The sequence below is a fragment of the Pseudomonas sp. H1_D04 genome, assembly GCF_054683855.1.
On the sequence record NZ_CP162826.1, the window covers coordinates 343,722 to 801,195 of the forward strand.

Here is a 457,474-nt window from a genome sequence, read left to right on the forward strand (position 1 = left end):
CAGACGGGAAAACAGCGGAAGGTAATGGGAACGCACCACAGCGTTGACCGAATCAATCTGCAATACACCGAGGCGTTCGATCAGTCGATTGAGGTGCGCGGACTTGATCTCTGCAGGGGGCTGGCGCCCGGAAAAACCTTGGGCCGCCAGCGCCATGCGTCGAGCTTGCTTGAGGGAAAAAGACTGGTCGGCGGGCATGGGAATCTCCTTGAAGGCGCGCGACCTACCCTACTGCATCCGGAGTCATTTTCGCAGCGGGTCTTCCCAGAAGTGCAGATGGCTCTCCTGCTCCACATCAGCGCGGCTAAGGCCGATGTCCTTGAGCGCTTCATCGCTCATGCTCGCCAGCATTCGGCGCTCTTCGTGCAATGCTTGCCAACGGGCTACGGTTTGAAACAACCCGGCAAACGGCCACTTCGCCATCAACGCAAAACCATTCTGACCTTTCATCTTCTCGCCCTCCCTTGGGGATGACGTCAGTGTGTGCGTGGCACTATGATCAATCCAACGAATGTTTCTTATGCAATACATCTCTGGGATTGATCAATGTCCAGCTACCCAAGCATCGACACTGAAGTGCTGCGCACCTTCGTCGCCATCGCCGACCAAGGCGGTTTTACCCGCGCTGGCGAACTGGTCAACCGCACTCAATCGGCGGTGAGCATGCAGATGAAGCGCCTCGAAGAAGACGTGTTGCAGCGCAAACTATTCGAGCGCGACGGCAGGCAGGTGCGCCTGACGCCCGAAGGCCAAGTACTGTTGGGTTATGCGCGGCGAATCCTGAAACTGCATAGCGAGGTGTTCAACACCCTGCGCGAGCCGCATATGGTGGGGCTGGTACGGATCGGCACGCCGGACGACTACGTAATGCGCTTCCTTCCGGGAATCCTCAAGCAATTTTCCAAAGCGTACCCGCTGATCCAAATCGAACTGCATTGCGAGTCGTCAACGGTGCTGATGCAGCGACGCGACCTGGCACTGACGGTAATCAGCCGCGAACCTGGCAAAGAAATCGGCGAACTGTTGCGCACTGAACGGATGGTCTGGGCAGCAGCGCCCTGCTTTTGCGTGGAGGACCACGATGCCGTGCCCCTGGCAGTCTCCGGTGCCGACTGCCTGTATACACAGTGGACCCGCGCCGCTCTGGATGCTTCCGGCCGAGACTATCGCCTGGCGTACCACAGCACCAACGTGGCGGCTATCCAGGCGGTGGTGAGTGCCGGCCTGGCCGCGATGATCTGCATGGAAAGCCTGGTGACTGAAGACTTGCGCGTACTCGGCAGCGACGAGGGTTTCCCACCGCTGCCCTCGATGAATCTGCACTTGCTGCGCAATCCGCAAATCACCTCGCCAATCACCGAGTGCCTGGCCGAGTACATCCTGGAAGGCTTCAGACTTTAAAGGTCAGCATCACGGCACACACCACCAGGAAACCGCAGAACAGGCCACGCAACAGGCGCTCGGGTAATGCGTGGGCAACTTTCACGCCCCAACTGATACTCAGCAGGCCACCGACCGCCAGGGGTATGCCGATCATCCAGTCCACTTCGTGGTGCCAGGCGTAGGTGACGAGGGTCACACCCGTGCTGGGCAAAGCCAAGGCCAGGGACAAGCCTTGAGCGACTACTTGGGTGGTGCCGAACACACTGGTCAGCACCGGAGTGGCGACCACCGCGCCGCCGACACCAAACAGGCCGCCCATGGAGCCGGATACGGCGCCCAGCACCCCGAGCCAGGGCCAGGAATAACGCATTTGCGCGGTCGGCGGCGCGTTGCGGGTGAACATGCGGAGCAGGTTGTAGGCCGACAACGCCACCAGAAAGGCAATAAAGCCAATCCGCATCGCGCCGGCATCAAGGCCTACCGCCCAGATCGAGCCCAGCCAGGCAAAGCTGAAACCCATAGTCCCAAGCGGCAGCGCGTGACGCAGTTCAATTCGGTTGCGCTGGTGGTAACGCCACAGGGCGAGCATCACATTTGGCACTACCATCACCAGCGCGGTGCCCTGAGCAATTTGTTGATCCAGGCCAAACAATACGCCGAGCACCGGGATCGCAATCAGCCCACCGCCAATGCCAAACAACCCGCCCACCGTGCCCAAGGCAGCGCCCAGCACCAGGTACATCGCTAAATCCCACACCGCTCATTACTCCACAATCCCAGGCTCTGCATGCTACGCAGTCGGCCCTGGCGCGGAAACGCACAGCAACGCACAATGGCTGTGCCAATTTTGCACAAGCACTCAGCCATGAACCCCAATACCCTCACTGATCAGTTGAGCCTGTTTCTAGATGTCCTCGAAACCGGCAGCTTTTCCGCAGCTGCACGCCGCCACCCACTGACGCCCTCCGCGGTGGCGCGGCGCATCGACAGCCTGGAAAGCTCAGTGGGTAGCCGCTTGTTCCAACGCAGCACTCATGCGGTAGTGCCGACGCCCGCTGGCCTGGCGTTTGCCGAGCGGGCGCGGCGGATTGTCAGCGAATTGCAACTGGCGCGCGCCGAAGCGGTGTCCCTGAGCCATGCGCCGGAAGGCTTGATCCGCGTGGATGCGCCCGCGGCGTTTGGTCGACGGCATCTGGCACCGGTGATTGCGGACTTTCTGAAGGTCTACCCCGGCCTGGACGTGCACCTGCATCTGATCGACAGTTTTGTGGATATGCAGGGTGCGCACTTGGGCAAGGTCGATCTGGTACTGCGGGCCGGGCATATCGTCGACACCCGGTTGATCGCCACGCCCTTGGCCAGCATCGTGCGCATCGCCTGCGCCAGTCCCGCCTACCTCAAAAGCCGCGGCACGCCGACACATCCCCGAGTTGAGTGACCATGACGGCTTGGACTGGGATGGCCTGGCGCCGATGTTCGCGTGGCGCTTCGAGTTGGACGGGCGCCGCGCAACCTATCGCCCGCGGCGCATCCGAATGAGCGCCAACAATGCCGAAGCGCTGCTCTCAGGCGCGTTGGCCGGGTTGGGCATCGCCCACCTGCCCACTTGGCTGGCCAGCGAATACCTGGTGCGCGGCGAGTTGCTGCCGCTGTTTTGCGAAGATGGCCTACCCAGCCCGGAAACCACCGGAATCTATGCGCTGCGACTGGAACAGCAGGCCAACGCGCGCAGCCGCTTGCTGCTGGAGTACCTCAAATCCCGTTTCAGTCCAGTGCCGCCATGGGATCTGGCGCTACAGAGCGGCCTGGTCTGAGCGCCTGGACCGAATTATCTGGCGCATTAAAGATTTGCCCGCTAGATTTCAGCCCATACACGTTTTTAAGGCACCGCCATGAGCAAAAACCCTGATCCGTGCGAATCCCTGATGCTGAATAACCAGCTGTGTTTCGCCTTGCACTCCACTTCATTGCTTATGACCAAGGTCTACAAGCCTCTGCTGCAAGCTCTCGGCCTGACGTACCCGCAGTACTTAGCCATGATGGTGCTGTGGGAAGAGGACGGTTTGACTGTCGGCGAAATCAGCAGCCGCCTGCTGACGGACCCTGGCTCACTGACGCCACTACTCAAGCGCCTGGAGGCCGAAGGCCTTCTCAGCCGCACCCGCAGCCGCGAAGATGAACGGGTGGTGGTGGTGGAATTGACTGCCGCGGGACATGCCTTGCAGGACAAGGCAATGGGTATTCCGCAGTGCATCCTCGGGGCCAGCGGTTTGGAATTGGAGCAGTTGCGCAAGCTGCAAGCTGATCTGATTGCGTTGCGCAGTAACCTGCAAGGCGCCGTTTAGCCACCCTCACGCATTGACTTGCAGCACTCCCCGGAAAACATTTCAAAAATTATCTTGCGCGCTAAACATTAGCGCTATACATTTGCCCCACAAACTAATTAGCGCGCAAATATTTTGCGAAACACTAGACCGAGGACGACACCATGCAAACTCTCTACACCGCAGTAGCCACCGCCACCGGCGGACGTGATGGTCGCGCTGTTTCCAGCGATAACATTCTCGACGTTAAGCTCTCCACGCCTAAAGAGCTGGGCGGCGCCGGTGGCCAAGCCACTAACCCGGAACAACTGTTCGCTGCTGGCTACTCGGCCTGCTTTATCGGCGCGCTGAAATTCGTTGCCAGCCAGACCAAACGCAAAATCCCGGACGACGTCTCGATCACTGCCCACGTAGGCATCGGCCAGATCCCCGGCGGTTTCGGCTTGGACATCGACCTGCACATCAGCCTGCCAGGCCTGGCCCAGGATGACGCGCAAAGCCTGGTCGATGCGGCTCACCAAGTCTGCCCGTACTCCAACGCCACCCGTGGCAACGTCGATGTGCGCCTGCATGTAACCGTATGAAAAACACCCGCCCATAAAAAAACCCGACGTGAAGTCGGGTTTTTTTATGGGCGGAGCCAGAATTACTTCTTGGCGCGGCCTTTGTACGAACCGCCTTCGCGGGTGTCGATCTCGATCAGGTCGTCGATTTCGATGAAATCAGCTACTTGCAGCTCGGTACCGTTAGCCAGCTTGGCAGGCTTCATCACCTTGCCCGAAGTGTCGCCGCGAGCGGAGCCTTCGGTGTAGGCAACTTTACGCACGATAGTGGTTGGCAGTTCAACGGAAACCAAACGCTCTTCGAAGAAGATCGCTTCGCAGATATCTTCCATACCTTCTTCCACGAACGGCAGAACGGCTTCGATGTCTTCAGCGTTCAGCTCGTACATGGTGTAGTCAGTGGTGTCCATGAACGTGTAGGTGTCGCCGCTGATGAAGGACAGGGTCGCTTCTTTGCGGTCGAGGATTACGTCGTCCAGTTTGTCATCGGCGCTGTAGACGATCTCGGTCTTGTAACCGGTCAGCAGGTTCTTCAGCTTGGTCTTCATGATTGCGCTGTTACGACCAGACTTGGTGAACTCAGCTTTCTGAACCAGCCAAGGGTCGTTTTCGAGACGGATCACTGTACCGGGTTTCAGTTCTTTACCAGTTTTCATTGCATATATCCGAAATTTGGATGGGATTTACAAAAATCAAGGTGGCGTATCATATCCAACTTTCATAAAACTGTACCAGCGCCGTCGCAAGATCAGCCTGCAAGCCCTGTTCCAGACACCACGTTTCGGCGTGTTGAGTGACTTCCGGCCAGTGCTCCAACAATTTTTTCCACGGCTGTGCCATGTCACCCTCGGTGTTCCAAGCCTGCCAAAGCGCGACCAACGCCGCCTTCGCGGCCGGTGATAAGGCGGCGGTGTACAACTCCAGGAAGGCATCTAGCTTGTCGAGGTGTATGTCTTCGTCCTGGCGGTAGATGTGCCACAGCAACGGGCGCCCCGCCCATTGGGCGCGGACGAACGAGTCTTCACCGCGCACTGCGTTAAAGTCACAGCACCACAGCAGGTGGTCATATTGCTCCTGACGCACGAACGGCAGCACCTGCACGGTCAGAGACTTACGTTGATGAATATCGCCCGCGACGAGCCCTCCTACACCGAGCCAGCGCTGTACGTCACCGAGGATGCGGCCCTCCGGCACCAATAGATGAGTGGCACGCCCGTCCGTCGATAAGACGTCCAGCCATCCGGCGAGACCAGCGTTTTCGTAGGCAAACAGTGAGAACAGCCGCGCACCATCATCCGGAATCACACCCAAGGTTTGCAGGAATTGTCGCTGCGCAGCGACATCCAGTTGATAAGCATGACGCTTTTCCAGCAACCCCGCCTCACGGAGCAAACCGCCAGTACCAGGTCGGAAGCCGGGGAAAAAGAAGTACTTCTGTACTCCCTTGAACTTCACCGACGGCAGGCGATGGCAGCCCACCACCCAGTCCTCGGCACTGAGGTAATCCAGGTTCATCCACAACGGCGTGCGCTCACGCTCGGCCATGGCTTCCATATACTCAGGCGGTAACTGGCAGGCGAAAGCGGCAATCACCACATCTCCGGCAGGAGTTGGAGACCATTGGGGTGGCCAGTGGTGTACATCAACGCCCTCCTGCCACTGTTGCTCCCGCTGCACATCCACCTCGGGGCACATGCGTTCGAAGGCCCGCAGGTCATCAACCCACAAGCGCACCTCGCAGCCATGCTCCACCACCAATTGCCGGGCCAGCCGCCAAGTCACGCCGATGTCGCCGAAGTTATCGACAACGCTGCAAAAAATATCCCAGCGGGCTTTCATTCCGGGCTCCAACGCTCAAAGGCTCGATTGTCCGCATAAATGCGCCGATGCAGAAGGCTTGATCGCGATTATTCTGCACAGTGGCTGTGCGACAATCGCCGCTACGCCGCAAATGCCTGCCAGGAGGCCATCATGTCGGATCAATCGTTGTCGCTGCTCAAGCTGTGCATCGCTATCGCCTTGGGTGTATGGCTGGGGTTTATCGCCATTGCGCTGACCACCTGGCTGGCGTCGAGCTACCTGTTCCCGCAAAGCCTTGCGCCGGTGGCGCAGGCAGTCCAGCAATTGGGCAAGCCGACCGTTGTCGCGCCTGAGCCACCCAACCGTATGTTCGAGCAGTACCAGCAGAACCTGCACAAGCAGGAACAGCAACAAGCCCTGGACCAGGCACGTAACAACGCACGTAACCTGTCCAACCCCAAATGCCAGTTCTGGCTGCAACAGGACCAGAATGCGCCCAATGAAAAGAGCCGGGCCAATGTCCTGCAATTCTGCGAATGATCAAGCACAACCATGAATAAGCACGCCGTCCTCCAGTTGATCCTGGAAAAACTCACTGTCGATCTCGATATCGCCCAGCGCGCCGCGCAGACCGCCTACGAAACCGCGACTCACGAAGAGAACATCGCGGAAAACAAATACGACACCCTGGGGTTGGAGGCTTCGTATCTCGCGGCCGGGCAGGCCAAACGGGTCGAGGAAATCAAGCAAGCGCTCGCGCTGTGCCAGAACCTGCAGTTGCGTGCCTACGATGATCAACGAGGCATAGAAGTCGGCGCGCTATTGGGCCTGGAGGACGAGAACGGTCGCCAGCAATGGCTATTCCTGGCGCCTGATGCTGCAGGCTTGAGGGTGGATGTGGTCGGGCAACCGGTGACTGTCATCACCCCGCGCTCGCCCATGGGCAAAAGCCTGCTGGGCAAGTTCGAAGGCGATGAGGTAGAGATTCTGGTGGCAGGCGCCCGGCAACTGTTTACGGTTACCGAGGCCCGATAAACCACTCAGTGGACGGGCAATTCAACGCCGTCGAACAGCTCTTCCAGTTCCTGTTTGTTATGGCACTGGATCGCCTTGGCCATCACTTCGCGGGTCAGGTGCGGCGCAAACTTCTCGATGAAGTCGCACATGAACCCACGCAGGAACGTGCCACGCCGGAAGCCGATCTTGGTCACGCTGGATTCGAACAACTCGCTGGCGTCGAGAACCACCAGGTCTTTGTCGAGGTTGGTGTCGACGGCCATCTTGGCGACGATACCCACGCCGAGGCCCAGGCGCACGTAAGTCTTGATCACGTCGGCGTCGGCGGCGGTGAACACCACTTTCGGTGTGAGGCCGCGATGGCTGAAAGCTTCGTCGAGCTTGGAGCGGCCAGTGAAACCGAACACGTAGGTCACGATCGGGTATTCAGCCAGGGCTTCGAGGGTCAGCTTCGGCAGTTTGGCCAACGGGTGCCCCTGCGGTACCACAACGCAACGGTTCCAGCGGTAGCACGGCATCATCACCAGGTCACCGAACAGCTCCAGGGCTTCGGTGGCGATGGCAAAATCGACGGTGCCATCAGCAGCCATCTCGGCGATTTGCATCGGCGAGCCCTGGTGCATGTGCAAGGCCACGTCCGGGTATTGCTTGATGAAATCGCGGATCACCGGAGGCAATGCATAACGCGCCTGGGTGTGGGTGGTGGCGATCGATAGAGTGCCTTTTTTCTCGTTGGAAAATTCCTGAGCGATCTGCTTGATGCTTTCGACTTTACGCAGGATCTCGCCGGCAGTAGTGATGATGCGCTCACCAGCCGGGGTGACACGGGTTAGATGCTTGCCGCTGCGCGCGAACACTTCGACGCCCAGCTCGTCTTCGAGCAGGCGTATCTGCTTGCTGATACCGGGTTGCGAGGTGTACAGGCTTTGAGCGGTAGCGGAAACGTTGAGGTCGTGGTGCGCCACTTCCCAGATGTAGCGCAGTTGTTGAAGCTTCATATGTGTCCCTCAAAGCAGATAGACGCCACGGGTATCAGCGACGGTATATAACTATATTAAAGGTTAGACGGATAAATCTAGAACTTTTTATCGTTTTCTACCGGTCATACGTCATCAATGCGTCGACCTTGTAAGGACGGCACCAAGTAAACCGGCACCGTAGACAGCTGCAGCACCCGTGCCGCGGTACGCCCAAGCGGCGCTGTCGTGCCGGCTGCATGGCTGTGGCTACCGACGATCAACAGGTCGACGGACAGCTTGCGCAGTTGGTCGAGAATCACCTCGCACGGGTCCCCCTGAATCACACGTACCGAGCGGATCAACTTCAAGTCCTGCTCACCCTCCCCCAACTCCTCGCGGAAACTGTCGAGCACCCGCTGCTCGATGGTCGCCATCACCGTGCTAAGCCCTTGAGTCTGCCATTCACTCAATGCAGCTTCATCAAGGTAGCTCTGCAGCACCGATTCGGCGAACAACCCAATAGGCTCGACCGCGTGAATCACATACAGGTCAGCCTTGAACGTTCGCGCCAGCGCCAGTGCATGCTGCATCACATAGGGCGCGTACAGACCGAGGTCCGTGGCGTACAGCATCGAACGAATCATAAAACCTCCTGGACTGCCAGGGTGGAGGAGATTGAATGAGCTTAGCAGCGGCCCTAACTCTCGGCCTGAATCCTCACCTCATTACTGATGCCATGGGGCACGTGCCCCGTGGCCACCACCTCCCTGGCTTTCTCGCAATGACCGGCTTGGTCATCGAAAAATACATCAGCGGCAAACGCTTCCAGAAACGCGGACTTCTCCAGACCGCCAAGAAACAAGGATTCGTCCAAGCGAATATCCCACTCACGCAACGTGCGAATCACCCGCTCGTGAGACGGCGCCGAACGGGCGGTTACCAAAGCTGTGCGGATCGGACAGGCCTCTTCAGGAAACTCACGCTGCAATACGTTCAGCGCGGCCAGAAACCCCTTGAACGGACCGCCGTGCAAGGGCTGGCGCGCCGATTCGCGCTCGCTGGCCTGGAACGCGGCTAACCCGCCGGCCTGGTACACGCGCTCCGACTCATCGGAAAACAACACCGCGTCGCCGTCAAAGGCGATGTGCAGTTCCTCGCTGGAAGCCCGTCTCGGGCCGCCCGACAAAATCGTCGCCGCTGCAAAGCCGGCATCAAGGGCACTGCGCACATCCTCAGCATGGGTCGAAAGAAACAGATGGCAACCAAAGGCGGCCAAATAAGGATAAGGGCTACGCCCTCCTACGAAAGCGGCGCGGGAAATATCCAGGCCGTAGTGCTGAATAGAGTTAAATACACGCAGGCCAGTGTCGGCACTGTTGCGCGATACGAGCACCACTTCAACCCGGGCACGACCCAGGCTGGCGTTGAGACTCAACAGCTTTTTGACCAGAGGGAAGGCGTCGCCGGGCTCAAGGATTTCTTCCTCGTGTTCGATCTGGTATTTGCGGTAGGCCTCCACCCCTTGAGCGAGATAGACCTTGTGGCTGTCGCTCAGGTCGAACAAGGCCCGCGACGAAATCGCCAGCACCAGTTTGTCGCCTAATCCCTTCGCCATGCATTTACCCCCCGAATCAGCGGTTATGCCGATCAATAAAACTCAAGGCCTGATACAGCGCCTGCATACGCGGTAATTCGCAGCCCGCGGCTTTGGCGGCTGCCAGAGGGCGAGCATAGATGGCCTCCAGCTCCAGCGGGCGCTTATGTACGTGGTCGTGGTACATGCTCGGCAAGTAATCGTCCATGGTTTCGGTCATGGCAAACATCTGCTCAGCGTAACTCTTGGGGATTTCCTGGCCACAGGCATGGGCACCCTGCACCACTTCAGCCATCAGCGCCTGGATCAGTTGGCGACTGGATTCGTCGGCCATCAGGGCCGTGGTGCCAGTCCCCAACACTACCGAAAGGCCGTTGTAAGGCACGTTCCACACCAGCTTGTGCCAGCGCGCCTGATGCACATTGGCCATGGCCTGGGACTCGATACCAGCCTTATGAAACAACGCGGCGCCTGCCTCGACAATTGCTTTCTGACGAGCCTCATCGTTAGCAGCAGAACCGCTGTGATAGCCCAGATTGACCCGGCCCAAGGCTTGATGCTCAACCACACCCGGACCAGAACGGTGCACGCCGATATAGCACAGGCCGCCGAGCAGATGCAGCGACAGCGGCAGGTGTTCTCGCAGGCTGTCTTCTACATCCAGGCCGTTTTGAAGCAGCACCACTTTGGCATCCGGCGCCGCGATTTGGGCAATGGTCGGCGCCAACTCAACATTGCCCGTGGACTTGGTGCCCACCAGCAACCAGTCACACGGCGGCATATCGGCGGCGCGCGCGTAGGCCTGAACCGGGTACAGGTGCAACTTGCCGTGCACCGTGCTGTTGATGTGCAAGCCGTGCTCGCTGACCGCGGCATATTCGCTGCGCAGCAGAAAGTGCACATCGAACCCGGCGCGCGCCAGCATCACACCGTAGAATCCCCCGATGGCACCGGTTCCGATAATGCCAACGCGTGGCGACTGTACTGTCATGGCAAATCCTCTGGAGTACGGATCAACGCTTGATTGATCGCGTCGGCAAGATCGGCAGATGTAAGACGTGTCTGTAATTGTCCGAGGAATTGACCCTCGCACACGACGAACAACGCGGGCAAATGAAAGATCTGATAGCGTTCAACCGCGCCACCGTTGTGCCCGGCATCCACCCAGCACACACGGTCCACCGGCAAGTGCCACCCGGGCAGTTGCTGGCGCGCCCAACGGCAGCTGGAGCATCCTACGCTGGTGAACACCACGAGCGAAATCCCTGGCAATCCCAGCAATTGCTGGTCAATATCCAGGTCGGTCAATTCCACTTCCTTCACTATACTGCTGCCACCGCCGTCTACAGGACGGTGCTCGGAGTCCGTGTACATGGGTCGTTTTTTACCTCACCCTGATGATGTCGCTGTCGAGTTAATCCAACGCCCCTCTCCCGCCATACCCCGCCAACGCCTGCTCTCTAACGGCCTGGGTGGCATTGCCTGCAATTGGCCGCGCGCCTGGCGCCAGGGCACGGCCGTTGACTTGCACATTCCATCCCTGGGCGCCACCGCCCGATACCCAGGCTACGTGGCGTGGTGTCGCAAGGTGGAAAACGGCTACCGCGTCGGCATTTCGTTTACCGATGAACATGCGTTGTTCGGTGCGCGCATGGGCGAACAAGCATGCCGGATAGAGCGCTACTGCCGCCAGCACGAAGATGCTGAGCCTAGCCCTGCGAAAGTCGAAGCCCTGGCCCGCGAGTGGGTGGCGCGACACGCCAGTGACTTCTCCCATGAGGCGTTTGTGCGGCCAGCAGGGGATTAAAGGGGGCTTTGCCCATTGTCGCGGGCCCGTGTTACGCGCTAAGGTTCCTCCCCCCTGCATCCAAATCATGCTGTGCTCCGCCGCACGGGGATAGCTGGCGGCCGGCACCCGTGACCCTGACGAGTAACACGATGGCTGATTTACCGATCAATGACCTAAACGTCGAATCCAACGAGACGCTGATCACGCCCGATCAGCTCAAGCGCGAAATCCCCCTGAGCGACGCTGCCCTGCAGACCGTCACCAAGGGTCGCGAAGTCATCCGTGAGATTCTCGACGGCACCGACCACCGCCTCTTTGTGGTAATCGGCCCATGCTCGATCCATGACCTCAAGGCCGCACACGAATATGCTGAGCGCCTCAAGGTACTGGCGGCAGAAGTGTCCGACACCTTGTACTTGGTGATGCGCGTCTATTTCGAAAAGCCGCGTACCACCGTCGGCTGGAAAGGCTTGATCAACGACCCGTACCTGGACGACTCGTTCAAGATCCAGGACGGTTTGCACATTGGTCGTCAGTTGCTGCTGGACCTGGCCGAAATGGGCCTGCCCACTGCCACCGAAGCGCTTGACCCGATCTCCCCGCAATACCTACAGGACCTGATCAGCTGGTCGGCCATCGGCGCGCGTACCACCGAGTCCCAGACCCACCGTGAAATGGCGTCCGGTCTGTCATCGGCCGTGGGCTTCAAGAACGGCACCGACGGCGGCCTGACTGTGGCGATCAACGCGCTGCAATCAGTTTCCAGCCCCCACCGTTTCCTGGGTATCAATCAGGAAGGCGGCGTCTCCATCGTCACCACCAAGGGCAATGCCTACGGTCACGTGGTACTGCGCGGCGGCAACGGCAAGCCCAACTATGATTCAGTCAGCGTTGCGTTGTGCGAGCAAGCGTTGAACAAGGCCAAGATCAAGCCAAACATTATGGTCGATTGCAGCCACGCCAACTCCAACAAGGATCCGGCCCTACAGCCGTTGGTGATGGAAAACGTTGCCAACCAGATCCTCGAAGGCAATCAGTCGATCATCGGCCTGATGGTCGAGAGCCATTTGAACTGGGGATGCCAGGCGATTCCAAAAGACCTGGCCGACTTGCAGTACGGCGTGTCGATCACCGATGCCTGCATCGACTGGGCCGCCACCGAAAACACCCTACGCAGCATGCACGCCAAGCTCAAGGACGTATTGCCAACACGCAAACGCACCTGAGCCGCAACTGCACACACAAAAACGCCGGGCTAAGCCCGGCGTTTTTTTATTGTCTGCTGATCACTCAGAGCTTCGCGGCATGACGCTGGTGGCGCTCCATGTAGCGTTCGACATAGGAGCAGGAAGGGATCACCGTGTAGCCAGCCTCTTCGGCAAACTTTAAGGCCTCTTCGGTCAACGCCGCCGCAATGCCGCGGCCCCGCAGTGCGTTGGGCACGAAGGTCCGATAGATATCCAGGGTCTGCTTCCCGAGGTCCATATAGGTCAGATAGGCACGATGACCGTCCACATTGGTCTCGAACTGATGACCAGCCTGGTCATGGTGGATGGACAACGCCTCGCTCATCACTACTCCTCGCGGGTCTTGAATTCTGACCCCTACCTTACCGATGTTTTTCCGGCGAAGGAACATCTACGCCACCCCGTGCCGGTTTCGACAACGAGAAAACCTTGAGCGCTAACAACCAGCACGTAGGGAATAGTAGGCACCAATCCTGAAATTGCTCAAGGCGCACTCGTCATCCCCTGCTGCTGGTGGATATAGAAGGGGCCTCGACCAAACACTGGTCGAAAGCCTGAACATTGCCGGCAGTTGAACCTTGAGACGAACAGGCGCTCTTAAAGTCACCTCTACATGAGTAAAAGATGCCCGGCCAAGCAACGCCAAACGCAACGTAAGTGTCGGCCCGAATATATAAATTTTCATCTATATACAAAGCTTAACGCATGCAGGCCGGCCCTTTCAGCCTGGATCCAATCTTCACCCGTATGAAAAAAATTGGACGGTTTTTATACAAACCTCCAAAAGATTAGCCAAAATAGATTAGGTGCGAGAATTTTTTTTGCTTCTTGCGCTACGTCAGTTTACTTACTACAAGTAATGGGTAGTATGTACGCCGGCTATTAGCTCACTCTGAGAAAGTAGCCATTTAATAGAAAGTCCTTGAAGGGGAACACGATGAACAACGTTCTGAAATTCTCTGCTCTGGCTCTGGCCGCAGTTCTGGCTACCGGTTGCAGCAGCGTCTCCAAAGAAACCGAAGCTCGTCTGACTGCAACTGAAGACGCAGCAGCTCGCTCCCAGGCCCGTGCAGACGAAGCCTACCGTAAAGCTGATGAAGCTCTGGCTGCTGCTCAAAAAGCACAACAGACTGCTGACGAAGCTAACGAGCGCGCTCTGCGTATGCTTGAAAAAGCTAGCCGCAAGTAATAATCCCTCGGGATTGTTATCAAGCCGATCCATTTATGGATCGGCTTTTTTATTGTCTGCGATTCGCACCTGAACGCAGGCAATAAAAAGCCCGCCGCAGCGCAAGGCTGTGGGCGGGCTTTTGATCGAGCAGAGTTACTGCTGAAGATCGATCAGCGAGCTGGACGCTATAGGCGCCCCACCTGGCACGCCGATTTCAGTCGGCAAACCATCTTCCGCGGCCACCACATCACGCACCTGATCCCAATTGACCCGCAGGTTATTGGCCAAGTCTTCACGCTTGAGCAAAGCGTTGATCACCGCCGTGTGCTTGTCGACCACCGATGGCGTTCCATCATCATTCAAAGGCGTATGCGCTTCCAGATAGACCTTGCCGCCGCTGCTGCCGAACTTGTAGGCATCGTTGATGATGCGCACCGACGTACCTACCGGCACCATGCCCGCCATCTCCAGCACATTATTGTTGAACATGCGGAAACAGCCATGACTGGTACGTGTGCCAATACCGAACTTCATGTTGGAGCCGTGGATCAGGTAACCCGGTGTGCCCAGGGTGAACTTGAACGGGCCCAGCGGATTATCTGGTCCGGCAGGCACCACGTTAGGCAAAGGATCACCGTTGGCGGCGTGTTCGGCCTTGATCGAAGCCGGCGGCGTCCATGTCGGGTTCGGCGTCTTGGCGATAATACTGGTGTGGGCAATGGGCGAGCCCCAGCCCTCACGACCAATCCCCAACGGGAAGGTGTAGACCACGTTCTGGCCCTTGGGGAAATAATAGAGCCGGTATTCCGCCAGGTTGATCACGATGCCCTCACGAGGCCCCGGCGGCAGGATAAAACGCGTCGGCAGCACGATCTCGGTGCCCGCTCCCGGCAACCAGGCATCAACACCTGGGTTGGCCGCGACCATTTCCGAATAGCCCAGGTCGTAAGTGGTGCCCAGGTCGGCAAAGGTGTCTTCGTACTTGGCCTTGATCACCTGGACCTGGCCGACGATGTCTTCACCCGGAGGTGGCAAGGGCAACTGCAAAGCAGATGCAGAACCCGCCGCACAGAGTGCAGCGAGAGACAGGCAGCAGGTGACGACGGAAAGGCGCGACAACATCCGGAAAATCCTTCGCAGAACGACGTGTAGGTAAAAATCGATTGTATACGTGATGTGAGCTTCTAGCTGCAAGCGTGTCGCGGCCGCTAGAGTTCGAAACGCAGCTCAGGCCAGATCGGCGGTGTGCCGCGCTTTTGGGACTCCAAGATGGCCCGGCACAAGGGGCAAAGGCGCTGGTCCTGGAAAATCGAGCGATCAACCCGCGACCAACGTGGCTGCGCTGGCAGTAACGTGCCGCACAGCGTGCGATCAATGGAGCCGCCCAGTTCCAATTGACGCGCCACTAAATGCACCCGCACTTCCTGGCAGGCGAAGAGATCCAACTGCTCGTCCGGCTCGATCAGTTGGTAATTAAACAGTGACCAGGCAGGACGCGACATCGGGGGCTCCAGATCGGGGGGCGCCACCTTAGCCGAAAGCCTGCCAGTAGAAAAGCGTCATAGCAGCGGTTTTAGCGTCGGCCAGACATTTTCCAGCAACTTGCCCTGAGCAGCGACAGCCGGGTGCAGCCCGTCAGCCTGCATCAATTGCGAATTGCCGCCGATTCCTTCAAGGAAAAACGGTACCAACGGCACCTTTTTCTGCTGGGCGACATCGGCAAATACTTTGGCGAAGGCGTCGACATAACGCTTCCCATAGTTAGGTGGAATCTGCATGCCCAGCAACAGCACCTTCGCGCCGCTGTCCTGGGACTTCTGAATCATCGACGCAAGATTTTGTTGCAATTGCGTAGGGGGCATACCGCGCAGGCCGTCATTGCCACCCAGTTCGATAATCACTACCTCAGGCTTATGCTCTGCAAGGGCCGCCGGCAGCCGCGCGAGACCTCCAGCACTGGTATCACCACTGATGGAGGCGTTGACCACTTTATCGTCGAAACCTTCCTTCTTGAGCCGTTGCTCCAACAAGGCAACCCACCCTTTGCGTGTATCCAGGCCGAAACCGGCACTGATACTATCGCCAACGATCAGGACTGTACCCGCCGCTGCGTTCTGGGCCATGCACATCAAGGCCAGGCCAGCACTCAAAAACCACATTCGCATCGGATTCTCCATGGGCGCAAGCATTCTCACCGCGCGGAACCTTAGCAAAGTGGTTCCCAGCGCGGAAGGTGAACTGACTATCCTGCACGAACTGAGCCTCGAACTGAACAAGGGCGATAGCCTGGCTATCGTCGGCAGCTCCGGCTCCGGTAAATCCACCCTCCTCGGCCTGCTGGCCGGACTCGACCTGCCCAGCAGCGGCGAAGTCACCCTCGCCGGACAAGCCCTCAGCCGCCTCGACGAAGACCAGCGCGCACGCATCCGCGCCGAACACGTAGGTTTTGTGTTCCAGTCGTTCCAACTGCTCGACAGCCTCAACGCGCTGGAGAACGTCATGCTGCCGCTGGAGCTGGATGGCCGCAAAGACGCCCGTGAGCGCGCCAAACACCTGCTGGAACGCGTGGGCCTCGGCCAGCGCCTCACCCACTCGCCACGCCAACTTTCCGGTGGCGAGCAGCAGCGTGTAGCCATTGCTCGCGCCTTTGCCGCCGAACCGGACGTGCTGTTTGCCGATGAACCCACCGGCAACCTCGACAGCCACACCGGCGAGCGCATCAGCGACCTGCTGTTCGAGCTCAATAAAGAGAGCGGCACGACCCTGGTGCTGGTCACCCACGACGAGCGCCTGGCCCACCGTTGCCGACGCCTGATCCGCCTTGAAGCCGGCCTGATGGTCGCGCCCCTGGAGCCTTGATGGCACGTTTGCCGCTGTTGCGCCTGTTCAGCCTTGCCATGCGTCAATTGCTGCGCGATGCCCGCGCCGGCGAATTGCGCGTGTTGTTCTTTGCCCTGCTGGTGGCCGTGGCCGCCAGCACTGCTATCGGTTACTTCGGTGCACGTCTCAACGGCGCCATGATGTTGCGCGCCACCGAGTTCCTAGGCGCCGACCTGGTACTTGAAGGAAGCTCACCAGCCCGGTCCGAGCAAATCCGCTCCGGGACCGAACTGGGTCTGGATCACGCGCGAGTCGTGGAGTTCTCCAGTGTTATCGCCACTGATAACGGAATCCAGCTTTCCAGTATCAAGGCGGTCAACGAGCAATATCCGCTGCGAGGCGAACTGAAGAGCGCTGCTGCGCCCTTTGGCGATGAAACCCCTGGCGGCGGCCCCAAACCCGGCGAAGCCTGGGTGGAGGCGCGGCTGCTGACGGCACTGGACCTCAAAATCGGCGACAGCGTCGATGTCGGCATGAAAACCCTGCGTCTGGCCCGCGTACTCACCTACGAACCAGATCGCGCCGGCAACTTCTACAGCCTCACGCCAAGGGTGATGATCAACCTGGCAGACCTGGACGCCACCGGCGTGGTCCAACCCGGCAGCCGCGTCAGCTACCGCGAATTATGGCGCGGGCCGCCGGAAAGCACGGTGCTGCAAACCTATCGCGACCTGCTCAAGCCGGGGCTCGCCGCCAACCAGCGACTGCAGGACTCACGCGACGGCAATCAACAGATTGGCGGCGCCTTGGGCAAAGCCGAGCGCTACCTGAACATGGCCAGCCTGGTAGCCGTGCTGCTGGCCGGCGTGGCCGTGGCTTTGTCGGCCAACCGCTTTGCCACCCGACGCTTCGACGCCAGTGCATTGCTGCGCTGCCTGGGACTGTCACGACGCGAAGCCATGTTGCTGTTCAGCCTGCAACTGACCGTACTGGGTTTGCTCGCAAGCTTGGCCGGCGCCCTGCTCGGTTGGCTGGCACAGTTCGGCTTGTTCTATTTCCTGCACGACCTGCTGCCAGCGGATGTTCCCCCCGGGGGACTGTTGCCGGCCGTTGCCGGGATCGGCACCGGGCTGGTGGCTCTCGCCGGTTTCGCCCTGCCGCCGTTGGCAGCACTCGGTCGGGTACCGCCGTTGCGGGTGTTGCGCCGCGACCTGCTGCCAATTCCGTCCAGCACCTGGATGGTTTACGGCGCTGCGCTGTTCGCACTGGGCCTGATCATGTGGCGCCTGAGCCTGGATCTGGTGCTGACCTTCGCCCTGCTGGGCGGTGGCGTGGTGGCTGCGCTGGTCCTCGGCGGCTTGCTTTTGCTGCTGTTGCAAAGCCTGCGGCGCCTGCTAGCTCGCGCCTCCCTGCCCTGGCGCCTGGGCTTGGGCCAACTGCTGCGCCACCCATTGGCGGCGGCGGGCCAGTCACTGGCGTTTGGCTTGATCTTATTGTCCATGGGTTTGATCGCCCTGCTGCGCGGCGAATTGCTGGACACTTGGCAAAACCAGTTGCCCAAGGACGCGCCTAACTACTTTGCGCTGAACATCCTGCCGGCCGACAAGGACGCCTTTAGCGCCCGCCTGCTGGAAGTGCAGGCGCAATCAGCGCCGCTGTACCCCGTGGTGCCGGGCCGGTTGATTAGCATTAATGGCGACCCGGTACAGGACATAGTCAGCAAGGACTCCAGCGGCGACCGCGCAGTACAACGCGACCTGAGCCTGACCTGGGCCGCCGACCTGCCACCGGGCAATACGCTGACTGCAGGCTCATGGTGGTCGCAACGACCCACCGAGGATATTCCTGGCGTCTCGGTAGAAGCCAAAGTTGCTGAAAGCCTCAAGCTCAAGTTGAACGATCACCTGGTGTTCACCATTGCCGGGGAAAATCGTGAAGCGCGGGTCACCAGCCTGCGAACCATCAACTGGGATAACTTCCAGCCGAACTTCTTCATGATTTTTCAGCCCGGCACGTTGAAGGACCTGCCGGCCACCTACCTGACCAGCTTCTACCTGGCGCCAGGGCATGACCAACAAATCGTCGATCTGTCGCGAGCCTTTCCGGCGGTTACGATCCTCCAGGTTGAGGCCCTGCTGGAGCAATTGCGCAGCATCCTCGCCCAAGTGACCCTGGCGGTGGAATACGTGCTGTTGTTTGTACTGGCTGCCGGGATGGCCGTGTTGTTCTCCGGTTTACAGGCCACGCTGGACGAGCGCATCCGCCAAGGCGCACTGCTACGAGCGCTAGGCGCGGAACGCAAGTTGCTGGTCAAGGCACGGCGTATCGAGTTTGGCTTGCTGGGCGCCGTCAGCGGTTTGTTGGCGGCATTGGGTACCGAACTGGTGACCTGGGTGCTGTACCGTTATGCCTTTGACCTGGTCTGGCACCCGCACCCATGGCTGTTGCTGCTGCCGATCATCGGCGCCGTACTGATCGGTGCCGCAGGAGTATTCGGCACACGCCGCGCGTTGAATGCCAGCCCACTGACGGTATTGCGCGAAGGCTGAAACGCCGATGGCCCGCACTCTTCAAAGACTGCGGGCCATCATTGCCTATTTCACATATTCGATCCCGGTGATCCACCAGCACACTTCGCCACCGGGAGTCTGCACGATGGCCTCATCGTCGACCTCCTTGCGCAACAAGGCACGAGCCATTGGTGAGTCGATAGAAATGTAATCCATCCGGTCATAAATCTCGTCATAGCCGACTATGCGAAAACGCTTGGTCTCTCCCTGCTCGTTTTCAATATCGACCCAAGCACCAAAAAAAACCCTACCTTCCTGCTCGGGCATGTACTCCACCACGCGCATGTCTTCCAGACGCTTGCGCAGGTAACGCACCCGTCGGTCGATTTCTCGCAGCAGCTTCTTGTTGTACTGGTAGTCGGCATTCTCACTGCGATCCCCCAGTGAGGCGGCCCACGTCACCTTGCGCGTGGTATCTGGACGTTTTTCGCGCCACAGATAATCCAGCTCTTTCTTCAGCGCCTCATGACCTTCTTTGGTAATCAGCTTGGTACTCAAACGCATGCATCCCCAGGCAATGTCCATAGATGCCGATAGGCCAGGCAATAACTCCCTGACGTCGGTTCGCTGGGGTTGATGATAAATGAACCCGGGAAAGTAGCCAGGGCAGTCTAACCATCCAGGGTCTGATCCAGCTCAAGCAGCACACCGCGCAAACTCTGGCGTAAATCCGACACTTGCGAAGTCATCACTTTCAGGGCTTCGGTCCGCTGACTGACGGCCAACGATTGGTCATGCAACTGAGTGGTGCGCTGTTCCAATTCGCGGGTCCTTTCATCCAATTGACTCTGCTCTTGCTGCAATCGGGCCTGCCATTGATCAAGGGCTGTTTCGCGTTCCATTGCAGCGAGTTTTTGTTGGGTGAGTTCCTGAGCGACACGAGCAAGGTTGGTCAGCGTACTGTCCACTTCGAACAGGTTGCAGCGGTCTGCTGGCGCCAGTTGCTTTGGCTGCACCGGAGCGTCTGGCTCATTCATTACGGCTGGTGCAGTCCGCAACACGGTCACCGGCTCATTGATTGGCATCTGCCTTGGCTCTTCTGGCGTCTGTTCATTTACTGGCAACTGAGCAGGCTCGGTTGGGTCCGCGTCCCTGGGAGGCGCACTCATTTTCGACGAGAAGCGAATGGAAGGCACAATCAATGAAGCGCTTTCGATGGGTGGCATCACCGGAGCAGACATTCCCAGGGTGATCACCTTCATCACCAGGGCCTTCTTGATGGTCACCGAATGATGCTCTTCAGGCCTCGCAGGGGGCAGTTTGCACCCTTTCAAATCGAGAAAATGATAAGAAACTTGAGTGTCGGTAACACTGCCGGTCTTAATACCCGACGCCGATGTAAGAATCTGCTTAAAAACTTGCATTGCCACCTGTAAGTCTTCCTTGGACTCTACCCCATCCAGAAAATACCGATCGAGTTTTTTGCGCAGGGTTGCGATATAGACTCTTGAACTCGCCGGCTCCACCTCTTCATCCAAGCTATAAACAAGAAAGTTTGAAGCAATCTGACCAACAGCAAATCCACAGAGCAACGCCCCGTTGACCGGCGTATCTTGGCCATCGCGTTCAAGAACAAGAGTACGTAGAAGCATCATGATAATCAGGTCTCATTAGACATTCGGAAAATCTCTACAACTCCCAGACAAACACTAGGCAGTTAGAGATTACAAACACAAAACAATTGTTCCAGCGACCTGCCTAGCGTGCACGTAGGACTTTTCCTATTAATGCTTATCGGAGTTCCCAAAAACCACTATTGCTCGTATTCTTTTTCAACATCTTCGCCCTGCGCGCACCAGACTAAATGATCAAAATAACCAACCTGATAAAACATCTAAACAAGAAAACAATAATCAACAATTTTTCATTTGGCGCCTGCAAACATGAATGCCTGGGACTATTCGGAGAAAATCCTACAGTTAAAACAGCACTTCTCGATTTAATCTCAGGCTCGACACTCCCCTTCAGCGGACATATCAACATCCAAGGTATCGATACAACCACCCAATCGCATAAAGTAAAAAAGATAGTCGGCTACCAAATTAACAAGTGTGTCAGTCACCCGACGATGCTGGTTAAAGAGTTCCTTGACTACATCGCAGCCATCCGCGGACTTCGCGGCACCGAAAAGCGCGCAAAGGTTGAACAGGCTGCTGCACGATTGGAATTGTCATCGGTGCTCAACGCGCCCCTTGATGCGCTGTCGATCGGCCTTAAGCGCAAAGTCGCCATCGCCCAAGCCATCTTGCACACCCCTACGCTGCTGTTACTCGATGAGCCAACTGAAGGGCTCACACCTGATCAAAAACACAAATTCAGGGCGCTCATCCAGTCGTTGACACAAGACATGACAGTGATCGTCGCCTCCCGCCACTGCGATGAATTGTCCGAGTTCTGTACTCGCGCGCTGGTTATCGCAGGCAATCGCCTGGTGGCCGACACCCCAATGCCAGATTTGCAACGCAACTCTCGTCATTTTCAGGCGGTCACCCTCGCCGCAGACGCTCCGTTGGACTTGTTGGCTCTAGCCGTACTGCCAGGTGTGGCAGGGATCGAAGAGCATCGGCATGCACCCGGTACGGTGACCGTCCTGGCCATGCCGGGACACACCATCTACCCCCACATCAATGCACTCATTGCCCATCGCCGATGGAAAATCAACTCACTGAACCTAGAGCCCGGTCGACTGAGCGATGTGGTTCATCATCTGAGCCGTGAGGCCCGTCTTTGAAACTGCTGCCAGTCATTTTCAAGCGTCAACTTCTCCACTACGCCTGCACACCCGGCACTTATCTGAGCGTTGCCATTTTTTCAGTGCTTTACGTGGCACTCGGGTTGCACATGAGTCCGTGGCCTGAACACGACATCAATACCTTGCAGGTTTTTTTCCAGTTGCACCCTTGGCTATATCTATTATTGATTCCTTCACTCGCGACGCAACTTTGGTCGGACGAGTCCAATGCAGGCTTTCTCGACCTGATGAAAACAGTGCCCGTCACGACGCATGAATGGGTTGTTGGAAAATTTCTAGCAGCCTGGGCCGTGGTGGGCATGGCCCTGATGTTGGCGTTCCCCCTCGTCATCATTGCCAACTACATGGGTAATGCAGACAACAATATTATTGCCTCGCAATTTATGTCTAGCTGGCTGCTGGCAGGCAGTTATTTATCTGTCGGATTGTTTATTTTCACACTGCTGCCTCAGCGCACTGTCCTTTTCATACTGACAGTAGGCTTGCTGCTCACCTCCAGCGCTCTTTCTTATTTGCTTGATGCACTAGAGCATCAGGCGCCCATCTGGGCAATAGACAGCCTGGCCTCCCTAAGCCCTTTTTCAAGGTTCAGCGCTATTGACAACGGAAAGTTTACGCTTCGCGACATCCTTTACTTCATTAGTATAATAGTCGCCTTCCTCACAGCCACGACAGTAACCCTCAATTACCGACACCGCTGAGAAGGAAAGCCCTCCATGCAACCTACTCTGCGCACAGGCATTACACTCACTGTCATATTGTTATTATTTCTAGCGTTCAACTTAGTTTGGATAGCGAAAATTCCTGATATTCGATGGGATCTTTCGCGACATAAGGTCCACACCCTCTCCCCACCCGCTAGACAATTACTTTCGTCGCTTGAGTCGCCAATGGACTTGTATTACTTCAATACCAATAACGACCCGAAACGAAGCTTCGCCCTAAAGCGCCACGGCAAGCACATAGAAGACCGGTTGCGGGAATACGAAAAAGCAGCGAAGGGTATGATCAATCTGCACCTTATTGATCCCGGATCTTTTTCAGAAGACGCCTACAAAGCCAGGCTTTTCGGTCTCGACGACCAGTCGGGATTTCTGGGGCTGATCGGCACCCGAGCCGGCCACGGAGCGCAACGTATTGAATCATTCAGCCTGGACCGGGAGCCATTGCTCGAATATGAAATCAGCCATCTGATCTATAAGTTGCAGTACCCAGACCGCCCCGTTATCGGACTATTGTCTGGTTTAGCGATGGGAGACTATGCAGGCCAGTTGGTGACGGAAATGCAGCGTCATTTCAACCTGGTCAATCTGGAGGCGACCACCGAGCGCATACCGGAACACGTCAAAACGCTTATGGTCGTGCGTCCTGAAGCGCTGCCCGAACAATCGTTGTATGGGATTGAACAATTTGTGTTGAGGGGCGGTAAATTGATGATGTTTATCGACCCCATGCCTGAGCAAAGTTCGAACATCACGTCCGCCAATACCCGTCTGACAGAGGTGCTTTCCGCTTGGGGCGTAGAGATGCCAGCAGACAAGTTTCTAATCGACCACCGCTACGCGGAATCGGCGGCACCTGAGCTGGGTAAGCTCCCAGTGCAGTATCCGGGCAGATTGAAGCTGCCTCGGCAGGCAATGAACACGCACGACATCAGCACTTGGAAACTGAATACTGTGACGGTATCGAGCAGTGGTGCGCTTTTTCATCGCAAAAAAAGCGGCACCACCCTCACCCCGCTTCTGCAAAGTTCCGGGCAATCCAGGTTGCTGGAAACCAACCGATTTACCTCAGCACATGAGATCGACTCAACGGCCGATAACGCATCCACTCGGGCGCAACACCATGTGATTGCAGCTCGTATAGAGGGGCCAGCCTACTCAGCATTCCCCGATGGCATTAAGGAGCAGCCCGCAGGTTTGCAAAAAGCGGCACAGATCCATGTGGTGGTGGTGGCCGACACTGATTTGCTCACGGATCACATCAATAGCTCAGCGCCTGACAGCAACGCAGTCTTTATCTTAAATACGCTGGATAACCTGTCCGCAAGCGATTCACTGACCAACATCCGCCCGCGCGCACCGATGGACAGATCGAAGAACATGATGGAGCGGATACGCGACAACGCCGAACAAGCCTACGAGCAGAAGGCGACTGAATTGGAACGGCGTCTGTTACGAACGGAACAGGAATGGCAAATGCTGAACCCACCGGCAGCCCCCCTCGGCTCCCAAGCAGTGGACACCACCCCCCAATTGGTGGCGCTCAACAAGGAGCGCCTGCGCTTACCCATGGAATTACACGCTTTGAGGGCTCAGACGCACGCTGAGGTGCATCGCCTGGAGCTCGCGATAAAGCTGTTCGTGACCTTGGCAATCCCGGGCGTGCTCTGTCTAGTCGCTTGGGTGGTTTTTGTAAGGAATAAACGGCGCCGATTACAGGCGAGTGTCGGACTCTCCTGAGCCCTCAACGCCTGGCAATCAGCCCCTGCCGGGCAATACGTGTGAGTTGACGAATCACTTCAGCCGCGTCGCTGGCACTGGGCGCCTGGATAACTGCCAGGTCGAAGCTATTACTCGCAAAACGGGCCAGGGAACCGCCATCTTCGACAAACTGGATCAGGAAAGCCGAAGGCCGCCCGGTGCGACGTGGCCAGCCGTCCAGGTAACGCAACAGCGTGGGCTGGTGCTTACCGCCCAAGAGGATTTTCGGATTGCGTTGAGTAAGGTCCGCAGTGATCGGAGCCAGGCGTATCAGGGGGCGTAGTGCATTCATAGTGTCGTGTCTCTGCCTCAAAAGTCTGCGGGCAGGTGAGAGGCAACACCGAACCAGCGCTTTAGCGGTATTTCGAAGCTGTTTCCTCAGGGGAGAACAGGCTTCTGTCGGGCTGCATCGAGTCCCAGTGGCGCCCCGCAATTAGCTGTTTAAATCGGCGCATGGGCAGCATCCTAGAGAAGCCGGATGGCCGATGTCAAGAATCCCGAGCAACGAAAAGGCCCGCACATGGCGGGCCTCTTCAGGTGTTGCAGAGGGGTCAGTTGGCTATTGCACGGTCGGCAGACAGTTTACCGGCACCTTCCAGCAGCACTGCCACGGACCCGCCCAACAAGGCTAATGCGAACTCGTAACCATTGTTGGCCATGAACAGACCGTTATGGATATGCACCGAGAAGATCGCCACCACCGACAGAATGGTCAGGCCCAACGCAGCAGGGCGTACCAGCAGACCGATGATCAGGGCCAGGCCGGCGAAAAACTCGGTTCCGCCCGACAGCAGCGCCATCAGGGTACCCGGCGCCAGGCCGATGCTTTCCATCCATTGGGCAGTGCCCGCCAAGCCGTAGCCGCCAAACCAACCGAAGAGTTTTTGCGAACCGTGGGCGGCGAAGATGATGCCAACAACAATGCGCAGGATGGTCAGACCGTAGCCGGCACGAGTGGACAGTAGGCTTTTGATCATTGGGCTCATGGAGTAAATCCTTTTTGAAGTAGGGGTTGGTTGGCCGCTATATTAATCAGTTTAAACAATGATAAAAGCCGAAAAAAATGCCTGATTAATATCGATAAAATCGATTACTTCCGTGAGGCAATTTTCGGTGCTGGCGGCTCCAGGGACTCACGCTCCCGATCGAACGCCAAGAAGTACTTGTTGACGCTATTAACATAGCTGACGCCGCCCATTCCCACCTGTTCCATGGCAATGCGCTCCACCTGGAAGAACCATTGGTTGGGGTTCAATCCCCGGCGCCGGGCCTCGGTGCGCATACCCTGCACGCGCTCCGGGCCCATGTTGTAGGCCGCGAGTACAAAAGCCATGCGCTCACGCTCGTTGAGCTTGGGGCTGGCGAAGAACTTGCGACGGATCAACGCCAGATAACGCGCGCCCGCCTGCACATTACTGTCGAGACTTTCGATATTGTTGACGCCAACCCGCTGGGCCGCTGAGGGTGTGATCTGCATCAAGCCGGTAGGACCACCGCTGTTGCGCGCGCCAGGATCGAAGGCGGATTCCTTGAAAGCCAGCGCTGCAAGGTTAAGCCAGTCCATGCCCTGCTCGCGGGCATGTTTTTGCAGCACTGGCCGCAGCTTTTCCAGGCGCTGGCGGTCGGCGCGGGCCAGTGGGTTCCGCACCTGGTAGAGGCGTCGATAAATGCGTTGAAACGCCACGTCCTGGTCGGAAGGCGTGCGATAGGTCTTGAGAAAGCGATCAATACTTGCACGCAGCATCGAAGCGTCCTGGCGAACAAACCAGTATTCATCGCCGGGTTCGCTAATGACGACTTGTTTGTCGAAGCGCAACTTGGGCAGGATCTTAGACCAGCGTTCGGCAATCGGTTTCTCGACAATGGTGAGATGGAAAATCCCCGCCTGCACCATTTCCAGAACGTCCTCCACTGCCAGGGTCGGGTCCACCCATTCCACCTTCACCGGTGGCTGCTTGTGCAGGGCCAGCTTCTGATTGACCTGGCTGATGGCATCCGCTGCCGCACTGCCAGTGGTCAGCGCCAGCGTTCGTCCTGACAGTTGCTCCAACTTGGTAAAACGCCGCTCTCCCTTCACCCCCACCAGCCACAACGGTACAGCGCTGGCAATCGGGCTACTGGTGCTGATTTTGTGAGCAGCTTTCACATCAAGCAACTCGCCAGGAGCAACCAGATCGCCTTCACCACGGGCCAGCGCGCCGAGCAATTGATCCTTGGCCTTGGGGATTATCTTGAGGTTTATTTCCTGGCCATCACGGGCGTGACCGTTGAGGTATTGCTCGAAGGCGCGTAGGCGGTGGTATTCAACACCGATGGCCTGGCCCTGCACTTCGCCGGAACTGTTGCGACTTTGGTTGACCAATACCCGAAGGGTGCGACTTGAACGAATCTCCGCCAAGTCACGGACCTTGCCAGGCTTGGTCACTTCCAGCGGCCCGTCCAGACGCGCAACCGCCGCCAAAGGCAACAGTAACGCCAGGCACAACATAAGCAACGCCGAGGGTCGGATCATCCGCTCTCCGGAAAGAATACTGGCCAACGCGCTCGCGAAAAACGACGCGGTGGAGGTCAGAAACAGAGCGCTTTATGCGCAGGCTTTGCGTGCAACGGTGGCACAGTGCAGGACGTTCAGCCAAACACGATGTCACTTGCGACGTTCAAAGACAGCTATAACTCATTGTAGTTATTCGTTTTTCTTATAAATCTACAGCTCTGATATGCTTTCCGGCCGCAGGCGGAGATAGCACCATGCAACTCATTGATATCGGCGTCAACCTGACCAACCCCAGTTTCGACGACAAGCACCAGGCCGTTCTCGACCGCGCCTACGCCGCCGGCGTGCAGCAATTGGTACTCACCGGCACCAGCGTCGACGGCAGCGAACAGGCTCTGGAACTGTGCGTCAACCTCGACGAAAGCGGCCAACGCCTGTTCAGCACCGCAGGCATCCACCCCCACTCCGCCAGCGACTGGAACGGCGACAGCGCCCAGCGTTTGCGCGGTTTACTCAGCGAAAGCCGCGTACGTGCCGTGGGCGAATGCGGCCTGGATTTCAACCGGGATTTCTCACCGCGCCCGCAACAGGAAAAAGTCCTGGAAGAACACCTGGCCCTGGCCGTCGAGCTAAAGCTCCCGGTATTTCTCCATGAGCGTGACGCTAACCAACGCCTGCTGGAGATCCTCAAGGACTACCGCGACCACCTCACCGCCGCCGTAGTGCATTGTTTCACCGGCGAACAGGCGGCGCTGTTCAGCTACCTCGACCTCGATTTACACATTGGCATCACCGGCTGGATATGCGACGAGCGCCGTGGGACGCACCTGCACCCACTCGTCAAAGAAATTCCCCGGGGCCGCCTGATGCTGGAAAGCGATGCGCCTTACCTGCTGCCGCGCACCCTGCGCCCCAAGCCGAAAAACGGTCGTAACGAACCGGCTTATCTGACGGAAGTACTGCGCGAAGTCGCCCTGCACCGCAACGAAAGCGCGCAAGACTTGGCCGACCACAGCACTGCCTGTTCACGCGCTTTTTTTGGGTTGCCGACCTTGGATTGATGCGGCGCATTGACCCATGTCAAAACCGGTTTTCTGAGTAGCGGCACAATAATGGCACCTTGCCAATGCTGTTTCCGCTATCAGAGAAAACCTTACATGGGTGCCTGGCTTAGCAATATCTCGCTGAAGTACAAATTCTGGGCCGTCAACGCGGTCGCCTTCATCACCACCCTGCTGCTGGTGCTGTACGCCGTGCAGCTCGAACAACAAGCGCGCAGCACAGCCTCCCAGGTTTCGGCGCAGGCCCAGGGCCGATTGCTGGGGGCCTGGCCAACCAACCAGCCGCTCCCCAAGGACGCGCATTGGCTGACGTTTGCCCGAGGCCAAGTCCCACAGTTGGGCGATTTGGATCTGTCAGCCCTGAGCACCACCACCGGCTGGGTCGAACTCAATCACATGCCGCTGTTTGGCGAAAATCCATTGATAGGCGCTGAAGTCATTGCCCGCCCGGATGGGCAATACATTGGCGTACTTGCCTACGCGCCAAGCTTGAGCCAGGTCTTCAGCGACCGCTTCGCTAATTACGCTGTGGCTGTCGCAATCCTGATGCTTGTGATGCTTGGCGCTTCGCAACTGCTGATCCGCTTCCTGCTCAGTCAGCTCAACACGCTCAAGGATGTCATGCTGCACGTGGAGAAAACCGGCGACCTGTCGGCCCGCGTCCCCCTGGCCTGCAAGGATGAAGTCGGCCAGATGGCCAGCGCGTTCAATGCCATGCAGGCTGGCTACCAGCGCGTGGTCAGCACCGTGGCGCGCACCGCTCGGCAACTGGACGAAGGCGCTGCACGTCTGGCCAGCAGCATGAATGAGGTGCAGCACGGCATGCTCGGCCAGCAAAGCGAAACCGACCAGGCCGCCACGGCCATCAACGAGATGACCGCCACCGTCTACCACATCGCCCAACATGCTGGCGCCACGCGAGATTTGTCCCAATCCGCCGACACCCTCGCCGGTAGCGGCCAGGAAGTGGTGACTCGGGTAAGACACTCGATTGCCGGACTCTCCAGCGGCGTGCAACAAACTGCCGTAATGATCCAGAAGCTTGCTGAAGACAGCCAGAAAATCAACGGTGTGGTCAGCGTGATTCACAGCATCGCCGAACAGACCAACCTGCTCGCCCTCAACGCCGCTATCGAAGCTGCCCGCGCTGGAGAAATGGGCCGTGGCTTCGCAGTAGTCGCCGACGAAGTGCGCAATCTGGCCAAGCGCGTGCAAAGCTCCACCGACGAGATCACCCGTATGGTTTCAGCGCTACAAGCCGGTACCCGCGACGCGGTGGACTTTATGCAGGAAAGCTCGTTCAAGGCCGACGACTGCGTGCAACAAGCCCAGGAAGCCGGTGCCGCACTCGCCGAAATCACCGGTGCCGTGGCGCAGATGCGTGAAAGCAACACTCAAATCGCCGTTGCCGCCGAACAGCAAAGCCATGTGGCCGAAGAGATGAACCGCGCAGTGGTCAGTATCCGCGATGTGACCGAGAACACCGTGCAACAAACCGTGGATTCGGCAACGACCAGCAATGAACTGGCGACGTTGGCAGGGGAGTTGAGCAAGGCGATTGGGCAATTGAAACTGTAGGACTGGCTATGAGCCCCATAGCGAGCCCCAATTCGCCCACGCGCCCGCCCCCACCTAAACTCTCTCCATGTTGTTTCAACGGACAGAGGAATCACCATCATGGGCAAACGTCATCCCAATCTCCCCGCCTGGCAATGGCATAGCTACCCGCAGACGCACCAGCACCCAACGAACCTGGCCTTGAACCTGATCGCCGTGCCGCTGTTTATCGTTGGCTTTCTATTGATCGTTTCTGGGGCCTTTAGTCTGAGCCTGGCCAGTTTCGCCGTTGGCGTAGTCGGCATTCTGGCCGGCATGGCATTGCAGCGTCATGGTCACAGCCTGGAAGCCCAGGCGAGTCAGCCGTTCAGTGACCGCAAACAGGCGGTGAGCGCCTGGTAATTGAGCAGCTCGTGACCTCTGCGCGCGTTGTGTCAAGCAGTGGCGGGCGGCGCGCCTGGCGCCAGCGCCATCTGCACTGATGCTTAAGCGAATACCACAACAGTCTGGCGGCTGATAGCAATCAATCCGCCAGTAGGGCTCCACAGCGCAGCGGCAGCATGGCCGTAGCCGTCGCGGGCGTGTTCGATGTTGACGCAGTACTGACACCAATCGAGGGTGGTCAGATCCTGCAACGGTTGGATGAATTCGATGGTCCAGGTCAGGGTGCTGCCCGGTGCCGGTTTCTTCAGGTGCGGCAGCAATGCCGGCGGCCAGGCGTCGACCAGGGCGAGGATATGCGCCTCGGTCAACGGCTCTTCTTTCACATCCCCACGCAGGCGAACCCAGCCCCCCATTTCGCGGGACTTATTACCGGTGAATGGCAGGCCGCCGACGCTCCAGCGCATTGCCAAGTGACGCATAAATTCAGGCGTCACGCCCTTGATATAGGGCAACTCCTGGCACTCTTCCCAGTGTTTGAACACCGGCGCCGCGTCGCTTGCCACATCTATCTCTGACTCACGGGATGCGCCGAAACTGGCTTGCACCAGGGTCGCCACTTCACCGTTCTGAACGACGCGGCCTAGCAACTGACTGACTGCCTTGCCTTCGCGCAACACTTCGACTTGATAACTGGCGGGCACATCGGGCGCCACCGGCCCCACGAAGGTTATTGCCAACGACCGCAATGGTCGATCCGCAGGCACTTGGGCACGCAGTGCTTCGTATTGCAAAGCGGCGACCAGCCCGCCAAACGTCGCGCGACCTTGGGCCCATTCGGCGGGGATGGTGACATCCAGCGGGTGGCTACGGGCAGCGTCGAGCAAATCACTAAAGCGCATGGCGACCTCAGGTCAAAGGAAACAGATGAGGGATCTTAACCATCGTGCAGGTGAGGTACAGCGCGTATTCCGGCCAAAAACCGGACCGATTCAGAAACAATCCGCGCTGAGCTTGTCCAGCACCCGATCCGCCTGTCCCTCGGCTTTCGCCATGGTTTTGTGCCATACCGCCACACACGGTTGCAGATCCGCTTGATGTTCAGCCTGGGCCAGCCACTGCCAGCAATCATGCCAATCGCCCAGGGCACCTTGGGCTTTCTTCAGGCGCGACATGGCATTAGCGGGCAGTTTGTCCAGTTCCGGATACGCCTCGGCCGCATAACGCACGCGCTTGATCAACAAACGCAGACGGTGGCGATCATGGCCGGGATCCTTGAGGGCTTCACCGAGGGTTTTCCATTGCTTGGCCAGCCGCTTCTCGATGCGCGAGCGCAGGCCTTTGAGCAATTTCTGATGTTGGGAGGCGCGAATAAAGCGTGGGAAAGCATCCAGAATCTGCAGCAAGTGCGCCAACTCCGGACTTTGCGCTACCTGGCGATACGCATCGGGCTGTAGGCGCAGACGCCGATCTGCCGCTTCGTGATGACCATGCTGATGCAGATAAGCAGCCAGCACTTCACGATCACGCAGGGGGGTGGTCAATCGGCCAACGGTGCTGGCAGCCAATTCGAGCTGTTCGACGCCTGGCAACCCACGCAAGGGTCGCAACAGGCTGCGCAGGCGCCGCACGGTGGTGCGCAAGTCATGCAGCGCTTCATCGTCGGTGACGGCGGCGAGGCGAGCCTGGCAGCTCAGCAACCCTACTTCCAGGCCAATGACCTGAGCGACTAACTGATCAACCAACGCTGACATCCTGCCCCCGCCTTTTGATGAAAAATCCTACTTGCTGCCCATGGCTCAACGCCCGGCGCGCGACTCACGAATATAGAACCGTGCCTTCTCAGCCTTATTGGAGCAGCCTTCAAACGCTTCAAACTGTTGCTGTGTCTTCGCACCGGTCAAGAGGGACAACGCCTTGGAATAGCTGACGGTACCGGCGAAACCTTCGGCCTTGGCCAGGTCCAGTTCTTTCCAGGCAGCGTCCAATTGCGCGCCGCAGCTGTCGCGGTAAGCGGTTTTCCCGGCACAACCGGCCAGGGCCAACAGAATCACAGGCACACACATCCAGGCTTTCATCAATGACACCTCAAAATAAAGAAAAACAGTCGTACGGTTGTAGACGTTGCCTACAACAAAAAGTGCCTTGTCCTTAGCCTGAAATCGATAGTACCTATTGCCAGAGCATACCCGAGCCTACTCGCTATTCTGGAAAAATATTACGCAGTTCAGCGAAGATTGAAGCGGCCCCCTCAATGGGTGCATTGTGGGGACCTGCCGATCAAAGGATATGGACCATGAAGAAACGTGTTGCCTTGGTGCTGGGCTCCGGTGGAGCCCGGGGCTACGCCCATATCGGAGTGATCGAAGAAATTGAACGGCGCGGCTATGACATTGCCTGTATCGCTGGCTGTTCCATGGGCGCGGTGGTGGGTGGGATCTACGCCGCGGGCAAGCTGGACGAGTATCGAAACTGGATTGAAAGCCTTGATTACCTCGACGTGCTGCGTCTGGTGGACGTGAGTTTTCGCCTGGGAGCGATTCGTGGCGAGAAGGTCTTCGGACAGATCCGCAAGATCGTCGGCGAGATCAATATCGAGGAGCTGCGCATTCCCTACACGGCCGTGGCCACCGACCTCACCAACCAGCAGGAAATCTGGTTTCAGGAAGGCTGTCTGCATCAGGCCATGCGCGCTTCGGCCGCAATTCCCAGCCTGTTCACCCCAGTGATGCAAGGTAACCGCATGCTGGTGGACGGCGGCCTGCTTAACCCACTGCCTATCGTGCCGGTGGTGTCGAGCCATTGCGACTTGATCATCGCAGTCAACCTCAACGCCACCAACCAGAAACACTACCAATTGCCGGTGATCCAACGTCCGCCGGCGTTCAAGAGCCGCTTCAACAGCTTGGCGAAATCACTCGGCTCGCACCTGCCGTTTCGTCGTAAGCAAGCCGAGCAGTTAATGAAGCTGGAGCAGGAAGCGTTGCAGGCCCAGGCGGCCGAGATCAACCCTTGGCTGGATTCGGCTGAGCCCGAGTCCCAACAACCCGCCGCTGCGCCGGAAAAACCCGGGGCGCCGAAGTCGGCGACCGGTTCGTTCATCATTGATAACGTGGGGCCGGCGTCGTTGCTGGACCTGATCAACCAGAGTTTTGAGGTGATGCAGACGTCATTGGCTCAGTACAAAATTGCGGGCTATCCGCCGGATGTATTGATCAACGTGCCGAAGCGGGTGTGCCGGTTTTTCGAGTTCTACAAGGCGCCGGAGTTGATCGCTTTGGGGCGCGAAATTGCCAGCGATACGTTGGACCGCTATGAAAGTGAACAGCCCTGAGTGCTTCGACAGGCGCCAGACTCTAACCGCCTAACAACCGATACCCGACCCCCGCCTCGGTCACGATAAAGCGTGGCTGAGTCGGATCATCCGCCAGTTTTTGGCGCAGATGGCCCACCACAATCCTCAGGTAGTGACTGTCCTCGGTATGGGTCGGCCCCCAGATATCCTTGAGCAGTTGCTGCTGGGTGATCACCCGTCCTGAGTGCCGCGCCAACTGCGCCAACACGGCATATTCCTTTCGAGTCAGCGCCACTTCGACACCGTCCAGCAGCACACGGCGATAGGCCAGATCGACCGTCAGCGGGCCGAAACTCAACGCCGCTTCCTGCGCCTCACCTGCGGGCGCCTGGCGCAGGAGCGCGCGAACCCTGGCGAGAAACTCCTGGATTCCAAAAGGCTTGGTCACATAGTCATTGGCGCCGCCGTCGAGGGCTTGGACCTTTTGCCCTTCGCTGGCGCGCACCGACAGCACCAATACCGGCACCGTCGACCACTCGCGAAACTCACGCAGCACTTGCTGGCCGTCCATGTCCGGCAAGCCTAGGTCGAGCACCAGCAAGTCCGGCTTGCTCAAGGCCGCCTGGGCCAAGCCTTCGTTTCCGGTGCCCGCCTCGATCACTTTGTAACCCTGGGAGGCCAGGCTGATGCGCAAGAACTTGCGGATCTGCGGTTCGTCATCAATGACCAAAATCGTCGCGGTCTGGCTCATGGTGTCCCATCAAAATCCGTGGAGAAAAGAGGGTAGCTCACGACTCAGGCTCCAGGCCAGGCTGTGCAGGCAATGGAAGGAACAAGGTGATGCAGGTGCCGCGCCCTTCAATGCCATCGGCCACGCTGATATGCCCACCGTGCGCCCCGACCATCCCCTGGCAGATCGCCAAACCCAGGCCGGTGCCCTGCCCGCCCCGATCACCGCGCGCAGCGGTGTAGAACATATCGAAAATCTTCGCGCGCTCATCCTCGGGGATGCCCGGCCCCTCATCGGCTACCGCGAAAAACAGTTGCTTATCCGACACGCCGGCACTCAATTGCAAACGTCCCTGAGGGGGTGAAAAGCGTGCGGCGTTCTCCAGCACATTGACCAGCGCCTGTTCGATCAGCGCCGCATGCACATACAGCAACGGCAGCTCAGGCGGCACCTCGGTGCTCACCTGCAATGGCGCCAGTACCGCACGCAAACGGCCAAGGGCGCTGCCGACGATATCGCCCGGCGACACCCAATCACGCGCCAGCTTGAGGGCGCCATGGCCCAAGCGAGTCATGTCCAACAGGTTCTGGATATAGCGATCGAGGCGCTCGGCTTCATCGCGCGTGCCTTCCAGTAATTCGCGACGGTCCTCCAGGGGAATGGCTTCACCCAACGCCAGCAGGCTGTCGATACTGCCGCGCATGGACGTCAGCGGCGTACGCAAATCGTGAGACACCGACGCAAGCAAGGCACTGCGCAGTTGCTCGGTTTCGCCGTGCAGGCGTGCGGATTCTAGCTCCTGCGCCAACTGCGCACGGGCCAGGGCCTGGGCCAGAGGCTGACTCAGAGCAGTTAGCAAGCGGCGGCGCTGACCGCTCAACGCCTGGCCCGGTTTGGCACTGACACCGAGCAAGCCCAGCGGACCTTCCTCGCCCGACAACGGCCACCACCACCAGCGCCCAAACGGCAACGTGCCGGTGCCCATGCCCGCGGGTTGGTCATGTTGCCAGGCCCAATCGGCGGCGGCGCGTTCGGCTTCGCTGAAGGTCAGCGGGCCGCCGGTTTCGATCTTCCAACCACCCTGTCCATCGCGATTGACCAGGCACAGGTCCAGGTCGTTCCAACCTTCAAGGTGATGGGCCGCCGCGCTGACCACGGCCTGGCGGTCAGTGGCGGCGGTGAGTTTGCGTGACAGGTCAAGCAGCTCGCTGGTTTCCTCCTGGGTATCGCGCAACGCCTGCAATTGTCGACGCTGACGCGCCGCGAGGTTGCCGGTGAGCGCTGCCATCAGCAGGAAGAACAGCAGGGTCAGCACATCTTCTTCACGCTGGATGGAGAAGGAAAAATTCGGCGGAATAAACAGGAAGTCGTAGGTCAGAAATGATAAAGCCGCGCAGACCAAGGACGGCCCCAGGCTACTGCGCACCGCGACCAGCAATACGGCAGCAAGAAACACCAGCGAGATATTCGGCAACGGCAACACACTGGACACCGCCCAGGCCACGCCGGCAGCAATCACCGTCGCCACCACCGCCAAAAAGTAGTCGAACCACACCAGCCCGCGGACCTGCGGCAAGCGCGGCGGCGCGGGAGTATCGTCACTGTCGAGCACGTTGATTTCCAAGCCGCGCGCATTGCGCAGCAGACGCGCCGCCAGGCCTCCACCGAATAAACGACGGCGCCAGCGCATCCGTGACTGTCCCACCAACACCAGGCTGGCGCGGCGTTCGCCGGCGTGCTGGATCAAGGTTTTGGCCACCTCCCCCGCCCGTAGCAACACGACTTCCCCGCCGAGACGTTCGGCCAACTGCTGGGCGTTTTGCAGGCGCAGACGCGACTGCTCATCCCGTGCCCGGCCGTTATCGATATGCACCAGGCTCCACGGCAAATGTCGACGCTGCGCCACACGACTGGCATGCCGCACCAGGCGTTCGGCCTGCGCGTCGCCATCCACACCCACCAACAAGCGGCCGCGCACCGCCGGCGCGGCCTGGCCGAGCTGGCGATAGCCCTGGGCCAAGTCGTCATCGACATGGGCTGCGGCGGTCTGCATCGCCAGCTCGCGCAGGGCCATCAGGTTGGTCTGGGTGAAAAACGCATCGATGGCCGCACGGGCCTGTTCCGGGACATAGACTTTGCCGTCGCGCAGGCGCTCCAGCAGCTCGCGGGATGGCAGGTCGATCAGCAGCAGTTCGTCGGCCTCTTGCAGTACCCAGTCCGGCAGCGTTTCACGCACCTGCACGCCGGTGATCCCGCGCACTTGGTCGTTGAGGCTTTCCAAGTGCTGAACGTTGACCGTGGTAAACACGTTGATGCCCGCAGCGAGCAGTTCCTGAATATCTTGCCAGCGCTTTTCATGGCGGCTGCCGGGCGCGTTGCTGTGGGCCAGTTCGTCCACCAGCACCAGCTTGGGCTTGGCCGCGAGCAGGCCGTCGAGGTCCATTTCTTCGAGCATCACACCGCGATATTCGCTGCGCAGCAACGGTTGCTGTGGCAGGCCGGCTAGCAAGGCTTCGGTCTCGGCGCGGCCGTGGGTTTCCACCACACCGGCGACCAACTTGACGCCTTGGCGCAGTTGGGTGTGGGCCGCCTGCAGCATGGCGTAGGTCTTGCCTACGCCGGGTGCGGCACCGAGGAAGACTTTGAGCCGGCCACGACCATTACGGGGTAGATCGGCTAGCAGGGCATCGGCGCGGCCGGAGTCGCTCATGCGGGCAGTGTCCTTCAGGTGATGATGTAATCGGGCAAGTGAAGATCAACTGTGGGATCAGAGTTTTTCCAGCGCCATGTTCAGCGCCAGTACATTCACTACCGGTGGCCCCACCAATGGGCTTTCGATGTGCTCATCCAACAGCCGTTGCAAGGTCGACACCGGCACATTCCGCGCCGCCGCTACCCGCACCAGTTGATAGGCAATCGCCTGGGGTGGCAAGTGTGGATCAAGACCGCTGCCAGAGGTAGTCAGCGAGGCCAAAGGTACCGGGCCCTGACCTGGCACCAGCTGTTTATTTGCGTCATCGAATACGCGGGTGGCTAACGCTGGGTTACTCGGGCCAAGGTTACTGGCGCTGCTGGACACCGTCGCAAAGGCGCCCGCCGATGGACGCGGGTGAAACCAGCTGTCGCCGGTAAAATCCTGGGCGATCAGGCTGGACCCGCGCACCTTACCATCGGCGTCGCGTACCAGGCTGCCGTTGGCCTGATCGGGGAATGCCACCTGGGCGACGCCGGTCACCACCAATGGGTAGGCGACGCCGGTGATCAGGGTCATGAGCACTAAAAGGCTCAGGGCTGGACGGATGATGTTGGACATTTCAGGTTCCTCAATTCGTTGGATACAGCGACCTTGGTCGCAGTGGGGCTGCTTCGCAGCCCTGCGCGGGGCAAGCCCGCTCACTACAAGGTCTGGCTTATACGAGGTGCAGGGCGGTCAACAGCATGTCGATGGCCTTGATACCCACGAACGGCACCAACAACCCACCCAAGCCATAGATCAACAGGTTGCGCCGCAGCAACGCCGCTGCACTCGCTGCCTGCACGCGCACACCGCGCAATGCCAACGGGATCAACACCACGATGATCAACGCGTTAAACACAATGGCCGACAGGATCGCGCTCTGCGGACTCTGCAAGTGCATGACGTTGAGCACGCCGAGTTGCGGATAGATCGAGGCAAACAGCGCCGGCAGAATCGCAAAGTATTTGGCCACATCGTTGGCGATTGAAAAGGTGGTCAGCGCGCCACGGGTCACCAGCAATTCCTTGCCGATCTGCACCACGTCCAGCAGCTTGGTAGGGTCGCTGTCGAGGTCGACCATGTTGGCGGCCTCACGGGCGGCTTGAGTGCCGTCGTTCATCGCCATGCCCACGTCGGCCTGCGCCAGTGCCGGGGCGTCGTTGGCGCCGTCGCCGCACATTGCCACCAGGCGCCCGTCGTTCTGCTCATGACGGATACGTGCGAGTTTTTTCTCTGGCGTGGCTTCGGCCAGCACGTCATCCACGCCCGCCTCAGCGGCAATCGCAGCAGCCGTCAGCGGGTTGTCGCCAGTGACCATCACGGTGCGGATGCCCAGTTTGCGTAGCTCGGCGAAACGTTCGCGGATGCCGGGCTTGACCACGTCCTTCAAATGAATCGCACCAAGCAGCTTGCCATCGGCGCACACCAGCAAAGGCGTGCCGCCGCTCTGGGCGATCTTATCGATTTCCCGCGACAGCGCAGGTGCAAGGTCCTGACGCTGCTGGCCGATAAATGCCAGCAGCGAATCCACCGCGCCTTTGCGGTACACGCGGCCCTGGAAGTCAACGCCGGACAAGCGGGTTTCAGCGCTGAACGGCACGGCGGTCAACTCGTCCTGGGAAGGCTCGGCCTGAGGGTGCAAGGCGCGCAGGTATTCAACGATGGATTTGCCTTCCGCCGTATCGTCCGCCAGGGACGCGAACAGCGCGCCTTCGGCCACCTCGCGGCCACTGACGCCGGGCGCCGCGACCACCGCCGCACACCGGCGATTACCAAAGGTGATGGTGCCGGTCTTGTCCAACAGCAACACATGTACGTCCCCGGCTGCTTCCACAGCACGGCCGGACTTGGCGATCACATTGAGGCGTACCAGGCGGTCCATGCCGGCAATGCCGATGGCCGACAACAAGCCGCCAATGGTCGTGGGAATCAGCGTCACAAGCAGTGCGACCAGAAACACCAAAGGCAAGCTGCCATTGGCGAAGTGGGCGAACGGCTGCAACGTTACGACCACCAGCAGGAAGATCAGCGTCAGGCCGATCAGCAGGATATCCAGCGCGACTTCATTGGGGGTCTTCTGGCGCTTGGCACCTTCTACCAAGGCAATCATGCGGTCCAGGGTAGACTCACCAGGGTTGGCGGTGATGCGGATCATCAGCCAGTCCGAGACCAGCCGGGTGTTGCCGGTAACGGCCGAGCGGTCGCCGCCAGACTCACGGATCACCGGGGCGGATTCGCCAGTGATCGCCGCTTCGTTAACCGCCGCGATGCCTTCGATCACCTCGCCGTCACCGGGGATCATTTCCCCTGCGGCAACCCGCACCACATCACCCTTACGCAGGCTGGTGGCCGGCACGACCTTGAAGCTGCCATCGGCTTCCTTGCGCCGAGCACTCAGACCTTCACTGCCTGCCTTGAGGCTGTCGGCGCGAGCCTTGCCTCGCCCTTCGGCCAAGGCTTCGGCGAAGTTGGCGAACAGCACGGTGAACCACAACCACACGGCGATCTGCACGGCAACGAAGGTCGGCACGGAAGTGTCGGGTACGAAGCACAGCACCGTGGTGAGGATCGCAGTCAGTTCGACCACCAGCATCACCGGCGAGCGTTTCAGTTCGCGCGGGTCCAGCTTGACGAACGCCTGGACCAGCGCCGGGCGCCACAGAGCAGAGATAGCGGTTTTGGCAGGCTCCTGGGGTTTGACCGGGGCCGCGTTTTTTGCAGGCATATTCATGTTCATATCCCTTCTCAGAAGCCCATGCTCAAGTGTTCAGCGATCGGACCCAGCGCCAGCGTCGGCAGGAAAGTCAGGCCGCCCACCAGCAAGATGGTTACGGTCAACAGAGCCACGAACAGCGGGCCGTGGGTGGGGAAGCTGTTCTGGCCAATCGGTGCGCTCTTTTTCATCGCCAGGCTGCCGGCCAGGGCCAGTACCGGCAGGATGTAGCCAAAGCGACCGATCAGCATGCCCAGGCCGAGCATCAGGTTATGGAACGGCGTGTTGGCACTGAAGCCGCCAAACGCAGAGCCGTTGTTGGCACTGGCGGAGGTGTAGGCATAAAGCAACTGGCTGAAGCCATGGGGACCAGGGTTACTGATAGCGCCGGCCGGGCCTGGCAGGCTGGCGGCAATGGCGCCGAGCACGAGCACGCCGACTGGCATCACCAGCAAGGTCACGACGAGCAACTGTACTTCCTTGGCCTGGAGTTTCTTGCCCAGGTATTCCGGCGTACGGCCGATCATCAGGCCAGCCAGGAACACCGCGATCAACACGTTAAGCAACATCCCGTACATACCGGCGCCGACGCCGCCAAAGATCACTTCGCCGACCATCATGTTGACCAGCGCCACCATCCCGCTGAGGGGGCTGAGGCTGTCCTGCATGCCGTTGACCGAACCGTTGGACGCCGCGGTGGTGGTCACTGACCACAGCACCGTGCCAGTGGTGCCGAAGCGCGCTTCCTTGCCTTCCAGCGGCGCGGTTTGCTCTACGGCCGGGTTGTTCAGGGTCGGATTGGGCTGATACTCGGACCACAGTGAAGTCGCGCCGCCGATCAGGAACAGCGCCAGCATGCAGCCAAGAATGGCGCGGCTTTGGCGCAGGTCTTTGACGTAATGGCCGAAGGTGAATACCAACGCCACCGGGATCAGGATGATGGACGCCACCTCAAACAGGTTGGCCCAGGCAGTCGGGTCTTCAAAGGGATGCGCCGAGTTGACGCCGAAAAAACCACCGCCGTTGGTGCCCAATTGCTTGATCGCAATCTGGCTGGCCGCCGGGCCCAGGGGGATCACCTGATCCACGCCTTGCATCGTCACGGCATCAACGTAATGGGCGAACGTCTGCGGCACGCCCTGCCACACCAGGAACAACGCCAGCACCAGGCACAACGGCAACAGGCCGTAGAGGGTAGCGCGGGTCATATCGACCCAGAAATTACCCAATGTCTGGGCAGATTTGCGACCGATCCCACGGCACAAAGCGACCAGGACTGCCAGCCCAGTGGCCGCACTGACGAAGTTCTGCACCGTCAGGCCAGCCATCTGGCTGAGGTAGCTCAGTGACGCCTCACCGCTGTAGGACTGCCAGTTGGTGTTGGTCATGAAACTGACCGCAGTGTTGAAGGCCAGCGTCCACTCCTGCCCCGGCAATTTCTGCGGATTGAGCGGGAGATAGTCCTGGAACATCAGGATCGCGAACAACAGCAGGAAACCCGCGAGGTTGAATGCGAGCAACGCCAGCATGTACTTCTGCCAGCTCTGCTCCTGCTGCGCGTCGACACCCGACAGGCGATAACAGGCTTTTTCGACAGGCCCCAGCACCGGGCTCAGCCACGTGCGCTGGCCTTCCATCACCTTGTAGTAGAACCGCCCCAGGAACGGTGCCGGCACCAATACCACGGCAAAGAAGGCGATGATCAGCCAATAGTCATAACTGTGCATGGCCAGCTCCTAGTTCCGATCCGCGCGTAACAGCGCAACCAGCAGATAAATAAACAGCGCCACGGCCAATAGCAGTGACACTCCGTCCAGAACACTCATGGAAGTCTCTCCGTTCAGCGGCGAGTGCCGCGTGTGGGGCAATTGTCCGCAGGAGTGGCGTAAAGGAACGAGTGCGAGGGTACGGGCGGGGCGTAAAGAAGGCGTAAAGAGTGGCTTTATGCGGGGTTTACACTGCGGGTTTCCAGCGTCTGGGCAGGCGTTATCGGGAGCAAGCCCCCTCCCACACTTGACCGAGTTGTCATGCCGAGCGCCAGTCAACCTGTGGGAGGGGCTTGCTCCCGATAGCGTCGGCACCGTCACCGCCGCACCTATCTGGTGCGACACCGGCAAATTTCAAACGCCAAACCATCCCCCAGACGACAGTTGCGCGCCTTTACGACAATGATTCTCAAGCTGGCATGGCCGCTGCAACACCTTGAATCATTCCAAACCGTTCAGGGAGCAACACATGAACACACAACTCAAACCCACCCTAGGCACCCTGCATTTATGGGGCATTGCCGTCGGGCTGGTGATCTCCGGTGAATACTTCGGCTGGAGCTATGGCTGGGGCGTGGCCGGAACCTTGGGCTTCCTGGTGACCTCGTTGATGGTCGCCGCAATGTACACCTGCTTTATCTTCAGTTTCACCGAGCTGACCACCGCGATTCCCCATGCTGGCGGACCGTTTGCCTACAGCCGTCGTGCATTTGGGGAGAAAGGCGGTTTAATCGCCGGTCTTGCCACCCTGATCGAATTTGTCTTCGCGCCGCCTGCCATTGCCTTGGCCATCGGCGCTTATCTGAATGTGCAGTTCCCTGCGCTGGACCCGAAGCACGCTGCCGTCGGTGCCTATATCGTGTTCATGGGCCTGAACATCCTTGGCGTGAAACTCGCCGCGACCTTTGAGCTGGTCGTGTGCGTGCTCGCCGTCGCAGAGCTGCTGGTGTTTATGGGCGTGGTCGCCCCGGCATTCAGTTTCAGTAACTTCGCCCTGAATGGATGGGCCGGTTCCGATACCTTTGGCGCCCCAGCGATTGCCGGGATGTTTGCCGCAATTCCGTTTGCGATCTGGTTCTTCCTTGCCATCGAAGGCGCAGCCATGGCGGCTGAAGAAGCGAAGGATCCGAAGCGCACCATTCCGAAGGCCTACATCAGCGGCATCCTGACCTTGGTGATCCTGGCCATGGGCGTGATGTTCTTTGCCGGCGGCGTGGGTGACTGGCGCACCCTGTCGAACATCAACGACCCGCTGCCGCAGGCCATGAAAACCGTGGTGGGCGAGAGCTCCGGCTGGTTGCACATGTTGGTGTGGATTGGCCTGTTTGGCCTGGTAGCGAGCTTCCACGGCATTATCCTGGGCTACTCGCGCCAGTTCTTCGCCCTGGCCCGCGCCGGTTACTTACCGTCTTTCCTCGCCAAACTGTCGCGTTTTCAGACACCGCACCGGGCCATCATCGCCGGTGGTGTGGTCGGCATCGCCGCCATCTACAGCGACGGTCTGATCAACCTGGGCGGCATGACTCTGACTGCAGCGATGATCACCATGGCGGTTTTCGGCGCCATCGTCATGTACATCATGAGCATGCTCAGCCTATTCAAACTGCGTAAAACCGAACCGCTGCTGGAACGCACCTTCCGCGCGCCGGGTTACCCGATCGTGCCAGGCATTGCGTTGGTGCTGGCGGTGGTGTGCCTGGTGGCCATGGCGTGGTTCAACACACTCATCGGCTTGATCTTCCTGGGCTTTATGGCGGTAGGTTTCATCTACTTCCAACTGACCGCACAAGACCGTGCCGATGCGCCAGCGGACGCAATGTTGACTGGGCTCTAAGGTTTACGAGGCAGAACGGGCTTACACTGAACTACTCAGAAAGCCCGTAACTCAAAGCAGTTATTACCGTGGGAAAATTCTCCCACAGCAATCTGCCTCAAGGAGAGCCTTATGCCGTGGTATGCGTGGTTGATTATGGTGGTCGCGATTGGGTCGATCGTCGGTGGGCTGATGATGCTGCGAGACAGCGCCAACAAGGTGGAACTCACCGACGAGCAACGCAAACGCGTGGCCGAACGCAACGCCCAGGCGGACGCCAAGGATTCTCAGGATCGCTAGTTAGGCTTACTCCCAATCCGCCTTGGCAATATGCAACCCGTGCTGCCCTTTGTAGGCAGCACGCTCCGGCTGGCTCCAGCCGCTCAGCAATTGATCCTCCAACTTGTAGATCTCGACGCCCAGCGGACGACATACCGTCAGCGGATCCTGTGCGTCCGGCCCCCACATCGGCAGCGACAGATCTCCACCCGGGCAGGTCGACAGTGCACACAGCAAATCAATCTCGGCAAAGAACTCCAGGTAATCACCCTTCTGCGCCGGACACGCCTTCATGAAGTACATGTCGTCGTGATTCAGGCCGGTGCACTGGAAAATATTCAACACGTCATGCACGTCGAATTCCGTAAGACCGTGGGGCAGCACCGCGCGAGTGAGGTTCGAATGGCAGTGGTGATGGAAATCCTCACCGGTCAGCATCCGGTTCACGTAGGGATCGCAGCGCGTGCCGAGTAAGTCGTGGAGGCGCCCGCCGTGCTCGTCGATACCATAACTGGCCAGGCTGTCATCGGTGATGGTCACCAACGGTCGCAGAAACGGCAGGTTCGACCACAGTCGGTCATGGGTGCTGACATGGGCGCCCTGCAATTGGCGGGTGCGCGATGCCCAAAGACGTTCCCGCGGGTCGTGGGCGTTCCAGACGTTAAAGTCACCCACCTGCGGGCCCACTGGCGTAGTAACACGAAACACATGCCCCGCCGGTACCTTCCAGGCCCTGCCTGTTCGAATAGGCACCTCAAACTGTTCGATCAAGGTGCGTTGATCCGCCCGGTCACGAATGCGCTCGTAAAACGCCGTGTCGACCTGCAGCGCCGAGCCTTTGCTGACCTGATAAGCGGCCGGATAATCTTTGTACATGGTGCAAATCCTCGATCAGGGGTGGGTAAACAACGCCAACGACAGGCGTTCGGAATCTTCCAGGTACAAGCTCATCGCCTCCCCTGCCGCGGGTTTATTCGCCTGGACCAATAACGCGTAAATCTCGCGGTCACGCTCAAGCCAAGGTGACTGAAAACGCTGCTCATCGGGCGCCGCACAAAACACAAGGCGTAGCTGGGCGATGACCCGGGCGAAAAACTCATCGAACAAGGGGCTGCGCATCAACCCGACGATGTGCTGATGGAACAACAAACTGTGGGTGGCCACGGCACGCCAATCTTCGCGCTCACGGGCCAGGGTGGTGGCGTCGATGGCGTTTTGCATGCGTTCAGATTGATCGTCCGTCAACGCTTTGCTTTGTGCGATGGCCTGCAATTCCAGTGTGCGGCGGACAACAAACAGATCGCGAACTTCCTCCCGCTCCAATCGCCGGACCATCACACCCTTGTTGCGCACATAACGGGTCAAGCCCTCCTGCCCCAAACGGTGGAGGGCTTCGCGAATCGTATTGCGCGACGCACTGTAGGCCGTGACCAAATCCGCCTCGACCAGGGCCATACCCGGCAATAACCGCCCGCTGATGATGTCGGCACGCAGCTCCAAAGCAATCTGGTCTGCTAAAGACATATTGGGTGTCATCATCGCCTCATGATTGTTGAACAATCTTCTGTCTGGAGGTAATCACGTTTCATGCCAACCTCCAGAACGGGCGATATGGGTGTAAAAAGTTAAGGTTGGTTAAAATGCCAGCCTGTGGCTTGAGCCGCCTTATACGTTGTTTACATCGTCACAAAACCCAAACTCACCCATGCATCATCAAGGAAGCGCCCGGCCTTCACAGATCAGCTGCGGACCTGGACGCCCATCGCGACAACCTGTTCAGTCAGCAAAGACCGCTGGATGTATTTGTCGACAACTACCTGTCGGAACGGCACATGTCCTCCCCCGGACCACGGCTTCCCGCTGCCAACAATGTTTTCCGAGATAGATCTGAGCGACCAGCCCAGTGCGATAACGAACCCTATCGACGTAAGACTTGAGCAAATTGAAACGGCGCTGGGAGATGGGTGTTGCGGCGCAGAGAGGCTGGGGAAGATGTCGACACTGGTAGGCGCATAAGTCCTTGCCAGGAGAGTCTAAGACCCACAATTGGTGAGGTGGAACATAGACGTGGTGCGGGGGAACGTGAAGCGCGGAACTCACAGAAGAAAGAGGCCGATCAATGACCGGCCCCTTGGAGCTTAGTTGATCACCAGCCTGTCGCGGTTCTTCTCCAACAGCGCCTTGCCGATACCCTTCACTTCCAGCAACTCATCCACCGCCGTGAATGGGCCATTGCTTTCGCGGTAGGCGATGATTGCCTTGGCTTTGGCAGCGCCAATACCGAACAGATCCCGACGCAGGGTCTCGGCGTCTGCGGCGTTAAGGTTGACCTTGGCGGATTGCTCGGCCTTGGCCATCTGAGCGCTGATAGGGGTTGGGGCTTCAGGCTTGATGGAAGGGGCTGCGGTGCTGGCGACGGAGAGGGTTGTAAGAACGGCGAAAATCAGCGAAGAGATGTAGGTGTTCTGCATTGGTGACGCTCCATGACATCGTTGAAAGAAAAGCAGCTTTTCCGAAGCTGCTTTTCAAACGTAGGTGATGTTGGAAATTCGTCAAAAACGGTTGAGTAACAGAGTATTAAATCAAGGCTCGAGACGGCGTTGCTGGTAAATCCAATCGACGATCTCTCCGTCTGGGGAGTAGCCGCTGACGGTGTCGCGCAGGAGTTGACGGACGCGGGCGTAGTCGTCTTGATCCACGGCAGCCAATAAGTCCGAGAGCTTGCCTTTAAGCACTTCCCAAGACAGATGATCTTCGTTGGCGCTCATGATCATGGGGTGTTGAGTGGCGACCACGTTGTCGCCGATGAGTAACTCTTCGTAAAGCTTTTCGCCGGGGCGCAGGCCGGTGAACTCAATCGAGATGTCACCTTGAGGGTTCTCGTCAGAACGCACACTGAGCCCGGATAGATGCACCATCTTTTTTGCGAGCTCGACAATTTTCACCGGCTCGCCCATGTCCAACACGAATACATCCCCACCCTGCCCCATGGACCCAGCTTGAATGACCAGTTGGGCCGCCTCCGGGATCGTCATGAAATACCGCGTGATTTTCGGATGGGTAACCGTCAGGGGACCACCGGATTTGATCTGTTTGTGAAACAACGGAATGACTGAGCCCGAGGAGCCCAGAACGTTGCCGAAACGAACCATAGTGAAGCGGGTTTTGTTGACGCGGGAGATATTCGCCTTATCACCGAACAATACCGGGGCGAGTTCTCGACTCAGGGCTTGCAGCGTCAATTCCGCCAGCCGTTTGGTGCTCCCCATGATGTTAGTTGGACGTACGGCCTTGTCAGTCGAAATCAATACAAAGTTGGCCACACCAGACTGAAGTGCAGCTTGCGCCGTATTGAGCGTGCCAATGACATTGTTCAACACGCCTTCAGCGATATTGTGCTCTACCATCGGCACATGCTTGTAAGCAGCTGCATGATAGACAGTGTCTACATGCCAGGTTTTCATAACATCGAGCAACTTGCCTTGGTTACGTACTGACCCGAGTATCGGCAGAAGTTTTACCGGCAAAGATTCGCGAGTAATACGTTGCTCCAACTCAGACAAAATGGTGTACAGGTTAAATTCGCTATGGTCGAACAATAATAACGTAGTAGGTTTGAGGGATATAATCTGCCGGCAGAGTTCTGAACCAATTGACCCACCTGCCCCCGTAACCAGTACAACCTGACTTTTAATACAGTGTTCAAGCAGTTCGCCTTGGGCTGGGATTGCATCACGTCCTAGCAAGTCTGCAATATCGACCTCCTGGATATCGTCGACCTTGACGCGTCCGCTGGCCAGATCCATGAAGCCGGGAACACTGCGAACGTGCAGAGGGAAACCTTCAAGAAAGGACAGGATTTCACGCCGCCGACCACGATTGGACGAGGGGATGGCCAAGAGAATTTCCTGAACACCTGTCGCGTCGATCATTTGTTGAATATGCCGGGGTTTATAAACATGCAAACCCGAGATAACACGATCAGAAATCCCGGGATCGTCGTCGATAAACGCCACAGGACGCATAACACGCCCCATGCGCAATGCGGCGACCAATTGGTTACCGGCAGACCCAGCACCGTAGATAGCGACTTTGATCAAGCCGTCATCACGATTTGTAAACGGCACATGCTGGGTGGCGGTGAACCAATCCCCAAGGAAATATTGACGCATCCCCAGGCGCAGGCCGCCAATCATGATCAGGCTTAGCCACCAATAATTGAAAACAATCGAACGCGGGACGACGTTCTGATGGTTGCTATACCAGTAAACCACCAGCGCCAGGATCAACGATGACAGGCTGACTGCTTTGATGATCGCGATCAGCGCATCATTACCGAAATAACGCATAACCGCCCGGTACATACCGAATCGCACAAACAAGGGAATGGCAACGATAGGTGCAGCAATGAACAGCCATAAATGCTGTCTGACCGGATTGATCATCTCGTCGATGCCCAGGCGCACGACAAAAGCCATCCACAACGCGGCCCACACCACCACGATGTCAGTCAGCACCTGTAGAACGCGCTTATAACGCCTTGGTAGGCCAAGTAGCAGCGTGCGCAGCCGATCCATCCTTACTCTCCAAAGTTACATCTGCCTGAAAAAAAGGCAGGGGTGGCCTCACTATCAGACTACCTTAATTCGCATCTGCGCCTTAATGACAATCAGGGCGTATTGGCTGGCTCTAAAGAACCCGCATTAAACTTTATTGCCAACCAGACCAACGGTACATAACCAACAACCAAGCCTAGAACCCCATCTAAATCAAGCAACACTACAGCCAGGGCCACCGGAAGGAGCCAGAAAATATTAATACACGCAACAGCCAGCGTGACCGGCCGGTGCCTGCCGATCTGCCGGGAAGCAAACTGATAGGCGTGACTGCGATGCGCTTCGTAAACCTTGTCCCCACGCAACAGCCGACGTATCAACGTAAAGGTAGCATCGACAATAAACACTCCCAGCATTATCAGCCATGCCCAGAACAACTGAGGCGATATAAGACACGCCTGTAAAGAAAACGCCCCCAGTATGATGCCGATAAAACCACTCCCTGCATCGCCCATGAAGATTCGCGCAGGAGGGAAGTTCCAATACAAAAAACCTACTACCGCCATGCTGAACACCAGCGGCGTCCAGACCAGTTGTGCATGCCCAGCCACGCCATAAACGACACACATTCCCAGGCAAGCACACAACGCCTCGATGCTTGCAATACCATCGATACCGTCCATGAAGTTGTAGAGATTTAGTAACCACACCAAATAAAGCACAGCCAGGAAGTTGCCTAGCCAACCCAGGTCAATCAAATGCCCGAAGATCTTTAGCGGCGCCAGGCCTTGAAGGAAAAACAATACCCATACCGCTGCAAGGAAATGGCCAAGCAATCGCCAGCGCGCTGCGATATGCCCGTGGTCATCCATGAACCCCAGAACGGCAACGCCCAGGCCAGCCCCCAACATGCCCCACGCCCATGACCAGGGAATAAGGTCCGCAAAAGCGAGCACAGGCACAGCAGCGAGAAAGCTGATCACAATCGCGACGCCACCGCCTCTGGGCGTGGGTACTGAATGTGAGCTACGGGCGTTCGGAGTATCGATCAAGCTTGCTGACAATGCATAACGGCGCAGCTGCCACGTCAACAGAAGGGAAATGCCCGCCAGGACAGGGAGCAACCAGAGAAAATTCATCGTTTATTCGTATCCAGATAATGTCGAGCTGCGCCATTCAGAGCTTGATCAACGCTGACACGAGGTGCCCACCCCAACAGCGAGCGGGTCTTGCGAATATCGACCTGCAGCGTTCCGCACAGGCGCTGAGAGAGCCCCGACATGCGGAATAGCTTAGCGACGAACGTCAAAAAGCGCGAAGGAATGGGAATCAAGCGGGCGGGTGCGTGTAATGCATGTGCCAACCTGCGCAATAGTTCAGTCGTAGAAAGGTCTTCACCGTCACTGACGAGAAAGACTTGATTGCTGGCAGCAGGGTGATCCAGGCAAGTAACAATCAGATCCGATACGTTTTCAAGCGCGACAAGGCTGCGTTTGTTATGTATGGCGCCCAAAGGCAACGGGATTCCCTTGGACAGAAAACGCATCATGTTCAAAAAGTTTGCTTTTACTCCGGGGCCATAGATAAGCACTGGCCGGATGATGACGATATCCATCTCGACGGCCTCAGCGAGTAGTAGAAGCCCCTTTTCGGCTTCCCATTTAGACAGGCCATACGCGTCAGCCGGGTTCGGCTCATCATCGGCGCAGAACGGTGTGCCAGCCGGCGACACTTCACCGTTGACCTTGATCGAACTGATAAAGACAAAACGGCGAACGCCGGCGGCGGCGGCCTCCCTTGCCAGGTGCAAGGTAGCTTTAACATTGATGTCACGAAAAGCTTGTAGCGGATCAGCAGAATCGTCGGTCGTTATGTGCACACGAGCAGCGCAGTGGACAACAACATCCACACCCGCCAATGCCTGCCCCCATGCGGTCGTCGAATCAATATCGCCCATGACATGGGCCGAAACGTCGCTATCTAACCTTGTCGCGGCGGTACGCACGGAGGCAGACAGGCGATACTTCTTATCTGATTGCAAACGGCGGATCAGATCTTTACCCAAAAAACCGGTAGCTCCGGTAATAAAGATATGGTCCATCAGTTCTTTGTCCCCGAGCGCTTTAGGTATTCCAGCAATTTGAATGGAATTTTACTCAGCACCATAAGCAAGTTGGTGTATATCCCATTACGCTTGCACGCCAGAACAATTTCCCGATTTAGTTTCAGACTACTTTTTATACCGGAGGTACTGACGCCGCCCGAGCGCATGCGAACCAGGACCTTATCAATATGCGAAAATCTGAGTTTTTTAATCAGGAGCAGGCGAACAAACATCTCGTAATCTGCGGAGATGGCGTACAACATGGAATAAGCGCCAACGTCGGCGTAAGCCTCTTTGCGTACAAATGTACCTGGATGGGGAGGCATCCACCCAAACCGCAGCTTCCACGAGCGAAAATGTGAAGCGCTATAGACACGCGTGACCCGCTGCAAGTCCTCAGGATTTACAAAAACAACATCACCAAAGACGAGCGCACTTTCTGGATTCAGACGAAACGCGGCTGCAACGCTCTCTAACGATGTAGGACTTTCATAGAAATCGTCGGAGTTGAGAATGCCGATAACATCACCCGTGGCCAACGCGATACCTTTGTTCATAGCGTCGTATATGCCGCGATCCGGCTCACTCACGATGGTTGCGATAGACGCAGCATATTCACCAACAATACCCATCGTATTGTCCTTTGAACCACCATCTATAACTATATATTCGACATTCAAATACGTCTGAGCCAATACGGACTCAATAGTATCCCTGATCGTTTTTTCGCTGTTGTAGGAGACCGTGATAATCGAAATTTTCAACACATCAACCCTTTACACGGCCGTAAACATCTTCAAACCGGACAATATCATCCTCTCCCAAGTAAGATCCCGACTGAACCTCAATCAGTTCTAGCGGAATGATTCCAGGGTTCTCCAGTGCATGAATCTGTCCAATAGGAATAAATGTAGATTGGTTCTCGGTAACGAGATACGTCTTATCACCATTAGTCACGCGGGCAGTACCACTGACAACCACCCAGTGCTCCGCGCGGTGATGGTGCATCTGCACTGAGAGCTTCTCGCCTGGTTTTACGGTAATTCTTTTGACCTGATAGCGCTCGCCACTATCAATAGAGTCGTAAAAACCCCAAGGGCGATAGACCTCGCGATGGTCGGTATGCTCGTGGCGTTTGCCCGCCTTGAGTTGATCAACGATCTTCTTAACTTCCTGAACTTGATCTTTGTGTGCAACGAGGACTGCGTCCTTGGTCTCCACGATAATCAGGTCGTTTACACCAACAGTGGTGACCAAACGATGTGTGGCATGAACGTAGCTGCCGGAGGTTTTCTCAGACAACACGTCACCTTTGAACAGATTACCGTCTGCATTTTTCTCGCCTGCCTCCCAAAGAGCAGACCAGGACCCGATATCACTCCAGCCGGCATCTAAAGGAACCATGACGGCGTCTGAAGTCTTCTCCATCACTGCGTAGTCAATGGAGACATCAGGGCTGGTCGCGAAAATGGCACTGTCGACCCGAGTAAAATGCATATCTTGTTGCCCACCCGCCAAGGCTTCCCGACATACCGATACAATTTCCGGTTGAAATTTTTCCAACTCCTGAATATAGCGACTGGCTCTAAACATGAACATGCCGCTATTCCAGAAGTAATCGCCCTGAGCGAGGTAGGACTGAGCTGTAACCAAGTCAGGTTTTTCAACGAAACGACTGACCTTGAACCCTCCCGATCCAACAGGCGCACCCAGCTGAAGATAGCCATACCCCGTCTCAGGGGACGTAGGCGTAATGGCGAAGGTGACCAACTTGCCAGACTCCGCCAGCGCAAGCGCCGTAGCGATGCTGCTCTGGAACGCTTCGACATCTTGAATCAAGTGATCAGCCGCCAAGACGAGCATGATTGGATCATCATGCTCAGCGAGTGCCTGCAGGGCTGCCAGTGTAATAGCTGGGGCAGTGTTGCGGCCTACCGGTTCAAGGATGATGTTCGCGTCGTCCAGACCCAACTGCCGAAGTTGTTCGGCAGCCAGAAAGCGATGATGTTCGTTGCAAATCAATCGCGGCGCCCCATGCTCAAGCCCATCAAGGCGCTTGATAGTGGCCTGGAGCATCGTCATATCGGCATCCACCAAGGGGAGAAACTGCTTGGGGTTCAACTGACGGGAGAGTGGCCATAGCCGGGTACCTGAGCCACCCGCCATGATTACTGGAAGAAACATTCAAACATCCTTAAGGCCGAGATCGACGCCGCAACATAAGCGCGCTCACTAATAGCCACTAAAAGTGGACCAGGTCAACGCCTGAAACCTAAACTTTACGGTGCCGGCGCCATTTGAAAAAATGCGCAAGCCGACGAGCCACCCCAAGCAACAAAGGCTAGCGCGAGCGAGCGTGCAAGGCGTTCTCGGAGAACCAGGCGTATGCGTCGCGAAGCCCCTCTTCGAGGCTGATGCTCGCACGCCACCCCAATCGCTCAAGACGCGAAACATCCATCAGTTTCCTTGGCGGCCCGTCTGGCTTTGTGCTGTCAAAGCTTAGGCGCCCCTTGAACCCAGTAACCTTCGCGATGGTTTGAGCCAGTTCGCGAATGGTGCAGTCTTCGCCCGTACCTACGTTGATATGAGAAAGCATCGGTTGGGTATAGGCGCCATACTGGTTCTGATCCAACTCCATGACGTGGACCGACGCACTGGCCATATCATCCACATGCAGGAATTCACGCATCGGCGAACCACTACCCCATATAACAACCTCTTCAACGCCTTCTTCGACGGCATCGTGAAAGCGACGCAAGAGTGCGGGTATTACATGGGAGTTCTGCGGGTGAAAGTTGTCATTAGGACCGTACAAGTTAGTAGGCATAGCACTGCGATAATCGCGTCCATATTGGCGATTATAACTCTCACATAGCTTGATCCCGGCAATCTTCGCAATGGCATAAGGCTCATTGGTAGGCTCAAGCGTTCCCGTCAAGAGCGCCTCTTCAGGCATCGGTTGCTTGACGTTAATGGGATAAATACACGACGAACCGAGGAATAGCATTTTTTGTACGTCGTGCTGATGCGCAGCATGGATGACGTTTGCCTGCATCATAAGGTTTTCGTAGATAAACTCAGCCGGGTAGGTGTTGTTCGCATGAATGCCACCCACCTTGGCAGCGGCCATATAGACTTGCTCTATCTTGGTCTCAGCAAAAAAATTCATTACCGCAAGCTGGTCCAACAGATTCAATTGAGCCCTGTCGCGGGTCACAATATTGGTGTAACCCAACGCTCGCAGGCGTCGAACAATGGCCGAACCTACCATCCCCTTGTGGCCAGCAACAAAAACACATTCGCTCAATTGACGTGACATATTAATTCTCCAACGACACCGGCAAATCGTAACCATGATTCTTCAGCAGCGCGTGACGCTGGGCGACTTTCAAGTCTTCGCGAACCATTTCAGCACACATCTCCTGGGCGGTAATTTCTGGCACCCAACCCAGCTTTGTTTTCGCTTTGGTAGGGTCGCCAAGCAGCGTTTCAACTTCAGCGGGGCGGAAATAGCGCGGGTCGACACTAACCAGTACATCTCCGACTTTCAGCGCAGGTGCCTTGTCGCCAACAATAGATTCCACGATGCCCCGCTCATCTACGCCAGTGCCCTCAAAACGCAAGGTCAGTCCCAGTTCAGCGGCAGACCAGCGAATGAACTCACGCACCGAGTACTGAACGCCGGTTGCGATAACAAAATCTTCGGGAACATCTTGTTGCAGCATCATCCATTGCATACGAACATAGTCTTTCGCGTGACCCCAATCGCGAAGCGCATCCATGTTGCCCATGTAGAGACACTGCTCAAGTCCCTGAGCAATATTTGCCAAGCCACGAGTGATTTTACGGGTCACGAAAGTCTCACCACGTCGTGGCGACTCGTGATTGAAAAGAATCCCGTTACATGCGTGCATGCCATAGGCTTCGCGGTAATTAACCACGATCCAGTAGGCATAAAGTTTGGCAACGGCGTACGGCGACCGTGGATAAAAAGGGGTGGTTTCCTTTTGTGGGGTCTCTTGTACCAAGCCATAGAGTTCAGAGGTGGAGGCTTGGTAGAAACGGGTTTTTTTCTCAAGCCCAAGCAAACGAATGGCCTCAAGAATTCGCAGCGTACCCATCGCATCGACATCAGCAGTGTATTCCGGCGACTCAAAGCTCACAGCCACATGTGACTGTGCTCCCAGATTGTAAACCTCGTCGGGCTGAACTTCCTGAATAATACGGGTCAGGTTCGACGAGTCAGTAAGGTCCCCGTAATGCAAGATAAAACGCTGATTATCAACATGCGGATCCTGATAGATATGATCAACACGCTGCGTATTGAAGGACGATGCGCGTCGTTTGATGCCGTGAACTTCATAGCCTTTTTCCAGCAAAAGTTCAGCCAAGTACGAGCCATCTTGGCCAGTGATCCCAGTAATTAACGCTTTTTTCAGGGTCATATCTACGTCCTAAAATTCTTAGATTTACTATTAAATCGCATTTAACATGCTGGTAATGACATCAGGCATCGTCGACTGGGCTTTCCACCCCAAGACCTGCTCGGCCTTAGCGGGGCAAGCTCGACTGACCAATAGATCAGTAGGCCTGAAAAATTCAGTGGATTGATCGACATAAGCCTTCCAATCGAGGCCCAACTGTGTAAACGCCTCAGCAACAAAGGTTTCAAGCGTATGGGTTTGACCCGTGGCTATCACAAAATCGCTCGGCTCATCACACTGCAGCATCCTCCACATCGCATCGACATACTCTGAGGCGGCCCCCCAATCTCGAGCGATATCCAGGCGTCCAAGAGTTAATCGCTCATCAGAGCCAGCAGCAATTCGTTTCGCTGTCGTTACAATTTTTTGTGTTACAAATCTAGAGGGGCGCAATGGAGATTCGTGATTAAACAAGATCCCTGTACAGGCGAAGAGATTATAAGCTTCACGATAGTTATCGACCAACCAGAACGCCGAAGACTTAGCCACTGCATAAGGGCTACGAGGGTGGAACGCCATCCCCTCAGCGGCGGGCTCACCGTTGGTATCCCCAAAACACTCACTTGATCCTGCTTGATAAAAGCGAATCGGACGCTCTGTCATCCGGCAGGCCTCAAGCATATTGAGCGTACCCAAGGTAATACTCTGGATCGTTTCGGCGGGCTGCTCAAAAGACAAACCAACCGACGACTGCCCCGCCAGATAATAGACTTCATCAGGCTGACTGCGCTTGAGAGCCATGAAAACGCTTCGAAAGTCTTCAGGTACCATCGACAGCAGTTTCACCTGAGGAAAGATATCCAGTCGCTTGAGATTGACGAATGAAGATCCCTGCGCATCCCGAGAAGTACCCCAGACGGTATAGCCCTTGCTAAGCAACAGCCTCGCGAGATAAGCACCATCCTGGCCGCTCACACCGCAAATCAGGGCGGTTTTTTCTGAGTATTCCAAAGTATTACCTTTGTAATGAATTATAGATCGATAGTGTTTCCTGGCCACACCGCTGCCATGAGAAATGGTTTAAGCGCTCAAGACCGAGCCCCACCAACCTCGCAACTTCGCTGTCAGAGTAAACCACTCTCTCTATCGCCACAGCCATTTCGTCATCATTACCGGGGTCAAAAAAAGCCCCCGCATTGCCGATGATCTCAGGCATGGAACTGGTGCTGCTGCTGACAACAGGACAAGAGTGCGCCATTGCCTCTAAAGGTGGAAGACCGAAGCCCTCATAAACAGAAGGATAAACAAAGGCCTTTGCACCCTCATAGAGCTGCCCCAGCAACGCATCATCACCGCCGATCTGCCGCACCTGACCCGCACTAAAACCAAGACTTTGCATCAACGCCTGTTCGTCTTGAGAAAACTCTCCGCCGCCAAAAGCGACAATATCAAAATCGGACTTTAATCGCTTGGAGCGTGCTACGGCACGGAGCAATCCGGCGAAATTTTTGTAAGCGTAGCGTGCGCCAACATACAGCAAATAGGGCCTGGGCAAATCGCAATATTTTTTATCCGAAACTTTTTTAAATTGCTCAAAGCCTAAATGAACGACTGACAACTTACTCTCGGGGACTGCAAACAACCGCATAAGGTCCTGACGTGTGCTTTCCGAAATGCAAATAACGTGATCAGCACGCTCGACAGCCTGCTGCTTGAGCGCGGTCGTTTTATCTTGAGATGAAAAGCTTTCGGGATACAATTCATGGATCATATCGTAAACCGTTAGTACGACCGGGCACTTCTCCGAGACAAAACTTGGGCGGCGACTGTAATAGGTCTCATGCACTATCTGAGGCTGCCAACGACTCATTTCCGACCGCCCTTTAAGGCGGTTGTAAGCGAGTATCAGCCGAGCCGTATGAGGCGGGTATTTTTCCATCCAGCGGCCACGAACAATTCCCTCGGGTAACTCCTTCAGATAGGCATTGCGATGAAGAGGTGAGAAAATACCCACATCATTACTCGCGCCAACCATCTGCTCGGCGATACGAGCAAAATAACGAGAGATACCCCCATAATTTTGCAATGAGAATATTTGGTGATCGAACGCAACTCGCATATATCTGTTCCCGAAAGAAAACAAAGCCCAATCTGTTTAAAATCGAGCTTGCATTGCATTAAATTTCGAACGACTACTTATCAAAGTAAGCCTATCATTTATGTAAAACCTATATCACACCGAATTTCGCCAAGTTATCTTTCGAATATCAAGACTAAAAACAAACAAACGAAGTGCCACTGCAATATAAGTTATCCCTAGCGACAACAACATCACAACGGGATTATCGATAGCGAGTAGATCAAAAACGCATTTAAAAAAATAGAGTAGCGAAACCGAAATAACCAACGGAATAAAAATGGCGTCTATGTACCAGGTCTTCGCAGGTTTAATATTTAACTTCTTAAAGACAATCGGAGGACAGAAGGTAAAAAAACCGATATTCAATAATAGCCAAGGCCAAGCACTGCCCGCCAAGCCATAAGAGGCAGCCAAATAATACGTTAATGGAACCACAAGAACGGCAGCTATAAAGTTTTGCCAGACGCTGAAACGCGTCCATCCGTGAGCTAATTGCAATGCATAAGGCATATTCATGAATGAATGAATCATGGTGCCGAGAACCAGTATCATCAAGGGCCCACTCGCCGCAGCGCCAATATGTTGATCCTGCGTCCATAACGAAAGCACCTGATGACTGTAAAATGCAATCCATACAGAAAACGGTATTACCAACATCGACAGTATTTGACTCGCCCTAATATAATAGCCAAATGCCTCTACGGCACTACCAGAAGCAACAGATGCCACTATCTTCGGGTAATAAGCATTGAAAACTGGAGATATAAGCCTGAAAGCGATCGTACCCAGCGTCCAAGCTAGCATGTAATAACCAAAATCTGTTAATGACAACGTCTTTGACAAAACTATCTTATCCGCTTGCATCAGTAGAAACGCAAGTGCATTCGTCGCCCCTACTCCCACTGCAAAACCTCGAAGGCGGCGAAGCGTATCAAGAGAGAAAGAAATAGAATCCGTCCAGCCTGCCAACTCGCGAATGAGTTGAATACGCAAAATAAAAACAGTCAAAAGATTTATTACGCACTGCCAAATAAAAAACCATTCAACCGTTGGAGAAACCAGCCACAAGACCAACACCGTTCCACCCGAACGGAAAGTCGCAAAGATGGAAGTTGCAATATTTAATTCAACCTGCTTTTGAAGACCTGTAAGAGCACCGTAGTAAAATGCTATAGGAAACTGAAGAACAAGCGCCCCACCCATTACTCTTAACGATTGAGTCACAGAATCCAGCTTATCAGGACTTATATCCAACCAATAATTGGAAATCAGCGGCGCTAACAATATCACCACCGCACCAGCAGTGAGTGCAATACCCCAAAAAACCCACTCAACACTTCTCAACAATAGAATAACTTTTTTCTTTTCCAGCGACGAAGCCGACTCATAAACAGAGGCCTCTTTAGTTGCCACAGCACCAAATCCGCCATCAAGCATCGACATAGCAGAAGATAGAATGACGAAAAAGCCTATTAACCCGTAACCCTCAATACCAATAAACTTAAGATACAAGGGTACGAAACAGATACCCATAAGAGCAGCCCAACCCTGCCCCAAAAAATTTGCCGCTACATTTTTAAGAACGCTATTCATGCGGCATAACCCTTTAACACATAAATCTTACTTCAAAAAAACTCATCCTAGAAACCATTCGATTATATTTACTGATAAATAATGGCTCTAGAAATACAAGTATATAGTCAACGCTGGCTCTGAAAGCCTCTACCCATGAACGCTTACAAGAAGCTACTAGGTCCGACAGCGGGATTCAAGACCGCCACGAACACATCTTCAGCAACACCAATAACTTTAGCATGATCTTGACACACTGAAAAGACTTGAGAAATTACAGATTTGAAATTCAAGGGCTCTCCGGCGCAAGCACAGTAAAGTTTCGTTATTCGACGATCAAACCAGCCCATACTCAGGCGCTGGATAAAGACGCTATAAACATTCAGAAAACCAAAAACATGAACGAATCTTAGAACGTAACCCAACGCAATATCGGCCAGCTAAGTTATTAATTGGCCGAGGAATTCTTTAGCCATGACAGCGTCTTTTTAATACCTTCCTGCTTATCCACAACAGGATAAGAATTTGACTTCTCGGCTGGAGAACAATCGACGACATTATCAGTTGTCATATTCTTCAGACGAAAACTAGTAAACGGAAATCTCAATCCTACTGAGTTACAAACGTCACCAATCAACGCCAAGAAATAGAAAAAAAACATCGGTGCTTTAACTGGACGTCTAACGCCTGCAAGCGATGCGATACTCAAACTCCATTCATCTACATTCAAAGGCTTTGCATCACCTATGTAATAATATTCGACCGTATTATTTGGCTGCTGAGAAATTGAAATCATCTGATTTACGCAATTCTCGACATACCCATACGTCTTTGTACTTGATTTTTTTTCCAATTCTAATATATCGACCAGCAAGCACTATGTCGAAGAAGTTACGGTACGGCTCTCCGAACCAAGGCCCCCAAATAGATGTAGGCCTTACAATAGAACATCTAGGGATGCGATCGATCCATTTCTTGACAATGCACTCCCCTTGGACCTTACTCTTCCCATAAACTGTAGTTGGAGAAACATCTTCTATTGACGATGGTATGTGACCTGCTTTACAAACCAACATACTGGAAGCGAAGACTGCATGCTTAACGTAGTCCACCGAAGACAGTACCGAGCACAAGTTCTCGACACCTACAATGTTTTCGGGATAATCGTCCAAACTTTTGCCCCGGAGATCTGTACGTGCTGCGAGGTGAAAGACATAATCCGGCTTAAACGAATCAAAAGCCTCTCTGACACTATCCACATCGCAAATATCGCAGCAGAGATGAACATCAAGGTTATCTAGATTTCTGGGCTGAGCCACATCCAAACTTATAACCTTATACCCTAATATCTTTAACCGACACACCAAGTTAGTCCCTATAAAACCGGACCCACCTGTAACTAGAACTTTGACATTAGCCACGCATTAGCTCCTCATAAACTTCAAGATAGTTCGATGCCATTGTAAAAGAACTATATTTTTCACAAGCAACACTCAGAACAACCGAGCCTTTTGACTCTTCGGCCAAACTTTGCACAACCGCAGCATTAAGACCGACAATATCGTCTAGTTCAAAAAAAGAAACCGCATCCTCATCAAAAAGCTCGCGAAAGATTGGAATATCAGAGCACACTATTTTCTTTGAGTGGAGAGCCGCTTCAATCAGAGCAAGCCCAAAGCCTTCAGAACGAGAAGGCATCGCAAATATATCAAAAAAAACATTGCACTGATGTGCATAGGGGATTGATGAAATAAAAACACAGCGACTATCGACGCCTAGAGAAACACTAAGATCCTGTAAGATATTTTTCTCTGGACCGTCACCAATAACCACAAGCCCCAGCCTAGTATTAAGAGCCAACAATCTCACTAACTGATCGACACCTTTTGTTGCGGTGAGCACACAGTACGTACCTAATAAAAAATCAACCTTGTTTTTCAGCTTATTTATCTCAGCGGCACACCAATCTTCGATCAATTCATAATTAACAACGATATCCCTGCCATTGTAAACCCTGGAGAGTTTTTTATTATATGAAAACTTGGAGTAATACTGCATAGAATGGTCACTTAACACGACAAGGCGGTCATGCCTCGTCCAGCACACATTCCAAACGAAACTAAACACAACAGAAACAAGTTTATTGTAATGAAAATAAAGTTCCTTCTCTACGTAATTATGCAGCGTACTCACATAACGAACACTCGAAAAGAATGATTTATTTTTAAATACAAATGCATCAGCCCTCAAGAGATGGGAATGAACTATGTCATAACCCGAAAAATCAAATTTTTTATAAAAACTCACTCGCTCGAATCTTGCGCCTTCCAAAAAACCTATATCGACACGCTCGTCAAAATAAAGAACGGTGACATCGTGCCCACGACGAAGCATCTGCTCGCACAATTGCAAGGCTACTAGAATAGGGGCCTTATTGACGATTGCAGGAACCACATAGCAGATTTTCATTTCTTCACAATCCCACCATAAATGGACAGCAGTTTCATTACTCCACGATCACCCAAAACACAGCTCATCAAAAAAATAACCAACCGTTTTATGAAAATTCCGTCAACTAGATACAACGGAGTTAATGCCAACTCTTTTCGAAGCCTAAAATTTTCACGAATGATCGACATCATCAAGCTTGGCTTATTACTGAGCCCTCCCACTCGGTGGGACACGATAGAGAAAGGATAGAACCCTGCATCGCTACCGACGAGAGCGCGTAAAATAAAATGATAGTCACCTATTACCTTATAATTCTCATTAAACCCGCCGATTTTCTCAAACAAGGATACATGATGAAAACAACCAGGATGACGAATGGTCATCCTCTTGGATAAATCATTTTTTGCCTCACTCCAAGCAACTCCAACCTCATCAATCAAGCCGCCAGATTGATCGACGAGTATATTTCTACCGTAAACCAACCTCAAATCCTGCCGATCCGCGGCGTCAAGATATTCAAGCACGGAGGATAACGCGGACGGAGAGCTGAAATAGTCATCACTGCCCATAAACACTATCCATTCAGCATTCACCTGCTTCAATGCTTTATTCCAGGCGCTATATACTCCAGAGTCTTTTTCACTGGAGAATCGGACGAAGTCATATTCACTTAAAATCGCCAGCGTATCGTCAGTGCTACCGCCATCCTGAACATACAAATCTACATCTTCAAAATCTTGCGCTTGAATGCTATCTAAACATTCGCGCAGCGTACGCCCACTATTATAAGTAGCAATAACAATCCCGATTTTAGCCTTAGCCATTACTACTCGCCCCAATTAATGTGTGCCGATTGCGCCGGAAGCCTTAACTCGCAACGCAACAGCTTGACAGTACACCCGATCATAAAAACCAGTTATTATCATAAAAAAGACAAAATGGTATTTATAAAAATACATAACATTACCAAACGAGCCAACTACTACAAATGCTATTAAAAAAGCCCTCGCCACTGGGTCTTTGTTTCTTCGGTAGCTGTAGAGAATCAATGCCAGAAAAAAACAACACCTAAAACCCCCGCCTCTAGTGCAGCACTTAGTAAAAAATTATGTGCTGGATAATTTATCCCGGAGTAAGCGAATATCACTTGGCGCTCTGTACCAATTCCATATCCATATGGATTATCAATAAATGCTTGTAATGCAGTGCTATATAGGGCTTCTCGTGTCGGGTCAAATTCAGCAAAATTTAAACTATAACTCGCTATTAAACCACCAGCTGCCAAGCACACAAAAAACAAATACGCTATTTTTAGTTTTGAAAAACAAAGAAAGACGGATGCTATTAAAATGGCAAGCAGGTCCCCCTTGGACAAAAGCATTATCGAAGGCAACAGCATAATAGCAGAAAGCAATATGTATACTTTATTTCTAGTTACCTGGAACTTTAACAAGTTCAGATAGATCGACAATAGCAAAATCGTACCGACAGTGTTTATGTGCACACTCAAAAATGTGTTTTCACCATTAAAAAAGTCTTTGTAGTACTGTTGATTACCAAACAGCAGATCAAAAGAATAGCCAGATATAAAAATGAGATAGAAGACTATACATAAGGCGAAGACTGGTCCCCAACTGGCAATACCGTTAAGCATCTTCACCCTTTCGCCGTCAGACATAATTGACATAACAACAATGATTAGCACGATTTGAAGCAGGCGAAAGTAAACCTGATAATTAGTAACGAGACCACTATCCAATATAGCCAGCGTGCCATATGCAAAGTATAGAAATATTAAACCACAATACACCAATGGCCTAAACGCTATACGCCGAGTACAAAACAAAATAACAAAAATAAAAACAAGCAAAATCTCATCAAACTTATAGTTCACGCTACCAACGCTTAAAATCTTCAATGGGAAGACAATTAAGACACCGAGCATATAACATAGGTATTTCACACAGGCCTGCCGTGAATCGGTAAGTACGTAAATGTATGGATTTCATACATCATTGAATGAATCAATAGCAGCCCAGTGTAGTATTCAGCTATTATTCTCATAATCCATTTGCAGACAGCATTGACCCACCTACTGATCAAATCTGAATTACCTAGCTCTGATAGGTTTTTCATGATACTTAGCACACCAAGTTTTAGCACTGGGTCTTGAAGATTCGACGTTGAGCGCTAGTCATTACTACGCCTTGCCACTCAACTCTACTCAGTGACGCAACAGCGACATAACAGCCACCCACGAGTGACCTCAAGGTGCAGGGCCTTAATTTCAACATCCTCGGCAGTGATTCGTTCGTTACCTGAGAAATGCCAACCCGATAAAATTGAGAACTGTACAGATAAAATAACTAGCGCCAGGTCCGATATCACTGAGAAGGCCATTTATTATAGTGCAAAACCTTTTATTCAACACAGAGCAACTACATTCGTAAAAGCTCTGAACTTACTGTAAGAATTATCTGAGCGGCTATGGCGAAAATTACGGCAGTGCACCGTACGCAATAGGAACAAGGAAAGGCAAGAGTGCGTAAAATTTCTTGATAACGAACCCATTCAAACCAATTAACAAGCAGCTATTTCCAATGGATTAAGCTCAGGATCAGCGAAGACGTCAGCCACATCCCGAAGGATGCTCCGCCCCCCGCCCTTCATAAGCGCTTGGCCGTACCAAGGTCACGCGGCGCAGCGCTTCGCTTAAACAGGCCTAAGAATGGACCGATTAACATGCCGATAATCAACGCAAATACAACAAACACGGCTACTGGGGCCTCACCGGTAGACCAACCAAAGAATGAGAGCACAACAGCCTGCTGATTTTCCAAAACAAACCCAACGACTGCAAAGGTAATGACCATTAAGACCACACCTAAAAGAATCCGTAATATTCTAGCCATAGCGTTCGCCTCCATAACAATAGATAGCCGAGTCAGACGCCGTCTTCCTCGTCTTCATTCACCCTATCCCTCAACTCCTTGCCCGGCTTGAAGTGAGGCACGAATTTCCCATCAAGGCTGACTGACTGGCCCGTCTTTGGATTACGACCTACACGAGGCGCACGATAGTGCAGCGAAAAGCTCCCGAACCCACGAATCTCAATACGATCCCCAGTGGCCAGGCACTGAGACATTTGCTCAAGCATGGTCTTGATAGCCAACTCAACATCTTTGGACGAGAGCAGCCCTTGGTGGGTGACAATTCGTTCGATCAACTCCGACTTCGTCATATTTTTCCCTTCTTTTTCAAGCAGCTAGGAAAAGCGCTTCGAAGGTTTTAGCATGACTTGATGAATTTGAACAGCCCATGTTTCAACTTATCTCCTGGCTGAATAAACATAAGTATCGAACAAGTAACGCGCCTAATTGCAGATCACAAGCATCGTGCGGGTGACAGCTCCAGCCGGGTTCAAGCCGAAAAAATAGTCGCCCTCTTCGTCCTTGGCGTCGCTTGACCGGGTGATAACCTTGTAGCCCTGCATCTTGCATTCACGAGCGGCGCGCTGTTCGCACTTATCCCAATCATTACCAAGGCCAGAGCAATCCACCTCAATGCCGCTGACACCGCGCCTGACGTGAGTTTTAGCGCTAGTGACAGAGCAGCCGACAAGCATTACCAATGCGAGCATCACGACAAGCTTGTTCATTGAGATCCTTATTCCGGGCGAGCTTTTTTCAAGGCTATAGTGACTCTGACACTGAGCCGCGCGCCTTGGTTCTCGTTTGTTAAATCAACAAATTCCAGGCACAAAAAAGGGCGACCGAAGTCGCCCTTTTTATAGCGTTACAGAACTTAGTTCTGCTTAGCCATTGCTTCGCGCAGCAGGGAGGCCATAGTGGTCTCGCCGGTTGCAGCTTCCGGAGCCGATTTCAGGCTCTGGATTGCTTCTTTCTCTTCCACTTCATCTTTCGACTTGATGGAGAGTTGGATCACGCGGCTCTTGCGATCAACGCTGATGATCTTGGCTTCTACTTCCTGGCCTTCTTTCAGAACGTTGCGCGCGTCTTCAACGCGGTCACGGCTGATTTCGGAGGCTTTCAGAGTCGCTTCGATATCGTCGGCCAGAACGATGATGGCGCCTTTGGCGTCAACTTCTTTCACAGTGCCTTTAACGATTGCGCCTTTGTCGTTCTCTTGAACGTACTCGGAGAACGGATCGCTTTCCAGTTGCTTGATACCCAGGGAGATACGCTCGCGCTCTGGGTCAACCGACAGGATAACGGTGTCCAGCTCGTCGCCCTTCTTGAAACGACGAACAGCTTCTTCGCCAACTTCGTTCCAGGAGATGTCGGACAGGTGAACCAGGCCGTCGATGCCGCCGTCCAGACCAATGAAGATACCGAAATCGGTGATCGACTTGATGGTGCCGGAGATTTTATCGCCCTTGTTGAACTGGCCAGAGAAATCTTCCCATGGGTTAGATTTGCACTGCTTGATGCCCAGGGAGATACGACGACGCTCTTCGTCGATGTCCAGAACCATAACTTCCACTTCGTCGCCGACTTGTACGACTTTCGAAGGATGGATGTTCTTGTTGGTCCAGTCCATTTCGGAAACGTGTACCAGGCCTTCCACGCCTTCTTCCAGCTCAGCGAAGCAGCCGTAGTCGGTCAGGTTGGTAACACGCGCGGTAACGCGAGTGCTTTCTGGGTAGCGAGCTTTGATAGCAACCCATGGATCTTCGCCCAGCTGCTTCAAGCCCAGGGAAACGCGGTTACGCTCACGATCGTATTTCAGAACCTTTACATCGATCTCGTCGCCAACGTTGACGATTTCGGAAGGATGCTTGATACGCTTCCAAGCCATATCGGTAATGTGCAGCAGGCCATCGACGCCACCCAGATCGACGAATGCGCCGTAATCGGTGAGGTTTTTGACGATACCTTTGACTTGTTGGCCTTCCTGCAGGGATTCCAGCAGAGCTTCACGCTCGGCGGAGTTCTCTGCTTCCAGAACGCTGCGACGGGAAACGACAACGTTGTTGCGTTTCTGGTCGAGTTTGATGACCTTGAATTCGAGTTCTTTGCCTTCCAGGTGCGTGGTGTCGCGCACAGGACGAACGTCGACCAAAGAACCTGGCAGGAACGCACGGATGCCGTTAACGTCGACAGTGAAGCCGCCTTTAACCTTACCGTTGATAACGCCCTTGACCACTTCTTCAGCTGCGAAGGCTGCTTCGAGAACAATCCAGCATTCAGCGCGCTTGGCTTTTTCACGGGACAGCTTGGTTTCACCGAAACCGTCTTCAACCGAGTCCAGAGCAACGTGAACTTCGTCACCGACATTGATTGTCAGATCGCCAGCATCGTTGTAGAACTGTTCCAGCGGGATCAGAGCTTCAGACTTCAGACCAGCGTGAACGGTTACCCAGCGAGCTTGGTAATCGATATCAACGATAACACCGGTGATGATGGAGCCTGCCTGAAGGTTCAGGGTTTTTAGGCTTTCTTCAAAGAGTTCCGCAAAGCTTTCGCTCATTTTAATTCCTGTTGATAAGGGCGAAGAATACGCCCATCTCCACACCCCAGACGGCGTGGGTCAGTTTCAGTTAAAAGAAGCCACCGCAGGACTATGACTGGTCCCCTGCGGCCTTCTTGATCACCCGGCGATATCGCGAATGGCGATTTCACTCAAGATGCGTTCCAGCACCTGCTCGATGGACAACTCCGTGGAATCCAACTGTATGGCATCAGCCGCCGGCTTTAGCGGGGCTACTGCACGCTGGGTATCACGCTCATCGCGTGCACGGATCTCATCTAGCAGACTCGACAGACTAACACCATCGACTTTGCCCTTCAACTGCAAGTAGCGGCGGCGAGCTCGTTCCTCGGCGCTGGCCGTCAGGAAAATCTTCAGCGGTGCCTCGGGAAACACCACGGTACCCATATCGCGACCATCGGCCACAAGGCCCGGCGGCTCCTGAAAAGCCCGCTGACGCTGCAGTAACGCGTCACGCACAGCTGGGAGCGCGGCAACCTGGGATGCCCAGGAACCGACTTGCTCGTTGCGCAAATCATCCGTCACATCATCCCCTTCCAGGATGATGCGCTGGGGATGACCTTCCGTCGCCCCGACGAACTGCACATCTAGGTGCGCCGCCAGCAGCTTCAGGGACTCTTCATTGGTCAGGTCTACGCCATGGTTGCGTGCGGCAAACGCCAGCAACCGGTACAGCGCGCCGGAATCCAGCAGACACCAACCCAGGCGCTTGGCCAGGATGCCGGCGATGGTGCCTTTGCCCGAGCCGCTTGGCCCGTCGATGGTAATCACCGGTGCTTTGATATTCACAATTGAGCCTCTTGGGCAACACGGATGCCGACTTGGGCACACAGTGTAAGAAAATTCGGAAAGGACGTAGCAACATTGGCGCAGTCGCGGATACGGATCGGCGCAGTCGCCCGCAGGGACGCTACGCTGAACGCCATGGCAATCCGGTGATCGCCATGGGCATGGACTTCACCACCGCCCATCAGGCCACCGTCAATGATAATCCCATCAGGGGTAGCTTCACACTTCACGCCTAGCGTGAGCAGACCGTCGGCCATCACCTGGATACGGTCGGACTCCTTCACGCGCAAATCCTGAGCCCCACGCAGAACGGTCCGACCTTCAGCGCAGGCCGCCGCAATAAACAACACCGGAAACTCATCGATGGCCAACGGCACGAGCGCTTCCGGGATCTCGATACCCTTCAGAACCGCAGCACGCACACGCAGGTCTGCGACAGGTTCTCCACCGACTTCGCGCTGGTGCTCCAGGCTGATATCTGCCCCCATCAGCCGCAGGATATCAATCACCCCGGTACGGGTAGGGTTGATGCCGACATGTTCCAGCAATAACTCGGAACCCTCGGCAATCGACGCAGCCACCATAAAAAACGCCGCCGAGGAAATATCCCCCGGCACCTCAATACGGGTAGCAGTCAGCGTATGACCCGACTCAACCGCTGCGGTAGCACCCTGCACCCTCACGGGATAGCCAAAACCGCGCAACATGCGCTCGGTATGATCGCGAGTAGGTGCTGGCTCGGTCACTGCGGTCTTGCCTTTGGCGTATAGCCCGGCCAGCAACAAACAGGATTTGACCTGGGCGCTGGCCATCGGCAACACATAGTCCAAACCTTTGAGCGACTGCCCACCACGAATGGTCAGCGGCGGACGTCCTTGCGGCCCGGTTTCGATCACTGCGCCCATCTCCCGCAGCGGCTTGGCCACGCGGCTCATTGGGCGCTTGGACAACGACGCATCGCCAGTCAACACGCTGTCAAAGCTTTGCGCTGCCAGCATGCCGGACAACAGCCGCATGGACGTGCCCGAGTTCCCCAGGTAAATCGGCCCCGGCGCCGGCTTCAAGCCATTCAAGCCCACGCCATGAATGGTCACGCGCCCATGGTGCGGACCTTCAATGACCACTCCCATGTCACGAAACGCCTGCAAGGTCGCCAGAGCATCTTCGCCCTCAAGGAAGCCTTCGACCTCGGTCACGCCGTCGGCCAATGAGCCCAACATGATTGACCGATGAGAAATCGACTTATCGCCCGGCACACGGATGCGTCCGCTCAGGCGGCCACCCGGGTTGGCGACAAAGGTCAACTCGTCGGCGCTCACAGCGGTTTCCACATAGGCCCGGCGCGCCAGGATCTTGCTGAAATGCTCACGCGCCACCCGCGCACGGGTGAACACGCCCAACAATTGATGACCATCACCCGCATCCACTGCATCGCGCAGGGCGTCGAGATCACTGCGGAAAGTGTCCAGAGTACGCAACACCGCTTCGCGATTGGCGAGAAAGATGTCGTGCCACATCACCGGGTCGCTGCCGGCAATTCGCGTGAAATCGCGGAAACCACCGGCTGCGTAGCGGAAAATATCCAAGTTCTCATTGCGCTTGGCCAAAGAGTCCACCAGACCAAATGCCAGCAAATGCGGTAAATGACTGGTTGCCGCTAGCACTTCGTCATGGCGCTCGACTTGCATATGCTCGACGTCCGCCCCCAACTCACGCCACAGACGATCCACCACCGCCAACGCAGCGGGATCGGTTTGCTCCGACGGCGTCAGGATCACTTTATGCCGACGGAACAACTGCGCATTGGACGCCTCCACCCCGCTCTGCTCGGAACCTGCAATCGGGTGGCCCGGTACGAAGCGCGCGGGCATCCCGCCAAATGCAAGTTGCGCCGCGCGCACCACATTGCCTTTGGCACTGCCGACATCCGTGAGAATCGCCTGCCCCAAGTCCATACCCGCCAACAACGCCAGCAACTTCTCCATGGCCAGGATCGGTACCGCTAGCTGGATCACATCCGCGCCATGACACGCGAGCGCCAGGTCCGCTTCACAGCGATCCACCACGCCCAGCTCAACCGCTAGCTTGCGCGATTGAGGGTCCAGGTCGACGCCGACCACTTCACCGCATAGCCCACTTTCACGCAGGCCTTTGGCGAAGGAGCCGCCGATCAACCCCAGGCCGACCACCACCAGGCGACCGATCATAGGCACAGCAGGTTGCAATGCAGTGACATCAACCACGAGCCAGAACCTTGGCCAGCGCTTCCAGGAAGCGGCTGTTTTCAGCCGGCAAGCCGATGGTGATGCGCAGGTGGTTGGGCATGCCGTAGTTAGCCACCGGACGCACGATCACACCTTCGCGCAACAGACCCTGGAAAACAGGCGCGGCCACTTGGCCGAGGTCGACGCAAATAAAGTTGCCCTTGGACGGAATCCAGCCCAGGCCCAACTCACGCAAGCCTTCCTGCAACTGCAGCATGCCGTTTTCGTTGATGCGCCGACCTTCTTCCAGGTACTCGGCATCCTTCACCGCCGCACAAGCCGCCGCCAAGGCGAGGCTGTTGACGTTGAACGGTTGGCGTACTCGGTTCAGCACATCAGCTACCACCGCCGTGGACAGACCATAGCCAACCCGCAGCGAAGCAAGGCCGTAAGCCTTGGAGAAAGTGCGCGACACCAGCAGGTTCGGATACGCCGCCAGGAAATCCAGGCCGTCCGGCAGGTCGCTGCCTTCTGCGTATTCGATGTAGGCCTCGTCCAGCACGACCAGCACGTGCTCGGGCACATCCTGCAGGAATTCGTTGAGCGCCTGCTCATCGAACCAGGTACCCGTCGGGTTATTCGGATTGGCGATGAACACGACGCGGGTCTGGGCGTCGATTGCTGCCAGCATTGCTGGCAAGTCATGCCCCCAATCCTTGGCAGGAATCACGCGCGCGTCAGCACCGACGGCCTGAGTGACAATCGGGTAAACCGCGAACGCATGTTCACTGAACACCGCATTCAGGCCTGGCGCCAAGTAAGCGCGACCGACCAGCTCAAGGATGTCATTGGAGCCGTTACCCAGGGTCACTTGGTTCAGATCGACCCGGCACTTTTCCGCCAACAACGACTTCAGGGCGAAGCCGTTGCCATCCGGGTAACGGGTCAGCTCGGTCAGTTCCTCACGAATCGCCGCCAGCACTTTGGGGCTAGGGCCCAGCGGGTTCTCGTTGCTCGCCAGCTTGACGATCTTCGACGGATCCAGGTTCAACTCACGCGCCAGCTCGTCCACAGGCTTGCCCGGAACGTAAGGCGACAGTTGTTGCACGCCCGGCTGAGCCAGGGCGAGGAAGTTGCCACTCATGTTAACGCCTCACAAAACCGCTTTCGGGTAAGAGCCCAGCACCTTGAGCGCCACGGCCTCTTGACTGATTTTCTCCAGCACACCTTTGACCAGCGGGTCGCGGTGATGGCCGATGAAATCGATAAAGAACACGTACGTCCATTTACCGCTGCGCGAAGGACGAGTCTCGATGCGCGTCAGGTCAATCCCGTTGTCGTGAAACGGCACCAGCAGTTCATGCAGCGCGCCAGGCTTGTTGCTCATCGAGACGATGATCGAGGTCTTGTCGTCGCCGGTCGGCGGCACTTCCTGGCTGCCGATCATCAGGAAGCGCGTGGAGTTGTCCGGACGGTCCTCGATTTTTTCGGCTAGACGCGTCAAGCCATAAAGACCTGCGGCCATATCACCGGCAATCGCCGCCGAGTTCCACTCACCTTTGACACGCTTGGCCGCTTCGGCGTTGCTGGATACCGCCACGCGCTCGACATTAGGGTAATGGGCATCCAGCCACTTTCGGCACTGGGCCAGGGACTGGGCGTGGGAATAGATGCGGCTGATGCTGTCGGTCTTGGTGTTCTCGCCCACCAGCAGGTGATGGTGGATACGCAGCTCGACTTCGCCGCAGATCACCATGTCGTGCTCAAGGAAGCTGTCCAGGGTGTGATTGACCGCGCCTTCAGTGGAGTTTTCCACTGGCACCACGCCAAAATTCACCGCACCGGCCGCCACTTCACGGAACACTTCGTCGATGGCCGCCATCGGCTTGCTGATCACAGCGTGGCCGAAGTGCTTCATGGCCGCCGCCTGGGTAAACGTACCCTCAGGACCGAGATAAGCAACCTTCAGCGGCTGCTCAAGCGCCAGGCACGACGACATGATTTCACGGAACAACCGCGCCATCTCTTCGTTGCCCAGCGGCCCCTTGTTACGCTCCATCACGCGTTTGAGCACCTGAGCTTCACGCTCGGGGCGGTAGAACACCGGCACTTCGCCTTCAGCGAGGGACGCCATCTTCACCCGTGCCACTTCCTGGGCGCACCGCGCACGTTCACTGATCAGCTCCAGGACTTTCTCATCCAGGCTGTCAATGCGTACACGCAGGGCCTTGAGCTCTTGTTCAGACATTAGCCGTGTTCCTTTTCGAACTCTGCCATGTAGGCAACCAGCGCATTGATCGCGTGGATGTCGACAGCGTTATAGATGGAGGCGCGCATGCCACCCACCGAACGGTGGCCCTTGAGGTTCAACAGGCCGCGCGCGTCGGCACCGGCCAGGAATGGTTTGTCCAGACGGTCGTCAGCCAGGCGGAACGGCACGTTCATCCACGAGCGGTCGCTTGGATTGATGGGGTTGCTATACAGGCCGCTGGCGTCAATGAAGTCGTACAGGGTGCGCTTCTTCTCTTCGTTGAGCTTGCCCATGGCGGCGACACCGCCCTGCTCTTTCAGCCACTCGAATACCAGGCCGGACAGGTACCAGGAGAACGCCGGCGGGGTGTTGTACATCGATCCGTTGTCGGCTGCGACCTTGTAGTTGAGCATGGTCGGGCACAGCGAACGGGCGCGGCCCAGCAGGTCTTCACGAACGATGTTAACCAGGATGCCACTTGGACCGATGTTCTTCTGCGCGCCGGCATAGATCATGCCGTACTTGGACACATCGATAGGCCGCGAGAGGATGTCCGAGGACATGTCGCACACCAGCGGAACGTCGCCGACTTCCGGCACCCAGTCGAACTCCAGGCCGCCAATGGTTTCGTTCGCGACGTAGTGCACGTAGGCCGCATCCTTCGACAGCTTCCATTCGTTCTGACCTGGGATGGCGAAGTAGTCGTAGGGCTTGGCGGTGCCGGCAACGTTGACGTGACCGTAGCGCGAGGCCTCTTCAATAGCCTTCTGCCCCCAGATACCGGTGTCGATGTAGTCGGCAGTGCCGTCTTCCGGCAGCAGGTTCAGCGGGATCTGGGCGAACTGCTGGCTCGCGCCACCCTGCAGGAACAGCACTTTGTAATTGGATGGAATGTCCAGCAAGTCGCGCAGATCCTGCTCGGCCTTGGTAGCAATGGATACGAACTCATCGCTGCGATGGCTCATTTCCATCACGGAGAGGCCTTTTCCATGCCAGTCGAGGAGTTCACCCTGCGCACGCTGCAGGACTGCTTCAGGAAGCGCCGCGGGACCGGCACAGAAGTTATAGGCTCTCTTGCTCACATCCAATCTCACTCTGATCTGGTGGGGTGGTGCAATAAATCGGGATTTCAATATTTCACAAGGGACAAACAACAAGGGGGCGAATCTTCATCCGCCCCCTTTGTGTCCGCTTATTCCTGCGGTTCTTCTTCGTCTGCGGCAGCATCGAGGGTTGGCTCGTCGACGATATCATCGCCACTCGCCATGACCTCACCTGCGAACTCGGCATCGGCCTCGTCCAGCTCTTCGCCTTCAACTTCCGATGGTTCCTGGACACGTTCCAGGCCTACCAGTGTCTCGTCGCTGGCCAGCTTGATAAGCGTCACGCCTTGGGTGTTGCGACCCAGGCTCGACACTTCTGCCACACGGGTACGTACCAGGGTGCCCTGGTCGGAAATCAGCATGATCTCCTCGCCGTCGAGCACCTGTACCGCGCCGACCAGACGGCCGTTGCGATCGTTGCTGACCATGGCAATAACGCCCTGGCCACCACGTTTGTACTCCGGGAACTCGCCGATGGCCGTACGCTTGCCATAACCACGCGCAGAAGCGGTGAGGATTTGGCTGCCTTCTTCCGGGATCAGCATCGAAATCAGCTTCTGCCCTTCCGGCAGACGCATGCCGCGCACACCGCGGGCGGTACGGCCCATGGCGCGAACGTCGGATTCCTTGAAGCGCGTAACCTTGCCGCCGTCGGAGAACAGCATGACTTCACGCTCGCCGTCGGTGATGGCCGCGCTGATCAATACGTCGCCTTCGTCCAGTTCCAGGGCGATCAGGCCCACGCTGCGCTGGCGGCTGAAGGATTCGAGCGGGGTCTTCTTCACGGTGCCTTTGGCAGTTGCCATGAAGATGAAGTGACCTTCGGTGTATTCGTCTACCGGCAGCATGGTGGTGATGTATTCATCACTGTCCAGTGGCAGCAGGTTGACCAGCGGACGACCACGGGCGGCGCGGGACGCTTCCGGAATTTCGTAGGTTTTGAGCCAGTACACCTTGCCCTTGCTGGAGAACAGCAGCAGCGTGGTGTGGCTGTTGGCGACCAGCAGGTGAGCGATGTAGTCCTCATCCTTCACGCCAGTAGCCGATTTACCTTTACCGCCGCGACGCTGGGCCTGGTACGCAGCCAATGGCTGGGTCTTGGCATAGCCGCCGTGGGAGATAGTAACCACGCGCTCTTCTTCCGGGATCATGTCACCCAGGGTCAGATCAAGACGGGCATCGAGAATTTCGGTGCGGCGCACGTCGCCGTATTCGGCGCGGATTACTTCCAGTTCTTCGCGGATCACTTCCATCAGGCGCACGGCGCTGTTGAGGATGCGGATCAACTCGCCGATCTGGTTGAGAATTTCCTGGTACTCGGCCAGCAGCTTCTCGTGCTCAAGGCCGGTCAGACGGTGCAGACGCAGTTCCAGGATAGCCTGGGCCTGTTCCGGCGACAGGAAGTACTTGCCGTCACGCAGACCGTATTGCGGGTCCAGTGTCTCCGGGCGGCACGAGTCAGCACCGGCACGTTCAACCATCGCCACGACGGCGCTGGATTCCCACGGCATCTTGATCAGCGCTTCTTTCGCTTCCGATGGTGTCGGCGAGGCTTTGATCAGGGCGATAACCGGGTCGATGTTCGACAGCGCAACCGCCTGGCCTTCCAGAATGTGGCCACGCTCGCGGGCCTTGCGCAGTTCGAATACGGTGCGGCGGGTCACTACTTCGCGACGGTGACGCACGAAGGCTTCCAGCAGATCCTTGAGGTTCAGGATGCGCGGGCGGCCGTCGATCAGGGCAACCACGTTGATACCAAACACGCTTTGCAGCTGGGTCTGGGCATAGAGGTTGTTGAGGATCACCTCAGGCACTTCGCCACGACGCAGCTCGATCACTACGCGCATACCGTCTTTGTCGGATTCGTCGCGCAGCTCGGTGATGCCTTCGAGTTTCTTCTCTTTAACCAGCTCGGCGATCTTTTCGATCAGACGCGCCTTGTTCAACTGGTAAGGGAGCTCGGTGATGACGATTTGCTGACGGCCACCGACCTTGTCGATGTCTTCGATCATCGAGCGGGCGCGCATGTAAATGCGGCCACGGCCAGTGCGGTAGGCTTCGATGATGCCGGCGCGACCGTTGATGATCGCGGCGGTCGGGAAGTCCGGACCCGGGATGTACTGCATCAACTCATCGACGGTCAGCTCAGGGTTGTCGATGAGGGCCAGGCAACCGTCGATGACTTCGCCGAGGTTGTGCGGCGGGATGTTGGTCGCCATGCCCACGGCGATACCGCTGGAACCGTTGACCAGCAGGTTGGGGATCCGGGTAGGCATGACAGCCGGGATCATTTCGGTGCCGTCGTAGTTCGGCACCCAGTCCACAGTTTCTTTGTGCAGGTCAGCCAGCAGCTCATGCGCCAGCTTGGTCATGCGCACTTCGGTGTATCGCATGGCAGCGGCGTTGTCGCCGTCGACGGAACCGAAGTTACCCTGGCCGTCTACCAGCAGGTAGCGCAGGGAAAACGGCTGGGCCATACGTACGATGGTGTCGTACACCGCAGTGTCGCCGTGAGGGTGATACTTACCGATCACGTCACCGACAACACGGGCAGATTTCTTGTACGGCTTGTTCCAGTCGTTACCCAGCTCGCTCATCGCGAACAGCACACGCCGGTGCACGGGCTTCAAGCCATCGCGCGCATCAGGCAGTGCCCGACCGACAATTACGCTCATCGCGTAGTCGAGGTAGGACTGTTTCAGCTCGTCTTCGATATTGACCGGGAGGATTTCTTTGGCCAGTTCGCCCATGAGAAGCCTGATTCCTTTTTCGGGTGAAACCTCGTCACATCCATATGGGACGAACGAAGCTCGCCGCTGCCGACAGAGTGCCTGACAACGACTTACGACAAATCAACGAGTTATGACACGGATCTGCACGTTATAGGCAACCCCTCGGGGCGGCCCTGGAAACCGCCGGATGTTATCACAATCGCCGCCACGCACCTATCCCCCTGATGCGCATGGAGACTAGTAATTTGACGGATGACAGGCTTGAGGGGGACGAGAGGGGCTCAGAGATGGGGTGGTGCTTTTTTTTGAGGGCGGATCCGAGGGTTTTATTGACTTTCAGGGCCAATCGGGGGCAAGCCCCCTCATGCATTTTGACTGTGTTCGCCATTCAAGTGTGGGAGGGGCTTGCCCCCGATAGCCATTTCACAGACACCGCAGCCCTCAATGCAGCCGCTTACGGCACATCAGCTTGGCCAATTTCGCCGTATCCGGCCGCTCAACCACGCCCTTCTCAGTCACAATCACATCAATCAGGTCGGCCGGAGTCACATCAAATACCGGGTTAAACGCATTAACCTCCAGGCGCTTCCCGTTGACCTCCAGCAGCTCACCGGGATCGCGCTCTTCCAACGCAACATCTTCGCCAGTGGCCATCATCAGATCCAAGGTCGAACTCGGTGCCACCACCATAAACCGCACGCCGTGATGCATGGCACACACCGCCAACTGGTACGTGCCGATCGTGCTGACCACATCTCCATTGGCCGCAATACAGTCAGCCCCGACGATCACCCAGGTCACGCCTTTGGTCTTGAGGATATGCGCGCCCGCCGAGTCGGCATTGACCGTGACAGGGATGCCCTCACCCGCCAACTCCCAGGCCGTCAGCCGCGAACCTTGCAGCCAGGGCCGGGTTTCATTGGCATAGACGTGTTCAACCAAGCCCTCCAAGAAGGCCGCACGCACAACCCCGAGGGCCGTGCCGACACCGCCCGTCGCCAACGCGCCGGCATTGCCATGGGTCAGGATCGCCTGAGCGTTACCCTGGTGCTTGCGAATCCGCTCAACGCCCAACTGCGCCATCACAAGGTTGGCTTCGCGGTCACTTTCATGGATCGCGATGGCCTCTGCTTCCAGGACTGCCAGCGGATCGGCGTGCATCTTGATGCGATCCAGGCGATCGCGCATGCGCTTGAGGGCCCAGAACAGGTTCGACGCTGTGGGACGAGTATCGGCCAGCAGTGCGTAATCCTCCTCCCACGCAGCCTGCCAGTCTTCGCCCTCGGCCATACGATCACGGGCGGCCAGTACCAAGCCATAGGCCGCACTGATACCGATGGCCGGCGCACCACGCACCACCATGGCGCGAATGGCGGCAGCCACGTCGTCGACCGTGGAGCAGGCCACCCAGTTTTCCTGGGACGGCAAGGCACGCTGATCGAGCAGGTGCAGCGTGCCATCACGCCAATCGATGGCCTTCACTTTCTCCGCTGCCAACAGTCGGTCGCGCATCCCTTACTCCGCACTCATGAACAAAAGCCGCCGATTATAGCGATCCGCCAGCCAGGACGCTCGGGTATACTTCGCGCTTCTTTTATAGCTGCCCGGGAAGAAGCCTGCGATGACCTCCACTGCCGCCCCGCTCGACTTACTGCTACTGCCAACCTGGCTGGTACCTGTCGAACCTGCTGGCGTGGTGCTCAAGGAACATGGCGTGGGCATCCGCGATGGGCGCATTGCCTTTATCGGGCCGCGGGCCGCTGCCTTGAAGCTGTCAGCCACTGAGGTGCGCGAACTGCCGGGGATGCTGCTCAGCCCAGGCCTGATCAACGCCCACGGGCACGCGGCGATGAGCCTGTTTCGCGGCCTGGCCGATGACCTGCCCTTGATGACCTGGCTGGAAAAACACATCTGGCCCGCCGAAGCCAAGTGGGTCGATGAAGCCTTCGTGCGTGATGGCACCGACCTGGCCATCGCCGAGCAACTCAAGGGCGGCATCACTTGCTTCTCCGACATGTACTTCTACCCCAAGGTCGCCAGCGATTGCGTGCACAACAGCGGCATGCGTGCACAGATCGCGATTCCGATCCTCGACTTCCCGATTCCCGGCGCCAGTACCGCCGATGAGGCGATCCGCCAGGGCATCGAGCTGTTCGGCGACCTCAAGCACCACCCGCGCATCAAGATTACGTTCGGCCCCCACGCGCCCTATACCGTGTGCGATGCCAATCTTGAAAAGATTCGGGTGATCGCCGAAGAGCTGGACGCCGCGATCCATATGCACGTGCACGAAACCGCCTTCGAGGTGCAGCAAGCCGTCGAACAGACCGGCGAACGCCCGCTGGCACGCTTGGGCCGCCTCGGATTACTGGGGCCGCGCTTCCAGGCCGTTCATATGACTCAAATCAGCGAGGACGACCTGGCTTTGCTGGTAGAAAGCAACACCAGCGTTATCCATTGCCCGGAATCCAACCTTAAACTGGCCAGCGGCTTCTGCCCGGTGGAGCGTCTGTGGCAGGCTGGGGTCAATGTGGCCATCGGCACCGATGGCGCCGCCAGCAACAATGACCTGGACCTGTTGGGCGAAACCCGCACCGCTGCGATGCTGGCCAAGGCCGTCGCCGGCTCGGCCACCGCGCTGGACGCGCACCGTGCATTGCGTATGGCTACGCTCAACGGTGCGCGGGCCATGGGCCTGGAAAGCGAGATTGGCTCCCTGGAAGTGGGCAAGGCGGCGGATATGGTCGCCTTCGATCTCACAGGGCTGGCGCAACAACCGATCTACGATCCGGTCTCACAGCTTATATATGCCACCGGGCGCGATTGCGTGAAACACCTTTGGGTCGCCGGCAAGCAGTTGCTCGACGATCGGCAACTCACCCGCATGGATGAACAACAGTTGACCGCCACGGCCATTGCCTGGGGAAAACGCATCAGCGGGCACACCGAATAACGCTGGCTCTGAACCTGAGTGTTCAGGACCGACAAACCGATTTATCAGATTTAGAGGATTCACCATGAGCAACGTCGACCACGCAGAAATCGCCAAGTTTGAAGCCTTGGCCCACCGCTGGTGGGACCGCGAAAGCGAGTTCAAACCCCTCCACGACATCAACCCGCTGCGGGTCAACTGGATTGACGAACGCGTCAACCTGGCCGGCAAGAAGGTGCTGGACGTCGGCTGCGGCGGCGGCATCCTCAGCGAAGCCATGGCCCAGCGCGGCGCCACGGTGATGGGGATCGACATGGGTGAAGCGCCGCTGGCCGTGGCACAACTGCACCAGTTGGAGTCCGGCGTGAACGTGGAATACCGCCAGATCACAGCCGAAGACCTGGCTGAAGAGATGCCCGAGCAGTTCGACGTGGTCACCTGCCTTGAGATGCTTGAGCACGTACCGGATCCCTCCTCGGTGATCCGCGCCTGCTTCCGCATGGTCAAGCCCGGCGGCCAGGTGTTCTTCTCCACCATCAACCGCAACCCCAAGGCCTACCTGTTCGCGATCATTGGCGCCGAATACATCATGAAGCTGCTGCCGCGCGGCACCCATGACTTCAAGAAATTCATCCGCCCGTCCGAACTGGGCGCCTGGAGCCGCCAGGCTGGGCTGACCGTCAAGGACATCATCGGCCTGACCTACAACCCGCTGACCAAGCACTACAAACTGGCCAGCGACGTTGACGTCAACTACATGATCCAGACCCTGCGCGAGGAGTAAGCCTGTGAAGTTGCGAGCGGTTCTCTTCGATATGGACGGTACCTTGCTGGACACCGCGCCGGACTTCATCGCCATCTGCCAGGCCATGCGCGCCGACCGCGACCTGGCGCCGATCAACCCGCAGCATATTCGCGATGAAATTTCCGGCGGTGCGCGGGCGATGGTCGCCGTGACTTTCTCGATGGACCCGGAGTCACCGGGCTTTGAGGAACTGCGCCAGGAATTCCTGGAGCGCTACCTGAAGGACTGCGCGGTGCACAGCAAGCTGTTCGACGGCATGGCCGAGCTTCTGGAAGACATCGAGAAGGCCAAGCTGGTCTGGGGCGTCGTCACCAACAAGCCATTGCGCTTCGCCGAACCGATCATGCAGCAGTTGGGCCTGGCCGAGCGTTCGGCCCTGCTGATCTGCCCGGACCACGTGACAAACAGCAAGCCGGACCCGGAACCGATGATCCTGGCGTGCAAGATGCTCGGCCTGGACCCGGCCAGCGTGTTGTTCGTGGGCGATGACCTGCGCGACATCGAGTCCGGCCGCGATGCCGGCACGCGCACGGCGGCGGTCAGCTACGGCTATATCCACCCGGACGACAACCCACGCCACTGGGGCGCAGATGTAGTGGTGGATCACCCACTGGAACTGCGCAAGGTGCTGGATAACGCACTGTGCAGTTGCTAATGGCTCACCGGCCTTAGTGATTGATAAAGATCCAAATGTGGGAGGGGCGGTTCGACGATTCGACTTGCCCCCGATTGCAGTGTGTCAGTCACTGCATTTGTTGACTGATACACCACTATCGGGGGCAAGCCCCTCCCACAGGGGATCTTCAGTGTTTTCCAGCTCGCTGTTTGTAACCTGCTGAATTCTGTCGAGGCTTTTTATGTTTGATTACTCTGCACGTCCAGAACTGCTCAAAGACCGGGTCATCCTGGTGACCGGCGCCGGTCGCGGGATTGGCGCGGCGGCGGCAAAAACCTATGCCGCCCATGGCGCTACCGTGCTGCTGTTAGGCAAAACCGAAGCCAATCTGGCCCAGGTCTACGACGAAATCGAAGCGGCCGGCAACCCGCAGCCAGTGGTGATCCCATTCAACCTGGAGACCGCCCTGCCCCATCAATACGATGAGCTGGCAGCCATGATCGAAAAAGAATTCGGCCACCTCGACGGCCTGCTGCACAACGCCTCGATCATCGGCCCGCGCACGCCCATCGAGCAGCTCTCCGGTGAGAACTTCATGCGGGTGATGCACATCAACGTCAACGCAATGTTCATGCTCACCAGCACCTTGTTGCCGCTGCTCAAGCTGTCCCAGGATGCGTCGGTGGTGTTCACCTCCAGCAGCGTAGGGCGCAAGGGCCGCGCGTACTGGGGCGCTTATGGGGTGTCGAAGTTTGCCACTGAAGGCTTGATGCAGACCTTGGCGGATGAGCTTGAAGATGTGGCAGCGGTGCGGGCCAACAGCATCAACCCTGGCGGCACTCGTACCAGCATGCGGGCCCAGGCGTATCCGGGGGAGAACCCGATGGAAAGGCCGGCGCCGGAAGAGATCATGCCGGTGTACCTGTACCTGATGGGGCCGGACAGTGCCGGCATCAATGGGCAGGCGTTTGATGCGCAGTAACATCTGACACCCAACTCGCTGTGTGAGTTGGCTTTTGTAGTGAGCGGGCTTGCCCCGCACGGGGCTGCAAAGCGGCCCCAAAACCTGCCAGCGCGATCTCTCTGTCAGATCGCGCTGGCTGTACCGGGGCTGCTTCGCAGCCCCGCGCGGGGCAAGCCCGCTCATCACAGGTCTCGCCCCACATTGGGTTTACTTAGTTCTTCACCACTTCCTCAAGGGTGAAGCGCCCCAGCGGATTTTGCAGGAAATTGCTCACGTTATTGCGTGAGATGTTGATGTAGGGGCTGTAGTACAAGTCGATCCAGTTCACATCCTGTTTCGCCAGTTTTTGCAGCTCCACATACATCTGCTCACGCTTGACCGGGTCCGCCTCAATCCGCGCCGCAGCCACCAGGTCCTTGACCTTGTCGTTCTTGTAGCGGGTCATGTAGTTCTGGTTGGTGTCGTGGCCCAGCACAAAGGTGGTCTTCTGGTCCGGGTCGAGGATGTCGTTGGTCCAGTACATCACGGAAATATCGTACTCACCGTCCACCAGCATCTGCCAACTTTGAGTCGGGTCGACCTTCTGCAGGTTGGCGGTGACGCCGACTTTGGCCAATTGGTCCTTGATGATCACCGCGATCTGCTCGTCAGCCTCATTGCCGGCGTTGACCACGTAGTTCAGCTTCAAGTCCTTGGCACCGGCAGCAGCCAGTAATTTCTTGGCTTCGGCCGGGTCGTACGGGCGTTGCAGGTTGTTGGCGTAGTGGTACAGCGAACCTTTTGGAATGTAGGAATAGGCCACGGTGCCCTGACCGTAGGTGGCGGTCTTGACCAGCGATTGTTTGTCGATGGCCATGTCCAGCGCCTGACGGACTTCCGGCTTGGCCAGCAGGCCATGGGCGTGGTTGATCAACAGGTGATCTTCACGGGTGGAAGGGTCGGCGTGGATCACCACGTTCTTGTCTTTCTTCAGCTCTTCAACCCGGGAGAACGGCACGAAGATCGCCGTGTCCAGCTCGTTGTTCTGCACCATGCGCATGCGCGTGTTGTCGTCGGTCACCGAGACCCACTCCACGCCATCCAGGCTCACATTCTTGGCCTGCCAGAAGTTCGGGTTCTTCTTCAGGATCACCCGATCGCCCTTGCGCCACTCCTCCACGGTAAATGCGCCGGATGTCACCGGGTTTTCCGAGTAAGCGTCTTCGCCCATCTTGGTCATGGCTTTTTCCGACAGGATCGAAACCGTCGGGGAAGCCAGTTGCGAGAGGAACGCCACGGCAGGCGTCTTCAAGGTGACGACCAGGGTTTTCGGGTCGGCGGCGTTGGCCGTGTTGATCAGGTTGAAAGGGTCCGCCCACAGCGAGGCTTTGTTATCGCGGATGCGCAGCAGGCTAAACGCCGCATCTTCAGCGGTGATCGGCGAGCCGTCAGAGAATTTCGCATCGCGCAGTTTGAAGGTGTAAGTCAGGCCGTCCTTGGAAATGTCCCAGCTTTCGGCCAGGCCCGGTTCCATCTTGGTGCCCAGGTTATCCACGCGCACCAGGGTGTCGTAGACGTTGGCGAACACCCAGGTGTCGCGGTTTTGCGCGCTTTTGATCGGGTCGAACGTGGTGCTGTCTTCTCGGCAGCCAATAGTCAGGACGCCAGCGGCCTGGGCCAAACCAGCGGTCAGCGACCAAGCCGTAAGCGTAGCGGCGGCGAGCAACTTCAAGTGACGGGATTGCATGTCATAACTCCTTGTTCATGAATGGCAGGGAAGGGTCAAAGCAAAGGTGATTCAAGCACGCAACTGTATCGATGCTCGTGCAGGAAATGAGTAGGCGGCGACGCCACGGAACACATGGCGCGCGCATACCGGCAACGTGGGTGAAAGGCGCAGCCGGTGGGCAAATTCAGTGGGCTCGGTGGCTCACCGGGCAAAGGTTCTGCAGGCAATGGCCGATGCGGATCGATCTCCGGAATCGCCTGGATCAACGCCGCCGTATAGGGATGGCGCGGCGCGCTGAACACTGCCTCAACGGGCCCTTCCTCGACGATCTTGCCCAAGTACATCACCGCCACGCGGTCGCACAGGCGCCGCACGATGGCCAAGTCATGGGCGATAAACAGGATGGCCAGGTTCATGCGCTGTTGCAGTTCCAACAGCAGATTGATGATCTGCCCCTGGATCGACACATCCAGCGCCGCCACGCACTCATCGGCGATGATCAGGCGCGGCTCCACCGCCAAGGCGCGAGCAATGCCGACGCGCTGGCATTGACCGCCACTGAGGGAGCCGGGTTTTCGACTGGCCAGTTCGGGGCGCAAGCCGACAAGTTCAAGCAGTTCGTTGACGCGCGCCGGGATGCGCTCTGCGGGGACTTTGCGCTGCACCCGCAGCACCTCGGCGATGGTTTCGCCGATGGTCTGGCGCGGGTTCAACGCGGCGTAGGGGTCCTGAAAGATCATCGCCGTTTCATGGCGCAAACGCGCGATGTCGATCGCGCTGCCATGGGCCATGTCGATGCCATCGAACAACACCTGCCCGGCGCTGATCGGGTTGAGGTGCAGGATCGCCCGGCCAAGGGTGCTTTTACCGCTGCCGGACTCGCCCACCAACCCGAGGGTTTCGCCCGCTGCGAGGTTCAGCGACACACCGTTCACCGCCCTCACCCACTGTGTGTTCAGGCCAAACAAACCGCTGCCGGACGCCGCAAAGCGTACCTCCAGGTCCTTGATCTGCAACAGGCTCATGGTCGCGCTCCCAGCGGATAGTGACAGGCTACGCGGGCACCTTCTGGCAGCACCTCGGTACATAAGGCACCGACCTGCGGGCAGCGCGGATTGAAGCGGCAGCCGCCGGGCAAGGCATCCAGCAGCGGCGGCTGGCCGGGAATGGTGCGCAACAAGGCGTGGCCACTGCTGTGGGCCGGCTGGCAGTCAATCAGGCCAGCGGTGTACGGATGTTGCGGATGGGCCAGCAGGTCGTACTTACTGCCGTGTTCGCACAGGCGCCCCGCGTACATCACCGCGATGGAATCGCAGGTTTGCGCCACCACGCCCAAGTCGTGGGTGATCATGATGATCGACAAGCCACGCTGGTCGCGCAGGTCCAGCAACAGACGCAGGATTTGCGCCTGGACGGTCACATCCAGGGCGGTGGTCGGCTCGTCGGCGATCAGTACCCTTGGGTTGCAGCCCAAGGCCACGGCGATCATGGCGCGCTGGCGCATGCCGCCGGAAAACTCGTGAGGATAGTTGTCGACGCGCGCCTGTGGATCGGGAATACCCACTTGGCGCAGTACGTCGATGGCGTGTCGTCGGGCGTCTTTTTTCGACGCGCCCTGGTGCAGGCGAATACCCTCGGCGATCTGCTCGCCGATGCGCATCAGCGGGTCGAGATGGCTGCTGGGGTTCTGGAAAATCATGCCCAATTGCCCGCCGCGTATCGCACGCATGCCGGCGTCATCCAGTGACAGCAGATCCTGACCGGCCAGGCACACGGCACCGCCCTGCACGCGCAGATCAGGCGACGGCAGCAGCCGCATCAGGCCTCGGCAGGCCATGGTCTTACCCGAGCCGCTTTCGCCCACCAAACCAAGGATTTCGCCTTCGGCCAAGTCGAAGGAGACGCGGTCGACCAAGGTGACATCGCGCCCCGCGTTATTGGCGATTACGCTGAGGTCTCGGACCTGAAGCAGACTCATGACCGATCCCCTAACACTTGCGCCACCCCATCAGCCAACAGGCTGAAACCCATGGCCAGGGTCACGATGGCCAACCCCGGAAAGGTGCAGATCCACCAGGCCGTGGTAATAAACGCCTGCCCTTCGGCGACCATCGTCCCCCATTCGGCGGTCGGCGGTTGCACCCCAAGGCCCAGGTAGCTCACGGCGGCACCGTTGAGCAGCACCAGCACCGCATCGGACATGGAAAACACAATCGAGCCAAACATCGCATTCGGCAGCAAATGCCGGAACAGGATGCGCCCATGACCAAAACCCAGGCTCTTGGCGGCCAGGGCAAAGTCGCTTTCCTTGAGCACCAGGATCTGCGAACGGATCAGCCTCGCATACGAGACCCAACCCACCAGCGCCATGGCGATGTAAAAGCTCTTAAGGCCCGGGCCGAGGATGGCCATGATCGCCAGCATCAGCACCAGGAACGGGAACGCCAGGATCACATCGATCACACGCATGCAGAAACTGTCGAAACGACCGCCGATGTAACCTGAGACCGCGCCCATAAAGGTGCCGATCATGAAGGGGAAAATGACCCCGATGATGGCCAGCTGCAGGTCAATACGTGCGCCCCAGATGACCCTGGACAGAATGTCGCGACCGTAGTTATCGGTGCCGAATGGATGGGCCAGGCTGGGACCGATCAAACTGATATCGGTGTTCTGTGCAATCGGATCAAAAGGCGCGATCCATGGCGCAAACAGCGCAAGGGTCAACCACACCAACAGTATCAATAGCCCCCACGCGGCCGTCAGCCGGCCATTGCGAAAACCAAAGCGCAGGCGCAAGCGCCATGGTGCAATCAACGGGCGGCTGCTCATTGCATTTTCACCCGCGGGTCGAGGGCCACCGTCGCCACATCCGCGATGAAGTTGACCACCACCGTCGCGCAGGCCAACACCATGGCCACGCCCTGCACCACCATGTAGTCGCGGGTAAAGATGCCGCGCACCAATAACTGACCGATGCCAGGAATGGCGAACAGGCTTTCGATGACCACCGTGCCGCTGATCAGCCAACCGATATTCACTGCCAGCAGGTTGACCGCTGGCACCAGGGAATTGGGCAACACATGGCGGCGAAACACGGCGGCTTCGGAAAGTCCGCGCGCACGGGCGGCGGTAACATGGTCCGCCTGCAACTCCATCAACATGCTCGCCCGCAGGTTGCGCACCAGTACTGCCGACAGCGCCAGGGCAATAGTCAGGCACGGCAGGACCATATGGTGTGCCTTGTCCAGCCAGGTGCGACCGTAGCCGGACACCGGGAACAAGCCCCATTTCACACTCAGCAGCAGGATCAGCATCAAGCCCAGCCAGAACGCCGGCATGCCCAGGCCCACCGTGGTGAATACGCGGATCAGGTTGTCGGCCCAGCCGCCTTTATTGCGCGCAGCCCAGGTTGCCAGGGGCACCGCGATCAGCAGCGCCAGCACCACGCTGCCGAGTACCAGCACCAGGGTCGGCTCGATACGGGTGACGATCAGCTTCAGCGCGTCGACCTTGTACAGCAGCGATTGACCGAGGTCGCCCTTCAGGAGGTTCTTCAGAAAATAGAAATATTGCAGCCACAACGGCTGATCGAGGCCGTACTGGGCGCGGATTTTCAGCAACGCGTCCGGTGTGCTGCGCGAGCCGAGCAACGCACGCGCCGGGTCGCCGGGGATCGAGCGCACCAGCACAAAGGTAATCAGGCTGATGCCAAACAGCACCGGCAGCAATTGCAGCGGCCGGGACAGCACAAAACGGTAACGCGCCAAGTTCATCCGTCAGCCTCGGTGGCGAGCAAGAAAGTCCAGCAGCACCGGGAAATACGCCTGGGGTTCTTCGTAGAACGGCATATGGCTGCTGTTGGGGAATACGTGCAGTTCGGCGTGTCTGGCCGCCATCTTCATGCGCATGGCACAGGCCGGGGTGAGTTCGTCGTGCTGGCCGGTGGTGATCAAGATCGGCATCTTGAAATCGGCCATCTCGGGGATGCGGTTCCAGTCCTTGAGGTTGCCGACATAGAGGAATTCGTTAGGGCCCTGCATGGTTTCGTAGGGGCCCATGTTCCAGTCGCCGAGGGAGCGTTTGACCGGCTCGGGCCATTCGTCCAGACGGCACACGTGGCGATAGTTGAGCAAGGTGATCGCGGCCTGGTACTGCGGGTGATCGAGGGTGCCCATGGCTTCATGGCGCTGCATCATGGCCACGGTTTCGCTGCCTAAGGCGCCGCGAAGGCGCTCCAGCTCCTGGGACAGGTGCGGAATGTCGCCGACAGTGTTTTCCAGGATCAGGCTTTTCAGCGCGTCGGGATAATGGATGGCGTATTCGATGCCCAGCCAGCCGCCCCATGAATGCCCGAGCAAGTGCACACGGCCCAGCCCCAGTGCCTGGCGCACGGATTCGACTTCTTCGACATAACGGCGTATTTCCCACAGGGAAACATCGGTCGGTCTGGCTGATGCCCCCGTGCCAAGCTGGTCGAATGCAACCACTCGCAGGTTATGCTCTTTGAGCCAGCCATGGGCGTCGCGCAAGTAGTCACACGGCAGGCCTGGCCCGCCGTTGAGGCACAACAGCACCTCATCGCCTTCGCCAAAGCTGTAGACCACGAGGTTATGGCCGTCGACTTGCACGTTGTACTGCTGGTCGGGGGCAATTTCACGCCACATGCATACATTCCTTGTGTTGTATCGGCCTGGCGAGTAGCGGCCGCTTGTCAGGCCAACACTACCGAGGATGCCGCGCGTCCATAACCTAGTAGTTCTTATAGGTTTGGCCTGGCAGTCCTTCGCCGGGGCGTGGCATTCTACTTGCCGCATGTCGAGATTCAAATGAATTCGGGAGCAGAACGGATGCTGACCAAGCTGACTGCCTTCAACAATCGTCTGATGCCGGGCAGGAGCCTGGATGAGCAGATGGACAACGCGTTTATACTCGCTCAACAGTTAGGCTTCGATGCGCTGGTGTACGACTACTCCCCCGTGCCGATCGACCAGGACGGCGCATTGATCACCCCCTCGGTGCTGGAACTGCGCAATACACCACCCGACTGGCACGCATTATGGTGCAGCAAAGGGTTTTACCAGATCGACCCGGTGCAACACCTGGCCCTGAGCACGGTATCGCCGTTCGTATGGTCCTACGAAGCCAAGGCCGACACCCCACTGCAAAAAATCATCGATCCGTGCCACGCGCCGGTTTCATCCTACCTGCATGACCAGCAGCTGACCTGCGGCGTCAGCGTACCGATCCACCTGCCCCGTGGTGGCTTTGCTTCGCTGACCGGCCTGCGTATCGGTAGCGCGCACACGGTGTTGCAGGACGCGCAGCAAACTTTGTCGGATTTCAGTGTAATTTCCCATGCGTTGCAGGAAGCAGCCTACCCGCTGTTCAGCAAGGAACTGCGCACCTACCCCCATATTCACCTGACCAAACGCGAACGCGAGTGCCTGAAATGGGCCGCCGAAGGCCTGACCGCTGCTGAAATCGCCACGCAGTTGAGCCGTTCGCTGGCGGTGGTCACGCTGCACCTGGCTTCGGCGATGCACAAGCTGGGCGCCAAAAACCGAGTCCAGGCGGTGGTTCGGGCTACCCATTACCGCCTGCTGGAAGATTGATCCATCGGCAAAACCTAGCTGTTTTGCTAGTTACCTAAATTTCGCGCGCAGACTATCGTGTCCCTGAGCCTTTTTTCAGAGCAGGGTACGAAATGGAATTCATCGAAAAAATTCGCGAAGGGTATGCGGCCTTTGGCGCCTACCAGACCTGGTATCGCGTCACTGGCGACCTGTCCAGCGGCCGTACACCACTGGTCGTCATCCACGGCGGCCCCGGCTGTACCCATGATTATGTCGACGCCTTCAAGGACGTCGCAGCCAGCGGCCACGCGGTCGTCCACTACGACCAACTGGGCAATGGCCGCTCCACGCATTTACCTGAGAAAGATCCGTCCTTCTGGACCGTCGACTTGTTCCTCAAGGAACTGGATAACCTGCTGGATCACCTGCAGATCAGCGACAACTACGCGATCCTCGGCCAGTCCTGGGGCGGCATGCTCGGCAGTGAACATGCAATCTTGCAACCCAAGGGTCTGCGCGCGTTCATCCCGGCCAACTCCCCGACCTGCATGCGCACTTGGGTCAGCGAGGCCAATCGCCTGCGCCAATTGCTGCCGGAAGGCGTGCACGAAACCCTGCTCAAGCACGAAGCCGCTGGCACCTATCAAGACCCGGAATACCTCGCCGCCTCGCGGGTGTTCTATGACCAGCACGTATGCCGCGTGAACCCCTGGCCGGAGGAAGTGGCGCGCACTTTCGCCCAGGTCGATTCAGACCCTACCGTTTATCACGCCATGAGCGGCCCGACCGAGTTCCACGTGATCGGCAGTCTGAAGGACTGGAAATCCATTGGCCGCCTCTCGGCGATCAAGGTGCCGACCCTGGTGATCTCGGGCCGACATGACGAGGCCACCCCACTGGTGGTCAAGCCGTTTCTGGATGAGATCGCGGATGTACGCTGGGCGCTGTTCGAAGACTCCAGCCACATGCCCCACGTAGAAGAACGCCAGGCCTGCATGGGGACCGTGGTGAAGTTTTTGGATGAGGCCTGTTCAGTGCCGCACCCCGTCCGCAAGGCTGGTTGAGTTCCAAATGTGGGAGGGGGCTTGCTCCCGATAGCGCTGGGTCAGTCACGACTACTGTGGCTGACACCCTGCTATCGGGAGCAAGCCCCCCTCCCACATTTTTAGACCTCTGTGGTTTCAGCGTGGGCAGCTTTCCTTGGCACCTCCGCTACCAGCGGAATCTCCTTGCCCTCGGCATCAAACAACTTGCCGCCCCTGAAGTAATCTCCATCCCGCAACGCCGCGACATCGTGGAAGCACAAACTGCGCTCGGTCCCCGCCACGAACACCGACTGCTGATCCGAATTGCCCGCCGTGAAGTGGTTAAACGCCAGGTTCAACAAGATCGCCATGATCGCCGACGAGCTGATGCCCGAGTGGAAAATGGTCGCAAACCAGCTAGGGAATTGATCGTAGAAACTCGGCGCTGCAATCGGAATCATGCCAAAACCGATGGAGGTGGCGACGATGATCAGGTTCATGTTGTTGCGGTAATCCACTTTCGACAGGGTGCGAATACCACTGGCCGCCACGGTGCCGAACAGCACAATTCCGGCACCGCCCAGCACCGAGGTGGGCACCGCGGCGATCACCCGCCCCATGAATGGCAGCAGGCCAAGGATCACCAGGAACAGGCCACCGGTGGCAACCACGAAGCGACTCTTCACCCCGGTCACCGCCACCAGGCCGACGTTCTGGGCGAACGCACTCTGGGTGAACGAACCGAAGATCGGCGCGAACATACTCGACAGCATGTCGGCGCGCAGGCCATTACCGAGGCGTTTGGAGTCGACTTTTGTGTCGATGATCTCGCCCACGGCCAAGATGTCGGCCGAGGTTTCCACCAGGGTCACCATCACCACGATGCACATGGAAATGATCGCCGCGATGTGGAAGGTCGGCATGCCGAAATGGAAGGGCGTAGGGAAACCAAACATCGGGCCCTGGGTCACGCCGGAAAAGTCCGCCATGCCGAGGAACACCGCAATCACCGTGCCGATGACCATCGCCAGCAGGATCGACAGGCGCGAGATGGTTGCGCTGCCAATCTTGCTCAATAGCAGCACCAATACCAAGGTCAACGCCGCCAGGCCGATATTGGGCATGCTGCCGAAATCCGCGGCGCGGCTGTTACCCCCCATGGCCCAGCGCGCCGCCACGGGCATCAGCGTCAGGCCGATGGTGGTGATCACGATGCCAGTCACCAATGGCGGGAAGAACTTGGTAATCCGCGAGAACACGGGCGTGATCAGTAGCCCGATAAACGACGCGGCCATCACCGCCCCAAGAATCGCCGGCACCCCGCCAGCGCCGTCGCTGCCGACAATCGCCACCATGGTTGCCACACCGGCAAATGACACGCCCTGCACCAGCGGCAACTGACAGCCAAAGAACGGCAGGCCAAGGGTTTGCAACAGGGTGGCCAAGCCACCAGCGAACAGCGACGCGGCGATCAGCAGACCAATATCTGCCGGTGACAACCCGGCCGCCTGACCGACGATCAACGGTACCGCGACGATGCCGCCGTACATGGTGAGCACATGCTGCAGGCCGTAAGCCATGTTGGCGGCGACGCCGAGATTCTCATCTTCTGGCCGCTGCGGTGACGCCTTCGGGATAGTCATGGTGAGGGGTTCTCTGTTTTTGTTGTGCGGCCACTGTATGCAATGTTAGGACTAGATGTCCATAGAGTTGTATACAATCAATCGAACAAGATACCCTCCGCCGGCGTTACAAAAACAATCCGGCCGTGATGAGCCAGAACGCCAAAGGACCAGGACCATGAAAAAGGTATTACAGGGCGCCACCGTTGCACTCACCCTTCTCGGCGGCGGGGAGGCTGTCGCGGTGGAATGGATGAACAACAGCGTAGGCTTTCGCTACGGCCAGCAGTTCACCAACCCGAACAACCCCGATGAATTCAGCAAGCGCATCTACAGCTTCACCCACGCCAGCGGCTACCAGTACGGCAGCAATTTCCTGAACCTGGATGTGTTCCTGTCCGACAGCCGCGACCCGCGCAAGGCACTGATCACGGTGGCAGCGAGGTGTACGCCGTGTATCGGCATCAGCTGTACGCCTCACGCGTATTTGATGTGCCGCTGGGCACCGGGCTGATCAAGGATTACGCGCTGACCTTGGGCTTTGATGCCAACCGCAACAACAACTTCGCCTCGGCCAAAAAACGTGCGCTGGTGCTCGGCCCGACCTTGAAGTTCAACACCGTGGGCGTGCTGGACCTGAGCCTGATGTACTACAAGGAAAAGAATCACACCGGCATCCCCGGCGCGCAGGAGTCGAACCACACCTTCGACGACACCTACATGCTTAACCTGACTTGGATGCGCCCATTCGAAATCGCCAACCACGCGGCAAAATTTCAGGGTTTTATCAATTACGTCGGGGAAAAAGGCGAGGACTACCATGGCCGTGACACTGCGCCGGAAGCCTTGATGCGCACCGCGTTGATGGTGGCGGTACGACCGGGTAAGAGCGTAAAGCCGAACCTGTACCTCGGGGTGGGTTACGAGTACTGGCACAACAAATTCGGTGTGGACGGCGGCCGTGGTAGCCGCACGTCAACACCGACGGTGAATATGGAGATCACGTTTTAGCCACTGACCCAGCCGAGTCAAAATGTGGGAGGGGCTTGCCCCCTCTCACAGTGACCGCACTGTCAGCCTAAACGCGCGACAGCTTCGAAGCCGTGTGCTTCGGCCGCGCCAGCCAGTAGCCCAACACCGCAAGTGGCGCGGTCGCCAGCATCACGATCACGGTGATCAACAGCGGTTGGTCGATCATCGAAGACACCAGCAGGCTGCTGAGAAAACACAGGCCCAGTTGCAAGGTGTTTTGCAACGCGGCCGCCTTGCCGGAATTCTCCGCAAACGGCATCAGTGCATTCGCCACCACGATCGGATAACTCGCACCGTTGACCAACGCCATCAGACAGAACGGAATCAGCAAGGTGGTGAGGGTCGGCACGGTCATGGTCGCAACCAGATACAGCGCCACCATGCTGATGCAGTAGGCCGCCAGTAACCAAGGCAACAGCGTCTTGCCCTGGAAACGCTGCAAGGCGCTACGGCAGCTGTAGCCGCCCACCAGAAACGCCAGTGTCGGCAACACGTAACTCAGGCCGATGTCATTCGGGCTGTAGCCCATGTCGCCAAGGATGAACGGCGAAGCCGTCAGCCAGGCAAAGAAACTGGCGGAGCAGGCAGCGAAGATCATCACGTTGCCGGTGAACACCCGGGAAGTGAGCAACTGCCCATAACCGAGGCGTGTCGGAGTTTCTGCCTGCCGTTTCGGCACGCTGCGTAGGAACAAGGTCGGCAGCAGCAACAGCAGTGATACGCCCAGTAAGACCCCAAAGATCGCCTGCCAACCGAAGTGGTTCAGCACCATCGCGCCCAACAGCGGCGCCAGGGCAGGCGACAGCGACATCAGCGGCATGATGCTGGCGAACACCCGGTGAGCCTTGTCGGCCGGGTAGCGGTCAATGACCAGCGCCTGCCAGCTCACAGCAGCGGAGCACACGCCAATGGCCTGCATAAAGCGCAAGGCCAGCAACTGCGACGCGGTCTCGACCCAGAACATTCCGGCGCAGCCCAGCACAAACAGACTCAAGCCTGCGAGCAAGATCGGCTTGCGCCCCAGGCGATCGGACAACGGGCCCCACAGCAACTGCCCCAGCGCAAAGCCGGCGAGGAAAATACTCAAGCTGGCCCCCACCGCGCCAGCGCCAATCTGCAACTGCTCGCCCATGGCGCCGAACGCCGGCAAGTACATATCCATGGCCAGATAACCGAGCATGCTCAGCCCCGCCAGGTACCAGGTAAAACCAAAAGAATTTTTCATTGAAGCCTTGTAGATCTTGCCATCAAACTATTTGCTGACTGGCGGCCATTATGAGGCTGACAGATTTTGTGTGAAGCGATAATAATTGGACACTCTTATCAATAATTTTGAAGGCAGTCACCATGTGGTCTGAATACTCCCTGGATGTAGTCGATGCGGTGGCACGCCATGGCAGTTTCAGCGCTGCCGCCCAGGAATTGCACCGCGTGCCGTCGGCCATCAGCTACACGGTGCGTCAACTGGAAGAATGGTTGGCAGTGCCACTGTTTGTGCGGCGCCATCGCGACGTAGAGCTGACCCCGGCGGGCCGTCTATTTATAGACGAAGCCCGAGGCGTGATGAAAAAGATGCTCGGCACGCGGCGTCTGTGTCAGCAAGTGGCGAACGGTTGGAGTGGTCAGTTGAAGGTGGCCGTGGACTCCATCGTCAAACCCCAGCGTTGCCGGCAGTTGGTGCTGGATTTCTATCGACAGTTCCCCGAGGTGGAATTGTTGCTGGAATACGAGGTGTACAACGGCGTGTGGGACGCCCTGGCCGATGAGCGCACCGACATTGTGATCGGCGCCACCAGCGCGGTGCCGGTGGCCAGTCACTTCACCTTTCGCGACATGGGATTGTTGAACTGGTTGTGTGTGGTCAGCGCCAAGCATCCACTGGCGGCGGTGCAAGGGCTGCTCAGCGATGACCAACTGCGCCCGTTCGCATCACTGTGCATGACCGACACTTCACGCAACCTCCCCAAGCGCGACACCTGGACGCTGGATAACCAACGTCGGCTGGTGGTGCCGAACTGGGCGTCCGCCATCGATTGCCTGCGTGATGGTCTGTGCGTCGGCATGGCGCCAGCGCATCAGGTGTTGCCGTGGATCGAACGCGGTGAACTGGTGGCGCTGCAATTGACCCGGCCCTTCCCCGCCAGCCCGTCGTGCGTGGCCTGGGCACAGAACAAACTGTCCCCGGCCATGGCGTGGTTGCTGGAGTATCTGGGGGATAAAGAGACAATGAACCAGGAATGGCTCAATGGGCCTGATCCAATAAACGGGTGATGGCTCGCACGATCATTTCGACCTCCTTGGCATCCAGGGTCAACGGCGGCAACAGGCGAATGACCTTACCCCGCGTCACATTGATCAGTAGCCCATGCTCCTGGGCAGCGCGCTGGGCCAGTTCGCGGTAAGGGCTGGTCAGCTCGATGCCGATCATCAAGCCTTGCCCGCGAATCGCCATTACCTGCGGGTGTTCGTCCAATTCCATCCGCAACCGCGCCAGCAAGCGCTCGCCCTGCTGCGCAGCGTTCTGCAACAGGCCTTGCTCTTCGATAATGTCCAACACGGTGCAGCCCACGCGACACGCCAGCGGGTTGCCGCCGAAAGTGCTGCCGTGGCTGCCCGGCGTGAATAACTGGGCCACCCCCGCCCTTGCAAGGCAGGCGCCGATGGGCACACCGTTGCCCAGGCCTTTGGCCAAGGTCATCACGTCCGGCAGGATGCTTTCATGCTGGAAAGCAAACCAGGCGCCGGTACGGCCGATGCCGGTCTGGATTTCATCCAGCATCATCAGCCAACCGTGGCGCGTGCAGTGATCGCGCAGCGCTTGCAGGTAACCCGGCGGCGCCGGCAGCACGCCGCTTTCGCCCTGGATCGGCTCCAGCAAGACCGCCGCGATCCGCGTACCAAACGTTTTGGTGAGCGCTTCGATGGCCACCAGATCACCAAACCGGACCTTGAGAAAATCCCCTGGCAAGCGCTGAAAACCAAGGCGCACCGACGGTCCGTCACTGGCGGCCATGGTGCCAAGCGTGCGGCCGTGGAAAGCATTCTCCATGACCACCACCAATGGCTCTTCGATGCCTTTTTTCCAACCATGCAACCGCGCCAGTTTCAGCGCGGTCTCGTTGGCTTCGGCGCCGGAGTTGTTGAAAAAAACGCGGTCCAGGCCGGACAGTTGCGTCAAGCGCTGGGCCAGCCGTTGCTGCCAATCAATGCTGTAGAGGTTGGAGGTATGCAGCAACAGGCCAGCTTGCTCGCTGATAGCCGTCACCAGTTTCGGGTGGGAGTGGCCGACATTGGTCACCGCCACACCCGCTACCGCGTCCAGGTATTCACGGCCCTGCTGATCCCATAGGCGTGTGCCCAGGCCACGGGTAAAACTCAAGGCCAAGGGTTGGTAGGTGGTCATCAGGCAGGCGGCGGTCATGGTGGCAGGCTCCGGTTGTGGTGATGGAAGTATCGTTAGCCACCTCAGCTGGATAAACTGTGCCTTCCTGCAATGACTTTAAATCAGGGTTTGATAATGGACCTGTTCCAGGCAATGTCGGTGTACGTGAAAGTGGTGGAGACCGGCAGCATGACCGCTGCGGCACAGGCCTGTGGGATGTCGACCACCATGGTCGGTAACCATTTGCGCGCCTTGGAGCAACGCCTGGGCGTCAGCCTGCTCAAGCGCACCACGCGCAAGCAGAGCCTGACGGAATTCGGTGGCCAGTATTACCAGCGCTGCCTGGAAGTGCTGGGACTGGTCGCCGACTCCGAACAATTGGCAGAACAGGCCCACAGTGACGTTCCCAAAGGCACCCTGCGCATCACCGCGCCACCCGCCTTCGGCACCGAACGCCTGGCGCCGGCCTTGAGCGAATTCTCGCAACGCTACCCGCTGATCAAACTGTACGTGGTACTCAGCAATCAGCGCATGGACATGGTCGACAGCGGCTTTGACGTGGCGATCCGCCTGGGCGAACTGGAGCCGTCGAGCCTGATCGCCCGCCCCATGCAGGACTACACCATCACCCTGTGCGCCTCACCGCAATACCTGGAACGGCGTGGCACGCCACAGACGCCTGAAGACCTGCAGCACCACGACTGCCTGGCCTTCGCCTACCCATCCACCGACGACTGGCGCAATGCCGACAAGCTCTGGCGCATGACCGGCGCAGAGGGCGAAGTGGAAATCCCGGTGTCCGGTTCGCTGACCATCAACAGCTCCCAAGCCCTGCGCCAGGCGGCAGTGCAAGGCATGGGCATCGTCATGCTGCCCGACGCCCTGGTACAGCCCGACCTGCAGAGCAGCAAGTTGGTGGCATTACTGACCACTTACCAACTGCCCAGCCGTCCCATGCACTTGCTGTATGGCCAGGACCGCTATCGCCTGCCAAAGCTGCGCGCCTTTGTCGATTTCGCCATGGAGAAATGGGCGCGCTAGAAGCCCACACCCAACTCCCTCAGCCGAGCCGCCGTCTGTTCGGCTGACACATGGTGAATGCCTTGCCAGCCGAGGGCGATGGCCGCGTCGATATTGCCGGCAACATCATCGATAAATACGACTTCTCCTGGCTGGATATCCGGCAAATGGGCACGAACTTGACTAAGGCTGGCGTGGTAGATCGCCGGATCGGGCTTGATCAGCTTCAACTCGCCAGACACCACAATGTCGCGAAAACACTGCAGGAATGGATAGTGGGCACGGGCATAGGGAAAGGTTTCGGCTGACCAGTTGGTAAGCCCAAACAAGGGCATGTTGGCTGCATGCAGCGCCCTGAGAATCGCCACGCCTTCGGGCAACGGGCCACGCAGCATTTCATGCCAGCGGTCGTAGTACGCCGTGATCAGGGTTTTGTGGTGCGGGAATTGATTGATCAGGACGTGCGTGGCTTCGGCCAGCGGCCGACCCGCGTCCTGCTCGGTGTTCCAGGCCTGGGTGCAGATATTCTCGAGAAACCATTGCCGCTCATCATCATCGGCAATCAGCTTGCGGTACAGGTGTTGCGGGTTCCAATCGAACAACACACCGCCGAAATCAAACACTACTGCGCGAATCGTCATGGGGTCCTCCCGTGTGTGAAACGACATAACCATCACAGTCTGGCATGCCTGCGACCTGCAAGAGCATGTAAGAGCGAGTAGGAACGCTCTGAGAATTCGACCAGGCCCGGCGATGGGAAATAGCGGAGCTCCCGTGCGGTACGCGGTTTTAACTGACTTGTGCGAGTTCAACTTCACACAGACAGTCACACTCGTTCTCTGCGATTGAGGGCGCTTTCACCTTAGTGTCGGTCGGACAACTCAAGGAGCTGGCGTTTGGAGGGAATCGTTCAACTTCGCAGTAGACATACGTGGAGAAACTTCAATGACAGGCATGATTTCCTCAGTGATTTCCCCTTGCGCGCACAGCCTTCATACGCTGCAAAGCTACCGCGCCCAGGGCGCGAATGATCCCGCAGCCGATCTGGTCGGCCAAGTAAAAAACCAAACAGGCATCGTGACGAGCCATCTTGCCCCCTTGCAAGGCATCGCGGTAATCACCAACTCCATCATTGGCGTACGCCCGGTCGAAACCGTTGCAACAGGCCTGATAGAAGCCGGGCACCCCACCAAGGACTTCCACATCAAAGGGAAAAGCGCCAACTGGGGCCCCCAGGCAGGTTTTATCTGTACAGATCAGGCGCTCAGCAAGCTTGAGCAATTTGCTGAAAAAACGCCGGCCAAAGTGGCCAAGGCCAATGAGCAAATCCAGGCGTGCATCCAGGAAGGCCATGCAGTTGCAACCCCTCTGAAACTCTCGGGCCAGCGCATTGATGAGCTACTCAAGCTCGGCCAGATAACCCAACTGGCAGCCCATGGACCTGACGGCACGTTGCAGTTGAGCGCCTGCGGGCCCAGTCAACAGTCGTATACATTCGAAGGCCATCGCACTTCGCCTTCAAGTGACAGCTACCTCATCACTCATCAGGGCAAGCCCCTCGAAGTGCTGGCCAAGCAATCAGAAGGCAAACCGTTGACCGCCGATTACGACCTGCACATGATCGCGCCCCACATCAGCGACTTTGGTCCACAGGACAAACTCCCCGTGCCGGACGTGGCCCACCGTGTCTTCAGGGATCGAGTTGAGCGCTACAAGCAGGTTCCGAAAGAGCTACGCGCAGACTTTGAAAGTGCGGCGCACTTCTACCAGAAAGAAGATCCCCACCTCGGCAATGCGACACAGCGGATAGAGCAGATGATAGAACTCATCAATCAAACGTTGATAGGCGAGGGAGAGCGCGTGGTTCATCACAATGCGGACTCGGGCAGCCCGGCGACGGAAGTGGCCGACAATTACCCGGCGACGTTTTTCCTGCCGGCAAAACTGGGCCGATTCAATGAAATCAGCATCATCCGCGACAGTAGGGAAATGGCAGAACTGATAAAGACCGCCAAGGACAGCGGTTATCACGTACCGCTGAATCCACTCTGGGAGAAAGAAGTGACCACTGTCAGGCGGTCCGACTTTACCCTGGCAAAAAACCGTCTTTCTTGAATCAAGAAATAGCTGACAGCGGCCTGATAACCCGGTTATCAAGACCGCTGTCAATCACATCATTTACGCCTGGACCAGACCGTTGATCTTCACGGTCGGGTTCACGTCAGCGTCGTAGTCCACGCCATCGACTTCAAAGCCGAACAAGCGCAGGAACTCCGCCTTGTAGCCGGCAAAATCGCTGATCTCGTTGACGTTTTCGTCAGTAACCTGATCCCACAGTGCCGCAACGGCGTCCTGGACCTTAGGCTCCAACTCAGCCAGATCGGCACGCAGGCGGCCGTCGGCGTCGAGTTTCGGCTCGCTGCCGTACAGGCTGTCCTTGAACAGACCGTAGACCTGCTCGATGCAGCCTTCGTGGGTGCCCTGCTCTTTCATCACGCGGAACAGCAGCGACAAGTACAACGGCATGATCGGGATCGCCGAACTGGCCTGGGTCACCACGGCTTTGAGCACCGACACGCGGGCGTCGCCCTTCAGTGCGGCCAGGTTGTCGCGCAGGGTCAGGACTTTCTTGTCGAGGTCTTTCTTGGCTTCGCCGATGGAGCCGTTCCAGTAGATATCCTGGGTCAGCTTCTCGCCGAGGTAGGTGAACGCGGTGGTCTTGGCGCCTTCGGCCAACACGTCCGCATCACGCAGGGCGTCGATCCACAGCTGCCAGTCGGCGCCACCCATGACATTCACGGTGCCGTCGATTTCTTCCTGGGTTGCAGGCTCAAGGGTGGTGTCGACCACAACGCCTTTGTCGGTATTGATACCGCGCAGGGTCACAGCCTTGCCAATTGGCTTGAGGGTGGAGTTATAGACTTCACCGGTTTTAGGATCGGTACGGCGCGGCGCCGCCAGGCTGTAGACCACGAGGTCGATCTTGCCCAGGTCTTTCTTGATGGTTTCGATGGTCAGGCGCTTGATCTCGTCAGAGAACGCGTCGCCGTTGATGCTCTTGGCGTACAGGCCTTTTTCGACGGCAAACTTCTCGAACGCAGCACTGTTGTACCAGCCAGCGGAGCTGAGCTTGCCTTCTTCGCCTTCTTTCTCAAAAAACACGCCCAGGGTGTCGGCGCCGCAGCCAAACGCAGCACTGATACGCGCGGCCAAGCCGTAGCCGGTGGAAGCGCCGAGGACCAGCACCTTCTTGGGGCCGCCTTCGATGACGCCGTTTTTAGTGACGTAGTCGATCTGCTCTTTGACGTTCGCTTCACAGCCAACAGGGTGAGCGGTCACACAGATAAAGCCACGAACCCGCGGTTTGATGATCATAAAAATTTCTGCCTCTTCCAAGGTGCCGAAGGCCAATGGTGGCCATTCAACTTCAATCGTACCGGTCTATGACGCCTGAAAAACCGAAGCGTCACGATAGACGTAAATCTTCCGTTTACAAAATTCAATCCACACAAGGCTGGCAAGGCTTGAAAACGATGTAAAGCCTGCACAAGGTCGCACGCCTTTGCGGTGATGCCGTCGCTGCTCAACGCCGTGATCGCAGGGTTTTGCGGGATGGCCGTTACCCTGCGTCGGGTTTTCTACAAAAACTGGAAGCTGATTCGGTAAGTTCTGCGGCATGATGGGGGTGGACGGTATTTGCGCTGGGCCCCGCGCCTGAGGTAAATATTCGGCTCGTGCGACCGTTTACGGCGCCCACCATTCTCAAGCTATCGCGCCTCGTCGGGTGCGGTGGCTGTGCTTTCAAGGAATCAGAATGCCCCAACGCCAAGTCATCAATGCCTCCGTCAGCCCCAAGGGCAGCCTCGAAACCCTGTCCCAACGTGAAGTCCAGCAACTGAGCGAAGCCGGTACCGGCAGTATCTACACCCTGTTCCGCCAGTGCGCCCTGGCGATCCTCAACACCGGCGCGCATATCGATAACGCCAAGACCATCCTCGACGCCTACAAAGACTTTGAAGTGCGCATCCACCAGCAGGACCGTGGCGTGCGCCTGGAACTGTTGAACGCGCCTGCCGACGCATTTGTCGACGGTGAAATGATCGCCAGTACCCGTGAGATGTTGTTCAGCGCACTGCGCGACATCGTCTACACCGAGAACGAACTGGACAGCCAGCGCATCGACCTGAGCAACTCCCAAGGCATCACCGACTACGTGTTCCATCTGTTGCGCAACGCCCGCACGCTGCGCCCCGGCGTGGAACCGAAGATCGTGGTGTGCTGGGGTGGGCACTCGATCAATACCGAAGAATACAAATACACCAAGAAAGTCGGCCACGAACTGGGCCTGCGCAGCCTCGACGTATGCACCGGTTGCGGCCCCGGCGTGATGAAAGGCCCGATGAAGGGCGCGACCATTTCCCACGCCAAGCAACGCATCACCGGCGGCCGCTACCTGGGCCTGACCGAGCCGGGCATCATCGCCGCCGAAGCGCCGAACCCAATCGTCAACGAGCTGGTGATCCTGCCGGACATCGAAAAACGCCTGGAGGCCTTTGTGCGTGTCGGCCACGGCATCATCATCTTCCCAGGCGGTGCCGGCACGGCTGAAGAGTTCCTGTACCTGCTTGGCATCCTGACGCACCCGGACAACCGCGACGTGCCCTTCCCGGTCATTCTCACCGGGCCGAAACAGGCTGCGCCGTACTTGCAGCAACTGCATGCCTTCGTCGGTGCCACCCTGGGCGAAGCAGCGCAGGCGCACTACCAGATCATCATCGACGACCCGGCCGAAGTGGCCCGCCAAATGACCGTCGGCCTCAAGGCGGTGAAACAATTCCGCCGCGAACGCAACGACGCGTTCCACTTCAACTGGCTGCTGAAAATCGACGAAGGCTTCCAGCGCCCGTTCGACCCGACCCACGAAAACATGGCCGGCCTGCAACTGAGCCACGCACTTCCACCCCACGAACTGGCGGCCAACCTGCGCCGCGCCTTCTCGGGGATCGTGGCCGGCAACGTGAAGGACAAAGGCATCCGCCTGATCGAGGAGCATGGGCCGTACGAGATCCACGGAGACCCGGCCATCATGAAGCCGCTGGATGAGCTGTTGCAGGCGTTCGTCGCCCAGCACCGCATGAAGTTGCCGGGCGGTGCGGCGTACGTGCCTTGTTATCGCGTAGTGCAGTGAGATAAAGGGGCTGGCCGGTCGGTCATCGTTTTTATCGCCTTGACCCGTCGGCAAGGTTGTGAACACACCGCCACCTTTGACCTCAGTGCGGTCAAGGTGGCGGGCATCAAGCGCCTGACCTGAACCCGCGCGTTGCGGCGAAGGGCAGGCTTTGGTAAAAACCACCTCTGCCCCTGATCGAGAGAAAGCCCCACGTGCGCTCGTTTCTTCTTGCTGCCCTGGCCTTGTCGCCGTCCCTCGCCCTGGCCGATATCGCCTGGCCTGAGCTACCGAAAACCTGCTTCGTCAGCGGCCGTTCGGCCACCAGTACAGATGTCGACACTGGCTGCGCGGCGTTTCTGATCAACGTGAAGGGCAAGGCAGCGGGTACACCGATCAAGCTGGATATTCCCCAGTACGCGATGCACGTCGACGAAGCCACCGGCAAGGAAACACCGGTGATCATCATCCAGGCGGAAGAGAACGGTGAGGTTAAAGCCGTGGGTTACAAGGAGTTGGGCACCGATCAACTCGGCGCCGCGCTGTTAAGGGAAGTCAGGCTCTTGGGTACGAAAAAGCCCTCTTAGGACGAAGCTCAGCGAATCCAGCCACCAACCTGCCAGTGGTATCCATCATTGCGCTGCACCCAATGCGGATGCACATAACGATAGCCCTGGCGCACAGGCTCCCAATGGCCGTGTACCGCAACATAGCGCCCACCTTCCCAGCGCCAGTAACCACGCGACCATATGTAACCTTCGCGTACCGCAGGCTCGACCTCGATCACCTGCACCGGTGGCGGTTGTGGCGCAACCACCTCGACATACTCACGTTGTGGCGGTCGACGCTCATGCACGACACGCTCTTGCACACACCCGGATGCCGCAACGACCATGGCCGCCAATGCTGCGTAACGTAGCAACATACAACCCCCTCGGGCGCTGACGCCCAACACTTGCACCACTAAAAAATGCCCCCGTATTTGAGCCACGCTCCTGCTAAGGCCTGGGTACTTTTTTAACAGGTGATGTCTGTCGGATTGCTGAACTGTTCTCACGGCCATGAAAAAGCCCGCTGACCGTCACCGGTTCAGCGGGCTTTTTTACAGTTGGACCTGAATCAGCGCCCTACCTGTTTTTACAGCGCCAGATCAGACGCCGGCTTGCTCGGCTCAGCCGCAGGCTTCGCAGCCTCGGTCGCCTTAGGAGCAGCCATTGCCGGGATCACCGGCGGTGTAGGCAGTTGCAGGATATTGGCGGTGTAGGCCCATTCCTTGGCAACGGCTTCAGGACTGTCGTTCAGCTTGGTGCCGTAGCTTGGCACGATCTGATGCAGCTTTTCCTGCCAGGCCGGAGTAGCCACCTTGTCCTTGAACACTTTCTGCAGCACGGTCAGCATGATCGGAGCCGCGGTGGACGCGCCTGGCGATGCACCCAGCAGGCCTGCGATGGTGTTGTCGGCGGAGCTGACCACTTCGGTACCGAGTTTCAGGACGCCGCCCTGCTCTTCGTCACGCTTGATGATCTGCACGCGCTGACCGGCTTGCCACAGGCGCCAGTCGGATTGCTTGGCGTTCGGGAAGTACTCTTGCAGCGCCTTGAAGCGGTCGTCATCGGACAGCATCAGTTGGCCAGCAAGGTACTCAACCAGTGGGTATTCACGAATACCGACTTTGGTCATTGGCCAGATATTGTGGGTGGTGGTGCTGGTCAGCAGGTCCAGGTACGAGCCTTCTTTCAGGAACTTGGTCGAGAAGGTGGCAAATGGGCCAAACAGAATCACGCGCTTGCCATCCAGCACGCGGGTGTCCAAGTGCGGAACCGACATCGGTGGCGCGCCAACCGAAGCCTTACCGTAGGCCTTGGCCAGGTGCTGCTCGGCAACGGTTGGGTTATCGGTCACGAGGAACGAACCACCCACCGGGAAGCCAGCGTATTCCTTGGCTTCAGGAATGCCCGACTTTTGCAGCAGGTGCAGTGCACCGCCGCCGGCGCCGATGAACACGAACTTGGCGTCGGTTTCAGTCTTGGTGCCATCTTTCAGGTTTTTGTAGCTGACACGCCACGAACCGTCGGCGTTCTTGGTGATGTCCTGCACTTCGCTCGACAGTTTCAGGTCGAACTTAGGTGTGGTTTGCAGGTGAGCAACGAACTGGCGGGTGATCTCGCCGAAGTTCATGTCGGTACCCAGCGGGCTCCAGGTGGCCGCGATTTTCTGGTTCGGGTCACGCCCTTCCATCATCAGCGGGACCCATTTGGCGATCTGCGCCGGGTCTTCGGAGTACTGCATGCCAGCGAACAGCGGGCTCGCTTTCAGGGCTTCGTAGCGCTTCTTGAGGAACTTGATGTTGTCATCGCCCCACACAAAGCTCATGTGCGGAGTGGTGTTGATGAACGAACGCGGGTTCTTCAGCACGCCCTGCTGGACCTGCCAGGACCAGAACTGACGGGAGATCTGGAACGCTTCGTTGATCTCGACCGCTTTCGGGATCTCAACGTTGCCGTTCTTGTCTTCCGGGGTGTAGTTCAGCTCGGCCAGGGCCGAGTGACCGGTACCGGCGTTGTTCCAGCCGTTGGAGCTTTCTTCGGCCACGCCGTCGAGGCGCTCGACCATTTCCATCGACCAGTCCGGTTCCAGCTCGTTAAGCCAGACACCGAGGGTTGCACTCATGATGCCGCCGCCGATCAGCAGCACATCGACTTTCTTTGCCTCTTCCGCATGAACGGACGTGATCCCCAGCGACAAAGCCAGCCCCAGCAGGGCAGTGTTTACTTTTTTAAACATCAGTAGCACCTATGATAAAACGCCATCCGCCCCACTGCCCCTGATCATGGGCAACCCTCAATCACGCTACGCCAGGCAACGTACCGCGGGGTTTGCACACTCACATGAAGGCCACAGGGTGGGCACACAAAGCCGACGTATCGACCTCACTTTTATGTCCCTTCTGCGCTGACTTTTTATCTTTATTGGCTTCAGCAACCTGGGCGACAGTCAACCGCTGGGACGTATACGGATGTACGTACCCAGGAAAGACTAGACCAAGACGGCGCGCAGAATATCACGCCCGGCGTCGGATATGGACTCACCGGTCGAACGGCCATCAGTAGGCCAGCTTTTAAGATCTGTCTCATGTGCCTCCAAATCCCAGCATTGCACTATGGATTGGCTTACCCAAGGGGGTAAGCAGACAACCATCCATCTCGTAAAGGGCATTGCAATGCTGAACAAACTGAGCCAAATCACTCTCGCATGCGGCGCTTGCTGGCTGCTGGCCGGTACCGCACAGGCTGCGGACGGGCAGATCCAATTCACCGGTTCCGTGACCGACAACGCGTGCACCATCAAAACCGGCGACGAGAGCAAGTCCGTGACACTCGATCCGGTGCGCATCGCTGACTTCGGGAAAACAGTGGGCGCCACCGCCAAGCCGAAAGCGTTCTCGATCAGCCTGGACAACTGCAGCACCGCGACCAAGAAAAACGTCGCGATTACCTTCAGCGGCCAGGAAGACGCCAGCGACTCCACCTTGCTGGGCCTGACCGGTGAAAACCAGGTCACAGGTATCGCGATCAAGATCGCTGACGCGCGTACCGGAAACGCGGTTCCACTGAATACCGCGACCGCCGACTACGACCTGCGAGCGATGTCCAACACCTTCAACTTCACCGCCGCCTATGTGCGCACCGCCGCCGATGTGACTACGGGCACGGGCGACGATGCAGTGACCACGTCTGGCATCGGCACCGGTCAAGTCAACGCCCTGGCCAGCTTCGACGTTACCTACAAGTAATTGCTCGTCAACACCGTGGGCCTGGCGCCGCCGCGCCGGCCTACGGACTTTTAAAGGTCTCCCCTCATGCGTTTGAAACTGTATTTTTTACTCGCGCTCTTACCGCTCTGGCATGTCGCAGCAGCGGACGCCGCCGTGACCGTAGGCGCCACGCGCCTGATCTACAACGGCGCCTCCAACGAAGCCAATCTGAATGTGAGCAACCGCGAAGACACCTCGCCTTACCTAGTGCAGTCCTGGGTCAGCCGTTTCGGCGGCACCAGCGAAGAAAGCGTCGACAGCTTTATCGTCACCCCGCCGCTGTTCCGGCTCGACGCCAACAAGGAAAACATCCTGCGTGTGATCTTTGCCGGTGGCGCCGATGTGCCACAAGACCGTGAAAGCCTGTTCTTGATGAACGTCAAGGCGATCCCTGCCATGAGTGACGACCAGAAAGGCAAGAACGTGCTGCAGATCGCCCTCAAGACCACCATCAAGCTGTTCTACCGCCCCGCCGGCCTTAAAGGCGAACTCAAGGACGCGGTGGCGCAAGTGAACTGGAAGGCCAATGCCGGCGCGCTGATGTTCAACAACACGTCCAAATTCCATGTCGTGGTCAGCGAGCTGAAACTCAACGGCCAGCCGATCACCCAGGCACCGGATGTGCTGCGCCCCGGCCAGCAGCAGGAACTAGCGATCCAGGCCAAGCCCGGTGATGAAGTGCAAATGAGCTACATCGATGACTACGGCAGCGTCGTGACCGCCCCCGTCGTCCGCCTTCACTGATACCCAAGCGCCAACCTCGAAACGCCATTTCAGGAACGCCCATGCCCCGTTCACTCCCATTCATGCGCCGTTGCGCCATGAAGGCTTTCGGCTGCCCGATCGCGGCGGCCTTGGCCTTGCATTTGGCCCCTGCACAGGCTGGCTACGAGTTCGATGCGTCGTTCCTTGAGATCGGCGGCGGGCAGAGTTCGGCCGCCGTGAAACAACAGGTCAGCGCCATGAGCGAAGGCCAGTTGCCGGGGATTTACCGGGTAGACGTGTTGGTCAATGAGCATTCGGTCGAGCAGCGCGATGTACGCTTTATTCGCGCCAGCGGTACGTCGGACCGCTCCTCCACCGGGCTTTTCCCGTGCCTGGATACCGACTTTTTTCGTAGCCAAGGGGTTGCCGATACCGCCCTGCAAAACCGCAGCGACGCCGACGCTACCTGCATCGCGTTCGACCAGGGCCTGGCCGGGATGGTCTACGACTACGATTTCAACCGCCAGGTGTTGTCGATTGAGATTCCCCAAGCGTACTTGGGCAGCATCCCGTTTGAAGTACGCCGCCGGCAGTGGAGTGACGGCGAGCAAGTGGCGTTCACCAACTACAGCTTTTCCGGGAGTACGGTGGAGTCCGACACCGGCAGCCGCCAGGACCAGTTCGGCAGCCTGCGCAGCGGTATAAACGCCGGAGCCTGGCGGCTGCGCAATTTCTCCACTTGGCAGAAAGGCACAGGCGACACCGGGCGTTGGGAGTCGATGGAAACCTACGCCCAGCGCAACATGGGCAACATGATGGCGATTGCCACCGTGGGCGACTCCACCACCGAAGGTGACCTGTTCGACGCCATCCCCTATCGCGGGCTGGGCATTGCCTCGGACATGGACATGCTGCCCGACCAGGCCCGCCAATTCGCGCCAGTGATTCGTGGCATCGCCAACGGCCGCTCGCGGGTGATCATCCGCCAGCGCGGTTACGTGATCCATGAGCAGTGGGTGCCCTCGGGGCCGTTCGCGTTGACCGACCTGTACCCCACCGCCAGCAATGGCGACATTGAAGTCACCGTGGAAGGCCCCGATGGCCAGCGCCAGGTGTTTACCCAGTCGTTTTCGTCGGTGCCTTACATGCTGCGTGAGGGCCAACAGAGCTACTCGGTATTCGCCGGCCAGTACCGCCCGGCGCAAACGACCACGCAGCAGGACACCCCACGTTTTATCCAGGCGTCCCTGCGGCGCGGCCTGGCCGGCGGCACCACGCTGTTCGGCGGCAGCCTGCTGAGTGATCAGTACAGCGCCGGCCTGCTAGGGTTCGCCCACGACTTCGCCGGTTTCGGTGCGATTTCAGTGGACATGACCCACGCGCGCAGCGAAGCCATGGGCCCGGCAAAAACCACCGCCAGCGGCCAGTCGTTTCGCTTTCGCTACTCCAAAGCCCTGGCGGCCACCGACACCAACTTCAGCCTGATCGGTTATCGCTATTCCACCGGCGGCTACTACTCGTTCAACGAGGCGCTCAACAGCCGCACCAACGAGCAGTCGCTGGAGATGTACCGCAGCGGCCATATGAAGAGCAACTTCACCGCCAACGTGTCCCAGCAACTGGGCGGCTACGGCGGTGTGTATGCCAACGTGACGAAAACCAACTACTGGGACAAGAGCAATGCCGACACCTCGATTCAACTGGGCTACAGCGCCAGCGTCGGGGACATTTCCTACACACTCGGCTTGAGCGCTAACAAAGGGGACAGCAGCAATGACCGCACGCTGTCCCTGAGCATCAGCATGCCGCTGGGCGGTACACGCAACCAGCGTGTATCGGTCAACGCGAACCAGAGCGCGCGGGGCACGGCCTCGCGCACGGCGACGTTGAGCGGCAATGCGCTGGAGGACGACACCCTGGCCTACAGCGCTGGCGTGTCGCAGCAAGTCAACGCTAATGACCGCGTGATGGGCAGCACGTTTGCCGCGCGCTATGACGCACCCAACGCCATCGTGCACGGCGGCTATAACGAGACCTCCGGTAGCCGGCAACTGGACATGGGCATCGAGGGCTCGGTGGTCGCCTATGACCGCAATCTGATTTTCAGTCAGCCTCTGGGCGAAACCAACGTGATCGTGGCCACACCCGGTGCCGCAGACGTGGGAATCGCCAACAAGCGGGGTGTGCGCACCAATGCCAATGGCTACACGGTGGTGCCGTCTGCCCTGCCCTACCGCAAGAACCGTATGTCGCTGGACACCCAGTCGATGCCGGCTGACGTCGACATCGCCCAACTGGTGCAGGAGGTCACGCCGAATCGCGGGGCCTTTGTGCTGGCGGACTTCGAGACCCGCAAAGGCCAACGCATTCTGTTTCGCATCATCGATGCACGCGGCGAAGCAGCACCGTTTGCCGCCAAGGCCGAACTGTTCGCCCCGGATGGGCGCTCTTTGGGTAGCACACTGGTGGCCGACAAGGGCCGTGCGTACCTGAGCGGCGTACCGGCGCAGTCACGCCTGTTGATCAGCGTGGATAACCAGCCGTGGTGCAGCCGCGAATTGAAACTGGACGATAAAGGGCCTGCCGAGGGTGGGATTACACAACTGAACATTCAATGTGAGCGCGCGGCCGGTGGGTCGGGTGCCAAGGATTCGTAAGTAATGATCATGAAAATCAAGCCTGGAAACTGCTTGCTGAAGCTCATGACACTGGTGGTACTGGGTTGGCTGTCGCCTCAAGCACAGGCTTTTATCAGTGGAAGCATAAAATGCTCTCTCTCGGGCTATCCATCCAACGGTTACGAATTCGCCGCCGGAGCCGAGATGAAAGTCCCATTCAGCGGTACCTGCACAGCGGTACGTACCTACCCGTCTGGCGCAGGTACCAATTTGGAAATCACGGCGATTTCCGGAACGTCCCCCGCTAACCTGCAGGTCCTGGACCCCTATAGCAACACCTATATGCTTCAACTGCCGCTGGGCAGTTGGGGAGCCGCATGCTTGGGTGGGACTTGCGCGCCCATACTCGCCGGACGCTCGGTTTCTTACGTGTACTACGTAGTGGGAACCGCCCCGAGTACGCCGGGCCGGCGCACCGCGAGAGTGAAGCTTGGCGTGACCTCTACAGGTGGTTGGCAGGCCTATGCGGAATGGTTCCATGAGTGGCTATTCATCTACAACGTCCGCGCCGTCAGTTGCAGCTTGAGTTCTCCGAGCGCCGTCAACTTGAAATTCGGCACTATCAGCAGCGCTAATCTCAGCGCCGTTTCGCAGTCGACCAGCGTGTCACTCAATTGCCCGTCGTCGATGCGCGCCAACGTGACCTTGACGCCGAGCCAGTCAGTGGTCAGCGCCAATACCGGTGTGTCACGCACCACGCTTGCGGGGCTGAACATGCAGGCTATCTGGACCGACAGCGGCAACCCGGTGGTTTTTACCAGCCCGCGCGCGATGCAACTGAGGGCCGGCAGCAACAGCGTGAATTTGAGTTTCAAGCCGCAACTGGAGGCTGGGAAATCGCCTGCCGGTGCGTTCCAGAGCCAATACACCCTGAACATCAATTACCAATGAGGCTTTCATGAAAACGTCATTGCTCGCCCTGGTACTGCTCGGCACTGCCGCCCAGGCCGCCGACACCGTGAATATCACCGTAAGCGGCACCCTCACCCGACCGCCCTGCGTACTGACTTCTGGCACCTCCCTCACGGCAGCATTCGGTAATGTGCGCACCGACCAGGTCGCCACCACCGATACCGTAGCGGTTCCCGTGAAAATGACCTGCCCGGCTGGCTCATCGCTGAACGTAAGCTTCGCTTCCAACAAAGGCACGCACACCGACACCGTGGCCAAGACCACGGCCGACAACCTCGGCGTTTCGCTGTTGTGGGCAGACAATACGGTGGCCAACCTCAAAGGCACCGCCAAGGCCTACAGCAACCTGAGCGGCAACGTCGACATCAGCCTCAAGGCGAAGCTGATCGCACAAGGCACCCTGACGCCGGGCGCGTTCACCTCGTCGATCGTCATGACCATCAACTACCTATGAAAGCGCTTATCTGGATACTGCTGGCGGTGACCGGCACGGCGGTTGCGCAACCGGCGGATGAGGCGAAGATCGATGTCAGCGGCAAGTTGATCGCGCCGCCCTGCACACCACGCTTTCCCACCTCGCAACAGTTGAAACTGGGTGACGCCAACCTCAACCAGTTGGTCGATGACAGCGTCGCCGCTACCGACGTACCGCTGATCTTCGATTGCCAAGCTGACAGCCAGGTGAGCCTGACGTTTTCAGCGGGGTTGGGCAGCGCTGACAACCAGACCCTGCTCACCAATCGCGCTGGTCTGGGACTGCACCTGGGGCTGTTGAATAAAAGCGCGAAGGCCGATTTCAGTCTGGGAGAAACCAGCAACTGGACGGTGGAAAAAGAACCATTGGAACTGACCCTACGAGTCAAGCCGGTGACCGTGGGCGAACTGCCCGAAGCGGGCAGCTACAGCGCAACGCTGTTGATGCAGATGACGTACCGCTAACCCCCCTACTGAAACTGCCGGGCCTCGATGCAATAGGTCAGCAGCGCCTGATCACTGTCCACATCCAGCTTGCGCATGGCCGAGATCTTCTGTGCGCTGACGGTCTTGTTGCTGCGGCTCAACTGCCTGGCAATGTCGCTGACACTCATCCCCGTGACGAATAAACGCAGCACCTCCATCTCCCGGGGCGACAAGCTCTGGAACCGCTCCTGCACCTGAAACCCGTTGCCCACCACCGACGTCGCCGCCGGCATCGGTGCCCGGTAACTGCGCTGGGCACTGATGGCGCCCAGGGCTTTCTCGATTTCACCGTGCAGGTGGTTCTTCTGGATCACGCCGGCCACGCCCAACTCCTGCAAACGCGTGAGGATCAGGCTGTTGGAGATCATGGTCAGCACCAACACTTGGGTCTCGGGGAAGTGGCGCAGGATGTACTCGATCAACTTCAGGCCATCGCCATAAGTGTCATCGCCGGGCATGTTGAAATCGGTGATCAGCACTTGCGGCCGATGGCTGCGCAACTGCTCGATCAACTGCGTCGAACTGACCGCCTCGCCCACCAGGCGGTAGCGGGCGTCGCGCTGCACGATTTCGCGCACGCCCACCAACACGATGGGATGGTCATCGGCTATGACGACGTTCATGTCTCGCATGGTTCAGCTCTCTTGTAGGGGGCGTTCATCAGGTGGATGACTCGGCCAGCAGGCACTGCGCGACGGCCGTCAAGCGCGCGCACAACACACGGATCTGCGTGGTGGCATGGCTGTCCAACGGGCCATCGTAGAGGGTGTTTTCCCATGTCTGACAGGCGTTGGACAACAGCCCGGCGCGCACGCTGGCCAGCGCGCCGTTGAGGCTGTGCAGGCGTTGGCGCACCCGATCGGAGTCGCCGGCGTCCAGGCTCTGTTCAATGAGTTGCACGTCGACCAGCAGGGTCTCGCCCATCAGTTTCCGCATGGACGGCGACAGCTCGATCCAGCCTTCCCGGTCGCGGTCCGGCGCCGGTGTCGTTAGGGCCGTGGCGCGCCTGCAGTGCGCCATCAACGCCTGGCGCAACATGCTCAGGCTCAGCGGTTTGACCACCCAGGCATTCATGCCCACCGCGAGGCAGCGTTCGCCTTCTTCGCGCAACGCATTGGCGGTGACGCCGATAATCGGCACCTGCACGCCCTGTTCGCGCAAGGCGCGGGCCAGATCGTAACCATTGAGGCGTGGCATGTTGATGTCGGTGATCACCAGGTCAAAAGGCTGCGAGCCCCAGATCTGCAACGCATGCTCGCCGTCCCGCGCCACGGTGGCCTGGGCCCCGAGCTCTTCGAGCTGCTCCTGCAATACCGCCTGGCTGACCGGGTTGTCTTCGGCCACCAGCACCCGCACGTTCAGGCACGGCGCATCCAGACAGGGCGAGGCCAGCGCCGGGCTGGTGGCTGAGGGCACGGGAGTGAGAATCGGCAAGGTAATGAACAGCGAAAAACTGCTGCCAAGGCCCGGTTCGCTGACCACGCGCATGCTGCCGCCCATCAGTTCACTGAGGCGCGAGCAGATCGACAGCCCAAGGCCCGCACCATTGCCATCCTGGCCGCCGGCCACTTGGTAGAACGGTTTGAAGAGCTGTTCCACGGCCTTTTCCGGAATGCCCACGCCGGTGTCGGTGACTTGCCATTGCAAGGCGACTTCCTGCTCGAACAGCTGTTGCACGGTGAGGCGCAAACGCACGCGGCCGGAGTCGGTGAACTTGATCGCATTGCCCAACAGGTTGTGCAGGATCTGCCGAATGCGCCCGGCATCGCCGCGCAGTTGCTGCGGCACCTGCGGGTCGATCTCGGCGTCGATCTGCAAGCCTTTGTTGCGCGCCGTGGCGGTGAACGCCAGCACCGACTCGTCCACCAGTTGATGGGGGTCGAAGGCAGCCGCCTCCACCGCCATTTGCCCGGACTCGATCTTCGACACGTCGAGCACGTTGCTGATCAACTGGAACAGCACAGTGGACGAGCCCTGGATGATTTCCAGGTACTGACGCTGGCGCTCGCTCATGTCGGTCAGGGCCATCAGCTCCAGATTGCCCAGCACGCCATATAAGGGTGTGCGGATCTCATGGCTCATGGTCGCGAGGAACACCGTCTTGGCCTCGTTGGCGGCGGTGGCTTCCTGACGGGCCTGGTTCAGTAATTGGGCTTCGTCCACATGCCGCGTGATGTCGTTGCAGCCGCAAAGAAATACGTCGTCGCCCTCGTAGCGCGCGGCCACCACCACAACCTGCAAATAACGGCCGTCCACCGCCAGGCACATTTCGCCGGGTGTGTCGGCGCCGTCGTTGGCCTTGAGTACTGCCAGCAAGGAAGCGGTGCCGCCCAATTGCAGGGCGCGTTGGTTCTCCAGCAGCAGTTGCGTGTCGCTGCGCCGCACCACGCACAGCCCGGCCGGGGCGTTGTGGAGCATGATGCGGTTGAACGCTTCGCTCTCGAACAGCCGCTCCTGAGCGCGCTGCGCCGGGCTGACGATGCGCGTCTTGTACCAATGATTGATCCACCAGCCGAGCAGCATGGCGGCGAGGAACGTGAGGCCGAGACCGAGCAGCGGCCATTTGGCGTAGCGCAGGAAGTCCTGATAGGTGATGGCGTACAAGCCGGTCCAGCGTTCACCGCCCGCGCTGGTCATCTTGAAGCGCAAGCCCTGGCGACTGAAGCTCAAGCCCATCGGCGCCATCCGTTCGTCGCCGAGGCTGCCGAGCAACACGTCGCCCTCGGGCGCGATCAGGGTGAACTGGTTGTAGACCGACAGTCGCAACACCCGCTCGAACTCATCGACCTGGGACGTATCCACCACCGCCGCCAAGGCCAGCAAGCCCTGGCCTTGAGCAGCCGGCAACACAGCGCCGGGCACATCAAGACCGATCATGGCGACCACGCTGCGGCTGTCGTGATACAGCTGCGACGGCGCGCGCATCCAGCGCACGCGGCTGTCATTGAGCAAGGCGGCCTGGCGCTGTTGCAATTCATGCAAGCGCCCGACCACCTCGCGGTACTGTCCGGGCAACAACGGCTGATGCTGGCGTAGGCCGCCAATGCCGGGCACAGCTAGGCTGGTGAGGTTGTCAGGGGTGAGCACGAACAGCTGTGGCGATGCATAAAACGAGCTGGCCCAATATCCGCCGTAGTAGTCGGTCAATTGCACGCCAAATGCCAGCGCGCGCCGTGTGTCATCCGCCGATAAGCCGGGATCGTGGGACAAGGTGAACGGCAGCGAGAGCGCAAACCCCTTGGCCTGCAACACCACCTGCCCAGCGTCGCGCTGCACCTCCACCACCGACGTCGATTGCACCGCCGGCAACGGCGCCGAGTTGCGCTGGCTGTAGCCGCTGGCCACATTGCGCAGAAACGCCTCATGCTCATGGATGATTTCCACCACACGGGCAAAGTGAAACTGGATCTTTTCCTGTTCGGCTTCCAACAAACGCGACACTGCCCAATAGCAACTGCTGGACAGCAGCAAGGCGAGCCCGGTGAGCAACAACAGGGCTTTGTTCAGGCGTTGAGAGCTTTGCGCCAGCTTGTCCAGGCGCAGACTTGCATGTTTCATCGTCAGTACCGCGAAAAGCCTGGAATCAGGACGTAGGGCCTATGCTTCATCCGGCATTGACCGATAACACCCGGCTGACCGGATGACCCTTCCTCTGGGCTTCTTGACTGTGTGACCCCGGCCGTTCAGATAAGTGCTGGCGCAGGGCCATCCTCGATCAACAGCGCGCTGAATTTTTCGGCAGCGACGCCGTGGGAAATCAAGAAGCCTTGCACCTGGTCGCAGCGAAAACGCCTCAGCACCGCCAGCTCAGCCTGGGTTTCGGCGCCTTCGGCGATGGTCGTCAGGCCGAGTTTGCGGCCCAGTTCGATGATGCTTTGCAAGGCCGACGCCAGGTGTTCGTTGTCTGCACAACCGTGCACCAGTGAGCGGTCGATCTTGACCTCGTTGAACGGCGTAGACACCAGGTTGAAGTAAGAACTGAAGCCCTTGCCAAAATCATCCTGGGCCAGACCGAAGCCCATCAGGCGCAGGCGACATGCTCCAGCGTAGTAGTTGCTGGCCAACTGTGTGGTGGAGCTTTCCATCAGTTCGAAGGTGATTTGCCGGGGCTCCGCGTCGCGCTGCAGCACTTGGGCCAGCAAGCGATCGACCAGGTCGCACTGGTCGAGCAGATGGGTTGGCAGGTTGATCGACACCGGCAACCGGTAGCCGAGCTGCGCCCACTGGGCCTGGGCGGTCAGGGTCTGGGCGAGGATGCAGGACAGCAGTTGGGTTTCCAGGCCCTGGCGTTCGATCCCGCCGAGAAACTCGGCGGGCATCAGCAGGCCCTCCTGCGGGTGGACCCAGCGAGCCAGGGCTTCGGCGCCGACAATACGCCCGTCGTGCAGGGATTTCTTGGGCTGGAACCAGGCCTGGATCTCACCGTTGGTCAATGCGCGGGCCAGGGTGTCCCGCGCCAGGTTGACGCCGCGATGGCAACACGGCGTGCGCGCCTGTTCGGCCAACCGGTCGAGGCAATCGCGCAGGCTGCGCACCTGCGGATCGCTGATCGGTTTGGACAGTAATCCAGCCACCGTCAGGCCCAGGTTGCCCGCGACCTCCCCGGCCCCCACCAGCATGCGCCGCGAAGCCACACTCATCAGCGCCAACGCGGGCGGCGCCTGCAGGCCGGCCAGTTGCTGGATCAGTTGCACACCGTCCATCCCCGGCATCATCAGGTCGCTGAGCAACAGGTCGTAATGCTGGCTGGCCAGGCGCTGCAACGCGGTGGCGCCATCCCAGACCGCGTCGACGTCAAACCCGCCGATGGCCTGGAACACGTTGATCAGGTACTCATGCTGAAAGGGATGGTCTTCCACGATGAGCACGCGATAGGCACTCAAGGCTCGCTCCTTTGAAAGCGCTGCAGGCACTGATAGAGCGCGCGCAGGGTAAACGGCTTGACCAGGCAGTGGTCCATGCCGGCGCTGAGGCAACGCTCGGCTTCGTCGAGCATCGCGTTGGCCGTGGCGCCGATGATCGGCAGCGAACAGCCCAAGCGGCGAAGTTGTTCGGTGAGTTCGTAGCCGTTCATGCGCGGCATGTTGACGTCGGTGAGAACCATGTCGAACGGGCGTTCGCCCCACAACGACAGCGCCTCAATGCCGTCGCCGGCGAGTACCACGGTGCAGCCGAGTTCTTCCAACTGGTCGCGCAGGATCAACTGGTTGATCAGGTTGTCTTCAGCCACCAGCAGACGCAGGTTCAGGCTGACCTCGGCGGGCGCCTCGCGGGGGATGGGCGACAGGTGTTCCTCGATGCCCTGGGCGCGGCTGACGGCACGATTGAGCGCGTGCAGGTTGTTCAAGCCGATCTGCCAACACGCGCCCGGTCCCAGCGAGACGCCATGCTCATCAGCCGACGCAACTACCCGTGGGCCCGACCAGCGAAGCCGCGCAGCATCGACCGCGCCAGGATAAAGCTCGACCAGCACCGCGCCGGGGTCTGTGGCGACGGATTCGGGCACGCCCAATTGCGCCCGCGCACCCCAGCGCCGCAACCAGCCGCCGATGCTCTCGGCCAGTTCGCGTACCGGTGACACCACATAGACCCGCTCGCCCAACAACGGCAAGGCCCAGGGTTGATCGTCGGTGACCTGCTCCAACGGCAAGTTGAAGGTAAAACTGCTGCCCAGGCCCGGCTCGCTGACCACACGCAACGTGCCGTTCATCAAGTGCACCAGGCGCTTGCAGATCGACAGCCCGAGCCCGCTGCCCGCCACCACATTGGCGTTGCCGCTGGCCTGGAAGAACGGCTCGAACAAATCGGGCTGATCGTGCGCCGCAATGCCTTTGCCGGTGTCGACCACCTGCCACTGCAACATGCTGCGCTCGCCCTCACGGCTTTCCAGGCGCAAACGCAGGACGATGCGCCCGCTCTCGGTGAATTTGAGCGCGTTGTTGAGCAGGTTGTTGAGGATCTGCCGAATCCGTGTGACATCCCCGCGCACGCGTTCGGGGGTGTGCGGGTCGAGGCAACTGAACAATTGCAGGCCCTTGCTCTGGGCGGCACCGGCGTAGCCTTGAATCACTTCCTGCACCAGTTCCAGCGGAGAAAACACCGTGAGTTCCAGGGACAACTGCCCGGCTTCGATCTTGGAGACATCCAACACGTCGCAGATCAATTGCAGCAGGTTCGCGGAGGAACCTTCGATGGCATTCAAGTAGCCGCGCTGCTGGTTGTTGAGCTCGGTGCGGGCAAGCAACTCCAAGGTGGCCAGCACGCCATACAACGGCGTGCGGATCTCGTGGCTCATGGTTGCGAGGAACAGGGTCTTGGCCTCGTTGGCCGCATCCGCCAGGGTTCGCGCCTGCTCCAGCGCCAACTCGACCTGTTTGCGCTCGCTGATGTCGCTGAAGGCACAGATCAACACTTCTTCACGTTGGTAACGGGTAGGTGCAAAGCTCAGGAACAGGTGGCGACCATCGGCCATCTGCAACTCGTCGGTGCTGCCGTGTTCGGCGTCATGGAAGGCACGGCGAACCCAGTCGAGACACAGTCGCCGGCGCTCCTGGCCCTTGCCCAGCCATTGGCGCGACAACGGGTTTTCCAGCACCACTTCGCCGTCACTGCGCCGCAGCACGCACAAGGCCACCGGGGCGATCCGAATGACCGCACTGCTGAACGCTTCGCTCTCCACCAACGCTTCGATGCGATTGGCCGCCGGGATGATCAGGCGCTGGTCGATGCGCCGCACCAGGCGCACCATCAGCAGGCTCGCCAGCGCGCACAGCAGCAGGCAGACCAGCAACGGCAGCGCCAGGCTGGGCAACAGCGAGCTCAACTCCAGGCTGTAGACGATCTGCCAGTGCGAATAGCCCAAGTGCTTGCGGATCGCCAGGCGGTCGGGCAACCAGCGGCTGCCTTCCCAGCCGAAACTGGCGGTGGAGTGATACTGGCGCAACACCTGCGCCGCCGCCGGTTGATGGGGCGCGCTGCTGAAAATCAGCTGGCCCGCGCCGTCGAGCAACATGAAGTCGCCGGCCTTCTCATGCTGCAAGGCGTTGATCAGGTCCGGTCCGTCCACCTCTAATCCAAGCCAGCCCGATGAAGGACTGCGCTCGTCCAGGCGCGTAAAAATGTACAGCGATGAATCCAGGCGACTCTGCTCGGTCAGCCACAACTCATCGCTAACCGACACCTTGCCGGTATCCACCGCCATCAAGCGCTTCAACACCGATTCCGGTACGGCTCCCGGCGCTTCGCCCACGGTAAACAGGCGCTCGACCAGCGGCGTGGCACGCTGCGGCACGTAAATCAGGTTGACCTGGTTGGCCTGCAAGTAATCGAGCATGCGTCGGGTCAGCCACAGGCTCCAGATATTGCCTGCTTCACCGAGGGTGATATGCACTTCTTCGGCCGGCACTTCATTGAGGTTGCCCACGGGCGGCGTCTTATGGCTGACGGTGGACAGGCCGAGGCTCTTCAACAGCGTCTGGCGGCTGACGAAAAAACTCTGTGCGTCGGAAATCGCCTCGTTCATATAACTGCGCCGCAGCGAAATTTCCTCGCTGAATGCCGCGCGCAGATAACTGTAAGCCCCCACATAAACGCCGAGCACCAACGCAAAGGCAAACAAACGCAACAACTTGCGGGCTGCCTTGGGCGTCGAGAAGGTTGAATCGAGGGGTTGCAGGAAATGTTTGAGTTTCATCGCCCAAAGGTTAGGGATGAGCAGGAGCCGGGTGAATAAGACGGATCTCAAAGGCCGGCGCCGTGATGGGATGGAACTCAGGCGTAATCCGCTGTTCTAGACTCCTTCGTGGCCGCCTCGTTAGGATCGGCGGCTCGTCTTTCCCTCCTGCACAGAGCGATCCATGTCTATCCAGCAAACACCCGGGCACGTATTGCCCGCGCGCAGCGCCGCCAAAATGGAAGCCGCCATGGCCGTGGGCGCTTTCGCGATCGGTACCGGCGAATTCGCGATCATGGGCCTGATGCCCGACATCGCCCAGAACCTGGGGTTGAGCGAACCTCAGGTCGGCCACGCCATCAGCGCCTATGCGCTGGGCGTGATGGTCGGCGCGCCGCTGCTGGCGATCCTCGGCGCCAAGCTGCTGCGCAAACATATGTTGTTGCTGTTGATGGGCTTGTACGCGCTGGGCAACTTCGCCACGGCATTCACGCCCACCTTCGGTTCGCTGGTGGCGTTCCGCTTTATCAGTGGCCTGCCCCACGGCGCCTATTTCGGCATCGCTGCCGTAGTCGCCTCCAGCATGGTGCCGAACGACAAACGCGCCGGTGCCGTCGCCCGCGTCATGATGGGCCTGACCTTGGCCATGCTGCTCGGCAACCCCATCGCCACCTTCCTCGGCCAACACCTGGGCTGGCGCTCGGCGTTCGCGCTGGTCAGCGTGATTGCGCTGTGCACCATCGCCCTCGTCTGGCAATTCGTGCCGCACCGCCATGACGAAGAACGCAGCGACCCACGCAAGGAACTGCGTGCCTTCACCAAACCCCAGGTGTGGATGGCACTGTCCATCGGCGCAATCGGGTTTGCCGGGATGTTCTGCGTGTTCAGCTACCTGGCACCGACCATGCTCGAAGTGACCAAAGTCTCGCCACAGTGGATTCCCTTTGGCCTCGCCGCGTTTGGCGTGGGCGGGATCATCGGCAATATCGCCGGCGGCAAGCTGTTTGATCGCATGCAGTTTCGCGCGGTGGGTTGGATCCTGGTGTGGTCGATTGGCGTATTGCTGTTCTTTCCGTTCGCAGCGGCATCGCTGTGGGGCGTACTGCTGAGCATGGGCCTGGTCGGCACCATGGTGGCGTTGGCTGCACCGTTGCAGATCCGCCTGATGGACATCGCCCACGAAGCGCCAAGCCTGGCGGCAGCATCCAACCACGCGGCATTCAACCTGGCGAACGCGCTGGGCCCGTGGTTTGGCGGCATGGCGATCACGGCCGGGTTGGGATGGACCAGCACCGGCTATATCGGCGCAGTCACAGCGTTGGCCGGGTTGGGGATCTATCTGATTGCACGACGGATGAAAGGCGGGGAATAAAGTAATAGAACTCCTTGAAATCAGGCATCAACGCCAGAAAACGCTCAGAAAACCCTACGTGAAAAATATTTCATTTCCAGACAGGTTACGTTCAGGTTGGATCCAATAGATCGTGCATGTAACATATCTGTAATACTTTTCCGAATGACAAGGATGTGTTTTGAGCTTTCCCGATAGAAATGTGCTTGAGAATTTTCCCGCAACGCTCAATCACGGCAACGCGACGGTGTTCACCACACACACCGGCGACGACGGAGTCCACCAAGCGATTCAGGACCTGATCGACACTCGCCATCAACTCAAAAACCGCATCAGCGCGCCGTTGAAAGGCATGGAGAACGATCTGTTCGCCAAGTCCCAGCCGTTGGACAGCCTGCGTCCTAAACTGCGCGTCACCTTCGGACGCTCCAAACGCGACGGCACATTCGACTGGCCCGTTGAGGAAGTCATCAACACCCTGGGCGCGCAGAAGCGCGGCGCACCGGTCGCCGGACTGCGTGGTTTCGGTTACAGAAAATCTGCGCTTGGCCTAATCCAGGAATTTTTCATCTTCACCGAGATGCTCGACGGTTACCTCAGCGGCCTGGAATGGCTCAAGCAGGAACGCGGCGTCCTAAGCCTGATCACCGCGTCATTCAAATTGCTGCGCGCCCTGCACAGCAAACACATCATCCACATGGACTTCTGGGCCAACAATGTGATGGTCGACCCGCAGCACCCCACGTGCGCCAAGGCGATTGACCTGGAGAACTGCTTCCTCACCCAGACTGACTACCTCACCGAAGTGCTGGCCTTTCAATTCGGCTTCTATTATCGACGCGAGGTCTTCCGCTTTGTGATCGAGCAGGATTACGACCGCATGGTGATGGAAGAACTGGTCAACTATCCCCGTATCGACCGTGCGCGTTTTGACGAGATGTACACACTCAGCAAGCACGAAAACATCAGCCGCCGGGCACGGCGTGAGATTTTCCATAAAGGCACTGTCGAAGTGGGCTGACGCAGCCCTGCCTGTAGTAGCGGGTTTGCACAGGGCCGGGCGAGAAAGTGCGGGAAATTTCCTGAGGGATTTAGCGGTCTGAGCTGCACAGCCGCCTCAATCTGTATTTACTGATTCCCAAACTGTGTCGAAGGGCCCACTGTGAAATTCATTTGTGCACTCACGCTTCTATTGCTCGCCCAGGCTGCCTATGCGGCCGAGTCCCCCGCGAACCCTGATCCCTACGGCGGCCCTGATAAACGCCCAGAGAACAGTGAAAATGTCACAACGTACTTGAACGAAGATGGCTCCTCCACTACCTCGGCAGTGATGGTTTATGGCGATGGCCATAAGGAACACTGCATTATCCAAATGGCACCGCCTGCAGCGACACATCGGCTACCGAAAGTCACCAGCAAGACGTGTACGAGGATTCGCTCGTACTTTAAATAGCGGGCGCAGGGGGAAGCCGCGATTTCCATGCGTACGTTACCAAGTCTCCTAGTACGTAGTATCCTTAAAATTAAATATCCCCCCTCGATCACTGACCATGCACAAAACCCAGTCGTTTTTACCCAACAAAATTGGTCGAGATTTTATAGTCGGTGACGTCCACGGGCACTTCAAGCTATTAGAGCTTCTTTTAAAAAAAGTGGACTTCAATGAACGCATAGATCGAATCTTCTCTGTGGGCGACCTCATTGACAGAGGACCCGACTCCATCGATGCCGTGGTCTGGCTACAGAAGCCCTGGTTTCACGCCGTGAGAGGCAACCATGAACAGATGGTTATCGACTGTGTTTCTGGCAATGGCGACATTGCCAGGCATTCGCGCAACGGTGGAGCATGGCTCTACAAACTATCAACTCAATTTCAACAGACCCTGTCTGACGCCTTAAAAGATCTTCCTCTAATAATAGAGGTTGAATTAACAGATGGTCGAAAAATTGGGATTGTGCACGCAGAGACTCCGCTGACGCATAACGATGACACCTGGCAGAGTGCAAAAGACGCTATTACGGGTCAGTTTGGCGAAGTCCATCAACGCCTAGCGCTAGAAAAAGCACTGTACGCCAGAACAAAAATCGAAAGCCTCGACGAAGCTTTAACTCAAGGTATTGATCAAGTTTATGTCGGCCATTCAACTGTATCCTCCCTTACCTATTTGGGAAATACGATCTACATAGATACAGGCTGCTCCTTTGACGACGGAGCGTTAACCCTCATAGAACTAACGACTCAGACGGCTACAAACGTTTCCATGCAAGCAATGCAATGAAGAGACGCCAGGGTCAGGCCACGATATCCGACACAATCATTGATTGAGGATCCTCACCGTGTCCCCTGTCGCTTGAGACGGTGAAGAGCGCAAAACACCCCTGATACATCCCTGATAAACTAGGCCACTCGCCTCGTTGACTCAGATTCCCAATGTCCCTACAAACAGCTCCACTCTCCCGCCGCTTCTCCGTTGCCCCGATGATGGATTGGACTGACCGCCACTGCCGGTTCTTCCTGCGCCTGCTCTCCAAACACGCCCTGCTCTACACCGAAATGGTCACCACTGGGGCGATCCTCCATGGCGACCATGAGCGTTTCCTGCGTCACAGCGAGGCCGAGCACCCGCTTGCGCTGCAATTGGGCGGTAGCGTTCCGACGGATCTGGCGGCCTGCGCGCGCATGGCGGAGGCCGCCGGTTACGACGAAGTGAACTTGAACGTCGGCTGCCCCAGCGATCGGGTGCAGAACAATATGATTGGCGCGATCCTGATGGCTCATCCGGCGCTGGTGGCCGATTGTGTGAAGGCGATGCGTGATGCGGTGTCGATTCCGGTGACGGTGAAACACCGTATCGGGATCAATGGCCGGGACAGTTATGCGCAGTTGTGTGATTTCGTCGGGACGGTGAAGGACGCCGGTTGCACCAGTTTCACCGTGCATGCGCGGATTGCGATTCTGGAGGGGTTATCGCCTAAGGAGAATCGGGACATTCCGCCCTTGCGCTATGACGTGGCGGCGCAGTTGAAGCAGGACTTCTCTGAGTTGGAGATTGTGCTCAACGGGGGCATCAAGACGCTGGAGCAGTGCCATGAGCACTTGCAGACGTTTGATGGCGTGATGTTGGGGCGGGAGGCTTATCACAATCCGTATTTGCTGGCGGAGGTGGATCAGCAGTTGTTTGGCAGTGCACAGCCGGTGATCAGTCGGGCGGACGCGTTGGCGCAGTTGCGGCCTTACATTGCTGAGCATTTGGCCGGTGGCGGGACGATGCATCATATTACGCGGCATGTGCTGGGACTGGGCACTGGGTTCCCCGGGGCACGCAAGTTCAGGCAGTTGCTGTCGGTGGATATTCATAAGGCCGCGGATCCGTTGGCATTGTTGGATCAGGCTGGGGCTTTGTTGGAAGGGCGTTGATTGGGTGGCTTCCAGGGGAGTCCGTTGATTATTGGCTGAGCTGGCACACCGTCATCGGGGCAAGCCCCCTCCCACATTTGGTGCGGTGTGTGCCGGGGAAGGCATCAGTAGGCATGAAGGCGATATCCAAGTGTCATCGGGCAGTTGGGTTGAACCTGCTGGCGAATTTGCCCTCCTATTTAGCACCACGGCCGGTCATTCAAACGGCTGTTTTCAGGTTGTTGCCCTCGCAAACGATCGAACGCATTTGCGCCCTTGAGCGCCTCTCGGCGCTCGGGTAATGTCATCAGACCCATAGGACAGAGCACGCTCATGACTTCCAAGCTGGAACAACTCAAGCAATTCACCACTGTCGTAGCCGATACCGGCGATTTTTCCACCCTCGCCAAGCTCAAGCCGCAGGATGCAACCACCAACCCTTCCCTACTGCTCAAGGCCGCGTCGATTCCGGGCTATGCCAAGCTGCTGGATGAGTGCGTGCAGGACTGCAACGGTGATGTGGGCCTGGCCAGCGACCGTTTTGCGGTCGCTGTGGGGCAAGAGATTCTTAAAGTTGTGCCGGGCCGCATTTCCACCGAAGTGGATGCCCGCCTGTCGTTCGACGAGGCCGCCATTCTCAAGCGAGCGCACCGTCTGATCGACCTGTACGAAAAAGCCGGCGTTGGCCGCGACCGTGTACTGGTCAAGATCGCCTCTACCTGGGAAGGCATCCGCGCGGCAGAGAAGCTGGAGAAAGAAGGGATTCAGACCAACCTGACACTGTTGTTCTCCTTTGCCCAGGCTGTGGCGTGTGCTGAGGCAGGGGTATTCCTGATTTCGCCGTTCGTGGGCCGCATATACGATTGGTACAAGAAGGCCAACGGTAACGACTACACCGGCTCCGATGATCCGGGCGTGCAGTCGGTTACGCGCATCTACAACTACTACAAGGCCAATGGTTATAAAACGGTAGTGATGGGTGCGAGCTTCCGTAACCTGAGCCAGATTGAAGAATTGGCCGGGTGTGATCGCCTGACCATCAGCCCGGACCTGCTGGAGAAGCTGGCGGCGGATGAAGGCAAGCTGGAGCGTAAGCTGTCGCCTGGCCATGCCGGTGAAGCGCGAGTGCATATGACTGAAGCGCAGTTCCGTTGGGAGTCCAACGAAGATGCGATGGCGACTGAGAAGCTGGCGGAGGGCATTCGTCAGTTTGCCCGTGACCAGGAAAAACTTGAGGCGCTGTTGTCCGCCAAGCTGTAAACAGCGGGGACGGCAAAAAGGGCGGTACCTGTGAGGGTACCGCCCTTTTTTTGTGTCTCAAACCGATCTCAGTTCAACTGCGGGAGCGGCTGCTCCCGATAGCGGTGAGTCAGTTGTGAATGTGCTGACTGACACTGCGCTATCGAGGCTCCTCCGACATTTGGAATGTGTTCGACAGAAGGATCAGTGACGCTCGAGCGCGTTGACGAGGTCGTGAAACGCTTCGCGATTGGACTCATTGAGGCCCATCAGGATCTTGTGCGCTTCCAGCACCTTCACCCGCACCATTTCTTCAGACTGATCCTGGGACGGCAGGTCGGTAAGACATTCCGGGCAAGGAATCGGACGATCAACGATGTTGAACACCTGATCAAAGCCCATGGACTGCAGCAGCCGGGTGATGTCTTCGTGGGTGGTGACGACGGTCGGCAACAGGCCAACCTTCTGCCGAGACAGAATGGACAACTTGGCTAATAGCCCAAGGGTGGTGCTGTCAATGCTGCGAGTTTCAGTCAGATCGATCACGATCGCCGAGAAGTTCAGCGCAGTGAAGATCCGCTCAATCGTCGCATCCAGCGCCGAACATAAGGTCAGGCGCACTTCACCGACAAACTTCAGGACGAAGGTCCCGTCTTGCTCAGCGAATTGGATTCTTCCGGTACTCATCAAAGATTCCTGCTCAACACCAATAGGGCGATATCATCCGGCATCTCCCCTAGCGTGGCCAATCCAAAAACCTGCCGCAGGCCATCCAGGCTGCCGCCAGCTGCCTTGACCCGTTGGGGCAAGGCGGCTTCTTTCTCTTTGAGTGTAGGCTCTGGAAGAAGGTCCAGGATGCCATCCGACATCAGCGTCAGGCTGAAGGTCGGCGGCAGTTCCAAAATGTGGTCTTCGTAGGTGGCTTCATTGAACAAGCCGACGGGCAGACCACGCCCTTCCAGGTAACGCACACTGTCTGGAGTGTATAAAACAGGCATCGGCAGGTGACCGCCAATGCTGTAGGTCAAAAGACCGGTTTCTTCATCGATCACGCCGCCTACCATCGTCACGTGCTTGCCCAGCTTGCAGCTGATCAGGCCTCGGTTGATGTGGCCCAGCACCTCGGAGGGGGTGAATTCCGGCAAGGTGCCATTGCGCTTGGATTCAAACAACAGCCGTGTGGTCATGAACTTCAACAACACGGTGACAAAAGCAGAGGAAGCACCGTGGCCCGAAACGTCGGCCAGATAGAACGCCACACGTCGCTCATCCACACGGAAGTAGTCGACAAAATCACCCGACAGGTACAGCGAAGGGATGATTTGGTGCGCAAACTTGAACTCGTCGATGGTCCATGGGCTGACCGGCAGCATGTTCATCTGTACCTGGCGACCGGCGTTCTGGTCTTCCTGGAGCAGGTTCAGGCTGGCTTCGAGCTCGCGGTTGGCGGTTTCGAGCTTTTCGCGGTAACGCTGGTTCTCGACCAGCAGACGTGCACGATCCAACGCGCGGCGCACTGAGTGCTCCAGCACCGCAAGGTCTTCCAGGGGTTTGATCAGGTAGTCGGCGGCGCCCAGGCGCAAGGCCTCAACGGCGTCGTTCATCACGCCGGCACCGGACACAACAATCACCGGAGTCTGCGGGGCAAGCTCAGTCACCTGGCGAATCAGCTCCAGGCCGCCCATCTGGGGCATGCGCAAGTCGCAGATCACGAGGTCGGGCTGGTCGCGCTCGAATACCTGGAGACCCTGTTGGCCATTACTGGCCTGCAGGACGCTGAAGCCACTGTCTTCCAAATAGGCCGCGAGACTCGCGCGCACTACTTCGTCGTCATCGATTATCAGCAGCGTGGCACTGGTTTTTTGCATGTGGGCAAACGGCGCCAGAATTAGGTTGGCGTAGGCAACTCGGCAATGGCCGGGGTCACACTACTGGATTCGCTTTCTAGCCTCTCTGTCCTACAAAAGCGTAGGCGTTTTGCCCACGCACAACTGTAAAGCAGAGGTGCCCTTCTAAGGCGCAGACGGTACTCCCATCCGCCAGGTGTTTCAAGCTCATGCCGATGGTCGCCAGGCGTCTTTACATCGCAAATCACCGGGAGTTATAAGAACAGCCACGACCACAACACAAAGTAAGGATGGAACCCATGAGCGAACACGAGCGCGACTACGCCGAGAAACGCGATTTCATCCGCATGCGAGTGGATGCCGATGTGTCTTTGATCCACGAAGGCCAAGAGATTGCTGGGGTTTGCGTGGATCTTTCCAGCTCCGGAATGCAAGTGCAGGCACCGCGCCAGTTCAACGTAGGAGACCTGCTGACCGTGCGCATTGATTCAGAACATGCGGCCCTTAAAGGCCTGGAGGCAGATACCAAAGTGGTGTGGGCCAAAACGGTGGGCAATGATCAGCAATTGGGCCTCAGCATCCTGAAAATGCGCTGAAACCCGCGCACAAAAAAGGCGATCACTCAGGATCGCCTTTTTTCATTTCAAACGATCACCTCTTAAAAGTCGTCGACGACCTTGCCATCTTTGACCTTGAACTCACGGTTCTGCAGGTAGGCGTTACGAATGAAGGTGTATTTGTCGCCGGTGATCAGCTTCTCACTGTCGAGCAAGCTGGCACGGGCGTCGACGATGCCAAGGCCCATGACGCTGTTACGCAGGGACACGTCATCCATATAGCGATAAGGCTGGGTGTAGCTGTCGACGTACTTGGACGGCGCATCACGCAGGGTGCTTGGACCCAGCAGAGGGATCATCACGTACGGACCGCTGCCAACGCCCCAGTAGCCGAGTGTCTGGCCGAAGTCTTCATCGCTGCGTTGCAGCCCCATTTTGGTGCCTACGTCGATGAAGCCCAGCACACCGAACGTGGTGTTAACCAGCAAACGGGCAGTATCGACACCTGCATTGTGAGGTTTGAGCTGCAACACATTGTTGGCCAGGTTGCCGACGTCGCCGATGTTGCGGAAGAAGTTGTGGATACCGTCTTCAACAAATTGCGGAGTGATCCATTGATAGCCTTGGGCCAATGGCTTGAGGGCATAGGTATCAACAGTGTCGTTGAAGGTAAAGATCGGGCGGTTGACGCTTTCCCATGGATCATCTTCCGACGCAGCTTGCACAGCGAACGGGGCCAGCAGAACGGTGGCACACACCGACAGCTGAGCGAAGTAGTGGCTCCAGCGCATAGCTTTTGCTCCTTGAATGGTCTGTCATGGGCGCTATGCCCTGAATAAGGTAGCCAGTATATGACGGAAGTGCCCAATTAGGCAGCCGCCGGGAAAACTCATACCGCAAATGGACAAAATTCCTACAATTGAGCCAACTGTCATCGGACTGTCATCCTGCCTCGATAGCGTCACAGCTATTTCAGGGATGTCGACATGCCTCAAGCCGAGATTGCAATCACCAGCGCACCCGCCTTGACCGCCGTGCTGTTTGGCCTGAGTGGCTGCCTAGTGGATTTTGGCTCACAGGCGCGCACCGACTCTCCTTCCCCGGATTCACAAGCCACGCCGGGCGCCCTGAAAATCCTGCGCAACCTCAAAGAGCTGGGCGTGCCCTGCGCTTGGCTGGATGAGCTGCCGCCTGCGGTGACCACTCCTTTGGCCGCCACCTTGCCCACCTGGCTCAAAGCAGCCTCGCCCTCCTCCATCCGCTGGCCCGCCCCCCACGCGTGCTGGCAAGCGCTGATGGAATTGAATATCGAACGCCTTGAAGGCTGCGTCCTGGTCAGCGGCGAGCCGCGCTTGTTGCAATCGGGACTTAACGCCGGGCTGTGGACCATCGGCCTGGCCTCCTGCGGTTCGCTGTGTGGCTTAGCGCCCGAGCAATGGCAAGCACTGAGCGACAAGGAACGCGAACACAAGCGCGGCAAGGCCACCGTGACGCTGTATGGGCTGGGAGTGCATTCTGTGATCGATCACTTAGGCGAACTCGGCACCTGCCTGGCAGACATCAGCCGGCGCCAGCTCAAAGGCGAGAAGCCCTGATCGAGATCATGCACAGTCGGCGCCGGTGGATTAATCTACAGTTCATCCCGTAGACCTTTCTCAGCGTGCCGTGGTCTATGCCAGTGCCTATCGATAAAAGGAAGAACGTCATGCCTGATCGCAAAAAACTGGAAGAACAGGTCAATATCCTGCGCGGGCAATTGGAGCAGGAGCCACCGCTATCGGAAGAAAAACGTGAAGCGCTGGAAGGGTTGATTGCCAAATTCGAAGTGCAACTTGAATTGGAACCGGCCACCCAGACACCGAGCATCGCCGATGATGTGAACCGTGCAGTGGAAGGTTTTGAACTGGACCATCCGGGCATTGCCGGGACACTGCGCAATATCGTGATCACCCTGGGCAACATCGGCATTTAACCCGAACCCAAGCCAGACACAGAACCAGAATGTGGGAGGGGGCTTGCCCCCGATTGCGGAGCGTCAGTCACCGAACCTGTGCCTGAACCTCTGCTATCGGGAGCAAGCCCCCTCCCACATTTGTTTTACTGGCGGGCCAGGCGCACGTTCTGGAACGCCACATCCTCGGTACTGCGATAAGGGTTGATATCCAGCCCGCCGCGCCGCACATACCGTGCATACACCGTCAATTTCTCCGGCTTCAGCAGGCGCTGCAGGTCGAGGAAGATGCGCTCCACACACTGCTCATGGAAGTCCGAGTGCTGGCGAAAGCTCACGATGTACTCCAACAGGCTGGCGTGGTCCAGCGCGTGGCCACGGTACTCCACCACCACGCTGCCCCAGTCCGGCTGACTGGTAACCGGGCAATTGGACTTGAGCAGGTGGCTGTGCACGCTCTCCTCGACAATCCGCGAGTCGTCGCAACGCAACAACTCGGGGCGCGGGTGTTCGTAGCTGCTGACGTTGATATCCAGATCGTCAATGCATACGCCCGGCAATGCCATCACACCCTCGGCCTCGATCTCTGCAAGCCTGCGGATGCGTACGGTCACTGGTTTGCCGGCGGCGGCACTCAGGTCAGCGCGCAGTGTCGACTCAAGGCTTTGCGTATCGGCAAAGGCGGTCTGGTTCAGCGAGTTGAGGTACAGCTTGAATGACTTGGACTCGATGATATTCGGCGAGTCGGCCGGGATACTGAACTCACCAATGGCCACCACCGGCTTGCCCGACGGTAACAGCCAGGACAGTTCGAAGCAGTTCCAGAAATCCACGCCCTTGTAAGGCAGGGTCTCGGCACTCAGGCCCAGCTCGGCCCACTTGGCGGCGCGAGGAATCGGGAACAGCAACGAAGGCGTGTACGTGGAGATGTATTCACTGGACTTGCCCAGCGGCGAATGTTCGGCTGCGGGATGCATGGCGGAAACCTGGCTAAATAAACCGCGCCAGTCTACCAGCCTTTGCCCCCGCCCTTAAGAAACGCCTTACTCAACGGTCAGCTTGCCGACCATGCCTGCCTGGTAATGCCCGGGCAGGTTACAGGCGAACTCCAGACCGGTGGCCTGGGTGAATGTCCACGTCAGCTCAGCAGTTTTACCGGGCTCGACCAGCACACTGTTCGGGTCATCGTGCTTCATTGCACCATGGCCCATGGCGCTGTGGTCCATCTTGCCCATGCCGGTAGACGTGAGCATGCCACTGGCCTGCATCTGCAACATTTCCTTCTGGTGCGCCGCGTGCATCGCCGCGTCACCGAGGTTGAATTCATGCAGCAACTGGCCCTTGTTGACCAGCACGAAGCGCACCGTCTCACCGGCTTTTACGTCCAGGGACTTGGGCGCAAAGGCAATATCCTGCAGCGTCACTTCTACGGTGCGCGTGGCCTTGTCAGCCGCCGCTGGTTGACCAAATGCATAGCTGTGGGATGCATCAGCCATTGCATTGAAACTCAACGCCAACAGGCAACCCGCCAACAACTGGGGTGTACGCAACGTCATCTCTCTTCTCCAAAATGTATAACCGGCTTGAGCCGCACTCTAAGATTACGCCGCTGCCAGCCAACTGACTGCTAGATTACAACTTTGTCAGGTTGCGCCCCGCACCTGGTCCCCACGGTATAAAGCCCCCTCGCCACCCGTTGCCAAGAGCTACCCCATGAAATTGCTGATCGTCGAAGACCAACCGAAAACCGGCCACTATCTGCGTCAAGGCCTGGCCGAGGCTGGCTTTACCACCGAACTGGTGGCCGACGGCACAAGCGGCCAGCACCTGGCGCTGACCGGCGATTATGACCTGCTGATCCTAGATGTAATGCTGCCCGGTCGCGACGGTTGGCAAATCCTGCAAGCGGTGCGCAGTGCGGGTCTGGAGATCCCGGTGCTATTTCTGACCGCCCGGGATGCCGTAGAGGACCGCGTGCATGGCCTGGAATTGGGCGCCGACGATTACCTGATCAAACCCTTCGCCTTCTCCGAATTGCTGGCGCGGGTGCGCAGCCTGTTGCGCCGTGGCAGCAGCACGCCCCTGGAAACCGCCCTGCAAGTGGCCGACCTGCGCTTGGACCTGATCCGCCGCCGCGTCGAGCGCGACGGCCAACGTATCGACCTGACCGCCAAGGAGTTTTCTCTACTGGAACTGCTGCTGCGCCGCCAGGGCGAAGTGCTGCCCAAAACGCTGATCGCCTCCCAGGTGTGGGACATGAATTTCGACAGCGACACCAACATCATCGAAGTAGCGATCCGCCGCCTACGCCTCAAAGTCGATGACAACTTCCCTAATAAGCTGATCCACACCGTTCGCGGCATGGGCTATGTGCTGGAGGAGCGGTGCAATTGATCAAGCGCCTGTCCCTCGCCAGCCGCCTGGCACTATTGTTTGCGGCTTGTACGGCAGTGGTCTCGCTGATTGCAGGCGTGCTATTCAACCAAGCCAGTGAGGCGCACTTTGTCGAGTTGGACCAGCAGCAACTCGACAGCAAACTTGTGGCGTTGCGCAGCACCTTGCAGGGTGTCGACTCACCTCAAGCGTTCAACCAACGCGAGGCGCAACTGCGCGTCGAACTCAATCGACAGCCCGACCTTGCACTGCGCATCACTTCAGCCGGCCAGCGCTGGCTGGACGATGCGCCGAACGTCGCCCTGCCCACCGCGCCCGGCCTGCATAGCCTACAAAATGCCGGCACCGATTACCGCGTCTACAATGCGCCACTGAACGCTGGCCAAGCTGACTCACCGCAACTGAGCCTGATACTCGACATCACCCACCACCAGCACTTCCTGCAACGCATGCAGCGTTTGATCTGGCTCACCGTTGGCCTCTCTGCCCTCGCCACCGCGCTGCTGGGTGCCTGGGCCGCACGCAGCGGCTTGCGCCCATTGCGGCGCATGGGCGAAGTGGCTGCCAGCGTATCGGCCCACTCCTTGACCCAGCGCCTGCCCCAGCAACACATGCCGGCGGAACTGGCTGAACTGGCCCAGGCCTTCAACGCCATGCTGGGACGATTGGACGACGCGTTCCAACGCCTGTCGGCCTTCTCCGCCGACATTGCCCATGAACTGCGCACGCCGCTGTCGAACCTGCTGACCCAGACCCAAGTCATCCTCACCCAGCCACGCCCGCTGGAGGATTACCGCGAGGCGCTGCACAGTAATTTGGAAGAGCTGCAATGGATGGCCCAACTGGTCAACGACATGCTGTACCTGGCCAAGGCGGACCACGGTTTGCTGATGCCCAAGCGTGAGCCATTGGCCCTGGCCGATGAAGTGGAGGCGGTGCTGGAGTTCTTTGCGTTGCTGGCCGAGGACGCGCACGTATCGCTGGTACAAGAAGGCAGCGCTCATACAGCCGGGGATCGCGGCATGTTGCGCCGGGCTTTGTCGAACTTGCTGGATAACGCCCTCAGGTTCACCCCGGCAGGCGGCGAAGTGCGGGTAAGAATAACCGAAGGCGCAATGGGCGTGACGCTAGCGGTGGAGAACACCGGTGAAGGCATCCCCGGGGCGTTGCTACCGAGGCTGTTTGATCGGTTCTATCGGGCCGACCCGGCGCGCCATGAAGGCAGCAGCGAACATGCGGGGCTGGGGCTGGCGATTACCCAGTCGATCGTGCGCGCACATGGGGGGAGGATTTTTGTGAGTCCGGGGCTGGATGGACGCGGTTTGTGATTGAGCTGCCAGCTGTAGATTGATGCAAGCTGCACCGGCCCTATCGGGGGGCAAGCCCCCTCCCACACTTTGATCTATGAATACCTCAAATGTGGGAGAGGGCTTGCCCCCGATAGCGGTCTCAATAATTACGAGTATCTCAGCGCATGCGCCGGCTCAATCTTCGCCGCCCGATACGCCGGATACAGCGTCGCCAAAAAGCTCAACACAAACCCGGCGGTGCAGATCAGCACCACATCGCCACCTTGCAGCTCCGAAGGCAGGTTGCTGACGAAGTACACATCCGAACTAAAGATATGCTGCCCGCTCACCCGCTCGACCCAGCCCACCAACTCGCTCACGTTGAGCGCTGCAATCACTCCCAGTACGCCGCCGATCAAGGTGCCGACAATGCCGATCACTGTGCCCTGCACCATGAAGATCGCCATGATCTGCCGGGGCGTGGCGCCGATGGTGCGCAGGATCGCGATGTCCGCGCCTTTGTCATTCACTACCATGATCAAGGTGGCGATGATGTTGAACGCGGCCACGGCGACGATCATCAGCAGCAGCAGGCCGATCATGGTCTTTTCCATTTTCATCGCGCTGAACAGGCTGCCCTGGGTGTGGGTCCAGTCATCTGCCTTGTAGGCCGCGCCGAGGCTGGTGGCAATGTCCGTGGACACCTTGGGCGCTGCGTACAAATCTTTAACCGCCAAGCGCACACTCTGCACCTGGTTCGGCTGCCAATGCTGGATTTCCGCCGCGTCGGCCATGTGTATCAAGGCCATGGAACCATCCAACTCGGCGCCGACCTTGAAAATCCCCACCACGTTCAACCGCTGCATACGCGGGGTGATGCCGCCCGGCGCAGTGCTGATTTCCGGAACGATCAGGGTGAGCTTGTCGCCCACGTTCAAGCGGAAACGCCGGGCGGTGATTTCACCGACCACCACGCCGAACTCGCCGGGCTTCAGGTCGTCCAGTTTGCCCTGAACGATGTGCTGGGCCACGATCGACACCTTGCCTTCTTGGGCCGGGTCGACGCCGCTGATCTCGATCGGCTGCATCGCACCCTTGTAGGAGAACATGCCGTCCATCTGCGTGAACGGTACTGCAGCGGTCACTTGCGGATTCTTCATCGCAGCCGCGGCCACCGGCTGCCAATCATCAATCGGCTTCACGCCGACGATGGTGGCGTGGGGCACCATGCCGAGGATGCGCGAGCTCATTTCGCGCTGGAAGCCGTTCATCACCGAAAGCACCACGATCATCGCCAATACGCCCAGGGCGAGGCCGATCATCGATGTCATCGAGATAAACGAAACAAAACGGTTGCGGCGCTTGGCACGGGTATAGCGCGTGCCGATGAAAATCGATAACGGTCTGAACATTCGCTTGCACCGCCTGAAAAATTAAAAAAGCCCGACGCCAGGCGCCAGGCTTGAAACGGGTCAGATGGCGACCAGATGACCTTCCTGCAGGTGCAGCACGCGGTCCATCTGGCGGGCCATGCTCATGTCATGGGTCACCACCAGGAATGCAGTGCGCATCTGGGTGCTCAGCTCCAGCATCAAATCCTTGATGCCCTGGGCGGTGTGGGAGTCGAGGTTGCCGGTGGGCTCGTCGAGCATCACCAGGCCTGGGTTGTTCACCAGGGCGCGGGCGATTGCCACACGCTGGCGCTCGCCGCCGGACAGTTCGGCCGGCTTGTGCTCAAGGCGATGGCCCAAGCCGACTCGCTCCAGCAAGGCCTTGGCACGCTGGCGTGCTTCCGGGATTGCGGTCTTGCCGATCAGCAGCGGCATGCAGACGTTTTCCAGTGCGGTGAATTCCGGCAACAAGTGGTGAAACTGGTACACAAAACCCAACGAACGGTTGCGCAACTGGCCACGGGCCTTTTCATTCAAGGCTGACAATTCTTCGCCAGCCAGCCAGACGCTGCCCTGGGACGGCGTGTCGAGGCCGCCCAACAGGTTCAGCAAGGTACTTTTGCCGGAACCGGAACTGCCGACGATCGCCACGCGTTCGCCTGGATGCAGCTCAAGTTGCAGGTTGGACAGCACCACCACTGACTCAGGGCCTTCCTCGTAGGATTTGCCCAGGTTGCGGCAGCTCAGGATTGCTTTTTCACTCATGCCCGATTCACTCATAACGTAAGGCCTGTGCTGGCTGGGTACGTGCCGCGCGCCAGGCTGGATACAGGGTGGCAAGGAAACTCAGGACCAACGCAGCGCCGCCCACCATCAACACGTCCTGGGCCTGAACCTGGGACGGCAAGTAGTCGATGAAGTAGACGTCTGCATTGAGGAACTTGTGGCCGATCACTTTCTCAAGCAAGGCAATGGCTGCGCTGACGTTAAGCGCGGCCAGGATGCCCACGGCGGTGCCGATCAAGGTACCCACCACGCCGATCACGGTGCCCTGCACCATGAAGATCGCCATGATCTGCCCAGGCGTGGCGCCCAGGGTACGCAGGATGGCGATGTCGCCTTTCTTGTCATTCACCACCATCACCAGCGTGGAAATGATGTTGAACGCGGCCACAGCGACGATCAGCAGCAGCAGCAGGCCGATCATGGCTTTTTCCATGCGGATGGCCTGGTACAGGTTGCCGTGGGTACGGGTCCAGTCACGGGCGTAATACTCGGTTTCACCCAAGTGCTGGGCGATATCCCAGGCACCGCGCGGGGCGTCGAACAAATCGCTGAACTTCAGGCGCAGGCCCTGCACCTGATCCGGCTGCCAGCGCTGGAGGCGGGCCAGATCGGTGAGATTGGTCAGCCCGAGGTAGCCGTCGATTTCGCCGGCGCCCACATGGAAGGTGCCGACCACGGTAAAGCGTTTCATGCGCGGAAACATGCCCGCCGGGGTCACGGTGACTTCCGGCGCGACGAAGGTCAGCTTATCGCCGAGGCCCACGCCGAGCTTGGCTGCGGCCTTGTCGCCAATCACGATGCCGAAATCACCAGGCGCCAGATCGTCGAGTTTGCCCTGCAACATGAACTTGTCGATGATCGACACGTTGCGTTCCTGGGCGGGGTCGATGCCATTGAGCAAGATCTTCTGCACCTTGCCATCATGGGTCAGCAGCCCCTGCATCTGGGTAAACGGCGCAACGGCCACGACCTTGGGGTTCTGCTTGACCTTGGCGGCCAGGTTTTGCCAATCGTTGATCGGCTCGCCCGACTCGATGGTCGCGTGGGGCACCATGCCCAGCACGCGGGTGCGCATCTCATGATCGAAGCCGTTCATCACCGACAGCACCACAATCATCACGACTACGCCCAAGGCGAGCCCGATCATCGAGGTCAAGGAAATGAACGACACAAAATGATTGCGGCGCTTTGCACGGGTATAACGCGTGCCAATAAATACGAAGAGAGGTCTGAACATGTCGGGGCTTGTTCGGAGGAAAAGAAGACGTCCCGGTGGCGGGGTCTGGTAAGCAGCTTTACACTCTGACCATTACCGTTACCTGGGGTTCGCCATGTCGACATTAGATGAAGAAGAGCGCCGCGAATACTACCGTATCGACGACATGATCGCACTCCAAATCAAAAACCTGTCGGCCCCCGAAGCGGCGAGCAAGGAAGTGTTGCTGGATGATTCACCGCTGTTCAACCTGCTCAGCGAATTGCACCTCAGCGAATTCGAAGCCCAGCACCTGCTGCGCCAACTGAGCGAGAAGGACCGCACCCTCGCAGCCTTCCTGCGCGTGCAGAACAAGCGCGTGGACCTGCTCAGCCAGATCATGGCACGCGGCCTGCTCGATGAGGTGGGCGCACCGCAGCCGGTGATCATCTCCGAAGGCGGCATCGACTTCCAACACCCTACCTCACTGGTCACCGGCGCTCACTTGGCCGTCAAGCTGGTGCTGATGCCCCAGGCGCTCGGCCTGCTGCTGCGGGCACGGGTCACCCATTGCGATCCCAAGGGCGATGGCTTTGACGTGGGCACGGAATTCGAGTCCATGACCGATACCCAACGCCAACTGCTGGCGCGCTACATCCTGCAAAAGCAGGCCCAGGAACGCCGCCTGGCGCGGGAACAAAGCGACGACATCTGAATTCGTATTCACTACGCCAGCCAGCCTGGCGCAAAGGAGCAACTGTGACCCTGATTTACGGCCACCGCGGTGCCAAAGGCGAAGCACCGGAAAACACCCTGACCAGCTTCCAGGAGTGCCTCAAGCACGGTGTACGCCGCTGCGAACTGGATCTGCACCTGTCCATGGACGGCGAGTTGATGGTCATCCACGACCCGACCCTCAAGCGCACCGCTGACCGGCGCGGCAAGGTCGTCGAGTATTCGGCGGCGGACCTGGTGAAGATGGACGCACGCAAAGGCGGCCCAGGCTGGATCAAACCGTGCCCGATCCCGCGTCTGGAAGAGCTGTTCGAGCAGTGCGACTTCGATCACTGGCAACTGGAAGTCAAAAGCGCTTCGCGCACCCGCGCCGCGACCACCGTGCTGGCAATCCGTGAGATGGCGGTACGTTTCGGCCTGATGGACAAAGTCACCGTGACTTCAAGCTCGCGGGAAGTATTGAAAGCGGCGGTTGAACTCACCCCGGACCTGTCACGCGGACTGGTCGCCGAATACGCCTGGCTCGACCCGCTGAAGGTCGCGCAAAACTACGGCTGTGAGTATCTGGCATTGAACTGGACGCTGTGCACCCCGGAGCGTCTGGAAAAAGCCCAGCGCCAGGGTTTGCACGTGTCCGTATGGACGGTCAACGAACCTGCGCTGATGCGCAGGCTCGCCGACTTCGGCGTAGATAGCCTGATTACAGACTTTCCCGGTTTGGCCACTGCCACCCTCGGGAATTACTGAAATCGGTCTCCCCGGCCGGCTCAGGCCACCGGCCGGAGCCGCTCAAAAAAGCCGGTTGAGGCCGTCGTAGGCCGCTACCCGATAGGCTTCAGCCATGGTCGGGTAGTTGAACGTGGTATTCACAAAATACTTGAGGGTATTTTGCTCGCCCGGTTGGTTCATGATGGCCTGGCCGATGTGCACGATCTCCGACGCCTGGTAGCCGAAGCAGTGCACACCGAGCACCTCAAGGGTCTCGCGGTGGAACAGGATCTTCAGCATGCCTTGGGGCTCACCAGCGATCTGCGCACGCGCCATGCTCTTGAAGAACGCCTTGCCGACTTCATAAGGCACCTTGGCCTTGGTCAGTTCGTGCTCGTTCTTGCCGATTGAGCTGATCTCGGGAATCGTATAGATCCCGGTCGGCACGTCGTTCACGTAGCGCCAGCTGCCGTTGTCGACGATGCTGCCAGCAGCCGAACGGCCCTGGTCATGCGCCGCACTGGCCAGGCTTGGCCAGCCGATTACGTCACCAGCGCCGTAGATGTTGGTTACACAGGTGCGATAGTTCTCGTCCACCTCGATCTGGCCACGGTTGTTGACCTTGACCCCGATGTTTTCCATGCCCAGCTTGTCGGTGTTGCCGGTACGGCCGTTGCACCACAACAAGGCGTCGGCCTTGATCTTCTTGCCGGACTTGAGGTGCAGGATCACACCGTTGTCCAGGCCTTCGACCCGCTCGTACTCTTCGTTGTGGCGCACGGTGATGTTGTTGTTGCTGAAGTGGTAGCTCAACGCCTGGGAAATTTCCGAGTCGAGGAAGCTCAGCAATTGGTCGCGGTTGTCCACCAGTTCCACCAATACACCCAGGCCGCTGAAGATCGAGGCGTATTCACAGCCGATCACGCCGGCGCCGTAGATGATCAATTTGCGTGGGGTGTGGCCCAGGCTCAGGATGGTGTCGCTATCGTAGATACGCGGATGGTGGAAATCGATATCGGCCGGGCGATACGGGCGCGAACCGGTGGCGATGATGATGTGTTTGGCCACCAGCTTCTCGACCACGCCGTTGGCGCACACCACTTCGACGGTTTGCTCGTCGGCGAAGCTGCCGGTTCCGAAGAACAGGTCGACACGGTTACGGGCGTAGTAGCCGGTACGCGAAGCCACTTGTTTGGAGATAACTTTCTCGGCGCTCTTGAGCACGTCCGGGAACGAGAACCAGCGCGGCTCACCAATGGCCCGGAACATCGGGTTGGTGTTGAACTGCATGATCTGGCGGACCGAGTGACGCAAGGCCTTGGACGGGATGGTACCCAGGTGGGTGCAGTTACCGCCGACCTGGCGACGGCTATCGACCATCGCCACCTTGCGCCCTGCCTTCGCGGCGTTCATCGCCGCACCTTCTCCAGCCGGGCCGGAACCCAGTACCACCACGTCGTAGTTGTAGACAGCCATGCGTACTCCTCAGAACAGGCCAGGCGTACGGTTGGACGCCTGGCTAAATCATGCCGCGGCCAGCGGTCATGAAGGACAATTTGGCTCAAGTGTGTGAACCGGGGCACAGTCTATATAAGGCTCAACGCCGCGCACATTAACCCTTGGTCGCGTCGTAGGCCAGTATTGCCTTTACTACACGGCGCAGATTACCGCTAAATCCTGACACGGCCAGAAATTGAATTACCCTGTAGGCACGCACGTTTTTCAGGACGGGGCATTATGCGACATATAGTTATCTGTTTGATGATGATGCTGTCGATCACGGCGCATGCTAATGAGGCGGATCGATTGAAGCAGGCCGATTTCCCGGCACAGTCCCAGGAACTGGTCCTGAAAAACCAGGCGGTGCTCACGTACCTCTGGGCGGACGTGTACGCGGCGGCGCTATATGCCCCTGCGACGCTGAGCGCCAGACAGGCCTGGGACCAGCAAAAGGCGCTGCGCCTGGTGCTTTATTACTATCGCGACATCGACCGCTCCGACGTAATCAAGGCCGCCATCGCTACGCTGGAGCGCCAGCAAGCCAGCGCACGCTTGAAGCCCGAGCTGGATCAACTGCATGCCAGCTTTCGCAACATACGCAAAGGTGATCGATATGCCTTGGACTTTCATCCAGGGCGCGGCTTGAACCTTGAGATCAATGGCCAAGTGGTGTTCAGCAGCCGTAATGAGGCACTGGCCAGGGCCTACCTGGGTATCTGGCTGGCGCCCAAAGGGCTGTCTGATGAGTTGCGCGGCAAATTGTTGAAATGAAAATGGCCTGCCGTGGGGTATGCATCCACTGAGCGACCGCTATCGGGGGCAAGCCCCCTCCCACATGTCGACTTGTGAGTACATTCAAATATGGGAGAGAGCTTGCTCCCGATGAGGCCCTGATCGACAACACACAACCTGCAGCCATAAAAAAGCCCCGAACCAGTCGGGGCTTTTTCATTCAACGCAGAGGCTTAGCGCGGAAACGCAGGCGGGTTAACCCCAGCCATGTCTTCCATCACGCGAACCACCTGGCAGCTGTAGCCGAACTCGTTGTCGTACCACACGTACAGCACAACACGGTTGTCCTGGGTAATGGTCGCTTCCGCGTCCACCACACCGGCGTGGCGCGAGCCAACGAAGTCGGTGGACACCACTTCCTGGGAATTGACGTAGTCGATTTGCTTGTGCAGATCGGAGTGCAGCGCCATGTAGCGCAGGTACTCGTTCATCTCTTCACGGGTGGCGGCTTTCTCAAGGTTCAGGTTGAGAATCGCCATCGACACGTTAGGCGTCGGCACACGGATCGCGTTACCGGTCAGCTTGCCGGCCAGCTCAGGCAAAGCTTTGGCAGCAGCGGTGGCAGCACCAGTCTCGGTGATAACCATGTTCAGCGCGGCGCTACGACCACGGCGATCGCCTTTGTGGAAGTTGTCGATCAGGTTCTGGTCGTTGGTGTACGAGTGAACGGTTTCAACGTGGCCGTTAACGATGCCGAACTTGTCGTTCACAGCTTTCAGCACCGGCACGATGGCATTGGTGGTGCAGGAAGCGGCGGACACGATCTTGTCGTCAGCAGTGATTTCACCGTGGTTGATGCCGTGCACGATGTTCTTCAGCTTGCCTTTGCCAGGTGCGGTCAGAACAACACGGTCGACACCCGGGCAGGCCAGGTGCTGGCCCAGGCCTTCGGCATCACGCCATACGCCGGTGTTATCCACCAGCAGAGCGTCCTTGATGCCGTACTGGGTGTAATCCACCTCAGACGGGTTCTTCGCGTAGATCACCTGGATCAGGTTACCGTTGGCGGTGATGGTGTTGTTTTCTTCGTCGATGACGATGGTGCCGTTGAACGGACCGTGTACCGAATCGCGACGCAGCAGGCTGGCGCGTTTGGTCAGGTCGTTGTCGGCGCCTTTGCGCACGACAATGGCACGCAGGCGCAGGCCGTCGCCGCCACCGGTTTTTTCGATCAGGATGCGTGCCAGCAGGCGGCCGATACGACCGAAGCCGTACAGAACCACATCAGTGCCTTTACGGGCAGCGGCGTTTTGCTGGCCAACTACATCGGCCATTTCTTCACGCACGAACTGCTCGGCAGTGCGGCCCGCGCCTTCTTTGCGGAATTTGTACGCCAACTTGCCCAGATCTACCGAGGCCGCACCGAGCTTGAGCTCGCTCATGGCCTTGAGCAGTGGGAATGTTTCGTGGACGGAGAGTTCGCTGTCGTCGGCAGAGCGATGGCGCGCAAAACGGTGCGCCTTGAGAATCGCGATGACGGACTGGTTGATCAGGCTGCGGCCATAGATCGAGCTCACCACATTGTTATTGCGGTACAGCTGACCGATAAGCGGGATCATCGCTTCTGCGAGTGCTTCACGGTCGATCCATTCACCAAGACACTGGTCGGGCTTCTGAGTCACGGGAACCTTCCACATGTAGGGGCTGAAAAAAGGGGCTACATTATGCCGCCCGACCGCCCTCGTCGCAATGCGCGCCAGGCAACAAAAAGTCCTTGCTAAAAAATACCGCCCCGCTGCAGCCCAGTAAATACGCGGGTTCCAGAAGGCCACTAGTTCAACGAGTCGGCCGACTTGTCCGTAACCCTCCTAAACATTCACGCTTTTTGGCACTACATATTGAGTCAAAACACGCCATTGTTTGTCTTAGCCACTACATTTCCTACAAACCGTAATAGGCTCAGTCAGCAACTGACAGGCGGCACCTCGGGCCGTTACAATTACCGACTTTGTCGCAACGCTTGGAGCTCAACCTTCCGTGCCCGTTCTGCGTCTACCGCTACTCCCTGCCGCGGCAGGTAAACAGCACTGGGGCAACCTGCCCGGTGCCGCCCTGAGCCTGGCCATTGCCGAGGCTGCCAGCGCAGCCAAGCGCTTTACCCTGCTGCTCACCGCCGACAGCCAAAGCGCCGAACGGTTGGAGCAGGAGCTGAGCTTCTTCGCCCCCGATTTGCCGGTGCTGCATTTTCCCGACTGGGAAACCCTGCCCTACGACCTGTTCTCGCCGCACCAGGACATCATTTCACAGCGCATCGCCAGCCTGTACCGCTTGCCGGAACTGGCCCACGGTGTGCTCGTGGTGCCGATCACAACGGCCCTGCACCGTCTGGCACCGACCAAGTTCCTGCTGGGCAGCAGCCTGGTGCTGGATATCGGCCAGAAACTCGATGTGGAACAAATGCGCACGCGCCTGGAAGCCAGTGGCTACCGCTGCGTCGACACGGTGTATGAGCACGGTGAATTCGCGGTGCGCGGCGCCCTGATTGACCTGTTCCCGATGGGCAGCAAGTTGCCGTACCGCATCGACCTGTTCGATGACGAAATCGAAACCCTGCGCACCTTCGATCCGGAGAACCAGCGCTCTATAGACAAGGTCGACTCGGTCAAGCTGCTACCCGCGCGGGAATTCCCGCTGCAAAAAGACGCGGTGACCCGCTTCAAGGCGCGCTTCCGCGAACGCTTCGATGTCGACTTCCGTCGCTGCCCGATCTTCCAGGACTTGAGCAGTGGGATTACCCCCGCCGGTATCGAGTACTACCTGCCGCTGTTTTTCGACGAAACCTCCACGCTGTTCGATTACCTGCCCCAGGACACCCAGGTGTTCTCGCTGCCGGGTATCGAGCAAGCCGCGGAAAACTTCTGGAACGACGTGCGCAACCGCTACGAAGAGCGCCGCGTCGACCCGTCCCGTCCTTTATTGCCACCCGCCGAGCTGTTCCTGCCGGTGGAAGACTGTTTCGCGCGCCTGAAAAACTGGCCGCGCGTTGTCGCCAGCCAGCAGGACGTGGACGCCGGCAGCGGCCGCGAACGCTTCCCAGCCGGAACGCTGCCGGATTTGGCGATTCAAGCCAAAGCCACGCAGCCCCTGGAGGCTTTGTCCAACTTCCTCGGCGACTTCCCCGGCCGCGTGCTGTTTACCGCCGAATCCGCCGGCCGTCGTGAAGTGCTGCTGGAATTGTTGGAACGTCTGAAACTGCGGCCAAAAACCGTCGACAGTTGGCCGGACTTTGTAAAAAGCAAAGAACGCCTGGCGATCACCATCGCACCGCTCGACGAAGGCCTGCTTCTGGATGATCCGGCCCTGGCACTGATCGCCGAGAGCCCCCTGTTCGGCCAGCGCGTGATGCAGCGGCGCCGTCGCGAAAAACGCGCCTACGCCAACAACGACGCCGTGATCAAGAACCTCACCGAGCTGCGCGAAGGCGCGCCGGTGGTGCATATCGACCACGGCGTGGGTCGCTACCTCGGTCTGCAGACGCTGGAGATCGATAACCAGGCCGCCGAATTCCTCACCATGGAGTACGCCGAGGGCGCGAAGCTCTATGTGCCGGTTGCCAGCCTGCACCTGATCGCCCGCTACACCGGCAGCGACGACGCACTGGCGCCGTTGCACCGCCTGGGGTCCGAGACGTGGCAGAAAGCCAAGCGCAAGGCCGCCGAACAGGTGCGCGATGTCGCCGCTGAACTGCTCGACATTTACGCCCGTCGCGCCGCCCGCGAAGGCTATGCCTTTGCCGACCCAAAAGCCGACTACGCCACCTTCAGCGCCGGCTTTGCCTTCGAAGAAACGCCGGACCAGCAAACCACCATCGAAGCCGTGCGCGCCGATATGCTCGCGCCAAAGCCGATGGACCGCCTGGTGTGCGGCGACGTGGGTTTCGGCAAGACCGAAGTGGCGATGCGCGCAGCCTTCATTGCCGTCCACGGCGGCCGACAAGTCGCGATCCTGGTCCCGACCACCCTGCTCGCCCAGCAGCACTACAACAGCTTCCGCGACCGCTTTGCCGACTGGCCGGTAACCGTCGAAGTGATGAGCCGCTTCAAGTCCGCCAAGGAAGTGAACGCCGCGATCGCCGACCTGGCCGAAGGCAAGATCGACATCGTGATCGGCACGCACAAGCTGCTGTCGGACGATGTGAAGATCAAGAACCTGGGTTTGGTGATCATCGACGAAGAACACCGCTTCGGCGTGCGTCAAAAGGAACAGCTCAAGGCCCTGCGCAGCGAAGTCGACATTCTTACGCTCACTGCGACGCCGATCCCCCGCACCCTGAACATGGCGGTGTCGGGCATGCGCGACCTGTCGATCATCGCCACACCGCCGGCACGCCGGCTGTCGGTGCGCACCTTCGTGATGGAGCAGAACAAAAGCACGGTCAAAGAAGCACTGCTGCGTGAACTGCTCCGTGGTGGCCAGGTGTACTACCTGCACAACGACGTAAAAACCATCGAGAAATGCGCCGCCGACCTCGCCGAACTGGTACCGGAAGCACGCATCGCCATCGGCCACGGTCAGATGCGCGAGCGTGAACTCGAACAGGTGATGAGCGACTTCTACCACAAGCGCTTCAACGTACTGATCGCCTCGACCATCATCGAGACTGGCATCGACGTACCGAGCGCCAACACCATCATCATCGAGCGCGCTGATAAGTTCGGCCTGGCGCAGTTGCACCAGCTGCGTGGCCGCGTCGGCCGTAGTCACCACCAGGCTTACGCCTACCTGCTGACGCCGCCGCGCCAACAGATCACTTCCGACGCCGAGAAGCGCCTGGAAGCCATTGCTAACACCCAGGACCTGGGCGCCGGATTTGTGCTGGCCACCAACGACCTGGAAATCCGTGGCGCCGGCGAACTGCTGGGCGACGGCCAGAGCGGGCAGATCCAGGCCGTCGGCTTCACCTTGTATATGGAGATGCTTGAACGCGCGGTGAAAGCTATCCGCAAGGGCGAGCAGCCGAACCTCGATCAACCCCTGGGCGGCGGCCCGGAAATCAACCTGCGCTTGCCGGCCTTGATTCCCGAAGATTACCTGCCGGATGTGCACGCACGGTTGATCCTGTACAAACGCATCGCCTCGGCCACCGACGAAGAAGGCCTCAAGGATTTGCAGGTTGAAATGATCGACCGCTTCGGCCTGCTGCCGGAACCGACCAAGAACCTGGTGCGCCTGACCTTGCTTAAATTGCAGGCCGAGCAGCTGGGTATTAAGAAAGTCGACGCAGGGCCACAGGGCGGACGCATCGAGTTCGAAGCGCAAACGCCGGTAGACCCGTTGGTGCTGATCAAGCTGATCCAGGGCCAACCCAACCGCTATAAGTTCGAAGGGGCTACGCTGTTCAAATTCATGGTGCCGATGGAACGTGCCGAAGAACGCTTTAATACCCTGGAGGCGCTGTTTGAGCGCCTCATCCCGAAATCTGTTTGAAGGACGCCCCAATGCGCCTGTCCCGCATTTTGAGCTTGTTGTTGGTGGTACTGGCGCCTTCGGCATTTGCCGACAGCCCTTACCAGGTAGAAATGATCCTGGTGCGCCAAAACGCGGAGCCGGTGATCAACAGCCGCGCCGCGCCGGAAAACTGGGATGCCGGGGCTGTGCGCCTGGGCGACAAGATGAGCCCGCCGCGCCTGAACAATATCGTCGACAAGCTCAGGGCCGATAACAGTTACACCGTGTTGGCGCACAAGGCATGGGAACAGAACCTCGGTGAACAGCCGGTCAAAATCGCGATCACCGACGGCGAGGAGCAGTTCGGTCAGTTCCCTATCGAGGGCACGCTGAACCTGCAACTGGGGCGCTTTACCGATATCGATGCGCAATTCTGGATCAATCAGTTCGACAGCAAGGGCAGCGTGATTGCCAGCGAGCACCTGAACCAGACCGACGTGCGCACCAAGAACAACCAACTCAACTATCTGGACGGCGGCCACCTGGCACTGCTGATCAAGATCACTTCGCTGACCGCCAAGCCACCCAGCGCACCACCGCCCGACATTCAGGACTGATCCAGCGCCATGCCCCTGACATCGTCGCTGACCAAACCCCTGGCCCCTTCGTGGGCCAATCGCTTCAAAGAGCAGAGCCTGGAGCGCGGGCGACGTTACGCGCTGGAGAACCGGGTGCGCATCGTCGAATCCGGTGACAGCACCATCATCGCCAGTTGCGAAGGCTCGGGCGGCAACGTTTACCGACAAACCATCTCGCTGCGCGAATCGGCCAAGGGCTCGCTGATTCTGGTAGACAGCCGCTGCACCTGCCCGGTGCACACCAATTGCAAACACATCGCTGCAGTCTTGCTCAAGGTCCAGGAAACCCTGGCGTATCCGGCAGCCGCCCAGGACGCCGAATTGCTGGAAAAACTCCAGGCCGTACTGGATAACCGTGTGGTGTTGCCGCAGGTGGTGATGGAGGACGTGCTGCCGGTCCCGCGCCTGTGGCTGGCGAGTGTCGAGTTCAGTGCGTTCGAACCGCGCAATGGCAAGATGCAGCGCTATATCCAGCACCGTGCCGCGCTCTCGTTCAATTACTTGGGCAACTATGTCAGCGGGCAAAAGAACGCCGACATCATCGTGCGCCAGGAAACCCAGAGCCTGCGCATCAAGCGCCATCCGGAGCTGGAACAACCCTTTCGTGAACGACTGCGCCTGCTGGGTTTCAAGATCGCCACCCGCCAGAGCAAGGCACTGCCGGAAAGCGCTGGCGAGCTCTTCGAAATGGTCAATGACAGCGCCTGGCTGAACTTCACCCTCAACGTCTCACCCACACTGCGCGCCGAAGGCTGGGAATTGCAGATCGATGAGGATTTCGGTTTCGACCTGAGCCCGGTGGACGACTGGTACGCCACTGTCGATGACGGGCCTGAGCGCGATTGGTTTGACCTGGAACTGGGCATCATCGTCAACGGAGAGCGGCTGAGCCTATTGCCGATCCTGCTGAATCTGATGCGCTCCCACACCGAGATCCTCAACCCGGAGAAACTCGCTCGGCGCCGCGATGACGAACTGATCCTGGTGAATATCCCCGGCCTGCCCAACGGCCACGGCCCACTGCAAGTGGCATTACCTTATGGCCGCCTGAAACCGGTTCTGGCAACGCTTGGCGAGTTTTACCTACAGGACCCTGGCACCACCACGCTGCGTTTGGCCAAGGCCGATGCAATTCGGTTGAACCCGCTGGAAGACCTGCCACTGCAATGGGAAGGCGGCGAGAAGATCCGCAACTTTGCCCAACGCCTGAGGGATATCAAGGACTTCACCTGTGCGGCGCCCGAGGGTTTGAACGCGACGTTGCGCCCGTATCAGTTGGAAGGCCTGAGCTGGATGCAGTCGCTGCGGCAATTGGACGTCGGCGGGATCCTTGCGGATGACATGGGCCTGGGTAAAACCCTGCAGACCCTGGCGCATCTGCTCAGCGAAAAGATTGCCGGACGCCTGGACAGGCCCTGCATGGTGGTGATGCCCACCAGCCTCATCCCTAACTGGCTCGACGAAGCTGCGCACTTCACACCGCAACTCAAGGTATTGGCGCTGTACGGCGCGGGACGCAAGAAACACTTCGCCAACCTGCAGGACTACGATCTCCTGCTCACTACCTACGCCCTGCTGCCCAAGGATATCGACCACCTCGCCGCCCTGCCCTTGCACGTACTGATCCTGGATGAAGCCCAGTACATCAAGAATCCCTCCAGCAAGGCGGCCCAAGCGGCGCGCGAGCTGAATGCTCGGCAGCGCCTGTGCCTGAGCGGCACGCCCTTGGAAAATCATCTGGGCGAGCTGTGGTCGCTGTTCCACTTCCTGCTGCCAGGCTGGTTGGGCGACGTAAAAAGCTTCAACCGTGATTACCGCGTGCCCATCGAAAAGCGCGCCAGTGAGGTGCGATTGCAGCACCTCAACGGCCGGATAAAACCCTTCCTGCTGCGCCGAACCAAGGAACAAGTGGCGACGGAGTTGCCACCCAAGACCGAAATCATCCACTGGGTCGACCTCAACGAGGCACAGCGCGACGTGTACGAAACCATGCGCCTGGCCATGGATAAAAAGGTCCGCGACGAGATCACCCGCAAGGGCGTGGCGCGCAGCCAGATCATCATCCTTGAAGCGCTGCTCAAGCTGCGACAGGTCTGCTGCGATCTACGCTTGGTCAACGACGCCGCTCTGCCTTCCCGCGGCAGCAGCTCGGGCAAGCTCGACAGCCTGCTGGAAATGCTCGACGAGTTGTTTGCCGAAGGGCGCCGGATCCTGCTGTTTTCCCAGTTCACCTCGATGCTGAGCCTGATCGAAGTCGAACTGAAAAAACGCGGCATTGCCTACGCGCTGCTCACCGGCCAGACCCGGGATCGGCGCACGCCGGTGAAGGATTTCCAGAGCGGCAAGTTGCAGATTTTCCTGATAAGCCTGAAGGCCGGTGGCGTGGGGCTTAACCTGACGGAAGCCGATACCGTGATCCACTACGATCCGTGGTGGAACCCGGCGACGGAAAACCAAGCCACTGACCGTGCGTATCGCATCGGGCAGGAGAAGCCGGTATTTGTCTATAAGTTGATTGCCCGAGGGACGGTGGAAGAGAAAATCCAGCACCTGCAGAAGGAAAAATCCGACCTGGCGGCGGGTGTGCTGGATGGACGAACCACCGGGGATTGGCAGTTGGGCAATGAGGAAATTGAAGCGTTGTTTGCGCCGCTGCCTGATAAGCAAGAGAAGCGCTGACCGTTAGATTGTTTGGTAGGCAAGCCACACACCTGGAATGAACACCCTGTGAGAGCTGACTTGCCTGCGATGGCCTCACCGCGATGTTCAGCCGATCAACTGAGCCTTTCGCAACGCAGTGAGCGCCGCCAACCAACGCGGATCCTGCTTGTAATCGGTCGAAGCAATCGCCTTACCACGCATGCGCGCAATTCGGGGCGATGGAGTGACTTTCATCCGCTGCGCCGCAGTGAGGGCAAGCTCCGCAGCAGCACGGTCATTGCACACCAGCCCCATGTCACAGCCGGCCGTCAATGCCGCTTCGATACGACTGGCCGCATCGCCGACCACATGAGCACCGGCCATGGACAGGTCATCACTGAAAATCACCCCGTCAAATTGCAGCTCGCCGCGCAGGATGTCCTGCAACCAACGGCGCGAGAAACCAGCAGGCTGGGCGTCGACTTGCGGGTAGATGACGTGAGCCGGCATCACCGCCGCCAATTGCTTGCTCAGACGTGCGAAAGGCACCAGATCATTGGCGCGAATCTGTTCCAGGCTACGTTCGTCATTGGGAATGGCGACGTGGGAATCAGCCTCTGCCCAACCATGTCCAGGGAAGTGTTTGCCGGTCGCAGCCATGCCAGCGCTGTTCATGCCACGAATAAAGGCACCTGCGAGCACCGCAGCACGCTCGGGGTCGCCCTCAAAGGAACGGGTGCCAACCACCGCGCTGCGTTGGTAGTCCAAGTCCAGCACCGGGGCGAAGCTTAAATCCAGGCCGACAGCCAACACTTCGGTGGCCATTATCCAACCGCACTGCTCGGCCAGGTATTCAGCGTTGGGGTTATCCGCCAGCGCACGCATAGCCGGCAGGCGCACGAAGCCTTGGCGCAAACGTTGTACACGACCGCCTTCCTGATCGACGGCCAGCAGCAAATCCGGGCGCACCGCGCGAATCGCCGCGCTCAGTTCACGCACTTGGCGCGGATGCTCGATATTGCGCGCAAAAATAATCAGGCCACCCACTTCAGGCTGACGCAACAGGTGGCGATCCTCGGCCGTCAGCCAGGTACCGGCAACGTCGACCATCAAAGAACCTTGCAGGGCAGCAGTCATAAACCTTCCTTAAATAACGCACACAACCCGGTGCACTTGCTTCGCGCGATACGCGCGGCAAGCACAACGGGTTGCGAGTAAATAGCTGAATTCGGCATGGCGGCTAGCTTAGCGGATGCAAGCAGCCGCGCACACCCGGCGCAGTCAAACCTTGGCAGGAACCGGCGCAGTTTTGCTGCGTGGACGCAACTGGGCAGCGGCCATGCCCGGATCGGTCACACCGGTTTCGGCACGCATGCCGGCGGCGAGGAACGGCACCATCAGGCGCATGACCTGTTCGATGGAGGTGTTGACGCCGAAATCGGTCTCGGCAATCGCACGCAGTGCCTTGATACCCGACATGCTGAACGCCGCCGCACCCAGCATGAAATGCACACGCCAGAACAGTTCGATAGGCGGGATACGCGGCGCCGCTTCGTTGACCAGCAACATATAGCGGCGGAACACCTTGCCGTACATGTCTTCCAGGTAACGCCGCAAGTGGCCCTGGCTTTGGCTGAAAGCCAGGCCCAACAGGCGCATGAAAATCGATAGGTCGTTGCCACTGCGCGGTTGAACCACCAGGGCTTGCTCGACGAGGATCTCCAGCAGCTCTTCCAGGCTGGGCTTGTTGTCGGCCTTGGCCTGGCGACGCTCTAGCTCACGATCGAGACTTGCGCAAAACGGCCCCAGGAAGCGAGAGAACACCGCCTGGATCAGGGCTTTTTTCGAGCCGAAATGGTAGTTCACAGCGGCGAGGTTGACCCCTGCCTTGCTAGTGATCAGCCGCAATGAAGTTTCAGCAAATCCTTTTTCCGCGAACAATTGCTCGGCAGCATCGAGAATGCGTTCAACGGTTTCCGACTGGGCCATGACTACTCCGCCTGACAAACACTTGTTTGAAACATACGTTTCAGGGTGTGTCTTGTCAAGCCTGCGGGTTCGCTTTCCGGCCGGTCAGTCATCTATTTCATCGCTATTTAATCACATCCCTTCAGGTCTGTAGGCAGTGCCATACCTGCGTTGTAGGAAGGATGGCGAATGACCGTCCAGCGGAGCCACAGAAAAGGATGATTGCCAAGTGCAGTTCACTGTATATAATCCCAGTCACTGTATAAAAAGACAGAGCGATCAACATGCTAAAACTGACGCCACGCCAAGCTGAGATTCTGGCTTTTATCAAGCGCTGCCTCGATGACAACGGCTACCCGCCGACACGAGCTGAGATTGCGCTGGAACTCGGGTTCAAGTCCCCCAACGCCGCCGAAGAACACCTCAAGGCACTCGCCCGCAAAGGTGCGATCGAGATGACCCCCGGTGCCTCGCGCGGTATTCGCATCCCTGGCTTCGAAGCCAAGGCCGACGAATCAACACTGCCGATCATTGGCCGCGTTGCCGCTGGTGCGCCGATCCTGGCACAACAGCACGTCGAGGAGTCCTGCAACATCAACCCGACTTTTTTCCATCCGCGTGCCGACTACCTGTTGCGGGTGCACGGCATGAGCATGAAAGACGTGGGCATCTTTGACGGCGACCTGCTAGCCGTCCACACCACCCGCGAAGCCCGTAATGGCCAGATCGTCGTCGCCCGCATCGGCGATGAAGTCACCGTAAAACGCTTCAAGCGCGAAGGCAGCAAGGTCTGGCTCCTGGCCGAGAACCCTGAGTTCGCTCCGATTGAAGTAAACCTGAAAGATCAGGACCTGGTGATCGAAGGCTTGAGCGTCGGCGTCATTCGCCGCTAAAGGAGGCATCATGCAGCTCGTACACACCCCACAACACACACAACTGTCGCTGTTCGAGGCCTTTATGGCTCAACCCCTTGCGCCCATCCTCAAGGAAACGGTAGAGGCGCCCTGGAGCGCTGAACCCGAGGCGTTCAGTGAACTGTCGTTGCGCGGTGCGGCCGGGAGCTGCCTGAGCCTATTGGCACCTATCCTGCGTGATCTGAGCGAAGATCAGGATGCACGCTGGTTGACCCTGATTGCCCCGCCCGCCAGCCTTACACAGGCCTGGCTGCGGGACGCCGGCCTCAATCGTGAGCGCATCCTGTTACTGCAACCGCGCGGCGCACAAAGTGCCCAGCAGTTGACATGCGAAGCGTTGCGCCTGGGTCGTAGCCATACGGTGGTGAGCTGGTTGAATCCGCTGAATGCGACGGCCAAGCAGCAATTGATAAGTGCCGCACGCACGGGTGATGCACAGAGTTTAAATATTAGATTGGGATAAAAAGCTGGGTTTGATGAGGGCGCGAAGAGGGCTGATTGTAGTGAGCATGCTCATTATGCTTAGCGAGCTTCTGTGGCGAGCGAGCTTGCCCCGCGCTGGGCTGCGAAGCAGCCCTGAATAGATTAATGCGGTATATCGGATAATCCACGGCGCCTGGTTTTAGGGCTGCTTCGCAACCCAACGCGGGGCAAGCCCGCTCACCACAACAAGTACACTCATCAAAAAATCCGCTCGCAATAAGCAGCGCGCGGCACAGACTCAGTGAAGAACCCGCGACCCATCCTCTTTCTCCGGCTCGCCTTCCGCCAGGCGACCAGCCATCTGCACACCTACGCTCAACATGGCTTTTGCCACTTCCACGTGCTGGCCTTGCAGGAACGCTTTTGCGTCCTCTGAAAAGTCCAGAATAACCAGAGAACCCTCGTCCTCAGCCCGACGCAGCTCGATTCGGCCGTCAGGCAACTCAACAATTTCCAGAAAGGACGTCGGCATAAAAGTCTGTTCTCCACGAAAGGCCGGGATTATATCAGTCATCCACCCAGCCTCGCTGAGGATCTAGGGAGGTTTCTTTACAGCTTGATGAACGGTGCTTTCTAAACCTACTCGGGGTTTAGCACTCGTTCAGGCCCTCACGAAAGCGCAGCGCCATCTTCTTCAGCTCCTGTCGCCAGCCCTCCAACTCTTCCCGGCTCAATGACTTAGGCTCGTCCTCCTCCAACGCAACTGCCAAGATCAATGGCTGCCTCACGTCACCCTTAGGCACATGGGGAACACGCGGCGGCTGAAACATATCGGCATGGGCCTTGAGCAGGCGCGCCACCCAGCTGTCTGGGCTCTGGGCCATCTCTACCAGTTCCGCCAGCTCAGGAATCGCCATGGTCTCCAGCACTTCACGGCTCATGATCATTTCCGCACGGGGCGAACCGGCCTGGGGCAAGCGGTAGAACCCGGCGATTTCATGGCACAGGCCCAGCAAGGCGCCGTACAGGTGGAATAAGGCCGCTTCACGCCCCGCCTGAACCAGCGCGATAGCATTCATCTCCTTCCCTTCCTCGGCACGACCAAGGGCTTCCAGGGACAAACCCGCGAAGTAAATTTTCTGATTGGTACGGGTATAGAGTTCGTTGGCCATGACGGCAATCTCCACAACGAATGAGGCGCGATGCTGGCTTAACAGTGTCACGGATCAACCGAGCCCGCTGCAAGCGCAAAAAAAGGCCGCCCATACAGGCGGCCTTTGTCTATCGCAAATTAGTCGATCAAGCGCCTTGGCGCTTGTCTTCGACCTTCCACTTGCCGCCGTCGTAGAACGCTTTCCAGCCGGTAGGCTTGCCGTCTACTTCGGTCTGTACGTACTGCTCCTTGGTCTTGCGGCTATAGCGGATCACGGCTGGACGACCATCCGGGTCCTTCTTCGGCGCTTCACACAGGAAGTGGTACTTCGGATCGATCTCGTCCTTGTGCGGAACGATTTCCAGCACCAACGGCGCGCGGGTCTCGCGGTTTTTCGGGAACTGGCTTGCCGCCAGGAACAACCCCGAAGCGCCATCACGCAGGATGTAGGTATCGTTAACCTTCTCGCACTTGAGTTCCGGCATCTTCACCGGATCCATCTTCGGCGGCGCCGCATCACCGCTTTTCAGCAGTTTGCGAGTGTTCTTGCAGGTCGGATTGGTGCAACCGAAGAACTTGCCGAAACGACCGGTCTTGAGCTGCATCTCGCTGCCGCACTTGTCGCATTCCAGGCTCGGCCCTTCGTAGCCCTTGATGCGGTAGGTGCCCTCTTCAATCTCGTAGCCGTTGCAATCCGGGTTGTTACCGCAGATGTGCAGCTTGTGCTTCTCGTCCAGCAGATAGGCATCCATCGCCGTGCTGCAGATCGGGCATCGGTGCTTGCCACGCAAGACCAGCGACTCGGACTCACCTTCGTCATCGGCGGCGATTTCATCACCCGGCACCAGATTGACCGTGGCCTTGCAGCGTTCTTTCGGCGGCAAGCTGTAGCCCGAGCAACCAAGGAACACGCCGGTGGATGCCGTACGAATCTGCATCGGGCGGCCGCACGTCTGACACGGGATATCGGTCATAACCGGCTGGTTGGCACGCATGCCGCTCTCAGGGCTCTCAGCTACTTCGAGTTTCTTCTTGAAGTCGCCGTAGAACTCGTCGAGTACATTTTTCCAGTCGCGCTCACCTTGGGCCACGTCATCGAGGTTCTCTTCCATGCCGGCGGTAAAGCCGTAGTCCATCAGGTTGGAGAAGCTCTCGGACAGACGCTCTGTAACGATGTCGCCCATCTTTTCCGAATAGAACCGACGGTTGTGCAGCGCTACATAACCACGGTCCTGGATGGTGGAGATGATCGCCGCGTAGGTCGATGGACGACCGATACCGCGCTTTTCCATTTCCTTGACCAGGCTGGCTTCCGAGTAACGCGCCGGCGGCTTGGTGAAGTGTTGGGACGGGTCGAGCTTGATCAGCTTCAACGTATCGCCCTGGGCCATGTCCGGCAGTACATCGTCGTCACCAGGCTTGGCGATTTGCGGCATCACGCGGGTGTAGCCATCGAACTTGAGGATACGACCCTTGGCACGTAGTTCGAAGTCGCCAGCACCCACGCTGACGGTTGTCGACAGATATTGCGCCGGCAGCATCTGGCAAGCCAGGAACTGGCGCCAGATCAGCTCGTAGAGGCGCTCAGCGTCGCGCTCCATGCCACTCAGCTTGCTTGGCTCGGTGTTGGCATCGGAAGGACGAATCGCTTCGTGAGCCTCCTGGGCGCCTTCTTTGCTGCTGTAGACGTTCGGCTTCTCCGGCAGGTACTTATTGCCGAATTCGCTTTCAATATAGGTACGCGCCATTGCCACCGCGTCTTGCGACAGGTTGGTGGAGTCAGTACGCATATAAGTGATGTAGCCAGCTTCGTACAGACGCTGGGCCATCATCATGGTTTTCTTCACGCCGAAGCCCAGGCGGTTGCTCGCGGCCTGCTGCAGGGTGGAGGTGATGAACGGTGCCGACGGTTTGCTGCTGGTCGGCTTGTCTTCGCGCTTGACGATGCTGTAGCTGGAGGCCTTGAGCTTCTCCAGCGCGGCCATGGCCTGAGCTTCGTTCAGCGGTTTGAAGGCTTCACCTTTCTCGCGGGCCACTTCAAAGCGCACGTTGTTGCCCTTGGCAGTGCCCAGGTCGGCGTGGACTTCCCAATACTCTTCAGGGTTGAACGCACGGATCTCACGCTCACGCTCCACCACCAGCTTGACCGCTACCGATTGCACACGACCGGCGGACAGGCCACGGGCGATCTTGGCCCATAGCAGCGGCGAGACCATGTAACCCACGACGCGGTCGAGGAACCGACGGGCCTGCTGCGCGTTGACACGGTCGATATCGAGCTCGCCCGGCTTGGAGAAGGCTTCCTGAATGGCTTTCTTGGTGATTTCGTTGAACACCACACGCTTGTAGCGGCTGTCGTCACCGCCAATGGCTTCCCGCAGGTGCCAGGCAATGGCTTCCCCTTCGCGGTCCAAGTCCGTCGCGAGATAGATGGTGTCGGCATCTTTGGCGAGCCGGCGCAGCTCTTCGATGACCTTTTCCTTGCCCGGAAGGATTTCGTACTTGGCCTTCCAGCCATGATCCGGGTCCACACCCATGCGCGAGACCAGCTGCTTGCGCGCTTTCTCTTTAGGCGTGAGCACCGGACCTTCGCCCGCAGCCGCCTTGCCGCGCTTGGCGGCAGGCTCCTTGCTGGCGCTAGCCGAACCGCTGGTGGGCAGGTCTCGGATATGGCCGATACTCGACTTCACCACGTACTCGTTACCCAAGTACTTGTTGATGGTCTTGGCCTTAGCCGGGGATTCCACAATGACCAGCGATTTGCCCATGGATCGGAAAATTCCTGAATTCGAGAAGTGAAAGGCGGTTGGCGCCTGACGCGGCAACGCTATATATAGTGGCAACAAGGTGAGGTCAAGCGCAGCATTCTGCGCCGCCTGCCGTTATTGCCCTGAAAAAAGACTGGGTTCGGCCTGGACCAAAGCAAAGCGCGGGACCTGCTCGCCGTCAACTTCGACGGTCTCCAGGAACATGCTCAAGGGACGCACCCAAAAGCCGTAATCGCCATACAGTGCTTGGTAGAACACCACTTCTTCTTCGGTCTCGGAATGCCGTGCCACGCTGAAAACGCGGTACTGCGGACCTTTATAATGTTGGTAGAGCCCTGGTTCGACTTTCATGCTCTGGCCCCCTTACAAAATTTGTTGAAAAAAATATTAAAAATTCCAAAAAACAAAAACCGGGGCACTTGGCCCCGGCTTCCGTCAACTCAACGCTTAGACGCGTTCGAAGACGGTGGAAATGCCTTGGCCGAGACCAATGCACATGGTTGCAACCCCAAGGTTACCGCCATTTTGCTTCATCACGTTAAGCAAAGTGCCGGAAATACGCGCACCGGAACAACCGAATGGGTGGCCCAGGGCAATCGCACCGCCGTGCAGGTTAACCTTCTCGTTCATCTTGTCGAGTACTTTCAAATCTTTCAGCACCGGCAGGGCCTGTGCGGCGAAAGCTTCGTTGAGCTCGAAGAAATCGATATCGGAGATAGTCAGGCCCGCGCGCTTCAACGCTTTTTGTGTGGCCGGTACAGGACCATAGCCCATGATTGCCGGGTCCACACCCGCCACTGCCATCGAACGGATCACTGCCAGCGGCTGGATGCCCAGGTCCTGGGCACGCTGCGCCGACATCACGATCATGCACGAAGCACCGTCGGTGATTTGCGACGAAGTACCCGCTGTCACGGTGCCGCCCTTTGGATTGAATGCCGGCTTCAGGGCCGCCAAGCTTTCCAGGGTGGTGTCCGGACGAATGGTTTCGTCGTAGTCGAACAGTTTCAAGAAGCCGTTCTCGTCGTAACCGTTCATCGGGATGATTTCATCCTTGAACTTGCCTTCCACGGTCGCCTTGTGGGCGAGTTGGTGGGAGCGCAAGCCGAACGCGTCCTGGGCTTCGCGGGTAATGCCGTGCATCTTGCCGAGCATTTCTGCAGTCAAGCCCATCATGCCAGAGGCTTTCGCCGCGTAGAGCGACATGTGCGGGTTTGGATCGACGCCGTGCATCATGCTGACGTGGCCCATGTGCTCCACGCCACCGACTACAAAAACATCCCCGTTGCCAGTCATGATCGCTTGGGCGGCGGTGTGCAGCGCGCTCATGGACGAACCGCACAAGCGGCTCACGGTCTGGCCAGCAGCTGTGTGCGGGATCTGAGTCATCAGCGACGCCATGCGCGCGATGTTCCAGCCCTGCTCCAGGGTCTGGTTGACGCAGCCCCAGATCACGTCTTCGACTTCGTTCGGGTCGACCTTGACGTTGCGTTCCAGCAATTTGCTGATCAGGTGCGCGGACATGTCTTCAGCGCGGGTGTTGCGGTGCATGCCGCCCTTGGAGCGGCCCATCGGTGTGCGACCGAAGTCGACAATCACCACGTCTCTTGGATTCAAGCTCATAAATATTCTCGCTCTAGTCGTCTGGGCGCTTAACCGAAGAAGCTCTGGCCATTTTTGGCCATTTCACGCAGCTTCGCGGTCGGGTGGTACAGCGGGCCCAGATCAGCGTATTGATCAGCCAGGGCAACGAATTCGGCCACACCGATCGAGTCGATGTAACGCAGCGCACCGCCACGGAATGGAGGGAAACCAATACCGTACACCAAGCCCATATCGGCTTCGGCAGCGGTTTCAACGATACCGTCTTCCAGGCAGCGTACGGTTTCCAGGCACAGGGCGATCATCATCCAGTTGATGATGTCCTCATCGGACACCTCACGCTGTTCGTAGATGACCGGTGCGAGCACTTCGTGAACCGATGGATCGGCGACTTTTTTCTGCTTGCCCTTCTTGTCGGTCTCGTAGGCATAGAAGCCCTTGCCGTTCTTCTGGCCCAGGCGCTTGGCTTCATAGAGAGCATCGACAGCGGAGCGGCGGTCGTCTTTCATGCGGTCCGGGAAGCCTTCAGCCATCACGTCACGACCGTGGTGGCCGGTGTCGATGCCGACCACGTCCATCAGATACGCCGGGCCCATCGGCCAGCCGAATTTTTCCATGACTTTGTCGATGCGCACGAAGTCAACACCGGCGCTCACCAGCTTGGCGAAACCACCGAAGTACGGGAACAGCACGCGGTTGACCAGGAAGCCTGGGCAATCGTTGACTACGATCGGGTTCTTGCCCATTTTCTTGGCGTAGGCAACGGTGGTGGCAATAGCCAGCTCGCTGGACTTCTCGCCACGGATCACTTCCACCAACGGCATCATGTGCACCGGGTTGAAGAAGTGCATGCCGACGAAGTTTTCCGGACGCTTGAGGGCCTTGGCCAGCAGCGAGATGGAAATGGTCGAGGTGTTCGAGGCCAGGATGGTGTCGTCTTTGACGTGGCCTTCAACTTCAGCCAGTACCGCCTGCTTGACCTTCGGGTTCTCGACAACAGCTTCGACCACCAGGTCGACATGGCCGAAATCGCCGTAGGACAGCGTAGGACGAATACCGTTAAGTACTTCAGCCATTTTCGCTGCGGTCATGCGACCTTTTTCAACGCGCCCCACGAGCAGCTTGGCGGCTTCGGCCAGACCTTGCTCGATACCGTGTTCATTGATGTCTTTCATCAGGATCGGCGTGCCTTTGGACGCCGACTGATAGGCAATACCGCCGCCCATGATACCGGCGCCGAGTACGGCAGCCTGTTTCACGTCCTTGGCGATTTCGTCGTAGGCCTTGGCCTTTTTCTTCAGTTCCTGATCGTTCAGGAACAGGCCAATCAGGCTTTGGGCAGCCGAGGTTTTCGCCAGTTTGACGAAGCCTGCCGCTTCCACTTCCAGGGCTTTATCGCGACCGAAGCTCGCAGCTTTCTGGATGGTTTTGATCGCTTCAACCGGCGCCGGGTAGTTCGGACCGGCCTGGCCAGCGACGAAACCTTTGGCGGTTTCGAACGACATCATTTGTTCGATGGCGTTGAGCTTGAGTTTTTCCAGCTTCGGCTGGCGCTTGGCCTTGTAATCAAATTCGCCGCTGATGGCGCCCTTGATCAGGTTCAGTGCGGCTTCGGCCAGTTTGTCCGGAGCAACCACGGCGTCGACGGCACCGACTTTCAGCGCGTCTTCAGCACGGTTTTCCTTACCGGCGGCGATCCACTCGATGGCGTTGTCGGCCCCGATCAGGCGCGGCAGGCGCACGGTGCCGCCGAAACCTGGGTAGATGCCCAGTTTGACTTCAGGCAGGCCGATTTTGGCGGTGGCCGACATGACGCGGAAGTCTGCGGCCAGGCACATTTCGAAGCCACCGCCCAGCGCGATGCCATTGATCGCGGCAACGGTCGGTACGTTGAGGTCTTCGAAATCGCTGAAAATCTTGTTGGCTTCGAGGTTGCCAGCCACCAGCTCGGCATCGGGCAGCTTGAAGTTGTCGACGAATTCGGTGATGTCAGCGCCGACGATAAACACGTCCTTGCCGCTGGAGACGATCACGCCCTTGACCGAAGCATCTGCTTTGATGGTGTCTACGGCCTGACGCAGTTCATTCAGGGTTAGACGGTTGAACTTGTTGACGGACTCACCCTTGAGGTCGAATTTCAATTCGACGATGCCACTTTCAAGAGCCTTAACCGTGATGGCTTTACCTTCGTAAATCATCAACTGATCTCCACGATATGGAAGCTGAACAGTACACATTGGACGCTGGCCTCTGGTTGGACACTGGCCTTTAGGTCAATGCTCACTCCAATCCGCCAGGCACACCCGCCAATGCGATAGTCGGGATGTATGTGCGCGCGGTCTGACAGACAAACGCTCAATTCATACGCCCGTTTGATTTGGGTACGCCACCTTCATCCAATTCCAGGCAATTGTCAATCGCTCGAAATGCTAGGAAAAACGCGACTTTCCAGTCATTTCAGAACTCAAACCATAGGCGCACGCTTCGCCAATATTCAAATATTCACGAAATCAATTATAGGAAGGATGTGGGAAAAGACTGTACAGAACGGGATATCCGGCTAGGCTAGCCGCAACCATAACGCGCACGGATGAACATCCGACGCAGCAAGCACAGATTACCGGCCTGCCTGGCCAACTCCAGCCCGATGATGATGTCGGGCTTTTTATTGCCTGAAATTCAGTAGACGCTTCAGGCCAGCGCTTTGAGCAGCGCATCAATGGCGAGCAAATCACTCGCTTCGCCCTTCTCGCCCCAGTACAGGGCAATCATCTGCTTGTCGGCCTCGACCTTGTAGACGTTGGCCGGCAGCGTTGCAAAATGCGGCAACAACTTCTCATCGTCGCAGACTTCACGCCATTGATTAACCCACACACCCGGCTCCAACTGCCAATAACTCCAGGTTGCCGGCGTGCTGCCGCGTCGTGGCCGGCAGTATTGCGCACAGGGGCTCGGGGGCTCTTGCTTGAGCCAGTGCGGCCACTCCTGAGGTGCCAATTGCATGGCCAGGCCGATGCGGCGCGCCTCCATTCGCAGGGCCATTCGCCCACTCTGGTGGCGCGAAGGGCGTAGCCATGCCAGAGGGCTCAGAACCACCACAAGGATTGACACCACTATCCAGACCGTCATATGAGTACCCCCGAATTTCTAGATGAGCGGATTTGACCTGACGCAACCCCATCCGCTTGAAAGCAGCCATACTGAACTTATTGCAGTCCCCTGGAGGAACGCCCCATGTCCTACACACATATTCTGGTCGCCGTCGACCTGACCGAAGAGTGCGATCCAGTGATCAAGCGCGCGCAGGCTTCAGCAATCGCCAACGGCGCCAAGCTGTCACTGGTACACATCGTCGAGCCCATGGCCATGGCGTTTGGCGGCGATGTGCCGATGGACCTTTCCCAACTGCAACAACAACAGTTCGATCAGGCCAAAGAACGCCTGGACCGGTTGATCATCAAATACCCGGAACTGACCAAGGAAAACTCCCACCTCACTTACGGCCAACCGCGCCAGGAGATCCACCACCTGGCCAAGGAACAGAACTGCGATCTGATCGTGGTGGGCAGCCATGGCCGTCACGGCTTGGCATTGCTGCTGGGCTCCACCGCCAATGATGTACTGCACGGAGCGCCGTGCGATGTGTTGGCCGTTAAGTTGGTAAAAAGCTCGTAACGCCGATGAAGATGCAATGCGGGAGGGGGCTTGCCCCCGATAGCAGCCTCTCAGTAGAAACACCACTGACTGAGACACCGCTATCGGGGGCAAGCCCCCTCCCACATTTGAGCCGCTTTTTTACTGACCTCAAGTCACTCAGGCATCTAACTCTGCCCAACGCTCCATCAGCACTTCCAGCTCCTGGTTCAACTTCTCCAGAGAAGCGATGACCTTGGCAGTTTCCGCCGCCGGACGCAGATAAAAACCCGCATCAGCCATGTCGGCTTCTACCGCAGCAATCTGCTGTTCCTTGGCGTCGATATCACCCGGCAAGGCTTCCAGCTCGCGCTGCAGCTTGTAGCTGAGCTTTTTCTTGGCCGTCGGCGCAGCCTCGGGTGCAGGGGCAGCAGTGGCAACAGGTGTCACCACCGCCGAGTTCAAGTCGGCCTTACCGGACTTGCTCTCGGTCACGCCCAGCAGGCGCGGTGAACCGCCCTGGCGCAACCAGTCCTGATAGCCACCGACGTATTCGCGCACCTTGCCCTCACCTTCGAAGACCAGGGTGCTGGTGACCACGTTATCGAGGAATGCCCGGTCGTGGCTGACCATCAGCACAGTGCCGTTGAAGGTCAATAAGACCTCTTCCAGCAGTTCAAGGGTTTCTACGTCGAGGTCGTTGGTCGGTTCGTCGAGCACCAGCAGGTTGGCAGGTTTGCTGAACAGTTTGGCCAACAGCAAGCGTGCGCGCTCACCACCGGACAAGGCCTTGACCGGCGTCCGTGCGCGCTGCGGGCTGAACAGGAAGTCGCCCAGGTAGCTCAGCACGTGGCGGCTCTGGCCGTCGATGTCGATAAAGTCGCGGCCTTCAGCCACGTTGTCGATCACGGTTTTTTCCAAGTCCAACTGATGGCGTAACTGGTCGAAGTAAGCCACGTCGATGCGTGTGCCCTCCTCCACGGTGCCGCTGGTCGGTTTCAGACCATTGAGCATCAGCTTGAGCAAGGTAGTCTTGCCGGTACCGTTGGCGCCCAGCAGACCAATACGGTCGCCACGCTGCAGGACCATGGAGAAGTCCTTGATCAGGAACGGACCGTCCGGGTGATGGAAGCTGACGTTTTCCAGCACCATCACTTGTTTACCCGACTTGTCGGCGGTATCCAGTTGGATATTGGCCTTGCCGGTGCGCTCACGACGCTCGCTACGCTCAACACGCAGGGCTTTGAGGGCGCGCACGCGGCCTTCGTTACGGGTGCGGCGCGCTTTGATGCCCTGGCGGATCCAGACTTCTTCCTGGGCCAGCTTTTTGTCGAACAGCGCGTTGGCAGTTTCTTCAGCCGCCAGCGTCGCTTCTTTGTGCACCAGGAAGCTGGCGTAGTCGCCGTTCCAGTCGATCAAGCCGCCGCGATCCAGTTCAAGGATGCGCGTGGCCAGGTTTTGCAGGAAAGAACGGTCGTGCGTGATGAACAGCACGGCGCCCTGGAAATCCTTGAGGGCTTCTTCAAGCCAGGCGATGGCGCCGATGTCCAGGTGGTTCGTTGGTTCGTCGAGCAGCAACAGATCCGGCTCGGACACCAGGGCCTGGGCCAGCAGCACGCGGCGACGCCAGCCGCCGGACAACTCGGCGAGGGTCTTGTCGGCCGGCAGTTGCAGGCGGCTCAGGGTGCTGTCCACCAGTTGCTGCAGGCGCCAGCCATCACGTGCTTCGAGGTCCTGCTGAACGTGCATCAGCTTGTTCAGGTCTTCCTCTGTGACGCAGTTCTGCGCCAGGTGATGGTATTGCGCAAGCAACTCGCCCACACCGTCCAGGCCTTCGGCAACCACGTCGAACACTGTCCGTCCGTCGGCCACCGGCAATTCTTGCGGCAATTCGCCAATCTTGAGGCCCGGGGCGCGCCAAACAGAGCCGTCATCGGGCTTTTGGTCGCCTTTTACCAGCTTCATCATGCTGGACTTGCCGGTGCCGTTGCGGCCGATGATGCACACCCGCTCACCACGGGCGATCTGCCAGGACACCTTGTCCAACAACGGCATAGCGCCGAAAGCAAGGGACACATCGCTGAATTTGAGCAGGGTCATACGCTTCTCCAAAAACTGGGCGCGCATTCTACCTGAGTTGAGGGTCGGATGCGGCCAGCATTTTCAAGGCCGACACGTTCTGTAGGACATTTCCCGTAAACCTGAACGAACCGGCCAGCAAAGCTTTCGCCGGTCGCTGGCAAAAGGCTAAGCTAGGGGCAATCAGCGTCGGCAGTGCCGGCGCTAGTCGTGATTTCTCTGCACGGACGTCTCATGCGCAGTCGCCTTTTCAACTTTTTATCTTGTCTGCTTCTTTCCGCCACCGCCGTTCAATCCGCCCAGGCCGTGGACCTCACCACCCAACGTCAATATTACGATGAAGCCAAGCGCGCTCTGGCCAAGGGCGATACCGGCCCGTACATGCAATACAGCCAGGCCCTGGCCGATTATCCGCTTACACCGTACCTGGCCTACGACGAACTGACTGCGCGCCTGAAAACCGCGAGCAACCAGGAAATCGAGCAGTTCCTGGCCAAAAACGGCGACCTGCCCCAGGCGAACTGGATGAAACTGCGCTGGTTGCGCTGGCTGTCCGAGCGTGGCGACTGGCAAACCTTTGAAAAGTACTACGACCCCAAACTCAATTTCGTCGAACTGGACTGCCTGCACGGCCAATACCAACTCACCCACAACCTCAAGGCCGAAGGCTACAAGACCGCCGAAAAGCTGTGGATGACCGGCAAATCCCAACCCGCCGCCTGTGATGCCACGTTTGGCCAGTGGGCCGCCGACGGCCAACTCACCGAACAGAAAATCTGGGACCGCACCAAACTCGCCGCCGAAGCGCGCAACTACGCGCTGGCCAACAGCCTGGTAAAAACCCTGCCAACCCTCGGTGCCCAAGGTCGCCTGATGGTGGACGTGGCACAAAAGCCCGACATGCTAAGCGATCCATCGCGCTTCCAGCCGGCCACCGAGGCTATGTCGGATGCCGTAGGCCTGGGCCTGCGCCGCCTGGCGCGCCAGGACCCGGACAAAGCCATGGCCCTGCTCGACGGTTACGCCAGCAGCATGCACTTCTCCCGTGACGAAAAAGTGGCAATCGCCCGTGAAATCGGCCTGACCCTGGCCAAGCGTTTCGACCCACGTGCCCTTGAGGTGATGACCAAATACGACCCGGAACTGCGCGACAACACCGTCTCCGAATGGCGCCTGCGCCTGCTGTTGCGCCTGGCGCGCTGGGAAGATGCCTACCAGTTGACGCGCAAACTCCCACAAGACTTGGCCACCTCCAACCGCTGGCGCTACTGGCAGGCGCGCAGCCTTGAACTGGCTGAGCCGAAGAACCCGCAAGCATTGGTGCTCTACAAGAACCTTTCGCGGGAGCGGGATTTCTACGGTTTCCTCGCCGCCGACCGCTCCAAGGCTCCGTACCAGTTGAACAACAAGCCGCTGGTGATGAGTCAGGCGCTGGTCAATAAAGTGCGTAACACACCCGGCGTGCGTCGCGCTCTGGAGTTCTACGCCCGTGGCCAGATCGTGGATGGCCGCCGCGAGTGGTACCACGTCAGCCGTCATTTCAACCGTGATGAGATGGTCGCCCAGGCCAAGCTGGCGTACGACATGAAGTGGTACTTCCCGGCGATCCGCACCATTAGCCAGGCCCAGTACTGGGACGATCTGGATATCCGCTTCCCAATGGCCCACCGCGACACCCTGGTGCGTGAAGCCAAGGTGCGGGGCCTGCATTCGAGCTGGGTATTCGCCATTACCCGCCAGGAAAGCGCCTTCATGGACGACGCCCGCTCCGGCGTAGGCGCCAGCGGCCTGATGCAACTGATGCCCGGCACCGCCAAGGAAACCGCGCGCAAATTCAGCATCCCGCTGGCTTCCCCGGCCCAGGTCCTGGACCCGGACAAAAACATCCAGCTCGGCGCCGCCTACCTGAGCCAGGTGCACAGCCAGTTCAACGGCAACCGCGTGCTCGCTTCCGCCGCGTACAACGCCGGCCCCGGCCGCGTGCGCCAGTGGCTGCGCGGAGCGGATCACTTGAGTTTCGATGTATGGGTGGAAAGCATCCCATTCGACGAAACCCGTCAGTATGTGCAAAACGTGTTGTCTTATTCGGTGATCTACGGGCAAAAACTCAACTCACCACAGCCGCTTGTGGATTGGCATGAGCGCTATTTTGATGACCAGTAAGGTCTGAAGCGACTCTGAAAATGCCCGCATCGAAAGATGCGGGCATTTTCATTTCCACGGCTGAAAACATTCTGATCGCCCGGGGAAATACACATACAGAAAAAACATGATGGAACGCGAAAAGTCTGATGTTCACTCAGCCCACGAGCTCAGTCGATAAATCATCTCTGAGTGACTGACTTCAAAATGGCCTAGAGAGAAACTCAGACATGACACTCACGTCCATCAGTAGCCGCTTAAACACTCAGCCCGCGACCAACATCATCACCCCCCCGCCACTCTTCGAGATCAAGAGTGAAAAGCCGCATACGCCTGATCAAGATGCCGGCAAAACGCCGCAAGCCAAGGCCGATCAGGAATTGGCCGTGCTGTTTGCCGCCGTACCAGCCAGATCGGCGAAAACCGGCCCATCGTACGATGGCATCGAGAGCGTTGAGGGTATCCCGCCAAGTTCGACCTTCGGCCAGTGGTGGACGCACCTGCATACGCTGCTCAAGCATCCCCAATTCGTCGAATGGGCAACGCAAAGGCACATTAATCTTTCCAAACCCTTAATGATCAGTCTGCGTGACGAGATCACCTTCACCATGACTGATGGGCGCCGGGAGGTGTTCAGGGCAACGGATGAAAACCCGCTCTGGCCGGTCGTTGTGGCGCCGATTCTTCGCGCCGCCAACGTCGTGGCGGCGGGCAACAGCCCCCTTCGTCTGTCCGCATCGGACCCCACATCTGCGCCCTTTGAAGTGGTGGCGAATTTTCACGGTGAATCGGTACCCCTCACGACGTCACGGACAGCAGAGCTGCAGCAGACCCAGACATTCACCAAAAACGCCGCCAACGCGGTTCCGAACAAGGTCGAGGATGGGCCGGCCAATACGGGCAAGCTCAATACAGAGCGGACCGCCCTTGGCGACCTGGTGGACACGCGCGCGCTCTGCGAAAAGCTCAAGGGCCTTGTGCGCTATGGTACCGAGGGGATTGAGGAGCGGTTAAAGAACACAACGATAGAGGTGTACCCGCACTCGTCATTCGGCCAAGGCCCCGAAACCGGCCCTGGACGCACCGTGACACTTGAGCAATTTATCCTGGCAAATAACTGGCGGTTGCCCAGCACGCTTGAAGCACTGGAGAACATGATCAGCACGCTCAATGCCCCGCCGTTGCAGGCACCACGCCTAGGCAGCCTGGGTGGGGCGATCTCGTGGCCGGCCCCGCTGGGCGACCACGACCAAAAGAGCGTTTACAGTCATTTTCACTACAACCTGCAACTACCGGCGTTGGTGAAGGAAAGAACGGAGCCCCAAAACCCACGGGGAGTTTTGGGTTATCTCACAAGCCACCTGCACATTTCCCAAAACGAATTGCGCGACCCACTTAAAGTCATCGAAAAAATCATCAACACACCAAAAGCCATCGAACTCGAAGCCGCCTTGCACCAAAAGATGGGGGATGGCTGGAAAACCAGCTCCAGCCATGACTGGCTGTTGACTGCCATCGCTACCACTCTGGACCCAGAAAGCATGTTTGGCCCGCAACTCAATCATCTCGCGGGTTTCAATCTGGCCGACGGACGTTTCATGGGGCAGCCCCTCGCAACTATCAAGCAGGCGTTCATTGACCACCTGATAAAACTGAACAGAGCCTCGCCGGACATGGCGCCCATTGCTGCACAAATGCTGCTTTCGCGTACAGCGCCGGAGTTATTGGTCAAAAACGTTCCTGCCAGCATTACGTTGGGATCGGCAGCGTGGGTGAGTTTCAAAGCGGCGGTGACGCGGATCGAGGCCTATAGCCCTGGTGCCACGATGCAGATGACGTTTGCGCAAGTGTGTGCCAGAGATGCCCTGGACCCGATTTCGCAAGAGGGGCAGGCCATTCAGCAAGTGACATCGCGAGCGGCGCTTATTGAGTGGGGCAAGATCAACGGCGAACTCGTGCCCCGCAATGACGGGAACTATCCTCAGGCTGACATTGATCGGGTCCAGCGCGCGCTCGCTGACAAAACTTCAACGTTGCAACAAGCCGTCGAGCAACTTGCCAGTAAGGTGCCGACCCAACGCGATGTGGCGCTACAGCAACTCAAGCAACAATTCGGCGAGGGGCTTCCCTACGAACTTAAATGCTTTCGCGATAATAGCCCCCGCGGCAGAGGCCACGGAAACCTTGCTAGCTCAACGCAGCCAAAATATTCGCTACTGGACTTTTATCTTTCAAAACCCGAAGTCAATCCGTTTTCTAATTGGGTATCCGATAACAACACGATTGCCCCCAGCATGATTGCCCGTCTTGCTCACTTGCCAGACGCAAAATCCCTGCATAAGCAAGCCTTTGTCGACTACACGGAAGGCACCAAAAAAGCACAGGCGAGCGTGATAAAAAACCAGCTTGCGAAACTTCCTCTGGAAGATCGCAAGAATCTTGAGTTTGGCAGCATTCGTATATTCATAGAGGGTCAGGTCAGCCGTTATGAAAGCAACCTCCCAGGTTTCACAATTAATGACGAAGATAAAGTACCCAGCCAGCCGAAAGAGCAAAAGGCACTGATCTTCCAGACCGAGCGCGACGGGAACCTGGAGTTTTATGAAATATCAGCGCAAAAAGGCCAAATAAATAAACGTGACGATCTGAAGACAAACTTTAAGGAAGGCCCCCAAGGAGATTGGGTCAAGGTGCCCAGCCATCAAGGTTCAAAATGGACAAATACGGCGATCCATGAAGTCAAACCAAGCGCCTCCCAAGATGCAGTACAACAACGGGCCCGGCAATTGCCAGTGACCATCCCTGCCTCGTTCAGCAGCGCGCGCAGTGCCTATATCAGTAATACGGTAGTCAATTACTCCAACCCGGAATCAAACTTTGAGCAACTACTGGAACTGACCAAAAGCATCACAACATTCGATGAAGAGGCCGATAAGGAAAAAGCCCTGTTCAACATAATTGTAGGCCTAATACCTGGGGCGTCTGCCGTTAAAAACCTGATCAATGGAGACCCCTTGGCGGCACTGGGAGATCTGTTGTTTGACGGGGTGATGTACTTGACCGGCTCGGCCCTGGGCAGAGGCGCGAGTGCCGTTGGCGGTCCCAGAGGCGCGACCCGGGTGGCCATGGCGAGCAGCCGAATAGGTCGCGGCGTGCTGGGTAAAGCCTCGGGCGCGCCGGCCAGCAGTGCCCGGCTGGCCGCAGGCACGAAACCCCTTAATGCACGGCAACTGTCGCAGAGCACGATGGATCACGCTCAACTGCGTGCGTTTGCCGAACGAGCCGACATAGCGGAAGGCACTTATCGCGCCCCCGGTGCACTCGAACCCAGCCGAGTAACCGCCCAACTGGATAACAAAACCGGTCACTGGCTGCACTATGACGTGAATAAAAACACAGCTTACGGGAAGAAACTGGATAACTTCTCACCCGACAATCATCGGCCAATTTCAGCCGCAACAGGCAGTCAACCTGCACCTGCAACTTCACCTGTGTCTTTCGAAAAAAGTCTGGCCTATGACAACGTCATACAAATGAAAGGCACGATGAAAGACCTCAAACTTGTGGCCAATGAAATGCATGTGTTCGTCGACACCTATAAAGGTGTTGATCGCCTGAATATTGTCGCCCACGGCCTTGAGCGCAGCCGACTGGACAGATTTTTGAACCGTGGAAGCAGCATCGTTATCGACAATACCGCGTACTCGGCCAAAGACTTGGTCGCTTTGTTGAACACGAAAGGCGTCGACCCCAGCGCCTTTAACAATGTGCGGCTATTGGTTTGCTACTCTGGCGAAGGTGGCAGTCGCGCCTTCGGCAGCTTGCTGCAAAAGGAGATCAACCGGCCGGTGAAGGCGTTCGAGGGTTCGGTTTCAATCCAACACGGCTCTACGTCATTGACGGCCGCGCGAGACGACCTGATTGCGCGGATCAACGAGATCAGCCCCGGCATCTCTGCTAAAAACGCCGAGCGGCTGGCAGATATGAACATGTATCAGGCCTTTGTAGGGAAAGTCACCCAGCACGTTGTCAAGACTCACGGTAGCAAGATAAAGATGAACGTGGCGCTTCTGGGCGAGCCCAAACACTATGTGGACACTAGGGTTTGGTACAAACCTGTCTACTTCCGTTAGCACTGGCGCCAGGCATAGCAGGTCATTGCGCTTGCGCACCACTACTGAACTGCAATGCCGCCAACCGCGCATACAACGGGTTGCTCGCAATCAGCTGCTGATGCGTGCCCACCGCAACCAGTTTGCCTTGGTCCATTACCGCAATGCGGTCGGCGTTCTTCACCGTCGCCAGGCGGTGGGCAATCACCAGCGTAGTACGGCCCTGCATCAATTGCGGCAGTGCCTGCTGGATCAAGTGTTCACTTTGCGCATCCAGAGCGCTGGTGGCTTCGTCCAGAAGCAGGATTGGTGCGTCCACCAGCAACGCGCGGGCGATGGCCAAGCGCTGGCGCTGGCCACCAGAGAGGCCCAGCCCGCCATCACCGAGGTGGGTCTGGTAGCCGTCGGGCATTTGCAAGATGAAGTCGTGAGCATGGGCGATGCGTGCAGCGGCTTCGACTTGCTCGCGGGTAGCTGAGGGATTGCCGTAGCGGATGTTCTCTTCGACGCTGCCGAAAAACAACGCCGGGCTCTGGGACACCAGGGCAAAGTGGCGGCGCAGGTCCAGGGGGTCGAGGTCGGTCAGCGGATGGCCTTCGAGCAGGATTCGGCCATGCTGCGGATCGTAGAAACGCAGCAGCAGGTCGAAGATCGTCGATTTACCCGCGCCGGACGGGCCGACGAGTGCCAGGGTTTCACCGGGGTTGATGGTCAGGTTCAACCCGTCGATAGCGTAGCTGTCAGGTCGCGAGGGATAGGAAAAGCGCAGATCTTGCAGCTCCATACGGCCACTGACCCGCTCGGGCAATTTCACGGTATCGGTTGCCGGCGCCTGGATTTCATTAGTCGACTGCAACAGCTCACCAATCCGCTCAGCTGCACCGGCTGCACGCTGCAGCTCACCGAGCACTTCGCTCAGGGTGCCGACCGCGCTGCCGACGATCAGGCTGTAAAACACGAACGCCGCCAGTTCGCCGCCGGAAATGCGCCCACTGATCACGTCCATGCCGCCGACCCACAACATCACACCCACGGCGCCGAGCACCAGCATGATCACCAGCGTGATCAGCCAGGCGCGCTGGGCGATGCGTTTGCGCGCGGTGGCAAAGGCTTCTTCCACGGTCACGGCAAAGCGCTGCTCGTCCTGAACCTGGTGGTTATAGGCCTGCACGGTCTTGATCTGGCCAAGGGTTTCGGACACATAACTGCCCACATCGGCAATGCGGTCCTGGCTCAGGCGCGACAGGCTACGCACGCGGCGCCCGAAAATCAGGATCGGCGCCAGCACCAGCGGCAATGCAACCACCACGATGCTGGTGAGCTTGGGGTTGGTGACGAACAGCAACACGATGCCGCCAATGACCATCAAGGCATTGCGCAGGAACAGTGACAGCGACGAGCCGATCACCGATTGCAGCAAGGTAGTGTCGGTGGTCAGCCGCGACTGGATTTCCGAACTGCGGTTGTTCTCATAGAAGCCGGGATGCAGGTAGATGAGGTGGTTAAACACCTGCCGACGAATATCCGCCACCACTCGCTCGCCAATCCAGGAGACCAAGTAAAACCGCGCAAAAGTACCCACCGCCAAGCCAAGCACCAGGATCATGAACAGGCCGATGGACTGGTTGAGCAGGTGTGGCGATTGGGTCATGAAGCCCTGGTCCACCAGCAGGCGAATGCCTTGGCCCATGGACAAGGTAATCCCGGCGGTAACGATCAGCGCCAGCAAAGCACCCAGCGCCTGCCAGCGGTATGGCGCGATAAAACGGCTGGCCAGGCGAATCGCGCGGCGTTGACGGGTTGAGAACATAGGGGCATCACCGATGAGGAACCTGTACCCAACATTGGGGGAACTTGGGCAAATAACAATGAGTCAGGTTAATTATGCCCGCCGATACTCATCCCTAGAGGCTATCGGTCTAATGCCCGGCTGGAAATCGGCCGCCGTTTCTGGTGGACTGAGTATTCGAACCGGTGGTCGTGCAGGGAGTTGTAACAGCGCGGTCACGCGGGGGTTTTAAAGTAGGTATACAACCTGATGAGGAGACAGGCCATGACCTTGCAAAACAGCAGCGATGCCAAAATTGAAGTGATCCGCCAACCCCAGCAGTTGCCTTGCTCCGTCATCGACGCCCAAGGCCATGAGGTGCAGATCACCGAAGAAATGATCCAGCAAGCGTGCCGCGAACTGGAAGAAAAACTGGTCAAGCCTGCCCAGCAAGGCTGAAGCGCCCAAGCTCTTTCAGACCCGGCCTCGATGGCCGGGTTTTTTATGGGTGCTTAAACAGCTACCGCGCCCAGTGCGGACACGATCTTCGACAACGCCGCCGACTCCCCATTGATGCGCACGCTCAAGCCATCAATCTCGCGACGCTCGGGATAGTGCTTGCGCAGCAAGTCGAACGCCTTGCGCTGCTCTTGCACAGTTCCAACCAGGCTCCGACGGAAATCCGCATCATCCCGGCGCGGGTCGTACACGCTGCGGCACAAGGTCGCCAGCGCCCAGGCCGGGTCGGTCGAGGCATTCAAGTGCACTTCAGCCAACCACAGCGCAGGCAACAGCTCACTCAAGTGAATGCTCGGTTCCTGACCCAGGTACGCGCAAAACGCCTGGTAGATCTGCGCCGTGCCGCGCTGGCGGCCTTCCAGGCTGTAACCGGCGATATGCGGTGTGGCCAGCACGCATAGGTCGGCCAGGTCCACATCCACTTCGGGCTCGCCTTCCCACACATCCAACACCGCTTGCAGGTCTTCGCGTTCCAACAGCACCTCGCGCAGGGCGGCGTTGTCCACTACCGGGCCACGGCTGGCGTTGATCAGCCAAGTGCCGGGTTTGAGCTGTTCGAGGCGCTGACGGTCGAATAAATGCCAGGTAGAGCCATTGCCGGACTTGGTCAAAGGCGTGTGCAGGCTGATCACGTCACACTGCTCGATGATCTGCGCCAGGCTCACATAGTCGCCCCCTTCGGCGATCTGCCGCGGCGGGTCGCACACCAGGACATTCCAGCCCAGGCCTTTGAGCACCTTGACCAACCGCCCGCCCACTTCACCGGCGCCGACAATGCCATAGGTGCGTTGGTTGAGGTCGGCGCCTTCGATCTCGGCGAGGGTCTGCAGGCTGCCCAGCACGTAGTCCACCACGCCACGGGCATTGCAGCCGGGCGCGCTGGACCATTGGATGCCGGTCTGCTTGAAGTAGTCGAGGTCCAAGTGATCGGTGCCGATAGTGCAGGTGCCGACAAAACGCACCTTTGAGCCCTCCAGCAACGCGCGATTGACGTTAGTCACCGAGCGCACCAGCAGTACGTCAGCCTGCTCGACCGTGGCGCGATCAAGGGAACGGCCGGGCACCCGGCGAATCTCGCCAAATCCTTGGAAGAAGGCATCGAGCAGAGGGATATTTTCGTCGGCAACAATCAGCATGGCAGGCTCCTTTGGCGGATCAGCAGTGTACAGGGATGCGATCTGCAATGTGGGAGGGGGCTTGCCCCCGAATAGCCGTGCGTCAGCGACTATCCAGTGACTGACACTCTGCAATCGTGGGCAAGCCCCCTCCCACCAGGGATATGCGGTGCCCTGGGAGGTCGCTTACAAATCCCTAACACAGGTTTTTTCCTGACCATGGCGTCAAGGCGTAGAATCCGCCGTCCTTGCGCTATTTTCTATTGGACACCCGCACGTGAACACTGCCGCCACCCCCCTCACCCGCCCCGCCCGTATCAGTCGGGAAGTGCGCGACCTGCTGACGCTCGCCCTGCCGATCATGATCGGCCAACTGGCTACCACCGCCATGAGTTTTGTAGACGCGGTGATGGCCGGACGTGTCAGCCCCCAGGATCTGGCGGCAGTGGGGTTAGGCAACTCGATCTGGATCCCGGTGTACTTGCTGATGAGCGGCACGCTGCTGGCCACCACACCAAAAGTCGCTCAGCGCTACGGTGCCGGCAAGTTCAGCGAAATCGGACCGCTGGTGCGCCAGGCCTTGTGGCTGGCGGTGGTCGTGGGGATCCTCGGAGGATTGCTGCTGCTGTGCGCCGAACCGATCCTGCATGCCATGAAGGTCGAGCCTGACCTGATCGTGCCGTCCATGGGCTACCTGCACGGCATCGCTGCGGGGATGCCAGCGATTGCGCTGTATTACGTGCTGCGCTGTTTCAGCGATGGCCTGGGCCGTACGCGACCGAGCATGGTCATGGGCCTGGTCGGCCTGGCGCTGAATATTCCGCTGAACTACATCTTCATTTACGGCCACTTTGGCGTGACGGCCATGGGCGGCGTGGGCTGTGGCTGGGCCACGGCCATTGCGATGTGGGTGATGATGCTCGGCCTGGCCGTCTGGACGCGCTGGGGCCCGGCCTATCAGAGCAGTGAATTGTTCAAGCGCTTTGACTGGCCGCAATGGGCTGTGATCAAGCGTGTATTGGGGATTGGTCTGCCGATTGGCGTCGCGATCTTTGCCGAGTCGAGCATTTTTGCAGTGATCGCCCTGTTGCTCGGCAGCCTCGGCGCCACGGTGGTGTCCGGGCATCAGATTGCACTGAACGTCAGCTCCCTGGTGTTCATGATCCCATACTCCCTGAGCATGGCGGTCACAGTGCGCGTCGGTCAGGCCCTGGGGCGTGGCGAAGCGCGTGAAGCGCGCTTCGCCGCCGGGGTCGGCATGGGCACCGCGCTGGCGTATGCCTGCCTGTCGTGCAGCCTGATGCTGTTGTTTCGCGAGCAGATCGCGACGATCTACACCCCGGACCCGGTGGTGATTCACCTCGCGTCGACGCTGATCGTGTTCTCGGCGCTGTTTCAGTTCTCGGACTCGATCCAGGTCACTGCCGCTGGCGCATTGCGTGGCTATCAGGACACCCGGGTGACCATGGTGCTGACGTTGTTCGCCTACTGGGGCGTGGGATTGCCGGTGGGCTACGCACTGGGGCTGACTGACTGGCTCGGCGCGCCCAGCGGCCCAAGCGGTTTGTGGCAGGGGCTGATCGTGGGCCTGAGCTGTGCGGCGGGGATGTTGCTGGTACGCCTGGCGCGCAGTGCACGCCGGCGTATCCGGGCGGATAAGGCGCGCGCTTAGTCGGCCTTTTTGCGAATCCAGTACAGGTAGGTGCCGGCTTGTTCCTGCTGATCCACCAATTCGTGGTCAAGGAACACGCAGAACTTGGGAATATCGCGACGGGTTGACGGGTCGGTCGCGATCACTTTGAGCAAGCCGCCTGCCGGCAGGTCGCGGATGTGCTGGTGCAGCATCATCACCGGTTCCGGGCAGTTGAGGCCTGTTGCATCGAGAACGCCGTCTACGGGGCTGTCGTTAATATCGCTCATTGATTACTCCTCGTTAACGGGCCTTGGTTTTCTTCGCATCCACCAGCCGACGCAGGTGGCACGTCACTTCCTCACGGTCGTGGTAAAGCTGCTTGCAACCGATCTCCACGCGGATGCCGCGCGCCTTGAAACCCTCTTCGATGCGCTCCAGCAGACGCTTCACTTCGGCATAACGCTGCTTCATCGGCAACTTCAGGTTCACCACCGCCTCGCGGCAATATCCTTCGCCAATCCAGGTTTCCAGCAGCGCGGCGTTGCGTGCGGGTTTCTCCACAATGTCGCACACCATCCAGTCAACCGGTTGCTTGGGCACGAAGGTGAAACCGTCGGCCATCAGGTGCTGCACCAGGCCGGTGTCCATCAGGCTTTCGGCCATGGGGCCGTTGTCGATGGCCGTCACCAACATGCCGCGGTTGACCAGTTGCCAAGTCCAGCCGCCCGGCGCGGCACCGAGGTCGACGCCGGTCATGTCGCCGTGCAGGCGCTCGTCCCACTGGTCGCGGGGGATAAAGTGGTGCCAGGCCTCTTCCAGCTTGAGGGTTGAGCGGCTTGGCGCGTCACGCGGGAATTTCAGGCGTGGAATGCCCATCGGCCACATCGCCGAGTTGTTCGACTCGGCCAGCCCCATGAACACTTCGCGGCCACTCTTGAACGTCAGCAGCAAGCGCGGCTTGCTCGGGTCGTCCACCAGTTTGCCGGCGTTGAGCAGGGCTTTGCGCAGGTGCACTTCGAATTTCTTGCAGAAGTTCGACAGTTCCTTGCCATCGTTGGTGTCGACCATCTCCAGCCAGAGGCTGCCGCACACCGGGAATTCACGCAGGTGAGCGAGGATCACGCTGATGCGATCGGTTTCCGGCAGGTCGATAAACACCCCGCGCGCCCACTGCCTCGGGAAGATCAGCTCGGCAAAGCGTTGGCCGTGCATCAAGCGCTGGGCGCCGTCTTCTTCGGTGCAGACAAATTCGGCGCAGGCGCTGCCGGTCTTGGCTTTGGCGTAGCCGGAAACGTTCAGACGCGCGGCGTGTTCCGCGATCTCGGAACAGACTTCGCCTTCAAAACCCGGGCGGCAGTGCATAAAAAGGGTGTTCATTGAATCTCCTGGCAACTGGCTTGCTCGATCGCAATGCCTGTCATGAAAACGCGCGCATGATAGCCGAGTTCGGAACCTTGGACTTGCCCATAGAGTCCAGTTATTAGCCTGCTAATGAAAACAGCGCTAGTTTTAAAGCTCTGTTCGTCCCGTCAGGTCCGTAGCCGTGCGGACCATAAGGAGTCATGTAATGTCATCCCTTGATAGCCTGAGAACCCTTAAAACTTTAGAAATCGACGACAAGACCTACCACTATTTCAGCCTGCCCGAAGCCGCCAAGAGCCTGGGCGATCTGGATAAGCTGCCGATGTCGCTCAAGGTGCTGCTGGAAAACCTGCTGCGCTGGGAAGACAACAAGACCGTCACCGGCGCCGACCTCAAGGCCATTGCCGCCTGGCTCAAAGAGCGCCAGTCCGACCGTGAGATCCAGTACCGCCCCGCCCGCGTGCTGATGCAGGACTTCACCGGTGTACCCGCCGTAGTCGACCTGGCCGCCATGCGCGCCGCCGTGGCCAAGGCCGGGGGCGACCCGCAGCGCATCAATCCGCTCTCCCCCGTGGACCTGGTGATCGACCACTCGGTAATGGTCGACAAGTTCGGCAATGCCGACGCCTTCGAAGAAAACGTCGATATCGAGATGCAGCGCAATGGCGAACGCTACGCCTTCCTGCGCTGGGGCCAGAGCGCCTTCGACAACTTCAGCGTGGTGCCGCCGGGCACGGGCATCTGCCATCAGGTCAACCTGGAATACCTTGGCCGCACCGTCTGGACCAAGGACGAAGACGGCCGCACCTACGCCTTCCCCGACACATTGGTCGGCACCGACTCCCACACCACCATGATCAATGGCCTCGGCGTACTGGGCTGGGGCGTGGGCGGCATCGAAGCGGAAGCGGCGATGCTCGGCCAGCCGGTGTCGATGCTGATCCCGGAAGTAATCGGCTTCAAGCTCACCGGTAAACTCAAGGAAGGCATCACCGCCACCGACCTGGTGCTGACCGTGACCCAGATGCTGCGCAAAAAAGGCGTGGTGGGTAAATTTGTCGAGTTCTACGGCGACGGCCTGGCCGATCTGCCCCTGGCCGACCGCGCCACCATCGCCAATATGGCCCCGGAATATGGCGCCACCTGCGGATTTTTCCCGGTGGATGACGTCACCCTGGATTATCTGCGCCTGTCCGGTCGTCCGGCGCAAACCGTGAAACTGGTCGAGGCTTACACCAAGGCCCAAGGCTTATGGCGCAATGCAGGTCAGGAACCGGTGTTCACCGACAGCCTGGCCCTGGACATGGGCAGCGTCGAAGCCAGCCTGGCTGGGCCAAAACGTCCACAGGACCGTGTGGCCCTGCCGAATGTCGGCCAGGCCTTCAGCGACTTCCTCGACCTGCAATTCAAACCCACCAACAAGGAAGAAGGCCGCCTGGAAAGTGAAGGCGGCGGTGGTGTGGCCGTGGGCAACGCCGACCTGGTGGGCGAAACCGACTATGAATACGAAGGCCAGACCTATCGCCTGAAAAACGGCGCCGTGGTGATCGCCGCCATCACCTCCTGCACCAACACGTCCAACCCCAGCGTAATGATGGCCGCCGGGCTGGTGGCGAAAAAAGCCGTGGAAAAAGGCCTCACGCGCAAACCGTGGGTGAAGACCTCACTGGCTCCCGGCTCCAAGGTGGTCACCGACTACTACAAGGCGGCAGGCCTCACTCAATACTTGGACACCCTCGGCTTTGATCTGGTGGGCTATGGCTGCACCACCTGCATCGGCAACTCCGGGCCATTGCCCGAGCCGATTGAAAAAGCCATCCAGAAGGCCGACCTCGCCGTGGCCTCGGTACTGTCGGGCAACCGTAACTTCGAAGGCCGCGTGCACCCATTGGTGAAAACCAACTGGCTGGCATCGCCGCCGCTGGTGGTCGCCTATGCGCTGGCTGGCACCGTGCGCATCGATATCAGCAGCGAGCCGTTGGGTAACGATCAGGACGGAAACCCGGTCTACCTCAAGGACATCTGGCCAAGCAGCAAAGAAATTGCCGACGCCGTGGCGCAGGTCAGCACCAGCATGTTCCACAAGGAATACGCCGAGGTGTTTGCCGGCGACGAGCAGTGGCAGGCCATTGATGTGCCCCAGGCCGCGACGTACGTGTGGCAGAAGGATTCCACCTATATCCAGCATCCACCCTTCTTCGAGGACATCGACGGCCCGTTGCCGGTGATCAAAGACGTCATGGGCGCCAACGTGCTGGCGATGCTGGGAGACTCAGTCACCACCGACCACATCTCCCCCGCCGGCAATATCAAGGTCGACAGCCCCGCTGGCCGCTACCTGCGCGAGCAAGGCGTCGAACCGCGGGACTTCAACTCCTACGGCTCACGCCGCGGTAACCATGAAGTGATGATGCGCGGCACGTTTGCCAATATCCGCATCCGCAATGAAATGCTCGGTGGCGAAGAAGGCGGCAACACGCTGTACATCCCCACCGGCGAGAAGATGCCGATTTACGATGCGTCAATGAAATACCAGGCTTCGGGCACGCCGCTGGTGGTCATTGCAGGTCAAGAGTACGGCACCGGCTCCAGTCGCGACTGGGCGGCCAAAGGCACCAACCTGCTGGGGGTCAAGGCGGTGATCGCCGAAAGCTTCGAGCGGATCCACCGTTCCAATCTGGTGGGCATGGGTGTGTTGCCATTGCAGTTCAAGCTGGATCAGAACCGCAAGGCGCTGAAGCTCACGGGCAAGGAGAAGATCGATATTCTCGGGCTGAGCGAGGTGGAGATCGTGCCGCGGATGAACCTGACGCTGGTGATTACCCGCGAGGATGGCAGCCGCGAGAAGGTCGAGGTGCTGTGCCGGATCGACACCTTGAATGAAGTGGAATACTTCAAGTCGGGGGGGATTTTGCACTATGTGCTGCGGCAGTTGATTGCGTCGTAAGGCGATCTCAAAAGCAATGGAGAACTAATGTGGGAGGGGCGGTGCGACGATTCGACTTGCCCCCGATAGCGGTGGATCAGTCATAGATGTTTTGACTGACATACCGCCATCGGGAGCAAGCCCCCTCCCACACTTTGACCGCGTTTAACGCTTCAGATCAGCCGAACAGCCACTTCCACAACAAGACCAGCACCACTACCGCCAGCACCGGCCGCGCAATGCGGTAAGCCTTTGGATGCTTGCGCTTCCACTGTTTGACCACACCACTGAACTTGTCACTGAAGGTCTTGCTCCAGGCATACGCCTGGTTGATGCCGCCGACGCGCTCGTCATCCAGGTTCTGCGGCGCGGTGGCGCGGCCCAGTTGCTTGCTGACCCAACGGTTGACGCGGGTCATCACGCGATTACTCAGCGGGCGCTCGATGTCGCAGAACAGGATCACGCGTGTCTTCTCGGTTTCGTTCTTCACCCAGTGCACGTAGGTTTCGTCGAACATCACGTCCTCACCGTCACGCCAGGCATACACCTGGCCGTCGACGAAGATGCGGCAGTCGTCGGAGTTCGGCGTGGACAAGCCCAAGTGATAACGCAGGGAACCGGCAAACGGGTCACGGTGCGGGTTGAGGTGGCTGCCGCCCGGCAACAACGCAAACATCGCCCCTTTGACGTTAGGAATGCTGCTCACCAAGGCCACGGTTTTCGGGCACAGCGCCTCGGCCGATGGCAGGGGTTTGTCGTACCACTTGAGGTAGAAACGCTTCCAACCCTTTTTGAAGAACGAACCGAAACCGGCGTCGTTGTTCTTTTCGGCGGCGCGAATGTAACCCTCGTCGAACAGGTGCATGGCCTCTTCGCGGATCACTTCCCAGTTGTCCTTGAGCACGTCCAGTTCCGGAAACTTGCTGCGGTCCAGGTAAGGTTTGGACGGCACGGCCGAGAACAGGTACATCAAGGCGTTATAGGGGGCGAACAGCGCCGAATGGTTAACGAACTGGCGCAACATCGGTAAACGGGCCTTGCCGCGCAGGTGTACATACAGCGTGCTACCGATAAACAGCAGCAACACCGACAGTTTGGCGGCCAAAGAAAAGGTCATGCAGCAACTCCTGGAAATAAGCGTCTGGCCAACAACTTCCCGTCACGGGGAAACCAGACGTAGCAGCCAGCCATGATAAACAGTTGGGCCAGTATGCAGAAGGCCCAGGGTAACGGGGCTGACACACATCAACCCCAAACGCTCATCAGGCCTGGTTTTCCTGCTCGGTAAACAAATCGCTGAATAGCATGCTCGACAGGTAGCGCTCGCCGGAGTCCGGCAGGATCACCACGATGGTCTTGCCCTGCATTTCCGGCTTCTCGGCCAGGCGCACGGCCACGGCCATTGCTGCGCCACAGGAAATACCGCACAGAATTCCCTCTTCCTGCATCAGGCGCCGTGCCATGGCCTTGGATTCGTCGTCGGTCACCAACTCGACGCGGTCAACCATCGAAAGATCGAGGTTTTTCGGCACAAAGCCGGCGCCGATGCCCTGGATCTTATGCGGGCTGGGCTTGATTTCTTCACCGGCCAGCGCCTGGGTGATCACCGGCGACACAATCGGCTCCACCGCTACCGACAGAATCGGCTTGCCCGCAATGTTCTTGATGTAGCGAGACACACCGGTAATGGTGCCGCCGGTGCCCACGCCCGCTACCAGCACATCGACCGCGCCGTCGGTGTCGTTCCAGATTTCCGGACCGGTGGTTTTCTCGTGGATCTCGGGGTTCGCCGGGTTTTCAAACTGGCCCGGCATGAAGTAGTTGGCTGGATCGTTGGCGACGATTTCGCCGGCCTTTTCGATAGCGCCTTTCATGCCTTTGGCCGGCTCGGTCAGGACCAACTCGGCGCCCAGCGCCTTGAGCACCTTGCGGCGCTCGATGCTCATCGACGCCGGCATGGTCAGCAGCAGCTTGTAACCACGGGCGGCGGCGACAAACGCAAGGCCGATGCCGGTGTTGCCAGATGTGGGTTCGACAATGGTCATGCCCGGTTTGAGTTTGCCGGTGCTTTCTGCGTCCCAGATCATGTTTGCGCCAATGCGGCACTTCACCGAGTAACCCGGATTACGCCCTTCGATCTTGGCCAGGATGGTCACGCCACGGGGGGCGATCCGGTTGATCTGCACCAGGGGCGTGTTACCGATGGAGTGCGCGTTGTCTGCAAAAATGCGGCTCATGACGGGTCCTATAGGCAATTTCAAGAAGGCAATAAGGGTATGCCTCGTACTGCAAAGCGTCCAGTCAGAGGAACGTTGCTCGGCTCGCGGCAGTCCATGTTTTACCTGCAAGGAGAACTGCCCGATGAAACGTCGCTACAGCTGGCCACTATGGACCGTCGCCGGATTGCTGGTGGTCATGGTTGCCTTAAGCATCGCCCTGCCCTACTTAGTGCGTAATTATCTGAATGACAAGCTCGCCGACATGGGCGATTACCGAGGCCGAATTACCGACGTGGACCTGGCGCTGTGGCGCGGCGCCTACCGGATTAATGGCCTTGAGATCGTCAAGGTCGACGGCAAAGTGCCGGTACCGTTCGTCAAGGCGCCGCTGATCGACCTGGCGGTGAGCTGGCATTCGCTGTGGTACGACCATGCAGTGGTCGCCAAAATGCGTTTTATCGAGCCTGAAGTGAATTTCGTCGACGGCGGCGCTAACAAGCAGGCGTCCCAGACCGGTAAAGGCACCGACTGGCGCGAGCAGTTGAGCAAGCTGGCGCCGATCACCCTTGATGAAGTGCGTATCGAAGAGGGCAAGATTGCCTTCCATAACTTCAGTTCCAAACCGGTGGTGAAGATCGACGCGACCAACGTCAACGCCAGCTTCTATAACCTGACCAACGTCGTCGACGTCAAAGGCAAGCGCGACGCCCGCTTCGACGGCAAAGCTCTGCTGCAAGGCCAGGCCCCGCTGGAAGCCAGCGCCACCTTCGACCCGCTGAGCAATTTTGAGAACTTCGAATTTCGTTTCCGCGCCAAAGACCTGCAACTCAAGCGCATGAATGACTTTGCCTCGGCCTACGGTAAGTTCGACTTCAAGGCCGGCACCGGCGATGTAGTCATCGAAGCCCAGGCCGAAAAAGGCCAACTGACTGGCTATATCAAACCGCTGCTAAGGGATGTGCAGGTGTTTGACTGGCAGCAAGACGTGGAGAACAAGGACAAGAACATTTTCCGTTCGATCTGGGAGGCCGTGGTGGGTGCGAGCGAGACCGTGCTCAAGAACCAACAGAAAAACCAATTTGCCACCCGCGTCGAACTCAGTGGCAGCGTGCATCAGAAGGATGCCAGCGCGTTCTCTGCGTTTTTAGCGATTTTGCGCAATGGTTTTATCCAGGCGTTCAATGCGCGCTATGAACAGCCCAAACCCAGCGCAGATTAAAATATGGGAGGGGCAAGCCCCCTCCCACATTGGTCATTCAGAGACTGAATAACCCGTCTGCGTTCACAGTCGCCGGGGCTGCGCGGTATAGTCCCGGCATTGATGAATGCGAGGAAACACCGATGAAGTTCGAAGGCACCCAGGCCTATGTCGCTACCGATGACCTGAAACTGGCCGTCAACGCCGCCATCACCCTGGAGCGGCCGTTGCTGGTCAAGGGCGAACCGGGCACCGGCAAGACCATGCTCGCCGAGCAACTGGCCGAATCCTTCGGCGCCAAGCTGATCACCTGGCACATCAAATCCACCACCAAGGCCCATCAGGGCTTGTACGAGTACGACGCGGTCAGCCGCCTGCGTGACTCGCAGTTGGGCGTGGACAAGGTGCACGACGTGCGCAACTACCTGAAAAAAGGCAAGTTGTGGGAAGCGTTCGAATCCGAAGAACGGGTGATCCTGCTGATCGATGAAATCGATAAGGCCGACATCGAGTTCCCCAACGACCTGCTGCAAGAACTCGACAAGATGGAGTTCTACGTCTACGAAATCGACGAGACCATCAAGGCCAAGAAACGCCCGATCATCATCATTACCTCCAACAACGAAAAAGAGCTGCCGGATGCCTTCCTGCGCCGCTGCTTCTTTCACTACATCGCCTTCCCCGACCGCACCACCCTGCAAAAGATCGTGGATGTGCACTACCCCGACATCAAGAAGGACCTTGTCAGCGAAGCGTTGGACGTGTTCTTCGACGTGCGCAAAGTACCGGGCCTGAAGAAAAAGCCATCCACCTCCGAACTGGTGGACTGGCTCAAGCTGCTGATGGCCGACAACATCGGCGAAGCGGTGCTGCGCGAGCGCGATCCGACCAAAGCCATCCCGCCGCTGGCCGGTGCCTTGGTCAAGAACGAGCAAGACGTGCAACTGCTGGAGCGTCTGGCGTTCATGAGCCGTCGCGGTAATCGCTAATGTTGCTCAACCTGTTCAACGAGATGCGCGCCGCCAAGGTGCCGGTGTCCGTGCGCGAGCTGCTCGACCTGATCAACGCGCTCAAGCAGCGCGTGACCTTCGCCGACATGGACGAGTTCTACTACTTGGCCCGGGCGATCCTGGTCAAGGACGAGCGGCATTTCGACAAGTTCGACCGCGCGTTTGGTGCATATTTCAACGGCCTGGAAAAGCTCGACGACCATTTGCAGGCGCTGATCCCCGAAGACTGGCTGCGCAAGGAATTCGAGCGTTCGCTGAGCGATGAAGAACGCGCGCAGATCCAATCCCTTGGTGGCCTCGACAAGCTGATCGAGGAATTCAAAAAGCGCCTGGAAGAACAGAAAGAACGCCATGCCGGCGGCAACAAATGGATCGGCACCGGCGGCACCAGCCCGTTCGGCTCCGGCGGCTACAACCCCGAAGGCATTCGCGTCGGCGACGCCGGCAAGCGCCAGGGCAAGGCGGTGAAAGTCTGGGACCAGCGCGAGTACAAGAACCTCGACGACCAGGTTGAGCTGGGCACGCGCAATATCAAGATCGCCCTGCGCCGCCTGCGCAAGTTCGCGCGCCAGGGTGCGGCCGAAGAGCTGGACATCGACGGCACCATCGACCACACCGCCCGCGACGCCGGTTTGCTGAATATCCAGATGCGCCCGGAACGGCGCAACACCATCAAGCTTCTGTTGCTATTCGATATCGGCGGCTCGATGGACGCCCACGTGAAAATCTGCGAAGAGCTGTTCTCGGCCTGCAAGACCGAGTTCAAGCACTTGGAATATTTCTACTTCCACAACTTCGTGTACGAGTCGGTGTGGAAGAACAACCAGCGCCGCACCTCGGAGCGCACTTCCACTCAAGACCTGCTGCACAAGTACGGCGCCGACTACAAAGTGATCTTTATCGGCGATGCGTCGATGGCGCCGTATGAAATCACCCAGGCTGGCGGCAGCGTGGAGCACTGGAACGAAGAGCCAGGGTATGTGTGGATGCAGCGCTTCATGGCCAAGTACAAAAAGCTGATCTGGATAAACCCGTATCCCAAGGATACGTGGGGTTACACCGCGTCAACGGGGATTGTGCGGGAGTTGGTGGAGGATCAGATGTATCCGCTGACATTGCGCGGGCTGGAAGAAGGGATGCGCTTCCTCTCCAAATAAACGCCGACCCAAATAATGCAGGAGATCTAATGTGGGAGGGGCGGTGCGACGATTCGACTTGCTCCCGATAGCCGTGTTTCAGTCAACACATCAGTGACTGAAACATCGTCATCGGGAGCAAGCCCCCTCCCACATTTTAAATTGCGGGGTTATGTAAATCGGCGCAAATACTCGACATGCTGCCGATGCGCCGTTTCCTGGACCACCGGCACCAACCTCACCTTCTCTCCCGGTAAATACTGCGCCAGCCGCGCCAGCGACAAAGGCGTCAACGCCCCCAGACGCGGATAACCGCCAATGGTCTGCCGATCATTGAGCAACACAATCGGCTGCCCATCCGGCGGCACCTGGATGCCACCCAACGGGATACCTTCGGAAATCAGCGACGGCCCTTGGTACCGCAACGGCGTACCGAGCAAGCGCATGCCCATGCGGTCGGCGCGACTGTCCAGGGCCCAATCGGTATTGAAGGCATCGAACAGACTTTGGCCGCTGAACTGGCCGATTTGTGCACCGACGATCACATCCAGCGGCGCCTTGGCGGGCAACGCCTGTGCACTCAGCACTTTCATCGCGCCGCCCGTCCCGGAATAACCCAACCGCCCACCCTCGGCCAACGCCTTGCCGAAACCGTCCAGCCCACCCAATTCTTCTCGCACCACCGTCGCACAACTGCCCAGCACATCCGGCGCATCAAACCCGCCGGGTGCCGCCAGGTACGCCCGCGCACCGTTGAACGGCTGGGTAAAGCGCAAACGCTGGCCTTTTTGCAGGATAAAACTGCGTCCCGGACTGATAGGGCGTTCATCGACATACGCGCCCAGGTCCGCACCGGCCAAGGCCAGGAGGCAATACTCCTCGGCCTGCACGGTAAAGCCGCCGAGGGTGATTTCCACCACCGGTGCGTCCAGCGCATTGCCCAGCAGCCAATTGGCCCACGACATCGACACCCAATCCAGCGCGCCGCCCTGGGTCACGCCCAGGTGGCGTACGCCAAAACGACCGGCGTCCTGCAACAGGCACAGCGGCGTGCTGGCCTCGATGATCAAGCGGCTCATGCCTGCGCCTCCAACGGCGTGTCATCGCCACCCAGGTTGATAAATTCGGCACGACTGACCGCTTCGAAGCGCACCGTGTCGCCAGGTTGCATGAGGCTGTAGCCGTCTCGCGCGCGGTCGAACAGTTTGGCGGGGGTGCGACCGATCAGGTTCCAGCCACCCGGAGAAACCACCGGGTAAGCAGCCGTTTGGCGCTCGGCGATCCCCACACTGCCAGCCGCCACGCGTTTGCGCGGTGTGCTGAGGCGTGGGCTGGCGAGGACTTTGTCCACCAACCCCATAAAGGCAAAACCGGGGGCAAAGCCAAGGGCGAACACCTGATATTCGTGGGCGCTGTGGAGACGGATCACGTCGTCGACGGCCAGGCCACTGCGCTGGCTGAGTAAAGTCAGCTCCGGGCCGACGCTCAGGTCGTACCACACCGGCAGCACATGGCATTGACCGCTTCCCTGAGCCTGCGGCTGCAAGTCGGTGAGGGCGTGGTCGATCAGCTCTCGGGCCTGGGCAGGGCTCAGCGCGATGAGGTCGTAATGCACCATCAAGGTGGTGTAGGACGGCACCAGATCCACCAATGCAGCGCCGAACCCTTCTCGCAAGCGTTGCGCTGCGGCAAGCATCCACGGCATGTTGGCTTCTGCAATCGCATCGAACAGACGCACCATCAGGCAGTCGATGGCCACCACTTCAATCCGCGGCTTCATGCTGGCTTCAACGCCTCGCGGATACGCTGCACGGCAGCAATTGAACTGGCGTTGTCGCCATGCACGCACAGGGTATTGGCGTTTAGTATGAGGGCGCTGCCGTCGCTGGCCGTCAACGGCTCGCCACGAGAAATGGTCAGGGCTTGCTGGATGATCGTTTCGGCGTCGTGGTGCACAGCGCCGGGTAACTGGCGGGAAACCAAGTGGCCGTTGTTGTCGTAGGCGCGGTCGGCGAATGCTTCAAACCACAGGGTCACGCCATACTCATCGCCCAATGCCTGGGCTGCGCTGTTATCGCGAGTGGCCAGCAACATCAGCGGCAAGTCACCATAAGCGGCCACCGCCTCGATGACCGCACGCAGTTGTTTCGGGTTGGCCATCATGTCGTTGTACATGGCGCCATGGGGTTTGACGTAGCTGACGCGGCCGCCTTGGGCACGGCAAATGCCGTCGAGGGCGCCGATTTGGTAGTGCAGCAGATCCTGGATTTCCTGAGGGGTATAGGCCATGGAACGGCGGCCGAAGCCTTGCAAATCCTGGTATGCCGGGTGCGCCCCCACCTGCACGCCATGCTTGAGCGCCAAGCTAACGGTTTTGCGCATGATGCTTGGGTCGCCGGCATGAAAGCCGCAGGCCACGTTGGCGCAATCAATGAACGGCATGACCTCGGCGTCCAGACCCATGGTCCAGTTACCAAAGCTTTCGCCGATATCGCAATTCAGTAAAAGACGGCTCACGGTCTGGCGCTCCTGTAGGACTTATTTTTTTGCAGTGTGGGATTTTTAACGCAGAACGTGCAACCTGTCCTGACACCCCCACGACGCTCATCGTGGAATACGCTCGATTTTTGGCGCTTGCCCGGTACGGCGTCCAACTAATAAAAACCGATCCATGCATAAGAAAAAGTTGATCCCATGAATTTGAAGTTCCTCGAAACCTTCGTCTGGGTGGCCAAGCTCAAGAGCTTTCGCCTGACTGCCGAGAAGCTGTTCACCACCCAGGCCTCGATCTCCAGCCGCATCGCCGTGCTGGAAAGCGAGCTGGGGGTGAAACTGTTTTTGCGTGATTCTCGAGGCGTAAGCCTGACCCCGGAAGGCTTGAAGGTGCTCGATTATGCCGAGCAGATGATGGTGACCATGCGGGGCCTGAAGCAGTCCCTGGAGACCACCAGCAGCAAGGTCGGGCGCATTCGGATCGGCGCGATGGACACGGTGATTCACACTTGGCTGAGCCCGTTGGTGGCGGAACTGATGGACCATTTCCCCTTGGTCGAAATCGAATTGGTCGCTGATACCGCGCTTAACCTCAGCGATCAGCTGCAAAAAGGCTTCCTTGACCTGATCCTGCAAACCGACCTGCTGCGCCTGGAAACCGTGCGCAGCCTGGAACTGTGCAGCCATCCCATGGCCTGGATCGTCGCCAGCCAATCGATCTACAACCGCGACTACGCCTCCCTCGCCGAACTGGCTCAGGAGCGGATCATCACCTACTCGAAAAACTCGCACCCACATCAGGATGTGCTGAGCCTGATGCAGGCCAACGGCGTGGCCGCGCCAAGGATGAACTGTGTGAATTCGGTGTCTGCGATTACGCGGTTGTTGCGCGATGGATTCGGCATTGGCGCACTGCCGCCGGTGCTGGTTAGTGAGGAACTGGCGCGCGGGGAATTGGTAATGTTATCGATGGCGCAGAAACTGCCTAACCTGCAGGTGGTGGTGTCGTGGCGTGTGGGGGTGGAGTTGGTGGAGGAGATTGTCGGGCTGTGCCAGAAGGTCGTTGCCCGCTATGCCGAGGAAGTCGGCGAAGAGCGGATGGTGCTGGCCCCCTGACGAAACCCGGTTAAAACTGTGGGAGGGGGCTTGCTCCCGATAGCGGTAGGTCAGTCAATACTTCAGGTACTGACCCACCGCTATCGGGAGCAATCCCCCTCCCACATTTGACCGAGTTGGGCGTTAGAGACCTTTCAGGTCCCGCTCTTCAATCGGCCGGCTCTGGCGCAGGCGCTTGCCGCCCAACACGACCCAGTCGATCAGGCGGAACAGGCATTCCAATCCAAACGACAGCAGCATCGCCCCGCCCAATCCCCAACCCATGGCTTCTGGGGTCAGGAGGATCTGGTAGCTGTAACCGTTCCAGGTTTCCTGGCGGATATCCGGGTCGGCGGCCACCGCCACTTGCAACGCGCGGATGTACCACGGGCCTTGCATGGCCTGAAATTGTTTGTCCAACGCAACTTGGCGATCAAGCATGGCGCCCAGGCTGTTGGCGTCGCTCTGGAAAACCGGGTCGTCACTGGCGCGGTAATGCGCGACCAACGCCTTCAAATCACCGTTGAAGAACTGCCGCGCGGTGGTTTCAAACCCGCTCAGCCCCGTCTGGGCCTCTATCAAGTGGGCTTCGACGCGCTTGGCGTAATCGTTGATAAATCCCGGCACTTGCACGCCGACCAACAGGCCAATGGCAAACAGCACCAACCGCAGATAGCTGAGCAACATGGTCGATATCCTTACTCAGTAATGCCCTGGCTGACGCATTCACCGCGTCGCCACAGGCTCCATTGGCCCGGTTCGTAACGGGTCCAGTTTTCGTTGTCGGTCAACGGTTCGGTGGCGATTACCGTCACTACATCATTGGGTGTGGTTTCGGCCTGAAAATCGACGATCACGTCGACATCTTTCAAGCGCGCCGGACCGAACGGGGCACGCCGGGTGATCTGCGCCAATTTGGTCGAGCAGTAGCAAAACAACCAGTCGCCATCGCTGAGCAGGCAGTTGAACACGCCTTTGCTGCGGTATTCGGCACAGGCGGCGATCAGGTCCGGCAGCATCTGTTCGATGTCCACCGGCTCGGGGAAGGCTTCGCGCACGCGGTTGAGCAAGTCGCAAAAGGCCGCTTCGCTGTCGGTATCGCCGACCGGGCGGTAGAAGGTGGCGCGGGCGTTGAAGTCCGCCAGTTGGCCGTTATGGGCGAAACACCAGTTGCGGCCCCACAGTTCGCGCACGAACGGGTGCGTATTGGCCAAGCTCACCTTGCCCACGTTGGCCTGGCGGATATGGCCGATCACCACTTCGCTCTTGATGGGATAACGCTGCACCAGCAGCGCGACTTCCGATTCACTGCTGGCGGCCGGGTCCTGGAACAGACGCAGACCACGGCCTTCGTAGAAAGCGATGCCCCAACCGTCGCGGTGGGGGCCGGTGCGCCCACCGCGCTGCATCAGCCCGGTAAAGCTGAACACGATATCGGTGGGGACGTTGGCACTCATGCCCAATAATTCACACATGCCAGGGCTCTCGCTGCAACGTTAAAGGCGCGGTTCGACCCGCATGCCACTGACAGGCGCCGGACGGCGGAATGGCTCGTCGTCTTCTTCCGCCGGCTCAGCGGCCAGGGCTGCATCGGTGGCAGCCTGGCGCTCACGACGCGCATTGGCGGCGCGCTCGATGGGCCAGCGGATCAACACAATCACCAGGTACACGCCAAAGGCGATCATGGTGTACATGAACAAATCGGAAATAGCCCGCCAGGCGTTATTGCCGACCTTGAGCACCAGGTCCAGGGCGGTAATTGCCACGGCCGGCGCGAACTGAGTCTTGACCGGGTCTACGATGGTCGGGCTGAACAGCAACACGGCCATCAGCAATTGCAGCGGCTCGCGCAACCAGCGCCACATCCAGCGCGTCATGCGCCACCACACCAACAGGCAGCCCAAAGCGGCGAAGGCGTAAAGGCCCCAAGCGGTCAGATAGTCGTTCTCGGTCATGGTGTCCATGGCAAGGTAGGCAAACAGGCGGCTATGATAACGGCTTTTGCGTGTCGCGGCTGCAAAGCCTGCCACCGTCCGCCAGATAGAGAATAATCCATGCCTGTATCGACGCCCCCGATTGCCCGAAAGGCCCCCGGCCAAGACCCTTACGCCTGGCTGCAAGAACGCGACAGCGCTGAAGTACTCGATTACCTCAAGGCCGAAAACGCCTGGCAGGAAGCCCAGCTCGCCGATCAGGCAGCCTTGCGCGAAAGCCTGTTTGAAGAGATCAAGGGCCGCATTCTCGAAACCGACCTGTCCCTGCCCTCGCCGTGGGGCCCGTACCTCTATTACACCCGCACCACCGCCGGTGACGAGTACGCCCGTCACTACCGCTGCCGCCGTCCGGCCGATGACAGCAACGTGGTGGACGACAGCAGCGAAGAGCTGTTGCTGGACCCGAACGAACTGGCCAACGGTGGCTTTTTCTCCCTCGGCGCATTCAGCATAAGCCCCGACCACAATCGCCTGGCCTACAGCCTGGACACCACCGGCGAAGAGATCTACACCCTGTTCGTGAAGGAATTGGCAACCGGCAAGGTCAGCGAACTGGAGTTCCAGGACTGCGACGGCAGCATGACCTGGGCCAACGACAGCCTGACCCTGTTCTTCGGCGAACTGGACGAAACGCACCGCCCCCACAAACTGTATCGCTATCGCCTGGACGGCACGGCGGCGCAGGAAGTGTTCCATGAGCCCGACGGACGTTTCTTCCTGCATTGCTACCGTTCTAGCTCCGAGCGCCAGTTGCTGGTGGCCCTGGGCAGCAAGACCACTAGCGAAGTCTGGGCCCTGGACGCCAACCAACCGCAGCAGGATTTCACCTGCCTGGCGCCACGGGTCGACGATCACGAATACGATGTCGACCACGGCCAACTGAATGGCGCCTGGACTTGGTTTATCCGTAGCAACCGTGATGGCATCAACTACGCCCTGTTTGTCGCAACCGACATTGGCGACGTGCCGACCGAGGATGAGTGGCAGAACCTGATCCCCCACAGCGATGAGGTGATGCTCGACGGCGTCAGCCTGAACACCAGCGCCATGACCTTAAGCCTGCGCATCGGCGGCCTGCCGGTGATCGAAGTGCACCCCGAGGGCCTGCCTGCCTATCGCGTGGAATTACCTGACGCCGCCTACAGCCTCTACGTACAGAACAGCCTGGAATTCGTCAGCGACAAGATCCGCCTGCGCTACGAAGCCCTCAACCGTCCGGCCCAGGTGCGTCAGTTGGAGCTGGCCAGCGGTACGCAACAGGTACTCAAGGAAACCCCGGTGCTGGGCGTGTTCAACGCCGACGATTATGTGAGCCAGCGCCTGTGGGCCACCTCCGCCGATGGTGCTCAGGTGCCGATCAGCCTGGTGGTCAAGCGCGACCAACTCGGCAAAACCACACCGCTGTACCTTTACGGCTACGGCGCCTACGGTTCGAGCCTCGACCCATGGTTCTCCCACGCACGCCTGAGCCTGCTTGATCGCGGCGTGGCGTTTGCCATCGCGCATGTGCGTGGCGGCGGCGAACTGGGTGAAGCCTGGTACCGCAATGGCAAGCAGGAACACAAGCAGAACACCTTCAGCGACTTTATCGCCTGCGCCGAACACCTGATCGCTCAAGGCCTGACCACCTCCAAGCAGCTGGCCATCAGCGGCGGCAGTGCCGGTGGCCTGTTGATCGGTGCGGTGCTCAACCAGCGTCCGGCGCTGTTCCACGCGGCGATTGCCGAAGTGCCGTTCGTTGATGTGCTCAACACCATGCTCGACCCGGAGCTGCCGTTGACCATCACCGAGTACGACGAATGGGGCAACCCAGAGGAGCCCGAGGTGTACGAGCGCATCAAGGCCTACGCGCCGTACGAAAACGTCCAGGCCCAGGCCTACCCGCACATGCTGGTGATCGCCGGCTACAACGACAGCCGCGTGCAGTATTGGGAAGCGGCCAAGTGGGTGGCCAAGCTGCGTGACACCAAGACCGACGACAACCTGCTGTTGCTCAAGACCGAACTGGGCGCCGGCCATGGTGGGATGAGCGGTCGTTACCAAGGATTACGTGACGTAGCGCTCGAATATGCATTTGTGTTCAAGGCGCTGGGGTTGATTTAGGAACTTAGCGCGGCGGGCCTGTCTGAACACAGGACCGCCTACTGATTGATGGACCAAGATTGCAGCCATGGCACTACCGACGCTAATGAATACCGAAATCCGCGACATGCTCATGGACTGCGGCCTGTTCGACCCTTTGTTGCCGGAAGATTTTCACGTCGCCGCCGGCTACTTCAATATCAGCAGCATTGCCCAGGACGAAGCGATCTTCCTCGAAGGCGATGCCGGCACCTTCATGTGCATCATCCACAGCGGCCAGGTGGCGGTGCAGAAAACCAATCACGACGGCCAGCGCCTGACCATCGCCACTCTGCGCAGCGGCCGGGCTTTCGGTGAGATGGCAGTACTCGACGGCGAGCGTCGCTCCGCCAGTTGCGTGGCTGCCAGTGATTGCGTGCTGTTGAACCTGGGCAAGGACTCCCTGGAAAAGATGCTCAACGAAACCCCGCGGGTGGCCGCGAAGATCATCCGCGCGATTGCGATAGCCCTGTCCAAGCGCCTGCGCATGGCTGATGGGCAGTTACTGTCGCAACAGTTTTAACCGCCGGGGGTCTTTGGTTTGCTGTCGTTCTGCTGCAGGCCGGGCACCGTCTGGTCCTTCGGTGGCGTCGGTAACACGATGGGCGCCAAGGGCGGCGAGCCGTTGGTCTTGGGCAGCGCTGGCGGGCTGACTTGGGGATACAGCGTCGGCGTCGGCGTGCCCGGTGCACCGGGGGTTGGCGCGGGCGCGACCGGTACGGTTTGCAACTCCTGAGCCTGCGCCGCACCCAATGCGAGCGCGCTCAACACAATGACCGTTAGAATGCTGCACTTCATCGATGGCTCCATGGCCTGACCGGAATGTCGTAAGGCTACTCCCAACCGCGCAAGAATGCCCTTCCCAATGAGATTTCCATGAAACGTTTCGTTCTGCTGGACACCACCCCGATCCCCGACAACGGCGGTGCCTTGTGCCTGTTCGAATACGGCGAGGATTTTGTCATCAAGATCCAGGGTGGTGACGGCGGCCAGTTGATGAACACGCGCATGCACGGCTCCGAAGATGCGCTGGCAGAAATTCCCTGCCGCAAAGTTGCCGGTCGTCCTGATTCACGGGTGCTGATTGGTGGTTTGGGCATGGGCTTTACCCTGGCCTCGGCCCTCAAGCATTTGGGCAAGACTGCCGAAGTGGTTGTCGCCGAACTGGTGCCGGGCGTCGTGGAATGGAACCGTGGGCCGCTGGGGGAAAAATCCGGGCGCCCACTGCTGGACCCGCGCACCGTGATCCGCATGGAAGACGTGGCCAAGGTGCTGCAAGCCGAGCCCCAAGGCTTTGACGCGATCATGCTCGACGTCGACAACGGCCCCGAAGGGCTCACGCAAAAGGCCAACAGCTGGCTCTACTCTGCCGGTGGCCTGGCCGCCTGCGCCAAAGCCTTGCGGCCCAAGGGCGTGCTGGCGGTGTGGTCAGCGAGTGCCGACAAGCTATTCAGCGACAAACTGCGCAAGGCCGGTTTCAAGGCCGAGGAAGTGCAGGTATTTGCCCATGGCAACAAGGGCACCCGACACACCATCTGGATTGCGGAGAAGCTCAAGGGCTGAGCACCATTAACCAAACCACTGGAGATCCAATGTGGCAGGGGGCTTGCCCCTGATAGCGGTGGTTCAGTCAAAACATTTGGTGACTGACACTACGCTATCGGGGCAAGCCCCCTGCCATATTTTGATCCCTGTCAGTTGTGGGATTTGCGGTAGTCGATCACGTACGGGACTTTTTTGTCGAAGGTCTTCTGCAGCTCATCGCGATCCAGTTGGGTCATCCCACCCAGTTGCTGGGCGGTAAAACCGCTGCCTCCCACCGGTGATCCCGGCGCCAGGCTGACCATGCGCTTGGCGACTGCTTCGATCGCATCCTTGTAGCCGCCTTTTTTGTCCAGGTTGTACTGGCCCAGATCAATCTGCGTGCGCAGCCAGTTACCCCAATAGAACTCCAGGAATTCCGGGGCGATCTCGCCGCCATCCGGTTTGCCATAGGCGGCCTTGCGGGTGAAATACACCAGGCTGCGGAAGGTGTCGTCCTGAAGATTCTTGAAGCCCAGGTGAGCAGGCAGTTGCGTAGGCGGCAGGGTCTGGCCCCGATTGTCCTTGAGCCAGACCTTGCGCGCCGCTTCCATACGCTGCCAGAAGGTGGCGAGGTCTGGGCTGTTGCTGAAATCGTCAGTCACCTTGACCCACATTTTCAACTGAGGGCCGCCACCCGGCGTTTGCCAAAGGGTGGTGAAACTGTGGTGACCGTCGGTCAGGTACAACTGGCCACCAGGGCCGACCACCACGGTTTTCATGTCCTCGGGATGAGTGCCTACCGGGTCTTTGCACGTGAAACTGGAAGGTGCAAGCAGGCTGGCGTTCTTGGGCACCTTGTCGGCCTCGCCCTGGCCGTTGGTTTCGCAGTATTCATCGAAGGCTTTGGTGGGTTTGTCGGCGAACAGCCCGAGGCTGTAGTAGATCTGGTCGAAACCCACCACGGCCTGGGTCGGGTGCAACTGTTCAAGGGTGACCTCAATCACCTGCCCGGGCTTGGGCGTCGAAAACGCTTGGGTTTGAGCCGCCAGCGCGCAGAAAAGCAGTGCAATTGTCCATGTGTACCAACGCATAGGTTTCAGATCCTTGTGAAATGAATGAACCGATACTACAAACGCCCGCCGACGGCTAGAATCAACGTTATCCGTGACCCACAAAATAGCCAGGAGCCATGATGAGCTCGACCAACCCGCCCTCCCACACCGCCAAGCTGGACCGCATCCTCGCCGATGCCCAGCGCGACCGGGAAATGGGCTACCGCGACAAAGCCCTCAAGATGTACCCCCACGTGTGCGGCCGCTGCGCCCGTGAATTCGCCGGCAAGCGCCTGAGCGAACTCACCGTACACCACCGCAACCACAATCATGATGACAACCCTCAGGACGGCTCCAACTGGGAGTTGTTGTGCCTGTACTGCCACGACAACGAACACTCGCGCTACACCGATCAGCAGTACTTCGGCGAAGGCTCCACCAGCAGCCCGACGATTGCCAAGGCCACGCATAACCCGTTTGCGGCGCTGGCGGGGTTGATGAAGAAAGACGACTGAAGAGTGTTGTCGCCTGTCCTGGCATCATCGGGAGCAAGCCCCCTCCCACATTTGAAAGTGTTCACAACTCAAAATGTGGGAGGGGGCTTGCTCCCGATAGCGTTAGCCCAAGCAATACATCACCTTCAAGCCGTATAATCGCCGCTTTTCTCCAAGGCACCCTTCCCCGTGGGCAATAAACGCTACAGCTGCATCGGTCTGTATAACCCCAAATCCCCCGAAAACGTCGGCTCGGTCATGCGTGCCGCCGGTTGCTACGGCGTGGCCTCGGTGTTCTACACCGGCGTGCGTTACGAGCGCGCCCGGGACTTCATCACCGACACCAAGAAGGTCCATCACGATATTCCGCTGATCGGCATCGATGACCTGAAAAAAATCCTGCCCCTGGGCTGTATCCCCGTCGCCGTGGAACTGGTGGAGGGCGCCCGTCCCCTGCCCGAGTACACCCACCCCGACCGCGCGCTGTATATCTTCGGCCCGGAAGACGGCTCGCTGGATAAGGAGATCCGGGACTGGTGCGAAGACGTGGTCTACATCCCGACCACCGGCTGCATGAACTTGGCCGCCACGGTCAACGTGGTGCTCTATGACCGCCTGGCCAAGGGCAACAACACCCGTTCGGGCCCCAAGTATTGATTTTTTGGGAACATCCGACGCCCGCCAGCAGTCAGCTACTTACACTTGCCCTTGTTGGAGACAGATCATGAGCGACAGCAAAAACGTGCGACCTATCATCGAGCACACGCCCTTCCAGAGCCAGCCGACGCAAAACGTCCACGGCTGGGAACGCATCGGCTCGGTGGCCGGTGGCGTGATAATGCTCGGCAAAGGCCTGCGCCGTGGCGGGATTTTCGGTTTGATCCAGGTGGCGATTGGCGGTGTGGCACTGGCCCGTGGTTTTACCGGGCACAGCTCGCTCAAGGACAAGCTGGAACAGGGTCGCCAGGAAATGAACAGCGTGCGTACGAAGATCGAGCGTGCGGGTGCAGAGCTGAAAAACCTGAAGACCAAGGCTGAAGTGGCGGCTGAGAAAGCTGTGAAAACCACAGGCTGAACCTGGCTTTCGGTAGGTTAGAGATCCAAAAGTGGGAGGGGGCTTGCTCCCGATAGCAGAATGTCAGTCAGCACATGTTGTGACTGAATCAGCGCTATCGGGAGCAAGCCCCCTCCACATGTTGATTGATGCAGAGGTTGAAAATCAGCGCAGTAGCTTGGTATCCAGCACCACCGACGACTCGCCAATAATGCTCTCAGCCAGCTGCACGAACTCCGCCGTCGTAATGCTGTTCGCCCGCATCACCGCTTGCGCGAGGTCATCCAGCGAGCGTTTATTATGGGTTTTCACCCGAATCTCGCTGTCCAGCTCCTGCAATATCACCACTGCCCGCGACACGGTTGCACCACTGACATGCTCGCCGCGTAGCGTCGTGACATCTTTGCCCTCCTTGCTCAACCGCGCCTGTATCGCCTGATACCGCTCATCGGTGATCCCACCGGCACGGCGCACCAGTTCGATGGCGTAATACTCCCCAAGCCCTTCGCTGATCCAGTCACTGGTGTCGTGATCGTTGAAACGTCCAATCGCCTGCACTACTTCACGAATCAACGGGCTGCTGCCGTTTTCGCTGACCAGCGGTGTGCGGCTGTTGAGGTAGATCGAGTCATGCGCCGAGAACACGCCACGGCGCATCGGATCACTGGCGCCCACCACCAACAGCTTTGCCGGATGACGCGGGAACGCGGCTTCGACCTGGGGCCAGACAAAGGTCAGCAACGTCAGCACGTCCATGCGGCGCATGGCCTGACCCTTGGGCGACGCCACGGTGACTTCGGTTTCGCCCAGGCGCACGCGGCGACTGCCAAGCGTGCCCGCGAGCATCCAGCCGGTGGGCCGGTCGAACAGGCGGGAAACGTTGTCGATGCGAAATTTATTCTTGCCGATACGGGGCCAGGCGGTTTCGACGCTTTTCCAGCCCGCAGGCAATTCGAACACCAGGCGCGAGATCAACTCGACGCCGTCCTGCTGGTCGAGCCGCGCGGTCGGCACCAGGTCTTCGCCGCGAAACAGCGCCCAACTCGCAGTCATACGTGCTTCATAGCTGCCCGGCTTGCGCGCCTGGGTGAGGTGCACGCGATAGGTCAGACTGGCCTTGTCGGCGCTGGGCTGCCACACGCCCCGCTGGCCACTGACCTTCCACTGGCCGTCGGCCTTGAAGTCGCTGTAACTGCCTGCCGGGCCCAGGTCAAAGTCCAGGCTGCGCACGGCCGAGCCTTGTGACAGGCTCAGGCGTACTTCAGCCTGATCGCTCTGGGGCAGCAATTTAACGTGATAATCCAGGTCGACTTTCCTGGCGCACCACGCAGGCATGCTCAGCGCCAGCAGCACCAGGCATGCCGCCAGCTGGGTTCCCACCTTCATACACACTCCTTTTTCAGCCTGCGCGGAAGATCAGGTAATCCTCCCAGTCGTCTTCAGGCACGCTGCCTTCGCTGAGCATGCGTCCAGACTGGGAAATGCGTTCGTGGTGCACGGCGTCGCGGTCGCCACAGACCAGGTGGTGCCACAGCGGTAAATCCTTGCGCTCGCTGACCAGGCGGTAGCCGCAGGTGGGCGGCAGCCATTTGAACTGATCGGCCTGGCCTGGGGTTAGCTGGATGCAGTCGGGCACCGAGGCGCGGCGGTTGGGGTAGTCGGTGCACTGGCAGGTTTTCAGGTCCAGCAGTTTGCAGGCGATACGGGTGTAATAGACGCTGTTGTCGTCTTCATCCTCAAGCTTTTGCAGGCAGCACAGGCCACAGCCGTCGCACAATGACTCCCACTCCTCCTGGTCGAGGTGTTCAAGGGTTTTGCGTATCCAGAAAGGTTCGACTTTGGCGGCCATGGCTCTGCATCAGTATCGGTAGGTGAAAAGGCCGCCAGTCTAGTGCCCAAGCCCCTTGGAACCAAGCGCTTACGACTGGCGGTGTTACAACACTTGTCAGTCTAGCGGGCGCGCAGTAGCTTTGAGCGCCGAATTGACGATCAGGACCTGCTCATGACACGTGTTGCCGACTATCCGATCCACACCCAGTTCACCGACCGCTGGTCGCCCCGCGCCTTCACCGGCGAGAGCATCTCGAAAGAGACGCTGCTGAGTTTCTTCGAAGCTGCACGCTGGGCGCCGTCGGCCTACAACTCGCAGCCGTGGCGGTTTCTCTACGCGCGCCGCGACACGCCGGACTGGGAACGTTTCCTGGGCCTGCTCAATGAATTCAACCGCGGCTGGGCGCAGCATGCCTCGGCCCTGGTGATCATCGCCTCGAAAACCGACTTTGTCGCTCCCGGTGCCACCGAAGAAACCCCGGCGCTGTGGCACACCTTCGACACTGGCTCTGCTTGGGGCCACCTGGCACTGCAAGCCAGCCTCAGTGGCTGGCACACCCACGGCATGGCCGGTTTCGATCAGGAGCTGACACGCAAGGAGTTGAAGATTCCGGAAGGTTACGCGCTGCACGCAGCCGTGGCCGTTGGCAAGCTGGGAGACAAGTCGACCCTGCCGGAGTACCTGCAAGGGCGTGAAGTGCCGAGCCCGCGCAAGCCGCTGAGCGAGCTGGTGTCCGAGGGTGATTTCGGCCTCTGACAGCCAGTACCCTGCCGCCTGAACGCGGCAGGGTGTCTCTTGAGGACTACCGGGCGATCAGTTCGCTGAACGCCGAGCGCAGCTGCGTGATTTGCCGGTCATACACGTTCTTGACCGCCGGTACCATGAACTCGGCGGGCATACCGTTCATGTCGATGGGATAGAGCTTGTTGTCTGTTTTTGAGTACATGAAGTTACTCAACTGCGGGTCGTTATGAAAAATATCCCTGGCCTCCATTTGCGCTACCGCGTCGTCGAGTAACGAACGTGCTTCGGCGGGCAGGCTGCCTTTTTCGACATGGGCAAGATCAACCCCGTCAATTTTGCCCATCTTTATGTATTTGCGGCCGTCCTCGATCAATACCTCGGCAAAGCCCTCTCCGTAGTACTTGTTCAAATTGACCACTTCCATGTCGACGTAGCCCTCTACCGAGGTCAAGCGGGTCGGCCCCAAATCTTTATAAACACTCTTACCGTCGAGGCTTGTATACACCACGCCTTCGCCCCCACGGCCGATTTCGGGGCCGAGATCGGCTTTGACCGCAACCGGCTGGCCGCCCCGCGCACCCAGTCGCCGCCATTGGTCATCCTGCACACGTTCGAGTAACAACGGAGTTTGCCGGTTGTTGTGGTACACCCGCGCCTGCACGCTGCCGTCCGCGCCGCGGGACACCTGCCGGACCTCATAAACGCCAGCCTGGCCGGACGCGTCGAGATGGCGCACATACGAGCGATGGCCGTCGGCAGCAACGTACACGCCCTGATTATTGCGCGAGAGCCCGGCGAGGCTCGACTCCGGTGCCCTGTAATAACGAAACAGCCCGTTGCTCAGCTCACCGGCAGAAGCACTGCCCCTGGTCACCCACCTGCCGCCGCTCACCAGCAGATCGCCGACGCCGCTCAAGGGGTTGAAGGCCTCCACCGCCGTTGCGCCAACAAACCTCACCGCCTTGGCCGCCTGGCGCGCAGTGGTCAAGGCGCCGCCCAGCACCTTACCCGCCTGCACGGCTTTGCCGGCGCCCAACGTAACCAGGCCAACCGCATCCAGGCCCAGGTCGAACACGCCCTGCCCAATGTTGCCGTTTTGGAAGTTGACGATAGCCGAGCGCAACGGGATCAAGTTCAGGAAGAATTCGCCAATGGCTTCATTGCGGGCGCTGTCCCGATCAAAGGACGTCAGGCCCCGGGCCTCGTTCATCAGATCGTCGTTGTTCAGGTCGAGGGATTTGACGAACACATCAGCAATGGCATGGCTGCGCCGCGAGTTGAGACTGTCAGAGGCTTGGGTGCCCTGGGGTTGCGCCGGGAAATCGCTGCCTGGCTCAAACTGAACGGTTCTAGAAAGAATATTCGCCTCGCGCGACTCCATATTCGCAGCGGTGTAAGGCGGAGTACGTCGGCGCAATAGAAAGTTTTCTTTCTCAACGGTGCCGTTTCGCGTGTCGAGGGTATAGAGATTGACCTCGCCGTTTCGAGTCGCCTTCACCTCCAGCGTATGGCCGCGCACGTGCAGCGCCGGCGGAGTAAACAGGTCTTTGGCGATTGTGTACTGGTTGGTGTGGAAGAATTCGAGCTTGCCGAACTCCAGGTTATTGCGGTCCTCCAGGGGCAACGTGGCGATCATCTGCCGCACACGACTCTGTTGCCCGGTTTGATGGGCGCTGATCGCCTGGTCGTAGGCCTTCGTGAATGCGCTGGCGACCTCCAGCTTGCCTTGTTGGTAAAGGCTGCAAAAACGGTCAATGGGCAGGCGTTTGTTATTACTCACCCAATGCTCATCGGTCGCCAATGGGCCGCCGTGCATGACGATATCCAGCATAGAGCGTGAGCCGGGATGGATGCCTGGGCGCCCTTTAGTGAGCCTGGCCTTTTGAAAATGCCTGACTTCGAAGAGGCTCGGGTCGACGTCAGGAAACGCCCGCTCAAGCAGGGCCAGCGCCATGGCTTTGCGGCTGGGGATTGGCGTTTGCAGGAGGGCGCTGGTGCTTTTCAGCGCGCTGAGCTGTTCGTTGTAGGCCGCCCTCAGGCGCTCCATTGCACTGGCCGATGGCATCTCATCGGTGCGGGTCAGCACACCGTTGGCCACGCCCCACTCCGTCAGGGCCTGCCCATCGATGCGCTGGCGAGTGGCAGCGTCAAGGGTGAGCGATTCGGCGTTCAGCAAAATTTCGGCATACCCCATACCGCGCGTGCGGCCTGGCGCGTGGGCTTCGATCCTGCCCACAGCCATCGCCAACTGAGCCCAGAGCACACTGGCGCAGGTCACGCTGGCGGGAATGTCCTTGACCAAATATTCAGGTGCGGAATTGATCAGTAAGCGATACGCGGCCTGGTGGGCTGCTTGAACGCTGGCACCGCCTTTTTCGAGTAAATGGCTGGCCAATCGTTGGATGACGACCGAAGGCGGTTGCCCCCAATGGTCGCTACGCGTCAGGTCAAAGCCGGACAAGTCTTCAAGCGGTGCAGGGACATCGACCGGACGCGACGGGTCAGGCTCGCGGTCGGGGGTGCGGGTTACGTCATTGTGGTGGGCGGGCGCCATCGGGCGCGGCTGAACAGCGGGGGAAATAAGGGGCGTCATGGAAATACCTGTCCTTAGCCAAAGGAGTCCGTTAAAGGCGCGACCTTGCGCCCTTTGCGGCCCTTGGGTGGAACGCGCCGTCAATGCGGTTCCATCCTGACTGTCAGGTTTTATGTAGGCCTAGCGAGCGGCGCGGTGGCGTCAGTACCCGCGCTCGAAATCCACTTCTCCGCGTAATGCCTGCTTGGCCTTATACGCGCGGATATTTTCCAAGAACAACTCCACCATCATCGGCGGCGACGTGGGTGCGGAACTGTGCCCGGTCAACAGCAACCCCCAGGCGGTCCAGAATGGATGACGCTGCGGCAGTGGCTCCTGGCGACATACGTCGATCACTGCGCCGGCCAGGTGCCCTTCCTTCAGGGCTTCGACCAGATCAGCATCCACCACCGCCACACCACGGCCGACATTGATAAACAAGCCCGTCGGTTTGAATTGCTTGAACAGCGCGGCGTCGTACAGGTCATGGGTGTTCGGCGTGTTGGGCAGCAGGTTGATCACGTAGTCCACCTCACCGACCAGACGCCCGATCTGATCAAGCCCGGCCACTTCGATAAACGGGGCCTGTTCACGCTCAGTACTGGCAATGCCATAGAGCTTGACGCCAAACGGCACCAGAAACTCAGCCACACTCTGGCCAATATCGCCGGTGCCCACAATCAACACCTTACGCCCCGCCAGGCTCTGGCCGGTGCGGCTGTCCCACTTGCGCTCGACCTGGCTGACCAAGCGCGCCAGTACTTCGCGTTCGTGGCCGAGCATATACGTGAGGACAAACTCGGCCATGACCTGGCCAAAAATACCGACGGCGCGGGTCAAGCGATAGTCGCGGGGCAAGCCTTCGGCTAGCAGGGGCGTGATACCGGCCCAAGTCGATTGCAGCCATTGTGGTTGGTGGCCCTGGCGCAACAGAGTGGCCAGCAGGTCCGGTTGGCCAAGCCAGACCGGGCAATCGGCGGCCAGACGAGACAGTTCGGCCGAGTCGCCACTGGTGAGCACCTCAAGGTCCGGCGCCACGTCATTGAGCAGTTGGGCGTAGAGCGGGTGATCCTGTTCAGCAATCAGAACACGCATGGTTCAAACCTTTCAAAAACAGTGCAGACGGCCGCCCGCTTCCTTACGGCCACCGCCCACTAATACGATTCCATTGAAACCTGTGCCCTGAAGCGGGCACTGACCGATTACATCGGGTCGTTACGACGCAGCAGCTCTTCGGGCAAGTGCTCGATGTACTCGTCCTCGGCCGGCGGCATTTGCAGGTGGTAGCCCTGCTTATCGAGGTTTTCCAGGACCACGACGATGTCTTCGCGCGACAGCTTGCGCTCTGGTGTCAGCACCATGTCGAAGGCGTGGTGCGGCTTGCCGAAAGCGACCATCAATGGCTCCGGCACGCGCTCAAGTGCATCGCTCTTGAGCACGTAGAGGTACATGCCGTCTTTTTTCAAGCTGCGGTAGATGGAGCAAATACGTTTCAAGGCTGTTCTCCGGCAGTGGCCAGGCTGTCGAGCAGCGCCTGGCCCATCAACTCGCGGCGCCAGCCACGCAGCGAGTCTGGCAATTTATAAGGCCCATCGGGGTAGCCACTTTTAACCAGGGCTTCGAGGGTTTTCTTGCGCAGCATCAGTTCCGGCGCCATTTCCAGGCGTTCGGCGAATGTCTGGCCCAGGGCGCGCAGTTGCTTGATCAGCGTGGCGGCATCCACCGGCAGCGGTTCAGCCACAGCCGGCGGCCATTGGTCCGCGGGCACGCTGCCGGCACGTTTGATCAGGTCCAGCAGGAACTGGCCATCCTGACGCACGGTGCGCGGGTGCATGTCTTCGATCTTGCCCAGAGCGGCGAGGTTATCCGGCTGGGATTTGGCCAGGGGCCACAACGAGTGTTCACGAACGATGCGGTTGCGCGGCAGGTCACGGGCGCGGGCTTGCTGCTCGCGCCAGGCGCACAGTTCACGCAGTACGGCGAGTTGGGCGCGGGACAGTTTCCACGCCAGCTTGGCGTCGCGGTACACCTCGTACGGGTCGACTTCCCGGCGCAGGTTGGCCACCAGTTCGGCGCCATCTTCCAGCACCCAGGCATATTTATCGTCTGATAGCTGCGGCCGCAGGCGAATGTAGACCTCGGCCAGGTGTACCGCGTCTTCGGCGGCGTAGCTGATCTGGGTCTCGGACAACGGCCGCTGCAGCCAGTCCGAGCGGGTCTCGCCCTTGGGCAGCTCGATGTCGAGTACGGCTTGTACCAGGCGCGAGTAGCCCATGGAGAAACCGAGATTCAGGTAAGCGGCGGCCAATTGGGTGTCGAACAACGGCACTGGCAGGCTGCCAGTCAGGCGCAGCAACACTTCCAAGTCTTCGCTGCAGGCGTGCACTACCTTGATCACTGCAGGGTTTTCCAGCAGTTCGGCGAGGGGTTTCCAGTTGTCGATGGTCAGGGGATCGATCAGGTAAGCGCGTACGCCATCACCAATCTGGATCAGCCCGGCAATGGGATAAAAGGTGTCGACCCGCATGAATTCGGTGTCGAGGGCGACGAATGGCAACTGCTGCCATTCGGCGCAATGCTGGCCGAGGCTATCGTTGTCGCAGATCCAGTGAATATCGATGGCCACACGGCTCTCCCTTGAAGAATGGCGCGCAGTATATATCGCGAAAGAGGCTAGCGAGCATCCGCAGTGCACTGGCAACCATGAAAACTCAGACAGGGGATGAAGAATAGCCCTACAGGCCAGAGTTATCCTTTCTTACGAAGCACATAGACGCGCCACAGGCTGGAGCCGGGCATGAATTCCTGCTGGTTAAGGACCTTGAAACCAGCCTGACGAAACTCGTCGTCTACCGCCGTTCGCGAATTGACCGAGACAATCACCGTATCGCGGCTGACGCGGTGAAACTCCCGCAGCAACGCCAGACGTCCTTCGCTGCTGGGCACATGGCGAAATAACTCCAGGCAAAAGATGCAGTCCACCGCATTCGCCGACAAACCGATGGAAAACGCCGAACCCTGAAAGGTTTTGATCCGCTTTAGCAGCGTCGCCGGATGGTGGGTGCGCGCATGGTCGAGCATGTCCTGGGAGTTGTCCGAGGCAAGGATCACCCGGTTGATATGCTCGGCCAATACCGGCCAGAACCGTCCCGAGCCGCAGGCCAGGTCGAGGATCAGCCCCGGTTCGCCGGCAACCTTGAGTGCGTGGCGAACCAACCACTCGTCGCGCCATGACGCAAGGCGCCGCAGCATTCCGGGTGGGCGCGTGTCCGCACAGACCTTGGCATGTTCAAGGCCACAGCGCTCTGCGTATTCGATCTCGATGGAGGATGGTGGTTGTGGCGACATCACGGGCTCATTGGATTTAAACAGTGGTGAACGACCTTGATTCGCAGCTTAACCACCGCAACGTGAAAAAAAAGGTCGAAGCCTCCACGCCCTTCAATCCATTCAGGCTTGATGCAGATACCAACGCCAATCCTGTTCGCCCACCTCGCCCATGAACTGCCGATACTCAGCGCGCTTCACCGCCAGGTACACCCCCAGGAACTCACTGCCAAACGTCTCGCGCGCCCAGCTTGAAGCTTCCAGCGCGCGCAGGGTGGTGAGCCAGTCGGTGGGCAGAAATTCCGTGGCCTGGGCGTAGCCGTTGCCTTCCACTGGTGCGCCCGGGTCGCGCTGTTCGCGGATCCCGCGATGAATACCCGCCAAGATCGCGGCAGCGGCAAGGTATGGGTTGGCGTCAGCGCCGCAGATGCGGTGTTCGATATGCCGGGAATTTGCCGGGCCACCGGGCACGCGCAGGCTGACGGTGCGGTTGTCCACGCCCCACGTGGCGGCCAGGGGCGCATAGCTGTTGGTTTGGAAGCGGCGATAGGAGTTGGCGTTGGGGCAAAACATCAGCAGCGAATCAAGCAAGGTGCTGAGCATGCCACCCACGGCCTGGCGCAGCAGCGGCGTGCCGTCGGCAGCCTCGCTGGCGAACAGGTTATTGCCTTGGGCATCCGCCAGGCTGACGTGCATGTGCATGCCGGTGCCCGCCAGGTCGTCGAAGGGCTTGGCCATGAAGCAGGCAGCCATCCCGTGTTTGTGTGCCACGCCCTTGACCAGACGCTTGTAGCGCACCGCTTCATCCATGGCTTGCAGGGCGTCGGCGCGGTGTTCCAGAGTGATTTCCACTTGGCCGGGAGCGTATTCGGAGATCGCCGTGCGCGCCGGGATGCCTTGGAGCTTGCAGGCGCTATACAGGTCGGCGAGGAAGGGTTCGATCTGCTCCAGTTCGCGCAGGCCGTAGACCTGGGTCGAGCGTGGGCGACCACCGTCCACATCCCGCGCCGGTTGCGGGCGGCCGTGGCTGTCGGGTTTCTGGTCCAGCAAGTAGAACTCCAGTTCGGCGGCCATCACCGGGTAATAGCCATCGGCTTTAAGCCCGTCGATGACCTTCGCCAGCACATGCCGAGGGTCGGCCACGGTGGCGGGCAAACCTTCGGTGGGGTGCATGCTGACTTGCACCGCTGCGGTCGGGATCAACCGCCACGGCATAGGTTGCAGGCTGCCACTGACCGGATAGGCGCGGCAGTCGATGTCTCCCACCTCCCACACCAGACCGGAGTTCTCCACGTCGTCGCCATTGATGGTCAGGCCGAGGATGGTACTGGGCAGGGGCCGGCCGCTTTCATACACCGCCAGCAGTTCATCGCGGTGCAGCAACTTGCCGCGGGGTACACCATTGTTGTCGAGGATAAACAGCTCGAACATCTCGATGTCCGGGTGTTGCTCAAGGAAGGACTGGGCTTCTTGCAGGCGCGCGAAATCGCTCATTGGGTTTCTCATACGTGTTCGTCAGGCAGGCGCACAGGCGCTGCCGGGCAGATGCGCAGGGGGCCGCGTCATCCATGGGGTAGATCAACGTAGGAGAAAGGCATCCGGCGGGCGCGCATGCCGACAGTGGAACAGCGCCCAGAACGCCAGTATGGACGGCAGTGTCGCGAGGTGGGTGGCGGCGGAACCGTCCATGGGAGAATCACGGTGATGAAGATGCCCGCAGCCTCACACGCCTGGATACGCTATTAAATTCAGGGATGACGGAGTTTGGTTACACCCAGGCTAAACATTCGCCACGCCTTGCCACCCTGCCCCGCGCTGGAAATAATGACCGCCCCGACCATGCCCCAAGGACTCGACCGCATGAAAGCTCCCTTCGCCCTGTGTGTACTTGCGAGCCTGGCCACCAGCGCCCTGGCCGACACTGCCCCGTCACGCCTCGACGACGTGCTCCAGCGCGGCACCCTCAGCGTGTGCACGACCGGCGACTACACGCCCTACACCAAGCTGCGCGCAGATGGCACTTATGAAGGCATCGATATTGCCATGGCCGAGTCCCTGGCCAAGAGCCTCAATGCGACAATCACCTGGGTGCCCACCACCTGGAAAACCCTGATGCCGGACTTCCTCGCCCAACGCTGCGATATCGCCGTGGGCGGTATCTCGGTGTCGCTGGAGCGTCAGAAAAAAGCCTTTTTCAGCCAGTCCCTCGGCGTTGACGGCAAGATCCCGCTGGTGCGCTGCGCCGATGTAAAGCGCTACCAGACCGTCGAGCAGATCAACCAGCCACAGGTGCGCGTGATCGAACCGGCGGGCGGTACCAATGAAGTGTTTGCCCGCGCCCATTTGGGCCAGGCGCAGATCCGCCTGCACGACAACGTGACCATCTTCGACGAACTGCTCGCCGGCAAGGCGGACGTAATGATCACCGACGCCAGCGAAGCCCGTTACCAGCAGAAGCAGAAACCTGGGCTGTGCGCGGTCAACCCTGAGCGGCAAATGCAGTACAGCGAAAAGGCCTTTTTGCTGCCCCGCGATGATGTGGCCTGGAAAAGCTATGTCGACCAGTGGTTGCACCTGAGTGTCGCGACCGGTGTGTACCAGGGCATTGTCGACCAATGGTTGGCAGCGCCGTGAGCTAAGGCCGACTACGCTCTTGTCACACCAATAAGAACGAGGACGGAACATGAAGGGATTGCTCCGCATCACCTGGCTGCTGCTGTTGTGTTTCAGCCAGGTGCACGCCGAAACGACTCAGGATGAGGACGCCCAGGCGGCCAAGGCCCTGCTGGAAAAAGCCCTGGCTTACTACAAGACCAATGGCGACAAAGCCCTCGCCGTGTTCAGCCGCCAGGGGGAATTTATCGACCAGGACCGTTATGTGTTCGTGATCGATACCAAGGGCGTGCTACTGGCCAGTGGCGGCCCCTCCTCCGCGTTGATCGGCCGGGACGTTAACGAGGTATTGGGGCCGGACCTGAGCAAGTCATTCAAGGATGCCCTCAAGGTGCCTGAAGACCAGGGTATCCAGCAGGCCGATTACCGTTGGCAGAACTGGAACGACGGCAAGGTAGAGCGCAAACATGTGTTTTATCAGCGGGTGGGTGATCGCATCCTGGCCGTGGGCTACTACCTTCCACGGGCCACGCCGGAACAGGCGCGAGCCTTGCGCAACAAAGCGGTCAACGCGCTGCTCAAGGATGAACCCGGTACGCTCAAGGCCATCAACTCATTGCAGGGCGGCTTCCTACAGGATGACCTCTACGTGTTTGTGGTGGACCTGAACACCCAACGTTACGTGGCGCACGGCACCAACCTGCGGCTGGTAAACACTGACTTCAGCAAGATCAAGGACCCGGACGGCAAGCCGGTGGGCGAGCCGATCCTCAAGTTGATGGCGGAGCAGGACCAGGGGGAATACAAGTACCGCTGGAAAAACCCGGTGACCGACAAGATTGAGAACAAGCATGCCTATGTGCGCAAGGCCGGGCATTTCATGGTTGCGGTGGGTTACTACAGCCCGTGATCTGGACTGGAATGCAGTCAAATGTGGGAGGGGCGGTTCGACTTGCCCCCTTCCACACTTTGATCGCTATCGTGTCAGTTACTTAACTTTATCTTCCCGACCACGCAGCACCCGGTTAGGCATCGCAATCGCCGCCGCCAACCCCAGCAACGAGACCGCCGCACTCACCATCAACAAATGTCGGAACGTCACCGCCAGCTCCCCGCGCAGTGCATCTTGCGCCGGGCCGGGAGCGGCGTTCAGGCCATCCAACAGCACGTTGCCGGAACTGCCCTCGGCCACCAGCGAACCGCTGGCCAAGTGAGCGAAGCTCGAATCCTGCAACAACGCCAGCAGCAGCGCCGACATGCACGCCACGCCCACCGCACCACCAAGGGAACGGAACAGGTTGGTGGTGCTGGTGGCGACGCCGATGTCGCGCTGTTCCACCGAGTTTTGCGAGCCCACCAGGGAGGTGGGGAATTGCATCCCGCCGGCGATCCCGCACAACAACATGAACACGCCGGTAAGCACTACGTCCTGGGGCGCGCTGAAGGCCATGCCCAGGATCGCCAGCGGGCTTAACAGTGCGCCGCCAAGGATCATCGGTTTATAACGCCCGGTCACCGAGGTCATGCGCCCTGCGGAATACGCGCCGATGGGCAAGCCGATGGCCAGTGGCAACAAGTGCAAGGCGGCACTGTCGGCCCCGCCTCCGGTCACGGTCTGAAAGCGCAGGGGCATCAGCACCGTCAGGGAAATCGCCTGGAAGCTGGTGAAGAACACCGTGCACCAACACAGCACCGCGCTGCGGTTGGCGAACAAGTGCATCGGCAGCAACGGCTCCCGCGCACGGCGCTCGTGCCACACGAACAACGTCAATGCCACCAGCGCGCAGGCCAGCAGCCCCAGCACCCCACTGTCACGCCAATGATGACCCTGACCAATTTCGGTGATACCCAGCAACAGGGCGGTCAGGCCAACGATCATCAACACGGTGCCGAGGTAATCGATGATCGGCTTGCGCTGCGGCACAGGCAGCCCCACCAGGGTGCGATGGGCCAAGTGCCAGGCACCGGCGCCCAGCGGCAGGTTGATCAGGAATACCCAACGCCACGACAGGTACTCGGTCATGTAGCCGCCCAACACCGGACCGGCCACGCTGGCCACTGCGTACATGCTGCTGAAATAGCCTTGATAACGCCCACGTTCACGGGGCGGAATAATGTCGCCGATGATCGCTTGGCTCACCGAGATCATGCCGCCAGCGCCAATCCCCTGGAGCACCCGTGCCAGCACCAACTGCTCCATGCTTTGCGCCATGCCGCAAAACAGCGACGCCACGGTGAACAAGCCCATGCCGATCAGCATCATCGGCCGGCGCCCATACAGGTCGCCGAGCTTGCCGTAGATCGGCACCGCCACTGTCATTGCCACCATGTAGCCGGAGATCACCCAGGCCAGCAGGTTGACGTCGTGGAACCGCGCGGAGATAGCGGGCATGGACACGGCGACAATGGTCTGGTCCAGTGCGCCGAGGAAGATCGCCATCATCAACGAGGCGAGAATACTGCGCACCGCGGGAAGCGGCGGCGCGGGCTGATTGAGCTGAGTCACGACAGAACCTTCAAGCAAGGCCCGTGGGAAAAGTCGGCCCACGGCAATGCTCAATACGATAGCAGGCTATTCGATAGCCTCGTAAGGAAGCCCGACGTAATTTTCCGCGATGGTTTTGCGCCCGGCTTCGGAGTGGATGAAGTACTCCAGTTCGCTCTGGGCAATGCGCTGGCTGAAGCCGTCCGCCTCCGGGAATTGATGCAGCATCGAGGTCATCCACCAGGAAAACCGTTCGGCCTTCCACACCCGGCGCAGGCAGATGGCGGAATAGCGCTCCAACAAATCCACGCGCCCCTCGCGATACACCTTGAGCATGATCCTAAATAGCGTACTCACATCACTGGCCGCCAGGTTCAGGCCCTTGGCGCCGGTGGGCGGCACGATATGCGCAGCGTCACCCAGCAGGAACAGGCGCCCGTACTGCATCGGTTCAGCCACAAAACTGCGCAACGGCGCGATGCTCTTTTCAATCGACGGCCCGGTGACCAACTGCTCGGCCAGGCTGCTGGGCAGGCGGGTTTTCAGCTCAGCCCAAAAGCGTGCATCCGACCATTCATCCAACGGTTCTTCAGCCGGCACTTGCAGGTAATAGCGGCTGCGGGTCGGCGATCGCATGCTGCACAGGGCAAAGCCGCGGGGGTGTTTGGCGTACACCAGTTCGTCGTGCACCGGCGGGGTGTCGGCGAGAATGCCCAGCCAACCAAAGGGGTACACGCGCTCGAAGATTTTCAGTGATTCAGCGGGGATCGACTGACGCGCCACGCCGTGGAAGCCATCACAGCCGGCGATGTAGTCGCATTCCAGACGGAACGCCTCGCCCTGGTGTTCGAAGGTCAGCCAGGGTCGATCACTTTTGAGATCATGGGGCTGCACGTCACGCGCGTCGTAGAGCGTAACCGCGCCGGCAGCCGCGCGGGCGGCCATCAGGTCGCGGGTGACTTCGGTCTGGCCGTAGATCATCACCGATTGGCCGCCGGTCAGCGCCTTGAGGTCGATATGGGTGAGATGTCCGTCGAGCGCGAGCTCGAAGCCATCATGTACCAGGCCTTCGGCATCCATGCGTTGGCTAACGCCGGCTTGGCGCAGCAGGTCGACCATGCCTTGCTCCAGCACCCCGGCGCGGATGCGGCCTTGCACGTAGTCAGCGCTCTGGCGCTCTAGAATAAAGGTCTCGATGCCGGCGTTATGCAGCAGTTGGCCGAGCAACAGTCCGGAAGGACCGGCGCCGATAATGGCGACTTGGGTTTTCAGCGTTTTCATTATTTTTATGGCCCGCAAGTTCCACTCGAACGGATTGAGTGAAAGAGTTGTCATTGGTCTTGTGGCTGACATTTTTCACTTGAGTGCTTGGCATAAGAAGGTGAAAACTGCGACAAACCCTGCGCTTTTTGCCAATTTGGGCGATTACCGCACAACCGTCCTGAGTATCGGATTGAAACCATGACCAACACCGCGATTCCGGTCTTCAAGCTTTACGGGGAAAACCAGCAATGGCCGACCCCCGATTTGTTGCACTGCGAAACCATTTCCCGCCGCAGCCGGGAATACCAGTGGGAAATCCAGCCCCACCGGCACGCGGATCTGTGCCAGTTGTTGTACGTGCACAAAGGCCAGGCTCAACTGGAAATAGAAGGTCAGCGCACCACGCTCAATGAAGCCACGCTGCAGATATTGCCGCCGTTGTGCGTGCATGGGTTTCGCTTTGCCGAAGATGTCGAAGGTTATGTAGTGACACTCTCGGCGCCACTCGTGAGCCACTTGCAGGCCCAACTGGGCGCAACGGCCGGCGGTTTGCAGACCCTGGGCAGTTACCCGGCGGGCAAGGACAGTGACTACCTCAATAGCCAATTCGCCCGCCTGCAGGACGAATATGCAGAAGAGCAACCGGCCCGGGACATGATGATGCACGCCCTGGTCAGCGTGCTGCTGGTGTGGATCAGCCGTCAGGCCATCCAGCGTTGCCATCCGCGCGCGCCAAGAGGCCGCGAGTATTTCCGGCGGTTTACCCAATTGGTCGAACAGCACTACCGTGAGCACCCAAAGATTGAGGATCTGGCCCACAAGCTGGGTATCTCGGTCTCACATCTGAATGGGACATGTCGGGAACTCGGTGGCCAGCCCGCCCTGCAGATCATGCATGACCGCCAGTTGCTGGAGGCCAAGCGCCTGCTGACTTACACCAGCATGACCATCAATGAAATGTCGGAAGTGTTGGGGTTTTCCGACCCGACTAACTTTTCCCGGCTGTTTCGCCGCCGGGTCGGATTCTCACCCAAGGCGTTTCGCGAGCAACTCAAGGCCGAATCGACCACTACCTGAGCGCACTGAAACTGCCGGTGTGGGGGACACATTGGTCCTGGTTGCAGCTGATCGCAAAGGTCGGCTGCATACGGGTCTGCTCCACACGGTAGGCGGCAGTCCCGTACAGTGCGCTGGCCAAGGCGCAGAGAGTGAAAATCATCAGGTACTTTCTGGTTTTTATGCTCATGACAGAGACCTCTGGACGGATCTACATGACGCTGTTTAAAGCATAGGCCAGTCAGGGCGAGTTGCCATTATTGGACGACATTCAACAGGGTTATGTCGCCTCAGAGACCGATGTCCCACGCCGGCTCTTCAGGGAACCTCACCACCAGAAAATCCAGCAGGCTGCGCAACGCCGACGGCATGTGTTTGCGTGAGGCGTAGACCGCGTAGATGTTCATCTGCCGGGGTTCGGCGCGGGGCAGTAGGCGCACCAGTTCACCACGTCGGATGTGATCGCCGGCCTGGTAGCTGGGCAACATCGCCACCCCAGCGCCGGCCAGCGTCAGGCGTAGCAGCGTGCTCGCCTCGTTGGCGGTGATATTGCCGTGCACCGGCACCGACACGTGCTCGCCACTTTCTTCGAAATGCCACAGGCTTTTGCCGAAGTACGAGTGGGTCAGGCAGTTGTGCCGGGCCAGGTCTTCGACTTTTTGTGGGGCCGGATGCTCGCGCAGATACGCGGGGGTGGCGCAGACCACCGAGCGACAGACGGTCAGGCGCCGTGCGATCAGGTTCGGGTCCAGGTCATTGCTGGTGCGGATGGCCAGGTCGATGCGCTCGTCCACCAGATTCACCGTGCGATCAAGCATTTGCAGGTCGACCGTGACCAAAGGGTAGCGTTTGACGTACTCGGCAATCGCCTCGGCCAATTGCGCCTGGCCGAACGAGGTGCTGACACTCAGGCGCAGCAGGCCACGGGGCGCGTCATCGGGCTCACTGACGGCGGCCTGCATGTCGCCGCACAACTCCAGCAATTGGCGGCAGCGCGGCAAGGTCTCACCGCCCGCCGCCGTAAGACTAAGTTTGCGCGTGGTGCGGTGCAGCAGGCGCGCGCCGACCCAGTCTTCCAACTCGGCGAGGTAACGCGATACGACCGGCCGCGACAGGTCCAGATGGTCCGCGGCGGCGGACTGGCTGCCCAGGTCCACCACGGTGACAAACACGCGCATTGCTTGAAGACGATCCATGATTTGCCCGATTTCAGAAACAAACTATGTTCCAGCATCGCATTTTTAGTCTCGTTTAGTGCAACTAAGCTCTGTGCATCCTTTGAACCGATTGCTGGAGCTGCCCAATGCTTTCAACCCTCAAGCGCATGACCCTAGCCACCGCCGCCCTGGCCTTTGCGGCCCATGCCTCTGCGGCCGACTTGACCCTCGACGTGTACAACCCTGGCGCAGCGGCGATCTTCCCGGTGACCTCGGTGCTGGTCAGCGGCGCCAAAGACGCGATCCTGGTGGACGCGCAATTCGGCAAGGGCCAGGCCGAGCAATTGGTGCAAAAGATCCGCGCCAGCGGCAAACACCTGACCACCATTTACATCAGCCATGGCGATCCGGATTACTACTTTGGCCTCGACACCCTGACGGCCGCGTTCCCGGACGCCAAGGTGCTGGCTCCGCAACCGGTGGTCGACCACATCAACGCCACCGTGGCCGGCAAACTTGAGTTCTGGGGCCCGAAAATGGGCGCCGACAAACCGGCTAAAACCATCGTGCCACAGGTGCTGCAAGGCAATAGCCTGACCCTTGAAGGGAAACAGTTGGACGTTATCGGCCTGGACGGCCCGCAGCCGGATCGCAGCTTTGTGTGGATCCCGTCGATCAAGGCGGTGGTCGGTGGCGTCGTGGTTGCCCAAAACATCCATGTGTGGATGGCAGATACCCAGGGCGCGCAATCCCACAAAGACTGGCTGGCCACCCTGCAACGCATCGAAAACCTGAAACCGCGTACCGTGATTCCGGGTCACTACCTGGGTACGCCGTCCGTGGCGTCGGTCACCTTTACTGCCGACTACATCAAGGCCTTCGACGTAGAAACCTCCAAGGCCAAAGACTCCGCCGCCCTCATCGCGGCCATGAAAAAGCGTTACCCCACCCTGGCGGACGAAAGCTCCCTGGAGCTGAGCGCAAAAGTCGCCAAGGGCGAAATGAAGTGGTGAAAACTCTCAAACCTTAACCGTACTGGAGAACGTCATGAGCAAGATCGCAATCATTGGGGCTACGGGCCGTGCCGGCAGCCAATTGCTGGAAGAAGCGTTGCGTCGCGGGCACAGCGTGACCGCCATCGCGCGTAACACCGACAAACTGGCAGCGCGCCCGAACGTCACTATCAAACAAGTGGACGCGTTGGACGCCGATGCCCTGCAACAGGCCATCAGCGGCAACGACGTGGTGATCAGTGCCGCGCACTTCGCCACCCTGCCCGCCAGCGCCGTGATCGGGCCGGTGAAAAAGGCCGGTGTCAAACGCTTGCTGGTGGTGGGCGGTGCGGGTTCGCTGTTGCTGCCGGGTGGCGGTCGCGTGATCGACAGCGAAGGTTTCCCTGCTGAGTACAAGGCAGAGGCCAGCGCAGGAGCTGAATTCCTTGAAACCCTGCGTCAGGAACAAGAACTGGATTGGACTTTCCTGTCGCCATCGGCTCTGTTCGATGGCACCGAGCGCACCGGTAAATTCCGCCTGGGCCAGGATGATTTGCTGGTGAGCAGCGAAGGTACAAGCTCGATCAGCTTTGCCGACTATGCCATCGCGATGATTGACGAAGTGGAAACACCGAAGCACTCGCGCCAGCGTTTCACCGTCGGTTACTGACATTTGTGGGAGGGGGCTTGCTCCCTCCCACATTTGCCCTTCAGTGTTCTGGAGATTGTGCCTGGCTGACTAACCAATCCATTAGAGCTTCGAGCCCGGTCGACGGCTTCGTCCCCGGTGGATACACCAGGTAATACCCCATCCCCGTCTGTACCCGCAGTTCATACGGCATCACCAACCGCCCCGCCTTCACATCCTCGCCAATCAACGCACTGTCGCCTATCGCCACCCCGGAACCCTGGGAGGCCACCGTCATCGCCAAGTCCAGCGTTTCGAAATGATGGCCTTGGCTCAAATTGCTCAAGCGCGTGTTAGCAGCCTTCAACCATAACGCCCAGTCCCGCTCATCCCGCGTGGGATGCAGCAGCACCTGGTGCTGCAAGTCTTGCGGCGTGTGCAAGCCATCCGATAACCCCGGCGCGCAAACGGGCGTAAGTTGCTCATCGAACAAATGCCGCGCCTCGGCTGATTGTTCGGCAATGGGTGCGTAGATCACCGCTGCGTCAAACTGCTCGCGGCGAAAGTCCACGGTGTAAGCCACAGTGGTGGTGAGCTCCACCGGCACGTCCGGGCGCTCCTTTTGCCACTGCATCAAGCGCGGCAGCAACCAGCGCATCACACAGGTGGAGGCCTTGAGTTGCAGGGTCTGGCGGCGACTGCCGATCTGCTCCACCGCATCACCGAGCAAACCAAATACCTGCTGCGCACGCACTGACCACTCGCGCCCCTCTTCGGTCAGGCTCAAGCCCCGTGCCTGGCGTTGGAACAGCGCGTAACCCAAGTGGCTTTCCAACCCGGCAATCTGCCGGCTGACCGCACCCTGAGTGATGTGCAGTTGCTCGGCGGCGCGGGTGAAGTTGCAACACTGGGCCGTGACCCAGAAAGTGTGCAGCGCGGGCAGTGGAGGAAGACGTTTCATCGGGCTCAGCCATGACGTGAGGACATGGCTAGTATGACTTTTTATCGATTGTTGCCGCTACGGGCCAGCCGTTCCAATACCGCCTCGAATCAATAACAAGAGCGACTTGTATGGCGACCTGCGGCGAAGTGTTGGTGAAGCTCCTGGAAGGCTATGGCGTTGAACAGGTGTTTGGCATCCCCGGCGTGCACACCGTGGAGTTGTACCGCGGCCTGGCCCGTTCCAGTATCCGTCACGTCACCCCACGCCACGAGCAAGGGGCCGGGTTTATGGCGGACGGTTATGCACGCACCAGCGGCAAGCCCGGCGTGTGTTTCATCATCACCGGCCCAGGCATGACCAACATCACCACGGCCATGGGCCAGGCCTATGCCGACTCGATCCCGATGTTGGTGATCTCCAGCGTGCAATCACGCAGCCAGTTGGGCGGCGGGCGCGGCAAGTTGCATGAGCTGCCGAACCAGAGCGCGATGATCGCGGGCGTGGCGGCGTTCTCCCACACCTTGATGTCGGCGGCGGAGTTGCCCGCGGTGCTGGCACGGGCATTTGCACTGTTCCAGGCCGGCCGTCCGCGGCCGGTGCATATCGAGATCCCGCTGGATGTGCTGGTGGAAAACGCCGACGCACTGCTGGGCAGCAAGCCGATCAGCGTCACGCGCGCCGGTGCCGCACCCTCGGCGATCAAGCAGATGACTCAGTTGCTGGCGTGCGCCAAGCGCCCGTTGATTCTCGCCGGCGGCGGCGCCATCGATGCCGCGCCCGCGCTGACCCGCCTCGCCGAAACCCTCGGTGCGCCAGTGGCGCTGACCATCAACGCCAAAGGCATGCTGCCCGCCGCGCACCCGTTGCTGATCGGCTCCACCCAGACCTTGGTCGCCACCCGCGCATTAGTCGCCGAAGCCGATGTGGTGCTGGCCATCGGCACAGAACTTGCGGAAACCGATTACGACGTGACCTTCGCGGGCGGGTTTGAAATTCCCGGCGCACTGCTGCGCATCGACATCGACCCGGACCAGACCGTGCGCAACTACACACCTCACGTCGCCTTGGTAGCCGATGCGCAGATCGCCACCGAAGCCGTGCTGGCCGAGTTGGACAGCAAGGAGTTACCCCTGCGCAACACCGACTGGGGCAGCCGACGCGTCGCGCGTTTGTGGGCTGAATTGGCCCCATCCTGGGACGCCGCCACCCGTGCGCAAACCCTGTTCCTCAATACGATCCTGGAGACGTTGCCCGGCGCCGTCATGGTGGGCGACTCCACCCAACCGGTGTACAGCGGCAACCTCACCCTCAACCTCGACCACCCACGCCGCTGGTTCAACTCCTCTACCGGCTACGGCACCTTGGGCTACGCCTTGCCCGCCGCGATCGGCGCCTGGCTGGGGCGCGGCGATGGGCAACCGGTGGTGTGCCTGATCGGTGACGGCGGACTGCAATTCAGCCTGCCGGAACTGGCCAGCGCGGTGGAGGCACGCACGCCGATCATCGTGTTGCTGTGGAATAACCAGGGCTACGAGGAGATCAAGAAATACATGGTCAACCGCGCCATCGAACCGGTCGGCGTGGACATCTACACACCGGATTTTGTCGGCGTGGCCAAGGCGCTGGGTTGCGCGGCTGAACGCATCGAGGGCATCGAGCCGTTACGCAACGCATTGCTGGCCGCCTCAGATCGACAGGGGCCGACGCTGATTGAAATTGACCAAGAGCTTTGGATGAAGGAGGTCGCGGTATGAACGCAGTATTGAACGGTGTGTATATCGACGGCGAATGGCGTGCTGGCCACGACGTGCTGGAGGTGATCAACCCGGCGACCGAATCCCGCTTGGCCCAGGTCAGCGTAGGGGACATGGCTGCCGTGACCCAGGCAGTGGATGCCGCCAGTCGGGCGTTTGCCGGCTGGTCAAAAAGCACCGGCCGTGAGCGCGGTGCCCTATTACTCAAAATCGCCCAAGGCGTGCGCGAACAGCGCGAAGCCTTAATGCACCTGCAGTCGAGCAACAACGGCAAACCGCTGTTTGAGGCGGGCATCGATGTGGACGACGTGATCGCCACCTTCGAGTACTACGCAGGTGTTGCCGAGGACCTGGACGCCGGACAAGACCGGCCGGTGGCACTGCCCAGCGATGAGTTCAGCGCTCGCCTGCGCCGCGAGCCGTGTGGCGTAGTGGGGCTGATCGTGCCGTGGAATTTCCCCATGGTGACCACCGCCTGGAAACTCGCCCCCGCCCTCGCCTCCGGTTGCTGCGTGGTGCTCAAGCCGTCGGAAGTCACGCCCCTGGCAGAGCTGCAATTGGCGCGAATCATCGCCGAATCCGGGCTGCCCGCAGGCGTGTTCAACCTGGTCTGCGGCACGGGCCTGGCGGTCGGTGCACCGCTGGCAGCGGACCGTCGTGTGGCGAAAATCTCCTTTACTGGCAGTAATGCGGTGGGCGTGCAGGTGATGCAACGCGCCGCCGAAACCATCAAGGGCGTCAGTCTGGAACTGGGCGGCAAATCTTCGTTGCTGGTGCTGGCAGATGCTGACCTCGACTTGGCCGTGGAACTGGCCTGCGGCGGTGGATTTTTCAACGCCGGGCAGATGTGTTCTGCCACCAGCCGCGTGCTGGTGGCCGACACCTTAGCGGACGAATTCCTGCAACGCTTGCGGGCGCGGGCTGAAGGGATTCGCGTGGCTGACCCGTTTGCTGAGGACGTGGAAATGGGCGCGCTGATCAACCGTGCGCAGTATCAGCGGGTAATGGGGCATATCCAGCGAGGCATCGAGGACGGTGCGCGGTTGCTGTGTGGCGGTGAACGTCCGGCGGATCTGGCCAGGGGTTATTTCATCCGCCCGACGGTGTTTACCGCTGTGCCGTTGGACAGTGCGTTATGGAACGAGGAAATCTTCGGCCCGGTGCTGTGTGTACGAAGTTTCGCAACTGAAGATGAGGCGATTGCCCTGGCCAACGACAGCGATTTCGGCCTGGTGGCCAGTGTGGTGGGCGCCGATGTCGAGAGCGCCGAGCGAGTAGCAAATGCCCTGCAGGCCGGACTGGTATGGATCAACGCGCCGCAGGTGATCTTCCCGCAGACGGCGTGGGGGGGTTACAAGCAGAGCAGCATCGGACGCGAGCTGGGGCCTTGGGGGTTAGCGGCGTTTCAGGAGATAAAGCACGTCATTCGGTCTAACTGACACTGCAGCCCCTGCTGTAGAAGGTGGACCCCTGTGGGAGGGAGCTTGCCCCCGATAGCGGTGGATCAGTTACAGATGCTTAGACTGAAACACGGCTATCGGGGGCAAGCCCCCTCCCACATCTTGATTTGCGGTGTTTGTGGGAACTGCAATTTTTAGATAGTGCCTGCGACTTTCTCATTTGCCCCCCTGCCCCATGCGTGGCCTGATTCACCCTTGTTCACTCAAGGCAGGCCCATGGAAAACGTTCACGCAAAACCCACCACTGCCGTTTGGCTGATGATCAGCGTGGTGCTGGTCGCCCTTAACCTGCGCCCGTCGATGGCTGCCGTGGGGCCGTTGTTGTCTTCGATCCGTGGCGATGTGCCGTTGAGTTTCAGCAGCGCGGCGTTGCTGACCATGTTGCCGGTCATGACCATGGGCCTGGCGATGTTCTTTGGCATGGGCCTGGCCAAGCGTTTTGGTGAGCACCGCAGCATTGTCCTGTCGCTGCTGGTGATCGGCGTGGCGACGCTGTCGCGGTTGTTCCTGGATTCGGCGCTGGAGCTGATCGTCAGCGCGATTGCGGCGGGGATCGGTATTGCGATGATCCAGGCGTTGATGCCGGCGCTGATCAAGTCGCGCTTCAGCGATAACGTTTCTATGTTCATGGGCCTGTACGTCACCGCCATCATGGGTGGCGCGGCGCTGGCGGCTTCGTTCTCGCCCTTCGTGCAAACGCACACCGGCAGTTGGCGTATCGGCCTGGCGATCTGGGCAGTGCTGGCGTTGCTCGCCTTGGTGTTCTGGTACGCCCAGCGTTCGGTAATGCCCCCATTACCCGAGGCCGGTTCCGGTCCGCAGGAATCATTTTTCGGCAATCGCCGCGCCTGGTTGCTGGCGATCTTTTTTGGCTTGGGCACCGCGTCCTACACGTGTGTACTCGCGTGGCTGGCGCCGTACTACGTGGAGCAAGGCTGGAGCGAGCAGGACGCCGGTCTGCTGCTGGGCTTTCTGACCGCCATGGAAGTGGTGTCTGGCCTGATCACACCCGCCATCGCCAACCGCCGCCAGGACAAACGCGGCGTGGTAGCCGTGCTGCTGGTGCTGATCATCATCGGTTTCTGCGGCCTGATCCTCAGCCCGCAATCCCTCAGTTTGCTGTGGCCGTGCCTGCTCGGCCTGGGCATCGGCGGCCTATTCCCCATGAGCCTGATCCTGTCCCTCGATCACTTGGACAACCCGCGCCGTGCCGGTGGCCTCACTGCCTTTGTGCAAGGCATCGGCTACCTGATTGCCGGCCTGTCGCCGCTGATCGCCGGGATGATCCGTGACCAACTGGGCAGTTTCGAATGGGCCTGGTGGTCGCTGACGGCGGTGATCGTATTGATGTTGCTGATCGTCACGCGCTTCAACCCGAGGCATTACGCGCAACATATCCGCTGAGGTCGTGTTGCAAACAGTATTTGTCCCACTGCAAACATAGAAACGCCCTACAGAGCTTTCTATTGGTACGCACGTTCCGTTAAGCTTTTGGGCTGTCTTGTACTGAGTTCGGTACAAAGGGTTTACGGACGAAACCGATGTTAAACAGTAACTTGCTCAGAAAACTCGATATGCAGGACTTGATGGTGTTTATCGCCGTCTACGACCAGAGCAGCGTTACCGAGGTGTCCGAAACGCTGTTCGTCAGCCAGTCCACCGTGAGCTACAGCCTGAAGAAGCTGCGCACCAGCTTTGAAGACGAGCTGTTTATCAACACCCGAGCGGGCATGCGTCCTACGTACAAGGCCACCACCATGTACGGCCATGTGCAGAAGATCCTCGAAAGCATCAACCTGTGCCACGCCGGTGGCCAGGCCTTCGACCCCACGCAAAAAGCCGTGACCTTCAACGTATGTGCACCGGAATACTTCGAACAGTTGATCCTGCCGCGCCTGCTGAAAACCTTCGACCGGGCCGACTTGCCGGTGATCGTCAATGTGCAGAAGCTGGAAACCGACATCCCCGCCGATGACCTGCGCGAAGGCCGCCTGGACTTGGTGATCTGCTTCGGCCCGCACTTTCATCGCGCCCACAAAGACTTCAAGACCCAGATGCTGCTGGAGGACGATTTGGTGTGTGTCTTCGATAAACGCTCAGCGCCCAGGGAGCCAGCATTCAGCCTGCAATCCTTCGTCGAACGGCGACATGTATTCCCCACGCCGTGGACCTCCGACACCAACATGATCGACGGCTGGCTGGCGCGCCAGGCCCACAAGCGCCAGGTGGTCGCCCGTGCCAACAGCTACAGCGCGGCATTGAAGATGATCACCGGCACCGACTTTATCCTCACCCTGCCCCGCCGCGTGCAAAAGCTACTGGCGCCGGAGCCGGTGTTCGGCCATTGCGAGGCGCCCAACGGATTGCCGGGGTTCACCCTTGATATGCAGTGGAACGAAACCAGTGAACAGGACAGTGCCAATACCTGGTTTCGCGAGCAGGTGGTGAAGGTATGTGCCGATCAGGGCTTGTTGTAAGCCTTAGCCGATAGCGACTTTGCTATAGGCATCGCGGTCCATGTCGCGCAGTTCAACGCTCAGTTGTACCTGCACGCCTTCGGGCCACGGGCTAAGGTCCTGCAACACCGCCAGCAGGCTTTCCGACAGCTGCTGCTTGACCTGCGGCGAACGCCCGCTGAGCAATGACAGCTTCACCGCAATAAATCCGCGCGGATTGAGGGAGGTACCTACCTGAAAATGCTCAAGCTTCACCGCACGGCTTTTGATATCGAACTCGGAGCCGAATTGCCCGGACGCCATTAGCACATTGTTGAGCCGCAACAGGGTTTTATCGACGGTCAGGTCTGTCAGGTTGGCGGTGTATTCCAGGTGCAGATGCGGCATGGGTTGCTCCGAGGCTTGTTGTAGGAAGATTCTTGAATATATAGCGTCACGCCTTGGCGCCCAACCCTCTATCGCTCATGAACGCCTCCAGTCTCGACCGCACCCAACGCTCGGCGGGGTCGGTGTCCACATGGCTGAGCCAAACCATGGACAAATCCAACGTTGGTGTCTCGAACGGAAACGGCTCACAAAACAGATTGCCCGACACCGCCATGGCTTCGGCGGTGTAGTCCGGCAGGCTGGCGATGAGGTCGGTGCCGGCCAGCAACGCCGGCAACGCGCTGTATTGCGGTACCGATAAAACCACGTGGCGCTTACGGCCAATCTCGGCCAGCCACTCATCGGCAAAACCCGACACGTTGGCGGTGTGAGACACCAGCACATGGGGCCGCGAGCAATATTCATCCAGGGTCAGCGGCGTGTCCGAGGCATCCGCGCGCAGGAGTCGCGGACGGATATGGCGCAGCAACTTGCGCTTGGCATTCGCCGGCAGACCACGGGTCTGGGTGATGCCAACGGTGATATCGCCGGACGCCAGCAGGTCAGGGATGCGCCAATAATCCACATGCTGCACCACGAACACCACTTGGGGCGCTTCCTGGCGCAGCGCGCGCAGCAACGGCGGCAACAGGCCGAACTCGACATCGTCGGACAGACCGATGCGAAACGTCATGGTGCTGATGGACGGGTCAAAATCGTGGGTCAGGCTCAAGGCCGACGACAAGGAATCGAGGGCCGGGGACAGATGCTGAATGATTTCCTCAGCGCGCGCGGTGGGCTCCATGCGATGGCCAACACGAATAAACAATGGGTCGTTGAACAAGGTACGCAAACGGTTCAGGGCCGAACTGATGGTCGGCTGGCCGAGAAAAAGTTTCTCGGCCACCCGCGTCACATTGCGCTCAAGCATCAGTGCTTCGAAGACCACCATCAGATTGATGTCGGCCTTGCGTAATTCATTGCGATTCATCGGCGCCTGCCCGTATCACCAAGACAGGTCGCAGTTTAGAAAGCGCGGCGCACGCCGTCTATGCGCTTAATTGCCGATAAGCCAGCATCACAGGCGGACAGGTTGCTCAGGGCTTGAGCGGAAACTCCTGATCGCGCTCGGAAAGCTCCGTACCGTCGTCCGGATGCTTCCAGGTCTGCGGCTTTTCCTCTTCGCGCTGCCGCTGGGGTTGCTCACGCTCTGGTTCATCGCGCCGCTTTTGTTCGTTACCCATAGCCACCTCTTTCCTTAAGCATCGGTCACCTGTTCAAGCATAGGACAGGGAAAGAGATTTTGACGGCCACAGGGATTGATAATCCCTGAACATCAATAAACCCAAAATTTTCACTTATCATTTCTAAATGTGTCAGCCACTATCCATAGTCTTAAGCGAAATAAGCACTTTGAAAAGAACGCTGGAGACACAAAACCATGACTAGCCCTTCCCGCCCCGACTCTGCCCGCTCGAAAGTTGGCGCGGTATTCCGCGTTACTTCGGGCAATTTCCTCGAACAGTTCGACTTCTTTCTGTTTGGTTTCTACGCCACCTACATCGCGGCTGCGTTCTTCCCGGCCGCTAATGAGTTTGCGTCATTAATGATGACCTTCGCCGTGTTTGGCGCAGGCTTCCTGATGCGCCCACTTGGCGCAATCATTCTCGGTGCCTACATCGACGACGTCGGTCGCCGCAAAGGGCTGATCGTGACCCTCTCGATCATGGCCAGCGGTACGTTGCTGATCGTGCTGGTGCCGGGTTATCAGACCATTGGCCTGTGGGCACCGCTGCTGGTGTTGCTTGGTCGCTTGCTGCAAGGCTTCTCGGCCGGTGCGGAACTGGGCGGGGTGTCGGTGTACTTGTCTGAGATGGCCACCCCAGGCCGTAAAGGCTTCTACACCAGCTGGCAGTCGGGCAGCCAACAGATCTCCATCGTGGTCGCCGCTGCGCTGGGTTATGGCCTGAACGTGTGGATGGAACCGTCGGTGGTTGCCGACTGGGGCTGGCGCATTCCGTTCGCCGTCGGTTGCGTGATCATTCCGTTTATCTTTGTGCTGCGTCGCAACCTGGAGGAAACCGAAGAGTTCGCCAACCGCAAGCATCGCCCGACCATGCGCGAAGTGCTGGCAACCCTGGTGAAAAACTGGACCGTTGTGATCGGCGGCATGCTGATGGTGGCCATGACCACTACCGCGTTCTACCTGATCACCGTGTACGCGCCGACCTTCGGCAAGACCGTGCTGCAACTGAGCACCTCGGACGCCCTGCTGGTGACGTTGCTGGTGGCCGTGTCGAACTTTGTATGGCTCCCCATCGGCGGCACCCTCAGCGATCGCTTCGGCCGCAAGCCGGTACTGATCGCCATGACAGCGCTGGCGGTTCTTACAGCGTATCCAGCACTGTCTTACGTGGTGAATGCACCGAGCTTCGGCCATATGCTGGAAACCCTGCTGTGGTTCTCCTTCCTCTATGGCATGTACAACGGCGCGATGATCCCGGCGCTGACCGAAATCATGCCGGTGGAAGTGCGCGTGGCGGGCTTTTCCCTGGCCTATAGCCTGGCAACCGCGATCTTCGGTGGCTTCACCCCGGCGATCTCCACGTGGTTCATCCACATCACCGGGGACAAGGCCTCACCGGCCTACTGGATGATGTTCGCCGCATTGTGCGCACTGTGTTCGACCCTGGCGTTGTACCGCCGCGCCAACACTCGCGGGCAGATGCTGCAGGGGGCGGTATGATGCGACCTCTGCTCAACACACTGGCGGCCTTGGCCCTCGGCGCGCTGGCGCTGTCGGCCCAGGCCGAGGAGCTCAAGGTAATGACCTCCGGTGGCTTCACCGCCGCTTATAAGTTGCTTGGCCCGCAGTATGCCCAGCAAAGCGGTGACACCCTCGATACCATTCTCGGCCCGTCCATGGGCAAGGCGCCGGAAGCGATTCCCAACCGCCTGGCCAGGGGCGAACACGCCGATGTGGTGATCATGGTCGGCTACGCCCTGGATGACCTGATCAAACAAGGCAAGGTCGACCCGGCGTCTCGCGTGGAACTGGCGGACTCGCGGATTGGTTTGGTGGTGAAGGAAGGCGCGGCGAAACCCGCCATCGGCACCGATGCAGAACTGAAGGCAGTGCTGAGCAAGGCCAAGTCAGTGGCGTACTCGGACAGTGCCAGCGGTGTGTATGTCGAGAAAGAGCTGTTCAAGAAGCTCGGCATGCCGGCCAAGGGCACGATGATCGAACGTATTCCGGTGGCTGAACAGGTTGCCAAAGGTGACTACGAAGTGGGTCTGCAGCAGGTCGCCGAATTGTTGCCCGTACCGGGCGTGACCTATGTGGGCAAAATCCCCGAAGACGTGCAGTCCGTTACGCGTTTTGCAGCAGGTATTCCGGTGAACGCCGAACACCCGACCCAAGCCAAGGCGTTGCTGAAGTACCTGGCCTCGCCCGAGGCGCAACCGCTGGTGCAATCCACCGGCCTGGACTCGGTGTCACGCTGACCGAAACGGCATCTCCCGCACCAACCGTTCCAACTCCAGCGCCGCGGGCGGCAATGTCCGCCCGCGGCGCTTGATCAAGCCCACATTGCGCATCACCTGCGGCTCCACCAACGGCACGCTTACCAGAACCGGGTGCGCGCACGCCGGCATCGCAATCGAAGGCACCATCGCTACCCCCAACCCCGCCTCCACCAACGCGATCATGGTGGTCACGTGGTGCGTCTCGCAGACACTCGGTTTTTTCACACGTACGCCGCGCAAGGCCTGGTCAAGCAGGAAGCGGTTGCCCGAAGTTTTGTCCACCGTGATGTAGTCATGCTCAAAGGCTTCGGCCCAGGTCACGCTGTCACGTTCGGCCAACGGGTGATCACGGCGACAGGCGAGTACGTATCGCTCCTGCAGCAGCAGTTCGAACTCCACTTCATCGGGCAGGCTGCCGCTGAAACTCACGCCAAAATCCGCCTCGCCATTTTCCACCGCATTGCACACCTCACCGGCACTGGCATCCAGCACCCGCAGGCGAATCTTTGGATACAGCTTGTGGAATTCGGAGATCACGTGAGGCATGAAGTAGTACGCAGTCGAAGGCACGCAGGCGATGATGACATCGCCCATGCGCGTGGACGCGACGTTACTGATGCCCATCAGCGCGATGTCGAGGTCGTCGAGCATGCGCTCGACTTGCGGCAGGAATGCACGGCCCACCATGGTCAGGCTGACCCGTCGGGTGGTGCGCTCAAACAGCTTTACATCAAGCGCGGATTCAAGTTTTTCGATGCGCCGACTGAGCGCCGGTTGCGAGATACGGATGGCCTCCGCGGCGCCGCGAAAACTGCCCTTGTCTACCACAGCGCGGAAGGCTTGGAGGTCGTTGAGGTCGAAGTTGATGATCACGGAGAACGGCCAGTCAATAGCGGGATGGACGGCATTATCGTACGACTGTCGGTGGGAAGCCATGCATGAGGACCGCCAGAAAAACTGCAGTTGTGGCTTAGCCGGATTCTGAGAGCCCCGTCAGTTGCTTCCTGTTTTTTCTGACGTAAAGACACGCTCGCTCTGGTTCCCTAGAATCCCGCGTTCGACTTTATGACTAATGGACCCAGCCATGGCCGAACCGATCGTAAAAAGCACACCACTGACTTGGTACGTCGAGCATTTCGCCTTCTTCAGCGGTGCCTTTACCTTTCTCGCTATCGCGGGGCTGTTGATATTTATCTACCGACGTTCCGGATCGCTGCTGTTTTTGCGGGATTGGATATGGCGGTTTTTTGGGGGCAAAACGCGCTTCGAAACAGAACGTTTTGAACGCATGCGCAAGGATTTGCGCGAGCTTGAATATTACCGCTACGAATTCAACATCCCTGCCAAAACGCTGCGGGAGGCAGACTTGGCCGAGGATTGGATGTACAGCAATGAATTCGCCCCGCGCGACTTCGGCCGCGTGAAGCGCTACATAGAGTGGGGCGACTTCACAGCGCTGAATTTCATCACCCGGCGGTTCGCACAATGGCGCATCAACTGTTTTTTTGTACTCGCTTTCGTGCTTTTGGCAGGTGTAGCCATTGCGGTTCCGCTGATTGAATCGAAGTACCTGATGGTGTCCCTGAAAAACGCCCCAGATGCTCCATCGTTCTATTTATCTGAAGATAACGTGAAGTTCGGCATCTGGTCCGACAACGTCCTGATGGTAGAACACTGCCGGTCGTCCGAGTCGCTACAGGCTTTTCTTCTCCCGGGATTACCGGAAGAGAAACTCGACATCATTTGCTCATTCTTCCTCGACAAGAACTACAACAAATACGTACGAGAGGGTTTGAGCGAACAGCGCGGGCTACTGTTCTCGCTGGTACTCGTGTCGATGGCCTGGATGATTTACCTGGTGATCCTGATCGCGCGAATGGAAGTCGCCCGACGACTCTACAGACAATGGCAGGCCAACCAGTCTTGAAAAAGCCGCCTTGAAAAAAGCACTTAGGTGCGTAGTCTGCAATCCGACCGTTTTCGACTGAGAGTTCAATGAGCAAGGCATCCGGCAGAAAAACGCTACACCGAGCGCTGAAAGGAGCTGTATGCCTGGTAGGCCTGTCCTGCCTCGCCGCGCTGGGCTTCTTCACTTGGCAAAACTTCTACCCCGTGAGTACGGCGAGCGGCTGGACTGTTCAGGTGCTGCACCGCGATGTGCCCAAAGCTGCCTCGCTGATGCCGTTACCGGACGGCGCGTTGATGGTCAGCCAGGAGCTCGACGACGCCAAGGGCAGTATCGTGCACATTCACCTGGACGGGACACGCGAAGTGGTGGTGGGCAAGCTGTCCAAACCCGACGGTATGCTCTCCACCCGTGGCGGCTGGGTATTCAGCCAGGAAGCACTCGACTCTCCCGTCAGCTTCCTCAAGGACGGTACCGTCACAGAGTTATTCAGGGGCGAAAACGTGCAAGGTCTGTGGGACGACGGGGACTACCTTTATGCGATGGAGGACCGTCGCGACGAGGGCCGTCTCCTGCGTTATCGCTGGAGCGACCGGACCTTGAGCGTCGTGCGCAAAGACCTCGATGAGGGTGAATCCATCATCCGCTGCACCGATGGCCGCATGCTCTACACGAAGAAGAAAGAAGGCACGGTGCGTGAGCTAGCCGCAGACGGCAGTGATCCGGTGGTACTGGCCAAGCTGAACCAGCCGACGTTTTTGATGTGCGATGAGCGCGGGTTATGGATCAATGAAGACGCCACCCACCGTGCGCGGCTGTTGCTGATCGACAAACAAGGGCACCAGCAGACGATTTTGTCGTTCTTGAAAGCGCCACAATCGATCGTGCCGACTGCGCGCGGGACTTATCTGCTGGCCGAGGGCGGACGTGATCGCGTATTGGAGCTGACCCCGCCCCAACCCGCCGTCGCGCAGGAGTGAGCGCGCTGCTTACGCAGGTGATGCCATTCAGTGCGAGCGCCTCGGTGAGCGTCTCTCGGTAAATCAATATACCCGTCTCCCAAAAAACGATGGCGTGTCGACGAAGACCGGCAAACACCCAGGCTTCAATCTTGGAAGGAGGTATGAACAAAGCTGTGCGGAAGGGTATGTAGGACTTTTATGGCACCAAAAACGAAAAAGCCCCGTAGCTTATTCAGCTACGGGGCTTTTTCTATGTAATGGCGGAGAGATAGGGATTCGAACCCTAGGTACCGGTGAAGGTACAACGGATTTCGAATCCGTCCCATTCGGCCACTCTGGCATCTCTCCAACGGCGCGCATCATAACAGCATGATTCGTGGATGCAAAGCGCCTAAGCGATTTTTTTCCGTGCTATCAGATGCTTGCGTCGATTACAGCGGTACGCCGAGACGATTGGCGACTTCTTCGTAAGCTTCGATAACGTCACCGAGGCCCTGGCGGAAGCGGTCTTTGTCCATCTTCTTCTTGGTGTCCTTGTCCCACAGGCGGCAGCCGTCCGGGCTGAATTCGTCGCCCAGGACGATGGAACCGTCGTGGAACACACCGAATTCCAGCTTGAAGTCCACCAGCAGCAGGCCTGCGTCGTCGAACAGCTTGCTCAGTACGTCGTTGACCTTGAGGGACAGCTCTTTCATGCGAGCCAGTTGCTCAGCGGTGCCCCAGCCAAATGCCACGACGTGGGATTCGTTGATGAACGGGTCGCCCTTGGCGTCGTCCTTCAGGAACAATTCGAACGTGTAAGGGTTGAGCTTGAGGCCCTCCTCCACACCCAGGCGCTTGACCAAGCTGCCGGCGGCGTAGTTACGCACGACGCATTCGACCGGGATCATGTCCAGCTTCTTCACCAGGCACTCGTTGTCGCCCAGCAGTTTGTCGAATTGGGTCGGAATGCCGGCCTCTTCGAGTTTCTGCATGATGAAGGCGTTGAACTTGTTGTTCACCATCCCCTTGCGGTCCAGTTGTTCGATGCGCTTGCCGTCGAACGCCGAGGTGTCGTTGCGAAACAGCAGGATCAGGCGGTTGGCGTCGTCGGTCTTGTAAACCGACTTGGCCTTGCCGCGGTAGAGTTCTTCACGTTTTTCCATGATGGGCTCCGCTTTGAGTGAGGTGGGCTAGGCGATATGTCGCCAGTCGAGCCCTGAATCTTGATCGGCCAATTGCAGCCAGTCCGGGTCGCACCCGAGGGTGTCGACAAAACATTGCCGGGCAAGCGTCGGCAGGTTGTTCTTGCTGCTCAGGTGGGCCAGGACCAGGTGTTGCAGGTCTTGCCAGCCCAACTCATACACCAGGTACGCCGCCTGGTGGTTGTTCAAATGTCCCAGTTCGCCGCCCACCCGCTGCTTGAGAAAGTAGGGATAGTGACCGCGAGCCAGCAGGTCTCGGCAGTGGTTGGACTCGATCATCAAGGCATCGAGGTCGCGGTAACCGTCCAGCACCTTGGCGCAGTAGGAGCCCAGGTCGGTCAGAACGCCGAAGCGTCGCTGGCCATCACTGAATACATACTGCGTCGGCTCCTGAGCGTCGTGCGCCACGGCAATCACATCAATGCTCAAGGCACCGATTTGCAGTTGCTCACCGCCAGCCAGGAAACCTGCGGGCTCAATGGGCTTGCGCATCCCGCGCAAGGTGCCGCGACTCAGGTACACAGGAAGATTGTAGCGCCGAGACAGCAAACCCACGCCATGCACGTGATCGGCATGTTCGTGGGTCACTAGAATAGCGCTCAGCTGCGTGGGGTGAACCCCCAGGCGCAGCAGGCGCCGCTCGGTTTCTTTTAACGAGAAACCACAATCCACCAGTACGTACGTGTCGTCGTGGGCGACCAGCGTGCCGTTCCCTTGGCTACCGCTACCGAGAACAGCAAAACGCATCGGATCAGCCCAGGTTGTCCTGAATTACGCCCAACACTTTGCGGGCTGTTTCAGCCGGCGCAACGGTGTTGATGTTCTTCTCGACAGTGACTTGCACAGTCTCGCCAACCTTGCTCAAACGAACCTGATAACGCTCGGCGCGGGTCTCGATTTCTTCCTTGGTCGGCTGGCTGCCAAACAGCTTGCCGAAGAAACCAGGCTCGTCGTCTTTGCGCTCGGCCTTTTCAGCCACGTTGATGTAGTAGAGGCCGAGGCTACGGTTGATGTCTTCAACACGCCAAGGGCCTTGCTCCAACGCGCGACCGACGCTGGCCCAGGCGCGGTCCAGGTCTTCACCCAGGTTCAGCACCACGTTGCCACTGCCGTCCTCGGTGAGGCTGACGCGACTCGGGGTGTCGTAATCACGTGCGGCGAGCAGGGAAACGGAACCGCCCTTCTCGGAAATACGGCTCATGCTGGCCAACATCTCGTCGACCAGTGCCGAGTCAACGCCGGTATTGACCGAACGGTTGGTGAAGGCGACGTTGGCGGTGCTGCCGGCAGGACGCTCGGCACTCACCACGTAGACTTCACTGGTATTGCGCTGCACGCCTGGCTCGATGCGAACACGCACGCGGGCTTCGCTGTCAGCCACTACACCACCGGCTTGCAAACGCTTGGCCATGGTGGCGGACAGTTCGCTGCCTTGCTGCCATGCCGTGGTGAATTCGCCGGTCTGCGGGCGCTGCTCGTCGATGCGGAAACCGTTGTCCTGGAAGAACTGCACCGCCACTGGCCAGACTTCAGCAGGTGGGCGCTGAGCAACGATCCAGCGGGAATCACCGCTCTTCTGAAGGCTGTAGTCGCTGGCATCCGCCACGGCCGAGATCGGCTGTGGACGTGGCACTAAGTACTCACCCTTAGTGGTGTCGTCGGCAACGTTGCGTGGAATCGGCAGCAACGGGTCAAGACGCTTTGCGACGTTGACGTCCGGCGGCAATTGCATCGGTTTGGTTGCTTGTGCTTCCAGGTAATCGCTGCCGCGGTCACGGAAGTAGCCTTCCGGGCCCCAGATCCAACCGCAGCCACTGGTGCTGGAGATAATCAAGGCAAGTGCGGAAAGTCCGGCCAATCGCTTCATGCGTAGTGCTTCCTCAATTAAACCAGGACGCCGGACTGGCGCAGGGCCTGTCGCAGCGGTTCGTGACAGGCTTCGCTGAGACGGGTGAGCGGCAGACGGATACCGTCCGGCATCAAGCCCATCTCGAACAGCGCCCATTTCACGGGAATAGGGTTGGATTCGATAAAGAGTGTCTTGTTGAGCGGCATCAGCTTCTCGTGGATCGCACGGGCGGTCACGGCGTCGCCAGCGATGGCAGCAGCGCACATGTCACTCATGGCACGTGGGGCCACGTTGGCGGTCACGGAGATGTTGCCCTTGCCACCCAGCAGGATCAGCTCGACAGCCGTGGCATCGTCACCGGAATACAGCAGGAAGTCGCTGCTCACACCGGCCAGGATGTCCTTGGCGCGCTGCAGGTCGCCAGTGGCTTCCTTGATGCCGATAATGTTCGGCACGGTGGACAGGCGGATCACGGTCTCGGCCTTCATATCGCACGCGGTACGACCCGGCACGTTATAGAGGATCTGCGGGATGTCGACGGCTTCGGCAATGGTGCGGAAGTGCTGGTACAGGCCTTCCTGGGTCGGCTTGTTGTAGTACGGAGTCACCAGCAGGCAGGCGTCGGCGCCAGCCTTCTTGGCGTTTTTGGTCAGCTCGATCGCTTCGCGCGTCGAGTTGGCACCCGTACCGGCGATCACGGCGATGCGGCCCGCAACACGCTTGACCACGAACTCAATCACCTGGATGTGTTCTTCCACATCGAGGGTGGCCGACTCACCTGTGGTGCCGACCGCCACAATGGCGTTGGTGCCTTCTTGCAGGTGGAAGTCCACCAGTTTGCCCAGGCTGTCCCAGTCGAGATGACCTTGTGCATCCATGGGTGTGACCAGTGCCACCATACTGCCCGCAATCATGCAACCGCTCCTGCCGGAAAAAGAGAGCCGTAATGGTACTGGCGCCAAGATGCTTGTACAAGCGAAGTACCGCGTGAGGATGCGTTCTGGGGCAACTAAACGATGGGCAATGCCATCATTGGACGAAAGCACGGGTTACAGCAGGCTGGAATCACGCCGTTCACGTAATGAAAACGCCACCTCCTATCCCTTGGCGGCGCTTTTCGCTACCCTTCATGCTTTGATCGATACGGCCCTCATGGTATCGACCGCTCATCGTTTAGGAAGGCTGCATGTCCACCCCCACAGTTCGCGAACAATTCCTTGTTATCAGTGCCCTCGGCGCCAACCCCATGGAGCTGACGAACGTCCTGTGCCGCGCCAGCCATGAAAACCGCTGCGCCGTCGTGACCTCCCGCCTGACACGCCATGGCGAGTGCAGTGCGCTGGTCCTCCAGATCTCCGGCACCTGGGACGCCCTGGCACGCCTGGAAACCGGCCTGCCGGGCCTGGCCAAGAAACATGACTTCACCGTCAATGTTGTGCGTAGCGCCGCGCTGGAAAACCGTCCCCAGGCCCTGCCTTATGTGGCTTACGTCAGCTCGGCGTACCGCTCGGACATCGTCAACGAGTTGTGCCAGTTCTTTATCGACCATAACGTCGAACTGGAAAACCTGACCTGCGACACCTACCAGGCCCCGCAAACCGGCGGCACCATGCTCAACGCCACTTTCACCGTGACCCTGCCAGCCGGTGTGCAGATCAGTTGGCTGCGCGACCAGTTCCTGGATTTCGCCGACGCACTGAACCTCGACGCGTTGATCGAACCATGGCGCCCACAGAACCCAATGTAAGGAAGTATTCATGGCAGTAGTCATCGACCAACCCATAGCCGACTTCGAAGCCCAGGCCACCAGCGGCCAGACTTTTAGCCTTGCGGCCCTCAAGGGTAAGCAGGTGGTGATCTACTTCTATCCGAAGGACAGCACCCCCGGCTGCACCACTGAAGGCCAAGGCTTCCGTGACCAGTACGCGGCGTTCCAAGCGGCCAACACTGAAGTGTTTGGCGTGTCGCGCGACAGCGTGAAGTCCCACGAGAACTTCAAAGGCAAGCAGGAATTCCCTTTCGAGCTGATCAGCGACAAAGACGAGGCGGTTTGCCAGCTGTTTGATGTGATCAAACTGAAGAAGCTTTACGGCAAGGAATACTTGGGTGTGGATCGCAGCACCTTCCTGATCGACAAGGAAGGCGTGCTGCGCCAGGAATGGCGTGGCGTAAAAGTGCCAGGGCATGTGGATGCTGTACTGACAGCAGCGCAGGCTTTGAATAAGGCCTGAAAATGTGAGAGGGGGAGCAGGCTCCCCCTTTCCGTTTCAGAGCAAAGGCGCCACCACTGGCTCCTGCCGCGGCCACGCATCCAGCACTGCCTTGAACAGCGTTGCCAGGGGAATCGCAAAGAACACCCCCCAGAATCCCCATAGCCCACCAAACAACAATACCGCGCAAATGATCGCCACCGGATGCAGGTTGACCGCCTCCGAGAAGAGCAACGGCACCAGCACGTTGCCATCCAGGGTCTGGATGATCCCGTACACCGCCATCAGGTAGATGAACTGGTCGCTCCAGCCCCACTGGAACAAAGCGATCAGCGTAACTGGTACGGTCACCACTACCGCGCCGACATAGGGCACCACCACTGAAATACCGACCAGCAATGCCAACAGGGCCGCGTAATTCAGGTCCAGGGCAATAAAAGCGATGTAGGTAACGCCGCCGCAGATAATGATCTCGATGACTTTGCCACGAATGTAGTTGGCGATCTGCCGGTTCATTTCCTCGGCAACCCGAGTAATTAGCGCTCGCTCACGCGGCAGGTAGCCACTCACCCAGCGACCGATCATGGCGCGATCCTTGAGAAAGAAGAACACCAGGATCGGGACAAGCACCAGGTAGATCATGATATTGACCAGCAGCGGCAAGCTGGACAGGGAAAACGTCAGCGCCCATTGCCCGAATTTCCCGATTTCGCCGCGCGCCACTTCAATGGCCTGCAACACCTGCTCATCCGATACCAGATGCGGGTAGCGCTCCGGCAACAGCAGCAACAGCGACTGCCACTTGGCGAGCATGCCCGGCAACTCGTTGAACAGCGTTATCAGTTGGTGCCACAGCAGCGGCAACACCACCACTATAAACACCACCAGCAGGCCCATGAACAAGGCGAAGACCAGCCCCACTGCCGCACCGCCTGGCAAGCGCAAACGCTCAAGGGTGGTGACCAGGCCCTGCATCAGGTAAGCGAGCACCATCCCCGCAAGTACGGGCGCCAGCATGCCACCCAAGGTGAGGACTGCGGTAAAGGCCAAAAACAACAGGACGGCTAGTACCACGGCTTCTTCATCAGAGAAGTAGCGCTGGATCCAGTCTCGTAACACTTTGAACATCAATCAACCTCGGGTGGTAGGGGCAACGGCTCAGGCCTTGCGCAACCAGTAACGGTACACACCGGCGGCATCTTCTTCATGCAACAACGTGTGGCCGGCCAGTTTGGCAAATGTGCGGAAATCCCTCTGGGAACCTGCGTCCGTTGCGATCACCTTGAGCACGGCACCGCTGGTCAATCGGTTGAGTTCCAGCTTGGCCTTGAGCAAGGGCAACGGGCAATTGAGGCCGCTGGCGTCGAGCTCGGCATCAAAGGCTACAGCGTCGGTCATGGTTTTACTCCGGGCAAGCGTTCGGGGTGCTTAGAATATCTGGTCCGAAGCTCAGTGTCCGGCTACAGTAAGCTCTTTGTCGAAAGGCTATGTGCATGACTTTTTTGCGCCCCACCCTGCTGACGCTGGCTTGCCTGCTGGCCTCTCCAGGCTTCGCTGACGACCTGCCGTCGCTTGGCGACGCCAGTTCTGCCATTGTCTCGCCACAACAGGAATTCCAACTGGGCCGTGCCTGGCTGGCCTACCTGCGCGGGCAGGTTTCCCAACTGAACGACCCGCAACTCAAAGATTACGTCGAAACCAGCGTGTATAAGCTGGTAGAAACCAGCCAGGTGAACGACCGACGTCTGGAGTTCATCCTGATCAACAGCCCGCAACTCAACGCGTTTGCCGCGCCAGGCGGTATTGTCGGCGTGAACGGCGGCCTGTTCCTCAACGCCCAGACCGAAGGAGAATACGCCTCGGTGCTGGCACACGAATTGGCTCACTTGTCACAGCGTCACTTCGCCCGTGGCGTTGAAGCGCAGCAGCGCATGCAGATCCCGATGATGGCTGCTCTCCTCGGTGGCATCATCGCGGCAGCCGCCGGCGCAGGTGATGCGGGCATTGCTGCGATCGCCGGCACCCAGGCGGCGGCGATCCAGGAACAACGGCGGTTCTCTCGGCAGAATGAACAAGAGGCTGACCGTATCGGTATCGTCAATCTGGAGAAAGCCGGCTACGACCCGCGCTCCATGCCGACCATGTTCGAGCGATTGGGGCGTCAATACCGCTTCGACGCCAAGCCACCAGAATTCCTGTTGACGCACCCGGTCACTGAATCGCGGATCGCCGACACCCGAAACCGAGCCGAGCAATCCAAGCCCGGCGGAAAGGAAGACAGCCTGCGCTATCAACTGATTCGCGCACGGGTGCAGCTGCAATACGAGGACACCTCAGGACTCGCCGCCAAACGCTTCCAGGCGCAACTGGACGAGAACCCGAAAAACGATGTGGCGCGTTATGGCCTGGCCATCGCCCAAATCAAGGCCTCACAATTCAAGCAAGCGAGAGATAGCCTGCAACCGCTGCTGGCCAAAGCGCCCAATGACATCACTTATAACCTGGCGCAAATCCAGCTGGACATAGACAACAGCCGTCTAGCCGACGCCCAGCAACGCACGGATCGGATGCTGACCCAATACCCCGGCAACTATCCGCTGAATCAGATCCGAGTCGACCTGCTGCTTAAACAAAATCGTACCGCGGATGCGGAAAAGGCCCTGGATGGCCTGCTCAAGTCTCGTCCGGACGATCCGGACGTGTGGTATCAAGTCGCCGAGACACGCGGGTTATCCGGCAACATCATCGGCCTGCACCAGGCGCGCGCTGAATACTTTGCTCTGGTGGGCGACTTCCAGCAGGCGATTCAGCAACTGGACTTCGCCAAACGCCGCGCCGGCAGTAACTTTCCATTGTCGTCACGTATCGACGCACGCCAGCGTGAGCTGATCGAACAGGAACGCCTGGTAAAAGGGATGATGAGCTAAACCCATCACCCACAAAAAAGCCCCGCCATCGTTGACCGACGGCGGGGCTTTTTATTGGCTTAGCGGATTACTCGGCCAGCTTGAAGGTAATGAAGCTGGCGCGCCCCTGACGCAGCACGCGCATCGACACCGAGCGATTCTTCGGCAACGCCTTGGCGATGTCAGTGAACTGCTTGGTGGTATCAATCGCCTGATTGTTCAGGTGGGTGATCACGTCGCCCGGCTGCAAGCCGATCAATGCTGCTGGGCCATCCTGCACTTCCTTGATCACTACGCCGCCCTTGAGGTCGAAGCTTTTCTTCTGCTCTTCGGTCAGCTCAACAACTGCAATGCCCAGACGGTTGCTGCTTCGCTCAGCACCCGATTTGTTATTGCCGAGGGCGTCCAGAGTCGCACCTTCTTCAGGAATAGCGCCTACCGTCAGTTCAACGTTCTGGCGCTTGCCGTCACGAATTACTTCCAGCTTGGCCTTGCTGCCCGCCTTGAGTGCACCGACCAGGTGTGGCAGGTCGGCCGACATGACAATCGGTTGGCCATTCATGGTCAGGATCACGTCGCCGACTTGCAGGCCGCCTTTAGCAGCGGGGCCGTCGTCCTGGATCTGTGCAACCAGAGCACCAGCAGGCTTGTCGAGACCGAAGGACTCAGCGAGGTCTTTGTTCACTTCCTGGATCACTACGCCCAACCAGCCACGGCTAACCTTGCCACCGCTTTTCAATTGGTTGGAAACATCCATGGCCACGTCGATCGGAATAGCAAACGACACGCCCATGAAACCACCGGAACGGGTGTAGATCTGCGAATTGATACCCACTACTTCACCCGCCAGGTTGAACAGCGGGCCACCGGAGTTACCTGGGTTGATCGGCACGTCGGTCTGGATGAATGGCACGTAGTTCTCATTCGGCAGGCTGCGACCAATGGCGCTGACGATACCCTGAGTCACAGTGTGGTCAAAACCGAACGGCGAGCCGATGGCGACTACCCACTGCCCGGCCTTGAGGTCCTGGGACTTGCCCAGCTTCAGAACGGGAAGGTCCTTACCGTCGATTTTCAGCAGCGCAACGTCTGAACGTGGATCGGTGCCCACCAGCTTGGCTTTCAGCTCGCTGCGGTCGGCCAGGCGCACGAGAATCTCGTCAGCGTCAGCGATCACATGGTTGTTGGTAAGGATGTAGCCATCAGGGGAAATGATGAAGCCCGAGCCCAGGGACTGCGCTTCACGCTGGCCACCACCACCGCCACGAGGCGTGCGCGGTTGTGGCATGCCGCGCTCGAAGAACTCTCGCAGCATCGGCGGCAGGCCTTCCAAGTCAGGCATCTGCTGGTTCGACACTTTGCGATCTGGCAGCTTCTGCGTGGTGCTGATGTTCACCACGGCCGGCGAGGCTTGCTCAACCAATTGGGTGAAATCAGGCAATTCGGCCGCTTGTGCAGGCAAGGCCTGGCCAAGCACCAGTACCGTGGCGACTATGGATAGGTAGGATTTCAAACGTGGTATCGACATACAGCTCCCGTTACGACGAGCAGGGTTGAGCGACAGGGTTCAAGAAACGCCGAAAACTGCGACCGACATTTTTGTTCCGCGAACAAAACAAGGCCAGAGCCGACAAGCCCTGACCTATAAAAAACATGGGAGATTTTTGCAAGTGAAAATGCTGATCCAGACATTTCATGCTCTCGGCAGCCAGCCTGACATGGACGTACAGTGGAAGAGCAGGATGAACATAGGATTAACAACTCACGGCTGGATGGTGGCCTTTTTTTCACCGCGCACCGACAGCGCGATACGCTCGGCGGTGCCTATAGGAATTTCACCAACTACCGTCACCATCATTTCGCCGTCCACCGTATTCAGCCGGCGGGACACAGCAACCGTGGGGCCCAATTGAGTGCGGGTTTCAGTCACGCTCACAGCGCTGATCGGCTCAAGAAATACCGAAAAACGTGCCAGCCCGTCTTCATACATCAAGCTGTCGACAGTGGCTTTGGTCTGAGCATCTTTACGGGCACTGCTATTGGTCAGTTGAAAACCCGGCGGCAACCATTCCAAATGCCAAGCCTGAGTGGGCTCTACTTCCGACGCCTTAGTATCTGAGATCGCGATAGACGTGCAGTCACTGCTGGGCTGTAAATCACGATCGGTGGGCGAGGTGGAAGTGTTCAAACGTGTGAATTGAAAGCGCTCCAGTAACTGCCCTTGATCGTTCAGCAACAGGGACTTGAGCGGCAATGCGGTTTCACGATCCAGATGCAGCTCAAAGCCATAACGGTATTGATCACGTGGCGTGATCGAAACGATGACTGCATTACGGCCGGCCACGCGGGACTTGCCGATGATGGCCAATTCGTAAAATGGATTGATTTTTTGCGGGTCAAGCGCTCGTGAAGGCTCATCTCGCGAATTGCCAATGCCAGCAACCAGCGTGCCGCTGACACATTGGGTGCGGCCATCCACTCGCACAACTTCCTGGGCAGAACCATCGAGCTGCAAGAGCCGCTCGCGTACCTGACCATTCTGGACACGATGCCAGATGTCGTGGGTGGAAAAACTGCCGTTACGTTCATAGACGAACGTACCTTCAAAGCTTTGCTGCTGCTCTGCACGCCCAAGTCGAGTCAGCCAATCTTGGGCTTCATCGGCATGGGCGGGTAGTGCAAACCAACCACTGAGAAACAGCGTAAGGAGCGGTATGGCGCGCATAATGCCCCTTAGCGGTTTAGCGATTTTCCAGGCTTGCAGCGCGAGCGTATGGCAGAGCGCTTTCAGTGCCTTTCAAGGCTGATTCCTGTGCGTGTTGGCGCAAGTAGCCTGGAAGACGCTGGTCCTGCGATTGCCCTTGAAGTACACCGTTGGCCATAGGGCCAGTGGTGTCAGAGCTTTCCTTGTAGCCAGCCAGTACAGCTGGGCCTTTGACTTGCGGACCGGCCATGACCGGCTGCTGAGTCTGTTGGGCCAGTTCGGCACCAGCAATTTCGTCCTGGTTGTACAGGCGAACACCAGCAAGCACTGCAACTGTCACCGAGGCAGCGACTGCCAGGCGACCCAGGCTACGCCAAGGACCACGAGCAGCTTTTGCCGGAACGGCTTCATCGGCCAGCGCAGCAGAAACAGCCGCAGCAATATCCAGACGAGGGATTAGAAGATCCTTATGCATCACCGCCCGAGCGACTTGGTAACGAGACCAGGTGTCACGGGTTTCGGCATCATCAAATGCGTTGAGCACTCGACGAAGTTCCAGTTCATCCGCTTCGTTATCCATCACTGCGGACAGCGATTCCTGCAGGGCATCACGACTCATGGCGGTTCCTCTCTTGGCTGTCGCCGCTGTCTTTAGTTTTCCTGCAACAAAGGTTGCAAGGCTTTATCGATGGCTTCCCGGGCCCGGAAAATCCGTGACCTCACAGTCCCCACCGGACACTGCATGACGCTCGCAATGTCTTCGTAACTCAGACCATCGAATTCACGTAAAGTTAACGCCGTACGCAAATCTTCTGGCAGTTGCTGAATTGTGCGATGAACGGTGCCTTCGATCTCGTCGCGCAGCAATGCACGCTCCGGCGACTCGAGATCTTTGAGGCCGTGATCACCATCGTAAAATTCTGCATCTTCTGAACTTACATCGCTATCTGGTGGGCGGCGTCCGCGAGACACCAGATAGTTCTTCGCCGTGTTGATGGCGATGCGGTACAGCCACGTGTAAAACGCACTATCACCGCGGAAATTGCCCAGTGCACGATAAGCCTTGATAAAGGCCTCTTGTGCAACGTCCTGCGCTTCATGGGTGTCGTGCACAAACCGCACGATCAACCCGAGAATTTTGTGCTGGTATTTCAGCACTAGCAGATCAAATGCTCGCTTGTCGCCGCGCTGAACGCGCTCGACGAGCTGCTGATCCTCTTCCTGGGTTAGCATGAACACTCCTCGTTGTACTTGAAGGAGGCTTGCATAACTAAACGATCAGGCTTGCAAACATAGACTCGGACTTTTCGCAAAAGTTCTCCCCCTTCAAGCAAGTTTCCGGCATGCACTGATTTGGCACACACGAAAAACGCAGCGCGGGCAACGCCGGCTGCGCGAATAATCTTGTCGCCGGTTTTCTGACGCGTCCAATGCTCCCGACGGGCCAATAAACTCAACGTTTCCCAGCTTTCGGGCAACCTGCTATTGAGTCGGGGCTTATGCAAAAAGTTCCCGCTTCAACAACCGGCTGATTTTACCCGAGCTGCGCACCGTAATCTCACATTGCCACGAATGCCCGGCTATTGTGCCGCTCCCCCCCTCTATATACTAGTGGCCCGTGTGACCCTTTGATTCGCCGATCCAGGCCTCCTGTCTGCGCCTGACCTTTGGATCGCTTTTTGCGGAATCCTTCAAATGAGCCAACAGTTTCAACACGATGTCCTGGTGATCGGCAGCGGCGCGGCAGGATTGAGCCTAGCGCTGACCCTTCCCAGCCATCTGCGCATTGCGGTCCTGAGCAAAGGCGACCTGGCCAACGGCTCCACATTCTGGGCCCAGGGTGGTGTGGCCGCCGTACTGGATGACACCGACACGGTGCAATCCCACGTCGAAGACACCCTCAACGCTGGCGGTGGCCTGTGCAACGAAGATGCGGTGCGTTTCACCGTCGAGCATAGCCGCGAGGCGATCCAATGGTTGATCGATCAAGGCGTGCCGTTCACCCGCGACGAACACGCGAGCAGTGACGACGGCGGCTTCGAATTCCACCTCACGCGCGAAGGCGGCCACAGCCACCGCCGCATCATCCACGCCGCCGACGCCACCGGCGCCGCGATCTTCAAGACCCTACTCGACCAAGCCCGCCAGCGTCCCAACATCGAATTGCTGGAGCAGCGCGTCGCCGTTGACCTGATCACCGAAAAACGCCTGGGCCTGGACGGCGAGCGCTGCCTCGGCGCCTACGTGCTCAACCGTTCCAGCGGCGAAGTCGACACCTATGGCGCACGCTTCACCATTCTCGCGTCAGGTGGTGCGGCCAAGGTCTACCTCTACACCAGCAACCCCGACGGCGCTTGCGGCGACGGTATTGCCATGGCCTGGCGTTCGGGTTGCCGGGTGGCGAACCTGGAATTCAACCAATTCCACCCCACCTGCCTTTATCACCCGCAGGCCAAGAGCTTCCTGATCACCGAGGCGCTGCGTGGTGAAGGTGCACACCTGAAACTACCGAATGGCGAACGTTTCATGCAACGCTTCGACCCGCGCGCCGAACTGGCCCCGCGCGATATCGTCGCCCGCGCCATCGACCATGAAATGAAGCGCCTGGGTGTCGACTGCGTGTACCTGGACATCAGCCACAAACCAGAAGACTTCATTAAGACCCACTTCCCCACGGTCTATGAGCGCTGTCTGGCGTTCAATATCGACATCACCAAAGGCCCGATCCCCGTCGTGCCCGCCGCGCACTACACCTGCGGTGGCGTGATGGTCGACCAGCACGGCCGCACCGACGTGCCCGGCCTGTACGCGATTGGCGAAACCAGCTTCACCGGCCTGCACGGCGCCAACCGCATGGCCAGCAATTCGTTGCTCGAATGCTTTGTCTACGCGCGCTCGGCGGCGGCAGACATTCTCGACCAACTGCCGCACATCCCGGTGCCGACCGCCCTGCCCCGATGGGATGCCAGCCAGGTCACAGATTCGGACGAAGACGTGATCATCGCGCACAACTGGGACGAGCTGCGGCGGTTCATGTGGGACTACGTGGGGATCGTGCGAACCAACAAGCGCCTCCAACGGGCTCAGCACCGCGTGCGTTTGCTGCTGGATGAGATCGACGAGTTCTACAGCAACTATAAAGTCAGTCGTGACCTGATCGAATTGCGCAACCTGGCCCAGGTCGCGGAACTGATGATCCGCTCGGCCATGGAACGCAAGGAAAGCCGAGGCCTGCATTACACCCTCGACTATCCGCAGATGCTGCCAGAAGCCCGCGACACTATTCTGGTGCCAACCACCTTCGGCGGCTGAACTTCAGACGTACCCGCAGGCGCCGATGCACATCGGCGACCTGCGAATCCCGTGGGACACAGACGGAACGCACCCGCCACTCGCCCTGTACCCGATAGCGCAATACGACAATCAGCGGCAACGCCAGGCTGTCGGGGCGCAACTGCACGCTGTGCCAACCGCGCTCATGACTGAACAACTGCCAGCCATCCTCATCGCGACGCAGGCCAACAATCGACGAACGGTGGGTCAACAGGACATGACGCGGCAGCACCCAGGCCGCATGGGCCAGGCATAACAGCACGCCAAGGAAAGCAAAGGGGGAATCGAGGACCAACAACGCACCCAGCGCGAATAGCTGGGCAAGCACATACGCCGCCAGCATTAGCCGTGAGGCCTGCCAGCGGCATTCAAAACGATTACTTGGGCTGAACACGGTCCAGAATGATCCGAACCATACGCTGCAGCTCAGGATCTTCCGATTCGGCGCGTTCCATGAACCAGCCGAACATGTCCTGGTCTTCGCATTCGAGCAGACGGACATAGAGGTCGCGATCTACTTTATTGAGCGTGGCGTACACCTCTTTGGTGAAAGGCACCAACAACACATCCAGCTCCAGCATGCCACGACGGCTGTGCCAGTAGAGGCGATTGATTTCTACTTCTTCGACCATGGAGCGCTCCTCAAATAGCGCGCAAGTATACAGGCACCGCGGCCCCGGAACAGCCGGCTTTGGTCGCACCATATGGAAACTATCCATTTGCCGGGCGCCCCTCTATGATGCACCCATGACTTTTTGACCTGCGATGACCCATGGCTGACTCCGCTTTTTTCTGCCCGCTGTCCCACGAAGGCGTTCTGGCCGTCCGCGGCTCCGACGCTGCCAAGTTCCTGCAGGGCCAGCTCACCTGCAACCTCAATTACCTGAGTGATACTCAGGCTAGCCTCGGCGCGCGCTGCACGCAAAAAGGCCGCATGCAATCGAGCTTCCGTATCCTCTTGCAAGGTGACGGAGTATTGATGGCGATGGCCACCGATTTGCTGGAACCGCAACTGGCCGATCTGAAGAAATACGCGGTGTTCTCCAAGTCCAAGCTCACCGACGAAAGCGCCGCCTGGGTGCGTTTCGGCCTATCGAACGCTGACCATGCACTCGCCAGCCTGGGTCTTGAACTTCCAGCCGAGACTGACAGCGTAGCGCGTGCCGACTTACTGATCGCCATCCGCGTATCCCCAAGCCGCGCCGAACTCTGGGTGCCTGCCGAGCAAGCCGACACTGTGCGCAGCCAACTGGCCGCTCACGTAAAAGAAGCAGACTTGAATGAATGGCTGCTGGGCCAGATCCACGCTGGCATCGGCCAGGTCATGCCGCAAACCCGCGAAGTCTTCATCCCGCAAATGCTCAACCTGCAAGCGGTGGGCGGCGTGAGTTTCAAGAAAGGTTGCTACACCGGCCAGGAAATCGTCGCGCGCATGCAGTACCTGGGCAAACTCAAGCGCCGCTTGTACCGCCTGAGCCTCAACGCGGCTGACATGCCCGAGCCAGGCACCCCACTGTTTTCCGCCAGCCACAACAGCTCGATCGGCGAAGTGGTGATTGCCGCAAAAGCTGACCAAGCGATTGAACTTCTGGCCGTATTGCAAGCCGAAGCAGCCGATAGTGGCGATGTGCACTTAGGCACACTGGAAGGCCCAGGTTTACAGCTGCTTGAGCTGCCTTATACCCTCGACCGCGATCGAGAAATCCAGCGTTAGTCGCCGTACCTTTTTGCAGCACCCTAGAGAGCATGAATGAACAAACTGGCGGAAAAAGTCCAACAGGCGTTGGTTAAGGCCATCAACAACGATGACCTGGTTCTGCCGACATTGCCGGAAGTGGCCCTGAACATCCGTCAGGCCGCTGAAGACCCGGAAATCAGCATCAGCCACTTGAGCAAAGTCATCGGTCGCGACACCGCGCTGTCGGCGCGCCTGATCAAAGTGGTCAACAGCCCGTTGTTACGCGCCACTCAGGAAGTCACCGACCTGCACACCGCCATCACCCGGCTGGGCACCAACTACAGCAGCAACCTGGCCATCGGCCTGGTGATGGAACAGATCTTCCACGCCCGCTCCGAAACGGTAGAACAGAAAATGCGCGATGTGTGGCGCCGCAGCCTGGAAGTAGCGGGCGTGAGCTATGCCTTGTGCCGCAGCCACAGTCAGCTCAAGCCAGACCAGGCAGCGTTGGGCGGACTGGTGCACCAGATCGGCGTGCTGCCGATCCTGACCTACGCCGAAGACCACTACGAACTGCTGTCGGACCCGGTCAGCCTCAACCATGTCATCGACAGCATCCACCCGGTATTGGGCGACAAGTTGCTCGGTGGCTGGGACTTCCCGGAAATGCTGGCGAAACTGCCAGGCCAGTACCTGAACCTGGAACGCGACTCCGCCAGCCTCGACTACATCGACCTGGTGCAGATCGCCGTGCTGTATTGCCATCACGGCACCGATCACCCCTTGGCAAAGGTGGAAGTCTCCAACGTGCCGGCGATGAAGAAACTGCGGGTCGACCCCTACAGTGAAAAACTGCGCGCAGAGCTGGATGAAGCCCGCTTGATGTTCGACTGATCAACCGGCGATAAAACTTACCCGCACCTTCAACCCCGCCTGCGCACCATCGTGCAGGCTGATCTGCGCCAGATGGGCGCGGCAGATTTCGCCGACAATCGCCAGCCCCAGGCCTGAGCCCATGCCTTGCTGGCTGCGGCGGTAGAAGCGCTCGAACACCCGGTCGCGTTCATCCAGCGGAATACCTGGGCCGTCATCTTCCACCTCCAGTACCGCAGGCGCCGACACCCGCAAAATCACGTTGCCACCCGGTGGCGTGTGGGCCAGGGCGTTGTCCACCAGGTTGCTCAGCAACTCGTTCAGCAGCGTCGGCTCACCGCGCAACCACACCGGCTCGTCGGCCTCAAGCGCCAATGCCACGCCACGCGCATGGGCCAGGGGCGCCATGGCCATGCCCAGTTCACGGGCCAGCTGGCTCAGATCCAGCAACTGCGCCCCCCCTTCGGCAATCGCCCGCGCGCCATTTTCAATGCGTGCCAGGGACAGCAATTGATTGGCCAGATGGGTCAGGCGGTCGGTGCCCTGGGCGGCGGTTTCCAGGGTGCTGCGCCAGGTCGCCGGATCTTCCGCGCGCAGACCCAGTTCCAGCCGCGCCTTGAGTGCCGCCAACGGTGTACGCAGTTCGTGGGACGCGTCGGCAATAAACTGCGCCTGGCGTTCGAACTGCCCGCGCAGGCGCTCAGTGAAGTGATTGAGGGAACGCACCAGCGGGCCGAACTCATGCTGCACTTCCACCAACGGCAAGGGCCGCAAGTCGTCGGGCTGGCGCTCTTCCACTGCCGTGCGCAAGCGCTCCAGCGGGCGCAGCGCTGCGCTTACGGCGAACCACACCAATAACAACGCGCCGATCGCAAGCATACCCAAGCGCAGCAAGGTATCGGCCATCAGGCTGCGGGCCATGCTCACGCGCGCTTCATCGGTTTCGGCCACGCGGATTTCCGCCATGCCGTTCATATTCGGCTCGGAGACGGCCTTGAGCAGGCTGACCACACGCACCTGCTGGCCTTGGTACGTGGCGTTGTAAAACCGCGCCAGCGCCGGATAGTCATCGGTGCGAGGCGTGCCCGGCGGCGGGCCGGGCAGGTTCTCGTAACCGGAGATCAGCTTCTGGTCGATGTCATTGACTTGGTAGTAGATACGCCCGGCGCTGTCGTAGGCGAAGGTGTCCAGGGCGACATAGGGCACGTTGGCGCTGAGGGTGCCGTCCACTTGGGTCAGGCCGGCCGCGATGGTCCGTGCCGAGGCCAGCAGCGTGCGGTCATAGGCGGTGTCGGCCGCTTCGCGACCGTTCCAGTAGGCACTCATGCCACTGGCGAGCATCAACAGCACTAGCAACAGCGCCAAGTTCCACAGCAGGCGCCAGCGCAGGCTGCTGGGCTTATGCATCGCGGGCTTCCAGCAGATAGCCAAGGCCGCGGAAGGTCACGATGGCGATGGGCTGGCCATCGAGTTTCTTGCGCAACCGGTGCACGTAGATTTCGATGGCATCCGGGCTGGCCTCTTCGTCCAGGCCGAACACCTGGGACGCGAGTTGCTCCTTGCTCATCACCCGGCCCGGGCGCGCGATCAAGGCTTCAAGCACGGCTTGCTCGCGAGAGGTCAAGGTCATCAGCTCGCCGCCCACGGTGAAGCGCCGAGTATCGAGGTCGTACACCAACACGCCGCAGGTCTGCTGGCGCTCGCCGCCCAGCACGCTGCGGCGCAGCAGCGCCTTGACCCGAGCTTCCAGCTCCGTCAGTTCGAACGGTTTGGCGAGGTAGTCATCGGCGCCGAGGTTCAGGCCATGCACGCGGTCTTTCACATCACTGCGTGCGGTGAGCATCAGCACTGGCAGATTTTTTCCGCGAGCGCGTAGACGCGCCAGCACCTCGAAACCATCCATGCGCGGCAACCCCACATCAAGGATCGCCGCCGCGTATTCCTCGCTGCTCAAGGCCAAGTCCGCGGCCACGCCATCGTGCAGTACGTCGACGGTCAAACCCGTGCTCTTGAGCGCCTGGGCGACACTTTCGGCGAGTTGCAGATGGTCTTCAACCAAGAGGACACGCATGGATTTCTACCTCGTTCATGGGTGGTCGATGCCACGCCTTGGCGGGCAGTTTACAGGCGCCGCCTGCCCTGTGAAGCCCGAAAACATTGAAAGGCAGCTGAAAGGTTAGTGAAAGCTTCGCCCTTTAGCATCCAGCCAAGGTGGGTCATGCCCGCCGAGCGACCAGATGAGTCGCGTCCGAAAAACGCCTCGATGCGTTTTCGCCAAAATAAGAACAATAACGGAGTGCAACACGATGCTGTCGACCCAGCCCCAGGCTTGCCCGCCTGTTCGTTTTTCCCGCCTGACCCACACAGCCCTTGCCAGTGCCGCTGCCCTTGCCGGCTTTTCGCCGCTTGCCCAGGCTGCCTTCTTTGAAGACAGCAGCGCGACCCTGGAAACCCGCAACATGTACTTCAACCGCGACTTTCGCGACGGCACCAGCGCACAGCAATCCAAGCGCGACGAATGGGCCCAGGGCTTCATGCTCAACCTGCAATCGGGCTACACCGACGGCACCGTCGGTTTTGGCGTCGACGCGCTGGGCATGCTCGGAGTCAAACTCGACTCCAGCCCCGACCGCACCGGTACCGGCCTGCTGCCGACCCATGACGATGGTCGCGCCGCCGATGAGTACTCCAAGCTGGGTTTGACCGGCAAGGTGAAGATCTCCGCCACCGAGCTGAAGATCGGCTCGCTGATGCCTGAACTGCCGATCCTCAAGCCCAACGACGGCCGCATCCTGCCGCAGACGTTCAACGGCGGCCTGCTGACTTCCAAGGAGTTCAAGAACCTGACGTTCACCGGCGGTCGCCTGGACAAGGCCAAGGACCGCGACGACAGCAACTACGAGGACATCGCCCTCAACAACAAGAACAGCCGCTTCCTCAGCGGCGCCACCGGCAAGCATTTCAACTTCGGTGGCGTGGACTATAAGTTCGCCGACAAGATCACCGGTAGCTACCACTTCGCCCAGCTCGACGACGTTTACCGCCAGCACTTCCTCGGCCTGGTGGCCGCACGCCCGATGGGCCCCGGCACCTTCGCCACCGACCTGCGCCTGGCTATCAGTGATGACACCGGTGCTGCCCGTGGCGGCAAGATCGACAACACCTCCCTCAACGGCCTGTTCAGCTATGCCCTCAATGGCCATAAGCTCAGCGCCGGCTACCAGCACATGTCCGGCGACAGCGCCTTCCCGTATGTGGATGGCAGTGACCCGTACCTGGTCAACTTCGTTCAGATCAACGACTTTGCCGGCGCCGACGAGCACTCCTGGCAGGCGCGCTACGACTACGACTTCGCCAAGCTGGGCATTCCCGGCCTGAGTTTCATGAGCCGTTACCTGTCGGGTGACAACATCAAACTCAAGAACGGCGAGACCGGTAAAGAGTGGGAACGCAACACCGAAATCAAGTACGTGGTGCAAACCGGCACGTTCAAAGACGTCGCTGTACGCCTGCGTAACGCCACGTACCGTTCCAACTATTCAGCCCGTGACGCGGATGAAATGCGCGTGCTGGTCAGCTACAGCGTTGCCCTTTGGTAAGTGTGCTCTGGAAGTAGAACCTCACAACAATAAAGACGGAGATAACCATGACCCTTTCACTGCGTAAATTTGCCCTCGCCGCCGGCTGCATGCTGTTCGCCGGCCAACTGCTGGCTGCCGATGAACCCAAGCGCCCGGAATGCATCGCCCCGGCCTCCCCCGGCGGTGGTTTTGACCTGACCTGCAAACTGGCGCAAAGCGCGCTGGTCAACGAGAAGTTGCTCAGCAAGCCGATGCGCGTGACCTACATGCCGGGCGGCGTGGGCGCGGTGGCTTACAACGCGGTGGTCGCCCAGCGCCCTGCAGATGCCGGCACATTGGTGGCCTGGTCCAGCGGTTCGCTGTTGAACCTGGCGCAAGGCAAGTTCGGTCGTTTTGATGAAAGCGCCGTGCGTTGGTTGGCGGCAGTTGGCACCAGCTACGGCGCCATCGCAGTGAAAAGTGATTCGCCCTACAAGACCCTCGACGATCTCGTCAAAGCCTTGAAGAAAGATCCGGGCAGCGTGGTGATCGGTTCCGGCGGCACCGTCGGCAGCCAGGACTGGATGCAAACGGCACTGATCGCCAAGGCAGCCGGGATCAACCCGCGCGAGCTGCGTTATGTCGCCCTTGAAGGTGGCGGCGAAATCGCTACTGCCCTGCTCGGCGGTCACATCCAGGTGGGCAGTACCGACATCTCCGACTCCATGCCGCACATCCTGAGTGGCGATATGCGCCTGCTGGCGGTGTTCTCCGAGAAGCGGCTGGACGAGCCAGAAATGAAGGACATTCCGACCGCCAAGGAGCAAGGCTACGACATCGTCTGGCCAGTGGTGCGCGGTTTCTACCTGGGGCCAAAAGTCAGCGATGCCGACTATGCCTGGTGGAAAGAGGCGTTCGACAAACTGCTGGCCTCGGACGAGTTCGCCAAGCTGCGTGATCAGCGTGAGCTGTTCCCGTTCGCCATGACCGGCCCGGAGCTGGACACCTACGTGAAGAAACAGGTGGCTGACTACAAAGTACTGGCCAAAGAGTTCGGCCTGATCCAGTAATCGCCCCGCCTTCCAAGTGCGGCCACGCCCTCTTTCACAAGGGGCGCGGCCCAGGAGTTCTACATGCTCTTACAACGCATTTTTGCCGCTGTGCTGTTGCTGGCCTGTGCCGGCCTTGCATTGATGGCTTGGCCGTATCAGGCGGCATTTTCCTACGAGCCGGTGGGGCCTCGTGCCTACCCGCTGCTGATGCTAGGGCTGATGAGCCTGGCACTGATCTACATGCTGTTTCGCCCGCAACCTACCAAGCACACCGAGGAAGAACCGGCGCTGGACCGCCAGACCCTGATCAAGATCTGCATCTGCGTAGCCCTGTTGATCGTGTTTGCCGCCACCTTCGAACCCCTCGGCTTCATTCTCAGCAGCATGCTGATCGGCATTCCCATGGCGCGTCTGTACGGCGGCCGCTGGGTGCCCAGCGTGGTGATCGTCAGCCTGATGGCCATTGGTCTTTATCTGCTGTTCGATAAAGCCATGGATGTTCCGCTGCCCCTCGGCCTGCTCGACGTTCTGGAGAACTGATATGGATACTTTCGGCTATTTGGGCCAGGGCTTCGGCGTTGCACTGTCCCCTTACAACCTGGTGACCGCCCTCTGCGGCACCTTGATCGGCACTGTGGTCGGCCTGCTGCCGGGCCTGGGCCCGATCAACGGCGTAGCACTGTTGATCCCCATCGCATTCGCCCTGGGCCTGCCGCCGGAATCGGCGTTGATCCTGCTGGCGGCCGTTTATCTGGGTTGCGAATACGGCGGCCGTATCAGCTCAATCCTGCTGAACATTCCGGGCGAAGCGTCGACCGTGATGACCACCCTCGACGGCTACCCGATGGCCCGTAAAGGCCTGGCTGGCGTGGCGTTGTCCTTGTCGGCATGGAGCTCGTTCATCGGCGCGTTTATCGCTACCTGCGGCATGGTGCTGTTTGCGCCGCTGCTGGCCAAATGGGCAATTGCCTTCGGTCCGGCGGAATATTTCGTACTGATGGTGTTTGCGATTGTCTGCCTGGGCGGCATGGCCGGTGACAAACCGCTGAAAACGTTTGTTGCGGCGCTGATCGGCCTCTTCCTCTCGGCAGTGGGTATTGACGCCAACAGCGGCGTGTACCGGTTTACCGGCGACAACATCCACCTCACCGACGGCATCCAGTTTGTGGTGTTGGTGCTGGGCCTGTTTTCCATCAGTGAGATCCTGCTGCTGCTGGAAAAAACTCACCGTGGCCAGGAAGCGGTGAAGGCCACCGGGCGGATGATGTTCAACCTGAAGGAAGCGGGTTCGGTGTTCGTGGTGAACATCCGCTGCGGCCTGCTCGGTTTCATCATGGGTGTACTCCCCGGCGCAGGTGCGACATTGGCCTCGGCCGTCGCCTACATGACCGAGAAACGCCTGGCCGGTGCCAGCGGCAAATTCGGCCAGGGCGACATGCGTGGCCTCGCCGCGCCGGAAACGGCCATCGGTGCTTCCGCCTGTGGCGCCCTGGTACCGATGCTGACACTGGGTGTACCGGGTTCGGGCACCACGGCGGTTATGATCGGTGCTCTGTCGCTGTACAACATCACTCCTGGCCCGCTGCTGTTCCAACAGCAACCGGACATCGTCTGGGGCCTGATCGCCTCGTTGTTTATCGCCAACATTATGCTGGTGATCCTCAACATCCCGATGATCCGCATCTTCACGCGCATTCTCGCCGTGCCGAACTGGGCGCTGGTGCCGGTGATCGCCATCATCACAGCGATCGGTGTGTATGCGGTGCACGCCACCACCTTCGATCTGTTCCTGATGGTGGGTATCGGCATCTTCGGCTACATCCTGCGCAAGCTGGATTTCCCGCTGTCGCCGGTACTGCTGGGCTTTATCCTCGGCGGCCTGATGGAGCAGAACCTGCGCCGCGCGCTGTCGATTTCCAACGGTGCGCTGGAAATCCTGTGGTCGAGCCCGATCACCTTTGGCGTCTGGGTACTGACCGCCATCATGCTGTTTGTACCGTTGCTGCGTATCTGGCGTAAACGTGCCCTGCAGCGTCGTGCCGTGGCCGATGTCTGAGGTCACCTTTAAACAATGGTGGGGAACGCCGCTGGTCGGTCTGGCCGGCGGTTACCTGGCCAGCCTGGTCGGCTGGCCTTTGCCGTATATGGTCGGTTCGTTGCTGGCGATCATCCTCGTGCGTTGCCTCACGCCGTGGCAGTTGGCGGAGATTCCCGGCGGGCGCAAATGCGGTCAATGGGTAGTGGGCATCGGCATCGGCCTGCACTTCACCCCGTTGGTGATTGAACAGGTGATGAGCCACTTCGGCCTGATCTTCTTCGGCGCGCTGGTCACCAGCCTGTCGAGCGTGGTCGGCGTGTGGCTGATGCGCCGCAGCGGTGAAGACCGCGCCACCGCGTTTTTCTCCAGCATGCCGGGCGGTTCCGGTGAGATGGTCAACCTCGGCGCACGCAATGGCGCGGTGCTCAGCCGCGTGGCAGCGGGCCAGAGCCTGCGGGTGCTGGTAGTGGTGTTGTGTGTGCCGGCGATTTTCAAGTATCTGCTGGATGGCGGCGCGCCGCAGTTCCATCCGGCACCGGTGAGTTGGGCGTGGCTGGCGTTGCTGTTTCCTCTGGGTGCGCTGGTAGCCTGGGGCTGGCAGCGTTTGCGTCAGCCAAACCCGTGGTTGTTCGGGCCCTTGTTGGTGAGTGCCACCGCCAGCGTGGTGTGGGACCTGCACATCGGGTTACCTGACGGCGGCAGCCAGATTGGCCAATGGCTGATCGGCAGCGGCTTGGGCTGCCACTTCAATCGTCAGTTCTTCCGGCGCGCTCCGTCGTTCATGGTTCGCACCTTGATCGGCACGGCGTTGACCATGGCGCTGGCGACGCTGGCGGCGGTGGGCTTGAGTGCCCTCACCCACTTGGACCTGCGCTCATTGACCCTGGGCATGATGCCCGGCGGCATCGCCGAGATGAGCCTGACGGCCGAAACCCTGCAACTGTCGGTGCCGCTGGTGACGGCGATGCAGGTAATGCGGTTGTTGTTTGTGCTGTTTTTGGCGGAGCCGTTGTTCCGGCATTGGAACCGCCAGCCGATGCACTAAATAGACGCCTTTGACTGGCACCCAGATGAAACTTTGCTACCATCTGCGGCTTCGGAAGAGGTGGATTCCATGCATATTCAAAGGTTACAGATAGAGAACTTACGGTCTTTTAAGGCCGTAGGGCTCGACTTCAATGTGCCCGCCACAAGTAACTTACAGATCCAATACCCTAACGTGAATGTCTTGCTGGGAGATAACGGCCTCGGCAAGACCAGCGTATTGCGTGCAGTCGCATTATCGGTGTTGGGGCCTTTGCTCAGCGGAGGGTCCGGCTTTGTTCCCGAAGGCCTGGTTCGTCGTACTGACGCCGCTGAAAAAAAACGCCTCCCGCCACCATTACTGCAACGCTCCTTTCGACTGACGAAGAAAAAAATCCGAAGCAGACAGACCACCCGCTGCCCGATCAATTTTCGCTGAAGACCCAAATCAGTTCCTTCGGCTCCACTGAGCGCATGCGCAGCAAAGTGTCCCCACGCGATATCGAGAATACGGTCGAGTTTCTTCAGTTCAACGAAGACAATCCTGCGTTTTTCATTGTGGGTTATGGGGCGAGCAGAAGTGTTGAAGCCTCCGCCAGGGTAGATGAAAGTGCACGTAAAAAATCGCGCCTGCGCCGTTATGAACGGGTTGCCAGCCTCTTCGAAGAACACGTCACGCTAATGCCATTGTCCTATTGGCTGCCTGAATACGCCAAAAGCAACAAAGGCCGATACACCCAAGTCATCAACCTGATAAACGATCTGCTGCCTCTGAACTGTCAAATTCAGAAAACGGTGCAGGAAAACGAAAACTTATTTGAAATGAACGGCATTGTGCTGCCATTCCGAGCCTTGTCCGATGGGTTCAGGGCTTATATTGGCTGGATAGGCGATATGCTGTTTCATGTCTGCCAGGGTGTCGCGACAGGGCTGAAACTAAGGGAAATGCGAGGTGTTGTAATGGTCGACGAAATCGATCTGCACTTACACCCTGAATGGCAAAAAGTAGTCGTCCCCACTCTGGCAAAAGCCTTACCCAACGTTCAGTTCATCTTCACCACCCACAGCCCATTGGTGGTGGGTTCATTGATGTCACAAAACCTCTTTTTGCTGAGTCAGGAGGAAGGTTCGACGCTCATAAAGCGGCTGCCCGAACATGTGAGGGGCAAGAGTTCCGAACAGATTCTGCTTTCGCCCTATTTCGGCCTGGACAGTACTCGCGCCGAGTCTACGTCAACCAAACTCAACGAACTGGCACGCAGTGCCGTTTCCGGGAATCGCGACGCCAGCGCCAACTACCTGAAACTTATGGCAACCGGCCTAGGGTTCGACCAGCCCCCGTCACCACCGACCACTTCTGCGCCTAAGAGAAGAAAGAACGGGGAAGGCGTCAAGAAATGATCCGTTATCCAATCCTGGAGAAAGATCTCATTGCACAAATCAAAGAGCGGAATAAAACCTGGCTTGGCCGTGCCAAGGCACGTACTGGAACTTACGTGGCTGCCGGTAAATACACCGGCGGTACTGAGTTCTGGGGCCAGATAAAAACCGTCTATATAGCGCTGCAATACGAAAAATGCGCATATTGCGAAACCAAACTTCAGGGTTCGGTGCTGGCGAGCAAAGTCCACGAAGTGGAGCACTATCGCCCCAAGTCCAGTATCCAGGCCTGGCCCATACACCTTAACTGGGCCACCGGCGCAGCGAGCGCAACGGGGTACTACAAGCTCGCTTATCATCACTTTAACTATGCGATTGCCTGCACCCGTTGCAACTCAACCCTGAAATCAAACTTTTTCCCCATCCGCGGCCATCGAGATGTGCAAGGTTCCGACCCCGCACAAATGGGCAACGAGTTAGCGCTGCTGCTCTATCCGATCTCAACGGTTGACGTGGACGACCCGCAAACGATCATTACTTTTGATGGCGTATTAGCGGTTCCGGCGCAGCAAAACGGGCACGCCTATGAACGGGCGGTCACCAATATCGAATTTTTCCAGCTGAACCATGAAGACCTCACCTCACGTCGAGCGCTTGCACTGATAGAGCTCTGGGTTGCGCTGGAAGCCTTGGCGGCGGACAAGACCGACGTCGCGACGCGAAAGGTCGCACAGCAACTGGTGACCTTCAAATGCAGCGCCCAGAGTGAGTTCACCGCTTGTAACCTCGCTTTCCGACAGCTCTACCAATCCGATCACAACGCCGCCAAACAGATGGCTCTCTTACTGGCGCAAGCCCTCCCGGAATAACCCAAGCCCCCTCACAGCGGCGGCAGCCGCCACTCAATCGGCGTCTCGCCATTCTGCTCAAGAAACTTGTTGGTACGGCTGAAATGCCCGCACCCCAGAAACCCTCGATATGCGGACAGCGGCGACGGATGCACTGACGTCAGCACCAAATGCTTGGTGGCGTCGACCAGTTTCTGCTTGCCTTGTGCATGGGCGCCCCACAACAGGAACACCAAATGCGGCTGGTGCTCGCTGACCACTTCGATAATCCGATCGGTAAAGAACTGCCAACCCTTGCCCGCGTGGGCGTTGGCGTTGGCGCGCTCCACGGTCATGGTGGTGTTGAGCAACAACACGCCCTGGTCGGCCCAGCTTTGCAGGCAGCCATGGTTGGGGATGTCGATGTTCAGGTCGCGCTTGAGCTCTTTATAGATGTTGGCCAATGACGGCGGCGTCGGCACGCCCGGTTGCACCGAGAAACACAAACCGTGGGCCTGGCCGGGGCCGTGGTACGGGTCCTGGCCGAGGATCACGACCTTGACCTTGTCCAGAGGCGTGGAGTTGAGCGCATTGAAAATCAGCGGGCCGGGCGGGTAGATCTCTTTGCCGGCAACGTGCTCCAGGCGCAGGAACTCGCGCAACTGAGCCATGTAGGGCTTATCGAACTCATCACGCAGGGCGTGTTTCCAGCTGGGTTCGAGTTTGATACGGTCGCCTTCGGTCATAGTTGAATTGTCTTGTAAAAAATAATGAGGCGAACCCTAGGAAAGCCGGCCTTGCTTGTCAATTGATCTGACACACCATCGGCACTTTCCCACGAAGCGATCATACTGATCCTTCACCCTCCCGAATGAGGTCACAATGAACCTGCACTTCGAAGAGCTCACCGGCAGCGACGGCGCCCGCGTCGGCATCGCCAGCCTTGATGCTGAAGCATCCCTCAACGCCCTGTCCCTGCCGATGATCCTGGCCTTGAGCGATCGCCTGGATGCGTGGGCCAAAGACCCGAACATCGTCTGCGTGCTGCTGCGCGGTAACGGGCCCAAGGCCTTTTGCGCCGGTGGCGAGGTACGCAGCCTGGCAATGGCCTGCCTCGAACAACCCGGCGAAGTGCCCGCCCTGGGTGCACAGTTTTTTGCCGCGGAATACCGCCTCGACTACCGCCTGCATACGTACCCTAAACCGCTGATCTGCTGGGGCCACGGGTATGTGCTGGGGGGTGGCATGGGTCTGCTGCAAAGCGCGGCCATACGCATCGTCACGCCGAGCAGTCGCCTGGCGATGCCCGAAATCAGCATCGGCCTGTACCCGGATGTGGGCGCCAGTTGGTTTCTGTCGCGCCTGCCGGGCAAGCTCGGTCTATTCCTGGGCCTCACCGGCGCGTACATCAACGGCCGTGACGCCTTGGACCTGGGTCTGGCCGACCGTTTCCTGCGCGACGATCAACAGGACGAACTGCTTGATGGCCTGCTGCAACTCAATTGGCAGGAACAGACCGCGATGCAACTCAACAGCCTGCTCAAGGCCCTGGCCCAAGAGGCTGTCAGCCAGCAGCCCGAAGCCCAATGGCTGCCGCGCCGAGCGCAAATCGACGAATGGCTGGACGTGGGCGATGTGCGCTGTGCCTGGCGAGCGTTGAGCCCACTGCGCGACCACGCCGACCCGCTGTTCAGCCGCGCCGGCAAGACTCTGAGCGAAGGCTGCCCGCTGACCGCGCACCTTGTGTGGGAACAGATCCAGCGCGCACGGCATTTATCACTGGCCCAAGTGTTCCAGATGGAATACACCCTGAGCCTCAACTGCTGCCGTCACCCTGAATTCAGCGAAGGGGTACGCGCGCGGTTGATCGATAAAGACCAGAAACCCCATTGGCATTGGCCGGATATCAATACAGTCCCGGACGCCGTGGTACAGGCGCACTTTCATAAGGCGTGGGAAGGTCGCCATCCGCTGGCGGACTTGTCCGATTACTGATTGTTTTCTCCCACAAAAAACGGCGCTTCCTGCGCCGTTTGCATTCAACTCAGATCAACGGTGACCGCCGCGGCCACCGCCATGACCTCCATCGCGTCCATCGCGTCCGTGCCTGCCATTACCCCCATGTTCGCCCCAGCCCTGGTTCGGATAAGGCCGGTAACCGGCCCTCGGCCCAGCCGGGTAATAGCGTGGTGCCGGCTGGTAATAACGCGGCGCCGAGTAGTAACGCGGTGCTGGTGCGTAATAGCGCGGCGACGGGTAGTAATCACGGCGATATTGATACGCCGAGCCACCCCCGTAGTAATACGCCGGCGCCGCTGAGGTATAGACCTCGGATCGATAGTAGCTCTGGCCTCCATCGTAGTAGGGCACACAAGCGGAAAGGGTCAGACCGAGTAAAGCGCTGAGCAGCAGTCGTCGATACATGGCGGCCTCCTGGACCGCGAAAGAGCACCTCCAGCGACGCGGGAGGGCGGCATTCAGCTTTCACTGAATGACGAAATATCTGACATCAAAAACCGAATCTGGTGCGTTTTGGTAACAGATTGATACATCTGCATCCGCCAGATTTGTCATCCGCCCAAAATTGCCCATTGGTCGGAGTTTTTAACTGGATGGAACATTTTTGGATGTATTGAAACTTTAAATAATTGGATAGTGTCACTATGACATCGCACAATGCCAAGGAGGCTCTAGCGCGAGCACTCTACTCATATGACCTCGGATTTAAGCCATGAAGATTTCAACCAAACTGTTGCTCTCCTTTCTACTGTGCGCAGTCGTCACCCTGGGCGTGGGTTTACTGGGTATCAAGGGTGTGGTTCGCCTCGCCAACGCACTCGAACTGACGTTTTCGAACAATCTGGTTTCCGTGAGCAACACCGCGGCCACCCTCAACGGCCTGGTCGCCCACAACCGGGGCTTATACCGGTTGATGGATGCCAGCCAGGGCGACGTGTCCCAGCAAGACCGCGACCGCGTGCGCCAGGACATCGCCAAAGAACTCACGAACAGCCAGGCTGCCTACAAGATCTACCGCGCCACCCCGTTGGAAGACGACGAACGGGCAGCAGGCGACAAGCTCGACCAGCTGTGGCCCGCTTACATCAGCAGCTCCGAACGCATCATGTCGATGCTCGAAAGCAATCAGCTCGACCAGGCCCGCGCACAGCTCAACAGCACCAACAATGAAATGTTCCGCCAGGCACGCGACTTGATCCGCGTGATGATCGAGTCCAACAACCGCCAGATCAAAGAAGGCTCTATCGCCGCTGATGAGCTGCGCGACAGCGCGTTGACCTGGATGATCAGCGGCATCGTGCTTGCCTTCATCATCGCCATCACCATTGGTGTGTTGATCACCCGCCTGATCACCCGTCCCATCGCCCAGGCCGTGGAGAGCGCACAACGCATTGCCAAAGGTGACCTGACCCAAGCCATCGTCACCGAGCGTACCGATGAAGCCGGGCAACTGCTGATGGCGCTGTCCGATATGCAGGGTGGTTTGAAAAGCACACTGATGGAAATCGCCAACGCTTCTGACCAGTTAGCGTCGGCCGCCGAAGAACTGAGTGCGGTCACCGATGAAAGCAGCCGTGGCCTCACCCGCCAGAATGACGAAATCCAACAAGCCGCCACCGCCGTCAACCAGATGACCGCCGCGGTGGACGAAGTGGCAAGCAACGCCGTGTCCACTTCAGAAGCCTCGCGCCAAGCCACCACCGAAGCCGAAGAGGGCCGTGAGCAAGTGGCCCAGGCCGTGTCCGGCATGGGTTCGATGGTGGTCGAGATCAACGACTCCACCCAATCGGTCGCCGACCTTGCTGGCCAGGTCCGTGAAATCGGCAAGGTGATCGATGTGATCCGCGGCATCGCCGACCAGACCAACCTACTGGCCCTCAACGCGGCCATCGAAGCAGCCCGTGCGGGCGAACAAGGTCGCGGTTTCGCGGTGGTTGCCGATGAAGTCCGCGCCTTGGCTCATCGAACCCAAATCTCCACGGTCGACATCGAAAAAATGATCGGCGAAGTGCAAGTCGGCGCCGATGACGCCGTGGCCGCGATGAACAAGAGCCTGACCTGGGCCAACAACACCCAGACCCTGGCACAGAACGCCGGTGAGGCATTGGAGCGCATCACCGCCAGCGTGGCGAAGATCAATGAGCGCAACCTGGTGATCGCCTCCGCCTCCGAGGAACAGGCGCAAGTGGCCCGTGAAGTGGACCGCAACCTGCTCAACATCCAGGACCTGTCGACCCAGACCGCCGCCGGCGCCCACCAGACCAACGCCTCCAGCCAGGACCTGTCACGCCTGGCCACCTCGTTCAATGTGCTGGTTAGCAAGTTCCAGCTGTAAGTAGCCTACCGTGGGTTGGCGCTGTATCGTGCAAGGCCAAGCGAACCTTGCCCGATCAGCCCACTCCATGACCACGCCAACCCTATGCCCCGCCTGCGGCGCCCGCAACGATTGCACCCTGGCCGACCCACGCACGGCCGACCAGGCCTGCTGGTGCTACAGCGTCACCATCGACCCCGCCGTGCTTGAGGCGCTGCCGGATGAACTGCGCAACAAAGCCTGCCTATGCCCGCGCTGCGCCCAAGTCGATGAACAGTTGCGTCGCCGCGATGCGAGTTGATCGTTTCCTCAGCAACCTAGCGCAGTTCAATCGCAAGCAGGTGCGCCTGCTATTGGTAGAGCGGCGCGTGAGCGTCGATGGGGTGATCGTCAGCGACCCTCACCATGACGTACGGGAATTCAGCCGCGTGTGCGTTGACGACAACGTGCTACAGGCGGGCAAACCGGCGCGTTATTTCATGCTGCACAAGCCCCAGGGGTGTGTGAGTGCGACCTCAGACCCGCAACACCCCACGGTGCTGGACCTGCTACATGAGCCGGACAAAGCGGATTTACATATCGCCGGCCGTTTGGATTTCAACACCACCGGCCTGATGTTGATCACCAATGACGGCCAGTGGTCGCGCCGCTTGACGCAACCGACGACCAAGTTGCCCAAGGTCTATCTCGTTGCCACTGAACAGGCCATCGGCGCCGAGTACGCGACCACGTTCGCGGCGGGCCTGTATTTTGCGTTTGAGGACCTCACCACCCAGCCAGCCGAATTGGAGCTGTTGGGGCCGACGACCGCGCGGCTGAGCATCATCGAGGGCCGCTATCACCAGGTGAAGCGCATGTTCGGGCACTTCAATAACAAGGTGATCAGCTTGCATCGCGAACGTATGGGACCGCTTGAGTTGGATGCTGCACTGGCGCCGGGCGAATATCGGCCGTTGACGCTTGAGGAAATCCTCCAGGTCTGATGACCGTTCAGCCGGTGATGGCAAAAACCCATTTATAGGCCTTGCGACATCCCGAGTCTGTGCTTGAATCAAGCTCACCAGTTTAAATATGACTGGCGAGTCGCCTATAACCTCCAAGAAACACCTTGCCCACGCCCGCGCTTTATTCCACGGGCCTTCCAGGCAAACAGCCCGCCATAACAACACCCGTCGGCCAGCCGTCACCGGACCGACATGGGCCTTCATTTTTCAGGCGTATGCCTACCTGTCACAAAGCTCGTGCAGAGTTATCTGCGCGCCCTACCCGCTTGCCAGGAGTCTTACGACATGAGGCCAGAAATCGCTGTGTTGGATATACAGGGTCAGTATCGGGTTTACACGGAGTTCTATCGCGCGGACGAGGCTGAAAAGACCATCATTCTGGTCAACGGCTCAATGGCCACCACGGCATCCTTCGCCCAAACCGTGAAAAGCCTGCACCCGCAGTTCAACGTGGTTTTGTACGACCAGCCCTACGCCGGCCGTTCAAAAATCCATAACCGTCATGAGCAGATGCTGACGAAAGAAGTCGAAGGCCAGATCCTCCTGGAACTCATCGACCACTTTGCCGCCGAGCATGTGCTGTCGTTTTCCTGGGGCGGCGCCGCCGCCCTCGTCGCCCTCGCCCAGCGCCCTCGCCGCGTGGAAAAGGCCGTGATCAGCTCGTTCTCCCCGGTGATCAACGCCCCCATGCGCGACTATCTGGAGCGCGGTGTCGACTACCTCGGCAACCTTGACCGCGACCGCGTCGGCCACCTTGTTAACAGCACCATCGGCAAACACCTGCCATCGCTGTTCAAGCGTTTCAACTACAAACACGTGAGCAGCCTGGCCGAGCACGAATACGGGCAGATGCACTTTCACATCAGCCAAGTGCTCACCAGCGACCGACTGTGCTACCTCAAGGCCGCCAAGGCGATCGATATTCCGGTGCTGTTCCTGAACGGCGAATGGGATGAATACACCAGCGCCCAGGACGCAAGGCAGTTTGGCAACTACGTGGCCAACAGCAGCTTCAGCACTATCCAGGCGACGGGGCATTTTCTGGACATGGAGCATAAGGCAGCGTGCAAGGATAGCCGGGAGGCGGTGGTGGGCTTTTTTGAAACCGGAGCGGCAGGTCAGCCGATTGCGTTATCACCAAGGTCAGGCACAGCATGCATTTGCGATTTGAAATGATGATTCATGGCCTGGCTCGTTGTGGCGAAGGATCAGCCGCCTTCGCCGCAACCTGCACATTTTCAAAGAAAAACTTCAAATCCATGTGAACATCTGGTACAAAGTCAGCCGCTCTGAGCGGGTATAGTTTAATGGTAGAACAGTAGCTTCCCAAGCTTCCGACGAGGGTTCGATTCCCTCTACCCGCTCCACTCAGACATAGCACCCACGCCACTATCGTTTTGGCGGGGGATGCCCAAGAAACCGGCCCTTTGAGGCCGGTTTTTTTATGCCCAGGATTTTCTCGCCCGCAAACCTGTACAAATACAAAATTCTGTACAACTATCAACGCTGGAGCGCTGGCACCACGCCTCGCACGATCAAGGAGCCGCGCAATGACGCGTCTGCTGGTTTCACTGTTGCTGGCGTTGAGCTTGGCGAGTTGCAGCCATGTGGAGGTCGATCACTACGCCGACCAGAAACCACAGCTGGACCTTGAGCGCTTCTTCAGCAAACCCGTCAAGGCCTGGGGCATCTTTGAGAAACGCTCGGGCGAAGTCGCCAAGCGTTTTGAAGTGGATATCGCCAGCCATCGCGAGGGCGACAAATTAATTCTCGACGAAAAATTCCTGTACAGCGACGGCACTCGCCAGCGCCGTGTGTGGACCCTTACGCCCGATGGCCCGGGACGCTGGCGCGGACGGGCCGGTGATGTGGTCGGCGAGGCCATCGGCGAGGTCGCCGGGAACGCGTTGCGTTGGCGCTACCGGCTCAACCTCCCGGTGGAGGGCTCGGTATACGAGGTGAGCTTTGACGATTGGATGTACCTGATGGACGAGGACACGATGATCAATCGGTCGAGCATGACCAAGTTCGGCGTGGAATGGGGCCAGGTCACGTTGTTCTTTCGTCGCCAATAACCCCCAAAGGTAGGGTGAACCATGAATGTACAAAAGCTGACCCAACTGGCCGAGAAAGGTGAAATACGTAGTTTGGAGTTGCTGTCCCTGGAGGGCGGTTTCTATATCGCTCGTGTAAAACTGGATCAGGTCGACATCACATTACTGGACGATAACGGCAAGACACTGCGGCTGCGGTCCAGCACGCATTTGCGCGACCTGTTGCAGGGTGTTCCGCCATTTCCCTGTGTGCTGGTGCAACAGTGCGCCCATGACGAAATGTGTGGCATCCGTGAGGGCGCTATCGGGGCGTTGCGCATTCCATTTTCGCTAGGTGCAACCCTTTAAGATCGTTGCGTGTTTGGCTCTCGTCCCGCTTGGCGTGAGCGCTGCACTCAGTAATCAACCCCCCTCGATGGCTGGCAGGCAACATCACGACGGTAGACCTCGCACAGGTTCGCAGGGTCGCCAACCTGTCAGCGCGATCAACAAGGTCAGCAGTTGGAACACGATGATCAGCACCACACAACCCGCCCAGCCCCATCGTTCCCAAATCAGCGCTGGGACAATCGCACCGCAACTGCCCCCCAAGTAGTAACACGTGAGGTATACGCCGACGGCACCCGCCTTGTTGTCGCGCGCCGTCGCGGTGGTGAAGGCATTGGCCGCGGCCTGGGCGAGGAACACGCCAGTGGAACTGAGGGCCAGGCCCGTCACGATGCACCACAGCGAGGGCACCAGCGTCAGGGCCGATCCACTGACGCCAAGTACGGCAGCAACCGTCAGCAATTGGGCATGTGGACGCGCCTTGCTCAGGCGGCCGGCGATAGGAATCACAATCAGCGCCAGCAAAAACACCATGTACAGCGTCCCCAAGGCCGCAGACCCAAGGTTGAACGGCGGTAAGCCGAGGTACAAACCTGCGTAGGTAAACGCCGCCACCTGGGAAAACAACACGCAAAAGCCTACGGCGTACGCAGCCAATAACGGTTTGCGAAAAACACTCGTAAAGGAAGCCCTGCCCTGCTCCACTCGCGCACGATTGGCGGGCAACAGAAACTGGATAAACCCGCCGACCATCAGGCTCAACACCGCCAGTAACTCAAAGGCTTCACGCCAGCCTACATATTCAGTCATCACCCCCGTGACAAAACGCCCGGCAAACCCGCCCAACACCGTGCCCGCGACATAAAGGCTGGTGACTTCGGTGACGTTGCCACCGCGCCAACGGTCGCCGATGTAGGCCACGCTGGTGGCAAACACCACGGGTATCACCATGCCCTCCACGAAGCGCCACACCAGCACTTCAGCAAAGCTGTCGGCATAGGCGGTCATGAGTGTCGGCCCCGCCAACAGCAACGCAGCCACGCAGATCACCGTGCGTTGCTCGAAACGCCCGGTCACACGGCTGACAAACGGTGCAGTGATTGCCACGGCCAAGGTAGTCACGGTGATGCTCCAACCCGCTGCGTTGGCGCTGAGATGAAACTGCGCGGCAAAGGTCTGGAGGATGCTCTGGGTCGCATACAGGTTGAGAAATGCCGCACAGCCACACAGGAACAGGGCAAGGCGGGCACAATGCAGACGCGGCTTCATGAAACCTCTCGTTTTATTTTGAAAGGTCTTTATAGAATGGCCGGCAGGTCTGGAACCAATACCGAATTCAGACCGATTGATACCCAAGGATCAGGATGCTCGACCTACGCAAGCTGCGTTACTTTCTGACGGTCGCTGAAGAATTGCACTTCGGCCGTGCAGCCATTCGCCTGCACCTTGCGCAACCACCGCTGACCCGGCAGATTTCAGCGTTGGAAGCGCAGTTGGGTTTCAAACTGTTTGATCGCACCAGCCGCACCGTGACGCTCACCGCGCAAGGCCGGTCGTTCCTGCCCTACGCACGCGGGGTGCTGGAACAGATGGACTTGGCCCAAGCGATCGCAGACAAATTGGCTGCGGGTACCGCCGGACAACTGTCCGTCGGTTATGCCAGCTCAATCGCCCTGTCAGATCTGTTCAGCCAAGCGATCCAGTCTTTTGCCCGGCAATTTCCGGATGTGCAGCTGACGCTGGTCGAAAGTGCCTCCGGCAGCCTGTGTGCTCAGGTAGCGGATGGGCGGCTGGATATCGGGTTGAGCCGCATGGTGCCGCAACGTCCAGAAGTGCAGGCGCTATCCCTCGCAGAAGAGCGCTTACTGGCAGCGGTGTCCAAAGACAGCCCACTGGCGACTCTGGCCGAGGTCAGCCTGGCGCAGCTCAGTGCCTACCCGTTGATATTATTTCCGGCGGATTATGGCTCGGGGCTTAACCAGTCCATCGAACAGCTTTACGGACACCACGGCGTGCGCCTGCACCTTGGGCCGACTGGGCGGCAGATCACCTCGATCATTGCGCTGGTGGCGGCCGGCCAAGGTGTGGCGTTGGTACCGGAATGCACACAAAGCTTGATGAACAAAGGCGTGACGTACAGGCCGTTGGTCGAGGGGGATGCTTACGCGCAGTTGTTGGTGTTGACCCCGGCTGAAACAAAAAGCGTGCTGGTGGAGGCCTTCCTCAGCGTGATCGTTGGGATCTCCCATAACCGGTAACACCTGCGGAAAACCTCGCCACACCTCACAGGATCGCTCGCCTGATGTCAGCAATGACTGACAGCGGCAAATAACAAGTGCCCCGACAATCCCGGTTGGTCGGCCAGAAATGCGGAACCACAGCCATGCTTGAACCTGGACAAGCCACACCAAAGCCCCTATTGCGCCAAATACTCGGCTGGGTGCTGGTATTACCCCTGCTGATCTCGTTTGTACGGTTGCCATTCCCTCTAGGACTGGTGCTGGCACTGGGCGTCATGGCCGGATCGGTCTACGGCTTACGGCTAGCCCATCGTCATGCAACCCGACGAGTCACCCTGTTCGCCTTGATCGTCACCCTGCTGAATGGCATCTCATTGATCGCAATGGGGACAGCTTCACTGCTTAAAGCCGTGTTTTATCTTGTGTGGCTCTACGCGTATCCGCATTACACCAACTGGGTGTACTGGAATTTCTAAGCCCTGAAGAATTCGATCGCAAGAAACGTAGTTTCCAGTGCAGCGCAGGGAGCTACAGTCTCGATCACGTATCGACACGGCCTGACGAGGACCTCAACCATGCCCTACGAATACAAGCTCATGCCCTCCCCCGTCGGCCAACTCACCCTGGTGGCGCGCAATGGCAAGCTAAGCGCCATCCTCTGGGAGACAGAACGCGCCAACCGCGTGCGGCTGGGGGAGTTGCACGAGGCCAACCAGAATCCGGTGCTGCTGGAGACCGAGCGCCAGTTGCAGGAGTACTTCGCCGGCACGCGCAGCACCTTCGAGCTGGAACTGGATTTCAACGGCACCGCGTTCCAAAAGCAGGTCTGGCAGGCGTTGCTCACCATTCCTTTCGGCGAAACCCGCAGTTACAGCCAGATCGCCCGGCAGATCGGCAACCCCAAAGCCGTGCGCGCCGTCGGCGCTGCGAATGGGCGAAACCCGATTTCGATCGTTGCCCCATGCCATCGGGTCATTGGTGCGGCGGGCAGCCTGACCGGATTTGCCGGTGGACTGGAAGCCAAACACTACTTGCTCACGCTGGAAGGCACCGGCCAGGCCCAATTGGCGTTCTAGGATTACGCGACAAAATCGTACACATGTGTTCAGGCGCACAATTGTAAAAAGAAATTTCAGCGAGCCACTGCGGTCCATCATTTCATCGCCATCTCAATAAGGAACCCGGTCATGAAATTCTCCGCAGTCTCGCAATCCCTGTCTCGCTGGGCTGGCAGCCCGCGCACGTTCTACGCAGCGGTGGCGTTGATCTTGGCATGGAGCCTGAGCGGGCCGTACTTTCACTACAACGACACCTGGCAACTGATCATCAACACTTCGACCACGATCATCACCTTCCTGATGGTGTTCCTGATCCAAAACACACAAAACCGCGACAACGACATCCTGCATATCAAGATCGACGAGTTGCTGCGCGTGTCCAAGGATGCGCAGAACGCCGTACTCAGCCTGGACGGCCTGGACCGCAAAGAGCTGGAAAAACTGCGCCAGGAATACCGCAGCATTGGCAATACCGGCACCGTCAACCTGAACAGCAGTTGCGGCCACGCCGCCGACGACGCGGCGCCCGCCAAAACCGATCTGAATCAAGCATAAAAAAACGGCGGTTGGAGAAGATCCAACCGCCGTTTTTCAATTCAGGTAACGGCTTCAACCGTCGCCTTGATGACCTTTACCGTAGGTGGACGCCAAGGCTCGGGCCTTCTGCAGGCGCTCCTCCAATTTGGGCAGTGTCTCATCCACCAACGCTTTTATTTCCGGCACATCCGACGCAGCGCCTTCCTTCTTGAACAGCGCGATGGCGTCTTCGTTTTCCTTGACCTGCTGCGCGGTGTAAGCGGCATCGAACGAGTCACCGTCCTTGAGTTCGGGCATCAGGGTTTCAGCTTTGTCGACGATTTTTTCGCGGGGCGCCACGGGCAGGTCAAGCTTCTTGGCGATAGCCGCCAAGTGCTGGTTGGCCAAGGTGCGCTCGTTGATCACCTCGATGGTGTAGTCCTTGATTTCCTGGGACGAGGTTTTCGCGTGTGCCATGCGGCTGGTCTCGATATCGGCCATGCCTTTGGCAGAAGCCTGCTCGATGAATTCAGCAGGCGACTGGGCGAAAGCATTGCTGGCGCCGAGGCCCAGCAGCATCGCGAAACTGGCGGTGCGTAACCGGATAGCCATGCGGCTCATGATGGGTTCCTCCAGGGCAAAAATAAGTACGGGGAACACACCCCGCCCTGAATTCGAATTTTCAGGGCGGTAAAGGTTTAGAAAAACTCGCCGGTGCGACGAACGGTCGTCGGCGCATCAAGCGGATTTGCTGGCAAACAGGCCCGGCAATGCATGGGCCAGGGCATTGATGGCGAAGCCGATAAACATCACGCCACAGAGCCTGGTGATGAGAATTTCATGGCGCTGATACACCGTGCGTACGCGCTGGGCGCCGACCACGCCGATCAGGATTGCGTAGGCCAACACACCACCGACGAAGCTCAGGAAGATCAACGCCGGCAGCATCGACCAGGTCAGCAATTCGGCACGACTGGACAGCAACGCCGTAAACGTCGCGACCGCGACTGGATACGCCTTGGGGTTGGTCAAACCGAACACAATGCCGTGCCAGAACGGATGCCGCGCGGCGCCCTGAGGGGCATCACTGCTGCGACGCTGGGTGCGGATGGCCCGCCAGCCAAGCCAGAACAGATACAGGCCACTGAGCACGCCGAGCACATCGAACGCGCTGCTGCCGACTTCCCGCGCGCCCACAATCGCGACCAACGCCGTACTGCACCACAGCACATCGCCGAGCAAGTGCCCGCACAGAAACCCCGCCCCGGCACGACGGCCGCGGGCGGCGCCGATGCCAAACACTGCCAAGACTCCGGGGCCGGGCGTAATACCGTAGATAAAACCTGACGCGAGGACGGCGAGCAGCAGGGATAGGGTCATGGGCGTGACTCAAACAAAGCGTGGGAAGGTGGAGCGATTCTGCACGTTCCTACGCTAAGGGTAAAACCTCATTCCCGAATAGGGTTTTTCGCGGCAAGCCAACAGACGCGAAGCCAGGTCGCCGACATGGGCTTCGAGCTTATGACCGTCGGGATCAAGGAAATAGAACGAGGCGCCTTCGCTTCGGTTATCGCGCCACTCCTGCACCTCGGCGGCGCGCAGACGCGAGACCAGCGCAGCGAACTCACTCGTTCCGACGGTGAACGCATAGTGGGTGTAATCGGCACCTGGCTTCGACTCACGTAGCGGATCAAGCGACAGGCATAGCCATAGACCCGGCAATGACAAATAGGCGCCGCTGTCCCAAGTGGCGTCGAGCTTGAGCTGCAACAGCTCATGGTAAAAAGTGACGCTACGACTCAAGTCGGTGATGGCCAGGGTCAAGTGATTGAAGCCTGAGAGCATGTCTTTTTCCTGTTATCTGCGGCCTTCGGACAACATACCCTGCACCTGCCCAATCAACCACTGCAACCCAGAATCCCCTCCCCGTCGCGCATGCCACGCCAGCTCGAAGGCAAACGACGGAATATGAAATGGCGGCGCCACGGCGACCAGATGCTGGTGATCAATATTCAGCAAGCCTCGCGACGATACGGTCAGGATCAAGTCCGTGCCCTCAATCAACTGCGGCGCCACGCCCCAGTGCGGCAGGCTGATCGCCACATGCCGCCGCTGACGAATCGCCGTCAGCGCTCGTTCGATTTCCGGGGTGCCGCTGCCGCGCATTTCCAGCAGCACATGGGGGCGCGAGAGGTAGGTGGGCAGGTCGAGAGAGCCGTCATGCGGCAGGCTGCTACGGTCCACCAGACAGGTGTAATGCTCGTCGAACAAGGGCGTAGTACGCAGTTCAGCAGGCATATCGGGGAACACGCCAGCGGCCAGGTCAAGGTCGCCATTGAGCACGCCGTCAACCATGCCTTCGCGGCTGGTCTGGATGATTTGCAGGTCGATGCCCGGTGCTTCACGGCGCAGTACACGAACCAACCTCGGTAAGAAAATCGCCGCGCTGTAGTCCGACATCGCCACACGAAAACGACGCTTCGCCGATGCCGGATCAAAGCGATTCGGCGCCAGTAGCGCCTGCACCTGCGCCAACGCTTCGGCCAGCGGTGCCGCCAATTCCAATGCGCGGGCGGTGGGCACCAGCGTGCCGCCCTGACGCACCAGCAACGGATCACCCAGCACATCCCGCAACCGCGCCAGCGCATGGCTGACCGCCGGCTGGCTCAGGTGCACGCGCTCGGCGGCGCGGGTGACGTGTTGCTCGCTGAGCAAGGCGTCGAGGATCACCAACAGGTTGAGGTCAATACGGCGCAGATCATTCATCAGCTGCATACCCAGCATAAGAATTTGGAATTTAAATTTGATCGACGAATGGCCTAGAGTCCAGCAAAACCTCTGGGAGATCCAACATGACAACGTTGCAGTGGGCAGGTTTATTGGCGCTAGCGGTAATCGCCGGGGCGGTGGTGCCGTTTCAGAGTGCAATCAATGCCAACCTTGGGCGCGGGCTCGGCCACCCGCTGTGGGCCACCCTGGCGTCACTGCTGGTGAGCATGATGGTGTTGCTGCCGGTGATCGTGGCGCTGCGTCTGCCGCTGCCCAGCTTCACGTTTATGGTCAAGGCGCCGCTGTGGATGTGGGCCGGTGGCGCGTTTGGTGTGTGCTTTATCGCGCTGGCGTTGATGCTGCTGCCCAAGCTGGGTGCGTCGGGGTTTATCGCCCTGGCGTTGGCGGGACAGATGCTTGCATCACTGCTGCTCGATCACTTTGGGTTGTTCGGTCTAGTGGAGCGTCAACTGACAACGCCACGGGTGCTTGGGGCGTTGTTGTTGATGGGAGGTGTGGCGCTGATTCAGTTTGGCAACACGTCCGCACGCGCACTGGCAACAGCGAGCTGATCAGCCTTTGGCATCGATTTCAGTGATGTCATCCGGCGCGCAAGGCAACTCACAGTTGCGCGCGGCCACAGCATCAGCAGCGCTCAGCCGTCAGGCGATTGATCTCGCCCTGCTCCACCACCGGTTGCGGCGCGCCATGGCGCACCGCTTGCAACATGGCTCGGCCGACAGTTTCCGTACTCACCACCCAGCCCGGCTTAACCCGACGCACCAACGAAAGCACTGGCCCGAGCACGGAGTAAAACGCTTGATACAGCGGCGTCTTAGAGCGCACACCGTGCAGCGGCTGAATGATCCCCGGCCGAAACAGGTACACCGCCTTGAACGGCAATCGCAGCAACGCGTTCTCGGTCTTGCCTTTGACCCGCGCCCACATCGAATGGCCCGCCTCGGAGCTGTCGGTGCCAGCGCCGGACACGTAGATAAACGTCATCTGTGGATTGAGCCGCGCCAAGGTGCTGGCAGCTACGAGCGTCAGGTCATAGGTGAGATGGGTGTACGTGGTTTCATTCATGCCGGCCGACGACACACCGAGGCAGAAGAAGCAGGCATCAAAGCCTTGCAGCAGGTTTTCCAGGGGTTGGAAATCCAGCATGTCGCTGTGCAATACCTGATGCAGCTTGCCGTGTTCCTGGGTCAGGGGCGTGCGGCCAACGGCGACGATTTCCTGGACATCGGCAGCCAACAGGCATTCACGCAGAACGCCTTGGCCAACCATGCCGGTGGCTCCGAATAACAGAACTCTCATAAGGTGACCTCAGCGGCAAGCCGCAAGCTTCATGCTCAAGTTGAATGCATCCAACCTGTAGCTTAACGCTTGCGGCTTGAGGCTGCCCCACTCAAAACGCGCTGCGAAAGATCTCCTCGATCTGACGCTGATCCGCGCGCCGTGGGTTGGTCAGGCCGCACGCATCCTTCAACGCATTGGTCGCCAGCAGCGGAATATCCTGCAACTTGGCACCCAGCTCACGCAGGCCCGCCGGAATTTCAACGTCCTGGGCCAGGCTACGAATGGCGGCGATGGCAGCTTGGGCGCCCTCTTCATCGGTGATGCCCTTGATGTCTGCCCCCAGCGCTCGGCCTACATCGCTCAAGCGTTTGGCGCTTACGCTGGCGTTGAAGCTTTGCACATGGGGCAGCAGCACCGCGTTGCACACGCCGTGGGGCAGGTCGTAGAACCCGCCCAGCTGGTGAGCCATGGCGTGCACAAAACCCAGGGACGCGTTGTTGAACGCCATGCCGGCGAGGAACTGCGCGTAAGCCATGTTTTCCCGCGCGACCTTGTCACTGCCATCACGGACGGCCAGGCGCAGGTTGGCGCTGATCAGTTCGATGGCCTTGATCGCGCAGGCGTCGGTGATCGGCGTGGCGGCGGTGGAGACATAGGCTTCGATGGCGTGAGTCAGGGCGTCCATGCCGGTGGCGGCGGTGAGCCCCTTAGGCATGCCAACCATCAGCGATGGGTCGTTGACCGACAGCAGTGGGGTGACGTTGCGGTCAACGATGGCCATTTTCACGTGACGGGTTTCGTCGGTGATGATGCAGAAGCGGGTCATCTCGCTGGCCGTGCCGGCAGTGGTGTTGATGGCTACCAGCGGCAGTTGCGGCTTGGCCGATTGGTCCACGCCTTCGTAGTCGCCGATATGCCCGCCGTTGGTGGCGCACAGGGCGATGCCCTTGGCGCAGTCATGGGGCGAGCCGCCGCCCAGCGACACCACAAAATCACACGCACTTTGCTGCAACAGCGCCAGGCCTTTCTCGACGTTTTCGACATTGGGGTTGGGTTTGGCACCGTCATAGATCACCGAGTCGATGTCTTGCATCGCCAGTTTCTCGGCAATCATGCTGGCGACGCCCGCCTTGGCCAGACCGGCGTCGGTGACAATCAGCGCCTTGCGAAAACCGTAGTTGCGGATGGCGTTCATAGCTTCGTCGAGGCAGTCGGTGCCCATGATGTTGACGGCTGGGATGAAGAAGGTGCTGCTCATGGCGAATCCTCGGATAACGTTTCTGCCTCTAGCATCGGCCTCAGTTGTCTGCGGCATCTTGATCAGGATCAACGTCAGCTCGTGATAAAGTCACCGCCCAGCCGATTTCGAGTAGCCCGCCGCAATGAAGGATTTCCAGGATATTGACGCCCACCTTGAAGACTGGAGTGCCCTGCGCAGCACCATCGACTTCACTGGGATTCTGATCGGCAACGGCGCGAGCCGTACGGTTTGGGAAGACTTTGCCTACGACTCGCTGTTCGAAAACGCCCGCACCGTCGAAGAAAAACCCCTCAGCCCATCCGAACTCAGTGTGTTCGACGCCCTGCAAACCCGCAGTTTCGAACAAGCCCTGGGCGCGCTGAAAACCACCAGCCGGGTCAACAAGGCCCTGGCGGTCAGCTCGGCGGCGCCGCGTAATCGCTACTACGCGATCAAGGAAGCATTGATCAACACCATCCACGCCGTGCATATCCCGTGGCGCTTGGTGAAGCCATCGACACTGGCGACGATCAACGCGGAACTGGCCGGTTACTCCACCGTATTCACCAGCAACTATGACCTGCTCAACTATTGGGCGATCCTGCACACGCCAGGCATCGACGATCTGTTCCGCAGCGCCGACGCCAGCTTCGACCTGCGCAACACCCGCACCGACGCCACACGCATCCTGTACCTGCACGGCGGCTTGCACCTGGTGCGAAACCTCGACGGCACCGCACGCAAATTACCCACGACTGACAGCACCTTGCTCAGCAGCTTTGCCATCAACAACACGATCAAGACCCTGGACGATGTGCCGCTGTTTGTCAGCGAAGGCACCGTGCAGGAGAAGCTCAAGACCATCCGCAGTTCGGACTACCTGTCGTTCTGCTATGAGCAGTTGCTGACCTATGAAGGCGCGCTGTGCATCTTTGGGCACGGCCTTGGGCCTCAGGATCAGCACTTGGTGGATGCCATTCGCCAAGCCAATTTGAGCACCCTGGCGATCTCGGTGTCGGGGCGCAGTGACGGGTTTATTCGCCAGCAGAAGCGGCGGTATTCGGAGTTATTTGACGGCAGCGGCGTGGAGCTGAAGTTTTTTGCGGCGCGCACGCATCCACTGGGTGATCCAGCACTCTCAGTACCTGTGGAACGCTGATCAAGCCCGCCTTATCAAACTTAAATAAGTTACTGACTTTAAAGGCTTAAATACCAACCCTTAAGTCTAGAGTCCTGCATGAGTCATTTCAGTCGAGCGCCTTCTTGTAGCGAGCGGGCTTGTCCCGCGTAGGGCTGCGCAGCAGCCCCAAAACCAGGCGCAGAGAAGCGGCGGACACACCGCATTCGTCTTCATCAGGGAGCGCTTCGCCCCTCAACGCGAGACAAGCCCGGCCCGTTGTCGGCCGATGCCTTTCGCGGGCTCTATGGCGGGGCTAGCGCGCCCGCCATGCAGACACCCCGGTGTGTCAGTGACTACGACATGATGCAATCGCAGGCAAGCCAGCGCCCACACAAGATCAACTGTACGGATAAATCCGTATCCAGCTGTAGGCCCGCGTTCGACGGGGGTTGTGGCTATATGGGCTTCCCTTGAAGCCCTCTAGATTTCGGTTGCCCCCATGAGCTCGCGCGAAAACACCGGCATGGCCCTCGGCCTGCTGGGCGTCATCATCTTCAGCCTGACCCTGCCCTTCACCCGTATCGTGGTGCAGGAAATCCACCCGTTGCTCAATGGCCTGGGCCGAGCGTTGTTCGCGGCGGTACCGGCGGCGGCGCTGTTGCTGTGGCGCCGTGAGCGCTGGCCGACCTGGCGCCAGGTGCGGGGTTTGTGCCTGGTGATCGCCGGGGTCATTCTCGGTTTCCCGGTGCTGTCGGCGTGGGCCATGCAAACCTTGCCGGCGTCCCATGGTGCGCTGGTCAACGGTCTGCAACCGCTTTGCGTGGCGCTGTATGCAGCATGGCTGTCCCATGAACGGCCGTCGAAAGCCTTCTGGGCCTGCGCCGCATTGGGCAGTGCGTTGGTATTGAGTTATGCGTTGATCACCGGCGCCGGAAGCATCCAGGCGGGGGATCTCTTGATGCTCGGCGCGATTGCCGTGGGCGGTTTGGGTTATGCCGAGGGCGGCCGATTAGCCAAGGAGATGGGCGGCTGGCAGGTGATCTGTTGGGCGCTGGTGCTGTCCACGCCGGTGCTGATCGGGCCGGTGTGGTACTTGGCGGCGCAGCATCAAGGTGCGATTTCCATGCGTACCTGGTGGGCGTTTGGGTATGTGTCGCTGTTCTCGCAGTTCCTGGGGTTCTTTGCCTGGTACGCCGGGTTGGCCATGGGCGGCATTGCGCGGGTCAGCCAGATCCAGCTGTTGCAGATCTTCTTCACCATCGCGTTTTCGGCGTTGTTCTTTGGGGAACATATCGAGCCAATTACATGGGTGTTTGCGTGCGGGGTGATTGTGACGGTAATGCTGGGGCGCAAGACGGCGGTGCAACCTGCGCCGGTTCCCAAGCCAAGTGCAGTCTAAATGTGGAAGGGGGCAAGCCCCCTTCCACATTTGAGCAGTGTTCAGGCCAGGTAGCCATCCGCGCGCAGCAGGGTTTCCAGGCAGTGTTCAGTGATGTGGTAGAACGCCTTGAGTTCCTGAATCTTCTCCAGCAACTGCGTATTGTCCACCGGCTCGTTACGCTTGACCGCGAGGATCATCTTGTTCTTGTTGGTGTGTTCCAACGAGATGAACTCGAACACTTTCGTCTCGTATCCACAGGCTTCGAGAAACAATGCTCGCAAACTGTCGGTAACCATTTCCGCTTGCTGGCCCAGGTGTAAACCGTATTGCAGCATCGGTTTGAGCAGCACCGGGCTCTGGATCTGCAAGCGGATCTGCTTATGGCAGCACGGCGAACACATGATGATCGACGCGCCGGAGCGGATACCGGTGTGGATCGCATAGTCGGTGGCGATATCGCAGGCATGCAGGGCGATCATCACGTCCAGCTCGCTCGGCGCTACGCTGCGTACGTCGCCGCATTTGAACACCAGACCCGGGTGTTCCAGGCGCGCAGCGGCGGTGTTGCACAGGGTCACCATGTCTTCGCGCAATTCAACGCCGGTAACTTCGCCTTCGGCCTTGAGGGTGTTGCGCAGGTAGTCGTGGATCGCAAACGTGAGGTAGCCCTTGCCCGAACCAAAGTCGGCGACACGCACCGGTTGATCCAGCTTCAGCGGTGACGAGGTCAGTGCATGGCTGAACACTTCGATGAACTTGTTGATCTGCTTCCACTTGCGCGACATCGACGGGATCAGCGCCTGCTTGGCGTCGGTCACGCCCAGATCGGCGAGGAACGGCCGGCTCAAGTCGAGGAAGCGGTTCTTCTCACGGTTATGCTCCGCCGAAGGTGCCTCGCGCAGTTGCTGTGGCTTGCTTTTGAACAGCGAGCTTTTGTTCTTCTTGCTGTATTCCAACTGGGCTTCGTCGGTCAGCGACAGCAAGTGCGCATTCTTGAACGACGCCGGCAGCAGCTCGGCAATCGCCGCCACGCCGTCGGCCAGCGGCAAGTTCTTGGTGATGTCACGGGTCTTGTAGCGGTAGACGAAGGACAGGCATGGCTGCTCCTTGACGGTCACCGCCTTGATGATCAGCCGCTGAAGCTCGGCTTCGTCACCGACGTACTTGGCCAGCACCAGCTTGATAAAGGCGTTCTGCGCAAGGCTTGTGCTCAACAGTTCGATGAACTGGGCGTGATGATCCGGCGCAGGGCGGACAGGTTGAGCGGTGACGGACATGAACAAAAACGCCTCGGGCTGGGAATGCCGGGCATTTTAGGGGGGATAGTCCACCAGGGCACGGAGTTATTTGACCAGTGGTCACCGCAGACTCAAATGTGGGAGGGGCTTGCCCCCGATAGCCGTGGATCAGTTGGAACATCGTTGACTGACACTCTGCAATCGGGGGCAAGCCCCCTCCCACATTTTCAGCCAGTGGTGGCGGGGCTATTCCAGTACGACCAGCCGGTTTGGCAGTTCATTGCGGGTCTGCGTTACCGGCACATGCACCTTCAGCAATTCACCGCATGCATCGATACACGCAATAAACCCAGCCAGCGTCTGCCCCTGTTTCACCTGCTGGGTAAACGCCCTGACGATCCCATCCCAATGACTGTCATCCAGGCGGCTGGAGATGCCATCGTCCACCAGGATTTCCACATAACGCTCCGCCTCGCTGACAAAAATCAGCACCCCGGTACTGCCCAGCGTGTGGTGCAGGTTCTGCTCCAGAAACTGCCGGCGCGCCAGGTTGGAAGCGCGCCAGTGCCGCACGGAGCGCGGGATCAAGCGGGTCGTGACCTTGGGCAAGCGGAACACCAGGCACAACACGATGAACGTCGCCCATTGCGCCAGCAGCAAGGTGTACATGGTCAGGTAGCCGGACAGGTAATGCACCACACCCGGCACCACCAAGGCGATCAAGCTGGCCCACAACAAGGGGATGTAGGCGTAATCGTCGGCACGCGCGGCCAGCACGGTAACCAACTCGGCGTCGGTCTGTTGCTCGACCCGGGCAATCGCCTCAGCGACTTGGCGTTGCTCGTGTTCAGTCAGTAATGCCATGGTTGTACATGCTCTTTTCTAGTTATTGTCATCACCAGCCACCTGAAGCACCGCCGCCGCCGAAGCCGCCACCGCCGCCGCGAAAACCACCGCCGCCACCGCCTCCCCCGCCGCGTCCACTGCTGCTGAGAATCGCCAGCAGGATCGCGCCCACCGGCAGGCCCATACGGTTGCAAAGCCACAACACGCCAATCAGCAGGATAACCAGGCCGATGGAAAACCCGGGATTATCCTTGGCAAAATTGGCATCGGCCACATGGGCCGGTACCGCCAATGGCTCACCGCCCACCACCTGGATCATCGCGGCCACCCCGTCGCTGATGCCCTGGCTGAAATTGCCGGTTTTGAATTTGGGGGTGATCACCTGGTTGATGATCACCCAGGACTGCGCATCGGTCAGCACGCCTTCCAGGCCGTAACCGACTTCGATGCGCAATTTGCGCTCATCGCGGGCGACGATCAACAGCGCGCCGTTGTCCTTGCCCTTCTGGCCAATGCCCCAGTGGCGCCCCAGTTGATAACCGAAGTCTTCAATAGGCACGCCTTGCAGGTCAGGCACGGTGACCACCACGATCTGGTCGCCGGCGGTTTGCTCCAGCGCCTGCAACTGCTGGGACAACTGCGCGCGCACCGTCGGGTCGATCATCTGGGCGTTGTCGACCACCCGTCCGGTCAACTCCGGGAAGGTCAGCGCTGCCTGGGCCACGCCCACGCAGGCCAGCAGCCACAGTGCCAGCCCTATCCGTAATAAGCGCATCGGCTTACTTGAACTTCACTTGCGGTGCTTTATCGGCATCGGCACTGGTGGCTTCAAACGTTTGGCGGATCGGCAAGTCGCTGTACATCACGCTGTGCCACAGACGACCTGGGAAGGTGCGGATCTCTGTGTTGTAGGCCTGCACGGCCTGGATGAAATCACGACGGGCCACGGCGATACGGTTTTCGGTGCCTTCAAGCTGGGATTGCAGGGCCAGGAAGTTCTGGTTGGCCTTAAGGTCCGGGTAGCGCTCGGACACCACCATCAAGCGGCTAAGCGCGCCGCTCAAACCGTCCTGGGCTTGCTGGAACTGTTTGAGTTTCTCGGGATTGTCGAGGGTGCTGGCGTCGACCTGGATCGAGGTGGCCTTGGCCCGCGCTTCGATCACGGCGGTGAGGGTGTCTTGTTCATGGGCAGCGTAGCCTTTGACCACTTCCACCAGGTTAGGGATCAGGTCGGCGCGGCGTTGGTATTGGTTCTGCACCTGGCCCCAGGCGGCTTTGGCCTGTTCGTCCAGGGTGGGGATAGTGTTGATGCCGCAACCGCTCAGCACCGTGCTGATCAATAGCAAAGCTGCGGCTTTGAAGCCCCAGCGGTAACTTTGTGCTGCTTGCATGGTGTCTCTCCTGAGCAATCTTGATGGAATTTGACGACTGACCCTATAAACCGCGCGCTTGGGGCATAATCCGCTCCCACTACTGGATTGCATCGAATCATTCAGCTAAAAAGATGCCCAGCGCAAATAAGAGTTCAGAAGTGTGGTGCATTTTCTGCAATAACACTCGAACAACAACATATGTTCCCCACATTTTGGCAGAACAGCGCATGTTTGCTGTGCAGTGAGCCGAAAAAGGATATTCATGAAGAAGCTGTGTTTGCTCGGCCTTGTTGCCACGCTGGCCACCCACCCCGTCTGGGCAGAAACAAAGCCTGCTGCGCTTAAAGACAAGGACGCCTTCGTCAGCGACCTGCTCAAGCAGATGACCCTCGATGAGAAGATCGGCCAATTGCGCCTGATCAGCATCGGCCCCGAAATGCCCCGCGAGCTGATCCGCAAGGAAATCGCCGCCGGCCGCATCGGTGGCACGTTCAACTCCATCACCCGCCCGGAAAACCGTCCGATGCAGGACGCGGCCATGCGCAGCCGCTTGAAGATCCCGATGTTCTTCGCCTATGACGTGATCCACGGTCACCGCACCATCTTCCCGATCAGCCTGGCCCTGGCCTCCAGCTGGGACATGGACGCCATCGGCCGCTCAGGGCGCATCGCTGCACAGGAAGCCGCCGCTGACAGCCTCGACATCACCTTCGCGCCGATGGTCGACATCTCCCGCGACCCACGCTGGGGCCGTACCTCCGAAGGTTTCGGCGAAGATACCTACCTGGTGTCGCGAATCGCCGAAGTCATGGTCCGGGCCTTCCAGGGCGCCAGCCCCGCAAATGCCGACAGCATCATGGCCAGCGTCAAGCACTTCGCCCTGTACGGCGCGGTGGAAGGCGGCCGCGACTACAACGTGGTCGATATGAGCCCGGTCAAGATGTACCAGGACTACCTCCCGCCGTACCACGCGGCGATCAAGGCCGGCTCCGGCGGCGTTATGGTGGCGCTCAACTCGATCAACGGCGTGCCTGCCACTGCCAACACCTGGCTGATGAACGACCTGCTGCGCAAGGACTGGGGCTTCAAAGGCTTGGCCGTCAGCGACCATGGCGCGATCTTCGAACTGATCAAGCACGGCGTGGCCAAGGACGGGCGTGAAGCCGCGAAGCTCGCGATCAAGGCCGGCATCGACATGAGCATGAACGACTCGCTGTACGGCAAGGAATTGCCTGGGCTGCTCAAGTCCGGTGAGATCGAACAGAGCGACATCGACAACGCCGTGCGCGAAGTGCTCGGCGCCAAGTACGACATGGGCCTGTTTAAGGACCCGTACCTGCGCATCGGCAAGGCCGAGGATGACCCGGCAGACACCTATGCCGACAGCCGCCTGCACCGCGCCGAGGCCCGCGATATCGCGCGGCGCAGCCTGGTATTGCTGAAAAACCAGAACAACACCCTGCCACTGAAAAAATCCGCGACCATCGCGCTCGTGGGCCCACTGGCCAAGGCGCCGATCGACATGATGGGCAGTTGGGCTGCAGCCGGTAAGCCGGAGCAATCGGTGACCCTGCTCGACGGTTTGAATGCGGTCATCGGCGAGAAAGGCAAGATCATCTACGCCCGTGGCGCCAACATCACCAACGACAAGGCGGTGGTGGACTATCTCAACTTCCTCAACTTCGATGCCCCAGAAGTAGTGGATGACAAGCGCGCACCGCAGGTGCTGATCGATGAGGCCGTCAAAGCGGCCAAGGATGCCGACGTGATAGTCGCGGCCGTGGGTGAGTCCCGTGGCATGTCCCACGAATCGTCGAGCCGCACCGACCTGAACATCCCGCAAAGCCAGCGCGACCTGATCAAGGCGCTTAAGGCCACCGGCAAGCCGCTGGTGCTGGTGCTGATGAACGGCCGCCCGCTGTCGATCCTGGAAGAGAACCAACAGGCCGACGCGATCCTGGAAACCTGGTTCGCCGGCACCGAAGGCGGCAACGCCATCGCCGACGTGCTGTTCGGTGACTACAACCCGTCGGGCAAGCTGCCGATTACGTTCCCACGCTCCGTGGGCCAGATTCCGACCTACTACAACCACCTGACCATCGGCCGGCCGTTTACCCCAGGCAAACCGGGCAACTACACCTCGCAGTACTTCGATGACACCACCGGGCCGCTGTTCCCGTTTGGTTATGGCCTGAGCTACACCACGTTCAGCCTGTCGGATATGGCGCTGTCGTCCACCACCCTGAACAAGACCGGCAAGCTCGACGCCAGCGTCACGGTGCAGAACACCGGCAAGGTCGACGGCGAAACCGTGGTGCAGATGTATATCCAGGACGTCGCGGGTTCGATGATCCGTCCGATCAAAGAACTGAAGAACTTCCAGAAAATCATGCTCAAGGCTGGTGAAGAGCGCACCTTGCACTTCACCATCACCGAGGAAGACTTGAAGTTCTACAACACCCAGCTCAAGTACGCGGCGGAACCCGGCGAGTTCAATGTGCAGATCGGCCTAGACTCCCGGGATGTGCAGCAGCAGACGTTCGAACTGCTCTAAGGCCTGACGCGCTCAAACAATATGGGAGGGGGCTTGCCCCCGATTGCGGTGTACCAGCCAGCAGATCTGGAGCTGAGTCATCGCTATCGGGGCAAGCCCTCTCCCACATTTGATCTCAGTGTTCTTGCTAGCCGCGTCGGTCCAGCACGTTCACCACCAACCGATCAATCCACCCCCACACCCGCTGCTTCACCCGCCGCCACAACGGTCGCGCCTTCCAAGCATCCAGGCTCACCGCCTGACTCTGGGCAAAATCCCGTTCGAAACTGCCTTCCACCGCCAGCGTCAATTCCGGGTCCAACGCTTCAAGGTTGGCTTCCAGGTTGAAGCGCAGATTCCAGTGGTCGAAGTTGCACGAGCCGATGCTGACCCAATCGTCCACCAGCACCATTTTCAGGTGCAAAAAGCACGGCTGGTATTCAAAGATCTGCACGCCCGAGCGTAATAAGCGTGGGTAATAACGATGCCCGGCGTAACGCACCGACGGGTGATCGGTACGCGGGCCGGTGAGCAGCAAACGCACATCTACCCCACGCCCTGCCGCCCGGCGCAAGGCACGGCGCACGCCCCATGTGGGCAAGAAATACGGCGTGGCCAGCCAGATTCGTGTCTTGCTGCTGTTGAGCGCGCGGATCAGCGATTGCAGGATGTCGCGGTGCTGACGGGCGTCCGCATACGCGACACGGCCCAGTCCCGGGCCGGTCGCTGGTACTTTGGGCAGGCGCGGCAAGCCGAAATGGGTGGCCGGTTTCCACTCCCGGCGCGCCACGTTGGCGTGCCATTGGCGATCGAACAGCGCCTGCCAATCCAGCACCAGCGGGCCGCTGATCTGCACCATCACTTCGTGCCATTCGGCGGTGTCTTCGCCCGGCGTCCAGAATTCATCGGTGACGCCTGTGCCGCCGACCACGGCGATATTCTGGTCGATAAGCAGCAGCTTGCGGTGGTCGCGGTACAGGTTGCGCATCCAACGGCGCCAGCTCAGGCGATTGTAGAAACGCAGCACCACACCGGCATCGGTCAAACGCTTACGCAGTCCCAGGGTGAACGCGAGACTGCCGTAGTCGTCGAACAGGCAACGCACCAGCACGCCACGTTCGGCGGCGAGCACCAGCGCCTGCACCAGCGCTTCGGCGCACGCGCCCGCCTCCACCAAGTACAACTCAAGATCCACCTGGCGCTCAGCGCGGGCAATGCCCACGAGCATTTGTGGAAAGAAATTCGGTCCGTCGATCAACAACTCGAAACGGTTGGCGCTGCGCCACGGGAACACCGCGCCGCTCACGTCAGCGCGCCGTAAAAATCAGCACCGCACCCACCGGCACCGACAAGCTGATCGACTTGAGCCCCGCCGCTTCACGCAATGCCGCCACACCCGGTGCCAGGTCGAAGTCCTCGGCGTGCAACACCACAGGTTCCAGGGTCACCACCTGGAAACGCCGGTCATCCAGGCGCGTGGCCAGGAGTTCTGCGCTGTAGGTCTGGGTTTTGCCGTGCAAGGTGACGTTCAGCGGCAGGCGCAATTCCAGTTGCGCGCCAGGGGCAAGGTCATTGATCGGTTGCAGGTTGATCTGTGCACTGATCAGCGCATCAGGAAAAGTCTTGATCTCGAAAAGCTGATTGCGCATGCGCTCGTCACGCAGCGGGATGCTGCTGTTGACCGACTCCAGCTCCACTTCCAATTGCGCCGCGCCCTTGCTGTCGACCTTACCGTGCAGCACCAGGAAGCGATGGACTTCAGCGATCTCGGTGTTTTTGGTGGTGACGAACGACAGGCGCGAGGACTCGTTGTCCAGGTACCAATCGGCGTGGGCGGGTACGGCGGCAGCGACCAGCAGGGCAAAGGCCAGGGGTTTGATAACAGACGCGTTGAACATTAAGGACTCGTGGGGAAAAAACCTGCACGAACCTTAAGCGCAATGTCACAAGCGGCGCAAATCCAATGTGGAAGCGAGACGGGTCAAGGACTCAGGCGACAGCCCTGGCGGTCGCCGAACCAGCGTGCACGGTGCGTACGCCCCAACCCGCTCGCCGTCACTTCACTGCGCTCCGGGTTATCACTGAACGCACTGGTGGGCACGTACTGCTTCACATATCCCCGGCAATAATCGGCTGGATTGTTCGCCACATACCGGCACGAGCAATACTCCTTGGCGGTATACGCCGCAATGATGTCGGGGAAGGCTTGCAGGTTAACGCGCTCGTGCCAGATCCAACCCAGCAGGCCCAGGACCAACAGTAAAAAGACACTGGTAAACGGCCGACGACGGATCATGGTTGCACCGCCGCGAGCACGCGTTTGAGCAGTTCGTTGTGGCGGTAGCTGCCGTCGCGATCGTCGCCGTAACGCACGATCACCAGGTGTTCGGTGGGCATCACGTACAGCGCCTGGCCCCAATGGCCGAGGGCGGCAAAGGTGTCGGCGGGGGCGTCGGGCCAGGGTCGCGGGGTGCCCTGGTTCAGCCACCAATGACCGCCAGGGACGGCTTCGTCCTGACCGGCCTTGTAGTTGGCGAAGGGCTGGCGGTTGAAAGCCACCCAGTCTTCAGGCAGCAATTGTTGCTCGCCCCAGCGACCGTCCCGCGCCATCAGCAAACCGACGCGGGCCAAATCGCGCGCGGTCAGGTAGGCATAGGACGAGGCGACGAAGGTTTCATCGGCATCGGTTTCCCACGTGGCGTTGCGAATGCCCAGCGGCTTGAACAGCGCATCCCACGGGTAACTCATATAAGCCTTGTGACCCAGCATGCCTTTGAGCGCGGCGGACAAAATATTGCTGTCGCCGCTGGAATAGCGGAAGACCTGGCCCGGTGCACTGAAGGATTCGGTATTGGCGGCGAACTCAGCCATATCGGCACGGCCACGGGTATAGAGCATCGCCACCACCGAGGATTTCAGCGGGGCGTATTCGTAGTCTTCCTGCCAGTCCAGGCCCGAGGCCCAGTGCAGCAGGTCGGCCATGGTCACCGTGGGATGTTGCTTCATCGGCGGGTAGAAGCGCGCCACCGGGTCAGTCAGTTTGAAGCGATTATCGCCATAGGCGACGCCCAGAACGGTGGCCATCAGGCTCTTGCTGATGGACCAGGTCAGGTGCGGCGTGTCGGCGGTGGTGGGCGCGGCGTAGCGTTCATAGATGATCTGGCCGTCGCGGATCACCAGCAGCGCATCGGTGCGAACGCCTTGGCGAGTGGCATCGTCACGCGGCGGGAACGCGTAGGCATCCAGTGCTTGGGTGGCGGGCCCGGCGAGCGGCGTGCCCTTGGCCCAGTCCTTGTCGGGCCAGGTGTCGGCGCGGGCGGTAACGGTGGCAAACAGCAGGGCAACGCACAGCAGGCCTCTGACCATGGACACAGACTCAAGGGGGCATTCAAGCCCGCGAGCCTAGCCGAGGGTGATGACAGATTTGCGACAAAGGGGCTGTCATCCAAGCGTCACCATAACTTCATGGAGATGACACCGAGCCTACATAGCCTGAGTTTGGACAAACAAGTCGACCGGCCGGAACGTGGCTGGCACTCGGAGATTCGCCATGACTCAGATCGCCCGCATCAGCGACACCGGCAATGAACGCCGTCTGCAAGCCGAACGCCTGGTTGGCGCACAAGCGTTGCAGGAAGCCCAGGCCCTGCGGTTCAACGTATTCAGCGGCGAGTTCAACGCCAAGCTGAAAGGCGCGGAACTGGGTCTGGACATGGATGACTATGATGTTCACTGCAGCCACATCGGCGTGCGGGATTTGAACAGCGGACGACTCGTCGCCACCACCCGTTTGCTCGACCACCAGGCTGCCAGCACCTTGGGCCGGTTCTACAGCGAAGAAGAATTCAGCCTGCACGGCTTGCTGCACCTGCAAGGCCCAATCCTGGAAATCGGCCGCACCTGCGTCGACCCGGCCTACCGTAACGGAGGCACCATCGCTGTGCTGTGGGGCGAGTTGGCTGAAGTCCTCAACCAAGGCGGCTATAGCTATTTGATGGGCTGCGCGAGCATCCCGATGCACGACGGCGGCATCCAGGCCCACGCAATCATGCAGCGCCTGCGCGAACGCTACCTGTGCAACGAACACCTGCGCGCCGAACCGAAAAAACCGCTGCCGGCGCTGGACCTGCCGACCAACGTAATCGCGGAGATGCCTCCGCTGCTCAAGGCCTACATGCGCCTGGGCGCAAAGATCTGCGGCGAGCCGTGCTGGGATGAAGATTTCCAGGTGGCCGACGTGTTCATCCTGCTCAAGCGCGATGAGTTGTGCCCGCGTTATGCGCGCCACTTCAAGGCGGCCATGTGATGAGCCGCCTGCGCATGTACGGGCGCATTGCCCGCGTGCTGGTGGTCGTGGCGCTGGGTTTAAGCATGGCCAGTGTGTTTGGTGTGTTCGAGCGCTTGGGCATCGCCAACTCCATGGTGCGGCGCCAGCGTTGGTCGCGATTCTTTATGGCGCGGCTGACCAACGCCCTGCCCTTTCGCGTGACCGTGCACGGTGAGTTGCCGACGCAGCCGATGCTGTGGGTGAGCAATCACGTGTCCTGGACCGATATTCCGTTGCTGGGCGCGGTGGCGCCGATGTCGTTCCTGTCCAAGGCGGAAGTACGCACCTGGCCGGTGGCGGGATGGTTGGCAGCCAAGGCCGGTAGCCTGTTTATCCGTCGTGGTTCGGGCGACAGCCAATTGATCCGCAAGCAGATGACCCGTCACCTGGAACAACAGCATCCATTGCTGATGTTCCCCGAAGGCACCACCACCGACGGGCGCAGCCTGCGTACCTTCCACGGACGCTTGCTGGCCAGTGCGATTGATGCGGACGTGGCGCTTCAACCGGTGGCGATTCGTTATCTGCGCGATGGGCAAGTGGACCCATTGGCACCGTTTATTGGCGATGATGATTTGCTGTCGCACCTGATGCGCTTGTTCGGCAATGATCAGGGCGATGTGGAGATCCATGTGCTCAAGCCGATTGCCTGCGCCGGGCAGGAACGCGCGGCGCTGGCGCATCAGGCGCAGCAGGCGGTGCAGAGAGCGTTGTTTGGGCCGGTGCCGGAGACTGAACAAGTAGCGACGCGACCAGCCTTTGCCGCGTGATATGAGCCAGACACTGTTCCAAATGTGGGAGGGGGCTTGCTCCCGATAGCAGTGGATCAGCCAGCATCAGTGGTGGCTGGCACACCGTAATCGGGAGCAAGCCCCCTCCCACATTTAGCTTTGTGTTGTCAGGTGGTTATGCGCGAAGGCTTGCAGTTCGGGGTAGAAGATCCGGAAGTCTTCACTCAACGGCTCATACAACTCACGCAATTCCTGCATCGCAAACCCTAATTCCTGGGGTTGTGTCAGCCGTCGCGAAATCCCCCGCAACACCTGCTCCATCACCGCAAAATCGCGGTACGAACCCAACCAATCATCCGCCGCCATATACGGCGCAATCTGCGCCAAGCGCCCCGGTAACTGCGGTTCGGCCGCCAGCACGCGGTACACCTGCGAAGTGAAGTGCTCCAAGGGTTGGTCGGCATACAGAGCCCAGTCCCGCGCCAGGCAGTGATCGAAAAACACGTCGAGGACGATTCCCGCATAACGCCTGCGGGTGAGGCTGAAACGCGACAACGCCTCTCCCACCCGCGGGTGACTGTCGGTGAAGCGGTCGATGGAGCGATGCAGCTGGATCGCCGTTTCGATGGGCGGGCTGAACTGGCCCTGCAGGCGACCTTTGACGAAATCGCCATAGAGGCTGCCCAGCAGTTGTGCAGGAAGTTGGCCGCCCAGATGCAGATGTGCGAGATAATTCATAGCGCGCAGTCTAGCACTGCCGTCAACGTATCGTTATAACCCGATATAACGATTTGGGCTGAGTTAAGACCAAAATCATATTGGTATATCGGGATATAACGATTTAATGTTCGCCTCATCGCGATATAACGCTTTACGACACTGAGCACCTGCCATGTCCATCGACCTCGACGAAATAATAAAAGCCCTGGCGCACCCAGTACGACGAGACATCCTCACCTGGCTCAAAGACCCGAAAGTGCAATTCCCCGAGCAACTGCATAACCACGAATACGGCATCTGTGCCGGTCAGATCGACCAACGCTGCGGCTTGTCCCAGTCGACCGTGTCGGCCCACCTGGCCACCTTGCAACGGGCGGGTTTGATCAGTAGCCAGAAGGCCGGGCAGTGGCACTTCTTCAAACGCAACGAGGAAACCATCCAGGCCTTCCTTGCGGCGCTCACCACAGAACTCAGCGCTGACGACAACGCAGCGCTGTAACAAGGAAACCCAAATGCCCCTCTCGCTACTCATACTGGCCCTGAGCGCCTTCGCCATCGGCACCACCGAGTTCGTCATCATGGGCCTGTTGCCCGATGTGGCGGCAGACCTCGGCGTGTCGATCCCCGGCGCCGGCTGGCTGGTCACCGGTTATGCCTTAGGCGTAGCCATTGGCGCGCCCTTCATGGCACTGGCCACCGCCAAGCTGCCGCGCAAGGCCGCACTGGTAGCGTTGATGGGCATCTTTATTGTCGGCAACCTGCTCTGCGCCCTGGCCAGCGACTACAACGTGCTGATGTTTGCCCGCGTGGTTACCGCGCTATGCCATGGCGCGTTCTTCGGGATCGGCTCGGTGGTGGCGGCCAACCTGGTGCCAGCCAACAAACGCGCTTCGGCCGTGGCATTGATGTTCACTGGTTTGACCCTCGCCAACGTACTCGGCGTGCCGCTGGGCACCGCGTTGGGCCAGGAAGCCGGCTGGCGCTCGACCTTCTGGGCGGTGACGGTGATTGGTGTGGTGGCGTTGATCGGCCTGATCCGCTTCCTGCCAGCCAAGCGTGACGAAGAAAAACTCGACATGCGCGCCGAACTGGCCGCCCTCAAAGGTGCCGGCATCTGGTTGTCGCTGAGCATGACTGCGCTGTTCGCCGCATCGATGTTCACCCTCTTCACCTATGTTGCGCCGCTGCTCGGCGATGTCACCGGCGTGCCCCCCAAAGGCGTGACCTGGACCCTGCTGTTGATCGGCCTGGGCCTCACCGTGGGCAACATCATCGGCGGCAAACTGGCCGACAAACGCCTGGCCGCAACCTTGATCGGCGTGTTTATCAGCATGGCGGTGGTATCCACCGCACTGAGCTGGACCAGCGTCGCGGTGATCCCGACTGAAATCACGCTGTTCCTCTGGGCTACCGCGTCGTTTGCCGCTGTCCCTGCGTTGCAGATCAACGTGGTGACCTTCGGCAAGGCCGCACCGAACCTGGTGTCCACCCTGAACATCGGCGCCTTCAACATCGGCAACGCCCTCGGCGCCTGGGTCGGCGGCAGCGTGATCGCCCACGGCTTCGGCCTGACCAGCGTGCCTCTGGCGGCAGCGGCCCTGGCGATCCTGGCGCTGCTGGTAACCCTGATTACTTTCCGTCAGGGCGGCGATGCCGACCTGGCCCCTGCGACCAACTGATCAACTTCAAAGAGAAGGGTGTTTTCCCATGACGACTATTTTCGATCCGATCACACTGGGCGACCTGGAACTGTCGAACCGCATCATCATGGCGCCGCTGACCCGCTGCCGCGCTGATGAAGGCCGCGTACCCAACGCACTGATGGCTGAGTACTACGTGCAACGTGCGTCCGCCGGGCTGATCCTCAGTGAAGCCACCTCCGTGACCCCGCTGGGCGTGGGCTACCCGGACACCCCAGGCATCTGGTCCAACGACCAAGTGCGCGGCTGGGCCAACGTGACCAAGGCGATTCACGGCGCGGGCGGCAAGATCTTCCTGCAACTGTGGCATGTGGGTCGTATCTCCCATGAGTCCTACCTGAACGGCGAAACCCCGGTGGCGCCGAGTGCGATCCAGCCAAAAGGCCACGTCAGCCTGGTTCGCCCACTGGCCGACTACCCTACCCCGCGCGCCCTGGAAACAGCTGAAATCGCCGACATCATCGACGCCTACCGCACCGGTGCCGAAAACGCCAAGGCCGCTGGTTTTGACGGCGTGGAAATCCACGGCGCCAACGGCTACCTGCTCGACCAGTTCCTGCAAAGCAGCACCAACCAGCGCACCGATAACTACGGCGGCTCCCTGGAAAACCGTGCGCGCCTGCTGCTGGAAGTGACCGACGCAGCCATCGAAGTCTGGGGCGCCGGGCGTGTGGGTGTGCATTTGGCACCGCGTGCCGACTCCCACGACATGGGCGACGATAACCTCGCGGAAACCTTCACCTACGTCGCCAGCGAACTGGGCAAACGTGGCATCGCCTTCATCTGCTCCCGTGAAAAAGAAGGCGCCGACAGCCTCGGCCCACAACTGAAAAAAGCGTTCGGCGGCGTATACATCGCCAACGAACGCTTTACCAAAGACAGCGCCAATGCCTGGCTGGCCGAGGGCAAAGCGGATGCGGTGGCTTGGGGCGTACCATTCATTGCCAACCCGGATCTGCCAGCACGTCTGAAGGCCGATGCGCCGCTCAACGAAGCACACCCGGAAACCTTCTACGGCAAGGGCCCGGTGGGTTACATCGACTACCCGACCCTGCCGCTTTAATCGGCCGAAACTAAAACCAAATGAGAAAGGGGCTTGCCCCCGATGGCGGTGCGTCAGTCACTGTATGTGTTGACTGAACCACTGCCATCGGGGGCAAGCCCCCTTTCACGTTGTTGGCGGCCTACAGGTTCTGGCTACATTGCTTCACAGAACAGCAACAAAATCCCTACAAAATACTTAGGCGGCTACCTATCAACCGCCCACCAGCCCGTATATAAAGTCATCCCACCAATCAGGCAGAAGGACGATTGACCGTCCTTAAGCTTTACTGTTGACACAACCTGATGCAATTACGCATTTTGTTTCAATTGCGCAGGCTCGGGCTCAGACGCAGCATGTCTAGCCCTGCATCTACCCAGCGCTCGGCTTCCTGATGCAATTGGAAGCTGTCGGGGACCAACAGCCACTGGCCAATCAGCCCGTTGATGTAGGCATGCATGCAAACAGCACCGCGGGTGGTATCGAGGTTTTCCGGAAGTTGCCCGCGATGGACCGCATTACGCAGAGTCAGGCCGATGCGCAGATTGCATTCCAGACTGTGGGTCTGGCGCTGGCGGCGCATGTCGCACATTTCATCGGTGAATTCGCACTTATGAAACAGAATCTCATTGATGCGGCGGGTTTTCGGGTCCAGGGCCACTTGATGAAACAGATGAATCAGCAGCTTGCGCATGCACCCCAATGGATCGAGTTCGTCCTCGCTCTCACTGGCCCTGGCCAATTCGTCCAGCGGCTCATGCAACGTGTCGAGCAGCGCCTGCAACAGGTCGGACTTATTGCTGAAGTGCCAGTAAATCGCGCCCCGCGTCACGCCGGCCAACGCGGCGATGTCCGCCAGCGTCGTACGCGCGACGCCGCGATCGTAAAAGGCTTGCTCGGCGGCTTGAAGAATTTGGCTGCGCGTTTCCTGAGCTTCCTCTTTAGTGCGACGAACCATGGCAGTAGAACCTCAATCAGGACACTTGAGACTATCGTTAACGCAACGTTAATAGACGCGAACGATCATCTGAATATTTGTGGGACGACACCGTCATGGGTGTCGAACGTAATGGAATCGAGGCTTCGGGTGTTGCTTTGTCAACATTGCGCGAAGCCTGTCAAGAGTTTACAAACAACCATGAACGTAAGTATATTGCGTAGCAAGCTACTTATCTACTCACAGCCTGTTTTTTACCCTTCCACCCTTCTTGTGCGCACCCTGCGCGCCTGACCCGAGGATCTTCATGCAACTTAAGCCAGCTGTTACCGCTCTGGTCACTGCCGTCGCCCTGGCATCGCTGCTCAGCGGATGTAAAAAGGAAGAAGCGGCTCCGCCCGCTCAAATCCCTCAGGTCGGCGTGGTCACCCTTCAACCGCAAGCCTTTACTCTGACATCCGAGCTACCAGGCCGCACCACCGCCTACCGCATCGCGGAAGTTCGCCCTCAGGTCAACGGCATTATCCTCAAGCGTCTGTACAAAGAAGGCGCCGACGTGAAGGAAGGCCAGCAGCTGTATCAGATCGATCCGTCGGTCTATGAGGCCACCCTGAAAAGCGCACAAGCCACGCTGACCCAGACCAAGTCCATCACCGATCGCTACAAGCAGTTGGTTGATGAACAAGCCGTCAGCCGTCAGGAATACGACACCGCCGTCGCGAACCGCATGACTGCCGAAGCAAACGTTCAAACCGCCCAGATCAATGTGCGTTACACCAAGGTGTACGCGCCGATTTCCGGGCGTATCGGCCGTTCTGCCGTCACCGAAGGCGCACTGGTCAGCAACGGCCAGGCCGATGCGATGGCCGTGATCCAGCAATTGGACCCGATCTACGTCGACGTCACGCAGTCGTCGGCTGAAATGCTGAAACTGCGCCGCGACCTGGAAAGCGGCCAGCTGGAAAAAGCCGGTGCGAATGCCGCCAAGGTCAAGTTGACCCTGGAAGACGGCAGCGATTACGGCCAGGACGGCAAGCTGGAGTTCTCCGAAGTCTCGGTCGACCAGACCACCGGCTCGGTCACCCTGCGCGCAGTGTTCCCTAACCCTGACCACACCCTGCTGCCGGGCATGTTCGTACACGCCCAATTGCAAGCCGGTGTGAACAGCAAAGCCATCCTGGCACCGCAGCAAGGCGTGACCCGTGATCTCAGGGGTATTCCAACAGCGCTGATCGTCAACGCCGACAACAATGTCGAGCAGCGTGAACTGGTGGCCAACCGCACCGCCGGCGCCTACTGGCTGGTGGAAAAAGGCCTGAACGCCGGGGACCGCCTGATCACCGAAGGGCTGCAGTACGTCAAGCCGGGCGCTGAGGTCAAGGTCAAGGACGCTGACAACGCCAAGCCCGCAGGTTCCGCTGCTGCTCCTGCTGCCGCTGCTGGCAAAGGGGAGTAATCCATGTCGAAATTTTTTATCGACCGTCCCATTTTCGCCTGGGTAATTGCCCTGGTGATCATGCTGGTCGGGGCACTTTCGATCATGAAGTTGCCCATCAACCAGTATCCGGCCATTGCGCCGACCGCCATTGATATTCAGGTGACCTACCCAGGCGCGTCCGCACAAACCGTGCAGGACACCGTGGTACAGGTCATCGAGCAACAGCTCAACGGTATCGACAACCTGCGTTATGTTTCCTCGGACAGTAACTCCGACGGCAGCATGACGATTACCGTGACGTTCAACCAGGGCACTAACCCGGACATCGCTCAGGTTCAGGTGCAGAACAAGCTAAACCTGGCGACCCCACTGCTGCCGCAAGAAGTGCAGCAGCAGGGTATCCGCGTGACCAAGTCGGTGAAGAACTTCCTGATGGTAATCGGTCTGGTGTCGGAAGACGGCAGCATGACCAAGGACGACCTCTCCAACTACATCGTCTCGAACATCCAGGACCCGATTTCACGGACCGCTGGTGTGGGTGACTTCCAGGTGTTCGGTTCGCAGTACGCCATGCGTATATGGCTTGACCCGGCAAAGCTGAACAATTACCAGCTGACGCCGGTGGATGTCAGCACGGCGATTTCCGCACAGAACGTACAGGTGGCCACCGGCCAACTGGGCGGCCTGCCTGCCCTGCCCGGCACCCAGTTGAACGCCACGATCATCGGCAAGACCCGCCTGCAGACGGCCGAGCAGTTCGGCAATATCCTGATGAAGGTCAATACCGATGGTTCACAGGTACGCCTGAAGGATGTCGCCCGTATTGAGCTGGGTGGCCAGAACTACAGCATTGCTGCACAGTTCAACGGCAAGCCCGCTTCGGGTATGGCGATCAAGCTGGCGTCGGGCGCCAACGCGCTGGACACCGGCAAAGCCATCCGCGCCACTGTGGCGTCGCTCGAACCGTTCTTCCCGCCTGGCATGAAGGCTGTGGTGCCCTATGACACCACGCCTGTAGTGACCGAATCGATCTCCGGTGTCGTCGACACCCTGGTCGAAGCAATCGTGCTGGTGTTCCTGGTGATGTTCCTGTTCCTGCAGAACTTCCGCGCCACCATCATCACCACCATGACGGTGCCGGTGGTATTGCTGGGTACCTTCGGGATCCTGGCCGCGTTTGGCTTCACCATCAACACCCTGACCATGTTCGGCATGATCCTGGCCATCGGCTTGCTGGTGGACGATGCCATCGTTGTGGTCGAAAACGTTGAGCGGGTAATGGCCGAGGAGCACTTATCGCCGAAAGACGCGACGATCAAATCCATGGGCCAGATCCAGGGCGCCTTGGTGGGTATTGCCCTCGTACTGTCGGCGGTACTGTTGCCGATGGCGTTCTTCGGTGGTTCCACCGGTGTGATCTACAAACAGTTCTCCATCACCATTGTCTCGGCGATGGCGCTGTCGGTACTGGTTGCCCTGATCTTCACCCCGGCCTTGTGCGCCACCATGCTCAAGCCGATCGACCCCGAGAAGCACGGCCAACCCAAGCGTGGTTTCTTCGGCTGGTTCAACCGCACCTTCGACCGTGGCGTACTGAGCTACGAGCGCGGCGTGGGCAACATGATCAAGCACAAGATCCCGGCGTTCCTGGTGTACGCGCTGATCATCGCCGGCATGATCTGGCTGTTCATGCGCATCCCTGCTGCGTTCCTGCCCGATGAAGACCAGGGCGTGATCTTTGCCCAGGTGCAGACACCAGTCGGCTCTTCGGCTGAACGGACGCAAAAAGTCATCGACGATATGCGCGCGTTCCTTCTCAACGACAAGGAAGGCGAGCCGGGCGAAGGCAAAGGCGTGAAATCGGTGTTTACCGTGAACGGCTTCAACTTCGCCGGTCGTGGCCAGAGTTCGGGCCTGGCTTTCGTGATGCTCAAACCGTGGGGCGAGCGTGATGCTTCCACCTCGGTATTCGAGATCGCCAAGCGCGCCCAGGGCTACTTCATGCAGACCTTCAAGGACGCCATGGTATTTGCCATCGTTCCGCCGTCTGTACTGGAACTGGGTAACGCCACCGGCTTCGACGTGTTCCTGCAAGACCAAGGCGGTGTCGGCCATGACAAACTGATGGCGGCACGTAACCAGTTCCTGGGTATGGCAGCACAAAGCAAGATCCTGGCAGGTGTGCGCCCTAACGGCGTGAACGATGAGCCGCAGTACGAACTCACCGTTGACGACGAGAGGGCCAGTGCCCAAGGCATCACCCTGTCGAGCATCAACCAGACCCTGGCGATTGCCTTGGGTGGTAGCTACGTCAACGACTTCATCGACCGCGGTCGGGTGAAGAAGGTTTACGTGCAAGGTGAAGCCGCCAGCCGGATGTCCCCGGAAGACCTGAACAAATGGTTCGTGCGCAGCGACTCCGGGAAGATGGTGCCGTTGTCGTCCATCGCCTCGGGCAAGTGGATCTTCGGTTCGCCAAAACTCTCGCGTTACAACGGTGTGGCGGCGATGGAAATCCTCGGTACGCCGGCACCGGGTTACAGTACCGGTGACGCCATGGCCGAAGTCGAACGCATCGCTAAGCAATTGCCAGCGGGCGTGGGCTACGCCTGGACGGGCTTGTCGTATGAAGAACGCCTCTCCGGCTCCCAGGCGCCGGCGTTGTATGCGCTGTCGCTGCTGGTGGTGTTCCTGTGCCTCGCGGCACTGTACGAAAGCTGGTCGATCCCGATCGCAGTGATCCTGGTGGTTCCGCTCGGCGTGGTGGGTGCGTTGATCGCCACCAGCATGCGCGGCTTGTCCAACGACGTGTTCTTCCAGGTGGGCTTGCTGGTGACGGTGGGTCTGGCGGCGAAGAACGCCATCTTGATCGTGGAGTTCGCCAAAGAGCTCCACGAACAAGGCAAAGGTATTGTCGAGTCCGCCATCGAAGCATCGCGTATGCGCTTGCGTCCGATCATCATGACCTCCATGGCGTTCGTCCTCGGCGTACTGCCGCTGGCGATCTCCTCGGGCGCCGGTTCAGGCAGCCAGCACGCGATCGGTACCGGCGTAATTGGCGGTATGATCACGGCCACTGTCCTGGCGATCTTCTGGGTGCCACTGTTCTTTGCAACCGTGTCCGCCGCGGGCGAGCGTAAAAAGACTGAACCTAAGCAAACTCCTAAAGAGGCTGGCCAATGAGCAAGTCGCTACTTTCCCTAGCCGTCACCGCCTTCGTGCTCAGTGGCTGCTCGCTGATACCTGACTACCAGCGCCCCGAAGCGCCGGTGGCGGCACAGTTCCCGCAGGGGCCGGCGTATTCGCCGGCCCAGGCGCCGAACCAGGCCGCTGCCGAGCAGGGCTGGAGACAGTTTTTCCATGACCCTGCCCTGCAACAGCTGATCAAGACTGCGCTGGAAAACAACCGTGACCTGCGCGTTGCTGCCCTGAACATCGATGCCTATGCCGCGCAGTACCAGATCCAGCGCGCCGATCTGTTCCCGGCCGTATCGGCCACGGGCAGCGGCAGCCGTTCGCGTACGCCGGCCAAGCTGTCGCAGACCGGTGAAGCAACCATCGCCAGCCAGTACTCGGCTGGCTTGGGGATCAGTTCTTACGAGCTGGACCTGTTCGGCCGTGTCCGCAGCCTGAGTGAAGAAGCGCTGCAGAAGTACTTCGCCACCGAAGAAGCGCGGCGCAGCACCCAGATCAGCCTGGTGGCCAGTGTGGCCAATGCCTACCTGACCTGGCAGGCCGACAAGGAACTGCTCAAGCTCACCCAGGACACCCTGGGCGCGTTCGAGCAGAGCTTCAAACTGACCTCGCGCAGCAACGAAGTCGGCGTGGCCTCGGCCCTCGATCTCAGCCAGGCCCGCACGTCGGTGGAAAACGCCCGCGTGCAACTGGCGCGTTACACCCGCCAGGTGGCCCAGGACGAAAACAGCCTGACCCTGCTGCTGGGCACCGGCCTGCCGGCGAATATCGCCAGCAAGCCACTGTCGGATGACCTGCTCAGCGACGTGCCGGCCGGGTTGCCATCGGACCTGCTGCAACGTCGTCCCGACATCGTGCAGGCCGAGTACAACCTCAAGGCGGCCAACGCCAACATCGGCGCGGCCCGTGCAGCGTTCTTCCCGAGCATCACCCTGACGGCCAGTGCGGGCACCGCAAGCCCGACCCTGGGCGGTCTGTTCAAAGGCGGTTCGGGCACCTGGTCGTTTGCACCGCAGATCAACATCCCGATCTTCAACGCTGGTAGCCTGCGCGCAAGCCTGGACTACTCGAAGATCCAGAAAGAGATCAACGTGGCGAACTACGAGAAAGCCATCCAGACCGGCTTCCAGGAAGTCTCCGACGGCCTCGCCGCCCGTGAGACCTACAAGCAGCAACTGGATGCCCAGCGTGGCTTCGTCGGGGCCAACCAGGATTACTACCGCCTGGCTGAGCGTCGCTACCGCATTGGTGTCGACAGCAACCTGACCTTCCTCGACGCACAACGCCAACTGTTCAGTGCCCAGCAATCGCTGATCACCGACCGCCTGGCGCAGCTGACCAGCGAGGTCAACCTGTACAAGGCCCTCGGCGGCGGCTGGAACGAGCAGACGGCGAAGAATGAGCCGTTGAAAGAAGAAGCACCGGCGTTGAAGTTGTTCTGATCACGCTGAACTAAAAAACCGCTTCCTTGCCGGGAAGCGGTTTTTTTATGCCTAACGTTTCATTGAGATCTGGCGTCTGTCTCACGCGTTCGCTTCACTGACTTGAATCTGGAATACAAGGCTTTCAACCTTATATTCTGAGCCACCCGCAGTCACTGAAAACTCAAACTCACATTGACACCAGAATCCTTCTTCGGAATCGTGAGTACGCAGAACTCGAAATTCTCCGGTGGGGTCAGAAAAGCTACCTGAGAATTCAGGCCGCAATATAAAAAATGTGTCAACACTGCCTGCCTGACGCTTCCGGCCATCAATTCCGGTGATCGGATAATTGGTGTAGGCCTTCAATTCATCGCCACGAAATTCAAGCGTTGCGCGCGTGGAGCCATTTCGTGGCGTGCACTGTATGAAGAAGCTCAAGTCCGGGTATCTGACAAAGTAAATATTCCCCAAATCTATGACTTCGTATCCCCCATTCACCCTGACCGCAATCTCACAAAACGTTGGAATCGGTGCAAGCGCTGCCTCAGTGCTGCCTTTTGACGCCTTTTCAAACGTACCGCCCACCGGCGTCCCCCCTGCCGCAAAGGCTGAAAGTTCAAGAGTCTGGCAACTAACTTCCATCTCTGGTTTGCCATCGGGTTTGAAATAGATCGAAAAACGCAGACTTAGGGTTGTATTACCAACATCGCTACGCTCAATGCGCTCAACCGTCAGAAAACCCGAATAATCAGCCGGGAAATACTCAACATAGCCTTCCAGGCCAAAGCTCGCTTTGATCCCCGGTGCTTGTGGGCCGATAGGGTAGGTCTGGCCTGTTTTCAGCTCACGGGCCTCAAGGGTCAATTCGTTTTTCGAACCAGGGTTGTCCTCAAGCCCCACGCGAATAAAGAATTGGAAGCCCTCGATATAGCTCACTTCATAGGTGTCGAAATTGATCGGGGTCGGCTCTTCGCCCTCAATAATCAAGTGGGCTTCAAATTTATCGGAAGACGTCAAATAGCTACCTATATCTGATCCAAAGCTCATGAGTTCTTCTCCTTGAGCATCTTAAAAAGCGACTGCCACCACCTTGAACATAAGCCCTTGCCCCTCGCCCTTCTACTGTCAACCCTGACAGTAGACTCCCCCAGCCATAGCTCCGAAGCTGGCGAGTTGAGCGCGCCTTGCTTTCCCGACAACCTTTCAGGCTAAAATTGGTCACAGATTCTTACAGACCACAGAGGGAGCTTGTCGTAATGATCGTAGGAATCGACCTGGGAACCACCAACAGCCTCGCGGCCGTCTGGCGTGGGGATGCCGCTGAACTGGTGCCCAATGCCCTTGGCCAGTTGTTGACCCCTAGCGTGGTCGGGCTGGATGATCAAGGCCGTGTCCTGGTAGGCCAGGCCGCCAAAGAGCGCCTGCACACCCACCCGCACCTGACGACTTCGCTGTTCAAGCGCTACATGGGCAGCGCCACTGAAGTGCGTCTGGGTGATCGCTCGTTCCGCCCCGAAGAACTCTCGGCGCTGGTACTCAAGAGCATCAAGGAAGATATCGAACGTACCTACGGCCACCCCGTCACCGAAGCCGTCATCAGCGTGCCCGCCTACTTCAGCGATGGTCAGCGCAAAGCCACGCGCATCGCCGGTGAATTGGCGGGGCTCAATGTTGAAAAACTGATCAACGAACCCACCGCCGCCGCCCTCGCCTACGGCCTGCACCAGCGCGACAAAGAGACGTCATTCCTGGTCTTCGACCTAGGCGGCGGCACCTTTGACGTGTCGATCATCGAACTGTTCGACGGCGTAATGGAAGTACGTGCCAGTGCCGGCGACAACTTCCTCGGTGGCGAAGACTTCGACACCCTGCTGCTGGAACACTTCGTCGACAGCCAGCGTAATGCCGACGGTTTCCCGCCCACCAACAGCGTACTGCAGGCCCTGCGCCGCGAAGCCGAACGTGTGCGCAAAGCCCTGGGCCAGGACGACAGCGCCGAGTTCGCTCTGCGGGTCGATGGCCAACAGTGGGTGCAGACCATCACTCAACAGGAAATGGCCAAGCTCTACACACCGCTGCTGGAACGCCTGCGCGCACCGATTGAACGCGCCCTGCGCGATGCACGGATTCGCGTCAGCGACCTCGATGAGATCCTGTTGGTGGGCGGTACCACGCGCATGCCGCTGGTGCGCAAACTCGCCGCCGGATTGTTCGGGCGCTTCCCGTCGATCAGCCTCGACCCCGACCAAGTGGTCGCCCACGGCGCCGCGATCCAGGCAGCGCTCAAAGCCCGTTCCGCTGCGCTTGAAGAAGTCGTTCTGACCGACGTGTGCCCCTACACCTTGGGCATCGAAACCTCGAACCAGTACGGCGGCCATATCGAAAGCGGCCATTACCTGCCGTTGATCGAACGCAACAGCAGCGTACCGGTGAGCCGGGTCAAAAGCGTGGTGACGCTGCACGACAACCAGAGCCAGGTGCTGCTGAAGATCTACCAGGGCGAAAGCCGCCTGGTGAAAGACAACATCGAACTGGGCCAACTGGACATCGCGGTACCCAAGCGCAAGGCCGGTGAAGTCTCGCTGGACGTGCGCTTCACCTACGACAACAACGGCCTGCTGGAAGCCCAGGTGAGCATCCCCCTGACCGGCGAGCAGCACTCACTGGTGATCGAAAACAACCCCGGCGTGCTCAGCCCGCAGGAAATCCAGCAACGCCTGCAAGCCCTGGCGCAGTTGAAAGTTCACCCGCGCGACCAGCAGGTCAACACCGTGCTCACCGCGCGCCTCGAACGGCTCTACCAGGAAAACCTCGGCGAGCTGCGTGAGCAACTCGGCCACTGGGCCGCACAGTTCCAGCAGATACTCGACACCCAGGACGAACGCCGCATCCGCGAGGCCCGCAGCGAACTGACCCGGCAACTTGAGCAGCTCGACAATGGGTTCTGGCGCTGAGGGCACACTCATGGATTGCTGGAGCGTGCTGCAACTGCCGGAAGACGCCGACGAACGTGCCATCAAGCGCAGCTATGCGCGGATGCTGAAAAACTGTCGCCCGGATGACGATGCCAAAGGCTTCCAGCGCCTGCGCGAAGCCTATGAACAAGCGCTGAGTGAAGTACGCTGGCGGGCTGATAACGAAGAGGTAGAACACGTCCCGGCGCCCGTGGCCGAAGCGGTCTACGGAAACCTGAATGACCTGACCGAACTGATGGACCTTAGCCCCGTCAGCCCTGCGCCCTTCGAGCCACTCACAACAGACCCAGCCCAGGCACTGCTCAATGGCCTCAACGCGCGTAACCTTGATGAACGCTGGGCCCAGGCTCAGCGACAGGGCTGCACCGATGCGTTCCAGGCCGGCCTGTTGCGCCATTGCTTCGAAGCACCGGGCGAACGCAGCGCCATCGCCGGTTGGGCCGCGCAACACCTGGAATGGCTGACCCCCCTGGCAGCAGGTGGCAATGACGTCCTGGCAATACGAAGCGCTGACCGGCGAGCTGCTGCAAGACTACCGCCGCACCCTGCAGGAACTGCTGGAGCAAAAGGCCGAGCGCGAATTCATCACCCAGCTCACGCAGTACAACGACCAACCCTGGCTGCAGGTGTTCGACCTGCAACAGCAGTGGCAGCGCATCGTCCTGCACCTGTTGCATGACACCCAATGGAGCGTGCCGCTGTTCGAGCGCGTGTGCCAGGCATTCGGTTGGGACGACCAGAAAGGCGTCTACCCGGAACCGGCGTGGATGTGGCGCGAATTGGTGTCGCGTTGCGAACAGGAAAGCTTCTACGCCAACCTGCAAGACAAGGCCCGGGACACGACATGGAAATCCGCCGACGCCATGGCGGCGCGCCTGTTGCTCACGCCAATGTCGGCGACGCAACAAAAACAGATGACGCAGAGCTTCGACAGTAATGCCTGGAACGCCTGCCAGCATCTGGCCGAAGTTCTGGCCTGGCGCTACCCGCAGTTGGTTGAGCGGCTTCCCCAGGCCAATGTATTTTTTTGGCGAGAATTCCTCCCCAGGCCGGTCTCCCATCAAAGTTGGATACGGGTATGGGGTGGCCTGGCGCTGGCAGCCGCCTTGGCCGTTTCCCCACATACAAAAATGGATAGGCTCAGCGACGCCGTCATTGTGGTGATACTGACCTTTGCTCCGGCCATTATCGGCATCCGTGGCACTCAGTTGTGGGCTGTCTTGACATCACACCTGATCGTCCAGGACCTGTGGCTCAGCAAGCGCCTGCTGCCGTCACGGTTCAACCCTCATCAACACTGGCTGGTGCTGCGCCACGGCATTCCTCAAGTGGGCATGCTGCTGATGTTCGGCTTACTGCTGGGCGTGATGGGCATGCTGACGTACGTGGGAATGATCGGCATACATCTGTTTCACCGCAGGCGTATCGGCAAAGTGAATGAGTATGTCGAGCACTTTTACCCTTGGGTCAGCGGCTTGCATTGGGCGCACTGGAGTCCGCTGCAGGTGGCTTTCCTGGCCGTGATGGCAGCGGTCACCCTACTCTGCCAGAGGTACTTGCCAGAGATCCCGTGGACGAGCCTGCTCTACTTCCTCTGAACCATTGAACCGACGCCTTCCTCGCAAAGGGAGGCCCGGTAACTTGCGTTCGATCATCGCCCACAACCCGCCCGCCCCCGATTGAACCCCTCCCGCACCGCCCCGCACCATGGCCGCCACCTGCACAACCCCAATAACAACAGGTCCAACGCCATGAGCACGCTCCGTCCTCGCCAGCTTTTGCTGGCCACCGCTGTCGCCAGCCTTGCCCTTCCCGTCGTCGCCGAAGAACACGGTTTCCTGGAAGACGCCAGCGCCAACCTCAACCTGCGTAATTTCTTTATCAACCGCAATTTCACCAACCCAACCAAAACCCAGGGCGGCGCGCAGGAATGGACGCAGAGTTTCATCCTCGACGCCAAGTCCGGCTTCACCCAAGGCACGGTGGGTTTCGGTGTGGATGTGCTGGGGCTGTACTCGTTGAAGCTTGATGGCGGGCGCGGTACTGGCGGCACGCAGTTGCTGCCGCTGGATCATGACGGCCGGCCGGCGGATGAATTCGGGCGTCTCGGCGTTGCGTTCAAAGCGCGTATTTCGAAGACAGAAGTAAAGGTCGGCGAATGGATGCCTGTGCTACCGATCCTGCGTTCGGATGACGGCCGCTCCCTACCGCAAACCCTGCGCGGCGGGCAGATAACGTCCAAGGAAATCGACGGCCTGACACTGTACGGCGGCCAGTTCCGCGCCAACAGCCCGCGAGACGACAGCAGCATGTCGGACATGTCGATGGTCGGCAAAACCGCTTTCACTTCGGACCGCTTCAACTTCCAGGGCGGCGAATACGCGTTCAACGACAAACGCACCCAGATCGGCCTCTGGAATGCCCAGCTCAAGGACATCTATAGCCAACAATACGTCAACCTGACCCACAGCCAGCCACTCGGTGACTGGACCCTGGGCGCCAACCTTGGGTTCTTCTACGGCAAGGATGACGGAAGCGCCCGCGCAGGCGACTTGGACAACAAGACCTGGTCCGGCCTGTTCTCCGCCAAGTACGGCGGCAACACGTTCTATGTCGGCCTGCAAAAACTAACCGGCAACAACGCCTGGATGCGCGTCAACGGCACCAGCGGCGGCACCTTGGCCAACGATAGCTACAACTCCAGCTACGACAACGCTCAGGAAAAATCCTGGCAACTGCGCCACGACTACAACTTCGCCGCCGTCGGTGTGCCGGGGCTGACGCTGATGAACCGCTATATCAGCGGCAGCAACGTACACACAGGCACCATCACCGACGGTAAGGAATGGGGTCGCGAAAGTGAATTGGGCTACACCGTGCAAAGTGGCAGCCTGAAAAACCTGACGATGCGCTGGCGCAATTCGAGCATGCGCCGCGACTACAGCAACAACGAGTTTGACGAAAACCGGTTGATCGTCAGTTACCCGATAAGTCTGCTGTAATCCGGCGCGGCACTTACTGTATCGTGCGCGCCTGCCGCTGCTGATCCGCCCAGCAGCGGCCTCTTTTTCGAGCCCGCGCACACCATGAAATCCTTCGCCATCGCATCCGCCGTGCTGGCCCTGGCCGTGAGCCTCAGTGGCTGCATCGGCGCGCCTATCGCCCTGACGCCCCAGACCGAACAGCGCCTGCAAGCACAGGCGCCGATCCGTTTTCTGCTGACCTTCGATGACGGCCCCAGCGCCTCGGGTTACAACAACCCGAGCCGTTCGGTGGTGGCCGACCTGGCGCACAACCCGGTGTTGCCGGGAATCAAGGCCGTGTTTTTTTACAGACCGAAGCGGCCCGTTCCGGCGGCAGTTCACGGGGTCGCAAGACCATGGAGCGTGAGTACGCGGGCGGTCATATTCTGGCGTTTCACACGGCCACCGCGTTCCATACCAACCACCGCTGGCTGAACAACGCCGAACTGGATAGCACCCTGGCCCAGGGTTCTGCCGATATCGCCTCGATCACCGGCGCACCACCGGTATTGGTCCGTCCGCCGTTCTGGAACTACGACCGCCGCACCTTCGCCGCTTACCAGCGCCATGGCATGCACGTTCTGCTGACCGACTTGAGCGCCAATGACGGCAAGATCTGGGGTTTCAACGGCAGCCCACGCCGCCGCGCCAACCTGTATCGACAACTGTCGGTCGTGCGCGAACGCATCGCGCTGGGGGAGTTGCCGACAGTGGACGGCGTGATACCGGTGGTGGTGACCTTCCACGACATCAACCGCTACACCGCGCGGCATATGCAGGAATACCTGCAGATCCTGCTGGACAGTGCCCAGGTCACCGGCATGAAGACCGCCGCCGAGCCGTTCTACACCGACCGTGGCGCACTCGAACGGGCAGCGCTGTCACGCACCGTAAAGGCTGTCAGTGAGGAAGTGCATTTACCGGGCGTGTGGAATTGGGTGTGGGACGCCGACTCCCACTGACCTTAAGCCGTGTGAAGAGCAAAAATGTGGGAGGGGGCTTGCTCCCGATGGCGGTGGATCAGTCAGAGTTATTGAGACTGCACCACCGCCATCGGGAGCAAGCCCCCTCCCACATTTCGACCGCGTTTCAAATCTACTCTGGTTGCTGGGACTCAACACCCAATTCATCCCACACTGACTCTGCCAGGTGAAAGGTGGCATTCGCCGCCGGGATACCGCAGTAGATCGCGCTCTGCATCAGCACTTCCTTGATCTCGGCACGGGTCACGCCATTGCTGGCAGCCGCGCGCAGATGCAACTTGAGCTCTTCGGCGCGGTTCATGCCGATCAGCATCGCAATCGTGATCAGGCTACGAGTGTGCCGAGGCAGGCCAGGACGGGTCCAGATATCACCCCAGGCGTGGCGGGTGATCATTTCCTGAAACTCGCTGTTGAACTCGGTCAGGGCATTGAGGCTGCGGTCGACATGGGCATCGCCCAGCACTTCGCGGCGTACTTGCAGGCCCTCGGCATAACGTTGTTTCTCTTCCACAAACAGCTCCTCAACGGGCCAGCAAAAATTCAATCACGCGGTCGCTGAATGCAGCGCCGGCCTGAACGTTGGACAGGTGCGCCGCGTAGAACTCAGCGTACTCGGCCCCCTGCACATGATTCTGGATAAAGTGGCTACCGGCCGGCGGTGTGACGGCATCTTCGGTGCCCGCAATCACCAGCGTCGGCACTTTGATCGAGCGCAGTTGCTCACGGAAATCCGCATCACGCACGGCGCCGCAGCTGGCCGCGTAACCTTGGGGTGACGTGGACGCGAGCATGTCAGTGATCTGCTGGGCCTGATGGGGGTTCGCCGCTGCAAAGTCGGCGGTAAACCAGCGTGCAATGGAGGCATCGCGCAAGGCGACCATCGCCGCCGCGCCATCGCGCAACACCATCTCGATGCGCGGGTTCCAGATCTCCAGCGTGCCGATCTTGGCGGCGGTGTTGCACAGCACAAGGCGGTTCAGGCGGCCACCGGCGTGGATGCCGAGCCATTGGCCGATCAAGCCACCCATGGACAGCCCGCAAAAATGCGCACGTTGAATATCCAGTGCGTCCAACAGCGCCAGCACATCACGGCCGAGTTGCTCGATGCTGTAGGGTCCTTCGGTAACCAGGGATTTGCCGTGGCCACGGGTATCGAAACGCAACACGCGAAAATGCTCGGTGAAGGCCTGGATCTGGATGTCCCACATATGCAGGTCGGTGCCCAACGAGTTGGACAGCACCAGTACCGGCGCGTCCACCGGCCCATCCAGTTGGTAATGCAGGTCGCCCTCGGCGAGTTGTACAAATGGCATGGGGGCCTCCTCAGGCAGTCAGTTCAAAATGTTCGGTGACAGCACGCGTGACCCAGGTATGGGCCTGGCCCAGATAGTGGGCAGGGTCGAGCAGTCGGTCCAGTTCGGCCGCAGATAACTCAGCGGTGATCTGCGGTTCGTCCGCCAATACCGCGCGCAGATGGCGCCCCTCGGCGACCGCACGCTTGCAGCACTGCTCCAGCAGATGGTGCGCGGTTTCGCGGCCAAGGCGTTGGGCAAGCACAATGCTGACGGCTTCGGCCAGTACCAGGCCTTGGGTCAGGTCGAGGTTCTGCTTCATGCGCTCGGGGTCGACTTCCAACCCTTCGCTCACCTGTAGCGCCTGTTGCAAGGCACCGGACACCAACCGGCAAATCTCCGGCAAGGTTTCCCATTCCGCATGCCACAGTCCCAGGCTGCGCTCGTGCTCCTGGGGCATGGCGCTGAACATCGTCGAGACCAACCCAGGCACGCGCGTAGCCGCACTGATCAGCACCGCAGCGCCTACCGGGTTGCGTTTATGGGGCATGGTGGACGAGCCGCCCTTGCCCGGCGCCGACGGTTCGAACACTTCCGCCGCTTCAGTCTGCATCAACAGGCTGATGTCCCGGCCCAGCTTGCCGAGACTGCCCGCGATCAAACCCAGCACGCTGGCGAACTCCACCAGACGATCTCGCTGAGTGTGCCAGGGCTGTTCGGGCAGGCTCAGTTGTAACTGGGCCGCCAAGGCCTCGGCCACGGGCATCGCCTGTTCACCCAACGCCGCGAGGGTTCCGGAGGCGCCGCCAAATTGCAGCACCAGCAAGCGCGGTTTCAACTCCGCCAAGCGCTGGCGGCTGCGCGTCACAGCGCCCAGCCAACCGGCGATTTTCATCCCCAGCGTGACCGGCGTGGCGTGCTGCAACCAAGTGCGCCCGGCCAACGGCGTCACCGCGTAACGCTGGGCTTGGGCGGCAAGCACATCGCCCAAGCGGGCCAGGTCGGTTTCGATCAACAGCAGTGCACGCCGCAGTTGCAGCACCAGGCCGGTGTCCATCACGTCCTGGCTCGTCGCCCCCAGATGCACGTAGCGCTCGGCACCGGCATCTTCACTGGCTATCAACTTGCCCAAGGCCTTCACCAATGGAATCGCCGAGTTCCCGGCCGAGGCAATCGCCACGCCGAGGGCGTCCATGTCATACATCGACGCCAGGCACGCCTGGGCAATTGGTGCGACGGCCGACGGCGGGATCAACCCGACCTGAGCTTGCGCCCGGGCCAGGCCGGCTTCGAAATCCAGCATGCCCTGCAAGCGCCCCTCGTCGCAGAACACCTCGGCCATGCTGTCAGCGGTGAAGTAGGCGTCGAACAGTTGGTTGCTCGTGCGCAGTGTCATAACACGTCCCTTACAAATCGTGGTGCAAGTACTCCGCCTGTTTCGGCAGACGCAAGCTGAACAGGAAGGCCACGGCCATCATGCCGGTGACGTACCAATAAAAAGTGTTTTCCATGCCCATGGATTTGAGTCCCAAGGCCACGTATTCCGCCGAGCCACCGAAGATCGCGTTAGCCACTGCGTAAGCCAGGCCCACCCCCAAGGCACGTACGTGCGGCGGGAACATTTCCGCTTTCACCAGGCCGCTGATCGAGGTGTAGAAACTCACGATAGCCAACGCCAGGGAAATCAGTACAAAGGCCAGGAACGGGCTTGTCACGGTTTTCAGGGTCAGCAGGATCGGCACCGTGCAGAGGGTACCGAGGGCGCCGAACCAGAGCATCGAGTTACGTCGGCCGATCTTGTCCGAGAGCATGCCGAACAGCGGCTGCATGCACATGTACACAAACAGCGCGCCGGTCATGATGTAGCTGGCGGTCTTGGCGTGCATCCCGGCGGTGTTCACCAGGTACTTCTGCATGTAGGTGGTGAAGGTGTAGAAAATCAGCGAGCCGCCCGCGGTGTAGCCGAGCACGGTGATGAAGGCCGCTTTGTGATTGCGAAACAGCGCGGCGACGCTGCCGGCGTCCTTGTCCTGGCGGGTTTCCTTACTGGTGGTTTCCTTGAGGGTGCGCCGCAGTAACAGGGAGATCACCGCCGCAATCGCACCGATCACGAACGGAATCCGCCAGCCCCAGGCGCGCAGTTCTTCTTCAGTGAGGATCTGTTGCAGGATCACCACCACCAACACCGCCAGCAGTTGCCCGCCGATCAGGGTGACGTACTGGAACGAGGCGAAGAAGCCGCGCTGGCCTTTGAGTGCGACTTCACTCATGTAGGTCGCGGTGGTGCCGTACTCGCCACCCACCGACAAGCCCTGGAACAACCGCGCCACCAGCAGCAATGCCGGGGCCCAGGCGCCGATGTCTTTGTAAGTAGGGAGGAAGGCGATGACCAACGAACCGGCGCACATCATCAGCACCGAAATCATCATCGAATTTTTGCGACCGTGTTTGTCCGCGACCCGGCCGAACAGCCAGCCGCCGATGGGGCGCATCAGGAACCCGGCGGCGAATACACCGGCGGTGTTGAGCAGTTGCACCGTGGGATCGTCCGACGGGAAAAATGCGGGGGCGAAGTAGATAGCGCAGAAGGCGTAGACGTAGAAGTCGAACCATTCGACCAGGTTGCCGGAGGAGGCACCGACAATCGCAAAGATCCGTTTGCTGCGCTCTTCTCCGGTGTAGTGACTGGTGGCTGTTGTCATGATTTTTTCACTCAGTGGGAACGGTTATAGCCTAGACATACTTTGCAATAACCATGTTCCGCAAGCAGACATTTGGATAGGCCGTGCCTGAACCGGCCTCATCGGGGGCAAGCCCCCTCCCACATTTGATAGGCGGCGCGCTCAAAATGTGTGAGGGGCTTGCCCCCGATGGGGCCCTGACAAGCGACTCAGTAGTCGAAGAACACCGTCTCCTTATCTGTCCCCTGCAAAATCACATTCCACTGATACACACCGTCAGCATCCTGCTTGGCAATCAAGGTGCCACGACGTTCGGCAGGCACGCATGCCAGCAACGCGTCATCCCCATTCAACGCCTCACCGTCAAAATAAATCCGTGTGAGCAAGTGCTTCACCAAGCCACGGGCAAACACCAGCACTACCAAATGCGGCGCCTGGGTCGTGCCCTTGAGCCCCGGTACGCTGCCCGGCTTGATCGTGGTAAAGCGAAAACGCCCTTCGGCGTCCACCGGCACCCGACCGAAACCCTCGAAGTTGGGATCGACGGCCTTGTCCTGGTCATCTTCCGGGTGGTCGTATTTGCCGGCGGCGTTGGCCTGCCAGACTTCGAGCATGGCGTCGTTGACCACATCACCGTTGCCATCCACCACTTGCCCGCTGATCGCCACGCGCTCACCAAGGGTGGCGGCGACGGTCAGGTCTTCGCGGTTCAGCCAGGTCAGGCCAATGTGGTAGTACGGCCCGACGGTGTGGGACGTGGTTGCGTAAAGGCTCATCTCATTTCTCCATCGGCGTGGCGTCGCGGCCGCGCAGGACGATGTCCCAGCGGTAGCCGAGGGCATAGGAAGGAATGGTTTTTTCCAGGTCGAAACTGGCGATCAGGCGCTGCTTGGCCGAAGTGTCCGGCACACAGTTGTAGATCGGGTCGTATTCCAGCAGCGGGTCGCCAGGGAAATACATCTGCGTGACCAAGCGCGTCAGCACGCTGGGGCCGAACAGCGAAAAGTGGATATGCGCCGGGCGCCACGCGTTGTGGTGATTGCCCCATGGGTAAGCGCCGGGCTTGATGGTCTGGAACTGATACCAGCCATCCGCGTCGGTGACGGTACGGCCGGTGCCGGTGAAGTTCGGGTCCAGCGGCGCGTCGTGCAGGTCACGCTTGTGGTTGTAGCGGCCGGCGGCGTTGGCCTGCCAGATCTCCACCAGAATGCCTGGCACCGGCAAACCGTTTTCGTCCAGTACACGCCCATGGATGATGATGCGTTCGCCCTGGGGCTCGCCTTCATGCTGGGCGGTGAGGTCGTTGTCTTTCTCGTTGATCCGCTCGGCGCCGATGGTCGGGCCGGTGATTTCCGACAAGGAATGGGGCAGGAACACCAACGGCTGTGACGGCGAACGCAAGTTCGTCGACTGGTAGGCCGGGTGCAGGTAATCAGGTTGGGTGCCCGCTTGCGGGCGCCGGTAACCGGGCTTGTCACTCATGGAGCAATCCTCTCTTATTAGATGCGTTCAATCGCCAGGGCCAACCCTTGGCCGACGCCGACACACATGGTCGCCAGGCCTTTACGGCCACCGGTTTTTTCCAACTGATGCAGGGCTGTCAGTACCAACCGCGCACCGCTCATGCCCAACGGGTGACCGAGGGCGATGGCGCCGCCGTTCGGATTGACCTGGGGCGCGTCGTCGGCAATACCCAATTCGCGCAGTACCGCCAGGCCTTGGCTGGCGAAAGCTTCGTTGAGTTCGATCACGTCAAAGTCGGTGACCGCCAACCCCAGGCGTTCCACCAGTTTGCGCACCGCTGGCACCGGACCGATGCCCATCACACGCGGGGCGACACCGGCGCTGGCCATGCCCAACACGCGGGCACGCGCCGTCAGGCCGTGTTTCTTGACCGCTTCGGCGGACGCCAGAATCAGCGCCGCCGCACCATCGTTCACACCTGAAGCATTACCGGCGGTGACGGTCTTGTCAGGGCCGTTGACCGGCTTGAGTTTGGTCAGGGCTTCCAGGGTGGTGTCTCGTGGATGCTCATCGTGCTCAACCACGGTTTCGCCTTTTTTATGGGCAACCCTTACCGGCACGATTTCTTCGGCAAAAAAGCCCGCAGCCTGAGCGGCCGCCGTGCGTTGCTGACTGCGCAGGGCGAAGGCGTCCTGATCAGCACGTGAAACCTGATAATCATCGGCGACGTTATCGGCGGTCTGCGGCATCGCGTCCACGCCGTACTGGGCTTTCATCAATGGGTTGATAAAGCGCCAGCCGATGGTGGTGTCTTCCAGCTTCATGTTGCGCGAAAACGCCGCGTCAGCCTTGCCCATCACGAACGGCGCACGGGACATCGACTCAACGCCCCCGGCAATCGTCAGCTCCATTTCGCCGCTGGCGATGGCGCGAAAGGCGGTGCCAATGGCGTCCATGCCCGAGGCGCACAAACGGTTAAGGGTCACGCCCGGAATGCTTTCCGGCAGACCCGCCAGCAACAGCGCCATGCGGGCGACGTTGCGGTTGTCTTCACCGGCCTGGTTGGCGCAGCCGAGGAACACCTCATCCACCGCGCTCCAGTCCACCGACGGATTGCGCTCCATCAGCGCTTTGATCGGCAATGCCGCCAGGTCATCGGCGCGTACGGTGGACAGGCCACCGCCAAAGCGGCCGATGGGGGTGCGAATGGCATCACAGATAAATACGTCGCGCATCAGGCTTCTCCCGGTGCTTGGCCGTGGGCGGCAGCGGTGCGGGCTTCGAGGTCACGCAGGGCGGTCAACTCGACCTCGGTCGGCTCGGCGGTGGTGCTGACTTGGTCGGCAAAGCGAATCGCCCAACCGGTAGCGGCCACCACTTGCTCGCGGGTCACGCCAGGGTGCAGCGCGGTGACCACGAATTCATGGGTGCCCTCTTCCGGCTCCATGATGCACAGGTCGGTAATGATTCCGACAGGACCGGCACCCGGCAGGCCCAGGCGTTTACGTGAATCGCCGCCCTCGCCGTGGCCGACTGAGGTGATGAAGTCCAGCTTGTCCACAAACGAACGGGACGACTGCTTGAGGATAATCAGTACGCTCTTGGCGGACCCAGCGATCTCCGGCGCGCCACCGGCACCCGGCAGGCGTACTTTGGGCTGGTGATAGTCACCGACCACGGTGGTGTTGATGTTGCCGAAACGGTCGACTTGAGCTGCACCGAGAAAGCCCACGTCGATACGTCCGCCTTGCAGCCAGTAGCGAAAAATCTCACCGGTTGGCACCACGGTGTCAGCGGTTTCCGCCAGTTCGCCATCACCAATGGACAGCGGCAGTACCGAGGGCTTGGCGCCAATCGGGCCGGACTCGTAGATCAACACCACATCGGGCGATGAGGTCAGGCGCGCCAGGTTGGCCGCTTTGGATGGCAGGCCGATGCCGACAAAGCACACCGAGCCGTTCTTGAGGCGGCGCGCGGCGGCGACGGTCATCATTTCATTGGTCGAGTAAGCCATTACTTGGCCTCCTGCGCGGTGGCCAACTTGGCCTGGTATTCACTGAAATCGGCAGTGCCGTGGATGTATTCGTCGATCCAGGCGGTAAACGTCCCACGGTCGCGGGCAATCGGATCCCACGCCTGGTAGAAGCGGTTGTCGCGCTCGTTATAACCGTGGGCGTAGGACGGATGCGCGCCGCCGGGTACGTGGCACACAGCAGTCAGGGCCCAGGTGGGCAACACGCAGCTGTTCATCGGTGCATTCAGGTCGTCGACAATTTCTTCAACGGTGACGATGCAACGCTTGGCCGCCAACGCCGCTTCTTTCTGCACACCGAGAATCCCCCAGAGCAGCACATTGCCCTTGCGGTCGGCCTTTTGCGCGTGGATCACCGTGATGTCCGGACGCACCGACGGCACCGCCGCCAGCACTTCGCCGGTGAACGGGCATGTCACGCTTTTGATCAATGGGTTGACTTTGGGCAGGTCGGAACCGGCGTAGGCACGCAGTACCGCGAACGGCAGGCCAGAGGCGCCGGCGACGTAGGCATTGGCCAGGTCGGCGTGGCTGTGTTCTTCGATTTCCAACGGTTGCGGCCATTGCTTCTCGACCGCGTCACGCAGGCGATGCAGGGAGCCCACGCCCGGGTTGCCGCCCCAGGAGAAAATCAGCTTGCGTGCGCAGCCGGCACCGATCAACTGGTCGTAGATCAGGTCAGGCGTCATACGCACCAGCGTCAGGTCTTTCTTGCCCTGACGAATGATTTCATGGCCTGCGGCGGTAGGGATCAGGTGGGTGAAGCCTTCGAGAGCGACGGTATCGCCGTCGTTCACGAAACGCTTGACCGCATCACGCAGGGTGAGAATTTCAGCCATGGGGTTGGGCTCCCGGTGTTGATCGAAAAAGGCGCTGAGGTGGCGCCGAAGTGCTTGAAGATTAAGCCGGGGAAATGGGCCAAACAATCCGATAATCGACTCAGCGTTCGATTATCGAACATATTGTTGTCTAGCTAATCTTCTGGTGTGAGAGGGCGCTTGCCCTCTCCCAGCTTAGAAACCTGCCAAGCTCAGGTGGCATCCGCATGGCTGACCATGCCCTTGATCACCACCGCCGTCGTGGCCACAGCGGCCGGGATCACCAGGGCGGTGAGCACCTGCTCAAAGTTCCAGCCCAGGCCCAGCAAGGTGGCGCCCATCCAGGCGCCGAGGATCGCGCCGAAGCGGCCGATGCCGAGCATCCACGACACGCCGGTGGCGCGGCCTTGGGTCGGGTAAAAGCGCGCCGCCAGGGACGGCATCGCCGATTGCGCGCCGTTGACGCACATTCCGGCGATCAGCACCAACGTCGCCAGCACGGTGATATTGCCCAGGCTCTGACCTACCGCGTAGGCAAACACCCCGGCCAGCAGGTAAAAGATGCCGATGACTTTGTGGGGATTGAACCTGTCCATCGCCCAGCCCACGCCGACGGCGCTTAACACCCCACCGAACTGGAACAACGCGCCAATAAACGCGGCCTGCTCCATGCTCGCGCCACTGTCACGCATCAGCGTCGGCAACCAACTGGTGAGCAAGTACACGATCACCAGGCCCATGAAGTAGGTGAGCCACAGCAGCAAGGTCCCGGCGCTATAAGTGCCGGAGAAGATCACCGCGAACACGTTGCGGGCCTTGACGGTTTTTTGTTCGGGCACGCTGAAGGCGGTGGCCTGGGCGACGATGTTGGGCTCGATGGGTGACAAGGTTTTGCGCACCTTATCGGTGCCGCGGTTGCGCACCACCAAGTAACGCGCCGACTCCGGCAGCCAGAGCAGCAGCACCACCACCAGGACCAGCGGCAGGATGCCGCCGATCATCAATAACGCGTGCCAGCCGAACGCCGGGATCAGTTTGGCCGAGATAAACCCGCCACCGGCCATGCCCAGGTTGAAACCACAGAACATGCTGGTCACCAGCAGCGACTTGTGGCGCTCGGGGGTGTACTCGGACAGCAGCGTGGTGGCATTAGGCATGCCTGCTCCAAGGCCCAGCCCTGTGAGGAAACGCAGCACCAGCAACTGGTCGACATTGCTGCTGTAGGCCGAAGCCAGGCTGAACGCGCCAAACACCAAAACCGCGCCGACCAGCACGACTTTACGACCGAAACGGTCGGCCAGCGGGCCCGAACCCAACGCGCCGAACACCATGCCGATCAACGCGGCGCTCATCACCGGACCAAGGCTGGCGCGGTCGATGCCCCAGTCCTGGGACAGCGCAGGCGCAATAAAGCCCATGGCGGCGGTGTCGAGGCCATCAAGGAAGACAATCAGGAAACACAGGATAACCACGCGCCACTGATAGCGTGACAGTGGCTGGGTGTTGATGAAGGACTGCACGTCCAGCGTGGTACCGACAGAAGGCTGATTCATTATTTTTATTCCACACCGAGGGCGGGCCAACGACCTGGGGTCGTCATTATTATTGGGGCGCCCTTAAGAGCGCTGCCGCACAGTAATAAGCCGGAGGAAATAGCGTCAATTGATCAAGCCGGGATCTGTGCGGTCACCGAACACCTTAGGCAAACAACTGCGCACTCAGCTCACGGCTGGCGCTGAGCATGCTCGGCAGGAACCGCTGTTCCAGCTCGCTGCGGCTGACGCGTCCGGCATGGGTACTGACGTTGAGCGCCGCCAATACTTGGCCAGACGCGTCATACACCGGCACGGCGATGGAGCGCAGGCCTTGCTCCAGTTCCTGGTCGACGATGCACCAACCCTGCTGACGCACTTGTTGCAGGCATTCGAACAGGGCTTCGGGGGTGGTGAGGGTGCGGCTGGTCTTGATTTGCAGGTCCGCGTGGTCGAGGTAATCCTGCAGCGAGGCGTCGTCCAGCGCCGCGAGCAGGATGCGGCCCATGGACGTGCAATAGGCCGGCAAACGCCCGCCCACCGAGAGGTCCACGGAAATCAGGCGTTGGGTGGTGGCCGAACGGGCGATATAGAGGATGTCGTCGCCTTCGAGGGTCGCCATGTTGCAGGCTTCGTGCAGTTGTTCACTCATGCGGTCCAGATATGGCTGGGCCGACACCGCCAATGGCGTGGACGACAGGTAGGCATGGCCGAGGGTCAGTACTTTGGGCAACAAGGAATAGGTACGCCCATCGGTGGTAGCGTAGCCAAGTTTGATCAGGGTATGCAGGCAACGACGCACAGCGGCGCGGGGAATTTCGGTGCGATGGCTGATTTGGGCAATCGTCAGGTGGCGTTTGCGCTCCTGGAATGCCTGCACCACGGCCAAGCCACGGGCCAGGGAGGTCATGAAATCCGGGTCACCGGTAAACGCCTGGATACGCTTGGCCGGCGAGGCAACGATCGGCGGCGCCACTGAGGCGAAAGAGTTGCGCAATTGATCGTTCATCTCAGGTTCCTTTCTCTTATTGTCAACCGCAGGGATTGGGCAGGTATTACAAGCCGCACCGACCGATCTGCACAAGGCAGGGCCGGCAACATTGGGCGATTATCGGACGATCATGCGATTATCGCAATTTGGGGCGTACCTGAGCGACCGGTCTCGCGATGGCGCCTTGGCAAAGTAAAGTTACGGTGAAAGGCTTGAACCTTTAGTTGCTTGTTGAATTTATGGCGCCAGAATCTCAGCAACTACTCACGTGTGCGTGTAACAAAACGCTCACACAAAGTTGACGCTTTTCAACTTTATGCCGATAGTGTTATTCAAATGCGCCGCTATAATGCACCCTGTGCGGAGGTCAGCCCGGTTTTACTTTCGGGGCCAGAGCTCGCCAGGCCAGGCACATGCAGTGCATGGACAGTCGCAACTACCTGCTTTGAATGACAGCCATAACCAACGGTTTCCAGTATCCGTTGTTCAAACTTGAACGCATCAACTGCTCAACTTTGAACAATCCGAGGGCGACATTCAGGCATAACGCTGCAGCGTAATTACACTCAACTCAATTAGGTAACAATGTGACGAAAGATGAACTGCGCGCGGAACTTGAGCGCCAGGAGCAACGTTACAAGGATGTTTACGGCGGGGAAGTCACCACCTACGCCGCCCAGCCTGAACCTGAACGCAAACCATGGCGCAAGCGAGCCAGCCTGCTCGACCAGGCATTTGCCCAGGAAATCCAAAAGATTGAACAGGAACTCAAAGCCGAAGAGCCATAAGCGCTTCGGATTGAGCCTAGGGTTCGGCCCTGACTGCTGGCAGCTAGCCATCGGTCGGGCACCCTGAGTCCCACTCCCACCAGTAAAATTTCATACAAATGTTTCAAGGATGACGATTCGGTGACAAAACCGTGTCTTTTCAGCCCTGCACTTTATAAATCAAAGACTTGCTAAAGCCCCGAAAACCCTGGGATCGCCCGGTTTCGCTCCAGGCGTTTCAATGAAGATTGTTACCGACGAGCAGCTAATGCATCGATTACTGAGGTTTTCTGGCATAATCGCGCCCCCTTACGACCGGGTCAGAAAACCTTCATGATCGATTTATTCAGCGGACTGGATGCTTGGGTTCTAGTGAGCCTGTTGCTCGCCCTCGCCTTTGTCCTCGCCTTCGAGTTCATCAATGGCTTTCATGACACCGCTAACGCGGTGGCCACAGTCATCTATACCAAAGCCATGCCGCCGCATCTGGCCGTGTTCTTCTCCGGGGTGTTCAACTTCCTCGGCGTGTTGCTCGGTGGTGTCGGTGTCGCGTACGCCATCGTGCATCTGCTGCCGGTGGAGTTGCTGATCAATGTGAACACCGGCCATGGTTTGGCGATGGTCTTCTCGTTGTTAGCCGCGGCGATCACCTGGAACCTGGGCACTTGGTACTTCGGTATCCCTGCTTCCAGCTCCCACACCTTGATCGGTTCGATCCTCGGTGTCGGCCTGGCCAATGCCCTGATCAACGATATCCCCCTGGCTGACGGTGTGAACTGGCAGAAAGCTGTTGATATCGGCGCATCCCTGGTGTTCTCGCCAATGGCTGGTTTCCTGGTCGCAGCCCTGGTGCTGATCGGTCTTAAATGGTGGCGTCCGCTGTCGAAGATGCACAAGACTCCGGACCAGCGCCGCAAGCTCGACGACAAGAAGCACCCGCCGTTCTGGAACCGCCTGGTCCTGGTGATCTCCGCCATGGCCGTGAGTTTCGTGCACGGCTCCAACGATGGCCAGAAAGGCATCGGCCTGATCATGCTGGTGCTGATCGGCATCGTGCCGGCGCAGTTCGTACTCGACCTGGGCAGTACCACCTATCAGATCGAACGCACTCGCGACGCCACCGTGCATTTGAGCCAGTTCTACCAGCGCAATAACGCCACCCTCGGCGAATTCCTGGCCCTGGGCAAAAGCGTGAAAGACGATCTGCCGGGCAAGTTCCAGTGCAACCCGCAGCAGACCGAACCTACTATCAATGCGCTCGTCAGTACGTTGAAAGGTGTCTCCGACTACCATTCGCTGACTTCGGATCAGCGTATCGAAGTGCGTCGCTACCTGCTCTGCCTGGACGACACTGCGAAGAAAGTCGGCAAGCTGCCGGGCCTGGATGCGCGTGAGAAGTCCGACCTCGACAAACTGCGCAAAGACCTGACCGCCACCACCGAGTACGCGCCGTTCTGGGTGATCCTCGCCGTCGCACTGGCCTTGGGCCTGGGCACCATGGTGGGTTGGAAGCGTGTGGTACTGACCATCGGTGAGAAGATCGGCAAACAGGGCATGACGTATGCCCAGGGCATGTCGGCACAGATCACCACCGCTACCATGATTGGTTTTGCCAATATCTTCGCCCTGCCGGTGTCCACGACCCACGTGCTGTCTTCGGGCGTGGCCGGCACCATGGTCGCGAACAAAAGCGGCCTGCAAGGTGGCACGGTCAAGACCATCCTGATGGCCTGGGTGTTGACGTTGCCTGCGACTGTTGGACTGTCGGCCGGGTTGTTCTGGTTGGCTTCCAAGGCGTTGGGTAGCTGATAGATTTGGGTTGGAAAAGAAGGCGTGATCCTGATGGGGGTTGCGCCTTTTTTTTGGTTTTTTTGGCGGGGGACCTATCCGTTGTTGCAGCGATGGATATACACACAAAAACAACACAAAAAAAAGGCGACCGAAGTCGCCCAAAATGCCTTGCGTGCTCATGTAACCCGGAAAGACCTAAGGTTTTTTACGCTTGTTTGCGTCTTTCCAGATGAAGAATCCAAACCCTACAAAAAACAACACCATGAGGCTTACAGTCAGCACTCCGGCGAATACCACATTATCGATAAACATGACCGGCCTCCTGCACTTGCCCTGTTGCGATAGGGCTAAGTTACTGGAGAAGGCGGATTGAAAAATTGACGGGGATCAATGTCGCCCGCAACGGGGCGTAAAGAAGGGGACTAACTGACCTGCATCAACAGATGCAGGCCGTGTTAACGCTTTTTCGGTTTGTTCTTTGATTTTTTCTTGCCTTTGCCTAAAGGCATCGCGTGTTCAAACGCCTGGCGCACTTCATTCAGGCGTTTGTCATTGAGGTCATGTACGCGCTTGGCGCGTTCGGCATTCAGGTCGATCAGCTTGTCGTCATCACTCATGGCTTGTCTTACGTCGTGGCGAGTAGGGTTCAATAATGCGGGCTGCTGCGCCCGACGGCAAATCAGCGCGCGACAAATGGCAGGCCGTCGCCCAAAATCGGCACTTTCCGCACGACCCAGGAGGCGCACTCAGGTGGCTCTGCACAAGGATCTTCCACCGTTGCTGGCACTACGAGCCTTTGAAGCCGTGGCCCGCCACTTGAGTTTTATCAAGGCGGCGAGTGAGTTATCGGTTACCCAAAGCGCCCTAAGCCATCAGGTGCAAAAGCTCGAACAGCATCTGGGTAAACCGCTGTTTATCCGACGCACCCGCGCGATCGATCTGACCGCCGACGGGCAGCGTTACTACGATGAAATCCGCCCCGCCCTTGACGCCATCGCTGCCGCGACCCGCGCCCAACGGCAGCTACCCAGCGCCACTGTGTTGCGCATCGGCCTGCTGGCGTCTTTCGCCACCTTGTGGCTGGCCCCGCGCCTGGCGGGGTTTCTCAACCGCTATCCGCACATCCAGGTGGAGTTATTGCCAGCGATTCAACTGGCCAACGTCGCCGCCGCCGAAGTCGACCTGGCCATCCGTTACGGCAAAGGCGATTGGCCGGACGTGCGGGCCACGCGGCTGATGGCTGAAGTGATTTCACCGGTGTGCAGCCCGACATTCAAGGCCAGTCAACTGCACAACGGCCCCTTGCTGATGGCAACCTCGCACCGGCCGTTCGAATGGACGGATTGGTCCCAGCATTATCAAGTCGACCTCGAAGACCACCCGCGCGTCATGCTGCATGACTACAACATCGTGGTCGAAGCCGCCGTCGCCGGCCAGGGCATTGCCATGGGCCGTCACCGCCTGATCCAACGCCGGCTTCAGGACGGCAGCCTGGTGGAAGCCTTCGACCGGCCGCCCTACCAAAGTGACATCGGCTATTGGCTGATCGCCCCCCTAGGTTCCACCGGTGAAGCGGCCGAGTGTTTCAGCCAATGGTTAAAGGAGGTCTGCGCTGACGCGTGAGTTATTTCGATACGTCGCGTGAGATCTATCCGTTTGTCGCAGCCTCCCCCGGACCAACATGCTCAAACCTCTTGAAATCAGAGGATTCAGCATGAGCAACTCCATCCGCCAACGCGTGCACGCCCTTGGCTTGACGCTGCCAGCCCCCAGCCAGCCGATTGCCAACTACATCAACCATGTCATCAGCCAGAACCAGCTGTTTATTTCCGGGCAGATCCCACTGCTCGACGGCAAGCCTGCTTACCTCGGCAGACTGGGGGAATCCCTCAGCGAGGAAGACGGCACCCAGGCGGCAGAACTGGCTGCACTGAGCTTGCTCGCGCAATTGAGCGATGCCTTGGGCGATGACCTGTCGCGCTTGGTACGCACCCTGCGCCTGGGGGTGTTTATCGCCAGCAGCGCTGACTTCCAGCACCAGGGCGCGGTGGCGAACGGTGCGTCGAACCTGCTGGTGAATGCACTCGGCGAACAGGGCCGGCATGTGCGAACAGCGGTGGGTGTTGCCAGCCTGCCGGCCGGCGTGGCGGTGGAGGTTGACGCAATTTTCGAGTTGCAGCCGTGAGCCCGCTGGATATTCAACGATTAAGGGAGTCCACACCCGGCTGCCAATCGGGCCTCGTGCACTTCAACCATGCCGGCGCGTCCCTGCCAAGCCAGGCGACACTGGACGCCATCATCGACCAACTACAGCGCGAAGCCCGCGACGGTCCAATGGAGGCCGGTGAGCATGGCGCCATGCTGATGGAAAAAGCCCGCCACGCCGCCGCGCAACTGCTCAATGCGCCCGCCGCGTCCATAGCGTTTGCCAGCAGCGGCTCAACTGCCTGGAGCATGGCGTTCCAAGCCTTGGGCGCGTGGCAACCCGGTGATCGCATTCTGGTGGGGCGCCACGAATGGGGCGGCAATCTGGCGAGCATGCAGTTGGCCGTGCAGGCGGGTGCACGGGTGGAAGTCATCCCCTGCGATGCAACCGGCGCGGTTTGCCCCGTGGCGCTGGAGTCAATGATCGATGCCCATGTAAAGCTGATCGACCTCACCTGGCTCCCGGCCAACGGCGGCCTGATCAACCCCGCCCAGGCCATCGGCGCAGTGGCCAAGCGTCATGGCATCCCCTACTTTGTCGACGCAGGCCAAGCCGTCGGCCAAGTGCCGGTGGATGTACAAGCGTTGCAGTGTGACGTACTCAAGTCGGCCGGTCGCAAACACCTGCGCGGGCCGCGAGGCACGGCGCTGCTGTATGTACGGCCGGACTTTCTCCAGCACCTGGACCCGGCCCAGCGTGACGTGCTTTCTGCCCCCTTGGCCGCAACCGGTTTCGACCTGCGCGACGACGCCAGGCGCTTTGAAACCAGCGAAGTGTCCTTCGCGCTGTTAGCGGGTTTGGGAAATGCGCTGCACGAGATGAATCACCTGGGGATTGAGCGCGTATGGGAACGCGTCGCACAGACCAGCGCGCAAATTCGTGAAGCTCTACGTGAGATTCCGGGGATTTCCCTACATGAACTGGGCACGCTTCAATCAGGGCTGATCGCTTTCAACCTCGCCGGCTGGGACGCCTTCGAACTCAAACGGCAATTGGGATTGAAGCGCATCAATATCGGCGCCAACGGCGTGGGCTACACCCCGCTGGATATGCAGGCGCGTGGCCTGGCAAGCGTTGCAAGAATCTCCGTCAGCCCCCTGAACAACGATCACGACATCAAGTCGCTGATGGCAGCCCTGCGGCAACTGAGCGCTTAAACTTCGACGTCAACCCACAAGCCCTGGCGCGGCGCGTCTTCGATCAAAGGCACGACCGGTACGGTGTTGTCGGCGTTGAGCAGGTCGCCCGGGATCGCCAGGTGCTGATCCGGGTTTTCATCGGCTTCGCGCCGACGTTTCTGTTGTTCCTGCTGGCGGCGTTGTTCCTCGCGCAGCAAAAAGGTCGACTGCTCGGCATCGCCCTTTTTCAGGTCGATCGTGCTTTCGTTGGAGCCCGCTTGCACAGGGACCACGGGCGGAATATCCGGTTTCTGGCGGACCGGGTCGAGTTGCGACGTAACCGGTACAACGCTGACGGGCAGCATGGGTGGCAGCATGATAGTTGTTCTCCTGTCAGCAGGCTGTCGGCGGGCCGGGCGACGACTTGAGCACGGACTCGCCAACCTGTGACCCAGTCGACACTCGCAAGTGCCCGCCACCCGTCGATTCAGCGCTCGCCCCTGCACTCAAACGGAGTAGTTTTCGTCAGAGTCCTTTGGCTGAGGGCCTTGTTCCGTTAAGATAGTCGGCTTTTTCACGGCGGGAGTCAGGCAGCATGGCGCAGCAGTATCAACCGGGGCAACGCTGGATTAGTGACAGCGAAGCAGAGCTGGGGTTAGGCACCGTTCTGGCACAGGACGGCCGCTTGTTGACCGTGCTCTATCCGGCCACTGGCGACACTCGCCAGTATGCGCTACGGAATGCGCCCCTCACCCGCGTGAGGTTCTCGCCGGGTGACTCCATCACCCATTTCGAAGGCTGGAAAATGACCGTTCAGGAAGTCGACGACGTCGACGGTCTGTTGGTTTACCACGGCCTCAATGGGCAGAACGAGCAGGTCACCCTGCCGGAAACCCAACTCTCCAACTTCATCCAGTTCCGACTGGCGAGCGACCGTCTGTTCGCCGGCCAAATCGACCCGTTGGCGTGGTTCTCGCTGCGCTACCACACCCTGGAACACACCAGCCGCCAATTGCAGTCCTCGCTGTGGGGCCTGGGTGGCGTGCGTGCGCAACCCATTGCTCACCAACTGCATATCGCCCGTGAAGTCGCTGACCGTATCGCGCCGCGGGTATTGCTGGCGGACGAAGTAGGCCTGGGCAAGACCATCGAAGCCGGCCTGGTGATCCATCGCCAATTGCTGTCGGGCCGCGCCAACCGTGTGCTGATCCTGGTCCCGGAAAACCTGCAGCACCAGTGGCTGGTGGAAATGCGCCGCCGCTTCAACCTGCAAGTTGCGCTGTTCGACGAAGAACGCTTCATCGAAAGCGATGCCGCCAACCCGTTCGAAGACACCCAGTTGGCCCTGGTTGCACTGGAATGGCTGGTGGACGACGAGAAGGCCCAGGACGCGCTGTTCGCCGCCGGCTGGGACTTGCTGGTAGTCGATGAAGCCCACCACCTGGTCTGGCATGAAGAAAAAGCCAGCCCGGAATACACGCTGGTGGAGCAACTCGCCGAAGTGATCCCCGGCGTACTGCTGCTCACCGCTACCCCGGAGCAACTGGGCCAGGACAGCCACTTCGCTCGCCTGCGCCTGTTGGACCCGAACCGATTCCACGACCTGCATGCCTTCCGCGCCGAGAGCGAGAACTATCGCCCGGTGGCCGAAGCCGTGCAGGAGCTGCTCGATAAGGGCCGCTTGTCACCGACCGCACACAAGACCATCCAAGGCTTCCTCGGCAACGAAGGCGAAGCGCTGCTCACCGCCGTCAACGATGGCGACGCCGAAGCCAGCGCGCGCTTGGTGCGTGAGCTGCTCGACCGCCACGGCACCGGCCGCGTGCTGTTCCGTAACACTCGTGCCGCCGTGCAGGGTTTCCCGGAGCGCAAGCTGCACGCCTACCCAATGCCGAACCCGGACGAATACCTGGAGTTGCCGCTGGGCGAACACGCCGAGCTGTACCCGGAAGTCAGCTTCCAGTCGCAACCGGACATCGATGAAGAAAACCGCTGGTGGCGCTTCGACCCGCGCGTCGAGTGGCTGATCGACCAGCTCAAAATGCTCAAGCGCACCAAAGTGCTGGTGATCTGCGCCCACGCCGAAACCGCCATGGACCTGGAAGACGCCCTGCGCGTGCGCTCCGGCATCCCGGCCACGGTGTTCCACGAGGGCATGAACATCCTCGAACGTGACCGCGCCGCCGCCTACTTTGCCGATGAAGAGTTTGGCGCACAGGTGCTGATCTGCTCGGAAATCGGCAGTGAAGGCCGCAACTTCCAGTTCTCCCACCACTTGGTGCTGTTCGACCTGCCGTCCCACCCCGACCTGCTGGAACAGCGGATCGGTCGTCTGGACCGGATCGGCCAGAAGCATGTAATCGAACTGCACGTGCCATACCTGGAAACCAGCCCGCAAGAGCGCCTGTTCCAGTGGTACCACGAAGCGCTGAACGCGTTCCTCAACACCTGCCCGACCGGCAACGCCTTGCAGCATCAGTTCGGCCCGCGCCTACTGCCGCTGCTGGAAAACGCCGACGACGGCGAGTGGCAAGCCCTGATCGACGAAGCCCGTGCCGAGCGCGAGCGCCTGGAGCAAGAGCTGCATACCGGTCGTGACCGTCTGCTGGAGCTCAACTCCGGCGGCGCTGGCGAAGGCGATGCGCTGGTTGAAGACATTCTTGAACAAGACGACCAGTTCGCCCTGCCGATCTACATGGAAACCCTGTTCGACGCATTCGGTATCGACAGCGAAGACCATTCGGAAAACGCGCTGATCCTCAAGCCCAGCGAAAAAATGCTCGACGCCAGCTTCCCCCTGGGCGACGACGAAGGTGTAACTATCACCTACGACCGTAACCAGGCACTGTCACGCGAAGACATGCAGTTCATCACCTGGGAACACCCGATGGTGCAGGGCGGCATGGACCTGGTGCTGTCCGGTTCCATGGGCAATACCGCCGTGGCGCTGATCAAGAACAAGGCGCTCAAACCGGGCACCGTGCTGCTGGAGCTGCTCTACGTCAGCGAAGTCGTCGCACCACGCGCACTGCAACTGGGTCGCTACCTGCCGCCGGCGGCACTGCGCTGCTTGCTGGATACCAACGGCAACGACCTGTCCGGCCGCGTCTCGTTCGAAACCCTGAACGACCAGCTGGAAAGCGTGCCACGGGCCAGCGCCAACAAGTTCGTGCAAGCCCAGCGCGATCAACTCACCCCGCGCATCAACGCCGGTGAAGAGAAGATCACCCGCGACACGCCGAACGTGTGGCCGAGGCCAAGCGTCGCCTGGCGGCAGACACCGACGAAGAACTGGCACGCCTGACCGCGTTGCAAGCGGTCAACCCGACCGTGCGTGACAGTGAGTTGGTTGCCCTGCGCAATCAACGCGAACAAGGCCTGGCCATGCTCGACAAAGCGGCGCTGCGACTGGAAGCGATTCGGGTGTTGGTGGCGGGTTGATTACCGCCCTGCCCTGCTGAACAAGAAGGCCCGCGCAATGCGGGCCTTTTTTATTCGCTGGAGAACAGCGTTGGCTTTGCGGGCTTCATCGGGGGCAAGCCCCCTCCCACATTGATCAGTGGTCGACATGACAACTCGGTCAACTGTGGGAGGAAGCTTTCCCCCGGTGGAATCACCGCGGTTTCAAGCAGTCGCTGCCGCAGCCGGCACCTCAACCGCCATCAAGCCTTCCTTCATACGCTTGGCATCACGCACAAAACTGCGTGACGCCTGGAACAGAAACAACATCGTCAAAAACAGCGCCACCGGAATCAGGTACATGGCGTCGTGCAAGCCCACGGCTTTATAAGCCTCGGTCATCTGCGCAGCCCCATCGGCATACATCGCCGAATGGGCAAAGTGGTCGGACAGCCCGCCCACCACAATCGGCCCCATCCCGCCGCCGAGCAAGTACAACCCGGCAAAGAACAACGCCATCGCCGTGGCCCGCAGGCGCGGCTCGACCACGTCCTGGATCGCGGTGTACACGCAGGTGTAGAAGTTATACGCAAACAACCAGCCCACACTGAACAGGGCCACAAACACGCCGATCTCGATGCGCCCGGCGTGCAATGCCCAGGCGGTGGTCACAGTGGAGATGATCAGGCTGAACGCCGCAAACAGCAGCCGGCCATTGGCAACACGTTGATGGATCTTGTCCGCAATCCAGCCCCCCAAGGTCAAGCCCACCAGGCCGGTCAACCCGACAATGACGCCAGTGGCGACCGCCGCGTCCTGCAGTGGCATAAGGAAATAGCGCTGCAGCATCGGCACCAGGAACGAGTTGCACGCGTAGGTGGCAAAGTTGAAGCACAGGCCAGCCAGCACCAGCCACAGGAAAGTCGGCACAGCCAGTACGCGGCGAATCGGGCGGTCGACGCGTTCCTGGGAGACTTGTACGGTTTCGGCGGCGCCGCGCTTGGGCTCCTTGATATAGAACATGAACACCGCAAGGATCATCCCCGGCACGGCGGCGATAAAGAACGGCGCGCGCCAGCTGTCGAAGGCCTTGACCATCCAGCCAATGGTAAAGAATGCCAGCAATAGGCCAAGCGGCAGGCCCAGCATGAAAATCCCCATGGCTCGAGCACGGCGGTGCGCCGGGAACAGATCGCCAATCAGCGAGTTGGCGGCAGGCGCATAACTGGCTTCACCGATACCGATGCCCATGCGCACCAGCAAGAATGTCCAGAAACTGCCGACCAAGCCGTTGACCGCCGTCAGGCCGCTCCACGCGAACAGGCCCCAGCCCATGAGCTTGCTGCGCGAGCCGGTATCGGCCATGCGCCCAAGCGGCAGGCCGGCAATGGCGTAGACGATAGTAAAAGCGGTGCCGATGATGCCGAGCTGGAAGTCGCTCAGGTGCCATTCCATGCGGATTGGCTCGATGATGATCGCCGGAATCGTGCGGTCGAAGAAGTTGAACAGGTTGGCCAGAAACAGCAGGAACAGAATGCGCCAGGCATTCGCCGCTTGGGTCGAGTTCTGCATGGGTCCGTCTCTTTTATTGTTATGAGAGCTGCGATGCCCGATGCATCCTGCCCGGTACCTGCAACATAGTCAGGCGAGCTCTGGTTGTCTGTAATGATTCGTAAAGCTGATAGGGCATGATTTCACCCGGTGCTGCGGGACTTCACCTACAAAAATATAAGTGCGCCACCCTCTTCCCAACGGCCATGGCGCGGATAGAATGGCGAGCCTTCCCGCAGCACCCCCTTCTTACTTTTCTTATCGATGACGCCCATGTCCGAAGCCAGTCCGTGTCTGAGTTGCGGTGCCTGCTGTTCACACTTCCGTGTGTCTTTCTTCTGGGGTGAGTGTGCCTCATCGGGGGGCACGGTGCCGGATGACCTGGTGGTGCAGATCAACCCGACCCGCGTGGCGATGATCGGGACTGATCAGAAGCCCGCACGCTGCTGCAGCCTTGAAGGTGAAGTCGGCAAAGGCACCAGTTGCTCAATATATGAGCTGCGTTCAAGCCCCTGCCGAGAGTTCGATGCGTCGTGGAGTCAGGGCGAACAGAACGTCGACTGCGATGCAGCCCGCGCCGCATTTGGCCTGCCGCCGTTGCAAGCGCCGTTCGAATTGGAACTGCCCATCAGCGCTTAGCATTAATCGCTATGGGTGGCATGCCAAAATCATTCAGAGCAAAGTGCCATTATCCCTGGCAAATCCTTCGAGGCTTCTATACTCGACCCCATAGGTCATTGCCGCAGGCTGTGACGTGACGCTATGACGGGACATGCTATGGAATGGCTGGGTCTGCACTTCTTTACCGATCTTCCAGCGAACGGGCACTTATTACTCAATTGCAGTCATAACCCTTTCCTGGTGTTGCTGGCCTATCTGGTGGCCTGTGCGGCGGGGTTCGGCACCCTGGACATGGCTGAACGCGTTGGCCATGTCGAAGATCCCACCGCACGCCGCCACTGGCGCTGGCTGGGTGCCGGCTGCCTGGCGGGTGGCATCTGGTCTACCCACTTCATCAGCATGCTGGCCTTCCAGGCCCCCATTGCGATTCACTACGAACTGATTACAACGTTCGCCTCGCTGCTGATCGCCCTGATCGCCTCGTTGTTCGCCATGAAAACCCTCAGTCATGCCAACCTGCGGTTCCACCAATACGTGCTGGCGTCGGTCTGGATGGGGTTTGGCATCGCGTTGATGCACTACGTCGGCATGTCAGCCATGCGCTCCCAGGCTCAGATGTATTTCGAGTCGGGGCTGTTCCTCGCCTCTGTGGGCATCGCCATGGGCGCCAGCCTGGCCGCGTTATTGCTGTCGAGTTACCTGCGCACCGGCACTGGGGTATTTCATCAACTGCTCAAGTACGCCGCCAGCCTGGTGCTGGGCGCGGGCATTCTCAGCATGCACTTTACCGGCATGGCCGCGACGCAATTGATCGTGCCCACGGGTGCCGACCTTTCATTACCGCTGGACAACAACCCGATCCAATTGGGCCTGTCGGTCGCCGTGATCACCCTGCTGGTAATCGGCAGCAGCATCAGCGCTGCTCTGGCGGACAAGAAACTGCAGCACAAGGAACGCGACCTGCGTCGGGTCAACGCACTGCTCAGCGAATTGGACCAGGCGCGCGCCTCTCTACAACAGGTAGCCCATTACGATGCCCTGACCAGCCTGCTCAATCGCCGGGGTTTCAATCAGATCTTTGCGGAGAAAATCGCCGAAAAAACCGCTTCAAACGGCATGATGGCCGTGATTTTCCTGGACATCGACCACTTCAAGCGCATCAACGACAGCCTCGGTCATGACGCCGGCGATCAATTGCTCACCGTACTCGCCAGCCATATCAAAGGCTCGGTGCGCAGCCATGCAGACGTGGTCGCCCGGTTTGGCGGCGATGAGTTCTGCATCCTGATCAGCGTCCACCACCGCGACGAAGCGCGGCACCTAGCCCAGCGCATCATGCAAAAAATGAAAGAGCCCATCGAACTGGCCGGCCGCCGCATGGTAATGACCACCAGCATCGGCATCAGCCTGTTTCCCGACGATGGCCTGACCTGCGAAGAGCTGCTCAAGACCGCCGACCTGGCGCTTTACCAGTCCAAGGATACGGGGCGTAACAGCCTGAACTTCTTCAGTTCCAACCTGAAGACCCGGGCCTTCCTCGAACTGCAATTGGAAGAAGAACTGCGCAGCGCCTTGCGCGCCCAGAACCAACTGGTGCTGTTCTACCAACCGATCTTTGACATGAAACTGGGCAAGGTCACGCGCCTGGAGGCCCTCGTGCGCTGGCAGCATCCGCAACATGGGCTGCTGGCCCCGGACCGATTTATCGGCATTGCCGAAAGCAACGGACTGATCGCCGACCTCGACCACTGGGTACTGCGCCAGGCCTGCCATGACTTGAGCCTGCTAACCGACCGAGGCTATACCGACCTGACCATGGCGGTGAACTGCTCGGCCCTGAACCTGGCCCGCGATGAGCTGGCAGATGAGATAGAAGACGCCCTGCGCTTCAGCGGGATCGGCGCTAATCGCCTGGAGCTGGAAGTGACTGAAAATGCGCTGATGGGCAACATCAGCAGCACCCTGGCGCTGTTGCGGCAAATACGTTCGCTGGGCGTGTCGCTGGCCATCGACGATTTCGGCACCGGCTACTCCTCCCTCGCTTACCTCAAGCGCCTACCGCTCAACACCTTGAAGATTGATCGTTCGTTCATCCAGGACATTCCCAAATCGACCGCCGATATCGAGATCGTCCAGGCGATTATCGGCATGGCCCATACCCTGCACCTGCAGGTGGTAACCGAAGGCGTGGAAACCCATGCCCAGTTCGAACTGCTGCTCCAACACGGCTGTGATTACGTCCAGGGTTACCTGCTGAGCCCAGCAGTGGCCGCCAGTGACATCATCAGCGTTATGCAGGGCATCGACATACACAACCCGCTTTATTCGTTGAGCATGGCAGCCACCAAAGACACCATCGCGCCGAGAGAACCTGCCCCGGGCCGACCTGGGCCCACCTCTATCGTGAGGCCAATTCGCTGACGCCGATTCCTTGGCATTTCGCCATCATTCATCTAAAGATTCCCGACGAACGGCCGATTCATCAGAGTCCGGCCAGGTTTTCCCTGAGAACACGGGGTCAGCCCGATCGTCCCGGACAAGGACGCACTGCAAAGTCGCGAACTCCCATTCCGTGATGGCCCTTTGATTCTTTCCAGCCATCCGCCCAGGCACATGGCGCACAATGACTTCTAAAAATAACTCTGCCACCGTGGTATCCGACGTGTTGCTCGCAGCGCCTGCGCAGAAGCCCTCAGGTTCAACGTCATTGACCACTGCCCGCCCGCTGTCCACCCAGCAATACCTGTACTTCACCGAAACCAATACCGACCGTATCCTCGATAACCTCGATGGCCTACGCGACATGGTGTTTCCACGCCCGCCTCATCTGGAAGTGGACGGCGAGCAGCGCAGCGAGCAAGAGTTTCCGTCGGTATGCCTGATCGGCCTGGGCCGCTGCGGTTCGAACATTGCGCTGGACGTGGCGGAGTTGGTGTACAACGCGCGCAAGTTCTACCTGAACGAGTTCAGCAACGAAGATAAGTCGTTGGACAAGGGTTACAGTCCGGCCCAGTGGATCCGCAATAACCTGCGCCTGGGCGGCGGCAAGGCCAGCAAGCCGGTGTTCCTGGTGGAACCGTTGGTGATGCTCGGCGACCTGGACAAGGACATCGCCGGGCGTATTCGCTTCTCACGCAAGGGCGAAAAAAGCGGCTTCCTGCGCGACTACAGCAAGATGAAAATCATGGACCTCTCCGAAGTCCATGCCGGTGGCGCCGGTAACGCGCCGATCCTCGGCCAATACCTGGCGAAGATCATCCTCAACAAAGACACCCAGCGCTTTTCCAGCCCCGACTGGAAGATGATCCATTCGTACCTGATCGATTCCTGCGGCATCAAGGCCAATCAGTCGCGCCTGTACTTCTCGATCTTCAGCGCCGGTGGCGGTACCGGCTCAGGCATGGCCTCGGAATTCGGCCTGGCCCAGCAGCACTCGTACATGAACAAGACCTTCGACACCAAGCCCGCCGACGAGCACGACAGCAAAAGCGGCCATGCTTTCGTCTTCGAGCCGATCTTCACCAGCGGTATTTGTGTGCTGCCGAACATTTCCGATCACCGCAGTGAAATGTCCGAGGCGCTGCACATCAACGCCGGCCGGCTGCTGTGCAAATACCTTTCGGAAGAGTGGGACTTCTCGTACAACTTTGACAACGAAGACAGCAGCGAAGCCAGCGTGAAGGGGCGTATCCGCCCATGGAACGCGATGATGCTGATCTCCAACGACATCATGCGCTATGCCGAAGAAAGCGATGACGGCAACATCCAGAACATTGACGTCAATGCCATGGAAAAACACGCCAACCAGTACATCTCCCAGCAGATCTTCAACATCCTCACCGCCCAGGCCGTGACCACCGACTACGACCAGAACTACTTCCGTCGCGCCGGTATCGACATCGGCGAAACCATCCGCCTGGACGCCAACGACCTATTCATGAGCCTGGCCGGCCCGGTGGCGATTGCCTACGCCGAGTCCGTGGTTCCGGAAACACCGGTTCCTTCGAATGACAAGTTCAAAGTCTTCGAGAAGGAGCCCCAGCGCCTGAATATCGACGATCTGTTCTTCCGCTCCATCGACCTGCCGCACTTCAATAAGGTCACCCAGGCCATCGAAGGCATCAGCCTGTTGCCAATCGAGTCCAAGCGCTACAAAGCGTCCCTGGAGCAGTACAAGAATTCCGGCTATGACGCAGCGGCGCTGCACGACCTGCACTTCTTCAAGAACTGCTCGTCGGTGGTGTCCATCGTCTCGCTGCCCAAGGACTACAAACTGTCCTACATGGACCTGAACCGGCTCAAGACTCACCTCAACAGCCTGTTCCCCAATACCACGCTCAAGCGCTACGCCTTGGTCATCGGCGCGTCGGCCAACCTGTCGCTGACCACCCTGATTGCCAAGAGCCCCTGCCTGTCGGATGACTTCCTGACGCTGATCGTGGCGTTTATCAAGCGTTGCTTCGCGCGCAATCCGTACCGCTTCGATGACACGCTGGACAACTCGATCCTGGATTTCATCATCCACGAGGACTTCGACGAAGACCGTATCGACGAGCTGCTCAACGAGTTTGAAAACCCGGCCAAGATCCTCGACACCAACTGGTACGCGATCAAACCGATGTATGAGAAGAAGTACCGGGAGCTGATCAACGACAAAGACAAGTTCGTATCGATCAATGACATTCGCCTGTCACGGGACTGCGTGAAGAAAGCGATCAAGTACCTGCGTGAGATCTATCGTCACCGCATCGGTAAGACCAAGGTTATTTCGTTGAATAACCATACCGGCAAAACGGCCTGATACTGTGCGACGGCGCCGCGTGGCGCCGTCGCAACGTCATTGCGTCATGCGCTGGCGCAGGAACGCGAGGATGGTTTGTTCGTCAGCGCGCTTGGCAGGCCGGGGAATATGCTTCGGCCAGCCGGCGTCTTTCGCGCCGAAAAACCGCTGCTGCTCCGCCTCATCCCAGCCGCGAATCTCCCGGGAAGCCGATTCCCACCAGCCATGTCGGCACACGTCGTAGTACGGATGCTCGGGCGCCGAACTGCCATAGAGCAGATCGCGGCCGACCTTTTTGACACGCTTGCACTGATTGCGCAGCTTCCATTTGATGCGCAATCGCTGCCAGGGCGAGGGCACCGGCTTGACCCGCGGCACATCAAGGCAACGCGCTACCAGCTCAGGGCCGAATACCTCACCGTGCTGGGCGAAGAAGTGTGCCTGCATGGCATGGAAGAAGCGCTTGTCGGCATAGTAGTGATGCACGAACTTGCACGCCTCGCGCACCTTCTGTTCGCGCATCGCAAAGGAAATCGCGATTTGCTCGATGGTGTGGATATCGAACGAGTGCTGGGTCCACTCGTCGATCAGGCAGATGGACGCTTCGAGCAGCGGCGCATCACTGGCGCGGACACCGCACAGGCCACTGTTGTAGAGCTTGAAGCTGTTATCGGCAGAGATGCCATGGGCCTGTAGGTGCTCGCCCAACTTGAGGTAGTCAGGACGCTTGCACACGTAGCTCCAGTCGTATTCGAAGCCATCCATCACGTACTGGCCCGGCTCGATCAGCTCAAGCACGCGATGGGGGGATTTGAGAAACAGGGTGTCGGTGTCAACGAACAGGGTCTTGTCCGCAAGCGCAAGCCCGTGGGCAATCGCGCACGCCTTGCGGCGGTGGGCATAGCCGTTTTCACCCTGCCATTGGGTCAGGGTCTGCTCGTCCAAGGTGATGGTCTCAACCGGCCAGCCGAAGTAATCCTGGGGGCGATCGGTCATGACACGGATGCACAACGACTCGCCCGCTTTGAGCTGGGACAAGGCAGTGAGGATACTGAACTTGGCTTCGCGCCGATAAACGTCCTGATTACCGTAAATAAGGTAAAGCAGCTGGTGCGAGGACTTGGCTAAAGGGGGCAGCGCTGACGGCATGACGAGCTCCGGGTGACAAGCGGCGAACTTTACCGGAATTCACCCTTTCCCATGTCATGATCTGACAGCCGCTACGCTTTATTCACACTGAGAAACAATTCTCCCGCCTATTCGCTCGCAAGATAACTGTTCCCATGACGCGCACGTCACCCTGAGCTGTGACCTTTCTCCACGGCAAGATGCCATCACCGTATCTGCGGTTACTCCGCTACACACTTTTGCCACGGAAAAACACGCACCGTTTTAGTGCTCACCTCTATTGCGCTGCCCTTTCCTGGATCAATATCCACGGCGAAACCACCACCGCCCACAAACTCGGGTCACGCTCCACCAGGTCCAATGCCCGCGTCGCAGACACTTCGCCCAGGCTACCCGAGGCCAGCCAGGCAGCGACTTTGTCACGGTTGTCCTCGGCCATTCCCTCGGCGGCTTCGATCAAATCCAAGCCGGTGTCGACCCACAATAGGGCACCCTTGGCAAAGAACGGTTCAAGCTCTTTCCAGGAAATTTCGGCGGTTTCACCGAGCAGCTTGGCATAGAGGGTGCTAGGTTCTTGCGTCATGGGAGTTCACCTTGGGAAAAAATCGGCGCAATCATAACGTCGCGACCGAGGTAGAAAAACCCAGTTGCAAATGAGTCATCGATAGAAAGTGTCAGGAAAGCCAAGGATTGCCCGAAACTCTGGCATCACCCCGCCGCAATTCTGTCTTTTTCTTTCATTTAAGCGACACGCCAAGGTTTTGCCCCCAGCAGCCAGCTTTTCAAGCGATGAACCGGCGCTCTACACTGTACCGGTACAGTTGCCAGGGCACTGCCGGGGGATATCCGAGATATCTGATCCGGTTCTGCAGCTCACAAGGCCGCTAGAACTATAAAAAATACAACAGTAAGAGTGGAGCACTATGAATAAGGCTACTAAGCAGATTTCCAAACTGTTTGCCGCTATGGTCCTGGCTGGGGTTGCCGGCCATTCGTTCGCAGCTGACACCATCAAGATCGGCATCGCCGGTCCAAAGACTGGTCCTGTAACGCAATACGGCGACATGCAATTCATGGGTGCCAAGCAAGCTATCGCCGATATCAACGCCAAAGGCGGCGTCGACGGCAAAATGCTTGAAGCCAAGGAATACGACGACGCTTGCGACCCTAAACAAGCCGTGGCTGTCGCCAACAAAGTGGTTAACGACGGCGTTAAGTTCGTGGTCGGTCACCTCTGCTCCAGCTCCACTCAGCCAGCGTCCGACATCTATGAAGACGAAGGCGTGATCATGATTACCCCGGCGGCCACCAGCCCGGAAATCACCGCCCGTGGTTACAAGCTGATCTTCCGTACCATCGGCCTCGACAGCGCCCAAGGCCCAGCGGCCGGCAACTACATCGCCGACCACGTGAAGCCTAAAATCGTTGCCGTCCTGCACGACAAACAGCAATACGGCGAAGGCATCGCCACCGCCGTCAAAAAGACCCTGGAAGAAAAAGGCACCAAAGTTGCCGTCTTCGAAGGCCTGAACGCTGGCGACAAAGACTTCTCCTCGATCATCCAGAAACTCAAACAAGCCAACGTCGACTTCGTCTACTACGGCGGCTACCACCCTGAGCTGGGCCTGATCCTGCGCCAAGCCAAGGAAAAAGGCCTGAACGCCAAGTTCATGGGCCCTGAAGGCGTCGGCAACGACTCCATCTCGCAAATCGCCCAAGGTGCTTCCGAAGGCCTGCTGGTGACCCTGCCGAAATCCTTCGACACCGACCCGGCCAACAAAGCCATCGTTGAAGAGTTCACCAAGAACAAGCAGGACCCAACCGGTCCGTTCGTGTTCCCGGCCTACTCGGCCATTGAAGTCATTGCCGGCGGTATTACCGCTGCCAAGAGCGAAGACACCGCCAAAGTGGCTGCCGCCATCCACGCGGGCACCTTCAAGACCCCTACCGGCGAGCTGAGCTTCGACGCCAAGGGCGACCTGAAGGACTTCAAGTTCGTGGTCTACGAATGGCACTTCGGCAAACCAAAAACCGAAGTTTCCCCTCAGTAAGCCAGCCGTTACTGGTCCAACAAGCCCACTGTGAGAGCAGTGGGCTTTGTTTTACGAGGTTTATGGGCCTGTCACCCGCGATCCGGGCGCTGGCTCACCTGAAAATCTTAAAACCGTCACCAGCGGTTCGCTGGCAAACGCTTTGTGCAAATGTGCTCACAGAACACAGCACAGGGCCGGAACATGACTCCACCAGTGAAATGCGTATCGGGTTTTTAGGAGCGCTGTAATGCCTGAGATCTATCATTTTTTCCAACAGCTGGTTAATGGCCTGACCATTGGCAGCACCTATGCCTTGATAGCCATTGGCTACACAATGGTTTACGGCATCATTGGAATGATCAACTTCGCCCATGGCGAGGTGTACATGATTGGTTCCTACGTGGCCTTCATCGCCCTTGCCGGGCTGGCCATGATGGGTATCCACTCCCTGCCGCTGTTGATGACCGCCGCGTTCCTTGCGTCGATCGTCGTAACCAGTGCCTATGGCTACAGTATCGAGCGCGTTGCCTACCGTCCCTTGCGTGGCAGCAACCGTTTGATCCCGCTGATTTCCGCCATCGGCATGTCGATTTTCCTGCAGAACACCGTATTGCTGTCTCAGGACTCCAAGGATAAATCCATCCCGAACCTGATTCCGGGGAGCTTCTCCTTCGGCCCAGGTGGTGCGGAAGAAGTGCTGATTTCCTACATGCAGATCCTGGTCTTCGTCGTCACCCTGGTGGCCATGCTGGGCCTGACCCTGTTCATCTCCCGCTCCCGTCTGGGGCGCGCCTGCCGGGCCTGTGCCGAAGACATCAAGATGGCCAACCTGTTGGGCATCAACACCAACAACATCATCGCCCTGACCTTCGTGATCGGTGCTGCGCTGGCAGCCGTCGCGGCGGTACTGCTGAGCATGCAGTACGGCGTAATCAACCCCAACGCCGGTTTCCTGGTAGGCCTCAAGGCTTTTACCGCAGCGGTATTGGGCGGTATCGGCAGTATCCCGGGCGCGATGCTCGGCGGGCTGGTGCTGGGTGTGGCCGAGGCGTTTGGTGCCGATATCTTCGGCGACCAGTACAAGGACGTCGTGGCGTTCGGCCTGTTGGTTCTGGTGCTGTTGTTCCGTCCGACCGGCATCCTGGGCCGTCCGGAGGTTGAGAAAGTATGAGCAGATATCTTAAATCGGCGTTTTTCAGCGCCTTGCTGGTGTGGGCCGTGGCCTTCCCGGTACTCGGCCTCAAGCTGAGCATTGTCGGCATCAACCTGGAAGTGCATGGCACCGGTCCCGTGACCCTGACCATCATCGCCCTGTGTTCGGTGCTGATGTTCCTGCGTGTGCTGTTCACCCAGCAGGTCGGCGCTCTGTTCAAGAGCAACCGTGGTCCGTTGGTATCGCCTAAGGTCAGCCAATTCCTGACCCTGCCGCGCACCCAGCGCTACATCATCATCGGCCTGATCGTGGCCGCGCTGATCTGGCCGTTCTTTGGCTCGCGCGGTGCCGTAGACATCGCCACCCTGATCCTGATCTACGTGTTGCTGGGCCTGGGCCTGAACATCGTGGTGGGCCTCGCCGGCCTGCTCGACCTGGGTTATGTGGGTTTCTACGCCGTGGGTGCCTACACCTACGCGCTGCTCTCGCACTATCTGGGCTGGAGCTTCTGGATCTGCCTGCCGCTGGCCGGCATGGCGGCGGCCACGTTCGGCTTTCTGCTGGGCTTCCCGGTACTGCGACTGCGCGGTGACTACCTGGCCATCGTGACCCTGGGTTTCGGCGAGATCATTCGTCTGTTCCTGCGTAACCTCACGGACATCACCGGCGGCCCCAACGGCATTAGCAGCATCCCCAAGCCAACGTTCTTCGGGCTGTCGTTCGACCGCACCGCTGCCGAAGGCATGCAGACCTTCCACGAGTACTTCGGGATTGCCTACAACCCGGTAAGCAAAGTGGTGTTCCTGTACCTGGTGGCGCTGTTGCTGGCGCTGGCGGCATTGTTCGTGATCAACCGCCTGCTGCGCATGCCAATCGGCCGTGCTTGGGAAGCGTTGCGCGAAGATGAAATCGCCTGCCGCGCCCTGGGTCTGAACCCGACCATCATCAAGCTCTCCGCCTTCACCCTGGGTGCTGCGTTCGCCGGTTTTGCCGGCAGCTTCTTCGCCGCGCGCCAAGGCCTGGTGACACCGGAGTCGTTCACCTTTATCGAGTCGGCGATCATCCTCGCCATCGTGGTATTGGGCGGCATGGGCTCGCAACTGGGCGTGATCCTCGCCGCGATCGTGATGATCCTGCTGCCGGAAATGATGCGTGAATTCAGCGAATACCGCATGTTGATGTTCGGCGCCATGATGGTGCTGATGATGATCTGGCGTCCTCAAGGTCTGCTGCCCATGCAACGTCCACACATGGAGCTGCGCAAATGAGCCGCGAGATCCTGAAAGTCGAAAATCTGAGCATGCGCTTTGGCGGTTTGCTGGCGGTCAACGGCGTGGCCCTGACCGTGAAAGAGAAACAGGTGGTTGCATTGATCGGCCCCAACGGCGCCGGCAAGACCACGGTGTTCAACTGCCTCACCGGCTTCTACAAGCCAAGCGGTGGCAGCATCCTGCTGGACGGCCAGCCGATCCAGGGTTTGGCCGGTCACGAGATCGCCCGCAAGGGCGTGGTGCGTACCTTCCAGAACGTGCGGTTGTTCAAAGACATGACGGCGGTCGAAAACCTGTTGATCGCCCAACACCGTCACCTGAACACCAACTTCTTTGCAGGCCTGTTCAAGACCCCGGCGTTTCGCAAAAGCGAGCGCGAGGCCATGGAATACGCGGAGTACTGGCTGGACAAGGTCAACCTCACCGAGTTTGCCAACCGTCCCGCCGGCACCCTGGCCTACGGTCAGCAACGTCGCCTGGAAATCGCCCGCTGCATGATGACCCGCCCGCGGATCCTCATGCTCGACGAACCAGCCGCCGGCCTGAACCCAAAGGAAACTGAAGATCTCAAGGCGCTGATCGGTGTGCTGCGTGAAGAAAACAACGCCACGGTGCTGTTGATCGAACACGACATGAAACTGGTCATGAGCATTTCCGACCACATCGTGGTGATCAACCAGGGCACGCCCCTGGCCGACGGGACGCCGGAGCAGATCCGCGACAATCCTGAAGTGATCAAAGCCTATTTGGGGGAAGCGTAAAATGCTGCAATTTGAAAACGTTTCCACTTTCTACGGCAAGATCCAGGCCCTGCACAGCGTCAATGTGGAAGTACGCCAGGGTGAAATCGTGACCCTGATCGGCGCCAACGGCGCCGGCAAGTCCACCTTGTTGATGACCTTGTGCGGTTCGCCACAGGCCCACAGCGGCAGCATCCGCTACATGGGTGAAGAACTGGTGGGCCAGCAGTCTTCGCAGATCATGCGCAAGAGCATTGCGGTGGTGCCGGAAGGCCGCCGAGTGTTCTCGCGACTGACCGTCGAAGAAAACCTGGCCATGGGCGGGTTCTTCACCGACAAGGGCGACTACCAGGAGCAAATGGACAAGGTGCTGCACCTGTTCCCCCGGCTCAAGGAGCGCTTCAGTCAGCGCGGCGGCACCATGTCCGGCGGCGAGCAGCAAATGCTCGCCATCGGCCGGGCGCTGATGAGCAAGCCCAAGCTGTTGCTCCTGGACGAACCGTCCCTGGGCCTGGCACCGATCATCATCCAGCAGATTTTCGACATCATCGAACAGCTGCGCAAAGACGGTGTGACCGTGTTTCTGGTGGAACAGAACGCCAACCAGGCGCTGAAAATCGCCGACCGCGCCTATGTACTGGAAAACGGTCGTGTGGTGATGCAGGGCACTGGCGAGCAGTTGCTGACGGATCCGAAGGTGCGCGAGGCGTACTTGGGCGGCTAAGAGACGGTTGCTGAATAAACCGGATCTAAATGTGGGAGGGAGCTTGCTCCCGATGGCGGCATATCAGGCACAGAGCATGTGACTGATAGTCCGCCATCGGAAGCAAGCTCCCTCCCACATTTGTTTTGCACCGTTTGAAAGTTTTTCAACTGCCTTTGTAACGAACTCAATCCTCCCTTCTCTAGTGGTGCATGCAGGCAATCAAGCCTGCCCACTCAACCACTGCTGGAGAAACACCATGACGACCAAACTGTCCGCCGCGTCCCTCGTCCTCGCCCTGAGTTCTGCCTTGAGCCTCTCCGCTCTGACCAGCACCGTCCACGCCGCCGACGACATGCAAAAATGCTTCGGCGTCGCTGAAGCCGGTAAGAACGATTGCGCCGCAGGCGCAGGCACCTCCTGTGCCGGCAGCTCGAAAACCAAGGATCAGGCCAACGCCTGGAAACTGGTCCCCGCCGGCACCTGCACCCAAACCCCCAGCTCCACCTCGCCGACCGGTTTCGGCCAGGAAGCTGCCTTCACCGCCAAGTCGTGAAACCCTGCACAGCCTGAGTACGGATCATGACGCTTTCACGCCAGCACACGGTCTCACACGCTCAGGCGCCCGGCCTCCCCTGTCGGGCCGGGCTGGGGCTGAAGAGCGAGCACTTCACCGAAGTGCTCCAGACCCTTCCCGATGTCGGTTTTTTTGAAATACACGCCGAAAACTACATGGTGGCCGGCGGCCCGTTTCATCACTACCTAGGGTTGATTCGCCAACAGTACTCGCTGTCGCTGCACGGCGTGGGCCTGTCCATCGGCGGCGAAGGCCCGCTCAACCGTGAGCACCTGGCGCGCCTGGCAACGCTGATCGAACGCTACCAACCCCACTCCTTTTCCGAACACTTGGCCTGGTCCAGCCACGGCCCGGTGTTTCTCAATGACTTACTGCCCCTGGCCTACGACGCAGACACGCTGAACCGGGTATGCGAACACGTCGACCAGGTGCAGAGCACGCTCAAGCGGCCCATGCTGCTAGAGAATCCATCGACCTATTTGCAGTTCCAGCGCTCTACCCTGGACGAGACCGACTTCATCAGCGAGACCATCCGCCGCACTGGCTGTGGCTTGCTGCTGGATGTGAACAATGCCTACGTGTCGTGTATCAACCACCAGCGCGACCCGCTCACTTACATCGACGCCCTGCCGTTGCACGCGGTGGGCGAGATTCACCTGGCCGGCTTTGGCGAGGACACCGACAACCTGGGTGATCGCCTGCTGATCGACGACCATGGTGCCCCCATCAACAACGCCGTATGGCAACTGTACAAACAGGTGCTCACACGAACTGGCCCGGTCGCCACGCTCATTGAACGTGACAACCACGTGCCGGCCTTTAACGTTTTGCACGCTGAAGCCCAACAGGCCGAGCACTATTTATCGCAGGTCCGCCCATGAGCCTTCACGACGCCTTCACCAGCGCCTTGCTGGCACCCGACCTGCCCTGCCCGGACGGCCTGTTCAGCAGTAACGGTGCCGACCCGGCCAGTCGCTTTGCGGTATATCGCAACAATGTTCACAGCTCATTGATCAATGCACTGGCATCGGCCTATCCCGTGACAGTGCAATTGGTAGGCGATGAGTTTTTCCGCGCCATGGTCGGCGTTTACGTCCAGGCGCACCCGCCTACCAGCCCACTGATCAGTGACTACGGCAGCACATTCGCCGACTTCATCCAGGGTTTCGATCCGGCCTCCAGTGTGCCTTATCTGGCCGACGTGGCCCGCTTGGAACGCTTGCGGGTTCGTGCCTATCACGCGGCAGATACGCCGGCGGTGAGTCAGCAAGCCGCCCTGCAACAGCTGCAGGCCCAAACGGAGCTGGGCGCATTGCGCCTACGGCTGCACCCATCCCTTGCCGCTTTGACCTCAGCCTACGCCGTGGTTGCGGTATGGGCGGCGCACCAGACCGAGGGCGCCTTGGCCACTCTTGATCCTTACAAAGCCCAAAGTGCATTGGTGCTGCGCCAGGGGTTGATCGTCAAGGTCTTCGCCGTCGACGGCGGCGCTGTCGCTTTTATCAATAGCCTGAACCACGGCGCCGCATTGGAAATGGCCGTGGCGGATGCGCTTAAAGCCTGCGCCGAGTTCGACCTGCACCAGTGTCTGTCACTGCTGATCAACCACGACGCCATCACTCACTTGCTCCCAGAACAAAAGGTATCGCCATGAACACTAGCCCTTCGTGCCGGATCAAACAGACCATCGTTCTTTTCGAGAAAATCCCCTACAGCCTGATCGCGTTTATTGCGCGCTTTTCAATCGCGGCAGTGTTCTGGAAATCTGGGCAAACCAAAGTAGAAGGCTTCGCCATCGATCTGGTCAGCGGCACGTTCCAACTCGGTGAACCCACACTCGCCGCCTCGACACTGCCGCTGTTTCGCAGTGAGTACCACGTGCCGTTGATATCGCCGGAAGTGGCCGCGCACATGGCGGCGTTTGCAGAGCACTTTTTCCCGGTGCTGATATTGGTGGGGTTCGCCACGCGCTTCTCAGCCCTGGCCTTGATTGGCATGACGTTGGTCATTCAATTGTTCGTGTACCCGGACGCCTACCCCACCCACGGCACTTGGCTTGCGCTGCTGTTGCTATTGGTTGCCAAGGGCCCTGGTTGCTTGTCCATCGACCACTTGATCGCCCGCCGCTACCGTTAAAGACGATCCAACGCCTCGCCGCTGCGCTTGAACCACTCCACCAGGTAGTCGGCCAGAACCTGGGTGCGCCTGGGCAGGCCACCTTGATAAGGGTGAACCAGGTACATCGGCAGGCTTCGAGTCTGATAGTCACGCAGCAACCAGCGCAATCGACCGTCGGCCAGTTCCGTCGGCAGCACGTAGGACGGCAACCGGGCAATACCAGCGCCTACCAGCGCTGCCTTCTTCAGCAAGTTGTAATGGTTGGAGGCAAAGGTGCCGCTTACCCTGACCCGCAACAACTCGTGCTGCTGGTGATACAGCCATTCCTCGCGGCCGCTGTAGTGGCTGTTGAGCAAGCAGGTGTGCGCCGCAAGATCCGCCGGGGTCAGCGGTTCGCCGTGCTGCTCCAGATAGGCGGGGCTGGCGCAAGTCATCTCATGCCAGGCCAGCAGAGGCTTGGCCACCAGGCGCTCGTTTTCAATCGCACCCGAACGCACCCCCAAGTCGAATCCATCACGCGCGAGGTCTCGATAGCTGTTGTTGAGTTCAATCTCGATCTGCACCTGAGGGTACTGCTTGGAAAATTCCAGCAACAAGCCATCGAAGAAAGTTTCGCCTAATGAAACGGGAACCGTCATACGCACCGGCCCGGCCAGATCGTCCTTGAGCCTCGCCAGTGCCTGACGCGCACGTTCCACCTGCACCACCAATGCCTGGGCCTGTGGCAACAACGCCGCGCCGGCAGCGGTCAGGCTGAGCTTGCGGGTGGTGCGGTGCAACAACACAACACAAAACTGCGCTTCCAGCTGGGAGATACGCTTGGATAACTGGCCCTTACTGCAGCCCAGTTGCTCGGCGGCCACCGTAAAACTGCCGGCTTCGATCAGTACGGCAAAGGCCGCCAGGTCATCCATCTCGCTCATGGATTGTTTCCATTTGAAAACCAAAGGTTGCCTATTACCACGTTTATCCAGCGAAAAAGCCACCCTAGACTGAGCCCTCACTTATCACTGGAGGAACAGCACCATGAAAATCCTATTGATTGGCGCGAGTGGCACCGTCGGCTCGGCAGTCAAGGCCGAACTGGCTCAGCGTCATGAGGTGATCAGCATTGGCCGCACCAGCGGCGACTTCCAAGTGGATATCAGCGACAGCGCGTCAATCCGCAGGTTGTTTGAGCAAACCGGTAAATTCGACGCCCTCATCTGCGCGGCCGGTAGCGTGAATTTCGTGGCGCTGGGTGATATGAGCGAAAACGACTTTGAACTTGGCCTGCGTGACAAGCTGATGGGCCAGGTAAACCTGCTGCTGATCGGCCGCGAGTATGCTAACGACGGCGCCTCGTTCACCTTCACCAGTGGCATTCTCAACCGTGATCCGATTCGGACTGGCGCTTCTGCGGCGCTGGTCAATGGCGCACTCGATGCGTTTGTCAAAGCGGCAGCGATCGAATTGCCACGAGGCCTGCGCATCAACTCCGTGAGCCCCACAGTGCTGGAAGAGGCCATGGGCAGCTACGCACCTTACTTCCGCGGCTATAAGCCTGCTCCGGGCGCTGACGTGGCCTTGGCCTACGCTAAAAGCGTGGAAGGCCTACAGACCGGCCAGACATTTATGGTTGGCTGAATGTAAGGGTTGTAAGAATTACCTGAAGCGGGACAGCGGGGTTGTGATGCACCGCCAGCCTGCGTAACGTGGCGGCACTTGCCTGGAGACCCCGATAATGCGTGCCGCCCGTACCTTTGCTTTGTGTGCTTTGCTTCCCTTTCTAACCGCGTGTCAGGTCTTCGAGAGCGAGCCGGCCAAGCCGTCTACGGTTGGGCTGACCCGCATGCAGGGCCAACTCACAGCCGTAGGCGACAAACTGTTGTTCCAAGCGTGCCACGACCAACGTAACTACGTGGTCAAGGACACCGGCGGCACCAGCATCCTGCAGGAAGCCGCCTCCCTGGCCGGCCAGCAAGGTGCGCTGTTTGCCGACCTGCGCGGTAAGTTTTCGGGCGTCGCCACCGGCACTCAGGGCGAAGTGGAGTTGCAACAGCTCTACCGTGTCGAACGGTCGACCTCGGCCTGCGACGACCCCGATTTCAAACGCATGATCCTGCGCGCCAACGGCCACAAGCCGGCCTGGGCGATGAACGTCACCGCCAAGGGCATGGTGCTGGAACGTGAAGGCCAGCCGCCTTTGGCCGTACCTTATGTAGAAGAGCAGATCGGCGACGGCCGCTTTAACCTGATGACCGAAGCCAACAACCAGCACATCGAGCTGTGGGTGGCTCCGCAACGTTGTGTGGACAGCGTCAGCGGCAGCCTGCAACACATGACCGCCGAATTGCGGATCAACGGTCAAGTCCAGCGTGGCTGCGCGGCTTTCGGTGGTTCGCGGGACGATTGATAGTGTCCTGCGCTTTTTAGCATGACGGGACACCACCGTTGGGGCTTATAATCGCCGGTTTGCAAAACCGCCGGCCTTACCGAATGCCGCACACCGGATCCCGTCATGTTACGAATCACCGAACTCAAGCTGCCCATCGACCATCCCGAAGAAGACCTGCGGCCTGCCATCCTGGCGCGCCTTGGCATCGCCAGTGATGACCTGCTCGATTTCACCCTCTTCAAACGCAGCTACGACGCCCGTAAAAAATCGTCGGAGCTGTGCTTCATCTACACCATCGACTTGGATGTGAAGGGTGAAGCCGCCCTGCTGCTCAAGTTTGCCGATGACCGCAACGTCAACCCGGCGCCGGATGTCAGCTACAAAGTAGTCGGCCAAGCGCCCGAAGGCCTGGCTGAACGGCCGATCGTAGTCGGTTTTGGCCCGTGCGGGATCTTCGCCGGGCTGCTGCTGGCGCAGATGGGTTTCAAGCCGATCATCCTCGAACGCGGCAAGGAAGTGCGCCAGCGCACCAAAGACACCTGGGGCCTGTGGCGCAAAAGCGTACTGAACCCCGAGTCCAACGTGCAGTTTGGTGAAGGCGGCGCCGGCACCTTCTCCGACGGCAAGCTTTACAGCCAGATCAAAGACCCCAAATTCCACGGCCGTAAAGTACTCCACGAGTTCGTCAAAGCCGGCGCGCCGGAAGAAATCCTCTACGTCAGTAAGCCGCACATCGGTACCTTCCGCCTGACCGGCGTGGTGGAACACATGCGCGAGCAGATCATCGCCCTGGGCGGTGAGGTGCGTTTCGAGCAACGCGTGACTGACGTGCTGATTGAAGACGGCCAACTGAACGGCGTGGTGGTGGATGGCGGCGAGCAGATCCTGTCCAGGCACGTGATCCTGGCACTGGGCCACAGCGCCCGAGATACCTTCCGCATGCTTCACGGTCGTGGCGTATACATGGAGGCCAAGCCGTTTTCGGTGGGCTTCCGCATTGAACACCCTCAATCGCTGATCGATGCCGCGCGCCTGGGTAAATACGCCGGGCACCCGAAGCTGGGCGCCGCCGACTACAAACTGGTGCACCACGCGAAGAATGGTCGCTCGGTCTACAGCTTCTGCATGTGCCCTGGCGGCACCGTGGTGGCGGCCACCTCCGAGCCGAACCGCGTTGTGACCAACGGCATGAGCCAGTACTCACGTAACGAGCGCAATGCCAACTCCGGCATCGTGGTCGGCATCACTCCGGAAGTGGACTACCCCGGTGGCCCGCTGGCGGGTATCGAGTTGCAGGAACGCCTGGAGTCCCACGCCTACATTCTCGGTGGCAGCAACTACGAAGCCCCGGCACAACTGGTGGGTGATTTCATCGCCGGCAAGCCGTCCACTGCCCTCGGCAGTGTGGAACCGTCCTACAAGCCTGGCGTGGCTCTGGGCGACCTGGCGTTGGCGCTGCCGGACTTCGCCATCGAAGCCATCCGCGAAGCGCTGCCGGCGTTCGAGAAGCAAATCAAAGGCTACTCGCTGCACGATGCGGTACTGACCGGTATCGAAACGCGCACTTCGTCGCCGCTGCGGATAACCCGTGACGAATCGATGCAGAGCCTGAACGTGAAAGGGCTGTTTCCGGCCGGTGAAGGCGCGGGTTATGCCGGTGGGATTTTGTCGGCGGGTGTTGATGGGATTCGAATTGCCGAGGCGTTGGCGCGGGATATGTTGGGCATCGAGGCCTGAGCACATCCGTGTTCACAAGTGGGAGGGGGCTTGCTCCCGATAGCAGTGGATCAGTCAGGACACATGTGACTGGTCCACCTTCATTGGGAGCAAGCTCCCTCCCACACGGTTTTTGCGTGATTTCAGATGTTAGCGCGCAGGATGCAATCCGGTAGCGGCTCGCCCCGCTCCACACTGGCCGCAACGGCCGCGATTAGCCCTTGCAACTCGTACCCCTGCCCCGCCAACCACACCGGGTTGTAATAGGTTGTGGCGTATCGCTCGCCACCATCGCACAAGATCGCCACGATAGAACCCGACTCCCCCGCAGCCTTCATCTGCTGCGCTGCCACCAACGCGCCAACCAAGTTGGTCCCGCTGGAACCGCCCACTCTCCGCCCCAATCGCTCTGCCAGGTAATGCATGGCTGCCAGTGACAGCGCATCCGGGACCTTGACCATTGCGTCGATCACCTTCGGCAAAAACGACGCCTCGACCCGTGGCCGGCCAATGCCTTCGATACGCGAACCGCAGTCCAGGCGCAGGCTGGCGTCACCCGTCTGGTAATAGTCAAAAAACACCGATCGCTCAGCATCGGCGCATAGCACGCGGGTGGCGTGCTGGCGATACCGCACGTAGCGACCCAATGTCGCCGTGGTGCCGCCGGTGCCGGGGCTGGAAATCAGCCAGCTCGGCTCGGGATGCTGCTCGAAACGCATCTGTTGGAAGATCGACTCGGCGATGTTGTTGTTCGCGCGCCAGTCGGTAGCGCGCTCGGCGTAGGTGAACTGGTCCATGAAGTGACCGCCACTTTCCCGCGCCAAGCGCTCGGATTCTGCATAGATCTGTGTGGGATCTTTTACCAGATGGCTCTTACCGCCATAGAAGGCAATCTGCGCGATTTTTTCCTGGGAAGTGGTGGCCGGCATCACCGCGATAAACGGCAGGCCGAGCAGCCGAGCAAAGTAGGCTTCGGAGATCGCCGTGGAGCCGCTGGAGGCTTCAATCACTGGTGCTCCGGGCTTGAGCCAACCATTGCATAGCGCATACAGAAACAGCGAGCGGGCCAGCCGGTGTTTGAGGCTGCCGGTGGGATGGCTCGACTCGTCCTTGAAGTACAACTCGATACCCGGCAAACCTGGCAGCGGCAAGGGGATCAGGTGGGTGTCAGCGCTGCGCTGGAAGTCTGCTTCGATGATACGAATGGCTTCGCGAGCCCAGGGGCGATGGTCACTCATGGTCGGTTTCTCTAAGAATTTCCAGGTCAATATTAGGATCTTTCCTACACTCGACACAGATACAGTAACGTCTCAATTGGACACACAATTTCAAGCCCCTGACGCAACGCTGAACCTGCCCATTGCTTATAACAAATAAGAATATAACTTTTGTTTTAACAACTAACGGTACGGGTTAGGGTACCCGCCTATTGAATCCTGATTGGAGAGCACCCCTTGGCTCTGCGTAGCACTTTCACTCGTTTCTTCCAGCTGGAAGCCGCCAGCGGTCTGTTGTTGATCGCCGCTGCGGCCCTGGCATTGATCATCAATAACTCACCGTTGTCCCACCTGTACGGCGCGTTTCTCGACGTGCCGGTGGTGGCGCAGATTGGCGCGTTGAAAATCGACAAGCCAGCCTTGTTGTGGATCAACGATGGCCTGATGGCTCTGTTCTTCCTGTTGATCGGCCTGGAGGTCAAGCGCGAGTTGCTTGACGGCCATCTGTCCAAACCGTCGCAAGTGGTCCTGCCCGGTGCGGCCGCCATCGGCGGTATGGTGGTGCCGGCGCTGATCTACTGGGCGATCAACAAGGACTACCCCGCCGCCCTCTCCGGTTGGGCAATCCCCATGGCCACCGACATTGCCTTCGCCCTGGGCGTGTTGGCGCTGCTGGGCAAGCGCGTCCCGACGTCCTTGAAACTGTTCCTGATGACCCTGGCGATCATCGATGACCTGGGCGCGATCATCGTGATCGCAGTGTTTTATTCCGCCGATTTGTCCGGTGCAGCCTTGGCTGGCGCGGGCGCCTGTCTGGTGGCTTTGATCGCGATGAACCGCCTCGGAGTGATCAAGCTCTGGGCCTATCTGATCGTCGGCCTGATCCTGTGGGTATGCGTGCTCAAGAGTGGCGTGCACGCCACACTGGCCGGCGTGACGCTGGCGTTCTGCATCCCGATGCGCACTAAGAACGCCGAGCCCTCGCCGCTGCTGACCCTCGAACACGCTCTGCACCCGTGGGTGGCGTACGGCATCCTGCCGCTGTTCGCCTTCGCTAACGCTGGCGTTTCCCTCACCGGCGTCAGCCTGGAGAGCTTCACCCACCACGTGCCCATGGGCATCGCCGCCGGCCTGCTGATCGGCAAGACCATCGGTGTGTTCGGCCTCACTTGGCTGGCCATCAAGACGGGTCTCGCCACACTGCCTAACGGCGCCAACTGGGGCCAAGTCTTCGGCGTGGCGATCCTGTGCGGTATCGGCTTCACCATGAGCCTGTTCGTCGGCTCCCTGGCATTCGTGCCGGGCGCCAGCGAATTTGCCGGCGAGGATCGAATGGGGATTCTGACCGGGTCGATATTGGCAGCATGTATTGGATATCTGGTAACGGCGATGGCGAGTCGTAAAAAAGCCTGATCCCCCAGAAACAGCGCCTACAAAAAAACCCCAACCGGTCACCCGGTTGGGGTTTTTCTTTACCTGCTGCTTACCGATTAACGGGTAACGCGACTGGTACCATCGACCGTCATGATGCGCACGCGGTCGCCAATGCGGAAGATTTCGTTCTCCTGCACAGCCTGGACGTAAGCGCGCATGCTGCCATCGTCTTCGCGAACGGTGATTTCCACGCCTTGAGTGCGGGTCAGGCCTTCTTCAGTGGCCGAGCCCAGCAGGCCGCCAGCGACTGCGCCGATCACAGCAGTGACGATGCTGCCACGGCCTCCGCCGATGGCGCTGCCGCCAACGCCGCCGATGACTGCGCCGGCAGCGCCGCCGATTGGGGTCTTGGTGCCTTCGATTTTCACCGGACGCAGGGATTCGATGGTACCCATGCGCACGGTCTGTACACGACGCGCTTCATCACGGGAATACGAATCGCCGGTCAAACTTGAGGCGCAGCCACCCAGCAGCAGCGACAGGGTGGTAAAGCAGGCAACCAGTAAAACGGACTTACGCATAGCATCAACTCCAAAGGACAGGTGTTCATTAGACGCTGCGGCTTGGCGCCTGTCACGGCAAGCACCGCAGAAAACTGCTTTCATTCAGCCTGAGTACAGACTGCGTACACCGGAAAACTCGACAAACGGTAGCTCAGTTCGTGTACCAAGAGATGTCACAACGGTTTCATCATTGTAGCCGCGCAGCCGCATGCGACCGAAGTCTCTCCCATAGAGACGTCGGTGCTGCGAACAACATTCAGATGAAGTGACGAAAGGTGACGCTCAGGGTGCCAGGCGCTCGCGGGTCCACTCGCCCCCTTGCAGGCGGTAATTCAAGCGGTCATGCAGGCGGCTGGCGCGACCTTGCCAGAACTCAATACGCTCCGGCAGCAGACGATAGCCACCCCAATGCTCGGGGCAGTCGGGCTGGGTATCGCTGAAGCGCTGCTCAGTGGCCGTGAGCAGGTCTTGCAGTTCTTCACGGTCACGAATGACCTGGCTTTGCGGGGAAGCCCAAGCGCCGAGACGGCTGCCCAGAGGACGGACCTGGTAATAAGCGTCCGACTCCTGAGGCGTGACCTTGACCACCCGCCCTTCGATGCGCACCTGGCGCTCCAGGGTCGGCCAGAAAAACGTCATGGCTGCAAACGGCCGCGCCGCGAGTTGTTCACCCTTCGCGCTCTGATAGTTGGTGAAGAAGGTAAAGCCCTGCGTATCCAAGCCCTTGAGCAGCAGGATGCGGCAGTGCGGGCGACCTTCCTGGTCGACCGTAGCCAGGGTCATGGCATTGGCTTCCACCGGGGGCTGCTCGGTTTTCACCGCATCGGCAAACCACTGGTGGAACAACGCAAACGGCTCGCCCGGGGCCTGGGCCTCGCTCAAACCGTCCCGTGTGTAGTCACGGCGCATATCGGCCAGTGCCTGGGTCATGCGGCTTTATCCTTCTGGTTCAGCAGATCAGTTTTTTGCCTGGTCGTTCGCCGGTGCAGCAGCCTTGGCTTTGGCCGGGGCAGTTTTCTTGGCAGCTGGCTTGGCCGGCGCCTTTTTAGCGGCTGGCTTGGCGGCAGCTTTCTTCGCGGCCGGAGCTTTTTTCGCCGCAGCTTTGGCTGCCGGAGCCGGTGCAGGTACGTTCTGCACGGCAACCATTTCAGCCACAGGCGGCGTCTTGCCCGAGTTGTACTTGCTCAGCAGCGCCAACATAGTTGTACGCTGAGTGAACATAATTTCCATGCGACGGTTCAGCGCACGGCCCTGGGTGCTGTCGTTGGCGGCACGTGGCATCAGGTCACCCATGCCACGCAGCATCAGGCGATCCTGCTTCAAACCGCTGAGGCTGAAAATCGAAGCGATAGACTGCGCGCGCTCCCTGCTCAGCGCCTGGCTCGCCGGGGCGGTGCCGGTGGCGTCAACGTGACCCAAGACCAGTACGGCGGTCTTGGGATCTGCTTCAACAGCCTTGGCAACACGCGTGAACGGGCCAAGGGTAACCGGCAACAGCATGGCTGGACGTTTTGGGTTGTAGGAGCCATCGACCGGCGCAATCACGACGAGCACGTTGTCGCGACGTTCCAGTTGCAGGTTGCTGTCCTTGATGGCGGCGCGCAGGCGCGGCTCATAGTCGTCCAACCAGGCCTGGGTGATTTTCGGGTCCGGCATCGGCACGTTGGTCACGTCGACCTTGGACAATGGCTTGGGTTTGCTTTCGAACGGCCACCACCAGTGAGTTTCGCTGTCGGTCTTGGCGACGGCTGGTGCAGCGGCAGCGGCCGGAGTGGCGGCCTTGAGGTCGGCTTTCAGGTCTGCGGCCTTGGCATCGGCAGCCTTTTCGTCGGTGCTTTTGGAGGAGAACGGCCACCAGCTGGAGCCGGTGTCAGCCTTGGCTGCCGGAGCAGGCGCAGCGGCTACAGGTGCGGCAGGCTTGGCGCCAGCTGCGGGTTTGGCATCCGGCTTGGCCTCGGTCTGGGTCACGACGTCCTTGGTAGCGGCCTTATCAGATCCAAATGACCACCAATGCCCACCCTCGGCATCATTCTGTGGAGTTTGTGCGCAGCCGGTAATGGTGAGGCAAAGCGCCAGTGCCAAGGACTTGTTCGATAACATGAGATATCCACAAAATGAGAAAAGAAACGGGGGTCTGGATGACCCGTTAAACAGACGCTTACAGAACATTAAAGTTACATCATTTCGTTCAGCGTCTTCTTATAGTTGCCTTTGTAACAAAAAAATGTGAAACAGCAAGGGGTTTACAGACAACCGGCCAATATTCCGACCAACTTCTGTGCACGAGGGTCCATAAGTACATAAGGCCCCAATGTATTAGTCACGAAACCAAACGCTACATCGTGTTCGGGGTCGGCAAAACCTACCGATCCACCTGCACCAGGATGCCCAAAAGCACGCGGGCCAAGGCCGAATGTGGCATTAGGCAACTGCGGTTGATCCAACATGCATCCCAAACCAAAGCGAGTTTGTGTCAATAATGTTTTATCCGGCCCGATACTGTGTTCACGGGTCAACTCTTCGAGCATGTCGGCTTCCAACAAACTACCGTCCAACAAACCACTATAAAAACCCGCCAGGCTACGCGCATTACCGTGACCATTAGCCGCGGGCTGCTGCATGCGTCGCCATTCAGGTTTATTAGTACTGGTCAAAATAGACGGTGGATTGGCAAATGCCCGTGTGGTCATGGCGGTGGGTTCACGCATCATTACTTGCAGTAAACGTTGCGCAGCTTCATCGCCCATATTGCCTTTGCTGCGCGCTATATGGGCAACACGATAAAACTCTTCATCCGCCAGGCCCACATGAAAGTCCAGGTCCAACGGCCGTGCAACGCGCGCCACAATGGATTCACCAGGCGCACGCCCATCGGCGCGGCGCAGCAGTTCGCCGACCAGCCAGCCGTAGGTGATCGCCTCGTAACCATGTCCTTGGCCCGGCGTCCACCAGGGTGCTTCGGCCGCGAGGGTGTCGACCATCAGTTGCCAGTCATACAGGGCCTCGGTGGGCAGCATCTCGCGGATCGCCGGCAAACCCGCCTGATGGCAGAGCAACTGGCGCAGCGTGATGCTTTCCTTACCGGCAGCGGCAAATTCCGGCCAGTACTTGGCAACTGGAGCGTCCAACTGCAACTTACCCTCAGCCACCAATTGCAGGGCCGTGACGGCAGTAAATGTCTTGGTGCAGGAGAAAAGATTGACGATGGTGTCGCTGTGCCAGGCCTCGGCACCGTCCTTGTCAGCGGTGCCGGCCCACAGATCGACCACGGTTTCGCCGCCGATCTGAATGCAAAGCCCGGCGCCACGCTCCTGTGGGTCATCGAACAGCGCGGCAAACGCTTCACGTACCGCTTCGAACTGGAGTTCGTAATGACCCTGAATCTGCACGTAAGCCGCCTCGAAAAACACCATGGAAAGTGGCCGACATTGTTCCAGCCCTTGTAGGTTTTGTGAACCCGTCAGCGATCAATCAATGACCGTTGGCGGAATGCCCACCGGCATGCCCGGCGCCCTGCCCTGCGCCTTTGCCGTCATGCCCAGACTTACCGCCTTCACCTTCACGGACAGCGCTTGCCGCCTTGGCCTTTTCCGCCTCCTTGCCCAGTTGGTCCACCGCCGCCAGGTTGCTTTTACGCACGCTGTCGACAAAGCCCTGATAAGGCACGTCGGTGATGCCCACCAAGCCGAAATGGCCGTTTTCACCGTCCAGCAAACGGCCGGTCACGGGTTGGTCTAGGTATTGGAACCAGTGCACACCCACAATCGACGGTTCGGCCATGGCTTGCTTGAGGAAGTTGGCGTACGCCGCGCCACGGTCCTCTTCCCTGGCCAACTGGGTCACGCCGCCCCAGAACGGGCCACGATCGGCAGAGCCAAAGTTGAATTCAGTGATCAGCACGGGTTTATCCAACGCGCGCAGCGCAGCGAAGTCGTAACCGTCCTGGGGCTTGAGGGTGTACATGTTGAAGCTCAGCACATCGCAATACTGTGCACACGAAGCCACAGCCTCGGGCGTGCTCACCGCATAGCGACCACCCAGCAACAACTGGTTCGGCGCGTGCCATTTCAGTGAATCGGAGATGGTCTTGAAATAAGCATCGGCAAAGGTTTTCTGGAAGTATTTAAAGTCGGCCTCGATTTCCGGGTGCTCAGTGTTGGGAATCGGTGGTTCAAAGCCTGGATCTTCCATCAGCTCCCAACCCGCCAATTCGATGCCCCAGGCTTTCGACAAGCCTTCTTCATTGCGGTACTTGTCCCGCAATTGCTTGAGGAAAGCGCGTTTGGCTGGAACGTCGGTGGTCATACGCAACGTGCCGTAGGCCAAGGCGTAGCGGGATTTCGGATCATCACCCGGCCCTGCCCAGGCCAGTTCGTTATCGGCAAAGAAGCCGATCAGCCACGGGTCGTCGCGATGGTCGCGGGCAGCAATCGCAACGGCACGCTCGGTCGCCATGGCGAAGCGTGGGTCAAACGGATCGGGCATGCCGCCCCACCAGTCGGTGCCGGTGCTGATGCTGGCGTAATCGCCGACGATCGACAGCGGCAAGGTATAGGGGACGCGGTCGGCACGGGCCAAAGCCTCGTCGCTCCAGTTGCCCACGGTGTTGAAACCCCAGGCTTGCAGGCGGTCCAGGGTGTGAGTCACCCAGCGTTTCTGGTCGAAGCCTTCGCCACCATAGGCGCGCTGCAGGTTGGCGCCATAGAAATCGTACCAACGCCCGGCGCCAAAACTGCGCCCCTCACCCGCACCGTTACCGGTGCGGTTATCGCCACTGCCGTAATACTTATCCAAGGGCTCACCAGCCTTGGGCAACGCCGCAAACATCCATTCACGACCGGCCACGTAGGTCTGGCTGTTATCCGGGGCCACGGTATTGACGCCCAGGGAGTAGAACGGATGGCCCTCAGGCGTTACCAGATACCAGCGGCCGTCACGCTTCTCCGTGTGGAAAAAGCCGCTGGCCTTGAATGCAGGGCCTTTGTTCCAGCCACCAAACCTGTCCAATGCGGACTTATCCCGCGCAGCCAACCAGCCTTGAAGCTGGGTTTGCTCTTTGGCCGCGGCGGCCTTGAGCTGCTCGTCGCTGCTGACCTTCTCTGGCCAACGCGCACGGGTGGATTGGCCATACGCATCCACTAACTCGCTGTAGGCGGCCTTCAATACCGGCTCACTGTCCTGCACACCAAAGCGCTCCAGCAGGATGCTTTGGGCCGCGTTGGGCTTGATCATCGACAACGTGACCGAGACCACCTGGCTGCGGTCGATTTCCCCAGCGCTGCCAGCCAGCAACACACGCTGGCCATCAACAGTAATCGGCATCGGCGGGCCGGCCTTCATGCCCTGACTCAGCGGCGAGTTGGCTTGCAGCGGGATCAGCAGGGTCTGTGCCGGGCCGGCCGGCAGGTCGATTCGACTGACCAACGTCTTGCCGTCACTGCTCTGCACCTTGACGTAAAGGGTCAGCGCCCAGTCCATGGCACTCTGAATACGCAGGCTCATGGCGCTGGACTGCGACCAGTCCCACACCCCCGTCTGCGGGCTAAGCACCAAGCTGGGCTCGGCGGCCGGGTTGAAGGTGATACGGCGCAACACCTCACCTTCGGGGGTTTGCTCGGCGTTGTATTGCGGCAGGCTGGCGTCCTGGGTCGCCACCTTGACCACATCGGCAGGCCGGACGAAGTTGAACAGGGTTTGTTGCCCGGCGGGCGCCGCCATCAAGGGCGCAGCGAACAGCAGGGCAAAAAGGGCGGGCAGCGTGCGAATCATACGAGCAAGGTTCTCCCAAACGGCCGGTGAATGGCCTGATGACATTGATGAGATAGACCACGAAGTGGGCGAATCCGCCCACAGTGGCTTAAGAAATTTCGCGCCGGAACGGCGGTAAAGCATTCAGGATAGCTTTGCCGTAGCGCTGGGTGACCAAACGACGGTCGAGCAAGGTGATGGTGCCGCGGTCTTCTTCCGTACGCAGCAACCGCCCGCAGGCCTGCACCAGCTTCAACGAAGCATCCGGCACCGAGATTTCCATGAACGGGTTACCGCCCCGCGCTTCGATCCATTCGGCCAACGCGGCCTCTACCGGATCATCCGGCACCGAGAACGGGATCTTGGCGATCACCACGTGCTCGCAGTACGCGCCCGGCAAGTCGACACCTTCGGCAAAGCTCGCCAGGCCGAACAATACGCTGGAGTCCCCGCCGTCGACGCGCGCCTTGTGCTTGTTCAGGGTTTCCTGCTTGGACAGGTTGCCCTGGATAAACACCTGCTTGCGCCAGTCACGGTCGAGGCCGTCGAACACGTCCTGCATCTGCTTGCGCGACGAGAACAGCACCAGCGTGCCCCGGGAGCCTTCGACCAGGCCCGGCAAGTCACGAATGATCGCGGCAGTGTGGGCCGGCGCGTCCCGAGGATCGGCCTTGAGGTCCGGCACCCGTAACACACCGGCGTCGGCGTGATGGAACGGGCTCGGCACCACGGCGGTGACGGCTTTTTTCGGCAGCCCGGCGCGCATGCGGAACCGGTCGAAAGTGCCCAGGGCAGTCAGCGTGGCGGAGGTGACCAGGCAGCCGTAGGCCACGTTCCACAGATTGCGCCGAAGCATTTCGGCGGCGAGGATCGGGCTGGCATTGACCTCAATATCAAACAGCGCGCCGCTTTCCGACAAGGTCAGCCAACGGGCCATGGGCGGGTTGTCTTCGGGGTCTTCGACGGTAAACGCGGTCCACAGCTCCCAGTTCCCTTGGGAACGGGACAACAGGCTGCCGAACAGTGGGTACCACTCCTCGGCCTGGTTACTGGCGATGCCGATATTGACCTCGCCATCCATGCCTTCCTTGAGCAAATCCGTGAGACGGGTAAACAGGTCAGTCAGGCGTGAAAAGCCTTTCTTCAGTTCAATGCCCATTTCGCGCATATGCTCGGGGATCATCCCGCCGACAAAGCGGTGACGTGGGCGCTCACGGCCCTCCACATCTTCGCCGGGCTTGAAGTCGGCGACCTGCTCGCAGGCGCTGAACATGAACTGCTGCTGGGTCTTGATCTCCCGCGCCAGCTCCGGCACCTGCTCAATCAGCTTGCCCAAGTCGCCGGGCAGCGGGTGCTGGGCGAGCAATTTGGTGAGGTTCTTCGCGGTGGTTTCCAGCCAGTCGGCGGTGGAACGCAGGCGCGTGTAGTGGGCGAAGTGGCCGATGGCCTTGTCGGGCAGGTGATGGCCTTCGTCGAACACATAGAGCGTGTCGCGAGGGTCCGGCAGGACGGCGCCGCCGCCCAGGGCCAGGTCGGCCAGGACCATGTCGTGGTTGGTGACGATTACGTCGACTTTGCCCATGCCCTCGCGCGCTTTGTAGAAAGCGCACTGACCGAAGTTCGGGCAATGGCGGTTAGTGCATTGGCTATGGTCGGTGGTCAGGCGTGCCCAGTCGGCGTCTTCAAGGGCGGTGGGCCAGCTGTCGCGGTCGCCGTCCCATTTATTGCCGGCCAGTTTCTCGATCATGCTGGTAAACAGCTTCTGGCTGACTTCATCAACCTCAATCTTGAAGCCTTCTTCTTCGAACAGCGACGCCGTGGCGGTCTGCGCGTGGCCTTCCTGCAGCAGCACGTCGAGCTTGGACAGGCACATGTAGCGGCCACGGCCCTTAGCCAGGGCAAACGTGAAGTTCAGGCCACTGTTGCGCATCAGGTCGGGCAGGTCTTTGTAGACGATCTGCTCTTGCAGGGCGACGGTAGCGGTGGCGATCACCAAGCGCTTGCCTGCGGCCTTGGCGGTCGGGATCGCAGCGAGGCTGTAGGCAACGGTCTTGCCGGTACCGGTGCCGGCTTCGACGGCCACGACCGCTGGGTCACCTTCGCGGCGACCTTCATCGTCGGTGTCGATATCCCCGAGGACCTTGGCCACTTCGGCGATCATCAGGCGTTGGCCGTAGCGCGGTTTCAAGCTCTTGGCTTCGAGAAAACGCGAGTAGGCGCCCTGGATCGTGGTTTTGAGTTCAGTGCTGATCATGGATAGTCGGGCGCAAAAAACGCTGGATAAATTTTCAGTGGTTCGGATCGGCCGCTATCATACCCCGCTAATTAATCCCGCGCAGAACGGAGTACCACAATGACCGCGTTTAGCCTCGCTTACACCCTGCATGTATTGGCCGCCCTGGTATGGGTGGGCGGTATGTTTTTCGCCTGGATGATCCTGCGACCCGCCGCCATGGCGGCACTTGAGGGCCCTGCCCGACTCAAGTTGTGGGCAAATGTGTTTCAACGTTTTTTCGTGTGGGTATGGGTGGCGGTGCTGGTTTTGCCGATCAGCGGTGTGGGCCTGCTGCAACTGCGTTTCAGCGGGTTTGAGACTGCACCGCGTTACGTGCAGGTGATGATGGGCTTATATCTGGTGATGACCGCGTTGTTTATCCGCATCCAGGCGTTGAAATTTCCGGAGTTGAAGGCGGCGGTGGCGGCTGAGGATTGGCCGGCGGGCGCGGCTGCGCTGGGGCAGATTCGCAAGTTGGTGGGGGTTAATCTGATTGTTGGGTTGGTGGTGGTCGCGATTGCTTCGGCTCGGCCGATGTTCTGAGACGACCTTTAGCCCGCTATCGGCAGCAAGCCCCCCACACCCGGAATGCATTCCAAGGTGGGAGGGGCTTGAAGTATCAGAGACGCTGAATAGTCACAGTCCCCGCAGGCCCAACCGGCCCCGGTTGTCCTTCCAAACCAGGACGGCCCTTTTCGCCGCCATCGGCGCGATACACCAGGCAGCCTTTGGATTCCCCGCCTTTGCCCGGTTTGCCCGCTGTACCCGCCAGCCCGCCAGCGCCGCCGTCCACCCAGACCTTGATATGTTCAGCCGGGAAGTCCTTAGGCAACTCCACGCGTACCTGCGCACCCGCGCCCCCCGGCAGGCCATCACCGCCATTATCACCATTGAAACCGCGCCCGGCTGAGCCCCATGTGCAACCCGGGTCCACACCATTGGCACCATCAAGCCCGGCATAACCCTGAGCACCGGCGCCGCCACGGGCATCCACCGACAGCTCTTCAGCCGCCAACGAATTGATGCGCAAGGTCAGGTCTCGACCGGCTTTCGCAGGTTTTTCATGGGTGCCTGGCGCGCCGCGCGAGGTGATCTGGCTGCCATGTTCCAGTTGCGCATGACCCACCTGCAATTGCAGCCCGACAGCGCCGGGGACAATGGCGATACGTGCATCGCGCCCCAAATGCAGCTCATCGACGGTGACCTGGCTGATGGTCGAGGGGATCAGCAAGGTGCCGTAGTCCGCCACTTCCAAGCGTTCCAGCTGCAACACACTGGTGCTGCTAGGCAGGCGCATCAACGAGTTGGTTTCGACACTGACGCTCTGGGCCAGGGCAACGGGGCTGGCCAACAGAGCCAACAGAAAAACCTTACGCATCATGGGGCTCCTGAGTGTTTTCAAATTTTTCTTTGATCGCACAGTAACGACTTCTACAGGCGATTTGCCAGTGAAGGTTCAAAAAACTTGAAAGGGCGGCGATTAAAGAGAGGATCTGTGCCGCGGTACCCCATCCCCGTATTCATTGAGGATGAACATCAAAGTAGGACTTTTCGCCATCACCTGCTCTAGGCCCACACGCTCAGCCGCGCTAGTCTCTACGGTCCTGATGTGAGGATCTCTGATGACCGCTGGTATTTCTGCCCGTACCCCCCAGCAAGCCCTGGCCGCATTGCTCGATCTGCACCAGCCCAAACGCCTGTTGCTGTTGGGTGCCAGCCAGTTCCCGGCGCTGGATGCCTTTAAGGAAGCGCATCCCGACACCCAAGTGTTTGTGGCAACGCCTGGGCCGTTGCCCGCAGAGCTGGCCGCGCTGCGCTTTGACCTGGCATTGGTGGTCGATTGCCTGGAGCACCTGTCAAAACCTCAAGGCCTGACCCTGCTCGGCGGGATTCGCAACCTCAACGCCAGCCGCATTGCGGTGCTGGTGGACCTGGGCGCCTGCGACTGGAAGGACACCGATTTCTTCTCTCTGGCCCTGCAGGCCGGCGAACGCTTCCAGCGCGATGAGCAGGTGCTGACGCTGTTTACCTACGATCTGCTTGACTATAAACAGGTGCCGGACTGGCTCAATGCCCGCTTCTGGGCCAACCCGGAAAATTTCGGTAAGTATTGGTGGTAACCCAATGAGTACATCCATTTGTCCCTGCGGCAGTGGCAACCTGCTGGATGCCTGCTGCGGCCATTATCACGCCGGTCACCCGGCGCCGTGCGCCAGCGCGTTGATGCGCTCGCGCTACAGCGCCTATGTGCTGGGCCTGGTGGACTATCTGGTGGCGACCACATTGCCCGCGCAACAGGCGGGTTTGGATCGCGAATCCATCAGCGCCTGGAGTGCCCAGAGCACCTGGCTCGGCCTTGAGGTGGAAAGCTCGGAGGTGTTCGGCGGCCAGCCGGAACATGCCTTCGTGACCTTTACTGCGCGCTGGCACGACAGCACCGGCGAACATAGCCACCGCGAACAGTCTTCTTTCGTACAGAATGACGGGCGCTGGTACTTCATCGATCCGACGGTGGAGGTGAAGGCTGGACGCAATGACGCGTGCCTCTGCGGCAGCGGGCAAAAATTCAAGAAGTGCTGCTCCAGCTACTTCTAACCACAATAGGACCAACGCCATGCTCCGGATCTACAGCTTGATGCTGGCGTTAATCTTCGGTCTGAGCGGCTGCGCTTCGTGGTTCGAGGACGACGCGCCGCCGCCCCACGTCTCTCTGGTTAAGGTCGAAGTGGTGCGGGCCAAGTTGCTGGAACAGAAATTCAAACTGTACTTTCGCGTAGACAACCGCGACGACGCCGACCTGACCGTGCGCGGCCTGATCTACAAGGTCACCCTGGATGATTTTGTGCTGACCGAAGGCGAGTCCAACGAATGGCTCACCGTGCCGCCCCGAAGCCATGCGTTTTTCAAAGTTTCCGTACGCACCAACCTCTGGCCGCAGATACGCAGTGTCGTGCAGCTGTTGAAAAAACCCGACCAACCCGTGCCCTATCGCTTGGAAGGCGAGCTCAAAACCGGATTATTCATCGGTTATGACGTGCAGGTGGCCCACAATGGCGTGATAATCCCCGGCGATTTTATTCCGGAGCGACATCAATGACTCAGCAACCCCATGTCCATGGTCCTGACTGCAACCACGATCACGATCACCATGATCACGACCACGGCCACGATCACGGCCATGTCCACGGCCCGAACTGCGGCCACGCTCATCAAGAGCCTGTGCGCAACGCGTTGAAGGACGTTGGCCGCAACGATCCTTGCCCATGCGGCAGCGAGAAAAAATTCAAGAAGTGCCACGGGGCGTAAGCCCGATACTGTAATAGGCGCCCGGCGACGGTTCGGGCATATGAATGGGCACGGAAGGCCAATCCGCCCAAGTCCTCTTGGGCCGTTCATGAAAATAAGGCTGAGCTCCTGCTTGCGTCGGTTCGCCGCGCTCACTAACGTAGCGCCTTTACTGACGCTACCCCCCGCAGGAGCTTTGCCATGGCCTCGCCAGCCCTCTCACATTTTCTCCCCCGGTTCGGCGTTGCCGCGGCAGTGGCCAGTGCATTAAGCCTGGCCGGTTGCCAGCTCCAGAGCACCCAGGACACCTTGCCGCCCGTTGCGGGCGTACAGCCGATCAAAGGCCTGGCACAAAACGTGTCGGTGCGCCGCAATGCCCAAGGCATGCCGCTGATCGAAAGCAACACATTCCACGACGCACTGTTCAGCCTTGGCTATGTGCACGCCAGTGACCGCATCACCCAGATGGTCACCCTGCGCCTGCTGGCCCAAGGCCGTCTTGCAGAAATGTCCGGCCCAGAGGTGTTGGATGTCGACCGCTTCATGCGTGCGGTCAACCTGAAAAAAAGCGCCGGCGAGCTGTACAACGCCTCATCGCCGCGCCTCAAGCGCTTCTTCGAAGTGTATGCCCGTGGCGTCAACGCCTACCTGTTCCGCTACCGCGACAAGCTGCCGCCGGACCTGGCCCAGACCGGCTACAAGCCCGAATACTGGAAGCCGGAAGATTCGGCGCTGTTGTTCTGCCTGCTGAATTTCAGCGAGTCGGCCAACCTGCAAGAAGAGCTCGCCTCTCTGGTGCTCGCGCAAAAAGTCGGCGTCGACAAACTCGCCTGGCTTACCCCAAGCGCACCGGATGAGCCCATCCCACTGGCCGAAGCCGAGAAGCTCAAGGGCGTGAACTTCAGCCAGATCACCGGCCTGGCGGGGCTGGACACCGTCAGCCAGCAACTGGGCAGCCTCAATGCCCTGGCCGTGACCACGTCGAGCAACTGGGCCATCGGCCCGCAGCGCAGCCGCAGTGGCAAGAGCCTGCTGGCCAACGACCTCGCCGCCCAACCGCAAGCACCGTCGCCATGGAGCTACGTGCAGATTCGCGCCCCGAAATACCAGGCCGTCGGCGCCTCGATTGCCGGCTTACCAACGCTGCTGTCCGGGTTCAACGGCAAAGTCGCGTGGAGCATGAGCACGGTCAAGGGCGATACCCAGGACCTGTTCCTGGAAAAGGTCAAACGCCAGGGCAACGCGCTGTACTACGAGAACAACGGCAAATGGCTGCCGGCCGGCGTGCGGAATGAAACCTTCTTCGTCAAAGGCCAGCGCTCGACTCGCGAAGTTGTCTACGAAACCCGTCACGGCGCCCTGCTCAACAGCAGCCAGGCGCTCACCAGCGGTCTGGGCCTGGCGTTGCAAACAGCCGACTTTAAAGACGACAAGAGCCTGGATGCGTTCTTCGACCTGTCCCGCGCGCAAAACGTCGCCAAAGCCTCGGATGCGACCCGCGAGATTCGCGCCATTGCCTTAAACATGGTGTTCGCCGACGCCACCAATATCGGCTGGCAGGTCACCGGCCGCTTCCCCAACCGCCGCGAAGGCGAGGGTCTGGTGCCGTCGCCAGGCTGGGATACGCGTTTTGACTGGGACGGCTACGCCGACGCGATGCTGCATCCTTATGACCAGGACCCGGCCCAAGGCTGGATCGGCACCGCCAACCAGCGCACCGCGCCGCGTGGCTATGGCATGCAGTTGTCCAACTCCTGGGACGCCCCGGAGCGCAGCGAGCGCCTGGCGCAATTGGCCAATGCCGGCAAGCACGACAGTCGTAGCATGATCGCCATGCAATACGACCAGACCACCACGTTCGCCGCCAAGCTCAAGACCATGTTCCAGGCTCCGGGCATGGCCCAGCCGCTGAAACAGGCGATTGATGGGTTGCCTGCAGCCGAACAGGCCAAAGCGCGTGAAGCGCTGAATCGCCTGATGGCCTTCGACGGTCGCCTCGTCGCGACATCCGCCGACGCGGCCCTCTATGAGTTATTCCTGCAGGAAAGTACCAAGCAGATCTTCCTCGACGAACTCGGCCCGGAAAACAGCGCCAGTTGGAAAGCGTTTGTCAGCAACGCCAACCTCTCCTACGCCGCCCAGGCCGACCACTTGCTGAGCCGCGAAGACAGCCCGTTCTGGGACGACGTGCGCACACCGCAGAAAGAAGACAAACCGGCGATCCTGGCCCGCAGCCTCGCGGCCGCGATCACCGCGGGCGACAACCAGCTGGGCGCCGATCACAAGGCCTGGCAGTGGGGCAAGCTGCACAGCACCACCTGGAAGAACACTGCTGGCCAAGTCATTCGCGGCCCGTTGGCGTCCGGCGGTGACCACAACACCTTGAATCCGGCGCCGTATAGCTGGGGCCAGGATTTCAACACCACCCAAGTCCCGGCGCTGCGCATGATCGTCGACTTCGGCCAGGTGGAACCGATGATGGGCCAGGGCGGCATCGGCCAATCCGGCAATCCCGCCAGCCCGAGCTACGCCAATGGCATCGACCCGTCGCTCAAGGCGCAATACCTGAGCTTCCCGATGCAGCCGCAGAACTTTGAGAAGGTCTATGGGAAAGCTCGGTTGACCCTGACTCCAGGCAAATAAACCAGCTTTCTCCTGAAGAAACCGGGTCAAAATGTGGGAGGGTGCTTGCTCCCGATAGCAGTGGGTCAGCCAATACAAATTTGACTGATCCACCGCCATCGGGAGCAAGCACCCTCCCACATTTGGCTCTCTGCATTTAGATAGAACTTCTCCAGGTTCATTCTCCTCCTACTGATAAGCCCATCGCCCACGGCACACCCCATGGACCTTGTCATCGCCCGCCCTGAAGGTCTCTACTGCCCCGCCGGTGATTTCTACATCGACCCTTGGCGCCCGGTAGAACGCTCCGTCATCACCCACGCCCACGGCGACCACGCCCGCACCGGCAACCAGCATTACCTGGCCGCCGCGCCCGGCGAAGGCATCCTGCGCTCGCGCCTGGGACAGGACATCAACCTGCAAACCCTGGCTTACGGCGAGAAACTGCAGCATCACGGCGTGACGTTGAGTTTCCATCCGGCCGGGCATGTGCTCGGCTCAGCCCAGGTGCGCCTGGAATACCAAGGTGAAGTCTGGGTGGCGTCTGGCGATTACAAAGTCGAGCCTGATGGCACCTGCGCGCCCTTCGAACCGGTGCGTTGCCACACCTTTATCACCGAATCCACCTTTGGCCTGCCGATCTACCGGTGGCAGCCCCAGGCGCAGATTTTTGCCGGGATCAACGATTGGTGGCAGGCCAATATCGCTGCCGGCAAGGCCAGCGTGTTGTACTGCTATTCCTTCGGCAAAGCCCAGCGCATCCTGCATGGCATCGACGCCAGCATCGGTCCGATCCTCAGCCACGGCGCAGTCGAACCGCTGAACCGGGTGTACCGCGAGGCCGGCGTCTACATTCCCGAGACGCTCTACGCCGGTGACTTCACCAAGACCGACCCGCTGCTGCGCCAAGCCCTGATCATTGCCCCGCCCTCCGCCGGCGGCAGCAGTTGGATCAAGCGTTTCGGCGACTACAGCGACGCGTTCGCCAGCGGCTGGATGCGCCTGCGCGGCACACGGCGGCGGCGCGGTGTGGACCGAGGTTTTGTGCTCTCGGACCACGCCGACTGGCCCGGTTTGTTGTGGGCCATCGAACAAACCGGCGCGGAACGGGTGATGGTGACCCACGGCTCAGTCGGCGTATTGGTGCGCCACTTGCGGGAAAAAGGCCTGGATGCCCAGGGTTTCACCACCGAGTACGGTGACGACGAAGAAGAGGTCAGCGCATGAAGGCCTTCGCTGAGCTGTACGCCAACCTCGACGCCACCACTTCCAGTAACGCCAAGCTCGCGGCCCTGCAAGCCTACTTCCTGAAGGCGCCGCCTGAGGATGCGGCATGGGCAGTGTATTTCCTGTCCGGCGGACGCCCTCGACAACTGGTGCCGACGCGCCTGCTGCGGGACATGGCCACCGAAGCGTCCGGCATCGAGCCTTGGCTGTTCGAAGAGAGCTATCAGTCGGTGGGAGACCTGGCCGAAACGATTTCCCTGCTGCTGCCGGAATCAACCTACACCTCAGAAGACGGCCTCGCCGTGTGGCTGGAAGAAAAACTCCTGCCCTTGCGCGGCCTCCCACCTCAGGACCTGGCAGAGCGCCTGCCGGCGTTATGGGCACAACTGGACCAACCGAGCCTGATGGTGTGCATCAAATTGATCACCGGCAGCTTTCGTGTGGGCGTCTCCAAATTGCTGGTCACCCGCGCCCTTGCCGCCATGGCCGGGCTGGACAGCAAACGCGTGGCCCAGCGCCTGGTGGGCTACACCGATCTGTCCAACCGCCCGACACCCCTGGGCTACCTCAAACTGATCGCCGCAGAATCGTCCGACGAACATGCGCAACGCGGCGGTCAGCCGTATCCGTTTTTTCTTGCTCATGGGTTGTCGCAGCCGGTAAAGCAATTCGATGCATTGCTTGGCTCCCCAGCCGACTGGCAGGTGGAGTGGAAGTGGGACGGCATTCGCGCGCAACTGGTCAAGCGCGAGGGGCGCCTGTGGGTCTGGTCCAGGGGTGAAGAATTGGTGACTGACCGTTTTCCCGAACTCCACAGCCTGGTAAGTGGCCTGCCCGATGGCACGGTGATCGACGGCGAAATCGTGGTGTGGAAAGACTCAGTGCAACCCTTCGCTCTGTTGCAGCAGCGTATCGGTCGCAAGACCCTGAGCAAAAAAGTCCTTGAGGATGCGCCGGTGGCGGTGCTGGCCTACGACCTGCTGGAACATGCGGGCGACGACTGGCGCAACCACACCCAGGCCGAGCGCCGCGCACAGTTGGAACAGGTGATTGCTGTGTGCAACCAACCGGTATTGCAGCCCTCACCGCTGCTGACGGGTGCAACTTGGCAGGACCTTGCGCAGCAACGCGAAGCCTCCCGCAGCCTCGGCGTCGAGGGCATGATGCTCAAGAATCGCCAAGGCCTGTATGGCGTCGGCCGCACCAAGGACATGGGCCTGTGGTGGAAGTGGAAAGTCGACCCGTTCAGCGTCGACGCCGTGTTGATCTACGCCCAGCGCGGCCATGGCCGGCGCGCCAGCCTCTACAGCGACTACACCTTTGCCGTGTGGGACGGCCCGCCCGGCAGCGAGCGCAGCCTGGTGCCGTTTGCCAAGGCCTATTCCGGACTGACCGACGAGGAGATGCGCAAGGTCGACGCGATTGTGCGCAAGACTACGGTGGAGAAGTTCGGCCCGGTCAGCAGCGTCACGCCAAGTATGGTGTTCGAGCTGGGGTTTGAGGGGATCGCCCTGTCCAAGCGGCATAAAAGCGGGATTGCGGTGCGCTTTCCGCGGATGTTGCGGTGGCGCCAGGACAAGGCGGTAGAGGAAGCCGACAGCCTCGCCACTCTGCAAGACCTCCTGGCCTGACGTAACGCCCGCTCCCAGGTTTTAATTTCCGCATGACTCGTAATGGTGCACTCATTTTCCGATGCCCACTTTCGGGCATCTCCTACACTCAAGATTCCCTCTTCCCACCTTTTAAAACGATCATTCGGAACTATGGTGCAGAAATTGCTACTTGTGTTCCGTCTGACACCGTTCAGTAACAGTCCTAAACGCGCCACAAGCGCTTATCTTGGTTTCCAGGGATTACATAATGAAAAAAGCATTGCTGACCCTTTCTGCACTGGCTCTGTGCATGGCCGCCGGTACCGCGCTGGCCAAGGAATACAAGGAATTGCGTTTTGGTGTCGATCCGTCCTACGCGCCCTTCGAATCCAAAGCTGCTGACGGCAGCCTTGTGGGCTTCGATATCGATCTGGGCAATGCCATCTGTGCCGAGCTGAAGGTCAAGTGCAAGTGGGTCGAAAGCGACTTCGACGGCATGATCCCAGGCCTGAAGGCCAACAAGTTCGACGGCGTGATCTCGTCCATGACCGTGACCCCGGTGCGTGAAAAGGCCATCGACTTCTCCAACGAGCTGTTCTCCGGCCCAACCTCGCTGGTGTTCAAGAAAGGCGCTGGCTTCTCGACACCTGAGTCGCTCAAAGGCAAGTCCGTGGGCTACGAGCAAGGCACCATCCAGGAAGCCTATGCCAAGGCTGTGCTGGACAAGGCCGGTGTGACCACCAAGGCCTACGCCAACCAGGACCAGGTTTATGCTGACCTGACTTCCGGCCGTCTCGACGCTTCCGTACAGGACATGCTGCAAGCCGAACTCGGTTTCCTGAAGTCGCCAGCCGGTGCCGGCTACGAAGTCAGCGCAGCTATTGACGACCCATTGCTGCCGTCGAAAACCGCGATCGGTATCAAAAAAGGTAACACTGAACTCAAGGCGCTTTTGGATAAAGGTATCAAAGCGTTACACGATGATGGCACCTACGCCACTATCCAGAAGAAACACTTTGGCGATCTGAACCTGTACAGCGGCAAATAATGCCCGGGGCGCCCCTCCAGTGGAGGGGCGCTTTTTTATCGCCATAGGTCCTGATTTATGTTCGAAGATCTGTTGCAAACCCTCGGGCTGAGCGCGTTCAGCTTGAAGGGTTTCGGCCCGCTGTTGCTGCAAGGCACCTGGATGACCCTCAAGTTGTCGGTGTTGTCCCTGGCCGTCAGCGTGCTGCTGGGCCTGCTCGGCGCCAGCGCCAAACTCTCCAGCCTGCCCTTCCTGCGCATTCCCGCCCAGCTCTACACCACGTTGATCCGTGGCGTACCCGACTTGGTGCTGATGCTGCTGATTTTTTACAGCCTGCAAACCTGGCTTACCGGCCTGACCGACTTTATGGAATGGGAATACATCGAGATCGACCCATTCAGCGCCGGGGTGATCACCCTGGGCTTTATCTACGGTGCCTACTTCACCGAGACCTTTCGCGGCGCGATCCTCGCCGTGCCCCGTGGCCAGTTGGAAGCCGCCACTGCCTATGGGCTCAAGCGCGGGCGACGCTTTCGCTACGTGACCTTCCCGCAGATGATGCGCTTCGCCCTGCCGGGCATCGGCAATAACTGGATGGTGATGCTCAAGGCCACCGCACTGGTATCGATCATCGGCTTGGCGGACTTGGTCAAGGCGGCCCAGGACGCGGGTAAAAGCACTTATCAGTTGTTTTATTTCCTGGTGCTGGCCGCGCTGATCTACCTGGTGATCACCAGCGTCTCCAACTTTGTCTTGCGCCGTCTTGAACGTCGCTACTCCGCAGGCTCCCGGGAGGCGGTGCGATGATCGAACTCTTGCAGGAATACTGGCGCCCGTTCCTTTACAGCGACGGCCAACACATTACTGGCCTGGCCATGACCATGTGGTTGCTCAGCGCCGCACTGGTGATCGGCTTTCTGGTGTCGATCCCGCTGTCCATCGCCCGCGTGTCGCGCAACCCGCTGGTACGCTGGCCGGTGCAGTTCTACACCTACCTGTTTCGTGGCACACCGCTCTATATCCAGTTGCTGATCTGCTACACCGGCATCTACAGCATCGCCGCCGTGCGCGAACAACCGGTACTGGATGCGTTCTTTCGCGATGCAATGAACTGCACGATCCTGGCCTTCGCCCTTAACACCTGCGCCTACACCACGGAGATTTTCGCCGGGTCCATCCGCAGCATGGCCCACGGCGAAGTCGAGGCGGCCAAGGCCTACGGGCTCAGCGGCTGGAAGCTGTACGCCTATGTGATCATGCCGTCCGCACTGCGCCGTTCGCTGCCGTACTACAGCAACGAAGTGATCCTGATGCTGCATTCGACCACCGTGGCGTTTACCGCGACGATTCCGGACATCCTCAAAGTGGCACGAGATGCCAACTCGGCGACCTTCATGACCTTTCAATCGTTCGGCATTGCCGCGCTGATCTACCTCGCCGTGACCTTTGCCCTGGTCGGCCTGTTTCGGCTGGCGGAACGTCGCTGGCTGGCCTTTCTCGGGCCGAGCCATTAAGGAGCCTTCATGCGTCATCAGCTACATGAACTGATTGCGCCGGTGCCAGGCACGGCGCGGCAAATCCACAGTTTCCACTTCGGCCCGCAGCAGGCCGCAGGCAAGGTTTACATCCAGTCGTCGCTGCATGCCGATGAGCTGCCCGGCATGCTGGTGGCCTGGCACTTGAAGATGCGCCTCGCCGAATTGGCGGCGGCTGGGCGGCTGTTGAGCGAGATCGTGTTGGTGCCCATCGCCAACCCGGTGGGCCTGGAACAGGTGTTGATGGATATCCCCCTGGGCCGCTACGAGTTGGAGAGCGGGCAGAACTTCAATCGCCTGTTTGTCGACCTCAGTGATGAGGTGGGCAACCAGGTCGAGGCGCTGCTCGGAGATGATCCGCAACACAATGTCGAACTGATTCGCGCCGCATTGAGCACCGCCTTGGCCGGGCAAACCGCCGCAACCCAGTTGCAGTCTCAACGACTGGTACTGCAGCGCCTGGCCTGCGACGCCGACATGGTGCTGGACCTGCATTGCGACTTCGAAGCCGTTGCGCACCTGTACACCACACCAGAGGCCTGGCCGCGGGTGGAGCCGTTGGCGCGCTATATAGGCTCGGAAGCCAACTTGCTGGCCACCGACTCCGGCGGGCAGTCTTTCGATGAGTGCTTCACCCTGGTCTGGTGGCAGTTGCAGCAACGTTTTGCCGGGCGCTTTCCGATTCCCATGGGCAGCTTTTCGGTGACCGTAGAACTGCGCGGGCAGGGCGACGTCAACCACGGCCTGGCCAGCCTCGATTGCCAGGCGATCATCGATTACCTGATTCACTTCGGCGCAATTGCCGGCGACCCGGCACCGCTGCCCGACCTGCCCTACCCCGCCACGCCCCTGGCAGGCGTCGAACCCGTGGCGACGCCGGTCGGCGGCCTGTTGGTGTTCAGCGCCCTGCCCGGTGAATACCTGGAAGCCGGGCAACTGATCGCTGAAATCATCGACCCCATTACCGACCGCGTAACGCCCGTGCACTGCCACAACGCAGGCCTGCTTTACGCCCGTTCGCTACGCCGCATGGCCACTGCGGGGATGGTCATCGGCCATGTCGCAGGCTCAGAGGCCTACCGCAGCGGCTATCTACTTTCGCCTTGAGGATGCACGCCCCATGTACAAATTGACCGTTGAAGGCCTGCATAAAAGCTATGGCGACAATGAGGTGCTCAGAGGTGTCTCGCTCAAGGCCAAGACCGGAGATGTGATCAGCCTGATCGGCGCCAGCGGCTCGGGCAAAAGCACCTTTTTGCGCTGCATCAATTTCCTGGAAACCCCCAACGACGGCGCCATGACCCTCGACGGCAAACAGATCCGCATGGTCAACGACCGCCACGGCATGCGCGTAGCCGACGACGCCGAATTGCAGCGCCTGCGAACGCGGCTGGCGATGGTCTTCCAGCACTTCAACCTGTGGAGCCATATGAGCGTGCTGGAAAACATCACCATGGCCCCGCGCCGGGTATTGGGTTGCAGCAAGAAAGACGCCGAGGACCGTGCTCGCCGCTATCTGGACAAGGTCGGCCTGCCGGCACGGGTGGCCGACCAATACCCGGCGTTTCTCTCCGGTGGTCAGCAGCAACGCGTGGCCATCGCCCGCGCGTTGGCCATGGAGCCGGAAGTGATGCTGTTCGACGAACCCACCTCAGCCCTGGACCCGGAACTGGTGGGTGAAGTGTTGAAGGTGATCCAGGGGCTGGCTGAGGAAGGCCGCACCATGATCATGGTCACCCATGAGATGAGCTTTGCGCGCAAGGTGTCGAACCAAGTGCTGTTCCTGCACAAGGGCATGGTCGAAGAGCAAGGCGCGCCTGAGGATGTGTTGGGCAACCCGAAGAGCGAGCGCTTGCAGCAGTTCCTGAGTGGCAATCTGAAGTAAACCTTTGCGGTGCCGGGAGGGTCTGTGGGAATAGACCCTCCAGAGCGTCAGGCACCGCATGGCAAAACCCCACGACTTCGCCAAGACATGGTTCGCCGCCAAGGGCTGGAAGCCGTTCGACTTCCAGAAAGCAGTTTGGACGGCGGTCAAAGATGGCCAGTCCGGGCTGCTGCACGCCAGCACCGGCGCCGGTAAAACCTATGCGCTGTGGTTTGCCGCCCTCAATCGCTTCGCCAACATCCGCCCGCCTGGTACGGGCAAACGCAAACCGCCTGCCGAGCCCCTCACCGTCCTGTGGATCACGCCGATGCGTGCGCTGGCCGCCGACACGGCTCGCGCCCTTGAAGTGCCGCTGGCGACCTTGCAGATTCACTGGAGTGTCGGCCTGCGCACGGGCGATACCAGCAGCAGCGAGCGCGCCCGGCAAACCCGCCGCCAACCCACCGCACTGATCACCACGCCGGAAAGCCTGACGCTGATGCTCGCCCGCGCCGACAGCGAGTCGAGCCTGGCGCACCTGCGCATGGTGGTGGTGGATGAATGGCATGAGCTGATCGGTAACAAGCGCGGCGTGCAGTTGCAATTGGCGTTGGCGAGGCTGCGGCGCTGGCATCCCGACCTGATGGTGTGGGGCATTTCGGCGACCCTGGGTAATCAGGCCCACGCGCTTGAGGTTTTGGTCCCACAAGGCGGTGCAATCAATGTGCAGGGGCAAACGGCCAAATCCCTAAAAGTCGACACCTTGTTGCCGCTGGTTACCGAGCGTTTTCCCTGGGCCGGGCATATCGGTTTGAAGATGTTGCCGCAGGTGGTCGCCGAGGTGGAGGCCAGCAGCAGTTGCCTGGTGTTTACCAACACGCGGGCGCAGTCGGAAATCTGGTACCAGGCCTTACTGGAGGCGCGGCCCGATTGGGCTGGATTGATTGCCCTGCACCACGGCTCGCTGTCCCGGGAAACCCGCGATTGGGTAGAGCGCGCCTTAAAAGACGGCCAGCTTAAAGCGGTGGTGTGCACTTCCAGCCTGGACCTTGGGGTGGATTTTTTACCGGTGGAGCGGGTACTGCAGATCGGTTCGGCCAAAGGTATCGCCCGCCTGATGCAACGCGCCGGGCGCTCCGGCCACGCGCCGGGGCGACCGTCGAGGGTGACGCTGGTGCCGACCCACAGCCTGGAGCTGGTTGAGGCTGCGGCAGCCCAGGATGCAATTGCAGCGCGGCGCATCGAAGCACGCGAATCGCCCTACAAACCGTTGGATGTACTCGTACAACATTTGGTGAGCATGGCCCTGGGCGGTGGCTTTACACCGGATGCCTTGCTGGCGGAAGTGCGCGGCGCCTGGGCGTATCGCGACCTTACGGATGCGGACTGGGCCTGGGCGCTGGGATTTGTGCGCCATGGCGGCTTGTCGCTCACCGCTTATCCGGATTACCGCCGTGTGGAGCCCGACGAGCATGGCATCTGGCGCGTCCCCGACGCTCGGTTGGCTCGGCGCCATCGCATGAGCGTAGGCACCATTGTCAGCGACGCGAGTATCCAGCTGAAGTTCTGGAGCAAAGGCGGCGGCGGCAAGAATCTGGGCAGTGTGGAGGAAGGTTTTATCGCACGGCTCAAGCCCGGCGATGGTTTTCTGTTCGCCGGACGTCTGCTGGAGCTGGTGCGGGTAGAAAACATGACCGCTTACGTACGCCGCAGTACCGCAAAAAAGGCAGCCGTACCGCGCTGGAATGGCGGGCGCATGCCGCTTTCCAATGAACTGGCCCAGGCCGTGGTGGAGCGCTTTGACGCTGCGGCCCATGGGCGTTTCGAAGGCCCCGAGATGCGGGCGGTGCAACCGTTGTTGCAGACGCAGTTGCGCTGGTCCGGCCTGCCGACACGGGAACACTTGTTGGCCGAAGTGCTGAAGTCCCGGGAGGGGTGGCATCTGTTTCTATACCCGTTTGCCGGGCGTCAGGTGCATTTGGGGCTGGCGAGTTTGCTCGCCTGGCGGGTCAGCCAAGGGCAGGCGGTGACCTTCTCCATTGCCGTCAATGACTATGGTCTGGAGCTACTGAGCGCCACGCCGTTGGATTGGACAGTGTTGCTGAACGAGACCCTGCTTAGTCCGGCGAATTTGCTGACGGATGTAGCCGCCAGCCTGAATGCCGGGGAACTGGCGCTGCGGCGCTTTCGTGAAATCGCCCGTATCGCCGGGCTGGTGTTTGCCGGTTATCCCGGTGCGCCGAAAAGTACGCGGCAGGTGCAGGCGTCCAGTGGATTGTTCTTTGAAGTGTTCAAGCAATATGACCCGCAAAACCTGTTGCTGGCCCAGGCAGGGGAAGAAGTCCTGCGTGACGAGTTGGATATTCGCCGACTCGAAGAGACCTTGCTTCGGTTATCGGCGCTGAAAATGGATGTGTATGTGATCGAACGTCCAACGCCCCTGGCGTTCCCGCTGCTGGTGGAGCGGATGCGCGAAAGCATGAGTTCGGAAAAACTTTCAGAGCGCATTGGGCGGATGGTCAAGGACTTGGAAAAAGTTGCGGAGAAACGATGACGCATTGCTCGGTGACGCTTGGGGGCGAAGAACTGTGGTTGCTGGCGGAGAAAGCGGTTTACTGGCCTGCGCGCCAGTGCCTGTTGATTGCCGATGCGCACTTCGGCAAGGCATCGGCCTATCGAAGCCTGGGGCAACCGGTGCCACAAGGCACGACCTCCGACAATCTGCAACGATTGGACCGCGTGTTAAACGCCCTGCCGTGCGCGCAGGTGATCTTTCTCGGCGACTTCCTGCATGGCCCAGGCTCCCACGCCAGCGGCACGCTGAGCGCACTGAGGAGCTGGCGAGCGCGCCACAGCGACCTGGCGATGACCTTAATCCGCGGCAATCACGATAAACGCGCGGGTGACCCGCCTGCCGACTTGAGGATCGAAGTGGTTCCTGAACCCCTGCTGATGGGCCCATTCGCCCTGCAACACGAACCGGACGCCCATGCCACCCACCTTGTGTTGGCGGGGCATGTGCACCCGGTGTATCGCTTGCGCGGCAAGGGCCGGCAAAGCCTACGCCTACCGTGCTTCCTGCTGAGCTCGAGCGTCAGCCTGTTGCCGGCATTTGGCGCGTTTACGGGCGGATATACCGTGGAGCAAGACAATGATCACCAAATCTTTGTGATTGGCGACCATCAGGTCTGGCCAGTTGGCTGAAACACCGACTGGCCTGGCTGGTATCAAGCGACAGGTGCGGGTGGCGGCTCGTCCGGAAGAGTCGGCTCGCCGGGTTCGGTGGGCTGCGGGTAATCCGGCTCGGGTTGGCCAGGGATGCCGCCCGCGTAAGCGGGATCGGCCATCAGGGACCAGGCCAGAACACCAATCTGGTTGGGTTCAAGCCGGGCAAGTTCTGCGCTGATTCGCGGGTCGATCTTCATAAGGTACTCCTCAAGCGTGGCCCGACGCGTTTTGCACGCGCCGAGGCAGTACACCCAATAGAGTCACTTTCTTCGGACTAATTCCCTTTACGCGTAGGACCTTTCGATCAAGCGCGTGGCAAGGTGACGCCGCGCTGGCCTTGGTACTTGCCTGCGCGGTCTTTGTAGGACACTTCACAGGCCTCATCAGACTGAAGGAACAGCATCTGCGCTACGCCTTCGTTGGCGTAGATCTTGGCCGGCAGCGTGGTGGTGTTGGAGAACTCCAGGGTCACGTGACCTTCCCACTCAGGCTCAAGCGGCGTCACGTTGACGATAATGCCGCAACGCGCGTAGGTGCTTTTACCCAGGCAGATGGTCAGTACGTCACGCGGAATACGGAAGAACTCCACGGTGCGCGCCAGGGCGAAGGAGTTTGGCGGAATGATGCACACGTCGCTCTTGACGTCGACGAAACTCTTTTCGTCGAAGTTCTTCGGATCGACGATTGCCGAGTTGATGTTGGTGAACACCTTGAACTCATCGGCGCAACGTACATCGTAGCCGTAGCTGGAAACGCCGTACGAAATCACTCGGTCATCGCCTTCACCACGAATCTGGCGCTCGACGAACGGTTCGATCATGCCGTGCTCTTGCGCCATGCGGCGAATCCACTTGTCCGATTTGATGCTCATGGCGGGTGTCCTGAATAGCGAGGTGGAAAAATTCTGTGTGGCATCTTACCGGGGCCGGCGTTGGGGTTCAAAGGCCGTGGGGCTTTTCTTGATCAATACCCCGCCGTTTATAAGGCGCAACCAACGGGGCCGGGGCCGAACTGCCGGATCAGGGGTCTGTAAACACCACCGCCAGTCACGAAAATAGAGAAACCTTCGGAAATACCATTGGCACGTTCCGGAAAAAGGGTTAAGGTGGCGCCACTGTGCTGCTTGTGTCACTGAGAATCTCTACACGATATGTTGAATTTCGATCCAACCATCTCCAAGAATTTTTCCTGCTCTTTGCACTCAGTCTCGGCCAGGGCTTTTCCTGAGTCGCAGTTAACTTTGTCCAAGGAGATACACCATGTCTAATCGCCAAACTGGTACCGTTAAGTGGTTCAACGATGAAAAAGGCTTCGGCTTCATCACTCCACAATCCGGTGACGACCTGTTCGTTCACTTCAAAGCTATCCAATCCGACGGCTTCAAAAGCCTGAAAGAAGGCCAACAGGTTTCTTTCATCGCTACCCGCGGTCAGAAAGGCATGCAAGCTGAAGAAGTTCAAGTTATCTAACTTGTACTGACTTAGTCGAAAAGACCCCGCCCTTAAAAGCGGGGTTTTTTATGCCTGGGATTTGGTATTCGCACCAACTTTATGCCCGGCACAAAAAATGTGGGAGGGGACTTGCCCCCGATGGCGGCGTAGCAGTCGATACTTGCATTGACTGACACACCGCTATCGGGGGCAAGCCCCTCCCACATTCAAGCATTCAAGCCGTGTCGTTATTGAAACAACGACTCACTCGACAAGCCATTCTTCTCCAGGATCTCGCGCAAGCGCTTAAGCCCTTCCACCTGGATCTGCCGCACCCGCTCACGGGTCAGGCCGATCTCCAGGCCTACGTCCTCCAGGGTGCTGCTCTCATGGCCGCGCAGGCCGAAGCGGCGAATTACCACTTCACGCTGCTTGTCCGTGAGCTCCGACAACCACTGGTCAATACTTTGGGACAGATCATCGTCCTGCAACAGCTCGCAGGGATCTGTAGGCCGATCATCCGTCAGGGTGTCCAACAGGGTTTTATCCGAATCCGGACCCAGCGAGACATCGACCGAAGACACACGCTCGTTAAGGCCCAGCATGCGCTTGACCTCCCCTACCGGTTTTTCCAGCAGGTTGGCGATTTCTTCGGGCGAGGGTTCATGATCGAGTTTTTGAGTGAGCTCACGCGCTGCCCGCAGGTAGACGTTGAGCTCCTTAACCACATGGATCGGCAACCGGATCGTGCGGGTTTGATTCATGATCGCCCGTTCGATGGTCTGGCGGATCCACCAGGTAGCATAGGTTGAAAAGCGGAAGCCCCGCTCTGGGTCAAACTTCTCCACCGCGCGGATCAAGCCCAGATTGCCCTCCTCGATGAGGTCCAACAAGGACAACCCACGATTGACGTAGCGTCGGGCGATTTTCACCACCAGGCGCAGGTTGCTTTCAATCATGCGCTTGCGCCCAGCCGGATCCCCCTTTTGCGACAACCGCGCAAAATGGACTTCTTCTTCGGGGGTAAGCAGGGGGGAAAAGCCGATTTCATTGAGATACAGCTGGGTCGCGTCGAGCGCCCGTGTGTAATCAATGTATTTATGCTGCTTTAAAGCGGTAGAGTTCTTGGATTTGGTACGAACTGAAGGTGTTGCAGGTCCCTCATTCGACATCGATTCCATAGCGATACCGGTCTCCATAAGGAGAACCTCATCGTCGATGTCAAACTCCGGCGCTTCTTTACTGAGAGCCATTGTTATAGTCCTTTGGTGAGTTCGACCTCAAGCTCAAGCGACGCCTTTATCCTTGGCAACGCTGGAGCCTGTTCCTTCTACGTGAGGGAACAGGCTGGCAACACATCAACGACGGGGTAAGAATTGCAGCGGATCTACAGGCTTCCCTTGACGGCGAATCTCAAAGTGCAGTTTCACCCGGTCTGTACCCGTTGAACCCATTTCGGCAATTGTCTGTCCGACTTTGACCTGCTGCCCCTCCCGAACCAACAGCCTGCGGTTATGACCGTAAGCACTGACGTAGGTATCGCTGTGTTTGATGATGACCAGCTCGCCGTAGCCCCGTAAACCACTCCCGGCGTACACCACCGTCCCATCAGACGCAGCTAAAACAGGCTGTCCCAAATCACCGGCGATATCAATGCCTTTATTCAAACTACCGTTTGAAGAGAATTTTCCAATTAATACTCCGTTTGAGGGCCATCCCCAGCCCGTCGGAGCAGGCCCGGCAGGCGGCAACGGCGCAGCTGTTGGCTTGCCTGAGGCCGCCGGGACAGCAGTGCCGGCAGGGCGTGTAATGATGGTGGTTTTGCTAGAAGACGACGGCGAAGATCCTGTGTTTGTCACAACCGTCGTAGGCGTGGAACCGGTGCGACCGTCAAAGCGAATCGTCTGACCCGGATGTATGGTGTAAGGCACAGGAATATTGTTACGAGCTGCTAGTGCCTTGTAATCCCACCCGTAACGGAAGGCGATTGAGAACATCGTGTCGCCCTTGCGCACCACATATTGCCCGGTGGTTACCGTGGGCTTTTGCGGTGCCGCACTATTACGGTCAACGACCCGTGCGCCGCTGCTTGGCGAGCTGGAACAGCCGACCAACAAGGAACCGAAGACAAGGCCAAGCACCAGTCGTTGAAAACTTGTTTTACCCATACGCTGCGCAAGACCTGTGAGACTCACCCGCCGCTCCCTTTGTGGTGGCTGAACATGAATGCCTGTATCAGGCTTGAAATATGTCGCAAGTATAACTGGGCACTGAAGTTTTACCGGCACGCGACTGAAACGAATCATTCAGCGTGTTGAATCACCGCACCTATCATGTTGACTTGATAGACCCCGCCGTAAGACAAATCCCCGTCCGCAGAATTCAGTAGCGTCGAAAATTCGTCAGGCCAGCGGTCCGTTGAGCAACGGAACAAAACGCACGGCGCCCAATACATGCCGGGAAAAACCGTCGTCCTCACGGACAATAAGCATCAATTGTTGCACTTCGCCGGAACCGACCGGGATGACCAGGCGCCCGCCTGGCGCCAATTGGTCGAGCAACGCTTGCGGAACATCGGTGGCCACGGCGGTGACGATAATGCCGTTGTACGGCGCCAGCGCCGGCCAGCCTTCCCAGCCATCGCCCCAGCGAAATACCACGTTGCGCAAGTTCAGCTCCACCAAGCGCTCCTTGGCACGGTCTTGCAGCACCTTGATGCGCTCCACCGAGAACACGCGCTCCACCAACTGCGACAGCACGGCGGTCTGGTAGCCGGAACCGGTGCCGATCTCCAGCACCTTGTCCAGCGGGCCCGCCGCCAGCAGCAGCTCGCTCATGCGCGCCACCATGTAGGGCTGGGAGATGGTCTGGTTATGGCCAATCGGCAACGCCGTATCTTCATAAGCGCGATGGGCCAGGGCTTCATCGACAAACAAATGACGAGGGGTGCGGCGGATCACTTCCAACACCTGAGCGTTGGACAACCCCTCTTCATAAAGGCGCTGGATCAAACGCTCACGGGTGCGCTGGGAGGTCATACCGATGCCACGACGCAGCAGGTCGTCTTGTTCACGAGCCATCAGCGCAATCCCTCCAGCCAGACTTCAAGACCACTGAAGGCATCGCTGAAGGTGCGGTCGAATTGCAACGGAGTAATCGACACATAACCCTGCATCACCGCGTGAAAGTCCGTGCCCTCGCCACCGTCTTCGGCATCGCCAGCTGCCGCTATCCAATAGCCTTCCTTGCCACGCGGGTCGACCACCTTCAACGGGGCCGCCGCACGGGCACGGTGGCCAAGACGTGTCAGCTTGATGCCGCGAATGTGATCGAGGGGCAAATTGGGAATATTGACGTTGAGCACCGTGCGCGGCGGCAGGTCCAGGGAGGCATGAGCCTCCACCAACTTGCGTGCGAAATAGGCGGCGGTGGGCAAATTGTCCAGTTGCCGCGAGGCAAACGAAAAAGCGAACGAGGTACGACCCAGAAAGCGCCCTTCAAGCGCTGCCGCCACGGTGCCGGAATACAGCACATCATCACCCAGGTTGGCGCCGAGGTTGATGCCTGAAACCACCAGGTCCGGCTCTTGATCCAACAGGCTGTTGATCGCCAGGTGCACGCAGTCGGTGGGCGTGCCGTTGACACTGATAAAGCCATTAGCCAGAACCTGCGGGTGCAGGGGACGGTCGAGCGTCAGCGAACTGCTGGCGCCGCTCTTGTCCTGGTCGGGGGCAACCACCACGCACTCGGCGTAATCTTCCAGCGCAGCATAGAGCGCAGCAAGACCGGGTGCGGTGGCACCGTCATCGTTTGATATCAGAATACGCATGGGCTGTCCGTCTGCCCCACCGGCACCAGATCAACGAGCTCGCGCACCAAGACAGTGGCGAAGCATCCGGCCGGTAGGACGAATTCCAATTGCAGAATGTCAGGCCCGGGATAATGCCACGTCAACCCGCCAATGGGCAGTCGCAGAATGCGACGTTCCTGGCTCATGCCGGCATTCACCAGCCAATCACGCAGGTCGGCTTCACCGGCGGCAACCGCCTGCTCCAACTCAAACGTGGCGCCCGTCGCCGGAGAATCACCCTCGCCCCACTGCGGGCCGGTGGGGTGCAGATCCAGGATCGCCAGGCGCGGGTCGCTGCACTCAGCCTCACCCGCCGGAAAAAAACTGCGGCTGTCAGTAAACGCCAGCAGATCACCCACTTGCGCACGCTGCCAGGAACCGTCGGCGACGCGCGCCGCCAGTACTTTGTTGAAGAGGAAACTACGCGCTGTAGACAACAACCGCGAACGCACATTGCGCTGCTCCGGCAGGGCCTTGCGCGCAGCCCATCCACGGGCGTCGACAACGTTGCCACCGTCGTGGCCGAAACGCTGGGTGCCGAAATAGTTGGGAATGCCGTGCTGGGCAATCAGTTGCAGGCGCGCGTCGATGGCGGCGGTATCACCCACCAGTTGGGTCAGGCGCAAGGTGAATCCATTGGCCGCGTGCGCGCCGCGCTGCAGCTTGCGCTTGTGACGGGCAGTCTTGAGGATCTTGAGCGTGTCGTTTTCAGCAGCGCTCATATCCGGGTCGGCCTTGCCCGGCAGTTGCACGCTGAACCACTGGCGGGTCAGCGCCTGACGGTCCTTGAGACCGGCATAGCTGACGGTGCGCAACGGCACACCGGCGGCCTTGGCGATACGGCGCGCAGCTTCCTCGGTGTTGAGGCCACGTTTTTCCACCCACAGCCAAAGGTGCTCGCCCTCGCCGGTCAGCGGGATATCCAGCACTTCGTCCACCTGAAAATCTTCGGCAGTGGCCTTCAGGACGGCGCTGCCCAAAGCTTCGCCGTAGGCACGCGGGCCCAGCAGTTCCAGATCATTCATGCGCGCAGCAACAAGGCGACGGAGTGCACCGCAATGCCCTCTTCACGACCGGTAAACCCGAGCTTTTCGGTGGTGGTGGCTTTCACGTTCACTTGATCCAATTCAATTTGCAGGTCTGCGGCAATCAGTGCACGCATTGATTCGATATGGGGCGCCATCTTCGGCGCCTGGGCCACGATAGTGTTGTCGACGTTACCGACCTTCCAGCCCTTGGCGTGGATCAGGCTGACCACGTGGCGAAGCAATACACGGCTGTCAGCGCCCTTGAAGGTGGGGTCGGTGTCCGGAAAATGCTTGCCGATATCACCCAACGCCGCCGCGCCGAGCAAGGCATCGCTCAAGGCATGCAAGACAACGTCGCCGTCGGAATGAGCCAGCAACCCATGGTGGTGTGCAATGCGCACGCCGCCCAGGGTGATGAAATCGCCTTCAGCGAAACGGTGCACATCGTAGCCGTGGCCAATACGCATAAAAAAACGCCCCGATTTAATTCAGGGCGTGATTCTACCTACTTTTGCCTCACATTAACCGAGCAAAGCGCGGCCATGGTGTCGCAAATGGTCTTCGATGAAGCTGGCGATGAAGAAGTAGCTGTGGTCATAGCCGGGTTGCAGGCGCAGTTCCAGCGGATGCTTGGCCGCCTTGGCCGCTTGCTGCAAGGCCTCAGGCTTGAGCTGCACCGCGAGGAAATCATCGCGATCGCCCTGATCAACCAGCAAGGGCAGCTTTTCCGAGGCTTCGCTGATCAATACGCAGGCATCCCATTCACGCCACTTAGAGCGCTCTTCACCCAGGTAACGGGAGAAGGCTTTCTGGCCCCACGGGCAATCCATCGGGTTATTGATAGGCGAAAACGCCGACACCGACAGATAACGCCCGGGGTTGCGCAACGCACACACCAGTGCGCCGTGTCCGCCCATGGAGTGGCCGCTGATACCACGCTTGTCCGAAGCGGGGAAATGCGCTTCAACCAAAGCCGGCAATTCCTGCACCACATAGTCATGCATCCGATAATGCTTGGCCCATGGTTCCTGGGTGGCATTCAGGTAAAAGCCAGCGCCCAGTCCAAAGTCCCAGGCGTTATCCGGATCACCCGGGACACCGGGACCGCGAGGGCTGGTATCCGGCGCCACGATGATCAGCCCCAGCTCGGCGGCCATGCGTTGCGCGCCAGCCTTCTGCATGAAGTTCTCATCGGTGCAGGTCAACCCGGAGAGCCAATACAACACCGGCAGCTTGCCGCCCTGCTCCGCTTGCGGCGGCAGGTAAACGGCGAAGGTCATGTCGCAATCGAGCACATCGGAATGATGCTTGTAGCGTTTATGCCAGCCGCCGAAGCTCTTCTGGCAGGACAGGTTTTCCAGACTCATGGGAGACCTCAGAAGTGGATGACGGTACGAATGCTCTTGCCTTCATGCATCAGGTCAAACGCTTTGTTGATGTCTTCCAGGCCCATGGTATGGGTAATGAACGTGTCCAGCGGGATTTCGCCGGTCTGGGCCATTTCCACGTAGCTTGGCAACTCGCTGCGACCGCGTACGCCGCCGAATGCCGAACCGCGCCAGACGCGACCGGTCACCAACTGGAATGGGCGCGTAGCGATTTCCTGGCCCGCACCGGCCACACCGATGATCACCGACTCGCCCCAACCTTTGTGGCAGCACTCAAGGGCAGCACGCATCAGTTGCACGTTGCCGATGCACTCGAAGGAAAAATCCACACCGCCGTCAGTCAAATCAACAATCACGTCCTGGATCGGGCGATCGTATTCTTTCGGGTTGATGCAGTCGGTGGCGCCCAATTGCTTGGCGATTTCGAACTTGGCCGGGTTGATGTCGATGGCAATGATGCGACCGGCCTTGGCTTTCACCGCGCCAATAATGGCCGACAGACCAATACCACCGAGACCGAAGATGGCCACGGTGTCGCCCGGCTTGACCTTGGCAGTGTTGATCACCGCGCCAATACCGGTGGTAACGCCACAGCCCAGCAAGCAGACTTTTTCCAGCGGCGCTTCTTTAGGAATCTTGGCCACGGAAATTTCCGGCAGCACGGTGTACTCGGAGAAGGTCGAGGTGCCCATGTAGTGGAAAATCGGCTGACCCTTGTAGGAAAAACGCGTGGTGCCATCTGGCATCAGGCCTTTGCCTTGGGTGGCTCGAATGGCTTGGCACAGGTTGGTCTTGCCCGACAGGCAGAATTTGCACTTGCCACATTCCGGGGTGTACAGCGGGATCACATGGTCGCCGACGGCAACTGAAGTCACACCCTCGCCAATCGCTTCAACCACCGCACCGCCCTCGTGGCCGAGAATCGATGGAAAGATGCCTTCCGGGTCAGCACCCGATAGGGTGTAAGCATCGGTGTGGCATACGCCGGAGGCCACAACGCGCAGCAGGACTTCGCCAGCCTTGGGCATGGCGACATCCACTTCAACAATCTCAAGGGGTTTCTTGGCTTCGAAGGCGACGGCGGCGCGGGACTTAATCATCCGGTATTTCTCCAGGGCGTTAAAAATTGAGAGGGAGAGTGTAAAACATGGCTTACTGATTAATAATCCAGCCAAAAGCAAAACATTATTGCTGTACAGGGACAATCATGATGTCGGAAAACCGCTGGGAAGGCATCGACGAGTTCGTCGCCGTGGCTGAATGCAGTCAATTTACAGCTGCCGCCGAGCGCCTGGGTGTGTCGTCGTCCCATATCAGTCGCCAAGTCGCACGCTTGGAGGAACGGCTGCAGACACGGTTGCTTTATCGCAGTACACGCAAAGTGACCCTGACCGAAGCCGGGCAAACCTTCCTCCAGCATTGCCAACGCTTGCAGGACGGCCGCGAAGAAGCATTGCGGGCGGTGGGCGACTTGACCAGCGAGCCAAAAGGCATGTTGCGCATGACGTGCGCCGTGGCTTATGGCGAGCGATTTATCGTGCCTTTGGTGACGCGGTTCATGGGGCTTTACCCGCAGTTGCGGGTGGATATCGAACTGAGCAACCGCCAGCTCGATCTGGTACACGAAGGCCTGGACCTGGCAATTCGCTTGGGGCGCCTCTCAGACTCAACAATGGTTGCCAGCCGTCTCGCGCCGCGGCGCATGTACTTGTGTGCATCGCCGTCCTATCTCGAACGCTATGGGCGCCCCCATAGCTTGTCGGAATTGAGTCGGCATAACTGCCTGATTGGCAGCTCGGATATCTGGCAACTGGCTCAGGACGGCCGGGAGTTTTCCCAGCGGGTGCAGGGAAACTGGCGTTGCAACAGTGGACAAGCGGTGCTGGATGCTGCATTGCAGGGCGTGGGATTGTGCCAACTGCCGGATTATTACGTGCTGGAACATTTGCGCAATGGTGCACTGGTGTCGCTGCTGGAAGCGCATCAGCCGCCGAATACAGCGGTGTGGGCGCTGTATCCGCAGCAACGGCATTTGTCGCCAAAGGTGCGCAGTTTGGTGGATTACCTAAAAGAAGGCCTATCAAACAGGACAGAATACAAAGCCTCTGACCCCCTGCTCTCCCACGACTTCATTTGATGACCAGCGCTACTGTCAACTCTGACAGTAGTGGACAAAGATGAATGGTGCTTCCCTACGGTTTCACTGCTGGCGCTGCATCATCAATTTTACGGCGCTGCCCAGTGAGGCCTATCAAGATGACGCAGGGAAACTGCCATGAAAAATGTAAACACCGCAGATATCGAAAAGCAGCTTGAACAGAACATAGCTGCATATAAAAAGCACAAAGTCGATTCAGAGGGTTCAGCCGACTTAAGGATCGAAAGTACTGAACGCTATGCGACCAAAGACGCACATTTTTATCAATTCAACAATCATGAAGTGGATTCAGATAGCAGTGCCCGCAACAGACCCTGAAGCCCCCGGTCATCCGGTAATCATGGATATTCTTTCTTTTAGCCCACCCTTTGAATCGGGAAGTTTCGATCTCATCACCGGATTCCCCATCCGGCTAAACGTTCACCATCCTTTGCTACGCGACGCCAAAATGAAGCATGGCAAGTTGGAACTGACAGTAGAAGATAGACAACTAAATGGCCAACTCAGCTGCGAGTTCACCCATGAACACCTTGAACTTAAAATGAACACGGCATTCGCGATCACAAAACCATAGGAAGACGACGTATCAATAATCGGTGCTACGCGCGACCGGTGCCCATGACAGCGGTATGGGCACTTTCAGGTCAAACATACCGAAGATGAAGACGCCGCCGAGAACAGCGTTTGCCTGGCACAGCCTCTCAGCCAACAATCACTGCCGATTTGCCCAGCGTAACCGTAACCACTCCAGATCCTCAGGCCGGGTCACCTTGATATTGTCCGAGCGCCCCTCAATTAACCGCGGCGCCTGACCGGACCATTCCATTGCCGAGGCCTCATCGGTGATGACCGCATCCGCTACCAGGCTATCGGCCAAGGCACGATGCAACGCACCGAGTCGGAACATCTGCGGCGTGTACGCTTGCCAGATCAGGCTGCGGTCGACGGTTTCATCGACGCGACCGTGCTTGTCGGCGCGCTTAAGGGTATCGCGGGCCGGGACGGCCAGTAGGCCACCGACAGCATCATCGGCCAGTTCGCTTAACAGTTTGTCGAGATCATCGCGGCTTAAATTGGGCCTGGCGGCGTCGTGCACCAGCACCCAGTCGTCATCGCTCGCGCCCAGGGCATTGAGGTGCAACAGAGCGTTTAGCACCGAACCCGAGCGCTCCGAACCGCCGTCCGCACGCTGTATACGTGGATCAATGGCGCATGCCAGGTTGGGCCAATAAGGGTCATCCATGGCAAGGCTGACCACCAACCCCTTGAGATTGGGGTGGTCGAGAAAACAGTAGAGGCTGTGTTCAAGAATAGTGCGCCCGCCCAATTGCAAATATTGCTTGGGACGGTCCGCAGCCATACGGGCACCGACGCCCGCGGCGGGAATTACGGCCCAGAAGGCCGGCAAACTGTTGCTCATTGGGCCAACTGGTAGAGGGTTTCGCCCTCCTTGACCATGCCCAGTTCGTGACGAGCCCGCTCTTCAACGGTCTCCGTGCCTTTTTTCAACTCAAGCACTTCAGCGTCCAGGACGCGGTTGCGCTCCAGCAGGATCTCATTTTCGGCGTGCTGTGCAGCAATTTGCTCAGTCAGGTCTTTTACCTGCGCGAAGCTGCCATTACCCACCCACAGGCGGTACTGCAGGCCAGCCAGCAACAAGAGCAAGACGAGGAACAACCAATTGGGACTGCGCATCGAATATCGGGTATCCAGTGAAAAAAGACAGCCATGCATAACTTTTGAAGCAACTGATAGCACGAAGCCTGGAAGAACCAGGCTTGTGCTTGATAGCCATCAGATTAGCGCCGAAATGTTCACTATCGTGAACTTTCCGACGCAATCCGCCGACTTTTTACCATTTACAAATTAGCCGCGAAACTCGCCGCGACCGTTGTACTTGGCTTTGCCAGCCAGTTGCTCTTCGATACGCAGCAATTGGTTGTACTTGGAAACGCGATCGGAACGGCACAGCGAACCGGTCTTGATCTGGCCCGCCGAAGTGCCCACAGCCAGGTCGGCGATGGTCGAATCTTCGGTTTCGCCGGAGCGGTGGGAGATCACGGCAGTGTAGCCCGCAGCCTTGGCCATCTGAATGGCTTCCAGGGTTTCGGTCAAGGTGCCGATCTGGTTGAACTTGATCAGGATCGAGTTGGCGATCTTTTTATCGATGCCTTCTTTCAGGATCTTGGTGTTGGTCACGAAAAGGTCATCGCCCACCAATTGGACTTTCTCGCCGATCTTGTCGGTGAGGATTTTCCAGCCGTCCCAATCGGACTCATCCAGGCCGTCTTCGATCGAGATGATCGGATAGCGCTGGGTCAGGCCCTTCAGGTACTCAGCAAAACCTTCGGAGTTGAACACTTGGCCTTCGCCGGACAAATTGTATTTGCCGTCTTCGTAGAACTCGCTGGCCGCGCAGTCCAGGGCCAGGGTCACGTCAGTACCCAGCTTGTAGCCAGCGTTGGCCACGGCTTCGGAGATCACTTTCAGCGCATCTTCGTTGGATGCCAGGTTTGGAGCGAAGCCACCTTCGTCGCCTACAGCAGTGCTCAGGCCACGGGCCTTCAGAACAGCTTTCAGGTGATGGAAAATCTCGGTACCCATGCGCAAGCCTTCGGAGAAGGTCTTGGCGCCAACCGGCTGCACCATGAATTCCTGGATGTCGACGTTGTTATCAGCGTGCTCGCCACCGTTGATGATGTTCATCATCGGCACCGGCATCGAGTAAACACCCGGAGTGCCGTTCAGGTTGGCGATGTGAGCGTACAGCGGCAAGTCCTGGTCCTGGGCAGCAGCCTTGGCAGCGGCCAGGGAGACGGCGAGGATAGCGTTAGCGCCCAGGCTACCTTTGTTTTCGGTGCCATCTAGCTTGATCATCGCGTGGTCCAGAGCTTTCTGGTCCAGCGGATCCTTGCCCAGCAACAGGTCACGGATCGGGCCGTTAATGTTGGCTACAGCCTTGAGTACACCCTTGCCCAGGTAACGGCTCTTGTCGCCATCACGCAGTTCCAGCGCTTCGCGCGAACCGGTAGAAGCACCGGACGGCGCGCAGGCGCTGCCGATGATGCCGTTATCGAGAAGCACGTCGGCTTCGACGGTGGGGTTGCCACGGGAGTCGAGAACTTCACGACCTTTGATGTCGACGATTTTTGCCATTGTTGTAAACACTCCAAAGTTGACGAAAACGACGCAGCTGAAGGGAAACTTTTGACCGACCGCAAGGGTGGAACAACGGGGCAGGCTTGCAGGCGACAAGGCTCAGGCCCGAGGGCCTGAACAGAAAACGTGGGAAAGTCTACCGGAGAAACGACGCTTACGCGGTCTCTACTGTCGGAAAACTCTTGACCAGTTCGTCCAACTGCTTGAGCTGGGCCAAGAATGGCTCCAGCTTGTCCAGGCGCAGGGCGCATGGACCGTCGCATTTGGCATTATCCGGGTCCGGGTGGGCCTCCAGGAAAAGGCCAGCCAGGGACTGGCTGATGCCGGCCTTGGCCAGGTCCAGCACCTGGGCACGGCGCCCGCCTGCGGAATCGGCGCGACCACCGGGCATTTGCAGCGCGTGGGTCACGTCGAAGAACACGGGGTATTCGAACTGCTTCATGATGCCGAAACCGAGCATGTCCACCACGAGATTGTTGTAGCCGAAGCTCGAACCACGCTCGCAGAGGATCAACTGGTCGTTACCCGCTTCCACACACTTGTTCAGGATGTGCTTCATCTCCTGAGGTGCGAGGAACTGGGCTTTCTTGATATTGATCACTGCGCCGGTCTTAGCCATCGCGACGACCAGATCGGTCTGGCGCGACAGAAAGGCCGGCAACTGGATGATGTCGCACACCTCGGCGACCACGGCAGCCTGTTCAGGCTCGTGGACGTCGGTGATGATCGGCACGCCGAAGGCTTGTTTGATGTCCTGGAAGATCCGCATGCCTTCTTCAAGGCCTGGGCCGCGGTAGGACGTTACGGACGAGCGATTGGCCTTGTCGAAGCTGGCCTTGAACACGTAAGGGATACCCAATTTCTGGGTAACCTTGACGTACTCTTCACAGACCTGCATCGCCATGTCGCGGCTTTCCAGCACGTTCATGCCGCCGAACAGCACCATGGGCTTGTCGTTGGCAATCTCGATGTCGCCTACGCGAATGATCTTCTGGGCCATCAGGTTTACGCCTTCTTCTGATGTTGCGTCAGTGCAGCTTTGACAAAACCGCTGAACAGCGGGTGACCGTCGCGTGGAGTCGAGGTGAACTCTGGGTGGAACTGGCAAGCGACGAACCATGGATGATCCGGTGCTTCGACCACCTCAACCAGCGCGCCATCACCGGAGCGACCGGAGATTTTCAGGCCGGCTTCTTTGATTTGCGGCAGCAGGTTGTTGTTCACTTCGTAACGGTGACGGTGACGCTCGACGATCACGTCCTTGCCGTAGCAATCGTGAACCAGCGAGCCCGGCTCCAGCAGGCAATCCTGCGCGCCAAGGCGCATGGTGCCGCCCAGGTCGGAGCTTTCGGTACGGGTTTCAACAGCGCCGGTGGCGTCTTCCCACTCGGTAATCAGGCCCACGACCGGGTGACCGCTCTTGCTGTCAAACTCGGTGGAGTTGGCGTCTTTCCAGCCAAGCACGTTGCGGGCGAACTCGATAACCGCCACTTGCATGCCCAGGCAGATACCCAGGTACGGCACCTTGTTCTCACGAGCGTACTGTACGGCGGTGATCTTGCCTTCCACGCCACGCAGGCCGAAACCGCCTGGAACGAGGATTGCGTCAACACCTTCGAGCAGCGCGGTGCCCTGGTTCTCGATGTCTTCGGAGTCGATGTAGCGCAGATTGACCTTGGTACGGTTGCTGATACCCGCGTGGCTCATCGCTTCGATCAGCGACTTGTACGCGTCCAGCAGCTCCATGTACTTGCCGACCATGGCGATGGTGACTTCGTGCTCAGGGTTGAGCTTGGCGTCAACCACAGCTTCCCACTCGGACAGGTCCGCACCGTTGCATTGCAGGCCGAAACGCTCGACCACAAAATCGTCCAGGCCTTGCGAGTGCAGGATGCCCGGGATCTTGTAGATGGTGTCGGCGTCTTCCAGGGCGATCACCGCACGTTCTTCAACGTTGGTGAACTGCGCGATCTTGCGACGCGAGGAAATGTCGATCGGGTGATCGGAGCGGCACACCAGCACGTCCGGCTGCAGGCCGATGGAACGCAGTTCCTTGACCGAGTGCTGCGTAGGCTTGGTTTTGGTTTCGCCAGCGGTGGCGATGTACGGCACCAACGTGAGGTGCATCAGCATCGCGCGCTTGGCGCCGACTTCGAAACGCAACTGGCGGATAGCTTCGAGGAATGGCTGGGATTCGATGTCACCCACGGTGCCACCGATCTCGACCATCGCCACGTCGGCATCGCCTGCACCCTTGATGATGCGGCGCTTGATTTCATCGGTAATGTGCGGAATCACCTGGATGGTTGCACCCAGGTAGTCACCACGGCGCTCTTTGCGCAGAACGTGCTCGTAGACACGGCCGGTGGTGAAGTTGTTGTTCTGGGTCATGGTCGTGCGGATGAACCGCTCGTAGTGGCCCAAGTCCAGGTCGGTCTCGGCGCCGTCGTGTGTGACGAACACTTCACCATGCTGGAACGGGCTCATGGTGCCCGGGTCGACGTTGATGTACGGGTCCAGCTTGAGCATGGTGACTTTAAGCCCCCGCGCCTCCAGGATGGCCGCCAATGAAGCGGAGGCAATGCCTTTCCCCAATGAAGAAACAACACCGCCCGTGACGAATATGTAGCGCGTCATGAAAAACCCTAGAAGTCTGCGTTAAAGCGGTCCGAGCCGCCGGGGAAAGCGAAGAGAGGCCGAAGCCCCCGATCACCAGCATTAATCACAGTGCACCTTTCAAAAAAACCGCCGCGTTGTGACAGACCAGCAGTGAAACACCGGTGCGTTGATCGCTACACATTTTTTGGAATCGCCCAGCAAAGACGGCTTGGTAATCGGCAACTGCTGCGATTCAGGCGAATCCACAGAAGTTGTATCAAGAAGGGAGCGTAGTCTACCGGAAAGGCTCTATCAGCTCAAACCTTGATCGCAGCTCTGTGGCATCCAATGTAATTTCCAGCCATCACTCGGTGAGGCCCAGAGTCCAGTGAGGTTGGGCACGCCGAGCAATTGCTCGCCCTGATACAGCAGCGGCAATCTGCCACGGACGAAGCCCGGCACTCCATGCTCATTGAGCAGGCGCTTCAGGTCACGCCGGCCTCGGCCTGGCACTTCAAGCATTTCACCGCCCTGGCGATAACGGACCTCCAGCGGGACTTCGGGCACCTTGCCGATAATTTTCAGCAGGCCATTGCCGGGTAACTCTAGTGGGTTTTGCGGGCGAGGCCAGCTCACCGACGCGCGGGAAAATTCCGACCAGGCGCGAGACAACCACCAGATGCGTTCGCCACAACGGTGCAATTCTCCATCGGCCAGGCGCCACAAGGGCTGTGCGTCGCCCTTGGCATCGCGTAGGGAATACCAGCCAGCCCAGTGGTCGGTGTCGGGCAACCGGGTCAGCGGCGCCAGCCAATGACGTAGGACGTTGCGCTGACGAGCATCGGAAAGATCGCGCAGTGGGCCGAGGGCCAATGACGGCAAAGGCAGCCAAGGAAACCGTGAAGGTTGATCCGCGGCTTGTAGGTCCATGCAGGCTAAATCACCCAGCAACGCCTGGGCTTCACCGAGGTGTTCGGCAGTGCGGGCCAGGCTGGAGACGGCTTGGGGCCAACGCTCCGTCAATGTCGGGATCACGCGGTGACGCAGGTAATTACGGGAGAAGCGTGGATCGGCGTTGGAAGGATCTTCAATCCACTTGAGTTGATGATCAGCGGCATAGGCTTCCAACTCGGCGCGCGAGACATCCAGCAACGGCCGCACCAAATGGCCGCCCGCCAATGGACGGTGCACAGGCATTGCCGCCGCCCCCCGCACGCCGGCCCCGCGCAACAGGCGAAACAGCAGGGTTTCAGCCTGATCGTCGCGATGCTGGCCCGTGAGCAACACCTCCCCTGCCCCGATCACCTCGGTAAACGCCCGGTAACGTGCATCACGCGCTGCACGCTCAAGGCTGGCGCCGGGCTGCACCTGCACACGCTTTACGCGCAGGGGCACGCCCAGCCTGTCGCAAATGGACTGGCAATGGCTCGGCCAGGTGTCGGCGGCGGATTGCAGGCCATGGTGGACATGGACAGCGCTTAGAGGCGGAAGGGCTTCGGCGCTGGCCAGGAGATGCAGCAGGACAGTGGAATCAAGACCACCAGAGAAGGCGATATGCCAAGCCGGGGCTTTGCGCCAAGGGGCTAGGGCGTGCAGGAGTTTGGCGGATAAAGTCGGTTTCATCACAGGTTACCGCCGCAAATCTGGAATACCCAAGCCAAGCATACACAAAGCAAATGTGGGAGGGGGCTTGCCCCCGATAGCGGAGCATCAGCCAGTGAATACAGTGACTGACACTCAGCAATCGGGGGCAAGCCCCCTCCCACATTAGTACCGCTGCGGCCTTAGAGGCCGTAGCTCATCAGGCGTTCGTAACGACGGGCCAGCAGCGCTTCGTTGTCCAGTTTTTTGAGCATCGCAAGCTGCGAACCCAACTCGACACGGATAGTCGCGGCGGCAGCAGCCGGATCGCGGTGGGCGCCGCCCAATGGCTCGGCGATCACTTTGTCCACGATACCAAGGCCTTTGAGGCGATCAGCAGTGATGCCCATGGCTTCGGCAGCGTCCGGCGCCTTTTCTGCAGTCTTCCACAGGATCGAGGCGCAACCTTCTGGCGAGATCACCGCGTAGGTCGAATATTGCAGCATGTTCAGTTGGTCGCAGACGCCAATGGCCAATGCACCGCCGGAACCGCCTTCACCAATCACCGTGGCGATGATCGGGGTTTTCAGACGAGACATGACGCGCAGGTTCCAGGCAATCGCTTCGCTCTGGTTGCGTTCTTCAGCGTCGATACCTGGGTATGCACCCGGCGTGTCGATGAAGGTCAGGATCGGCATCTTGAAGCGCTCAGCCATTTCCATCAAACGGCAAGCCTTACGATAGCCTTCCGGACGCGGCATGCCGAAGTTGCGGCGGACTTTCTCGCGCACTTCACGGCCTTTCTGGTGACCAATCACCATTACCGGCTGATCGTCCAGGCGAGCGATACCGCCCACGATGGCCGCGTCGTCGGAGAAGTGGCGATCGCCATGCAACTCGTCGAACTCGGTGAAAATGTGCTGAATGTAGTCCAGGGTGTACGGACGGCGCGGGTGGCGGGCCAGGCGCGCGATCTGCCAGCTGGTCAGCTTGCCGAAGATGTCTTCGGTGAGCGTGCTGCTCTTGTCTTGCAGGCGAGCGATCTCATCGCCGATATTCAGCGAATTGTCATTGCCGACCAGGCGCAGTTCTTCGATCTTGGCTTGCAGGTCAGCGATCGGCTGTTCGAAATCAAGAAAATTCGGGTTCATAAGCGTCCGTCTTGGGTCGACGGCCAGGGAGTGCCTGGCCAGCCGGTTGTCTGTTCGCGCCCTACCTTAAGGGAGAGGCGCGTTCAGGTCGAGATTAAATGTTCAGCCGAGGTCAGACGTTCTGACCGTCAGCGGTATTGGAGGAAGACGTTGTCTCGACCGAACTGGTCACGCAAAGCTTGAATCAAGCCATCAGCCGGATCAATTCGCCAGGTCTCGCCGAACTGCAACATCGCCTTGGCGTCGTCGCCGGTGTACTCCATGGTCACCGGGCATGCGCCACGGTGACGCTTGAGCAAGTCACCCAGCCAGCGTAGCTGATCGCCCTTGAGCGCCTCGGTCTTGACCTTCAAGCGCAGGCTTTCAGCCAGGTTGGTGCGCGCATCTTCCATGCTCATCACCCGCTTGATACGCAGGCGCAGGCCACCGGAGAAGTCATCGTTGCTGACCTCCCCTTCCACAACCACCATGGCATCGGTCTGCAGCAGCGACTGCGCCGAATGGAAGGCATCGGCAAACAGCGAAGCTTCGATACGGCCCGAGCGGTCATCGAGAGTGATGAAACCCATCTTGTCGCCCTTCTTATTTTTCATCACCCGCAGGGCGATAATCATGCCGGCGACGGTTTGGGTGTCCCGCGCCGGTTTCAGGTCGATGATGCGCTGACGGGCGAAACGGCGGATCTCGCCTTCGTATTCGTCAATCGGGTGACCGGTGAGGTACAGGCCCAAGGTGTCTTTTTCACCCTTGAGGCGCTCCTTGAGAGTCAACTCTTTGGCCTTGCGGTGATTGCCGTACACATCCGCGTCTTCTTCGACGAACAACCCGCCAAACAGGTCGGCGTGGCCGCTGTCATGGGTACGGGCGGTCTGCTCGGCAGCTTTGATCGCTTCTTCCATGGCAGTGAGCAGCACCGCGCGGTTGCGGTCGATATTTGCCTGGTAGGCCTTCGGCTCATCGTGAAAGTAAGGGCCGAGACGGTCCAGCGCACCGCTGCGGATCAAGCCATCAAGGGTTCGCTTGTTGATGCGCTTGAGGTCAACCCGCGCGCAGAAGTCGAACAGATCCTTGAACGGCCCGTCCTGACGCGCTTCGGTAATCGCCTCCACCGGGCCTTCGCCCACGCCCTTGATCGCGCCCAGGCCATAGATGATGCGGCCTTCGTCATTCACCGTGAACTTGAACTCCGAGGCGTTCACGTCAGGCGCGTCTAGGCGCAGCTTCATGGTGCGCACTTCCTCGATCAAGGTCACAACCTTGTCGGTGTTGTGCATGTCCGCAGAAAGTACCGCAGCCATGAACGGCGCCGGGTAGTGGGCTTTCAGCCAGGCGGTCTGGTAAGACACCAGGCCGTAGGCGGCGGAGTGAGATTTGTTGAAACCATAACCGGCGAATTTTTCCACCAGGTCAAAAATGTTACCGGCCAGATCGGCGTCGATATTGTTGGTGGCGCAACCCTCAATGAAACCGCCGCGCTGCTTGGCCATTTCCTCGGGTTTCTTTTTACCCATGGCTCGACGCAGCATGTCCGCACCGCCGAGGGTGTAGCCCGCCATCACCTGAGCGATCTGCATCACCTGTTCCTGGTACAGGATGATGCCGTAGGTTGGCGCCAGCACAGGCTTGAGGCCTTCGTACTGGTAGTCGGAGTGCGGGTAGGCCAGTTCGGCGCGGCCGTGCTTACGGTTGATGAAGTCGTCAACCATGCCCGACTGCAGCGGGCCCGGACGGAACAGGGCCACCAGTGCGATCAAGTCTTCCAGGCAGTCGGGCTTGAGCTTTTTGATCAGCTCTTTCATGCCCCGCGACTCAAGCTGGAACACAGCTGTTGTTTCAGCTTTTGCAGCAATTGGTAAGTCGGCTTGTCGTCCAACGGGATGAACGCAATATCCAGCGGCTCTTCGTCGACCTTGGCGCGCTCGCGGTTGATGGTCTTCAGCGCCCAGTCAATGATCGTCAGGGTCCGCAGGCCGAGGAAGTCGAACTTCACCAGGCCGGCCGCCTCAACGTCGTCCTTGTCGAACTGGGTAACCAGGCCGCCGCCTTCTTCATCGCAATAGATCGGCGAAAAGTCAGTGAGTTTGGTCGGCGCGATCACTACGCCACCGGCGTGTTTACCGACGTTACGCACGATACCTTCGAGCTTGCGCGCCATGTCCCAGATCTCGGCGGCTTCCTCATCGATCTTGATGAAGTCACGCAGGATTTCTTCCTGCTCGTAAGCCTTTTCCAGGGTCATGCCGACTTCGAACGGGATCATCTTCGACAGCCGGTCGGCCAGGCCGTAGGACTTGCCCTGCACCCGGGCCACGTCGCGGATTACAGCCTTGGCCGCCATGGAACCGAAAGTGATGATCTGGCTTACCGCGTTGCGGCCGTATTTCTCGGCCACGTATTCGATCACGCGGTCGCGACCGTCCATGCAGAAGTCGACGTCGAAGTCGGGCATGGAAACCCGTTCCGGGTTCAGGAACCGTTCGAACAGCAGGTCATATTCAAGAGGGTCGAGGTCGGTAATCTTCTGCACATAGGCCACCAGCGAGCCGGCACCCGACCCACGACCAGGGCCTACGGGCACGCCGTTGCTTTTAGCCCACTGGATGAAGTCCATTACGATCAGGAAGTAACCGGGGAACCCCATCTGGATGATGATATCCAGCTCGAAATTCAGCCGGTCGACATACACCTGGCGCTTGGCTTCGTAGTCTTCAGTGGTGTCCTTGGGCAACAGCACGGAAAGCCGTTCTTCCAGGCCATCGAACGACACCTTGCGGAAATATTCATCGATGGTCATGCCATCGGGAATCGGGAAGTTGGGTAGGAAGTGCGTACCCAGCTTCACTTCAATGTTGCAGCGTTTGGCGATCTCGACAGAGTTTTCCAGGGCCTCGGGCAAATCGCTGAACAACTCGGCCATCTCTTCGGCGCTTTTGAGGTATTGCTCTTCGCTGTAATTTTTCGAGCGACGCGGGTCATCCAGGGCCCGGCCTTCACCGATGCACACACGGGTTTCGTGGGCTTCGAAATCTTCTTTCTTGATAAAGCGCACGTCGTTGGTGGCGACCAGTGGCGCGCCCAGCTTTTCGGCCAGGGCAACGGCGGCGTGCAGATGCTCTTCATCATTGGGGCGGTTGGTGCGCTGCACTTCAAGGTAGAAACGGTCGGGAAAGACCTGCATCCACTCCTTCGCCAGCACTTCAGCTTCCTGGGGATTGCCCCCCAGCAGTGCAAGACCAATCTCCCCCTCTTTAGCGGCCGACAGCATGATCAGGCCTTCGCTGGCCTCGGCAACCCATTCACGCTCGATAATGATCGAACCGTTGCGTTGACCATCGATGAAGCCACGGGAGATCAGTTCAGTGAGGTTGCGATAACCCACGCCGTTCATCGCCAAAAGGCTGATGCGGCTCAGCGCGTTATCCGGATCTTTGTTGGACAGCCACAGGTCGGCGCCGCAGATGGGCTTGATGCCGGCACCCATGGCGTTCTTGTAGAACTTGACCAGGGAACACATGTTGTTCTGATCGGTAACCGCCACCGCGGGCATGTTCATGCCCACCAGGGTTTTGACCAGAGGCTTGATCCGTACCAGGCCGTCGACCAGGGAGTACTCAGTGTGCAGGCGTAGGTGAACGAATGAAGCCGGCATAGTGATCCTGTCTTATACGTGGAAACAACAAGGCCCGGATTGTACCGGGCCTTGGCAAAAACATCAGCCTCGCGACTACACCTCGCTGAGACTCTCCCGCGCTTCGTAAGCCAGGCGCACCGGGGCAAACGAGCGGCGGTGGATAGGCGTGGGGCCGAGGCGGGCCAGGGCTTCCAGATGAACGGGCGTCGGATAGCCTTTGTGACCACCGATGCCGTAGCCGGGATAGATCAACTCGAACGCGGCCATTTCCCGGTCACGACTGACCTTGGCCAGGATCGATGCCGCTGCGATGGCCGGAACCTTGCTGTCACCTTTGACCACTGCCTCGGCCGGCATCGCCAATTTAGGGCAACGGTTACCGTCGATCATCGCCAGTTTGGGTGTGATGTGCAGGCCTTCAACAGCACGCTGCATGGCAAGCATGGTGGCGTGGAGAATGTTCAGCTCGTCGATTTCTTCGACTTCGGCCCGGGCGATATGCCAGCTCAGGGCTTTTTCACAAATCTCGTCATAGAGCTTTTCGCGACGAGCTTCGGTGAGCTTCTTCGAATCGTTGAGGCCAAGGATCGGACGGTTCGGGTCAAGAATCACAGCTGCGGTGACCACCGCACCGCAGAGGGGACCGCGCCCTACTTCATCAACACCGGCCACCAGTTCATGGGCTTGTGCAACCAGGCTGAAATCCAGGCCCATCTGCGTAGTCATAACGTTTCCTGTTTGTGGCCGATCAAACTCAACACGGCGTCTGCTGCCTGGTTCGACGCATCACGGCGCAGGGTGCGATGAATCTCATCAAACCCTCGGGTCTGCTCTTCGCCGCCATCGATCAGGGGCAGCAGTGTCTGCGCCAAGGCCTCCGGTGTCGCATCGTCCTGCAGCAACTCCGGCACCAACAAGCGCTGGGCCAGCAAATTGGGCAAAGAGATATAGGGGCTTTTGACCATGCGTTTCAGAATCCAGAACGTCAGCGGTGCCAGGCGATACGCCACAACCATCGGACGCTTGTACAACAAGGCTTCCAGGGTTGCCGTGCCTGAAGCAATCAGCACCGCATCGCAGGCCGCCAATGCCAGGTGCGATTGACCATCAAGCAATGTCAACGGCAGGTTACGACCTTCCAGCAGCGTTTCGATCTGTGCGCGACGCTGTGGGCTTGCACAGGGCAGTACGAAACGCACACCTGGCTTCAAGGCTTGCAGGCGCTCGGCGGCCTCGAAGAACACGCTGGCCAGCCGACCGACTTCTCCCCCCTGCTGCCCGGCATCAACGCGACGAGCGGGCCATCGGGCAAGCCCAACTGCCCACGGGCCGCCACGCGATCGGCCTGCAAAGGGATGTCGTCGGCGAGCGTATGCCCAACGAACCGTACCGGCACGCCCTTTTCTTCGTAGAACCTGGCCTCGAACGGCAACAGGGTGAGCATCAGGTCACAGCCTTCACGGATCTTCAGCACACGCTTTTGTCGCCACGCCCACACGGAGGGGCTGACGTAGTGCACGGTTTTGATCCCGGCCTGACGCAGCTTGAGTTCGATATTGAGGGTGAAGTCCGGTGCATCGATTCCGATAAAGACGTCGGGTTTTTCTTCGATCAGGGTCTGAATCAGCAGCTTGCGGCGCGCCAACAGCTCACGCAGGCGACCCAGCACTTCCACCAACCCCATAACCGACAGGCGCTCCATGGGGAAATAGGAAGTGAGGCCTTCAGCCTGCATCAATGGGCCACCAACACCGATGAATTCAACCGCCGGATGCTGGGCCTTGAGGGCCCGCATAAGACCTGCGCCCAGGATATCGCCGGAAGCTTCTCCGGCCACCAGCGCAATTCGCAGATTAGCCATGATCAGCGAGTGATGCCGCGAGTCGACGCCTGGATCGAATCACGGAACACCGCGACTTCCGGGAACAACGCTGCCGGCTCGGTCAGTTGGGTCAACGCCTGATCTACTGTCAGTCCCTGGCGATAAACCACCTTATAGGCACGACGCAGGGCGTGAATGGCCTCTTCGCTGAAACCACGACGGCGCATGCCTTCGAAGTTCATGCTGCGAGCTTCAGCGGGGTTGCCGAACACCGTGACGAACGCCGGGACGTCCTTGCCGATGGCGGTGCCCATGCCGGAGAAGCTGTGGGCCCCAATGTGGCAGTACTGATGGACGAGCGTGAAGCCTGACAGGATTGCCCAATCGTCGACGTGCACGTGGCCAGCCAACGCCGTGTTGTTGACCAGGATGCAGTGGTTGCCGATCACGCTGTCATGCCCGATATGGGCATAGGCCATAACCAGATTGTGATCACCCAGTGTGGTCTCGGCACGATCCTGCACGGTGCCACGGTGAATGGTCACGCCTTCACGGATGATGTTGTGATCACCGATTACCAAGCGTGTTTCTTCACCCTTGTACTTCATGTCCGGGGTGTCTTCGCCTACCGAGGAAAACTGGTAGATGCGGTTGTGTTTGCCAATGCGGGTCGGACCTTTGAGGATCACGTGCGGCCCGATGACAGTCCCCTCGCCGATTTCCACACCTGCGCCGATGATCGACCAGGGGCCGACCTCAACGTCGGCGGCCAGTACGGCCGACGGATCGATGATTGCGCGAGGGTCAATCAAACTCATAGTTTGCGTTCCGCGCAGATGATCTCGGCAGAGCACACTGGCTTGCCGTCTACCGAGGCCTGGCATTCGAACTTCCAGATCTGGCGCTTGCAGCTGATGAATTTGGCTTCCAGAATCAACTGGTCACCCGGAGTAACGGGGTTGCGAAAGCGTAGCTTGTCGGAGCCCACGAAATAGTAAAGCGTGCCGTCGGCAGGCTTAAGGTCAAGCATTTTGAAACCAAGGATACCGGCAGCCTGGGCCATCGCCTCGATGATCAACACGCCCGGCATGATGGGGTGCGCGGGAAAGTGACCATTGAAGAACGGTTCGTTGATGCTGACATTCTTGTAGGCACGAATGCGCTTTTCCTCAACATTGAGGTCCACTACGCGGTCCACCAGCAGGAACGGGTAACGGTGAGGCAGGTATTCGCGAATCTCGTTGATGTCCATCATTTCGGGGGGGAAGCCTGTAATAAAGATTGGGGGCGGGCGACTAAACGCACGCCCCGCTAGCAAATCAAGGAGGCAGTCTAGCGGCTGTGCACACTTGATATGGAAATGGTATCAGCCTTCAGATGAAGCATTACCGCCAGGGGTCACGTCCCCAACACGCTTTTCCAGCTGTTTGAGACGTCGAGCCATGTCGTCGAGCTGCCTCAAACGTGCCGCACTCTTGCGCCATTCAGCCGCAGGCTGCATGGCGGTACCGGATGAATAGGCCCCAGGCTCGGTAATCGAGTGAGTGACCATGGTCATTCCGGTGATAAAAACGTTGTCGCAAATATCAATATGCCCCACCAGACCGACGCCACCGGCGAGCATGCAATGCTTGCCGATTTTGGTGCTGCCGGAAATCCCCACGCATGCAGCCATGGCGGTGTGATCGCCAATCTGTACGTTGTGAGCAATCTGGATCTGGTTGTCGAGCTTCACACCGTTGCCGATCACGGTATCGGCCAAGGCCCCGCGATCGACAGCTGTATTAACACCAATTTCCACGTCGTCGCCGATCAAAACGCCGCCGACCTGGGCAATCTTGTTCCAGATACCTTTGGAGTTGGCAAAGCCAAAGCCTTCCCCTCCGATCACCGCACCTGACTGGATAACCACCCGCTCACCGATACGCACATCGTGGTAAAGGGTAACGCGAGGTGCCAGCCAACCATCGGCACCGATTTCACAACGCGCACCAATAAAGCAATGCGCACCAACAGTTACACCGGCAGCAATGCGCGCACCACTCTCGATCACCGCAAAAGCGCCAATGCTCGCCGCAGGATCAACGCGGGCATCATCGGCGATCACCGCCGACGGGTGAATGCCGCTGGATGCCTTGGGTTTTGGATCAAATAGGTGCGAAACCTGTGCATAGGCCAGATACGGGTCAGCTACCACCAGCGCATCCCCAGCAAACCCTTCGGCGTCAGCTGCCTTGAGCAATACGGCTGCGGCTTGGCTATCGACGAGGTATTTACGGTATTGAGGGTTTGCGAGGAAGCTCAACTGAGATGGGCCAGCCTCCTGCAAGGTGGCTAGCCCAGTGATTTCCTTCTCCTGGGAGCCACGCAAGGTGGCCCCCAGGAACTCGGCCAACTCGCCGAGCTTGATAGTCGCGGTCATGGCTTACTTCAGCTGGTTCATGCGCTCGATCACCTGGCGGGTGATGTCGTATTGAGGTTTGACGTCAATTACTGCGCCACGCTCGAACACCAAGTCAAAGGCACCTTTCTTGATGACTTCTTCCACAGCGCTGTCGAGTTTCGGCTTGAGCTGCTTGAGCATTTCACGGTCGGCAACAGCCTTGGCTTCGTTCAGCTCCTTGGATTGGAACTGATAGTCACGGGCCTTTTGCTTGAACTCAAGCTCCAGACGCTCGCGCTCGCCTTGCTGCATTTTGTCCCCACCCGCTACCAGACGATCCTGGATGCCCTTGGCGCTGCTTTCCAGCGTCTTAAGCTTGGTCAGTTGCGGACCGAATTTCTTCTCGGCATCCACGGCGTATTTTTTGGCCGCATCGGATTCCAGCAATGCCATCTGATAGTTCAGAACGGCGATTTTCATTTCGGCGAAGGCCGGGGTGGTCACCAGCACGGTGGCCAGCAGAACCAATTGAGTCAACTTACGCACGATGTACTCCTACAGAATCCGTTGTCGTTATCTTGGGTCAGACGCTTAGAACGTCTGGCCGAGGGAGAATTGGAAAATCTGGGTTTCAGCGTTATCCGGTTTCTTGATCGGCATGGCCAGAGCAAAGCTCAACGGACCAAGCGCAGTCACCCAAGTAACACCTACACCCACGGAGCTCGCCAGGTTGGTCAGGCTCACGTCGTTGCACTGAGTGTTGGATTTAACACCGCTCGGGTTTCTAATCTGCTCGCACTTAGAGTCGAACACGTTACCCACGTCCCAGAACACGGATGTACGCAGCGAACGCTGATCCTTGACGAATGGCAGCGGGAACAAAATCTCCGCGCCGCCCTGGATCAACACGTTACCACCGAACGGCAGTGGGTCGTTGTCGGAGTCAGCCACAGTGCCTTGGTTACCGGTTACGCCAGCACCTCGGCTCGGAGTACCACGAGGACCCAAGGTGCTGTCTTTGAAGCCACGTACGGAGTTGAAGCCACCCGCATAGTAGTTCTCATAGAACGGCAAACCATTGGTCGAACCATAACCGTCGCCATACCCCAGCTCAGTGTGCAGGCGCATGGTGTAGTTGTCGCTCAGCGGCTGGAACAACTGACCACGGTAGTCGAGCTTGAAGAACGACAGGTCGCTGCCTGGCGTAGTGGTTTCCAGAGTCAGGCTCTGGGAATGGCCACGGGTTGCCAGTACGCCTTTGTTCAGGGTCGACTCGGACCAGCCAGCAGACGCCTTGAAGTTCAGGAACTTGTCACCTTCACGACGAGTGAAGTCGAAGATTTCGTCCACGGTGTAGACACCGGTCTTGATCTCATCCTGCTGCGCAGTCAGGCCGAAGGTCAAACGCGAGGTTTCGCTGATCGGATAACCGACGTTGACACCCGCACCCAGGCTGTCGATTGCATAGCTTGCAACGTCAACATCGAGGTCTTTGTAGTCGGTGGTGCGGTAGAAGGCGTTGTAGCCCAAGCTCACACCGTCAGCAGTCCAGTAGGGGTCGGTATAACCAAAGTTATATCGGCTCTGGTATTCGCTTCGAGTCAGGCCGATAGACACACGGTTACCGGTACCGAGGAAGTTGTTCTGGGTGATGGAACCACCGAGGATCAGACCTGCGCTTTGTGCAAAGCCGACGCTGGCAGTGATAGAACCCGATGCTTGCTCTTCTACTGCGTAGTTAACGTCAACCTGGTCATCCACGCCCGGTACAGCCGGGGTTTCAACGTTGACTTCCTTGAAGAAACCCAGGCGCTCAAGACGGGTCTTGGATTGGTCGATCAAGTACGTCGACGCCCAGCCACCTTCCATCTGACGCATTTCACGGCGCAGCACTTCATCCGCAGACTTGGTGTTGCCACGGAAATTGATACGGTTCACGTAGGCACGCTTACCTGGGTCGACCACAAAGGTAATGTCCACTGTGTGATCATCATCGTGCGGGGTCGGTACGCCGTTGACGTTGGCGAAGGTATAGCCTTCGTTACCCAGACGACGGGTGATCAGTTCGGACGTGGTGGTCATCAGCTTACGCGAGAACACCTGGTCTTTCTGCACCAGCAGCAGGGACTTGACCTGGTCTTCAGGCACTTTCAAGTCGCCGCTCAGCTTGACGTCACGAACCTTGTACTTCTCGCCTTCGTTGACGTTAACGGTGATATAGACGTGCTTCTTGTCCGGGGTGATGGACACCTGGGTCGACGCGATATCCATATTGATATAGCCACGGTCCAGGTAGTACGAACGCAGACGCTCCAGGTCACCGGAGAGTTTTTCACGGGCGTACTTGTCGTCGTTCTTGAAGAACGACAGCCAGTTGGTGGTCTTGAGCTCGAAGAGGTCGATCAGGTCGTCATCAGCAAACTTGGTGTTACCCACCACGTTGATGTGCTGAATGGCCGCCACGGTGCCTTCGTTGATGTTGACCTTGAGGCCGACACGGTTACGAGGCTGCGGGACCACTTCCGTCTCCACGGTCGCCGAGTAGCGGCCCTGGGCAACGTACTGACGCTGCAGTTCGTTACGCACACCTTCAAGAGTGGCGCGCTGGAAGATCTCGCCCTCGGCCAGGCCGGACTGCTTGAGGCCCTTCATCAGGTCTTCAGTAGAGATCGCCTTGTTACCTTCGATCTCGATACTGGCGACAGAAGGTCGCTCGACGACGGTGATGACCAAGACGTTACCTTCGCGCCCCAGTTGGATGTCTTGAAAGAAACCGGTTTTGAACAGCGCACGAGTGGATTCCACCAGGCGACGATCATCAGCCTGTTCACCGACGTTCAACGGTAATGCACCAAAGACGCTACCCGCGGAAACCCGCTGGAGGCCGTTGACGCGAATATCGGAGATGGTGAAGGACTCGGCGTGAACTTCGGCGATCATCAATACGGTGAGAACCGCAGTTAGCAGCAGACGTTTCATGAAGTCCTTTCTTATTCCAACTGGCAATAAACAAACTGCCGCAAAATGCGGCAGATTCGCAATTCAGCGAAGCGTTACAGTCGACCCAGATCGTTGACCAAGGCTAATAACATCACCCCGACAACCAAACTGATACCGATCTGTATCCCCCAACCCTGCACTCGATCCGACAAGGGGCGACCACGCACCCACTCGACCAGATAAAACAACAGATGCCCCCCATCCAGTACAGGAATGGGCAGCAAATTCAGAACACCCAGGCTAATACTCAGATAAGCCAGGAAATTCAGGAAATCCGCGACACCCGACTGGGCAGAAGCGCCCGCCACTTTAGCAATGGTTATCGGTCCACTCAAGTTTTTTACCGAGAGCTCGCCGAACAACATTTTCTTGAGGGATTCCAGGGTCAGTACGCTCATGGTCCAGGTGCGTTTTGCACCCTCGCCAATCGCCGCCAACGGCCCGAAGCTAACCTCACGCACCATTGATGGCGGCCACTCCGGACTCTTGACGCCAGCACCCAGGTACCCCCCGGCTGCCTTGGCTTCGCCACGCACCGCCAGAGTAACGGGGACGTCGATTTGAGCACCGTCGCGCTCAATTTTCAGCACAATTTTGGTATCAGGGCGTACACGAACCAGATCGACCACTTGCTGCCATTCACCCAGCGCCTGGCCATCGAGGGCCAACAGACGATCGCCGGTTTTCAGACCTGCAGCCTGGGCTGGCCCCTTCGGATCCAGCTCGGCAAGGACCGGCGGCAGTGCCGGACGCCACGGACGAATACCCAAGGACTTGATCGGGTCAGGCTCATCAGCGCCTTTGAGCCAATGATCCAAGGCCAACGACCGCGGGATTTCGGCGCTGGAGTCCTGCTCACGCACCACAACATTAACAGTGCCGCTTTCACCCAAGCGACGCACCAACTGCAAATTGACCGCCCCCCAACCCGTGGTCGGTTCGCCATCAATAGACACAATTTCCTGGCCAGCGACCAGGCCAGCCTTGGCAGCGATACTGTCCGCCTCAACGGCGCCGATAACTGGACGCACCTGCTGGCTGCCCAGCATGGCCAACACCCAGAAGAACAGCATCGCCAGCAGGAAGTTGGCGATCGGACCAGCGGCAACGATAGCGATACGCTGACGAACGGTCTTGCGATTAAAGGATTGGTCCAACTGATCAGCCGGCACTTCGCCTTCGCGCTCATCGAGCATCTTGACGTAGCCACCCAACGGGATGGCCGCAATCACAAACTCGGTGCCACGACGGTCGTGCCAGCGAACCAGCGGCATGCCGAAACCGACGGAAAAACGCAGTACCTTGACGCCGCAACGACGCGCCACCCAGAAGTGGCCGAATTCGTGGAAGGTGACCAGCACACCCAGAGCAACCAGGGTGCCGACAATCATGTAAAGCGCACTCATCTAATTTCTCCGCAATCCAATCCAGTACCCGAAGGCTCAAGCGCGCCCACAGACTAACGCGTGTTGCGGCTCAACCATTGCTCGGCCAAGGACCGCGCCTTGGTATCTGCCTCAAATACCGCCCCGAGGTCATTTACAGCCACCACAGGCTCAAGACTCAAAACGTCCTCGATAATACTCGCGATCTGCGGAAAGCGGATGCGCCGTTCGAGAAACGCCGCCACGGCCACCTCATTGGCCGCATTGAGCATCGCTGGCGCACTGTTACCCGCCTCAGCCGCCTGCCGCGCCAAGCGCAGACAAGGAAAGCGCTGTTCGTCCGGCGCTTCAAAATCCAGGCGAGCAACTGCAAACAGGTCGAGTGGCGCCACGCCGGAATCAATCCGCTCCGGCCACGCCAGGGCATTAGCGATCGGCGTACGCATATCGGGATTGCCCAATTGGGCCAAGACTGAACCATCCACGTAGTCGACCAAGGAATGAATCACGCTTTGCGGGTGAATAACCACCTCGACCTGATCCGGCCGCGCATCGAACAACCAGCAGGCCTCAATCAATTCCAGGCCCTTGTTCATCATGCTTGCCGAATCCACGGAGATTTTGCGGCCCATGGACCAGTTCGGATGGGCGCATGCTTGATCCGGAGACACATGCTCCAGCTCTACCAACGGAGTTTGCCGGAAAGGCCCACCGGAAGCGGTCAGCAAAATCCGACGAACGCCTACCTGACTCAAGCCACGAGCATAGTCTCCGGGCATGCACTGAAAGATTGCGTTGTGCTCACTATCTAACGGCAACAGCACCGCACCGCTTTTACGCACCGCCTGCATAAAGAGCGCGCCAGACATCACCAGCGCTTCTTTATTGGCCAGCAGGATTTTTTTGCCCGCGTCGACGGCAGCCAAGGTTGGGCGTAAGCCGGCGGCACCGACAATAGCGGCGACTACAGTGTCCACCTCGGCATCGGCCGAGACCTGACACAATCCCGACTCGCCTACCAGCACCTGTGTGGCAAGTCCGGCAGCCCGCAGGTCATCCTGCAGGCCCTGCGCTGCTGCTGCTTCAGGCACCACAGCAAAGCGAGGCGCATGACGCACACACAGCGCCAGCAGCTCGCTCAGACGAGTGAATCCCGTCAGGGCAAACACTTGATAGCGGTCAGGGTGACGAGCGATCACATCCAGGGTGCTCAACCCCACCGAGCCGGTTGCGCCCAGCACGGTCACTTGTTGCAGACGGCTCACGAAGCAGTCATCCACAACAGCACGGCAAAGATCGGAATAGCAGCGGTAAGGCTATCAATACGGTCCAGCACCCCACCGTGCCCTGGCAGCAGATTACTGCTGTCCTTGACCCCGGCCTGGCGCTTAAACATGCTTTCAGTGAGGTCGCCCACGACCGAGATGAATACGACGATGGCCGTACCCAGAAGAGCCAGGAAGATGTCCGTTACCGACCAATCCCGCACGACACCGACCACCAAAGTGATCAGCAGGGTCAATGCCAGGCCGCCGTACACCCCTTCCCAACTCTTGCCCGGACTGACCGCCGGTGCCAGCTTGCGCTTACCGAATGCCCGTCCCGAGAAGTAGGCACCGATATCTGCGCCCCACACCAGCACCATCACCGCCATGATCAGCCAATTGCCCATCGGCGAGTTCTTGATCTCCACCAACCCTTGCCAGGCTGGCAACAGAATCAATAAGCCAATCACCAACTTGCTGGCAACACTGGACCAGTGGCCACTGCTGCGCGGAAACGTCAACACCAGATAGGTCGCAAGCGCCCACCACAGCACCGCAGCACCCAGCACCCAAGGCACGATGATGCTCGACAGGGTGTGCATCAGAAACAGTAACACCGCTACGACAGCGGCATACACCAAGCGCGGCAATTGCGCGTTGAAACCTGCCAGTCGTGCCCATTCCCAGGCGCCCAAGGTTACGACCAGCCCGATAAATAGGGCAAAACCGGACCCATCGAGCAGGAAAAACCCACATAAGGCGATCGGCAACAGGATAAGCGCTGTGATGATTCGTTGTTTAAGCATTTAAACCCGGGCTCCAGCTTCGACCTGCTCACTCGTTTTACCGAAGCGACGCTGGCGGGAAGCGAAATCGGCCAGCGCAGTACGCATGGCATCGTGTTTGAAGTCCGGCCAGAACAGGTCGGAGAAGTACAGCTCGGTGTAGGCCAACTGCCACAGCAGGAAATTGCTGATGCGATGTTCACCGCCGGTACGGATGCACAAGTCAGGCAATGGCAGATCACCGGTCACCAGGCAGGTTTGCAACAGTTCAGGCGTGATGTCGTCCGGTCGAAGATGACCGGCTTGCACTTCGCGAGCCAGCCGCTGTGCAGCCTGGGCGATATCCCACTGGCCGCCGTAATTGGCTGCGATCTGTAGCACAAAACGGTTGGCGCCAGCCGTGATGGCCTCCGCCTCGCGCATGGCCGCCTGCAGCTCCGGGTGGAATCGCGAGCGATCACCGATGATGCGCAGACTGATATTGTTGTCATTAAGGCGCTTCGCCTCACGACGCAACGCCTTGAAGAACAGATCCATCAAGGCGCTGACTTCTTCGGCGGGCCGCTGCCAGTTCTCACTGGAGAAGGCGAACAAGGTCAACACCTCGACCTTGGCCTCGGCACACACCTCAATCACAGCCCGCACCGCATCGACACCCGCTTTATGCCCGGCGACACCCGGCATAAAGCGTTTCTTCGCCCAGCGATTATTCCCATCCATGATGATCGCGACATGGCGCGGCACCAAAGAGGGTACAGTCTGCTTGGTCTTTTCCATGAAGGCGTCCTGACCCTTATACGGCCATCAGGTCCTTTTCTTTTTCTTCCGTGGCCTTGGTGATCTGGGCCTCGGCATCTTTGGTCAGCTTGTCGATATCAGCGACGGCACGACGCTCTTCGTCTTCGCTGATCTCCTTGTCCTTAACCAGTTTCTTCAGGTCACCCAGGGCATCACGACGGATGTTGCGCACAGCAACGCGTGCATCTTCAGCCGCGCTACGTGCCTGCTTGGTGAAGCCCTTGCGGGTTTCTTCGGTCAAGGCAGGCATGGAGATCAGCAGCAGTTCGCCAAGGTTGGTCGGATTGAGGTTCAAGCCGGCACTCTGAATCGCCTTGTCGACCGCAGCGAGCATGTTGCGCTCGAAAGCCACGACTTGCAGGGTCCGCGAATCTTTAACGGTAACGTTTGCCACGCCGCTCAGCGGAGTGTCAGCGCCGTAGTAAGGCACCATCACGCTGCCCAGAATACTCGGGTGCGCCTTGCCAGTACGAATCTGGCCGAATGCATGGCTCAAAGATTCCAGGGATTTCTGCATACGCGCTTGGGCGTCTTTCTTGATTTCATTGATCATTGTTGGCCTTCCTCGATCAGAGTCCCTTCCGCGCCGCCGTGTACGATATTCAGCAGGGCGCCGGGCTTGTTCATATTAAATACGCGCAGCGGCATCTTGTGGTCGCGGCACAGGCAAATAGCCGTCAGGTCCATGACACCCAGCTTGCGATCCAGCACTTCATCGTAGGTCAGATGATCGAACTTCTCGGCATGCGGGTCTTTGAATGGGTCTGCGGTGTACACACCGTCTACCTTGGTTGCCTTCAAAACCACGTCAGCGTCGATTTCGATGGCACGCAGGCACGCCGCCGAATCAGTGGTAAAGAATGGGTTACCGGTACCAGCGGCGAAGATCACCACTTCTTTTGAATTCAAATGGCGCATGGCTTTACGACGATCATAGTGATCGGTCACACCCACCATGGAAATAGCCGACATCACGATAGCCGAGATATTGGCACGCTCCAGGGCATCACGCATCGCCAGGGCGTTCATCACAGTGGCCAGCATGCCCATGTGGTCGCCAGTGACCCGATCCATACCGGCCGCACTCAGCGCCGCGCCACGGAACAGGTTACCGCCGCCGATCACCAAGCCGACTTGCACGCCGATGCCAACCAGTTGGCCGACTTCCAGCGCCATGCGGTCGAGCACCTTGGGATCGATCCCGAACTCTTCCGAGCCCATCAGGGCCTCGCCGCTGAGCTTGAGTAGAATGCGTTTATAGCGAGCCTGATAACCACTGCCCTGCTGAGCCATTGCGAATCTCTCCTGCGGCGTATTTTTTAAAAATTCTTGGCGAGCCGTTTACGGCTTGCGTTCACTCTAGCTGGACGCTCTCACAGCGCCATCGGAACACGGCTTTGTAAGCCAGTTCCGAGGGTAAGCCAAATTAATTCGGCCTGCCCATTTGAAAAGAGGCTGCGCGCGTGAGCGGGCAGCCTCTTTCGGGCGACAGTTGAAAACTGTCTTATTGCTTGGCGGCAGCCAGCTGGGCAGCAACTTCTTCAGCGAAGTTGTCGACCGGCTTCTCGATACCATCGCCTACTTTGAAGTAAGTGAAGGAAACGATTTCAGCACCGGCTTTCTTAGCCAGTTCGCCAACCTTGATTTCAGGGTTCTTAACGAACGCCTGCTCAACCAGGCTTGCTTCGGCCAGGAACTTGCTGATACGGCCTTTGACCATATTTTCAACAATGTTTTCTGGCTTGCCTTTGATTTTTTCTTCGTTCAGCTGCAGGAACACAGCTTTTTCGCGCTCGATCGCTTCGGCAGAAACTTCCGAAGGCAGCAGGAACTCTGGGTTGCTGGCCGCTACGTGCATAGCGATGTCTTTAGCCAGCTCAACGTTGCCGCCCTTCAGGACAACTGCAACACCGATCTTGTTGCCGTGCAGGTAACCACCAACAACGTCACCTTCAACGCGTACCAGGCGACGGATGTTGACGTTTTCGCCAACTTTGCCGACCAGTACCAGGCGTGCAGCTTCTTGTGCTTCGATCAGCGGAGCGACGTCAGTCAGTTTGTCGTCGAACGCTTTATCAACGCTGGCAGCAACAAATGCCTTGAAGTCGTCTTGCAGAGCCAGGAAGTCGGTCTGCGAGTTCACTTCCAGCAGAACAGCAGATTTGCCGTCTTCTTTCAGAGCGATAGCGCCTTCAGCAGCCACGTTGCCTGCTTTCTTGGCAGCCTTGATTGCGCCGGAAGCACGCATGTCATCAATTGCTTTTTCGATGTCGCCGTCAGCCTTTTCCAGGGCTTTCTTGCAATCCATCATGCCTTCGCCGGTACGCTCACGCAGTTCTTTAACCAACGCTGCAGTAATTGCTGCCATTTTCAAATTCCTCTTGGATAGGTTTTCAACCATTCCACCCGATCGAACGGGGGATCAATTCTTCCCGAACCACCCTTGTAGGCCGCTGCACGTTACAGATGATGTAGCTGCGCTGCGCACAAATGGTTTTCGAGGGGGCAAAAAGGGGGCCAAGCCCCCTTTTTGCTTACTGAGTCAACGCCAGGGCGTCAATTACTCAGCTGCGGCTACCGGAGCTTCTTCAACGAACTGCTCGGTACCACCAGCAACGTGGTTGCGACCACGGATTACAGCGTCAGCCATCGAACCCATGTACAGCTGGATAGCGCGGATTGCGTCATCGTTGCCTGGGATGATGTAGTCAACGCCTTCCGGGCTGCTGTTGGTATCGACTACGCCGATAACAGGGATGCCCAGCTTGTTGGCTTCGGTGATCGCGATGCGCTCGTGATCAACGTCGATAACGAACAGTGCGTCAGGCAGACCGCCCATGTCCTTGATACCACCCAGGGAACGATCGAGCTTTTCCAGGTCACGGGAGCGCATCAGCGCTTCTTTCTTGGTCAGCTTGGCGAAAGTACCGTCTTCGGCTTGCACTTCAAGGTCACGCAGACGCTTGATGGAAGCACGGATGGTTTTGAAGTTGGTCAGCATGCCGCCCAACCAGCGGTGATCGACGTACGGCGAACCGCAACGTGCTGCTTCTTCAGCAACGATCTTGCCAGCGGAACGCTTGGTGCCGACGAACAGAATCTTGTTTTTGCCCTGGGCCAGACGCTCTACGAAAGTCAGAGCTTCGTTGAACATTGGCAGGGTTTTTTCAAGGTTGATGATGTGGATCTTGTTACGCGCGCCGAAAATGTATTTACCCATTTTCGGGTTCCAGTAACGGGTCTGGTGACCGAAGTGCACACCGGCCTTCAGCATATCGCGCATATTGACTTGGGACATGATAGTTCCTTAATAAGTCGGGTTTGGCCTCCACGTATCCCAATGACCAACCAGCGGCATCAAGGCCTCCGGCACCCAGGTCATCGTGTCGACACGTGTGTGGATTTAAGCTCTTCGGGGCATCCCCGGAAAGCGGCGCATTTTATACCACACGAAGGGCGAAAACGAAACCCGCAATCACATTTGGCGTGCGCGGCTTATGCGCAACCCTTTGAATAGAGCGGATATAGCCCCACCTTATAGAGAGAAGCGATCGTCAGGGGCTCATGATTTGCCGCCCGCGTCTGTTAGAATCGCGTTTTTTGGGGCTTTTGCGAATTCTGTAACCTTTTGTCGCGCGCCCGTAAACCGTATTGATTTCAGCGCTTCGCGCTAGAGAGAGCCTGTATGACCGTTAGTTTGAAAACCGCCGAAGACATTGCCGGCATGCGCATTGCCGGCAAACTGGCTGCCGACGTGCTGGAAATGATTGCCGAGCACGTCAAGCCGGGCGTCACCACGGACACCCTCAACCAGATCTGCCATGACTATATCGTCAATGTGCAGGGTGCCATTCCTGCGCCGTTGAATTACAAAGGCTTCCCCAAGTCAATCTGCACGTCGATCAACCATGTGGTCTGCCACGGTATTCCGTGCGACAAACCCCTGAAGGACGGCGACACCCTGAACATCGACGTCACCGTGATCAAGGATCGCTACTTCGGCGATACCAGCCGCATGTTCCACGTCGGCACCGTGCCGGTCTGGGCCGAACGCCTGTCCCAAGTCACCCAGGAATGCATGTACAAGGCGATCGAAATCGTCAAACCCGGCTGCCGCCTGGGCGATATCGGTGAAGTGATCCAGAAGCACGCTGAAAAGAACGGCTTCTCGGTGGTACGTGATTTCTGCGGCCACGGCATCGGCACCGTGTTCCATGAAGAGCCACAGATCCTGCACTACGGCCGCGCCGGCACCGGCATGGAGCTCAAGGCAGGCATGACCTTTACCATCGAGCCGATGATCAACCAGGGCAAAGCCGACACCAAGGTGCTGGGCGACGGCTGGACCGCCATTACCAAGGACCGCAAGCTTTCGGCGCAGTGGGAACACACCCTACTGGTCACCGAAACCGGCTACGAGATCTTCACCCTGCGCGCTGACGATACGATCCCACGCGTTTCGGCCTGAAGGTTGCCCAGGTTTTCCCACAGCGTGTTGTGACTGACTGATAGATAGAAAGGAAAGCCGATCGATGCCCCAGGTGGATCCCGAACTCTTCGACCGTGGCCAGTTCCAGGCCGAATTGGCCCTGAAGGCAAGCCCCATCGCCGCCTTCAAGAAGGCGATCCGCCAGGCCCGTGAAGTGCTCGACGAGCGCTTTCGTAGCGGCCGCGACATCCGCCGGTTGATCGAGGACCGTGCCTGGTTCGTCGACAACATCCTTCAAAAGGCCTGGGAACAGTTCAACTGGAGCGAAGACGCCGACATCGCCCTAGTGGCCGTTGGCGGCTATGGCCGTGGCGAACTCCACCCCTACTCCGATATTGATCTGCTGATCCTGCTGGACAGTGCCGATCACGAGATCTTTCGCGATTCCATCGAGCGTTTTCTGACACTGCTGTGGGACATTGGCCTGGAAGTCGGCCAGAGCGTGCGCTCGGTGGACGAGTGCGCCCAAGAGGCCCGTGCCGACCTCACCGTCATTACCAACCTGATGGAAAGCCGCACCATCGCCGGCCCAGAGCGCTTGCGCCAGCGGATGCTGGAAGTCACCAGCACCGCGCATATGTGGCCGAGCAAGGACTTCTTCCTGGCCAAACGCGCCGAGCAGAAAGCCCGGCACCACAAGTACAACGACACCGAATACAACCTGGAGCCCAACGTCAAAGGCTCGCCCGGCGGGTTGCGCGACATCCAGACGATTTTGTGGGTCGCCCGTCGCCAGTACGGCACGCTTAACCTGCGCGCCCTGGCCGGCGAAGGTTTTTTGGTAGAGAGCGAAAACGCCCTGCTGGCCTCGTCCCAGGAATTCATTTGGAAAGTGCGCTACGCCCTGCACATGCTCGCCGGGCGCTCCGAAGATCGCCTGCTGTTCGATCATCAGCGCTCCATCGCCACGCTGCTGGGCTTTGAGGGCGAGGACGCGAAGACCAGCATCGAAAGCTTCATGCAGCAGTACTATCGGGTGGTGATGAGCATCGCCCAGCTCAGCGACCTGATCATCCAGCACTTCGAAGAAGTGATCCTGGCCCCCGAGGATGAGGCGCCGCCGCAGCCGATCAATGCGCGTTTCCAACTGCACGACGGCTATATTGAGGCGCGCAACGACAACGTGTTCCGCCGCACCCCATTCGCCATGCTGGAAATCTTCGTATTGATGGCCCAGCAGCCGGAAATCAAAGGCGTGCGCGCAGATACTATCCGCCTGCTGCGGGAAAACCGTCACTTGATCGACGATGATTTTCGCAACGACATCCGCAACACCAGCCTGTTTATCGAGCTGTTCAAGTGCAAGATCGGTATCCACCGCAACCTGCGCCGCATGAACCGCTACGGCATCCTGGGGCGCTACCTGCCGGAGTTCGGCTTTATCGTCGGGCAGATGCAGCACGACCTGTTCCACATTTATACAGTGGATGCGCACACCCTTAATCTGATCAAGCACCTGCGTAAGTTGCAGTACACCCAGGTGTCAGAGAAATTCCCGCTGGCCAGTAAGCTTATGGCCAAGCTGCCCAAGCCGGAGCTGATCTACCTGGCCGGCCTGTACCACGACATCGGCAAGGGCCGGCATGGCGACCACTCGGAAGTCGGCGCGGTCGACGCCGCAGCCTTCTGTCAGCGCCACCAGTTGCCGCAATGGGATAGCCGCCTGATCGTCTGGCTGGTGCAGAACCACCTCGTGATGTCGACCACCGCACAGCGCAAGGACTTGTCCGACCCGCAGGTGATCCACGATTTCGCGCAAGCTATCGGCGATGAAACCCGCCTCGACTACCTCTACGTGTTGACCGTTTCCGACATCAACGCCACCAACCCGACACTGTGGAACTCGTGGCGCGCCAGTCTGTTGCGCCAACTGTACACAGAGACCAAGCGCGCCCTGCGCCGTGGTCTGGAGAACCCGGTGGACCGCGAAGAGCAGATCCGCCGCACCCAAAGCGCGGCCCTGGATATCCTGGTGCGCGGCGGCAACGATCCGGATGACGTCGAGCAACTGTGGTCGCAACTGGGTGACGATTACTTCTTGCGCCACACCGCCGGCGATGTGGCCTGGCACACTGACGCGATCCTGCAGCAGCCCGCCGATGGCGGCCCGCTGGTGCTGATCAAGGAAACCACCCAGCGCGAATTCGAAGGCGGCACGCAGATCTTCATCTACGCGCCCGACCAGCACGACTTCTTTGCCGTGACGGTAGCGGCCATGGACCAGCTCAATCTGAACATCCACGATGCCCGGGTGATCACTTCCAGCAGCCAGTTCACCCTCGACACCTACATCGTGCTCGATACCGAAGGCGAGTCCATCGGCGACAACCCGACGCGGGTGAAAAAGATCCGCGAAGGCCTCACCGAAGCCCTGCGTAACCCGGACGACTATCCAACGATCATCCAGCGCCGGGTGCCGCGCCAACTGAAGCACTTTGCCTTTGCGCCCCAGGTGACCATCTCCAACGATGCGCAGCGCCCAGTGACGGTGCTGGAACTCAGCGCACCGGATCGCCCAGGCCTGCTGGCGCGGATCGGCGGGATTTTCCTGGAGTTCGACCTGTCATTACAAAATGCCAAGATTGCGACCCTGGGCGAGCGCGTGGAAGACGTGTTCTTTATTACCGACGCCGACAACCAGCCGCTGTCCGACCCGGAACTGTGCCGCCGTTTGCAGGAGGCTATCGTCCAGCAGTTGAGCGTGACCCAAGAGCCCGGTGTCGAGCTGACGCGCCTGACGTTTTGAAGGGGCTTATATGGGAGAGGGCTTACCCCCGAAAGCAGCGGATCAGAAACCTATTAGCTGACTGACACACCTTAATCGGGAGCAAGCCCCTCCCACAGTTGGACCTGCAGCGCCCGACAGACCGCATTACCAATGAATTGAACGAGAGTCTCATGAACAACGCCCTGAACCAGTTGCAGCCCTACCCGTTCGAGAAATTGCGCGCCCTGCTGGGCAGCGTCACGCCCAACCCGGACAAGCGCCCGGTTGCCCTGTCCATTGGTGAACCCAAGCACAAATCGCCCACGTTCGTGGCCGAGGCACTGAGCAGCAACCTTGATCAGATGGCGGTGTACCCCACCACTCTGGGCATCCCGGCACTGCGCGAGGCCATTGGCGCCTGGTGTGAACGTCGCTTCAACGTGCCCAAAGGATGGCTTGACCCAGCGCGCAATATCCTGCCGGTCAACGGCACCCGCGAAGCACTGTTCGCCTTCACTCAGACCGTAGTCAACCGTGGCGACGATGCACTGGTGGTCAGCCCGAACCCCTTCTACCAGATCTACGAAGGCGCCGCGTTCCTTGCCGGTGCCAAGCCGCACTACCTGCCATGCCTGGATGAGAACGGCTTCAACCCGGACTTCGACGCCGTGACACCAGACATCTGGAAACGCTGCCAGATCCTGTTCCTGTGCTCCCCCGGCAACCCGACCGGCGCACTGATCCCGGTTGAGACCCTGAAAAAACTGATCGCCCTGGCCGACGAACATGACTTCGTCATCGCCGCCGACGAGTGCTACAGCGAGCTGTACTTTGACGAACAAACCCCGCCGCCGGGCTTGTTGAGCGCCTGTGTTGAACTGGGTCGCCAGGATTTCAAGCGCTGCGTGGTATTCCACAGCTTGTCCAAACGCTCCAACTTGCCGGGCCTGCGCTCTGGTTTTGTGGCCGGTGATGCCGAGATCCTCAAGGCCTTCCTGCTGTACCGCACCTACCACGGCTGCGCGATGCCGGTGCAAACCCAACTGGCGAGCATTGCCGCCTGGCAGGACGAAGCGCACGTACTGGCCAACCGTGACCTGTATCGCGAGAAATTCGAAGCCGTGCTGACCATCCTCAAGCCGGTGCTGGATGTACAAAGTCCCGACGGTGGCTTCTACCTGTGGCCAAATGTGAATGGCGACGATGCCGCGTTCTGCCGCGACCTGTTCGTTGAAGAACACGTCACCGTGGTCCCAGGTTCGTACCTGTCGCGGGAAGTGGATGGCGTCAACCCTGGGGCTGGCCGCGTACGCCTGGCGCTGGTCGCACCGCTGGCCGAGTGCGTGGAAGCGGCTGAACGGATTCGGGATTTCATTCAGCGTCGTCGGTAAGCAATCGGGTCATTTCACCTGGCCCAGATTCGCCTCACTCATATCCAGCTCCCCCAACACCTCCCTCAAGACGTCATCACCAATCTGGTGATGACGGCTCAAGCTGTACAACTCCAAACGTTGCGCGCGCAGGGCCTTGAGCCGCAGTTTTCGCTCAAGCAGGTCCATGTGCCTCGCCAGCGCCTGGGCCTCGGCGGAGTCGTTGAACACCTCCAACTGATGACGATATTCCGACATCAGCCGCGCCTTGAGCTCCGTAGCCAGCGCCGCCTGTGCGGCGTCGGAGGTTTCCGACTCTACGGGCTCCTCCGCCTCCAGTGCGTGAATCGCTGCCACGGCGGTCTTTTTCCACGCCTCCCGCACTTCCTTATGACGCTTCTCATCGGGGCTCTTTTCGATACCGCGCAGCAACAGTGGCAAGGCAATGCAGGCGGCGACCAGTGAAAGCAGGATCACCCCGGCCGCGATAAAGATCAGCAAATCACGCTCAGGAAAATCTTTGCCTGGCGCCAACAGCAAAGGCACCGACATCACACCCGCCAGGGTCACCGCACCGCGCACACCGCCGACCGTCAAGAGCCAACAGGATCGGGCGGTTGGCACCAACGTCAGATCACTTTTACCTCGCAGGCGCCGCAATAACCCCGACAGCCTCCAGATGCTCTGCACCCAGATAAAACGCAGCACCACCAGCACCAGGAAAATCGCAATCACATCCAGGCAGCGGTAAAACAGGGTCGGCCATAGCGTGGCTTCATGGCTCACCACAGCTTTGATGATGTGCGGCAGTTGCAATCCCAGCAGCAGGAAGATCAAGCCATTGAAGGCAAACTCCAGCAACGACCAGACGCTGCGGTTAAGCAGCCTTGTGCTGGTCTGGCGTGGCAGCAGGTCCAGCCAACTTTGCATCATGCCCGCCGCCACTGCCGACAAAATCCCTGAGGCGCCCAACCGTTCAGCCAATACATAAGCGGCAAACGGCAACAGCAACATAAACACCACATGAGTCGCCGGATCGTCCCAGCCCCGCGCAATCATCCATGCGCGCAGGCGGCCGACCAGCCAACTCAACGCCACACCGATCGCCAGGCCACCGACGGCCACCAACACGAAGGTCAAGCTCGCATCGGCCAGGGAGAACACGCCGGTCAATGCCGCTGCCAAGGCAAACTTGAAGGTCACGAGGCCCGACGCATCATTCATCAAGGCTTCGCCCTGGAGCATATGCATCAATGGCGTGGGCAAACGATTCTGGGAAATAGCCGACACTGCCACCGCATCCGTCGGCGACAATACGGCCGCCAGGGCGAAGGCCACCGGTAACGGGATCGTAGGCAAAATCCAGTGAATGAAGTATCCGGCGCCGACTACCGTGAACAGCACAAGGCCCACGGCCAGCGTCAGAATCGGGCCCCGCAGACGCCACAATTCGCGTTTGGGCATGCGCCAACCGTCGGAAAACAACAAAGGTGGCAAGAACAGGAACAGGAACAGTTCAGGGTCCAGCGCCACATGCAGGCCCAGCGTTGGCCAGGCCAACAAGGCTCCGGCGGCAATCTGCACCAGCGGCAACGGCAGAGGAATGACACGTCCGACCAGACGCGAAACGCTGACCAGCATCAGCAGGATAAGAACGGTGTAGGCGGTTTGCATAACGCGGGTTTCCCGGACGATCGACTTGCAACGACACACATCAGGCAACAACTGGCAGTTGAAGTGCCATATTACCCAGCTATGTTACGCGGCTATGCCACGCACTGGCTTTTGCACATAAGTCGCACAAAGCCGTGGGTCCTGCTGACGAGCGGCACCCAAACCCGCTGGTCGTGGCATAATCCCGGACCTTTCGTTTTGAGCATCCTAAAAGGGGGCAATTCCTTGACCGCTTCAAGCAAAACGTTGCACCTTTTCGGCATCAAAGCCTGCGACACCATGAAAAAAGCGCGCACCTGGCTCGATGAGCATGCTGTGAGCTATGAGTTCCACGACTACAAAACGGTCGGTATAGACCGCGAACACTTGACCCAATGGTGCAACGAGCACGGTTGGCAGGTGGTTTTGAACCGTGCGGGCACCACCTTTCGCAAACTCGAAGACGAACGCAAAGCCGATCTCGATCAGTCGAAAGCCATTGAATTGATGCTCGCGCAACCTTCGATGATCAAGCGCCCGGTGCTTGATCTCGGTGACAGAACCCTGATTGGCTTCAAGCCAGAAAGTTATTCGGCGGCCCTCAAGTAGGCCAGCCCTTCCATTTTTGTAGAGGTAATAGCATGTCCCATTCCCTGTTCAGCCTGGGCTTCGGCGTCGGCACTCAGAACCGCCAAGGTGCTTGGCTGGAAGTTTTTTACGCACAACCGCTGCTCAACCCATCGGCTGAAATCGTCGCGGCCATCGCGCCGATCCTCGGTTACTCCGAGGGTAACCAGGCGATCACCTTCACCGTGACCCAGGCCCTGCAACTGGCCGACGCGCTCAAAGGCGTCGACGCCACACAAGCCGCCCTGCTGAGCCGCCTGGCAGAAAGCCACACGCCTCTGGTCGCCACCCTTTTGGCCGAAGACGCCGCGCTGACCTCCACGCCTGAGGCCTACCTCAAGCTGCACCTGCTGTCCCACCGCCTGGTCAAGCCTCACGGCCTGAGCCTGGCTGGCGTGTTCCCGCAACTGCCGAACGTGGCCTGGACCAGCCAGGGCGCGATCGACATCAGCGAACTGGCCGAGCGCCAGCTGGAAGCACGCCTGCGTGGCGAGTTGCTGGAAGTGTTCTCGGTAGACAAGTTCCCGAAAATGACCGACTACGTCGTCCCGGCCGGCGTGCGTATTGCTGACGCGGCACGTATCCGCCTGGGCGCCTACGTAGGCGAAGGCACGACGGTGATGCACGAAGGTTTCGTCAACTTCAACGCTGGCACTGAAGGCCCGGGCATGATCGAAGGTCGTGTATCGGCTGGCGTATTCGTTGGCAAGGGCTCGGACCTGGGCGGCGGCTGCTCCACCATGGGCACCCTGTCGGGAGGCGGCAACATCGTGATCAAGGTCGGCGAAGGCTGCCTGATCGGCGCCAATGCCGGTATCGGTATCCCGCTGGGCGACCGCAACACCGTGGAATCGGGTCTGTACGTCACCGCCGGGACCAAGGTTGCGCTGCTGGATGAGCAGAACCAACTGGTCAAAGTGGTCAAGGCGCGCGAGCTGGCCGGCCAACCGGACCTGCTGTTCCGCCGTAACTCCGAGACCGGTGCAGTGGAGTGCAAAACCCACAAATCGGCCATCGAACTGAACGAAGCGCTGCACGCTCACAACTAAGCAGCCACTCGATGCCACTAGCGGGCCCCGACCCTGGGGCTCGCTTATACGAGTTTTGAACACCATGCTAGTGCCCTCCCCCTGGCGCGCCGACTTTCCGGCCATCGCCGCCCTGCAACGGCAAGGCCAGACCTATCTGGACAACGCCGCCACTACACAAAAACCCCAAGCTCTGTTGGATGCCATCAGCCATTACTACGCCAATGGCGCAGCCAATGTGCACCGGGCCCAGCATTTGCCGGGGGCCCATGCGACACAGGCCTTCGAGGACAGTCGCAGCAAGGTGGCGCAGTGGTTGAATGCAGGTGACACCGGGCACATCGTGTTTACCCACGGCGCGACCTCTGCGCTGAACCTCCTGGCCTACGGCCTCGAACACTTATTCAATGCGGGCGATGAGCTTGTCATCAGCGCCCTGGAACACCACGCCAACCTGCTGCCCTGGCAGCAACTGGCCAAACGTCGCGCGCTCACACTGGTGGTATTGCCACTCGGTGATGACGGCGTGATCGACCTGCAAGCCGCCGCCGAGTTGATCGGTCCGCGCACGCGCCTGCTGGCGGTGAGCCAGCTGTCCAACGTGCTTGGTGCCTGGCAACCGCTGCAAGCCTTGCTGGATTTGGCCAAGCCACACGGTGCCCTGACCGTGGTCGACGGCGCCCAGGGCATCGTCCACGGTCGTCACGACGTGCAAGCGCTGGGATGCGACTTCTACGTTTTCTCCAGCCACAAGCTCTACGGCCCGGACGGTGTCGGCGTGCTCTTTGGCCGCAACGAGGCTCTGCATCACCTGCGCCACTGGCAGTTTGGCGGTGAGATGGTGCAACAGGCGGATTACCACAGCGCCAGCTTCCGTCCAGCACCGCTGGGTTTCGAGGCAGGTACTCCGCCGATAGCCAGCGTGATTGGCTTGGGGGCAAGCCTGGATTATCTGAGCTCGCTGGATCAGCAAGCGGTAACCGCCCACGAGGCGGCACTGCATGACTACCTGTTACGCGGCCTGAAGGCGCGCAATGGCGTGCGTGTGCTGGGTTCGCCGCAGGTGGCGCTGGTCAGCTTTGTGGTCGAGGGCGTGCATAACGCCGACCTTGCGCACCTGCTGACCGAGCAGGGCATTGCTGTACGCGCAGGCCATCATTGCGCGATGCCGCTGCTCAAGGCGATGCAGCTGTCGGGGGCGATCCGCGTTTCCCTGGCGCTGTATAACGACTCCGACGACCTCGAGCGCTTTTTTGAAGCGCTGGACCAGGCGCTGGATATGTTGCGATGAGCTTGCCGGTGGATGCGGTTGCTGCGCTGGAAGCCTTCCAAGCCGTAGGAAGTTGGGAGCAACGTGCTCGCTTGCTGATGCAGTGGGGTGAGCGTCTGCCGCCTTTAGCGGATGATGAAAAGGTCGACGCCAACCTGGTACAGGGCTGCGAAAGCCTGGTGTGGTTGGTGGGGCACTTAGACCAAGGTCATTGGCAATTTGCCGCGAGCAGCGATGCGCGGATGATCCGTGGTTTGGTGGCATTGCTGCTGGCGCGGGTCAATGGGTTGTCGGCGGACGAGTTGCAGGCAGTCGACTTGCCTGACTGGTTCAATCAACTCGGGCTTTCCCGCCAACTGTCGCCGTCGCGCAGCAATGGCTTGAATGCAGTCCTGCAGCGTATGCGAACGCTAAGTCATACACAGGACTAAATGTGGGAGGGGGCTTGCCCCCGATAGCGGTGGATCAGTCAGCTTATTCAGTGGCTGACACTCTGCAACCGGGGGCAAGTCCCCTCCCACCTTTGAACTGTGTAAAGTTCTGAGATTCAGGCGGGTTTGACACGCTCGGAAGGCCTACGCACCCCAGCCACAATCTTGTCCACCGCCTTGGTCGCCGCCACCATGCCAAAGGTCGCCGTCACCATCATCACCGCGCCAAACCCGCCCGCGCAGTCCAGCTTCACTCCATCCCCCACAAAACTTTTTTGCAGACAAATGCTGCCGTCCGGCTTGGGATAACGCAGTTGCTCGGTGGAAAACACGCACGGCACGCTGTAATGACGGGTCACGGTGCGAGAGAAGCCGTAGTCACGACGCAAGGTGGAGCGCACCTTTGAGGCCAAGGGATCGTTGAAGGTGCGGTTCAGGTCGCACACCTGGATCAGCGTCGGATCAATCTGCCCACCGGCGCCGCCGGTGGTGATGATTTGGATCTTGCGGCGTTTGCACCACGCAATCAGCGCGGCCTTGGCGTTGACGGCGTCGATACAGTCGATCACGCAATCGATGTTCGGCGTTATGTATTCGGCCATGGTGTCGCGGGTCACGAAATCCGCCACCGCGTGCACAGTGCAATCCGGGTTGATACCGCGCAGGCGCTCGGCCATCACCTCGACCTTGGGCTTGCCCACAGTGCTGTCCAGGGCGTGCAACTGCCGGTTGCTGTTGCTGACGCAGACATCGTCCAGGTCAAACAGCGAAATCTCGCCGACCCCACAACGGGCCATGGCTTCCGCCGCCCAAGAGCCCACACCGCCGACGCCGACGATCGCCACATGGGCCGCCTTCAAGCGTTCCAGGCCTTCAATGCCATACAAGCGGGCGACGCCTGCAAACCGCGGATCTTCTGTACTCATGACCATTACCCCAAAAACCGGCGCGCATTATGGACTACCGAGCGACAAGTACGAAGCAACAAGCTACAAGTAAAGAACTTAGATGGCCTTTCGCTGACTAACGTCCGGCTTTTCTCTGTCTGCTGTACGCTCGGGGAAAGGCCGGTGTAGGATGCGCGCCGTTCGGTGCAGGCCGACACCTCTTTTCGTTCCACACCCTTTGGAACCCGACATAACCATGGCATCGCGTAAATTTGGACTCAACCTGGTGATCGTGCTGGCAATTGCAGCGCTATTCACCGGCTTCTGGGCGCTGGTCAACCGCCCGGTCACTGCTCCCAACTGGCCTGAGCAAATCTCCGGTTTTTCCTACTCGCCGTTCCAGCAAGGCCAGTTCCCGCAGAAAGACCAGTACCCCACTGACGAACAGATGCGTCAGGACCTTGCGATCATGAGCAAGCTGACAGACAACATCCGCACCTACTCGGTCGACGGCACACTGGGGGATATCCCCAAGCTGGCGGAAGAGTTCGGCTTGCGCGTCACCCTGGGGATCTGGATCAGCCCAGACCTGGAGCGCAACGAACGCGAGATCCAGCGCGCCATTGAGATCGCCAACAGCTCGCGCAGTGTCGTGCGCGTGGTGGTCGGCAACGAAGCCTTGTTCCGCGAAGAAATCACCCCCGAGGCACTGATCGTGCTGCTGGACCGGGTGCGCGCCGCGGTGAAGGTACCGGTGACCACCTCCGAGCAATGGCACATCTGGGAAAAGAACCCGCAACTGGCCAAGCACGTCGACCTGATCGCCGCGCACATTTTGCCGTTCTGGGAATACATTCCGATGGACAAGGCCGGCCAATACGTACTCGATCGCGCCAGGGACCTGAAGAAATTGTTCCCGAAAAAGCCACTGCTGCTATCGGAAGTTGGCTGGCCGAGCAACGGCCGCATGCGCGGTGGCAACGAAACGTCCCCGGCAGACCAGGCGGTGTACTTGCGCACCCTGGTGAACAAGCTCAATCGCCAGGGCTACAACTACTTTGTGATTGAGGCCTTCGACCAGCCGTGGAAAGTCAGCGATGAAGGCTCGGCCGGCGCCTACTGGGGCGTTTACAACGCCGCGCGCCAGCAAAAATTCAACTTTGAAGGTCCTATTGTCGCCATCCCGCAATGGCGCGTACTGGCCATCGGCTCGGTGGTGCTTGCCCTGCTGTCCCTGACCCTGCTGATGATCGACGGCTCGGCCCTGCGCCAGCGTGGCCGGACGTTCCTGACCTTTATCGCATTCCTTTGCGGCTCGGTACTGGTGTGGATCGGCTACGACTACAGCCAGCAATACAGCACTTGGTTCAGTGTCACCGTGGGTATCCTCCTGGCGCTCGGCGCCCTCGGCGTATTTATTGTGTTGCTGACCGAGGCCCACGAACTGGCGGAAGCAGTCTGGACTCACAAGCGTCGCCGTGAATTCCTGCCGGTTGAAGGGGATTCGGACTACCGCCCGAAAGTGTCGATCCACGTGCCGTGCTACAACGAGCCGCCGGAGATGGTCAAACAGACCCTCGACGCCCTGGCCGCGCTGGATTACCCGGACTACGAAGTCCTGATTATCGACAACAACACCAAAGACCCGGCTGTTTGGGAACCGGTGCGCGACTACTGCGAAACCCTCGGCCCGCGCTTCAAGTTCTTCCACGTCGCGCCCCTGGCCGGTTTCAAGGGCGGCGCGCTGAACTACTTAATCCCGCACACCGCCAAGGATGCTGAAGTGATCGCGGTGATCGACTCGGACTACTGCGTGTCGCCGAACTGGCTCAAGCACATGGTGCCGCACTTCGCCGACCCGAAAATCGCCGTGGTGCAGTCGCCGCAGGACTACCGCGACCAGAACGAAAGTACTTTCAAGAAGCTCTGCTACGCAGAATACAAAGGCTTCTTCCACATCGGCATGGTTACCCGTAACGACCGCGACGCGATCATCCAGCACGGCACCATGACCATGACCCGTCGCTCGGTGCTCGAAGAACTCGGCTGGGCCGACTGGTGCATCTGCGAAGACGCTGAACTGGGCTTGCGGGTGTTCGAGAAAGGCCTGTCGGCGGCGTATTACCACGACAGCTACGGCAAGGGCCTGATGCCCGATACCTTTATCGACTTCAAGAAACAGCGTTTCCGCTGGGCCTATGGCGCGATCCAGATCATCAAGCGTCACACCGCCAGCCTGCTGCGCGGCAAGGACACGGAGCTGACCCGTGGCCAGCGCTACCACTTCCTCGCGGGCTGGTTGCCGTGGGTGGCGGACGGTATGAACATCTTCTTCACCGTCGGTGCGTTGTTGTGGTCGGCGGCGATGATCATCGTGCCGACGCGGGTCGATCCGCCGCTGCTGATTTTCGCGATCCCGCCGTTGGCGTTGTTCGTGTTCAAGGTGGGCAAGATCATCTTCCTGTACCGCCGTGCCGTGGGCGTGAACCTCAAGGATGCGTTCTGCGCCGCACTGGCTGGCCTGGCGCTGTCCCACACCATCGCCAAGGCGGTGCTGTATGGCTTCTTCACCACCAGTATTCCGTTCTTTCGTACGCCGAAAAACGCGGATAACCACGGCTTCTGGGTCGCGATTTCCGAAGCCCGCGAAGAAATGTTCATCATGCTGCTGCTGTGGGGCGCTGCGCTGGGGATCTACCTGGTGCAAGGCCTGCCAAGCAATGACATACGTTTCTGGGTGGTGATGCTGCTGGTGCAATCGCTGCCGTATGTGGCGGCGTTGATTATGGCGTTCCTTTCGTCGCTGCCCAAACCGGCAGCCGCACCTGAGCCAGCGCCGGCCGCGTAAAAACTTGCGCAATGCACTAAACGGCGGCCTCTGGTCGCCGTTTTGCTATAAGATAACGGCCGTTTTGTCCGCCCGCCCTGCTCTTCCAAACATGCTTTCCGGAGTTTTCCCATGACGGCCCATGCCGACCTTTCGCCGACCCTTCAACTTGCCATCGACCTGATCCGTCGCCCCTCGGTCACGCCGATCGACGCCGATTGCCAGAAGCTGATGATGCAGCGCCTGGGCGACGCTGGTTTTGCGCTGGAGCCGATGCGCATCGAAGACGTGGACAACTTTTGGGCTACCCACGGTAAGCATGAAGGTCCGGTGCTGTGCTTTGCTGGCCACACTGACGTAGTGCCAACCGGCCCGGTACAGGCCTGGCAGAACGACCCGTTTGACGCGCTGATCGACGAAAACGGCATGCTCTGCGGGCGTGGCGCAGCCGACATGAAAGGCAGCCTCGCCGCGATGCTGGTGGCTTCGGAACGTTTTGTAGCCGACTACCCGGACCATAAGGGCTCGGTTGCCTTCCTGATCACCAGCGATGAAGAAGGCCCGGCGCACCACGGCACAAAAGCCGTGATCGAACGCCTGGCCGCGCGCAAAGAGCGCCTGGACTGGTGCATCGTCGGCGAACCGTCGAGCACCACCCTGGTAGGTGATGTGGTCAAGAACGGCCGTCGCGGCTCCCTCGGCGCTACGCTGACCGTACGCGGCGTGCAGGGCCATGTGGCCTACCCGCACCTGGCGAAGAACCCGATCCACCTGGCCGCACCGGCCTTGGCGGAATTGGCCGCCGAGCATTGGGACAACGGCAACACCTTTTTCCCGCCGACCAGCTTCCAGATCTCCAACCTCAATTCCGGCACTGGCGCCACCAACGTGATCCCCGGTGACCTGACGGCGGTGTTCAACTTCCGTTTCTCCACCGAATCCACCGTCGAAGGCCTGCAGCAACGCGTTGCAGCCATCCTCGACAAACATGGCCTGGACTGGCATGTGGAATGGGCGCTGTCGGGCCTGCCGTTCCTCACCGAACCGGGCGCTTTGCTCGACGCCGTGTCTGCCAGCATCAAGGCGATCACCGGTCGCGAGACCCAGGCGTCCACCAGCGGCGGTACGTCGGATGGCCGCTTCATCGCCACCCTCGGCACCCAAGTGGTCGAGCTGGGCCCGGTCAACGCGACGATCCATCAGGTCAACGAGCGCATCCTCGCCAGCGACCTCGATGTACTGACCGAAATTTATTACCAGACCCTGATCAAGTTGCTCGCCTGATGCTCGCTTGTCCCATTTGCAGCGCCCCGCTCAACGCGGTCGAAAACGGCGTAGCCTGCCCGGCCGGGCACCGGTTCGACCGGGCTCGCCAGGGTTACCTGAACCTGTTGCCGGTGCAGCACAAGAACAGCCGCGATCCGGGCGACAACCTGGCCATGGTCGAAGCACGCCGTGACTTCCTCAACGCCGGGCATTACGCCCCGGTGGCCAAGCGCCTCGCCGAACTGGCGGCTGAACGCGCACCGCAGCGCTGGGTCGACATCGGCTGTGGTGAGGGTTACTACACCGCGCAGATCGCCGATGCCTTGCCCCACGCCGACGGCTATGCCCTGGATATTTCCAAGGAAGCGGTCAAGCGTGCGTGCAAGCGCAACCCGAAGCTGACCTGGTTGATCGCCAGCATGGCACGCGTGCCGTTGGCCGATGCCAGCTGCCATTTCCTCGCCAGCGTGTTCAGCCCATTGGACTGGCAGGAAGCCAAACGCCTGCTCAGCCCCGGCGGCGGCCTGATGAAAGTCGGTCCTACGAGTGGCCACCTGATGGAGCTGCGCGAGCGTCTGTACGATGAAGTGCGCGAGTACACCGACGACAAACACCTGGCTCTGGTGCCAGACGGCATGAGCCTGGCGCACAGTGAAACCCTGGAGTTCACCCTGAGCCTGGCCGCCCCCAAAGACCGCGCTAACCTGCTGGCCATGACACCCCACGGCTGGCGCGCCAGCGCCGAGCGCCGTGCCGAAGTGATCGAGGCTGCCGAGCCGTTGCTGGTCACCGTGTCGATGCGTTACGACTATTTCGTGCTTCAATAACCGACTTTAAGTATCCGCGAATGGATTTTCGAATCCCGCAACGAGGAATATCCATGCGCCAACCCGATATCGAGATTTACCTGAAGGACGCCGACGTCGACTACAAGGCCATCGCCGCCTGGCTGGGCGCCGCCCTGGGCCCGTGCACCGACTGGGTCCAGCGTGGCCAGACCTACAAGTGCAAGGCCGGTGACGTGCCGGTCACCTGGCTGCCCAAGGCTGTAGGCAAATGGAACAGCCTGTACCTGGAAAGTGACCAAACCCCGTGGGACGACGACATCGCCTGCGCCCGCGCCGCGTTTGCTGCACTGAACGTTGAAGTGCGCTGCGCGCCGGGGACGTGGGTCGAGGAAGAAGGTGAGGAAAGTGCCGACACCTGGATTCGCATCAGCGCAGACGGTGAAGAGCAGATCACCTGGAAAACTGCCTGAGCCTGAGCGGTAAACCACAATCAACATGTGGGAGGGGGCTTGCCCCCGATAGCGGTGTATCAGCCAATGTGTTCAGTGACTGACACTCTGCAATCGGGGGCAAGCCCCCTCCCACATGGGTTCTGCGGTGTAACAAAAACCCGTATTACAAACCGACCACATCCTCCGCCTGCAAGCCCTTCTCGCCGGTCACCACGGCGTATTCCACCTGCTGGCCCTCGGCCAGGGAACGGTGGCCATCACCGCGAATAGCGCGGTAGTGCACGAACACATCCTTGCCATCTTCACGCTGAATAAAGCCATAGCCCTTTGCATCGTTGAACCACTTCACATTGCCGGTTTCGCGCGTTGCCATCTGTCTTACTCCCACGTACGTTTTTTTATTGTTGAGTCAGTCGCGTTGAACTGCCGAGTATAAGACAGGCTCAAAAACGATCAACTCAAGTTTACATCGCTGCTTTTTTGCCGATTTTCGGCGAATACGGCACACTACGCGCCCGAGCGCCTGCTCGGTTTTTTCCACTTGAAGCAGCTCGCCTATGACCCGCTCCCCGTTCCGCCGTCTGGTGTTTGGCACCTTGCGCCGACTGTTGTACCTCTGGGTTCGCTCGGAAACGATCAACCAGTCGTCCCTTACCCTCAACCTGGACCGCAGCCGGCCGGTGTTCTACGTCCTGCAATCGCCCTCCCTCACCGAATTGGCGGTGGTCGATGCCGAGTGCACCAAGGCCGGCCTGCCGCGCCCGGTGCTGCCAGTATCGGTTGGCCCGTTGATGGAGCCGGCGGCGTTCTTCTACCTCACGCCTGAACCGGACTGGCTCGGCCGTCAGGACAAGCGCGGCGCGCCGCCCACCCTGACTCGCCTGGTCAACACCCTGAGCGAACACGCCGAAGAGAATGCACAAATCATTCCGGTCAGTGTGTTCTGGGGCCAAACCCCGGCGAGCGAGTCCAGCCCGTGGAAACTGCTGTTTGCCGACAGTTGGGCCGTCACCGGCCGTCTACGCCGTCTGTTGAGCATCCTGATTCTTGGTCGCAAGACCCGTGTGCAATTCTCCGCGCCCATCAACCTGCGTGAATTGATCGAGCACAATAAAGGGCACGAACGCACTGTGCGCATGGCCCAGCGCATCCTGCGTGTGCACTTTCGTAACCTGAAGACAGCCGTAATCGGCCCCGACCTGTCTCACCGCCGCAACCTGGTCAAAGGCCTGGTGAATATGCCGCTGGTGCGTCAGGCGATCCTGGATGAAGCCGAACGGGAAAAAATCAGCCCCGAAAAAGCCAAGGCCCAGGCCCTGCGCTATGGCAACGAAATCGCCTCGGACTACACCTACACCGCGATCCGCTTCCTCGAAGTGGTGCTGAGTTGGTTCTGGAACAAAATCTACGACGGCATCAAGGTCAATAACATCGAGGGCGTGCAAAAGGTTGCCCAAGGCTACGAGGTGATTTACGTGCCTTGCCACCGCAGCCATATCGACTACCTGCTGCTGTCCTACCTGCTGTTCAAGAATGGCCTGACCCCGCCGCACATCGCCGCGGGTATCAACCTGAACATGCCGGTGATCGGCAGTTTGCTGCGCCGGGGCGGGGCGTTTTTCATGCGCCGCACCTTCAAGGGCAACCCGCTGTACACCTCGGTGTTCAACGAATACCTGCACACCCTGTTCACCAAGGGTTTCCCGGTTGAGTACTTCGTCGAAGGCGGACGCTCGCGTACCGGACGCATGCTGCAACCGAAGACCGGGATGCTGGCCATTACGCTGCGCAGTTTCCTGCGCTCCTCGCGTATGCCAATTGTGTTTGTGCCGGTGTATATCGGCTATGAACGCGTGCTGGAAGGCCGGACCTACCTCGGAGAACTACGCGGCGCGAGCAAGAAGAAGGAGTCGATTTTCGACATTTTCAAAGTAGTCGGCGCGCTCAAGCAGCGCTTTGGCCAGGTCGCGGTCAACTTCGGCGAGCCGATCAAGCTGGCGGAATTCCTCGACAGCGAACAACCCGACTGGCGCACACAGGAACTGTCCCCGAACTACAAGCCGGCGTGGCTCAACGAAACCACCAACCGCCTCAGCGAGCGGGTGGCCCGCCACTTGAACGAAGCGGCGGCGGTGAACCCGGTGAACCTAGTGGCCCTGGCGCTGCTGTCCACCACACGCCTGGCGTTGGACGAACAGGCCATGGCCCGCCAATTGGACCTGTACCTCGCGCTGCTGCGCCGCGTGCCTTACTCACCCCACACCACTCTGCCCGAGGGGGATGGCCTGGCGCTGATCAAGCACGTCAAGGACATGGACCTGCTGTCAGAACAGAGCGACGCCCTCGGCAAGATTGTCTACCTGGACGAGCAGCACGCCGTCCTGATGACCTACTACCGAAACAACGTGCTGCACATCTTTGCCCTGCCGGCGCTGCTGGCGAGTTTTTTCCAGAGCAGTTCGCGGATGAGCCGCGAACAAATTCTGCGCTACACCCACGCGCTGTACCCATACCTGCAATCGGAGCTGTTTATCCGCTGGTCGCTGGAGGAGTTGGACACTGTCGTCGACCAGTGGCTGGAAGCCTTTGTCGAACAAGGTCTGCTGCGCTTCGAAAACAACGTGTACTTGCGCCCGGCGCCAAGCTCGCGGCAATTCGTACTGCTGACGCTGCTGTCCAAGAGCATCGCCCAGACCCTGCAACGCTTCTACATGGCAATCTCGCTGCTGCTCAACAGCGGCCAGAACACCATCAGCGCCGAAGAGCTGGAGGACCTGTGCACGATCATGGCCCAGCGTCTGTCGATCCTGCATGGCCTCAATGCCCCGGAGTTCTTCGACAAGAGCCTTTTCCGACACTTCATCCAGACGCTGCTGGAACAAGATGTGCTGCGTCGCGATGAGGCCGGCAAACTGAGTTATCACGATCTGCTCGGCGAACTGGCAGAAGGCGCGGCCAAACGGGTGTTGCCGGCTGAGATTCGCCTGTCGATTCGCCAGGTGGCCCTGCATCGTGTTGATGGCGCAGCCGAACAACCGGATGAGCCTGAAGAAACCCGCTAGATTGAATAAGGCGCCAGCGGGATGCTGGCGTCGCTGACAAGGAGCCGCACCATGAAAAAGATCATCCTCCTGAGCCTGACCGCCCTGCTGGGAGCTTGCCAATCCATGACCCCTGCCCCCAAGGCCAGCCTCGATGGCGAAGTGTTTTACCTGCAACGCATCGCCCTGCCGCCAACAGCAACCTTGAGTGTCAGCCTGCAGGACGTGTCCCTTATGGACGCCCCGGCCGTGATCCTTGCGGAACAGAAAGGCCCGATCAAAGGCCAGGTACCGCTGCCGTTTCACCTGAATTACGACCCGGCACAGATTAAACCGGGCCACAGTTATTCGGTGAGTGCTCGCATCGAACAGGATGGCAAGCTACTGTTTATCACTACCGAACGTCACGCCGTGCAGCTCAACGGCCAGGATCCGCAGCCGCTGCGCCTGCGGGTTGATGCGGTCGCACACTGATATTTTCCAGATCATAAGGAAGCGCAAATGCTCCGTAATTCCCTTCGCCTCACTGCTCTGTGTGCCGGCCTGCTGCTCGGCGCCAACGCCATGGCCCTGGACCTGAGTAGCCTGTCCCAAGGCGACGCCAGCGGCGGCCTTAAGGATGCCCTGACCCAAGGCGCACAGATCGCAGTGAAACAACTGGGCAAACCCGGCGGTTTCAGCGACAACCCTGAAGTGAAGATCGGCCTGCCGGGCAAACTGGGCAAAGTCGCCGAGAAGTTGAAAATGTTCGGCATGGGCGACCAGGTTACGCAACTGGAAACCAGCATGAACAAAGCGGCTGAAACCGCTGTGACCCAGGCCCAGCCGATCCTGGTCAACGCCGTGAAAAACATGAGCGTGACCGACGCTAAAGGCATTCTCAGCGGCGGCCAGGATTCGGCCACCCAATACCTCAACAAAAGCTCGCGCGATGCAATCCGCGCCAAGTTCCTGCCGATCGTCAAGGCCGCTACGGATAAGGTCGGCGTGGCCCAGCAGTACAACGCCCTGGCGGGCAAAGCGGCAGCCTTTGGTGCGGTGGATGCCAAGAGCGCCAACGTCGAAAACTACGTGACCGAACAGGCGCTGGATGGTTTGTTCAAGATGATTGCGCAGCAGGAAGAGACGATTCGCAAGAACCCGGCCGCTGCAGCGACGAGTTTGGCGAAGAAGGTGTTTGGAGCACTATAAGCAGCGCAAGGATCGCTCCCTGCAACGGGGAGCGATTCTAGTGAAAAACTGAATCGGCCAGTCGGCCCATCATCAAGGTTGCGAAGCAGCCAATGGCAATCGACGTGATTCGATTGATCTTCAAGGGCGTGAGCCAACTCTTCTGCATCCCTTCGAAGCGACTCCCCAACAACACCCAAGCGGCGCCTACCGGCACAACCACCAACGCCAATAACCCCATGAACTCGGCATAACCTTGCGCGGCGGTGAAGGTATTGGACGGAGCGATAAAGGAAACGATCAGCAAGCCCTTGGGATTCATGACCGTCAACAAAAAGAAGTACAACCCGGTGAAGCGATCTTTGCCAGGGCTGATCTCGCTGTTCTTGCGCTGCCACAATTTGCACGACACATACAGCAGGTAGCACGCCGCCGCCAGTTGCGTCGCCTTCAACGCCCACGGTGAAAACGCCGCGAGATAGAGAAGCGCCACACCCCATGCCGACACTTGCAGCAAATACGCCAGGCACTCGATTAGCACGAGCTTGCAGGATGCCCGAAACCCGAACAACACACCTGCGCGAAACAGCAGGGTGTTGGTGGGGCCAGGGGCAAGCAGTAGCAATATCAGGGCTGAAACAGTGGCCAACATGGTTACGCGACGTCCTTCCTCACTTTGAACCACGCAGCATACAGTGCCGGCAGGAACAATAGCGTCAACGCCGTCGCCACAATCAGCCCGCCCATGATCGCCACCGCCATCGGTCCGAAGAACACACTGCGAGACAGCGGGATCATCGCCAATACCGCCGCGAGTGCCGTCAGCACAATCGGGCGGAAGCGTCGGACGGTGGCTTCGATAATCGCCTGCCACGGCGCCAAGCCAGCCTTGATGTCTTGCTCGATCTGGTCCACCAAGATCACCGAGTTGCGCATGATCATGCCCGACAAGGCGATGGTCCCTAACATGGCTACAAAGCCAAAGGGCTGACGAAACACCAGCAGGAACAGCGTGACGCCGATCAAGCCCAGCGGCGCCGTGAGAAACACCATTGCCGTGCGTGAGAAGCTGCGCAGTTGCAGCATCAGCAAGGTCAGCACCACCACAATAAACAGCGGCACGCCGGCCTTCACCGAGTTCTGCCCGCGGGCGGAGTCCTCGACGGTACCGCCGACGTCCAGCAGGTAGCCATCCGGCAGCTCGGCCCGCACGCCTTCGAGGGTCGGCAGGATCTGCTGCACCAGCGTCGCCGGTTGTTCCTTGCCATAGATGTCGGCGCGCACGGTGACCGTCGGCAGGCGATTACGGTGCCAGATGATGCCTTCCTCGAATCCGTATTCGAGGGTGGCGATCTGCGACAGGGCCACGCTTTTACCGTTGTCGGTCGGCACCGCCAGGCTAGGCAGCAGCGACAGTTCGGTGCGTTCGTGGACCGTGCCGCGCAGGAGGATCTCGATCAATTCGTTGTCCTCCCGGTATTGGCTGACGCTTGAGCCGGTGAGTGAACTCTGCAGGAATTTCGACAGGTTGGCAGTGCTCACACCAAGGGCGCGGGCGCGGTCCTGGTCGATGTTCAGGTAGACAATTTTGCTCGGTTCTTCCCAGTCCAAGTGAACGTTGACCACGTGGGTATTTTCGCGAACCTTGGCGGCAACTTTCCGTGCAAGGGCGCGAACTTCCTCGATATGTTCGCCGGTCACGCGAAACTGCACCGGATAACCCACGGGCGGGCCGTTTTCCAGGCGGGTAACGCGCGAACGCAGGTCGGGAAATTGTTCGTTGAGGGTTGCGATCAGCCAGGTACGCAAGCTTTCGCGCTCTTCGATGGTTTTGGCCAGCACCACAAATTGCGCAAAGCTCGCGGCGGGCAGTTGCTGGTCCAACGGCAAGTAGAAACGCGGCGAACCGGTGCCGACGTAAGCCACGTAGTTCTCGATGCCGGCATGGTCCTTGAGTAAGGCTTCCAGGCGTTTGACCTGATCGGCAGTGTTGCTCAGGGACGCGCCTTCGGCCAGTTTCAGGTCGACCATCAGTTCCTGGCGCCCCGAGGCCGGAAAGAACTGCTGTGGCACAAAGCGAAATAGCGCCACTGAGCCGATAAACAGCAGCACTGTCAGTACAATCACGGTTTTACGTCGAGTGACGCACCACTCCACCAAACGCCTTACGCGCTGGTAGAACGGCGTTCCGTAGGGATCCGGGCCCTCAGCGCCATGTTTGGCTGCGTGAATCTTCGCCAGGTCCGGCAGGAGCTTTTCCCCCAGGTATGGCACGAACACCACCGCGGCGACCCACGAGGCCAGTAACGCGATGGTCACCACCTGGAAAATCGAACGGGTGTATTCGCCGGTGCTCGATTGCGCAGTGGCAATCGGCAGGAAACCTGCCGCCGTAATCAGCGTGCCGGTGAGCATCGGGAAGGCGGTGCTGGTCCAGGCGAAACTGGCGGCCTTGAGCCGGTCGTAGCCCTGCTCCATTTTGATTGCCATCATTTCCACGGCGATGATCGCGTCATCCACCAGCAAACCGAGGGCGAGTACCAGTGCGCCGAGGGAAATCTTGTGCAGGCCAATGCCGAGGTAATACATGGTGGCGAAGGTCATCGCCAGCACCAACGGAATCGCCAGGGCCACCACCATGCCGGTGCGTACGCCGAGGGAGAAGAAGCTCACCAGCAATACGATCGCCAATGCCTCGGCCAATACCTGCACGAATTCCCCGACACTGGTTTTCACCGCTGCCGGTTGATCCGACACCTTGCGCAACTCCATGCCTGCCGGAAGGTTCTTCTGCAAACGTGCGAATTCGCCTTCTAGCGCCTTGCCCAATATCAGGATATCGCCGCCGTCGCGCATGGCCACGGCCAGGCCGATTGCATCGGCGCCCATGTAACGCATGCGCGGTGCCGGCGGATCGTTGAAGCCACGGTGAATGTCAGCTACATCGCCGATACGAAAGGTCCGGTCGCCCACTCGAATCGGAAAGTCGCGGATCTCCTCCACTGTCTTGAAGTTGCCCGACACACGCAGTTGCACGCGCTCGCTCGGGGTTTCAAAGAAGCCGGCCGTGGACACCGCGTTCTGTTCCTGCAACGCCTGCTGAACCGCTGCCAATGGCAGGCCGAGGGTGGCGAGCTTGAGGTTGGACAGCTCGATCCAGATTTTCTCATCCTGTAGGCCGAGCAACTCCACCTTGCCCACATCCGCTACCCGTTGCAGCTGAATCTGGATGCGGTCGGCGTAATCCTTGAGCACGGCATAGTCGAAACCGTTGCCGGTCAGCGCATAGATATTGCCGAAGGTGGTGCCGAATTCATCATTGAAAAACGGACCCTGGATATCCGGCGGCAAGGTCTGACGGATGTCGCTGATCTTCTTGCGCACCTGGTACCACAGCTCAGGAATCTGCGCCGAGTGCATGGAGTCGCGGGCAATGAAGGTAACCGTGGACTCGCCAGGGCGCGAGAACGAGACAATGCGCTCGTACTCGCCGGTTTCCATCAGTTTTTTCTCGATGCGCTCGGTGACTTGACGCGAGACTTCCTGGGCCGTAGCACCGGGCCAGTTGGTCTTGATCACCATGGCTTTGAAGGTGAATGGCGGGTCTTCACTTTGTCCCAGCTTGGTGTAGGACAAGGTGCCAACCACGGCCAGCAGGATCATCAGGAACAGTACGATCTGGCGATTACGCAACGCCCATTCGGAAAGATTGAAACCCATCGGGGACTACTCCTTGGCCGCCAGATTCACGACACGGTTGGAGCGATCCACCGGGCGCACTTGCTGGCCCTCGTGGAGCACATGCACGCCCGCGGCGACCACCCAATCGGTGGGTTTCAAGCCTTCCAGCACCGGAACGGTTTTTTCGCCGAAGGCGCCAATGCGCACCGGTACGCGCTTGAGGGTATTGTCCGTTTCCACACGCCAGACGTAAGACGCGCCATTCTCCGCGCTGAGGGCAGACAGCGGCACCGACAGCGGAACGACACCCTCGGTCTGTATGAATACGCGAGCGCTTTGGCCCAATTCCGCCGGGACTTTACCGCCGGTAAACGCCACTCGGGCGGCAAAGGTGCGCGATTTTGGATCGGCTGCGGGAGACAGTTCACGGATGCGTCCGGTAAAACGCTGGTCCGGCTGGCTCCACAACTCCACGGCTACCGGCTGACCGATCTTGAAGCGACCAAAGCCTTGTTCGGGCAGGCTAATGAGCACTTCGCGCTCGCCATCGGTGGCCAGGGTGAACACGGTTTGGCCAGCCGACACCACTTGGCCGACCTCCACGGCGCGCTTGGCGACGACTCCATCCTGCGGGGCACGGAGCACGGCGTAACCGGCTTGGTTGCTGGCCACGTCGAATTCGGCCTTGATCTGCTTGAGGCGCGCTTCGCCGGATCGGTAGAGGTTTTCGGAATTGTCGTACTGAGAACGGCTGACCATCTGACGGTCCATCAGGGTCTTATAGCGATCGCGCTCGGCGCGGACCAGGCTCAGGTTAGCTTGGGCAGCGGCGACTTGGGCGCGGGTAGCCTCCAATTGCAGGCGCACGTCCTGGGGGTCGAGTTCCGCCAACGGTTGGTTGGCCTTGACGCGCTCACCCTCTTCAACCAGGCGTTTGCTGACTTTGCCACCGATGCGAAAGGCCAGGTCCGGCTCATAGCGAGCCCGCACTTCTCCGGGGTAGCTGTCCATCGACTGTGCCGACGGTTGCGGTTGCACCACCATGGCAGGGCGGACGGTAATCTGGGCCGGTTCTTCATGGCCGCAGGCGGCCAACATTAAGACCAGGCTGACAGGCAACGCAAAGGGCAGGAAAGTGCTGCGCATGCTGAAGGACCTTTCGCAAATGAAGCTAGGAATAATTATACTGGCCAGTATGTTATTAATACCAAACTCACCAGTCCAGTATTAAAGGTGAAAATGTCCGACAATCGCGTTAACACCAATAGCCCCGGGCGTCCCAAGGACATGGCAAAACGCCAGGCAATTCTTCAGGCAGCGAAAACTCTGTTTTTGGGGAATGGTTATGCCAGCACCAGCATGGATGCCGTAGCCCTTGAGGCAGGCGTGTCGAAACTGACCGTCTACAGCCACTTCACCGACAAAGAGACCTTGTTCACCGCCGCCGTGGTGGCGACATGCGAAGAGCAGCTACCGGTGATGTACTTCGAGCTGCCTGAGGGCATGCCAGTCGAGACGGTGTTGCTGAATATCGCGCGCGGTTTTCATCGGCTGATCAACAGCGAGGAGTCGGTGAACCTGCATCGTTTGATGATGACCACCGGCAATCAGGACGTGAAACTCTCACAGATCTTTTTCGAAGCCGGGCCCATGCGCATGCTCCAGGGCATGGAGCGCCTGCTCAGCAAGATCGACCAGAGCGGTGCCCTGAGCATCGACAAACCTTTCACGGCGGCCGAGCACTTCTTCTGCCTGCTCAAGGGCACGGCAAATTTCTGCCTGCTGTATGGCTGCGGCGGGCATCTGAGTGAACACGCCGCCGAAGCCCATGTGCAGGAGGTAGTAGGGTTGTTTATGCGGGCGTACAGGCCTTGAACATCAGGCTTTGAGCGCTTTTTTGGGATAGATGTCATACCGGCTGGACTTGCCGTCCAGCGCATGGCTCGGCTTTGGTCCCTCGATGCACGGCGCCTTGCGGGGGCGCTTGACCACCACGCGATGGCTGGCCAGGGCCAGGGCGGCGGCCAACAAGGCTGGCGCATCCGGATCATCACCCACCAGCGGCCGAAACAGGCGCATTTCCTTCTTCACCAAGGCGGTTTTCTCACGGTGAGGGAACATTGGGTCGAGGTAGATCACCTGGGGCGGCTCGCCTTCCCAGTTCAGCATCACGTCGATGGAGTTGCCCTTGAGCAGCTTCATGCGCGCCACGATTGGCGCGACTTCAAAGTCATCTGCGCCACGCGCCAGGCCGTCTTCGAGCAAAGCGCCGATCAACGGCTGGCGCTCGATCAGGCTCATCTCACAGCCCAGGCTGGCCAGCACAAACGCGTCCTTGCCCAGGCCTGCCGTGGCGTCCAGCACCCGAGGGCGCACGCCTTGGGCGATGCCTACGGCTTTAGCGATCATCTGCCCGCTGCCGCCACCATAGAGTCGACGATGAGCTGCACCTCCCTCAACAAAGTCCACCCGCACCGGGCCCGGCGCGTCAGGACCTAGCTGTTGCAGCTGTAGGCCATGCTCGCCAACTTGCAGGGAAAAGTCCGCGTCAGCGAGCTGTAAAGGCAAGCCAAGCAGAGATGCCCACTGCTCGGCGCGGTCCTTAAAACCTTCGCCCAAAGCCTCGACCTGGATGCGGCTGGCCGCTGGTTGTTCGCTCATGAATCACTACGCTCAAAAATATTAAGGATCGGCAAACAGCGGCCGATAAAAATAACAGTCAGGTATTTTGCCAGAGCTGAGCGTCGACCGAGAAAAATGTCAGACATTCTCCCCCTAACCATCGGTGTACTGCCGACCCATAACCATTACGGCCTGCGCAATACTCAAGCGCTGGCCGGGGTGAGTCATGTGTGGCAAGACTTCTTCGCCCGAGCGCTGGCCGAGCAGCTCGGCGATACGCAGGGCGCGCTGGCCGCCCAGGCGCCGGCGCCGATGGACCCTGCGGTAGAACCCCACGAAGGCGCCGACCTGCTGTCGCAGATCCTCACGCAGCGTGAGTGCGACGTGAAAGACACTGAAATCGCTCCGCCTGAGCCACTTTTCCTGCCGATCGCCGAATTCGAAACCGAATTGCTGCCTCCGGCTGCAACTCCGTTCCCTGACGAAGAAATCGTCGCCCAGCAGCGCCAACAGAACTTCGAAAGCAGTTGGGTACGCCCCATCGTCCTCACCGCAGGCCAACCGCTGCCCGAGCCTAGCCCGGCGCCGCAACCTCGCCCTCTGCACCTGCCGATCGCGGAGTTCGAACTGGACTTGCTGCCGCCGCCCGCCACGCCGTACCCGATCGAAGAGCTGGTGGCCCAACAAAAGGCCTTGGACTTCGACTACCACTGGGCACGCCCACTGATCGCCAACAACCTGCGCCTGGCGGCCTGAGCCTTAGCGACACACCCACCAACGCCCCATGTCCAGATGGAAATGGTTGCGGTGCGCGGCGTTGTAATCCGGGCTCAACACCACGTTGAAATCATCACAGGCACCATCGCGCACCTGACGTAAAAACCGTGCGCTGGCGCCCTCCCCCGGCCAATCCTTGAGCACGCTGATACTGCGCCCATCCGCCAGCCGAAACCCGGCGATATCCAGAGCATTGGCCGAAGCATGCTGGCTGAGCCGCCCCTCGGCCCGACCATAGATATTGCGGCAGGCAAAGCTGCCCAGGTGATCGACCCGCGTGACCGCCTGGCCAAACACCGCCTGCGCCGCCGGTTGCAGGCTGTGGCGCTCAAACAGTGCGAACGCCACCGCCAACGGGCAACTGGCGAGAAAGCTGCTGCTTAATGCCACTTCTGCGCCCTGCACGCGCAAGGTATTGCGCAAAGGGCAGGCGGCGTCTGCGGGCGTGTCCGCCTGATGACTGACACGCAGACCGGACGTTTTCAGCACCTCGTCGCACAACGCCGGATCCTCCTGCAGGCGGCCCAGTTTGTAGCGGGTCAACAGGTTTGGACTGGCACGCACGTCCAGCGGTGCCCACGGGTTCCACTCAGCGGGCAGCGGCACCCAGCCTCGCCATACGCCCACGGCAACAGCAGCGCCGAGCAGCAGCAACACGCCCAATATTTTGAAAAAACGCACCGCTTAGCCCTTGAAGAACTGATTGGCCGTGCTGAAGGGCATCGAGCGTTCAGTAAAGCTGAAGGTGCCCAGTTCATAGACTTCCTGGGCCGCCCGGTAGAACTCACCATAAGCCGCCAGCGCCATGGCCGATCCCACGCTGATGCGCTTGACGCCCATCGCGCTCAATTGCGCCACGCTGAGTTTCAGCCCACCAGACATCAACACATTCACAGGCTTTGGCGCCACGGCCTTGACCACCGCCAACACCTCATCGGCGCTGCGCAAGGCCGGCGCATACAGCACGTCGGCACCCGCTTCGGCGTAGGCCTGCAGACGGCGAATGGTGTCAGGTAAATCCAGGCGACCATGCAGGAGGTTTTCCGCACGGGCCGTCAGGGTGAAGGGGAATGGCAGACTGCGAGCGGCGGCGACGGCGGCTTCCACACGTTCCACTGAGAGGTCAAAGGGGTAGATCGGGTCGGCGCTGATACCTGTGGCATCTTCGATGGAGCCGCCGACAATGCCGCTGGCAGCAGCGCGCAGGATGGTTTGGGCACAGCCTTCGGGGGTATCACTGAAGCCGTTTTCCAGGTCGGCTGCCACCGGCAGTGCGGTGGCCTTGGCGATCATGGCGGCATTGAGCAAGGTGTCTTCCAGGGACAACGCCCCTTCCGCATCCGGGCGCCCCAGGCTGAACGCGTAACCCGCACTGGTCGTGGCGAGAGCTTCAAAGCCGAGGCTGGCGAGCATTACTGCGGAGCCTGCGTCCCAAGGATTAGGCATCACGAAGGCGCGGTCGCGCTCATGCAAGGCCTTGAAGGTTTCGGCGCGTCGGGTTTGGGCATCCATGACTGAATCCTGGCGAAAAAAGGAGCCTTAGAGTAACCCCAGTTGTTCGACTTCGGGTTGCCGATCCAATGTCGGCAACGCGGGCAAGCCAGGCAGACGCGCCATCAGCTGAGCGTGGAAGCGCAGTGCCAGCTGCGCGGCGAGCCGGTTATCCGAGGTGTGCAGGAACACATAGGGCGTGCGGCCCTCTTCGATCCAGCCGGCAATTTTCTCCACCCATGGGATCAGGAACGGGTCGTTAGCCTCAAGCTCGGGATGGCCGATAAATCGCACTTGGGGAAACTGGGTCAGCGCGGCCGGGCGTGTGGGCACCTTGGGCTTTTTTGATTGGGCATGCAGCACCGCTGCCGATGTGGACGTGCAACTGAACAATGCGCGCGGGTCGAGGCAGATACGTTCGACGCCACGGTCGCGCAGCAGACGGTTGAGCATGCGCTCGGCATCGCCCTTGGCGAAGAACTCCGGTGGCGCACTTCCACTGCCAGCGGGCGCTCCAGTCCATCAATAAAACCGGCCAGTTCCGCCAGGCGCTGCGGCGAGAAACTCGCCGACAGTTGCAGCCACAACGGCGAAACTCGCTCACCGAGCGGGCTCATCAAACTGACAAAGCTTTCTGCCGCTGGCAATTGCTCACGCAAGTCGCCGCCATGGCTGATATCACCTGGAAACTTGGCTGTGAAACGAAAATCGTCGGGCATGATGTCGGCCCAGCGCTGCACGGTCGCGGCCGAAGGGCGGGCGTAGAACGTGGTATTGCCTTCAACCGCATTAAAGACTTGGGAATAGAGGGCAAGGTAGTCGCTGGAGCGTGCATCGGCGGGATACAGGTACTCGCGCCAGGCGTTTTCGCTCCAGGACGGGCAACCGAGGTAGTAAGGCAGGCGCATCAGATGTGGATGTCGAGGCCCAACACTTCCATATCCCATTCGACAAAGCCGGCGGTGGTCAGGTAGCTGGCCAGGGCAGCGGCAACGCTTTTGCTCATCGAGCGCGGGAAAACCATGTCTTGTTGACGGGCGGGAAGACCGCTGATTCGTGCTTGGGCGTTGGACTGTGCATCGGGCTGGACTTCGATGAAGTCCGGTGAGTCTTCGACGGACTCGTCTACCGTGACGTTCGCCTTACGCGGCTTACGTTTGATTGGGTAGGACTGTGAGGAAAAGCCGTCTATACGCATCGATGCGAACTCGGTATCGGTGATGGCATTTTAGTGGCGCAATCCGTAGCGCGCAAATGCTCTGGTGATAACTAGAACACATAATTTGAAAAAGGTTTAAAACCCGTGGCAAATTCTGACGATTGGCGACTTTTGCCTCACATTGCCATCATTTTTGGCGTCAAATAATCCCGCGTTCGGCTTTGGTTTGAGCCACTTTATCGCGCAGATAAACCGGAGCAGCCTGATCCGCAGGAATCGCCTCGCCACGCTCAAACGCGAAGCGCGCCAGGGTCAGCAGATCTTCCGCGTGAGGCAACATGGCGGCGTCCTGGCCAACCCGTTGAACGCCGATACGCTCGCCGTAGCCCCAGCCAGTGCCAGCACCAAACCAGTCGCCGCTAGCATCGTCCGGCAATACTGACGATTCCGGTGACTGCACAGCTTCCACACCCACCAGACGCATCTCGCCAGCGGTTTCGCGGTAGCAACCCCAATAGACCTCATCCATCCGCGCATCAATGGCAGCTGCGACTTGCGAAGCGCCATGCTCACGCAATGCGCGCTGGGCCAGCACCGCAAGGTTGGAGACCGGTAATACCGGGCGCTCCAGGGCAAATGCCAGGCCCTGGACTACGCCAATGGCGATCCGCACACCGGTAAACGCCCCCGGACCACGGCCAAAAGCGATGGCATCGACAGCAGCCAGGGTGGTGCCCGCCTCTTCCAGCAGTTGCTTGATCATCGGCAACAGCTTCTGCGCGTGCAGGCGCGGGATCACCTCGTAGTGGCTCGTAACGATGCCATCGTGCAGCAAGGCAACGGAGCAAGCTTCAGTCGCGGTGTCCAGGGCCAGCAGGGTGCTCATCGGTGTGGGTGTCCAAGTCGAAAAAAAGTGCGCCAGTATAAAACAACAACGGCCCGCAAGCGGGCCGTTGTTGAGCGAGCTGATCGAAGGATCAGCTCAGTGCTTGCAGCACCTTGGCAGTGATGGCTTCTACCGAGCCAACGCCAGGGATGTGGCTGTACTTCGGCTTGCCCTGGGCAGCGGACAGCTTCTGGTAGAAATCTACCAATGGCTTGGTCTGCGAGTGGTAGACCGACAGGCGATGACGCACGGTTTCTTCAGTGTCGTCTTTACGCTGCACCAGGTCTTCACCGGTGACATCGTCCTTGCCTTCAACCTTCGGCGGGTTGTAGACGACGTGGTACACGCGGCCCGAGCCCTCGTGAACGCGACGACCGGCAATACGCTGGACGATTTCTTCGTCTTCAACGGCGATTTCGACCACAGCATCCAGCTCAACGCCGGCCTTCACCAGGGCTTCAGCCTGGGGAATGGTGCGTGGGAAACCGTCGAACAGGAAACCGTTCTTGCAGTCTTCCTGGCTGATGCGTTCCTTGACCAGGTTGATGATCAGGTCATCGGAGACCAGGCCGCCGCTGTCCATCACGCTCTTGGCGATCAGGCCCAGCTCGGTGCCAGCCTTGACGGCCGCACGCAGCATGTCGCCGGTGGAGATTTGTGGAATGCCGAATTTTTCAGTGATGAACTTTGCCTGAGTACCTTTACCGGCCCCGGGAGCTCCCAGCAGAATGACGCGCATCGATGTGCTCCTCAATTTTTTATATAGAGATGACGCTCGGATTCACCGCGTGGGGGCAAATCTCGTAGAAGTATGGCTCGTAAAAATAGGATTCCGGCCGCCCAAACGGCCAAAGGCTGATCAAGATACACAGCAGGCCTTAACCACACAAGCCGCCAAAAGTCGCAGGAACCGCGCCCGGCATCCGCCATAGGTAGGGTGTGCCTGAGTGCAACCCGACGCTCTAAACGCCGACCGCCCTTTTCCGGACGGTCGTCGTGGTTTATCTGCAAGCCCTTGAGAACACGCAAAAAACCTCAGCCGGTGTTGCGCAACCCGGCGGCAATACCGGCCACGGACACCAGCAGCGCCTGTTCCAGAGGGCTGTCCTGCGCCGCTTCCTGCTGGCGCGAACGTGCCAGCAACTCAGCCTGCAACAGGTGCAAGGGATCAAGGTAGGTGTTGCGCAGGCGAATGAACTCCAGGGTGTCAGGGCTGTGGGCCAGCAGTTGCGACTGGCCAGTCAGGCCAAGCACCACGTCACACGCCTGCGACAATAGGTCGCGTAAGTGCACCCCCAATGGCAACAGATCCGGCTGCACCAGGCGCTCGTCATAGAGACGCGCGATATCGGCATCCGCCTTGGCCAGGACCATTTCCAGCATATCGATACGGGTACGGAAGAACGGCCACTGCTCACGCATCTGCCCCAGCAGTTCACCTTCGCCGCGTTCTAACGCCTTGCTCAACGCCGCTTCCCAGCCCAGCCAGGCAGGCAGCATCAGCCGAGTCTGTGTCCAGCCGAAGATCCACGGAATGGCGCGCAGACTTTCTATACCACCAGCACGGCGCTTGGCTGGACGACTGCCCAACGGCAAACGGCCGAGCTCCTGCTCGGGGGTGGACTGGCGAAAATATTCAACGAACTGCGGATTTTCCCGCACCACCGCACGGTAGGCGCTGACACCATCGGCGGCCAATTCGTCCATCAAGTGGCGCCAGGCTGGCTCGGGTGGGGGCGGTGGCAGCAGCGTCGCTTCCAAAACGGCGGCCAGGTAAAGATTGAGGTTCTGCTCGGCGATATCCGGCAGGCCGAACTTGAAGCGGATCATCTCGCCCTGCTCAGTGGTACGGAAACGCCCTGCCACCGAGCCCGGAGGCTGCGACAGGATCGCGGCGTGTGCCGGGCCGCCGCCACGGCCGACGGTGCCACCGCGACCATGGAACAACAGCAGTTCCACCTGTTGCTCGCGACAGATATCCACCAACCGTTCCTGGGCGCGGTATTGCGCCCACGCAGCAGCGGTGGTGCCGGCGTCCTTGGCTGAGTCGGAGTAACCGATCATCACTTCCTGCGGGCCCTGCAAGCGCGCACGGTAGCCCGGCAGAAGCAACAGTTGTTCGATCACGGGACCGGCGTTATCCAGGTCGGCCAGGGTTTCGAACAGCGGCACCACGCGCATCGGCCGTTGTACGCCCGACTCTTTAAGCAGCAATTGCACGGCGAGCACATCCGACGCGGCGCCGGCCATGGAGATGACATAAGAACCCAACGAGGCAGCCGGCGCGGCAGCCACTTCCTTACAGGTGTTGAGTACTTCGGCTGTGTCCGCCGACGGTTTGAAATAGCCCGGCAGCAGCGGTCGCCGGTTGGCCAATTCCTTCATCAGGAAGCTGATGCGTGCGTCTTCGTCCCACTCGTCGTAACGACCGAGGCCCAGGTAATCGGTGATTTCGGTCATGGCCGCCGAATGGCGACTGGAATCCTGGCGCACATCCAGCCGCACCAGGAACAGGCCAAAGGTCACAGCACGGCGCAGGCAATCAAGCAACGGACCGTCGGCGATCACACCCATACCGCACTCATGCAGCGACTGGTAGCACAGCTCCAGCGGTTCCAGCAGGTCGCGGTTGTTCTGCAACACCTCGGCCGGTGCCGGCGTGCTGCTGCTCAATGCGGTGTGCGCCCATTGGCGTGTGGCTCGCAGACGTTCGCGCAGTTGCTTGAGCACGGCGCGGTAGGGCTCGACGCTGTCGCCAACCTTGGCCTGCAACGCTGGGCTGGCCTTTTGCATCGACAGTTCGGACGCCAAGTGGTCGATATCGCGCAGGTATAAGTCAGCGGCCATCCACCGTGCGAGCAGCAACACTTCACGGGTGACCGGCGCGGTCACATTCGGGTTGCCGTCGCGATCGCCGCCCATCCACGACGCAAAACGAATCGGCGCGGCTTCCAAAGGCAGACGCAGGCCAGTGGCGGCATGCAGGGCCTGGTCAGCCTTGCGCAAATAATTGGGGATGGCGTGCCACAGCGAATGCTCAATCACCGCAAAGCCCCATTTGGCTTCGTCCACCGGAGTGGGTCGGGTGCGGCGGATTTCTTCGGTGTGCCAGGCTTCGGCGATCAACCGTTGCAGGCGTTGGCGGATCTGTTCGCGCTCAGCCGTGGTGAGGTCGCGGTGATCTTGCAGCGCCAGTTGCGCGGCGATGGCATCGTATTTCTGGATCAGGGTGCGGCGCGCCACTTCGGTGGGGTGGGCGGTGAGGACCAACTCGATCTCCAGGCGCCCCAACTGGCGGGCCAGGGATTCATTGCTATGGCCTTCGCTTTGCAAACGCGCCAGCAATTCAGGCAACACACGGGATTCGAACGGTGCCGGCTGCGACTCGTCACGCCGGTGAATCAACTGGTACTGCTCGGCGATATTGGCGAGGTTCAGGAACTGGTTGAACGCCCGAGCCACGGGCAGCAGTTCGTCCTCCTGCAACTGGTTGAGGCTGGTGCTCAGCTCATCACCGGCACCCCGGCGGTCAGCCTTGGCGCCTTTGCGGATCTGCTCGATCTTGTCGAGAAAATCATCGCCATACTGCTCTCGAATGGTGTTGCCCAGCAGTTCACCCAGCAGGTGAACATCCTCACGCAAGCGTGCATCGATATCACTCATCAGCCAATCTCCAGCCAGAAATCCGGGACGCGCAGGCCTGCCAGAGTGCCGTCAGCATCGTTTTATGACAAGACTTTAAACCTTGCGGCTTGCAGCTAGTCTCAACTGTGAGCCGCCGCATTATCCACGCGAGCGACTGGTCACTCATCACCGCCTGCCATCGCGGGCTTTATTGAGGTTGCCATGAAAATTCGAGAACTGGCCCAGCATTGGGAAGAGAACGCTAAGGGTCGTTTGACCAAAACCGAGTACGCCATCCATCTTGATGTAGAGGCCGCCGCACGGTTGGCGGCCATCGCCGAGATGTACCCCAAGCGCAGTACCGAAGAACTGCTCGGTGAGCTGATCGGCGCGGCCCTTGAAGAGCTGGAAGCCAGCTTCCCCTACATCAAAGGGCAACACGTCATCGCCACCGATGAAGAGGGCGATCCGCTTTATGAAGACGTCGGCCCTACGCCGCGTTTTCTCACGTTGTCGCGGCGCTATCTGCATGACTTGTCGACCAGCGTCGACGAATCCAAGCACTAACCCCCGTCTATCTACCCCTTGTATTCCGGGCCTCCAAGAGGCCCGGCGTACTTCTGCGCGCAGCAAAAGTTCCATTTTTTTACGCTGACCGTTCAGTCAGTTATTTTTTTAGGCAAATCGCCATCTTCTCTGAACTATTCAAAAAAGCCTCCGGTCACAGCCAGTAAGCCATCACTTGGAACAGCCGTTTGAATAGGTGCCCCGCGCTTAACCGCCAGGCCCACAACCGCTGACCACCTGCGATGGATTTTGAAGTTTTTCAGGAGTTATCCAATGGAGTTGAAGACGATGAAGACCAGCACTGCCAAATCCTCGTTTAACCACCTGCGCGGGCTTAAATTGGCCGCGCTGGCAATCGGCACCAGCTTCGTTCTGGCGGGCTGCGCCGGCAACCCTCCGACTGAGCAATACGCAGTAACCCAGTCCGCGGTGAACAGCGCTGTCAGCGCCGGCGGCACCGAGTACGCGGCCGTAGAAATGAAGTCGGCCCAGGACAAGCTCAAGCAAGCCGAAATCGCCATGCATGACAAGAACTACGACGAAGCCCGTCGCCTGTCCGAGCAAGCCGAGTGGGACGCTCGCGTTGCAGAGCGTAAAGCCCAGGCCGCCAAAGCCGACCAGGCAGTGAAGGACTCCCAGAAAGCTGTTCAGGAGCTGCGTCAGGAAGGCATGCGCCCGGCTGCTATCCAGCAGAAATAAGCCGCTGCCCCTGATTGCATTGCACCCGATATCGAATTGAAAGGACGACATGACTATGCGTAAACAATTGATGATCCCTGCCCTGCTGGCGATGAGCGTTGCACTGGCGGCTTGCTCCACCCCGCCAAACGCGAACCTGGAAAATGCACGGACCAACTTCTCGGCCCTGCAGGCCAACCCGAACGCCACCAAAGTAGCGGCTCTGGAAACCAAGGACGCTCAGGACTGGCTGGACAAGGCTGACAAAGCCTATCGCGACAAGGAAGACCAGAAGAAAGTCGACCAACTGGCCTACCTGACCAATCAGCGCGTTGAAGTGGCTAAAGACACCATCGCGCTGCGCGAGTCCGAGGCCAAGCTGAAAAATGCTGGTGACGAACGCGCCCGCGCCCTGCTCGACGCTCGTGACGCTCAGATCAAGCAACTGCAAGACAGCCTGAACGCTAAGCAAACCGATCGCGGCACCCTGGTGACCTTTGGTGACGTGCTGTTTGCTACCAACAAGGCCGATCTGAAATCCAGCGGCCTGGTAAACATCAACAAGCTGGCGCAGTTCCTCCAGGAAAACCCGGATCGCCAAGTGATCATTGAGGGTTACACCGACAGCACCGGCGCTGACGCCTACAACCAGAGCCTCTCGGAGCGCCGTGCCGCTTCGGTTCAGGTTGCGCTGATCAAGATGGGCGTTGACCCACGCCGCATCGTGACCACCGGCTACGGCAAGGAATACCCGGTTGCCGATAATGGCAGCGTTTCGGGCCGTGCCATGAACCGTCGTGTTGAAGTGACCATCTCTAACGATAACCAACCAGTGAAGCCACGCTCTTCCGTCGCTAACTGATTGATTAACGCTGGATAAGAAAACCCCACCTTACGGTGGGTTTTTTTGGGCTCATCGAACTGGACCGTTCGATGCGTATCCTCAGCGGGCAGCTCTATCTTCGCGCCATAAGTATTGTGTGACAGCTTGTCCATCATTTGCTGGAGTTCATGGTCCTGAGCATCCAGCCGTTGCAACGACTCATGCCCCCTCGCCATGTCCAGCATGTTGCGTATTGCAGCAATAGTGATCGCCACGTTTTCGGCCCCGATCTGTGTAAGTCATACCGCATTCAGTGGTTGCTGGCGCGATACGGTTCCAGATATTTCAGTTCAGTACGGGGGCTGCAGCTGCACGATCTACGGGGGCGAGTCGTAAATCGTGAGGTTTTAAGAGGGCTTACTGCTGCAGTTGTGGCGTTTCCTGCCCCATACAACGTACTGCCTGTTTCTTGTTGTTTACCAGCACGCCACTGAGGCCTTTCTGCTCGGTGTCGAACATCACCAGCACGCCATCGACGCACTGCGCCACCTGGGCCGCCGGGGTCAAAGAAATTTTGTAGTCCTCGCCAGGCACGGTTTTGAGCATGGTGAAGTCACTGAGCAACAACGCATCTTCCGGCTTGGCGAAGTGCAGGTAGCCGTAGTACCACAGGCAGCCGACGGTGCCGATGATGGTGCCGATGCCGGTGAGAATCAGCGGGATCATGTTGCGTTCTTCGCTCATTGCGGGCTCTCTGATCAGTCAACTTTAGGAATGGGGTAGTTCGGAATTTCGCCCAGGCGGCGTAGGCCGTTGAAGTGCTGCGGGTCATCCAGGTAGCGCAGCATCACGGTTTGCCAGGTCTTGTCGGCAAAGGTCTGCACATGACCGCCTCGGGTCAATTGCAACACCCTGGGCGGTGGCGCCGCCTGGTACAGACGGATGCCATTGGAAAGCGGCACGATCGGGTCATCCAGGCTGTGGAACAGCAGTTTCGGCACGCCGGTCAGCCGAGGCATGGCGTTGATCGCACTGTCGGCGTCGGGGACCAGCCAGGACAAGGGCACTTGAAACGGCCATGTTAGCCAGGAGGTACTGAGGGCGAATTGTCCTACGTCACGATAACTGGCTGGCACACCATCCAGTACCAGCGCCTTAAGCCTGGCCTGACGCTCCGGATGCTCTGCCAGGTAATGCACGGCCAGCGCACCGCCAAGGCTCTGGCCGAGAACAATCAGCGGCTGGCCCTGGGTTTCGGGGGCTTTGTCGATCCAACTGAACGCTGCATCCACATCCTGATAGATCGCCGGCAAGGACGGTTTGCCTTCGGACAACCCGTATCCGCGATAGTCCACCAGCAGCACCTGATAGCCCTGCTCCGGCAACCACCAACTGCCACCCAGGTGCCAGGCCAGATTGCCGCCGTTGCCGTGCAAGTGCAGCACCGTGCCTTTGACGGGCACGCCAGCCTTGGCCGGCAGCCACCACGCGTGCAGCTTCACGCCGTCGGCGGTGGTGAGGGTGACGTCGCGGTATTGCAAGTGCGCTTTTTCGGGCGTGAACGGCAGGCCGGGTTCGGGGTAGAACAGCAGGGAGCTGCAACCGTTCAATGTGAGTAGCAGGCATAGAATGCCGAGGATTCTCATCCGTTGAAGCCTCGTGATTAAGATGAAATTGACCGTCTGTTGAAGATTCAATGTGGGAGGTGCTTTGCGCCCTCCCACATTTAGACCCGGTTTCTTCAGAGGATATTGGAGTAATCCGCCTCGATCCGATCCAGGCTCAAGTGGTTGAGGAAGTTGGAGAAGCACATCCACGCCGCCAATGCGTTCATGTCGCGGAACTGTTCAGGCAGGTACTTGGGCGGCACCACCAGGCCTTCGTCCACCAGTTGGCGCAGGGTACGCATGTCTTCCAGAGTGGTCTTGCCGCAGAACAGCAACGGCACCTGTTCCAGCTTGCCTTTGCGCACGGCCAACTGGATGTAGTTGTAGACCATGATGAAGCCCTTGAGGTAGGACAAATCCTTGGTAAACGGCAGTCCATTGGGCACCGAGCCACGGAATACGCGACTGGCGTTGCCATAGCTTTCAGCGATTTCAAAGCCTTGCTCGCGGAAGAATTCGAACACCTGCAGGAAATCGGCGCCCTCCTCCACCATGTGGATAGCGCGCGTACGGTTGGTGAGTTTGCGCAGGCGACTCGGGTAGGAGGCGAAGGTGATGATCTCCATCAGAATCGCCAAGCCTTCCTGGGTCACCGTGGAAGACGGCGGGCCTTTGGACAGGAAAGTGCAGATCGGCTGGTTCTGGCCGTTGAGGGTAGTGCCGACGTGCACCAGGCCTTCATGGACTTCCAGGGCACGCACGTCGCGATTGTTGAACATCGCATCGGCGCGGATCTTGATGTAGTCGGCCCCCGCCGCTGCATCCGCAACGATGCCGTCGGACTCGAACACGCGAATGGTTTCTTCCGCCTCGCCGAACACCTTGTTCAGGCGGGTTTGCAGCAGGGCGACGGCGTCCTTGGCGGTGAGGGTCTTGGCTTCGTCCTTGAGGTCGCCACGGCCGTCGATGTTATTCAGGTAGTCGGAGAGCATCAGGCCCAGGTCGGCCAGGGTTGGGTCGCCGGCGTGGAACGCATCGGAGGCGGCGCCGTACAGCTCTTGGGAGATCAGGCCGAAGTCCTCGGTGCCGCGCGCTTCGAGCATCCGCACCACCATGCGGTACTCGCGGCACATGCGACGCATGATCTGCCCCACCGGGCTGAACTGGCCGAGGCGACGGGTGATGTCACGCTCGATATTCTGGAATTCCAGCTTCACCGCACTGGAGTCAAACGACAGCGGCCGGTTCAGGTAATAGTCGCGGTCTACGGCAGGCATTGCCTTGCCCTTGGCCTTGAGGAATCCCTGGCGAATAGTGTCGTCCCATTTGACGGCGTCGAGGACGCGAATCGGTGTCTGTGCCAGCACAATGCGATCGGACAAGGTGCGTATCGTCTGCTGGTAATCGTCCACCGGGTGCTTCCTTCTTTAAACGTTATTTGCCCGCACGCTGATAGCGCGCGGCTTCAACGAACACATCGGCATTGGCCGGGTCATCCAGGTAGGCGAATACCCGGTCCATGGGGCTGTCCACCAACACCCCGTCGCCTTCGACGGTTTCTACGGTGCCTCCATCCAATGCCTGTTGGCCGATGGCTTGGCGGATCTGCTCCAGATCCAGGTTGTAGACCACCAATTCGTGCTTTTCGTCGAATTCGAAGCCGGCCAGGATAAAATTCCCACCGAACTTTGTAGGCAACGGCGCCGACAGGTACCACCGATTGCCATGGCGCGACACAGTAAACAGGTACTCATCGCGCTGGCCCGGCGCCGCTTTAGGGTAGCTCACGGCTTTGTAGCGGTGCTCACCGGCGCGAGTGATGTGTAAGCTGAGCGGCTCACCCCATGCATTCTTGCTGGACCAGTGGCCCAACAACTCATTCGGCGCCGCTTCACGGCTTGCCAGCGGCTCCTTGAAGGTCACCAAACAACCGCTGAGCAGCAGGAACGACAAGGCGATTAGCGCGATACGCCAGGTTTTCATCAGACACCCTCCGGTGTCAGACCGAGGCCAACACCAAATGCATGTAACGCTTGAGGATCTCAAGCATCTCTTCACCGGTCAGAGGCTCTGCGCCGCCCAACAGGCCCTGATATTCCATCCGACTGATAATCGCCGTCAACACCTTGGCGTCCTGCTGCGGCTCGCGGGAGCCCAACACCTGGAAAAACTGCCCGGTGCCCTGCAATAAAATCTGCTGATGGGAACGCACCAGTTCGGCAAGGCGCGGGTTCAATAGCGCTTCCTGACGAAACGCCTGTTCGGCCATGAGGTGTTCGCGACGGTTGGTCAGTTGGCGCAGCACATAGTCGGCGGTCAGTCGCGCGATGTCATCGGCCAATTGCGAACGTGACTCCGGGCTGCCATCGCCGTAGGCAACCATCTCGCGCAACAGGCCTTCGTTACGCACCCACAGCTTGCCCATGAAGGCGGCGCTGCGTTCGACGTACTGGGCGAAGGTGTCGGTCAGCAGGTCATCGATGTCTTTGAAGTAGTAGGTGGTCGCCGACAACGGCACGCCCGCTTCCGCCGCCACCGCCCGATGGCGCACGGCTCGTACGCCCTCACGCACCACAATACGCATGGCCGCATCGAGAATGTCTTGCCGCCGTTGCTCGCTGCCCTGACGACTGGCCTTACGGCCCTGGTACTGGACGCTTTCAGCCACGGCAGCTGCAATGCCGGCGGCGCCTTCTTGTGCGATTACGCGGTTCACGACACACATCCTTGAATAGATCAAAACCTGGCGCTGTTTGCTTGACGCTTAAAAACGCCCCATAAAAAAGCCGCCTTATAAAAGGCGGCTTCGGATTTCGCTAGGGTTACGCTTGCGGCCGCATGTGCGGGAACAAGATCACATCGCGGATCGACGGCGAGTTGGTCAACAACATCACCAGTCGGTCGATGCCGATACCTTCACCGGCGGTTGGCGGCATGCCGTATTCCAGGGCGCGTACGAAGTCTGCGTCGTAGTGCATGGCTTCGTCGTCACCGGCGTCCTTATCGGCCACCTGAGCCATGAAGCGCTCGGCCTGGTCTTCCGCGTCATTCAACTCGGAGTAGGCGTTGGCGATTTCGCGGCCACCAATGAACAGCTCGAAACGGTCAGTGACGTTCGGGTTGTCATCGTTGCGACGGGCCAGCGGCGAGACTTCGAACGGGTACTGGGTAATGAAGTGCGGCTGTTCCAGCTTGTGCTCGACCAGCTCTTCGAAAATCATCACCTGCAATTTGCCCAGGCCTTCGAAGCCCAGCACCTTGGCGCCGGCTTTCTTGGCGATGGCGCGGGCTTTGTCGATGTCGTTGAGGTCGTCAGCGGTCAGCTCGGGGTTGTACTTGAGGATCGAGTCGAACACCGACAGGCGCACGAACGGCTCGCCGAAGTGGAACACCTTGTCGCCGTACGGCACGTCGGTGCTGCCCAGGACCAGCTGTGCCAGTTCGCGGAACAGTTCTTCGGTCAGGTCCATGTTGTCTTCGTAGTCGGCGTAGGCCTGGTAGAACTCCAACATGGTGAATTCTGGGTTGTGACGGGTCGAGACACCTTCGTTACGGAAGTTGCGGTTGATCTCGAAGACCTTTTCAAAACCACCCACCACCAGACGCTTCAGGTACAGCTCCGGCGCGATACGCAGGAACATTTCCAGGTCCAGGGCGTTGTGGTGGGTTTCGAATGGCTTGGCTGCGGCACCACCGGGGATGGTTTGCAGCATCGGGGTTTCGACTTCAAGGAAGTCACGCGCCATCAGGAAGCTGCGGATGTGGGCGATGACTTGCGAACGCACGCGGAAGGTCTGGCGCACGTCTTCGTTGACGATCAGGTCAACGTAGCGCTGGCGGTAGCGCTGCTCGGTGTCGGTCAGGCCGTGGTGCTTGTCCGGTAGCGGGCGCAGGGACTTGGTCAGCAGGCGCACGCTGGTCATCTCGACGTACAGGTCGCCCTTGCCGGAACGGGCCAGGGTGCCTTCGGCGGCAATGATGTCGCCCATGTCCCAGGTTTTCACCGAGGCCAGGGTTTCTTCAGGCAAGGTCTTGCGGTTGACGTAGACCTGGATGCGACCGGTCATATCCTGGATCACCATGAACGAGCCACGGTTGAGCATGATGCGACCTGCCACTTTGACCGGGATCGCAGCCTCTGCCAGCTCTTCCTTGGTCTTGTCCGCGTACTGTTTCTGCAAGGCATCGCAGTAGTTTTCGCGGCGGAAGTCATTGGGGAAGGCATTGCCCTTCGCGCGCTCGGCAGCAAGCTTTTCCTTGCGCAGGGCGATCAGGGAGTTTTCTTCCTGTTGCAGGGCTTGCGGGTCGAGTTGTTGGTCGCTCATGTCTTTAAAATTTCCATCAGGTTCGTTGTCCCCGGCCTGCGGCCGGGGATCGCCGGCAAGCCGGCTCCTACAATCTTTATTACAAGCCGGACTTCAGGCTGGCTTCCAGGTATTCGTCGATATCGCCGTCGAGCACCTTGTCGCAGTCGCTGCGTTCGATGTTAGTGCGCAGATCCTTGATCCGCGACGCATCGAGCACATACGAACGGATCTGGTGACCCCAGCCGATATCCGACTTGGTGTCTTCCAGCGCCTGGGAAGCGGCGTTGCGCTTCTGCATTTCCTGCTCGTACAACTTGGCCCGCAGCATTTTCATGGCGGTGTCCTTGTTGGCGTGCTGGGAACGTTCGTTCTGGCAGCTGACCACGGTGTTGGTCGGTACGTGAGTAATACGTACGGCCGAGTCGGTGGTGTTTACGTGCTGACCACCGGCACCGGAGGAACGGTAGGTGTCGATACGCAGGTCGGCCGGGTTGATCTCGATTTCCACCTTGTCGTCGATCTCTGGCGAGACGAACACCGCGGAGAACGAAGTGTGGCGACGGTTGCCGGAGTCGAACGGGCTCTTGCGCACCAGGCGGTGCACGCCGATTTCGGTACGCAGCCAGCCAAAGGCGTATTCACCCTTGATGTGCACGGTCGCGCCCTTGATGCCAGCCACTTCACCGGCCGACAGCTCCATGATGGTGGCGTCGAAGCCGCGTTTGTCGGCCCAGCGCAGGTACATGCGCAGCAGGATGTTCGCCCAGTCCTGGGCTTCGGTGCCGCCGGAACCGGCCTGGATGTCCAGGTAGGCGTTGTTCGGGTCCATTTCATGGCTGAACATGCGGCGGAATTCGAGCTTGGCGAGGTTTTCCTCTAGACGGGCCAGCTCGGCGATGACATCGCCCACTGCGCCTTCGTCGTTTTCTTCGACGGCCATGTCCAGCAGGTCACGGCAATCGGCCAGACCGGTGTTCAGTTCGTCGAGGGTGTCGACGATCTGCGCCAGCGCAGCGCGCTCGCGGCCCAACTCTTGGGCGTATTCAGGTTTGTTCCAGACACTCGGATCTTCAAGCTCACGATTGACTTCGGTCAGACGCTCATGCTTTTGATCGTAGTCAAAGATACCCCCGAATAGTTTCGGAGCGCTCGGACAGGTCCTTGATGGTGTTCAGGATCGGGTTGATTTCCATGGCGGGCAGCACTCGTTGGCGAACTTTTGAAAGCCGGCGAGTATAACGGCAAACGGGGGGGAGCGGCAGCCCGCCTGGCGAAAAGGCAGACTACGCTGGGTTAAATGTGAGAGGGGGCCTGCTCCCGATGGCGGTGCATCAGGTGACTGACCCTCTGCTATCGGGGGCAAGCCCCCTCCCACATGTTGATCGGTTGCGGCCTCGATTCACTCGATGCCGACCTGATTACGCCCATTGTGTTTGGCCGTATACAAGCCCTTGTCCGCCGCCAATATCAGCTGCCGACAATCCGTACCCTGCTGCGGCGTGGTGGTCGACAGACCGATGCTGATCGTCAGGCTGGAGCCTTCTGCCGGGGCGATATGCGGGATTTTCAACGCCGCGACGGCCATGCGCAGCTTTTCGGCCACCAGTCGCGCGCCTCCCGGTGAGGTGTTCGGCAGCACCAACGCAAACTCTTCACCACCGTAGCGCGCCGGCAGGTCCGAAGGGCGACTGCTGGCATCGCGGATGGTGGCGGCAACTTTGCGCAGGGCTTCGTCGCCTTCGACGTGACCGAAGCTGTCGTTATAGGTCTTGAAGAAGTCCACGTCGATCATCAGCAGCGACAGTTGGGTCTGGTCGCGCATGGCGCGGCGCCACTCCAGTTCCAGGTATTCGTCGAAGTGACGGCGGTTGGACAGCCCGGTAAGGCCATCGGAGTTCATCAGGCGTTGCAGCACCAGGTTGGTGTCCAGCAACTGTTGCTGGCTGACCCGCAGCGCGCGGTAAGCAGCATCGCGCTGCAGCAGCGTCATGTAGGAACGCGAGTGATAGCGGATGCGTGCCACCAGTTCGATGTTGTCCGGCAGCTTGACCAGGTAGTCGTTGGCCCCCGCCGAGAACGCCGCGCTCTTGATCAGCGGGTCTTCCTTGGTGGATAGCACGATGATCGGGATGTTCTGCGTGGCCGGATGATTGCGGTAATCGCGCACCAGAGTCAGGCCATCGAGCCCGGGCATCACCAAGTCCTGCAGGATCACCGTCGGCTTGATGCGGATAGCCTGGGCAATCGCCTGGTGCGGATCGGCGCAGAAGTGGAAATCGATGTTTTCTTCATGGGCCAGGCCGCGTCGGACCGCTTCGCCGATCATGGCCTGGTCGTCGACCAGCAACACCATGGCGGCATTTTCGTCGGTCTTGATGTCGTCGATCTGTAAATCATTCATCTGCAGTCACCTGAATTACTACCTGCAAGCCAGCATCGCGCAAGGTCATGTTCATTGTGCAAAGACCTCCAGTAATCGGGGCGCAATTCTGTCCAGAGGGCGAATTTCAACAGCGGCATCAATCGCCGCCGCCGCTTTGGGCATGCCATACACCGCCGAGCTCTGCTGATCCTGGGCGATGGTCAAATAACCTTGTTCACGCAATAACTTAAGGCCCTGAGCCCCGTCACGACCCATGCCGGTCAGCAGTACGCCGACGGCGTCACCATTCCAGTGGCTGGCCACGCTTTCGAAGAACACGTCGATCGAAGGCCGGTAAATCTCGTTCACCGGCTCTGCGGTATAGGCTAGCGTGCCGTTCTTCAATAGACGAATGTGGTGATTGGTACCGGCCAGCAAGACCACACCGCTTTGCGGCGGTTCGCCTTCGCGGGCCAGGCGCACCGGCAGCCCGGAAGCACTGCTGAGCCATTCGGCCATGCCGGCGGCAAAGACCTGGTCCACATGCTGCACCAGCACGATGGCGGCGGGAAAGTCACGGGGTAAACCCTTGAGCAGGATTTCCAGGGCAGCCGGGCCACCCGCCGAAGAGCCGATAGCCACCAAACTCTGGCGTTTTCCGGAGGTGCGCGCTGACGTGGTTTCGGTACGCACGCGGCTGCCGCGCTGGCCGATCAGCCAGCCGATGTTGAGGATTTTGCGCAGCAGCGGTGCCGCCGCATCCTTTGGATTGCCCACGCCGAGTGCGGGCGTGTCCACCACATCCAGGGCGCCGTGGCCCATGGCTTCGAACACCCGGCTCATATTGGCCTGGCGGTCGACGGTCACCAACAGGATCGCGCACGGGGTCTCGGCCATGATCTGCCGCGTGGCCTCCACGCCGTCCATCACCGGCATGATCAGATCCATCAGGATCAGGTCAGGCGTCAACTCAGCGCAGCGCTGCACCGCCTCCAGACCATTGCCGGCCACCCACACCACCTCGTGCGAGGGCTCGAAATTCAAGGCGCGGCGCAAGGCCTCCACGGCCAGGGGCATGTCGTTGACGATCGCAACCCTCATGACCGCGCGCCCCCAATCAGCTCCACGACGGCGTCCAGCAACGCGTCGTCGTGGAAGCTGGCCTTGGCCAAGTAATAATCGGCGCCGGCATCCAACCCACGGCGACGGTCCTCTTCACGGTCTTTGTACGACACCACCATCACCGGCAACGATTGCAGGCGAGTATCACGGCGCAAGAGTGTGACCAATTCAATACCGTCCATGCGAGGCATATCAATGTCAGTGATCAGCAGGTCGAAGTCTTCGGAACGTAAGGCGTTCCAGCCGTCCATACCGTCGACCGCAACGGCCACTTCGTACCCGCGATTAAGCAGCAATTTACGTTGCAACTCACGCACGGTGAGCGAGTCATCCACCACCAGTACGCGTTTGCGCGGCGCCTCGGTGACCTGCTGGCTGCGCCGGGCAATGCGTTCCAGGCGCCCGGTGTTGAGCAGCTTGTCCACCGAACGCAGCATGTCTTCCACATCGACGATCAACACCACCGAGCCGTCATCCAGCAAGGCGCCGGCGGAAATATCCTGGACCTTGCCCAGGCGGTCATCCAGCGGCAACACCACCAGGGTACGCTCGCCGATGAAACGTTCCACGGCGATACCGTACACCGCATCGCGCTCGCGGATCACCACCACCTTCAAGGTCTCGTCATTGGTCTGCCCCGGCGGGCGCTGTAACAGCTGGCTGGCGGCGACCAGGCCAACATGCCGGCCCTCGTGCCAGAAATGCTGGCGGCCTTCGAGTTGCACAATGTCGTCGGGGGCCAGGTCACACATACGTTCGATATGCGCCAGCGGGAACGCATAGGCTTCTTCGCCAACTTCCACCACCAGGCTGCGCACCACCGAAAGGGTCAGCGGCACCTCCAGGTGAAAACGACTGCCCTGCCCCGCCGTCTGCTCCAGCACCACCGCGCCGCGCAACTGGCGGACCATATGCTGCACCGCATCCAGTCCGACGCCGCGCCCGGACACCTCGGTAACCTTGTCGCGCAGGCTGAAACCCGGCAGGAACAGGAACGTCAGCAGTTCCTCTTCGCTCAGGTTCAGCACGGTCTCCAGGGTCGACAGATGCCGGTCGACAATGGTCCCGCGCAGGCGCTCCAGGTCAACGCCGTTGCCGTCGTCGCTCAGTTCCAGCACCAGTAGACCGGCCTGATGGGAGGCACGCAGGCGGATCAAGCCTTCGGCGGGTTTGCCGGCCAGCAGGCGCTGGTCGGGCATTTCGATCCCGTGGTCGACGGCGTTGCGCAATAGATGGGTGAGCGGCGCTTCGAGCTTTTCCAGCACATCACGGTCGACCTGGGTCTTTTCGCCCTCGATCTCCAGGCGCACCTGCTTGCCGAGGCTGCGGCCGAGGTCGCGCACCATACGCACCTGCCCGGCCAGCACATCGGCAAACGGACGCATGCGACAGGCCAGCGCAGTGTCGTAGAGCACCTGAGCGCGCTGCCCGGCCTGCCAGCCGAACTCATCCAGCTCGGCAGTTTTTTCCGCCAGTAAGGCCTGCGCCTCGCTCAGCAGGCGACGGGTATCAGCCAGGGCTTCCTGGGCTTCGAGGTTCAGATCCAGAGTCTTGAGATGACCGTCCAGTGTGTCCAGGGCGCGCACGCTATTGCTTTGAATACGTTTGAGGCGCTGCATGCTGGCCAGATAGGGCTTGAGCCGCTGGGTTTCCACCAGGGATTTGCTCGACAGATCCAGCAGACTGTTCAAGCGCTCGGCGGTCACGCGCAACACGCGCTCGCCGCCTTCGGTCATGCGCTTGCCCTGACGCGGCGGATCGCTGGCAACAGGGGGAGCGGGCTCGGGCTCCGGCGGCAATTCTTCGATGACCGGCGCGGGTGCAGGCTGGGACACGACAGGCGGTGGCGCAGCTTTAGCGGTGGGCTGCGACGGATCCAACAGGCGCTCCATCAACGCCACATAAGCGTCGATGTCCGCTGGCCCCACGGTGTTTCCCGGGGTGGCGATGCGCATCAGCAGGTCGGTGCCTTGCAGCAAGGCGTCAATGTGTTCAGGTTGCAGGTACAGGCGACTTTCCTGGGCGCTGACCAGGCAATCCTCCATGACGTGGGACACGCTGACCCCCGCATCCACCCCCACGATCCGCGCCGCGCCCTTGAGCGAATGGGCCGCGCGCATGCAGGCTTCAAGCTGGTCGGCCTGGGTCGGGTTACGCTCCAGGGCCAGCAGGCCCGCGCTCAGTACCTGGGTCTGTGCATCGGCTTCCAGGCTGAACAGTTCCAGCAGCGAGGCGTCGCGCATCTGGTCAGGGGTCATGTGAGGCTCCGGGTCACGGCGGACAACAATTGCGCCTCATCCAGCCAACGCAGGCTGCGGCCCTTCCATTGCAACACGCCCTGAGTAAAGCGTGCGCTGGCCTGGGAGCCAGGCGCCGACGCAGCGTTCAAGGTGCGCTCATCGATGGCATGGATGCCGTCCACTTCGTCCACCGGTACCACCACTGGGCCATCCTGCGCGGCGATGATCAACATACGCGGCATGATCCGCCCGCCACTGGCGCCGTGACCGGTGTTGTCCAGGCCGAGCAGCTCCACCAGAGACAGGCACGCCACCAGCGCCCCCCGCACGTTCGCCACGCCGAGCAAAGCGCGGGAACGCTGGTGCGGCAGCGAGTGAATCGGTTGCAACGGAGCCACCTCCACCAGGCAGCGGGTGGCGATACCCAACCACTCTTCACCGAGACGGAACATCAGCAACGAGCGGGTGACGATCTCTTCGTCGACTTCAACTGCAGCGGCCGGACGATGGTCGTCCTGCTGCAGAGCGTAGCGATCCAGCAGGCGCGTGGCGGCCGCTGAGTACACCGCACAGTTGCGGCAGTGGATATGGTCCACCAGCAGCGGGCAGGACTTGTCGCCGTGGATACCGATCCGGTTCCAGCAGTCGTCGATGGCCTGGGTGTCGGCCATAGTCAGGTCCAGGCCGGCGGTGTCGAGCGCGTCGGGGCTACTCATCGTTTGGACTCACTGTCTGCTCGCTCGCTACGGGCGGCCCGCGCTTGCAAACGGCGCGCCCCCGCGCTGTCGCCCTGGGATTCGAGCAACGCGGCCAGGTGAATCAAGGCCTGCGGGTGCTGAGGTTCCAGGTACAAGGCTTTCCGATAAAACCCCTGAGCCTCCAGGGCGCTGCCGGCCACATCGCTGAGCAGCCCCAGCCAGTAGAACACTTGGGCGGCTGGCGGGTGGCTGTTCAAATACTGCTCGCAGGCGACACGGGCCTCGGCACTCTTGCCTTCGTTGGCCAAGGTGGCGATACGGCTGAGCAAGGTACCCGCGTCGGAAGGCGGCGGTGGCTTGATCGGCACCACCTGGGCGCTCGCGGTACTGAACGGCCTTGGCTTGACGGGGATGGGCGCCGCGCTGCGCTGAGGGCTCGGTATCGGCACGAATACCGGCGCCGGCAGGTTAGGTTCGGCGTGCCGACTAAAGGCGAAAGACTGCGGCACCCCGATCGAACGCATGCCATGCCGGCCCAGCAGGCTGCCCTCGGCCGGGCCGATAAACAGTACGCCGTCTACGTGGGTCAGGCCCTTGAGCACATCGAACACTTGCTTCTGCGTCGGCTGGTCGAAATAGATCAAAAGGTTGCGGCAAAACACGAAATCGTAGCTCGCCTCGTTCGCCAGCAGCGTCGGGTCCAGTAAGTTGCCGACTTGCAGACGCACTTGTTCGCGCACGCGGTCGGCGATGTGGAACCCGTCGCTGTGTTCAGTGAAGTGGCGATCGCGAAAGGCAATATCGCTACCGCGGAACGAGTTTTTTCCATACACCCCGCGCCGCGCACGCTCCACCGACAGCGGGCTGACGTCCAAGCCCAGCACCTTGAACTGATGCGGCGCCAGGCCGGCATCGAGCAGGGCCATGGCAATCGAATAGGGTTCTTCGCCGGTGGAGCACGGCAGGCTGAGGATGCGCAGTGCGCGCATCTGCTTGATCTCGGCCAGGCGTGCAATCGCCAACCGAGCCAGGGTCGCAAAGGATTCGGGGTAACGGAAAAACCACGTCTCGGGAACGATCACCGCTTCGATCAGTGCTTGCTGCTCGTCGTGGGAGCTTTGCAGGCGCTGCCAGTATTCGCCTGGCGTCTGCGCCTGCACGGCCTGGCTGCGCTGGCGCACGGCGCGCTCGATAATCGCCTCGCCGACCGACGCCACGTCCAGGCCGATACGTTCCTTGAGGAAGGCAAAGAAGCGCGGGTCGTTGCTCATACGCTCAGCTCGGCAGAAAACAACAGGGCGCGCACGTCATCGGTGAGCACGTCGTTCACGCCGATCCATTGCATCAGGCCCAACGCATCCTCACGCACCGGCCCCAAATAGCGCGCCTGGGGGTTCTCCAGGCCATAGGGCTGAAATTCCGCGGGATCGCAACGCAGGGTATCGGTGGCCTGCTCGAGGATCAGCCCCAACCGGCGAGA

Annotated in this window: 420 protein-coding genes, 2 tRNA genes and 12 pseudogenes (2 of these 434 only partly in view); 188 read left to right on the top strand and 246 right to left on the bottom strand. The window is 59.2% G+C overall.

The window, feature by feature from the left end; all coding sequences use genetic code 11:
- Both AB4N82_RS01660 and AB4N82_RS01665 read right to left on the bottom strand, forming a co-directional pair.
- Positions 1 to 198 carry the 5' portion of a winged helix-turn-helix domain-containing protein gene (locus AB4N82_RS01660; RefSeq protein ID WP_122764967.1) on the bottom strand. Its footprint begins 1,035 nt before the window's first position, so only the first 198 of its 1,233 coding nucleotides appear in the window; the start codon lies at positions 196 to 198; the stop codon falls past the left edge of the window.
- Positions 199 to 243: 45 nt separating this feature from the next.
- Positions 244 to 450, bottom strand: a complete 207-nt coding sequence (locus AB4N82_RS01665; protein ID WP_233896991.1) for a DUF1127 domain-containing protein — start codon at positions 448 to 450, stop codon at positions 244 to 246.
- 96 nt (positions 451 to 546) lie between these two features.
- Here AB4N82_RS01665 and AB4N82_RS01670 point away from each other — a divergent pair, with 96 nt between their 5' ends.
- The gene (locus tag AB4N82_RS01670) at positions 547 to 1,401 is read left to right on the top strand and encodes a LysR family transcriptional regulator (RefSeq protein ID WP_032889029.1); all 855 of its coding nucleotides are present in this window, start codon (positions 547 to 549) and stop codon (positions 1,399 to 1,401) included.
- Here the strand turns inward: AB4N82_RS01670 and AB4N82_RS01675 are convergent.
- On the bottom strand, positions 1,391 to 2,140 hold the full coding sequence (locus AB4N82_RS01675) for a sulfite exporter TauE/SafE family protein (RefSeq protein ID WP_122764966.1): 750 nt from the start codon (positions 2,138 to 2,140) through the stop codon (positions 1,391 to 1,393). The two genes, AB4N82_RS01670 and AB4N82_RS01675, sit on opposite strands and share 11 nt — an antisense overlap.
- A gap of 108 nt (positions 2,141 to 2,248) precedes the next feature.
- Between AB4N82_RS01675 and AB4N82_RS01680 the strand changes: the two are divergent.
- The 3 genes and pseudogenes from AB4N82_RS01680 to AB4N82_RS01690 all read left to right on the top strand — a co-directional run bounded on the left by AB4N82_RS01680 (position 2,249) and on the right by AB4N82_RS01690 (position 4,291).
- Positions 2,249 to 3,197, top strand: a pseudogene (locus AB4N82_RS01680) (LysR family transcriptional regulator).
- Positions 3,198 to 3,275: 78 nt separating this feature from the next.
- Positions 3,276 to 3,728 (top strand): MarR family transcriptional regulator, encoded by a 453-nt coding sequence (locus tag AB4N82_RS01685; RefSeq protein WP_122764965.1) that lies wholly within the window; start codon positions 3,276 to 3,278, stop codon positions 3,726 to 3,728.
- A gap of 143 nt (positions 3,729 to 3,871) precedes the next feature.
- Positions 3,872 to 4,291, top strand: coding sequence for an organic hydroperoxide resistance protein (locus tag AB4N82_RS01690; protein ID WP_032889018.1), 420 nt, complete (start codon positions 3,872 to 3,874; stop codon positions 4,289 to 4,291).
- A 62-nt stretch (positions 4,292 to 4,353) separates the two neighbouring features.
- On the opposite strand, the gene AB4N82_RS01695 is transcribed toward AB4N82_RS01690, so the two are convergent.
- Positions 4,354 to 4,926, bottom strand: coding sequence for an elongation factor P (locus AB4N82_RS01695; protein WP_032889016.1), 573 nt, complete (start codon positions 4,924 to 4,926; stop codon positions 4,354 to 4,356).
- A gap of 49 nt (positions 4,927 to 4,975) precedes the next feature.
- Positions 4,976 to 6,109 (bottom strand): elongation factor P maturation arginine rhamnosyltransferase EarP, encoded by a 1,134-nt coding sequence (earP, locus tag AB4N82_RS01700; protein WP_122764964.1) that lies wholly within the window; start codon positions 6,107 to 6,109, stop codon positions 4,976 to 4,978.
- A 132-nt stretch (positions 6,110 to 6,241) separates the two neighbouring features.
- On the opposite strand from earP, the gene AB4N82_RS01705 reads away from it, so the two are divergent.
- Positions 6,242 to 6,610, top strand: coding sequence for a hypothetical protein (locus tag AB4N82_RS01705; RefSeq protein ID WP_032889011.1), 369 nt, complete (start codon positions 6,242 to 6,244; stop codon positions 6,608 to 6,610).
- A gap of 12 nt (positions 6,611 to 6,622) precedes the next feature.
- Entirely contained in the window at positions 6,623 to 7,105 is a 483-nt protein-coding gene (locus AB4N82_RS01710) for a GreA/GreB family elongation factor (RefSeq protein WP_122764963.1), read from the top strand.
- 5 nt (positions 7,106 to 7,110) lie between these two features.
- Here the strand turns inward: AB4N82_RS01710 and cysB are convergent, their stop codons facing one another.
- From cysB to AB4N82_RS01735, 5 genes are all read right to left on the bottom strand, one after another.
- Positions 7,111 to 8,085, bottom strand: a complete 975-nt coding sequence (cysB, locus tag AB4N82_RS01715) for an HTH-type transcriptional regulator CysB (protein ID WP_003189876.1) — start codon at positions 8,083 to 8,085, stop codon at positions 7,111 to 7,113.
- Positions 8,086 to 8,189: 104 nt separating this feature from the next.
- Complete coding sequence (locus tag AB4N82_RS01720; protein WP_095184219.1) at positions 8,190 to 8,690, bottom strand: universal stress protein; 501 nt, start codon at positions 8,688 to 8,690, stop codon at positions 8,190 to 8,192.
- A gap of 53 nt (positions 8,691 to 8,743) precedes the next feature.
- Entirely contained in the window at positions 8,744 to 9,661 is a 918-nt protein-coding gene (locus tag AB4N82_RS01725; protein WP_032889004.1) for a 5'-nucleotidase, read from the bottom strand.
- 16 nt (positions 9,662 to 9,677) lie between these two features.
- Positions 9,678 to 10,631 (bottom strand): putative 2-dehydropantoate 2-reductase, encoded by a 954-nt coding sequence (locus AB4N82_RS01730; RefSeq protein WP_095184218.1) that lies wholly within the window; start codon positions 10,629 to 10,631, stop codon positions 9,678 to 9,680.
- A complete protein-coding gene (locus AB4N82_RS01735) occupies positions 10,628 to 11,014 on the bottom strand; it encodes a thioredoxin family protein (RefSeq protein ID WP_122764962.1) in 387 nt (128 codons plus the stop codon). Before AB4N82_RS01735 ends, AB4N82_RS01730 begins: the two co-directional genes overlap by 4 nt.
- Here AB4N82_RS01735 and AB4N82_RS01740 point away from each other — a divergent pair.
- Both AB4N82_RS01740 and AB4N82_RS01745 read left to right on the top strand, forming a co-directional pair.
- Positions 11,013 to 11,447: a pilus assembly protein PilZ gene (locus AB4N82_RS01740; protein WP_032888998.1), complete on the top strand. Its 435-nt coding sequence runs from the start codon at positions 11,013 to 11,015 to the stop codon at positions 11,445 to 11,447. The genes AB4N82_RS01735 and AB4N82_RS01740 overlap by 2 nt on opposite strands.
- A 131-nt stretch (positions 11,448 to 11,578) precedes the next feature.
- On the top strand, positions 11,579 to 12,655 hold the full coding sequence (locus AB4N82_RS01745) for a 3-deoxy-7-phosphoheptulonate synthase (protein WP_032888996.1): 1,077 nt from the start codon (positions 11,579 to 11,581) through the stop codon (positions 12,653 to 12,655).
- A gap of 64 nt (positions 12,656 to 12,719) precedes the next feature.
- Here AB4N82_RS01745 and AB4N82_RS01750 read toward each other — a convergent pair whose 3' ends face one another.
- Positions 12,720 to 13,001 (bottom strand): GNAT family N-acetyltransferase, encoded by a 282-nt coding sequence (locus AB4N82_RS01750; protein WP_003189869.1) that lies wholly within the window; start codon positions 12,999 to 13,001, stop codon positions 12,720 to 12,722.
- Positions 13,002 to 13,613: 612 nt separating this feature from the next.
- On the opposite strand from AB4N82_RS01750, the gene oprI reads away from it, so the two are divergent.
- A complete protein-coding gene (gene oprI, locus AB4N82_RS01755) occupies positions 13,614 to 13,865 on the top strand; it encodes an outer membrane lipoprotei OprI (RefSeq protein WP_003172710.1) in 252 nt (83 codons plus the stop codon).
- Positions 13,866 to 14,000: 135 nt separating this feature from the next.
- Here the strand turns inward: oprI and AB4N82_RS01760 are convergent, their stop codons facing one another.
- The 3 genes from AB4N82_RS01760 to AB4N82_RS01770 all read right to left on the bottom strand — a co-directional run bounded on the left by AB4N82_RS01760 (position 14,001) and on the right by AB4N82_RS01770 (position 16,012).
- Positions 14,001 to 14,969, bottom strand: a complete 969-nt coding sequence (locus tag AB4N82_RS01760) for a L,D-transpeptidase family protein (RefSeq protein ID WP_032888994.1) — start codon at positions 14,967 to 14,969, stop codon at positions 14,001 to 14,003.
- An 86-nt stretch (positions 14,970 to 15,055) separates the two neighbouring features.
- The gene (locus AB4N82_RS01765; RefSeq protein ID WP_010211879.1) at positions 15,056 to 15,349 is read right to left on the bottom strand and encodes a hypothetical protein; all 294 of its coding nucleotides are present in this window, start codon (positions 15,347 to 15,349) and stop codon (positions 15,056 to 15,058) included.
- Between the two features lie 57 nt (positions 15,350 to 15,406).
- Positions 15,407 to 16,012 carry an arylesterase gene (locus AB4N82_RS01770; RefSeq protein WP_032888992.1) on the bottom strand — a complete coding sequence of 202 codons (606 nt, stop codon included), beginning with the start codon at positions 16,010 to 16,012 and terminating at the stop codon, positions 15,407 to 15,409.
- Between the two features lie 10 nt (positions 16,013 to 16,022).
- On the opposite strand from AB4N82_RS01770, the gene AB4N82_RS01775 reads away from it, so the two are divergent.
- Both AB4N82_RS01775 and AB4N82_RS01780 read left to right on the top strand, forming a co-directional pair.
- Positions 16,023 to 16,706 (top strand): ABC transporter ATP-binding protein, encoded by a 684-nt coding sequence (locus tag AB4N82_RS01775; RefSeq protein WP_032888990.1) that lies wholly within the window; start codon positions 16,023 to 16,025, stop codon positions 16,704 to 16,706.
- Positions 16,706 to 19,216: an ABC transporter permease gene (locus AB4N82_RS01780; protein WP_032888988.1), complete on the top strand. Its 2,511-nt coding sequence runs from the start codon at positions 16,706 to 16,708 to the stop codon at positions 19,214 to 19,216. Before AB4N82_RS01775 ends, AB4N82_RS01780 begins: the two co-directional genes overlap by 1 nt.
- A 45-nt stretch (positions 19,217 to 19,261) precedes the next feature.
- On the opposite strand, the gene greB is transcribed toward AB4N82_RS01780, so the two are convergent.
- Complete coding sequence (gene greB, locus AB4N82_RS01785) at positions 19,262 to 19,735, bottom strand: transcription elongation factor GreB (protein WP_048729176.1); 474 nt, start codon at positions 19,733 to 19,735, stop codon at positions 19,262 to 19,264.
- Positions 19,736 to 19,848: 113 nt separating this feature from the next.
- Positions 19,849 to 20,832, bottom strand: a complete 984-nt coding sequence (locus tag AB4N82_RS01790; protein WP_122764961.1) for a hypothetical protein — start codon at positions 20,830 to 20,832, stop codon at positions 19,849 to 19,851.
- 209 nt (positions 20,833 to 21,041) lie between these two features.
- Here AB4N82_RS01790 and AB4N82_RS01795 point away from each other — a divergent pair, with 209 nt between their 5' ends.
- The 3 genes from AB4N82_RS01795 to AB4N82_RS01805 are packed head-to-tail and all read left to right on the top strand — an operon-like array spanning position 21,042 to position 24,451.
- Complete coding sequence (locus AB4N82_RS01795; protein ID WP_122764960.1) at positions 21,042 to 21,968, top strand: ATP-binding cassette domain-containing protein; 927 nt, start codon at positions 21,042 to 21,044, stop codon at positions 21,966 to 21,968.
- Positions 21,965 to 22,690: an ABC-2 transporter permease gene (locus AB4N82_RS01800; protein ID WP_099601454.1), complete on the top strand. Its 726-nt coding sequence runs from the start codon at positions 21,965 to 21,967 to the stop codon at positions 22,688 to 22,690. Before AB4N82_RS01795 ends, AB4N82_RS01800 begins: the two co-directional genes overlap by 4 nt.
- 15 nt (positions 22,691 to 22,705) lie before the next feature.
- Entirely contained in the window at positions 22,706 to 24,451 is a 1,746-nt protein-coding gene (locus tag AB4N82_RS01805; RefSeq protein WP_460104246.1) for a GldG family protein, read from the top strand.
- Positions 24,452 to 24,455: 4 nt separating this feature from the next.
- On the opposite strand, the gene AB4N82_RS01810 is transcribed toward AB4N82_RS01805, so the two are convergent.
- The 3 genes from AB4N82_RS01810 to AB4N82_RS01820 all read right to left on the bottom strand — a co-directional run bounded on the left by AB4N82_RS01810 (position 24,456) and on the right by AB4N82_RS01820 (position 26,984).
- On the bottom strand, positions 24,456 to 24,764 hold the full coding sequence (locus AB4N82_RS01810; protein WP_032888977.1) for a hypothetical protein: 309 nt from the start codon (positions 24,762 to 24,764) through the stop codon (positions 24,456 to 24,458).
- A 259-nt stretch (positions 24,765 to 25,023) separates the two neighbouring features.
- Entirely contained in the window at positions 25,024 to 25,458 is a 435-nt protein-coding gene (locus AB4N82_RS01815) for a DoxX family protein (protein WP_032888975.1), read from the bottom strand.
- Positions 25,459 to 25,562: 104 nt separating this feature from the next.
- The gene (locus AB4N82_RS01820; protein ID WP_032888973.1) at positions 25,563 to 26,984 is read right to left on the bottom strand and encodes an MltF family protein; all 1,422 of its coding nucleotides are present in this window, start codon (positions 26,982 to 26,984) and stop codon (positions 25,563 to 25,565) included.
- Between the two features lie 236 nt (positions 26,985 to 27,220).
- On the opposite strand from AB4N82_RS01820, the gene AB4N82_RS01825 reads away from it, so the two are divergent.
- The 3 genes and pseudogenes from AB4N82_RS01825 (at position 27,221) to AB4N82_RS01835 (ending at position 30,066) form a co-directional block, all read left to right on the top strand.
- Positions 27,221 to 28,027, top strand: a complete 807-nt coding sequence (locus AB4N82_RS01825; RefSeq protein ID WP_032888971.1) for a TatD family hydrolase — start codon at positions 27,221 to 27,223, stop codon at positions 28,025 to 28,027.
- Positions 28,028 to 28,123: 96 nt separating this feature from the next.
- A complete protein-coding gene (locus AB4N82_RS01830; RefSeq protein WP_099601452.1) occupies positions 28,124 to 29,605 on the top strand; it encodes a methyl-accepting chemotaxis protein in 1,482 nt (493 codons plus the stop codon).
- 99 nt (positions 29,606 to 29,704) lie between these two features.
- A pseudogene (locus tag AB4N82_RS01835) lies at positions 29,705 to 30,066 on the top strand (DUF962 domain-containing protein).
- A 3-nt stretch (positions 30,067 to 30,069) separates the two neighbouring features.
- On the opposite strand, the gene AB4N82_RS01840 reads toward AB4N82_RS01835, so the two are convergent.
- The 3 genes from AB4N82_RS01840 to AB4N82_RS01850 form a co-directional block, all read right to left on the bottom strand.
- The gene (locus AB4N82_RS01840; RefSeq protein ID WP_032888968.1) at positions 30,070 to 30,867 is read right to left on the bottom strand and encodes an acyl-CoA thioesterase; all 798 of its coding nucleotides are present in this window, start codon (positions 30,865 to 30,867) and stop codon (positions 30,070 to 30,072) included.
- A gap of 90 nt (positions 30,868 to 30,957) precedes the next feature.
- Entirely contained in the window at positions 30,958 to 31,719 is a 762-nt protein-coding gene (locus AB4N82_RS01845) for a CHAD domain-containing protein (RefSeq protein WP_095184210.1), read from the bottom strand.
- A gap of 45 nt (positions 31,720 to 31,764) precedes the next feature.
- Positions 31,765 to 32,043 (bottom strand): hypothetical protein, encoded by a 279-nt coding sequence (locus AB4N82_RS01850; protein ID WP_032888964.1) that lies wholly within the window; start codon positions 32,041 to 32,043, stop codon positions 31,765 to 31,767.
- Positions 32,044 to 32,261: 218 nt separating this feature from the next.
- On the opposite strand from AB4N82_RS01850, the gene AB4N82_RS01855 reads away from it, so the two are divergent.
- Entirely contained in the window at positions 32,262 to 33,299 is a 1,038-nt protein-coding gene (locus tag AB4N82_RS01855) for a patatin-like phospholipase family protein (RefSeq protein ID WP_032888962.1), read from the top strand.
- Positions 33,300 to 33,321: 22 nt separating this feature from the next.
- Here AB4N82_RS01855 and AB4N82_RS01860 read toward each other — a convergent pair whose 3' ends face one another.
- The 6 genes from AB4N82_RS01860 to kdpF all read right to left on the bottom strand — a co-directional run bounded on the left by AB4N82_RS01860 (position 33,322) and on the right by kdpF (position 41,266).
- On the bottom strand, positions 33,322 to 34,011 hold the full coding sequence (locus tag AB4N82_RS01860) for a response regulator (RefSeq protein ID WP_032888961.1): 690 nt from the start codon (positions 34,009 to 34,011) through the stop codon (positions 33,322 to 33,324).
- Positions 34,012 to 34,048: 37 nt separating this feature from the next.
- Positions 34,049 to 36,700, bottom strand: a complete 2,652-nt coding sequence (locus AB4N82_RS01865; RefSeq protein ID WP_122755783.1) for a sensor histidine kinase — start codon at positions 36,698 to 36,700, stop codon at positions 34,049 to 34,051.
- Positions 36,701 to 36,757: 57 nt separating this feature from the next.
- Entirely contained in the window at positions 36,758 to 37,303 is a 546-nt protein-coding gene (gene kdpC / locus AB4N82_RS01870; protein ID WP_095184208.1) for a potassium-transporting ATPase subunit KdpC, read from the bottom strand.
- A 97-nt stretch (positions 37,304 to 37,400) separates the two neighbouring features.
- Positions 37,401 to 39,458 carry a potassium-transporting ATPase subunit KdpB gene (kdpB, locus tag AB4N82_RS01875; protein WP_206073119.1) on the bottom strand — a complete coding sequence of 686 codons (2,058 nt, stop codon included), beginning with the start codon at positions 39,456 to 39,458 and terminating at the stop codon, positions 37,401 to 37,403.
- A 14-nt stretch (positions 39,459 to 39,472) separates the two neighbouring features.
- The gene (gene kdpA, locus AB4N82_RS01880) at positions 39,473 to 41,167 is read right to left on the bottom strand and encodes a potassium-transporting ATPase subunit KdpA (protein ID WP_122764957.1); all 1,695 of its coding nucleotides are present in this window, start codon (positions 41,165 to 41,167) and stop codon (positions 39,473 to 39,475) included.
- A 9-nt stretch (positions 41,168 to 41,176) separates the two neighbouring features.
- On the bottom strand, positions 41,177 to 41,266 hold the full coding sequence (gene kdpF / locus AB4N82_RS01885; protein WP_003218754.1) for a K(+)-transporting ATPase subunit F: 90 nt from the start codon (positions 41,264 to 41,266) through the stop codon (positions 41,177 to 41,179).
- Positions 41,267 to 41,675: 409 nt separating this feature from the next.
- Here kdpF and eat point away from each other — a divergent pair, with 409 nt between their 5' ends.
- Positions 41,676 to 43,040: an ethanolamine permease gene (gene eat / locus AB4N82_RS01890; RefSeq protein ID WP_095184207.1), complete on the top strand. Its 1,365-nt coding sequence runs from the start codon at positions 41,676 to 41,678 to the stop codon at positions 43,038 to 43,040.
- Between the two features lie 111 nt (positions 43,041 to 43,151).
- The gene (locus tag AB4N82_RS01895) at positions 43,152 to 43,319 is read left to right on the top strand and encodes a DUF2897 family protein (protein WP_081797766.1); all 168 of its coding nucleotides are present in this window, start codon (positions 43,152 to 43,154) and stop codon (positions 43,317 to 43,319) included.
- A gap of 6 nt (positions 43,320 to 43,325) precedes the next feature.
- On the opposite strand, the gene AB4N82_RS01900 is transcribed toward AB4N82_RS01895, so the two are convergent.
- The 29 genes from AB4N82_RS01900 to mtnA all read right to left on the bottom strand — a co-directional run bounded on the left by AB4N82_RS01900 (position 43,326) and on the right by mtnA (position 76,647).
- Positions 43,326 to 44,174 (bottom strand): urea carboxylase-associated family protein, encoded by an 849-nt coding sequence (locus AB4N82_RS01900; RefSeq protein WP_122764956.1) that lies wholly within the window; start codon positions 44,172 to 44,174, stop codon positions 43,326 to 43,328.
- A 15-nt stretch (positions 44,175 to 44,189) separates the two neighbouring features.
- Positions 44,190 to 44,834 (bottom strand): GntR family transcriptional regulator, encoded by a 645-nt coding sequence (locus AB4N82_RS01905; RefSeq protein ID WP_099601447.1) that lies wholly within the window; start codon positions 44,832 to 44,834, stop codon positions 44,190 to 44,192.
- Between the two features lie 602 nt (positions 44,835 to 45,436).
- Positions 45,437 to 45,769 (bottom strand): ComEA family DNA-binding protein, encoded by a 333-nt coding sequence (locus tag AB4N82_RS01910; RefSeq protein WP_032888945.1) that lies wholly within the window; start codon positions 45,767 to 45,769, stop codon positions 45,437 to 45,439.
- A 111-nt stretch (positions 45,770 to 45,880) separates the two neighbouring features.
- The gene (locus AB4N82_RS01915) at positions 45,881 to 47,875 is read right to left on the bottom strand and encodes a polysaccharide biosynthesis protein (RefSeq protein ID WP_032888943.1); all 1,995 of its coding nucleotides are present in this window, start codon (positions 47,873 to 47,875) and stop codon (positions 45,881 to 45,883) included.
- Between the two features lie 92 nt (positions 47,876 to 47,967).
- The gene (locus tag AB4N82_RS01920; protein ID WP_032888941.1) at positions 47,968 to 48,993 is read right to left on the bottom strand and encodes an MraY family glycosyltransferase; all 1,026 of its coding nucleotides are present in this window, start codon (positions 48,991 to 48,993) and stop codon (positions 47,968 to 47,970) included.
- Complete coding sequence (locus AB4N82_RS01925) at positions 48,990 to 49,955, bottom strand: UDP-glucose 4-epimerase family protein (protein ID WP_122764955.1); 966 nt, start codon at positions 49,953 to 49,955, stop codon at positions 48,990 to 48,992. The genes AB4N82_RS01920 and AB4N82_RS01925 overlap by 4 nt, the downstream gene beginning before the upstream one ends.
- Positions 49,955 to 50,722 (bottom strand): glycosyltransferase family 2 protein, encoded by a 768-nt coding sequence (locus AB4N82_RS01930; RefSeq protein WP_032889292.1) that lies wholly within the window; start codon positions 50,720 to 50,722, stop codon positions 49,955 to 49,957. The genes AB4N82_RS01925 and AB4N82_RS01930 overlap by 1 nt, the downstream gene beginning before the upstream one ends.
- Before the next feature lie 4 nt (positions 50,723 to 50,726).
- The gene (locus AB4N82_RS01935) at positions 50,727 to 52,142 is read right to left on the bottom strand and encodes a mannose-1-phosphate guanylyltransferase/mannose-6-phosphate isomerase (RefSeq protein ID WP_460104259.1); all 1,416 of its coding nucleotides are present in this window, start codon (positions 52,140 to 52,142) and stop codon (positions 50,727 to 50,729) included.
- A gap of 157 nt (positions 52,143 to 52,299) precedes the next feature.
- Complete coding sequence (fcl, locus tag AB4N82_RS01940) at positions 52,300 to 53,277, bottom strand: GDP-L-fucose synthase (RefSeq protein ID WP_032888936.1); 978 nt, start codon at positions 53,275 to 53,277, stop codon at positions 52,300 to 52,302.
- 1 nt (position 53,278) lies between these two features.
- On the bottom strand, positions 53,279 to 54,403 hold the full coding sequence (gene gmd / locus AB4N82_RS01945; RefSeq protein ID WP_032888934.1) for a GDP-mannose 4,6-dehydratase: 1,125 nt from the start codon (positions 54,401 to 54,403) through the stop codon (positions 53,279 to 53,281).
- Between the two features lie 30 nt (positions 54,404 to 54,433).
- Entirely contained in the window at positions 54,434 to 55,393 is a 960-nt protein-coding gene (locus AB4N82_RS01950) for a GDP-mannose 4,6-dehydratase (RefSeq protein ID WP_032888932.1), read from the bottom strand.
- 4 nt (positions 55,394 to 55,397) lie between these two features.
- On the bottom strand, positions 55,398 to 56,501 hold the full coding sequence (locus AB4N82_RS01955) for a glycosyltransferase family 4 protein (protein WP_122764953.1): 1,104 nt from the start codon (positions 56,499 to 56,501) through the stop codon (positions 55,398 to 55,400).
- A gap of 114 nt (positions 56,502 to 56,615) precedes the next feature.
- Complete coding sequence (locus tag AB4N82_RS01960) at positions 56,616 to 58,115, bottom strand: oligosaccharide flippase family protein (RefSeq protein ID WP_460104262.1); 1,500 nt, start codon at positions 58,113 to 58,115, stop codon at positions 56,616 to 56,618.
- 427 nt (positions 58,116 to 58,542) lie between these two features.
- The gene (locus AB4N82_RS01965; protein ID WP_460105195.1) at positions 58,543 to 58,968 is read right to left on the bottom strand and encodes a hypothetical protein; all 426 of its coding nucleotides are present in this window, start codon (positions 58,966 to 58,968) and stop codon (positions 58,543 to 58,545) included.
- A complete protein-coding gene (locus AB4N82_RS01970; RefSeq protein ID WP_460104264.1) occupies positions 58,862 to 59,515 on the bottom strand; it encodes an NAD-dependent epimerase/dehydratase family protein in 654 nt (217 codons plus the stop codon). The genes AB4N82_RS01965 and AB4N82_RS01970 overlap by 107 nt, the downstream gene beginning before the upstream one ends.
- Positions 59,508 to 60,563, bottom strand: coding sequence for a glycosyltransferase family 4 protein (locus tag AB4N82_RS01975; protein ID WP_122764950.1), 1,056 nt, complete (start codon positions 60,561 to 60,563; stop codon positions 59,508 to 59,510). The genes AB4N82_RS01970 and AB4N82_RS01975 overlap by 8 nt, the downstream gene beginning before the upstream one ends.
- The gene (locus tag AB4N82_RS01980) at positions 60,560 to 61,369 is read right to left on the bottom strand and encodes a glycosyltransferase family 2 protein (protein WP_122764949.1); all 810 of its coding nucleotides are present in this window, start codon (positions 61,367 to 61,369) and stop codon (positions 60,560 to 60,562) included. Before AB4N82_RS01980 ends, AB4N82_RS01975 begins: the two co-directional genes overlap by 4 nt.
- A 221-nt stretch (positions 61,370 to 61,590) precedes the next feature.
- Complete coding sequence (locus AB4N82_RS01985; protein ID WP_460104265.1) at positions 61,591 to 62,439, bottom strand: hypothetical protein; 849 nt, start codon at positions 62,437 to 62,439, stop codon at positions 61,591 to 61,593.
- A 772-nt stretch (positions 62,440 to 63,211) separates the two neighbouring features.
- Positions 63,212 to 63,457 carry a lipopolysaccharide assembly protein LapA domain-containing protein gene (locus tag AB4N82_RS01990; RefSeq protein ID WP_032888920.1) on the bottom strand — a complete coding sequence of 82 codons (246 nt, stop codon included), beginning with the start codon at positions 63,455 to 63,457 and terminating at the stop codon, positions 63,212 to 63,214.
- A 32-nt stretch (positions 63,458 to 63,489) separates the two neighbouring features.
- On the bottom strand, positions 63,490 to 63,786 hold the full coding sequence (gene ihfB / locus AB4N82_RS01995; protein ID WP_032888918.1) for an integration host factor subunit beta: 297 nt from the start codon (positions 63,784 to 63,786) through the stop codon (positions 63,490 to 63,492).
- A 132-nt stretch (positions 63,787 to 63,918) separates the two neighbouring features.
- On the bottom strand, positions 63,919 to 64,203 hold the full coding sequence (locus tag AB4N82_RS02000; RefSeq protein WP_122764947.1) for a hypothetical protein: 285 nt from the start codon (positions 64,201 to 64,203) through the stop codon (positions 63,919 to 63,921).
- A 146-nt stretch (positions 64,204 to 64,349) separates the two neighbouring features.
- Positions 64,350 to 66,035 (bottom strand): 30S ribosomal protein S1, encoded by a 1,686-nt coding sequence (gene rpsA, locus AB4N82_RS02005; RefSeq protein WP_027604177.1) that lies wholly within the window; start codon positions 66,033 to 66,035, stop codon positions 64,350 to 64,352.
- Between the two features lie 120 nt (positions 66,036 to 66,155).
- Positions 66,156 to 66,845 (bottom strand): (d)CMP kinase, encoded by a 690-nt coding sequence (gene cmk / locus AB4N82_RS02010; RefSeq protein ID WP_003172653.1) that lies wholly within the window; start codon positions 66,843 to 66,845, stop codon positions 66,156 to 66,158.
- A complete protein-coding gene (locus AB4N82_RS02015) occupies positions 66,842 to 69,052 on the bottom strand; it encodes a bifunctional prephenate dehydrogenase/3-phosphoshikimate 1-carboxyvinyltransferase (RefSeq protein WP_460105108.1) in 2,211 nt (736 codons plus the stop codon). Before AB4N82_RS02015 ends, cmk begins: the two co-directional genes overlap by 4 nt.
- A 28-nt stretch (positions 69,053 to 69,080) precedes the next feature.
- Positions 69,081 to 70,193: a histidinol-phosphate transaminase gene (gene hisC, locus AB4N82_RS02020; protein ID WP_099601431.1), complete on the bottom strand. Its 1,113-nt coding sequence runs from the start codon at positions 70,191 to 70,193 to the stop codon at positions 69,081 to 69,083.
- A gap of 9 nt (positions 70,194 to 70,202) precedes the next feature.
- Entirely contained in the window at positions 70,203 to 71,297 is a 1,095-nt protein-coding gene (pheA, locus tag AB4N82_RS02025) for a prephenate dehydratase (protein ID WP_003172650.1), read from the bottom strand.
- The gene (serC, locus tag AB4N82_RS02030) at positions 71,297 to 72,382 is read right to left on the bottom strand and encodes a 3-phosphoserine/phosphohydroxythreonine transaminase (RefSeq protein ID WP_095184191.1); all 1,086 of its coding nucleotides are present in this window, start codon (positions 72,380 to 72,382) and stop codon (positions 71,297 to 71,299) included. The genes pheA and serC overlap by 1 nt, the downstream gene beginning before the upstream one ends.
- Before the next feature lie 110 nt (positions 72,383 to 72,492).
- Positions 72,493 to 75,153: a DNA gyrase subunit A gene (gene gyrA, locus AB4N82_RS02035; RefSeq protein ID WP_095184190.1), complete on the bottom strand. Its 2,661-nt coding sequence runs from the start codon at positions 75,151 to 75,153 to the stop codon at positions 72,493 to 72,495.
- Between the two features lie 423 nt (positions 75,154 to 75,576).
- Entirely contained in the window at positions 75,577 to 76,647 is a 1,071-nt protein-coding gene (mtnA, locus tag AB4N82_RS02040; RefSeq protein ID WP_099601430.1) for an S-methyl-5-thioribose-1-phosphate isomerase, read from the bottom strand.
- A 109-nt stretch (positions 76,648 to 76,756) separates the two neighbouring features.
- Between mtnA and AB4N82_RS02045 the strand changes: the two genes are divergently transcribed.
- The 4 genes from AB4N82_RS02045 to AB4N82_RS02060 all read left to right on the top strand — a co-directional run bounded on the left by AB4N82_RS02045 (position 76,757) and on the right by AB4N82_RS02060 (position 80,470).
- Positions 76,757 to 78,088: a TRZ/ATZ family hydrolase gene (locus AB4N82_RS02045; RefSeq protein ID WP_099601429.1), complete on the top strand. Its 1,332-nt coding sequence runs from the start codon at positions 76,757 to 76,759 to the stop codon at positions 78,086 to 78,088.
- A 64-nt stretch (positions 78,089 to 78,152) separates the two neighbouring features.
- Entirely contained in the window at positions 78,153 to 78,851 is a 699-nt protein-coding gene (gene ubiG, locus AB4N82_RS02050; RefSeq protein WP_017734479.1) for a bifunctional 2-polyprenyl-6-hydroxyphenol methylase/3-demethylubiquinol 3-O-methyltransferase UbiG, read from the top strand.
- A gap of 4 nt (positions 78,852 to 78,855) precedes the next feature.
- Complete coding sequence (gene mupP / locus AB4N82_RS02055) at positions 78,856 to 79,527, top strand: N-acetylmuramic acid 6-phosphate phosphatase MupP (protein WP_032888903.1); 672 nt, start codon at positions 78,856 to 78,858, stop codon at positions 79,525 to 79,527.
- A 202-nt stretch (positions 79,528 to 79,729) separates the two neighbouring features.
- A complete protein-coding gene (locus AB4N82_RS02060) occupies positions 79,730 to 80,470 on the top strand; it encodes a YciK family oxidoreductase (RefSeq protein WP_032888901.1) in 741 nt (246 codons plus the stop codon).
- Positions 80,471 to 80,663: 193 nt separating this feature from the next.
- On the opposite strand, the gene AB4N82_RS02065 is transcribed toward AB4N82_RS02060, so the two are convergent.
- The 6 genes from AB4N82_RS02065 to AB4N82_RS02090 are packed head-to-tail and all read right to left on the bottom strand — an operon-like array spanning position 80,664 to position 86,827.
- Positions 80,664 to 82,178: an ABC transporter substrate-binding protein gene (locus AB4N82_RS02065; protein WP_122764945.1), complete on the bottom strand. Its 1,515-nt coding sequence runs from the start codon at positions 82,176 to 82,178 to the stop codon at positions 80,664 to 80,666.
- A 35-nt stretch (positions 82,179 to 82,213) separates the two neighbouring features.
- Positions 82,214 to 83,185 (bottom strand): ABC transporter ATP-binding protein, encoded by a 972-nt coding sequence (locus tag AB4N82_RS02070; RefSeq protein WP_122764944.1) that lies wholly within the window; start codon positions 83,183 to 83,185, stop codon positions 82,214 to 82,216.
- Complete coding sequence (locus tag AB4N82_RS02075) at positions 83,182 to 84,138, bottom strand: ABC transporter ATP-binding protein (RefSeq protein ID WP_032888895.1); 957 nt, start codon at positions 84,136 to 84,138, stop codon at positions 83,182 to 83,184. The genes AB4N82_RS02070 and AB4N82_RS02075 overlap by 4 nt, the downstream gene beginning before the upstream one ends.
- On the bottom strand, positions 84,135 to 84,992 hold the full coding sequence (locus AB4N82_RS02080) for an ABC transporter permease (RefSeq protein WP_032888893.1): 858 nt from the start codon (positions 84,990 to 84,992) through the stop codon (positions 84,135 to 84,137). The genes AB4N82_RS02075 and AB4N82_RS02080 overlap by 4 nt, the downstream gene beginning before the upstream one ends.
- Positions 84,989 to 85,936, bottom strand: a complete 948-nt coding sequence (locus AB4N82_RS02085) for an ABC transporter permease (protein ID WP_032888892.1) — start codon at positions 85,934 to 85,936, stop codon at positions 84,989 to 84,991. Before AB4N82_RS02085 ends, AB4N82_RS02080 begins: the two co-directional genes overlap by 4 nt.
- 3 nt (positions 85,937 to 85,939) lie before the next feature.
- Positions 85,940 to 86,827, bottom strand: a complete 888-nt coding sequence (locus AB4N82_RS02090) for a proline iminopeptidase-family hydrolase (protein ID WP_095184185.1) — start codon at positions 86,825 to 86,827, stop codon at positions 85,940 to 85,942.
- 183 nt (positions 86,828 to 87,010) lie between these two features.
- Between AB4N82_RS02090 and AB4N82_RS02095 the strand changes: the two genes are divergently transcribed.
- Both AB4N82_RS02095 and AB4N82_RS02100 read left to right on the top strand, forming a co-directional pair.
- Complete coding sequence (locus AB4N82_RS02095; protein WP_032888888.1) at positions 87,011 to 87,775, top strand: LuxR family transcriptional regulator; 765 nt, start codon at positions 87,011 to 87,013, stop codon at positions 87,773 to 87,775.
- 92 nt (positions 87,776 to 87,867) lie between these two features.
- Positions 87,868 to 88,800, top strand: a complete 933-nt coding sequence (locus AB4N82_RS02100; protein WP_122764942.1) for a proline iminopeptidase-family hydrolase — start codon at positions 87,868 to 87,870, stop codon at positions 88,798 to 88,800.
- A gap of 101 nt (positions 88,801 to 88,901) precedes the next feature.
- Here the strand turns inward: AB4N82_RS02100 and AB4N82_RS02105 are convergent, their stop codons facing one another.
- Positions 88,902 to 90,404: a nucleobase:cation symporter-2 family protein gene (locus tag AB4N82_RS02105; RefSeq protein ID WP_032888883.1), complete on the bottom strand. Its 1,503-nt coding sequence runs from the start codon at positions 90,402 to 90,404 to the stop codon at positions 88,902 to 88,904.
- Positions 90,405 to 90,561: 157 nt separating this feature from the next.
- Between AB4N82_RS02105 and AB4N82_RS02110 the strand changes: the two are divergent.
- A pseudogene (locus AB4N82_RS02110) lies at positions 90,562 to 91,394 on the top strand (nucleoside-binding protein).
- 67 nt (positions 91,395 to 91,461) lie between these two features.
- Here the strand turns inward: AB4N82_RS02110 and punC are convergent.
- On the bottom strand, positions 91,462 to 92,640 hold the full coding sequence (punC, locus tag AB4N82_RS02115) for a purine nucleoside transporter PunC (protein ID WP_032888880.1): 1,179 nt from the start codon (positions 92,638 to 92,640) through the stop codon (positions 91,462 to 91,464).
- A gap of 122 nt (positions 92,641 to 92,762) precedes the next feature.
- Here punC and punR point away from each other — a divergent pair, with 122 nt between their 5' ends.
- Complete coding sequence (punR, locus tag AB4N82_RS02120) at positions 92,763 to 93,686, top strand: DNA-binding transcriptional activator PunR (RefSeq protein ID WP_095184183.1); 924 nt, start codon at positions 92,763 to 92,765, stop codon at positions 93,684 to 93,686.
- Here the strand turns inward: punR and AB4N82_RS02125 are convergent.
- Complete coding sequence (locus AB4N82_RS02125; RefSeq protein ID WP_122752664.1) at positions 93,658 to 94,836, bottom strand: acetylornithine transaminase; 1,179 nt, start codon at positions 94,834 to 94,836, stop codon at positions 93,658 to 93,660. The genes punR and AB4N82_RS02125 overlap by 29 nt on opposite strands.
- 96 nt (positions 94,837 to 94,932) lie before the next feature.
- On the opposite strand from AB4N82_RS02125, the gene AB4N82_RS02130 reads away from it, so the two are divergent.
- A complete protein-coding gene (locus AB4N82_RS02130) occupies positions 94,933 to 95,838 on the top strand; it encodes a LysR family transcriptional regulator (protein ID WP_122764941.1) in 906 nt (301 codons plus the stop codon).
- Here AB4N82_RS02130 and AB4N82_RS02135 read toward each other — a convergent pair.
- Complete coding sequence (locus AB4N82_RS02135) at positions 95,835 to 96,458, bottom strand: HAD family hydrolase (RefSeq protein ID WP_095184180.1); 624 nt, start codon at positions 96,456 to 96,458, stop codon at positions 95,835 to 95,837. The two genes, AB4N82_RS02130 and AB4N82_RS02135, sit on opposite strands and share 4 nt — an antisense overlap.
- 304 nt (positions 96,459 to 96,762) lie before the next feature.
- Here AB4N82_RS02135 and AB4N82_RS02140 point away from each other — a divergent pair, with 304 nt between their 5' ends.
- Positions 96,763 to 97,932, top strand: a complete 1,170-nt coding sequence (locus AB4N82_RS02140) for an anthrax toxin-like adenylyl cyclase domain-containing protein (RefSeq protein WP_122764940.1) — start codon at positions 96,763 to 96,765, stop codon at positions 97,930 to 97,932.
- A gap of 63 nt (positions 97,933 to 97,995) precedes the next feature.
- On the opposite strand, the gene fabV is transcribed toward AB4N82_RS02140, so the two are convergent.
- The gene (gene fabV / locus AB4N82_RS02145; protein WP_032889283.1) at positions 97,996 to 99,192 is read right to left on the bottom strand and encodes an enoyl-ACP reductase FabV; all 1,197 of its coding nucleotides are present in this window, start codon (positions 99,190 to 99,192) and stop codon (positions 97,996 to 97,998) included.
- A gap of 192 nt (positions 99,193 to 99,384) precedes the next feature.
- Between fabV and AB4N82_RS02150 the strand changes: the two are divergent.
- The 3 genes and pseudogenes from AB4N82_RS02150 to AB4N82_RS02160 all read left to right on the top strand — a co-directional run.
- Positions 99,385 to 99,483: pseudogene (locus AB4N82_RS02150) on the top strand (aspartyl/asparaginyl beta-hydroxylase domain-containing protein); the annotation flags it as partial.
- A 148-nt stretch (positions 99,484 to 99,631) separates the two neighbouring features.
- Entirely contained in the window at positions 99,632 to 101,005 is a 1,374-nt protein-coding gene (gene ppnN / locus AB4N82_RS02155) for a nucleotide 5'-monophosphate nucleosidase PpnN (protein WP_460104279.1), read from the top strand.
- A gap of 194 nt (positions 101,006 to 101,199) precedes the next feature.
- Entirely contained in the window at positions 101,200 to 101,571 is a 372-nt protein-coding gene (locus AB4N82_RS02160; RefSeq protein ID WP_032888869.1) for a hypothetical protein, read from the top strand.
- A gap of 8 nt (positions 101,572 to 101,579) precedes the next feature.
- On the opposite strand, the gene AB4N82_RS02165 is transcribed toward AB4N82_RS02160, so the two are convergent.
- Positions 101,580 to 101,909, bottom strand: a complete 330-nt coding sequence (locus AB4N82_RS02165; protein ID WP_095184329.1) for a YXWGXW repeat-containing protein — start codon at positions 101,907 to 101,909, stop codon at positions 101,580 to 101,582.
- Positions 101,910 to 102,121: 212 nt separating this feature from the next.
- The gene (gene mqo / locus AB4N82_RS02170; RefSeq protein WP_032888867.1) at positions 102,122 to 103,768 is read right to left on the bottom strand and encodes a malate dehydrogenase (quinone); all 1,647 of its coding nucleotides are present in this window, start codon (positions 103,766 to 103,768) and stop codon (positions 102,122 to 102,124) included.
- 436 nt (positions 103,769 to 104,204) lie between these two features.
- Between mqo and AB4N82_RS02175 the strand changes: the two genes are divergently transcribed.
- The 6 genes from AB4N82_RS02175 to AB4N82_RS02200 all read left to right on the top strand — a co-directional run bounded on the left by AB4N82_RS02175 (position 104,205) and on the right by AB4N82_RS02200 (position 110,032).
- The gene (locus tag AB4N82_RS02175; RefSeq protein WP_032888865.1) at positions 104,205 to 104,777 is read left to right on the top strand and encodes a fimbrial protein; all 573 of its coding nucleotides are present in this window, start codon (positions 104,205 to 104,207) and stop codon (positions 104,775 to 104,777) included.
- A 66-nt stretch (positions 104,778 to 104,843) separates the two neighbouring features.
- A complete protein-coding gene (locus AB4N82_RS02180; RefSeq protein WP_032888863.1) occupies positions 104,844 to 105,542 on the top strand; it encodes a fimbrial biogenesis chaperone in 699 nt (232 codons plus the stop codon).
- Positions 105,543 to 105,583: 41 nt separating this feature from the next.
- A complete protein-coding gene (locus AB4N82_RS02185; RefSeq protein ID WP_122764939.1) occupies positions 105,584 to 108,160 on the top strand; it encodes a fimbria/pilus outer membrane usher protein in 2,577 nt (858 codons plus the stop codon).
- A gap of 3 nt (positions 108,161 to 108,163) precedes the next feature.
- On the top strand, positions 108,164 to 109,072 hold the full coding sequence (locus AB4N82_RS02190) for a fimbrial protein (protein WP_241089438.1): 909 nt from the start codon (positions 108,164 to 108,166) through the stop codon (positions 109,070 to 109,072).
- Between the two features lie 7 nt (positions 109,073 to 109,079).
- Positions 109,080 to 109,547 carry a fimbrial protein gene (locus tag AB4N82_RS02195; RefSeq protein ID WP_122764938.1) on the top strand — a complete coding sequence of 156 codons (468 nt, stop codon included), beginning with the start codon at positions 109,080 to 109,082 and terminating at the stop codon, positions 109,545 to 109,547.
- Complete coding sequence (locus tag AB4N82_RS02200; RefSeq protein WP_122764937.1) at positions 109,544 to 110,032, top strand: fimbrial protein; 489 nt, start codon at positions 109,544 to 109,546, stop codon at positions 110,030 to 110,032. Before AB4N82_RS02195 ends, AB4N82_RS02200 begins: the two co-directional genes overlap by 4 nt.
- 5 nt (positions 110,033 to 110,037) lie before the next feature.
- On the opposite strand, the gene AB4N82_RS02205 is transcribed toward AB4N82_RS02200, so the two are convergent.
- From AB4N82_RS02205 to AB4N82_RS02220, 4 genes are all read right to left on the bottom strand, one after another.
- Positions 110,038 to 110,685 carry a response regulator gene (locus AB4N82_RS02205; protein ID WP_032888855.1) on the bottom strand — a complete coding sequence of 216 codons (648 nt, stop codon included), beginning with the start codon at positions 110,683 to 110,685 and terminating at the stop codon, positions 110,038 to 110,040.
- Positions 110,686 to 110,713: 28 nt separating this feature from the next.
- Positions 110,714 to 113,611: a hybrid sensor histidine kinase/response regulator gene (locus tag AB4N82_RS02210; protein ID WP_122764936.1), complete on the bottom strand. Its 2,898-nt coding sequence runs from the start codon at positions 113,609 to 113,611 to the stop codon at positions 110,714 to 110,716.
- 125 nt (positions 113,612 to 113,736) lie between these two features.
- Positions 113,737 to 114,936: a response regulator cyclic di-GMP phosphodiesterase PvrR gene (gene pvrR / locus AB4N82_RS02215; RefSeq protein WP_095184174.1), complete on the bottom strand. Its 1,200-nt coding sequence runs from the start codon at positions 114,934 to 114,936 to the stop codon at positions 113,737 to 113,739.
- Positions 114,933 to 117,746 carry an ATP-binding protein gene (locus tag AB4N82_RS02220; RefSeq protein WP_122764935.1) on the bottom strand — a complete coding sequence of 938 codons (2,814 nt, stop codon included), beginning with the start codon at positions 117,744 to 117,746 and terminating at the stop codon, positions 114,933 to 114,935. Before AB4N82_RS02220 ends, pvrR begins: the two co-directional genes overlap by 4 nt.
- A 163-nt stretch (positions 117,747 to 117,909) precedes the next feature.
- On the opposite strand from AB4N82_RS02220, the gene AB4N82_RS02225 reads away from it, so the two are divergent.
- The 5 genes from AB4N82_RS02225 to tal all read left to right on the top strand — a co-directional run bounded on the left by AB4N82_RS02225 (position 117,910) and on the right by tal (position 123,733).
- Positions 117,910 to 119,097, top strand: coding sequence for an MFS transporter (locus AB4N82_RS02225; protein WP_032888847.1), 1,188 nt, complete (start codon positions 117,910 to 117,912; stop codon positions 119,095 to 119,097).
- A gap of 160 nt (positions 119,098 to 119,257) precedes the next feature.
- On the top strand, positions 119,258 to 120,097 hold the full coding sequence (locus AB4N82_RS02230) for a lipopolysaccharide kinase InaA family protein (RefSeq protein WP_122764934.1): 840 nt from the start codon (positions 119,258 to 119,260) through the stop codon (positions 120,095 to 120,097).
- Between the two features lie 529 nt (positions 120,098 to 120,626).
- Positions 120,627 to 121,355: a metallophosphoesterase gene (locus tag AB4N82_RS02235; protein WP_122680162.1), complete on the top strand. Its 729-nt coding sequence runs from the start codon at positions 120,627 to 120,629 to the stop codon at positions 121,353 to 121,355.
- 152 nt (positions 121,356 to 121,507) lie between these two features.
- On the top strand, positions 121,508 to 122,494 hold the full coding sequence (gene dusA, locus AB4N82_RS02240; RefSeq protein ID WP_122764933.1) for a tRNA dihydrouridine(20/20a) synthase DusA: 987 nt from the start codon (positions 121,508 to 121,510) through the stop codon (positions 122,492 to 122,494).
- A 312-nt stretch (positions 122,495 to 122,806) separates the two neighbouring features.
- On the top strand, positions 122,807 to 123,733 hold the full coding sequence (gene tal / locus AB4N82_RS02245) for a transaldolase (protein ID WP_032888840.1): 927 nt from the start codon (positions 122,807 to 122,809) through the stop codon (positions 123,731 to 123,733).
- Between the two features lie 183 nt (positions 123,734 to 123,916).
- Here tal and rssC read toward each other — a convergent pair whose 3' ends face one another.
- Complete coding sequence (gene rssC / locus AB4N82_RS02250) at positions 123,917 to 124,399, bottom strand: anti-sigma factor antagonist RssC (protein WP_032888838.1); 483 nt, start codon at positions 124,397 to 124,399, stop codon at positions 123,917 to 123,919.
- On the bottom strand, positions 124,399 to 125,580 hold the full coding sequence (rssB, locus tag AB4N82_RS02255) for a two-component system response regulator RssB (RefSeq protein WP_032888836.1): 1,182 nt from the start codon (positions 125,578 to 125,580) through the stop codon (positions 124,399 to 124,401). Before rssB ends, rssC begins: the two co-directional genes overlap by 1 nt.
- Before the next feature lie 278 nt (positions 125,581 to 125,858).
- Between rssB and AB4N82_RS02260 the strand changes: the two genes are divergently transcribed.
- The gene (locus AB4N82_RS02260; protein WP_095184124.1) at positions 125,859 to 126,155 is read left to right on the top strand and encodes a PilZ domain-containing protein; all 297 of its coding nucleotides are present in this window, start codon (positions 125,859 to 125,861) and stop codon (positions 126,153 to 126,155) included.
- A gap of 62 nt (positions 126,156 to 126,217) precedes the next feature.
- On the opposite strand, the gene AB4N82_RS02265 is transcribed toward AB4N82_RS02260, so the two are convergent.
- Positions 126,218 to 126,907 (bottom strand): MlaA family lipoprotein, encoded by a 690-nt coding sequence (locus tag AB4N82_RS02265; protein ID WP_032888832.1) that lies wholly within the window; start codon positions 126,905 to 126,907, stop codon positions 126,218 to 126,220.
- Positions 126,908 to 127,102: 195 nt separating this feature from the next.
- Here AB4N82_RS02265 and AB4N82_RS02270 point away from each other — a divergent pair, with 195 nt between their 5' ends.
- Together AB4N82_RS02270 and AB4N82_RS02275 are read left to right on the top strand one after the other, a co-directional pair.
- Complete coding sequence (locus AB4N82_RS02270) at positions 127,103 to 127,711, top strand: hypothetical protein (protein WP_032888830.1); 609 nt, start codon at positions 127,103 to 127,105, stop codon at positions 127,709 to 127,711.
- Between the two features lie 110 nt (positions 127,712 to 127,821).
- The gene (locus AB4N82_RS02275; RefSeq protein ID WP_032888829.1) at positions 127,822 to 128,088 is read left to right on the top strand and encodes a DUF4404 family protein; all 267 of its coding nucleotides are present in this window, start codon (positions 127,822 to 127,824) and stop codon (positions 128,086 to 128,088) included.
- Between the two features lie 125 nt (positions 128,089 to 128,213).
- Here the strand turns inward: AB4N82_RS02275 and queF are convergent, their stop codons facing one another.
- Together queF and copI are read right to left on the bottom strand one after the other, a co-directional pair.
- Positions 128,214 to 129,044 (bottom strand): NADPH-dependent 7-cyano-7-deazaguanine reductase QueF, encoded by an 831-nt coding sequence (queF, locus tag AB4N82_RS02280; RefSeq protein WP_099601413.1) that lies wholly within the window; start codon positions 129,042 to 129,044, stop codon positions 128,214 to 128,216.
- Between the two features lie 66 nt (positions 129,045 to 129,110).
- Positions 129,111 to 129,623, bottom strand: a complete 513-nt coding sequence (gene copI / locus AB4N82_RS02285) for a copper-resistant cuproprotein CopI (RefSeq protein ID WP_032888825.1) — start codon at positions 129,621 to 129,623, stop codon at positions 129,111 to 129,113.
- Between the two features lie 157 nt (positions 129,624 to 129,780).
- Between copI and AB4N82_RS02290 the strand changes: the two genes are divergently transcribed.
- Positions 129,781 to 130,461, top strand: a complete 681-nt coding sequence (locus tag AB4N82_RS02290; RefSeq protein WP_122755755.1) for a heavy metal response regulator transcription factor — start codon at positions 129,781 to 129,783, stop codon at positions 130,459 to 130,461.
- Positions 130,458 to 131,812, top strand: a pseudogene (locus AB4N82_RS02295) (heavy metal sensor histidine kinase). The gene AB4N82_RS02290 and the pseudogene AB4N82_RS02295 overlap by 4 nt, the downstream one beginning before the upstream one ends.
- A 105-nt stretch (positions 131,813 to 131,917) precedes the next feature.
- Here AB4N82_RS02295 and AB4N82_RS02300 read toward each other — a convergent pair.
- Genes AB4N82_RS02300 through AB4N82_RS02310 form a run of 3 tightly spaced genes read right to left on the bottom strand, consistent with a single transcriptional unit; the run spans position 131,918 to position 135,164 of the window.
- On the bottom strand, positions 131,918 to 133,162 hold the full coding sequence (locus AB4N82_RS02300; RefSeq protein WP_032888822.1) for a lipoprotein-releasing ABC transporter permease subunit: 1,245 nt from the start codon (positions 133,160 to 133,162) through the stop codon (positions 131,918 to 131,920).
- A gap of 60 nt (positions 133,163 to 133,222) precedes the next feature.
- The gene (gene lolD / locus AB4N82_RS02305) at positions 133,223 to 133,906 is read right to left on the bottom strand and encodes a lipoprotein-releasing ABC transporter ATP-binding protein LolD (protein ID WP_024074097.1); all 684 of its coding nucleotides are present in this window, start codon (positions 133,904 to 133,906) and stop codon (positions 133,223 to 133,225) included.
- 7 nt (positions 133,907 to 133,913) lie between these two features.
- Positions 133,914 to 135,164, bottom strand: coding sequence for a lipoprotein-releasing ABC transporter permease subunit (locus tag AB4N82_RS02310; RefSeq protein WP_032888819.1), 1,251 nt, complete (start codon positions 135,162 to 135,164; stop codon positions 133,914 to 133,916).
- A gap of 94 nt (positions 135,165 to 135,258) precedes the next feature.
- Between AB4N82_RS02310 and AB4N82_RS02315 the strand changes: the two genes are divergently transcribed.
- Both AB4N82_RS02315 and AB4N82_RS02320 read left to right on the top strand, forming a co-directional pair.
- Complete coding sequence (locus tag AB4N82_RS02315) at positions 135,259 to 135,837, top strand: PilZ domain-containing protein (RefSeq protein WP_032888817.1); 579 nt, start codon at positions 135,259 to 135,261, stop codon at positions 135,835 to 135,837.
- Positions 135,838 to 135,881: 44 nt separating this feature from the next.
- The gene (locus tag AB4N82_RS02320; RefSeq protein WP_032888815.1) at positions 135,882 to 136,604 is read left to right on the top strand and encodes a glycerophosphodiester phosphodiesterase; all 723 of its coding nucleotides are present in this window, start codon (positions 135,882 to 135,884) and stop codon (positions 136,602 to 136,604) included.
- Between the two features lie 42 nt (positions 136,605 to 136,646).
- Here AB4N82_RS02320 and sthA read toward each other — a convergent pair whose 3' ends face one another.
- Positions 136,647 to 138,041, bottom strand: coding sequence for a Si-specific NAD(P)(+) transhydrogenase (gene sthA / locus AB4N82_RS02325; RefSeq protein WP_032888814.1), 1,395 nt, complete (start codon positions 138,039 to 138,041; stop codon positions 136,647 to 136,649).
- A 261-nt stretch (positions 138,042 to 138,302) separates the two neighbouring features.
- On the opposite strand from sthA, the gene AB4N82_RS02330 reads away from it, so the two are divergent.
- On the top strand, positions 138,303 to 138,836 hold the full coding sequence (locus AB4N82_RS02330; protein WP_122764932.1) for a chalcone isomerase family protein: 534 nt from the start codon (positions 138,303 to 138,305) through the stop codon (positions 138,834 to 138,836).
- A 194-nt stretch (positions 138,837 to 139,030) separates the two neighbouring features.
- Here the strand turns inward: AB4N82_RS02330 and AB4N82_RS02335 are convergent, their stop codons facing one another.
- Complete coding sequence (locus AB4N82_RS02335; RefSeq protein WP_032888810.1) at positions 139,031 to 140,494, bottom strand: glyceraldehyde-3-phosphate dehydrogenase; 1,464 nt, start codon at positions 140,492 to 140,494, stop codon at positions 139,031 to 139,033.
- Between the two features lie 340 nt (positions 140,495 to 140,834).
- On the opposite strand from AB4N82_RS02335, the gene mfd reads away from it, so the two are divergent.
- From mfd to AB4N82_RS02350, 3 genes are read left to right on the top strand one after another with little or no spacing between them, the layout of a single operon-like run.
- Entirely contained in the window at positions 140,835 to 144,284 is a 3,450-nt protein-coding gene (gene mfd, locus AB4N82_RS02340) for a transcription-repair coupling factor (protein ID WP_460104295.1), read from the top strand.
- Positions 144,285 to 144,295: 11 nt separating this feature from the next.
- Positions 144,296 to 144,862 (top strand): CsiV family protein, encoded by a 567-nt coding sequence (locus AB4N82_RS02345; protein ID WP_122764931.1) that lies wholly within the window; start codon positions 144,296 to 144,298, stop codon positions 144,860 to 144,862.
- 9 nt (positions 144,863 to 144,871) lie between these two features.
- Positions 144,872 to 147,562 carry a DEAD/DEAH box helicase gene (locus AB4N82_RS02350; RefSeq protein WP_122764930.1) on the top strand — a complete coding sequence of 897 codons (2,691 nt, stop codon included), beginning with the start codon at positions 144,872 to 144,874 and terminating at the stop codon, positions 147,560 to 147,562.
- 87 nt (positions 147,563 to 147,649) lie between these two features.
- On the opposite strand, the gene nagZ is transcribed toward AB4N82_RS02350, so the two are convergent.
- Positions 147,650 to 148,660 (bottom strand): beta-N-acetylhexosaminidase, encoded by a 1,011-nt coding sequence (gene nagZ / locus AB4N82_RS02355; protein WP_032888802.1) that lies wholly within the window; start codon positions 148,658 to 148,660, stop codon positions 147,650 to 147,652.
- A gap of 144 nt (positions 148,661 to 148,804) precedes the next feature.
- A complete protein-coding gene (locus tag AB4N82_RS02360) occupies positions 148,805 to 149,512 on the bottom strand; it encodes a TetR/AcrR family transcriptional regulator (RefSeq protein ID WP_032888800.1) in 708 nt (235 codons plus the stop codon).
- Positions 149,513 to 149,775: 263 nt separating this feature from the next.
- Between AB4N82_RS02360 and lexA the strand changes: the two genes are divergently transcribed.
- Both lexA and sulA read left to right on the top strand, forming a co-directional pair.
- Positions 149,776 to 150,384: a transcriptional repressor LexA gene (gene lexA, locus AB4N82_RS02365; RefSeq protein ID WP_003172575.1), complete on the top strand. Its 609-nt coding sequence runs from the start codon at positions 149,776 to 149,778 to the stop codon at positions 150,382 to 150,384.
- Between the two features lie 10 nt (positions 150,385 to 150,394).
- A complete protein-coding gene (sulA, locus tag AB4N82_RS02370; protein WP_122764929.1) occupies positions 150,395 to 150,868 on the top strand; it encodes an SOS-induced cell division inhibitor SulA in 474 nt (157 codons plus the stop codon).
- Positions 150,869 to 151,126: 258 nt separating this feature from the next.
- On the opposite strand, the gene AB4N82_RS02375 is transcribed toward sulA, so the two are convergent.
- The 7 genes from AB4N82_RS02375 to AB4N82_RS02405 form a co-directional block, all read right to left on the bottom strand.
- The gene (locus AB4N82_RS02375) at positions 151,127 to 151,360 is read right to left on the bottom strand and encodes a hypothetical protein (RefSeq protein WP_032889274.1); all 234 of its coding nucleotides are present in this window, start codon (positions 151,358 to 151,360) and stop codon (positions 151,127 to 151,129) included.
- A 118-nt stretch (positions 151,361 to 151,478) separates the two neighbouring features.
- Complete coding sequence (locus AB4N82_RS02380; protein WP_095184113.1) at positions 151,479 to 152,000, bottom strand: DUF6586 family protein; 522 nt, start codon at positions 151,998 to 152,000, stop codon at positions 151,479 to 151,481.
- Positions 152,001 to 152,127: 127 nt separating this feature from the next.
- Entirely contained in the window at positions 152,128 to 154,749 is a 2,622-nt protein-coding gene (topA, locus tag AB4N82_RS02385) for a type I DNA topoisomerase (protein WP_032888794.1), read from the bottom strand.
- Between the two features lie 114 nt (positions 154,750 to 154,863).
- Entirely contained in the window at positions 154,864 to 155,100 is a 237-nt protein-coding gene (locus AB4N82_RS02390) for a DUF1653 domain-containing protein (RefSeq protein WP_010212074.1), read from the bottom strand.
- Between the two features lie 96 nt (positions 155,101 to 155,196).
- On the bottom strand, positions 155,197 to 156,372 hold the full coding sequence (fadA, locus tag AB4N82_RS02395; RefSeq protein ID WP_024074080.1) for an acetyl-CoA C-acyltransferase FadA: 1,176 nt from the start codon (positions 156,370 to 156,372) through the stop codon (positions 155,197 to 155,199).
- Between the two features lie 29 nt (positions 156,373 to 156,401).
- Positions 156,402 to 158,549 (bottom strand): fatty acid oxidation complex subunit alpha FadB, encoded by a 2,148-nt coding sequence (gene fadB / locus AB4N82_RS02400; protein WP_122764928.1) that lies wholly within the window; start codon positions 158,547 to 158,549, stop codon positions 156,402 to 156,404.
- Positions 158,550 to 159,042: 493 nt separating this feature from the next.
- Positions 159,043 to 159,480: a hypothetical protein gene (locus AB4N82_RS02405; protein ID WP_032888790.1), complete on the bottom strand. Its 438-nt coding sequence runs from the start codon at positions 159,478 to 159,480 to the stop codon at positions 159,043 to 159,045.
- A 105-nt stretch (positions 159,481 to 159,585) separates the two neighbouring features.
- On the opposite strand from AB4N82_RS02405, the gene AB4N82_RS02410 reads away from it, so the two are divergent.
- Positions 159,586 to 160,026, top strand: coding sequence for a universal stress protein (locus AB4N82_RS02410; protein ID WP_032888788.1), 441 nt, complete (start codon positions 159,586 to 159,588; stop codon positions 160,024 to 160,026).
- 138 nt (positions 160,027 to 160,164) lie between these two features.
- Here AB4N82_RS02410 and AB4N82_RS02415 read toward each other — a convergent pair whose 3' ends face one another.
- Positions 160,165 to 162,084, bottom strand: a complete 1,920-nt coding sequence (locus AB4N82_RS02415; protein ID WP_122764927.1) for an ATP-binding cassette domain-containing protein — start codon at positions 162,082 to 162,084, stop codon at positions 160,165 to 160,167.
- A 213-nt stretch (positions 162,085 to 162,297) separates the two neighbouring features.
- On the opposite strand from AB4N82_RS02415, the gene AB4N82_RS02420 reads away from it, so the two are divergent.
- Positions 162,298 to 164,226: a transglycosylase SLT domain-containing protein gene (locus tag AB4N82_RS02420; protein WP_032888785.1), complete on the top strand. Its 1,929-nt coding sequence runs from the start codon at positions 162,298 to 162,300 to the stop codon at positions 164,224 to 164,226.
- Positions 164,227 to 164,435: 209 nt separating this feature from the next.
- A complete protein-coding gene (locus AB4N82_RS02425; protein ID WP_460104305.1) occupies positions 164,436 to 168,338 on the top strand; it encodes a hypothetical protein in 3,903 nt (1,300 codons plus the stop codon).
- Between the two features lie 22 nt (positions 168,339 to 168,360).
- On the opposite strand, the gene AB4N82_RS02430 is transcribed toward AB4N82_RS02425, so the two are convergent.
- Positions 168,361 to 170,127: an ABC transporter transmembrane domain-containing protein gene (locus AB4N82_RS02430; protein WP_122755748.1), complete on the bottom strand. Its 1,767-nt coding sequence runs from the start codon at positions 170,125 to 170,127 to the stop codon at positions 168,361 to 168,363.
- Positions 170,128 to 170,370: 243 nt separating this feature from the next.
- Here AB4N82_RS02430 and AB4N82_RS02435 point away from each other — a divergent pair, with 243 nt between their 5' ends.
- Positions 170,371 to 170,544: a PA1571 family protein gene (locus AB4N82_RS02435; protein ID WP_032888780.1), complete on the top strand. Its 174-nt coding sequence runs from the start codon at positions 170,371 to 170,373 to the stop codon at positions 170,542 to 170,544.
- Between the two features lie 53 nt (positions 170,545 to 170,597).
- On the opposite strand, the gene pdxB is transcribed toward AB4N82_RS02435, so the two are convergent.
- On the bottom strand, positions 170,598 to 171,740 hold the full coding sequence (gene pdxB / locus AB4N82_RS02440) for a 4-phosphoerythronate dehydrogenase PdxB (protein WP_122755747.1): 1,143 nt from the start codon (positions 171,738 to 171,740) through the stop codon (positions 170,598 to 170,600).
- Positions 171,741 to 171,996: 256 nt separating this feature from the next.
- Between pdxB and AB4N82_RS02445 the strand changes: the two genes are divergently transcribed.
- Complete coding sequence (locus tag AB4N82_RS02445; protein ID WP_122764925.1) at positions 171,997 to 173,391, top strand: MATE family efflux transporter; 1,395 nt, start codon at positions 171,997 to 171,999, stop codon at positions 173,389 to 173,391.
- On the opposite strand, the gene tusA is transcribed toward AB4N82_RS02445, so the two are convergent.
- Both tusA and rlmM read right to left on the bottom strand, forming a co-directional pair.
- Positions 173,388 to 173,639, bottom strand: a complete 252-nt coding sequence (tusA, locus tag AB4N82_RS02450; RefSeq protein WP_032888777.1) for a sulfurtransferase TusA — start codon at positions 173,637 to 173,639, stop codon at positions 173,388 to 173,390. The genes AB4N82_RS02445 and tusA overlap by 4 nt on opposite strands.
- Before the next feature lie 13 nt (positions 173,640 to 173,652).
- Entirely contained in the window at positions 173,653 to 174,729 is a 1,077-nt protein-coding gene (rlmM, locus tag AB4N82_RS02455) for a 23S rRNA (cytidine(2498)-2'-O)-methyltransferase RlmM (RefSeq protein ID WP_032888775.1), read from the bottom strand.
- A gap of 190 nt (positions 174,730 to 174,919) precedes the next feature.
- Here rlmM and acnA point away from each other — a divergent pair, with 190 nt between their 5' ends.
- Positions 174,920 to 177,661: an aconitate hydratase AcnA gene (gene acnA, locus AB4N82_RS02460; protein ID WP_122755745.1), complete on the top strand. Its 2,742-nt coding sequence runs from the start codon at positions 174,920 to 174,922 to the stop codon at positions 177,659 to 177,661.
- Between the two features lie 157 nt (positions 177,662 to 177,818).
- On the opposite strand, the gene AB4N82_RS02465 is transcribed toward acnA, so the two are convergent.
- Together AB4N82_RS02465 and cysK are read right to left on the bottom strand one after the other, a co-directional pair.
- Complete coding sequence (locus AB4N82_RS02465; protein WP_032888770.1) at positions 177,819 to 178,757, bottom strand: aspartyl/asparaginyl beta-hydroxylase domain-containing protein; 939 nt, start codon at positions 178,755 to 178,757, stop codon at positions 177,819 to 177,821.
- Between the two features lie 145 nt (positions 178,758 to 178,902).
- Positions 178,903 to 179,877: a cysteine synthase A gene (gene cysK / locus AB4N82_RS02470; protein ID WP_122764924.1), complete on the bottom strand. Its 975-nt coding sequence runs from the start codon at positions 179,875 to 179,877 to the stop codon at positions 178,903 to 178,905.
- 124 nt (positions 179,878 to 180,001) lie between these two features.
- On the opposite strand from cysK, the gene AB4N82_RS02475 reads away from it, so the two are divergent.
- The 3 genes from AB4N82_RS02475 (at position 180,002) to AB4N82_RS02485 (ending at position 183,224) form a co-directional block, all read left to right on the top strand.
- The gene (locus AB4N82_RS02475; protein WP_032888766.1) at positions 180,002 to 181,078 is read left to right on the top strand and encodes a DUF748 domain-containing protein; all 1,077 of its coding nucleotides are present in this window, start codon (positions 180,002 to 180,004) and stop codon (positions 181,076 to 181,078) included.
- A gap of 122 nt (positions 181,079 to 181,200) precedes the next feature.
- Positions 181,201 to 182,046, top strand: a complete 846-nt coding sequence (locus AB4N82_RS02480; RefSeq protein ID WP_003210690.1) for an AAA family ATPase — start codon at positions 181,201 to 181,203, stop codon at positions 182,044 to 182,046.
- Entirely contained in the window at positions 182,046 to 183,224 is a 1,179-nt protein-coding gene (locus AB4N82_RS02485) for a vWA domain-containing protein (protein ID WP_095184104.1), read from the top strand. The genes AB4N82_RS02480 and AB4N82_RS02485 overlap by 1 nt, the downstream gene beginning before the upstream one ends.
- A 149-nt stretch (positions 183,225 to 183,373) precedes the next feature.
- Here the strand turns inward: AB4N82_RS02485 and AB4N82_RS02490 are convergent, their stop codons facing one another.
- The 3 genes from AB4N82_RS02490 to AB4N82_RS02500 are packed head-to-tail and all read right to left on the bottom strand — an operon-like array spanning position 183,374 to position 185,720.
- Complete coding sequence (locus AB4N82_RS02490) at positions 183,374 to 184,282, bottom strand: 5-oxoprolinase subunit C family protein (RefSeq protein WP_122764923.1); 909 nt, start codon at positions 184,280 to 184,282, stop codon at positions 183,374 to 183,376.
- Positions 184,279 to 184,983 (bottom strand): 5-oxoprolinase subunit PxpB, encoded by a 705-nt coding sequence (gene pxpB, locus AB4N82_RS02495; protein ID WP_122764922.1) that lies wholly within the window; start codon positions 184,981 to 184,983, stop codon positions 184,279 to 184,281. The genes AB4N82_RS02490 and pxpB overlap by 4 nt, the downstream gene beginning before the upstream one ends.
- Positions 184,980 to 185,720 carry a 5-oxoprolinase subunit PxpA gene (locus tag AB4N82_RS02500; RefSeq protein ID WP_122764921.1) on the bottom strand — a complete coding sequence of 247 codons (741 nt, stop codon included), beginning with the start codon at positions 185,718 to 185,720 and terminating at the stop codon, positions 184,980 to 184,982. The genes pxpB and AB4N82_RS02500 overlap by 4 nt, the downstream gene beginning before the upstream one ends.
- Before the next feature lie 177 nt (positions 185,721 to 185,897).
- Here AB4N82_RS02500 and AB4N82_RS02505 point away from each other — a divergent pair, with 177 nt between their 5' ends.
- A complete protein-coding gene (locus AB4N82_RS02505) occupies positions 185,898 to 186,812 on the top strand; it encodes a LysR family transcriptional regulator (protein ID WP_032888752.1) in 915 nt (304 codons plus the stop codon).
- Between the two features lie 123 nt (positions 186,813 to 186,935).
- Here AB4N82_RS02505 and AB4N82_RS02510 read toward each other — a convergent pair whose 3' ends face one another.
- Genes AB4N82_RS02510 through AB4N82_RS02520 form a run of 3 tightly spaced genes read right to left on the bottom strand, consistent with a single transcriptional unit; the run spans position 186,936 to position 188,821 of the window.
- On the bottom strand, positions 186,936 to 187,478 hold the full coding sequence (locus tag AB4N82_RS02510; RefSeq protein WP_032888750.1) for a DUF2937 family protein: 543 nt from the start codon (positions 187,476 to 187,478) through the stop codon (positions 186,936 to 186,938).
- Positions 187,479 to 187,489: 11 nt separating this feature from the next.
- Positions 187,490 to 188,266 (bottom strand): class II glutamine amidotransferase, encoded by a 777-nt coding sequence (locus AB4N82_RS02515; RefSeq protein WP_460104317.1) that lies wholly within the window; start codon positions 188,264 to 188,266, stop codon positions 187,490 to 187,492.
- A gap of 21 nt (positions 188,267 to 188,287) precedes the next feature.
- Positions 188,288 to 188,821 (bottom strand): hypothetical protein, encoded by a 534-nt coding sequence (locus AB4N82_RS02520; protein WP_032888746.1) that lies wholly within the window; start codon positions 188,819 to 188,821, stop codon positions 188,288 to 188,290.
- A gap of 24 nt (positions 188,822 to 188,845) precedes the next feature.
- On the opposite strand from AB4N82_RS02520, the gene AB4N82_RS02525 reads away from it, so the two are divergent.
- Together AB4N82_RS02525 and AB4N82_RS02530 are read left to right on the top strand one after the other, a co-directional pair.
- Positions 188,846 to 190,888, top strand: coding sequence for a S9 family peptidase (locus AB4N82_RS02525; RefSeq protein WP_122764920.1), 2,043 nt, complete (start codon positions 188,846 to 188,848; stop codon positions 190,886 to 190,888).
- Between the two features lie 67 nt (positions 190,889 to 190,955).
- Positions 190,956 to 191,429 (top strand): cyclic nucleotide-binding domain-containing protein, encoded by a 474-nt coding sequence (locus AB4N82_RS02530; RefSeq protein WP_032888741.1) that lies wholly within the window; start codon positions 190,956 to 190,958, stop codon positions 191,427 to 191,429.
- On the opposite strand, the gene AB4N82_RS02535 is transcribed toward AB4N82_RS02530, so the two are convergent.
- Positions 191,426 to 191,704 (bottom strand): hypothetical protein, encoded by a 279-nt coding sequence (locus AB4N82_RS02535; RefSeq protein WP_032888738.1) that lies wholly within the window; start codon positions 191,702 to 191,704, stop codon positions 191,426 to 191,428. The two genes, AB4N82_RS02530 and AB4N82_RS02535, sit on opposite strands and share 4 nt — an antisense overlap.
- Before the next feature lie 78 nt (positions 191,705 to 191,782).
- On the opposite strand from AB4N82_RS02535, the gene AB4N82_RS02540 reads away from it, so the two are divergent.
- A complete protein-coding gene (locus AB4N82_RS02540) occupies positions 191,783 to 192,469 on the top strand; it encodes a spermidine synthase (RefSeq protein WP_032888736.1) in 687 nt (228 codons plus the stop codon).
- 131 nt (positions 192,470 to 192,600) lie between these two features.
- On the opposite strand, the gene AB4N82_RS02545 is transcribed toward AB4N82_RS02540, so the two are convergent.
- Positions 192,601 to 193,521: a ParB/Srx family N-terminal domain-containing protein gene (locus tag AB4N82_RS02545; protein WP_122752642.1), complete on the bottom strand. Its 921-nt coding sequence runs from the start codon at positions 193,519 to 193,521 to the stop codon at positions 192,601 to 192,603.
- A 101-nt stretch (positions 193,522 to 193,622) separates the two neighbouring features.
- On the opposite strand from AB4N82_RS02545, the gene AB4N82_RS02550 reads away from it, so the two are divergent.
- The 3 genes from AB4N82_RS02550 to AB4N82_RS02560 all read left to right on the top strand — a co-directional run bounded on the left by AB4N82_RS02550 (position 193,623) and on the right by AB4N82_RS02560 (position 195,051).
- Positions 193,623 to 193,997, top strand: coding sequence for a YajD family HNH nuclease (locus AB4N82_RS02550; protein WP_003210675.1), 375 nt, complete (start codon positions 193,623 to 193,625; stop codon positions 193,995 to 193,997).
- A gap of 168 nt (positions 193,998 to 194,165) precedes the next feature.
- Positions 194,166 to 194,633, top strand: a complete 468-nt coding sequence (locus tag AB4N82_RS02555) for an RNA methyltransferase (RefSeq protein WP_003189607.1) — start codon at positions 194,166 to 194,168, stop codon at positions 194,631 to 194,633.
- Between the two features lie 67 nt (positions 194,634 to 194,700).
- Positions 194,701 to 195,051, top strand: coding sequence for a YgaP family membrane protein (locus tag AB4N82_RS02560; RefSeq protein ID WP_122680196.1), 351 nt, complete (start codon positions 194,701 to 194,703; stop codon positions 195,049 to 195,051).
- Positions 195,052 to 195,195: 144 nt separating this feature from the next.
- On the opposite strand, the gene AB4N82_RS02565 is transcribed toward AB4N82_RS02560, so the two are convergent.
- Together AB4N82_RS02565 and AB4N82_RS02570 are read right to left on the bottom strand one after the other, a co-directional pair.
- Positions 195,196 to 196,416 (bottom strand): M61 metallopeptidase family protein, encoded by a 1,221-nt coding sequence (locus tag AB4N82_RS02565; protein WP_095184095.1) that lies wholly within the window; start codon positions 196,414 to 196,416, stop codon positions 195,196 to 195,198.
- A 13-nt stretch (positions 196,417 to 196,429) separates the two neighbouring features.
- Positions 196,430 to 196,879 carry a YcgN family cysteine cluster protein gene (locus tag AB4N82_RS02570; protein ID WP_003172524.1) on the bottom strand — a complete coding sequence of 150 codons (450 nt, stop codon included), beginning with the start codon at positions 196,877 to 196,879 and terminating at the stop codon, positions 196,430 to 196,432.
- Between the two features lie 153 nt (positions 196,880 to 197,032).
- Here AB4N82_RS02570 and AB4N82_RS02575 point away from each other — a divergent pair, with 153 nt between their 5' ends.
- Positions 197,033 to 197,617, top strand: coding sequence for a nitroreductase family protein (locus AB4N82_RS02575; protein WP_032888724.1), 585 nt, complete (start codon positions 197,033 to 197,035; stop codon positions 197,615 to 197,617).
- A gap of 46 nt (positions 197,618 to 197,663) precedes the next feature.
- Here AB4N82_RS02575 and AB4N82_RS02580 read toward each other — a convergent pair whose 3' ends face one another.
- The 6 genes from AB4N82_RS02580 to AB4N82_RS02605 all read right to left on the bottom strand — a co-directional run bounded on the left by AB4N82_RS02580 (position 197,664) and on the right by AB4N82_RS02605 (position 204,998).
- Positions 197,664 to 200,198, bottom strand: a complete 2,535-nt coding sequence (locus AB4N82_RS02580) for an OspG family effector kinase (RefSeq protein WP_460104327.1) — start codon at positions 200,196 to 200,198, stop codon at positions 197,664 to 197,666.
- A gap of 141 nt (positions 200,199 to 200,339) precedes the next feature.
- Positions 200,340 to 201,272 carry a D-2-hydroxyacid dehydrogenase gene (locus AB4N82_RS02585; protein WP_032888721.1) on the bottom strand — a complete coding sequence of 311 codons (933 nt, stop codon included), beginning with the start codon at positions 201,270 to 201,272 and terminating at the stop codon, positions 200,340 to 200,342.
- Between the two features lie 107 nt (positions 201,273 to 201,379).
- Entirely contained in the window at positions 201,380 to 201,673 is a 294-nt protein-coding gene (locus tag AB4N82_RS02590) for a YcgL domain-containing protein (protein WP_032888718.1), read from the bottom strand.
- Positions 201,670 to 202,803 carry a ribonuclease D gene (gene rnd / locus AB4N82_RS02595; RefSeq protein ID WP_099601387.1) on the bottom strand — a complete coding sequence of 378 codons (1,134 nt, stop codon included), beginning with the start codon at positions 202,801 to 202,803 and terminating at the stop codon, positions 201,670 to 201,672. Before rnd ends, AB4N82_RS02590 begins: the two co-directional genes overlap by 4 nt.
- A 122-nt stretch (positions 202,804 to 202,925) precedes the next feature.
- Positions 202,926 to 203,525: a class I SAM-dependent methyltransferase gene (locus tag AB4N82_RS02600; RefSeq protein ID WP_032888714.1), complete on the bottom strand. Its 600-nt coding sequence runs from the start codon at positions 203,523 to 203,525 to the stop codon at positions 202,926 to 202,928.
- A gap of 102 nt (positions 203,526 to 203,627) precedes the next feature.
- Positions 203,628 to 204,998 (bottom strand): glutamine synthetase family protein, encoded by a 1,371-nt coding sequence (locus tag AB4N82_RS02605; RefSeq protein WP_095184092.1) that lies wholly within the window; start codon positions 204,996 to 204,998, stop codon positions 203,628 to 203,630.
- Between the two features lie 366 nt (positions 204,999 to 205,364).
- Here AB4N82_RS02605 and AB4N82_RS02610 point away from each other — a divergent pair, with 366 nt between their 5' ends.
- Complete coding sequence (locus tag AB4N82_RS02610; RefSeq protein WP_122764917.1) at positions 205,365 to 206,138, top strand: transporter substrate-binding domain-containing protein; 774 nt, start codon at positions 205,365 to 205,367, stop codon at positions 206,136 to 206,138.
- A 49-nt stretch (positions 206,139 to 206,187) separates the two neighbouring features.
- Positions 206,188 to 207,027 carry a cache domain-containing protein gene (locus tag AB4N82_RS02615; protein ID WP_122764916.1) on the top strand — a complete coding sequence of 280 codons (840 nt, stop codon included), beginning with the start codon at positions 206,188 to 206,190 and terminating at the stop codon, positions 207,025 to 207,027.
- A gap of 78 nt (positions 207,028 to 207,105) precedes the next feature.
- Here AB4N82_RS02615 and AB4N82_RS02620 read toward each other — a convergent pair whose 3' ends face one another.
- Entirely contained in the window at positions 207,106 to 208,623 is a 1,518-nt protein-coding gene (locus AB4N82_RS02620; RefSeq protein ID WP_460104333.1) for an MDR family MFS transporter, read from the bottom strand.
- A 66-nt stretch (positions 208,624 to 208,689) separates the two neighbouring features.
- Positions 208,690 to 209,874, bottom strand: coding sequence for a 4-hydroxybenzoate 3-monooxygenase (gene pobA / locus AB4N82_RS02625; RefSeq protein ID WP_178075188.1), 1,185 nt, complete (start codon positions 209,872 to 209,874; stop codon positions 208,690 to 208,692).
- A 189-nt stretch (positions 209,875 to 210,063) separates the two neighbouring features.
- Between pobA and AB4N82_RS02630 the strand changes: the two genes are divergently transcribed.
- Positions 210,064 to 210,942, top strand: a complete 879-nt coding sequence (locus AB4N82_RS02630; RefSeq protein WP_032888697.1) for a helix-turn-helix domain-containing protein — start codon at positions 210,064 to 210,066, stop codon at positions 210,940 to 210,942.
- On the opposite strand, the gene AB4N82_RS02635 is transcribed toward AB4N82_RS02630, so the two are convergent.
- On the bottom strand, positions 210,935 to 211,111 hold the full coding sequence (locus AB4N82_RS02635; protein ID WP_163033154.1) for a hypothetical protein: 177 nt from the start codon (positions 211,109 to 211,111) through the stop codon (positions 210,935 to 210,937). The two genes, AB4N82_RS02630 and AB4N82_RS02635, sit on opposite strands and share 8 nt — an antisense overlap.
- A 100-nt stretch (positions 211,112 to 211,211) precedes the next feature.
- Positions 211,212 to 212,117, bottom strand: coding sequence for a LysR family transcriptional regulator (locus AB4N82_RS02640; protein ID WP_099601383.1), 906 nt, complete (start codon positions 212,115 to 212,117; stop codon positions 211,212 to 211,214).
- 107 nt (positions 212,118 to 212,224) lie between these two features.
- Here AB4N82_RS02640 and AB4N82_RS02645 point away from each other — a divergent pair, with 107 nt between their 5' ends.
- Together AB4N82_RS02645 and AB4N82_RS02650 are read left to right on the top strand one after the other, a co-directional pair.
- Entirely contained in the window at positions 212,225 to 213,091 is an 867-nt protein-coding gene (locus AB4N82_RS02645; protein ID WP_122764914.1) for an MBL fold metallo-hydrolase, read from the top strand.
- Between the two features lie 34 nt (positions 213,092 to 213,125).
- Entirely contained in the window at positions 213,126 to 213,740 is a 615-nt protein-coding gene (locus AB4N82_RS02650) for an NAD(P)-dependent oxidoreductase (protein ID WP_122680203.1), read from the top strand.
- Positions 213,741 to 213,780: 40 nt separating this feature from the next.
- Here the strand turns inward: AB4N82_RS02650 and AB4N82_RS02655 are convergent, their stop codons facing one another.
- Positions 213,781 to 214,659 carry a LysR substrate-binding domain-containing protein gene (locus AB4N82_RS02655; RefSeq protein ID WP_122764913.1) on the bottom strand — a complete coding sequence of 293 codons (879 nt, stop codon included), beginning with the start codon at positions 214,657 to 214,659 and terminating at the stop codon, positions 213,781 to 213,783.
- A 110-nt stretch (positions 214,660 to 214,769) separates the two neighbouring features.
- On the opposite strand from AB4N82_RS02655, the gene AB4N82_RS02660 reads away from it, so the two are divergent.
- The 4 genes from AB4N82_RS02660 to AB4N82_RS02675 all read left to right on the top strand — a co-directional run bounded on the left by AB4N82_RS02660 (position 214,770) and on the right by AB4N82_RS02675 (position 220,332).
- The gene (locus tag AB4N82_RS02660; protein WP_122764912.1) at positions 214,770 to 216,395 is read left to right on the top strand and encodes a 5-guanidino-2-oxopentanoate decarboxylase; all 1,626 of its coding nucleotides are present in this window, start codon (positions 214,770 to 214,772) and stop codon (positions 216,393 to 216,395) included.
- A complete protein-coding gene (locus tag AB4N82_RS02665; RefSeq protein ID WP_460104337.1) occupies positions 216,392 to 217,834 on the top strand; it encodes an aldehyde dehydrogenase family protein in 1,443 nt (480 codons plus the stop codon). Before AB4N82_RS02660 ends, AB4N82_RS02665 begins: the two co-directional genes overlap by 4 nt.
- A gap of 237 nt (positions 217,835 to 218,071) precedes the next feature.
- Entirely contained in the window at positions 218,072 to 219,259 is a 1,188-nt protein-coding gene (locus tag AB4N82_RS02670; protein ID WP_099601377.1) for a CynX/NimT family MFS transporter, read from the top strand.
- Positions 219,260 to 219,396: 137 nt separating this feature from the next.
- Positions 219,397 to 220,332, top strand: coding sequence for a LysR family transcriptional regulator (locus AB4N82_RS02675; RefSeq protein ID WP_099601376.1), 936 nt, complete (start codon positions 219,397 to 219,399; stop codon positions 220,330 to 220,332).
- A 3-nt stretch (positions 220,333 to 220,335) separates the two neighbouring features.
- Here the strand turns inward: AB4N82_RS02675 and AB4N82_RS02680 are convergent, their stop codons facing one another.
- The 3 genes from AB4N82_RS02680 to AB4N82_RS02690 all read right to left on the bottom strand — a co-directional run bounded on the left by AB4N82_RS02680 (position 220,336) and on the right by AB4N82_RS02690 (position 221,921).
- Positions 220,336 to 220,698: a 5-carboxymethyl-2-hydroxymuconate Delta-isomerase gene (locus tag AB4N82_RS02680; protein ID WP_032888675.1), complete on the bottom strand. Its 363-nt coding sequence runs from the start codon at positions 220,696 to 220,698 to the stop codon at positions 220,336 to 220,338.
- A 46-nt stretch (positions 220,699 to 220,744) separates the two neighbouring features.
- Positions 220,745 to 221,668 (bottom strand): LysR substrate-binding domain-containing protein, encoded by a 924-nt coding sequence (locus AB4N82_RS02685; RefSeq protein WP_017526706.1) that lies wholly within the window; start codon positions 221,666 to 221,668, stop codon positions 220,745 to 220,747.
- 106 nt (positions 221,669 to 221,774) lie between these two features.
- Entirely contained in the window at positions 221,775 to 221,921 is a 147-nt protein-coding gene (locus AB4N82_RS02690) for a hypothetical protein (RefSeq protein ID WP_163034878.1), read from the bottom strand.
- Between the two features lie 197 nt (positions 221,922 to 222,118).
- Here AB4N82_RS02690 and tcuC point away from each other — a divergent pair, with 197 nt between their 5' ends.
- Together tcuC and AB4N82_RS02700 are read left to right on the top strand one after the other, a co-directional pair.
- Positions 222,119 to 223,423, top strand: a complete 1,305-nt coding sequence (tcuC, locus tag AB4N82_RS02695; RefSeq protein WP_032888673.1) for an MFS transporter — start codon at positions 222,119 to 222,121, stop codon at positions 223,421 to 223,423.
- A complete protein-coding gene (locus AB4N82_RS02700) occupies positions 223,423 to 224,181 on the top strand; it encodes a substrate-binding domain-containing protein (protein ID WP_122680432.1) in 759 nt (252 codons plus the stop codon). The genes tcuC and AB4N82_RS02700 overlap by 1 nt, the downstream gene beginning before the upstream one ends.
- Here AB4N82_RS02700 and AB4N82_RS02705 read toward each other — a convergent pair.
- Positions 224,173 to 225,075 carry a LysR family transcriptional regulator gene (locus tag AB4N82_RS02705; protein ID WP_099601501.1) on the bottom strand — a complete coding sequence of 301 codons (903 nt, stop codon included), beginning with the start codon at positions 225,073 to 225,075 and terminating at the stop codon, positions 224,173 to 224,175. The two genes, AB4N82_RS02700 and AB4N82_RS02705, sit on opposite strands and share 9 nt — an antisense overlap.
- A 211-nt stretch (positions 225,076 to 225,286) precedes the next feature.
- On the opposite strand from AB4N82_RS02705, the gene AB4N82_RS02710 reads away from it, so the two are divergent.
- Positions 225,287 to 226,129 carry a DUF6216 family protein gene (locus AB4N82_RS02710; protein ID WP_095184080.1) on the top strand — a complete coding sequence of 281 codons (843 nt, stop codon included), beginning with the start codon at positions 225,287 to 225,289 and terminating at the stop codon, positions 226,127 to 226,129.
- 68 nt (positions 226,130 to 226,197) lie between these two features.
- Positions 226,198 to 227,088 carry a hypothetical protein gene (locus AB4N82_RS02715; RefSeq protein ID WP_241089522.1) on the top strand — a complete coding sequence of 297 codons (891 nt, stop codon included), beginning with the start codon at positions 226,198 to 226,200 and terminating at the stop codon, positions 227,086 to 227,088.
- Positions 227,089 to 227,328: 240 nt separating this feature from the next.
- Here the strand turns inward: AB4N82_RS02715 and AB4N82_RS02720 are convergent.
- From AB4N82_RS02720 to dapA, 5 genes are all read right to left on the bottom strand, one after another.
- A tRNA-Ser gene (locus tag AB4N82_RS02720) sits at positions 227,329 to 227,418 on the bottom strand.
- Between the two features lie 83 nt (positions 227,419 to 227,501).
- Entirely contained in the window at positions 227,502 to 228,215 is a 714-nt protein-coding gene (purC, locus tag AB4N82_RS02725; RefSeq protein WP_003172493.1) for a phosphoribosylaminoimidazolesuccinocarboxamide synthase, read from the bottom strand.
- Between the two features lie 27 nt (positions 228,216 to 228,242).
- Positions 228,243 to 229,001, bottom strand: a complete 759-nt coding sequence (locus AB4N82_RS02730) for an MBL fold metallo-hydrolase (RefSeq protein WP_032888564.1) — start codon at positions 228,999 to 229,001, stop codon at positions 228,243 to 228,245.
- 4 nt (positions 229,002 to 229,005) lie between these two features.
- A complete protein-coding gene (bamC, locus tag AB4N82_RS02735) occupies positions 229,006 to 230,121 on the bottom strand; it encodes an outer membrane protein assembly factor BamC (RefSeq protein ID WP_122764910.1) in 1,116 nt (371 codons plus the stop codon).
- A 17-nt stretch (positions 230,122 to 230,138) separates the two neighbouring features.
- Entirely contained in the window at positions 230,139 to 231,017 is an 879-nt protein-coding gene (dapA, locus tag AB4N82_RS02740) for a 4-hydroxy-tetrahydrodipicolinate synthase (protein WP_032888561.1), read from the bottom strand.
- Positions 231,018 to 231,289: 272 nt separating this feature from the next.
- On the opposite strand from dapA, the gene AB4N82_RS02745 reads away from it, so the two are divergent.
- Positions 231,290 to 231,850 carry a glycine cleavage system transcriptional repressor gene (locus AB4N82_RS02745; RefSeq protein ID WP_003172487.1) on the top strand — a complete coding sequence of 187 codons (561 nt, stop codon included), beginning with the start codon at positions 231,290 to 231,292 and terminating at the stop codon, positions 231,848 to 231,850.
- 10 nt (positions 231,851 to 231,860) lie between these two features.
- The gene (locus tag AB4N82_RS02750; RefSeq protein WP_095184079.1) at positions 231,861 to 232,334 is read left to right on the top strand and encodes a peroxiredoxin; all 474 of its coding nucleotides are present in this window, start codon (positions 231,861 to 231,863) and stop codon (positions 232,332 to 232,334) included.
- Positions 232,335 to 232,370: 36 nt separating this feature from the next.
- On the opposite strand, the gene AB4N82_RS02755 is transcribed toward AB4N82_RS02750, so the two are convergent.
- Positions 232,371 to 233,441, bottom strand: a complete 1,071-nt coding sequence (locus AB4N82_RS02755; protein ID WP_032888556.1) for an AI-2E family transporter — start codon at positions 233,439 to 233,441, stop codon at positions 232,371 to 232,373.
- Between the two features lie 30 nt (positions 233,442 to 233,471).
- Positions 233,472 to 233,711, bottom strand: coding sequence for a sulfurtransferase TusA family protein (locus tag AB4N82_RS02760; RefSeq protein ID WP_099601374.1), 240 nt, complete (start codon positions 233,709 to 233,711; stop codon positions 233,472 to 233,474).
- 95 nt (positions 233,712 to 233,806) lie between these two features.
- On the opposite strand from AB4N82_RS02760, the gene AB4N82_RS02765 reads away from it, so the two are divergent.
- Positions 233,807 to 235,240 (top strand): M48 family metalloprotease, encoded by a 1,434-nt coding sequence (locus AB4N82_RS02765; protein ID WP_095184077.1) that lies wholly within the window; start codon positions 233,807 to 233,809, stop codon positions 235,238 to 235,240.
- 67 nt (positions 235,241 to 235,307) lie between these two features.
- Here AB4N82_RS02765 and AB4N82_RS02770 read toward each other — a convergent pair whose 3' ends face one another.
- The 4 genes from AB4N82_RS02770 to rpoE form a co-directional block, all read right to left on the bottom strand.
- Complete coding sequence (locus AB4N82_RS02770; protein ID WP_122764909.1) at positions 235,308 to 236,747, bottom strand: DegQ family serine endoprotease; 1,440 nt, start codon at positions 236,745 to 236,747, stop codon at positions 235,308 to 235,310.
- 234 nt (positions 236,748 to 236,981) lie between these two features.
- Positions 236,982 to 237,944 (bottom strand): MucB/RseB C-terminal domain-containing protein, encoded by a 963-nt coding sequence (locus AB4N82_RS02775; RefSeq protein ID WP_122764908.1) that lies wholly within the window; start codon positions 237,942 to 237,944, stop codon positions 236,982 to 236,984.
- A gap of 16 nt (positions 237,945 to 237,960) precedes the next feature.
- Positions 237,961 to 238,542, bottom strand: a complete 582-nt coding sequence (locus AB4N82_RS02780) for a sigma-E factor negative regulatory protein (RefSeq protein ID WP_032888545.1) — start codon at positions 238,540 to 238,542, stop codon at positions 237,961 to 237,963.
- 32 nt (positions 238,543 to 238,574) lie between these two features.
- Positions 238,575 to 239,156, bottom strand: a complete 582-nt coding sequence (rpoE, locus tag AB4N82_RS02785; RefSeq protein ID WP_003172477.1) for an RNA polymerase sigma factor RpoE — start codon at positions 239,154 to 239,156, stop codon at positions 238,575 to 238,577.
- A 462-nt stretch (positions 239,157 to 239,618) separates the two neighbouring features.
- Between rpoE and nadB the strand changes: the two genes are divergently transcribed.
- A complete protein-coding gene (gene nadB / locus AB4N82_RS02790; RefSeq protein ID WP_032888543.1) occupies positions 239,619 to 241,235 on the top strand; it encodes an L-aspartate oxidase in 1,617 nt (538 codons plus the stop codon).
- Here the strand turns inward: nadB and AB4N82_RS02795 are convergent.
- Together AB4N82_RS02795 and AB4N82_RS02800 are read right to left on the bottom strand one after the other, a co-directional pair.
- Entirely contained in the window at positions 241,204 to 241,650 is a 447-nt protein-coding gene (locus tag AB4N82_RS02795; RefSeq protein WP_032888542.1) for a protein YgfX, read from the bottom strand. The genes nadB and AB4N82_RS02795 overlap by 32 nt on opposite strands.
- Positions 241,634 to 241,888, bottom strand: coding sequence for an FAD assembly factor SdhE (locus AB4N82_RS02800; protein WP_032888540.1), 255 nt, complete (start codon positions 241,886 to 241,888; stop codon positions 241,634 to 241,636). The genes AB4N82_RS02795 and AB4N82_RS02800 overlap by 17 nt, the downstream gene beginning before the upstream one ends.
- 140 nt (positions 241,889 to 242,028) lie before the next feature.
- Here AB4N82_RS02800 and ygfZ point away from each other — a divergent pair, with 140 nt between their 5' ends.
- Together ygfZ and AB4N82_RS02810 are read left to right on the top strand one after the other, a co-directional pair.
- The gene (gene ygfZ / locus AB4N82_RS02805; protein ID WP_122764907.1) at positions 242,029 to 242,970 is read left to right on the top strand and encodes a CAF17-like 4Fe-4S cluster assembly/insertion protein YgfZ; all 942 of its coding nucleotides are present in this window, start codon (positions 242,029 to 242,031) and stop codon (positions 242,968 to 242,970) included.
- Between the two features lie 36 nt (positions 242,971 to 243,006).
- Positions 243,007 to 243,828, top strand: coding sequence for an HDOD domain-containing protein (locus AB4N82_RS02810; RefSeq protein ID WP_032888536.1), 822 nt, complete (start codon positions 243,007 to 243,009; stop codon positions 243,826 to 243,828).
- Here AB4N82_RS02810 and AB4N82_RS02815 read toward each other — a convergent pair whose 3' ends face one another.
- Together AB4N82_RS02815 and AB4N82_RS02820 are read right to left on the bottom strand one after the other, a co-directional pair.
- Positions 243,829 to 245,214 carry a sensor histidine kinase gene (locus tag AB4N82_RS02815; protein ID WP_032888534.1) on the bottom strand — a complete coding sequence of 462 codons (1,386 nt, stop codon included), beginning with the start codon at positions 245,212 to 245,214 and terminating at the stop codon, positions 243,829 to 243,831.
- Positions 245,207 to 245,878, bottom strand: coding sequence for a response regulator (locus tag AB4N82_RS02820; RefSeq protein ID WP_017736361.1), 672 nt, complete (start codon positions 245,876 to 245,878; stop codon positions 245,207 to 245,209). Before AB4N82_RS02820 ends, AB4N82_RS02815 begins: the two co-directional genes overlap by 8 nt.
- 235 nt (positions 245,879 to 246,113) lie before the next feature.
- On the opposite strand from AB4N82_RS02820, the gene AB4N82_RS02825 reads away from it, so the two are divergent.
- The 8 genes from AB4N82_RS02825 (at position 246,114) to AB4N82_RS02860 (ending at position 253,729) form a co-directional block, all read left to right on the top strand.
- The gene (locus tag AB4N82_RS02825) at positions 246,114 to 247,406 is read left to right on the top strand and encodes an OprD family porin (RefSeq protein ID WP_032888532.1); all 1,293 of its coding nucleotides are present in this window, start codon (positions 246,114 to 246,116) and stop codon (positions 247,404 to 247,406) included.
- 41 nt (positions 247,407 to 247,447) lie between these two features.
- Positions 247,448 to 248,437, top strand: coding sequence for a Bug family tripartite tricarboxylate transporter substrate binding protein (locus AB4N82_RS02830; RefSeq protein ID WP_163033161.1), 990 nt, complete (start codon positions 247,448 to 247,450; stop codon positions 248,435 to 248,437).
- Positions 248,438 to 248,500: 63 nt separating this feature from the next.
- A complete protein-coding gene (locus AB4N82_RS02835) occupies positions 248,501 to 248,959 on the top strand; it encodes a tripartite tricarboxylate transporter TctB family protein (RefSeq protein WP_032888529.1) in 459 nt (152 codons plus the stop codon).
- A gap of 1 nt (position 248,960) precedes the next feature.
- Positions 248,961 to 250,475, top strand: a complete 1,515-nt coding sequence (locus AB4N82_RS02840) for a tripartite tricarboxylate transporter permease (protein WP_122764906.1) — start codon at positions 248,961 to 248,963, stop codon at positions 250,473 to 250,475.
- Entirely contained in the window at positions 250,468 to 251,502 is a 1,035-nt protein-coding gene (locus tag AB4N82_RS02845; protein ID WP_122764905.1) for an AbrB family transcriptional regulator, read from the top strand. The genes AB4N82_RS02840 and AB4N82_RS02845 overlap by 8 nt, the downstream gene beginning before the upstream one ends.
- Positions 251,503 to 251,571: 69 nt before the next feature.
- Entirely contained in the window at positions 251,572 to 251,919 is a 348-nt protein-coding gene (locus AB4N82_RS02850; RefSeq protein WP_460104353.1) for an AAA family ATPase, read from the top strand.
- 35 nt (positions 251,920 to 251,954) lie between these two features.
- Positions 251,955 to 252,881, top strand: coding sequence for an AAA family ATPase (locus AB4N82_RS02855; protein ID WP_460104355.1), 927 nt, complete (start codon positions 251,955 to 251,957; stop codon positions 252,879 to 252,881).
- Complete coding sequence (locus tag AB4N82_RS02860) at positions 252,878 to 253,729, top strand: HNH endonuclease family protein (protein ID WP_122755723.1); 852 nt, start codon at positions 252,878 to 252,880, stop codon at positions 253,727 to 253,729. Before AB4N82_RS02855 ends, AB4N82_RS02860 begins: the two co-directional genes overlap by 4 nt.
- 11 nt (positions 253,730 to 253,740) lie before the next feature.
- On the opposite strand, the gene ung is transcribed toward AB4N82_RS02860, so the two are convergent.
- The gene (gene ung / locus AB4N82_RS02865; RefSeq protein WP_032888523.1) at positions 253,741 to 254,433 is read right to left on the bottom strand and encodes a uracil-DNA glycosylase; all 693 of its coding nucleotides are present in this window, start codon (positions 254,431 to 254,433) and stop codon (positions 253,741 to 253,743) included.
- Positions 254,434 to 254,569: 136 nt separating this feature from the next.
- Here ung and AB4N82_RS02870 point away from each other — a divergent pair, with 136 nt between their 5' ends.
- The gene (locus tag AB4N82_RS02870) at positions 254,570 to 255,682 is read left to right on the top strand and encodes an enoyl-CoA hydratase/isomerase family protein (RefSeq protein ID WP_095184065.1); all 1,113 of its coding nucleotides are present in this window, start codon (positions 254,570 to 254,572) and stop codon (positions 255,680 to 255,682) included.
- A 54-nt stretch (positions 255,683 to 255,736) separates the two neighbouring features.
- On the opposite strand, the gene AB4N82_RS02875 is transcribed toward AB4N82_RS02870, so the two are convergent.
- Positions 255,737 to 256,111: a hypothetical protein gene (locus AB4N82_RS02875; protein ID WP_460104359.1), complete on the bottom strand. Its 375-nt coding sequence runs from the start codon at positions 256,109 to 256,111 to the stop codon at positions 255,737 to 255,739.
- Between the two features lie 307 nt (positions 256,112 to 256,418).
- Between AB4N82_RS02875 and AB4N82_RS02880 the strand changes: the two genes are divergently transcribed.
- From AB4N82_RS02880 to AB4N82_RS02910, 7 genes and pseudogenes are all read left to right on the top strand, one after another.
- Complete coding sequence (locus tag AB4N82_RS02880) at positions 256,419 to 258,041, top strand: methyl-accepting chemotaxis protein (RefSeq protein ID WP_099601365.1); 1,623 nt, start codon at positions 256,419 to 256,421, stop codon at positions 258,039 to 258,041.
- Positions 258,042 to 258,108: 67 nt separating this feature from the next.
- Positions 258,109 to 258,321, top strand: coding sequence for a cysteine-rich CWC family protein (locus tag AB4N82_RS02885; RefSeq protein WP_099601364.1), 213 nt, complete (start codon positions 258,109 to 258,111; stop codon positions 258,319 to 258,321).
- Positions 258,311 to 259,003, top strand: coding sequence for a pseudouridine synthase (locus AB4N82_RS02890; RefSeq protein ID WP_122755720.1), 693 nt, complete (start codon positions 258,311 to 258,313; stop codon positions 259,001 to 259,003). The genes AB4N82_RS02885 and AB4N82_RS02890 overlap by 11 nt, the downstream gene beginning before the upstream one ends.
- Positions 259,004 to 259,309: 306 nt before the next feature.
- Positions 259,310 to 260,195: pseudogene (locus AB4N82_RS02895) on the top strand (alpha/beta fold hydrolase).
- Positions 260,196 to 260,317: 122 nt separating this feature from the next.
- Positions 260,318 to 260,391, top strand: a tRNA-Gly gene (locus tag AB4N82_RS02900).
- 183 nt (positions 260,392 to 260,574) lie between these two features.
- Complete coding sequence (locus tag AB4N82_RS02905) at positions 260,575 to 261,099, top strand: DUF3833 domain-containing protein (protein ID WP_032888513.1); 525 nt, start codon at positions 260,575 to 260,577, stop codon at positions 261,097 to 261,099.
- A 21-nt stretch (positions 261,100 to 261,120) separates the two neighbouring features.
- The gene (locus AB4N82_RS02910) at positions 261,121 to 261,426 is read left to right on the top strand and encodes a DUF6482 family protein (RefSeq protein ID WP_032888511.1); all 306 of its coding nucleotides are present in this window, start codon (positions 261,121 to 261,123) and stop codon (positions 261,424 to 261,426) included.
- Between the two features lie 84 nt (positions 261,427 to 261,510).
- Here AB4N82_RS02910 and AB4N82_RS02915 read toward each other — a convergent pair whose 3' ends face one another.
- Complete coding sequence (locus tag AB4N82_RS02915) at positions 261,511 to 262,674, bottom strand: MFS transporter (protein WP_032888509.1); 1,164 nt, start codon at positions 262,672 to 262,674, stop codon at positions 261,511 to 261,513.
- Between the two features lie 95 nt (positions 262,675 to 262,769).
- Here AB4N82_RS02915 and AB4N82_RS02920 point away from each other — a divergent pair, with 95 nt between their 5' ends.
- The 4 genes from AB4N82_RS02920 (at position 262,770) to AB4N82_RS02935 (ending at position 265,258) form a co-directional block, all read left to right on the top strand.
- Positions 262,770 to 263,663 (top strand): LysR family transcriptional regulator, encoded by an 894-nt coding sequence (locus AB4N82_RS02920; protein ID WP_122764902.1) that lies wholly within the window; start codon positions 262,770 to 262,772, stop codon positions 263,661 to 263,663.
- A gap of 125 nt (positions 263,664 to 263,788) precedes the next feature.
- Positions 263,789 to 264,121 carry a hypothetical protein gene (locus AB4N82_RS02925; RefSeq protein WP_032888505.1) on the top strand — a complete coding sequence of 111 codons (333 nt, stop codon included), beginning with the start codon at positions 263,789 to 263,791 and terminating at the stop codon, positions 264,119 to 264,121.
- Between the two features lie 99 nt (positions 264,122 to 264,220).
- A complete protein-coding gene (locus AB4N82_RS02930) occupies positions 264,221 to 264,721 on the top strand; it encodes a methylated-DNA--[protein]-cysteine S-methyltransferase (RefSeq protein WP_032888503.1) in 501 nt (166 codons plus the stop codon).
- Between the two features lie 111 nt (positions 264,722 to 264,832).
- Entirely contained in the window at positions 264,833 to 265,258 is a 426-nt protein-coding gene (locus AB4N82_RS02935; RefSeq protein WP_032888502.1) for a low affinity iron permease family protein, read from the top strand.
- Between the two features lie 54 nt (positions 265,259 to 265,312).
- Here AB4N82_RS02935 and AB4N82_RS02940 read toward each other — a convergent pair whose 3' ends face one another.
- From AB4N82_RS02940 to AB4N82_RS02955, 4 genes are all read right to left on the bottom strand, one after another.
- Positions 265,313 to 265,840, bottom strand: coding sequence for a DUF4142 domain-containing protein (locus AB4N82_RS02940; protein ID WP_005785958.1), 528 nt, complete (start codon positions 265,838 to 265,840; stop codon positions 265,313 to 265,315).
- Positions 265,841 to 265,957: 117 nt separating this feature from the next.
- The gene (locus tag AB4N82_RS02945; RefSeq protein ID WP_032888500.1) at positions 265,958 to 266,599 is read right to left on the bottom strand and encodes a LysE family translocator; all 642 of its coding nucleotides are present in this window, start codon (positions 266,597 to 266,599) and stop codon (positions 265,958 to 265,960) included.
- A gap of 54 nt (positions 266,600 to 266,653) precedes the next feature.
- Positions 266,654 to 267,064 carry a fosfomycin resistance glutathione transferase gene (gene fos / locus AB4N82_RS02950; RefSeq protein ID WP_095184057.1) on the bottom strand — a complete coding sequence of 137 codons (411 nt, stop codon included), beginning with the start codon at positions 267,062 to 267,064 and terminating at the stop codon, positions 266,654 to 266,656.
- A 12-nt stretch (positions 267,065 to 267,076) separates the two neighbouring features.
- The gene (locus AB4N82_RS02955) at positions 267,077 to 267,994 is read right to left on the bottom strand and encodes a LysR family transcriptional regulator (RefSeq protein WP_375803679.1); all 918 of its coding nucleotides are present in this window, start codon (positions 267,992 to 267,994) and stop codon (positions 267,077 to 267,079) included.
- Positions 267,995 to 268,071: 77 nt separating this feature from the next.
- Between AB4N82_RS02955 and AB4N82_RS02960 the strand changes: the two genes are divergently transcribed.
- Complete coding sequence (locus tag AB4N82_RS02960; protein ID WP_460104365.1) at positions 268,072 to 268,560, top strand: DMT family transporter; 489 nt, start codon at positions 268,072 to 268,074, stop codon at positions 268,558 to 268,560.
- A gap of 73 nt (positions 268,561 to 268,633) precedes the next feature.
- Here the strand turns inward: AB4N82_RS02960 and AB4N82_RS02965 are convergent, their stop codons facing one another.
- A complete protein-coding gene (locus tag AB4N82_RS02965; RefSeq protein ID WP_122764900.1) occupies positions 268,634 to 269,308 on the bottom strand; it encodes an NAD(P)H-binding protein in 675 nt (224 codons plus the stop codon).
- 91 nt (positions 269,309 to 269,399) lie between these two features.
- Positions 269,400 to 270,548 (bottom strand): L-threonine dehydrogenase, encoded by a 1,149-nt coding sequence (gene yiaY / locus AB4N82_RS02970; protein ID WP_095184053.1) that lies wholly within the window; start codon positions 270,546 to 270,548, stop codon positions 269,400 to 269,402.
- 124 nt (positions 270,549 to 270,672) lie between these two features.
- Between yiaY and AB4N82_RS02975 the strand changes: the two genes are divergently transcribed.
- Entirely contained in the window at positions 270,673 to 271,689 is a 1,017-nt protein-coding gene (locus AB4N82_RS02975) for a DUF4917 family protein (protein ID WP_122752609.1), read from the top strand.
- A gap of 460 nt (positions 271,690 to 272,149) precedes the next feature.
- Positions 272,150 to 273,049, top strand: a complete 900-nt coding sequence (locus AB4N82_RS02980) for a DMT family transporter (RefSeq protein ID WP_032888485.1) — start codon at positions 272,150 to 272,152, stop codon at positions 273,047 to 273,049.
- 41 nt (positions 273,050 to 273,090) lie between these two features.
- On the opposite strand, the gene AB4N82_RS02985 is transcribed toward AB4N82_RS02980, so the two are convergent.
- The 4 genes from AB4N82_RS02985 to AB4N82_RS03000 all read right to left on the bottom strand — a co-directional run bounded on the left by AB4N82_RS02985 (position 273,091) and on the right by AB4N82_RS03000 (position 276,506).
- Positions 273,091 to 274,308 (bottom strand): class I SAM-dependent methyltransferase, encoded by a 1,218-nt coding sequence (locus tag AB4N82_RS02985; protein WP_032888483.1) that lies wholly within the window; start codon positions 274,306 to 274,308, stop codon positions 273,091 to 273,093.
- A gap of 207 nt (positions 274,309 to 274,515) precedes the next feature.
- Positions 274,516 to 275,133, bottom strand: a complete 618-nt coding sequence (locus AB4N82_RS02990; RefSeq protein ID WP_032888481.1) for a TPM domain-containing protein — start codon at positions 275,131 to 275,133, stop codon at positions 274,516 to 274,518.
- 31 nt (positions 275,134 to 275,164) lie between these two features.
- Positions 275,165 to 275,890 (bottom strand): TPM domain-containing protein, encoded by a 726-nt coding sequence (locus AB4N82_RS02995; protein ID WP_122764899.1) that lies wholly within the window; start codon positions 275,888 to 275,890, stop codon positions 275,165 to 275,167.
- Positions 275,891 to 275,894: 4 nt separating this feature from the next.
- Complete coding sequence (locus tag AB4N82_RS03000; RefSeq protein WP_095184049.1) at positions 275,895 to 276,506, bottom strand: LemA family protein; 612 nt, start codon at positions 276,504 to 276,506, stop codon at positions 275,895 to 275,897.
- A 244-nt stretch (positions 276,507 to 276,750) separates the two neighbouring features.
- Here AB4N82_RS03000 and bglX point away from each other — a divergent pair, with 244 nt between their 5' ends.
- Positions 276,751 to 279,042 (top strand): beta-glucosidase BglX, encoded by a 2,292-nt coding sequence (gene bglX, locus AB4N82_RS03005; RefSeq protein WP_095184048.1) that lies wholly within the window; start codon positions 276,751 to 276,753, stop codon positions 279,040 to 279,042.
- Between the two features lie 127 nt (positions 279,043 to 279,169).
- Here the strand turns inward: bglX and AB4N82_RS03010 are convergent, their stop codons facing one another.
- From AB4N82_RS03010 to AB4N82_RS03025, 4 genes are all read right to left on the bottom strand, one after another.
- Positions 279,170 to 280,327 (bottom strand): phospholipase D-like domain-containing protein, encoded by a 1,158-nt coding sequence (locus tag AB4N82_RS03010; RefSeq protein WP_122764898.1) that lies wholly within the window; start codon positions 280,325 to 280,327, stop codon positions 279,170 to 279,172.
- Position 280,328: 1 nt separating this feature from the next.
- A complete protein-coding gene (locus AB4N82_RS03015) occupies positions 280,329 to 280,919 on the bottom strand; it encodes a YceI family protein (RefSeq protein WP_032888323.1) in 591 nt (196 codons plus the stop codon).
- Positions 280,920 to 281,002: 83 nt separating this feature from the next.
- Positions 281,003 to 281,317 (bottom strand): amidase, encoded by a 315-nt coding sequence (locus tag AB4N82_RS03020; protein WP_095184047.1) that lies wholly within the window; start codon positions 281,315 to 281,317, stop codon positions 281,003 to 281,005.
- On the bottom strand, positions 281,314 to 282,387 hold the full coding sequence (locus AB4N82_RS03025) for a serine hydrolase domain-containing protein (protein WP_122764897.1): 1,074 nt from the start codon (positions 282,385 to 282,387) through the stop codon (positions 281,314 to 281,316). Before AB4N82_RS03025 ends, AB4N82_RS03020 begins: the two co-directional genes overlap by 4 nt.
- A gap of 184 nt (positions 282,388 to 282,571) precedes the next feature.
- On the opposite strand from AB4N82_RS03025, the gene olsB reads away from it, so the two are divergent.
- On the top strand, positions 282,572 to 283,327 hold the full coding sequence (gene olsB / locus AB4N82_RS03030) for an L-ornithine N(alpha)-acyltransferase (protein WP_032888332.1): 756 nt from the start codon (positions 282,572 to 282,574) through the stop codon (positions 283,325 to 283,327).
- On the top strand, positions 283,327 to 284,118 hold the full coding sequence (locus AB4N82_RS03035; protein ID WP_460104373.1) for a lysophospholipid acyltransferase family protein: 792 nt from the start codon (positions 283,327 to 283,329) through the stop codon (positions 284,116 to 284,118). The genes olsB and AB4N82_RS03035 overlap by 1 nt, the downstream gene beginning before the upstream one ends.
- A gap of 114 nt (positions 284,119 to 284,232) precedes the next feature.
- Here the strand turns inward: AB4N82_RS03035 and AB4N82_RS03040 are convergent, their stop codons facing one another.
- Positions 284,233 to 284,817 (bottom strand): acyl carrier protein phosphodiesterase, encoded by a 585-nt coding sequence (locus tag AB4N82_RS03040; protein WP_122764896.1) that lies wholly within the window; start codon positions 284,815 to 284,817, stop codon positions 284,233 to 284,235.
- Positions 284,818 to 284,971: 154 nt separating this feature from the next.
- Here AB4N82_RS03040 and AB4N82_RS03045 point away from each other — a divergent pair, with 154 nt between their 5' ends.
- From AB4N82_RS03045 to AB4N82_RS03055, 3 genes are read left to right on the top strand one after another with little or no spacing between them, the layout of a single operon-like run.
- Positions 284,972 to 285,298, top strand: a complete 327-nt coding sequence (locus tag AB4N82_RS03045; RefSeq protein WP_012722694.1) for an ArsR/SmtB family transcription factor — start codon at positions 284,972 to 284,974, stop codon at positions 285,296 to 285,298.
- Positions 285,299 to 285,311: 13 nt separating this feature from the next.
- The gene (locus AB4N82_RS03050; protein ID WP_122764895.1) at positions 285,312 to 286,478 is read left to right on the top strand and encodes an MFS transporter; all 1,167 of its coding nucleotides are present in this window, start codon (positions 285,312 to 285,314) and stop codon (positions 286,476 to 286,478) included.
- Between the two features lie 28 nt (positions 286,479 to 286,506).
- Entirely contained in the window at positions 286,507 to 287,562 is a 1,056-nt protein-coding gene (locus AB4N82_RS03055) for an alkene reductase (RefSeq protein WP_032888343.1), read from the top strand.
- A 304-nt stretch (positions 287,563 to 287,866) separates the two neighbouring features.
- Here the strand turns inward: AB4N82_RS03055 and AB4N82_RS03060 are convergent, their stop codons facing one another.
- A complete protein-coding gene (locus AB4N82_RS03060; protein WP_032888346.1) occupies positions 287,867 to 288,499 on the bottom strand; it encodes a TetR family transcriptional regulator in 633 nt (210 codons plus the stop codon).
- Between the two features lie 286 nt (positions 288,500 to 288,785).
- Here AB4N82_RS03060 and AB4N82_RS03065 point away from each other — a divergent pair, with 286 nt between their 5' ends.
- The 3 genes from AB4N82_RS03065 to adeC are packed head-to-tail and all read left to right on the top strand — an operon-like array spanning position 288,786 to position 294,553.
- On the top strand, positions 288,786 to 289,934 hold the full coding sequence (locus tag AB4N82_RS03065; protein ID WP_122764894.1) for an efflux RND transporter periplasmic adaptor subunit: 1,149 nt from the start codon (positions 288,786 to 288,788) through the stop codon (positions 289,932 to 289,934).
- A gap of 3 nt (positions 289,935 to 289,937) precedes the next feature.
- Positions 289,938 to 293,099: an efflux RND transporter permease subunit gene (locus AB4N82_RS03070; protein WP_032888352.1), complete on the top strand. Its 3,162-nt coding sequence runs from the start codon at positions 289,938 to 289,940 to the stop codon at positions 293,097 to 293,099.
- Positions 293,096 to 294,553 (top strand): AdeC/AdeK/OprM family multidrug efflux complex outer membrane factor, encoded by a 1,458-nt coding sequence (gene adeC / locus AB4N82_RS03075; RefSeq protein WP_095184043.1) that lies wholly within the window; start codon positions 293,096 to 293,098, stop codon positions 294,551 to 294,553. The genes AB4N82_RS03070 and adeC overlap by 4 nt, the downstream gene beginning before the upstream one ends.
- 81 nt (positions 294,554 to 294,634) lie before the next feature.
- On the opposite strand, the gene AB4N82_RS03080 is transcribed toward adeC, so the two are convergent.
- Positions 294,635 to 295,582 (bottom strand): hypothetical protein, encoded by a 948-nt coding sequence (locus AB4N82_RS03080; RefSeq protein WP_122764893.1) that lies wholly within the window; start codon positions 295,580 to 295,582, stop codon positions 294,635 to 294,637.
- 209 nt (positions 295,583 to 295,791) lie between these two features.
- Between AB4N82_RS03080 and AB4N82_RS03085 the strand changes: the two genes are divergently transcribed.
- The 4 genes and pseudogenes from AB4N82_RS03085 (at position 295,792) to AB4N82_RS03100 (ending at position 301,495) form a co-directional block, all read left to right on the top strand.
- The gene (locus AB4N82_RS03085) at positions 295,792 to 297,489 is read left to right on the top strand and encodes a molecular chaperone HscC (RefSeq protein ID WP_122752602.1); all 1,698 of its coding nucleotides are present in this window, start codon (positions 295,792 to 295,794) and stop codon (positions 297,487 to 297,489) included.
- A 10-nt stretch (positions 297,490 to 297,499) separates the two neighbouring features.
- A pseudogene (locus AB4N82_RS03090) lies at positions 297,500 to 299,108 on the top strand (J domain-containing protein).
- Between the two features lie 153 nt (positions 299,109 to 299,261).
- Positions 299,262 to 300,512, top strand: a complete 1,251-nt coding sequence (locus AB4N82_RS03095) for an OprD family porin (RefSeq protein ID WP_122752601.1) — start codon at positions 299,262 to 299,264, stop codon at positions 300,510 to 300,512.
- Positions 300,513 to 300,596: 84 nt separating this feature from the next.
- A pseudogene (locus tag AB4N82_RS03100) lies at positions 300,597 to 301,495 on the top strand (polysaccharide deacetylase family protein).
- A 133-nt stretch (positions 301,496 to 301,628) separates the two neighbouring features.
- On the opposite strand, the gene pcaC reads toward AB4N82_RS03100, so the two are convergent.
- The 11 genes from pcaC to pcaR form a co-directional block, all read right to left on the bottom strand.
- A complete protein-coding gene (pcaC, locus tag AB4N82_RS03105; protein WP_122764892.1) occupies positions 301,629 to 302,027 on the bottom strand; it encodes a 4-carboxymuconolactone decarboxylase in 399 nt (132 codons plus the stop codon).
- Positions 302,028 to 302,037: 10 nt separating this feature from the next.
- Entirely contained in the window at positions 302,038 to 302,829 is a 792-nt protein-coding gene (pcaD, locus tag AB4N82_RS03110) for a 3-oxoadipate enol-lactonase (protein WP_122764891.1), read from the bottom strand.
- 10 nt (positions 302,830 to 302,839) lie between these two features.
- The gene (locus AB4N82_RS03115) at positions 302,840 to 304,204 is read right to left on the bottom strand and encodes a 3-carboxy-cis,cis-muconate cycloisomerase (protein WP_122764890.1); all 1,365 of its coding nucleotides are present in this window, start codon (positions 304,202 to 304,204) and stop codon (positions 302,840 to 302,842) included.
- Positions 304,205 to 304,214: 10 nt separating this feature from the next.
- Positions 304,215 to 305,510, bottom strand: coding sequence for an MFS family transporter (locus AB4N82_RS03120; protein WP_032891544.1), 1,296 nt, complete (start codon positions 305,508 to 305,510; stop codon positions 304,215 to 304,217).
- 188 nt (positions 305,511 to 305,698) lie between these two features.
- Positions 305,699 to 306,265, bottom strand: a complete 567-nt coding sequence (gene pcaG / locus AB4N82_RS03125; protein ID WP_095184039.1) for a protocatechuate 3,4-dioxygenase subunit alpha — start codon at positions 306,263 to 306,265, stop codon at positions 305,699 to 305,701.
- Position 306,266: 1 nt separating this feature from the next.
- Positions 306,267 to 306,971 (bottom strand): protocatechuate 3,4-dioxygenase subunit beta, encoded by a 705-nt coding sequence (gene pcaH / locus AB4N82_RS03130; RefSeq protein WP_019817832.1) that lies wholly within the window; start codon positions 306,969 to 306,971, stop codon positions 306,267 to 306,269.
- A gap of 17 nt (positions 306,972 to 306,988) precedes the next feature.
- Positions 306,989 to 308,191: a 3-oxoadipyl-CoA thiolase gene (gene pcaF / locus AB4N82_RS03135; protein ID WP_177326468.1), complete on the bottom strand. Its 1,203-nt coding sequence runs from the start codon at positions 308,189 to 308,191 to the stop codon at positions 306,989 to 306,991.
- Entirely contained in the window at positions 308,188 to 308,967 is a 780-nt protein-coding gene (locus tag AB4N82_RS03140; RefSeq protein ID WP_032891547.1) for a CoA-transferase subunit beta, read from the bottom strand. The genes pcaF and AB4N82_RS03140 overlap by 4 nt, the downstream gene beginning before the upstream one ends.
- The gene (locus AB4N82_RS03145) at positions 308,967 to 309,824 is read right to left on the bottom strand and encodes a CoA transferase subunit A (RefSeq protein WP_032891550.1); all 858 of its coding nucleotides are present in this window, start codon (positions 309,822 to 309,824) and stop codon (positions 308,967 to 308,969) included. Before AB4N82_RS03145 ends, AB4N82_RS03140 begins: the two co-directional genes overlap by 1 nt.
- Positions 309,825 to 310,015: 191 nt before the next feature.
- The gene (locus AB4N82_RS03150; RefSeq protein WP_099601301.1) at positions 310,016 to 311,356 is read right to left on the bottom strand and encodes a 4-hydroxybenzoate transporter PcaK; all 1,341 of its coding nucleotides are present in this window, start codon (positions 311,354 to 311,356) and stop codon (positions 310,016 to 310,018) included.
- Between the two features lie 145 nt (positions 311,357 to 311,501).
- Positions 311,502 to 312,344, bottom strand: coding sequence for a pca regulon transcriptional regulator PcaR (gene pcaR, locus AB4N82_RS03155; RefSeq protein WP_032891554.1), 843 nt, complete (start codon positions 312,342 to 312,344; stop codon positions 311,502 to 311,504).
- Positions 312,345 to 312,913: 569 nt separating this feature from the next.
- Between pcaR and AB4N82_RS03160 the strand changes: the two genes are divergently transcribed.
- Positions 312,914 to 313,114 (top strand): hypothetical protein, encoded by a 201-nt coding sequence (locus AB4N82_RS03160; RefSeq protein WP_003172389.1) that lies wholly within the window; start codon positions 312,914 to 312,916, stop codon positions 313,112 to 313,114.
- Positions 313,115 to 313,426: 312 nt separating this feature from the next.
- Positions 313,427 to 314,902: an inorganic phosphate transporter gene (locus AB4N82_RS03165; RefSeq protein WP_099601300.1), complete on the top strand. Its 1,476-nt coding sequence runs from the start codon at positions 313,427 to 313,429 to the stop codon at positions 314,900 to 314,902.
- A gap of 177 nt (positions 314,903 to 315,079) precedes the next feature.
- Here the strand turns inward: AB4N82_RS03165 and ccoM are convergent, their stop codons facing one another.
- Both ccoM and AB4N82_RS03175 read right to left on the bottom strand, forming a co-directional pair.
- Positions 315,080 to 315,196 (bottom strand): cytochrome c oxidase subunit CcoM, encoded by a 117-nt coding sequence (gene ccoM / locus AB4N82_RS03170; RefSeq protein ID WP_017530457.1) that lies wholly within the window; start codon positions 315,194 to 315,196, stop codon positions 315,080 to 315,082.
- Positions 315,197 to 315,339: 143 nt separating this feature from the next.
- Positions 315,340 to 315,501: a hypothetical protein gene (locus AB4N82_RS03175; protein ID WP_095184037.1), complete on the bottom strand. Its 162-nt coding sequence runs from the start codon at positions 315,499 to 315,501 to the stop codon at positions 315,340 to 315,342.
- A 133-nt stretch (positions 315,502 to 315,634) separates the two neighbouring features.
- Between AB4N82_RS03175 and AB4N82_RS03180 the strand changes: the two genes are divergently transcribed.
- The 3 genes from AB4N82_RS03180 (at position 315,635) to AB4N82_RS03190 (ending at position 318,247) form a co-directional block, all read left to right on the top strand.
- A complete protein-coding gene (locus AB4N82_RS03180) occupies positions 315,635 to 316,507 on the top strand; it encodes a LysR substrate-binding domain-containing protein (RefSeq protein WP_460104381.1) in 873 nt (290 codons plus the stop codon).
- Positions 316,508 to 316,598: 91 nt separating this feature from the next.
- Positions 316,599 to 317,069: a RidA family protein gene (locus AB4N82_RS03185; RefSeq protein WP_099601298.1), complete on the top strand. Its 471-nt coding sequence runs from the start codon at positions 316,599 to 316,601 to the stop codon at positions 317,067 to 317,069.
- Positions 317,066 to 318,247, top strand: coding sequence for an aminotransferase class V-fold PLP-dependent enzyme (locus AB4N82_RS03190; RefSeq protein WP_122764888.1), 1,182 nt, complete (start codon positions 317,066 to 317,068; stop codon positions 318,245 to 318,247). Before AB4N82_RS03185 ends, AB4N82_RS03190 begins: the two co-directional genes overlap by 4 nt.
- On the opposite strand, the gene AB4N82_RS03195 is transcribed toward AB4N82_RS03190, so the two are convergent.
- Complete coding sequence (locus tag AB4N82_RS03195; RefSeq protein WP_032891563.1) at positions 318,244 to 318,585, bottom strand: hypothetical protein; 342 nt, start codon at positions 318,583 to 318,585, stop codon at positions 318,244 to 318,246. The genes AB4N82_RS03190 and AB4N82_RS03195 overlap by 4 nt on opposite strands.
- Positions 318,586 to 318,803: 218 nt before the next feature.
- Between AB4N82_RS03195 and rapA the strand changes: the two are divergent.
- Positions 318,804 to 321,649, top strand: a pseudogene (rapA, locus tag AB4N82_RS03200) (RNA polymerase-associated protein RapA).
- A 183-nt stretch (positions 321,650 to 321,832) separates the two neighbouring features.
- Here the strand turns inward: rapA and AB4N82_RS03205 are convergent.
- Positions 321,833 to 323,179, bottom strand: coding sequence for a spinster family MFS transporter (locus AB4N82_RS03205; RefSeq protein ID WP_032891565.1), 1,347 nt, complete (start codon positions 323,177 to 323,179; stop codon positions 321,833 to 321,835).
- A gap of 252 nt (positions 323,180 to 323,431) precedes the next feature.
- Here AB4N82_RS03205 and AB4N82_RS03210 point away from each other — a divergent pair, with 252 nt between their 5' ends.
- From AB4N82_RS03210 to AB4N82_RS03220, 3 genes are all read left to right on the top strand, one after another.
- Positions 323,432 to 323,797, top strand: coding sequence for a YkgJ family cysteine cluster protein (locus AB4N82_RS03210; RefSeq protein ID WP_099601295.1), 366 nt, complete (start codon positions 323,432 to 323,434; stop codon positions 323,795 to 323,797).
- Positions 323,798 to 323,935: 138 nt separating this feature from the next.
- Entirely contained in the window at positions 323,936 to 326,200 is a 2,265-nt protein-coding gene (locus AB4N82_RS03215; RefSeq protein WP_032891569.1) for a putative bifunctional diguanylate cyclase/phosphodiesterase, read from the top strand.
- 202 nt (positions 326,201 to 326,402) lie between these two features.
- Entirely contained in the window at positions 326,403 to 328,580 is a 2,178-nt protein-coding gene (locus tag AB4N82_RS03220; protein WP_032891571.1) for a hypothetical protein, read from the top strand.
- A gap of 36 nt (positions 328,581 to 328,616) precedes the next feature.
- Here the strand turns inward: AB4N82_RS03220 and AB4N82_RS03225 are convergent, their stop codons facing one another.
- Both AB4N82_RS03225 and AB4N82_RS03230 read right to left on the bottom strand, forming a co-directional pair.
- Positions 328,617 to 329,708, bottom strand: a complete 1,092-nt coding sequence (locus tag AB4N82_RS03225) for a hypothetical protein (protein ID WP_122764887.1) — start codon at positions 329,706 to 329,708, stop codon at positions 328,617 to 328,619.
- Between the two features lie 256 nt (positions 329,709 to 329,964).
- Entirely contained in the window at positions 329,965 to 330,270 is a 306-nt protein-coding gene (locus tag AB4N82_RS03230; RefSeq protein ID WP_099601291.1) for a DUF2288 domain-containing protein, read from the bottom strand.
- A gap of 340 nt (positions 330,271 to 330,610) precedes the next feature.
- On the opposite strand from AB4N82_RS03230, the gene AB4N82_RS03235 reads away from it, so the two are divergent.
- The 9 genes from AB4N82_RS03235 to AB4N82_RS03275 all read left to right on the top strand — a co-directional run bounded on the left by AB4N82_RS03235 (position 330,611) and on the right by AB4N82_RS03275 (position 338,300).
- Entirely contained in the window at positions 330,611 to 331,738 is a 1,128-nt protein-coding gene (locus AB4N82_RS03235) for a branched-chain amino acid ABC transporter substrate-binding protein (RefSeq protein ID WP_032891577.1), read from the top strand.
- Between the two features lie 229 nt (positions 331,739 to 331,967).
- Entirely contained in the window at positions 331,968 to 332,891 is a 924-nt protein-coding gene (livH, locus tag AB4N82_RS03240; RefSeq protein ID WP_003172375.1) for a high-affinity branched-chain amino acid ABC transporter permease LivH, read from the top strand.
- Positions 332,888 to 334,141, top strand: a complete 1,254-nt coding sequence (locus AB4N82_RS03245) for a high-affinity branched-chain amino acid ABC transporter permease LivM (protein WP_095184031.1) — start codon at positions 332,888 to 332,890, stop codon at positions 334,139 to 334,141. Before livH ends, AB4N82_RS03245 begins: the two co-directional genes overlap by 4 nt.
- Positions 334,138 to 334,905, top strand: coding sequence for a high-affinity branched-chain amino acid ABC transporter ATP-binding protein LivG (livG, locus tag AB4N82_RS03250; RefSeq protein WP_012722652.1), 768 nt, complete (start codon positions 334,138 to 334,140; stop codon positions 334,903 to 334,905). Before AB4N82_RS03245 ends, livG begins: the two co-directional genes overlap by 4 nt.
- Position 334,906: 1 nt before the next feature.
- Positions 334,907 to 335,608, top strand: a complete 702-nt coding sequence (locus tag AB4N82_RS03255) for an ABC transporter ATP-binding protein (protein ID WP_010212366.1) — start codon at positions 334,907 to 334,909, stop codon at positions 335,606 to 335,608.
- 238 nt (positions 335,609 to 335,846) lie between these two features.
- A complete protein-coding gene (bufA1, locus tag AB4N82_RS03260; protein ID WP_032891579.1) occupies positions 335,847 to 336,143 on the top strand; it encodes a BufA1 family periplasmic bufferin-type metallophore in 297 nt (98 codons plus the stop codon).
- Positions 336,144 to 336,169: 26 nt separating this feature from the next.
- A complete protein-coding gene (bufB, locus tag AB4N82_RS03265; protein ID WP_122764885.1) occupies positions 336,170 to 337,045 on the top strand; it encodes an MNIO family bufferin maturase in 876 nt (291 codons plus the stop codon).
- Entirely contained in the window at positions 337,042 to 337,818 is a 777-nt protein-coding gene (locus AB4N82_RS03270) for an HvfC/BufC family peptide modification chaperone (RefSeq protein WP_122764884.1), read from the top strand. Before bufB ends, AB4N82_RS03270 begins: the two co-directional genes overlap by 4 nt.
- Entirely contained in the window at positions 337,815 to 338,300 is a 486-nt protein-coding gene (locus AB4N82_RS03275) for a DoxX family protein (protein ID WP_122764883.1), read from the top strand. The genes AB4N82_RS03270 and AB4N82_RS03275 overlap by 4 nt, the downstream gene beginning before the upstream one ends.
- Here the strand turns inward: AB4N82_RS03275 and AB4N82_RS03280 are convergent.
- Positions 338,297 to 339,205 (bottom strand): LysR family transcriptional regulator, encoded by a 909-nt coding sequence (locus AB4N82_RS03280; RefSeq protein ID WP_095184028.1) that lies wholly within the window; start codon positions 339,203 to 339,205, stop codon positions 338,297 to 338,299. The genes AB4N82_RS03275 and AB4N82_RS03280 overlap by 4 nt on opposite strands.
- A 103-nt stretch (positions 339,206 to 339,308) precedes the next feature.
- Between AB4N82_RS03280 and AB4N82_RS03285 the strand changes: the two genes are divergently transcribed.
- The 3 genes from AB4N82_RS03285 to AB4N82_RS03295 all read left to right on the top strand — a co-directional run bounded on the left by AB4N82_RS03285 (position 339,309) and on the right by AB4N82_RS03295 (position 342,396).
- The gene (locus tag AB4N82_RS03285; RefSeq protein ID WP_032891585.1) at positions 339,309 to 339,908 is read left to right on the top strand and encodes a short chain dehydrogenase; all 600 of its coding nucleotides are present in this window, start codon (positions 339,309 to 339,311) and stop codon (positions 339,906 to 339,908) included.
- 97 nt (positions 339,909 to 340,005) lie between these two features.
- Positions 340,006 to 340,677 carry a COG3650 family protein gene (locus tag AB4N82_RS03290; protein WP_032891587.1) on the top strand — a complete coding sequence of 224 codons (672 nt, stop codon included), beginning with the start codon at positions 340,006 to 340,008 and terminating at the stop codon, positions 340,675 to 340,677.
- 105 nt (positions 340,678 to 340,782) lie between these two features.
- A complete protein-coding gene (locus AB4N82_RS03295; RefSeq protein WP_099601288.1) occupies positions 340,783 to 342,396 on the top strand; it encodes an NAD(P)/FAD-dependent oxidoreductase in 1,614 nt (537 codons plus the stop codon).
- 122 nt (positions 342,397 to 342,518) lie between these two features.
- Here the strand turns inward: AB4N82_RS03295 and AB4N82_RS03300 are convergent, their stop codons facing one another.
- Entirely contained in the window at positions 342,519 to 343,613 is a 1,095-nt protein-coding gene (locus AB4N82_RS03300; RefSeq protein ID WP_099601287.1) for a PLP-dependent cysteine synthase family protein, read from the bottom strand.
- A 216-nt stretch (positions 343,614 to 343,829) separates the two neighbouring features.
- On the opposite strand from AB4N82_RS03300, the gene nhaA reads away from it, so the two are divergent.
- The gene (nhaA, locus tag AB4N82_RS03305) at positions 343,830 to 345,005 is read left to right on the top strand and encodes a Na+/H+ antiporter NhaA (protein ID WP_095184026.1); all 1,176 of its coding nucleotides are present in this window, start codon (positions 343,830 to 343,832) and stop codon (positions 345,003 to 345,005) included.
- A gap of 77 nt (positions 345,006 to 345,082) precedes the next feature.
- On the opposite strand, the gene AB4N82_RS03310 is transcribed toward nhaA, so the two are convergent.
- The 6 genes from AB4N82_RS03310 to dinG form a co-directional block, all read right to left on the bottom strand.
- The gene (locus tag AB4N82_RS03310; protein WP_003189251.1) at positions 345,083 to 345,547 is read right to left on the bottom strand and encodes an outer membrane lipoprotein; all 465 of its coding nucleotides are present in this window, start codon (positions 345,545 to 345,547) and stop codon (positions 345,083 to 345,085) included.
- A gap of 264 nt (positions 345,548 to 345,811) precedes the next feature.
- Positions 345,812 to 346,459, bottom strand: coding sequence for a pyridoxamine 5'-phosphate oxidase (pdxH, locus tag AB4N82_RS03315; RefSeq protein ID WP_032891594.1), 648 nt, complete (start codon positions 346,457 to 346,459; stop codon positions 345,812 to 345,814).
- A 27-nt stretch (positions 346,460 to 346,486) separates the two neighbouring features.
- Positions 346,487 to 347,629, bottom strand: a complete 1,143-nt coding sequence (locus tag AB4N82_RS03320) for an OmpA family protein (protein WP_095184024.1) — start codon at positions 347,627 to 347,629, stop codon at positions 346,487 to 346,489.
- 143 nt (positions 347,630 to 347,772) lie between these two features.
- Positions 347,773 to 348,918: a serine hydrolase domain-containing protein gene (locus AB4N82_RS03325; protein ID WP_122764979.1), complete on the bottom strand. Its 1,146-nt coding sequence runs from the start codon at positions 348,916 to 348,918 to the stop codon at positions 347,773 to 347,775.
- 82 nt (positions 348,919 to 349,000) lie between these two features.
- Positions 349,001 to 351,298 carry a beta-galactosidase gene (locus AB4N82_RS03330; RefSeq protein ID WP_122764881.1) on the bottom strand — a complete coding sequence of 766 codons (2,298 nt, stop codon included), beginning with the start codon at positions 351,296 to 351,298 and terminating at the stop codon, positions 349,001 to 349,003.
- Positions 351,299 to 351,386: 88 nt separating this feature from the next.
- Entirely contained in the window at positions 351,387 to 353,531 is a 2,145-nt protein-coding gene (gene dinG / locus AB4N82_RS03335) for an ATP-dependent DNA helicase DinG (RefSeq protein ID WP_032891598.1), read from the bottom strand.
- A gap of 99 nt (positions 353,532 to 353,630) precedes the next feature.
- Here dinG and AB4N82_RS03340 point away from each other — a divergent pair, with 99 nt between their 5' ends.
- Positions 353,631 to 354,095, top strand: coding sequence for a CopD family protein (locus tag AB4N82_RS03340; protein ID WP_032891599.1), 465 nt, complete (start codon positions 353,631 to 353,633; stop codon positions 354,093 to 354,095).
- Positions 354,096 to 354,171: 76 nt separating this feature from the next.
- On the opposite strand, the gene AB4N82_RS03345 is transcribed toward AB4N82_RS03340, so the two are convergent.
- Complete coding sequence (locus AB4N82_RS03345) at positions 354,172 to 354,930, bottom strand: hypothetical protein (RefSeq protein ID WP_032891600.1); 759 nt, start codon at positions 354,928 to 354,930, stop codon at positions 354,172 to 354,174.
- Positions 354,931 to 355,174: 244 nt separating this feature from the next.
- Between AB4N82_RS03345 and AB4N82_RS03350 the strand changes: the two genes are divergently transcribed.
- The 14 genes from AB4N82_RS03350 (at position 355,175) to pdeM (ending at position 369,908) form a co-directional block, all read left to right on the top strand.
- Positions 355,175 to 355,672 (top strand): DUF6231 family protein, encoded by a 498-nt coding sequence (locus AB4N82_RS03350; protein ID WP_032891602.1) that lies wholly within the window; start codon positions 355,175 to 355,177, stop codon positions 355,670 to 355,672.
- 4 nt (positions 355,673 to 355,676) lie between these two features.
- A complete protein-coding gene (locus tag AB4N82_RS03355) occupies positions 355,677 to 356,147 on the top strand; it encodes a YchJ family protein (RefSeq protein ID WP_032891604.1) in 471 nt (156 codons plus the stop codon).
- Between the two features lie 19 nt (positions 356,148 to 356,166).
- Positions 356,167 to 356,649: an LEA/WHy family protein gene (locus tag AB4N82_RS03360; RefSeq protein ID WP_032891606.1), complete on the top strand. Its 483-nt coding sequence runs from the start codon at positions 356,167 to 356,169 to the stop codon at positions 356,647 to 356,649.
- Positions 356,646 to 356,858, top strand: coding sequence for an SEC-C metal-binding domain-containing protein (locus AB4N82_RS03365; protein ID WP_099601284.1), 213 nt, complete (start codon positions 356,646 to 356,648; stop codon positions 356,856 to 356,858). The genes AB4N82_RS03360 and AB4N82_RS03365 overlap by 4 nt, the downstream gene beginning before the upstream one ends.
- A gap of 180 nt (positions 356,859 to 357,038) precedes the next feature.
- Positions 357,039 to 359,480 (top strand): penicillin acylase family protein, encoded by a 2,442-nt coding sequence (locus AB4N82_RS03370; protein ID WP_460104393.1) that lies wholly within the window; start codon positions 357,039 to 357,041, stop codon positions 359,478 to 359,480.
- A gap of 201 nt (positions 359,481 to 359,681) precedes the next feature.
- Entirely contained in the window at positions 359,682 to 360,686 is a 1,005-nt protein-coding gene (locus tag AB4N82_RS03375; protein ID WP_032891612.1) for a ligase-associated DNA damage response exonuclease, read from the top strand.
- Positions 360,683 to 362,317, top strand: coding sequence for an ATP-dependent DNA ligase (locus AB4N82_RS03380; RefSeq protein WP_460104395.1), 1,635 nt, complete (start codon positions 360,683 to 360,685; stop codon positions 362,315 to 362,317). Before AB4N82_RS03375 ends, AB4N82_RS03380 begins: the two co-directional genes overlap by 4 nt.
- A gap of 229 nt (positions 362,318 to 362,546) precedes the next feature.
- Positions 362,547 to 363,326: a transporter substrate-binding domain-containing protein gene (locus tag AB4N82_RS03385; protein ID WP_032891615.1), complete on the top strand. Its 780-nt coding sequence runs from the start codon at positions 362,547 to 362,549 to the stop codon at positions 363,324 to 363,326.
- A 57-nt stretch (positions 363,327 to 363,383) separates the two neighbouring features.
- A complete protein-coding gene (locus AB4N82_RS03390; RefSeq protein WP_460104398.1) occupies positions 363,384 to 364,112 on the top strand; it encodes an ABC transporter permease in 729 nt (242 codons plus the stop codon).
- Positions 364,109 to 364,819 (top strand): ABC transporter permease, encoded by a 711-nt coding sequence (locus AB4N82_RS03395; RefSeq protein WP_032891620.1) that lies wholly within the window; start codon positions 364,109 to 364,111, stop codon positions 364,817 to 364,819. The genes AB4N82_RS03390 and AB4N82_RS03395 overlap by 4 nt, the downstream gene beginning before the upstream one ends.
- Before the next feature lie 9 nt (positions 364,820 to 364,828).
- On the top strand, positions 364,829 to 365,947 hold the full coding sequence (locus tag AB4N82_RS03400) for a succinylglutamate desuccinylase/aspartoacylase family protein (RefSeq protein ID WP_032891623.1): 1,119 nt from the start codon (positions 364,829 to 364,831) through the stop codon (positions 365,945 to 365,947).
- 13 nt (positions 365,948 to 365,960) lie between these two features.
- Positions 365,961 to 366,725 (top strand): ABC transporter ATP-binding protein, encoded by a 765-nt coding sequence (locus tag AB4N82_RS03405; protein WP_032891624.1) that lies wholly within the window; start codon positions 365,961 to 365,963, stop codon positions 366,723 to 366,725.
- A gap of 58 nt (positions 366,726 to 366,783) precedes the next feature.
- Positions 366,784 to 369,258 carry a ligase-associated DNA damage response DEXH box helicase gene (locus AB4N82_RS03410; RefSeq protein WP_122764878.1) on the top strand — a complete coding sequence of 825 codons (2,475 nt, stop codon included), beginning with the start codon at positions 366,784 to 366,786 and terminating at the stop codon, positions 369,256 to 369,258.
- On the top strand, positions 369,255 to 369,908 hold the full coding sequence (gene pdeM, locus AB4N82_RS03415; RefSeq protein ID WP_122764877.1) for a ligase-associated DNA damage response endonuclease PdeM: 654 nt from the start codon (positions 369,255 to 369,257) through the stop codon (positions 369,906 to 369,908). The genes AB4N82_RS03410 and pdeM overlap by 4 nt, the downstream gene beginning before the upstream one ends.
- A 23-nt stretch (positions 369,909 to 369,931) precedes the next feature.
- On the opposite strand, the gene AB4N82_RS03420 is transcribed toward pdeM, so the two are convergent.
- Together AB4N82_RS03420 and dcd are read right to left on the bottom strand one after the other, a co-directional pair.
- Positions 369,932 to 370,129 (bottom strand): hypothetical protein, encoded by a 198-nt coding sequence (locus tag AB4N82_RS03420; RefSeq protein ID WP_010212420.1) that lies wholly within the window; start codon positions 370,127 to 370,129, stop codon positions 369,932 to 369,934.
- Between the two features lie 107 nt (positions 370,130 to 370,236).
- A complete protein-coding gene (gene dcd / locus AB4N82_RS03425) occupies positions 370,237 to 370,803 on the bottom strand; it encodes a dCTP deaminase (RefSeq protein WP_003172320.1) in 567 nt (188 codons plus the stop codon).
- A gap of 388 nt (positions 370,804 to 371,191) precedes the next feature.
- Here dcd and AB4N82_RS03430 point away from each other — a divergent pair, with 388 nt between their 5' ends.
- Positions 371,192 to 371,401 (top strand): cold-shock protein, encoded by a 210-nt coding sequence (locus tag AB4N82_RS03430; protein WP_002554837.1) that lies wholly within the window; start codon positions 371,192 to 371,194, stop codon positions 371,399 to 371,401.
- Positions 371,402 to 371,610: 209 nt separating this feature from the next.
- On the opposite strand, the gene rpoS is transcribed toward AB4N82_RS03430, so the two are convergent.
- The 8 genes from rpoS to AB4N82_RS03470 form a co-directional block, all read right to left on the bottom strand.
- Entirely contained in the window at positions 371,611 to 372,615 is a 1,005-nt protein-coding gene (rpoS, locus tag AB4N82_RS03435; RefSeq protein WP_032891629.1) for an RNA polymerase sigma factor RpoS, read from the bottom strand.
- A gap of 105 nt (positions 372,616 to 372,720) precedes the next feature.
- The gene (locus AB4N82_RS03440) at positions 372,721 to 373,557 is read right to left on the bottom strand and encodes a peptidoglycan DD-metalloendopeptidase family protein (protein WP_032891630.1); all 837 of its coding nucleotides are present in this window, start codon (positions 373,555 to 373,557) and stop codon (positions 372,721 to 372,723) included.
- A 207-nt stretch (positions 373,558 to 373,764) separates the two neighbouring features.
- A complete protein-coding gene (locus AB4N82_RS03445) occupies positions 373,765 to 374,400 on the bottom strand; it encodes a protein-L-isoaspartate(D-aspartate) O-methyltransferase (RefSeq protein ID WP_169899534.1) in 636 nt (211 codons plus the stop codon).
- Positions 374,401 to 374,441: 41 nt separating this feature from the next.
- A complete protein-coding gene (surE, locus tag AB4N82_RS03450; protein ID WP_032891631.1) occupies positions 374,442 to 375,191 on the bottom strand; it encodes a 5'/3'-nucleotidase SurE in 750 nt (249 codons plus the stop codon).
- Positions 375,179 to 376,237 carry a tRNA pseudouridine(13) synthase TruD gene (gene truD / locus AB4N82_RS03455; RefSeq protein ID WP_122764876.1) on the bottom strand — a complete coding sequence of 353 codons (1,059 nt, stop codon included), beginning with the start codon at positions 376,235 to 376,237 and terminating at the stop codon, positions 375,179 to 375,181. Before truD ends, surE begins: the two co-directional genes overlap by 13 nt.
- Entirely contained in the window at positions 376,234 to 376,707 is a 474-nt protein-coding gene (gene ispF, locus AB4N82_RS03460) for a 2-C-methyl-D-erythritol 2,4-cyclodiphosphate synthase (protein WP_032891633.1), read from the bottom strand. The genes truD and ispF overlap by 4 nt, the downstream gene beginning before the upstream one ends.
- Positions 376,708 to 376,761: 54 nt before the next feature.
- On the bottom strand, positions 376,762 to 377,607 hold the full coding sequence (fghA, locus tag AB4N82_RS03465; protein WP_032891634.1) for an S-formylglutathione hydrolase: 846 nt from the start codon (positions 377,605 to 377,607) through the stop codon (positions 376,762 to 376,764).
- A gap of 8 nt (positions 377,608 to 377,615) precedes the next feature.
- Positions 377,616 to 378,728 carry an S-(hydroxymethyl)glutathione dehydrogenase/class III alcohol dehydrogenase gene (locus tag AB4N82_RS03470; protein ID WP_032891635.1) on the bottom strand — a complete coding sequence of 371 codons (1,113 nt, stop codon included), beginning with the start codon at positions 378,726 to 378,728 and terminating at the stop codon, positions 377,616 to 377,618.
- A gap of 110 nt (positions 378,729 to 378,838) precedes the next feature.
- On the opposite strand from AB4N82_RS03470, the gene AB4N82_RS03475 reads away from it, so the two are divergent.
- Positions 378,839 to 379,765: a LysR substrate-binding domain-containing protein gene (locus AB4N82_RS03475; protein WP_122764978.1), complete on the top strand. Its 927-nt coding sequence runs from the start codon at positions 378,839 to 378,841 to the stop codon at positions 379,763 to 379,765.
- 138 nt (positions 379,766 to 379,903) lie between these two features.
- Positions 379,904 to 380,104 carry a hypothetical protein gene (locus tag AB4N82_RS03480; protein WP_163034879.1) on the top strand — a complete coding sequence of 67 codons (201 nt, stop codon included), beginning with the start codon at positions 379,904 to 379,906 and terminating at the stop codon, positions 380,102 to 380,104.
- 394 nt (positions 380,105 to 380,498) lie between these two features.
- Here AB4N82_RS03480 and ispD read toward each other — a convergent pair whose 3' ends face one another.
- The 23 genes and pseudogenes from ispD to rpsB all read right to left on the bottom strand — a co-directional run bounded on the left by ispD (position 380,499) and on the right by rpsB (position 406,642).
- Positions 380,499 to 381,206: a 2-C-methyl-D-erythritol 4-phosphate cytidylyltransferase gene (gene ispD / locus AB4N82_RS03485; protein ID WP_032891639.1), complete on the bottom strand. Its 708-nt coding sequence runs from the start codon at positions 381,204 to 381,206 to the stop codon at positions 380,499 to 380,501.
- On the bottom strand, positions 381,203 to 381,481 hold the full coding sequence (gene ftsB / locus AB4N82_RS03490) for a cell division protein FtsB (protein ID WP_003231201.1): 279 nt from the start codon (positions 381,479 to 381,481) through the stop codon (positions 381,203 to 381,205). Before ftsB ends, ispD begins: the two co-directional genes overlap by 4 nt.
- A gap of 171 nt (positions 381,482 to 381,652) precedes the next feature.
- Entirely contained in the window at positions 381,653 to 382,942 is a 1,290-nt protein-coding gene (gene eno, locus AB4N82_RS03495; protein WP_032891640.1) for a phosphopyruvate hydratase, read from the bottom strand.
- Positions 382,943 to 383,099: 157 nt separating this feature from the next.
- Positions 383,100 to 383,945: a 3-deoxy-8-phosphooctulonate synthase gene (kdsA, locus tag AB4N82_RS03500; protein ID WP_010563535.1), complete on the bottom strand. Its 846-nt coding sequence runs from the start codon at positions 383,943 to 383,945 to the stop codon at positions 383,100 to 383,102.
- Positions 383,946 to 383,950: 5 nt separating this feature from the next.
- Entirely contained in the window at positions 383,951 to 385,582 is a 1,632-nt protein-coding gene (locus AB4N82_RS03505) for a CTP synthase (RefSeq protein WP_032891641.1), read from the bottom strand.
- A 273-nt stretch (positions 385,583 to 385,855) separates the two neighbouring features.
- A complete protein-coding gene (tilS, locus tag AB4N82_RS03510; protein ID WP_122764874.1) occupies positions 385,856 to 387,166 on the bottom strand; it encodes a tRNA lysidine(34) synthetase TilS in 1,311 nt (436 codons plus the stop codon).
- 161 nt (positions 387,167 to 387,327) lie between these two features.
- The gene (locus AB4N82_RS03515; protein ID WP_122764873.1) at positions 387,328 to 388,275 is read right to left on the bottom strand and encodes an acetyl-CoA carboxylase carboxyltransferase subunit alpha; all 948 of its coding nucleotides are present in this window, start codon (positions 388,273 to 388,275) and stop codon (positions 387,328 to 387,330) included.
- 128 nt (positions 388,276 to 388,403) lie between these two features.
- Positions 388,404 to 391,924: pseudogene (gene dnaE / locus AB4N82_RS03520) on the bottom strand (DNA polymerase III subunit alpha).
- 75 nt (positions 391,925 to 391,999) lie between these two features.
- Entirely contained in the window at positions 392,000 to 392,632 is a 633-nt protein-coding gene (gene rnhB / locus AB4N82_RS03525; protein WP_122764872.1) for a ribonuclease HII, read from the bottom strand.
- A pseudogene (lpxB, locus tag AB4N82_RS03530) lies at positions 392,629 to 393,767 on the bottom strand (lipid-A-disaccharide synthase). The gene rnhB and the pseudogene lpxB overlap by 4 nt, the downstream one beginning before the upstream one ends.
- A 2-nt stretch (positions 393,768 to 393,769) precedes the next feature.
- Entirely contained in the window at positions 393,770 to 394,546 is a 777-nt protein-coding gene (lpxA, locus tag AB4N82_RS03535; protein ID WP_032891646.1) for an acyl-ACP--UDP-N-acetylglucosamine O-acyltransferase, read from the bottom strand.
- The gene (fabZ, locus tag AB4N82_RS03540) at positions 394,543 to 394,983 is read right to left on the bottom strand and encodes a 3-hydroxyacyl-ACP dehydratase FabZ (RefSeq protein WP_003172281.1); all 441 of its coding nucleotides are present in this window, start codon (positions 394,981 to 394,983) and stop codon (positions 394,543 to 394,545) included. The genes lpxA and fabZ overlap by 4 nt, the downstream gene beginning before the upstream one ends.
- A gap of 111 nt (positions 394,984 to 395,094) precedes the next feature.
- On the bottom strand, positions 395,095 to 396,150 hold the full coding sequence (gene lpxD, locus AB4N82_RS03545) for a UDP-3-O-(3-hydroxymyristoyl)glucosamine N-acyltransferase (protein WP_122764871.1): 1,056 nt from the start codon (positions 396,148 to 396,150) through the stop codon (positions 395,095 to 395,097).
- 3 nt (positions 396,151 to 396,153) lie between these two features.
- The gene (locus tag AB4N82_RS03550) at positions 396,154 to 396,657 is read right to left on the bottom strand and encodes an OmpH/Skp family outer membrane protein (protein WP_003172279.1); all 504 of its coding nucleotides are present in this window, start codon (positions 396,655 to 396,657) and stop codon (positions 396,154 to 396,156) included.
- 45 nt (positions 396,658 to 396,702) lie between these two features.
- Entirely contained in the window at positions 396,703 to 399,090 is a 2,388-nt protein-coding gene (gene bamA / locus AB4N82_RS03555; RefSeq protein WP_095184009.1) for an outer membrane protein assembly factor BamA, read from the bottom strand.
- Positions 399,091 to 399,164: 74 nt separating this feature from the next.
- Complete coding sequence (gene rseP / locus AB4N82_RS03560) at positions 399,165 to 400,517, bottom strand: sigma E protease regulator RseP (RefSeq protein WP_095184008.1); 1,353 nt, start codon at positions 400,515 to 400,517, stop codon at positions 399,165 to 399,167.
- A 53-nt stretch (positions 400,518 to 400,570) separates the two neighbouring features.
- Positions 400,571 to 401,761: a 1-deoxy-D-xylulose-5-phosphate reductoisomerase gene (gene ispC / locus AB4N82_RS03565; protein WP_122752578.1), complete on the bottom strand. Its 1,191-nt coding sequence runs from the start codon at positions 401,759 to 401,761 to the stop codon at positions 400,571 to 400,573.
- Positions 401,758 to 402,567 (bottom strand): phosphatidate cytidylyltransferase, encoded by an 810-nt coding sequence (locus AB4N82_RS03570; RefSeq protein WP_032891652.1) that lies wholly within the window; start codon positions 402,565 to 402,567, stop codon positions 401,758 to 401,760. The genes ispC and AB4N82_RS03570 overlap by 4 nt, the downstream gene beginning before the upstream one ends.
- Positions 402,568 to 403,323 (bottom strand): polyprenyl diphosphate synthase, encoded by a 756-nt coding sequence (gene uppS, locus AB4N82_RS03575; protein ID WP_032891653.1) that lies wholly within the window; start codon positions 403,321 to 403,323, stop codon positions 402,568 to 402,570.
- 16 nt (positions 403,324 to 403,339) lie between these two features.
- Positions 403,340 to 403,897, bottom strand: a complete 558-nt coding sequence (gene frr, locus AB4N82_RS03580) for a ribosome recycling factor (protein WP_016974404.1) — start codon at positions 403,895 to 403,897, stop codon at positions 403,340 to 403,342.
- The gene (gene pyrH / locus AB4N82_RS03585) at positions 403,894 to 404,637 is read right to left on the bottom strand and encodes a UMP kinase (RefSeq protein WP_003189161.1); all 744 of its coding nucleotides are present in this window, start codon (positions 404,635 to 404,637) and stop codon (positions 403,894 to 403,896) included. The genes frr and pyrH overlap by 4 nt, the downstream gene beginning before the upstream one ends.
- Before the next feature lie 211 nt (positions 404,638 to 404,848).
- The gene (gene tsf, locus AB4N82_RS03590) at positions 404,849 to 405,712 is read right to left on the bottom strand and encodes a translation elongation factor Ts (RefSeq protein ID WP_032891654.1); all 864 of its coding nucleotides are present in this window, start codon (positions 405,710 to 405,712) and stop codon (positions 404,849 to 404,851) included.
- A 192-nt stretch (positions 405,713 to 405,904) separates the two neighbouring features.
- Entirely contained in the window at positions 405,905 to 406,642 is a 738-nt protein-coding gene (gene rpsB / locus AB4N82_RS03595; RefSeq protein ID WP_003189158.1) for a 30S ribosomal protein S2, read from the bottom strand.
- A gap of 387 nt (positions 406,643 to 407,029) precedes the next feature.
- Between rpsB and map the strand changes: the two genes are divergently transcribed.
- The 3 genes from map to dapC all read left to right on the top strand — a co-directional run bounded on the left by map (position 407,030) and on the right by dapC (position 411,931).
- Positions 407,030 to 407,812: a type I methionyl aminopeptidase gene (map, locus tag AB4N82_RS03600; protein WP_032891656.1), complete on the top strand. Its 783-nt coding sequence runs from the start codon at positions 407,030 to 407,032 to the stop codon at positions 407,810 to 407,812.
- 64 nt (positions 407,813 to 407,876) lie between these two features.
- On the top strand, positions 407,877 to 410,579 hold the full coding sequence (locus AB4N82_RS03605) for a [protein-PII] uridylyltransferase (protein ID WP_032891658.1): 2,703 nt from the start codon (positions 407,877 to 407,879) through the stop codon (positions 410,577 to 410,579).
- Positions 410,580 to 410,731: 152 nt separating this feature from the next.
- On the top strand, positions 410,732 to 411,931 hold the full coding sequence (gene dapC / locus AB4N82_RS03610; RefSeq protein WP_122680265.1) for a succinyldiaminopimelate transaminase: 1,200 nt from the start codon (positions 410,732 to 410,734) through the stop codon (positions 411,929 to 411,931).
- Between the two features lie 9 nt (positions 411,932 to 411,940).
- Here the strand turns inward: dapC and AB4N82_RS03615 are convergent, their stop codons facing one another.
- On the bottom strand, positions 411,941 to 413,584 hold the full coding sequence (locus AB4N82_RS03615; protein WP_122764870.1) for a Na+/H+ antiporter: 1,644 nt from the start codon (positions 413,582 to 413,584) through the stop codon (positions 411,941 to 411,943).
- A 225-nt stretch (positions 413,585 to 413,809) separates the two neighbouring features.
- Here AB4N82_RS03615 and AB4N82_RS03620 point away from each other — a divergent pair, with 225 nt between their 5' ends.
- From AB4N82_RS03620 to AB4N82_RS03635, 4 genes are all read left to right on the top strand, one after another.
- Positions 413,810 to 414,172, top strand: coding sequence for an ArsC family reductase (locus tag AB4N82_RS03620; RefSeq protein ID WP_032891665.1), 363 nt, complete (start codon positions 413,810 to 413,812; stop codon positions 414,170 to 414,172).
- A 32-nt stretch (positions 414,173 to 414,204) separates the two neighbouring features.
- A complete protein-coding gene (dapD, locus tag AB4N82_RS03625; protein WP_032891666.1) occupies positions 414,205 to 415,239 on the top strand; it encodes a 2,3,4,5-tetrahydropyridine-2,6-dicarboxylate N-succinyltransferase in 1,035 nt (344 codons plus the stop codon).
- A gap of 64 nt (positions 415,240 to 415,303) precedes the next feature.
- On the top strand, positions 415,304 to 416,509 hold the full coding sequence (locus tag AB4N82_RS03630) for an aminotransferase class V-fold PLP-dependent enzyme (RefSeq protein WP_122680266.1): 1,206 nt from the start codon (positions 415,304 to 415,306) through the stop codon (positions 416,507 to 416,509).
- Positions 416,506 to 416,919, top strand: a complete 414-nt coding sequence (locus AB4N82_RS03635; protein WP_095184002.1) for a SufE family protein — start codon at positions 416,506 to 416,508, stop codon at positions 416,917 to 416,919. Before AB4N82_RS03630 ends, AB4N82_RS03635 begins: the two co-directional genes overlap by 4 nt.
- Positions 416,920 to 417,035: 116 nt before the next feature.
- On the opposite strand, the gene tcdA is transcribed toward AB4N82_RS03635, so the two are convergent.
- Positions 417,036 to 417,845, bottom strand: a complete 810-nt coding sequence (gene tcdA / locus AB4N82_RS03640) for a tRNA cyclic N6-threonylcarbamoyladenosine(37) synthase TcdA (protein ID WP_065877359.1) — start codon at positions 417,843 to 417,845, stop codon at positions 417,036 to 417,038.
- A gap of 217 nt (positions 417,846 to 418,062) precedes the next feature.
- Between tcdA and AB4N82_RS03645 the strand changes: the two genes are divergently transcribed.
- The 4 genes from AB4N82_RS03645 (at position 418,063) to AB4N82_RS03660 (ending at position 423,157) form a co-directional block, all read left to right on the top strand.
- Complete coding sequence (locus AB4N82_RS03645; RefSeq protein WP_122680267.1) at positions 418,063 to 420,654, top strand: glycosyltransferase; 2,592 nt, start codon at positions 418,063 to 418,065, stop codon at positions 420,652 to 420,654.
- A gap of 111 nt (positions 420,655 to 420,765) precedes the next feature.
- Positions 420,766 to 421,917, top strand: a complete 1,152-nt coding sequence (gene dapE, locus AB4N82_RS03650; protein WP_099601269.1) for a succinyl-diaminopimelate desuccinylase — start codon at positions 420,766 to 420,768, stop codon at positions 421,915 to 421,917.
- Positions 421,917 to 422,726, top strand: a complete 810-nt coding sequence (locus AB4N82_RS03655) for a putative RNA methyltransferase (protein ID WP_122764869.1) — start codon at positions 421,917 to 421,919, stop codon at positions 422,724 to 422,726. Before dapE ends, AB4N82_RS03655 begins: the two co-directional genes overlap by 1 nt.
- Positions 422,727 to 422,779: 53 nt before the next feature.
- Positions 422,780 to 423,157, top strand: a complete 378-nt coding sequence (locus AB4N82_RS03660; protein ID WP_032891679.1) for a hypothetical protein — start codon at positions 422,780 to 422,782, stop codon at positions 423,155 to 423,157.
- A gap of 145 nt (positions 423,158 to 423,302) precedes the next feature.
- Here the strand turns inward: AB4N82_RS03660 and AB4N82_RS03665 are convergent, their stop codons facing one another.
- Positions 423,303 to 423,512 (bottom strand): cold-shock protein, encoded by a 210-nt coding sequence (locus AB4N82_RS03665; protein WP_032891681.1) that lies wholly within the window; start codon positions 423,510 to 423,512, stop codon positions 423,303 to 423,305.
- 184 nt (positions 423,513 to 423,696) lie between these two features.
- Here AB4N82_RS03665 and plsB point away from each other — a divergent pair, with 184 nt between their 5' ends.
- Genes plsB through AB4N82_RS03680 form a run of 3 tightly spaced genes read left to right on the top strand, consistent with a single transcriptional unit; the run spans position 423,697 to position 427,371 of the window.
- A complete protein-coding gene (gene plsB, locus AB4N82_RS03670; RefSeq protein ID WP_032891682.1) occupies positions 423,697 to 426,201 on the top strand; it encodes a glycerol-3-phosphate 1-O-acyltransferase PlsB in 2,505 nt (834 codons plus the stop codon).
- Between the two features lie 51 nt (positions 426,202 to 426,252).
- Positions 426,253 to 426,654: a YbaY family lipoprotein gene (locus tag AB4N82_RS03675; RefSeq protein ID WP_032891684.1), complete on the top strand. Its 402-nt coding sequence runs from the start codon at positions 426,253 to 426,255 to the stop codon at positions 426,652 to 426,654.
- Positions 426,655 to 426,681: 27 nt separating this feature from the next.
- Positions 426,682 to 427,371, top strand: a complete 690-nt coding sequence (locus AB4N82_RS03680) for a DUF4197 domain-containing protein (protein WP_032891686.1) — start codon at positions 426,682 to 426,684, stop codon at positions 427,369 to 427,371.
- Between the two features lie 37 nt (positions 427,372 to 427,408).
- Here the strand turns inward: AB4N82_RS03680 and AB4N82_RS03685 are convergent, their stop codons facing one another.
- The 3 genes from AB4N82_RS03685 to AB4N82_RS03695 are packed head-to-tail and all read right to left on the bottom strand — an operon-like array spanning position 427,409 to position 432,177.
- On the bottom strand, positions 427,409 to 428,002 hold the full coding sequence (locus AB4N82_RS03685; protein WP_099601265.1) for a LysE family translocator: 594 nt from the start codon (positions 428,000 to 428,002) through the stop codon (positions 427,409 to 427,411).
- Positions 428,003 to 428,004: 2 nt separating this feature from the next.
- Positions 428,005 to 431,070: an efflux RND transporter permease subunit gene (locus AB4N82_RS03690; protein ID WP_460104421.1), complete on the bottom strand. Its 3,066-nt coding sequence runs from the start codon at positions 431,068 to 431,070 to the stop codon at positions 428,005 to 428,007.
- 6 nt (positions 431,071 to 431,076) lie between these two features.
- Complete coding sequence (locus tag AB4N82_RS03695) at positions 431,077 to 432,177, bottom strand: efflux RND transporter periplasmic adaptor subunit (RefSeq protein WP_095183996.1); 1,101 nt, start codon at positions 432,175 to 432,177, stop codon at positions 431,077 to 431,079.
- A 93-nt stretch (positions 432,178 to 432,270) separates the two neighbouring features.
- On the opposite strand from AB4N82_RS03695, the gene AB4N82_RS03700 reads away from it, so the two are divergent.
- Positions 432,271 to 432,906 carry a TetR/AcrR family transcriptional regulator gene (locus AB4N82_RS03700; protein WP_032891696.1) on the top strand — a complete coding sequence of 212 codons (636 nt, stop codon included), beginning with the start codon at positions 432,271 to 432,273 and terminating at the stop codon, positions 432,904 to 432,906.
- Between the two features lie 3 nt (positions 432,907 to 432,909).
- On the opposite strand, the gene AB4N82_RS03705 is transcribed toward AB4N82_RS03700, so the two are convergent.
- A complete protein-coding gene (locus tag AB4N82_RS03705; protein ID WP_095183995.1) occupies positions 432,910 to 433,692 on the bottom strand; it encodes a class I SAM-dependent methyltransferase in 783 nt (260 codons plus the stop codon).
- A gap of 96 nt (positions 433,693 to 433,788) precedes the next feature.
- On the opposite strand from AB4N82_RS03705, the gene AB4N82_RS03710 reads away from it, so the two are divergent.
- Positions 433,789 to 434,409 carry an energy transducer TonB gene (locus AB4N82_RS03710; protein ID WP_122764868.1) on the top strand — a complete coding sequence of 207 codons (621 nt, stop codon included), beginning with the start codon at positions 433,789 to 433,791 and terminating at the stop codon, positions 434,407 to 434,409.
- 3 nt (positions 434,410 to 434,412) lie between these two features.
- Here AB4N82_RS03710 and AB4N82_RS03715 read toward each other — a convergent pair whose 3' ends face one another.
- The 7 genes and pseudogenes from AB4N82_RS03715 to ppc all read right to left on the bottom strand — a co-directional run bounded on the left by AB4N82_RS03715 (position 434,413) and on the right by ppc (position 441,629).
- Positions 434,413 to 435,111 (bottom strand): extensin-like domain-containing protein, encoded by a 699-nt coding sequence (locus AB4N82_RS03715; protein WP_122764867.1) that lies wholly within the window; start codon positions 435,109 to 435,111, stop codon positions 434,413 to 434,415.
- 3 nt (positions 435,112 to 435,114) lie between these two features.
- Complete coding sequence (locus AB4N82_RS03720) at positions 435,115 to 435,942, bottom strand: isocitrate lyase/PEP mutase family protein (RefSeq protein WP_032891704.1); 828 nt, start codon at positions 435,940 to 435,942, stop codon at positions 435,115 to 435,117.
- Positions 435,943 to 435,969: 27 nt separating this feature from the next.
- A pseudogene (locus AB4N82_RS03725) lies at positions 435,970 to 436,829 on the bottom strand (DUF72 domain-containing protein).
- Positions 436,829 to 437,119 (bottom strand): hypothetical protein, encoded by a 291-nt coding sequence (locus tag AB4N82_RS03730; protein WP_460104427.1) that lies wholly within the window; start codon positions 437,117 to 437,119, stop codon positions 436,829 to 436,831. The pseudogene AB4N82_RS03725 and the gene AB4N82_RS03730 overlap by 1 nt, the downstream one beginning before the upstream one ends.
- A gap of 160 nt (positions 437,120 to 437,279) precedes the next feature.
- Positions 437,280 to 437,966, bottom strand: coding sequence for a tRNA (adenosine(37)-N6)-threonylcarbamoyltransferase complex dimerization subunit type 1 TsaB (gene tsaB / locus AB4N82_RS03735; RefSeq protein ID WP_032891708.1), 687 nt, complete (start codon positions 437,964 to 437,966; stop codon positions 437,280 to 437,282).
- A gap of 91 nt (positions 437,967 to 438,057) precedes the next feature.
- Positions 438,058 to 438,705 carry an adenylate kinase gene (gene adk / locus AB4N82_RS03740; RefSeq protein ID WP_003172225.1) on the bottom strand — a complete coding sequence of 216 codons (648 nt, stop codon included), beginning with the start codon at positions 438,703 to 438,705 and terminating at the stop codon, positions 438,058 to 438,060.
- A gap of 296 nt (positions 438,706 to 439,001) precedes the next feature.
- On the bottom strand, positions 439,002 to 441,629 hold the full coding sequence (gene ppc, locus AB4N82_RS03745; RefSeq protein WP_032891709.1) for a phosphoenolpyruvate carboxylase: 2,628 nt from the start codon (positions 441,627 to 441,629) through the stop codon (positions 439,002 to 439,004).
- Positions 441,630 to 441,812: 183 nt separating this feature from the next.
- On the opposite strand from ppc, the gene AB4N82_RS03750 reads away from it, so the two are divergent.
- The 3 genes from AB4N82_RS03750 to AB4N82_RS03760 all read left to right on the top strand — a co-directional run bounded on the left by AB4N82_RS03750 (position 441,813) and on the right by AB4N82_RS03760 (position 443,697).
- Positions 441,813 to 442,157: a hypothetical protein gene (locus AB4N82_RS03750; RefSeq protein WP_032891710.1), complete on the top strand. Its 345-nt coding sequence runs from the start codon at positions 441,813 to 441,815 to the stop codon at positions 442,155 to 442,157.
- Between the two features lie 273 nt (positions 442,158 to 442,430).
- Positions 442,431 to 442,856 (top strand): DUF4398 domain-containing protein, encoded by a 426-nt coding sequence (locus tag AB4N82_RS03755; RefSeq protein ID WP_032891711.1) that lies wholly within the window; start codon positions 442,431 to 442,433, stop codon positions 442,854 to 442,856.
- Between the two features lie 55 nt (positions 442,857 to 442,911).
- Entirely contained in the window at positions 442,912 to 443,697 is a 786-nt protein-coding gene (locus AB4N82_RS03760; RefSeq protein WP_032891712.1) for an OmpA family protein, read from the top strand.
- A 378-nt stretch (positions 443,698 to 444,075) separates the two neighbouring features.
- Here the strand turns inward: AB4N82_RS03760 and AB4N82_RS03765 are convergent, their stop codons facing one another.
- The 13 genes from AB4N82_RS03765 to AB4N82_RS03825 form a co-directional block, all read right to left on the bottom strand.
- Positions 444,076 to 444,402, bottom strand: a complete 327-nt coding sequence (locus AB4N82_RS03765; RefSeq protein WP_003172217.1) for a hypothetical protein — start codon at positions 444,400 to 444,402, stop codon at positions 444,076 to 444,078.
- A 14-nt stretch (positions 444,403 to 444,416) separates the two neighbouring features.
- Positions 444,417 to 445,304, bottom strand: coding sequence for an alpha/beta hydrolase (locus tag AB4N82_RS03770; protein WP_095183989.1), 888 nt, complete (start codon positions 445,302 to 445,304; stop codon positions 444,417 to 444,419).
- 95 nt (positions 445,305 to 445,399) lie between these two features.
- Complete coding sequence (locus AB4N82_RS03775) at positions 445,400 to 446,677, bottom strand: flavohemoglobin expression-modulating QEGLA motif protein (RefSeq protein WP_032891715.1); 1,278 nt, start codon at positions 446,675 to 446,677, stop codon at positions 445,400 to 445,402.
- A gap of 22 nt (positions 446,678 to 446,699) precedes the next feature.
- Positions 446,700 to 447,248, bottom strand: a complete 549-nt coding sequence (locus AB4N82_RS03780; protein ID WP_099601258.1) for a hypothetical protein — start codon at positions 447,246 to 447,248, stop codon at positions 446,700 to 446,702.
- 16 nt (positions 447,249 to 447,264) lie between these two features.
- On the bottom strand, positions 447,265 to 447,981 hold the full coding sequence (locus AB4N82_RS03785) for a TetR/AcrR family transcriptional regulator (RefSeq protein ID WP_460104435.1): 717 nt from the start codon (positions 447,979 to 447,981) through the stop codon (positions 447,265 to 447,267).
- A gap of 106 nt (positions 447,982 to 448,087) precedes the next feature.
- Complete coding sequence (gene lysS / locus AB4N82_RS03790) at positions 448,088 to 449,590, bottom strand: lysine--tRNA ligase (protein WP_032891718.1); 1,503 nt, start codon at positions 449,588 to 449,590, stop codon at positions 448,088 to 448,090.
- Between the two features lie 79 nt (positions 449,591 to 449,669).
- A protein-coding gene (gene prfB / locus AB4N82_RS03795; protein WP_099601257.1) for a peptide chain release factor 2 occupies positions 449,670 to 450,765 on the bottom strand; the annotation gives its coding sequence in 2 pieces (ribosomal slippage) (positions 449,670 to 450,692 and positions 450,694 to 450,765; 1,095 coding nt in all).
- A 206-nt stretch (positions 450,766 to 450,971) separates the two neighbouring features.
- On the bottom strand, positions 450,972 to 451,973 hold the full coding sequence (locus tag AB4N82_RS03800) for a diguanylate cyclase (protein ID WP_032891719.1): 1,002 nt from the start codon (positions 451,971 to 451,973) through the stop codon (positions 450,972 to 450,974).
- A gap of 51 nt (positions 451,974 to 452,024) precedes the next feature.
- Entirely contained in the window at positions 452,025 to 453,035 is a 1,011-nt protein-coding gene (gene cheB, locus AB4N82_RS03805) for a chemotaxis response regulator protein-glutamate methylesterase (RefSeq protein WP_032891720.1), read from the bottom strand.
- Entirely contained in the window at positions 453,032 to 455,314 is a 2,283-nt protein-coding gene (locus tag AB4N82_RS03810) for a hybrid sensor histidine kinase/response regulator (protein WP_122680275.1), read from the bottom strand. The genes cheB and AB4N82_RS03810 overlap by 4 nt, the downstream gene beginning before the upstream one ends.
- Positions 455,311 to 456,012, bottom strand: a complete 702-nt coding sequence (locus tag AB4N82_RS03815) for a chemotaxis protein CheW (RefSeq protein WP_032891722.1) — start codon at positions 456,010 to 456,012, stop codon at positions 455,311 to 455,313. The genes AB4N82_RS03810 and AB4N82_RS03815 overlap by 4 nt, the downstream gene beginning before the upstream one ends.
- A complete protein-coding gene (locus tag AB4N82_RS03820) occupies positions 456,009 to 457,265 on the bottom strand; it encodes a CheR family methyltransferase (RefSeq protein WP_032891723.1) in 1,257 nt (418 codons plus the stop codon). The genes AB4N82_RS03815 and AB4N82_RS03820 overlap by 4 nt, the downstream gene beginning before the upstream one ends.
- Positions 457,262 to 457,474 carry the 3' portion of a chemotaxis protein CheW gene (locus tag AB4N82_RS03825; RefSeq protein WP_122755680.1) on the bottom strand. Its footprint extends 300 nt past the window's final position, so 213 of the gene's 513 nt are visible here — the last part of the coding sequence; its start codon lies off the right edge, out of view — the gene reads right to left on this strand; it ends in the stop codon at positions 457,262 to 457,264. The genes AB4N82_RS03820 and AB4N82_RS03825 overlap by 4 nt, the downstream gene beginning before the upstream one ends.

Bases quoted from the DNA above. Each gene is read 5' to 3' on its own strand.
- AB4N82_RS02125 (WP_122752664.1), bottom strand. From the start codon at position 94,836: ATGACCGCCGCCTGCCTGATGACCACCTACCAACCCTTGGCCTTGAGT.
- AB4N82_RS02930 (WP_032888503.1), top strand. From the start codon at position 264,221: ATGCCCTACGAATACAAGCTCATGCCCTCCCCCGTCGGCCAACTCACC.
- lolD (WP_024074097.1), bottom strand. From the start codon at position 133,906: ATGAGTGAAAAAGCAATCCTGAGCTGCCGCAACCTGGGCAAATCCTAC.
- AB4N82_RS03475 (WP_122764978.1), top strand. From the start codon at position 378,839: ATGTCGGAAAACCGCTGGGAAGGCATCGACGAGTTCGTCGCCGTGGCT.
- rpoS (WP_032891629.1), bottom strand. From the start codon at position 372,615: ATGGCTCTCAGTAAAGAAGCGCCGGAGTTTGACATCGACGATGAGGTT.
- AB4N82_RS03270 (WP_122764884.1), top strand. From the start codon at position 337,042: ATGAGCCTTCACGACGCCTTCACCAGCGCCTTGCTGGCACCCGACCTG.
- AB4N82_RS02180 (WP_032888863.1), top strand. From the start codon at position 104,844: ATGCGTTTGAAACTGTATTTTTTACTCGCGCTCTTACCGCTCTGGCAT.
- AB4N82_RS03370 (WP_460104393.1), top strand. From the start codon at position 357,039: ATGGCCTCGCCAGCCCTCTCACATTTTCTCCCCCGGTTCGGCGTTGCC.
- AB4N82_RS01760 (WP_032888994.1), bottom strand. From the start codon at position 14,969: ATGTTGTCGCGCCTTTCCGTCGTCACCTGCTGCCTGTCTCTCGCTGCA.
- AB4N82_RS02945 (WP_032888500.1), bottom strand. From the start codon at position 266,599: ATGACCCTATCCCTGCTGCTCGCCGTCCTCGCGTCAGGTTTTATCTAC.
- rseP (WP_095184008.1), bottom strand. From the start codon at position 400,517: ATGAGTGCGCTTTACATGATTGTCGGCACCCTGGTTGCTCTGGGTGTG.
- AB4N82_RS02875 (WP_460104359.1), bottom strand. From the start codon at position 256,111: ATGTATCGACGACTGCTGCTCAGCGCTTTACTCGGTCTGACCCTTTCC.
- AB4N82_RS02965 (WP_122764900.1), bottom strand. From the start codon at position 269,308: ATGAGAGTTCTGTTATTCGGAGCCACCGGCATGGTTGGCCAAGGCGTT.
- AB4N82_RS03730 (WP_460104427.1), bottom strand. From the start codon at position 437,119: ATGCGTATAGACGGCTTTTCCTCACAGTCCTACCCAATCAAACGTAAG.
- AB4N82_RS03635 (WP_095184002.1), top strand. From the start codon at position 416,506: ATGAGCTTGCCGGTGGATGCGGTTGCTGCGCTGGAAGCCTTCCAAGCC.
- AB4N82_RS02480 (WP_003210690.1), top strand. From the start codon at position 181,201: ATGAAGTTCGAAGGCACCCAGGCCTATGTCGCTACCGATGACCTGAAA.
- pdeM (WP_122764877.1), top strand. From the start codon at position 369,255: ATGACGCATTGCTCGGTGACGCTTGGGGGCGAAGAACTGTGGTTGCTG.
- AB4N82_RS01865 (WP_122755783.1), bottom strand. From the start codon at position 36,700: ATGAGCGACTCCGGCCGCGCCGATGCCCTGCTAGCCGATCTACCCCGT.
- AB4N82_RS03760 (WP_032891712.1), top strand. From the start codon at position 442,912: ATGCGTAAACAATTGATGATCCCTGCCCTGCTGGCGATGAGCGTTGCA.
- livG (WP_012722652.1), top strand. From the start codon at position 334,138: ATGAGCCGCGAGATCCTGAAAGTCGAAAATCTGAGCATGCGCTTTGGC.
- AB4N82_RS03720 (WP_032891704.1), bottom strand. From the start codon at position 435,942: ATGGATGCCCAAACCCGACGCGCCGAAACCTTCAAGGCCTTGCATGAG.
- AB4N82_RS02910 (WP_032888511.1), top strand. From the start codon at position 261,121: ATGAATGTACAAAAGCTGACCCAACTGGCCGAGAAAGGTGAAATACGT.
- AB4N82_RS02820 (WP_017736361.1), bottom strand. From the start codon at position 245,878: ATGCGTGTCCTCTTGGTTGAAGACCATCTGCAACTCGCCGAAAGTGTC.
- bamA (WP_095184009.1), bottom strand. From the start codon at position 399,090: ATGAAACGTCTGCTGCTAACTGCGGTTCTCACCGTATTGATGATCGCC.
- AB4N82_RS03405 (WP_032891624.1), top strand. From the start codon at position 365,961: ATGTACAAATTGACCGTTGAAGGCCTGCATAAAAGCTATGGCGACAAT.
- AB4N82_RS03685 (WP_099601265.1), bottom strand. From the start codon at position 428,002: ATGTTGGCCACTGTTTCAGCCCTGATATTGCTACTGCTTGCCCCTGGC.
- AB4N82_RS01685 (WP_122764965.1), top strand. From the start codon at position 3,276: ATGAGCAAAAACCCTGATCCGTGCGAATCCCTGATGCTGAATAACCAG.
- AB4N82_RS02100 (WP_122764942.1), top strand. From the start codon at position 87,868: ATGGAATTCATCGAAAAAATTCGCGAAGGGTATGCGGCCTTTGGCGCC.
- AB4N82_RS03765 (WP_003172217.1), bottom strand. From the start codon at position 444,402: ATGAGCGAAGAACGCAACATGATCCCGCTGATTCTCACCGGCATCGGC.
- AB4N82_RS02475 (WP_032888766.1), top strand. From the start codon at position 180,002: ATGAAACGTCGCTACAGCTGGCCACTATGGACCGTCGCCGGATTGCTG.
- AB4N82_RS02135 (WP_095184180.1), bottom strand. From the start codon at position 96,458: ATGACGATTCGCGCAGTAGTGTTTGATTTCGGCGGTGTGTTGTTCGAT.
- tusA (WP_032888777.1), bottom strand. From the start codon at position 173,639: ATGAGCGATATTAACGACAGCCCCGTAGACGGCGTTCTCGATGCAACA.
- adk (WP_003172225.1), bottom strand. From the start codon at position 438,705: ATGCGCGTCATTCTGCTGGGAGCTCCCGGGGCCGGTAAAGGTACTCAG.
- AB4N82_RS02065 (WP_122764945.1), bottom strand. From the start codon at position 82,178: ATGCAATCCCGTCACTTGAAGTTGCTCGCCGCCGCTACGCTTACGGCT.
- AB4N82_RS01790 (WP_122764961.1), bottom strand. From the start codon at position 20,832: ATGATGCTTCTACGTACTCTTGTTCTTGAACGCGATGGCCAAGATACG.
- AB4N82_RS03350 (WP_032891602.1), top strand. From the start codon at position 355,175: ATGACCGCTGGTATTTCTGCCCGTACCCCCCAGCAAGCCCTGGCCGCA.
- AB4N82_RS02060 (WP_032888901.1), top strand. From the start codon at position 79,730: ATGTTTGATTACTCTGCACGTCCAGAACTGCTCAAAGACCGGGTCATC.
- AB4N82_RS02580 (WP_460104327.1), bottom strand. From the start codon at position 200,198: ATGACGCCCCTTATTTCCCCCGCTGTTCAGCCGCGCCCGATGGCGCCC.
- AB4N82_RS01900 (WP_122764956.1), bottom strand. From the start codon at position 44,174: ATGTACAAAGATTATCCGGCCGCTTATCAGGTCAGCAAAGGCTCGGCG.
- AB4N82_RS01845 (WP_095184210.1), bottom strand. From the start codon at position 31,719: ATGTCAGCGTTGGTTGATCAGTTAGTCGCTCAGGTCATTGGCCTGGAA.
- AB4N82_RS02845 (WP_122764905.1), top strand. From the start codon at position 250,468: ATGTCTGAGGTCACCTTTAAACAATGGTGGGGAACGCCGCTGGTCGGT.
- AB4N82_RS03695 (WP_095183996.1), bottom strand. From the start codon at position 432,177: ATGCGCAGCACTTTCCTGCCCTTTGCGTTGCCTGTCAGCCTGGTCTTA.
- lpxA (WP_032891646.1), bottom strand. From the start codon at position 394,546: ATGAGTTTGATTGACCCTCGCGCAATCATCGATCCGTCGGCCGTACTG.
- AB4N82_RS01745 (WP_032888996.1), top strand. From the start codon at position 11,579: ATGGCTGATTTACCGATCAATGACCTAAACGTCGAATCCAACGAGACG.
- AB4N82_RS03205 (WP_032891565.1), bottom strand. From the start codon at position 323,179: ATGCAGAACTCGACCCAAGCGGCGAATGCCTGGCGCATTCTGTTCCTG.
- AB4N82_RS01735 (WP_122764962.1), bottom strand. From the start codon at position 11,014: ATGTACACGGACTCCGAGCACCGTCCTGTAGACGGCGGTGGCAGCAGT.
- gyrA (WP_095184190.1), bottom strand. From the start codon at position 75,153: ATGGGCGAACTGGCCAAAGAAATCCTCCCGGTCAATATCGAAGACGAG.
- AB4N82_RS03185 (WP_099601298.1), top strand. From the start codon at position 316,599: ATGAGCAACTCCATCCGCCAACGCGTGCACGCCCTTGGCTTGACGCTG.
- AB4N82_RS01780 (WP_032888988.1), top strand. From the start codon at position 16,706: ATGGCACGTTTGCCGCTGTTGCGCCTGTTCAGCCTTGCCATGCGTCAA.
- kdpA (WP_122764957.1), bottom strand. From the start codon at position 41,167: ATGCACAGTTATGACTATTGGCTGATCATCGCCTTCTTTGCCGTGGTA.
- ygfZ (WP_122764907.1), top strand. From the start codon at position 242,029: ATGGCTGACTCCGCTTTTTTCTGCCCGCTGTCCCACGAAGGCGTTCTG.
- AB4N82_RS02175 (WP_032888865.1), top strand. From the start codon at position 104,205: ATGCTGAACAAACTGAGCCAAATCACTCTCGCATGCGGCGCTTGCTGG.
- gmd (WP_032888934.1), bottom strand. From the start codon at position 54,403: ATGACCCTGAAAAAAGCGTTAATTACTGGGATCACTGGCCAAGATGGC.
- AB4N82_RS03295 (WP_099601288.1), top strand. From the start codon at position 340,783: ATGTTACGAATCACCGAACTCAAGCTGCCCATCGACCATCCCGAAGAA.
- AB4N82_RS03080 (WP_122764893.1), bottom strand. From the start codon at position 295,582: ATGAGCTTTGGATCAGATATAGGTAGCTATTTGACGTCTTCCGATAAA.
- lexA (WP_003172575.1), top strand. From the start codon at position 149,776: ATGCTAAAACTGACGCCACGCCAAGCTGAGATTCTGGCTTTTATCAAG.
- AB4N82_RS01975 (WP_122764950.1), bottom strand. From the start codon at position 60,563: ATGAAAATCTGCTATGTGGTTCCTGCAATCGTCAATAAGGCCCCTATT.
- AB4N82_RS03210 (WP_099601295.1), top strand. From the start codon at position 323,432: ATGTCCGAAGCCAGTCCGTGTCTGAGTTGCGGTGCCTGCTGTTCACAC.
- AB4N82_RS03025 (WP_122764897.1), bottom strand. From the start codon at position 282,387: ATGGTCAGAGGCCTGCTGTGCGTTGCCCTGCTGTTTGCCACCGTTACC.
- AB4N82_RS01840 (WP_032888968.1), bottom strand. From the start codon at position 30,867: ATGCGCTTTAGTGATTTGCTCGACGCTGCCCGTAGCCACCCGCTGGAT.
- punC (WP_032888880.1), bottom strand. From the start codon at position 92,640: ATGAAAAATTCTTTTGGTTTTACCTGGTACCTGGCGGGGCTGAGCATG.
- AB4N82_RS02540 (WP_032888736.1), top strand. From the start codon at position 191,783: ATGAAACGTTTCGTTCTGCTGGACACCACCCCGATCCCCGACAACGGC.
- dapD (WP_032891666.1), top strand. From the start codon at position 414,205: ATGTCCCATTCCCTGTTCAGCCTGGGCTTCGGCGTCGGCACTCAGAAC.
- AB4N82_RS01690 (WP_032889018.1), top strand. From the start codon at position 3,872: ATGCAAACTCTCTACACCGCAGTAGCCACCGCCACCGGCGGACGTGAT.
- AB4N82_RS02775 (WP_122764908.1), bottom strand. From the start codon at position 237,944: ATGCGCGCCATACCGCTCCTTACGCTGTTTCTCAGTGGTTGGTTTGCA.
- fabZ (WP_003172281.1), bottom strand. From the start codon at position 394,983: ATGATGGACATCAACGAGATTCGCGAATACCTGCCTCACCGTTACCCG.
- AB4N82_RS02670 (WP_099601377.1), top strand. From the start codon at position 218,072: ATGGAAAACGTTCACGCAAAACCCACCACTGCCGTTTGGCTGATGATC.
- AB4N82_RS03175 (WP_095184037.1), bottom strand. From the start codon at position 315,501: ATGAGTGATGACGACAAGCTGATCGACCTGAATGCCGAACGCGCCAAG.
- AB4N82_RS02200 (WP_122764937.1), top strand. From the start codon at position 109,544: ATGAAAGCGCTTATCTGGATACTGCTGGCGGTGACCGGCACGGCGGTT.
- AB4N82_RS02550 (WP_003210675.1), top strand. From the start codon at position 193,623: ATGAGCTCGACCAACCCGCCCTCCCACACCGCCAAGCTGGACCGCATC.
- hisC (WP_099601431.1), bottom strand. From the start codon at position 70,193: ATGAGTGGCAACTTCCTCGCCCTGGCTCAGCCGGGCGTGCAACAACTG.
- earP (WP_122764964.1), bottom strand. From the start codon at position 6,109: ATGAAAGCCCGCTGGGATATTTTTTGCAGCGTTGTCGATAACTTCGGC.
- pcaG (WP_095184039.1), bottom strand. From the start codon at position 306,265: ATGAGCCTTTACGCAACCACGTCCCACACCGTCGGGCCGTACTACCAC.
- AB4N82_RS03165 (WP_099601300.1), top strand. From the start codon at position 313,427: ATGATCGATTTATTCAGCGGACTGGATGCTTGGGTTCTAGTGAGCCTG.
- pdxH (WP_032891594.1), bottom strand. From the start codon at position 346,459: ATGACCCAGGCACTGGCCGATATGCGCCGTGACTACACACGGGACGGT.
- surE (WP_032891631.1), bottom strand. From the start codon at position 375,191: ATGCGTATTCTGATATCAAACGATGACGGTGCCACCGCACCCGGTCTT.
- dcd (WP_003172320.1), bottom strand. From the start codon at position 370,803: ATGAGCATCAAATCGGACAAGTGGATTCGCCGCATGGCGCAAGAGCAC.
- ispD (WP_032891639.1), bottom strand. From the start codon at position 381,206: ATGAGCAACAGTTTGCCGGCCTTCTGGGCCGTAATTCCCGCCGCGGGC.
- AB4N82_RS01665 (WP_233896991.1), bottom strand. From the start codon at position 450: ATGAAAGGTCAGAATGGTTTTGCGTTGATGGCGAAGTGGCCGTTTGCC.
- AB4N82_RS03755 (WP_032891711.1), top strand. From the start codon at position 442,431: ATGGAGTTGAAGACGATGAAGACCAGCACTGCCAAATCCTCGTTTAAC.
- lysS (WP_032891718.1), bottom strand. From the start codon at position 449,590: ATGAGCGACCAACAACTCGACCCGCAAGCCCTGCAACAGGAAGAAAAC.
- AB4N82_RS02835 (WP_032888529.1), top strand. From the start codon at position 248,501: ATGCTCTTACAACGCATTTTTGCCGCTGTGCTGTTGCTGGCCTGTGCC.
- AB4N82_RS02085 (WP_032888892.1), bottom strand. From the start codon at position 85,936: ATGAACTTGGCGCGTTACCGTTTTGTGCTGTCCCGGCCGCTGCAATTG.
- AB4N82_RS01955 (WP_122764953.1), bottom strand. From the start codon at position 56,501: ATGCGAGTTGCGTTCGATCACCAAATATTCTCATTGCAAAATTATGGG.
- AB4N82_RS02825 (WP_032888532.1), top strand. From the start codon at position 246,114: ATGCTGTCGACCCAGCCCCAGGCTTGCCCGCCTGTTCGTTTTTCCCGC.
- AB4N82_RS03430 (WP_002554837.1), top strand. From the start codon at position 371,192: ATGTCTAATCGCCAAACTGGTACCGTTAAGTGGTTCAACGATGAAAAA.
- AB4N82_RS01990 (WP_032888920.1), bottom strand. From the start codon at position 63,457: ATGGCTAGAATATTACGGATTCTTTTAGGTGTGGTCTTAATGGTCATT.
- AB4N82_RS03040 (WP_122764896.1), bottom strand. From the start codon at position 284,817: ATGAATTATCTCGCACATCTGCATCTGGGCGGCCAACTTCCTGCACAA.
- AB4N82_RS01905 (WP_099601447.1), bottom strand. From the start codon at position 44,834: ATGACACCCAATATGTCTTTAGCAGACCAGATTGCTTTGGAGCTGCGT.
- AB4N82_RS01770 (WP_032888992.1), bottom strand. From the start codon at position 16,012: ATGCGAATGTGGTTTTTGAGTGCTGGCCTGGCCTTGATGTGCATGGCC.
- dapE (WP_099601269.1), top strand. From the start codon at position 420,766: ATGACGGCCCATGCCGACCTTTCGCCGACCCTTCAACTTGCCATCGAC.
- fabV (WP_032889283.1), bottom strand. From the start codon at position 99,192: ATGATCATCAAACCGCGGGTTCGTGGCTTTATCTGTGTGACCGCTCAC.
- AB4N82_RS02080 (WP_032888893.1), bottom strand. From the start codon at position 84,992: ATGAGCAGCCGCCCGTTGATTGCACCATGGCGCTTGCGCCTGCGCTTT.
- rnhB (WP_122764872.1), bottom strand. From the start codon at position 392,632: ATGACTACGCAGATGGGCCTGGATTTCAGCCTGGTTGCACAAGCCCAT.
- AB4N82_RS02425 (WP_460104305.1), top strand. From the start codon at position 164,436: ATGACACTCACGTCCATCAGTAGCCGCTTAAACACTCAGCCCGCGACC.
- AB4N82_RS02675 (WP_099601376.1), top strand. From the start codon at position 219,397: ATGTTAAACAGTAACTTGCTCAGAAAACTCGATATGCAGGACTTGATG.
- AB4N82_RS02405 (WP_032888790.1), bottom strand. From the start codon at position 159,480: ATGACGGTCTGGATAGTGGTGTCAATCCTTGTGGTGGTTCTGAGCCCT.
- kdpC (WP_095184208.1), bottom strand. From the start codon at position 37,303: ATGTCCAACATCATCCGTCCAGCCCTGAGCCTTTTAGTGCTCATGACC.
- ispF (WP_032891633.1), bottom strand. From the start codon at position 376,707: ATGCGTATTGGCCACGGCTACGATGTGCACCGTTTCGCTGAAGGCGAT.
- AB4N82_RS02330 (WP_122764932.1), top strand. From the start codon at position 138,303: ATGCGACATATAGTTATCTGTTTGATGATGATGCTGTCGATCACGGCG.
- rpoE (WP_003172477.1), bottom strand. From the start codon at position 239,156: ATGCTAACCCAGGAAGAGGATCAGCAGCTCGTCGAGCGCGTTCAGCGC.
- AB4N82_RS03815 (WP_032891722.1), bottom strand. From the start codon at position 456,012: ATGAGTAGCCCCGACGCGCTCGACACCGCCGGCCTGGACCTGACTATG.
- pyrH (WP_003189161.1), bottom strand. From the start codon at position 404,637: ATGGCTCAGCAGGGCAGTGGTTATCAGGCTCGCTATAAACGCATTCTA.
- AB4N82_RS02525 (WP_122764920.1), top strand. From the start codon at position 188,846: ATGCCTGTATCGACGCCCCCGATTGCCCGAAAGGCCCCCGGCCAAGAC.
- AB4N82_RS03345 (WP_032891600.1), bottom strand. From the start codon at position 354,930: ATGCGTAAGGTTTTTCTGTTGGCTCTGTTGGCCAGCCCCGTTGCCCTG.
- cysB (WP_003189876.1), bottom strand. From the start codon at position 8,085: ATGAAGCTTCAACAACTGCGCTACATCTGGGAAGTGGCGCACCACGAC.
- AB4N82_RS03340 (WP_032891599.1), top strand. From the start codon at position 353,631: ATGACCGCGTTTAGCCTCGCTTACACCCTGCATGTATTGGCCGCCCTG.
- AB4N82_RS02605 (WP_095184092.1), bottom strand. From the start codon at position 204,998: ATGAGCGATTTCGCGCGCCTGCAAGAAGCCCAGTCCTTCCTTGAGCAA.
- AB4N82_RS01740 (WP_032888998.1), top strand. From the start codon at position 11,013: ATGGGTCGTTTTTTACCTCACCCTGATGATGTCGCTGTCGAGTTAATC.
- acnA (WP_122755745.1), top strand. From the start codon at position 174,920: ATGTCATCCCTTGATAGCCTGAGAACCCTTAAAACTTTAGAAATCGAC.
- AB4N82_RS03320 (WP_095184024.1), bottom strand. From the start codon at position 347,629: ATGTTATCGAACAAGTCCTTGGCACTGGCGCTTTGCCTCACCATTACC.
- AB4N82_RS01960 (WP_460104262.1), bottom strand. From the start codon at position 58,115: ATGAATAGCGTTCTTAAAAATGTAGCGGCAAATTTTTTGGGGCAGGGT.
- AB4N82_RS03235 (WP_032891577.1), top strand. From the start codon at position 330,611: ATGAATAAGGCTACTAAGCAGATTTCCAAACTGTTTGCCGCTATGGTC.
- AB4N82_RS01910 (WP_032888945.1), bottom strand. From the start codon at position 45,769: ATGCAGAACACCTACATCTCTTCGCTGATTTTCGCCGTTCTTACAACC.
- fadA (WP_024074080.1), bottom strand. From the start codon at position 156,372: ATGAGCTTGAATCCAAGAGACGTGGTGATTGTCGACTTCGGTCGCACA.
- mtnA (WP_099601430.1), bottom strand. From the start codon at position 76,647: ATGCGCGACCGACTGTTGGCAGCGGAGAAAGTGAAGGCCATCGATTGG.
- queF (WP_099601413.1), bottom strand. From the start codon at position 129,044: ATGCATCCCGCAGCCGAACATTCGCCGCTGGGCAAGTCCAGTGAATAC.
- AB4N82_RS02750 (WP_095184079.1), top strand. From the start codon at position 231,861: ATGGCAGTAGTCATCGACCAACCCATAGCCGACTTCGAAGCCCAGGCC.
- AB4N82_RS03115 (WP_122764890.1), bottom strand. From the start codon at position 304,204: ATGACACTGCGCACGAGCAACCAACTGTTCGACGCCTACTTCACCGCT.
- AB4N82_RS02210 (WP_122764936.1), bottom strand. From the start codon at position 113,611: ATGAAACATGCAAGTCTGCGCCTGGACAAGCTGGCGCAAAGCTCTCAA.
- AB4N82_RS03015 (WP_032888323.1), bottom strand. From the start codon at position 280,919: ATGTTCAACGCGTCTGTTATCAAACCCCTGGCCTTTGCCCTGCTGGTC.
- AB4N82_RS02985 (WP_032888483.1), bottom strand. From the start codon at position 274,308: ATGTCCGTCACCGCTCAACCTGTCCGCCCTGCGCCGGATCATCACGCC.
- AB4N82_RS03275 (WP_122764883.1), top strand. From the start codon at position 337,815: ATGAACACTAGCCCTTCGTGCCGGATCAAACAGACCATCGTTCTTTTC.
- AB4N82_RS02335 (WP_032888810.1), bottom strand. From the start codon at position 140,494: ATGTGGAAGGTTCCCGTGACTCAGAAGCCCGACCAGTGTCTTGGTGAA.
- AB4N82_RS01925 (WP_122764955.1), bottom strand. From the start codon at position 49,955: ATGGACCATATCTTTATTACCGGAGCTACCGGTTTTTTGGGTAAAGAT.
- tilS (WP_122764874.1), bottom strand. From the start codon at position 387,166: ATGAAACCGACTTTATCCGCCAAACTCCTGCACGCCCTAGCCCCTTGG.
- AB4N82_RS02430 (WP_122755748.1), bottom strand. From the start codon at position 170,127: ATGTTCTCAACCCGTCAACGCCGCGCGATTCGCCTGGCCAGCCGTTTT.
- AB4N82_RS02955 (WP_375803679.1), bottom strand. From the start codon at position 267,994: ATGCAGCTGATGAATGATCTGCGCCGTATTGACCTCAACCTGTTGGTG.
- dapA (WP_032888561.1), bottom strand. From the start codon at position 231,017: ATGATTGCGGGCAGTATGGTGGCACTGGTCACACCCATGGATGCACAA.
- sulA (WP_122764929.1), top strand. From the start codon at position 150,395: ATGCAGCTCGTACACACCCCACAACACACACAACTGTCGCTGTTCGAG.
- AB4N82_RS02465 (WP_032888770.1), bottom strand. From the start codon at position 178,757: ATGACCTTTTCTTTGGCCGCCAAACTGTCGGTGTTGCTGCTGTTTATC.
- mqo (WP_032888867.1), bottom strand. From the start codon at position 103,768: ATGTTTAAAAAAGTAAACACTGCCCTGCTGGGGCTGGCTTTGTCGCTG.
- AB4N82_RS03215 (WP_032891569.1), top strand. From the start codon at position 323,936: ATGGAATGGCTGGGTCTGCACTTCTTTACCGATCTTCCAGCGAACGGG.
- AB4N82_RS01765 (WP_010211879.1), bottom strand. From the start codon at position 15,349: ATGTCGCGTCCTGCCTGGTCACTGTTTAATTACCAACTGATCGAGCCG.
- AB4N82_RS02195 (WP_122764938.1), top strand. From the start codon at position 109,080: ATGAAAACGTCATTGCTCGCCCTGGTACTGCTCGGCACTGCCGCCCAG.
- AB4N82_RS03400 (WP_032891623.1), top strand. From the start codon at position 364,829: ATGCGTCATCAGCTACATGAACTGATTGCGCCGGTGCCAGGCACGGCG.
- AB4N82_RS02710 (WP_095184080.1), top strand. From the start codon at position 225,287: ATGGCCGAACCGATCGTAAAAAGCACACCACTGACTTGGTACGTCGAG.
- AB4N82_RS02560 (WP_122680196.1), top strand. From the start codon at position 194,701: ATGAGCGACAGCAAAAACGTGCGACCTATCATCGAGCACACGCCCTTC.
- ihfB (WP_032888918.1), bottom strand. From the start codon at position 63,786: ATGACGAAGTCGGAGTTGATCGAACGAATTGTCACCCACCAAGGGCTG.
- ccoM (WP_017530457.1), bottom strand. From the start codon at position 315,196: ATGTTTATCGATAATGTGGTATTCGCCGGAGTGCTGACTGTAAGCCTC.
- tsf (WP_032891654.1), bottom strand. From the start codon at position 405,712: ATGGCAGCAATTACTGCAGCGTTGGTTAAAGAACTGCGTGAGCGTACC.
- AB4N82_RS01805 (WP_460104246.1), top strand. From the start codon at position 22,706: ATGCAACCTACTCTGCGCACAGGCATTACACTCACTGTCATATTGTTA.
- AB4N82_RS02390 (WP_010212074.1), bottom strand. From the start codon at position 155,100: ATGAAAGTCGAACCAGGGCTCTACCAACATTATAAAGGTCCGCAGTAC.
- AB4N82_RS03310 (WP_003189251.1), bottom strand. From the start codon at position 345,547: ATGCGTAAGTCCGTTTTACTGGTTGCCTGCTTTACCACCCTGTCGCTG.
- AB4N82_RS02235 (WP_122680162.1), top strand. From the start codon at position 120,627: ATGCACAAAACCCAGTCGTTTTTACCCAACAAAATTGGTCGAGATTTT.
- AB4N82_RS01695 (WP_032889016.1), bottom strand. From the start codon at position 4,926: ATGAAAACTGGTAAAGAACTGAAACCCGGTACAGTGATCCGTCTCGAA.
- AB4N82_RS03750 (WP_032891710.1), top strand. From the start codon at position 441,813: ATGAAAATTCGAGAACTGGCCCAGCATTGGGAAGAGAACGCTAAGGGT.
- ppc (WP_032891709.1), bottom strand. From the start codon at position 441,629: ATGAGTGATATCGATGCACGCTTGCGTGAGGATGTTCACCTGCTGGGT.
- AB4N82_RS01725 (WP_032889004.1), bottom strand. From the start codon at position 9,661: ATGGCGAAGGGATTAGGCGACAAACTGGTGCTGGCGATTTCGTCGCGG.
- frr (WP_016974404.1), bottom strand. From the start codon at position 403,897: ATGATCAATGAAATCAAGAAAGACGCCCAAGCGCGTATGCAGAAATCC.
- AB4N82_RS02690 (WP_163034878.1), bottom strand. From the start codon at position 221,921: ATGGGTAACGAACAAAAGCGGCGCGATGAACCAGAGCGTGAGCAACCC.
- ung (WP_032888523.1), bottom strand. From the start codon at position 254,433: ATGACCGAAGGCGACCGTATCAAACTCGAACCCAGCTGGAAACACGCC.
- kdpB (WP_206073119.1), bottom strand. From the start codon at position 39,458: ATGAATATGCCTGCAAAAAACGCGGCCCCGGTCAAACCCCAGGAGCCT.
- AB4N82_RS03150 (WP_099601301.1), bottom strand. From the start codon at position 311,356: ATGAATCAGCCTTCTGTCGGTACCACGCTGGACGTGCAGTCCTTCATC.
- AB4N82_RS02260 (WP_095184124.1), top strand. From the start codon at position 125,859: ATGAGCGAACACGAGCGCGACTACGCCGAGAAACGCGATTTCATCCGC.
- AB4N82_RS03365 (WP_099601284.1), top strand. From the start codon at position 356,646: ATGACTCAGCAACCCCATGTCCATGGTCCTGACTGCAACCACGATCAC.
- AB4N82_RS03300 (WP_099601287.1), bottom strand. From the start codon at position 343,613: ATGAGTGACCATCGCCCCTGGGCTCGCGAAGCCATTCGTATCATCGAA.
- AB4N82_RS02290 (WP_122755755.1), top strand. From the start codon at position 129,781: ATGAAATTGCTGATCGTCGAAGACCAACCGAAAACCGGCCACTATCTG.
- AB4N82_RS01850 (WP_032888964.1), bottom strand. From the start codon at position 32,043: ATGAAAGCCTGGATGTGTGTGCCTGTGATTCTGTTGGCCCTGGCCGGT.
- bufB (WP_122764885.1), top strand. From the start codon at position 336,170: ATGACGCTTTCACGCCAGCACACGGTCTCACACGCTCAGGCGCCCGGC.
- AB4N82_RS02105 (WP_032888883.1), bottom strand. From the start codon at position 90,404: ATGACTATCCCGAAGGCGTCACCGCAGCGGCCAGAAGATGAGAATCTC.
- AB4N82_RS02630 (WP_032888697.1), top strand. From the start codon at position 210,064: ATGACCAACACCGCGATTCCGGTCTTCAAGCTTTACGGGGAAAACCAG.
- sthA (WP_032888814.1), bottom strand. From the start codon at position 138,041: ATGGCTGTCTACAACTACGACGTGGTGGTACTGGGTTCCGGCCCGGCT.
- AB4N82_RS02610 (WP_122764917.1), top strand. From the start codon at position 205,365: ATGAAAGCTCCCTTCGCCCTGTGTGTACTTGCGAGCCTGGCCACCAGC.
- AB4N82_RS03570 (WP_032891652.1), bottom strand. From the start codon at position 402,567: ATGCTTAAACAACGAATCATCACAGCGCTTATCCTGTTGCCGATCGCC.
- kdsA (WP_010563535.1), bottom strand. From the start codon at position 383,945: ATGGCCCAGAAGATCATTCGCGTAGGCGACATCGAGATTGCCAACGAC.
- fghA (WP_032891634.1), bottom strand. From the start codon at position 377,607: ATGAGTCTGGAAAACCTGTCCTGCCAGAAGAGCTTCGGCGGCTGGCAT.
- adeC (WP_095184043.1), top strand. From the start codon at position 293,096: ATGAGCAAGTCGCTACTTTCCCTAGCCGTCACCGCCTTCGTGCTCAGT.
- AB4N82_RS03515 (WP_122764873.1), bottom strand. From the start codon at position 388,275: ATGAACCCGAATTTTCTTGATTTCGAACAGCCGATCGCTGACCTGCAA.
- AB4N82_RS02685 (WP_017526706.1), bottom strand. From the start codon at position 221,668: ATGAATCGCAATGAATTACGCAAGGCCGACATCAATCTGATGGTGGTC.
- AB4N82_RS02870 (WP_095184065.1), top strand. From the start codon at position 254,570: ATGAACCTGCACTTCGAAGAGCTCACCGGCAGCGACGGCGCCCGCGTC.
- AB4N82_RS02530 (WP_032888741.1), top strand. From the start codon at position 190,956: ATGGCACTACCGACGCTAATGAATACCGAAATCCGCGACATGCTCATG.
- AB4N82_RS03220 (WP_032891571.1), top strand. From the start codon at position 326,403: ATGACTTCTAAAAATAACTCTGCCACCGTGGTATCCGACGTGTTGCTC.
- AB4N82_RS02855 (WP_460104355.1), top strand. From the start codon at position 251,955: ATGCGCAGCAAAGTGTCCCCACGCGATATCGAGAATACGGTCGAGTTT.
- AB4N82_RS01720 (WP_095184219.1), bottom strand. From the start codon at position 8,690: ATGATTCGTTCGATGCTGTACGCCACGGACCTCGGTCTGTACGCGCCC.
- AB4N82_RS01815 (WP_032888975.1), bottom strand. From the start codon at position 25,458: ATGAGCCCAATGATCAAAAGCCTACTGTCCACTCGTGCCGGCTACGGT.
- pcaD (WP_122764891.1), bottom strand. From the start codon at position 302,829: ATGCCATTTGTACAACTCGCCGAGGGCGACCTGCATTACCAACTGGAT.
- AB4N82_RS03095 (WP_122752601.1), top strand. From the start codon at position 299,262: ATGAGCACGCTCCGTCCTCGCCAGCTTTTGCTGGCCACCGCTGTCGCC.
- tcdA (WP_065877359.1), bottom strand. From the start codon at position 417,845: ATGAGTACAGAAGATCCGCGGTTTGCAGGCGTCGCCCGCTTGTATGGC.
- AB4N82_RS03055 (WP_032888343.1), top strand. From the start codon at position 286,507: ATGACGACTATTTTCGATCCGATCACACTGGGCGACCTGGAACTGTCG.
- AB4N82_RS02565 (WP_095184095.1), bottom strand. From the start codon at position 196,416: ATGAAGGTGGGAACCCAGCTGGCGGCATGCCTGGTGCTGCTGGCGCTG.
- bamC (WP_122764910.1), bottom strand. From the start codon at position 230,121: ATGAAGCGATTGGCCGGACTTTCCGCACTTGCCTTGATTATCTCCAGC.
- AB4N82_RS02070 (WP_122764944.1), bottom strand. From the start codon at position 83,185: ATGAGCCTGTTGCAGATCAAGGACCTGGAGGTACGCTTTGCGGCGTCC.
- fcl (WP_032888936.1), bottom strand. From the start codon at position 53,277: ATGTCACGTCAATTGAGCGAATGTGTTTTTGTTGCTGGCCACAAGGGG.
- AB4N82_RS02635 (WP_163033154.1), bottom strand. From the start codon at position 211,111: ATGAGCATAAAAACCAGAAAGTACCTGATGATTTTCACTCTCTGCGCC.
- AB4N82_RS02765 (WP_095184077.1), top strand. From the start codon at position 233,807: ATGACTTTTTTGCGCCCCACCCTGCTGACGCTGGCTTGCCTGCTGGCC.
- AB4N82_RS02015 (WP_460105108.1), bottom strand. From the start codon at position 69,052: ATGATCGGTCGCCTGGTGGTGGTCGGCCTGGGGTTGATCGGCGGCTCC.
- eno (WP_032891640.1), bottom strand. From the start codon at position 382,942: ATGGCAAAAATCGTCGACATCAAAGGTCGTGAAGTTCTCGACTCCCGT.
- kdpF (WP_003218754.1), bottom strand. From the start codon at position 41,266: ATGAGTGTTCTGGACGGAGTGTCACTGCTATTGGCCGTGGCGCTGTTT.
- AB4N82_RS03050 (WP_122764895.1), top strand. From the start codon at position 285,312: ATGCCCCTCTCGCTACTCATACTGGCCCTGAGCGCCTTCGCCATCGGC.
- AB4N82_RS02585 (WP_032888721.1), bottom strand. From the start codon at position 201,272: ATGCGTGTTCTGATTGCTGAACAGGATCACCCGCTCTACGCCCAACTG.
- AB4N82_RS02310 (WP_032888819.1), bottom strand. From the start codon at position 135,164: ATGTTCAGACCTCTCTTCGTATTTATTGGCACGCGTTATACCCGTGCA.
- AB4N82_RS03020 (WP_095184047.1), bottom strand. From the start codon at position 281,317: ATGATCCGTCGTCGGCCGTTTACCAGTGTCTTTTTACTGTTGGTCCTG.
- AB4N82_RS03410 (WP_122764878.1), top strand. From the start codon at position 366,784: ATGGCAAAACCCCACGACTTCGCCAAGACATGGTTCGCCGCCAAGGGC.
- AB4N82_RS02780 (WP_032888545.1), bottom strand. From the start codon at position 238,542: ATGAGTCGTGATGCCCTGCAGGAATCGCTGTCCGCAGTGATGGATAAC.
- AB4N82_RS03800 (WP_032891719.1), bottom strand. From the start codon at position 451,973: ATGAATGATTTACAGATCGACGACATCAAGACCGACGAAAATGCCGCC.
- AB4N82_RS02275 (WP_032888829.1), top strand. From the start codon at position 127,822: ATGCCTGATCGCAAAAAACTGGAAGAACAGGTCAATATCCTGCGCGGG.
- map (WP_032891656.1), top strand. From the start codon at position 407,030: ATGACCGTTAGTTTGAAAACCGCCGAAGACATTGCCGGCATGCGCATT.
- AB4N82_RS02905 (WP_032888513.1), top strand. From the start codon at position 260,575: ATGACGCGTCTGCTGGTTTCACTGTTGCTGGCGTTGAGCTTGGCGAGT.
- AB4N82_RS02980 (WP_032888485.1), top strand. From the start codon at position 272,150: ATGAGCTCGCGCGAAAACACCGGCATGGCCCTCGGCCTGCTGGGCGTC.
- AB4N82_RS03770 (WP_095183989.1), bottom strand. From the start codon at position 445,304: ATGAGAATCCTCGGCATTCTATGCCTGCTACTCACATTGAACGGTTGC.
- AB4N82_RS01915 (WP_032888943.1), bottom strand. From the start codon at position 47,875: ATGGATCGGCTGCGCACGCTGCTACTTGGCCTACCAAGGCGTTATAAG.
- AB4N82_RS02315 (WP_032888817.1), top strand. From the start codon at position 135,259: ATGTCGACATTAGATGAAGAAGAGCGCCGCGAATACTACCGTATCGAC.
- AB4N82_RS02510 (WP_032888750.1), bottom strand. From the start codon at position 187,478: ATGTTGCTCAGCTATCTGCGGTTGGTGCTGTTTGCCATTGGCCTGTTG.
- AB4N82_RS02815 (WP_032888534.1), bottom strand. From the start codon at position 245,214: ATGCATAAGCCCAGCAGCCTGCGCTGGCGCCTGCTGTGGAACTTGGCG.
- AB4N82_RS02360 (WP_032888800.1), bottom strand. From the start codon at position 149,512: ATGGCCCAGTCGGAAACCGTTGAACGCATTCTCGATGCTGCCGAGCAA.
- AB4N82_RS01730 (WP_095184218.1), bottom strand. From the start codon at position 10,631: ATGACAGTACAGTCGCCACGCGTTGGCATTATCGGAACCGGTGCCATC.
- AB4N82_RS03035 (WP_460104373.1), top strand. From the start codon at position 283,327: ATGAGCCGCCTGCGCATGTACGGGCGCATTGCCCGCGTGCTGGTGGTC.
- pcaR (WP_032891554.1), bottom strand. From the start codon at position 312,344: ATGAACGATCAATTGCGCAACTCTTTCGCCTCAGTGGCGCCGCCGATC.
- AB4N82_RS02960 (WP_460104365.1), top strand. From the start codon at position 268,072: ATGACAACGTTGCAGTGGGCAGGTTTATTGGCGCTAGCGGTAATCGCC.
- AB4N82_RS03680 (WP_032891686.1), top strand. From the start codon at position 426,682: ATGCTCCGTAATTCCCTTCGCCTCACTGCTCTGTGTGCCGGCCTGCTG.
- AB4N82_RS01980 (WP_122764949.1), bottom strand. From the start codon at position 61,369: ATGGCTAAGGCTAAAATCGGGATTGTTATTGCTACTTATAATAGTGGG.
- AB4N82_RS03060 (WP_032888346.1), bottom strand. From the start codon at position 288,499: ATGGTTCGTCGCACTAAAGAGGAAGCTCAGGAAACGCGCAGCCAAATT.
- AB4N82_RS02770 (WP_122764909.1), bottom strand. From the start codon at position 236,747: ATGTCGATACCACGTTTGAAATCCTACCTATCCATAGTCGCCACGGTA.
- AB4N82_RS03140 (WP_032891547.1), bottom strand. From the start codon at position 308,967: ATGGCTTACTCGACCAATGAAATGATGACCGTCGCCGCCGCGCGCCGC.
- AB4N82_RS03395 (WP_032891620.1), top strand. From the start codon at position 364,109: ATGATCGAACTCTTGCAGGAATACTGGCGCCCGTTCCTTTACAGCGAC.
- tsaB (WP_032891708.1), bottom strand. From the start codon at position 437,966: ATGAGCACCCTGCTGGCCCTGGACACCGCGACTGAAGCTTGCTCCGTT.
- yiaY (WP_095184053.1), bottom strand. From the start codon at position 270,548: ATGAGCAGCACCTTCTTCATCCCAGCCGTCAACATCATGGGCACCGAC.
- AB4N82_RS02755 (WP_032888556.1), bottom strand. From the start codon at position 233,441: ATGTTCAAAGTGTTACGAGACTGGATCCAGCGCTACTTCTCTGATGAA.
- AB4N82_RS02745 (WP_003172487.1), top strand. From the start codon at position 231,290: ATGTCCACCCCCACAGTTCGCGAACAATTCCTTGTTATCAGTGCCCTC.
- AB4N82_RS02140 (WP_122764940.1), top strand. From the start codon at position 96,763: ATGACAGGCATGATTTCCTCAGTGATTTCCCCTTGCGCGCACAGCCTT.
- rssB (WP_032888836.1), bottom strand. From the start codon at position 125,580: ATGCAAAAAACCAGTGCCACGCTGCTGATAATCGATGACGACGAAGTA.
- AB4N82_RS02860 (WP_122755723.1), top strand. From the start codon at position 252,878: ATGATCCGTTATCCAATCCTGGAGAAAGATCTCATTGCACAAATCAAA.
- AB4N82_RS02885 (WP_099601364.1), top strand. From the start codon at position 258,109: ATGACCACGCCAACCCTATGCCCCGCCTGCGGCGCCCGCAACGATTGC.
- AB4N82_RS02300 (WP_032888822.1), bottom strand. From the start codon at position 133,162: ATGTTCAGACCGTTATCGATTTTCATCGGCACGCGCTATACCCGTGCC.
- copI (WP_032888825.1), bottom strand. From the start codon at position 129,623: ATGACGTTGCGTACACCCCAGTTGTTGGCGGGTTGCCTGTTGGCGTTG.
- AB4N82_RS02505 (WP_032888752.1), top strand. From the start codon at position 185,898: ATGAATTTGAAGTTCCTCGAAACCTTCGTCTGGGTGGCCAAGCTCAAG.
- AB4N82_RS02600 (WP_032888714.1), bottom strand. From the start codon at position 203,525: ATGTCGCCACAACCACCATCCTCCATCGAGATCGAATACGCAGAGCGC.
- nagZ (WP_032888802.1), bottom strand. From the start codon at position 148,660: ATGACTGCTGCCCTGCAAGGTTCTTTGATGGTCGACGTTGCCGGTACC.
- AB4N82_RS01670 (WP_032889029.1), top strand. From the start codon at position 547: ATGTCCAGCTACCCAAGCATCGACACTGAAGTGCTGCGCACCTTCGTC.
- AB4N82_RS01895 (WP_081797766.1), top strand. From the start codon at position 43,152: ATGCCGTGGTATGCGTGGTTGATTATGGTGGTCGCGATTGGGTCGATC.
- AB4N82_RS03655 (WP_122764869.1), top strand. From the start codon at position 421,917: ATGCTCGCTTGTCCCATTTGCAGCGCCCCGCTCAACGCGGTCGAAAAC.
- AB4N82_RS03245 (WP_095184031.1), top strand. From the start codon at position 332,888: ATGAGCAGATATCTTAAATCGGCGTTTTTCAGCGCCTTGCTGGTGTGG.
- AB4N82_RS02570 (WP_003172524.1), bottom strand. From the start codon at position 196,879: ATGGCCGCCAAAGTCGAACCTTTCTGGATACGCAAAACCCTTGAACAC.
- rlmM (WP_032888775.1), bottom strand. From the start codon at position 174,729: ATGAACACCCTTTTTATGCACTGCCGCCCGGGTTTTGAAGGCGAAGTC.
- tal (WP_032888840.1), top strand. From the start codon at position 122,807: ATGACTTCCAAGCTGGAACAACTCAAGCAATTCACCACTGTCGTAGCC.
- AB4N82_RS03810 (WP_122680275.1), bottom strand. From the start codon at position 455,314: ATGACCCCTGACCAGATGCGCGACGCCTCGCTGCTGGAACTGTTCAGC.
- AB4N82_RS03380 (WP_460104395.1), top strand. From the start codon at position 360,683: ATGAAGGCCTTCGCTGAGCTGTACGCCAACCTCGACGCCACCACTTCC.
- AB4N82_RS03145 (WP_032891550.1), bottom strand. From the start codon at position 309,824: ATGGCTGAAATTCTCACCCTGCGTGATGCGGTCAAGCGTTTCGTGAAC.
- bufA1 (WP_032891579.1), top strand. From the start codon at position 335,847: ATGACGACCAAACTGTCCGCCGCGTCCCTCGTCCTCGCCCTGAGTTCT.
- AB4N82_RS02665 (WP_460104337.1), top strand. From the start codon at position 216,392: ATGAACGCAGTATTGAACGGTGTGTATATCGACGGCGAATGGCGTGCT.
- AB4N82_RS03605 (WP_032891658.1), top strand. From the start codon at position 407,877: ATGCCCCAGGTGGATCCCGAACTCTTCGACCGTGGCCAGTTCCAGGCC.
- AB4N82_RS02645 (WP_122764914.1), top strand. From the start codon at position 212,225: ATGCTTTCAACCCTCAAGCGCATGACCCTAGCCACCGCCGCCCTGGCC.
- AB4N82_RS03480 (WP_163034879.1), top strand. From the start codon at position 379,904: ATGAAAAATGTAAACACCGCAGATATCGAAAAGCAGCTTGAACAGAAC.
- bglX (WP_095184048.1), top strand. From the start codon at position 276,751: ATGAAGAAGCTGTGTTTGCTCGGCCTTGTTGCCACGCTGGCCACCCAC.
- AB4N82_RS03385 (WP_032891615.1), top strand. From the start codon at position 362,547: ATGAAAAAAGCATTGCTGACCCTTTCTGCACTGGCTCTGTGCATGGCC.
- AB4N82_RS02890 (WP_122755720.1), top strand. From the start codon at position 258,311: ATGCGAGTTGATCGTTTCCTCAGCAACCTAGCGCAGTTCAATCGCAAG.
- ppnN (WP_460104279.1), top strand. From the start codon at position 99,632: ATGCCCCAACGCCAAGTCATCAATGCCTCCGTCAGCCCCAAGGGCAGC.
- AB4N82_RS02575 (WP_032888724.1), top strand. From the start codon at position 197,033: ATGACACGTGTTGCCGACTATCCGATCCACACCCAGTTCACCGACCGC.
- AB4N82_RS02415 (WP_122764927.1), bottom strand. From the start codon at position 162,084: ATGACCCTGCTCAAATTCAGCGATGTGTCCCTTGCTTTCGGCGCTATG.
- AB4N82_RS03375 (WP_032891612.1), top strand. From the start codon at position 359,682: ATGGACCTTGTCATCGCCCGCCCTGAAGGTCTCTACTGCCCCGCCGGT.
- AB4N82_RS02515 (WP_460104317.1), bottom strand. From the start codon at position 188,266: ATGTGTGAATTATTGGGCATGAGTGCCAACGTCCCCACCGATATCGTG.
- AB4N82_RS03445 (WP_169899534.1), bottom strand. From the start codon at position 374,400: ATGACCTCCCAGCGCACCCGTGAGCGTTTGATCCAGCGCCTTTATGAA.
- AB4N82_RS03120 (WP_032891544.1), bottom strand. From the start codon at position 305,510: ATGACAACAGCCACCAGTCACTACACCGGAGAAGAGCGCAGCAAACGG.
- AB4N82_RS01825 (WP_032888971.1), top strand. From the start codon at position 27,221: ATGCAACTCATTGATATCGGCGTCAACCTGACCAACCCCAGTTTCGAC.
- AB4N82_RS02990 (WP_032888481.1), bottom strand. From the start codon at position 275,133: ATGGCATTACTGACTGAACACGAGCAACGCCAAGTCGCTGAGGCGATT.
- AB4N82_RS02880 (WP_099601365.1), top strand. From the start codon at position 256,419: ATGAAGATTTCAACCAAACTGTTGCTCTCCTTTCTACTGTGCGCAGTC.
- dapC (WP_122680265.1), top strand. From the start codon at position 410,732: ATGAACAACGCCCTGAACCAGTTGCAGCCCTACCCGTTCGAGAAATTG.
- ftsB (WP_003231201.1), bottom strand. From the start codon at position 381,481: ATGCGCAGTCCCAATTGGTTGTTCCTCGTCTTGCTCTTGTTGCTGGCT.
- AB4N82_RS02730 (WP_032888564.1), bottom strand. From the start codon at position 229,001: ATGCGTTTTGCTGTTCTCGGTAGCGGTAGCCAAGGGAACGGCACGCTG.
- AB4N82_RS02915 (WP_032888509.1), bottom strand. From the start codon at position 262,674: ATGAAGCCGCGTCTGCATTGTGCCCGCCTTGCCCTGTTCCTGTGTGGC.
- AB4N82_RS02225 (WP_032888847.1), top strand. From the start codon at position 117,910: ATGTCTATCCAGCAAACACCCGGGCACGTATTGCCCGCGCGCAGCGCC.
- AB4N82_RS01920 (WP_032888941.1), bottom strand. From the start codon at position 48,993: ATGAATTTTCTCTGGTTGCTCCCTGTCCTGGCGGGCATTTCCCTTCTG.
- AB4N82_RS03710 (WP_122764868.1), top strand. From the start codon at position 433,789: ATGTCAGACATTCTCCCCCTAACCATCGGTGTACTGCCGACCCATAAC.
- AB4N82_RS03690 (WP_460104421.1), bottom strand. From the start codon at position 431,070: ATGGGTTTCAATCTTTCCGAATGGGCGTTGCGTAATCGCCAGATCGTA.
- AB4N82_RS01775 (WP_032888990.1), top strand. From the start codon at position 16,023: ATGGGCGCAAGCATTCTCACCGCGCGGAACCTTAGCAAAGTGGTTCCC.
- AB4N82_RS02940 (WP_005785958.1), bottom strand. From the start codon at position 265,840: ATGAGCCGCATGGCTATCCGGTTACGCACCGCCAGTTTCGCGATGCTG.
- AB4N82_RS03065 (WP_122764894.1), top strand. From the start codon at position 288,786: ATGCAACTTAAGCCAGCTGTTACCGCTCTGGTCACTGCCGTCGCCCTG.
- AB4N82_RS02185 (WP_122764939.1), top strand. From the start codon at position 105,584: ATGCCCCGTTCACTCCCATTCATGCGCCGTTGCGCCATGAAGGCTTTC.
- AB4N82_RS02640 (WP_099601383.1), bottom strand. From the start codon at position 212,117: ATGGATCGTCTTCAAGCAATGCGCGTGTTTGTCACCGTGGTGGACCTG.
- dinG (WP_032891598.1), bottom strand. From the start codon at position 353,531: ATGATCAGCACTGAACTCAAAACCACGATCCAGGGCGCCTACTCGCGT.
- nadB (WP_032888543.1), top strand. From the start codon at position 239,619: ATGAGCCAACAGTTTCAACACGATGTCCTGGTGATCGGCAGCGGCGCG.
- purC (WP_003172493.1), bottom strand. From the start codon at position 228,215: ATGGAAAAACGTGAAGAACTCTACCGCGGCAAGGCCAAGTCGGTTTAC.
- punR (WP_095184183.1), top strand. From the start codon at position 92,763: ATGTGGTCTGAATACTCCCTGGATGTAGTCGATGCGGTGGCACGCCAT.
- AB4N82_RS02660 (WP_122764912.1), top strand. From the start codon at position 214,770: ATGGCGACCTGCGGCGAAGTGTTGGTGAAGCTCCTGGAAGGCTATGGC.
- AB4N82_RS01710 (WP_122764963.1), top strand. From the start codon at position 6,623: ATGAATAAGCACGCCGTCCTCCAGTTGATCCTGGAAAAACTCACTGTC.
- AB4N82_RS02380 (WP_095184113.1), bottom strand. From the start codon at position 152,000: ATGGCCAACGAACTCTATACCCGTACCAATCAGAAAATTTACTTCGCG.
- AB4N82_RS03195 (WP_032891563.1), bottom strand. From the start codon at position 318,585: ATGCTGCCACCCATGCTGCCCGTCAGCGTTGTACCGGTTACGTCGCAA.
- AB4N82_RS03390 (WP_460104398.1), top strand. From the start codon at position 363,384: ATGTTCGAAGATCTGTTGCAAACCCTCGGGCTGAGCGCGTTCAGCTTG.
- AB4N82_RS02265 (WP_032888832.1), bottom strand. From the start codon at position 126,907: ATGCGCTGGAGCCACTACTTCGCTCAGCTGTCGGTGTGTGCCACCGTT.
- AB4N82_RS02715 (WP_241089522.1), top strand. From the start codon at position 226,198: ATGAGCAAGGCATCCGGCAGAAAAACGCTACACCGAGCGCTGAAAGGA.
- AB4N82_RS01855 (WP_032888962.1), top strand. From the start codon at position 32,262: ATGAAGAAACGTGTTGCCTTGGTGCTGGGCTCCGGTGGAGCCCGGGGC.
- AB4N82_RS02655 (WP_122764913.1), bottom strand. From the start codon at position 214,659: ATGAAACGTCTTCCTCCACTGCCCGCGCTGCACACTTTCTGGGTCACG.
- AB4N82_RS03290 (WP_032891587.1), top strand. From the start codon at position 340,006: ATGCGTGCCGCCCGTACCTTTGCTTTGTGTGCTTTGCTTCCCTTTCTA.
- truD (WP_122764876.1), bottom strand. From the start codon at position 376,237: ATGAATGATCTGGAACTGCTGGGCCCGCGTGCCTACGGCGAAGCTTTG.
- AB4N82_RS01860 (WP_032888961.1), bottom strand. From the start codon at position 34,011: ATGAGCCAGACCGCGACGATTTTGGTCATTGATGACGAACCGCAGATC.
- AB4N82_RS02810 (WP_032888536.1), top strand. From the start codon at position 243,007: ATGAACAAACTGGCGGAAAAAGTCCAACAGGCGTTGGTTAAGGCCATC.
- AB4N82_RS03085 (WP_122752602.1), top strand. From the start codon at position 295,792: ATGATCGTAGGAATCGACCTGGGAACCACCAACAGCCTCGCGGCCGTC.
- AB4N82_RS03665 (WP_032891681.1), bottom strand. From the start codon at position 423,512: ATGGCAACGCGCGAAACCGGCAATGTGAAGTGGTTCAACGATGCAAAG.
- AB4N82_RS02995 (WP_122764899.1), bottom strand. From the start codon at position 275,890: ATGCGCTTATTACGGATAGGGCTGGCACTGTGGCTGCTGGCCTGCGTG.
- AB4N82_RS02535 (WP_032888738.1), bottom strand. From the start codon at position 191,704: ATGAAGTGCAGCATTCTAACGGTCATTGTGTTGAGCGCGCTCGCATTG.
- pcaH (WP_019817832.1), bottom strand. From the start codon at position 306,971: ATGAGTGACAAGCCCGGTTACCGGCGCCCGCAAGCGGGCACCCAACCT.
- rpsA (WP_027604177.1), bottom strand. From the start codon at position 66,035: ATGAGCGAAAGCTTTGCGGAACTCTTTGAAGAAAGCCTAAAAACCCTG.
- olsB (WP_032888332.1), top strand. From the start codon at position 282,572: ATGACTCAGATCGCCCGCATCAGCGACACCGGCAATGAACGCCGTCTG.
- AB4N82_RS02095 (WP_032888888.1), top strand. From the start codon at position 87,011: ATGCTGACCAAGCTGACTGCCTTCAACAATCGTCTGATGCCGGGCAGG.
- AB4N82_RS02920 (WP_122764902.1), top strand. From the start codon at position 262,770: ATGCTCGACCTACGCAAGCTGCGTTACTTTCTGACGGTCGCTGAAGAA.
- plsB (WP_032891682.1), top strand. From the start codon at position 423,697: ATGACCCGCTCCCCGTTCCGCCGTCTGGTGTTTGGCACCTTGCGCCGA.
- AB4N82_RS03675 (WP_032891684.1), top strand. From the start codon at position 426,253: ATGAAAAAGATCATCCTCCTGAGCCTGACCGCCCTGCTGGGAGCTTGC.
- AB4N82_RS02130 (WP_122764941.1), top strand. From the start codon at position 94,933: ATGGACCTGTTCCAGGCAATGTCGGTGTACGTGAAAGTGGTGGAGACC.
- AB4N82_RS02220 (WP_122764935.1), bottom strand. From the start codon at position 117,746: ATGAAACTCAAACATTTCCTGCAACCCCTCGATTCAACCTTCTCGACG.
- AB4N82_RS02680 (WP_032888675.1), bottom strand. From the start codon at position 220,698: ATGCCGCATCTGCACCTGGAATACACCGCCAACCTGACAGACCTGACC.
- AB4N82_RS03505 (WP_032891641.1), bottom strand. From the start codon at position 385,582: ATGACGCGCTACATATTCGTCACGGGCGGTGTTGTTTCTTCATTGGGG.
- cysK (WP_122764924.1), bottom strand. From the start codon at position 179,877: ATGAGCCGCATTTTTGCAGACAACGCGCACTCCATCGGTAACACGCCC.
- AB4N82_RS02075 (WP_032888895.1), bottom strand. From the start codon at position 84,138: ATGAGTCTGCTTCAGGTCCGAGACCTCAGCGTAATCGCCAATAACGCG.
- AB4N82_RS03355 (WP_032891604.1), top strand. From the start codon at position 355,677: ATGAGTACATCCATTTGTCCCTGCGGCAGTGGCAACCTGCTGGATGCC.
- AB4N82_RS02850 (WP_460104353.1), top strand. From the start codon at position 251,572: ATGCATATTCAAAGGTTACAGATAGAGAACTTACGGTCTTTTAAGGCC.
- AB4N82_RS03045 (WP_012722694.1), top strand. From the start codon at position 284,972: ATGTCCATCGACCTCGACGAAATAATAAAAGCCCTGGCGCACCCAGTA.
- rpsB (WP_003189158.1), bottom strand. From the start codon at position 406,642: ATGTCCCAAGTCAATATGCGCGATATGCTGAAGGCCGGTGTGCACTTC.
- AB4N82_RS02435 (WP_032888780.1), top strand. From the start codon at position 170,371: ATGACCTTGCAAAACAGCAGCGATGCCAAAATTGAAGTGATCCGCCAA.
- AB4N82_RS02045 (WP_099601429.1), top strand. From the start codon at position 76,757: ATGACCTCCACTGCCGCCCCGCTCGACTTACTGCTACTGCCAACCTGG.
- pdxB (WP_122755747.1), bottom strand. From the start codon at position 171,740: ATGCTGATTGTTGCCGACGAAAATATCCCTCTGCTCGATGCCTTCTTC.
- AB4N82_RS03280 (WP_095184028.1), bottom strand. From the start codon at position 339,205: ATGAGCGAGATGGATGACCTGGCGGCCTTTGCCGTACTGATCGAAGCC.
- AB4N82_RS03330 (WP_122764881.1), bottom strand. From the start codon at position 351,298: ATGATTCGCACGCTGCCCGCCCTTTTTGCCCTGCTGTTCGCTGCGCCC.
- oprI (WP_003172710.1), top strand. From the start codon at position 13,614: ATGAACAACGTTCTGAAATTCTCTGCTCTGGCTCTGGCCGCAGTTCTG.
- AB4N82_RS01935 (WP_460104259.1), bottom strand. From the start codon at position 52,142: ATGTTTCTTCCAGTAATCATGGCGGGTGGCTCAGGTACCCGGCTATGG.
- AB4N82_RS01830 (WP_099601452.1), top strand. From the start codon at position 28,124: ATGGGTGCCTGGCTTAGCAATATCTCGCTGAAGTACAAATTCTGGGCC.
- AB4N82_RS02800 (WP_032888540.1), bottom strand. From the start codon at position 241,888: ATGGTCGAAGAAGTAGAAATCAATCGCCTCTACTGGCACAGCCGTCGT.
- AB4N82_RS02485 (WP_095184104.1), top strand. From the start codon at position 182,046: ATGTTGCTCAACCTGTTCAACGAGATGCGCGCCGCCAAGGTGCCGGTG.
- pheA (WP_003172650.1), bottom strand. From the start codon at position 71,297: ATGTCTGAACAAGAGCTCAAGGCCCTGCGTGTACGCATTGACAGCCTG.
- AB4N82_RS02760 (WP_099601374.1), bottom strand. From the start codon at position 233,711: ATGACCGACGCTGTAGCCTTTGATGCCGAGCTCGACGCCAGCGGCCTC.
- AB4N82_RS01705 (WP_032889011.1), top strand. From the start codon at position 6,242: ATGTCGGATCAATCGTTGTCGCTGCTCAAGCTGTGCATCGCTATCGCC.
- AB4N82_RS03420 (WP_010212420.1), bottom strand. From the start codon at position 370,129: ATGAAGATCGACCCGCGAATCAGCGCAGAACTTGCCCGGCTTGAACCC.
- AB4N82_RS02090 (WP_095184185.1), bottom strand. From the start codon at position 86,827: ATGTGGCGTGAAATTGCCCCCGACCAGCAGTACAACGTGCAAGTCGAC.
- fos (WP_095184057.1), bottom strand. From the start codon at position 267,064: ATGCTCTCAGGCTTCAATCACTTGACCCTGGCCATCACCGACTTGAGT.
- fadB (WP_122764928.1), bottom strand. From the start codon at position 158,549: ATGATTTACGAAGGTAAAGCCATCACGGTTAAGGCTCTTGAAAGTGGC.
- AB4N82_RS01810 (WP_032888977.1), bottom strand. From the start codon at position 24,764: ATGAATGCACTACGCCCCCTGATACGCCTGGCTCCGATCACTGCGGAC.
- lpxD (WP_122764871.1), bottom strand. From the start codon at position 396,150: ATGACCGCGACTATCAAGCTCGGCGAGTTGGCCGAGTTCCTGGGGGCC.
- topA (WP_032888794.1), bottom strand. From the start codon at position 154,749: ATGGGCAAATCGCTGGTCATTGTGGAATCCCCGGCTAAGGCCAAGACC.
- dusA (WP_122764933.1), top strand. From the start codon at position 121,508: ATGTCCCTACAAACAGCTCCACTCTCCCGCCGCTTCTCCGTTGCCCCG.
- AB4N82_RS02975 (WP_122752609.1), top strand. From the start codon at position 270,673: ATGAAGGATTTCCAGGATATTGACGCCCACCTTGAAGACTGGAGTGCC.
- AB4N82_RS02420 (WP_032888785.1), top strand. From the start codon at position 162,298: ATGCGCAGTCGCCTTTTCAACTTTTTATCTTGTCTGCTTCTTTCCGCC.
- AB4N82_RS01795 (WP_122764960.1), top strand. From the start codon at position 21,042: ATGATCAAAATAACCAACCTGATAAAACATCTAAACAAGAAAACAATA.
- tcuC (WP_032888673.1), top strand. From the start codon at position 222,119: ATGACTAGCCCTTCCCGCCCCGACTCTGCCCGCTCGAAAGTTGGCGCG.
- AB4N82_RS03285 (WP_032891585.1), top strand. From the start codon at position 339,309: ATGAAAATCCTATTGATTGGCGCGAGTGGCACCGTCGGCTCGGCAGTC.
- eat (WP_095184207.1), top strand. From the start codon at position 41,676: ATGAACACACAACTCAAACCCACCCTAGGCACCCTGCATTTATGGGGC.
- AB4N82_RS01820 (WP_032888973.1), bottom strand. From the start codon at position 26,984: ATGATCCGACCCTCGGCGTTGCTTATGTTGTGCCTGGCGTTACTGTTG.
- AB4N82_RS03700 (WP_032891696.1), top strand. From the start codon at position 432,271: ATGTCCGACAATCGCGTTAACACCAATAGCCCCGGGCGTCCCAAGGAC.
- AB4N82_RS02350 (WP_122764930.1), top strand. From the start codon at position 144,872: ATGCCCCTGACATCGTCGCTGACCAAACCCCTGGCCCCTTCGTGGGCC.
- AB4N82_RS02165 (WP_095184329.1), bottom strand. From the start codon at position 101,909: ATGTTGCTACGTTACGCAGCATTGGCGGCCATGGTCGTTGCGGCATCC.
- AB4N82_RS02000 (WP_122764947.1), bottom strand. From the start codon at position 64,203: ATGAACAAGCTTGTCGTGATGCTCGCATTGGTAATGCTTGTCGGCTGC.
- AB4N82_RS02935 (WP_032888502.1), top strand. From the start codon at position 264,833: ATGAAATTCTCCGCAGTCTCGCAATCCCTGTCTCGCTGGGCTGGCAGC.
- AB4N82_RS03780 (WP_099601258.1), bottom strand. From the start codon at position 447,248: ATGAAAACCTGGCGTATCGCGCTAATCGCCTTGTCGTTCCTGCTGCTC.
- AB4N82_RS02650 (WP_122680203.1), top strand. From the start codon at position 213,126: ATGAGCAAGATCGCAATCATTGGGGCTACGGGCCGTGCCGGCAGCCAA.
- AB4N82_RS03255 (WP_010212366.1), top strand. From the start codon at position 334,907: ATGCTGCAATTTGAAAACGTTTCCACTTTCTACGGCAAGATCCAGGCC.
- AB4N82_RS03615 (WP_122764870.1), bottom strand. From the start codon at position 413,584: ATGCAAACCGCCTACACCGTTCTTATCCTGCTGATGCTGGTCAGCGTT.
- AB4N82_RS03000 (WP_095184049.1), bottom strand. From the start codon at position 276,506: ATGCAAGCAGCACAAAGTTACCGCTGGGGCTTCAAAGCCGCAGCTTTG.
- AB4N82_RS03630 (WP_122680266.1), top strand. From the start codon at position 415,304: ATGCTAGTGCCCTCCCCCTGGCGCGCCGACTTTCCGGCCATCGCCGCC.
- livH (WP_003172375.1), top strand. From the start codon at position 331,968: ATGCCTGAGATCTATCATTTTTTCCAACAGCTGGTTAATGGCCTGACC.
- AB4N82_RS02190 (WP_241089438.1), top strand. From the start codon at position 108,164: ATGATCATGAAAATCAAGCCTGGAAACTGCTTGCTGAAGCTCATGACA.
- AB4N82_RS01750 (WP_003189869.1), bottom strand. From the start codon at position 13,001: ATGAGCGAGGCGTTGTCCATCCACCATGACCAGGCTGGTCATCAGTTC.
- AB4N82_RS02205 (WP_032888855.1), bottom strand. From the start codon at position 110,685: ATGCGAGACATGAACGTCGTCATAGCCGATGACCATCCCATCGTGTTG.
- AB4N82_RS03705 (WP_095183995.1), bottom strand. From the start codon at position 433,692: ATGAGCGAACAACCAGCGGCCAGCCGCATCCAGGTCGAGGCTTTGGGC.
- AB4N82_RS03645 (WP_122680267.1), top strand. From the start codon at position 418,063: ATGGCATCGCGTAAATTTGGACTCAACCTGGTGATCGTGCTGGCAATT.
- AB4N82_RS02545 (WP_122752642.1), bottom strand. From the start codon at position 193,521: ATGCGTTGGTACACATGGACAATTGCACTGCTTTTCTGCGCGCTGGCG.
- AB4N82_RS03225 (WP_122764887.1), bottom strand. From the start codon at position 329,708: ATGCCGTCAGCGCTGCCCCCTTTAGCCAAGTCCTCGCACCAGCTGCTT.
- AB4N82_RS02700 (WP_122680432.1), top strand. From the start codon at position 223,423: ATGCGACCTCTGCTCAACACACTGGCGGCCTTGGCCCTCGGCGCGCTG.
- ubiG (WP_017734479.1), top strand. From the start codon at position 78,153: ATGAGCAACGTCGACCACGCAGAAATCGCCAAGTTTGAAGCCTTGGCC.
- AB4N82_RS03660 (WP_032891679.1), top strand. From the start codon at position 422,780: ATGCGCCAACCCGATATCGAGATTTACCTGAAGGACGCCGACGTCGAC.
- AB4N82_RS03230 (WP_099601291.1), bottom strand. From the start codon at position 330,270: ATGACGCAAGAACCTAGCACCCTCTATGCCAAGCTGCTCGGTGAAACC.
- AB4N82_RS02615 (WP_122764916.1), top strand. From the start codon at position 206,188: ATGAAGGGATTGCTCCGCATCACCTGGCTGCTGCTGTTGTGTTTCAGC.
- AB4N82_RS03360 (WP_032891606.1), top strand. From the start codon at position 356,167: ATGCTCCGGATCTACAGCTTGATGCTGGCGTTAATCTTCGGTCTGAGC.
- AB4N82_RS03470 (WP_032891635.1), bottom strand. From the start codon at position 378,728: ATGATTAAGTCCCGCGCCGCCGTCGCCTTCGAAGCCAAGAAACCCCTT.
- AB4N82_RS02270 (WP_032888830.1), top strand. From the start codon at position 127,103: ATGCCTCAAGCCGAGATTGCAATCACCAGCGCACCCGCCTTGACCGCC.
- AB4N82_RS03820 (WP_032891723.1), bottom strand. From the start codon at position 457,265: ATGAGCAACGACCCGCGCTTCTTTGCCTTCCTCAAGGAACGTATCGGC.
- uppS (WP_032891653.1), bottom strand. From the start codon at position 403,323: ATGGAAAAGACCAAGCAGACTGTACCCTCTTTGGTGCCGCGCCATGTC.
- AB4N82_RS02840 (WP_122764906.1), top strand. From the start codon at position 248,961: ATGGATACTTTCGGCTATTTGGGCCAGGGCTTCGGCGTTGCACTGTCC.
- pxpB (WP_122764922.1), bottom strand. From the start codon at position 184,983: ATGAAGCCGCGGATTGAAGTGGTGGCCATCGACTGCCTGATGGTGCGT.
- AB4N82_RS02925 (WP_032888505.1), top strand. From the start codon at position 263,789: ATGCTTGAACCTGGACAAGCCACACCAAAGCCCCTATTGCGCCAAATA.
- cheB (WP_032891720.1), bottom strand. From the start codon at position 453,035: ATGAGGGTTGCGATCGTCAACGACATGCCCCTGGCCGTGGAGGCCTTG.
- rssC (WP_032888838.1), bottom strand. From the start codon at position 124,399: ATGAGTACCGGAAGAATCCAATTCGCTGAGCAAGACGGGACCTTCGTC.
- AB4N82_RS02345 (WP_122764931.1), top strand. From the start codon at position 144,296: ATGCGCCTGTCCCGCATTTTGAGCTTGTTGTTGGTGGTACTGGCGCCT.
- AB4N82_RS02375 (WP_032889274.1), bottom strand. From the start codon at position 151,360: ATGCCGACGTCCTTTCTGGAAATTGTTGAGTTGCCTGACGGCCGAATC.
- AB4N82_RS03070 (WP_032888352.1), top strand. From the start codon at position 289,938: ATGTCGAAATTTTTTATCGACCGTCCCATTTTCGCCTGGGTAATTGCC.
- AB4N82_RS02490 (WP_122764923.1), bottom strand. From the start codon at position 184,282: ATGAGCCGCTTGATCATCGAGGCCAGCACGCCGCTGTGCCTGTTGCAG.
- AB4N82_RS02410 (WP_032888788.1), top strand. From the start codon at position 159,586: ATGTCCTACACACATATTCTGGTCGCCGTCGACCTGACCGAAGAGTGC.